Origin of the sequence: Granulicella sp. WH15 (assembly GCF_009914315.1) — a bacterium.
In the GTDB taxonomy this organism is placed as follows: Bacteria; Acidobacteriota; Terriglobia; order Terriglobales; family Acidobacteriaceae; genus Edaphobacter.
Genome location: NZ_CP042596.1, coordinates 2,067,318 through 2,528,690, shown reverse-complemented (window position 1 = coordinate 2,528,690; position 461,373 = coordinate 2,067,318). Strand labels below are relative to the sequence as shown.

Here is a 461,373-nt window from a genome sequence, read left to right as displayed (position 1 = left end):
CAGGAGCGCGTCGGCTCCGCCCAGGTCCACGAAGGCTCCGAAGTCGGTGAGCGAGCGGACGGTGCCGGAGACGGTCTGGCCCTCGGCCAGCTCGGAGAAGCGGGCATCGGAGTTGGCACGGGCCTCCTCTTCGAGAACGCTGCGGCGGTCCACGACGGCATCGGGACGGCCACTCTCGCCGCCCTCAAGGTCGAGCTGCGTGATGCGGACGCGGATCTGCTGGCCGATCAGCGCGGCCATCTCGGCGGCGTCGCGGGTGCCGGTGCGCGAGCTGGGCATGAAGGCGCGCATCCCGATATCGACGGTGAGGCCGCCCTTGACCACGCCGGTGACGGTGCCGACGACCGTTCCCTTAGCCTCGAAGGCCTCTTCGAGCGAGCTGTAGTCCTTGACGACGGCGGCGCGCTGGCGGGTTAGCTCGTAGTAGCCGTCGAGGTCGCGGCCCTTGACGGTGACGCGGAAGCGGTCGCCGGGAGCCACGGCCTTCTCGTCCGCCGAGAAGCCGCTGAGCGGCAGGATGCCCTCCGTCTTGTAGCCGATGTCGAGGAAGACCGTGTCGTCGGAGACGGCGATGACGGTGGCCTCGATGAGCTTGGAGCCGGAGGTGCGGTCGACGGCGGAGGCGCGGGCGAGGTCGTTCTCGCGAAGCAGGTCGGCGAAGGACTCGGTGGTCGCTTCATCGACCTCGGGCGTAGTGGCGACGGAGGTCTCGGGGTCGGAGGGAAGCGGGGTTTCGGGGCTGGTTATCTTTGGGAAGTCCACGGATCAATTTTGGCACATTTCTGACACATTTCAGGTCTGGCACATTTTAGGGTTTGGGTTTGAGCGGGCTGGCGGGGGACCAGGTGGGGCGCTCGGCGGCGTTGGCGACGGTGCGGGCGAGGTTGTAGAAGAAGGTGTTGAAGGTGCGGGCGGCGGCGAAGTCCATCGGCTGCTTCAGGTCGTCCTGCGGGCGGTGGTAGCCGTAGTTGTACCACTCGCGGTAGCGGCGCTCGGCGTCGGTGTTGGGGTCGAAGCCGAAGATGAAGCTGATGGCGGGGACGCCGATCTGGAGGAAGTGCCAGTTGTCGGAGCGGGTGAGCAGGCCGCGCTCCGGCTCGCGGTCGGGGCGGATCTCGATGTGCATGGGCGCGGCGACGGCGCGGGCGGTGGCTCCGAGGGTGGTGTCGTCGACGGCTGAGGCGGTGAGGATGTGGAGCGGAAAGAGTGGGCGGAGCTGGTCGAGGTTGATGTCGGCGATGAGGGATTCTTTGGGCAGCGTGAGGTGGTGGGTGAACCAGCTCGCGCCGAGGAGGCCCTTCTCTTCGCCGGTAAAGACGCAGAGCAGAATGGAGCGTTTGAGAGGGGCCTTTTGGTCTGCGATGAATTGGAGCAGCAGGGCTACGTAGGCAGCGTCGTCGAGGGTGCCGTTGTAGAGAGAGTCTCCGAGGACCGGCTCGCCGAAGCCGTAGCCGTCGAGATGCGCGGAGAGGACGACGTACTCGTTCTTGAGGACGGGGTCGGAGCCGGGCAGGACGGCGAGGATATTGGGGGAGGAGATATCGCGCTGGGTGGTCGCGGTGGTGACGCGCAGGCGGGCGGGGATCTCGAAGGTTGGCAGGGGTTGCGAGGCTCCGCCCAGCTTGAGGATCGCGGCGGCGTCCTGCTGCGAGCCGCTGATGAGGGCGGCGAAGCTGGCGGCAGCGAGGCGCATGGTGGGGATGGAGGCCGGTGCGGCGGGTGCGTTGGCGAAGGTGACCGAGCGGGAGTAGGCATCGGGCCAGCGCGGCGGCTCGAGCGTGAAGGCGGTATCGTCGACGTTGATGAGCGCGACGGCTCCGGCGGCCAGTGCGGCCTGCTGACGTTGACGGGCAGAGGTCATGCCGGTGCGGCGGGTGCCGAAGCAGACGGCGATCTTGCCTTTGGTGTCGGCCATCTCGGCGGGGGAGCAGTAGCCGCGGAAGACGAGCGGGGCTTCGAGCGTCGGCGGCAGGGTGGGGCTTGCCGCGATTGAGATCTGGTGCAGGAACTCGAGCGGAAGTGTGTCCTTGCCGTCGCGGAGGAGGGTGAAGGTGGTGCCGGATTTGGCGACCTGGATCTCGTGCAGAGGAACGCGCTGGAACCATGTGCCATTGTCGCCAGCCGGGGTCAGGTGGAGCTGGGCGAAGCGGTCGGCGACGTACTGGGCGGCGCGCTCGTAGGCGGCGGAGCCGGTGTCGCGGCCCTGCATGGCGTCGGAGGAGAGGTCTTCGGTGGTGTGCCACCAGGCGCGGGTGTCGGCGTCGGGAATCTCGTGGTCGCGCGGGTGCTGAGACTGCGCGAGGGCAGTTGCGCTGAGAAGCGTCAGGGCAAGGACTCGTTTGAGGGACATGCCGGTGATGTTATCAGGCGTGAGGAGTGGCACCCGGCCTTAGGTGAAACCCATGTCTCAGAGTCGAGATATGGGTTCCCGAAGGTTAGGCTCCGTCACTGAGCAGGATCAGGGAACGGCCTCCGACGATAATGCTGGGGCCGAGTGGCGGTTGCGCGAAAGGATCTTCGAGGTTCTCGGTATTGAGAATCTGCTTCCACGGCGTGCCGTCGGGTGGCGGCGGCAGCTTGAACTCGACACCCTCGTGGAAGGCGTTGATGAGGATCAGAAAGGAGTCGTCGCAGAGTGGCGTGCCGTCCTCATCGGTTACCCCGAGCGTCTTGCCGTTGAGCAGCAGAGCCAGCGAGCGCGCCCACTGCGCGTTCCAGTTCTTGTCGTTGAACTCCTCGCCGTCGGTGTTGCACCAGGCGATGTCGCGCACGACCGAGCCGCGGATGGTGCGGTCCTGGAAGAACTTGCGGCGGTGCAGGTTGGGGTGGGCGCGGCGCAGTTGGATGAGCTTGCCGGTGAAGTCCATCAGCCGTCGTCGCGGCGCGTCAAGGTTCCAGTCGTACCAGGTCAGCTCGTTGTCCTGGCAGAAGGCGTTGTTGTTGCCGCGCTGCGAGCGGGCCACCTCGTCTCCGCCGCAGAGCATGGGCACGCCCTGAGAGAGCAGCAGCGTGGACAGGAAGTTGAGCACCTGGCGCTCGCGCATCTCGAGGATGGCCTTGTCGTCGGTAGGGCCTTCGACGCCCATGTTCCAGCTCTCGTTATCGCTGGTGCCGTCCTTGTTGTTCTCGCCGTTGGCCTCGTTGTGCTTGTCGTTGTAGCTGACGAGGTCCCAGAGGGTGAAGCCGTCGTGGGCGGTGATGAAGTTGATGCTGGCGTAGGGCTTGCGGCCGTCGTACTGGTAGAGGTCCGACGAGCCGGTGAGGCGGTAGGCGAAGTCGGAGAGCTGGCCGTCGTTGCCCTTCCAGAACTTGCGCACGGTGTCGCGGTACTTGCCGTTCCACTCGGCCCACAAGACAGGGAACTGGCCGACCTGATAGCCGCCGTCGCCTACGTCCCACGGCTCGGCGATGAGCTTGACGTCGGCCAGCGTGGGGTCCTGGTGGATGGTGTCGAAGAAGCTGGAGAGCTTGGAGACGTCGTGCAGCTCACGGGCGAGCGTGGCGGCGAGATCGAAGCGGAAGCCGTCCACGTGCATCTCGGTGACCCAGTAGCGAAGCGAATCCATCAGGAGCTTGAGCACCTGCGGGTTGTAGACGTTGAGGGTGTTGCCGGTGCCGGTGTAGTCCATGTAGAAGCGGGGCTTGTCGGCCATGGTGCGGTAGTACGTGGTGTTGCAGACGCCCTTCAGCGAGAGCATGGGGCCTTTTTCGTTGCCCTCGCAGGTGTGGTTATAGACGACGTCGAGGATGACCTCGAGCCCGGCGGCGTGCAGGTCCTTGACCATCTGCTTGAACTCGTTGACCTGACCGCCGGTGTCGCCGCAGGAGCTGTAGCGCGACATGGGGGCGAAGTAGCCGAGGGTGTTGTAGCCCCAGTAGTTGCTGAGGCCCTGGTCGAGGAGGTGGCCTTCGTCGATGAAGTGGTGGACGGGGAGTAGCTCGACCGCCGTGACGCCCAGCTTCTTCAGGTAGTGGATGCTGGGCTCGCTGGAGAGTCCGGCGTAGGTGCCACGCAGGTGCTCGGGCACCATGGGGTTGCGCATGGAGTAGCCCTTGACGTGAACCTCGTAGATGACGGACTCGGAGTGCGGGGTCTCGGGCGGACAGTCGCAGCCCCAGTCGAAGCTGTGGTCGATGACGATGCCCTTGGGTACTCCGGCGGCGGAGTCCTGGTCATCGCGTTTGGTGTCGTCGCCCGAGGCTACATCGTAGGGAAAGATGGGCTGCTTCCAGTCCACCTGGCCGCAGATGGCCTCGGCGTAGGGATCGACGAGCAGCTTGGCCTTGTTAAAGCGCAGACCCTTCTCCGGCTCCCAGGGACCGTCGACGCGGAAGCCGTAACGCTGTCCGGGCCGGATGCCGGGCAGGAAGCCGTGCCAGACGAAGGCGGTGCGCTCACTCAGGGGGATCGAGCAGGTCTGGACATTATTTTCATCGAAGAGGCAGAGCTCGACGCCGGTGGCGAACTCGGAGTAGAGGGCGAAGTTGGTGCCCTTGGCATTGGCCTTGGCGCCGAGGGGGTAAGGGCGGCCGGGAAGCAGGAGAGGGGTGGTGGTGGAGGCTTGGGGTTGGCACTCAAACTGGGGTTCGTTCTGAATCTCGTTCTGGGCAGAAGTCATAGGGGTGCGGATCTCTCTTTGGCGGTCGATTTACTGACTGCGGGCCTGAACTTCGAAGCCTGGGTTGTGCCGGCGTGGTGGTTGGAATCACTGGTAAGAATGGATGCTCGAAGGGAGGGGCAGGGTGCCTAAGATGAGGTTCGCGGAGATCGCCAGGCAAAGGCGGCGACTGTGCTTCTTTTTGTTCATTCTTGCAACGAAAGTGTTACTGTCGCTTCATTGACTTGCCCCTTGGGGAGACGTAGCCTCAGTTTGACTGTGTAGGGCAGGCTATGGGCTGGTTGGACATGCTCCGCCAATGGGCGACATGGCCTCAGGTTGACTATAGGCCGCACTGTGAGTGAGTGCATCTTTGAGCTTCTGAGTCGATCTTTGAGCTGCAGAACTAGCGTCGCGCCGCAGTTATGGCTGAACGGATCCGGGCGGAGCGGCAAAGAGTCTCACCCTTGGGTAAATTGATATGCAAACGGAACAGACACGTGAACTCTCTGGAGTGCCTGAGCTTGAAGGCGAGACTTCAGATCTTCAGAATCTTCAGGAACAGCCGGTAGCTGGGGCTCTCGAAGCCTCCGGGACCCCCGAAGACGTAGCCCTTCTGTACTCCTCGGCCGAGATGCACGGCGCGAAGTACCGGGACTTCTCCGCCTCGCGCCGGGAGTACCGCGCCACGGTGCGGCAGCGGGCTGTGGAGCAGCAGCTCGAGGTGGAACTGAAGGCCAGGGCTGCGACCGGGGCTGCCAATACGGCGCAGTCGGCTCCTGAGAGCCGGGACGCGGGCGAGATGGCCGTGGCGCAGCGTCAGGCGGCGTGGAACGTGGAGGATACGACCGACGCGGAGGATCTGCGCGTCCGCGCGTGGCCGGGTGTTCTAGCCGGACCGCAGCCCGTCTCCATGCCTCCCGCGCCGATCGAGCCGGGGAGCGATCGCAGCCGCGTGGCGAGGCTGGCGTTTTTGCCCGAGGGCCGCAGGAGACCGCAGGGGTATCGTCCGGACGAGGCTCCGGGGATCTCGCCCTGGGACCCGACATCGCCCGCGATGGCCAACAGCTACGATCTGCACGCGGCCCCCGAGGGTGCGCGGAGTGGCGACCTGGCCGGTCCGGCGTGGCTCTACGCGCAGCAGCCGGTGCGTGCGGCGCAGGCTCCGGCCTCTTCGGTCGCCGATACGCTGCAACACTCGCGGGAGCGGGTGGCGTCGCGCTGGTTTGCGCTACGTGGGATCTTCGATCAGGCCGGGCACGATCAGACGGGGCTCTATCAGCCTGGTCTGTCCGGTCAGGAGCATGGCGAGGGGGCGCACCTGCGCCAGCGCGAGGCGAGAACCCCGGTTCTGGCCGTCTTCTCTTTGTCCGGAGGCGTGGGCAAGACCAGCCTGGTCGCCTCTCTGGGCCGCACGCTGTCTTCGCTGGGAGAGAAGGTTCTGCTGGCCGATACGACCTCTGACGGCCTGCTGCCCTACTACTTTGGGGCCAGGGAGCTGCGCCCCGGCGTGGTTAGGACATTCTCGCCGCCCAGCGGCAGCGCCGACGCGCCGATCTCTCTGGTCAGCTACGACGTGGAGCACAAAGGCGGCGACCGGCGGGCGCAGGATCTCTTAGCCGAAGCGGTGGCCACTCACGGGCGCGGCGCGGGCCGTCTGCTCTTCGACATCAACGCGCAGAACGGCTGGATCATCCGCCGTCTGGCCGCGATGAACCTGACGGTGCTGGTGCCGCTGGGGCCGGATATGAACTCCGTCATCAGTCTGCAAGCGGTGGAGCGGTTCTTCCAGGGCGTGACCGACCACGAGGGCCGAGCGCTTGAGCCGTACTATCTGCTGAACCAGTTCGACTCTTCGCTGCCGTTGCATCTGGACGTGCGCGAGGTGCTGCGCCGCCAGTTGGGCGACCGTCTGCTGCCGTCGGTGATCCGCCGCGCTCCTGCGGTCAGCGAGGCGCTGGCCGAGGGGATGACGGTGGTCGATTACGCTCCGGAGGCGCAGGTGTCGGAGGATTACATGGGCATTGCGACGTGGCTGCGCGGAGTCGCTCCGCTGGCATCGTCGGGCTTGCGCACGGCCCGCTGGAGCGAGAGTTAGCCGTAGTCACCCTAACGATGTTTACCAGCCAGAGAGTTTGCCGGGGAGTTTTGTTTGTTGGGCGAAAAGAGAGTTGGAGCTTCGCAGCAGTCTTCGAGAAGGTGGTGGACCGGCGTGCTGGCGCTGGCCATCATGCTGGCCGCGTGGTCGGCCAGCGGGTGCCGCGCCGAGCAGCAGGGGTGGCCGTTGTGGGATGCCTATGCGCAGCGGTTTGTGGACGTTCAGGGCCGGGTCATCGACCACTCGGCCGCCGACCACACCACCAGCGAGGGGCAGGCGTACGGGCTGTTCTTTGCCCTCGTCGCTAACGATCGGGCGCGCTTCGACAAGATGCTGGGGTGGACCGAGACTAACCTTGCGAGCGGAGACCTGACGCTGCATCTGCCGAGCTGGAACTGGGGCAAGAACGCCGCCGGGGAGTGGAAGACGCTGGACCCCAGCTCGGCCACGGACGCCGACCTGTGGCTGGCCTATACGCTGCTCGAGGCGGGCCGCCTGTGGCAGGAGCCGCGCTACGCCAAGCTGGGACAGATGCTGGTCAGCCGAATCGCCCAGCAGGAGGTCGTCGAGGTGCCCAACTTCGGGACCACGCTGATGGCCGGACCAAGCGGCTTTCATCCCGACGCGAAGACGTGGATCACCAACCCGAGCTACTTTCCTCTGCCCGTGCTGACCTACCTGGCGGTGACCATGCCCAAGGGACCGTGGAGCATGGTGAAGACCTCTTTCCCCTCGCTGGTGACGGGCGGCACAAGCTCCGGCTACGCGATGGACTGGGTAGCGGTCACCGCGTCGGGGCTGAAGCCGGTGGTGTCGTCCGCGATGCAGGGATCGCATACGGAGAAGCCGGTGGGCAGCTACGACGCGATCCGGGTGTACCTGTGGGCGGGCATCTCGGACCCGGCTACTCCGGGGCTGAAGCAGCTCTTCGGGCAGTTGGGGGGCATGTCGGGCTATATGCGCGGGGCGCTGACGCCGCCGCTCGAAGTGGACGCTACGGGCAAGGTCTTGCAGGCGGACTCGCCGCCGGGTTTCTCCGCTGCCGTCATCCCGTTTCTGGAGTCGCTGGGGATGAAGGAGCAGGCGAAGGTGCAGGCCGACCGGCTGGCCGCGACCAGGGACACCGGAACCGGGCTCTACGGTCACGGGGTGGACTACTACGACCAGAATCTGGCGCTGTTTTCTGTAGGTTGGAGCGAAGGGCGATACCGGTTCGACCGCGACGGCAGGCTGCAACTTAAGTGGAAGAGGTAGAAAGGAATTGAAATGATGAGCTTTAAGTGTCATCATGCGCCGACGGAAAACGTGTGGCATCGGTTGGAAAACCCGGTACTCTCTACATGGCTCACCTATTCCACAGACCAGCAGCCCTTTATTCCGACAAGCAGCAAAGAGCTAGTAGGCAGCGCGACGAAATCCTTATGAAGAGCCATTCTGAACTCCTGAGCTGGACAGCAATTCGGCCGTGGTCCCCGAGCCGGTTATGGGCTCCGGCCCTGATGCTCGGCCTGGCCGGGTTCTCGCCCGCGTGCGTGGCGCTACGGGCGCAGGTCGCCGGGCAGTCGGCGACGCGGGGTCTGCTGGACAAGGCAGATACGCTGGAGCAGCGCGGACGCATGGATATGGCGTCGCAGACCTGGCAGCAGGTGCTGCTTGCCGATCCCCGGAACACCGAGGCCCTGGCCGGGCTGGCGCGCGCGGCCAAGCTGAACGGGGATCAGGCTCTGGCCAAGACGTATCTCGACCGCCTGAGGGCGATCAACCCCAACGATCCGGGAATCCAGCGAGCCGAGAGCCTGCAGACCCGGAAGGACAACAACACTCTGTTGCAGCAGGCCGGCAGGCTGGCGCAGGCGGGGCAGTACGAGCAGGCGATGCAGGTCTACCGCCAGATCTACGGCAACGAGCCGCCGCCGGGCGACGCGGCGCTGGGCTACTACGAGACCGAGGCGGCCACCGAGGCAGGCCGCGCCCACGCCATCGCCGGGCTGCGGGCGCTGGCGGCGAAGTTTCCCTCCGACTCGCGCTACCAGGTGCAGTTGGGGCGCATCCTGACCTACAACCCGAAGACCCGGACCGAGGGGCGCAGGCTGCTCGAGGGTTATCCGAAGGACTCGCAGGCGATTGCGGCGCTGCGGCAGGCGCTGCTGTGGGACGCGCAGAGCCCGGCCTCGGCAGCCGATATCAAGGCTTACCTGGCACAGCATCAGGATGCCCAACTGGCTCAGGCGCTCAAGGACCAGCCGCATGAGACTCCGCGCGCGGCAGCCGACCGGGTACGCTCGGCTGAGGACCAGGCCGGATACCGGGCGCTGAACGCCAAGCATCTGGACGAGGCCGAGAGGCACTTCAAGGCCAGCCTGGCCGAGAATCCGAATAACGCCAACGCGCTTGCGGGCATGGGCTACATCCGGATGCAGCAGTCCAACTTCGGTGGGGCCATCAACTTCCTGGCGCAGGCCAAGGCGAACGGCGCGAAGGACCCTGGGCTGGATGCGGCGCTGGCTACCTCTCGCTTCTGGAACACGATGGCCGACGGTGCCGCCGCGGTGAAGGCGAACGATTTGTCCGGGGCGGAGAAGAACTACCGGCAGGCGCTGATGATGCGCCCTGGAAGCCCGGAGGCCCTCGAGGCGCTGGGCGGCACGCTGCTGACGGCTCAGAAGTATGACGCGGCGGAGACGGTCTTTGCCGGGTTCGTGAAGGCTCGGCCGCAGGCTCCGCACGCCTGGCGAGGACTCTTTCAGGCTCAGTACGGCGGCGGCAATGCCCCGCAGGCTATCGAAACCGAGCAGAAGATTCCAGTGGCGGTGCGGGCGCAGTTGATGCAGGACCCGATCTTCCTCCAGGCGCTGGCTTCGGCCTATACGGACTCCGGCCGCCCGGCGGATGCGCAGCAGGTGTTGCAGGCAGCACTGAATCTGCCCGTCCCAGCGGATGCCAAGGGGCTGGAGAGCGATACGCAGATGCAGTTTGCCGGGTTACTGGTGCAGGCCAACCGGCTGGACCAGGCGTATTCGCTCTACCGCAAGGTGCTCGAGAGAGATCCGAAGAACATCGACGCGTGGAAGGGGCTGGTGCGGGTGCAGCACGCGATGGGGCAGGATGCACAGGCGCTCCAGACGATCGCGAGCATGGCTCCGCCGGTGTACGACGCCGCGATGCGTGATGCGGGCTTCGACCAGACGGTGGCCTCGATCAACCAGGGGGAGAATCGGCTGGACGTCGCCCAGGAGGTTCTGGAGAGGGCGATTGCTGCCCAGAGCGCCGCAGGGCAGAAGCCCTCGACCGCGGTAGAAATTCAGTTGGCGGGCATCTATCTTTTGCGCGGCAATGCTGCCCAGGCGTATCCCATCTACCAGAAGGTGCTGACGGCAGAGCCCGAGCGGCTGGATGCCTGGAAGGGGCTGCTCTCGGCGCTGCACAGCACGGGCCGCGACCGCGAGGCGCTGGCCGAGGTGCAACAGATTCCTACTCCGGTGAGAGCGCGGCTGGAGGGTGATGTCGACTACCTCCAGACCGTCGGCTCGATTTACTCGGGGCTGGGACAACCGGCTGCTTCACAGAATTTCATGGCGCGGGTGCAGCAGTACTACACCAATCAGCGGCTGGCTCCGCCCGCAGATATTTCGATTCAGAATGCGTGGCTGCTCTACAACAGCGGCAACGACCAGGGCCTTTATCGCGAATTGATGACGATCGGCGGACGTGCAGACCTGACCGACGAGCAGCGTCGCACGGTACAGACGATCTGGACCAGTTGGGCGGTGCGCCGCGCCAGCCAGGCTGCAGCCTCGGGACACAGCGCGCGGTCGCTCGAGATTCTGAACGCGGCGGCCCGGGCGTTTCCGGATAATCCGGGCGTCCTGAAGGCACTGGCGGGCGGCTATGCCAGCGCGGGGCAGAACAAGCAGGCCATCCTCATCTGGAAGGCGCAGGACCTGAGCAACGCTCCAGCCGCCGACTACAAGGCGGCCGTCGGAGTGGCGCTGGCGGCGGACGATATGAAGGACGCCGAGACGTGGCTGCGCTTTGGGCTGAACCAGTACCCGCAGGACGCGCAGATGCTGCTGCTGGGGGCTAAATTTGAGCAGGCGCGGGGCGATACCAACCGCGCTGCTGAGTACTATCGCGCGTCGCTGCAGGCGATGCAGCCCTCCGGCCCGGCCGATGAGCTGGCGGCGGAGCTGACCCGTCCGCTGCCGTCTTCCACGCGGCGCGGCGTGGGCGGCAGGCAGTCACACGATCTTCCTACACTGCTGCAACCCGGACTCGTAGACGGTGCGGCTGAGGTTACACCTCCGCCTGTCGATCCGCTTTATTTGCCGAGCTTCGGCGATCAGATGGGGGTCGCTCCGGCGGCTGCGCCAGCGGCGGCGTATCCGTATCCTTCGGGCGGCGTGAACCTGCCCTCTTACCGGTCTAATCCGGCGACTGCGCCTTACGCTCCCCCGGCTGCCGCGCCGGTGAATACGAACAGCGGAGCCAGGACGACCCTGCGCGACTATGTTCCGCAGGCCTCCTCCGACGCGCCGGTGCCGATGGACGGCACGGAGATTCCGCAGTTCTTCACGGCTGAGGCCGAGGAACCCGAAGTGCCGCAGTCCCGCTTGCCGGAGGGCGTGCCCAGTCCGGCAGAGGTCGAGCGGCAGCAGATAGCCCGGTTGACGCAGCAGGCAATTGCCGCTTCGGCTCTGCCACCCATAGCCAGCACCCAGAGTGAGCTGGCCCAGAGCACGATGGCCAGACCGCTGCCTCCCGGAGTTCTGACGCAGCAGCCCACGGGGTTAATCTCCGCTCCTGCGCCGATGGCGAAGCCTCAAAGTGCTCAGAACGAAGAGGTTTACGGGGCTTATGTTCCGTACGTATCTCCGGTCCCGACGCCGGTGCGGCTGGGATCTGCTCCGGTCGAGGTGGCGATGGTGCAGCCGGAGGTGACGGACATCCTCCCCATGGCGCAGTACGCGCCGGAGTTTACCGCGTACAGCCGGAGCCCGGAGATCGCGGCGGCGAAGGCTGCGGCGGCACGGCGGCAGAAGGCCAATGCGAACTCCGAGGCTGCGGTGAGCGCGCCTCCGGTGGAGGAGTACAGCAATGCGCCGACTCGCAATGCTCAGTACGTGGCAAGTGGACAGCAAGCCCCGCAGCCGTCTACCCGTACGCGTGGACGGGCGCGGGCTGCTCAGAATCCTGCCCCGGCGTCGGCTCCGCAACAGGCCGCTCCGGCGGCTCCGGGGCTGACGTATCCGGGCGTCGGCGTGCCGCCTGCTTATCAGTCGTACTCGCCGTCGTATCCTCCATCAGCGCCGACGCCCGCTCCCGCGTACTTCCTGGGGCAGCCGCCTACCGATGCTGATCTCGCGGCGAAGGACTTGCCTCCGTTGCGCGGCATCTACGATGCCAACGCTCCGGCGCAGTTGCCGCTTACCCAGCGTCAGCAGGCCGAGCGCGACCTGGCGGCGCTCGAGGGATCGTACTCGGGCTGGCTGGGCGGAACGGGGTATGGGCGCTATCGCAGCGGGCGTGTGGGGCTGGACCGGCTCTCCGATCTTGAGACTTCCTTCGAGGCTTCGGCGATGCTGGGCAACTCGGTGCGTCTCTCGGTGATCCCGACGGCCATCTTCTTGAACAACGGCGCCGTCGATCCGAACGTTTATACGGGCTCGGGAACGGTGCTGGGGAGCTATCTACTGGAGAATCCGATCACACCCGCGCAGCAGTACGCGAGCGGCCTGGGCGGAGAGGTGCAGGTGGCGACGCAGCACTTTGCCGCCGCCGTGGGATATACGCCGTACGACTTCCTGGTGCGCAATGTGACCGGCCGCCTGTCGTTCCAGCCGATCAAGCACTTTACGCTCTTCGGAGAGCGCCAGCCGGTGAAGGAGACGCAGCTCTCCTATGCCGGTCTGCGCGATCCGGGGTCGGCGACGCCGGTCTTCGGGGGCAACATCTGGGGCGGCGTGGTCTCGACCGGCGGAGGGATTCGCTTCGACCTGGGAGACGAGCGTTCGGGGTTCTACATTTCGGCCGACGGGTCAGACCTGACCGGCGTGCACACGCTCGAGAACTCGAAGTTCGAGGGCCTGATGGGGGCGTACTTCCTGGCGCACACCTGGCCGGCGTACGGCAAGCTCAACGTCGGGGCTACGCTCTATGGAGCGCACTTCGCGCATAACGAGCGCGGCATGAGCTACGGGCTGGGCGGCTACTTCAGCCCGAATGTGTACTTCCTGGCGGCGATTCCTGTCAGCTTCACAGGGGCCTATAAGACGAACTTCCACTACAGCATCGCGGGCAGCGTCGGGTTGCAGACCTTTGCGGAGGACAATGCGATCTTCTTCCCGCTCGACCCGGCGTTGCAGACCGCCTTCTCGAGCAATGCGAACTGTACGCTGGCTGGGATTACGGCGCACTCGGCAGCCTGCGCGCAGTATCCGACCAACAGCGATACGGGCCTGAACTATGGGCTGAATGCCGAGGGCGCGTATCGGATCGCGGATCACTGGTATGCGGGCGGGTTCCTGTCGGCGAACAATACGAATAACTACAACAGCGTCTCGGGTGGGTTCTTTATCCGGTACATGTTCCGGCCTCAGGTGCCGACGGAAAACTATCCGACGGGGCTCTTCCCGACGGATGGATTCCGGCCTGTGCGGGTTCCGTAAGGGCGGGTTTCACGCGAAGCGTCGAGAACCGCACGGAGTGCCGTCCGCCCGGCGTTAGGGCGCGGTTGTCGTTGCTTCTATCAGTGCAGGCGGCAGACCTTTACGACGGCGTTCCGGTAGGGGCAGGCAAAGGCCGTCTGTGAGGACGCACGGAGGATGATCCAGTCGACGCCGACGGAGGCCAGTGTGGCGAGTCGGGCGGCATCGCTCTGGTGCTCGATGTTGGCCTGGAGGCTCTGGCCAGCGGCCCATGCGCTGGTGAGCTGCGGGGTGATGGATGCCTCGCCGCCGTCCTTCGAGTAGTCGGGCAGCGTGCTGCGCTCGGCGACGGCGCGGAAGCTCTGGGCGTCCTCGCCGTCGCTGGTGATGTAGTGCGGATCCATCGCGAAGAGCGCATCGGTAGGGGTGTTTCCGCGTATCCAGAGGAAGGCTTGCACCCACGAGTTTTGCGGGGTGCGCCAAGGCAGCTCGATGTGCAGGGAGGCGGGGGCGACGGCGCGCTGCGCGATGTACATGGGGGCGCTCGCGAGAGTAATTAGAACGGCCCAGCGCCAAGGACTCTTCTTCAGAAGGTACTCGGCCAGCGTCGCGCCGAGCACGAGAATCATCACGATGTAGACGGTCTGGAAGGTGCGCAGCGGTTGCAGGCGGGCGACGGTATGGGTGGCTAGGCGCGCGCGAGAGAAGAGGGCTGCGATCACCAGCGAGAGCGATCCCAGCGCGATGCTCATGCGGATCGTCGTGGTGTAGGCTGCTCCCGCGGAGGCGCGGTTCTTCCATAACAGCAGGGCGGCGAGGATCAGCAGCGGCGCGATCAGGCCGATGCGCTCGTACCACTGCCACTGGCCGGGGAACCAGTAGTAGCGGGTCATCGCGATGCGGACGTAGTCGGCGGACTCGGGCGCGGCGTATAGCTGGATTGCCAGCGCCAGCAGCAGGGAAGCCGCGGCGATGGCGAAGCCGGCCCACAGGCGCAGGAAGCGGCGGCTCGATCCGAGGCTTGCGAGCAGCAGGACGCTGCCGATGGCGTAGCCCGCCATGAGCGGATGCACTGCGGCCGCGAGGAGCAGGGCCGCTGTGCAGAGCAACCACGCCTTTGTGCTCTCGCCAGCCAGCGCGTCCAGAACCCAGCAGAGCGCGAGGATACTGAGCGGCGTGGAGATGCTGCGCGCGGTCACATAGGGGTCCATCAGCATGAGCGCTGTGCCCGCGAGGGGGAGGCTGAGCCAGCAGGCCAGCAGGACGACGCCGCCGCAGCGTGCGGGGACACTGGTGAAGATCCGCGTGGCGAGCTGCCAGGCGGCGTAGAGGGTGAGCCAAGTGGTAGCGCAATAAAGGAACAGCAGCACCCAGTCGAGCGGCAGGCGGCTGGAGCGGGTGAGCGCGGCGACGGCCGGGGCGAAGAGCGAGAAGCGCAGATGGCCGGTGACGAACTCGGTCTGGTGGGGGTAGAGCTGCGGGGCCAGCAGGTGCTTGATGCCCGCCGCGTAGAGGCCGCCGTCCTCGGACCAGGGGTGATAGCCGTGGACGATCAGCACGAGGAGCGTCAGGGTGGTTACGAGGACGGGGCCGCGTGCGGAGATCTGGCCGAGGGCGCTTACCGGGCTGGTCTCCGAGATTCTTTCAACTACGGTTGTGGCCATCTCGGTTGCGCGTTCCTCAGGCTGAAGTTTAGTTCATCGGCGTGCTCTCAAGTAGACTCATTTAAGTGTCATAGGTTAAAGCCGTTGACGTTATTTTCCTCGTCATCCGGCCCTTGATCGGTCCTTGACCTTTACACCCTGAGAGTTAAATCGGTACTTCCAATCTTCGTAGTACGGTGAATCGCACGCATGTATCGCACAGTTCAGCAGTCTCTTCTTCTTCGCATCCAGGCAATTTTGCTCGCTCAGTACGGGGTCGAGCTGTCGCAGCTCGCCATCGAGCAGCCGCCTAACGTCGCGCTCGGCGAACTGGCGCTGCCCGTGGCCTTCGAGTTGGCCAAGCGGCTGCGCAAGGCTCCGCGGGCGATTGCGACGGAGCTGGCCGAGGCGCTGCGGGCCGATCTGGCCAGTGTGCCGGGTGTGGCTGCGGTCGAGATCGCGGGTGCGGGCTATCTGAACATCAAGCTGGACCGCGCGGCCACGGTGGTGCGTCTGGCCGCCGATGAGCACGCCGAGATCGGCGGGTCGGGCTTCCGGCTGGTCGAGCATACGAGCATCAACCCCAACAAGGCCGCGCACATCGGCCACCTGCGCAACGCTATTTTGGGCGACACCTTCCAGCGCCTGTTGCGGCCCGATGCCTACAAGCGCGGCTACGAGGTCGGGGTGCAGAACTACATCGACAACACCGGCGTGCAGGTGGCCGATGTTGTTGTTGGATTTACGAAGCTGCTAGGGATGAATCTCGACGATGTGCGCGGGCTTCTGACCGAGCTGATCGAGACCAATCAGCGGCTCGACTTCTACTGCTGGGATCTGTACGCGCGGGTCTCGCAGTGGTACACGGCGGATGCGGCTGAGGCTGCGGCGCGTAAGCAGGTGCGGCTGGATACGCTGCACGCGCTCGAGACCGGCGGCAACGAGATCGCCGAGATTGCGGAGCTGATCTCGACCGGAGTGCTTCGGCGTCATCTTGAGACCATGCTGCGGCTGGGGATCGAGTACGACTTTTTGCCGCGCGAGTCGGAGATTCTGACGCTGCACTTCTGGGATGCGGCGCGGGAGCTGATGATCGAGAAGGGCGTGCTGTACCAGGAGACCGAGGGTAAGAACAAGGGCTGCTGGGTGATGAAGCGGGCCAACGGCGAAGAGGCCGCGAGCGACGGGCCGGACGAGGATGCGAAGGTGATCGTGCGCTCGAACGGCACGGTGACGTATGTCGGGAAGGACATTGCGTATCACCTCTGGAAGTTCGGGCTGCTCGAGGGCAAGGACTTCGGGTACGAGCCGTTCAAGGAGTATCCGGAGCATACGTGCTGGATTTCCACGCCGAGCGGAGTGCCGGATCATCCCGTGTTTGCGCGGGCGGATTATGTTTATAACGTCATCGACTCCAGCCAGTCGGACCCTCAGAACAACGTGATCGCCGCGCTGCGGGGGATGGGGTTCACCGAAGCTGCCGATCACTACACGCACTTCTCGTACGAGAAGGTGGCGCTGACGCCGCGTTGCGCGATCGAACTGGGGTACACGATTGCGGAAGAGGATAAGGCTCGGCCGTTCATCGAGGTGAGCGGGCGCAAGGGCCTGGGCGTGAAGGCCGACGATCTGTTGGATCGGCTGACCGCAGCGGCGAAGACCGAGGTGGACGCGCGGCATCCGGAGCTGGACGAGGCCGAGCGGCTGCTGACGGCGACGCAGATTGCCGTGGGTGCGCTGCGTTATTTTATGCTGCGATTCAACCGGAACACGATCATAGCGTTCGACTTCAAGGATGCGTTGAGCTTTGAGGGCGAGACCGGGCCGTATGTGCAGTATGCGATTGTGAGGGCGGCGAATATCTTCCGTAAGTCCGGGACTACGCAGGAGGAGGCTCTGGCGGCGGTTGCGGGGCTGCCGGGGTTGGCCGGGATGCTCGATGCGGAAGAGGGCGGCGGGTTGTGGGAGACGTGGCTGATGGCCTCGCGGCTGACCACTGTGATCGAGCTTTGCATCGCCACGGCGGAGCCTGCACACCTGGCCAAGTATGCGTTCCAGATGGCGCAGCAGTTCAATAACTTCTACCACCGGTATCACGTTCTGAATGAGACGGATGAGGCTCGGAGGGCGTTGCTGCTGGCTACGGCGGCGGTGGCTCGGCGGGAGATGGTTCGGGCGCTGGGGTATCTGGGGATTGAGGCTCCGGCAGTGATGTAGAGGGAGTGAGTTGTGTGCCCCATGCTTCGGAGTCGAGGTGTGGGGCATTCGTATTTTTGGCCGAGTGAAGAAAGCTAAACCTCGGGGGCTAAAGCCCGCTTTGGTGGAGGGTTTAGATGTCCGGGCTAAAGCCCGGACCTACCCCAGAAACAACCGCAAAAGCCAAGGCAAAGGCAATGGCAGAAGCAGATTCCTCCGCTTCGCTCCTGAATGACAACCAAAAGGACAGGCAACGACAAAGGCAATTGCAACCGCAGAAGTAACTTTTCGGTTTGCTGTGGCTTAGGAGCTTAGAACGCGCTCCAGCTCTGCGATGAGGGCCTGACGGTTGATCGGCTTGGTGAGGATGGTCTCGATTCCCAGGGCACGGATGCGCTGGAGTTCGGCGGCCTCAAGCTCGCCGCCCGAGAAAAGCAGCAGTGGCGTCGTCAGTTGGAGTGCGCGGATGCAGACAGCGAGAGTGACCCCATCCATGACGGGCATACTGATGTCGCTGAGAATGGCGTCCACCCGCTGCGTTGTCAGGAGCCGGATGGCCTCGGCGCCGTCCTTCGCGGTAAGGACGGCGCATCCGCAACGGGTGAGCCAGAGGGCGAACAGCTCGCGCAGAGTCGGGAGATCATCGACGAGAAGCACCGTCGCATCTTCGAGTCTCATGGGCCTCCGGGCGAGAATCTCATTGCTGAAAGTTTAGCTGCTTCAGTTGGCCTGGCTGTAGGTCCGGACCCACTCGACAATGGAGCGGACGGCCATGCCGGTCGGGCCTTTGGCGATCCACGGCTTCTGCTCGTCGTTCCACGCGACTCCGGCGATGTCGAGGTGAATCCAGGGGGTGTCGCCGACGAACTCGTGCAGCAGGGCGGCGGCGGTGCAGGCTCCGCCGCCGCGTCCACCGGTGTTGGTCATGTCGGCGATGGCGCTGTTGATCTGCTCGCGGTACTCGGGCGAGATGGGCAGGCGCCAGAACTTCTCGCCCGAGATGGGGGTGGCGGATTGGAAGTTCTGCCACGTCGCCTCGTCGTTGGCGAAGAGTCCGGCGAAGTGGTTGCCGAGCGCGACGACGCAGGCTCCGGTGAGGGTGGCGGCGTCAATGAGGTGGGTGCAGCCAAGGGTCTTGGCGTAGTGGAGGCCATCAGCCAGGACCAGGCGGCCCTCGGCGTCGGTGTTGATGACCTCGATGGTCTTGCCGCTCATGGCGGTGAGCACGTCGCCGGGACGGTAGGCCTTGCCGTCGGGCATGTTCTCGGCCGAGCAGATGACGCTGACGACCTTCACGTTGGGCTTGAGCTGGGCGATGGCGCGCATCGCCCCGATCATGGCGGCGGAACCGGCCATGTCGTACTTCATCTTCTCCATGTTGTCGGCAGGCTTCAGGGAGATGCCGCCGGTGTCGAAGGTGATGCCCTTGCCGACGAGGCCGATGACGGGCGCTCCTTCAACCTGCGGGGCTGCGGGCGTGTAGGTCATCACGATAAGGGCCGGGGGCTGCTCCGAACCCTGCGCTACGGCGAGAAACGCGCCCATCTTCAGCTCTTCGAGCTTGGCCGTGGAGAAGACCTCGCAGTGGAGGCCGACCTCGTCGCACATGGCCTTGGTGCGGGCTGCGAGAGTGGTCGGCGGCAGGATGTTGCCCGGCTCGTTGACCAGTGAGCGGGCGAAGTTCTGGCCGTTGGCGAGGATGAGGCCCTCAGCGAATCCGGCCTCGATTGCGGCCTGATTGTTGGCTCCGGCGATGAGGGTTACGGAGTGGACCGACTTGTCCTTCGGTTCGCTCTTGTAGGTGTCGTAGTCGCGCTCGGCCAGTTCGGCTCCTTCGGCTAACACACGGGCGGAGAGCTGTGCGGGCAGCGTCAGAGGTTCGGGGAAGACGATGGCGAGGTCGCGGATGACGCGGGGCTTGGCGAAGCGGACGGCGGCTCCTGCGCCCTTGCGCAGCTCGTCTACCGTGAGCGAACCGGCCTTGCCGAGGCCGATGAGGAGGAGGCGCTGGGCCGCGAGACCGGCGGGCGCGTGGACGAGGAGCGTCTCGCAGAGGCCGGATTTGAACTCGCCGGTGGCCAGCAGGGCAGAGACGGCGGAGGTAATGGCGCTGGAGGCGGTCAGGAGCGTGGGGAGTGGGTCGGAGTCCTTGCCGGTGGAGCTATCGACTGCGAAGACCGTAAGCATGGGGGTGGCGAGGGTGGCGGCGTCCTGAAAGACCAGTCTGGTGTCCATGGGGATATCGTAACCCGAAGAGATGGAGGGGATGGTTATTCCTTAAAAGCAACGGCAAAAGCGTCCTCACGCCGGACGGGCGGTGCTTCGTACTGTTTTGGACGCTTCGCGTGAAAGGCTAGCGGCGCTGGCTGCGGGCGATGGCCGCCTTGGCCTCGTTATCGGCCTCGCGCTTCCGCTCCGTGGCGCGCTTGTCGTACTCCTGCTTACCCTTGGCCAGCGCCAGCTCGCACTTGACCCGGCCGTTGCGGAAGTACAGCCGGACCGGGATCAGCGTGAAGCCCTTCTGCCGCGTGGCCGCCTCCAGCTTGCGGATCTCCAGCTTGTGCAGCAGCAGCTTGCGGGTGCGCAGAGAATCGTGGTTCATGGCGTTGCCGTGGGAAAAAGGCCCAATATGGGCATTGAGCAGAAAACATTCTCCATCTTTCAGCAAACCATAGGCGTCTTTGAGGTTAGCCTTGCCTTCACGGATGGATTTTACCTCGGTGCCGCGCAGGGCGACACCGGCCTCGTACTTGTCCGTGAGGAAGTAGTTGAAGCTGGCGGAGCGGTTGAAGGAGGCATCTCGCTTACCGGCAGCGACAGGATCGCGGTCCTTCTCCTTGACGACAGGTTTGGGCTGATGGGCTACGGTCGGGATGGTTGCAGCGCGGGCCATGAACTTTCAATTTTAACACGCGGTACAAAGGTCACCCGATTCTTGACCGGTTGGAGGCGTAATCCGGACTCACCCATCGGCGCGGCTGCCGTCTAAACTCCAGCAGACGGAAAATACAGGGGTTGCAGGGCACCGGCGAGTGGGCAGGCCGGGCTCGGCATACGCTCGACAGATAGGGATTGGCGGTGTCTTTGAAGGACTTAAGGGAGGGGGTTGCAGTGACCGGAATGCTATACTCGCGGGAGCCGAAGCAGCGGGGGAGATGCTCGCCTGACGGCTTTTTCGGCCACTCCTCTTTCGGCTATTCCCAGGCAAGTCCTATTGAGGTTCCCGGCAGCAGTGCTTCGGCGGTGTACGGTTGTGGTGCGGCGGAGACTCCGGCAAGAACAGAGAAAGCGAACAGACTTAGAATGATCCGTGGGTTAGCGCAGGGTTGGGGTGGCTGGAAGGTTCGGGCAGGGTCGCGGGTTGGGGCGATGCTGGGCTTGTTTTTGCTGGTGGTGCTGGGGACGGTGGGGTCCAAGGCCCAGGCGCAGTCGGCCAGCAAGTGGAACAAGCGCGGGTTGGACGCCGAGGTGCGGGAGAACTACGACGCGGCTTTTGAGGATTATCGTCAGGCGAACCTGAAGGCTCCCAAGGATATGCGCTACAAGGCGCGGCTGGAGCGGATGCGCGGGATGGCGGCGGCGCAGCACGTGGGCCGGGGCCGCACGCTGCGGCAGAGCAGCGACTACGCGGGCGCGATCACCGAGTTCATGCGCGCCCTGCAGATTGATCCGAGTGACCAGGCCGCACAGCAAGAGATCGAACAGACGCAGCGGGAGCAACCTCCCGCGTCTCCTTCCCCGGCGGGCGCGGCGGCGGCGATGGAGCAGATGCAGCAGCGAAGCGATCTGCTCAGGAGCATTGGCTCGCTGGCCGGTCCGGTGGAGCTGCAGCCGGTGAGCAACGATCCCATCACGCTGCACATGGTCGAGGACGTGAAGGTGATCTATCAGGCCGTGGGGAAACTGGCGGGCCTGAATGTGCTCTTCGACCCGGACTATAACTCGAAGCGGATTCCGGTCGATCTGACCAATGTCTCGCTGTCGGACGCGTTGCGCATCATCGGAACGATCTCGGGCACGTTCTACAAGCCGATCACGGCGAATACTATCTTTATCGCGCAGAACACGCGCACCAAGCGCACCGATCTCGACGAGATGGCGGTGCAGACCTTCTACCTGTCGAACTCGTCGCAGGCGAGCGATGGTAATGAAGTGCAGACGGCAGTGCGTAACCTGCTGGACCCGAGCACGAAGATCTACCTTGTACCGAGCCAGAATGCGCTGGTGCTGCGCGCGACGCCGGACCAGTTGCTGCTGGCGCAGAAGATCATCAACGACCTCGACCGGGCGAAGGCCGAGGTAGTCGTGGATGTGGCCGTGCTCGAGGTGAATCGGGACAGGATTCGCAACCTGGGTATCACGCTGCCGCAGTCCATCGGGCTAACTCCGCAGGCTAGTAATGCGAACGTCAACAATTCCAGCTCAGGCTCTTCTTCGACCAACGATGGAACGACGAATACCACGACGAACACATCAGGTCTGACGCTGAACAATCTGGCGCACCTGAACGCGACCAACTTCGCCGTGTCGATCACCGGCGGAACCCTGAACGCGCTGCTGACCGATACGGATACGCGTATCCTGCAGAACCCGCGCATCCGCTCCTCCGATGGGCAGCGGGCCACGCTCAAGATCGGATCGAAGATCCCCGTTGCGACTGGTTCGTACAGCTCGACGCTCTCGACCTCGGCCTCGCTGGGCGTGCAGACGCAGTTCACCTACCTGGACGTGGGCGTGAACATCGACCTGACGCCGACGGTGCACTATGACCGGGAGATTACGCTGAAACTGAAGATCGAGGTCTCGTCCGAGAGCGGTACGCAGACCATCTCGGGCGTGACCGAGCCGATCATCTCGCAGCGCGTGAGCGAGCAGACGATCCAGTTGAAAGAGGGCGAGCCCAGCATCCTGGCTGGCTTGCTGACCCGGCAGGACAACAACAATGTGAGCGGAACGCCGGGGCTGGGCGAGCTGCCGTTCTTCAAGTTCTTCTTCGCCTCACAGAACAAGGAAGTGCAGCGCGACGAGATCGTCTTCCTGCTGATCCCGCATATCGTGCGCGAGTCGGTGCTGACGCGGGCGAATACGGGTGCGATCGACACCGGCACGGGGCAGGCGATTGAGCTGCGGCGCAGCGCTGTGGCCAATACGGGCGTGCTGCCGGGCAATACCGTCGGCGAGAACGTGACTCCTTCGGCGCAGCGGCCGGTTGGCTCGGTAACTGCGGCGGATGCGGCGGCGGCGATGCTCCCCGGGACAAAGGCTCTGTCGAGGAATAACCCGGCGGCTCCGGTGGCAGTGGCTCCTCCATCGTCGGCTGCGGGAGCGGCTGCGGCGGCGATTGGGACCGCTCCGGGCGCGCAGCCGGTTAGCTTCGGGGTCACTCCGGCGAACTCGAGCCAGGGCGTGGGCAGTACCTTCCAGGTTGCGGTCACGCTGGATCATGGGCGCGATGTCTTCTCGGTGCCGTTGCAGATGCAGTTCGACCCGAAGGTGCTGCAACTGGTGAACGTGGATGCGGGTGGCTTCCTGGCCAAGGGAAATCAGCCGGTCTCCATCGTCCACCGTGACGAGGGCAACGGGCTGGTGACGATCTCCACCTCTCGGCCGCCGAATACACCGGGCGTTACGGGTGATGGGTCGGTGTGCACGCTGACCTTCAAGGCGGTCGGTGCGGGTGACTCGAACATCACTCTGGTGAAGGTCGGGGCTCGGGATAGCGCCCAGGCCAGTCTGCCGGCGGTAGGATCGCAGGCTGTGGTGCATGTGAAGTGACGGGGCAGTGAAGATGACCGGACCAGGCAAAGGACGGGGGAGAGACGATGCAGGCCTGACGCTGGTGGAGCTGATTATTACGGTCTCCATCGTGGCGATCCTGGCGACGGCGGCGCTGCCGATCGCCAGGTTTCAGGTGAAGCGGGTGAAGGAGCGGGAGCTGAGGGCCGACCTCTGGATGCTGCGGGACGCCATCGACCACTACAAGGACGCGGCGGACAAGGGCGGGATGCAGACCAAGGCGGACTCGTTCAACTATCCGCCAGATCTCGAGACGCTGGTGACGGGGGTCGAGATTCAGACCAAGAAGGTGAAGTTTCTGCGCAAGATTCCGGTGGACCCGATGACAGGCAATGCGGAGTGGAGCCTGCGGGCGAACCAGGACGATCCTGAGTCGGACTCGTGGGGCGGGCAGAACGTCTTCGATGTGCATAGCAAGAGCAGCGGAACGGCGTTGGACGGGACGAAGTACTCGACATGGTGAGGACGAAGGCACAATTCGGGGAGAGTAGCGGCGCAGATGGCTTTACGCTGATCGAGTTGATGATCGTGATGACGATCATCGCGCTGCTGTCGGCGATCGCGATTCCATCCTTCACGCATAACGTGAAGGTTGCGCGAGAAGCTGTTCTGCGCGAAGACCTTCACACGCTGCGTGGAGCCATCGACAGCTACACCTACGACAAGCAGAAAGCGCCGCAGTCTCTGGATGACCTGGTGCAGGCGGGTTACCTGAAGGCAATGCCGGTAGACCCGATCACGCACCGGAACGACACCTGGCAGACCTCGCAGACCGACACGCTGATGAGTATTGACCAGACGCAGCCGGGAATCGACGACGTACACTCTGGCGCGCAGGATATCTCGACAGACGGCAGCTCGTACAATAGCTGGTAGTGCGAATAGATTCTTGATAATCTGCTCTGGCGGTTGCTCATGAAAAGGCGCATACTGCGTCCAGCAACTGTTCTGCTCCGTCTAAACGGGCAGGGAGCCGCGTCCAAACGCCGGGAAGCGTCTCGACCAGAATCGGCAGTGTCTTACCAGCAAGGAGTCTCCCATGCGATCCTTCGTGCCGCTCGGCCTCGCCGCAGTGCTCGCTCTCCCCGCAGCTGCCCAGACCTCAACTCCGAAGGGGCCGCCGTCGACTCCAATTCAGACGCCAACCTCGGCTTCTTCGACTCCTCCGCCTCCTGCGGTCAGCACTACTCCTGCCCAGGGCAGCTCTGATAGCAAGGCTGCTACTGCCACTACTTCGACCAAGGCGGAGGATAAGAAGCCTGACGAGAAGAAGGCCGATGAAAAGAAGCCGGTGGATACGGCGAAGGCTAAAACCGACTCGATTCCGTCGCCCGGCGAGGCGCTCGATCCGCACATCAAGGCCGGGAGCGAGGACGATGTGAACTCCATCGGGACGCGGAGCATTGGCGGCCGCGGGCTGGGGAACTGGTACTCGACCGACTGGGAGCTGCGCGTGGGCAAGCAGTACTCCATGGAGATCGAGAAGTCGGCGCACATGGTGACTGACCCGGTGATTGTGGAGTATGTGAACCGGGTGGGGCAGAATCTGGTCAAGAACTCGGACGCGAAGGTGCCGTTCACGATCAAGGTAATCGACTCCGACGAGGTGAACGCGATGGCGCTGCCGGGAGGGTTCTTTTATGTGAACTCCGGGCTGATCCTGGCGTGCGACGAAGAGGCGGAGCTGGCCGGGGTGATGGCTCACGAGATCTCGCACGTGGTGGCGCACCACGCGGCGCGAGAGATGACGAAGATGAACTACGCGCAGATTGGGTCGATTCCGCTGCTGATTATGACGCAGGGGAGCTGGACCGGGTACGGCATCTACGAGGCTTCGCAGTTGGCGGTGCCGATGGCGTTTCTGAAGTTTTCGCGCGTGAACGAGACCGAGGCGGACTACCTGGGGGTGCAGTATATGTACCGCGCGGGGTACGATCCGCAGTCGTTTATTACGCTGTTCGAAAAGCTGGACGCGCTCGAGAAACATAAGCCGGGGACGCTGGCGAAGGCGTTCTCCGACCATCCTCAGACGCCGGACCGGATCGCCCATTCGGAGGATGAGATTGCGACGATCCTGCCCGCGAAGCCGGATTACATCGTCACTACGAGCGAGTTCGACGATGTGAAGTCGCGGCTGGCGCGGCTCGAGAACAAGCGCAAGCTGAACGACAAAAAAGACGGCAGCAAGCCGACGTTGCGGCGCGCGGGGGGAAGCAACAGCGATCCCAACTCAACGAACAACCCGGCCAACTCGACCGACGACCGGCCTACGCTGGGGCGGCGGAATCTTGCGGGGCAATAGCGTTTAGAAGCCAAAGATTACTGCGGATAAGAAAGCATAAAGGCACGGATAGGATCGGAGCCGGGAGGGATGAGGGTAGCCTCCGGCTCTGTTCTGGTCCGTGCTTTTTCTTTTTTATCCCTGATAGTCATTCAGGTTCGTCTCGGGGAAAAATGCTCCATCCGAGATACACTAAGGCAATATGGTTCGGAAATCAGTTGCAGTGTTCGCCGCCGCCGTCGTGCTCGCCTCCCTTGCTTCCACCGCTCATGCTCAGCTGGGTGTTTATGGCACCGTTACCGTTGGCCGGCTGACCGGAGTGCAGAACTCGCCAGTGGCGACGCCGGGCGTTTCTTACAACAGCAACGTGAACCCCCTGGGCGGAACGGGCGGCATCTACTACGACTTCAAGAACTACGGCCCGATACGGCTGGGAGTCGATGTGCGGGGAACCATTCTGACCTCGAAACGCGGCGCGGAGGAGACCTCGAATGGTGCCGGAACGCGTGTAGATTCGGGTCTGGGTGGAGTTCGCGCCAGCTTCCACACGCCGATTCTGGGGCTGAAGCCGTATGCCGAGGCCATGGTGGGGATCGGGCGCTCGAACTACGGGATCATTCTGCCGACGATCGCCTCGAACGGGCTGAAGAACAACGTGGAGTATCACGTGTTTGGCGGGTTGGACTACAAGATCTTGCCGATCATGGATTGGCGGGCGGTCGAGCTGGGGTACGGCGGCCTGGAGGGTGGCGGGCATAACTATCCGCTGAAGTCGGTGAGCACGGGCGTGGTCTTCCACTTCCCGCCGCCGCTCTAGACTGCGCTGCGGGCGCGTGTCGTCTAGAATAGGCTTATGCGTACTCAAAACACCGGCTATACCGACGACCATGCAGCATCCGGGCTCGATCATGAGTTTCCCTCGATCGATACTTGGGCGAACCAGTTTCCAGGGTACGAGATCCTGATCGACGACCCGGAGTTTACGTCGATCTGCCCGAAGACCGGGCTGCCCGACTTCGGGATACTCACGATCCGCTATATGCCGCGGAAGGAGTGCCTGGAGCTGAAGTCGCTGAAGGAGTACCTGTTCCACTACCGCAACCTGGGGATCTTTCAGGAGAACATCGTCAACCAGGTGTTGAACGATATCGTGAAGGCGACGGACCCGGTCTGGGCGGTGGTGAAGGGTGACTTCCGGCCCCGGGGTGGAATCTCGACGACAGTGACGGCGACGTATCCCCGCACGGAAGAGATGTCTCGGTCGTAAGAGCTAAATGTTTTACCAACGAAGAAAGGGCGAGGCCTGGGCCTCGCCCTTTCTTCGTTAAGGCAGATTATTCGGAGACCAGGGACATGAAGTAGTCCTGGGCGCTGAAGCGTTCCGTGCCGAGCGGGGCGGCTACATACTCGCCGTCCGGCAGCAGGATGCGCGCCTTGGCGTTGTCCTTCAGGTAGGAGCCGAGGATCTCTTCGCGCAGGCGCTTCGCCAGCTTGGGATCGGCGACAGGGAAGAGCACCTCGCAGCGCTCGTAGAGGTTGCGCGGCATCCAGTCGGCGCTGCCGCAGAAGATCTCCGGCGAGCCGCCGTTCTCGAAGTCGAAGATGCGGCTGTGCTCGAGGTAACGGCCCACGATGGAGCGGACGCGGATGTTCTCGCTGAGGCCTTCGACTCCGGGGCGGAGCGAGCACATGCCGCGCACGATGAGGTCGATCTGGACCCCGGCCTGGCTGGCCTCGTACATGGCCTCGACCGTCTTGCGGTCCAGCAGCGCGTTCATCTTGGCGACGATGCGTGCAGGTTTGCCTGCGCGGGCGTGTGCGGTCTCGCGGCGGATAAGCTCGATGATGGAGTCTGCCAGGGTAAGCGGCGCGACCAGCAGCGGCTTGTAGACGTCACCCTCGGCTTCGGCGGTCAGGTAGTTGAAGACGGCCTGGACGGCGCGGGTGATCTCGGGCCGCGAGGTGAGCAGGCTGATGTCGGTGTAGAAGCGCGCCGTGACGGGGTTGTAGTTGCCGGTGCCGAGGTGGGCGTAGCGGCGGATGACGCCGTCGGGGTCGCGCCGGACCAGCAGGGCCAGCTTGCAATGCGTCTTGAGGCCGTAGATGCCGTGGAAGACCTGGACGCCAGCGTCCTCCAGCTCGCGTGCCCAGCGAATGTTGGAGTCCTCGTCGAAGCGGGCCATCAGCTCGACCACGACGGTGACGTCCTTGGTCTGTCCGGCCTCGATGAGCGCGCGGAAGATGGGCGAGTCCTTGCTGGTGCGGTAGAGCGTCTGCTTCATGGTGATGACCTGCGCGTCGTTCGCGCCGGCCTCCACGAAATCGACGACGGTCTCGTAGCTGTCGAAGGGGTGGTGAAGCATGACGTCGTGCTGGCGCAGCTCGGCGAAGATGCCTTCGGAGTCGCTGTCGGCGGGGAGCAGGTGGCGCTTGCCCTTGAAGGGCGTGTACTTCAGCTCGGGCCGATCGACCTCGGAGGCCAGTGCCATCAGGCGCGAGAGGTTGACCGGGCCGTTGGTGCGGAAGACCTGCCAGGGCTCCAGCTCGAAGTTGGTGCGCAGACGCTCGATGATCTCTTCGTTGGCAGGGCTGTCGATTTCGAGGCGCACAGCGTCGCCCTTGCGGCGGTTATGCAGCTCGGCGCGGACGCTCTCGAGCACAGAGCGCGACTCCTCTTCCTGCATGTAGAGGTTGCTGTTGCGGGTGACGCGGAAGGCGGTCTTATTGAGCACCTCGTAGCCGCGGTACATGGACTCGACCTGCGACTCGATCAGCTCGTGCAGGAAGATGAAGTCAGCGGTCTGATTGGCGCTAGGCAGGGCGATGAGGCGCGGCAGGCTGCGCGGCACGGTGACCACGCCGAGGACCGTGCCGGACTTGTTACCGAGCGAGTCGCGGCGCTTGTAGCGGAGCAGCAGGCCAAGGCAGAGGGCCTTGTTGAGCACGCGCGGAAAGGGGTGCGAGGGGTCGATGGTGACCGGCGTGAGCAGCGGATCAACCTCGTTCTCGTAGAACTCGAGGGCGTGGGCGCGGGCTTCGTCGTCGAGCTGGCTCCAGGTGAGGACGCGGACGCCGGATTCGGCGAGCGCGGGTAGGAGCTGCTTGTTCCAGCAGCGGTACTGGTCGGAGACGAAGACGGCCATGCGCTTGGAGAGGACGTCGAGCCGCTCCTGGGTGGTGAGGCCGCCCTCGTCGGGAAGCTGCGGCTGGTTGAAGCCGTCCTCGATGCGCTGCAACATTCCGGCGACGCGGATCTCGACGAACTCGTCGAGGTTGCTGGCGGTGATGGCGAGGAACTTGACGCGCTCGAGCAGGGGATTGGACGGGTCCTGCGCCTCTTCGAGGACGCGCTGGTTGAAGCGGAGCCAGCTCTCGTCGCGGCTGAAGAAGAGAGCTTCGACCTCAGGCTCGGGCTTGGCCTTCTTCGCCTTGGTCTTGGGCGCGGTCTTGGATACGATCTTGGCGGGGGCTTTGGTGGCGTTCTTAGCGTTCTTGGCCGGGGAGGTCTTCTTGCCGTCTTCCACGAGAGATTCCTTTGCGCTCATAATGTCTTGGTCTGGCGATCAGGTGTGAGAGTATCGCACGAAGAGTGATGCAGTATGAACGGCTTGAGAATGTTTTCAAAGGCCGGGGCGTTGGCGGCAACAACCTTTGGAGAGCTTTGGTGTCATAATTTACATGTTGTACTGGAGAAGACGAACAATGCGCATGACTCAGTTTCATGGCCTGATCCTTGCCGGTGCGGTAGCCCTTTCTACCTCGGCGTTTGCCCAGACTACTGCCGGGCACGATCTGCATAACGCCGCCACCGATACCGGCCACGCGACCGAGAAGGTCGCTCATAAGACTTCGCACGGCACCAAGAAGGCTTATCACAAGACCGCGCACGCGACGAGCACCGCCGGGCACAAGACCGAGGAGGGCTCCGAGAAGGTTGGCCATGAGACCAAGGTCGGGGCCAAGGATGCGGGACACGATACCAAGGTCGGCGCGGAGAAGGTAGGGCACGGCACCAAGGTGGCGGCGAAGGATACGGCGCATGGGACCACCAAGGCCTTCCACAAGACCGAGAACCTTGGGGACAAGGTTGTTGGTAAGCCCGAGACTCACTAAGGTTTTCAGATGGAAAAGGCCCGGCGGGATGCCGGGCCTTTCTGCTGCCTGTTAGCTAGATGGTGCGGAGTTGGGGCGCGTCGTCCGGCCAGACCACCTGCGCGCAGAGCACGACCAGGGCGACCCAAAAGAGATCGGCTCCGAGGAGATGGACGACCTGCAACCAGGTGGGGGCGAGCAGAACGACATCGAGAAAGCCCAGGATGATCTGGAGCGCCAGCAGGCCGAGGATCCACTTGGTAGAGCGGCTCTCTCGCCGCGCGCGGGCCAGCAGCCAGAGCACGAAGGCCGTAGCCACAAAGGCGCTGAGCGGATGGATGCCGCGCAGGCGCAGGAGCCACGGGGAGTTGGCGCTGAGGTCTTGCGCGAAGGCAGCGCGGAGGCTGGAGGCTGGGAAGAGCGTATCGCCTAGCGCGGCCAGCGAGCCACTGACGCCGACGATGAGGGTCGCGGTGAGGCCGATGATGGAGAGGGTGCGGTCGAGCCCTCGTGCCTTGAGCGTGGCCCACTGTTGGCGGGTGCCGAGCATCACGGCTGTCATGGTGAGCGCGGCGACCAGCAACAGCGTGTTGCTGAGGTGGACCGAGAGCATGACGATGCGGCCCAGGGACTGGTTGCCGGTGACGTAGCCGAGCTTGACCAGCAGCGCGCCGAGGATAGCTTCGTTGACCAGCAGAACCGTGGAGATAACCGCGAAGACGCGGGCGGCGGAGCCTTTGATGCTGGCCCGGAAGGTCCAGACGATCAGGCCGATCATGGCGTAGATGGAGCCGGAGACCATCATGCGGTGGGTGAACTCGATGACGGTGTGGATGGTCGGCGAGACGGGGATGACCTGGCCGTTGCAGAGCGGCCAGTGGTTGCCGCAGCCAGCCCCGGAGCCGGTGGCGCGGACCAGCGCGCCCCACAGGATGACGAGAACGTTGTACCAGACGACCGCCCAGGCAAAGCGCTCGGGTGCTCGAGAGGCGGGCTGGAGGGTGAGAGGTGCCGCGGTCGCCATGGGGATATTCTAGACCTCTTCATGGAGAGGGACGCTGTGACGTGGAGCACAACAAGGAATACCACGGATAAAAAGGGGAAGAGGCGCGGATCAAAGCGGAGCCTCATGGCTTGAGTTCCGCTCTTATCCGTGCCTCTTGGTTCTTATCGTTCTTATCCGTGCAAGGCTTTTCTCTGGGTAGGCAAGGACAATCCCTCTTATCCTTTTTATCCCTTTTTCCCCGTTTCGCCTTGCTCTCTTTACCCTGCGGCGAGCTCCTTTGCCCGCTGGGTGGCTCGCTTGACAGCCTTGATGAGGGTGACGCGCAGACCGCCCTCTTCGAGTTCGAGGATGCCATCGACCGTGCAGCCTGCGGGCGTCGTGACGGCGTCCTTGAGCAGCGCGGGGTGGTAGCCGGTCTCGAGCACCATGCGGGCCGAGCCGAGGGTGGTCTGGGCGGCGAGGAGCGTGGCCACGTCACGGGGCAGGCCCACGTTGACGCCAGCTTCGGCCAACGCCTCGATGATGATGTAGAGGAAGGCCGGGCCGGAGCCGGAGAGGCCCGTGACCGCGTCCATGTGCTTCTCGTCCACCACGACGGTGCGGCCGACGGTGTTGAACATGCGCTGGGCGATGGTCATCTGCTCGACCGAGCAGAAGCGGCCGCCGCAGAGGGCGGTCATACCGGCGGAGAGCATGGACGGTGTATTAGGCATGGCGCGGACGACTGCCAGCTCACACCCGGCGGCGGCCTCGATGGAGCCGACCGTGACCGAGGCGGCGATGGAGATGATGATCTTCTCGGGCGTCAGCGCGGGCTTAATGGTGGCGAGCAGCGCCGGAACCTGAGTCGGCTTGACGCCGAGGATGATGACGTCGGCGAACTGGGCCGCGGCGAGGTTATCGGTGGTGGTCTCGACGCCGTACTGCGCGGACATGGCCAGGGCGCGGTCCGGGTGCTGGACCGTGGCGATGATCTGGTCGGCGGCCAGCAGGTTATTGCGGAGGAAGGCCTGGAGGAGGATGCCGCCCATCTTACCGGCTCCCAGAACCGCTACGCGCACGCCGGGCATCAGGGGCGCGGGAACTGCTGCTTCGTATCCTGTTTCGTTCATGTTGAAAGGCTACCAGACGGCGTGAAGGAGGGATCGTGCCGAAGGTGAAGAAAGCATACCTCGGGGGCTAAAGCCCGCATTTGTGCAGGTCGTAAATGTCCGGGCTAAAGCCCGGACCTACCCTAGAAGCAAAAACAACAGCAGAAGCAAGAGCAAGTGCGACAGCAACGGCAGAGCTTGTCTGTTCGGTTCTATATCGCAAAGACAAAAGCAAAACACCCTCAAAGCCGCGATCTTGTGCGGCTTTGAGGGTGTTTGTAAGAGTTACTTCTTGGTCTGGGACTTGATCCAGGCGTCGGCGCGGGTGTCGAGGACGTCCATCGGCAGTGCGCCGGAGTCGATGACGAAGTCATGGAAGGCCTTGAGGTCGAAGTTGGTTCCGAGGGCCTGTTTGGCGCGGGCACGCAGCTCAAGGATTTTTAGCTGGCCCATCTTGTAGCCGAGAGCCTGTCCCGGCCACGCGATGTAGCGGTCCACCTCGGCCTGCACGTTGGTCTCGTCGATGGCTGAGTGGTCGTGGAAGTAATCGACCATCTGCTGGCGGGTCCAGTGCTGCGAGTGGACGCCGGTATCGACCACCAGCCGGATGGCGCGCCAGATATCGCCCTCAAGACGGCCATAGTCGCTGTACGGGTCCTGGTAGAAGCCGATCTCCTTGCCCAGCCGCTCGGAGTAGAGCGCCCAGCCCTCGACAAAGGCCGTGTAGCCGAGGTACTTGCGGAACTCGGGCAGGCCGGTGACCTCCTGCGCGATGGAGATTTGAAGGTGATGGCCGGGGATGCCCTCGTGGTAGGCGACGGCCTCGGCTGCGGCCAGCGAGCGCGTGGCGAACTCGTAGGTGTTGATGTTGATGCGGCCCGGACGGCTGCCGTCGGGCGTGCCCTCTGCGTACCAGGCGGCGGCCTGCCCGCTCTGGATGTACTTGGGCATCTCTACGACCTCGAGAGGAGCCTTGGGCAAGCGACCGAACAGCTCGGGCAGGCGCGGCTGCATCTGGCCCTCGTAGTGGCGGTAGAGGTCGAGCAGGGCCTCGCCGGAGGTGGGGTGCAGCTTGGGGTTGGTCTTGATCGACGCCGAGAGGGTCTTGAGGTCGGAGAAGCCGAGCTTCTTGGCGATGACGAGCATCTCGGCCTCGTCGCGCTTCACCTCGTCCACGCCGATCTGGTGAATCTCGGCGGGCGTCTTGTTCAGCGTGGTGCTCTGGCGGACAAGGAAGGCGTAGTAGGCGTCGCCGTCGGGCAGCGCGCCGACGCCGGGGTCCTTGCGTCCGGCGGGGATGGCCTGCGCCTTCATAAAGCGGCCGAAGCGGGCGTAGGCGGGCAGAACGTCATCCTCGATGGCGGCCAGCATGGACTCGGTGATGCGCTTCTGCTCGGCGGCGGAGACGGTCTTGGGGAACTTCTTGAGCGGCAGGGCGAAGGCGCTGTCGGCGGGCTTCTGGCTGGCCAGATTGTTGACCTGATCGAGAACTTTTTCCAGCAGGAAGGCGGGCTGGGTTCGGTGCTCGTCGATGCCGAGCATCATGTTCTCGGTCGTCTGGCGGATCTGGGTGGGGATCTTGTGCAGGCGGGCGATGTAGTCGTCGTAGTCCTTGGCGGTATCGAAGGGGAGGGAGTCGACCATGCCGGGCAGGTCGGTGTGGATGCCGTGGAACTGGTTGACGGGCATCTCCCACTCCTTGAAGCGGGCGCTCTCTTCTTCTTCGGCGATAGAGCGCTCCATCAGCTCGACCGAGAGCTTCTCCTGGTCGGAGAGGCCAGTGGTGTCGATGGCGGCGAGCCGGGTGAGGAAGGCGCGGTTGCGCGAGAGCTGGTCGTTGAAGGCGCGGGGCGAGAGGTCGGAGAGCTGGTCGTTCCAGCGGCGGTCGCCGATGGAGGAGGCGAACTCGGGCGAGTGCTTGAGCTGGTCCTCCCACATCTCCTTGAAGAGGCTGGAGAGGGCGGCGCTGCGCTCCTGCACGGAGGCGGTTTGGGCAAGCACGGGGCTGGAGATGCAGAGGGCGAGAAGACCGGTGGTGAGGGCGCGCCTCATGGATGCGGTGGGGAGGGTGAATCGAACAGACGTCATGTTGCAAGGATAAGCCCTGTCGGGGAAGATGGCCGCGCTAAGAGCCGTCGAGCATCCGGTAGAGGGTGGAGCGGCTGATGCCGAGCAGTTCGGCTGCCTTAAGCTTGTTGCCCGCGCAGCGTGAGAGCACCTCCATCACATGACGTCGCATCACGTCGTCGAGCCGGTCCACGGGCGGCGGCTCGCTGGGCTGGATAGAGGGGGGGACGCTCTCGCTCAGCTCCGGCAGATGCTCGACGTCGATGAAGGGGGCTCCGCTCTCAGCGGCTTTGGTGGCGGCGGCTGAGACTGTCTCCTCCAGCTCTCGTAGGTTGCCCGGCCAGTTGTAGGATCTGAGGCGAGCACGGGCGGCAGGGGCTAGAGCTAACTGGGGGGGAGTGAGGCTCAGGCAGAGGTCGAGGATCGCCTCAAGGTCTTCGGGCCGCTCGCGCAGGGGCTGTAGCCGCAGCTCTACGACCGAGATGCAGTTATGGAGGTCTTGGCGAAACCGTCCGGTGGCCGTCAGGCGCTTCAGGTCGGAGTGGCTGGCGGCGATGAGGCGCGTCTCGGCCTGCCGGGACCGCACCCGGCGCTCGAGATCGAGCAGGCAGCGCATCAGGCTGTCCTGCAAGGGGAGCGAGAGGCTGCCGACGTCTTCGACGAAGAGGGTGCCCTGGCGGGCGGCTTCGAGCGCGCTGCCGTTCTCGGCCAGGTGGGTGGCGGAGCAGGCAACGAAGGCTGCCGAAGCGCTGGGGCTGAGGGCGTGGAGCCTGCGGGCCACCTGCTCCTTGCCGGTGCCCGGCTCGCCCATGATGAGGGCGCGGCGATAGTACGGGGCGATGCGCTGGATCTGTTGGCGAAGCTGCCGTGCTCCAGGGCTCTCGCCCACCAGGGGGAGCAGACCGGCGGAGGCGGGGCCGCGGAGGACGTAAGGGGATTCCCGGAGATCGCGAGGAGAGGTCGACATGGTTATCCTGTCGCCTCTATCGGCAGAACCGGGGGATTTCCTTACGGCAGCGGTTAAAAAACCAAGGGTGAGAACCGAAGTCCTCACCCTTGTGTGGTTTTGCGTGGCCGATGCTTAGGCGTTGGCCGGGGCGCAGTAGGCGTCGAAGGCGCGGGCCAGCTCCTGGGCGATCGCCGGGGCGGTCGAGGTCTCGATGGCCGAGCGCTGCATCAGGTAGACCAACTGGCCGTCGCGCAGGATGGCGATGGCGGGCGAGGTCGGCGGGTGTCCGGCGAAGTAGCTGCGGGCACGCTCGGTCGCGTCGCGGTCCTGTCCGGCGAAGACAGTGACGGCGTGATCGGGCTTGGTGCCGTGCTGCATGGCCAGGCGGACGCCGGGGCGCATCTTACCGGCGGCGCAGCCGCAGATCGAGTTGACGACCAGCATCGTCGTGCCGGGCTGCGCGATAGCCGCGTCTACGTCTGCCGCTGTGCGGGCCTCTGCCACGCCTGCGCGGGTAAGCTCCTCGCGCATTGGAATCACCATAATCTCTGGATACATTGCAAGTCCCTCCGGGGGAAAAATCTCTGCGAACACTCTGATTGTAGCTGGTTCTCGGCGTTCGATGACGATATGACGTAGCTTCCGCCGCCGGGGACTCAAAATAATGGGAACCGTTGCCGGGAGAGGCTCGTATCTGATTGAAGCCAGTAGATGTGGCACACTTAATCTCGCGGAGGTTTACCTCATGTATTGCTCTCATTGCGGAAAACAGGTTGTTCCGGACTCGAACTTCTGCTCTCACTGCGGCGCGGCGATCGGCCGTCGGCAGGAGAGCTTCCAGCAACAGGCCCGCCTGACGCGGCCGCGGCATCCGAGGATGATCGCCGGGGTCTGCGCGGGGATCGCGCTGCACTTCGGCTGGGACCTGACGCTGGTGCGGATCTTGACGGTTGTAATTGCGCTGATGACCTCAGGCTGCGGTCTGCTGGCTTACCTGGGTGCTTGGGTGCTGATGCCCGAGGCTCCGTATGAACTAACCGATGGCACGAGCCATCAGCAGGGTGTTGCCGCTTGAAGAAGATGTTGAAGCCGTTGAATGCACGTCCTTTTGGCTACAAGAACCGTACGTTGTGCTGTGATGATGCCTCACTGGCCGAGCTGGCGGCCGAGCATGGAACCCCGCTCTACGTCTACTCGAGTGAGCACCTGCTGGGGCGGCTTGCGATGTTCGAGCAGGCCTTCGCCGCGGTGCCGCATACGATCTGCTACGCGGTGAAGGCGAACTCGTCTTTGGCTCTGCTGAGGTTGCTGGGTAAAGCCGGAAGCGGCTTCGATATCGTCTCGGGCGGGGAGCTGACGAGGATTGCGAAGGCGCACAAACCCGCCCTGCGCAAGACCGTCTTCGCGGGCGTGGGCAAGCAGGTTTTTGAGATCGATGCCGCGCTTCAGGCCGATATTCTGCTCTTCAACGTGGAGTCCGAGAGCGAACTGGAGCTGCTCGAGTCGCGGGCGCGGCCGCTCGATATCCCGGCGCGGTTCTCGCTGCGGGTCAACCCGGATGTGTTTGCCGAGACGCACCCGTACATCTCGACCGGGTTGAGCGCGCACAAGTTCGGCATCGACATCAAGGTTGCGCGGGCGATTTATCGGCGGGCGGCCAAGTCGAAGTACCTGATCCCGACCGGCGTGAGCGTGCACATCGGCTCGCAGATTCGGGCGACCGATCCCTTCCACGCTGCGACGGCGCGGGTGATCGAGCTGATCCGGCAACTGCGCAAGGACGGCATTGCGATCACGCATATCGACGCGGGCGGCGGGTTGGGGATCGAGTACACTGACAAGGCTTTTGATCCGGCGGCGGCGGTGGCGTCTTATGCGAAGTCGGTCCTGACCGCGACCGAGGGGCTTGACCTGCATCTGCTGCTGGAGCCGGGACGGTTCCTGGTTGCACAGGCCGGGGCTTTGCTGACGACGGTTCTGAATGTGAAGAAGAACGGCAACAAGACCTTCGTCATTACGGACGCAGGCATGAACGACCTGATCCGGCCTGCGCTATATCAGGCGCACCATGAGATTCTGCCGGTCAAGCAGACGAGCGGCGCACGCAAGCCGGTGGACGTGGTGGGGCCGGTGTGCGAGTCGGGCGACTTCTTCGCAAGGGATCGTGAGCTGGCGACGACGAAGCCGGGAGATGTGCTGGCGATTCTCGATGCGGGCGCTTACGGTATGACCCTGACCAGTAATTACAACTCGCGGCCTCGGCCTGCGGAGGTGCTGGTCGAGCCGGAAGGTGCGCGGGTGATTCGGCGGCGGGAGACGATGAAGGATTTGCTTGGGCCGGAGATCGTTTAGCTGGCACCCCGTGTCTCAGAGTTGAAGCACGGGGTGCCCGCATTCGTGGCCGAGATAAGAAAGCTAAACCTCGGGGGCTGAAGCCCGCGTTTGGGGAGGGTTTTAATGTCCGGGCTAAAGCCCGGACCTACCCCAGAAGCAAAAGCAAGAACAACGGTAACAGCAGATTCCTCCGCTTCGCTCCTGAATGACAACCAAAAGAACAGGCAACAGCCGGGTGGCCGATTCATCGACGGTTTTATCGTCGATGGGGGGAGTACTTCAAATTCAACTGCGTCCTTGCGCCGGACGGGCGGCACTTCGTGCGGTCCTGGACGCTGCGCGTTTTACCGCTTGCGTAGGCGCAGGCTCTGCCAGCTGCCGTCGCTGGTCCAGCCGCCATCGACCGGGATGGCTTGGCCGTTGATAAAGCCGCTGTGCGCTGGTTCGGCCAGGAAGAGGATCGCCTGGGCGATATCGTCGGGCGACGCGAACCGGCCCATAGGGATGCGGTCGGTAATGTCGGCGTCGGTGTAGCCGCCGCCCGCCTGATCGGCTACGTCCATCTCGGTCTTCACCCAGCCGGGGCAGACCGCGTTCGAACGCACACCGAAGCCACCCCACTCCGCCGCCATCGTGCGGGTCAGGCCGATGAGGCCGTGCTTGGAGGCGTTGTAGGCGGAGCGGTCGCCGATGCCGACCAGGCCCGCGATGGAGGCGATGTTCACGATGCTGCCCGAACGCTGCTCGAGCATCGTCGCGCCGAAGGCCTTGGCGAGCAGGAATGGGGCCACGAGATTGACCTCGAGCACGCGCCGATAGAGAGCAGCCGAGGTGCTCTCGGCGGGAGAGATGCAGCTAATGCCCGCGTTGTTGACCAGCACGTCCACGCGGCCCCAGCGGGCGATGACGGCGGCGGCGGTGGCGGTGACGAAGGCTTCGTCGGAGATGTCTCCGGTGAAGGCTTCGGCCTCGGCCCCGAGGGTCTGGACGGCGACGAGGGCGGCGGCGGAGGATTGCAGGTCGATGAGGGCGACGGCGTATCCGGCGGCGGCGAGGACTTCGGCGGTGCGGCGTCCGATGCCTTGCGCGGCACCAGTAATCACGGCTACTTTCATACGCCTAATATAAGGCCTTGCCTACGCGAAGCGTCGAGAACGGCACGAAGTGCCGCCCGTCCGGCGTGAGGACGCACTTGCTGTTGCTTGTTTCTACTCGACAGTAACGAAGGTCAACGCCGCCAGATTCCGCACCCAGCGAGCGGGCTTCTTCTCCGCCCCGGCGACGAGCTTGAACTGTCCATCCTCGGCCAGCGGCTTGCCGTCGAGCGTCAATGCCACGATGACCTCGGCGTTATGTACCGTGGTCTCAAACTCCGAGGCGGAGTAGAGCACCCAGTAGTGGTCCGTGCCTTCGGCGCGCAGGTAGCTGTGGTAGATGCGGTGCGCTCCCTCGCCGTCGGTGGTGACGCCGTACTTCGCCAGCAGGTCGGGGAGGGGAACGCCCGAGTATGTCTCGTCGGCCTTGGTGTGGGCGTTGTGGACCGAAACAATCTTCTGCGGCATCTTCTGCAGGTCTTCGAGCGTCAGGGTAACGGGCTTGCCGTCGACGGTGACGACCAGATTGGTCGAGGGCACGGTGGGCTTGTGCTCGTGCTCGTGCTCTTCCTTGGCCATCGGGGCCATCGGAGTGGCGGCCGTTTGGGCGGTTGCGGCCATGCAGGCGATGCCAAGAAAACCAACAGCGAGCCATCTGTGTTTCATTGCGGAACCCCCGATGCTGCACTCACCATACGTCACTCGCGGGCCATGCTTCAACAAGCGCCCCGGTCGGGCTATACTGGCTGCATGTCTATCGTCAAAGACGCAGCCGCCATTGCCAAAGGAATGGGCATCACCTTCCGGGAGATGTTCCAGCCAACCGAGGTCGAAAACTACCCCGACGGCAAAGGGCCGATGCGCGGCGCCAAGTTTCAGCAGCGGTTTCGCGGCAAGCACCAGTTGCAGCGCGATGAGAACGGTCTTGAGAAGTGCGTAGCCTGTTTTCTGTGCGCGGCGGCCTGCCCCTCGAACTGCATCTACATCGAGGCCGCTGAGAACACCGAAGAGGTCCGCATCTCGTCGGCTGAACGTTACGCCAAGGTTTACAACATCGACTACAACCGCTGCATCTTCTGCGGCTACTGTGTCGAGGCCTGCCCGACTGACGCGATCACGCACGGCCACGGCTTCGAACTGGCCAGCCTGAACGCGACGACGCTGGTGATGCGCAAGGAAGACCTGCTGGTGGCGATCCAGCCCGCGATGCCGCTGGTTCCGGGCAGCTCGCATGACGTGGCGGACTCGCTCCGGTAGTCATGTCCGAGGTTCGATCCGGTTGGCGTGCAGAGGTTGAGGGTTACGTAGAGCGGGAGGCGAGGCCGGTCGAGAAGTTCGGCCATCAGCCCCGTCTCTATGCGTTGACGCTGCGGGTGGGCGCGGGTCTTGCGTATGACGACGATGTTGTCTTCGCCGCCGCATGGCTACACGATATGGGCGTCTTTATCGGGCATCGTCCCGAGGAGCGAGAACTGCTGGAGCGTTGGGATAACGTTGCCTATGCTCTGCGGATCACACCTGATGTGCTGGCCGGATTCGGCTTTCCCGAAGACAAGATCGCTGCGGTTCTTGAGTGTATTCGCACGCATCAACCGCACTTTGAGCCGACGACCATCGAGGCTACAATCCTGCGCGATGCCGATATCCTGGAGCAGCTTGGAGCTGTTGGCATCCTGCGTACAGTGACGAAGGTTGGCCGGGATACGCGCTTCATTACCTTTACCCATGCGGTCGCCTCGCTTCAGCGCGCGCTCGATACGCTTCCGCAGATGCTTCGCCTGCCGTCTTCGCGTCTGCTTGCGGAGGAGAAGCTAGCGGTTCACCGGGCTTTCCTGCAAGGCGCGGCAGATGAGGCCGGGAGCCTGCTCTACTAGGCTCGGCCTCGAAGTTTCTTGCGGGGCTTTACTCCTGCCTCTACACTTGTTAAATAGAAATCGTCACGCCGTCGTCCTCTATCGGGCCTCTGGATGTATTCGAAATCTTCTCCCGGGGCCCCATGAATACTGACTCTTCTCCTACAAAAGCTATTCTCCACGTATGCAAGCGTGAGGTGCTGCGCCCTCTTCGCGACCAGATATTGCGCCTATCGGGCTTCACCGTTGATTCGACGCTGTCGGATGTCGATGGCCTCGCCATGTTTCACGCACGGTCTTATGACCTTGTGCTGGTAGACGTGGAGGGCGAGTCGGGCATCCATGATGCCGAGCGCCTGTGCTCGGAGATCAAGACCAGCCGCAATGACCAGCAGGTGGCCTTCGTCTGCAACTGGCGCGTGGCCGCACTCACCGACTGCCCCGATGAGATTCTGCGCACGGAGTTTAATCCCGCTGCTTTTCTCGAGGGCGTTCGCAGCATTATGATGCAGTAGGAACAACTTGCACAGCCCCCGTGGCTGTGTTACAAACGATACATTCCAGTCTGCTTCGGCAGATTTGAATTTCATGCAGAGTGGTTGAGGGACGAGCCCTTTGACGCCACGACAACCGGACAGAACAAAGGCGTACCGGTGTCAACTCTCTCCTGGAACTGGCTTGATAAGCCACGGGGAACATGAGATTCGGAGCGCGCAGTCCGGCACGTTGTGTACCGCCTGCAATCCCCGCATTTCCCCCTTCCAATTGAGCGTGGCGTTCGAGTCAGCTTCTTCCTCCGCCGGGTTCTTGGAAGTGTTCTAAAGGGAGAATGCGCAATGGAGTATTCCTGTTCCACGTATGAGCTGAAGTGCAACGAGTGCGGCCGCCGTTTCGGCAACCGCCCTCTCTCCGGCTGCCCGGATTGCCTGGCGCCGCTTGAGATCGCCTACGATCTCGACCAGATCAAGGCGCAGGGCCGCTTCACCCGCGAGACCATCGCCGCGGGCCCGCACAATATCTGGCGATACGCCGCGCTTCTGCCCATCCCTGAAGGCTTCGAGCCTGACCTGCCCGTTGGTTTCACCCCGTTGCTCCGTGCCAAGAACCTCGGCAAGCGCATCGGCGCGCAGAATCTCTATATCAAGAACGACTCCGTCTGCTTCCCGACGCTCTCGTTCAAGGACCGCGTCGTCTCGGTCGCGCTGGCCAATGCGCAGAAATTCGGCTTCACCACGGTGGGCTGCTCCTCGACCGGCAACCTGGCGAACTCGGTCGCGGCCCAGTCCGCACGGCTCGGCATCAAGGCCTGCATCCTGGTCCCGGCGGACCTGGAGCCTGCCAAGATTCTCAACACGCTGGTCTACGGGGCCAGGCTGGTCCGCATCGACGGCAACTACGACCACGTCAACCGCCTCTGCACCCTGATAGCGGACGAGTACTCCTGGGGCTTCGTGAACGTGAACCTGCGGCCCTACTACGCCGAGGGCTCGAAGACGGTCGGGTATGAGATCGCCGAGCAGTTGGGCTGGAAGCTGCCCGACAACGTCGTCTGCCCTATGGCCGGAGGCTCGCTGATCCGCAAGATTCGCAAGGCATTCAACGAACTGATCGCGCTCGGTCTGGTCGAGGATAAGCCGGTCCGCTTCTTCGGCGCGCAGGCTACGGGCTGCTCGCCCATCTCGCAGTCGGTTCGCCAAGGGTGGGACCACATCGAGCCGCAGCGCCCCAACACCATCGCCCGCTCGCTCGCCATCGGCAACCCGGCGGACGGACCGGCGGCCAGCAAGATGATCCAGTCCACCGGCGGCTGGGCGGAGGACGTCTCGGATGTCGAGATCGTTGCCGGGATGCAGGAGCTGGCCGAGACCGAGGGTATCTTTACCGAGACCGCGGGCGGCGTCACCACGGCCGTCACGGCGCGGCTCTACGCCGAGGGCCGTATCTCGCCCGAGCAGACCACGGTGGTCTGTATCACCGGCAACGGCCTCAAGACCACTGACGCCCTCGCCGACCGCTTCGAGCAGGATCGGGCCGTGCGTCCGCGTCTGGCCGAGTTCGCCGAGTACCTGCGCGAGATCGACTACATCACCGAATCAGAATCCGAAGCTGAACCGGCGCTGGCGGGCGACTAAGTCCGTCTGCATCCGAGCCGACTGTAAACGCAATACCGAAGTAGAAGGAGTACGTCATCGCTATCAAAGTCATTCTTCCCACCGCCTTCGTTCGTCACACTGATGGTCAGAAGCAGTTTGCCTCCTCGGCCTCCACGCTGCCCGCGCTGATCGCCGATATCGACAGCACCTTTCCCGCGCTCAGCCACCAGATCAAGGACGAGGCTGGCAAGCTGCGCCGGTTCATCAACATCTACGTCAACGATGAGGACATCCGCTTCCTCGGCGGCGATGCCTATGCCTTCCAGGACGGCGACGAGGTCATGCTGATTCCGAGCATCGCGGGCGGCTCGCGGTAACCCTGCCGCAGGCGATAATTTTCACCTGCAAGCAACGCTTCATCCAACAACCTGCTCTCATCTTCTGTACCCGCGGCCTGCCTTCTGCACTGTGTTCATCGCACTCAGGCAGGCCGTGTAAATCAGATCTGAAAGCAGGGCTGTTATGTTTCTTCTCCTGGCGGTTGTGCTTGTCATTCTCTGGCTTGGCGGATTTTTCGTCATGCATATCAGCAGTTTCGCTATTCACGTGCTGATTCTCTTTGCCGTCATCTCCTTCATCATGCACTTCTTCACGGGACGACGCACCGTTTAGCAGCTTCCAGACACACAAAGAGGCCGGACTCTCGCGAGACCGGCCTCTTTGTGTTGCCGTGAGCTTTACTGGTGGGCGACGGGCAGGGAACTGGAGCTGACCGGCGGAATCACGTTCTGCAACGCCTCCGGTGTATCCTCTTCGAGCGCGACCAGCTTCTCTTCGAGCGCAATCTTCAACACCTCGTCCATCTGCTCGACGAAGTGCAGCTTCATGCTGTTCTTGATGAGGTCCGGCAGGTCCGCCATGTCCTTGTGGTTGTCCGCTGGAAGAATCGCTTCGAAGATTCCAGCGCGATGAGCCGCTAGCAGCTTCTCTTTGAGTCCGCCGATGGGCAGCACCTTGCCGCGCAGAGTGATCTCGCCGGTCATGGCGATGTCGCGCCGCACCTTGATCTTGGTCAACGCGCTGGCCAGTCCCGTGGCGATAGTGATGCCCGCCGAGGGACCGTCCTTCGGGGTCGCGCCCTCGGGGGCATGGATGTGGATGTCGATGTGCCGGTAGAAGTCCTTGGCCAGCCCCAGGTGTTGCGAGCGCGAGCGGATGTAGGTCAGGGCGGCCTCGGCCGACTCCTTCATCACGTCGCCAAGCTGCCCGGTGGCCGTCATCTTACCCTTGCCGTCGAGCACCTGCACCTCGGTCTGGAGGATTACGCCGCCGACCGACGTCCAGGCCAGCCCAGTCACCAGACCAACCTCGCTCTTGGCATGGACTTCGGAGTCGCGGAATTTGGCTACGCCCAGAAGGTCGGAGAGGTTTTCACCCGTCACCGTCTCGTGGTGCGTCGCACCGTTCTTGACCACGCGCCGCGCCACTTTGCGTGCGACGTTGCCGATCTCGCGCTCGAGGTTACGGACGCCCGCCTCGCGGGTGTAGTTGCGGATGACGGACTGCAACGCCGAGTCTTCGATGACGATCTGCTCGGGGGTGAGGCCGTTGCCCTCGCGCTGCTTCTTGACCAGATACTGCTTGGCGATCTCGAGCTTCTCGACCTCGGTGTAGCCGGTCAGCCGGATGATCTCCATGCGGTCCTGAAGCGGGCCGGGGATGGTGTCGAGCACGTTGGCCGTGGCGACGAAGAGCACCTGCGAGAGGTCGTACTCGACGTCGAGGTAGTGGTCCTGGAAGGAGCTGTTTTGCTCCGGGTCCAGCACCTCAAGCAGCGCGCTCGCCGGATCGCCGCGGAAGTCCGAGGCCATCTTGTCGATCTCGTCCAGCATGAACACCGGGTTCTTGGTCCCGGCCTTCTTCATCGACTGGATGACCTGTCCCGGCAGCGCGCCGATGTACGTCCGGCGATGGCCGCGAATCTCGGCCTCATCGCGTACGCCGCCCAGCGACATGCGCACGAACTTACGGCCCGTCGCCTTGGCGATGGACATGCCCAGCGAGGTCTTGCCGACGCCCGGAGGTCCGACGAAGCAGAGGATCGAGCCCTTGGGATTCTTCACCAACTGGCGCACGGCCAGGAACTCGAGGATGCGCTCCTTGATCTTCTCGAGGCCGTAGTGATCCTGGTTGAGAATCTCCTCGGCGTGCTCGATGGAGCGAATTTCCTTGGAGCGCTTCTTCCACGGCACAGCCAGCAGCCAGTCGAGGTAGTTGCGCGAGACGGTGGACTCGGCCGACATAGGCGGCATCGCCTCCAGCTTCTTCAGCTCCTGGAGCGACTTCTCGAGCACATCCTTCGGCATTCCGGCGGATTCTATCTTCTTCTTCAGCTCGTCGAACTCCGACTTCTCGCCGCGGCCCAGCTCTTTCTGGATGGCCTTGATCTTCTCGTTGAGGTAGTACTCTTTCTGCGCCTTCTCCATCTGGCGCTTGACCCGCGACTGCACGGTCCGGTCGATGTTCAGCTTCTCGATGGCGAGGTCTAGCACGTCGGCCACGCGAGAGAGCCGAGCCTCGGGATCGAAGACCTCGAGTAGCTCCTGCTTCTCCTCGATGGAGAGCTGGAGGTTGGCGGCGATGGTGTCGGCCAGCTTGGCAGGCTCGTCGGCGCGGACGCTGGCGGCCATGGTCTCGTAGTTCAGGCTCTGCTGCAGCTTCACATACTGCTCAAAGAGCGAGTGGACGCGCTGCATTATGGCCTCGACCTGCGGGGTCAGCTCGAGCTGTGTGGGGCCGGTGCGCACGGTGGCGACGAAGAACCCGTCCTCGTCGTTGACCTCGGTGGCGCGGGCGCGCTCGACGCCCTCGACCAGCACCTTGATGTTGCCGTCTGGCATCTTGACGCTCTGGACGATGTTGCCGATGGTGCCGGTCTCGAAGATGTCGTCGGCGCTCGGCTCATCGACCGACGCGTCGTGCTGGGTGGCGAGAAAAATCTTCCGATCGCCGGTCAGGGCCTCTTCAAGTGCGCGCACGCTGGACTCCCGCCCGACCACGAAGGGCGTCATCATGTGCGGAAAGATCACCATATCCCGGATCGGCATCATGGGCAGCTTGCGAACGTCTCCGCTCAGAACTTCCTTGGCCTTGGTTGTCATGTCACTCCTGAGGTGTTAGACGTCGTTGCGCATCTGACGATTCATCGAGCTGTCACCGTCACCGCGTTCCAGTGATTGTAATGCGTCAGGCAGGAATGTGCCGCAACTTTGGCGTGAGCGGGAGGCGATCCGGCGTGTTCGGAATACCATCTCGGGAATGAGTGAGCGTTCAGCGGTAGAGCGATGCTGCCACGGCCTCGGCCATTCGGCGCTGAGCCACGCTATTGGGGTGGATCGGCGGGCCGGGCGGGGTAAGCCTGGGGTCGTAGAAGAGCGAGAGGTTGAGCTTGCCGTGCTTCAGGAAGATACGGCTCAGGTCCAGGCAGTGTACGTATGTCGATCCCTTATAGTGAGCGCTCAGGATCGCGTTTACCTGGCGATCCGCCACGGTCTTTCTCTCGGAGATGCCGCTCGGCAGAACCTCGATCAAGGTCACCTTTGCCTGGGGCATGCGGCTGTGCAGGTCATCCACCACCGCGATCACCCCGGCCGCGCTGTCGAGCGGGCCTTCTCCGGAGATGGTGTTATTGGTGCCGATCAGAAGCACGATGTTCTTCGGGGATAAACCGTCTACTTCGCCGTGTGCCAGACGCCACAAGACCTGCTGGGTCAGGTCGCCGTTGAAGCCGAGGTTTAGAGCGTGGTGAGGCGCAAAGAACTGATTCCAGATGGGTAGAAAGACCTCATCGGGAGCCGGGCCGGACCTCTCGTAGTTGTGCGTGATGGAGTCGCCGACGAAGAGCAGGTCGATGCCGCCAGCTTTAGCTTCGGAGACTTTCTGGGCGTGACGCTCCAGCCACCAGTCGATGGTGCGGCCCTCGGGATGGATGGCGGGATTCTCCGCACCGCGTCCGTCGGGCTGTTGCTGCTGGGCAAGCATGGAAGCACACAAGAGCAGCAGGGAAGCCGCCCTGCACCACCACCTCATCCGTGCCCCTTAGCCCGCTTTTTCGAGCAGCATCGGCAGAGTCAGGGCGTGCTTCTTCACCATCTCGGCGGTGATCGAAAGCTCCTTTACCTTCTTGTTGCCGGGGACGTAGTACATCAGGTCGAGCATCAGCTCTTCGAGGATCATGCGCAGGCCGCGTGCGCCGACCTTGCGCTGCAAGGCCTCGCGTGCGATCTCGCGGGTGGCCTCGTCGGTAAAGGTAACTTTTACCCCCTCATACTCGAACAACTTGATGTACTGCTTGAGGATCGCGTTCTTGGGCTTGGTTAGAATCTCGATCAGCGCAGCCTCGTCCAACTCGTCCAGAACGCCGAGCACGGGCAGACGACCAACGAACTCGGGGATCAGGCCATATTTCAGCAAGTCCTGAGGCTCGGCCTGACGCAGCAGTTCTGCGTCGCGCTGGGCGCGGATCGGAGTCACATCGCCCTCGTTGGTTTCGACTTCGCCAACGGTCTTGAAGCCCAGGGCCTTCTTGCCGACGCGGCGGCCGATAACCTTCTCGAGACCCACAAACGCACCTCCGCAGATGAAGAGGATGTTGGTGGTGTCGACCGCGGTGAACTCCTGGTGCGGGTGCTTGCGGCCACCCTGTGGGGGCACGTTGGCCACGGTGCCTTCGAGCAGCTTCAGCAAGGCCTGCTGCACGCCCTCGCCGGAGACGTCGCGGGTAATGGAGGGGTTCTCGTCCTTGCGGCCGATCTTGTCGATCTCGTCGATGTAGATGATGCCGCTCTGGGCGCGGGTCACGTCGCCGTCAGCCGCCTGGAGCAGCTTCAGGATGATGTTTTCGACGTCCTCACCCACGTAACCGGCCTCGGTCAGCGTGGTGGCGTCGACGATGGCGAAGGGCACATCGAGTACCTTGGCCAGGGTCTGGGCCAACAGGGTCTTGCCCGAGCCGGTGGGGCCGACGAGGAGGATGTTCGACTTCGACAGCTCCACGTCGTTGCCGCGCGTCTTGTTCATCTGGATGCGCTTGTAGTGGTTGTAGACCGCGACGGCGAGCTTCTTCTTGGTCTGGTCCTGGCCGATGACGTACTCATCGAGCGAGGCACGGACCTCCTGCGGCTTGGGCAGCATGGCCGGGGTCACGCCTGCGGAGGCTTCGGTGCGGTCGTCTTCGAGGATGGAGTTGCAGACCGCGACGCACTCGTCGCAGATATAAGCCCGGGGATAGTCGGAGGGCGAAGAGATAAGCTTCGCAACGGCATCCTGCGACTTGTGGCAGAAGGAACAGCGTAGTGACTCGTCGGATCCCCGAGACGTTTTCATAAGTTAAAGTTTACACCGGTTTGGCAACCCGTGAGGACTCTGCGCCGGTAACCAGAGAGGTGTGGCCTGAGGTGCGTGAAGCACGCATCTTTACTGCTTGGCGTGATCTTTCCGCCGATTGGAATGGCTAGTTTTCCTCCAAATAAAAAAAGGCCCGATCCAATGATCGGGGCTTTTTGCAGGTCAAAACTACCCGCGCGGCTTGTCGATGATGTCGTCGATGATGCCGTACTCCTTAGATTGAGCGGCCGTCATGATGAAGTCGCGCTCCACGTCGCGCTCGATCCGCTCCAGCGACTGGCCGGTGGACTGGCTCATCAGCTTGTTCGTGATCTCGCGGATACGCAGAATCTCGCGGGCGTGGATGTCGATATCCGTCGCCTGTCCGCTCAGCCCGCCCATCGACGGCTGGTGGATCAGGATGCGGGAGTTCGGCAGAGCGAACCGCTTGCCCTTCTTGCCCGCCATCAGCAGGAACGCGCCCATGCTGGCGGCCTGACCGATGCAGAAGGTCACCACGTCGTTCTTGATGTACTGCATGGTGTCATAGATCGCGAGGCCGGCCGTGATGGAGCCGCCGGGCGAGTTGATGTAGAGCTGAATGTCCTTCTCCGGGTCCTCGCCGCTCAGGAACAGCATCTGCGCGATGATGACGTTGGCGATGTTGTCGTCGATCGGAGTGCCCAGGAAAATGATGTTGTCGCGGAGCAGACGGCTGTAGATGTCGTAGGCGCGTTCGCCACGGCTCGTCTGCTCGATCACCATCGGTACCAAACCCATACTCGTCTCCCTCAACCTTCTCTTGCAAGCCGGTCGCTCCCCGAAGGGAATAACCGCTGGTTTTGCCGTTCTACGTTTGGGTTTGCCCTCGCCGGTCGAGACTCGTCAAGACCGGCGAGGTTCACTACAGGTTCAACAAGCTATCCCGCAAGCTTCTCATAGAGCGCGTTGCCTGTCTTCTCGCGGCGCATCTGCTCACGCATGCGGTCGATGCTGCCGTCCTTGGCCATGCGCTCGCGCAGCGCCTCGAAGGGCTCGCGGGCCTGGATCGAAGCGATCAGCAGCTCACGCTCCAGCTCGTCATTGGTCACTTCGACGTTCTCGGTCTCGGCGATCTTGTCGAGCAGCAGGGAAGCCTTGACCTCGGCGATGGCCTGGTCGCGCTGCGCCTCACGCAGACGGTTGAAGTCGAGCTTGCGCATATCGTCGGCGCTCATGCCCTGCTGGGCCAGCGCACGCAGGCCACGGTCGAGGCGTGCGTCGATCTGCTGTTGCACGAAAGACTCGGGAACGGGGAACTGGAACTTGGCGATCAGCTCCTCGAGCATCTTCTCGCGGGCCTGACCGATGAGCGCGTCCTTCTTGCGCCCCTCTGCCATACCGCGCAGCTTCGTCTCGAAGTCGCTCCAGCTCTCGTAGTCGCCCATCAGCTTGGCCAACTCGTCATCCTTCTCGGGGAAGGTCTTCTTCTTGATGGCCTTCAGGGTGACGTCGTACTTGACCGTCTGACCAGCCAGGCGGGGCTCGCCGAAGTCGGCAGGATAGGTGACCTCGAACTGCATCTCCTGTCCGACCTTCTGGCCGCGCAGTGCGTCTGAGAAGGCTGCCAGGGTGTTCTTGCCGCCAACCTCGATCAGCACATCCTCGCCGACGATGGGCTCCTGCTGGCTGGTGTTCTCGACGCCGTCCTCACCGACCACCTGGGCCGTATCCTGGATGATGCCCTTGAACTCGATCTCGGCCCAATCGCCGTCGACGATCTCGCGCTCATCCTCAACCGTCTCGACGGTGCCGTGGTTCTCCATGGCGCGGGTCATCTCGGCTTCGAACTCGTCCTCGGTCAGCGCCACTTCGGGCTTCTCGACCGCGATGGTGTCGTAGCCGGTAATGTCAATCTCGGGCAGAACCTCGAAGGCCGCCTTGAACTGCAGGGGCTGGCCATCGACCAGCAGCAGGTTGGTGAGCTGCGGCTGCGAGACCGGGTTCAGCTTCTGCTCCTCGATCGCGGTGCGGAAGCGCGCCGAGACCAGCTCATCGAGCACCTCCTGGCGGACGTCCTTGGCGAAGCGGCTCTTGATGACCGACTCGGGCACCTTGCCCACGCGGAAGCCGGGGATGCGGGCCAGCCGCTGGTACTTCTTCACCACGGTCTTGAAGGCTTTCGAGACCGTGTCGGCATCGACCGACACTTCGATCTCGCGCATCAGCTCGGGATTGAGCGTGGGCTGCGGCTCGTGCACGTGGGGCTCGTGATCGTGGGTGTGCTCGTGCGTCTCCGCAGCAGGCTCGGGGGTTGCTGTTGTCTGCAACTCGGTCGTTTCAGTCGTCTCGGTCGGGGTCAAAGTCGTGTCATCCTGGCGCGTGAAATATGCCGCATCGCCCCGATCCGTTGCCGGTTCCAGGGCCACTCTGCGGACGTCGCCTCATATTCCACTCTACGGGGCTGTGACCGCAGGGTCAAACGGGCGGACCCTGGACGGCTAAGTCGAGCATCGTCAGTGCTCGACCCCACCCATGCGCGAGGAAACTGCACATGGGCGGGGCACCCGATTTTCGGTTGCTTTTACTCGATCAGGCTGGAGGATTGGCCGGTCAGCGGGAAGAGATCCAGCTTGATCCGCCACTCCATCGACGCGCCCGGGGCGAGCACCGGCATCTCCATGTTGCGATCCCACTGGTGTCCCAGTGGATCGTCGAAGTTGACCTGCGGCCCCAGCGAAAGGTACGGCTGGGCCGGATCGGCCACGACGCGCAAGCTGCGGATCGACGCGCTCACCAAGCGCATCCGAATCCCATAGCCCTCGCTCGGAAAGCGCATCTCCGCGATGGGACCGTCCTCAAGGAGGGAGGGTTTCATCTCCACCAGCAGATCGTTCAGCGCAGTATTGCCCAGGGCCACCATTTGCTTGCCCATGAACTGCTCCAACTGGCTCCCGGCTGACAGAGTCTTGCCGGTGGGCATACCGCGCGTTATCTCGGAGGTTTCCATGCGGGAGGCCTCCGGCAGCTTCAGAGAGACGCTCTTCCGGTCGCCCCGGATCGCGAAGCGCGGGTGCCAACCGATGCCGATGGGCAGAGGTGCGCTGCCGCTATTGGTGGCGATCACCGAGAGGTCCATCCGCGAGCCCACCATCACTACCGAAACCTTGGTCTGGATCTTGCCCGGCCAGTCGCCGTCGAAGTCGGTCGCTGTAAAGGTCGCGGTGGCGGAGGTGCCGTCCGGGACCACGTCCTGGGTGACCTCGCCCGCGGCTTGCCGCCGCAACAGTCCGCCGTATGCGCGGCTGGGCTTGGTGGCCGCGGAAGGCAACGTCATGGCCTGTTCCTGCCAGCGCACGACCATCCGATCACCCACCGGAGCGGGTGAGCCGATCAGCGCCCCTGACCACGGCAGCTCGAAGGCTCCGTGGTCGTCGTTCGGCCCCTGCGCGGCGGGCGGGGGCGTGGAGACAAGCTGCTCGGCAGTGGGGGCCGCGAGCAGAGGAATCTCCCCGTGGCCGGGAACGAAGGCCGTCATCTGCAGAACGCTCATTCCCAGACCGGGAAGCAGGGTTACGGAGGCGAACTCAGGGCCGGTCTGTCCCGTGGGCTGAGGCCGCGTGAGCACCAGAGGTTCCACTCCGCCCGGTTTCGGTCCCGAAGCTACCGGGGGCCGGACGTCACCCTCCATCTTGTTCCTCAGTTGGGTCAGGTGGCCTTTGCCGCGCTCGTGGATAATGAAAAACGCCGTTCCCAGGATCAACGCCAGCAGAACCGTCGTGACCGATCCTGATCGCATCCATCCCCCACCGGCTATGTAGTCCCAGGTGGCGATCAGGCGCTTCTTCAATAGATTCAGGTACATATGTAAAACGCGAGTCTCTTCCAAGGGTTGTTGCCTCTTCTTCGGTTGGATGCAAAATCCGGTTGGGGAACGTGGAGATTCTATTGGTCCCATTATCGCCCGGCAACAGGCACGGGGAGCGCCTCCATGCGGCATCAATTAACATCGTCAGGTGTCTACTTCCTCTGCCGCACTCAGCCTCAAGCTCGCCCACGAGGCTATCTACCAGTCCATCGTCGACTGCGAACGCTGTCCCCGCCTGCGCGAGTACTGCGCGGGACTGGCCCAGACCCGCCGCCGCGCCTATCAGGACCAGACCTACTGGTCGCGGCCCGTGCCCGGCTTCGGCGACCCCCGCGCCCGCATCCTGATCCTCGGGCTCGCGCCCGGAGCCCACGGGGCGAACCGCACTGGGCGGCCTTTTACCGGAGACGGCTCCGGGGCCTTCATGTATCCGATCCTGCACTCGCTCGGCCTCGCGTCGCAGCCTACGGCTATCTCCCGCGACGACGGCCTGCGACTGCGCCACGCGTGGATCGCCTCGGTTGTCCGCTGTGCGCCGCCGGGGGACAAACCGAAGCCGGAGGAGATTCGCAACTGCTCGATCCATCTGACGAACGAGATCGCCGCGCTGAAGCGAGTCAAGGTCGTCGTCTGCCTGGGCAAGATCGCCTGGGACGGCTATCTGGCGCACCTGCTTGGAGCCGGGGTCATCGAGCGCCGGTCAGCTTATACTTTCGGTCATGGCGCACAGTACAAGCTGCCGAATGGTCTGCACCTGCTCGGCTGCTATCACCCATCGCTGCGTAACACCAATACCGGAAGACTGAACGCAACGATGTTCGAGCGGGTCTTCGTCGAGGCCAGGGAGTTGGCGGGCCTGTAGGAGCTTTATTTTGAAAGCAAGGTAGCCAGGAGACCAAAATTCATTCCACAGATTGCGGTAACCAAATAGCCTGTATCTGAATCCAAGCCTGATAGCCAGTTCGAGGAGAAGAGATGAAAGCTAGACAGTATTTGTTCGCATTCGGCATCGGAGCCTCGGTGGGAGCCGCCATTGCTCTGTTGTACGCGCCCCAGAGTGGGGCACAGACACGCAGGAAGCTGAAGCGCAGCGCCGAAGACGCTGCCGAGCAACTGGAAGAGGCCGCAAACTACCTGAAGCAGCAGGCAGAGCAGCTCAGCAGCGATGCCGAGAAACTGGTCAAGAAGGCAAAGGGCAATGTGGAGTACGCCATCGACCACGCCGGTGACATCGTCTCGGGGGCGGTGAAGTCCGCCTCGCGTCTCGTCTAAAAACTCACGCCGGATCAAACGAAGAGGCGCGGATAAGAGCTTATTTCACTCTTGTCCGCGCCTCTTTCTTGTTGTGCTGCAAAAAGATGGCCCGGTGACAAACACCGGGCCATCCTCTGTTTCTGTATGAAAGCTAGACAGTTGTAAGAGCCATCCCGACGGCCTTCTCTTCCCCATCGGAGAGGATCGGCCGGTAGAAGAGCTGGTTGTTCTCGAGGTAGACCTCGAGGAATGCAGGCCGCTCCTTGATGCCGCCGGCGATCAGAGCCTCGGAGAGCGGGTCTTCGACGAACCGCTGCAGCGCCCTGCGCAGAGGCCGCGCGCCGTAGCTGCGGTCGGAGGCCGTCTTCGCCAGGATGTAGCGCTTGGCATCGTCGTTCACCGAGATCGTGATCGCCTTGTGTACGAGGTTCGCGTTGAGCTGCTGCACCAGAAGCTCGAGAATCTGCATCAGGTCGGACTCGGAGAGGGAGGTGAAGATGATGATCTCGTCCAGCCGGTTCAGGAACTCCGGGTTGAACGTGCGCTTGACCTCGCCCTTGACCAGTTCTTCCATCTTCTCCAGCACCATGTCGTTCTTGTCGCTCTGGAAGCCGAGACCCTGCTGCTTCTGCAGGTGCTTGGCTCCGATGTTCGACGTCATCACGATAATGGTGTTCTTGAAGTCGACCGTGTTGCCGAGCCCGTCGGTCAACATGCCGTCCTCAAAGACCTGAAGCAGCAGGTTGTAGACGTCCGGGTGCGCCTTCTCGATCTCGTCCAGCAGGACCACCGAGTACGGCGACCGCTTGACCCGTTCGGTCAACTGCCCGCCCTCCTCGTAGCCCACGTAACCCGGAGGCGAACCGATCAGCTTCGAGACCGAGTGCTTCTCCATGAACTCCGACATGTCGAAGCGAATCAGCGACTTCTCGCTGCCGAAGAGGAACTGCGCCAGGGTCCGGGCCATCTCGGTCTTGCCGACGCCGGTTGGTCCCAGGAACAGGAAGCTGCCGATGGGACGAGCCGGATTCTTGAGGCCCGCCCGCGAGCGGCGGATGGCCCGTGCCAGCGCCGAGATCGCCTTCTCCTGCGAGATCACTCGCTTGTGCAGCTCTTCCTCAACCCGCAGCAGCCGGGTCATCTCCTCTTCCTTCAGTGAGGTGATGGGCACTCCGGTCCAGCGGCTGACGACGTCCTCGATGTCCTCGCGGGTGACGATGCCCGCCGAGGAGTCGTCGAGGTGGTATTTGTCCCGCAGGGCGCGCAGGTTCTCGCGCTCCTTGCGCTCCTCGTCCGAGTAGAAGCGCGCCTTCTCGAACTCATGGTTCGCGATGGCGTTCTCCATGCGGTGGACGATGAACTTGATCCGCTTCTGGACCTCGGTCAACTCCTCGGGCAGGGAGGTCTGGCGCAGCTTGACGCGGGCTCCGGCCTCGTCGATCAGGTCGATGGCCTTGTCGGGCAGGAAGCGGTCAGGAATGTAGCGGCTGGAGTGCGTGACCGAGAAGGTGATGGCCTCGTCGGTGTAGCTGACCGCGTGGAACTTCTCGTACTTCTCCTTGATGCCCATGATGATCTTGATGGCATCCTCTTCAGAGGGAGGAGGCACCTTGACCGCCTGGAAGCGCCGCTCGAGCGAACGGTCCTTCTCGATGGACTTGCGGTACTCGGCCGGGGTGGTTGCGCCGATGCACTGAATCTCGCCGCGGCTGAGCGCGGGCTTCAGGATGTTGGCCGCGTCGAGCGAGCCCTCCGCCGACCCGGCACCGACGAGCGTGTGCAGCTCGTCGATGAAGACGATGGAGTTCGGGTTCTCGACCAGCTCCTTCATGATGGTTTTGAGGCGCTCCTCGAACTGGCCGCGGTACTTGGTGCCCGCGACGATCAGCGAGAGGTCGAGCGCCAGGACGCGCTTGTCGGCCAGAAAGCTGGGGACCTCGCCGTCGGCGATCTTCTGCGCCAGACCCTCGACGATCGCGGTCTTGCCCACGCCCGGCTCACCGATGAGCACCGGGTTGTTCTTGGTCCGGCGGCAGAGGATCTGGATGACCCGGTCGACCTCGGTCTCGCGCCCGACCATGGGGTCGAGCTGCTGGTCCATGGCGGACTGGGTGAGGTCGCGGGAGAACTCGGCCAGCATGGACTGCTCGCCGCGGGCCTGCTTTCCGGCAGCGGCGGGAGCCTTCTCCTGCGTCGTCCGCTGTAGCTCTTCGCGGATGGCGGGCAGGCGCAGGCCGCGCTCGGTCAGTATCTCGGCAGCGAAGCACTTCTCTTCGCGGAGCAGTCCGAGTAACAGGTGTTCGGTGCCGATGTGTTTGTGCGAGAGCCGCTCGGCCTCCTCGGCAGCGTACGCGAGGACCCGCTTGCACTCGTTCGAGAGCGGAAGATCGACCGAGGTCGAGACCTTCTCGCGAATGGTGGTATGGCCTTCAATCTGCTTGCGAATCGACTCGACCGACGCGTGCGAGCGAAGGAAGCGATTCGTCAAAGCCTTGTCCTCCCGCAGCAAACCAAGCAGAAGGTGCTCGGTTTCGATGTAAGGCGACCCGAACTGACTGGCCTCATAGCGTGCGAAAAAGATCACGCGCCGCGCCTTCTCCGTATAGCGTTCGAACATGTGCCCCCTTCAACCGGCGCGTCGCCAGCCCGAGGGCCGGAGTGCGCGCCGTTGGTCCTGTCCTGCAACGTTCCGACTTGAAGCCGGAACACTCAAACAACCGCCCGCAGGCTCGGCAGCATTGCTGCATCTAGTGTAATCGCCGCGTTACATTCGAGAAACTCCCCAAAAAGTTACACCCACAGTAGCAGGAACTTATTTAGACGCTCCCTGTGCAAAAACGGCTCTTAACTAGGTGCTTACGCCTCGAGGCGGCCGTCGCGGAGCCGGAGGACACGGTCGCAGCGATGGGCGAATTCCAGGTTATGAGTGACCAGGACGCTGGTGAGGCCGTGGCTGCGGTGCAGGGTCTGGAGCAGACCGAAGACCGATTCCGCGGTGCGGGCGTCGAGGTCGCCGGTGGGTTCGTCAGCGAGAAGGAGTTTTGGCTCGGTGACCAGGGCGCGGGCCAGGGAGACGCGCTGCTGCTCGCCGCCCGAAAGCTCGCCGGAGCGATTCTCAAGACGGTTACCGAGACCGACCTCTTCGAGCCAGCGCTGGGCTTTTTCCATGGCGGGGCCGCGACGTTCGCCACGCGCCAGCAGCGGCATGGCGACGTTCTCCTGCGCGGTGAACTCGGGGAGTAAGTAGTGGAACTGCCAGACATAGCCGACCTGACGGTTGCGGAAGTCGGCGGCCTGGCGGCTGGAGAGGGTGCTGAGGGCGGTCTCGCCGAACCAGACCTCGCCAGAGGTGGGCCGGTCGAGCACGGCGAGCAGGTGCAGCAGGGAACTCTTGCCCGCGCCACTCTCGCCGACGATGGCGACCATCTCTCCGGCGTGGACGGAGAGGTCGAGCTGCCGGAAGAGGACGAGTTCGGGGCCGCCGGAGACGGAAGGATAGCTCTTGGTCAGGGACTCGGTGCGGAGCAGGGGCATGGTCTTTACCTACTTTACTCGGCCTGATTGATTCCAATGCAAAAAGCCTCCCGCGATGAGGTCGCGGGAGGCTTTGTTTGAAGCGTTTAGAGCAGGAGCTTTTGCGAGAAGCGCTCCCGCCCGTGCGGCCAGCACCTACCAGCCGCGATTTTGCATCCGGTCCTGCTCTTCGATGGCGGCGGCGGCCAGGCCCTTCATGCTGCCGAGGACGGCCTCCGAGGCTTCGGCGACGATCTTCGGGTCGTTATAGTGGAGCGTGGCCAGAACGATGGCCTTGGCGCGGGAGACGGCTTCGGCGCGCTCGTCCGGGACGCAGGGCTTGCCGATCTCGGCAGTGGTGCAGAGGCCGACCTCGGCGTCGTGCTTGGAGAAGATGCTGACGTTGAGCGGCACCGCGCCGTCCTTCATGAAGATGCCCGAGCCGACGAAGATCGTCTCTGCGCCGAGCTGCATCATCAGGGCCGCGTCGGCCGGGGTGGCGATGCCGCCCGCCGAGAAGTTCGGCACCGGCAGCTTGCCCGCCTTGGCGACCATGCGGATCAGCTCATACGGCGCGCCGTGGACCTTGGCGGCGTTGTACAGTTCCTGATCGGAGAGGACGGTCAGGGCCTTGATCTCGCGAGTAATCTGGCGCATGTGCTGCACGGCGTGGACGACGTCGCCGGTGCCCGGCTCGCCCTTGGTGCGGATCATGGCCGCGCCCTCGGCGATGCGGCGCAGGGCCTCGCCCAGGTTCTTCGCGCCGCAGACGAACGGCGTGGTGAAGGCATGCTTGTCGATGTGATAGACCTCGTCGGCGGGCGTCAGTACCTCGGACTCGTCGATGAAGTCGACGCCGAGGGTCTGGAGCACCTGGGCCTCGGCGAAGTGGCCGATGCGGGCCTTGGCCATGACGGGGATGGAGACGGTGGCGATGATCTCGCGGATGAGCTTGGGGTTGGCCATGCGGGCCACGCCGCCCTCGGCGCGGATCATGGCCGGGACGCGCTCGAGCGCCATGACGGAGACGGCTCCGGCTTCTTCGGCGATGCGGGCCTGCTCGACGTTCATGACGTCCATGATGACGCCGCCCTTGAGCATCTCGGCCAGGCCGGTCTTGAGGCGAAGGGAGGTGGTTCCGGTTCCGTTGTTGTCTGACATGTGAATCCTCTTTCTACTGCCGCCCGTACGCGGGTGGGCCAAACTTTCTTTGAACGTTAAGTTTAGCAGTTTGAGACGTTTTAAATGGCTTAGATATCTGAACGTTTTATCTGTACGTTTTAGCCGGATGAAGAGGGTGCGGCGCTATCTCATCTTTTCAAGCAGCGCGGGGTCGATGGCGATGAAGAACCCCTTTGCTCGCGCGAGGATGGTGCCGTTGGGATGAATCAGCTCGGCCTCGTGGTGGAGCTTGCGTCCGTCACGCTGAAGATGGCGGCCAACGAGCGTCAGTTCGACTCCAAGGGGCGACGGGCGGAGGTAATCGACGTTGAGGTTGCGGGTCATGGCGATGACGCCGAGGGCGCGGTTGAGCTTGCTCATGGCCTCGTCCATCAGGGTGGCGATGATGCCCCCGTGGATGTGGCCGGGAGGGCCTTCGTGCAGGCGTGTGAGGTTGACTCGGACCGTGGAGGTGATGGCGTCAGGGGTCGATTCGACGAGGAAGGAGAGGTGCAGGCCTTCGGGGTTGTCGGGACCACAGCCGAAGCAGTGGCTGGCGCGCTCGTCGATGGTGCGGACGTCGACGGGGTCGAGACCGTCGGGGGCGTGGCTTTCGGAAGCTGGCATCGTTCCTCGTTGTTTGAAGCTTTTATAGTTACAAATTGAATTAGTTGCTTAAATAGTTACGAATCATTAAGAGTTACAAATTGCCAGGATCGACGCGCCGAAGCGGTCAGTCTTCTCTGGTCCCATGCCGCTGATGCTGCGGAGTTGGGTGAGGTTCTGCGGCCGCGCGAGCACGATGCTGCGCAGAGTCGTGGTGCCTAGAACGAAGAACTGCGGCAGGCCGATCTTTTCGGACTCCACCTTGCGCCATTCGCGCAGACGTTCGTCAAGGATGCGTTGCGCGGGGTCCAGAGCATCGGCCGGGTCGGCTGTCGCGACACGTTGACGGGTGAAGGTCTCAGGCTCGCGACTGGAGCTGGCCTGTATGGGCCTGGGGCTGCTGCTAGGCGTGGGTGCAGCGGGCTGGGCGAAGCTCTTTTGGACTGGCTTGGGGGTGGTTTTGGTCTTGGGAGCGGGGGCTCCGAACTCACCGGGAGCCTCGCGGCCAGAACAGATGGCGCAGATGGCCGCGCCGTAGCGGTCGGCCTTGTCGGGGCCGATGCCGGAGACGGTTAGAAGCTCGGGGATCGTCTTCGGCGCGGCCAGAACGAGGGCGCGGAGGCTCGAGTCGGAGAAGACGATAAAGGCGGGCTTGCCGGTTTGGGCGGCCTCGGCCTTGCGCCACTCGCGGAGGCTGGTTTCGAGCAGGGTCTGGGCTGGGGTATAGTTGGCCTGCTCTGCTGTTGCTGCTGCGGATTTTGCTTTCTTTCTGGGGGCTGAACTGCCGCTGCCCGGTTGCGCGCTGCGCAGGACGACGCCGAGCGGATTGCCGGGGCCGAGGGTGCGGCCCTCGTGGGTTAGCGCGGCCTTCTTGTAGTTGAGGACCTTGCCCTCGGGGTTGGTCCACGAGTCGGCGGTGAGGGTGATGAGGCCAGCGCGGGCGAGACCGTCGAGGAGCGAGTCGAAGTGCTTGCGATCCTTGGTGATGGCCGTGTCGGTGAAGAGGCGGCCGGTGGCCTTGGATTTACCGCCGTCCAGCTCGCGCAGGATGGTGCGGAGGTCGTGGTCTTCGCTGGAGCTGGGTGCGGCGAAGCTCTGGGCCATCGTTCCGGAGGGGGCGCAGAAGTCGCAGTGGCCACAGGGGCGGTGGCCGTCGGCGGTGTCGCCGAAGTGGCGGATGAGCGCGGACATGCGGCACTGCGCGGTCTCGGCGAACTGCACCATGCGGTCGATCTGGGAGCGGCGGAAGGCGATCTGCTGGTCGTAGCCGGACTGCCAGGCCGTGCTGGCGTTGGGGCTGCGCCGCACCAGGTTGTTCATGTCGATCTGCGCGGCTCCCTGCGCGGCCAGCTTCTCGACCGACTTGGCGAAGACGTCGCGGTCCATGCGCAGCTTGGCGGCGAGGGCCTCGGGCATCTCGAACTCGTCGGTGAGGACCTGCGCGACGCGGGCTAGATCGGTGAGCGGCGGGTAATCGCGGTCGAGGAAGAACTCGTGCATCTTGCGGTCCTGGTAGCTGTGCAGCAGGACCGTGCGCGAGGGCAGGCCGTCGCGGCCGGCGCGGCCGATCTCCTGGTAGTACGCTTCCACGGACGCAGGCAACGCCGTATGGATGACCGTCCGGACGTCGGCCTTGTCGATGCCCATGCCGAAGGCGATGGTGGCCACGACCACGTCGAGCTTGCCCCCGAGGAAGTGGCGCTGGACGCGCTCACGGGTGCCGGGGTCCAGCCCGGCGTGGTATGCGGCGGCGGGGAAGTGGCGGCCCAGCTCGGAGGCGAGGTCTTCGGCGGCCTTGCGTGAGGGCGCGTAGACGATGGCGGGGCGGGCCGTGGGGGATTGCAGGTACTTGGAGGCGAAGGCTGTCCGCTGCGGCTTCGATAGCTCGACCACCTCGATGGCCAGGTTCTCGCGGCGGAAGCCGTGGATGAAGAGCGCGGGCTGTGAGAGGTTGAGCTGGGCGACGATATCCTTCTGGACGGTGGGTGTCGCGGTGGCCGTGAGGGCGATGATGGGCGCGGGGCGGAGAGACGGCAGGTACTCGCCGAGGGTGCGGTAGTCGGGGCGGAAGTCGTGGCCCCAGGCCGAGATGCAGTGGGCCTCGTCGATGGCAATGAGCGAGGGCTTGCGCTTGGCGAGCATCTCGGGGAAGCCGGGGACGCGCATTCTTTCGGGGGCGATGAACAAGAACTGTAAAGTGCCGTCGAGGTAGTCGCGGCAGGCCTGGCGGGCGTCTTCGCGCGAGAGGCCGGAGTGGATGCGGGCGACGCGGAGACCGGCGGCGGTGAGCTTTGAGGCCTGGTCGTCCATGAGCGCGATGAGCGGCGAGATGACCAGGCCCGTGCCGCCGCGGGCGATGGCTGGAAGCTGATAGCAGAGACTCTTGCCCGCTCCGGTGGGCATCACGAGCAGGACGTCGCGGCCGTCGGTGGCGGCGCGGCAGACGGCCTCCTGGTTGGCACGGAAGGCGGAGAAGCCAAAGGTGCTGTGGAGCAGCGAGGCGAGGTTCGAGGATGCGTGTTTTTGGGGAGCCTGATTCATAGCCGCGAATCTATCTTCGCATGGTCTTCGCCCAGCGGGTTGCGGGCGTTGGTAGCCGGTGTCGGTGGAGTCACGATCCCAAAATGGGAAGGCGAACGAGGAAAGTGTCCGCTAAGTGGGGAAGGGGTACGAGTTTCGTAGAGGAGTGAATTTAGTTTAACGATAGGGACGCGAAACTTTTCTTGATAGGATGTCCGTACTTCATACAGCATTCATCTGCCATTCCACGCAGCATCCATAGAAAGCGAAGGTTCTCTTGACCCTATACGATCGTCGAGCTTTTCGTCGTAGCATCACTGTCGGGATGAGCGTCATCCTGCTTGCATCTTCTGCCTTCACGCAGGCGCAGGGCCGCCGCGCTCCCGCTCCCGATGCGCCAGCCGAGAACGGAGACTCTCTGCCGATTCCGGCAGAGACGACCAGCGTGACCAAGCATGATTGGAGCGCGGGCGGCCGTGCCATCCACTACACCGCGACGGCCGGGAACCTGCTGGTCGACGACGAGAAGGGCAAGCCGATCGGCAGCCTCTTCTACACGGCCTACACCGAGGATGGAGTGGATGCCAAGGCGCGCCCGGTGACCTTCTTCTATAACGGCGGTCCGGGTTCGGCGACTATCTGGTTGCATATGGGCTCGTTCGGGCCGGTGCGCGTGGTCACCGAGAGCCCCAAGCCCACCGGCCCCGCGCCCTTCGAAACGGTGCAGAACCAGTACAGCCTGATCGACCGCAGCGACCTGGTGTTTATCGACGCGCCTCTGGCGGGCTTTTCGCGCGCTGTGGGCAAGGGAACGATCAAGGATTTTGCGGGCGTCGATGAGGATGTGCGGGCCTTTGAGAAGTTCATCATCCGCTACATCACGGTGAACCAACGCTGGAACTCGCCCAAGTTTCTTTTCGGCGAGTCCTACGGGACGCCGCGCTCGGCTGCTCTGGTGGCCGCGTTGCAGAACGACGGAGTCGAGTTCAACGGTGTCACGCTGCTTTCGTCCATCCTGAACTACAACGTGCGCAACCCAGGCTACGACCGCGATCCGTTGACCTACCTGCCGTCGTATGCAGCCATCGCCTACTACTACAACAAGGTGAAGCACACGGGCACGTTGCCGGAGTTTGTGCAGCAGGCTCGTGAGTTCGCGCGTGGGCCGTACGCGGAGGCGCTGCAACAGGGCGACCGGCTGCCTGCGGCTCAGTTCGATGCCATCGCCGAGAAGCTCTCAGGCTTTACCGGCCTCAGCGTGCAGTACCTGAAGGAGTCCAAGCTGCGGGTCTCGCCGACCCACTTCCGCAAGGAGCTGCTGCGCGGCGACGACCGTATCGTGGGCCGCTACGATGCACGCTTCGAGGGCTGGGACACAGACTCGGCGGGCGAGAATCCGGACTCCGATCCTTCGGATACGGCCATCGCGGGTGTCTTTGTCGGGGCCTTCCACGAGTACATCCAGAAGGAGTTGAAGATGACGACCACGGAGCCTTACTTTCTGTCGGCTCCAGGGATGAATGGGGCGTGGAACTTCCATCACAGGCCCAGCGGAGACCGCGGCGGGCGTCTGCAGACCGCTCCTGATACCGCGATGGACTTGGCCGATGCGATCCGGAAGAACCCGCACCTGCGTGTCTTCTCGGCTAATGGATGGTTCGATCTGGCGACGCCGTTTTTCGGCACCGAGTACGACATCAGCCACATGCTGCTGCCGCCCTCGCTTATCGGAAACGTGCAGTTCGGGTACTACCCGTCGGGGCACATGGCTTATCTGAACGTCGAGGCTCTGAAGGAGCTGAAGGGCGATCTGGATAAGTTCTATACCGAAGCGACGAAGCACTAAAGACAAGAGGGCGAGCCTGAGTGGCTCGCCCTCTTGTTTGAAGAATGGGAGAAGTGCTTAGTTGGTGAGCACGGCACGGTAGCGCACCTGGCGCTTCTTCACCTTGGCGACGGCCTCGTTGGCCTGGGCCATGGGGAAGCGTTCGGAGATGGTCTTGACGTTATGGCGGGCGGCTACGTCGAGCATCTCTCGCAGGTCGCTGGGGCTGCCGGTGGGGCTGCCCGCGATGGCGCGCTGGCCGCCGATGAGCGAGAAGGGTTGGATCTGAAGTGGTGACGGGCTCGCGCCGACGATGCAGAGCGTGCCCTTGGGACGCAACGCGTTGACGTAGCCCTGCCAGTCGTGGTCGGCGTTGACTGTGCTGAGCAGGATGTCGAAGCTGCCTGCGAGCTTCTTGAGGGCGTTGGTCTCACGGGTATTGACGAAGTTGTGCGCGCCGAGCTTGCGGGCCTCGGCCTCCTTGGTCTTGGAGGTGGAGAAGGCCGTAACCTCGGCTCCGAAGGCGCGGGCGAACTGGAGGCCGATGTGGCCAAGCCCACCGATGCCGATGATTCCGATCCGCGAAGAGGGCCGTGCGCCGTGGTTGCGCAACGGGCTGTAGACCGTGATGCCGCCGCAGAGCAGGGGAGCGACGTTTTCGCTCTCGAGTACTTCCGGGACCGGGATGGCGAAGCGGGAGTTGACCCGTACCGAGTCCGCGTAGCCGCCATTGCGGCCGACGCAGGTGGGCTGGGAGCTGGCGCAAAGGTGCTCATCGCCCTGGCGGCACCACTCGCAGATGCCGCAGCTATCGGCCTGCCAGCCTATGCCGACGCGGTCGCCCCGCGTGAAGCCGCGCACGGCCGAGCCGATGGCGGTGATGGTGCCTACGATCTCGTGGCCGGGGATGAAGGGATAGCGGCTGAGTCCCCAGTCGTTGTCGATGAGATGAATGTCGCTATGACAGACGCCGCAGTGAGTGATGCGGACCTCGACCTCATAAGCGCCGAGCTCGCCTGCGTCATATTTGTAGGGCAGAAGTTGCGCACCCGCAGCGTACACCGCAAGACCGTGAATTTCACTCATTGGTTTTGATATCCCCGGAACGCACAGGTTGGAATGCGCAGGCCGTTCTTCTGTAGGTTTTGATCCTTATTTTACAACAGCCTACTTTCGCGGGGATGGCTGTTCCGTAGAAGGAGTGGAGACGAGATTTCATTGGTGCTAACGTGGAGTCAATCTTTCCTGACTGGCGGGCCGGGCCGGGTTCCGATAGTCGCTGAGGGGATGCGGGTAGATCCAGATCAAGATTCAGGGGTAGCCGTGATGAAGCTGACCAGTTCGAGTCGACGGTTCGTGCGGCTGGCGTTGCTGCCAGTGATCTTGCAGGTGATGATATTGGGCGCGGGGAGGATCTGGGCGCAGGCCGCTCCTGCAACTCCGCCTGCCGCTACTGCTCCCGATGACAGCGGGCCGCAGACCGACAACGGCGGCATCATCCTGAAGAAAAAGAAGGATTCGGCCGACGAGCCGCCACCGCCGCCAGCTCCTGAGCAGCCCAAGGTGAAGAATCCGGACAATGCCACCTACTCGCTGCGGGTGGATGTGCCGATTGTGAACCTGGACGTGTCGGTGCTCCTTGATAAGACCCACCAGTTTGTGCCTGGGCTGAAGCCGGAGAACTTTGTGGTGGTCGAGGACGGCGTGGAGCAGGAGACGCCGAAGGTGCGGATCACGCAGACGCCGATAACGGCGGTGATGCTGCTGGAGTTTGCGGCGAACTCGTACTTCCTGATCCGCGATATGCAGAATACCTCGGTGAGCTTCTACCACTCGCTGCACCCGAACGACTATGTGGCGGTGGTGACGTACGATCTGCGCACGCATATCCTGACGGACTTCACCAATAACAAGGAGGTACTGGCCGATTCGCTGCGCTCGCTGGTGATCCCGACGTTTTCGGACACGAACCTCTTCGACGCGCTTTACGAGACGCTGGACCGGAGCACGCGGATCGACGGGCGGAAGTACATTATCCTGGTCAGCTCGGGGCGGGACACGTTCTCGAAGATCACTTTGGACAAGATCCTCGAGAAGATCAAAGCGACGCCGAATGTGACGATCTTTTCGATTGCAACCGGTGGCCTGCTGAACGAGATGCGAAGCGGTGGCGGGCCACGCGAGATGAACTTCTTGCAGGCGCAGAACCAGTTGCAAACTTTTGCGCGGATGACGGGTGGTATGTACTTCAACCCGATCTTCGAGGGCACACTGCCGGATGTGTTTGCGCAGATCAACGACTCGATCCGGAATCAGTATGTGCTGACTTACCGGCCGACGAACACCAGCAACGACGGGTCGTACCGGAAGGTGAAAGTGCTGCTGGTGGACAACGAGGGCAAGCCGCTGAAGATGCAGGACGAGAAACAGCGGCCGGTGAAATACTCGGTGATCGCACGGGATGGATATAACGCGAGGCGGCCGGTGGAGTAGGAAGTAGTGGTTGAATATGTAACGCGTTGTCCACATTGACCTGAAAGGCCATTGCCCGTACACTCATCTAAGTGGTTGTCAGCGAGGTGCTTTCTTACAAGAGAGCAAGCGCGACGCCCGAACTCAACCTGTGTTGCCCCCTCGTTCAATGGTAGGACCGACGACTCTGAATCGTTCAATCGGGGTTCGAATCCCTGGGGGGCAACCAATGCACAAAATCCCGCACTTCGGTGCACCTCCTCGCACTTCTTTGCACTCAGATAACTTGCTAAAAAATGAAAGGTTTAGATGGTTTCTCCCTAAGAGGTGCTTTTCGGTCTCATATGAGCCAGACATTTGTGTGGGCACGAATGTGGGTATAGCTTCCCCAAAATGTGGGTAACGAAAAATCCACCTTTTGGAGGGAAGATTGCATGGAACTGACTGTCAGAGTAATTGACGCTGCAAAACCGATGAGCAAGCAGTACAAGTTGGCGGACGAAAAGGGCTCTGTCTTCTTGTGATGCCTTCAGAGGCGAAGTCCTGGCGTTGGCGGTATCGCTTCGACGGTAAGGAAAAGATGATGTCGCTCGGGGAGTATCCCAAAGTCGGCCTCAAGGAGGCTCGGGATCGCCTGGCGGAAGCCCGGAAACTCTGGTCAGGCGGCATCGATCCCCTGGCCGAACGTAAGGCGGTAGTCGAAGCGAAAGAAGCCGAGGAGCGCGAGCAGCAGCGTCGGGCCGAAAGCAGCTTCGAATTAATCGCCCGTGACTGGTGGGCCAGGTGGAAAGAGGGTAAGTCTCGACGACATGCCGACACCGTCATGTCGCGTCTGGAAGCCGACGTCTTCGCCCGATACGGTCACCGAACTCGACATCTTAGGACTTCCTCGGTCAAACTCAATGGATCCTGATCGAATGTGAAACGTACCATTGACGACCTCGTGGGTCGTGTTGAGCCGTATCCTGACCTCGCTTCCATCCGGGTTGACGCTGAAGGTCTGACTCTGAGCGAGTGAGGCTGGAACAAATAGGAGCGCAAGCGCTACGGCTGCGAAAGATTTCATTTCATCTCCTATGGAGCGCTGTGAAGGACGAGAGTAGTTTCGGTGCCTTAATTTAGTCGGAGACCATGTGTGGAGCGGCAGCAGTTGAGCTGCGGAGGTGCCCGTACGGGATATGGACGACGGCGACCGGTTTGTCGAGAGGCGGTGACTTGTGTAAATCATCCATGGTTGAGAATGCATGGCCATCTGTTCAGTACCGATGAACCTTTGCCTCCACGGACATTCCCGGCAACAGAGGCCGCCCTGACACGTCTTTGGCTGTTAGCCGGATGCGAACTGGAATACGTTGTACGACCTTCACGTAGTTGCCCGTTGCATTGTCCGGAGCGATGAGGGCGTATTTCGATCCGGTAGCGCCACCAATGCTTTCAACCGATCCCTTCAGGTCGCTGTCGTAGGTATCGACGTGAATCGTTACAGATGCGCCCGGGGTCACGTGGCTCAACTGAGTTTCTTTGAAGTTGGCGGTCACCCAGATATCGTCAGTGGAAACGAGATCGAGGAGGAGTTGACCGGGGGCGACTCTTTGTCCCGTCTCCAGGCTGCGTCGCCCGACGATGCCGCTTACCGGGGCAACAATCTCCGTGTAGCCCAGATTGAGCTGTGCATTGTGCAGCTCGGCCTTTGATTCCTTCAATTCTCCAATGACGCGTCCCACGCTGCTGTGCGCTGTAGCGATGAGCTGGGGCGCGGCGGCGGCGGCGGCGACTTCCTCTTTACGTTCTGCAATATCTTGTTTGGAAGATTGAATCTTCTCCTGCGCGGCCTGAAGGTTCGCTTCAGCCGCTGCTAGCTGCGCCGCGGAGACACTTGCTTCCGTCATGCGCGTGTCATATTCAGAACGAGATATCTCATGTGAATTCACGAGCTGTTCGTATCGCACTCGATCCGTTTCGGCTCGGTGAGCCGTCGCCCGCGCTTGCTCCACCTGGGCCTTCGCTGCAATCTCAGTGGCTTGAGCACTGGCGTAGTCAGCCTCGGCTTTCGTCACCGAAACCTGTGCGGAGGCCAGCCTGCTTGAAGCGGTCGCCTGGGTGATGGGTACGGAGAGCTGTGCGCTCCGCAACTGCGCCTCCTCGGCCTGGACGTCGCCTTCGAGTCGATCCACTGCCGGACTATAGTCGTTCGTATCCAGCCGTGCGAGAACGGTGCCCGCCTTCACGAACTTGGTATCGTCGATATCCGGATTCACCCAGGTCACGGTGCCAGCGACTCGAGCATTGACAGGGTGAATATGACCATCGACCTGAGCATCGTTCGTCGAAGGCGAACCATAGTTACCCGACCAAATGAGGTAGCATCCGGCGATAGCGACGAGGATGGCGGCTACAACAAGGAAGCGAGCAGCAGGGCGGCGAAGACCTTCAAGTTGGATTGACATAGCTACCGTACTCCAAGGTATGTTGCGTAGTCACGTTCCGCTGTTCCGGTTGAGCGGATCAGCGTCAATTTGGCAAGATTGTGTGCGTACACACTTTCGATTTTGTTGTCCTGCGCGCTTACAAGGGCTTGCTGTGCTTCGATAAGCTCAAGGCTGTTGGAGACACCGGCCTCAAAACGATCCTTCGCCTGGCGAAGACCGTCAGCAGCAAGCAGCAGATTGGTATCCGCCACCTCCACACTCTTATCCGCAGCACGCAGATCCAGAAGGGCAGAACGGACGTCGTAACTCGTCCTCTGCTGCAGGTCCTCATACTCCGCCTGGCTTCGACGCAGCGCTGCCTCTGCTGTCTGTACATCCGCCTGGATGCGCCGTCCAGTGAAGATGGGTACGCTCAACTCCCCCTCGACGTGGTAGGTCCCGTAAGCATGACCAAACGTGACTCCGGTCTCACCCCCATTGCCAGCCACAGCAAGCTCAGGTAATCGCTTCGCGGTTTGAGCTTTGACCTCCTGTTTCGCTTGTTCTACGCGAGCAGCAGCAGCCTTTAAGTCCTGCCGCGAAGCGGATGCTTCCCTGAGAAGGTCATCGAGGTTTTCCTGCGGAGTCCGGGTAAAGCCGACGTCCGATGTGAGTACAAATTCCTGTTCCACAGGAAGTCCGATGATTCGGGTGAGACCGAGTTTGTCCTTCTCTAAGCGAACCTGTACCAGTGCCAGGCGCTGTTCTGCACTCTCCCGTGCGACGGTCGCGCGAATCGCGTCGATCTCAGGCGAGACCTGGCGCGAGACGCGATCCTTGAGAAGGCTCTCCAGAGCTTGCGCAGAAGCAAGCTCTGCCTCGGCGGCTTTTACTCGCGACTGGCTGGACAATACTTCGAGGTACGCGCTTGTCGAGGCCAGAACTACGATATTGCGCGCATCCGCGAGGGATGCCTCGCTTACCTTTTCCTCGTCATGGGCAGCACGGAGTTCGTGCAAGGAAGAGAGATCCAATCTCTGTCTGTAAGAAATGTCCGCCGACTGCCAGTTGAACTGGCCGATGAAATTCGGCAGCCCCAGTTTCTGAGCGCCAATCGTGTTCAGAGAAATATTGCTATACACCTCCGTCAGATTGGCTGAAAGCTGAGGCAACAGAGCGGACAGAGCCCGTATTCGAGCCGCGCGAGATACGGCATGGGCTTGTTCTGTATCGATCAGACCCAAATTTGACCGCAGCCCAAGGCTTACGATCTCTGACAATGTAAGCGGCAGGACGCCTGGAACCAGCGGCCTAAGCGGGACGCTCCCCAGATAAGGATTCTGTGCCTGGACGGCGAGCGCACTCGGGTTCGTCGTGTTAGTGCCAGGGTCGAAGGGGCGTGGCGTGGCGATGCTGTTCGCAAGAGGGCTGTTGCTGCTTGTACTCTGTGCGCCGAGGCGAGGTATCAGAAGCATCGTTGCTGCAAGCAACGAGAGTTTGCAGACTGCAGGGTGGTTGATCACGAGGCTGCCTCATGGGGTCCGTCCAGCACAGCATGTAACGCAGGCTCGCTTTGAGGACGAGTCTGTGGCTCCCGAATAGCCGGTTTGGCTGCGCCACCGACAGTAGAGGGAAGGATGGGAAGAAAAAGAAGCATAACACCTGCAAGCGCAGCCATCGTGTAGAAGATGTCGGCGTAGGTCAGCACAAGAGCTTGCCTTGTAATCGCGCCGGAGAAACGTATTGCACTCTCCGATTGGGCAGAGACCCCAAGGATCGAGAGATTGCGACCGAAGAAATGCTCGAGCAGGCGGGAGGAGTGTAACGACTGCCGGCGGTCGAGCAGTACGACTACTGCCGTTACCCCAAGAGACGCACCAAATTGGCGTGCGCCGTAGTAGATGGCTCTGGCGGTAGAGACATGCTTAGCATCGACGCGCATGAACGCGGCGACCGCGAGGGTGGGTACTGAAATTCCCACAAATATTCCGTTCAGGATCAGCGGAGCCCATAGATTGCGGTCGGGAGTATCGACCGTAACGATGTGGCCAAACCACCCCATTGCCGTCATCTGTACAAATAACGCGAAGGCCATGACGGTCTTGCCACCCAGCTTGAAGATCGCTGCACCTATCCATTGCACTGCCGACAACGTAACGAGTGTCGCAACTCCGGTGATAGAGATGAAGACGCCGGTCTGTAACGCAGAGTGTGACTCGACTCTCCGCAGGTATTGAGGAAGCACATAAAGGCTACCTCCAAGCAACATGCCTAACACGACTCCAAGCACTGCGGCGGAGAACACGCCCCGGTCTCCCAGATAGTCCAGATGAAGGACTGGCTGACGATTTTTCGGGGTAAGTTGCCAGGCGGCGAAGAGGAGATTGCACACAATCCCAATGGTCGTGAGCAATACGATGGTGTTCGAGCCGAACCAGTCATCAATCTCGCCGCGACTGAGTGCTGCCTGCAGGGCTGCTGCACCGAGCATGAGCAAAGCGATTCCAGGGATGTCCGGCTTATAGTCTTCCACCTCGCTGATCCAGTGGGGCGACGTATACCGGTGAAATATCCAGCCTGCAAGCAGCATCGCCGGGACGTTGATCAGGAAGAGCAAGCGCCAGCTCCAGTTGTCAGCGAACCATCCTGAAAGAATTGGCGAGGCGAATCGGCCGATAAGAAATACCCCAAGTCCGTACGTTCTTAGATACGCAGTGCGATCTTTGGGTTCAAAGCGCTGTGTGACAAAGACCAGTGTGCGTGCGAGAAATACACCACCTGCCAGCCCCTGTAGTACGCGGAAACACAGAAATAGAGGCAACTCCGGGCTCAGAGCACAGCCTAACGACGTCAGGGCATATATGACGCAAGCCAAGCTCAGCATACGCCGGTTGCCGAGGCGGTTCGCCAGCCGATGCGACAACGTGACAGAGACCGCGAAGGCTGTGTTGTAAACAGTGATCGCCCAGCTTGCTTCGTCGGCCGAAGAGCCCAGCGTCCCGGTGAGATCAGGCAGCGTGACGTTCAGACCTGTGCTGGTCCACTGTTCAATTCCTGACGAAAGCGTAAAAGCCAATAAAGTTCCGTAAATGGATACTGGAATGGCCTTTACACCCTTTTGCCCGGGATCCGGGAGGCGCCCCTGCGGCTCTCGCGAATTCGTCATGTCTCGTATCATCATTCAAAAAATGAGATGCCTTCAACAGACTAGAGGAGGAGTCTACAAGATCAATACAGCGGACGAACTGCGTTTATATAAACGGCGATACCCGAACGCGAGTTCACTGTTTCGACACCTCGATTTCAGTTAGCGAACGCCTGTGGAGGGACGGCTGCGGGTTGGGTGACGCGCGTAAGTCTAGCCGTCACGCGCATCGCGCCGGGCCAGACCTTGAGACAGAACGGCAGTACAGCGCGCGCGAGTGCGTTGTTTAAGCCGTCGGCTGCGATCTCGGCAAGACGCATCTGCGGCAGCATGGCTGTGCGCAGTTTTGGCTGGAAGACCGGAGCCGACTCATCGGCAAGATAAGCCGTGGCGGCGCGGCGGGCAGTATGCAGAGCGATGGAGATGCCATCTCCGGTGAACGAAGGGATGACGGCTGCCTGATCTCCGATACAGTAGAGCCCATCCTCAGTTGAGCGGCGGAGGTAACCGTACGGGATATGGGTTACGGTGATCGGTTTGTCGAGAACCGGCTGCGCACCATCGAGCCGCATCGCGAGGTGCGGACAGTCCTGCTGCATCTTCGCAAGGAGGCCCTCCCAGCGAAGACCCGCGCGAGCAAAATATCGCCGTTGCACCACGCAGCAGAAGTTCGTGATGCCGTTTTCAACGGGTTGGATACCTCCGTAGCCTCCTGAGTAGAGTGTCAGCTCGGAGGCATCTGCCAGGTCAGAGGTCTGGGCGGCAGACAGCCGGTAATACATCTTGAAGGCGACCCATTGGTGAGGGTCCTTCGGTCGACTGTGGCCACGCAGATCGTACTTGCCCGTTGCGAGAAACGCGGTAGGAGCTTCGTAGGTGGAGCCGTCGTCGAGTGTAGCCTGCCAGAGATTGGCGGTTGCGCGGGTGAGCGACTGCACACTGCGCCCGCGCTCAACGCGGACCCCGGCGGCGATGGCTGCGTCGGTGAGAGCTGTATCCAGTGCTTTGCGCGTGAGCGACTTTGCGGGGAACGGCAAGGGAGCTGTCGCGGCGCGCCTTGCGGCGGCCAGTCGAACGTAGTCGATCGGCACGGCGCCAAGCGAGGTTACGTCGATGCCGAGCAGATGCAGGTCTTCCAGCGCCTCGCCGCTTAGGAACTCTCCACATACCTTATGGCGTGCCGTGACCTCGCGTTCGATCAGCGTGACGCTTCGACCCTTGCGCGCGAGTGCGATCGAAGCCGCACAGCCTGCCACTCCACCACCGATGACCAAAACTTCGTCTTGCAATGCATCGCTCCCGATTCACTTGGATATTCCATCAAGTCACAGCCGGATTTCCTATTTCTAGTAGACCTCCAAAAAGGAATTTGGAGTCTTATTCTGTACAAATCGTCATCTTCCCGCAGTCATAGACGCCGCATAGCTGAATGCTGAGACGGGTTACCTGGAGGTAAGAGGCTCTCTGAAGCCCCGACCGATGCCTCAGTTCCGACGCGTAGTGAGCTCGCGCCAGTTGATGCCGAGGTCCACGATCAGCAACGAGGCGAGGGTGAACGCAATGACGCCGACTGCGGACAAGACGTCCCCCAGGTGGCTCCAGTAACGCGGCCAGAGGTTGAGCACCCGGCTGGAGACAAAGGTAAAGGTGACGGCATAGGAGCGGGTCATCCATTGGCGGTGTTGGGTGATTTGGCGATTGCGAGCGGTGATGAGGGCGGCGGTGGTGCAGATCATCCAGGCGGCGGCCTGCATGGAGGTCCCGGGGAGGCCCGGACGGCCCGGGCGAGAGCGATCCCGGTGAACGAGCCGATAAACACGGAGATGATGTAGATGCGACCGAGGACGCGGTGGAGTTGGAGGTGGCGTTGGCGGATTCGCGAGGAGAAGTTGATGGGGCCGACCAGCAGAGCGAGGGTTCCGGCGAGGGTGTGCGGGATGAGGAGATGGCGGTCGGCGATGACCTGAAGGCGGTAGGCGTGGTACATCGGATAGTCGGTGATGAGGAGCAGCTCTGAGGTAATGAAGACGAAGAGTACGGTGGTGCCAAGCGAGACCCAGAGAATGGTCTTGAATCTGGAATCGGCCGAACCGGGTGCTCGCAGGGTGGGCATTGTTCGCCTCTCAGAGGGGTAGATGTGATGAGGTGCGCCATGAGGCCGACGGAGCATTCGGCTTCCTTTCTCTTGGGCGAACGAGAGGCTTCCGAATCGTTGGTATCATTTCCACCGCCCGACGCATAAGCGTCCCGGCCGCCACTGTTGCACCGTCACTCTCTCTCGCGGCAGCTCAGCCGCAGCCAGCAGGCGTGCCCAATCTTCCTTCCGGAACGCCCTACGGAACGACACCGGCCCATCGTGCCGGACAAGCCAGTGCCAACGCACCCACCCAAACATCCGACTACTCCACTCCGACCGCTCCAAGTCATTGATAAACCAGCCTGCCTGTACGGTCGCTTCCATCCACCTCAAAAGCGTGACGATCTCCTCGTCCTCCAGATGATGTGCCAGCAGGGAACTCACGACGATGTCTACCGGCTTGTTCGGTCGATACTCCAGAGCATCGCCGGTCACCCAGGTGATTCCAAGCTCTTTGGGAGTGAACTCAGCTGCCGCGCGTGCCGCATAGGGATTCAAGTCGATCCCCGTTAACTGCACTGCGGTGCCGCGTCTCCGTGCCCAGTCTGCAATCTGGCGCAGTAGATCGCCTCCGCCGCTGCCAACATCAACAATGTGCAAGGGATCACGTTGCCCGCGCGGTATCTGCTCCAGCCAGGCCAGCGTCGGCCGATAGCCCAGCAGCCAGCGGTTGACTTTTTCCAGACTGCGCAGGCAGTCACGGAAATCCTCATAGCTACAGTCACCGTCCATCAGCTCCGGAAGCTCACGGGGAGAGGCCCGCCGACTGAAATCGATCTGTGTACTAGACCCCATGGAAGCGCATCGTCTCCGCTGTTAATCCCGGCCCAAATGACATTGCACACCCACTCTGACCTGGGCGCGCCTGCTGCATGATGCGCTCCAACACGAACATCACCGTCGCCGACGACATATTGCCAAAGCACGACAGTACTTCGCGTGACGCTGCCAGCGCATTCGTCGGGAGTTCCAGGCCCTGCTCCACCGCATCCAGAATCGTCCGGCCGCCGGGATGTACCGCCCACAGGTCGATGCCGTCACGCTCCGCCATCAATTCACCCTCATGGAGTGCGCGGCCAAGCTCTCCCGGCACCTGTCCTGAGAGCAGCATGTCGAACCCAAGGTCGCGGATCTTCCACGTGATCAACCCGCTTGTCTTCGGTACCATCACCGCCTTGAAGCTATCCAGCGCGAGACCCTGCTCGCGAGCGGTAATCAGGCTCGCTGCCGCGCCGTCGGCAAAGACCAGGAAGGAGAGCACCTGCTGCAGATCCTGCGTCTCCTGAAAGTGCAGCGTACACAACTCCAGGTTGACCATCAGAACAGACGCTTTCGGATCGGAGCGCACAATGTGCCGCGCCAGCTTCAAGGCATTGATCGCGGCGTAGCATCCCATAAATCCAACCATCGTGCGCTCCACGCTAGCCGAAAGTCCGAGGTGGTTTACGATCTCAAAGTCCAGGCCCGGAGCGTAGAGCCCCGTGCAGCAGGTCACCAGCACATGCGTAATACCGGAGCGCTCATCCTCGCTTAGCGCAAGCCGGTCCACCGCCTTCCGCATCAACATCGGAGCGCTCTGCTCGAATAACTCCATACGCCGCGACGTGTTGGGAAAGTTGCCTAGACGATAGAACTCATTCGCGTCATACGGAGAGAAGTCGCCGGAACTCTTCTGCGGGTCCAGGAAAGAATAGCGATGCGCTATATCAGCGCGGTTCACCATGCGGCGGAAGATCGTGCGCATCCGCGGGTCAGCAAGCATCTTCTCTGCGAAGACGACGAAGGTGTCATGCACATCATGCCCTGGTACGGCTGTGGCGATGCGGTTCAGGTAAGCCGTTGTCAAGCGGAATAGGCCCTCAGCCCGGATCTTCGGGAAAAATGTCGCGTCTGATGTCGGGAAGCTGGACCACAAAGAGGCGACGATCGGGCGACAGTCGACTACTCGAGAGAACAGGCTCCGTATTCTCAATACAGCGGCTCCTCGTGGAGAGGAGGCCGCTGTCTCTTTGATAGCACTTTGGAGGAGGGGGACAGGATGACGATTTGTTCATGGAGGGTGCATCGCCGGAGCGCCCTCAAGTCTCGTCCGTTCAGATGCCAGCTAGGGAAGAGCAACGCAGGACGCTCGGAATTGGCATTCAGTGATCTGCCCTCGACTAGCATCTGAGCGGTCGATCCTTCGAAATGACATTTGCAGCGTGCCTCAAATTCACCTGCCTGATGCATCGCTATTCCGGACTGTTTACGACGACGGATCGATCGCTGGATGGCGCAAGATGACTGAATCGTCATCTTGCGCCATTCAGGAGTCAGCGACCTATGAGTTTAAATGTCTTACCATGATTCATGCGGCTTCTGCTGGTCGAGGATGAACCGGAGATTCAAAGCTTCGTCAAGCAATCTTTGCTTGAGGCGGGGTACGAAGTGCATACGGCGGAAGACGGGAGCGCCGCAACTCAGCTGGCTTCCAGGCACGCCTACGACGGTCTCATTGTCGATCTGGGACTTCCGGATCAAGATGGCATCGACTTGATTCTGCATCTACGACGCTCTGGCGTTCGTTGTCCCGTATTGATCCTTTCAGCCAGAAGATCGGTCGACGATAGGGTTAAAGGTCTGGAACAGGGTGGTGACGACTACCTCACGAAGCCCTTCGCCGTTGCAGAATTGTTGGCAAGATTGCGTAATCTCTTGCGGCGCAATCGTGCTGCGGACGAGGAGGCGGGCCGCCTTCGCGTTCTGGATCTGGAATTGGATTTCATCAGCCGTAGAGCATCTCGCGGGGCAGAGGTTTTGAACCTAAGTCCACAGGAGTTCGTGCTTCTGGCGTATCTCTGTCGACATGCCGGGAGGGTTGTTACTCGATCGATGCTCCTCTCCGAAGTGTGGGGAATGAGAATTCAGCCGAACACCAATGTCGTTGACGTACATATCTACCGCCTGCGCGGCAAGGTGGATACAGAAGGCCGCGAGCCGTTGATTAAGACTTTACGAGGTATTGGCTATGTCCTCAAAGACCGCTAGTCCAGTCACAGGGTGTGGAGCCTGGCGTATTTCCCTGTGGGCAACACTGGCATTTGCTATTGGAACCATGCTGATTTTTGCGGTACTTCATCGTTTCGTCGCGAACGACATTCAGCGGAGGAGTGACGCCTGGCTCTCTGGCGAGATCGCGGTACTCGGTGATGTCGCAGGTCGAACTCCAAATGACCGCTTCTACGCCAGAGTCGTGAAGGAGGTGGCAGAGCTTGCAAGCAGGGAGGTGCCTGATAAAGTTCGCGCCAACGAGAACGACTCCGTCTTCTTTCTTCAGGCTGGGGACGACGGGACTCCAAGACTATGGGTAGGAGCCGGTGACGGCACGCCAAACTTAGCCGCGATTCGCGCGCGCAAGTTTTTTTCCGATGCTCCCTATGACTTGAATGTCAAAGGTTTCGATCATCCCTTTCGAGTAGCATCGGCACGGCTCGATGATGGGAGCCACATCTATCTAGGGCTTTCGGAACGAGACGAATTGCGTGTACTACGGAGCCTGCGTTATCGCTTTCTCTGCCTCTGGCTGCTCGTCGTGCTGTTCGGTTCCGTGATTGTGTTCTTGGTGGCCAAACGGATGCTGGGCCACGTTCGCAAGATCACCGAAGCAGCATCTCGGATCGGGCAGTTTGATTTGAGTAGCAGGGTTCCGACCAACAAGCGGAACGACGAGGTGGGGCACCTGGCACTTACACTCAACCATATGTTGGACCGGATAGAGAGCTCCGTGCATCAACTGCACACCATCACTGGGGCTCTTGCCCACGATCTTCGTAGCCCGCTGACGGCGATTCGGGGAAAGTTGGAGATCGTTTTATCTGATGATCTGAAGATCGAGCAAAGTGAGCCAATCGTCTCGGCGATCGATGAGCTGGATCGACTCACAGATTTCCTAAATACATCCCTTGATGTTGCTGAGGCGAAGGCTGATGCGCTTAGGCTCTCGCTTACAGAGGTTGATCTGGATGAACTCATCCGCGTCATGATTGATCTGTACGAGCCTTGCATGTCAGAGAAAGGGCTGCGTATGAATCTGCGCAGCGCAGGTTCTATCACTGTACTCGCAGACGCCGCCCTTTTGCATCGAGTAGTCGCAAACCTTCTCGACAATGAGCTTAACCATTTGCCTGCATCGTGCACCGTTTCCATACGAGTTGGCGAAACCGAAGATGCTGCGACGCTTACTGTGGAGGATGATGGTCCGGGATTTGCCGCGGAGATTGGCGTCCACATGTTCGAACAGAGGGTGAAAGGGAGAGAGTCTAAGGGGCATGGCCTTGGGCTCGCATTTGTTGAAGCCGTAGTGCGCGCACATGGAGGGAGTGTGACCGCGTCCACCCGTCCGGAAGGTGGGGCATTGCTGTCGATTTGCTGGCCTCGTGAGGCCCGCGAGAAGATTGAAGCTCGTGACTCTCTGACGCTAGTCAACCGGTAGTCACATAGATCACCCTTAGCGAAAGAGCCTGACCAAAGTGCGTGCTTTGATCTTAGCCCGCATCCACGTAGCAGGCAGATCGCAGAGGTTAGCTGCGTTCTGTACCGCCCTGCCGACCCGGAATTGGCGCGAACCAAAACCTCTACAGGTCAATCACAAAGAAGAAGAATAACTATGGCTGGATTAGCAATTGCACTTCTGCCGCGCGAGTTCTCGTACCAGGGCACTCGCATCCCCAACCCGAACCCGGCGATGAACCTCGAGCAGGTGCAGGACTTCCTCACAGCTGCGTACCCCGAGATCGCCACCGCCAAGTTGGTTGGCCCCGAAGAGACGGGCGTTAGCGATCGGCGAGAAGGGGTGAGCATGGCGAAGAGTGCCACGCCAAAGGCGAATCTGCTCAGGTTACTTCGCAAGCTAGAACGCCAGCCGCCGAGCAAGGCAGATCGCTATTGAGACCCTCACTTGAGGCAGAACATGGCAGCCAAGAAGGAAAGGTCCAGGAGATTTCACGGGGACGGCTCCGTTGCCTTGCAAAAGTCCATGACTTTTGGGGTTGTATCAAAGGCTATGTGGCGCGCTGATACATGAATCCGCGCGCTACACGGTAGATTCGTGATTCATCTGGGTGTAATGAGGATTCAGTTGCAGTCGTTGATTGCTCAGGGCGCAAAGCGACGGGATAGCTATCCGATCAGAAGGCTAAGATTTTGGCAGAGGACAACATCGGGCTCTAGAGGCCACTAGTCGCTGGTCCGATCTCTGGGACTCAGGCAGTCACACGCTTCAGTGCGGGATCAGCAAATTGCAAGAAGTGACCAACTTGTTAGTCTATTACCCGCCAGGCAAGGATGTTTCTTTTGACGGAGGAGCCGGTCAGGTTGGTACTGTCGAGGAGCAGTTGAAAATGTGGGATCGATCCATCGGAGCGCCGTATCCGCTTCAGGAATGGAACCACTGAGGAGTCATCGGCGACGAAGTCCCAGGCACACTCTGTGCCTGCCATCGAAGTTCCTTCGAGGATTAATGCATTACCCGTTCCACTCGGGTTAGGCAGGAAAGCGACCACGGCATAGACTCGATGCTGCGCGTCGTCATAGTTCGCGGTCCAACTGGGGGGCTCGGTTCCAACCGGGATGCGGTTCAGTACCGTGTATTGCCTGATATGCGCGTTGGAGAAAACGAAGTTCATCTTCGGTTCAAACAACTCCACCCAAGGATTCGCGGCTGCGGCTCCAATGAGCACAACATTCGTATCCTTTAAGTCGTTTGGTCTGACGTCGCGTGCATAGTTGAGTTCAAGTTTGCTTGTATGGGAGTCGGCGATCTGGGTTAGCCCTTTAACGATGTCCAAATCGACGATCGACGTATAGCGCCGACTCGCGAGGTCCGCAGGATCCACTTGTCCTGTCGGTCTGTCTCCCGTGATCTGTGCCCGGTAGTTTCCGCTTAGGTACCCCGCCAGGTCGATGTTTTGCTTCGTCGCGCCTCGCCACATCACCAACCCTGTATCGCTCGGAACGACGATCGTTTTCAGATCGGTTCTGAAGAGGAGATCCCACATGGGGTTCTGGGTTGTCTTCGGTGCTGATGGTCTTGAGTTCCTGACGCTGACGACAACAAGCGCGACCAGCAGCACGCCTATGAGAAACCAAGACAGCCGTAAACCATTGTGGCCAGCCGGAGCTGTTGTGCTCAGCACAGTTGGAGGCAATACTGGAGGGCTGTCTGAAGGTACGGACGGGAGATCGTCAGCTGGTTTGTGCCCGGAGTGAGGCTCAAAAACGGGAACGTAGCTTCCCCGTGGAAGGGTAATCCGTACTGGTTCGTCCGCACCCTCTCCGTTGAAGTAAAGATCAAGCCGCTGCCTCAGTCGGCTGGCTTGCGGCCTCACAATTCCATCGATGGACGAGTCGTAGTCTGGCGGCCGTCCGAAGACCGTAGTTCCGATCTTCTGTTCGTTGATTTCGCCGGCTCGTCCACTCAGCGAAAGATCACAGATGCAGACGAGGAAAGTCGAGAGACGCTCGCTCTTGGCGAATGCAGTGGATTCAATGACTCGCCGGACCAACGCGCGTTTTGCTTCGATTGCCGCATTCCTGGATGAAAGATCCTCCCTGACGCCTGCAACAGCCATAAAGCTTCCTCACTATATAACGTCGAGTCCATCACACTTACATGAACAAGCGATCAACGACATTAACACGGCATTTATGTATCAGTGCCCATTCTTGCGTTGATACATCTCTGAAAACATCCGTGTTTTAGCGCGTACCGGTGTCGTAGCCGCGAAATCCCTTGGACCTTCCTCGTGCCACTGCTAGTTTCGGCTTCGAGTGACGGCATTAGCCCGTTCACCAATGTCCGATTTTGATCTCTAGGAGTTGCCGCCGTGATTCGAAGGTTCTTGCTGCACCGATCGTCCAAAGCCCGCGCCGTGTTTACCTCTCCCTCAACTCGGTCCGGGTACTATTCCGCTGGTCGATATGCGATCCTCCTCATTCTCTTTTTCCTGCCAACGGCTCTTGCTCATGCTCAGTTCGATACTGCCGAAGTTCTGGGAACCATCAAGGATCCGAGCGGAGCATCCCTTGCGGGGGCCTCCGTTGTGCTGACCGATCTGGCCAGAGGAATCAAGGTCTCCCGTCAGACCGATGTCAACGGCAGTTATGAGTTCACAAATGTCCGGGTAGGCGATTACAACCTTTCCGTCCAGGCTAATGGCTTTGAGAATTCTATGACCGATAAGTTCACCGTCAATGTCGGCGCAAGGCAAAGAGTTGATCTGGGTCTGAAGCTGGGCGCCAACACGGAGAACATCACCGTTTCGGGAGCAGCCAGTCAACTGGAGACCGACACGAGCGACCGCGGGCAGACCATCCAGGCTGTAGAAGCGGTCACGCTGCCCCTGAATGGGCGTGCCTATGCGGACCTATCAAAACTCGTGCCGGGAGTTCGTCAGTCATTGTTGGGAGTCACCTCAAATCCTCCGCGAGATGCGTCCTACAACGTGAACGGACTCAACTCTCAACTCAATAATTTCGAGCTCGATGGTATCGACAATAACGCTTACCAAGAGGCCAACCAAGGCTTCTCCAATCAGGCATTCATGCCATCGCCTGATGCTATCCAGGAGTTCAAAGTCCAAACGGACAATTACTCAGCCGAATATGGGCGCGCCGGTGGAGCGATCATCAACGCGACGACGCGTAGCGGCACCAACGCGTTTCATGGGGGTGCATACGATTATCTTCGCAACACCGTGCTGAATGCGTTCGGTCCCTTCTTAGGGACAGGGGTGAAACCGTCGCTGGTACAAAACCAGTTTGGCGGCACACTTGGCGGTCCCGTTCTTAAAAACAAGCTGTTCTTCTTTGTGGACTATGAGGGGTTTCGCTCGGTCGCCCATACCCTGACAACGGCTAACCTACCGACCCAGGCCGAGCTTGGTGGACTCTTTACCTCTGACGGCACACCTTCAGGCACTCCTATTCCAATCAGGAATCCCTACACCGGAGTGATCTATACCAACGGCCAAGTGCCGCTAACGGACCCCAACATCGACCCGCTTGCTCTAACCACCTTCAAGCTCTTGCCAACCCCCAATATTCCCGGCGCGGCGATCACTGCAAACAACTTCCAATCTTTACCGGCCACGACCGACTTTGAGAACAAAGGCGACGGGCGTGCCGATTTCATCATAAATCCGAGTCAAAGCGGCTTCTTCCGGTACAGTCAGCGTGCGGCCTCGACGTTTCAGCCAGCTAACATTCCGGGTTTAGCGGGCGGAAACAGCGCTGGAACGATCTATGCATACACCCGTCAACTCGCGGCAGGCTACAACTGGGTTTTGTCGCCCACATCCATCTTAGAGTTCCGCTTCGGCGAGACATGGACACAAAGCGGCAAAATCCCCGCGCTGATTGGTCAACCGAACCTACTGGCGGGAATACCCAACGTTCCCCAGGATCCGTCCCTTGGTGGAGGGCTCAATACGCAGGCCGTCACTGGCTTTTCACAGTTCGGAACGTCGGCTTCTGCTCTTCAGTTCACGAACCCAACACAAGCCAACCCAAAGGTGAACTACACCTGGATCAAGGGCAAGCATAGCCTGAAGATCGGATACGAGTTCGGCTGGCTCTCGCAAGCGATTTCAGATTTTCATCCGAAGTTCGGTTCCGATACCTACTCTGGCCAGTACAGCGCGTTGAGTTCCGCTCAATACAACTCAGTGTGCACCCCGCCGAACGCTCCATCGACCGGTTGCGCCGCCCAGACGGTACAAGCTGACAATCTGTCGGACTTCCTGTTCGGTGCGCGGAGCAACTATGCGCTTAACGCATTCAACGAAGTGAACTATCTTCGCTACTGGCATTTCGGCTACATCCAGGATGACTGGAAGGTTCTACCCAACCTCACTATCAACGCCGGACTGCGCTATGAGTTCATGTCGCCTTACTACGAGCAGGACAACAAACTCCTCAACTATGATCCGGCCAACAATCGGCTGCTTCAGGCGGGCACAGGCACAGATGTCAATAGCGCAGCACCCGGGCATGTCTACAACTTGCACTATGTTGGTGGTTCCTCGCTCGCAGACCGCGCTCTTATCAATCCCGACTATAAAGACTTCGCTCCTCGTCTGGGCTTCTCCTATGAGGCGCGTCCAGGAACAGTCGTTCGCGGTGGCTATGGGGTAAGTTATGCCTACCTATTTCGGTTCGGCGGAGAAGGCCTCCTGGCGTACAACGGCCCCAACAACTATTCCGCGACGCTGCCCAACAACCAGACCCCAGGGCAGGGAATCTGCACTTCTCTAACCCAGGATCCGACTACCTGTTTCCGTCGGACTCAGGATGGCTATCAGACCAATTTTGCCGGACCGAGCAACTTCTCAACCGTACGTGCTCAAACCCGGTACACGCCTAAGGATTTCAGCACCCCTTACGTCCAGGAGTATCACCTATCGGTTCAACAGCAACTGCCGCTCAAAATGACGCTTGAGATCGCCTATGTAGGCAATCACGGCGTTCATATTCCCACACTGGGAGACTATAACCAGGCCCGGCTTTGCACCGCGACTGAGATTTCTTCAGGAGCCTGCACTCCAACCGGTTCCGGATCTCTCCTCAATCGCAGGCCCATCGCGAACTTCACCGACATCCTCACTGAACTCAACGCTAATGCGCTCACCTATAACTCGCTGCAAGCTAAACTTGTGCGGCGCTTCACGAATGGCTTCTTTCTTATCAACTCGTTTACCTGGTCGGCGGCCTACGACCTTTCGGGAGCCGATCTTGAAACGGGCAATGGCGATAGCGCGGTCGTGAACATCAGGAATATTGCTGGAGACCGCGGACCTTCGGGATACAACCAACCTCTGAACGATACGACCTCATTCATCTACGATCTGCCATTCGGTAGGGGCCAGCGATTTGGATCAACATCGCCAAGAATCGTGCAAGAGGTTCTTGGAGGATGGGAGTTGGCGGGTACGAATATCGTGACGAGCGGTGTCCCGCTGAACCTGACTTACACCGCGAACTCAAACCAAGTCGTGTCAACAGCCAGTGCGGCCTACTCGCTTCGCCCGAACCTCGTCGGCACACCCAAAGCTGTGTATAGCCACACCCTGACCAAGACCAATAGTGCGGTGAATGGTTACCTCAACATCGCCGCAGTCTCCGCACCTTCAGGATCGCAACTCTTCGGTGATTCCGGACGCAACAATCTCCGAGGACCAGCCTTCGGTCAGTTCGATCTCGCAGCGCATAAGAAGTTCAATCTCCTGACGGAGGCTCAGACTCTGGAGTTCCGTATCGAAGCCTTCAATGTGCTCAACGCCACCAACTTCATCAGTCCGAATACCAGTATCGGGTCTGTAGGAGCCACCGGTGTCTTGAGCCCGAACGGAGGATTTGGGCAGTTCAGCGGCAGTGGGAGCGTGTTTCCATCGCGTCAGGTGCAGCTAGCGCTGCGGCTGGCGTTCTAGAACTAAATTCTCCTCAGTCTGCAGGGTAGTGCAGAGTTTCTGCGCTACCCTGGCCACCGCCGCATCTCGCAAGTAAGGTGCGAGCCTCGTCGTAGTGAGTCAATCCTTGTTAGTCCAATACCATCCTCGGAGTCGATAAACCAGGCATGCTGTCTTTTTCCCAATCCATCCGTACCCGACGTCAGTTCCTGCTGCGCACATCTGCTCTTAGCCTGAGTGCGTTTATTCCACCACAATTGAGTGCTCAAGTCATACGCTCTGCGAATACTCCGGAAGACGACTTGCAACTGGCAACGATACCGAAAGACACACTGCTGAAATTCAATCCAGACGGCAGTCCTCGGCCGTTTGCGGGAAACACCGTAATCTGTCACCTGCCGCAACAAACCCGATTTCACGACGCTGTGGTGGCATTCGGGCATGCGCTGCGTTCCAGCTCCTTTGGTGCCAAAATCGCGGGTTTACCGGACGACAGTTATCATGCCACCATACTTGGCGGCCCGAATGACCAGGATCGCGACAGATATGGCTGGCCATCGGATATCCCGATCACCACGCCGATGGCAGAGTGCAACCGCGTCATCGGCGAAAGGTTCGCGCGATTCAGGATGCACACTGAGTTGCCGCTGCGCTTCCGCTTGGACACAGAAAAGACGTTGGCCCCACAGAGGCCCAGTGGCTTGCAGTTGGTGCCCGCGGACGCGGATGAGAAGCTCAAGATTCGTGCGCTGCGCGATCGGCTGTCGGATGAAGTCTTTCGATATCGCACCCCAGATCACGACACTTTTGGATTCCACATCAGCATGGCGTACCAGGTGGTAGCTCTGACATCTATGGAAAGGCGGGAGTACCAAAGCATTTTGACGGGCCACCTACGAACTCTCGTCGAGGCCTCACCGGTAATTGAGCTCGGCGTTCCTGAATTTTGTACGTTTGGAGATATGTACAGATTTGAGATTCGGACACTCTTGCGTACCTGATTCCGCTAGAGCATTTTCAACCACCCGCAGCAGTTGGTTCTGATCGACTCCACTGAAAGAGGTATCGCGCCATTTGGGAAGTCAACCCAAAGGTTGCTACATAAGCTGCCTCGCTGTGGGGGCACGTGGGATAGATCGCTAATCAATGGCTGAGTGGGTTGCGGACAGAGGCCCGCAACCCGCCGGTTGTTACTTCGTGAGGTTGTAACGCGAAGCAGGTGTTCCGTTCTGCCCAGATGCAAACAGCTTGCCACGTGCTGCGTCAAACTTCTCGAAGACGCCGAAGTCCTCAACAGAGGGGCCTGCTTCTCCAAACGCGTCCTAATCTCGCCGGATTTTCTTTCAGATCGTTGACGAGTAGCAAACGAATGGAGGCGAGTTCACAGCTTCCATTCCGGGACTCGGCGGCGGAGTTGATAAAATGTAATGTAGTGATGGCTAGTTCAGTTCAGCGTGTTGGTTTTCTCCCGACTCAGAACTCAGATGGCCAGCGACTTATCTTGTCGAACGAGACGCTCCACCAGCGCGGCGTCATCCTGGGCACATATCGCAATATGCCGGGAGAAGGCATCCAATCCAGCGATCAGTATGTTCGGCTTGTGCAGATTGGTGCCCATTCTGCACAAGCCGAACGTCGAACAGGAGGACGGGGTATCCCATTTGTGAAAAAGCCCTGGTCTCTGACCTTTGTTCCCCCAGGCGTCGCTCCAGATGTCCGTCTACACACCGTTTCAAAGCTGATTTTTTGCCAGATAAACGTAAAAGTGATCAATGAACTCGCGGGAGAGATAGACAGCCAACCATCGGCTCCTCTTCGTTTCAAGTCAGGAATCAGTAATGGAGCGATCACCAGAATACTTGCCCTGATGACAGAAGAGTTCCATGCTGGTGCGCAGTTAGGAACTCTTTATATCGAAACACTTGCTCACGCGTTGGCCATCAGGCTATTGCATTTAGATTGCGCACCGAATCGCACCGACACTTCGACAATCAGTGCTTTGCCTTCTAATAAACTGAACAGAATAAAAGAGCTGATTGAGGCGGGCCTAGATAGAGACTTGTCGCTGAAAGCTCTTGCGACCGAAGTTGGTTATAGCAGGGCTCACTTCCTCCGCATGTTCCATGTTTCGACTGGAACCACTCCCCACCGGTATGTTCTGGAAAGACGAATCGACCGCGCTCAGCAGCTGCTAAAAGAAGACAGGACATCTTTGGATGATATAGCTGCCGCCTGTGGCTTCTCCAGTCAGACCCATATGGCCGATGTCTTTCGCAGGACTCTCAACACGACTCCCAGAAAGTACAGACGCAAAATTTAGCACGAATCCAGAGGTGCCGCACTTTTCTCGAAGAAAGATCGTGCCGGCTCTCCTATCGTTGAGGCTGGAGACAGCACTCGATGACACGCCACGCAACAAACGAACCAACTTTCAGCGAAGATTCCCATGCACTCGAATTTGCTGAACAGGTTCGTGCCAATCAACTCCGCCTGACGGCCGAGCTGAAACTGACATACGACTTCATCATCTGTGGATCCGGATCTTCGGGCTCAGTTGTAGCCCGAAGACTTGCCGAAAACCCTAAGGTCAGTGTTTTGTTGTTGGAAGCGGGCGGCCAGGATGACATTCCCAACATCGTGGACCCACGTCAATGGGCTACTAATTTAGGGAGTGATCGGGACTGGGGATTTCAGGCCCAGTCCAATCCCGAACTCAACGGGCGGGCAATCGGGATGTCCATGGGCAAGGTTCTGGGAGGCGGATCGAGTATAAATGTGCTGCACTGGGTGCGCGGCCATAGAAGCGATTGGAATCACTTTGCGGACGAAGCTGGCGACGCTGCTTGGAACTACGAGTCGGTCTTGAAGCTCTATCGTCGCATTGAAGACTGGCATGGCGAACCCGACGCGGAATACCGTAGCAACGGCGGAGCAATCTTTATTAAGCCATCTCGCTCCGAAAGTCCTCTTAGTCTGGCGACGTTTGAAGCTGCCCGCTCAATCGGAGTTCCGCCCTTCGGCAACTTGAATGGTCGCATGATGGAAGGTGAGGGAGGCTGCTCCTACACTGAGCGAGCGATACGGAACGGAAAACGGCAATCAGTCTTTCGGGCCTATGTCTTTCCTTATATGGATCGCCCGAATCTTACGGTTCTCACGCGCGCTCTGGTTACCCGAATTACCTTTGACCATAACCGTGCATCCGGCGTGGAAGTCGCGCACAACGGCAAACTGTACCACATCGGCGCGGGTCTGGAAGTTGTCCTATCGCTGGGTGCTATCCAAACGCCGAAGGTGCTTATGCAGTCAGGCATAGGCGATCAAGCTGAACTGCAACGATTCGGAATTCCGCTTGTTCAACATCTTCCGGGCGTGGGGCAAAACTTTCAGGATCACACGCTCATCATGGGATGCGTATGGGAGCACCAGCAGCCCGACCACATCCATACCAGCGACGAAGTTATTCTGCAATGGAAGTCTGATCCACGCCTGGATAGTCCGGATATGCAATGCGTTCTGCTCGACCAGCCGGCAGTCGGCCGAGAGACAGCTAAGTTTAGTCCACCCACGAATTCCTGGACCATCGTCCCCGGCCTGGTGCGCCCCAAGAGCCGGGGAAGGCTCCGACTCACAGGCCCCAATCACCTCGATCCCGTTGAGATTTACGCAAATCATCTCAACGCCCCAGCCGACCTAACGGCTCTCACTCGTGCTGTAGAGTTCAGTTGCGATCTTGCAAACTCCGCTGCTCTGCGGCCCTTTGCCAAACGCCAAGTGATCCCAGGCGACCCCACAAAACAGGGCCTTGAGGATTTCGTGCGAAGTTCTGCCAGTACCTATTGGCATCAGACCTGCACCGCCAAGATGGGACGCGATTCGATGTCTGTCGTTGACGGCAACCTCAAGGTCTATGGAATCAAAGGTCTTCGTATCGCGGACGGTTCCATCATGCCGCGCATCACAACTGGCAACACTATGGCGCCATGCGTTGTTATCGGAGAGCGGGCTGGAGAGATTCTCAAGAGCGAATATAAGTTGTGATGAGTGAGACCGCAGCTTCAGAGATTCCCTTGAACCAGTTGACGACAAGAAGTTTGGAAGAAAGGACATTGTCCATGTCTAGCGAAAACATCCCTACAGTTGCCCACGAACTTATGAACCCCGCAATCTGGGGCGGCAAGATGTATGCGAATGGATGGCGTGAAGGCGCCAACAGAGCGCTTGACGTCACGGATAAATCCACCGATCAGGTGCTCGGAACGATCGCCAATGCAAACCCTGCCGAAATGCGCGAGGCAGGTAAAGCGGCGCTGTTGGCATCTAGGGAATGGGCAAGGACGCCAGCAGAGCGTCGGGCAGAAATCGTCCGTCATGCTGCAGATCTCCTGGAACGACATAAGGAAGAGATCTCCTATTGGATCGTGCGTGAGTCCGGCTCTACAAGAATGAAAGCATATGGAGAGATACAGGCGTCGAGAGATATTCTGTACCACTCCGCGGAACTCGCTTTGCGGCCAACCACCCGCGTTCTGAAGGACGACAACGGCATGCTTAGCTATATCGAGCGCACCCCGCTAGGCGTGGTCGGAGTGATCTCACCGTTTAACTATCCTTTGGCGCTTGCCATCCGCGCAGTCGCTCCTGCCTTGGCAATGGGGAATGCTGTCATTCTTAAACCCGATGTCGCGACGGCTGTCAGCGGCGGCATCGTCATAGCGCGTCTGTTTGAAGAAGCTGGACTGCCTACGGGAGCCCTACAGGTATTACCCGGAGATGCTGATACAGGGGTAGCTTTGGTTGAAGACCCTAGTGTATCGATGATCTCATTTACCGGCTCAACTGTGGCTGGAAGGAAAATCGGGGCCGCTGCGGGCGCAACCCTCAAGAGAGTTTCGCTGGAACTCGGAGGAAAGAACCCGTTTATCGTTCTGGCTGATGCCAATGTGGAGTCGGCAGCGCACGCTGGTATGTTTGGCTCCTTTTTTCATCACGGCCAAATCTGCATGGCTGTGGGGTTACATCTTGTGCATGAGAGCCTTATCGATCAATACACTGCCAGAGTGGCTGAGTTCGCGAAAGCGATCAAGGTGGGAGACCCTTATCTTGAAGCTGTAGGATTGGGGCCGATCAATAAGAAACAACGCGATAACATACAAGCCATCGTGGAGGACGCAGTTCGAACTGGAGCGGAACTCGTCGAGGGAGGCACGTTTGACAACCTCTTCTATCGTCCGACGGTACTGAAGAATGTTTCGAGCAATAGTAGAGCTTTCAAAGAAGAGATTTTTGGCCCGGTCGCCGTGATCGTTGGATTCAACGATGAGAGTCAGGCCATTCAATTGGCAAATGGAACGGGCTATGGCTTGACTGCATCTGTATTTGGAGAAATCGAACACGCTAAGAAAGTCGGCAAGCAGATCGAAACCGGTATGCTTCACATTAACGACACAACACTGTTAGGCAATAGGGAAGCACCCTTCGGCGGATTCAAGGCATCAGGCAATGGTAGTCGGATGGGAGGCGACGCCGATCTTCACGAATTTAGTACCTGGAGATGGACAACGGAAACACGTCAACCCATTCCCTACGAAATTCAAGCTACATAGGCCTCGAGGATATAGGTGCCTGCTTACACACGGTTGTCATCCAATCGATTTCCAAGCTGAAGTAGCGATGATGCCAGAGATGGTTATGCAGATCCGATGAGTGGGTTGCGGATGGGAGAGCATGCCCCACGCAAAAGCTAAGTCGCATGACGTGCGTCGAATTGCGGCTCCGTCTGTGAAGTCGAACAAGAACGACTTCATCAATGCTGAGGCCATCGCTGGAAACACAACATCTTCGAAGAAGATTATCTTTCATTCAGGCGAACGTCCCGGGTCCATCTGGATCGAAACCATCGACCCAGATGGGTGTGCACACATCGTTATGTTCTCATCGATGCGAGCCAGGGTTCCAGGTTATCCCTCCATAGACGGAGGCAGAATTGCCCACGTAGGCTCCGGCGGCATTGGCGGCAATGAAGTACCGCCGATTGGTGAAGTTGTCCACGTTCAGGTGAAAGCCCCACGCGGATTTGTCATAGCTAACCGTGGCCTTGCCGATCACGTACGACGGTGCGGAGTTCACATTCGTAGTATCGCTAAAGGTTTTGCCAAGGTAGTTCAACCCGCCACCCACCTTGAGGCCCCGCAGACCGGCATTCGCGAAGTCATACGTCGACCAAAGATTGGCGATATGCGCGGGAGCGCCCTGTGGATGATTGCCTTGCGCGGTGATGCCCTGCGGATTATCCGTGATCTTTGCATCCTGGTACGTCGTGTTCGCCAGCACATGCCACTGCTCGGTCACTTTGCCATCGAACGACGCCTCAAAGCCCCGTGTGCGCTGGCTATCGAATACCACACCTTCAAGCCCGCCAGGAAGCGTCACCGGCGTTGCAACGTTGTTGCGTGAGACGTTGAAGACTGCCGTGTTGAGCGCGACGCGGTCGTGAAGGAGAGGAAACTTCACTCCGGCCTCATACTGGATCGCTGATTCCGGCTCGCCAATACCATCCTGCGTATTTTCAGAGCTGAAATTGGAAAGATGGCTGCTCGACGCTCCGAAGTAAGGCACAATCCAGGACGTTGCCTTATACAGCAATCCGGCATTCCAGCTGACCGGCTTGTCATGACGGCTCTCCACAACGTTCGGAGTCAAGGGCTGACCTTCCTGGTTGACACCGCCTGATCCCGCACTTAGCGGCAGCAGGAAAGAGTCGAAGAAGTCGCCACGCACACCGACACGGAGTTTCAGCTTCTCTGTGAGGTCTACCTGGTCGGTTGCATACACGCTGTAGAAGTTCGCCCAGAGCCGATCGTCATTGCAGTTATGTGACGCATCGCACAGGAATGTGATCCCGGCCAAAGAAGTCTCCGGCGGCACCGGATGGAGCGCATCAGGAATATTGGGAAGATCCGCAGTGGTTCTGTTCGTCGAAATCGTTTGGCGCAGATACTCGAAACCGGTCAAAAGCGTGTGATGTATCGGGCCAGTCTTTAGCTTCCATACCGGCTCGAACTGGTAGTCATAGCTGGCATCGGAGTCGCGTTGCTCACGAAGCTGCCGCCCAACGACCTCCCCGCCACTGAACTTCGTCTTTGTGCTGTCACCATTGCCCAGCGCGTTGAGTTGACGAAACAGATACGAGAAGCGGTTGTTGATCGTCAGGATGTCGTTGACGTGCCATGTGTCCGTAATGGTCGGGCGAACGAAGGTCTGGTTCGCGGAAGCAAACGGAGTGGAGTACTTCGCATCGATGGAGACGTTGGTGGCCGGCGTGCCGTTGACGTAGAGAATGCCGTAAGAGTCCGGCGTGTCATGGGTGTGCCGGGTGTCAACTGCGATGTCGAGAATATGATTCTTGAACTGCCACTCAAGAGTTGGCCTTGCCTCGTAGTCATGGCTGCTCAGAGAGCGGAAGCCGTCGGCGTGTGAGAACGTAGTGTCTATTCGATAGTTCAAGCCCGCGATGCCCGTAGGACCGGTGACATAGTCGTAGTTCGAGATCGTTCCGAACGAGCCTCCCGTCAGCCCAGCCCCAAAGTGCCGTTCCGACGAAGGCGTGTAGTGAACGATATTGATCGTGCCACCAGGCGCGCCGCTGCCGAACAGAGCCGAACCCGGCCCTTCCAGTACCTCCACTCGTGCCACACCATTGAGCGAGTGCGAAAGCCCACCCAGTTGATCGCCGTCAGTAAAGCCGTCGCTAAAGATCGTGGCATTGAGTCCGCGAATCAAAAAGTGATCGTAAAACCCTTTGCTGTCCTGTCCGCCATAGTTGATGCCGCTGGCATTCGTCATCGACTGCCGCAGCATCGTCGCGCCTTGTTCTGCAAGCACCTCGCGCGAGATCACCTGAATGCTCCCCGGGATCTCCTCCAGCTTCGTACCGGTTTTACCCAGCGTCGGGACTTCCAGCAGCGACTCATGGTCGTCGCTCACCGTGACCGACTGCGACACGGGGCTTAACAGCAATCTGACATCGATAGTCATATCCTGCGCAGCGCCAACCGTGAGGGTGGTGTTCTCATACCGGGTAAAGTTGTTTGCCTCCACGATCAGGCTATAAGTGCCCGGCGCAACATAGGAGAACGTGTAGACACCCGCCTTGTTGGTGACGGCATGGCGCACAGTGTGGCTGGCATTATTCACGAGGGTCGCCCGTGCATTCACCAGAGCTGCGTTAGAGGTGTCAGTGACTTCGCCTTTGAGTACATTCTGGGCCGTACTTGTCTTAACTAGACAAAGGAAGAAGAAGATAAAGAATGCGCTTCTTGGAGAGAGGAAAAAAGCGCGGAATTTCAGGCACATGATACGGGGTCTCCTTAAGTCCTTTGGGTGCGGTAGTTGAATTAGGACTAAACAAATCCTATTTAAATGCGACACATTCAGTCTTATATGTGGGCGCGCGATGAATTGTCTGGAAATTGTCGCCAAGATGTCATTTGTTTGTCGGGAGCAGATGGGCTGTCGATCAACAAATGCCATACGACTTGGATCGCTTGCGGACGTTCCACAAGAGATCTAAAGCTTGGAGCTCGAAGCGAAATGAGCAGCAGAGCAACTCATCAGATCAGATCTCACTCAGATTTCTTGACCTTTCTCTCTCGCCGAAATCGTCCGGAAAGCGAGTCTCGATGCTCCCTAACAGCAGAGCGTGGCAACCGGATCAACAAGATCGCCGACAAGCGGATTGGGGAGCTCTACTCGCCCCAATGGAGAAAGCTGGCGAGTTGAGAGATCGAACTTCAATGGTTCGGCCTCGGATCTAGGGTGAATCGACTTGTTCTGTAATGATGAGAGGTCGTGTCCCGCCGGACGGATACACTGCACATGGAGCAATCAAGGACTTCAGGTCTTCCGCCGATCGATGACCTAACGAGGAGCCATACGTCGATACGACTGGAAGATTTTCGATGGCGGTCTTTCTTAGACCGCATTTTTTAGTCCCAACAGAAAGCAAGGAGCAAGTTTGCAGAGCGCATCACTGATACCACACGAACAGATTCAAGCAATTATCCTCGGCTACTGGCAGGCACGCTCGCTTGCCTTAGCCACTTCACTGGGCGTCGCAGACCATTTAGCAGATGGTCCCCTGACTGTGGACGAGCTTGCAAGCCGAACCCAGACGAATGCATCGGCTCTCTTTCGGCTTCTGCGTGCGCTCGAAAGCATCGGAATCTTTTCCCAGTCTTCCCCGCAGGTATTCGTCAACACGCCGACGAGTGATTGCCTGCGAAGAGATGTGCCCGGCGCTCAGTGGCCTACCGTTCTGCATAACCTGGGAAGAGGCTATGGGCCGGTCGAGGGATGGGACGAGCTGGAATACTCTGTGAGAACGGGCAAACGCTCTATCGATAAGACCTATGGCTACGATTTCTGGGAGCTTTGCCGGAGGAATCCGCAGGTCAATGTCGCGGTGAACGAAACGATGCGCTCGCTGAGCGAGGCGATGACGCCAGTGATTACCGCGGCGTATGACTGGAGCAAGTTTCCTGTTATCGAGGACGTGGGCGGCGGGATCGGTACGCAGATCGTGTCGATTCTTGACGCGAATCCTTCGTGCAGAGGCATTTTGTTCGATCAACCGCATGTGGTGGCGGGGGCAATCGTTCACGATCGGCTGAAGACGTTGAGCGGGAGCTTCTTTGAAGCTGTGCCGGACGGTGCGGATGCAACCCTGATGCGCTGGGTGCTCCATGACTGGAGCGATACAGAGGCCACGGAGATATTGAAGACGGTGCGCCGGTCCATGAAGCCGTCAGCGCGGTTGATCCTGGTTGAGTTTGTGTTGTCGGACGGAGCAGGTTTCGACTTCGGCAAGTGGACCGATCTGCAGATGCTGGTGATGTTTGGTGGACTCGAACGGACGAAGCTGGAATACCGCGATCTGCTGGTAGCTGCGGGCTTCGAACTGGAAGAGGAGATCTCCACCCCGACGCCTGTGAACCTTCTTATCGCAAGACCCGTCTAGCACCGCTTTTGTAAACGTAAGAGACTGTGTCCCGCCGGACTTTGCTCTGGCTGATGGGACGGCCACCGAGCCGGCTCATCAGCCAGAGCTGGTGGAGAAACAACTCATGAGTACTCTCTCAGATCCGCTCGACAGAAATCCCTACCATCAAGTACCCCCAGGCGTTCCGCCAACGCTGTGAGGCTTGGCGATCCAGCGCGACAAACCTCGTGTCTGAGACCGATGCGTTTCGATACATGTCGATTAAAAATCTCATGTTTGCGAAGAGGCCAATCATCGAGATGGGTTAAGGCTTGCAAGACCGCAAGGCGCGCCCCCGATCGCTAATGAGCCCTGGGTGCTTATGGAATGTTCGACCTTCGATCCTTTGGGTGTTTGGGCTGTATGAAGTGACGAGAGAGATGCGCCAAGCTAAGCATCAAAATTTCCAGATCTCCAGGAACTTTATCGGAAACTGGAAGTAGTGCGGATGCCACTCGCCAAGCATGAGGTCAACAAGCAAAAGGGGAAGACCCACTACCCGATGAGACGGGAACTCACATCTTGGGCAAAGCAGATCTACGAGACGGTGAAGGTCGAGTTCGACACAGCCATTGCCTGCAAATAGGGCGACAGCACTTGAGAGAACTCGCAATTCAGAGGAATTCACGATCTGGATAAGCTTTCGTAACAAACCTCGAATTTGTTCCGCAACCGATCACCGCTGATATGCACGTTCGGCAAGACCGATCCGGCGAGTGTCCGAGAAACTGTCCTCCTGGGGAAAAGCTCGGTCAGCCCCGCACCACCCAGGCAAGACAACGATGGACGAGTGTTGTTCCTGCCACGAAAGGCAGGGTGACAACGTTAAGCACCATCAGTGCGTAAGGAACCCAGGTCGAACGGTGAACTCGCCGCAAGGTTAAGAGGTCGTAGGCGGCTATCAGGAGCGGCAACGCCAGGTACACCCCAAGCGTTGCCGGGAGGTAATGATGCAGAATCGGCCACCGGTCGATCGCCGGCGCAATGATGACGAGTGTACTCAGAAGCATCAGTCTCTTGTGAGAGGCTGGATTCTTGCGGTCAAGTAACCCCCACGTGATCAATCCTGCGAACAGAACTAAGGGCTCGAGATCGCCAACCAGAAGAATCTGCGGCGGAATCGACGTTCCCGCTCGCCGGAGCGAGCCGAACAGCGTCAACGTCCCGAAGATGATCATCAAAGGCGGCAGAATCACCCCAAGCACGCCCAGAGCCATGTGCCATCTGGTCCGACGTACGACCACCAGCGCTGTTTGTACCAGCAGTAGCAGAACCCATGAGACGAACAGTGCTCCATGGATATGAACGAGTGCATTGGGCAGCTCCGCCCTTATCATTCCCGCAAGAAAATAGCTTTCGGCGAATCCGTAAACGACAGCGCCAAGAACTATCAGCGACATCACGAAAAAAAAGATGTCATCCTTTCGAATCCCAACTCGAGGTATTGCCATAGTTTCCTTAATTCATTTTTATACACTGTCCAGAGGTGGCATTTCTAAATTTCACTTAGGAAGAAAAATATAATTATCTGCAACCAAACCTACTAGTAGGGAGTCATATTTAGTATGCGAAGTGAAACTGCGGAAAAAATTCTCAAGACGGCAAACACTCTCATCGCGGAGCGCGGATACTCTGCATTCAGTTACGCCGATATCTCTGAAGCTGTCGGGATCAGAAAGGCGAGCATCCACCATCATTTCCCAACAAAGGCCGGTCTTGTGGTGGCTGTTCTCAAGGAGCATAGGCAAAGGCTTGTTGAGGGAACGGAACTGCTTGACCGGGAGATCTCAGACCCTCTCGCGCGCATTGGGGCCTACATGAAGCATTGGGAAGAGTGTATCCGTAACCAGACCATGCCATTCTGCGTTGCGGCTTTGATGGCTGCGGAACTTCCCGCCCTTCCGGACGAAGTCCAGGCGGAGATCCGGCAGCATTTCACGACTCTGAGTCAGTGGCTTGAGAAGACCTTGAAAGCAGGCGTGAAGATGCAGGTGATTAAGCTTCAAGGCTCTGTGGCAACCGAAGCCCAGATACTGATGGCGGTCGTGCATGGCGCAATGCTTTCTGCACGCGCATCCGGCGCCCCCGCTGTCTTCCAGACAATCACCAAAGCGGCTTTGAAGCAGATTGCTGTACCAAAATACTGAATACGAGGGCTCGATTGAATGAGTCCTATAACTTCACAACCTACCTACTAGTAGATCTCAAGAGGCATTATGCAAACTATCTCAACACAATCCGCCCGTTCCCTGCGCAACCTCTATTTCGTCCGAACCCTCTTCCAGCTTGTTTGGGCTGCGGGCGTCCTCTCCACTGTGCTCTCGCATCCGGCAATCGCCGCGATCCTGCTGATCCTATATCCGCTTTGGGACGTTGCATGCACGATCTACGACCTGAATACATCAGGACAAACGGGCAATACCAGAACCTCGCAGATCGTCAATGCAGTTTTGGGGTCCGCTGCCGCGCTTGCGATCGCGCTGACTGTCTTTAGCCACGCGGCATACTCCATTGCAGCATTTGGCGCATGGGCGCTTGGAGCGGGTCTGCTTCAACTTGCCGCTGGCCTCATTCGACGCAAGCAGCTAGGCGGCCAATGGGCAATGATTCTCAGCGGAGCACAATCCTCTGCCGCGGGGATAGCCTTTATTCTCGGCGGTCTCGCGGGCAAGTTCCACGCGAAAGACATGGGCGGCTATGCCATCTTCGGAGCACTCTACTTCTTGATTGGCGGAATCCTACTCAGCAGAAAGCTTACTCGGGCTCCGCAATAGGAAACAGATGTCTGCTTGGATCGAGCCTTCGAAATGAATCGGTAATGATAAGTTCGCTTGTCGGAAATGATCTTATAGTTGCAGTGAGCAACTCAAGTAAACATTCGCTCGCTGACGAGATCGAATTCGTTTTACGAGGATGATGCCTAGTCCCGAAATTCAAAACAAAATCATAAGTGCTCATCCTTGTCCCCTGAAGCATGACTGGTCCGCTACGACGCAACGCACTCTCGCTCTCCCGTACCTTCGCCTTCCAACTCAACTCGTCCGGCCTCAGAGGCGCCCAAAACATGGAAAACCGATCACGCTTAGCACTATAACGATTAGCGCAATCGGCAAGAGAAGGGAATTGCTTATTACCATGAGTGGGAGAAGGGCCACTACCAGCGCAAAGATCGGCAGAATCGTGATCGCAGCTCTGATGGGGTCGAGTGCCACTTTAAGGCCGCAGACCTGACAGGTCGCGCCCCTGGCCAGCCACATCGAGAGCTTGCGCCTGAACGGCATGCAAGGCGTTGCGCCGCAATGGGGGCAACGCCTTGCCCCTGGATCGTGCCACTTTACCTGGTAATCATTAGAGTAGCTCATGATGTAGAGACCCTTGTGATTCAACAAGCGTGCCGCGCATAGGAGGGCAGAATGTCGAGAATAGAGGGGTTGCTTCAGCGCATTGACGGCGAGAAGCGTGAATATGATCAAACCATTTGGCCGCCAGCCACCGAAGAAACAATTGATCGCCTCCGCAATTCCGCCCACGAAACGCTAAAGACGCAACTACCTGAAGGGTATATCACTCTTCTGCGGCGCAACGACGGGGTCGACTTCAACGGCTATGTCGTCTATGGCGCGACAGAGCATAGGGAGCCCTTCCTCAGCGGTTTCATTGAGGCGAATGACCGTCTGGGCGAACCAACGCCGCGGTTTATCTTCTATGCCGAAACAGGTCACACGCTCTATGCGCATGACCGTACGCACAGGCGTTGGATTGCGCTTGATGTGCCGTCGTTGGATGTTATCGACGAATTCGACAGCTTCGATATAATGCTGGAACGTGTGCTGCGAGAAGCCTTGGAAGAGTGAATCATAGTTAAGTGCGTATCGCGAAGTCGGCATCTGTTCGCTTATCGGCATTCCGGTGAAATATTGGATTTTCAGGTACAAGCCAAGTCCTGTGGCCAGCCTGCAAGCACGAAGTTAGTTTGACGCCAGCGATCCGACGACGCTTGATCTGAAGTCAACAATCGAATGCTTGGCAGATAGTGGAGTGCCGAACGCGAGCCGATCTAAAAGCTAAAGATTGCAGACGTAAAGATGTAGCGGTTGCCCGGAAGTGGATTGGCATACGCCCCAGTCGCAAGAGATTGCGATTTGCCGAAAAGTGGTGAGAGCAGTGTGCCGTTTGGCGACGCCAGATTCACGATGTTGAAGAGATTGATCGCACCAGCGGTCAACGTAAGGTTGTATTTGCGTTTCGCAGTCGCGTCCAATTTGCCTCCGCTGAGTGCTCCAGAGGTAACTATGCCACTTCCAGTACCCGCACCTTGGCTGGGTGCTGGTCCTCCGATTTTTGGTCCGACCCCGATGACCTTGCTCATACGTATGGAAAAGCTCACGTTGGCAGGTCCAGTGCCAAGCCCGAAAGGAACAATTTTTTCTCCCTTGCCTACAGGGTTGGAATCGAGACAACCGTATTGAGTGGAAACGACATCCGCTGCGCCGCAGGTTCCATACGTTGGACGCGCATTGAACTGATTGTTCCCGGTCAAGTCTCTTCCAATTGTTACGTTGTAAGGAGTCCCGGACTGAGCGAATAGTATCGGAGCGAAGGTGATTGCATAGGGTGCAGAGATAGTTCCCAGGAGTTGAAGGCTCTGGTGGATATCAAAGTTCGGACGGCCGAAATCCAGACTGGGGTCTTGAGCGATCGAAGGGAAGTATGTAACCCCTTGAGTATCGCTCCTCGCTTGGTTGAACGTGTAGGAGCTATGCAACGACATACGTTGAAATTGTGCGTTGGTGGTCAGAATCAGTTGATGCTGTTTGTAAACGCCTCCAGACTGAAATTGGTAATTGAAGGTAGAGGGCGTCGAGCCAACGACGGTATAGGTGGAAGGATTAAAACTCGGTGCCGTCACATTGTTGGTGAAATACTGATGGAAGCCCCTGGTAAATAGATAGGTGACATTGAACGTAAGATTTTTGCCGACTTTCTGATCGACTCCGATCCCACCCTGCATATCGAGAGCCGCGTGAAAGTGGGGATCGATACTATAGAGAGATGGAATTGACCCAGTGGCGCTCGTAATGGTTCCCGTTGGTGCTGCCGCATTCGGGTCGTAGAAATTCGGGTTGTCAATCACATAGCTCTGCTGATTGATACCGTTCTGATGAATCGCCTGAATGATATAGGGCGTCGCCGTCGTCGCATTCGTCCCGGAGCCCGACGAAGCGAATGTATTGGCTACGGTGAACCGATTATAGAACCAGCCATAGCCCGCGCGCAGTACCGTCCTGGGCGGAGTCTTTCCGAGATGTCCCGGTGCCCACGCTAGTGCGAGTCTCGGTGCCCAATCATTGTGGTCATGGATGCGATTCTGCCCCTCGAAACGAAGACCATAGCTGAGGGTAAAGTTGGGCTTCCAGCGCCAATCATCCTGGAAGAAGAGAGCGCCATCGAATACAAGTACCCGTGCAAGTAGATTGCTAATCACTGTTGCTTGATATTGTGCTGGAGTCTTTGCAAGATATTGAGCGACAGAATTGAAGAGGTAGTAACCGTTGGTCCCGGAATTAGCATAGTTGGCGTCTCGATAGGCGCGAAGTCGCATTCCGAAACGCACGGTATGGTCCCTGATAGTTGCAGTCGAGATATTTTGAAATTCAAAGATATCCTGATGATCCTGTATGACTCCCTGATTGTTACCTCCAGTCGTAAAGGCACCCTGAACGGTCACAGTCGGCGAGAAATAGGAGGGTGCCTGGTCGTTGCGGATTCGCCGCCATTGAAAACGCGTTTCATTGAGCAGGTGTGCATTCACCACTACGGCATCAGCGACCTGAAAAGTATTCTCCTGATTATCTGTCTTGTATGCCTGTTCGGGAAGATTCAAAGCCGAGACACCAGCGCCTGTTTGCACGGTGCGGAAATAAAATTCCCGGAGGATCAAGGTATTGTTACTGCCGGTCTGGAGATCAAGCCCAGAGTGAATGTTCGTGAGTGATGACGGATTGGGTACCGCCTCACTGAAGGTTGACGATATATTGTCAGGATTCACGGCATTGACAATGCTCTGACCTTGTAGGTCGTACCGTATCACATCGAGAAAATACGAAGCGCTCTTTGTCAAGGGTCCGCTAATATTCCCGTCAAAAAATGTCATGTAGTAATTCGGCTGCTGCGAAACGAGAGGATTGGAAGTATTCAATGCAGAGTCGCTGGCATTTGCAAGAAAGCGAAAATGAAATTTGTTGGTGCCAGGCTTGGTGAAAATCTGGATTCTTCCATAGCCGAGCCGATCAAACTCCGCAGAGAAGGGATTTTGATTGATGCGAATTTCCCGAATTGAGGACTTGGAAGGAATCTGGCCGCCGCTAAAACCGTCCACATATAGTTGGCCGCCATCGGGTCCAGCCGCTGGTCCGGCAAGCGCCTGTAGCTGATTTGCCAGTTCATTGGGATTATCCGACAGTGCATCCAGGTCTGCCCCTTTGATGACTAGTGCGCTTGCATTCTCATCCGGGTTCACGTTTACTCCGCTGTTCCGGTCTGAAACAGAGACGGTTTGCTGCTCCACCTTGATAGTGAGCGAAATGCTGAGATCGACGACTTGTCCTGAACGGACCGACACGCCTTCCTTGGAATAGGTAGCAAATCCGGCAGCATCAACAGTGACCGCATAGGTCCCCGGAGTCACGGATTTGAAACTGAAATTCCCATCCTTGCTCGACTGCGTTTCACTCCTGCCGCTGCCTTGCGTGAGAACAGCAGTGGCCTCCGATACCAGTGCGCCCGTTGGGTCCATCACTCGGCCATGAATGCTGCCGGTTGCTTGCGCCTGTGCGATACGAGGCGTGCTGAATGCGAAACCGAGCACAAATCCAATGACAAGCAGCAACTTCGACATCTGCCGCATTGCGTAGAGTCCTGACGACATCATTTCGTGCTCCTTTTTGGGCGCAGTTCACCTGACGCCCGATTCAAGCAATCTGGCGGGGGATTGGAACGAAATTAGGGCTGACTATTGGGGCAGAGGTGGAGGGCTGTTACCTCGCTGCGAGCCTGGTGGCAGTCCGGAGTTTGCCCACCACGGGCCCGGTTGTCGTCGTGAGCCGTGTGGCGGGGTTGGAGGTGTTGCGGCGTCCGAGAATGCGGGCAGTTGCATACGATGACTGACCGAGGGAGCGCCTATCTTATTCTCGGTATTTTGACTAGCGCGGGACTCAATCAAATCCTGGACAGTGGTATTCGGATATTGCTGCTTCATCGTTTTCGCATCTTCGGGAGTGACTCCCAGGGCACGAAGAGCCTGTAATTTGCCCGGAGGAATCGAAGCGAATCCCGCGGCCTTCATCCCGGTGATGAATTCTGGAGTGACGTTGAAGATGCGGAAGCCCATGAGTTGGGCAAAGCCGCGTGGCTCAAGGCCAGCAGCGCGAATCGCCGTCAGATATTGCCCAGTGACGTTTTCCTTTTTCAGTTCCAGAAGAAGAGCGGCGGATGGCGTACCAAGACCGAGGCCTGCCATTTCCTGAGCGTAGGCGGGCGTAACTCCCGCCTTCTGCAAGATGGCGTAATTATCCAGATCCGCATCGTATCCAGCCGCCCGCATCTGCTTTGCATAGTCGAGAGTGTCAGAGGTCGATTTCGCAATTGGCGCTTGCGTCGGGTTCAACGTCGCAGGTTTGCCCGCCTCCGATGTTGCGCGTGTGGACTGGAGTGCCAGATGCGTTGTTGCACGCACGAGTTCTTTAGGCGTCGCCAGGATCTGTTTCACCGGAAGATGTCGTGCGGCAACGGCTTCTATCTTTGGGAGGGGGCTTAGGAGAAAAGAGAGGCTGGCGCACACCGCAATGAGAGACAAAGGGCGAAGGCGACTAGCCGGTGACTGAGGGGCGGATTCACCAAGAATCCTCAGGATGCGGGAGCGAAACGAGATGCTTGACTGGTGGCCGTCAAGAGCCATTGCGAGATTGAGTCCGGCAGCGCGCTGATCTTCGAGCCGAAAGAGCGCCGTTGCGTAGATGAGTGGATCGGAGCATGTTTCGATAGCGATGTCATCGCAGCACAACTCCCTCTGTTCTCTGATCCGTTTCCCAAGCCACCAGACTGCGGGATGGAAGAAAAACAATGTCTCTGCCAGCGTTTGGACAAGGTTCCAGAAGTAGTCCGCACGGCGGACATGGGCCAGTTCATGCGCGAAAATAGCCTCCAACTGTTCCGGACTAAGCGAAAGCAGAGCGGACGCAGGCAGAAGAACAAGCGTCCGAAAAGTGCCGATCGTCATCGGGCCGGGAATCAACTCTGAGATACGCAACCCTGGCAACCGTGCAATTCCGAGCGTGCTGCAAACTCTTTCAAAGCTCTCCTGGATTGCTTCAGGAGCCCTCGTCCTCGTGACTCGGCGCAGGCGTTGCAACCACAGCCAGACACCAAGAGAGCGCATGGAAAGTCCAATCACGCCCAGCACCCACATTCCATCGAGCCACGGCAGGAGAGTTGTCCATCGGGGAGCAGCAGACGCATTCGCTAGCAGCGCAATCCGAGAGATGGAGTCTTTGATGGGAGAGGTTGCGGCTGAAGAAGCCGAGGTGTTCTCAAAGGGAAGAGTTGAGGTGATGGGATTGCGTAGCGTCTCATACCCTAACGTCCCTACGAAAGCGAGAAACATCAGGGACAGCGTTGCCAGCGCAAAGAGGTAACGGGTTTGGCTGCGTGTATTGCGGAGCCTTGAATCTGCCAGGAGATAAAGCGCAATGATGGCCGCTGCTTGCCAGCAGAAATGGATCAAGGTCCACCCGAGGGCCTGCAAAGTGCTGTTCATCGCTTGCCACTCCTCTCTTCAAGAATCTTTCGCACCTCCTCCAGCTCTTGAACGCTCGGCGATTGCATAGAGAGGGCGTGCATGGCGAGCTGTGTGGATGAGCCTGCGAAGAGCCGTTTACTAAGGTCGCGTAACATTTGACTCTGCGTCTCTTGCTGGCTGACACTTGGCCGGTACGTGTGTGCTTTTCCAGCTTCCGTCCGCTGCACCAGCCCTTTTTCCATCATCCGCTGGAACATCTTTAAGACTGTGGTGTAACCAAGTGCGCGTTCATGGCCGATCTCTTCGTGGACCTCTCGCACGGTTGCACTACCCTTGCTCCACAGCACCGCTAAAAGTTCCAGTTCGGCTTCGGTCGGTATCGGCAGATTAGCCTGCTTCGTCATCATGTCCAAAGCGTATACGAAACTTGTCGTAGGTGTCAACGACGATTGTCGTAGGTTTTAGATCGGTGTGAGGCAACTCGGGACACGCTATCGCCTGATTGTTCCGGAAGGTTGTTGATGTGCCAAGAAACATGACGGACCTTGATGATTAGCGGAAAATCGCCAATACGCTCGCGAACCGGATTCATACCGATAAATGGGATGAGCAGGTCCTCCGAAGGAGGAGCAGACTGTTCCCATGAAGAAGCCAGCGCAACACCTCATCGCTGAAGTTCCACGCAGGCAAGCCAAGGTCGAGATGACGATCGGCATCGACCTTGGCGATGTCTGGAGCCATTACTGCACTCTCAACCAGGACGGAGAAGTGGTCGACCGTGGCCGCTTCAGAACTACCCCGAAGGCGATTGAGAAGTGGTTCACCGACGTGCCATCAGCGCGGGTCGCGATGGAGGCCGGAACACACTCGATCTGGATCAGCGCACAGTTGCAGGAACTAGGCCACGAAGTGATCGTGGCGAACGTTCGCGAGTTACGTGCGATCTCGCACAGTGATCGGAAGAGCGATCAGGTGGATGCTGAGAAGCTGGCAAGATATGCGCGGCTTGATCCGAATATCTTGAGGCCGATCGCCCATCGTACGGTCGAGCAACAGCAGGCTCTGACTCTGATTCGTGCGCGAGCGCTGCTGGTGCGACTGCGTACCGCTGCGGTGAACGCCGTTCGTGGTCTGACGAAGTCGTGCGGCTACCGTATGCCTGCCTCTGCCACAACGTGCTTCGCCCAGCGCAGCGTTGCTGTTATGCCACCTGGACTGGCACACGCGCTCGGTCCGGTGCTTCAGCAGATCGCGGAGATGACAGTAAAGATCAAGCTGTACGACCGACAGATCCAACAGCTCGGCCAGACCGAGTATCCAGAGACGCAGGCGCTGCTGAAGGTTCACGGCGTCGGCCACCTCACCGCCTTGACCTTCGTGCTGACGCTCGGCAGCAAGGAACGGTTCGGACGAAGTCGTGATGTCGGTTGCTATCTTGGCCTACGGCCTCGTCGAAGTCAGTCCGGAGACCATGATCCTCAGCTTGGCATCACCCATGCCGGCAATGCATACCTCCGAAGTCTGCTGATCGAGTGCTCCAACCATATCCTCCGACCGCACGGACGAGACTCGGCGCTGCGCCAGTGGGGTCTGCACTTGGCCGCACGAGGTGGTAAGCAGGCCAAGAGTAAGGCCGTCGTCGCAGTAGCACGCAAGCTTGCGGTGTTGCTCCATCATCTCTGGAGCACCCAAGCTACATATATGCCGTTCTACGAACAAGCTGCTTGAGAGATCAACATGTTCACCCGTTGCGACGACACCGTGTTCCGATGACTGCGAGCCGACTTCGGCCTTCGAGGCCGACCGATAAATGGCAGCATCGACTCTCCTCTCGAACCCCAACCGGCACCGAGCTTGCATGAAGACAGCTCATCCAGAGTGCGAATAGAAACACGGTGGAGAGCAACGAAGCCAAGAGCAACAACAAAAGCAAAAGCCCTATGAAGGAAAAAACAAAGAACAATCACTTGACACTAGTGACCTGCTCATAGAAAGTCGGCTTCTCGTCACGTACAAGTTGATAATGAGAAGGGCGTCTGTCGGTACTAATGTCGTCGGACGACAGGTTGTTTGAATAGCGTTCCGTTATCTCCGCAAACGGATGGTAGCATCTCGACAGACCAATTACGTATGCCGGAATGGAACAGCATGCCTACTTCGACCGGCGATGCGGTGAGCTTATCGTCCATTCTTAAAGCTGGTGTATACCTACGGTTCCAGAGGACAACATGAGAACCCCCAAACTCTCCAGCGGTGCCGCAAAAACAGCCGTGCTCACCTTTTTTGTCTACTCTCTGTCGATGTCCGCGCAGACCCCGCGCCCGCAATCCGGCACCAGTTCCGATTTCAACGTTACCGCCCCCAAAGACGACATCCTTGATAAAACCAGGGGCGGCGGCGCCACATCCGGCATTCAGTCGCAGGTCGATAGCCCCAATCGCACTGTGGGCCCGCAGCGGGACGGATCCATCGTTGTCTCCGACAATCAAGTGCTGACGCCTGCCGGTCGCCTCATTGAACTCGGTGCTCCGGTCCGTGCCAAAGCCATTGCGCTCAATCCTGGCAAGACTGCGCACACCGCCGCGGTCCTTCTGATGGGATCTCCGCAACCCATCGTTGTCTTCGACACGCAGAGCGGTCAGGTCTTGCAGCGCTACCTTCCTGAGGGGGGAGCAAATGCTTCCGCGAAGGAACGCAGCACCGGCTCCTTCGCTGGTATCACTTACTCGCCTGACGGCTCCAGACTGCTCTTCAGCCAGGACAATAACTACGTCTCCGTCGCCAACGTCGACCGGAACACTGGCCTCCTCAGCCACGAACAGCGAGTCGCCCTGCCACCGCCTCCCGCAGATGGACGCGCGTACCACAACGCAAAATCGATCAACCCCGGCGGCATCGCTTTCTCAACTGACGGCAAGCAAGCCTACGTCGCACTCAACGCAGCCAACACACTCGGAGTCATCGATCTCACAGCCTCACCCGCAAAACTCGTCACACAAATCTCCGTAGGCAACGCGCCGAACAGCGTTGTTATCCATGGCAACTTCGCTTACATCAGCAACGAGGGCGGCCGCCCCGCCACTTCAGACGATTTCACAAATGACTCCGACGGCACGCCCATCGTGGTCGATCGTACCGACGCCTATACCATCACCGGCACCGTATCTGTCGTCAATCTCGACACGGGCAAACTCGCAACCACAATCGATGTCGGCCTTCATCCCGCTGGCATGACCGTAGTCGGTTCGCGCCTCTTCGTTGCCAACGCCTACAGCGATAGCCTCTCCATCATCGATCTCGACACCAAGAGGGTCACCCGGACCATCAACCTCAGCGTCCCCATCGCGGGAGGAACCTTCGGCTCCGGGCCCAACGGTGTCGCTGTTACAGAGACTGGCACAGCCTACGTCACACTCGGTCAGGCAAACGCCATTGCCGTCATAGACCTCCAAGGCCGTGATGCGCATCCCGTTATTGGCTATATTCCTACGGCCTACTTTCCAACCTCTATCGCCTACGACAAGGAACGCAAACAGCTCGTCATCGCCGATGACAAAGGCCTCGGCTCGCGCGGCACCACCACAACAACCAAGAGTGGCGTTATCGCTTACAACACCCACGCCGACATGGGAGTGGTCAATCTCATCGCCGAACCCAACGCATCCAGCCTCGCCGCCCTTAGCAAGCAGGTGTTCGAAAACAACCACTGGAATCTGACAACTAACATCGAAGTCGGCAAACGGTTCGTTGATCCTCACGCGAAGCCCAGCGCCGTACCGAAACACATCGGCGAGCCATCGCTCATCAAGCACGTCTTTCTCATCATCAAAGAGAACCGTACCTACGACCAGATGCTCGGGGACGTAGCCTGGGGCAATGGTGCTAAGGAGCTAGCAGTCTTCGCCTCCGCCGTACCCAACCAACACTCCTTCGTCAAGCGATTTCCGCTGCTCGACAATGTCTACGCGCCAAGCCGACAATCTGCCGACGGCCATCCATGGATCGGCATGTCTGGCTCCTTTTATTCGAACGACATCCTCTCGCCCGACTGGATCCGCTCGTACCCCGGCGGTCAGGCAGAAGATGCGCTCACGAACACTCCCAAAGGCTTTCTCTGGACCGAAGTTGCGGCGATGGGCATGACCGCACGCCTCTATGGCGAATGGAGCAGCGGCACTACCATCGCGCGCAAACCGGACGGCTCCGCTTACAGATGGGCCGACTTCTACAAGACCTCGCTATGCGAAGAGGGTAAGGCTCCTACTGCCGACTGCGTCGTCCCCGGCGACGCTATCCATGTGACATCCGCTATCCCATCCGCGGCAAAGATCATGGACCCGCACTTTCCGCCGTTCAATTTCGACATTCCTGACCAATATCGCGCCGACTACTGGATCAAGGAATTCAAGCGTATGGACGCTGCGAACCAGGTTCCCAACCTCACCATCCTCTGGCTGCCTGACGACCACACTGCAGGCACATCCAAGGGGCATCCCTATCCCATCAACTATCAGGCTGACAACGATCTCGCACTCGGCCGCATGGTCGAAGCGATCAGCCACAGCAAGATCTGGGACAAGTCTGCCATCTTCGTCGAAGAGGATGATTCACAGGCAGGCACCGACCACGTAGACGGTCATCGCCAGCCCGTCTACATCATTAGTCCCTATACCGTCGCACCGCAGTCGCCCGGCCAGGGCAAGGCCATCCACACCACCTACACTGCCGAGAACATCAACCGCACCATTGAAAACATCCTTGGCGTTCTGCCCCTCACGCAGTTCGACCTCGTCGCTTCGCCCATGTTCGACGCCTTTCAAGACAATGCCGACCTCACGCCCTACGACGTCATACCGGCTACGGTCGCGCTCGATCAGGGACCGGATCTACCACTAGGCAAGTCCCTCGCCTATACGCCCGTCGAACAGCAGTGGCTGAAAGCAACTGCCAAGGTCATGAAGGGCAAGTACGATAAGGCCGACGCAGTAGATCCCAACTTCCTGAACCACGTCACCTGGTATGTCACCACCGGCTGGAATCGTCCTTATCCCGGCGAAGACAAAGTCCTGGCACCCGGTCCACTGGTCAAAGCAGCAATGAAGTATGGCGGAGATGATGACGACGACCGATGACTCGCCGAAGTGCTTCGATTGCTCCTAAATCAGCACCCACAATTCAGACTACGGGAAGTGGTCTTTAACGTACGGAAGGAGCGCTTTTCAATACTAATCCGCTCGGCTCTTCGTTACTCTGTGAACATCCGGGGAGAACAGGAAGCCATGAGGATCGAGGTGATCTCTCGGTGAAAGTACAGGAAATCAGCCGCGACCTATCGCGTTGGCGATGCACGTAGTTTTCCTCTTGAATACGGTTGCAGAAGCTTCGAACTTTTCAATTGGTATTGGTGCGCTTCCATCCAAACTCAAGTGAAAATTCCTTCAGATCGGTTATAGTTTTTCTTCACGACGCATTGAAGCAGAGAGCAGACGGAAGTTTGAGTTCCTTCACCATATAAGTGCAGGTTAAGTCCCCAATGACGTAATCGTTGTAGCAAAACAGAATCGATTGAAGAGAGGTATCAATGCCCCAGCCACCTTCATCACCAAGGAATTTGTCTCTTGCGCGGTTGGCGATCATTGCAGTAGTTGTCGGCGTGGTCGCCGTCGCTTTTGCATATACGGCAGGATGGCTCTCGCCAGATCGGCTGACGCCAAAGAAGCTGGTAGCCTCTCTGGCGCCTCCGGGAGGCCCGGCGTTGGGCCACCGTCGCAACCATGCCAAAGGCATTTGCTTCACCGGAACTTTTGAAGCCAACGGTAACGGCTCGGAACTCTCCAAAGCTCAGGTCTTCGTCCCCGGTCAGTACCCCGTGGTGGGACGTTTCAACCTCGCCACCACAAACCCGAATGCCGCCGATGCCATGGTACGTGTGCGTGGCCTCGGCATTCGTATCACCCCTCCGAATGGGCAGGAGTGGCGCAGCGCCATGATCGATGCGCCGATCTTTCCTGTTTCCACAGTGCAGGGTTTCTACGACCTGCAAATGGCATCGGGCAGCAAGGAGCCCGATGCCATGAAGAATTTCATCGCTTCACATCCTGAATTCACCACCTTCCTGGGCTGGGCCAAGAGTGCGCCCTGGACAGGGAGCTACGCTGAGGAACGTTACAACAGCCTGAACTCCTTCGTGTTCATTGATAATTCTGGGGCCAGGCGCACCGTACGCTGGTCACTGGTACCGGCAGCGCAGCCCGTCTCTATCTCGCCGGATGAGTTGGCCAAGCGCGGTCCCGATTTCCTGGATCAGGAGATCACCCAGCGCGTTGCTTCCAGCCCGCAGCGATGGAACGTGCTAGTAACGGTGTCCGCCCCGGGCGACCCTACCGCAGACCCCAACAAAGCGTGGCCTGCCGACCGTCGCACAGTGGACGTCGGCACGCTTACGGTGCAGCAGATCGAGCAGGAGGCTGACGGCCCTTGCCGCGACATCAATTACGATCCCACAGTCCTTCCTGCTGGCATCACAACCTCGGATGACCCGTTCCCCTCCGCCCGCTCAGCGGCTTATTCCCGGTCATATAACAGCCGCACAGCCGAAGAGAAGTACTATCCGCGCAACGCGACAGGAGGCAAGCAATGACAGCCGATCGTAAACGCTTCACCGCACCACAGCGCCTGCTTCACTGGCTCATGGCGATCTGCATCCTGTCCATGCTGTTTATCGGGGTAGGCATGGTCTCCACCGTCACCAGCAGGTACCTGACCCTGGTGCAGATTCATAAGCCGCTCGGCATTGCCATTCTGGTGCTGGCGCTTATCCGTCTATCGCTCCGATTTGTTTTTCATGCGCCAGCGTTGCCAGCCGACCTGCCTGCGCCGATGAGGCTTGCCGCAGAGCTATCGCAATACGTTCTCTACGCTCTCATGATCGGCATGCCACTGATCGGCTGGGGGATGTTGTCCGCAGCCTCTTACCCCGTCGTGCTATTCGGCAGCGTGCATCTGCCTTCCATCCTGCCGGTAAGCCCGAGCCTGCATACGCTGCTGTGGCGTGCGCATTATTATCTGGCCTTTGCCTTCTTTGTGACCATCCTGATGCATGTCGCCGCGATTCTCTTCCATAAGCTGATCAGAGACGATGGGGTATTCGAGACGATGGCCCCTGTGCCGACGCGCCACGAGTCAGAGTGACCGAGCCCTATAAAGCCGATCATTCCTCCACAACCTAAGGAGGAATGATCGGGATATCAACTCGTGCCGAGATAAATCATGAGAGAAACCCAATTTGCTTCATGCAGGATTAGTCTACTGATCTGCTCCAACCCGTACCTCATTTCTCTGTAAACCGAGTGTCCGGGGGAAGATTGACCAAGGCATCCGTCTGGAGCCTTCCCTCGTAACGTCCTCCCCGGAAGACGTGGCCTTCTTCACCGTTCTACGGACAGGAATTCTCGTGGATCAGGTCAAGATCTCCTGCCGATACCGGGCGAGCAAGCTTGAACGAACTCAAGGCTATGGATTCAAACCGTGAGCGCGGACGGATTATCCACTCTCCATACGCGGCGTTATAGGCGGCGATTGCTGCCTGGACGATGACGTGGATGAGCAGGTTCTGCTTGTTCGGTGCGCGCACTCTTGTCTTCACCGCCGGTACCAGCATCTCTGCCGCACTGAGGTAAAAATCGTATTTTTTGGCCAGCAGAGCCGGTTCAAGGTGAATGAGTTGGCGAAGTCTTCGCGTGCGCTCCTCGTTGCCACCGTAATGTTTGTGCATTTCGAGGAAGGCTGCGGTCAGCGATTCCCATGGAGTCTCACCGTGTGGTCGCCGATTGAAAGCTGCCGCAAGATATTCTCCCTGTTGCGCATACCACGCGGTCACGACATCCTGCTTCGCCGGGAAGTAGTAAAAGAAGGTGCGGCGCGAAACTCCGGCCACCTCCGAGATTCGGTCGACACTTGTTCCCTGGAATCCATGTTCCAGAAAGAGATCGATCGTCGTGTTGGTGAGGAGGTGCCGCAGAGCGAGCTTCTTTCGCTCTCGTAGTCCATCTTTCTTGGTTGCCATAGTGCAATTTTGCACTATTTGACGTAGTTCTTCAATGGGATCACCCTTGAGAATGGAAGAGGGGGATCCATATGACGGAACGACTCGTTTGGCTTGTCACAGGAAGTTCGCGCGGACTTGGAAGAGCTATTGTGGAAGGCATCCTTGAACGGGGCGATGTTGTTGTTGCCACCGCACGTAAAGTCGCCGAATTGCAAAGTCTCACTGAAAAATATGCTGATAGATTGCTCCTGGTTGCGCTTGACGTGACGAATCCCGAGCAGGCGCAAGCCGCTGTCGGGCAAGCGATCAAGCGCTATGGAAGGCTGGATGTGCTGGTCAACAATGCCGGTTATGGTCTGATTGGCGCCTTCGAGGAGATGTCCCCAGACGAATTCGGCGGCCAAATGACGACAAACTTTGGCGGAGTGGTCAATATGTGCCGGGCCGTTCTTCCAACGTTCCGCAGTCAACGCTCGGGACATATCATTCAGATCTCCTCTATCGGAGGACGACGCGGTTCCGCGGGCCTTTCAGGCTATGCAGCCTCCAAGTTTGCCGTAGAGGGTCTCAGCGAAGTGCTGGCACAGGAGATCGCACCGCTAGGGATCAAGATGACAATAGTGGAACCGGGCGGGTTTCGCACGGACTGGGCAGGCGCATCGATGAGTTTCGCCACCCCGATGGAAAGCTATGAGCCGGTGGTCGGAGCCTTCAAGGAGTGGATCAAGACGTACACCGGGACCGAACCCGGCGATCCGGCGAAAGCCGCGAAGGTACTCTTCGAGATCTCTCGCATGGAAGAGCCGCCTTTACGCCTTCCTCTTGGAGTCTTTGCCAAGCAGTTCGTGAAAGAAGGCTACATGACGAGCCTTACAGAGCTCGACCAATGGTCGAGCCTCATCGAAGCTACCGAGATAGATGGAAGCTCGGATGAGTCTCACACATTCTTAGCCCTTGGAGACAAAACAAAATGAAGTTGATAACAAACCACTACATCAATGGCAAGTTCGTACCGTCACACGGAACGGCTCAATACGATCTGATCAACCCATCCACCAATGCCGTAATCGGTCGCTTGACTCTCGCCGACGAGAAGGACACACAAGACGCGATTGCAGCTGCGAAGGCTGCTTTGAAGTCGTTTTCGAAGACTACCAAGCAGCAGCGCAGTGACTACCTCCAAAAGTTACATGATGCCGTGATGGAGCGCGCGGATGAGCTGATCGACGCTGTCATGGAAGAGTACGGTGCCCCGAGAGCTCGCGCCAAAGGATCAACTCTCGATGCCGCCAATAACTTTCTCGCGGCGAAGGAGGCTCTGCAGGGGTTCGAGTTTGTTCGCAGCGTCGGCAAGTCTCGTGTTCTGCTGGAGCCTGTAGGAGTTGTTGGCATCATCACGCCCTGGAACTCTACCTACGGTTTCGTGTGCAACAAGCTTGCCATGGCGATCGCTACAGGCTGCACATCTGTCATCAAGCCTAGCGAAATGAGCGGTATCCAAGTGCAGCTATTGACCGAATGCCTGGACAAGGCTGGATTGCCGCCTGGTGTCTTCAACATTGTCACGGGTTTAGGCGACGTGGTCGGCGCAGAGATTACTCGCAATCCTCACATCTCCAAGATTTCCTTTACGGGCTCGACGGTTGTCGGCAAGATCATCGCGCGCGGGGCTGTAGACACCATGAAGCGAGTCACTCTTGAGCTTGGTGGAAAGTCGCCCAACATCATTTTGGACGATGCCGATTTGAGCAGAGCCGTTCCTTTGGCGGTCGCTGCCGGCTTCGCAAACAGCGGGCAGGCTTGTATCGCCGGAACGCGACTGCTGGTGCCGGAGAGCCGTGCGGAGGAGATCAAGGCTCTGGTCAAGGAAACGGTCGCGCAGGTGAAGGTCGGGCCTCCCCACATGGAAGGCACGAGCGTCGGGCCGATGGTGAGCAAAAAACAATATGAGAGGGTCCAGCACTACATCCAACTCGGCATAGATGGCGGAGCAGAGGTGTTGATCGGGGGACCTGGCCATCCGGAAGGTTTGGAGGGCGGCAATTTTGTGAAGCCCACCGTCTTCGTCAACGTGACCAACGATATGACGATCGCGCAGGAAGAGATCTTTGGGCCGGTTATCTCCATGATCACCTACAAGACCGACGAAGAGGCGATTTCCATTGCGAATGACACGATCTACGGCCTTCATGCCTTTGTCAGCGGAACAGACCTCGTACGGGCAAATCGGGTTGCATCACAAATCGAAGCTGGACGAGTGCTCATCAATTTTCTTGGGCACGATGCTTTAGCGCCTTTTGGCGGCTTCAAGCAGTCGGGGATTGGACGGGAGTATGGAGTGTTTGGCTTCGAGGCATATGTCGAGCCAAAGGCGCTGCTTGGTGATGTCTTGGGATAGGTAGACTTCTATAAGAGCGGAGCGTAGTACGGCACGTAACCGTCGCCGTACTATGCTCCGCTCGATAGGCCATCCATGAAAGGCACACCATGACGGAAAAACAGCAAGATGGATTGCGGATATTCTCGGAGCTTCGTGGAGCCGAGCGGGCGGCTGAGATGGAAGCACGCATGGAGAGCGATAGCTTTGGCGCTGCCTTGATCCAACATGCCACGGATTACGTATTTAGCAGCGTATGGGGCCGCGAAGGGCTTGACCGGAAGCAGCGCAGCCTCGTAACCATCGGTATCCTCATCGGCCTCCGTCAAACCGACGAGCTAAGGAACCATGTCGAAATTGGTGTCACCAATGGCCTGAGCGCTCGTGAGATTGAAGAAGCAATTCTCCAGTCCGCAGCCTATGCCGGCTTTCCGGCGGCCTGGAGCGCTCTACGTGCAGCAACGGAAGTGTTGCAGAGGCTTGGGCTTGTCGTTGTCAGCGAAGCCGCCTCAACCAAAGGCGAGAAAGAAACGAATGTCTAGCTTAAGGCTTCTCATCGATGGGCGACTGGTCGATGAAGATCAGTCAATGGATGTCGTCAACCCTGCTACTGGGCTAGTGTTTGCATCTTGCCCGCGCACGTCTGTGAAACAACTCCACGATGCTGTCGCCGCGCCGAATCCGCCTTTCCCGTCTGGAGTCGCAGGCCGCTGAGCGAACGGTAACAGGCATTGAACAGAATAGCGGAGATTATTGAATCCCAGGTCTTTCAGCTTTCACAGCTTCTGACGCAGGAGTAGGGAAAGCCTTTGAGTGAATCGACGATTGAGATAGCTGGCACGGCGATGTTCTTCCGATATTTTGCGTCACAGGATCGACAGCGCCCCTGAACAGCCAAAGGCTTCGTTTTTATGATGCTCGAAGACAAAAGCGGGACCGCGAACGCGATTTTCACTCCGGACTTCTATGAGCCACCATTGTGCTGTGATTACTTATGGAACGCTTCTGTTTATCGAGGGCGAGTTACAGAATCTGGACCGTACGATCTCGGTCAAAGTGAAGCAAGTTGAGGGATTGGGCCTTTCACAGTTGAAACTGCGTCGCATGACTTTTACTGAGCCAGGTAGACGCCTCGATCTCAGCTCTAGCCACCATCTTGGCTAGTCTCTTCCAATCCCTACCTATACAAAGTGATAATTGCGCCCACTTTACGCCGTAGTTATTTTGAAAGCATCAAGAGCGATGCCCATGCGGAATGGCTCTCTCCGTAGATGCCAGCGCAAAGCCGCAAGGGCTAATTGCAAGGATATTCTCAGATGTTTAGGGGGAGCATGTGGAAGTTACCGTCAGCGAGCCCAATATCGACTGCAGCAACTCGATCCCGGACACGGGATACGAAATCCTCATGGCTGCGGCGAAGGCGGGAGATAAGCGCGCGTTCGTTGAACTCTGTGATCGCTGTTCTCCTATGATTTACCGTGCAATTTATCGCATAGTGAAAAGCCCGCCAGACGCAGAGGATGCACTCCAGGATTGCTTTTTCCGGGCATACAGGGCACTGAACAGCTTCGATGAGCGAGCCACTTTCTCGAGCTGGATCACCCGTATCGGGATCAACTCCGCACTTACAGTACTCAGACGGCGCCGTAGAAATCCCGAAGTGTCGATCTACATAGGAGGAGGCGACACGGATACGTGGATCATGTTCGATCCTGCCGACAAGACGATGGGACCATATGAGTTCTATATTCATAACGAACGGGCCACCAGCTTGCACAAGGCGATCAGCCGCCTACCCGCGCATCTCCGCTCCGTCATTGAACTTCAACAGACGGGCGGATCAGCCCGTGACGTTTCTCTAGCCCTCAACATCTCGGTGGCAGCTGTGAAATCCCGGTTGGTGCGAGCTCGTGCAGAGCTTCGAAGACTGCTGAAAACACAATTTGCCGAGCGGTGAGCGGTTCTGAAAGGTTGAAACATGCAGAAACAAGAATAATCAGCGTCATGACTCGATATATCCAAGCTTCCAGTTAAACGATACCGATTATTTGAATTTTGTGGGTTCACCATCGGACATAGTCGAGATTTCGACATGGGCTGAACTCGCACCGGATAGGTGACATTGCTAATTCTTGGAACTGACGTTCGAGGCAGTCCTCTCTGGCGCATATTCCAAGAGGAAGAGGTGAAATCAGCTTATTCAGATCGATTCCCAATTCGGGCCGGAGGCTATCGATAGGCCAATAGATTGGACCTGGCTCGCATGTCTACCTTTCGTTGGGGTACTGCAGGAAGCGGGAGGTAGAGATTGCCTGCCTCTGTAAGCACAAGACCTGCGCCAATTCTGATTAGCCGAAAGGCTGATCAATGGCGGGGTGCAACTTTAGGCTCCTCTCCTCAGGGATGAAAGGAGCCTAAGGTTGTGTTTGCGGAATCGAAGAGGCTAATTCTGAACGCAAACCATTGGGTCTGGAGACGCTGAAAGCCGGAGCACGAGCACAAATCCATCTAAATCGGGCTGTTCTGTTGAGTGTCCCAATCTCTCTCTTGACTTACCGATGAGCGACACTCGTTAGCACTCCAATCAAGAGATGCTGGAGACCATTCCAGGCGATTTGTACACCAATGCAAAGCAGAATAAAGGCGATGATCCTTAGAATTCCACGCACGGTAGACGGTGAGATTCTTTTGGCGATCTTGGGGGCATATGCATAGCAGACATAGACAAGTATGCCAAGGATAACTACCGCAAGCATCAATCCTGCATATGCAAGAAGCCTGTCGCTGATCGAACCGCCTCTTGCTTGTGCGCTTAATGTCAACATGACAGCCAGCCCCCCAGGGCCCGCCGTCACGGGGAAGGTTAGCGGATAGAAGACCCCAGACTCCCACGAGATATTTTTCTTTTGAGATGAGGTTATTTTTAAGTCGTCGCTCTGTTCTACCTTTGTGCTTCCTTGCTGGTTGAGCAGCGACCATCCCATGGCCGCGACGACAATCCCTCCGCCGACCTGAAGAATCTCAAGAGAGATGCCAAAGAATTCCAAAATATAGGAGCCCAGAAGCCCACCCACAACGAAGAAGCAGACCGTGCTGATCGCGATCTTTCGCGCCAGGCTTTTGTACGATTCGTCGGACTGATAACCGACAATACCCAAAAACTCAAGAGCTGACCCCGGCGGATTGACTAGAGGCATTAAGGCGCTGAAGCCTATAAAAAAGTGCTTAAAAAGGTCGTTCAATTTTCACCTCGGTCGACAATCGCGCAAGTCTCCGATCTTTTTCATGGGCGCCCGTGGGTCGCTTCAAATGGTGACAGATCGGATCGAAACTCGCATCCGGAGCTTATTCTAGCCTCGGCTTAAACTCCAGGAGATGACAGATACATACTGCGGGCATATCCCAAGACCTCGTCTGGCCTCAGTTTGTACACGGTGGCTATTTGAAGTTCTCACTTGCTTGGGAAGCAGATCGACCAACCTTCTGGCGAGACCGGACCGCTACGCAGATGCTAAAGACCTGGAGTGAGAGGGGCAAGTATACTTTTGTATAGTCGAGGCCAGCCGAGCGGTGGTTACAGAACCATTCCGCTGCATCAAGTACCAGATCGGGCGGTACACTTTCACAACGACGAAGGATCATGCGTTGACTCGGACCTAATCTGGAGTCCTGCAGGTTTAGCTCACTCGGATGGAGACGAAGCAAACCAGCCCCAGTCAGCGGATCGCCAAACGCACAGTCAGCACGTAGCTCCATCGAGAGGATTCGCAAACGTGTCGGTGTTGTCGGCCTCGCTGCGATCCAGACACGCGAAGTCCTTCTCGACAACCACCTCAAGTGTTCCGGCGGAGCCGATGTCAAGCGTCGTATAGACTCCGACCTCGTTCTCCGAGGACCAGTCGAGAGCCTGCTGTCGTGAGAGGATGACAGCAATCGTCCGAGTCGTGTACTGGACCTGCACAGCAGGACCTTGCTCAACAGAGGACAACTGGTAAGTTAGTGTCGCTTCTGGTTCAGGTGCAAATCGGGAGGTCTCCCGGATCACCTCACCCGCGAGGAACCGACCTAGCTCTGAACGAGAAACTCGGAAGCGCAAAGAATTACCCTTGATTCTTAGTTTCATAAAACTCACCCATTCCCCGTACTGCGTCCTAAGACGCGTGCTGCTCCGTTATAGATATTGAAGTGATCCTGACGCAAAAATCCGATAAGAGTGATGTCGAACTCCCTGGCCACCTGCACTGCTAAGTTTGAAGGCGCACCGACAGCCGCCACGATGGATACCCCGCTCATCAGCGCTTTCTGCAATAACTCGAAACTGGCGCGACCTGAGAGCAGGAGAACCCTATGCCGAAGAGGAGTGCGATCCGCCAAAAACTCTGATCCAAGCAGCTTGTCTACGGCGTTGTGCCTTCCCACGTCCTCGCGCAGCCCAAGAAGTTTCCCTTCAGGGCTGAAGAGTCCGGCGCCGTGTAGACCTCCAGTTCGATCAAAGACACGTTGGGCATTCCGCAGGGAACTGGGCAGCGTATAAACCGTCTCTACCTGAATTGTGGTCGTGTTTTCCCTGCGCGGCGGACATACCGTCTGCAAGGCCAATAGGGACGCTTTGCCGCAAATGCCGCAACTAGAGGTCGTGTAGAAATTGCGTTCAAGCGTTGCAAGAGGTACTGTCACATCGGTTTCCAATTCAATCAAGACAACATTGTTCCTGGAACGATAGGGAAGGGCGGTTTTCCTGTCAGCGCTCTCAACAGAATCGGAAACATCTCCCCTGTGCGGATAGGAGATGCGTCGGATGTCGTTCACGTCTTGAACGACTCCTTCGGTCATCAGGAAACCAACAGCAAGTTCAAAATCATTTCCGGGAGTCCGCATTGTCACGGATATTGATTTCAAAGCTCTCGCGCCGGAAGGGCCGTAGTCAAGCTGAATCTCGAGCGGCTCTTCTGCTGCCAAGCAGTCTTCGGCCTGCTGAGAGGAGATCCCAGCCACTCGATCAATCACTACTCTTTCTAGTGAATGATCGCCATCGGATATATCACGGTCCTGATTCGTTTCTGCCCCAAAGGTATCCATTTGGCCCGCTCTTATTGCAACCGATGAAAAGCTTGGTCGCATGACGCTATGCTAACTTTTCTTCTTGCCTTCGTTGGCGGTTCGCAGGGCAGCCCCGAATACATTGAGCAGTCCGACAGCCGCAGCCATCCCCCGCCTGGCATCTTTCGAGGTCGCTTGCTTCCCGATCGACAGCAGGGAGGGTGTTTCGTTCTCAGCGTCCGCGATGACTGCGTGCAACTTATCGGCGTCGATGGAACTGAGCAGGTTTGTGAAGATAAGTCCAATTCGCAGTGCGGTGACGGCCTCCTTCGAGGAGACGACATCGACAACGTGGTCGACCACGGTATCGCCCGCGCTGAGAAGACCATTCAGAAGGTCGATGATCCCCTTCTCATGCAAACGCTGCAGTAAGTCGTAGGCGGCAAGGACTGCCTCTGCATGCTCTACGGGGGCGTGCTCCACCTTGCGGATAAGATCCTCCCTTGAATTGCGGGGAGTGAACTCGCGGAAATCGACAGCTACTGCCATATCGTCCTTGCCTTTCTCCCCTTATTTCTGGGGTTGAATCTGAACAAGAGTTTCGGAGCCGGGCATCCGATAGTCCTTGCGCTTCCATTTGCGCTCCACCTCTACTCCTGGTTGGGGTGTGGGCTTGCCTGAGTATCGGAAGTTGTGCCGTTGAAGAGGATTTGATCCCTGTTCCGGAAGGACCCTTATGTTGACTGCCGTCTCCTTGTACGCGGGTGTGTTCGTTGCCGCATCCGCCTGAGATCCGGTGAGAATGTTGATGGGACCTTCACGTGACAATAGAGGAAGATAGACCTGTTTTCCGTAGACGCGAGAAGTGACCAGAACCTTGATCTTCAGGGACCCATGCCGGCTTGTCACCCGTACCCAGCGCCCTGATTCCAATCCGCGTTCCTTTGCCAACTCCTCTGAGATTTCGAGATAACGTTCGGGTGTTTCCTCTCGAATACCAGAAACCCGGTAGGTCATGTTGCCCTCGTGAAAATGCTCAAGAAGCCTTCCGTTATTCAGGAAAAGATCGAACTCATCATTCAACGCTTCGGTAGGCTCGTGAAACCCTACTGGATACAGTCTTGCTTTCTTATCCGGAAAGGCGAAGCCGTCCAGGTAGAGAATTGGCTGATCAGTTCCGTCCTCTGCAACTGGCCATTGGAGGGTGTTGTAACCCTCGAGCCTTTCATAGTTCACGCCTCGGTAGAGAGGGGACAACGAGGCAAGTTCGTCCATAATTTCAGACGGATGTTTGTAGTTCCAGTTTGCTCCGAGACGATTGGCAATATCCTGTGTGATCTTCCAGTCAGCCTTGCTGTCGCCCATCTCCGGCAGAGCCTGATAAAGACGTTGAATTCGTCGCTCGGTGTTCGTAAATGTCCCGTCTTTCTCGAGCGCTGGGGCGCCAGGGAGCACGACATCAGCGTATCGGCAGGTCTCGCTGAAGAAAATATCCTGAACGACGAAGAGATCAAGCTTCTCGAACGCCCCGGCGACCACATTGGCGTTGGAATCGGCAGAAATCATGTCCTCGCCAGCCAGATAAATAGCCTTGAGCTTTCCTTCGTAGATTGCCTCGACCATTTGATGGTTGTCGAGGCCACGGTTGGGCGAAAGCTTGACGTTCCAACTCTTCTCATATTCTTCTCGGATGGTTGGATCAGTGACGTCCTGATATCCGGGATAGCTATTGGGCATGGCACCGATATCGCTTGCGCCCTGGACGTTGTTGTGGCCGCGGAGTGGGTATGCGCCGCAGCCTGGCCGCATATAGTTTCCAGTGACGAGAAGGAGATTCGAGATCGCCGTCGAACCGTCAGACGCTGCAATGTGCTGGGTGATGCCCATCGCCCACAAAATGCACATCGTCTCGGCAGCTACTATCTCTTGTGCAATCCGTTCCAGTGTTTCAAGGGGAATCTCGCAAATTCTCGATGCGTACTCCATCGTGAAGGGTTCGAGGCTCTTACGATACTCGTCCACGCCGTTCACCCATTTGTCGAGGAACTCCAATTTCGCATGTCCGTTATCGAACATGTAACGGCTCATCGCACAGAGCCACACCAGATCCGTACCGGGGCGAGGACGGAAGTAAATGTCCGCGCGTTCGGCCATCTCATTGGCTCGAGGATCGGCGACGATCAACCGCTGTCCGTGAAGCTTGTGGGCGCGCTTGACCCGAGTCGCGAGCACTGGGTGACTCTCCGCGCTGTTCGCGCCAACGATCATCACCAAAGCGGAACGACCGATGTCTTCAATGGAGCCGGAGTCTCCACCATAACCGACCGTTCGAAACAGTCCCATCGTAGCGGGAGACTGGCAGTAGCGAGAGCAGTTGTCGACGTTGTTCGTTCCGATCACGGCTCTCGCCAGCTTCTGCATGAGGAAGCCATCTTCATTGGTCGTCTTCGACGACACGATGACGCCGATTGAATCGGCTCCGTGCTTTTCTTTGATGCCGGTCAACTTTGTCGAGATGAAGCTCAGGGCCTCGTCCCACGTTGCTTCTCGGAACCCACTGCCTTCCCGGATCAGAGGTGCCTGAAGGCGATCTTCATGGTTAACAAAATCCCATCCAAACTTGCCTTTGACACAGGTCGAGATCTGGTTTGCATCACCGTGTAGAGGAACGATCTTGAGAATCTTTCGATCCTTTGTCCAGACGTCATAGCTGCATCCGACGCCGCAATAAGTGCAGACCGTCTTAGTGCGCTTGGTGCGCTCTTCGCGCATCTTTGACTCGGTCTGTGAGACTTGCATAATTGCGCCGTAACCCATCTCCGGTTCGACAGCCTTTACCACGTCGATCAACTTGTCGAGCGCAGCCTTCGGCATACCACTCAAAAATCCGGCCTCACCGAGCATCGACTTCTCCATCAATGCATTGCAAGGGCAGACCGTCACGCAATGACCGCAAGAGACGCAACTGGACCCAGCTATCTGCATTCCACCATCCCAGAGAACTCGTGGATGATCCAGTTCCCAGCCGATGGATAGGGTCTCGTTCACCTCAACCGTTTGACATGCCTGCACACATTGCCCGCAGAGAATGCATTGGCTCGGATCGTACCGATAGAAGGGGTTCGACATATCTACTTCATATGGCTTGGGCGTAAATGGGTGCTCCTGGTGCTGAACATTCAGCTCCAAGGCGGTGTTGTGGACCCTGCAGTTCTCGTTGTTGTTGTCGCAGACGGTGCAGTAGAGCATGTGGTTACCGAGAATCACATCGAAAGCTTCAGCCCGAGCGTCTTTGGCACGGGCCGACTCTGCCAGGACCTTCATGCCTGCCGTGACCTTCGTCCCGCACGATCTTACGAGCTTCCCATCTACTTCGACCATGCAAGTGTCGCAAGTCTGGATCGGTCCCATGAGGGGAGAGTGATAACAGATGTGCGGAATTTCTTTGTGTCGGAGGACAGCTTCCACCAGCAGCTCGCCCTCGCTAGCGGAGACTGTCTCACCGTCGACAGATATCTCCACTTGAGAGCGGCCAATCTGCGGATCTATTTTGCGGGTAGTGACAGTCTCTACTTGGCTCATGGATGCTCCTCGTTCAGATCATTCTTCTGATACATCATTCAAATGCAATACGGTTAGACGCTACCGCAAAAGTATTGCTGGCGCTGCTATAGGAGGCTTCGCGAAGCGATGCTCCATTCCACTGCACTGCAATGCGACCTGCTTCAAGTAATCATTTTGGTAGGGAAGTACCCGATCCAATGATACAACCGTGTTTCCTTGCGATGCTGACGTTGTGAGGAACGCAGGACCGGCGTTCCTCGGATTTTCCATATAACGATAGTGGTTCGACAGAAGATTCCTCTCGGCGCTGGCCGCACCGTCAGTTGTTTACGCTGTGCTGAGCAGCAACGGGAACGTAATTCAAGAGCGTGCAGAAGATAACTCCCGTTTCTCGCGTCTACACCTTTTTCATGTGGACCATGTGGCGGCGTGCCGAGGATGCGCACTATATGTTTCTGTAGTGTCAAGGGCCGCAACGAAGCGGTAAATTCGATAGAGCAACAGTGGCACAGAGAAACAATCGAGAGTTCTCGAAGATTGGAAACCGATATGTCCGAGGAATAAATTGCCGACAGCAAACGGTTTGCAGAAGACGAACGGGAGCTCGAACAACTCGAAGAGTTAGCTCGGGGAATTGAATTGGGTAACCACCAGGGATTTGGAGACGCTATCCGTCGCACGCGGCTCGAAAGTGAAATTGAGGCGCTCGATGTTCGTGCGGTCTGCGACCGTGAACGGCTTGCGAACGATAAGAGCTGAGCCAAATAGATGCTCCAACTCCGAGCGTAGGCTCCCGTAGGGGGTGACCTGCGGGGTCGATTCTGAGCGTGCGTCGTGTCGAGGTGCCGTTGGGTGTAGCTCATAGTTTCGACCGGCCTAAGACGTAGTTAGGAAAACGCAAGTTTCGATGTCTTGTTCTGTTGTAGAAGCCTGATCGTGACGAATACCGCCGGGACCAGAAACGCAAGCGAACCAACGACCCACATGACCACTGCACCAGCCATCTGATCGCCCAAAGGTGATAGATGGAATGGATTCGGTTGTTCCAGATAGTAGGAGTAGACCGGCCGATCACAGAATGCGAGAAACGCGGAGAGCGCGGTATTGACGATGTCCGCCCCCACCAAATACGGCAGCATGTGCCATCCCGGGTAATGAGCGTCTGTGGGCCATGGACGAATAAGCGGCCACCAAAACAGGATCGATGTGGCAAGGAAACAGACGTGTTCAAAGATGTGCCACCCCTCATGCTCTAATGCGAAGTCGTAAGCAGTAGGGATATGCCATATCAGGAACATTAAATTCATCCCTAACCAGGCAACAATAGGTTTGGTTAGAAAGTGGCCGAGATGGCGCAGGAAGCGCGATCTCAACACTGGTGCCAATACCCACCGTGTAACTTTTCCATGCATGCCGCGCAGCATCGGAACTTGTGGGTTTCCCAGCAGGAGTAGTGGCGGCACGAACGACATCAGCAAGAGGTGTTCCACCATGTGGGCACTAAGCATCGCATCGGCGAACCCATCCAGCGGGGAACCAACGGCAAACCAGATAATATCTAGACCGAGCAGAAAGGAACCAAGTCTCCATGCAGGAAACAGAGTGAGTCTCGTCTTCCGGATCAGGGCCCACCCGCGAATGTAGACGGCTGCGCAAAGCAGCAATGTCGACGAGAGAAAGATTGGAGGCGACCACTCCTGGAGGATGTTTTGGACCTCAGAAGACATAGTCCCGCGCTACTCCTTAATGAGTCGACTGCGAATTGGGATGTGCAGTGCCCGACGAAGCTAGGCGGCGAGAAGCGTCGATCGCAGGAGGAACATTGTCGTCGCGGAGTGTCATTAGAAAACGAACCAGAGCCGTTGTCTCAGATGGATTCAGCGCATTGCCATAGGCTGGCATGTTTCCGTCGCCTTGCAACACCTGCCGAATGATCTGGTCCTCTGTCATCCGGGATGCAATTGTGTCGAGAGCGGGACCACGAAGGCCACCCTCTCCTCCGATTGAATGGCAATTTCGGCACTGCTTGTTCTGGAGAACCACCGCACCCTCACGTTCGAGTGGGGTGCGGTGCGTGAGGTAGGCCGCCGGGGTAGAGAGGCTGCTCCAGGCATTCATCACAGGACTCCACGGAGTGTATGTGCCGAGACGCGTGAAGGCTCCCAGAGTGACAGCGATTACCGCAACCATAAGTACTGCTACAGGCCTTCGGGACCAATGCTTCTCTCCTTCACCCGAGACTAGCGGTAGCAGAAGCATGGCTCCGATACCGAGAACAGGTGCGATGAAGAGTACCGGTGTTTCAAGACTGGGCGGAAGATACGCCAACACGGCGTAGATCCAAAGAAACGCGAAATCAGGTTTCGGAGCAGTCTCGATGATCGTGGGGTCCGGCTGTCCGGTTGGCCCAAAGGGCCCAAACCACAACGCGCACGCGATGACCGACAACATAATGGCCGCAGCAAAGATCGCGTCTTTCCACGCCGCATCGGGGACAAACGGAATGCCTGTTTTCTCGGTGAGCTCGTGATACTCGCGCTCATAGGTGGATTTCTTGACCAGACGTCCTGGCATCGGCCAGTCATTGATTCCTAACCGCAACACCATCCAGACATGAAGACCGACGCATGCGAGCAGGATGCCCGGAATCACGAACACGTGGAGTGCGAAGAACCGCGAGAGCGTGGGCCCCGCGATGATCGGTCCGCCGAGCATGAGGTCTACCAGCCATCCTCCAACGAACGGCACCCGGCTGGCGATCGATGCGCCGATACCTAGTCCCCAATAGGCATCTTGATCGAAGCGCAGTACCTGCCCTGTAAAGGCCATCCCCAATGTCAAAAGAAGAAGGAACACTCCAATGATCCAGGTGAGTTCTCGGGGAAACTTATAAGCCCCGAATAGAAACACCTGCGCCATATGGATCAGGACGATAGCGATCATGAAATCCGATCCCCAGCCGTGCATAGCGCGCAGGAACCATCCGAGCCGGACATTGTGATCGAGAAACTGAAGGCTACTCCATGCGTGCCCAGCGGTCGGAGCATATACGAGCGCCAGCATAATGCCGGTCATGACCTGAAGAACGAGCACGACGGTCGCCGCGCTGCCAAAGACGTACCACCAGCTCGAGGTATTTGCTGGAACCTCATGCTCGGCGGCTTCGATGATCGGGCCGCCTAATCCGAGCCTTCGTTCGAACCAGTTGTAGATATTGATAGAACTCTGCTTTAGGTCTGGCATGATCCGCACCTCGGCTCTGGCTTATCCATGGTCGCGAGCTTAGATCCGACGCAAACCCCTTCGATCTGCGTTAGAGGCGTTTCCATTCTCGACTGAGTCGCTAGTGTGGGCATCTTGCCAGCACTGATGAGCAGCTGACCACCCTTGAGCCGATGGTCATACTCGAAGAGACCTCGTTCGGGAGGGCCTGAGGCTCGCGACCCGTCCTCGTAGTAGGCTCCGCCGTGGCAGGGGCACATAAAGAGCTTGGACTGAGCAAACCAGCGAACGGGGCACCCGAGATGGGCGCAGTTGATCGCGAAGACCTGAAACTTGTCAGCAGATACCCTGCGAACCCAGCACGGAATATCTCCGGTTTGGCCGTCCCACTCCGTGGTCACCGGATTACGAAAGTTCACAAGCCGGGTCTCCCCTTCGGGGAAGTTGGTGATAGGACCAAGATCGATCCAGGAGTTGCTACTGCCGGCCTTCTTCAGGGCAGGCCCGAGAAGATAGCCAACGAGCGGAATTGCCAACACCGCTCCGACAGCACCGTTTACAACGAGAGCGAGCTTGAACAGGAAGACGCGCCGTGAATGTCCAGCAGCCTTCGCGGGGTCTGGACCCGCCACGATGGCGGTTGGGTGAAGTGGATCGTTCTCGGTCATCTGGATGCAACTCCTCTGCGAAATATCATGTCTTTCTGGTTTACGGGTGCGAACGGTACGGTTGACCTGGATCTGCGACACGTTGCGACGCGAGCCAACTCAGGATGTCGGTGATCTGCTGATCCGTCATGGCCTGAGCTCCATCCGAACGCCAATCAGGCATGCCTTCATCCGATCGCCCGGCAATCACGATGCTCCTTAGTCCTTGATCGCTCATCAGAGCCAAATACGCAGGATCGACGATCGACCCGACCTTGCCCGCAGCGGGCATCTCTGGAATGGACCCGCCTTCTCCGGATGCTCCATGGCATCGGGAACAAAAGGAGGCAAACGCCTGATGTCCTCTTTGAGCATCGCCTTGTAGCTCACTTCTATAGGGCGGGGGAGTCTGCAGGGAAATCGCCGGAGTGCTCCATCGCTCAACCATTCCCCGCGTAAGGATGCCGACCTGCTGATCCGTCAACGTTCCTCCGGAGCCGATAGCAAAGGGAGGCATCAAGGTCGAGGGGGCTCCCTTCGCGATCACATTGCGAAGATTTTCCTCCCTTGCGACTGCGAGGTAGACGGGGTTATTGAGGGCAAGGGAGGCTCCATGCTGACCGTTCTCTCCGTGACAAGCCGCGCAGTTCTGTTTATAGAGGACGTCAAAGGAGAGTACCTGCTCGGGTCGCGGAACCTCCGGGTCAGGGCCGGGCCGTCCATGGATACGCTTACATCCATTCAGGCCAGCGACGCTACAGACCAGAAAGACCATCGCGGCACGAAAAACGAGATTTTGCTTCGAGTTCATTGGGCATCGTCTTTCGTCGTGGAGCTATCACTCTGAATGCCTGCGCGGACTGAGAACGGCAGAGCCTGAAATTGTGGAGTTCTCACTTTGACCTGCAGGTTCACAATGTACCCGCAGACCAGCCCGAAGGCGACTTGGGACGCGATGAACCACACCCAATCGATTCGTTGATTGAGAATAGGACTGATGATGTCGAGTGCCTCGTAGAGAATGCTCGTCCAGAGAAGAGGAGCGAAGAAGCCGGCAGTCAGGATCGGCTTTCTGGGGAACATTGGCAACATAGCCCCATAGAGAAGGCCGACAAGTACCGAGACAAAACTATGGATACCAGCCGCGGCAAGTAAACCGCGCAAATGGAACTCACCCAGAAACGCGTTCGTTTCTCCAGCCCAGCTGACAAAGCCTCCAGCTGCAAGAAGGTTAGCCGCGTACCAAATGCTGTGATAGCGGAGAACTCCGTAGAGGGTAGCGGGCACAATCATCGCAATTCCTCCTACGATGCCTCCCTTGATGCCCGCCGTGATGCTGAATGTCTCAATCGGAAGAAGCTTCCGGTGGTTCGTTCCAATCGGAAGTTGAATGCGCGTGGAGCGGGAACTGGTGATCTCGACCACCGTATAGTCGACTGGTTCCAAGACATGCTTCTCATGGGGGAAATCGCTTTGGAACCATCCGACGATTGCGCGTCCGGCCAGAATCAAGCCAAGGAGGCTGACAAGCCAATGCGTCACCATTCCGGCAACGATCAATGAAAGCCCGAGCGCCAGTACCATCGGCCACGCCGAGGGCGCAGGCATCGCAATCGTCCCAGAGACTTCCTCGGGAGACTTCGGGATACTCTCTTCCAGCATCGTTCTCCTCCTTTCTATCTATCTGCCCAGAACGTAGACGACCAAAAACACGACCACCCAGACCGCATCAACAAAGTGCCAATAGATAGAGAGGACGTCGAGCTTCTCAAGATGCTCTTCCTTGACTCGTCCAGCCAATGCGAAAACGAACGCAGTGAAGAGTAGAACCAGACCGATGACGACGTGTGTGGCGTGAAGTCCAACGAGCGCGTAGTAAGTGGTTCCAAACAGGTTGGTCTTTATTGTCAAATGCTCATCGTGGATCAGGTGGTACCACTCGCGTGCAGTAGTGCAAAGAAAGATGAGGCCCAGAAGTACTGTCCCTGCCAGATTCGCTGTGCAGCTTCGCAGGTTGCCCTTCCGTAGCGCGCTTACGGCAAGATGAGCGGTAACACTACTGGAAAGAAGGCAAATCGTGCCCAGAATCGGAAGTTCGAGCACCTGTGACGGTGTGGGGCCATTGAGGCTCTTGCCTAAGTAATAGACATAGGCAACGACGAAGATGATGAACACTGCCGACTCGGCCAGAATCAGGCAGCCCATACCGATGGTTCCGCGGTACGGCAATCTCCATTCGATCTCGGATTGGTTGATTGGAACTCCACTCACAGGCGTGCTCATCACTCGTAGTCCGAATCTGGATCTTCTGGGTGCTTCAGATCCCAAAGCGGTCGCCGGCTAGCGACTGTTGGCTCGATGGCAAAGTTATAGGACGGAGGAGGGGACTGAGTCGCCCACTCCAGGGTCCACGCATCCCAGGGGTCGGTCCCGGCATCTTCGCCGTGGCGGTAAGAAGAGATGAGATTGTAGACAAAGCATAGGATCGCGACCGCCTGGATCACTCCACCCACTCCCACGATCATGTTCCATCCCTGCCATCCTCGGTTCGCTTCGTAGGTGTAAATGCGACGCGGCATTCCAAGGATGCCAGGGATGTGCATGAAATCGAAGGTGAGGTGGAAGCCGACGACCATCAACCAGAAATGCCATTTACCTAACGTCTCATTCATCAGCTTGCCCGTCACCTTGGGATACCAATAGTAGAAGGCTCCGAAAAGAGCGAAGAGAATGGCTCCGACGAGTACGTAATGAAAGTGCGCCACAACAAAATAAGAGTTGTTGAGCTGCCAATTGAACGGGGCGGCGGAGAGCATGATTCCCGTCAAGCCGGCGACAAGAAATTGGAAGAGGAACCCAATACAGAACAGCATAGGGACGGCAAAACTGATCTTTCCGCCCCAGATTGTGGCCAGCCAATTGAAAATTTTGATACCGGTGGGAACCGATATGACCATGGTCGCAAACACGAAAAACGTGTTGCCCGCTGGCCCCATCCCGACCGTAAACATATGATGAGCCCATACGCTCAGGCTCACAAAGCCGATGGCCACCGATGCCGCCACCATCGCCGGATAGCCAAACATGGCCTTACGTGAGAACACGGGTATAATCTCGTTGGCGAACGCGAACGCCGGCAACACCAGGATGTAGACCTCCGGGTGTCCGAAGATCCAGAAAAAATGCATCCAGAGCACAGCCGAGCCGCCCGCCTGGGTGTCGAAAAAGTGTGCGCCAAGATAACGATCGAGCGTGAGCATGATCTGAGCGGCGGATAAAGGGCCGACAGCCACAAACACGAGCCCGGATGTGACCAAATACAGCCACGGCAATAAAGGGAGACGAGTCATCGTCATTCCCTTGCAACGCATGCAGAGGATAGTCGTCACGATGTTAAGAGCTGTGCCGATCGAGCCGATGCCACTAAGAAATAGAGAGAGACTCCAGTAGTCGGTGCTATGGCCCGGAGAGAAGACCTTGGAGGTCAAGGGCGCGTATGCAAACCAGCCAACGTCCGGTGCGGTGCCTGCTGCGTAGAGACCGCTCCCACCGAAATAGCTGAAATAGAGAAGAATCCCCCCAAATGCCGAAATCCAGAAGCTGAACGCGTTCAGCTTCGGAAACGCCATATCGCGAGCACCTATCATTAGCGGGACGAGATAATTTCCGAATCCAAACAGGATCGGCATACCAGCGAAGAACACCATCGTCGTCCCGTGCATGGTAAATAGCCGGTTGAAGACTTGTGGCGAAAGAAAATGATTGTTCGGGACCATCAACTGAATCCGGATCAGTAGGGCCTCCACCCCGCCTACTAAGAGGAAGAACAGCGCAAACGCGATATACATCAACCCGATCTTCTTGTGATCGACCGTAGTTAACCACTCGTAAATAATGCTAACTGGGGCGCGGCGATCTTGTGAGGCCGTCGTCTCGTCTATCGCCTGGATTGCCGGAGTTGTCGTCAAGTGGCGCTCCTTTCCCTATTCATTCACTTCAACCGCGATAAATATGTTGTCACGACACCGAGGTCATGATCGTTGAGGTGCATCGCGGGCATCAAGGAGCCAGGCTTCATCGAGTTGGGATCATTGATCCATTTGCGGAGATTTTCTGGATTGTTTTCGATCGCTCCAGAGGCAAGTGTGTCACGGCTCGCAAAATGGGTGAGATCAGGCCCGTAACGACCAGTCGCCGGCGTTCCGGTCACTGCGTGGCAATTAATGCAGGCGTTGTGCATGAAGACCTTCTGGCCTTCTGCCGCTACGGGATCATCGGAGAAATCAGTGCGGCCGGGTTCCAGTTGGTGTTTTGCCCAGGCCGCGAAATCGGAAGGTGAGTCGGCGTATACCCTCAGCAGCATCTTTGCGTGCTGCGTGCCGCAATACTGTGCACACTGGCCCAGGTAAATACCCGCCTGCTGAGGATCGATCCACATCACGTTCACGCGGTTAGGGATTACGTCCATCTTCCCGGCAAGGCGAGGCACCCAAAAGCTGTGCGCGACATCCGCGGAGGACATCGTAAGGTAGGTTGGAGTAGGCGTCTTCGGGCTACTGACAGGAACATGGAGTTCGTTAGCCGTAACAACGCCAAGGCCAGGATAGCGGTACTCCCACCAAAATTGATGGCCGATCACTGTTACATTCATTGCGCTTGCTGGTTTGGGAACCGCTTCGGTACTCAAAATGACTCTGGTCGTCGCGAGAAACAATGTGGTCACGATAAGAACAGGGATGACCGTCCAGGATAGCTCAATCTGGTTACTTCCATAGATCTGCGGCGGTTCGTGCCCGTCGTCGGTAGGACGACGGCGATAGCGAACCAAAGCATATACGAGCAGTCCGGCAACTGTGACGAAGATCGCGAAGGTAACCGAAAGAACCAGCATTGAAAGCTGCACGGTTGACCGGGCTGGCGTCCCTGCTGGAGAGAAAATACTGGTAGGTGATTGCGCCGCCGCCGTCCCTGCTGGGAGAGCACCCCACGTCAACCATAGCGCCAAATTAAGGACTAAGTTGACGATGCATTTCAAACTCGGCATCCGAAATCGATCAGCGAAAGACAATGCGATATCACCCTTGGTGCGCCAGCTTGAGCAACGGTTTAGCTACTTCGATGTGATCACCCAGCCAAAGCTCTCCACCGATCGGATGGAGAGCAAGATCGAGATACGACATCGTCGACGAGATCTCATCTTCTCTTTTTGGCACTGGATCGAGAGAGTGCCATAGGTTCTAGACGCCCATTGTATTAGTCGCCGATGGTGATCCACAACTATCGTTTTATATATATTGACAATGTGTGGACAGCGTGAATCGGGTGGCCGAAGTTCGTCCGATTCGCTCTCGCATTCAAACAGATATTTGAAGTCTCCGACAGTTTCATCCAGCTACCGATTCGCTTAAATCGACTAATCTCCAGCTTAGGAAAGTCATAGAAGTGACAGTTATCCTGATTATTGACACGCCTTAGTCGGAATACAAGGGGAAATGGCTAACGATAGTGCCCTCCCTAGCCAATCATGGAATAACCTCCGCCCGAATCCTCTAGCTAAACCTATACAAAGTGATAATTGTGGGCTCCTCGCGGTGGCACTATCATCAGGTTCGATCTCCGGCTCCCCCTATTTTCAACCCGAAAGGCTAGGATGATGAACGATCACGCAGGCGATGCAGTTTCTCTGGAGCACCCTACCCGTCGCAGCTTTCTTGGACTAAGTTCCGTGGCTCTGGCCACGGCCGCATTCTCAGGCATAACTAGTCAAGCGCAAGAGAAGGCGAGCACTCAGAAAGCCGAGCACGATCATTCGTCGAGCGATCCGGGACAGGAGAATAAGGGCCTGTTGGCCTTGAATCCAAACTCCAATACTCCTCCCCCAACCGATCATGGCGACGTTGTGCCGATATGGTATTCGTTTGACCTTGTCAAGAAGCGCGTCGAAGAGGGCGGCTGGACGCACGAAGTTACGGAGCGTGTACTCCCGTCTTCAAAAGATATTGCAGGTGTAAACATGCGCCTCACGGCAGGCAGTTATCGTGAGATGCACTGGCACACTGCAGACGAATGGGCTTATGTACTTTATGGCAAAGCCCGCGTCACTGTAATGCAGCCCGACGGAAATATGTTCATCGGCGATGTGGAGGAAGGGGATCTCTGGATCTTCCCAGCTGGACACCCGCACTCGATCCAGGGTCTTGGCCCCGACGGAACGGAATTCTTGCTTGTGTTTAACCAAGGAGGGTTCTCCGAGGATGGCACAATGCTTGTTTCGGAGTGGCTTGCCCATACCCCGCCTGAGGTTCTGGCGAAGAACACTGGGTTGGATGCAAGTGTGTTCGCCAACGCTCCGAAGGCGCCCCTCTACATCTTCCCGGGGAAAGAACCGGGTTCGCTTGCCGCGGACAAGGCTGAGATCGGTGGCGAAGCGGTTGCGGCTCGGAGCCAGTACACCTTCCACCTGAAGTCTATGGAGCCGACGAAGTCCAGCAAGGGAGGGGAAGTCCGCATCGTGGATTCCAAGAACTTCCCGGTCTCAAAGCATATTGCGGCCGCGCTGGTCACGGTGAAGCCGGGTGGCATGCGCGAGATGCACTGGCATCCGCATGACTCAGAGTGGCAGTTCTATATCTCCGGTAAGGGCCGCATGACTGTCTTTTTCCCAGTCGACAATGCTCGCACAATGGATTTCAATGCCAACGATGTGGGTTATGTTCCCAATAATGCCCCACACTACATCGAAAACATAGGCAACACGGATCTGGTGTTTCTCGAGACATTCGCTACGGATCAGTTCCTCGATGTATCGCTGAACCAATGGCTCAGGCGTGTTCCAAGCGAGATGATCAAAGCACATCTGAACATCGACAAGGCAGACGTGATGAAGATCCCGGCCGAGAACCAGGGAGTCATCTGAGGGCTGTCCTTCCTGGAGATGAGTTGCACGCATGAGTACAAATCGTGCAACTCGTCTTAGGTGAGCTCTCCCGCAGCGATAAAGCATGCCTGTCCCGGGAGTTCGTTTGAATATGCTGTCTTAGCCACGAAAATGATTTCCGGCTTTCTATATCGTTTGATCCCGAAAAGGTACGATGAACACTCATCCGCTCAGCCATTTCATGCGAACATCGGTTTCATTGGCATTTGCCATGACGCTTGGTGTCGAGGTTCTCTTCGCTCAAGCGATCATCCCCCCAATTGGAACACCGCTGCAGGAACCCCCTGACGTGCGAACACCGCTTGTGCTCAGTGCTGTGAACGACCCCACCTCGGGACGCGGGGCGTTCTCCTTTAAGGGGAGCGAGATACCTCCTGTGATTCGCGTGTCGCCCGGTCAAAAACTCCGCATAACCTACTTGAATCGCATGAAGACTTCGTCGGGTGAAGTTTGTGTAGACGGCCCGTGCATGAACATGACAAATCTTCATTTTCACGGCCTGCACGTATCTCCTGAGTCTCCGCAAGATGATGTCCTATCGATGATGGCCATGCCTGGCGAATCGCTTCGCTATACGGTGGACATACCATTCGACCAACCATCCGGGCTTTATTGGTACCACACTCATCCCCATGGTGAGAGCTACCAGCAGGATCTGGATGGCATGTCGGGAGCTATCGTTGTCGAAGGCATCGACCGGTATGTTCCAGGACTTCGTGGGCTCAAGGAGCAAATCCTGATCCTGCGCGACGCCGAGCTTCGTCAAGGTGACGAGGCTTCGAGCCGTCTTGAGGCAGCCGTGGATATGCCACAGACGATTTGCGGGAACGCAACCGGAAACCCAGGCAGAATCTTTACTGTCAATGGGACGGTTCGGCCGAAGATCGTAATTGCGCCCGGGGAGAAACAGTTCTGGCGCATCGTCAACGCCTCCCCTGATCTTTATGCGGACCTTACGATCGATTCGGAAGCAATGACGATGGTAGCGCTAGACGGAATGCCTCTGGGCTATCACGATCGCAATCATCCTACTGAGTCGGTGCAGCATATCCTTCTTGCTCCAGCTGGACGATTCGAAGCGATCGTGACCGGGCCTGCCCTTGGGACGAAGGCATCTCTTCGCAGCCTTTGTGTCGATACCGGTGCGGATGGTGATCCGAACCCCGCAATGGTGATTGCCGATCTGGACCTCGTTGGGCGACGTGACGTGTCGACCCGGAGCAGGTCCAGCGCGGCAGACTCTCAGAAGACAGTATATAAGCCTCTTTCGTCAGAGGCTATACATGACCTAGAGCAGCGCAATGCCGCGTTTGTCGTGAATTTTACTGAAGACAAGAATGGCTTCTACATCAATAACAAGAAATACAAGCCCGCCGATGACCCAATGGTGACGGTGAAAACGGGCAACTACATTCATTGGCAGGTGGTGAACCAAACACACGAGATACACCCATTTCATATTCATCAGGTGCATTTTCTTGTGTACGGAAAAGCCGGTGTGGCGATCAGTGATCCGAAGTGGATGGACACGGTGAACTTGGAACCCGGTGAATCTCTCGATCTCATTATGGACTTCACAGACCCAATCATTCGGGGCATCTCGGTCTTCCACTGTCACCTTCTTAAACACGAAGACAAGGGAATGATGGCAAAGATTCGCTTTGAGTAAAAGAACCTGGAGCGGGGCCGTGACCGATGTCTCCCATCCTGGAGTCATCTTTGATGATTGGCATGAAATTGCACCATTCCAGACAACAGCAGTCACCGATTGCTGTTGCCTGGTCTCCATCAACGCAACAAAACCTCCAAGGAGACGTCATCATGAAGCGCGTTCTATACACCCTCGGCACCCTGCTGGCATTTACCGTTACGATTCATGCGGCGGATGACGTTGCAAGCGCAGTTGCAGGGACGATCAAGAAAGTCGACTCGTCAACCAGAACCATCGTTGTGAAGGCAGACGACGGTGCGGAGCACACGTTCCATTTCACCAAGGATGTTACGGTTCATGGGGCAAAGGACGCGGCAAAAACTCCAGAAGAGTCTCTCAAGGGAGTTCACGAGGGCTCTAGAGTTGCGGTTCACTACACTGCCAAGGGCTCGCGCGAGACTGCGCACGAGGTTGACGTGGTCGGCGATGGAGGCCTCAAAGTGACAGAAGGCACCGTCACGGGAATTGACCGGGGCTCTAAATTTCTGGCTGTCAAAACCGCTGATGGAACTGTCGAGACCTTTAAGCTCTCTGGACGCGCGGTTGACGACGGCGGCAAGGGAGTCGCCAAAGGTGCGGAGAAATCGGCTCATGTAACGGTTTACTACACCGAGGACGCGGGCAAAAAGATCGCGCACTTCTTCGAATAACTCTTAGGAATCTGATAAGCCGATTTGCTCACCTCGCTAGAGTGAGTCAATCGGCTTCAGCTCGCTTCATGTTCTCGGGCGAATGTAAGCAAGTGATGCCGCATAATCATGTATTCGCGGTTGTTTGCTATTCGATACCCAGTTTCGCGGTCATTCTTACAAGATCGGCGAGCGATTGGGCACCCATCTTTTTCATAATTTGGCCCCGTTGTACACGAATCGTGATCTCGCTTTTTCCTAGTTCGCCTGCTGTTTGTTTGTTCAATAGACCCGACACCACTAAGGGAAGAACTTCGCGCTCACGAGGAGACAGGAGTGCATAGCGTCTCTTGAGGTTTTCCAGTTCATTCCGCCTCGTTCGGTCGGCCCGATCCTGTTGAAGGGCGGCTTCCAGCGCGCGCAATAGGTCGGCTTCGTCGAAGGGTTTCAATAGAAACTCCAAGGCTCCGGCTTTCATTGCCTTGACCGACGATTGGACGTCGCCGTGCCCGGTGAGGAAAATGATGGGCGGGCCGGCTGTGCCGGAGATCTCCTTTTGCAGTTCGAGGCCCGTCATCCCAGGCATATCCATATCGAGGATGAGACAGGACTCGGCATTCACTTTTTCGAAGGATAGATAGTCCTGAGCCGTTTCAAATGCAATTGCCGTGTACCCGGAAGCGCAGAGAAGATCCGAGAGTGCTTCTCGTATTCGGAGGTCGTCGTCGAGGATGTAGATGGTAGGGCGATCAGTTTGCATTGCAAATTCTCTTGCATCAATTTACGTGGGCCAAAGAAGAATCCAGGAGTTCCCAGGGAGCACAGTGAAGAAGCCGGAGTATGTTTAGCAATGTTGCTGCACATCAACTTTTGCACAGGAACCAGAAAATGCCAACTGGGGAGGTCCTTTTTCTCTGACCTTGGTGACGATGGGCATGTAAGGATCCAAATCCGGAGCCAATATGTACGTCTTTTTGAGGGCCATCTATACAAAGTGATAATTGGCAAGCCGTTCCAACCGGGCTACGATGACGTTGAAGTTGGGAGGGATCGTATTGGTTAAGCAATCTAAGCCGTGTGTTGTAGCTGTGGTCGACGACGACATACGAGTTCGTGAATCGGTTAGCGATCTCCTTGCATCGGCGGGTTTCGAGACGAGGCTCTTTAGCTCGGCAGAAGCGTTTATGAACGATTGCGACATCGAGCTGTCCTGCTGTTTGATCACTGACGTCCGGATGCCGGGCATGGACGGTTGGGAACTGCAACGCCTAGCAATCCAGAAGCTGCCGAAGCTGCCTGTTGTGTTCATAACCGCACATCAGGACGACGAGGCCGCTAAACGCGCCATGGAACTGGGCGCTATCGCGCTCCTCTACAAGCCATTTGACGGCGAGGAGCTTCTTAAGATCGTCGACGACGCAATTAATAAATATCGCTTATCTGAAACACATTCCCCGCGCAATTGAAGGGTCACAGATATGTTCTCAAACAGCCTGATCGGTTCAAGTAACGCATTTCGTAGCGTCATTGAAGATATAGAGATGGTCGCGCCGCTAGGCTGTGCCGTTTTGATTCAGGGGGAGACTGGGACGGGGAAGGAGGTTGTGGCACGAGCTGTTCACGATAACGGCTCAAGACGTAACAAGCCCTTTGTCGCGGTCAACTGCGCTGCGATCCCCTCTGCGTTGCTTGAGAGCGAGCTGTTCGGACATGAAAAAGGAGCTTTCACCGGTGCGGTCTCACAGTCAGTCGGTCGGTTCCAGGCGGCTCATGGCGGGACGCTATTTCTTGACGAGATCGGGGATCTGCCGCTCGAGTTGCAACCGAAGCTCTTGCGGGTTCTCCAAGAGCAGCAGTTCGAACGAGTCGGTAGCAGTCGAACCACGCAGGTCGATGTAAGAATCATCGCTGCCACAAATCTTCAGCTTCAACAGATGATCGACGAAAAGTCCTTCAGAGCGGACCTTTACTACCGATTGAGTGTCTTTCCTATCGCCCTACCAGCGCTCAGGCAGCGCAAAGAGGATATTCCATTGCTGGTCCGCTACTTTGTGAGTCGGCTCAATGAGCGGCTTGGTCGTCATGTGAGCCAGATTCCATGCGAACTTCTCGAGCTATTGGCCGAGTACCATTGGCCAGGCAACATTCGCGAACTTCAAAACTTCGTGGAGCGGGCAATAATTACGTCGCCCGGCGATGTCCTCACCCCACGCGAGAAGGAACTGAGGCTGATTGCGGTGGCTCCTCAGATACGAGCAGTCGTCACGCTCGCCGATGCTGAGAGAGCCCATATCCATCGGACTCTCGATGAAACCAATTGGACCATTGGGGGTAGTAATGGCGCCGCAGCGCGGCTTGGGATTCCGCGTACGACGCTAATCTCACGTATGGAAAAGTTGGGGTTTCCTAAGTCGCCGAAGCGGTCAGAGGTAGAAGTGAAAGACGTTTCGAATATCTTTTCTCCGGGATCTGACAATCACTCCTTCGCGCTTAGTTGATTACTTACCGAAAATATTGGTTGGGAGACAGTCAGGAAAATATTGAGGGCGTTTGCGCGGCGACTTAGCGATGGAAATATTCAATTGGCGATTCTGTCGCAGAGATGTCGTGAGTAACTGACTTATATCGGCGCTCTATGCTATCGGTCATCGCGTCGCACGCCAATCATATGTTTGTATAGTCCCTCGGAATGAGCCAATAGTGCGGGTTTTATCAGCTTCCTCATGGTCTGCATGAGCCTGCTTTTTGCCGGTCGCAATCATAGCGAGAGCTTGGTGCCGCAAGAGGTCGGCACACTCTGAGCAGACAGTGCACCTATTGCCATGTGCAAGCAGAACAGCAATAAACTTCCGTTTACTGTTATTTCGTCTTTAGTCGCATTAAGCCATATATCCACAGCGGTTTTGTGGCACTATCTGCAAGGACCATCGAGGATTCGAGCCAGGGTCCGGTTGAGTTATCAAGCGGCTTTTCCGCAAAGTAATAGATCAGCTGTTTTATCGAGTTTGAGCTTTCGTACTAGCTCGCAAGTTTAGATATGCATTTGTGTGTGTGTTGACCCAAAGGAGCTTCATGTACGTTCTCTCCTCCCCGCTGCGAAATAGATCCAATCTCAACATACTTGGCTCTCTCGCCATTGTTCGGCAGTGCAATACCAAACTGGATGACACAGAAGGTCTTGACTCTCGCCTTTTTAAGGTGAAAAGAATGAAGTTTGCTACAGCGTTGTTCTTGATCCTGTTTGCAGCTCTTTGCTCGAGCGTGACGCATGCGCAGCAGGTTGAAGCCTCGCTGCCGCTTTCGCAGCGATTCACCATCAATCTTGCGGCGGGAGTGCCGCAGTATGTCGGAGACGCTGCCTCGGTGTCCAATGCGCCGCAGAGCCAATGGTGGTTTGAGAATACGAAGAACTCGACGGACTATTCGAGTGTCAGCTTTATGGAGAGTTCAGACTCCGCATGGCGGCAGGTCGGTCTGCCATATGATGCGAACATCCCTCGCACGTTTATCAACCAGGACTCTGGCGGTGGCGCAGGATCTGACACGGGGCAAGAAAACTGGTATCGACTGCACTTCAAGGTAGACCCTAAGTATGCGGGACAGAAGTTCCTGCTTAATCTCGAAGGTGCACATACTGGGGTCCAGGTCTTCATCAATGGAACGCTGCTGCCTGGTATCAGCGCTGTCGCCGCTAACGCCCAGGCAACCCATGTGGTTGGGTTTGTACCGGTCGTCGTCGATCTCACCCCTTATCTCCACACTGACGGCGCCACGGACAACGTTATTGCAATTGATGTATCCAGAGGCGATCCGTGGTTTGAGCAGCCGCAATTTTCTAACTCCTTCCGCTTTGGTCAGGACATGGCGGGCCTGTTTCGCAATGTCGTCATGTATGTAACCAATCCGGTCCATATTCCGTTGAATGTGTACTCCAACACGCAGTCCTGGGGCACCTACGTTGGCACGGTCTCCGAGGTTCCTGCGGCGGAGGGGACGGCAACGGCGGCCTCGGCTGTGGTGGAGGTCCAGACGAACGTCGTCAACGAGACTGCCACGGCACAGCAGGTCACGTTGACCACCCAGATTGTGGATGCGGCAGGCAATGTCGTGGTGACGGCTCCGCCGGTGATGCAGATGGTGCAGCCGTTGACGGCGGCTACTCTTCCGTCGACGCCGGCAGCGATGTTCAATCAATTGATCACAGTTCCGAATCCCACGCTGTGGTATCCGAATAACTCAACGTACGGCAAGCCGTATATGTACAAGGTCTACCACATCGTCAGTGTGAACGGCGTGGTGGTGGATTCGTTCCAGAGCCCGCTTGGCATCCGCACGATCACGTGGGATGCGAACTTCCCCTACTTCAATGGCCATGCGATGTATCTATGGGGAGGCGCGAGCCGGTACGATTATCCGGCGCTTGGTTCGTCCGTTCCAGATGAGCAGTGGTGGCGCGATATGGCGCAGATTGCTGCCCAGGGCGGAAATATCTGGCGGCCCGGTCACTCGACCAGCAGTGAGGAGATGGTCGAGGCGGCCGACGCCTACGGCATCATGATTGACCAGCCGAGTGGCGATGGCGAGGGGCATTGGAATGCGTCGTCCAATCCGTCTGCGGATGATCTTCAGTTGAAGCAGGAGGTGCATCGCGACATGATCATTCGCGATCGCAGCCATCCTTCGATTCTGGACTGGGAAGAAGATAACGGTGGGATGAATCAGCCGCTTGCGAATGAACTCGCTGCCCTGGTGACGTCATGGGACAATATTCAGCCGCGGGTGCAGGCCGATCGTACGTACTCGAACACGTACTCCTACATGGGTGAGTGTGATGGCGCAGGCTGCGAGGCGGGGCTCAAGAGCAACAATGCGCCGAATCCGGTCTTTGGCGCGGAGTATTGGGACAACATGGGCACCGGGCGCGGCACTCAGACGGGCATAGGGGCCAATACGGTCTATGCGTACGACTACGAGTTGGCGTTTGCAGCCCCGTACCTGGACGATTGGCGGCAAGGCAGAGTAGCCAATGCATTTGGCATGGCTCAGTGGTATTTTGCAGAGTCGCCGGGCGAAGACAGTCTCTGGGCGGAGTTCCAAAATCAGCCCGCGATGCAACATATGGTGCGTTCGCTCGGTTACTCTTCCGTGGATGCCAACCGTTTCCCGAGGCTGCTTTATTACATCTATCAAGCGAACTGGATTCCTTATACGATTCAGCCGGTAGTTCACCTGGCTCATCACTGGAACCGCGCTTACGAGTACACCCCGGGCACCCCGATTCAGGTGAATGCCTTCAGTAACTGCCCCTTTGTTCGTTTGCTCATCAATGGAGTGGCCAAGGATCCAGTCACGGGAGCGCCACTCAAAGATATGACTCCCAATCCCTGGAATATCAATTCGCACGGGGATCTGACCCAAAACACGACGACCATGCCTGGCCAGGTTTCTTGGCCGGTGAATTGGGCTCCGGGTACGGTTACGGCTCAGTGTCTGGACAACAGCAGCAATGTGGTCCCGGGCGTGAGCCATACTGTAACGACGGCAGGAGCCGAGAATAAGATCGTGCTTTCGGTTGTTCCTAATGTGACCAGGCCGGACGGTACCAGCTTCCAATGGACCGCGAATGGCTCTGACGCGGCGTTCATCGTGGCACAGGTACAGGATGCAAATGGCAACCTTGTACCCACCGCAGCGGACAACGTCACGTTCACGGTGACCGGACCGGCCACGTACATGGGCGGCACGCAGCAGCTCGTTGCTGACCCATCGTGGACCAACTACTATCAGGACGCATTTTCTAAGGCGCACAGTAATGATATCGGTGGTTTGCCATACGCATTCTTTCATTCTCCCGGCGATCCCGAACTGAACTTTGAAGGTGGATTGCAAAAGATCGCGCTACGCAGCACATTCGCCCCTGGGACTATAACTGTGACGGCAACAGCACCTGGACTTGCGAGCGGCAGTGTTCAGCTAGCTTCAGTGACTCCACCGGCTCCACCTCAGTCGCAGGCTCCGGCGATTATTGTGCCCCCCGTGGACACAGCAGTAACAGTTGGCTTTCCCGCAACCTTTACTGTCGCGGCCAGCGGCTCCGGAACGCTGAATTATCAATGGAGCATTGCGGGGAGCCAGGTGGAGGGAGCAACCGGTCCGACCTTGATCACTCCTCCAACCACGCTTGCCCAAAACGGTGCCTCTGTATCAGTTACGGTCACAAGCAACTTCGGTTCCGTCACATCGACTCCCGTCACACTCAGCGTAGATGGGGCCACCAAGGTTGCCATTACGGCTCAACCTGCCCCGCAGACTGTTGTCGTCGGCCAGTCCGCGACCTTTACAGTCGCGGCTACCGGCTCTCCACAGCTCAATTACCAATGGTTTGAGAACGGCAGTCAAGTCGCGTCTGGGCCGCAGCCCAGTTACACTACTCCGATATTTTCAGGAAGTGAAACGGACAGTGTCTACGTAATCGTTAGCAATCCTATCAATCAGGTCCAATCGTCAACCGCTGCACTGACTGTCAATGCGCCTATACCGGTCAGCGTTGTCACTCAGCCTGCAAGCGCGATCGTAGCTCTGAATCAGCCGGTCGTATTGACCGCCACGGTGGCTGGCTCCGCGCCATACACATACCAATGGCAATTCACCCCGGCTGGAGGTTCCACCACCATCCTTTTGAGCAACTCGCAGTCCTCCAATGTCATCACTTATACGATTCCGCAGATGAGTACGGCGAATGTTGGAACCTACGCACTGATGGTCAACAATGCAGCCAAAGCTCCCATTACGAGTACAGGCGCACAGTTGACCCTCGCACCGCCGGGAATCAATCTGGCGCTCGGCATGGTTGCAACGGCAAGCAGTAGCCAAAACGCATGCGGAGACGGCACCACGAGTCCTCCTTTCAGTGGCGCGAACTGCCTGGGGGCGGAGAACGCGGTAGACGGGAACCTCAATACCCGTTGGGGCTCGGCGACAGCCGGAGCACCGCCAGTACCCGCGGTTCCAGGTGTCGATCCATCCTGGCTGCAGGTGGACCTTGGCTCAGTGCAGTCTTTCAATACGGTCATCATCAATTGGGAGAATGCCTTTGCGACGGCGTACGAGATTGACTACACCAACGCCGATCCCACGACCAATCCAAACTGGAACCAGGCCTTCATTACCAAGACAGGTGCAGGCGGAACTGAGACCCTTAACTTTCCCACTGTTCAGGCCCGGTATATCCGTCTGCTTGGCACCACGCGTTTCACACAGTATGGCTATTCGGTAAATGAGTTTCAGGTGTATAACGTATCCCAATGCGGTGGTCCGACGGAACGCTATACCGTCAACCCCAACAACTCCGCGCTGGTATTCGATAACTTGCTGAATCTGACATGGACCCGTACCGTTCAGACCGACACGGTGGCAGGCTCGCAGTTCACTGGTCTGAGCGCCGTTAGCTATTGCTCAAGTATCAAGATGCGTATTCCGACGCAGGCTGAAGCTCTCGGCATCAGCGGCACTAACAATGCTTCCTGCGCCTTTCCTGGAGTCTGGAGCACTTGGACCTCTACCGTGGACCCCACTGATCCAAATGAGACTGCGATCGTCAACTTCGATGGCAGCAGCACTTGGAACGTAACGAATAACTTTCCTGGAGCCACACTCTGTGCCTTGGGCGTATCGGCGGTGCAGGCTCCTGTAATTCAGACGCAACCACAACCCGTCACGGTGGTCACCGGGCAAACGGCCGCATTCACCGTAGTTGCTACAGGAACACCCGCACCGACCTATCAGTGGCTGGAGAATGGGATCCAAATCAACGGAGCTACGTCACCGACCTACATTACTTCAGCAGCTATTGCCGCAGACTCCGGAACGTCCTTCAGCGTGGTAGTCACGAACGGAAGCGGCTCGGTCACCAGCGCCCCCGCTCTACTCACGGTCACTACCAATTCGGGTGGCGGCGGTGGCGCAGGCGGCGGAACAAGCGGTGGTGGTACTGGCAATCCTCCGCCTCCCCCCCCGCCGCCGACTCCTACCTGCGGCGATGCCGTAGCTTGCACCGGCAATGGAAGTGGTCCGGCTCCAGTCGGTCCTAATTTGGCCCTCAACGCCGTGGCGACATCCTCCGCAGATGAGAGCGGTTCCTTCCCGCCAATCAATGCGGTGGATGGCAACTACAACACACGCTGGTCTTCAGCATTCGAGAACAACGAATGGTTCCAGGTGGACCTCGGCTCAGTTCAACCCATCGGACAGGTCCTTATTCGGTGGCAGAGTGCCTACGCCACCACTTACACCATCCAAACTTCTATTGATGGACAGACGTGGGGTCCAAATCCTACGGCAACACAAAACAATGGCCAGGGAGGGATCGATAACCTCACCTTCCCAACGGTGAATGCGCGGTATGTGCGTATGCAGGGAGGAACCCGCTCTTCACAGTACGGATACTCGTTCTGGGAGTTCGAAGTCTACGGTCCTGTACTTCCGACCATCGTTACCCAGCCCGTCAGCCAGACAGTACTTGCGGGTTCTCAGGCGCAGTTCACGGTCGTTGCAGGTGGAACTGGCCCATTCATCTACCAATGGATGGTAAACGGCGTAGCGATCAATAATGCGACCAAGGCGAGCTATACCACTCCCACTGTTGGTTCCTCTGACAATGGCAGCATCTTCACCGTGACGATCAAGAATGCCAGCGGCTCGGTAACGTCCGCCGGAGCATCACTGACGGTCACCAATCCCACACCCGGTATCGCAAATCTGGCCCTCGGCAAGGTCGCGACATCAAGCGGAAATGAGAACGACGGACTCGGCCCCATGAATGCTGTGGACGGAGATCTCACTACACGTTGGTCTTCTGCTTTCGGCGAGAGCGAATGGTTTGAGGTGGATCTTGGCGCGCCGACGCTGATCAACAAGGTCGTACTTTACTGGGAGGCCGCTTATGGCAAGGTCTACGACATCGAGGTCTCGAATGACGAACAGACCTGGAATCAAGTGGCCAAACAAACCGCAGGGCAAGGTGGAGTAGAGACACTGTCTTTCCCAAGTGTCGTGGATCGTTATATTCGCTTCGTTGGTAGTGACCGAGCCACACAATACGGATACTCGTTCTACGAATTCCAGGTCTTCGGTGCAGATGTTCCCTCTATCACTACCCAACCCGTCAGCCAGACGGTAGCTGCTGGCTCCAGCGCAACCTTCACGGTCGTCGCAGCCGGCGATGGTCCCTTCACCTATCAATGGCTGCGCAACGGCGTCGCAATTCCCAACGCCACTGCGGCCAGCTATATAACTCCTGTTCTTACGTCAGTCGATAGCGGCAGCATATTCACCGTCGCCGTCACCAACCCCACGGGTCCAACAACCTCTGTGAATGCTGTCCTCACGGTCAACGCCAATCAACCTGCAGGTCCGAACCTGGCTCTAAAGCAGCCAACCAAAGAGAGCGGTAGTGAAAACGACGCCACCCTCGGCTCTGCGAATGCGGTAGACGGAAACTTAGCTACACGCTGGTCGTCAGCCTTTGCCGATCCCTCGTGGATCGAGGTAGACCTTGGATCCACGAAGACCATCGGCCAGGTCATCCTCCGCTGGGAAAATGCTTACGCGCTGACATATCGGATCGAGGTTTCGAACGACGAGCAGACCTGGAATCGAGCCTTCGTTCAATCCAACGGTCAAGGAGGTGTGGAGAATCTCACCTTCCCACCCGTAAGCGGTCGCTACGTTCGCATGTATGGACTAACGCGAGCTACAAATTACGGTTATTCGCTGTATGAGTTCGAGGTCTATGGGGCGGGCAATGCACCAACCATTACAACTCAACCCGTAAATCAGACCACCAACGTCGGAGCGACTGCAACTTTCACTGTAGCCGCAGGAGGTGCCGGTCCCTTCACCTATCAGTGGCTCAAGGGCGGCGATGTCATCAATCTTGCAACCTCCGCCAGCTACACGACACCTGTCCTGGCAGCAACCGACAACGGTAACCAGTACAGCGTCATCGTCGGCAATGGTGCCGGAACTGTCACCTCAATGCCAGCGACGCTCACAGTCAACAACTCCGGTTCGAGTTACACGACCTATCCGGGGTTTGTGGGGGTCGATCTCAACAACAACACCAACGGCACCTGGGCTGACAATCAGATATACGTGACTGTGATCGGCATCGATCCCAATAGCGGTAAGTTTTCTTATCTGACTCCGGACGGTCTCATTGTTGACTTCACCGTGAACGACGCGGCAGCTGTCGGCCACCTCACCAAAAACGGCCAGAACTATGGTAACTACTCCTTCACGCTTGCCCAAAGTAAGCTGCTGAAGATTCCGACGTTCCAATCGGCTCGGGCGTACATCTCGCTCGGCCAGCCCTTGTACGTTCAGGTCAATAGCGACGGAAACGGCAACGTGACTGGTTACGCAGGTCCAAACCCACAGAATGGGACAGATCCCAACATCAACACTAACTTCGACTGGTACGAATTCAACAACCAGAACGGTATCTTCATCAATACCACCCAGGTCGATGAGTTTGGTCTGCCTCTGCTGCTAGATGTCTGGGGCGCAGGAGGGACCTTCCACCAACAGGTCGGCATTACGGAATCAATCGCTCAACTCGATAGTGAATTTGCCAGTGAAGTACCGCTGCAGTTCCAACCCACCACCATGTCTAACCTTCGCATCTTCTCACCGGCCAAGCTCTCCATGGCTGCCGGTGGAGCGAATGCCAACTACTTCGACAGCTACATCGCGAATGCGTGGTCATCCTACAGCACCACTCCGGTCGCCATAACTCTTAATGGCCGTCAGTTCACCGGAAAAGCATCTGGGTCGACTTTAAAATTTGCAGAGGTCAATCCAAGTTCGGCGAACGCTGGAGAAGTCTTCGTGGTGGCGCAGCCTTCCACCCAGGACATCCTGGGGTGTGCAGGCACCATGGCGAGTGGGGTACAGGGCAATACTCCACAGCTCCAGGACGAGAACGCCATTCAACTGCAACTGGAAAACCAGATATGCTCGGCAACTAACCGGGGTGTTCTTCTCAACCAAGCAAACTGGGCTAACGTTTCGGCCTACTATAGTGCTGCGCCTGCGAATTTCTACTCGCAGTTCTGGCACAAGCACTCAATTGGAGGGCTGGCATACGGCTTCTCTTACGACGACAACAATAACCAAAGCACCACGATTACCACACCAAAACCGGAACACATGGCGTTTGGCATAGGCTGGTAGCGGATACTGCGAAGAGCGAGGCGCTAGGTCTGGCGTCTCGCCGCTTCGTCCGAGGCGCATTTGATATGACGTCGAGACCGTCGTCTTGAGTAATAGCAATCTCGCCTAGCCTATAGACGTCGCGTCATGTTATCGCACTACTACGACCTCGAGTAATGCGAGTTCCTGCGGCACCGCCGCTCCTGCCAGGTATTCCGCAGCCTGCTGCATCATCACGAAGTACGCTTTCTGAAAGCTCCGCAGGGGTGGCACAATCCAAAGTGCGTTAAAGACCAGAGTGCAACACCAGCGCCGCGGAAAGAATGTGTCTCCATTTCCACCGTGGCATGGCCCGCATCACAAGCGACAACACCTCTGCCCCTCCGAGCAAACCATGGGGAACAGAATCAACAGGTACCTCCCGGCGCTTCCAACCTCACGGCTCGCAGATAATGAAAGCCCGCAATTGCAGCGGTCCCGGCAATTGGCAACCAAAAGTGCTCTGGCACGTTGAGCCGCTTTCTTGCCACTACGGCGAGGCACCCAACGAAGAGAAGTACGGGCCACAGCTGAGAGAAGCCCACGAGTTCGACATACTGTCTCAAGATCCCAGGATTCCAGAGAATCACGCCCGCAACTGTCTTCGAGCGCAGAGTAGTCGGCAGGATTAACCCGAAGTACGAATAAGAGAAAAGCTTCCACGCCAACAAGGGGAGTAACGATCCAGCAAGCAATGCTGTCAGGCCCAGTGCCTTCCTCATGCGCAGACGCCACGCCAGCAGGAAAGCGCAGACCTCGCCGACGGCCGGTACAGCAGGATTAGACGCACGGCACAGAACGCATAACTCATCTCCATCAGAGTTCCGTTCTAACGCCATAGATTGCAAGCAAAGCCTGCTGCCCCATCCCAAAGAAGCTCGCTTTCAGGTCAGGTCTCCTCGCGTGGTCTTCCTTAGTCGTATAAAGACCGCCAGCAGCCCGACCGTCGTCGCCAGGCAAGAAGCCACCTGTAGCACTCCGGTCATCAGCTTGTCGCATACAAACCGACCGCGATCACCATCGCCGTAAATAGAGGCGACGTGGAAAGATTGCATCGCACTTTAGGGTTTAATCCTCACCCTGGTGCGCAAGCACATTGCGTGCTTGTGCAGGTAAATATATGTATCGTCGGAGCCGATATAAGGCAGGTAATAGAACAGCTTTATGCGGCTGGAGTCAGCGCCATCAGAGGCGCGGCTACATACATCCGCTTCGTCTCAAGATCTGACTCTTTCGGCTCCATCCTTGAGTAGTACCCGGCCTTCCCGCTCGGTAGTACTTATTCTGCGTGAATGCCTGGGCTTCGTTGTCACATTTATGTCACAACTTTGTCCGGCCCGTCTCACCGCTAGTACACTTGCGGACTATTTCCAATGCCACAACGTACTGGAGACGGGTTTTTCTATATCCCAGTGGGCTTCCTCACAAATCAGACGGCGACTAGTGTGATGAGGGGCGCGCCTTTGGTGCCTGCAGACTCGACGAGGTCGGAGGTTGTGGCGGGTAGCGCTCGTCCTGTTCGTGCTGGGGCATGGTTTTAACAGGATAGCCGGTACCCCCGTAAATTTTCGCCTGTCTACGTGGGTGTTATAACTTCCTCAGGTGTCTCAGTTTCAATCGGAATCGTGAACGAGAAGACAGTGCCGGATGTAAATGCCGGGGAGGCCCATAAACGACCTCCATGAGCCGTGACGATGGTCCTGCAGACCGAGAGGCCCATCCCCATGCCGTTTTCTTTGGTTGTAAAGAAGGTCTCAAAAATCTTCTCATGATCTAAAACTCCGGTGCCGGAGTCTTCGATCTCGGTCAATATCGAGTTGTCGTCGATCCGCCGAGCACGGATCATGAGATTCTTGGACCGACCTACAACTGAGTGCATTGCATCGATCGCGTTTGAAACGAGATTGAGCAGGACCTGTTGCAGTTGAATGGGATCGCCTAACATCGGCGGAAGGTCGGGTGCAATTTGCAACTTAGTCCGGACGCCTTCCTTTTGAGTTCTGGGCTGAAGCAGAGCCAAAACTTCGCCTACGATCTTTCGAAGTGCAACCGCTGATTTCTGCGGTTCCGCGCGTTTGAAGAGATTGCGGAGACCCTGAATAATTTCAGTTGCATCCTTCCCATCGCGAACGATCCGTTCGGCAGCTGCTTTAGCGTTGTCATGATTGGGTGGGTTGGTTCCCAACCAACGAAGGCTGGATTGACCATTCGCCACCATAGCAGCAAGCGGCTGGCTAATTTCGTGAACAATAGAAGCAGCCAGTTCTGACGCGACTGCGATCCGAGAGGCTATCGCAAGTCTCGTCTGCGTCTGGCGCAATGACTCTTCTGCTTTTTTCCAGGCGCCTATGTCAGTTATCAGGCCATACCAACGAACGACCTGCCCATCCGGGCCTATGAGAGGCTCCACCGCAGAGTGTATCCATCCGTAGGTGCCATCTTCCAAGCGATGCCTGCAGTCGAATGTGTAAGGCTTCCCAAGAGCAGCGCCCTCTTTCATCTTCGAGAGCACGAACTCCGTTTCGTCTGGGTGTAGCCCGTCCCTCCAGACACCACGTTTAACGTCCTCTAGGGTGAACCCGAAAAAATCCATCAGATGACGATTTGCATAGTCAAGCTCGCCATCTGGAGGCCGACTGTACACCAGGCCGGGAATCGTATCGAGCGTGAGGCGCAGGCTCGCCTCACTTGCCTCAAGTTGCGCTTGCATACTCTTGCGGTCTGTTACATCCCGCAGAAAGATTGTCGTCTTGTCTGCAAACTGTCCCCAACTGGACTCTACATGGAATCGGCTGCCATTCTTATGGAGAGCCAGAAATTCTTCGGTCTGCGATAGGCTGAAAGCTAATTCAGGAAGCAGGCGCGATATGGGGATGCCAAGTAACTCCTCTTGGGAATAGCCGAACATCTTCACTGCGGCAGGATTCAAGAATCGAATTAGCTGCTGGTCGCTTACGATGAGGATGCAGTCCGGGCATGTTTCTGCAAGCGCGCGAAACTCCATCTCCCCCTGCAGCCTGGAACGATCGGACTGTTTCTTCGCGTGTATCAATTCGGTTGCGAAGAGCATCGCTCCTACGAATACCGCAAGTCTCTCAACTGAATGGGAGGTCATAGCGAAGCTGAATCTAGGTTGCAGAAAAAGGTAGTCGAAAGGAATAAGCAATAAACCAATGGCGAAGAGGCTCTCCTTTCTACCGAGAAAGAGGCTCGTAACCATCGCTGCGATGAGAAGGCTTGACCCTGGCTCATCCAGGTAATAACCGACAAGCACGGCAGACGCGCAAACAAGTATCGTAAATATGCAAGCCTTAAGATGCGCCAAGATTCGGTGGATCCTTTCTAGCGGAAGGTAGGGGACTGAAAAGCCTGCAAGGTGTTCAGTTCAGGGGTAGTTCGCTGAAATTATCGCTCACGCAGCACTGCCCGCGGTAGTCAGTGCGACTTGGCCACCTATAGAAAGTGATAATTGGCAGCGTGGATCGGAGGGGCTACCATTAACCACGAAGCGAATTGCAGTGACGGGTGCCAGGAGCCAACCGATGATTGCAGTGATTGATGCAGCCTCCAATGTACGACATGCTTGCTTCAATGCATTGACAGGATTCGGGCATTCGGTACTCGTCCCCCAATCGCCGGAAACCTATATCAACCCCGGCGCCCTTTATAGCACCAATCTCCTTATGCTCGGAAGTCCCAGAGTTAAGCGGACGAGATCTGAGCCACTGCTATGGGCCCGTGCCGTCAGGCCGCACTTACGAACAGTTCTCATCGGCCTAGTGGAGACCCAGGTAAAGTATTTATCCGAGATGTTTGAAGCAGAGTGGGCCTCGTCACCTCAAGGCGGTATCTGAGCGGAGATAGCGATCTGGGGAGCAATGGAAGAGGGAATCGAGTCAGGCTTTCGAGGTCTACGCTGCCAAATTTCCGCTTCTGCTTGAAGCAGTTCTATCAGACATCAGGAGCGACCTAAGACTTCGCAGAATTGGTAGATCGGGCCTCGGAAAGACATTAGCTCTACTTCGAAATCTGCTGGGAAGCGGCGTGCTAAGCGCCGGCAGTTTCGACGCGAGAGATCGATCTCACTCCTGTCGTAGGGTAGTGTTCATCGTCGCGCTATCGCCTTGATAGGCGCTCTTGCTTCGCCCTGCCAGAGACCTCGGTCACGGCCGCGCGGCGCTGGAGCTCCGTTAGCGCCTGAAGGAGTGTGCGTCTTCCCAGCGTCGATTGGACAGCTTCCTCTGCGTCGTCGATGAGTTCTTCGAAGTAGCTCTGGACATTCGAACTGACTAGGCACCGGTGCGGGATTCCCGTCCGTGGCGCCCAGATTTTCTTGTCTTTGACTACGGAGCGATAGATGTCACGCAACGTGATCTTGTCCGGAGTCCGAGCCAGACGCACGCCCCCAGTCTTGCCCATAATCGAATCTACAAGTTTGTCTTGAACAAGTGGCACAAGAAGCTTGCGCACAAAGCTTGGATTTGCACCGAGACTCTGAGCAAGCTGAGAAGAACTCAGTTGAGGAACCGCCTCTTGTTGAGCCAGCGCCAGACTCAGCATGATCTGGAGCGCAGTGGGAAACTGAATGTCGATCATGCTGGAATCCTTGTGACGTAGTGGTGCCGGAGCATAGATGCGCCGTGGAGCGCAATCTTATCTGTATGTATTATAGTTGCATAAAGTTGATGGATAATCGCGGGACAAGCCGCGAGTGATCATTCGCATCGAGGCTTCCCTCTGCGGCCGGTCGCGATATTCGGTCAGCCTCAGTTGCGTGGTTTCGTCTGAATTCGTCGCGTAACGAATCGAATCTCAGAGTCCTTTAGTCCTGCCGGAGGTGCTGCGCCGCCATGTTCCCGGACTGATCCCGTAAAGTCGTTTGAAGGAGCGGGAGAGGGCTGATTGGTCCGTAAATCCACACCGGGCGGCGATGTCGGCCAGGGACAGGAGAGAATCGCTCATAAGACTCTTGGCCCTGTCTACGCGCCTCTCGGTCAACCACCTATGAGGCGGTTTGCGAAAGGTCTTTGTGAAGGCACGTGCGAAGTGGCCTAAAGACAGATCGCAGGCTTCCGCAACTTGTTGAAGAGCAATGTTTCCATCGAGATGCGCATCCAGCAACTCTGTTGCCCGTCGCCTCTGCGAGGGAGAGAGCCCCCCGCGAAAAGTTAGAGACGCTTGCGTAGCTTTGCCATAGGAGCAGACGAAGTGGCAGTTCAACGCCTGCAAGACATAGTCCAGAAATAGCCTTGAGCTAAGGACGGGATGGTCTAGGGCGCAGACGAGAGATTGTCCGAGAGAGTGAACAACAGGATCAAAGGCTCCGTGAGGCCAAACCAACTTTTCTACCCTGGACGCGCCGTGAGCATAAGCAAATTCATCCAGCGCGGTTTGCGTGATATGCAGAAGCAAGGTGTCGAAGGGATTGGGGAGCAGGACAGCTGGCTGATCCACTAGGTTGATTGCGCTGACGCCACCAACAGGGTATGGGCCGCTTGATACTTTTTTCGTACCCAGGAATTGCTCGATGAAAGGGATTGCCTTGAGTTGCAGCGCAACGATGTAGCCATGCTCTCCAACGACCGGTCGCGCTAGTCCCGGTAGTCCGCAGCTGCTTTGGAGTCTGGCAAATGAACATGAGGCAAGATTAGACACCTTGACTTCAGCAGTGGGCAGATCCTTTAAATACATGGTTTCAGCAAGCTGATCCCAGACAGTGGGGACGTTGATCAGGGCATCCATGACTTAGACTTCCCTCAAATTCCTCAGAGCGCACATATAGGGTTCTATCGACTTCTCTCCGAATGCAGGTCAGCCTTTGTTGATTGCAGATGACCTCGACATCAGTGATTATATCGAACTTAGCCTACCATCTAATAGATAGTTTTATTTTTGACAATCTTGTGACAATTGAGCCCGGAGCAGTTCAAAGTGTACTCTGGGAAAGTTTTCCCGCGGCGTTTACTCATCCTCGTGACTGCGCCCGCACGCCGTCCTGATTCAAGAGGTCCAGGATCTGGTTGCCGTAGTCACGGCCTCCGCCCAGTTTATGCATTGTGGGAGAGAATGGGTTGTATCTTCCAGTATGTGAGGGAACGCCATAGCCATTCCATTGGGCCGAAGTTGAAATAACGCAGCCAGATCGAGCAGCTTACGAGATTGAAGATCCAAACAGCAAACACGACATAGTACAGCTGGTAGTACTCGAACTGGCCGTACAGCTTCCACGGGCCCAGAGGAAACGAACTGAAGGAGGATACTTGTCGCGAGATAGTTAGTAAGCGCCATCTGGTCAACCGATGCAAGAGGCTTCGTAATAGACCGAACGGCACTGCTCTTGATCACCATGAGCACCACGGAGGCTATGGCGATAGATCCTCCGATGCGGGTCAGATTAACGGGAGGACTCTCCAAGGCGACTCCATGCCCGTGCTGAGCTATTCGTTTGAATCATGTGCTCCCTTGCCATTGAAAATGAGATAAATGCGCGTCTTATCGGTTGTGTAGATCTGTTGTCTGCCGGTTCAGGTTGGCGCCGGTCCAGTCGCAACCGCATGCGCCAAGGTCCCAAAGCCAGGGTAGCGAAGCTTTTCGCAGATTTGTCCTGACCCAGTTACGCTTCAATCGGAATCGGTACGCAGGCTTCTTCGAGCTTCCTTTCAGTACGTTCCAAGAGATCAGGTATTGGGATCCAGCTGGTATGGACGAGTCTTATTGAGTCGTCAATGGACGTGACGCCGACTGTCTGTTCGTGTGCATGGCCGCGTAGAAAGACTGGGGCCCAAAGCGACTTAATCGTGAAACTGCCAAAGCCTGGGGCAAGGGGCACTGTGCTTAGGTTGAATATCATCAGCTGTTCAGAGAATGCAGCGTAACTAAATGCAAGCGCTTCCACAACGTTCATATTGCCGGCCATAGCCTCACTGATTGCTGTGATGATGGGCGCGTTACCCTCTGCTGTCTCGAACGGAAGTAGGGTTTCTCGAACTACGCGCGCCAGTTCCCAAAGGTTACCGCCGGAGTTCGCTTCGATGACGGTCACCGCTTTGGAAAAGGCGTCCACGCACTCGTCGGTGAGCCCCAGCAAGCTGCGAATATTGACAGGCGAAAAGATCCGGAGCGGATTGTCGCGCCACATATGGTCGATTTCTCTACCTGCCACTGCGATGGCTGCGCAGAGGATGTCGTGGATGGCGGTGTTTTCCTGCCGGCAAGCTTGCGGATTCTGCTCGTTAGTTCGGCGGAAAGCGCGCGGCTCTCTACGTGTACTGGGGCCTGAGCGAGCATTTTTGCAAGCTCTTGAGAGAGCACGGCACCTTGCTCGGACGAAGTACGTACCGGGACACCGACAATCTCATCCAGCGAGCGTGGGAAAGCCTGCCGTTCAAGACGATCACCGGAAAGTGCTCTAAGCAGGTCCCGCAACAGGAATACGGACGCCGCGCCATCACCGATGGCGTGGTGCAGCACCAAAAGCACGAAGGTCTTTTCTGGCTTGTGGATCAAGACGACGCGAATGAGGGGAGCATTGGTTGGGTCAAACGGCATGCGAATCTCTCTCTCGGATTCACGTTCCCATGTCGTATCTCCTTCGGCGACCCTCAGCGGAATGGGGTGACCTTCAGCACGCACGAAGTGGGGAACGCGGCTATAAGTTGAATCGATGGAGACGGACAGCATAGGATGGCATTGCTGCAGAGCGTCGAGCGCGACACGCCACTCTGCGATCGCAGTGCTGCCATCGACCTCGGCAACCAAGCAGAATTGTTTTGGCGAGCTATGACCAAATAGCCATAATAGTTCTTCAATAGCGCCGAGAGGACGCACTACATCAACAGAGTTTACCGACATGGAGAGCTTTCCTTTTGTCACCAAGTCGCACGTGTCCATCACTGCGAATCTGTCGGACAGATTGCAACTAGCGTGCTGAAGAGACGATGCTATTGGCGCGTTGACACAAGAGTGTCAGGCGAGCAGTCGAATGTCTTGACATCAAGCAACCCGCCCATTGCACGACTTCAGGACTATGGCCTGCTAAGCGCGAACAGAAAGCCTGATAGGACACCGAAATAGCTCAACCTATTTTCATTCATTAATGAGGATAGGCTTCGCTAGAGCATTCGATCTTGGCAGAAAGCAACATGATTTGGCTATTCCTGATGCATTGTTGATAGTCAACTGGCCAAGGAGGCAAGTATCGCTTGAGGATGCTGCATATAGCAGAATTGTCGAATGCGCATTTTTCACTCTCGCACTGAAGAGCGTTGCCCCATCTTTACGCGAAACCAAAGCTGCCGCATCGTGTGAAGAGTAATGAGAAGATCAGTTCCTCCACTAACTGGTTTGCATTCGTTGATAGTTGAGAAATTCTTTACGAGTTCTTGCGGCATCCCTTTGTTCGTTTCGGGTGTTCAGGTCCAGACCGAAACCAACGAGGTGCCATTCAGCCCGGTTCTGATTTCGCTCTCATCAACTCGAGAGCGACCGCAAGTAAGGACGTGCGGAGTATTCTATTCCCCCGCGGAGTAAGAAGGGGAACAGATGAATGCAGCTAACCCAACGAGCTCAACGGCAAGGATCGTGGCACTCCGAACTTTATGCATAGGATCCTCTGGACGTTGACACGGCCGGCTGGGATCAACTGACCGCGTCGTCGTGGTTAGAACAGAAACCGCGTCCCGAATTGAATCTGCCTTGGCATGCTTACATTGCTCGGGATGCCGAAGCTGGCATTGTCAGCGTTCGCCCCGATCGTTGTGAAGCGATGCCGGTTGAACGCGTTGAAGAACTGGGTATAGAAGATCCAATCCAAGTGTTCCGTGAGTTGCGTATGTTTAGTGACCGCAAAGCTCTCCGACAGTACCGGAAAGTTGCGGATGTTTGAAGACGACGGGGGGAGATTGCCGAATGAATCGACGGGGTCGGTGAACGCCGCCTTATTGAAGATGCTGTCCATGGAGGGATCAGTCGGGTTCAGTTTCCCATTCGAGATATGGGTCAATGGGTCGGCACCTGGAACCAGGTTAGGCCTCAGATGGCTATTGAAGATGGCCAGATTGTTCGTAGCTGTTATCTCGATCGGGAAGCCGCTCTGGTAGCGCTGAATGCCGGAGACTGCCCAGCCGTTGGCAAGATGCGAGGCAAGGCTCGAAGCAAAGGTAGGCTGTTGTTTCAAGTTGAAGGGTAGCTCATAGGTGTAGTACAGGTTTAGCGCATGGTGAACGTCCTGCTCCATGAGAGACCACTCCGCCCGAGGGTTGTACTGGTTCTGCAGGGAGTTGTTGACGCCTCCGTTTCCGGCCAACGTGGGGTTGTTGTAACCCATGTTCTTCGAGAAGGTGTAGTTGGCATTCAGAGCCAGACCGAACGAGGTGCGTTTGCGGATAATAGCCTCGCCACCGTTGTATTCTGACGCTCCCACCTTGGCCGCCTGAGAGGTGAGCGTCGTGTACTGGGGATAGGGGCGAAGGGCCTGCGCCACCGATCCGGTGAACCCTGAGTAAGGCAGCACGATGCTGGCCTTCTTCGCATCAGATGAAGTCGCTGACTCCGTGAGCAGTGTGCCTAACGCGAGATATTTCGGGTCGACCTGGTTGATGTTGACCATATTCGGTGCTACCTGCCGCGTGTTATGCACGCCCACGTAAGCCAACTCAAGCAGAAGATTCGGCGTCAGTTGATGCTGAAGGCTAAGACTCCATTGCTGTGTACGGGGCATGGCGTCGACATGAGGCCCGTAGTACGCTTGATTTTGGCCGTTTCCGGCGGTTGGCGAAAGATTCGGGCCTTGAGGGAGATTCACATTCGGCCCCTGGCTGAACACAAATGCGGGATTTACACCGTTGTTCGGAGTCGAGAAGCTGGTAGCCACCTGAAACCCAACCTGTGAAAGCGCCGTATTGGGCAGGATGTCACTGTAGTAGATTCCGTAGCCGCCACGAAGTACGATGCCGGGATGCACCTGATAGGCGAAACCAAAGCGTGGACCGATGCCGGTGTAGTCTGTCGGGAAGAGATTGGACTTGCCGATTCCGACAGGAGGAGGTCCAGCGAAGACAAGAGCGCCAGGCAGGTTGCCAGCTCCCGGATTCGGTGTCGTAAGGCTCACGATGCTGGTTCGATTGTCCTTCTCGGTCGGTGCGCCGGACCATTCATAACGGAGTCCAAGGTTCACAGTCAGCTTCGTCGTCGCCTTCCAATCGTCCTGCACAAAGAACCCGGTGTAGTGCTTCCTGGTATGCAGAGGACTGGAATACGCAATGGATGCAGTTTCTACCTGGCCTAACAGAAAGCTCGCGAACCCATCCCCCGTGCCACCGGTGCTCTGAGGATTCGCCGTCTCAAGAGTAGCGAATCCATAGGTGCTGGTCGGCTGAATCGGGTTGTTGTCGTTGTATTGTGCGGCCCGGAACTCTCCTCCGAAGCGAATGCTATGTTTCCTCACAGTCCACGAGAGGGCATCGCGGTATACGAAGTCGTTTTCGGCCTGATTGCTGGAACTGATGTTACCGATCGTCGCGTAGCCGTTGGTGAAGGTTATCGAGGGAAACAGACCTCCAGTGATCTTGGTGAGGGGCTGTGCCTCCGGATAGCTACTGGCGTCAGCAGTGGGATTCTGCAGGTTGGTGAAGCGGTTGAATCCAAACACAAGCTGATTCAGGAGGCTGCTTGATAGGATCCAGTTGTACGCAACGCGAGCTGTGTGCGAGCCGACGAGTTGATGGATACCTGTTGTGAGCGGCTCAGGAAGCGGCGACGTGGTTTCGAGGCGGGGGATATAGGTTCGAATGTAAGTTACGCTTACACGATGATTGGGCCGGATCTCCTCATCGACCTTCGCGGTGTAGGTATCGGGATTGAGAAGAACCTCCCCATCCCAGTTGCCATAGTTCACGGTGCTGCCCGTCGGCTGGTTTGGACTTGGAAACAGCTTCAAGAGCTGCTGGGCAAGCGGATCGAAGTGGGTAATCTTGTTGCTCGGGAATTGAGTGCGTACAAAACCAGTTCCCTTGGGATTGGGGGCGGTCGTCGCGGGATCGTAGATCTTCCGGCTATAGGTGCTGAAATCTCCCTGAAGCTCCTGAGGCGTCGGCACCTGCGCGGTGTCGAAAGTGTCAGCTCCGCTTTTTCTGGACCCGCCGTAGGCAAAGAAGAAGAAGGTGCGATCTCGACCGTTGTAAAGGTGCGGGATCGAGAGAGGTCCGCCTATTGTCGCGCCGAACTCATTTTGATGGGTTGGAGCCAGTTGGTTTCCGCCGTGCTTGGCCAGCCAGTTGTTTGAGTCGAGGGCGTTGTTGCGGAAGTATTCATAGATCGAGCCATGCCACTGGTTCGTTCCAGACTTAACCGCAAAGCTGCCAACCGCGGCGCCCGTGTGGCCGTAGTCCGCGGGAAGTTGCGTCGTGGTGATCTTGAACTCACGCATCGCATCGACGGCAGGAGAGGATTCGGTGTAGTTGCCGATGATACGGGTTTGGCCGCCCGGTATACCGTCGACCAGGAGTTCGGTGTTCCAGATATTGCTGCCATGCACAGCGATGACGTTGGTAGCTCCCGTATATTCCTGGCCGTTGAGTTGCAAGTTGCCCTGCACGCCCGGCGCGAGATATACAAACGAGGTTGGGCTTCGAATGCGGCCCACCTGTTCAAGCGGAAGCTCAAGGTATTGTTTGCCGCTGATCTCGGTCGCGATCTCGGCATTGTTTTCCTGGGTCAGATCGGAATCCGTAACCGTGACGGTTTGGTTGCTTCCGCCAGGCTGTAGCTTGAAGTCGACGCGGACTGGGGTATCTACAAAGAGAGTGATGCCGGTCTTTTCCGTCGATTGGAAACCCGAAGCTTCGGCCAACACCGTATATCGTCCGGGTGGAAGTGCGGCAGCCTCGTAGTTGCCGCCTGTGTTCGTCTCAAGCCAAGTCACCACGTTAGTATCAAGGTCGTGCACTGTCACATGAGCGCGTTGCACCAAAGCCCCGCTGGTGTCGGTAACAGAGCCGGTGATCTGAGCTGTCTGCGCGAACATGCCTGGGGCGATCAGCATGAACAAGCAAACGAGGTGTTGTTTTCGGAATCGTATCGCAGTTTTCATACAGCCTCTCGGAGAGCATTTAGTTAGTGCGTTATGTGGTTCTCGCCTCGTTGTTCCTAGAGCGGAGTGCAACCGCACTGGAGAAGAACCCAGAAGCAAATGTGAAACGCTTCAACGTCTAGAGCTCGCTATTGGACGGTGAGAGTTACGGTAGCCGGATGCGTGAGACCATTCGCAGAATCCGCCGTTGCGACATCAAGGACATCGCACCTGCGAGAAAAAGGCCAACCAATCGTCGGCAATCGAGCCCCATAAACTTTTGAACACGGGCTGGCAATTCGGAACAATCGATGAATCACATCTATCTGGGAAGCGCATCACTGTCCTTCTCCTTCTTACTTTCGTCCTGTCGATTTTCTGCATGATCTTCGTGTCTGCTAACGTGCTGAGGGACTCACCCGTAGCAGAACGACGCCGTGTCGCGGAATAAGAAATTTTTGAGATGGGGAGAGCGGAGGGAGAGTCGTGTCCCGCCATATATCCTTTACCGGTCCTGTTGATGCCCATCCGAGCAGACTCAGGTCCAACGTCATCCAACTTGCCCCTGCGTTACGGTTGAAGATCCCAACCGCCTTGGAACCATCCTCGAGGTCGCGTGACCATATCTCGACCGGTCCCTGAGCCAGCAACCTGTCCGCCTGCTTTCCTGCAGGGTCCTGATCGATCGCAATCGATCCGCAATTCGTCAGGACCGCGAGCATCTCAGGAGTTGTAGCCGAGGGATCGTTTCCCGCCAGGAGCGGAGCGGCCAGAAGGCTCCATAGAGACATCTGGGTTCTGGCTTCATCAAGGTCCAGACCTTTGTTGCCGATCTCCAACATGTCGGGGTCGTTCCAATGGCCGGGGCCGGAGAATCTGGCAAGTCCGGCCTGCGCGAAACCTATCTCGGTGATACTTTCGTACCTGTCCCGAACGTCGTCTCCGGTTCTCCACATGTGGATGCCGATCGAGGGTGCCCAGGCCCAGACGCTCGACATGCCGTGCTGGCTGATGCTCAAGAGGATAGGTCTGCCGGCTTTTTCGAGGGCCAGATGCATCTTGAGGTAGGCGGCTCTCATCATCTCTTGTGCCACCACCGGGTCTCCCTGAGCTTTTTCCGCTAGCTCTTCCCGGAAGCTACAGACGTCGTACTTGAGAAAGTCAACGCCCCATTCTGCGAAAGTCCGAGCGTCTTGGTCTTCGTGTCCCGCGCTTCCTTCAAAACCGGCGCAGGACTTGACGCCAGGAGTGGAGTAAATACCCAGTTTTAGTCCACGAGCGTGGACATATTGAGCGAGACCTTTGATATCGGGGAAGCGGTCGTTTCCGTGCAATTGCCCTGCAGCATCTCTCTGCCCCTGCCAGCCGTCGTCAATGTTCACATAGACGTAGCCTGCGTTCCGCATGCCTGATGACACGAGAGCATCGGACACTCTCTGGACATCACTTGCAGAGATAGCTTTGCCGAAATGATTCCAACTGTTCCACCCCATGGGCGGGGTGGCCGCGAGGGAGGTCGGTACGAAGTCCGGCTCAGCACCGTAGGCGGTGCGGCACACAGGTAGTAGGGAGATGAGGAAGATCAGCAGGAGAGACCCAGGGAAACGATGTACTGTTGGGATGGCAGTCTTGGTGGTCATTCCCTGCATCTTGTATGGGATATTGGTTCACAAAACAGGAGGCACACGGAGGTAGAAGAGGTGTCCCACCTGAAAGACATGGCAAGTCGCCTGAAATGTCGAAACTTGTAATCTTACATACATACAGGAGTGGAAAAATATTCCAGCAACTTACAAAGGAATTGTTTTGGATGTCCTTGAACATTCTCAGGACCGTGTCGAATTCGTTTATAACGGCTCCCCCATCGACCCGCAGTGGATCGCTCTTCAACGAACATTAACAAGTCGACAGTTCGTACGTTCAGTTCGCCTGAGTTCCTTCCTCCTCTATATAGGTATCTGTGCGATCGAAGACCGTCGCGACGAAATTACAGAGCAGCAAATTGGTCTTCACGTCTTTAAGCGGCCTGCCGACTACAACCCTGGTGAAGATGGAATTGTCCGGACTACTGCTCGCCAGCTCAGGCAGCGCTTGGCCGTCTACTACCAGGAAGAGGGAAGGTCCGAGCCGATTCAGATTGAGATTCCCCGTGGTGGCTACATTCCTGTCTTTAGGACGCGCGTCGACACCGCTGCCAGTCAGGAGCCGGTCTCGACGCCCGAGATTGTGAAGCCTGAAGAACTATCCCCAACTGTCGATGAGCCGCTTTCGAGCGAACGGAGAGGCAGACGTATTCCGTTGCAGTTTGTGTATCCAGTATTGGCATTCACGCTGGGAATCCTCTGCACGGTTCTGGTTCGTCACGTGATGTCCCTCTACGGCTACCCCAAGTCTGCCTCAAGCTCTTTGTGGAATGTTCTGTTTACGGCGAACCGGTCGACCCTGTTCGTCCCGGGAGATGCCGGCTTGAACATGTACAACAATTTGGCCCGCACAGAGGTTCCGGTCGGAGACTACATAATGGGTTCCTATCTACGGGAGCCTGCTGCGCAAACTCCTCACGGTTACGACTGGAGCCCTTTTGCCGAGCGACGCTATACGACTATTGTCGACCTCGAATTCACCAGCCACCTCTCCAACCTTCCCGAGTTCCGATCCGATCGCTATAGTGTTCGTTTTGCGCGCGATCTTCGCCTCTCTGATTTCCGCAACCTCAATCTGATTCTGACCGGAGCGCCTACGTACAACCCTTGGGTTGAGTTCTTTGACCGAAATCTCAACTTCCATATTGTGTACGACGGAATCACAAACGGAATGCGCGTGATTAACCGGTCGCCTCAGCAAGGAGAGAGGCCCGAATACGCCTGGTCGTCGACCGATCCGACCCATCGCGGCTACGCATATGTTGCACTTGTGGACAACCTTCACAATGATGGCAAGGTTCTTCTGGTCGAGGGTACGACGATGGCTGGTGTCGATGCAGCCGCTACATTCTTATTCATCGACCCACGGATGACTAGCATTTTGAAACAGGCCACGGACGGGGCGGGCAAGGTACGCAGTTTTGAGGTACTGCTTGGAGCGAGCGTAATTGACGGCGGGAGCCCCAATGCAGCGCTCATAGCTACTCGCATTTATTAGAGTCGGGAGCCCCGTTCGTGCGATTCCTGCACCTTATTCACCAATGCGCAACCCGATGGTCGGTCGATTCTAGTGACCATCGGGTTACACACGTTCACATCACCATTGCTGCGTTCGCGCTTGCGGAGGGTTACGCAGACGCCAATCGAAAACAGGCAGTTTGAGCGTGACCGTTTCATTTACGCTACTTCGAACATTTGGCATGGCCAGGGCCCACTGTTCCAACTGAGTCTATCCATCTACTTCCAGTACGACCTTGCCGGGAGCATTCCTTCCGTTTCGAAGTGCCTGCTGAGCAATAGCAGCATTGGCGAGTGGGTAGGTTGCGGCTATAGGAACAACAAGGGCGCCTGATTCAACAAGTTCGACAAGCTTCATCAGATCTTGCTGATTGGCGCGCGCAAACACCGTTTTTGTATCCGGCGCAGCTCCAGCGATTGAGCACGCGCGGACGCCCGCTCGGCCAAGCTGCGCATTGAGGGAAAGAACTCCACGTCCCACGCAGTCGAAGATGGCATCGACGCCCGAGGGGATGATTTTGCGGACATCTTCGACGAGTCGGTCCCCATACACAACCGGTTCCACGCCGATCGAGCGTAGATAGCTATGATTGCTCTCTGAAGCGGAACCGACCACCTTCGCTCCTCGGGATAGCGCGATCTGCGCTGCAATGGAACCGACACCTCCCGAAGCGCCATGAATCAGCAATGTTTCGCCTTCCCGGATGTTAAGCGCATCCACAATCGCCTGGTAGGCGGTAAGGCCCGCAAGCGGTAGAGCAGCAGCGTGCGCCCATGTGGCATTGCGCGGTTTTCGGACGAAGGATGACACGCCGGCCGATACCTTTTCAGCATAGGTGCCATGCCGCAGGATCTCTTCTCGCACAAAGCCGATTACCTCATCTCCAGGGACGAACTCCGAAACGCCGGCTCCCGCGTGTTCCACAATACCGGCTACGTCCCAGCCTGGAATCACAGGAAACCACGCGTCCATGATGCTGTCGCCCAGTCCCTCCTGTAGGACGTGGTCGGCAGGATTTAGCGCGGCTGCTTTCACACGAATTAAAACATTAGTCTGCGAAAGTTTCGGCTCGGGGACCTCTGTGAACTCCAAAACTTCAGGGCCGCCGTACTGTCGATAAATAATTGCTTTCATTTGTCCCCCTCACTATCCTGGAAACGCCACGGGCATATCGAGAACAATGCGCAGCGTCTCGAATTTCCAGACGCCATCGATACGGCGTAGCGTGGGGCGATAGTATCCCGATTCGATCGGAGTTACGGTTCCCTGTGCGCCGGTCGCGCCTTCTGGCCATCCGGTGGAAGGACGTTCTTTGCCGATCACGCTGAACACAATAAATTGTGCGTCCATCTGCGCCTCATCCCCGTTGATCTCGATGATTGGGTCATGTGTCGTATGGTGACTCCAGCCACGTGGGGGATGAGGACTCATCATATGGGCCACAGCGCCGGCGATCGCGTCCTGTCCGACCAACTCTCCAAGGGGTTCGAGCTTGCCCGAGTTGCTGTAGAAAATTTCTACTCGGCCATTTGGAGCGAATTGTGCGGCCACTGCAGCCCCATCCCTTGCATCCGATCCACGTACATATTTAGCCAAAACCTGCTGTACCGCTCGTTCGTCAGTCATCGTTGTCTCCTCTGTTGGGTTTGGTTTGAAGTTCATAGCCTTTGTTCATATAGCCGGGCCTTCGCGATAGAGAAGGCTGCGGTCCGTCTATATCTGTAATCACAACACACTAGGCTCATAACTGCAACCATAATAAATACACATAGTTTTTCTCTGATTTTATAAGAGTTGAGTTCGCCGCTTCCAGACCTGAGGCGCACGGTAGTTTGGAGCGGCTCTCACCCAAAACACTTAAGCAAACGGCGTGCCACTCTCATAAGTTACGCGTGGAAAAGTTCTGCGCATCATCGCGATGCGGTACTCGAAGAGCTATTCGCTTACGCTGATGAACTGGATCGGGAACAGAAAAGTTCACCGTTTCTATGGCCAACTATCTCAGGTCGCAACGGGCGACCGTCATGAACCCGGAAATTGCCAGGGCAACCGTGTGTTCTTGCAGGTGAACATGGAACAGGAAATCTAACCAGATTAGGTGCTAGTGCGGCACCTAAGAAAACCGACAAGAGTGTGAATATCGGTCGCCTATTCGGAAGATGACCTAATGAGTCGCGCGGCGGCAAAGTCTCTTTGGATGACTCCATGTGGAGAGCCAGGAGACGATGGAGGAGAGCGCAAGTATCCTTTTGCACTAAAAGGAGCGCCGTGCGAACTTGAACTAGATCGCACAGCGCATCCTTTCGGCCCAAGCATACCCTTACGTTTGATTCCGTCGATTGCTCTCAGAGTGCGGCATGGCTGCCATCGCACAGAACGCCATGAGCACTATGCTTGCATCCGCAGAAATAGACTGTCTTGGACTCCGTCGCATCGAACTTTACGGGCGTGAAGTCCGTGCCCTGATGACTGCCGTTGCAAAAGGGCTGGTTTGTGCTGCGCCCACAGGAACACCAGTAGTAGCTCTTCCCGGCTTCAACGGGAACGGGATAGGGACCTTTTTGCGCAATGACTGGTTCTGACATAGTGATTTCTCCAAAAGGGGTAGTGGAAATTGGGTTGTAGTTCGTAGCTGCCATCGAAGGTAACGAGACGACGATTCAGCAATCTCGCCCGATCTTCCTTCCGGGCTCGCTCAACGTTAGCAATGTGTCGACAACGTCGAGCGAGATACGGAAGAACGAATGCTAAGAATGATTTCGGGCTTACTTCTGATCCATTTCAACGTCGAGAGTGATCTTCACTTCATCGCTGACAACGGCATTTGGGTATTTGCTGCCAAAGTTAAAGTCTGCGCGTTTGATGGTTGTCGTTGCCTCGAGGCCGGTGACCAACCCTCCCTGCTGGCCCTTCTGCGGTGCAGCTGGTCCGACGACATCAAGTACAACGGTTTTGGTCACACCCGCCAACGTCAACTCGCCGGTAACTTTTACTCCTTTACCAGAGCGTGACGCGGAAGTGGATTTGAAGGTGAGGGTAGGGAACTTCTCGATATTGAAGAGGGTTTCACCTCGTACATCCTTGTCGCGATAGGCGTTGCCTGAATTGACAGTGGTCGCGTCAAGGACAGCATCTACTTTGTCCTTGGAGGGGTCCTTGGGGTCCCATACAACCGTCCCCGTGACGTTCGTGATGGCGCCACGGACGGTAGTCACGGAGAGATGGCGGACCTCAAAGTTGGCTTGGGAATGAACAGGGTCGATCGTCCAGGTGTTCTGGGCAATTGCTGGGAAGGTCGATGCTGCAAGGAGCGCCAGCATCGTGATACGTAGTCTCGTCATCATAAGTTCCTCATTTGCTGAATGTTAGTGACCATTGCATTTGCGCACCTTGACTATGACGCCACAAGGGTATTCGACAAATGATGGTTAACCATCATTTGTATATCAATAACACGGCAAATGTTTGATAGGCAACAAATGTTTATTATCTTTCGATCGAGTTCTATAATTATGTTTGTGGACATGAGCGAATCTGATTCTAAGAGCGTTGACCCGCGGATTAGACGCAGCCGTTTGCTTCTGCAGGAAGCGCTTCTGCGGTTGCTAAAGCGCAAGACCTTTGAAGATGTATCGATTCAGGACGTAGCTGAGGAAGCTACCGTCAATCGTGCGACTTTCTATGCCCACTACCCAGACAAGTACGCGCTGCTCGAATGCACCACGGCATCCCGTTTTCAGGAGCTACTGGATGAACGGGGTGTGGTCTTTGACGGTACTTGCAGCACTGCTCTGCGGATGATGCTGGTCGGCATTTGCGACTATCTTGAGGCGACCCGGGCAATGCAGTGTGGCGAGCAACTATCGATGGATCCCCATTTGGAGTCCGCTATCACACGCGTTGTCCGGCAAATAATCCTCAGCAGCCTCAAGAAGCAATCTTGGACAAGTTCTATCTCTACAGAAATGACCGCGGCAACCGTGACCTGGGCGCTCTACGGGGCTGCGAAGGAGTGGGTTCGAACCCCCAACAGAGTGCCAGCGGAAAGAATTGCCGACGACATCTCGCGGGTTGTGTTCCCCTTGCTCCAGCCTGAAAGTGCAAGGGCCAACTTCGCAAGAACAGAGTGAAGTTGGCGATGTATTGAGTCAACGCAACTGCTCCTGGCGTTTCGTTACCTCAGGAACTGTACAAGGCGGCGACACACGCCCCGATTGCTCTTTAGGCCCGCGATCCGCCGACGAGCAACGGTGCGCTTGAGATATCCGTGCTCCGACGCCTTGTTGTGGAGTGGGAGCACGGTCAGTATCGCGCAGGTTTATTCCGTCATCATTTGTGGTTTCAGGGAAGTTGCCGCACTTTCAACGAAAGTGGAAACGTCGGTGGGATGACTGAGCATGGACAAGTGGCCGGACTGTAGGGTGATCGTTGTGGCGTTCATTCTCTTCGCCATCGTTGCCTCGAGTGTGGGGGAAATGGCTCTGTCATTGCTCGCGATGATGTACCACGAGGGAATGTTGTTCCAGGCCACCTGTGTTGCGGGTGCACTGAATGCCGTTGCGGAGAGCGGCCCTTGCGTTGCCGCAATGGTTACCTGTTCTGCTGCGGGGAGATCCTGTGCAAAGTCAGCGGCAACGCCAGCATTTGTGAGAGTGAGAAACCCGGAGGCGTCCTGCTGAAGATCTCCAGCAATGGGCGTAGCCGGAACCGTGTTATTCAGGGATAGAGCGGATTCACCTGCAGCCGGCGCGTATGCGGAGACGTACACCAAGCCTGCAACCTTGGGATCGACGCCTGCCTGTGTAATGACCATGCCTCCATACGAGTGGCTTACCAACAGAGTTTTTCCATTCTCTCGCGCTAGAGCCCTTTGAACGACTGCGACGTCATCGGCAAGAGACGTAAGTGGAAGTTGCACTGCCGTTACGTTGTATCCGTCGGCGGCAAGATTGCTAATGACCTGGTTCCAGCACGATCCATCGGCCCATGCCCCATGTACGAACAATACATTTTGCACGCCGGTGGGGCCTGCTGCATGCACCGGTTGGATATTCTGCGTAGAAGAAGTACAGCCGAGGAGTGCCAGAGTGAGCGAAGCGAGAGCGTAACGTGACTTTCTAAACAGAGATAGAGCGAGCATCGAAAATAGTCCTTTTCGTTGATTGCACTTCTAGTTAATAGAGGTCATGGGTGAGAATGAGGTGAGTCCTCGATTGCGTCGAAGAAGCAATCGAGGACCTGCGTTCATTTAGTGCAATGCCACAAAAGCCAGTACGATACCAATAGCGTCCTCAAGCAACGCGGCAGGCAGATCGCGTCCAAACAGTTTCGCAGCGAGGGCTCGCCCCTTGGCGCCCGCGAATGTTCCGACCACGCTGCCGATGATTCCAACGATGACTCCCAGGATGAGCTGTCCACCCGAAAATCCGATAGCCGCTCCCGTGAGCCCGCCCATCACAACGCGGGCGATGAACTGAGGTGGTACAAGGCGGCTAGGGGTCTTGGGCAATTTATCATTGATGATTTCCCCGAGGGATAGCAGGCTCGTGATGTACGGAGTGAAGCGAAATCCAAGAAAGGAAAGCCAGCTTCCCTGAAGTTGGAGTCGTTGGCAGCTGGCTGCCCAACTCACCGCAGCGAGACCAAGAAGAGCTCGCAGACCGCAGACGAAACCTAACACGAAGGCAGAGATCAGAACGGGCATTTTGTTCTCCTTTAGAACGGCGATTCCGTGAATCGCTAGGTAGTGGGGCCAGAGCCCATTTGAATGTTGCGACCTGCCAGACGGAAGCTTGGCAAGACGATAGAACTTAAGGGAATGATCTGGGCAGCATCATTCCCTGGATCGAAAACTATTCAGAGCTCCTTCGGTGATTGAGTGGAAAAGCGCCGGAGAACCTAGTGCGCGCGCGGAGAGCATCGCTCCGTGTACCAACGCGACAAAACTCTGTGCCTCCATCTCCGCACTGCGCCGCAGTTGGATGTTCCCGCAGATGGCCCCTTCTTTGAGCGTGCGTTTGACCCATAAGAGGAGAAAGTCGAAATGCTGTTTTACCTCGACCTGGATTTCATCGGGCAGAGCGGGCAACTCAGCACTAAGTAGCGCTGCAATGCAGATCGGTCGATGGTTGTTGTGGATGCACTCGACCAAATGGTGGATGTACAACTTGAGCCGTCGCAGAGGATCAGCCTCAGCGTGATCCAGACCTCCGACCGCCTGGACAAGGCTCGCGCGAGATTCTTTTAACGTTGCAACAGCTAGATCTATCTTGGACGGATAGTGATGGTGAATGCTTGCCTTACGGATGCCAACTGATTCGGCAATGTTTGCATAGCTGAAGCCGAAATAGCCTCTTTCGGCCATCAGATCATGTGCCGATTCTCGAATTCGACTTGCAGTATCGTTGTTCATTATTGAGGAAACTATCTACTAATAGGTTTTTTGCTGCATGTTTTGAACTAGCTTTTGAGTCTGAAAGAGGCGTCCAACGTTGCCCCAATAGAGACCACATGTTGAATCACGGACTCTATATCCTCATGCTTGCATCGCTCTCTCCGGTGGAGCTGAAAGAATCAGCATCCTCCGGAGAGAAAGCGATGTTGGATGATGCTATTTCGAGCCGGACTTTGCCGCCGCGTCGATGATCACTTCCGCAACCTTTGCGGGCTTGGAGAGCATGATCACGTGGCTGGACGGAACGGTCACTGTTGTCGCACCGATTTTCTTTGCCAGATTCGCTTCGAGGATAGGCGAGATTGCCCGGTCATTTCCGCCAACGATGAACCACGACGGTTTGGACTTCCAAGCTGGATTCGTAACCTCGCCCTTCATGGCTGCCGCATTTGCCGGCACCTGAGTCGCGGTTAGAATTGCGATCTCTTTGGCTGAAAGATCCTGCGCGAAGTCCTCTGCAACGCCTTTGGGCGTCAACTTGAGAAAGCCGCTCTTGTCGGGGCGCAGCTCCGCGCCGATCGGTGTAGGAACGCTCATAATGAGTCCGAGAGCCGACTCACCCTTGTCTGGAGCGACGGCTGACACATACACGAGTCCAGCCACTTTAGAATCGTTCCCGGCTTCGGTGATCACGGCTCCACCGTACGAGTGACCGACGAGCACTACCGGCCCATCCTCAAGGTCAATGGCGCGCTGTGTAGCCGCGACGTCGTCCGCGAAGGATGTTAGTGGAATCTGCACCGCAACGACGTGCAAGCCCTTCGCCTCGAGCAAGGGAATCACCTTTGCCCAACTCGAACCGTCTGCCCACGCCCCGTGTACGAGAAGCACCGTTTTTGCGCCTGAAGGGGTTTGCGCTTGTGCCGTCGCCTTCGCGGCAGCACCGGTGATCGCGAGTAATGCGGCGCATGCCACCAAACCGTTCCGAACGAACTTCAATACTTGCATTGTCTTTCTCCTTGATGAAACCGTGAAGATCAGCACCAAACCTAAGACGACGGGAAGCACTCACCTGCTGATGAGAAGCGTAGAGGCGTATTAGGTCGGGCGCAATTATCACTTTGTATAGGTCTTGTCGTGTGTTTACCTGTTATCAACTGCGCCCGAGTTCACAATCTCCGCGGAGCGCTTACGATCGCTGTCCGTTGCATCTTCTGAGGCTAGTCTCGGTAAATGATCATTACGAGCAGCGCGAAGAACTTGCCCACCATGTTCCGAACAACCTTCAGTGCCTGCAAAGTGCTTCCCCTTGAGAAAGAGCCGATCTGGATGAGCTTAGAGTAGAGTTTTGGCCCCATTCGTACGGAGCCAAAAGCGCAAAATACCACTCTTAGCGTCACCTCGGTCGCTCTGTTCCGTTTCTAAAGCTAGTCTTTAGAGTGGGAGGTAATCTTGGCAAAAAACAACATGGCTTGTCGATTTCTGATGTGATTCTGTGTCCCATCTCGATGGGAACTTCTCGGCGAGTGGGGAGCATCGGCTTCAACGGGGTAACGCCGAATGGTCCTGTTTCATGAACTCATTCATGCTTGTCTCACTTCACAAATTGGGCTTCGAGAGGCGGTGTTTCAGCGTCGGCGTTGAGGAGGATGAGGAGAGGAAGCGCCGATGGTTCCAAGACTCTCTTCCTTGATAAGGACAAGCCGCGTACCTATTCAGTCCAGCTCCTCGGAGCGGCCTTTGCTCCTTCCGCTCGGGTAGCCGTCGGGCCCCAGATCAGTGAGGTGGTCGTGGTGCTGGATGAATTGGTTTGCTGCCAATGAGGGATGTGGAGTTTCATCGACATTCTGACTAGTTCTGCGAATGACTTTGCCTGAGTCTTTCGCATGACCTGTCCTCGATGCATCTGCAAGGTCACCGTTGATATGCCGAGAACCGATGCTGCCTGTTTGTTTAGAAGGCCGCCGAGGAGCAGTGGCAATATTTCCCGCTCTCGAGGCGTCAGCAGCGAAAAGCGCTTTTCCAGCGTCGCTATCTCAGTTTTTCTCAGTCTCGATTCTCGATCGCGAATGAGCGCAGCGCGAACTGCCGAGACCAGATCCTGAAAGTCAAACGGCTTGATCAGAAATTCTATGGCCCCCGCTTTTATCGCACTAACGGCGGAGGCGATTTCACATTTATCGCTTATGAAGATCACAGGCGGGTCATCTCTCTCCGCCAGCCGTTGCTGCAAGTCCAGCCCACACAGATCCGGCAGGCAAAAGTTGAGGATGACGCAGGCTGCGGTGTCTCTTCTGATGTAGTCGAGGTACGCTCTCGCTGAGGCAAAAGCCATTGTCTTGAGATCATGCGCAGCGAGGGATTGTGGAATCTCTTGTCGTACGCGTGGGTCGCCTTCCACGAGATAGATCATGTCGCAGAGCTGCTCAGGACAGAAACGGCCGTATGTACGAGGAAATATACGATCAGCCAGCGGAACAGAAGCCATGTCGTCTTCGCAATCAATAACCTGCACGCGAGAACCACCTTTCACATGGAACGGGGAGACTGTCTCAGCGAACTGCTGCTAGTAGTCAGTATCCAGATCCTTCGCGCGAGGTGAACCTCCCATTAGGTCGAATCCGCCTCTCTCTTTCGGGCACTCGGTAGACATTCCTAAAGTTGGTTTGAATGATTGCAAATTGAATTTCCCGGAACCCGACGGTCCTCGAGATGGATCGCGGTGACCATCACAAATTAGCTGCGAGGCGGGAATCTGATCAATTTCCTGCCAAAGAGGCAAGCGTCGACGGAGTATGCTCCGGGGCCCAGCATTGCTAAGATGCCACCGCTCAGGATTGAGGTGATCACGTGAAACAGATCGTGGTTGCAAGTGGTCATCAGGAAGCTGATCTGGATAAGCACGGAAAGCACCGAGAAATACGGGGTCAAGAGCCCGATAACCAGAAATGACGCGGGTATGACGTATATTGCGGCATCCCAGAACGACTCCACCAGAGCCCAGCGATCGCTCCCGTCCATGACGAACGTACCAGCAACTAAAAGCCGCAATGCAAGGAGCGCGACACCAGCCGTTCCCGCAGGAAACATGGAGAACAGTCTCTGCACCCTTGGAGACTAGTCGCGATTGACCGATCCAACAAGCTCCAAAAGAGAGGGTGTTCGACTACCCTTTCGGTTCCTGCCAGAAGCAGTCAACATCACGTATGTTTAAATCTCCGGAGTTGTGGCTGGCAGAAGCGGTGTATTTGAGCGCAAAGGGTAGGCAATGAAGCGCGTTTCGATTCAACGGCTGTTCACATTGATATTTGTGAAGTCCCTCCTCTGTATTTCTGCGTTCGGGCTCAATCCTGATAGCTTGATGTCTCAATACGCACATAGCACCTGGCGTACGAGCGACGGCATTTTCAACTCCGCTCCCACGGCAGTCACTCAGACCTCCGATGGCTACATTTGGATAGGTACGCAAAGCGGACTTGTTCGTTTTGACGGCGTTCGGTTTGTCTCGTGGACTCCGCCTGCCGGGAAACAGTTGCCCTCCCCATATATTTCGTGTTTCCTAAGCGCAAGAGATGGCAGTCTGTGGATTGGGACGACCGGAGGGCTCGCCCATTGGAAGAATGGAGAATTCACCACCTATCCCAACGCGCGCGGTTTCGTCGATTTCCTTCTTGAAGACCATCTCGGACTCGTTTGGATGGCCCGTACACGAGTACATGACAACACGGGACCGATCTGCCGGATAACAGACACCAAGGCGCGATGTTACGGAGTTTCCGATGGGATTACGGCCAGCAATGCGTCGGCACTGGCTGAAGATCCTCAAGGAGGTTTTTGGATTGGAAGCAGTCTTTTCGTTCAGCATTGGCGACCCGGAACCCAGGAAATCTATCGCCCGTCTGCCCTCAAAGGCAACGAAAACCTTCGTGGGGTCTCAGATCTCATTACGACGGTAGATGGCGGTCTATGGGCGGGAATGGCGGTGGAGGGCGCGGGACTTGGGCTACAGAAGCTGGTCAACGGAGTATGGAAGCCATTTGTAACGCCAGCGTTTGATAGCAGCACGCTGAGCATTGAGACGCTTGGCCGAACACAGAACAATAGTTTATTGATCGGGACAGAGAGTCAGGGCTTGTACAGAATTAAGGATGGCAAAGTAGACCATCTCCGGGCCGCGGACGGTTTGACGGGCGACTCTGTTCGCTCCTTCTATGAAGACCGAGAAGGCAATCTCTGGGTTGCGACTTCAGAGGGCGTCGATCGTTTCAGCGACCGGGCAGTGGTCACTTTCTCTATGCGGCAGGGCCTGGGAGGCGATGACGTTCAGTCAGTACTTGCATCCCCGGATGGAAGCATTTGGATTGGGAACCAACAGGAATTAGACCTTCTCAGGCACGACAAGATTACATCCATTCGAAAGGAGAACGGCCTGCCAGGGAACGGAGTGACATCGTTGCTTGAGGAGCACCCAGGCTCACTGTGGCTAGGTATCGACAATGGCCTTTGGGTTTACGAGAGGGGAGCATTCAAACCAATCAAAAGATCAGATGGAACTCCCGTGGGGACCGTTTTTGCAATGGCCAAGGATGTTGACGGCAGCATATGGGTCGAACTCCTGGGGGCTCCGGCAAAGCTTCTTCATATTAGGAATAGGGAAATTCAAGAGGAATCTGTCGTTTCTCAGCAGATATTCGTATCCGCCCCTGTAGCAGATCCTCTGGGGGGTGTCTGGTTTGCATTGCGTGGTGGCCAGCTTGCTCACTATCGAACCGGCAAAACTGAGATCGTTCATCCAACAGAACTCCCTAATAGTAGGGAGTGGAACCACTTCATTTTAGACGCTCGAGGTTGGCTGATTGGGACAACGTCGAAGGGGCTTGCAGGTTTGTGGAATGGGAGGATACAAGAACTCACTGAGCTCAATGGCCTTCCATGCAGCCGCCTGTACAACCTGATCGAGGACGATAAGGGCGCTCTTTGGATATATGCAGAGTGCGGCCTCATCGAAATTTCTCACGAGAAGATGCAACAGTGGCGGGATCACCCAAGGACTAAGGTTGGAGTCCACGTTTTCGATGCATTCGATGGCGCACAGCCCGGGGCCTCTCCATTCAGTCCTTCTGTAGCCAGATCTCCCGACGGACGGCTGTGGTTTGCGAATTACATCGCGCTGCAGATGATCAATCCGGCTCATCTCGAACGCAACACCGTTCAACCTCCAGTTCACATTGAAGAGGTGATCGCTGACCGAAAGAGCTACGCGCCATACCAAGGGTTGCGTCTTCCTTCACTTATGCGTGCTCTCGAGATCGACTACACGGCACTTAGCTTTGTGACTCCGAAAAAGATCCTTTTTCGATACAAACTGGAAGGGCATGACTCCGATTGGCAGGAACCTGGAGTGAGACGCCAAGCTCTATACAACGATCTTCCGCCCGGACACTATAGATTTCACGTCATCGCCTGCAACAATGACGGTGTATGGAATGAGACCGGCGATACGCTGAGTTTTTCAATTGCTCCTGCCTTCTATCAGACGATGTGTTTCCGGGTACTTTGCGGCGTAGTCGCCATTGGGCTTCTCAGACTGTTTTATCTACTGAGACTGAAGCAGGTTACTTCTCAAATTCGGCAACGGCTTGGGGCTCGACTTGAAGAGCGGGAGAGAATCGCGCGCGAATTGCACGATACCCTTTTACAAGGGTTTCAAGGATTGCTGCTGCGTTTCCAGGCAGCGATGAATGCTCTTCCCGAGTCCGAACCGGCCCATCAGATACTGGCCAAGGCGTTGGACAGAGCGGACGAGGTATTGCTTGAGGGCAGGCAAAGCGTGCGAAACCTTCGAGCAGAGGGCACTTGCGGAAGTGAGCTTACTGAAGTGATCACGCATTGTGCACAGGAACTCACTCAGGATCATCCGCCCCTCTTCGATCTTTCGGTGATGGGGACACCGCAGGTGCTTGACACGGTTGTGTTCGATGAAGTCTCTCGAATCGCACGCGAAGCGCTCATCAATGCATTCCAGCATGCGCAAGCGACGAAGATCGAGGTGGATCTGACCTATAGCAACATCCAGCTTTATTTAAGGATACGTGATGACGGCAAAGGCATTGATCCGCAGGTTCTCACTAAAGGAAGGGAAGGACATTGGGGGCTCTCGGGGATGCGTGAGCGAGCTCACAAAATCGGCTCAGTTCTGAATATCTGGAGCAATCCTGGCATAGGAACAGAGATCGAGTTGAAGCTCCCCGCCAGGGTCGCCTATCGAAACAGTGAGAGGGCGTCTATCTGGCGACGCGTTAGGCGATTTATAAAAAAGCCACTGGAGGTATAGGCGCGCAATGAAAAAAATCAGAATTTTAGTGGCGGACGACCATTTTTTACTGCGTGAAGGGCTTGCGGCAGTCATCGCGGGCCAGGAGGATATTGAACTTGTTGCTGAAGCGACCAACGGGCAGGAAGCTATCGAACTCTTCCGTTTGCACCGCCCAGACGTGACGCTGATGGATCTACAGATGCCCATAATGAATGGCATTGACGCGATTACCGAGATACGCAGACACTGGCCCAACGCTCGCTTCATCGTGCTAACTACTTATCAAGGGGATGTGCAGGCTTTGCGTGCTCTTAAGGCAGGTGCTTCTGGATATCTGCTGAAAAGTATGTTGCGAAAGGAGTTGTTGGACGCTATCAGATTGGTGCATGCCGGGAAGAAGCGCATCCCGCCTGAAATCGCGGCGGAGATTGCTGATCACGTAACCGATGACGCTCTCAGTGATCGAGAAGTCGAGGTGTTAAGAAGAGTAGCGGCGGGAAATTCCAACAAGATCATTGCAGAGCAGCTCGTGGTTTCCGAAGGTACAATCAAAGGTCACATCAAGAGCATTCTTTCGAAGCTCGGTGCTAATGACCGAACCCACGCTGTGACGATTGCCATGAAACGTGGGTTCATAGACGGATAGACGAGATGGAGTTTGATCGCTTGCTCCCCGGCAGAGTCTTCCTGCGATGCATGTATTGCAGGATAAATCGATACATGCACCGCATGCTTGTCATCCAACTTCAACCGATACATGGAAGTCTGTCTACTTTTGCGGGTTGCAACTCGATTCAAGATCGGGGGTGTGACTCGAAAGGGCAAGATATTGATGGACGAAGGAGACCGCCATGCTTCCTTCACCGACCCCGGAAGCAACCCTCTTAATTGATCCATGGCGGATATCGCCAACACAAAATACTCCTGGAACGCTGGTTTCCAAGGGATAGGCTAAACGCGAAAGGTGCCACGCGTCATCAATATCGCGACCAGTACAAAGGTAGCCGTGTTCGTCGCGATGAATTTCGACGGGTAACCACGACGTATTTGCTGTCGCACCGATCATGATAAATAGAGCGTCCGCCGCCCGAATGCTGCTCGTTCCTGTTTGGCTATGCCGCGTCTCGATCGTTTCAAGATTGTTAATCCCATCTGCGGAAATCACCTGCGTGTTAACCTCCACGGAGATATTGACTTTGTTCCCTATCTCGACAATGAGGTACTGAGACATGCTGAGCAAGAGGCTTGCCCCGCGAACGAGAACCGTAACATGGGCTGCGTAGCCTGAGAAGAATAGAGCTGCCTGCCCTGCGGAATTTCCTCCACCTACAATGAAAACCTGCTTTCCTACAACTGCCATTGCCTCAGTTCGAGATGCACCGTAGAGAATACCTCGTCCCCTAAGCCTATCTATTCCTTCTGCTTTGAGTAATCGCCACTCGACGCCCATCGCGAGAACAATAGAACGCGCATCGATACTAGTGCAGCCATTCAGCGTCAAAGTCTTCTTTTCGCTCGAGAACACGATCTGTTCCACCTTCCTTGAGACGACTATCTCCGAGCCAAAGCGCCCTGCCTGCTCGAGTGCACGCTGGCTGAGTTCTTCTCCAGAAATGCCTCCTGGAAACCCCAAATAATTCTCAATTCGAGAAGAAGTCCCTGCCTGCCCTCCCGGTGTGGCCTGTTCAATCATTAAGACCCTCAGTCCTTCCGAGGCTCCGCAGACCGCCGCGGCTAAACCAGCTGGGCCCCCTCCGACGATGACCAGATCATAGGAAGCGAAGCGTGGTTTGGTTTGTATACCGAGTGCTTCTGCAAGTTCACGCTCTGTTGGCTCATTGAGTATCGTTTTTCCGTCGACAATAGCGGTCAGACCTGACATCGGGAGTGCCAATTCGTCGGGAATACGATCTCTGTCTAAGATCCTGTTCACCCAAGAATATGGGATTCGACTGCGCGAGAGGAAGGTCAGAATGTCACGACATCGGGCATGACTCTCGTCCCCGATGATGACGACGCGGGTGATTTTTGTCTTGCAAACCATCTCCTGGACACCGCTAACGCGGGAGGCCATAACGGCTAAGATGCGTTCGCTCCACTTGGTGGATTCCGAAATGAGTTCGTAGAACAGAGGTCCGTCCAACTTAAGTATTCGGGAGTCAACCCTTGCTCGAAGACCGACGAGTACCCTGGCGCCGAGCAGAAGGGGAACTTCTCCAAAAAAGCCTTCTGACTCATAGACACTCATTGCTCGAGGTACTCCGCCGATCTCCTTCAAGAACTCGACTCCGCCTTCGATTACAACAAAGAAACAGGGCACATCTCCTTCGCGCGTGAGCCAGTCTCCGGCGCGCACGCGAAGATCGGCGGCCGTGCGGCTGATCCTCTCTCGTTGAGTTCTTGAAAGAAGGGCCAGAAGTGGCACTTTCTCAAGTTCATCTGCTGTAATCGTCTTCACTTCCTCTTGATGTCGTCATCCGTATGCACCTTACCGAATAACGTAGTGAGTTCTTCCCCATAGCTGTGCAGAAATGGCGCAATCTTTGACTCTCGGGAGTGAGACGGGTCCCCGCCACGTGGTGCTCATACTCGAGTGAGTCATCGCGGAATGGTGTTGGAGATCCCCGTTGGCTCTCAACGAACTCGGTATTTCGGCAGTGATATGTCACTGCCCGGCAGCTGCAGATACTCCTTTTTAGACTGCAAATAGAGCACCCCATATGCTGCGTGAGCACGCTGGCATCGCTACGGCACGATACGCCGAACTGACAAGTGTCTGGATTATAGAAGGGAGTTGGGGGCGAGAGTAGATATACAAATGTATAGGTTATTTACTTACATATTTGGCGACCGCACACAGTACTCTTGAGGAGTCCCTGTTAGCGAAGGGGGAAGTGCTCTGGCCGTCACAGTGTTAACGCCAGAATGTTGAGAGCGGAGGGTCCAATGCGCCGCTGGCAACATCGCCTGGCAACTCAATTGCTAGCTCCAATGGAGAGTTCGAAAGACTTCAGATGCCAGTGATTTCTGAAGTGAATAGTCGCGATCGATAAACTGTAATCAAGGAGATGATTCAGATGGTTCAAGCTCTAAGTCTAGTTCCGCCGTTTACACGTGAAGCAGCAGAGTTGAAAGTTCGCAAGGCTGAAGACGGATGGAATTCGCGGGATCCTGAGAAGGCCGCTCTCGGCTATTCACTCGACAGCGTTTGGAGAAATCGAGCAGAATTCGTGACTGGACGAGCAGACATCGTAAAGTTCCTGGAGAGGAAGTGGAGCCGTGAGCTTGAGTATCGACTGATCAAAGAGCTCTGGGCGTTCGACACAAATCGCATCGCGGTTCGATTTGCGTATGAGTGGCACGATGATTCCGGAAACTGGTTCCGCTCTTACGGCAATGAGAATTGGCTGTTCGATGCCCAGGGCCTCAACGTTCACCGATACGCATGCATCAATGATCTCCCCATTAAGGAATCGGAGCGCAAGTATCACTGGCCATTGGGACGGCGTCCTGATGATCACCCCGGACTCTCGGAGCTTGGGCTGTAAAGATTCGCGATCCCTCTGAAATATTCCGGTCCGCGCCCGGAATGCTCTCATGGGGGTCGCAAACCTCATCGGATGGAGTACGAGCTTACCATTCAGAACCACTACAACATCCCCGATAGCTCTGTTTAAGATCCCGTCCACTCCAGGCCATGTAGTTGGTTGGTAGATTGGAACGGCACTTCAATAAGGTAGCCCACTCGCATGCAGCAAGATCCATAGGGCATCGTTATAAGACCCTATGGATCTTGCAGGATTGACGGTCTAGCGTTAGGGAATTGCTGCTTCACCTGTTCTCGATGCGTCGGCCGATATAGCTATCCCAAGGTCCCCCCTCGCCGTGCCAATCGATATCTACCTGACGAGAATCTGATCGACACTCGGGTGTCCGAAGTAACCCCAGCCCCATTCGAGGAAGGCCTCAACCTTTGCGCGCGCCGTTGCGAGAAGAAACGCATGGACTCCGAGCCACGCTGCGAAAGCTATTGGACCTTTGAGTTCATGATGATGCGGTCCGACTTAAGCTACGGCCGCGTTGCGCCCTATTATTGCCATGACTCCTTTGTCGAAGTAATCGAAGGGACGCCCCGACTCCCCTGATAATTTGGTCGCGATATTCTTCGCGCAATACTTGCCCGCCTGCTCCGCTACGGATGCAAGTTGCGGTAAGGTTTTCCCGTCTTTGCCTACAATATTTGCAAAATCGCCTAGCGCATAGACGTTGTCGAAACCCTTTACGCTGAAGTCAGGCTGAACGTCGATGCGGCTCCCGCGTCCAGGCGCAATGCTCAGATTAGCTGACAGAGATGATGCTTTCAACCCACCGGCCCAGACGACGGTGCGCGTCGGGATTCTGGCGCCGTCCGAGAGTAGTACATGGTCTGGCGTCACTTCCTTTACAGCGACTCCCAGATGAGTGTGTACGTCATGTTCCTTCAATATTTTGGAGGCGTATTCCTGAGAGCTTTGCGAAAACGCACCCAAGACGCTGGGAACCATGTCGACTAGGACAACGCGCGCTTTGCTGAGGTCCAGGTCTCTGTATTCCTCTTTTAGCGCACGTTGGATCATATCGCCGAGAGCTCCCGCCATCTCCGTGCCTGTAGGCCCAGCACCAACTATGACGAAATTAAGTGCGCCCTTCTCGATGAGCGAAGGGTCGCGATCCGCGGACTCAAGTACCTCAAGTATCCTCGAGCGGAGTAGCTCGGCGTCTTGAAGCGAATACAGCGGAAAGGCATGTTTGTCTGCGCCGGGCGTTCCGAAAAAGTTGGGTTGCGACCCTGCAGCTAGCGCGATGATATCGCCCTGATATTTGACCCCATGGGAGGTCTCAACCATTCTTGCCGCAAGATCGACCGCGGTTACCTCGCCTAGCTTCACATCCACATTGGGATGCAGTTCGAAGAATGCTGCGTATGTTAAAGGCCGCATTAGCGGACGACAGCATCCCGCTAGCGACCTGATAGAGCAATGGCTGAAACTAGGTATAGTTGTTCTTCTCGAGTAGCGTAATCCGGACGTCGGAACGCGAAGCAAGCGCGCGAGCGCAATTCAACCCTGCGAAACCGCCTCCGACAATGACGACGTGCTTTAGATCCGACGGTTCGTGCTCGATGGACGCGCCCGCTATCGCCGGCTGCTTAAGATTTGAAAAGAGATTGTTCATTCGATTCCTTTCAATCAATAAAACGGCTAAGTAGAGAACTGGTGATCAGGCGCCCCCCGATCACCTCGGCATGGTTGCTGGCCTGCGCCATCTTCTATGCAGGGTAATTGCCCCCGTTTTTGCTCTGAGGGCGTGAGGTTTGCAGGTTTCTTGGGTTGACATGCCCCCTAGACCCGAAGACTGGCTCCGTAGGTGCAATACTCCTACATGTTCAGAACCGACACTGCCTGATGCAATAGAGGCACCACTTTTCCGTGCTGAATGTTCTTGTGAGTCACGCAGGACAAGGAGCCGACATCGCAACGTTCCGGGGAATCGCTTCAAGCGATGGCAGTGGGCACTGCTATAGCTATTGAAGCTGCCATGTCGGAGTCGACCGAGCGTCATTGGTGTCGATATTTCGACACCCCCTCCCGGGCGACTCGCAAGATTTCGTGTTTGAGTTGACCCGGCGGTTGAACTTATACATTTATATATCTAGGCATGGCCCTCATGGATCACTATGATTGCCTCACGGAGTTCGGCGCTCTCCACGAGGCATGTTTCGCGGATGCTCACTGCCATGGTTAGCCCCGGAGGCTTTTGAGATTTGCATCGCGAAAGGGGACTGATCCGGTTGTATAAAGGCGACTTCCTAACGCAACGCAATCAGCAGTCTGTCATTGGGAGGAGGGAGTGAGTGCAATCACAATCGTCTTTAGTCATTGGTTGGCGCTCCCATGCGTTCTGTCGAGGTGCCATCCCTGCATGGCCCAACTGCAGCAGGCGTAGACAACCTCACAAACACCACCATATTGCTTTAGGAGATATTCATGAAAGCGACCGAAAAACTCCACGAAACAGGGCAGAGCCTTTGGCTGGACAATATAACTCGCGGTCTGCTGACGAGTGGAACACTCAACCGCTATATTCAGGAGTTCTCGGTCACGGGGCTTACCTCGAACCCAACAATCTTTGACCATGCCATCAAGAACAGTCATGACTATGATGACGCCATTCGTCGGAAGGTAAAGGATGGCAAGTCGGGCGAGGCACTCTTCTTCGAGCTGGCGATCGAGGATCTCAGACAGGCCGCAGATCTGTTTCGTCCAATTCACGACCGGACAAACGGCGTAGACGGATGGGTATCCCTTGAGGTCTCTCCACTGCTGGCCAATGACGCCGCTGGAACGCTTGTGGCAGCAAAGGCGCTCCACGCACTAGCTGCCCGTCCGAACCTTTTTATCAAGATCCCCGGTACCAGAGAGGGGCTCTCAGCCATCGAAGAGGCAACCTTCGCGGGCATTCCTGTCAATGTGACCCTCTTATTCTCCTCCACACAGTATGTTGCTGCAGCGCAGGCTTATCTTCGAGGCATCGAGCGGCGCATCACGGCAGGATTGAATCCGCATGTTGGCTCGGTCGCCTCATTGTTTGTCAGCCGCTGGGATGTAGCGGTAGCGGACAAGGTTCCTGGGGAACTCCGTGACCAGCTTGGTATCGCCATAGCGGGGGAGGCCTATGAGAGTTACCGTCGCTTGCTCGATTCGCAACCCTGGCAACGCGTCTTCAATGAGGGGGCGCGTGCCCAGCGTTTGCTCTTTGCCAGCACTGGAACGAAGGATCCTAAGGCATCCGATACCCTATACGTTCAGGCACTCGCCTCACCTTTTACGGTAAACACGATGCCAGAGGCTACATTGAAGGCTTTTGCCGACCATGGGAAGGTCAGTGATTCTCTGGTTGCGGGAGCTGGCGAGGCCCTGGCAAAGTTCGGCGAGTGTGGAATTGATAAAGACGCCTTAGGCTCCCAACTGCAGGATGAGGGAGCTGCATCGTTCGTCCAATCCTGGAAAGAGTTGATGGAATGCATCGTCTCCAAGAGCGAGGCGCTCGCAGGAGCCTGAATACGAAGCGGTGGCGCTCGTGTGTGGGCTCCACCGACATTACCGAGTACGAATGAAAACGGGCGGCTCTTTCGATGTGCAGAGCTGCCCGTTTCCACGTGACATGTGAAGCAAAGTACGAGAGTCCTGCTACTGTGCTGTCTTCCCGGCGACGTCGTAGGACTTTGCGCCCGTCCCGGCAAGCGCTCCGCCTGAGACAATCAGATACTCGTTGCGTATCGGCTTATTTTCAAACCAGCATTCGAGAATCTCTCGCGTTCCCGCAGCATAACGAGCCTGCCCGGAGAGCGAAGCCCCTGACATGTGCGGAGTCATCCCGTTGTGAGGCATCGTCCGCCAAGGATGATCCTGGGGCGCAGGTTGCGGGAACCAAACATCGCCGGCGTAACCAGCTAGTTGTCCGCTCTCCAGAGCCCGCACGATGGCATCACGATCGCAGATCTCACCACGGGCACAATTGACGATATAGGCCCCCGGCTTCATGCTGCTCAGTAGCTTCTCATCGAAGAGGTTTTTCGTTCCGGGATAGAGTGGGGCATGAATGCTGATGGCATCACAGACCTTGGCCAGTTCCTCAACGCTTGAGTGATACGTAAGTCCCAGTTCCTGCTCGACGCTTTCCGGCAAACGATGCTTGTCGAAGTAGTGAAGGCGAACGTCGAAGGGTTTGAGCCGCTTCAGCACAGCCAATCCAATTCTTCCGGCCGCTACTGTCCCAACATGCATTCCTTCGATATCGTAAGAACGCGAGACGCAGTCGGAGATATTCCATCCGCCCTTGACAGCGATATCGTGCGCTGGAATGTAGTTGCGGACCAGGGAGAGGATCATCATGACAGCGTGTTCCGCGACGGAGATACTGTTGGAGAATGTTTCTTCGGCAACGGTGATTCCCGCTTTGATAGCAGCATCGAGGTCGACATGGTCAGATCCAATACCCGCCGTAATCGCAAGCTTCAGTTTCTTGGCCTTCGCAATCCGTTCTGCTGTGAGATAAGCAGGCCAGAAAGGCTGCGAAATGACGATGTCAGCATCGGGCAGTTCCTTCTCGAACACGGAGTCCGGTCCTTCTTTGTCCGAAGTAACAACGAAGGTATGGCCAAGACCCTCAAGATATTTACGCAAACCAAGACCGCCCGAGACGCAACCGAGGAGGTCGCCAGGAGTAAAGTCTATGTGCTCGGGAGTCGGAACAGCCTGTCCGCCAGGGTAGACCTCTATTTTGGGAATATCTTTCCGCGCGTATTGCGGGGGATAGCCAGTGGTAGGATCATCAAAAAGAACGCATAGGACCTTCGCCATTTTTTTCCTTATCTTTGCTTGCAGGTTCGTTGATTTCACAAGACTCCCCAAATCCGAAGGACAAGAACAGTTCATCGACCTATTCGTTCTCGCTGGAGAACAGCCACTTACCCCTGTGGAGTAGTAGCCTGAAGAGCCAACTGCTACACGACATCTTCGGATGTCGCAGCAGGCAGTAGTGCAATCGAAGTGCCAGTTGGCGGGAATGCTGGCTCGACCGGCGGTTGATGGTGTGAGTCCGAAGTGTGCTTCGAGATAGCTGCTTTAGCCGGTCGCAACGGGGCACCGGTTGGATTGGACAATTGGAGAGGCGATTTGAGATCTTGGAGATCTGCGATATGCCCACTATCGATATGTCGACACCAGTGTCGACATATCGACGGCTGTCTGAGCGCAGTCAATATGTAACGACCAGAGGCACATTGCCACGCCATATCTCCGATCCCGTGCAGCCGTCATCGTTCCTTGTTCCTCGGGCGGAGTCTGTCACTGCCGCGAGACGTATACAAACGTATAGTTGTTGAGCTTTCATCGCTTCGCTAACATCGTCCTAAGGTATCGCGTTCCCGTAAGCTACGGAGCGTTGGTCCATTCGTCGCCCGTAAGGCTTTACCCGCAGGTGGTACGCGTGCTGAGCATCCGAACGCAGCAATACCGTTGTGGTCTGGGAGATCTATGAAACATTTCGATGCGATTATCGTGGGCTCTGGACAAGCGGGTCCGCCCTTGGCAGGTAGTCTCTCTGCGGCCGGCTACAAGGTAGCTCTCGTCGAACGCAAGTTTTTCGGTGGGACATGCGTAAACACGGGCTGCATTCCTACCAAGACGCTTGTTGCGAGCGCCTATGCCGCTCACCTGGCACGACGAGCTTCCTTCTATGGCCTTGCGATCGAGGGCGGGGTCAGCGCTGATATGCACGCGCTGAAGGCTCGTAAGAATGACGTACTCATGAAATCCCGGGTTGGAGTTGAGGCGTTCGTTCGAGGCCTGCCGAACTGTACGGCATACGTTGGGCAGGCAGTTCTAACCTCAGCTTCAGTCGTTCGGGTCGGTGAAGAGGAGCTTAGCTCAGACAAGATCTTCTTGAATGTGGGCGCACGAGCAACTGTCCCACCGCTTCCAGGGATTGAGAAGATCAACTTTCTTACCAACTCCTCCATTCTCGAACTCGATGTCCTTCCTCGGCATCTTGTTGTAGTCGGGGGAAGCTACATTGGCCTTGAGTTCGCCCAGATGTACCGCCGCTTTGGAAGTGAAGTGACGATTGTGGAGCGCAGCTCTCGTTTGGTCCAGCATGAAGATGAAGATATCTCGGCCGCGATAAAGGACATTCTTGAGGGTGAAGGAATTCAGATCCATCTCGGGGCGGAGTGTATCCACTTCGACACGAGTGATGCTGGCCCGGTTGTTGGGATGAACTGTGTTGATGGCGTTGTTCGAATTACCGGGTCTCACATTCTTCTCGCGGTGGGGCGGACGCCCAATACCAGCGATCTCGGGCTTGACCAAGTCGGAGTCAAGCGGGATGAACGTGGCTATATCGAGATAGATGACCAGCTACGGACTTCAGTCCCAGGAATATGGGCTCTCGGAGACTGCAACGGTCACGGCGGTTTCACCCATACTTCCTATAACGATTTTGAAATTGTTTCGGCCAATCTGCTTGATGGCGGCCTACGCCGGGTTTCGGACCGAATCCAGGCACATGCGCTTTATATCGATCCTCCGCTCGGGCAGGTTGGCCTTACTGAAACCGAGGTAAGAAAGTCGGGAAGGGCGGCTCTCATCGGGACCCGTCCAATGAGCCGGGTTGGCCGGGCCGTTGAGAAGGGCGAAAGTCTGGGATTTATGAAGGTCCTGGTCGATGTCGAGAGTCAAAAAATCCTCGGAGCTGCCATTTTGGGCACAGGGGGAGATGAAGCTATACATTGCATTTTGGACACAATGTACGCGGGAGCGCCGTACACCAATATTACGCACGCTGTGCACATTCACCCAACCGTCTCTGAACTCATCCCGACGATGCTCGAATCACTAACGCCACTGACTGAGTAGTACCTCTTTGTCAGTCTCTGGAGGTGTGCAAGCTCGACGCGGTGGTTTGGAGGATCTGAATGGTCGAGGAGAGAACTGCAGAGGAGCAGTGCGGGAAGCCTTACCTCGTCTTTGACGGGGTGTCCAAATCATTTGGCTCGAATACGGTACTTGATAATGTAACGTTCGAGGTCGGGCGAGGCGAAACGGTGTGCGTGATGGGACGAAGCGGCGTGGGCAAATCGGTCTGCCTGGAACTTCTAATGGGTTTTCTCAAGCCTGATTCAGGCCGTGTAATTGTCGCAGGCCAGGACATTACCAATATCTCTGAGGAGCAGCTCGAACAAATACATAAGAAAGTCACGATGGTGTTCCAGAGTGGTGCGCTCTTTGATTCGCTTACGGTGGCAGAAAACGTAGCATTCCCGATGAGAGAGCGAGGATGCCTGGACGAGTCGCAAATCCAAAGTAGAGTCGATGCCTTATTGGACAGAGTCGGGATTCTAGAGCTCCGAGACTTTCTACCCGATGAGGTCTCTACGGGATTGCGTCGCGCCGTGGCGATTGCGAGAGCGATCGCCGAAGATCCTGAAGCGGTGCTGTATGACGAGCCGACGACGATGGTGGACCCTTTGATGGTGCACGGAATAGGGCAGGTGATAGCTCGGCTCAAAGTGGAACAGAACTTGACCAGCGTCGTAGTGACTCACGATACGCATCTTGCAGAAAAACTTGCTGATCACATTATCTTTCTGAACAGAGGTAAAATTCAGTTCTTTGGCACTGTAGAAGAGATGAAAGCGTCCCCCGATCCCTTCGTTCGAGAGTTCCTTGAGGACGATCAGTTGATAATTCCATAAGGTTGCGCGAAGGCTATATCGCGATGACGCCTGCCGGAGGGGGCGTGTGATGATCGAACGGAATTCCATGAGCGAATTGGAAGTACTACCGCAGTTGTGCGATTGTCCATGCTCTGGAGCCGAACTCTGGCATATACAAACATATAATTGGCAGCACCTCGACCCGCCTCTACTATCGAAGTGATCGAGGTAGTCAACTCCTCCTGTCAGCGATTTTAGGATGCAGATAGCGCTTCCTCAGGATGACGGACCGATCAGACAATCGTCGCTCCACAAAGGAAGAATTCAAATCGTGTCCAGGTTCGATCACATCCCCAAAATAGGGCCCGCTGAAATTGTGGCCCCGATCGAGAGCGAAATCGCCGAAATATCTCGCCGTCAGATTCTTGTAGGCGGCGCGGCGATGGTGGCGACCATGAGTTTGCCCATGGCTGCCTTGGCCCTTCAACCCAAAGCCGCGAAACCGTCACCCTCGCGTAGCATGAAGCAAGGAGCGAAACACATGAATATGTTCGAAACCAAAGATGGAACATCCATCTTCTATAAGGACTGGGGAACCGGCCCGGTCGTGACCTTCTCGCACGGCTGGCCGCTCAGTTCCGATGCATGGGATGCTCAAATGCTGTTCCTTGGAAAGCAGGGCTATCGCGTCATCGCTCATGATCGCCGCGGTCACGGACGTTCGGGACAGACCTGGGGCAACGACAACATGGACCAATACGCCGATGACCTGGCCGAACTCATCGAACATCTTAATGTAAAAGAAATCACCATGGTCGGTCACTCCACTGGTGGAGGCGAGGTCGCTCGTTACATCGGCAGACACGGGAATGCACGGGTAAAAAAAGCTGTTCTGATCTCCGCAGTGCCTCCAATTATGTTGAAGAGCGAGAGCAACCCTGGTGGCCTGCCAATCGAGGTTTTTGATGGTATCCGAGCTGGTGTGGCTAGTGATCGTTCGCAGTTCTACAAAGATCTGAGTCTTCCATTTTTTGGCTATAACAAGCCTGGCGCGAAGGTCTCTGAGGGGGTTCGTGAGTCATTTTGGCGCATGGGAATGCAATCATCGATTGTCGGATCGTACGACTGCGTGAAGGCTTTCTCTGAGACCGATCAGAATGAAGATCTTAAGAAGATCGAGGTGCCTTTGCTCGTAATTCAAGGTGATGCAGATCAAATCGTTCCAATCGACGACTCCGGGCGGCTCACAGTCAAGATCGTCAAGAATGCGAAGCTGGAAGTTGTACCGGGGGCTCCGCACGGTCTGTGTACGACCCATGCAGATATCGTCAATCAACACCTGTTGGCATTCCTCAAGAGCTAGAAAAATCGGAATAGATTCCTGATCCACACGAGAGGGTCGCAATTTGCGGCCCTCTCGTTGTTGTCACACTTTTTGATTGTCGATGTAGCGGTTTCCCCGAACCATTGATTCAATGGGGCGCTAGTTCGTCGATCTAGGAACAAAAGAATGACTCCAGGTGTTAACCAAACGGCACCTGGTTTCGAGAAGATAAAGGAGTTTATTGATGAGTAAGGTTCTAGTTGCAGCAGCTCCCCTGGCAGGGCATGCAGGTCCCATGTTGATTGTCGCTGGTTTCTTGCGCCAGCAAGGCCACGATGTTCTCTTTAGCAGCTCTGATTTCTTCCGCGACAAAGCGGAAGCCCGGGATCTGCGTTTCCTTCCCCTGGAGGGGAACGCCAACTATGACTATCGCCAGTTGGGAGAACTGATTCCCGGTTTGAGGACTTTCACCTCCCCTATTGATCTGTCGAATAGCTATGTAAAGCACATGCTGGGAGACCGCATCCCGGATCAGTATCGCGGACTACGCCGGATCATCGACGAGGAGAATATTGACCTTGTGATGACGGACGTGGGTTATTGGGGAATCTTCCCGCTGCTATTGCGCAACGAACCTCGCCCTCCTGTGATCTCCTGCGGCACGACAGCCCCTATGTGGCATGATCCTGCTTTCTCCATATTGACCGGACCAGATGAGACTCCAGAAGGGCTGAAACGAAACCTTGAAGACAGCCGGAAATGGAAAGAGGGACGTGCCCCAGCGGATATATATGTCGATGAAGTGCTCCGGAAACTCGATGCTCATGTTCCTGGCGGGTTCGACCTCACCGACACGATGTATAGCCTTCCAGATCTCTTTCTCCAGTTGGGCGCGGAGGAGTTCGAATTTCCGATGCACAACCGGCGACCGAACCTGCGCTTCGTAGGCCCGATTCTGCCTAAATCGAAGGGGCTAGTGGAAGAACCGTCGTGGTTGCTTGACTCCAAGCCGGTGGTTTTCGTAACGCAGGGAACTCTGGCAAACTTTGATTTCAATCAGCTTGTGAATCCTGCGCTTACTGGACTCGCAGGCGAAGACGTGCAAGTAGTGGTGACTGCGGGCGGAGGGCCAGTGGAGTCCATCGTCGCGGCAGGGAACTCCATCGTGGAGCCATATATTCCGTATGAACAGATACTGCCTAAGACAAGCGTGTTTGTGACCAATGGCGGCTACAACGGTGTTCAGCAAGCGCTCAGCTACGGTGTCCCGGTCGTCTCGGCTGGTGCGAGCGAGGATAAGCCGCAGGTGTGTGCGCGGGTGAGATGGAGCGGTGTTGGAATCGATCTTAGGACCGGAGTTCCCACGCCGGAGCAAATTCGGCATGCGGTCCTTCAGGTACTGCGTGAACCGAGTTTCCGCGATCGAGCTGAAGTACTCGGAGCAAGCATCGCGAAAACGAATGCACTCAAGACAATCTCAGAGATAGTGGAAAGATCTATCTCCTCCAAAGATGAAGAACTCTGAGTTGAACTGCTAAAAAGCGCCGCTGGTTATATCAACCCTGTGCCGCCGCGAGGAGGATGTTATTTTGCGTTATCGTACTTTAAAGTTGCGAAAGTTTGTATTATTTTACCTGTTTGCGCTCGCACCAGCCGCGTTTGCCCAATTTCCAGATCATGGATTCAATGAAGAGGAAGGGCAAATGTGAATACGTGCACGGTGGACGGCTAGAGCGCATTGTCGGTTGCTGCCAATTACCGCGGGACCACTGAGCTCGTACCCTTGCTGCTTGAGCATGGAGCAGAGCTTGAATGTCCAGAAAAGACGCAAAGGGCAACGAGAATCTGGCAGTGCCATTGCCTCTGTTTCTGGCTGCAGGGACAGGGGAGATTAAAACTGCTCGCCTGCTCCTCCAGCACGGAGACTCGCTTGACAGTATGTTCGGAGAAAAGACCCCTCTGACGTTTGCAATCCAAATGGGAGACGCGAAGATGGTGCGGTTTCTGATCGAATCAGGAGCCAATATTGAGGGAGAGGAGCGGCAAGTCGATGCTCTTGTGCAAGCAGTGCTGGCAAACAATAAAGATGTACTCGCTGTATTGATCGAAAGCACTTCGACGTCAATGCCAAGGACGATCTTGGAATGACACCACTGCACTACGCCGCCATGACGTACTACGGGGACACCGACATCGCGCGCATACTACTCGATGCTGGAGCAAAGAGGAACATCAAGGACAAGGATGGTGAAACACCTGAGCATGCGGCGGCGAGGCTGTATCTCAATCAACTTGCAGATGTTCTTGGTGGTGGAACGGTCAAAGAGTTTGGAGCATCAACCATGACGCTCGAGATGTCCAGAGAGTGCGAAGCGACAAATGGTCATCGCCGACGCGACTTGGTTTACCCGGGACGCATAACGCTGGTAGAGTACGTAATCGAGGTCTACTCACACGAACACCTTGCTGCACATCGCGCAACAGAGGGCTCTCACGCGTCGCGCATTCCTACGCTCTGCGGCCGCAACAGGCGCAGGTAGCAGGTTGTTTAGCTTCAGTCCTCTCCACGCTGCGCTGCTGCCGAAAAGCCATAAAACTGTCGTGGTCACATTTGGTGGAGGGGCCCGCGATGAAGAGACCTTCGCGCCGGAGGGCCAAGAGAATATCCCTCACCTCATGAAGGAATTGATTCCGCAGGCTACGTTCTTCACGCAAGTCGTGAATCGTGGAATTTTGGGCCACTATGTCGCTACTGCGAGTCTGGCTACCGGCGTTTACGAGCGTTTCGATAATTTCGCCGATATAGCACCAGAGAATCCAACGGTCTTTGAATACTTCCGTAAGGGGTTGGGTCGACCGGCGAACGACACTTGGGTGATTGCGCCCAGTAATGGTTTCAACCGCATCGGCCAGAGTGCTGGTGGAAGATTTGCCGCAGGATTTGGAGCTCAAGTCGTGTTGCCAAAGCATTTGCTCGCGTCCGCTCTAGGGAGGTCGTCGGCAAAATCAGGGGGACTCGAGTTTCTTTTGCAGGATAATTACGAAGAGCTCTTGTTTACGCCGCCATCCGTTCATTCCGATGTCGAGCGCTCCAGGCTGACCGAGATGTTACATCTTTCCGTGGATGATTTTGCGCAGCACGCCAAGACCTTGTCGAGCCCGGACGAACTCTCCGTCTACGTCATGCGTCAGTTGATGCGGCAATTTGCTCCCAGCCTTCTGTGGATCACTCTTCACGACATGGACGTTGCGCATACCGGCGCGTATTCACTTTATCTAGACGGTATTAGACGAACCGACAGGCTTTGTGCGGAGATATGGCAGATGATCGAAAGCAATCCGGAGTACAAAGGTCGCACAACTATGCTTGTGCTTCCGGATTTCGGTCGCGATTCGGACTTCAATGCTTCCGGCAATGGTTTCCAGCACCACCGCACCGGCGACCCACTGTCACGCACTACGTGGATGATGGCAATGGGACCACACATCCGACAGAACCTGACCGTCGATAGAGCACTGGATTCCTTGGACCTCGTCCCAACGCTCGGTTCTCTGATGAACTTTGCAACCCCTTTGGCCAAAGGTCGGCTCATCACAGAGGTGCTCTAATGGTTCCGAGCGAGCTTCGAGCTGAAAGCTTTGTGCGGTATCCGCAGCAGGCCCGTTCCTTCGCGGTCAGCAATCTTCCAGCGCTGCGGCGGATGCCCTTGATTTTAGCGTCACTGATGCTGCGACAAGTTATTCAGTTTGACTGGTGCTTCCCGGCGGAACGTGAACAGCTATCCCGGCAATTCGATCTGTTGAGTGGGCTGGACGCCGCATCTTTCGATGCGCTAATGACGCCGTTCTCTACGATTGTGCTCTCCGCCGAGCTTCGCGGCGCGGAGTGGGTTGATCGTCCGCAGTTGTTTAGCGAACAGCTCACAGCATATCTGTGGTCGGAGCATCAGATCGATCGCTATCATGAGGCGGCGCAGGATTATCAGCAATATCTGGAGACGGCTCTCAAACCGATGATGCCGGCCGGTCCGCGGTGGACGATCGTCACCCTCGGCCAGGGTTCCGAACAGACAGAGCGATCCCTGTTTCGGAAACTCCTGCCCCATGGCACTCTCTTTACACAAGTCGACCCTGTAGGCGGATTGGAGATCCTACTCGCTGAAGTACGCTCGCGCGCGCAACGATATCCTACTGAATACGCTCACTGGTATATCGAGGGTGGCGCACCCCATGCTGCAGTTGGCGGCGCAACTAACCTGACTACTATGTCCTACGACAGACTCGTTCCAGCTACAAGACGCGAGTTCTCGTTATTGAAGCAGTTCGTGTCTCGCCAAAACTCCACTGAACCCGTTGGAGTAGAAGCAGTCAGCTCGTATGTCGCGAGCCTGAGTCCGGAGGATCTGGACCTCAAAGGTTCTGCCGAAGATGCTGTGTTACGCCACTTTGAGGTCAATGTATTGACCCAGGGAGCAGGATGCCAGATCTACAGTACGACGTTTGTTCAATGGGCAGCGCGTGAGTGTCTGCATCGTGCGCAACCGCTTACTCTGTTCGCACGATTCTCTCCTCGGCAGGTGAATGCCCCAATGGAGCAGCTTCTGGTCCGTGACCCTCTACAACAGCCACAGGATCACGAAGGCTCACTCGTGGACGCTGATATGGGGGCCTACTACACGTGGATCAATCAATCGCGTCTTGCCGGTGCGGAGCAATCCCGCTTTTTGGTCTGGTTTGAGGGCCATCGTATCGCATGCGCGATCGCTCCCACCCTATCGAGAGGGACCACCTCCGCTTCCGCTACAAATTTACGACAGGTGCTGGACTGGATGGCTTAGAGGAAGCATCCGAGCATAAGTGTTCGAAATCCACGAGGGACAAAGCCTCAACGAGCTCAATCTCGATTTGCCACCTGCAACTGCACCTGGGCGCGAGGCTTTGCGCAGTTCCATTGCGCTCTGCGTCAGCTAAGGAGTCGACATTCGATGTCGTAGGCTCGAGTGCCACCGTGTATTGCTTTTCCTGTCTTTCCTCGGGCCACGCCCCAGAACAAATCCAGATTCCAAGGAAGGGAAGCGTAGCGTGATCGAAGCGCAAGATCACACCCTGAGCAGCTCTTACCCGATATAGGGCACTCCAAGCGGATTTGTCCATCTTCGCGAACAGTTTGTGTGCGGTCACGCCATCCTTCTCTCCCACCGTGCTGAGGTCTACAACAACACCCGATGTCGAGTTCGCGGCTGGCCAGCCGATCATGGTGTTCCGAAGAAACTGATCTCCAGCCGAATATTCGACAGACACACCTCTTACGGATTCTGGCAATACGATCCGGTCTCCTGCTTCCACACGGAGGAGCGGGTGAGCAGACCACAGCCAACTCGTGGTCCTGTCTGAAAGGTTCAACAACTCGTAGTCGAGAAGGAGGGATCCCCCACGAAGTTTCGCAGTTCTGGTGAGGCGAAGGGGGCGGGACCCCGCTTCGGCGTGGAGGGTGATCGCATCGGACTGGACCTCGGCATTCCAATTCAGGCGCCAGAGATCACCGTGGTCCGGCACTGGGCCGTTGCCTGCGTGAGGCTCGCAGGCTGCCACGCTGGGTAGACATTCGTCAAAGCCCCCGCAGTCACTTTCGCTGAAGTTCGCTGCGGGCGATACATGGTAGTAGGCGCCGAGGGGCGGGAGAAGGAACTCCACCCCCGTTCGCACGCTGCGCAAGGAGGCGATCTTGCCGCCGAAGGCCGGGAGAACTCCTACCCTCAGGACGTCGTTCTGAAGCCATAGCATTTCTTGGTCGTTCATCGGATGGGGGTGATTTCCTCTTATCAATTTACGCCTTCACGGCCGCGAGCAAAAAAATGTTGACAATGGACAAGCCGATATGAAACCTTTCCATGACGGTATCGTACACGCACTTCGGTCGTAATGTAACAAAGGTGATAGATGAGAATTGTTCGTGTACCTACACTGCAATAGCCTGTCGTATCTTGCTTTTGGGTGTATCTGGCCAAAGACAGGATTCCAGATCGTTACGCTTTAATGCTTCACTCGAATTATCCAGAGCAGTCTATGACAGGCAGAAATGTACGGTTCGAGCGAATCGACTATTGGGCCGTTCCATATTTCAAATAAACGATCAAAGTTGGTGTGTTGCATGGTGCAGGAATACGAAGAAGCGCTCCGGGAGCACGAGCAGCTGTTCGGACAGGAGGGTCGGAGTTTTGTTGCGCCGGCCCGTGTAAATCTTATTGGGGAGCATACCGACTATACCGGTGGGTTCGTGATGCCTATGGCGATCGGGTTCCATACTTCGGCCGCAATAAGCGCACGTAACGACGAACAGGCAGTCATCTACTCGGCTAACTACGAAGAGAAGGTTGTTCTGAACCTTGCCACACTAGACCGCTATCCCCTCGGCCACTGGAGTGACTATCCCACTGGTGTCCTGTGGAGTCTTCTGCAGGAAGGTGTTGAGATTGGTGGAGTCAATATCAATCTCGTAGGTGATGTTCCCCTCGGGGCAGGGCTGAGCTCGTCGGCATCGGTGGAGGTTGCGACGGCGATGGCGTTGCTGAATCATGCGAATGTTCAATTGCCGCTTGAGAAGATCGCAAACCTTTGTCGGCGCGCCGAAAACGAATTTGTCGGAGCCAAGAGTGGGATTATGGACCAGTTTGTGGTCGCTGGAGCTGTAGCAAATCGAGCAATGCTGCTGGATTGTCGTTCGTTAAAGTACGAGTTGCTGCCTTTACCGGATGAAGTGAAGGTGGTGATCTGCAATTCGATGGTCAAGCACGCCGTCGCAACTGGAGAGTACGGAAATCGGCGAGACGAAGTCGAGGCGGGGCAGGCTGCTTTGCGGAGAAGGTTTCCCCGCGTCGAACTTCTGCGGGACGCAACGCTTCAAGATCTCGATGCATGCAGAGAAGACATGTCCGAGGAAAGTTTCGCGCGGTGCCGCCACATCATTACCGAAAATATCAGGGTTCTTCGGGCCAGGGAAGCGCTGTTGCAGCGTGATCTGGTGCAGTTCGGCAGACTTATGGTGGATGCGCATGCCAGCATGCGTGACGACTTCGCGGCAAGCTGCAATGAGGTTGATGCGCTGGTCGCGATAGCTACGCGGCAGGATGGGTGTTTGGGGGCTCGAATCACGGGCGGCGGTTTTGGGGGCTGCACGGTGAATCTGGTTGCCGTGGACCATGTAGAGCGATTTGTTACCTCTGTGGGACGAGAGTATGAGCACTCTACTGGGATTCTGGCCGATTGTTACGTGTGTGCTCCCTCAGACGGTGCTTTGGCGATGACGGCACGGGAGTCGGTTCGATGAATCCATTGGCACAGACCAATCCACATCGACGGTTCAATCCCCTAAAGCAAGAGTGGGTGCTGGTGTCTCCTAACCGAACGCAGCGTCCGTGGCAAGGTCAGATCGAGAAGTCCGCAGCTGCTGTGACATTGGAGTACGATCCTGATTGCTATCTATGCCCGGGAAATGTCCGTGCCGGAGGAGTTCGAACTGACAAGTACACAAGCACCTATGTCTTCGAAAATGACTACGCTGCCTTGAAGCTGAACGCTCCAGCTTTCGCCAGCGATGAGGGTGGAAGAGGGCTTCTGGTCGCAGAAGGAGAAACCGGTATTTGTCGCGTCATCTGCTTTTCGCCCCGCCACGACCTGACTCTAGCCAAAATGTCGTTAGAGGATATTCGGGCCGTCGTTGACGTCTGGGAGGAACAGTACGTAGAACTCGGGGGGCGCAAGGACATCTCCTATGTTCAGATCTTCGAGAACAGGGGAGCGATGATGGGAGCGAGTAATCCGCATCCACATGGCCAGGCATGGGCAAGTCGTTCGATTCCCAACGAAGTGATAACAGAGCTTAGGGGGCAAAAAGCGTATTTCCAAGAAAGGCATGAGGTCTTGTTATGTGCCTACCTGTCAATGGAGCTGTCTCTCGGTGAGCGCATTGTGGCGGCGAACGCAGGATTTGTGGCCCTCGTCCCGTACTGGGCTGTTTGGCCGTTTGAGATCATGATTTTGCCCCGTCGCCATATGGTTCGCTTGGAGGACATGGCTGCAGCAGAGAGGCTGGAGTTTGCGGACATATTGCAAACTGTCACCGCGACCTACGATGCGGTCTTTGATACTCCATTTCCATATTCAATGGGGTTACACCCAGCACCTTACGATCACGAGGAGCACCCTGAATGGCAGTTCCATGTTCACTTCTACCCCCCTCTACTGCGGTCGGCGACGATCCGAAAGTTCATGGTCGGGTTCGAATTGCTGGGTGGGCCGCAACGGGACATTACTCCGGAGTCGGCAGCGGATGTGTTGCGCAAAGCGTCTGCGCGGACCTAAGGATGTTGTAGTCTTCGTTATGCAAACCATCCATTTAGGCGCGATCACAAGTAGGGCCTGCGTCATCCTTCCTTGACAAGGTCGCAATAGCTGCCTAAAGTTTGTCTTGCGGTAACGTAAACGTAATCTCGTCGCAAGAGGTCAGCGGCGCATCGGTGCAAGCTTCAAGAAGATTTTGCGGAGCTGCAGCACACGCGTTATCCGGGGGAGATATGGCAGGACAAAAGGATTCGTTCGTCAACGGCAGTGCTTTCCAGGTGGTGGAAGGGCTTCCGAAGTTGCAGTTGCCAAACGCACCGTCTACTGAAACGGGTTCAGTGAAGGCTTGGGAGGAGCCGGTGGTGATGCGGTCCTATCTGCCTGCGGAGCCTGACCCGAATCCGTTGTTTCTCGAAAAAAGAGTTTATCAGGGCAGCAGCGGTCGGGTCTATCCGATGGCGGTCATCGACCGGATCGATACGGAACCGCGATCGCAGGAGTGGAAGGCCGTCCACATCGAAAATGAGTTCATTCGACTGATGATTATGCCGGAGATTGGCGGCCGCATTCACGTCGGGTACGACAAACTCAATGGCTATGACTTCTTCTATCGTCAGAACGTGATCAAGCCTGCACTGGTTGGTCTTGCCGGCCCTTGGATCTCCGGGGGAGTGGAGTTCAACTGGCCGCAGCATCACCGGCCAGCGACGTTCATGCCGGTAGAAGTATCGATTGAACGCGATGAAAAGGATGGATCAGTCACGATCTGGTGCAGCGATCAGGACCCCATGGTGCGGATGAAGGGGATGCATGGAGTTTGTCTGCACCCGGGCAAAGGCTTTGTCGAGCTTAAAGTTCGTCTCTACAATCGAACGCAGGATACGCAAACATTTCTGTGGTGGGCAAACGTCGCGACCCGGGTCCACGAGAAGTATCAGTCGTTTTTTCCTACTGACGTCCGGTTCGTTGCAGACCACGCTAAGCGCGCTGTCACCGAGTTCCCCCTTAGCCAGGGACTCTACTATGGGATTGACTATGGCGAGCGCTCGATTCATGGGGTCCCGAAGGAAGAGATGCCTGCGCACTTCGTGCCCGATGGTTCGTATGCGCCCAATGATCTGAGTTGGTACGCGAACATCCCTGTTCCGACGAGCTACATGATTGCGAACTCAAAGGGAGATTTTGCTGGTGGCTACGATCACGCCGCCGATGCTGGCATGGTCCATGTTGCGAATCACCATATCTCCCCCGGCAAGAAGCAGTGGACCTGGGGAAATCATGAGTTTGGGTACGCCTGGGATCGAAGCCTCACCGACTCCGACGGACCCTACGTCGAATTGATGTCTGGAGTCTATACAGATAACCAGCCCGACTTTTCATTTTTGGCTCCGGGAGAGACGAAGACGTTTAGTCAGTTCTGGTATCCCCTTCGAGAAATCGGCGTACCGGATCTTGCAAATACAGAGGCCGCGGTTCGGGCGGAAATTCTTCCCGGCAGGGTCGCGGTTCACTTGCTTGTGACTCGTCCACTGTCCCAAGCTACGCTATCGGTCAAGCTCGAGGGCGGCGAGATCGGATCATGGCATGGAGAGTTGAGGCCCGAGTCCCCACTCCATAAGGAGTTTCCTATAGGGGGGGACACTATAGGGCTGGAAATCGTGCTCAAGATCGGCGAAGGCGCTGACGAACAGGTCATTCTCCGATTCGCACCAGAAGAGATCATAGCGGCACCTAGTCCGATTGTGGCTGTTGAGCCGGACCTGCCTCACGACATCCAATCGAACGACGAGTTATACCTCATCGGACTACACCTGGAGCAATACAGGCACGCGACTCGGCATCCGGAGGATTACTGGCTTGAGGCTGTTCGTCGAGACAGCGAAGACAGCCGATCCAACCATGCGTTAGGCCGCTGGCATATGAGGCGCGGTGAATTTGAGGTCGCGGAACGCTATCTTCGCGTGGCTATTGCGAGATTGACGGAGCGCAACCCCAATCCGTACGACGGTGAGCCGCACTACAATCTGGGACTGACGCTCAGCTTCCAGGGAAAAGAGGCCGAAGCGTACGACGCGTTCTACAAGTCAACATGGAATGCCGCCTGGCGCGGACCTGCATACCATCGTCTTGGCGAGATCGATGCGAGGAGGCATCAATGGAAGTTGGCGCTAGACCATCTCGAGCGTTCTCTACGCGCGGATGCTGACAATCTGAATGCGCGCAATCTAAAGGCTGTGATGCTGCGGCGACTTGGAAGAGACGAGGAAGCCCACGCCTGTCTTGAGGCAACTCGTCAACTCGACCCTCTGGACAACTGGAGCCGCTACCTCTTGTCGGGCGCGGCTCCGAAGAACGGACAGCAGCGGTTGGACTTCGGGCTCGACCTGGTTCGATCTGGCCTGCTCGAAGAGGCCAGGGATGTGCTTTCTCATGGAAGAATCGAAGGGCGAGATGGAGCGGGTACCATGTTGCTCTACACACTCGCGCACGTCTACTTCCTGCTCGACGATGCAGAGAAGGGAATGGACACCTATCGGTTCGCAGCTGCCGCTGATAGAGTCTATGTATTCCCCAACAGGCTCGAGGAGTTCCAGGTTCTGAAGGCTGCGATCGAGCGGAATCCCATAGATTCGCGCGCACCATACTACCTCGGGAACCTGCTCTACGACCGGTGCCGCCACGAAGAGGCGATTGAACAATGGGAGCGCGCGACTAAGCTGGATGCCGATAATGCTACGGCGTGGCGCAATCTCGGTATCGCCTACTACAACGTCCTTGGCGACGGTGATAAGTCGCGACATGCCTTTGAGCGAGCGCGGGAGACAGCCCCCTCGGATGCTCGCATCGTATATGAGCAAGACCAGTTGATGAAGCGTACCGGAGTGTCTCCTGAGCTCAGGCTCGCCGCGCTCAGGCAGCACCGCAATCTTGTGGCTTCCCGCGATGATCTTGCGGTTGAACTGGCTTCGCTCTATAACCAGGTTGGGTTGCCCGAAGAAGCTTTGAAGGTATTGCTCAACCGGAGATTTCAACCGTGGGAAGGTGGGGAAGGACTTGTGCTATCGCAGTATGTCCGTGCCAACCTTCTACTCGGTCAGAAGGCTTTGACGGCTGGCGATCCTACGGAGGCTACCTTGCGATTCGAAGCGGCCTGGAATCCTCCGCAGAGCATCAGCGAGGCGAAGCATCTACTCATGAATCTCAGCATGATTGACTATTGGCTGGGTGTCAGTTTCGACGCCAACCAGGATCGAGAGCGGGCAGTCTTGCACTGGAGGCGGGCTGCAAAGCATCGCGGTGACTTTCAGCAGATGCAGGTCCATGCTATTTCGGAGAATACCTACTGGAGCGCCCTGGCGCTTTCCAGTCTGGGGCTGGAGGAGGAGGCGCGCGAGTTGTTTCAGCAGATCTATGACTATTCGATCGAGCTCGAGAGCCAAACTCCCAAGATCGATTACTTCGCGACCTCGCTTCCGGCGATGCTGCTGTTTGATGAGGATATGATCCGTCGACAGGAAATTACGGCCAAATTCCTTCGAGCCCAGGCTCTATTCGGTCTGGGGCGCGCGGACAAAGGGGCGGAGTTGCTGGCCGAGGTGAGAAGCCTTGACGCAAACCATGCCGCAGCTGCAGATTTGCAGTCGACTATCGAAACGGCCGTGAGGTAGACGATGCAAGGCACCCCTGCGTATCGTCTAACCACTGCTTCTGTCGCGAAGCCTGAACCTACGGTCTATCTTTGGGGTATTACGATCGTAGCGGCAATGGGCGGCCTGCTATTTGGGTACGACTGGGTTGTCATTGGAGGAGCAAGGCAGTTCTACGAAGCCTACTTTCACCTGACCTCAGAGGCGATGATCGGGTGGGCAAACAGCTGCGCACTGATCGGCTGCTTCGCCGGCTCCTTTGCTGCGGGCTATGCTGGGGAGCGCTTTGGACGGAAGCGGGTGCTTTTAGTCTCGGCAGTTCTATTCGCAGTCTCGTCCGGTCTGACGGGCTGGGCCTACTCCTTCACGGCTTTTATCTGCTGGCGGATTGTGGGAGGAACTGCAATTGGTCTCAGTTCGAACATTTCACCGTTGTACATTGCTGAGGTCAGTCCGGCGACGATACGCGGCCGACTCGTCAGTCTGAATCAATTTGCGATTGTGGTAGGTATTCTTCTGGCGCAGATAGCCAATTGGAAGATTGCTCGTCCGATCCCCGATCACATCAGTCATACTCTATTCTTGGAGACCTGGAACGTACAGTATGGATGGCGCTGGATGTTTTGCGCAGTCGTGGTCCCAGCATTGCTCTTCACGGTGATGTCGCTCTTTATTCCTGAGAGCCCGCGTTGGTTGTTGGCTCGCGGAGGCAGCGATGCGGCATACAACGTCCTGAAACGCGTAGGCGGGCGATCCTATGCGCTCGGCGAACTGGCAAACATCCAGCAAACTTTGCAGGCGGAAGAGAGCGCGCAGGCATCCTGGAGCGAGCTCTGGGTACCTGGAGTTCGGAAGATAGTGCTGATCGGAGCCGTCCTGGCTGTTCTCCAGCAGTGGACAGGAATCAATATCCTGTTCAACTACGCTGCTGAGGTCTACCGCAGTGCTGGTTATGGGGAAAATGACATCCTGCTCAATATTGTGATTACAGGCGCTATCAATCTGATCTTTACAATAATCGCCATGCTCATCGTCGATCGCGTGGGGCGACGTCCAATGATGCTCCTCGGGTGCATTGGGGTCGGCGCGTCTCACCTTCTATCGGGACTCGCCTACCGGGCTGGACTGCACGGTAGCGCAGTGCTGGTCCTGACACTTAGCGCAATTGCCTGTTACGCACTAACTTTGGCTCCAGTGACCTGGGTTCTCATCTCGGAGATATTTCCAAACCATGTACGCTCTAGGGCCGTTTCAGTCGCCGTGAGTGCTCTCTGGGTCGCATCGTTCGCCCTCACTTATAGCTTTCCTCTGATTAATCGCGCACTCGGGAGCTCAGGTACCTTCCTCGGGTACGGAACGATCTGCATGCTTGGGGCGGTCTTTGTCTTCGTCTTTGTGCCCGAGACCAAAGGTAAGACGCTTGAAGAGATTGAGGCCAAGGTTCTAACTTCTAACTAATTACTTACCAAAGGGCCGATCGCCTTGTGCCGCCGAGCAGTTCGATTTCTCCACCTGCTGCATCCCAAGACCTGCTCTCCGCACAGCCGCCGAAGGCTGGCAATAGATCGCATCTTCAGGCGCTCCACGCAGTCGACCCACAACGATTTGTGACCAAACCTATTGGACTCAATCCAGCCAAGTATCCTCGCTTCCTCACTGTAGATCCTCACCCATTCCGGCCACGGCCCAATTGCACTGGTGGAACGTCTGGAACGATCCAGAAAGTAGCGGAGACGGGATAGATGGCAACGTACACGATGATTTTGAAGTGTCTGGAGAAACCTTAATAAACCCGGTGTTTTGCAGGCGATCGAGGTTCGATATTTATACTTGACAGCCTTGTAAATAAAGGCATAGTGTCTTCTCCGGTAACGTACACTCTATTTTGCTGAGTTGATACTCAATGAGTGTGTTTGCGCTGCAGTAGATTTTGTGTGGCCAGCAGTTGTGCAAGAAAAGAATGAAGGACAGAAAGGGCAGTGAAATGGCAAAGAGTAGATTGAAGCAAAGTTATGAGAGGGTCCGGTACTATTCGCTGTTATTCGCTTGTTTCTTTGGAATACTGCTGGGGGACAAGGGCGCATTGGCTCAAGTGGATCAAGGCGCGATCACTGGCGTCGTACAGGATTCGACGGGTGCAGTTGTGCCTGAGGCCAAGGTCACCGTGACCAATATAGATACGGGCCTGGTTCTTGAAGGCTCCTCGAACAACAGTGGCATATACGTATTCTCTCCGCTGAAAATTGGCAACTACAGGGTCAGCGCTACGGCGCAGGGCTTTCAAACGACCGTGCAGGAGAATCTACATCTCGATGCACAGCAGAGAATGAACGTCGTCATTGCCTTGAAGACTGGTTCGGTCTCGGAGACCGTAACCGTGAATGAGGCTCCTCCGCTGCTTGAATCGCAGACGAGTTCGATCGCACAGGTAATCAGCAGCGAAACGATTAACAACACACCACTTAACGGCCGCAATTTCGTATACATTGCCCAATTGACCGCGGGCGTTGCGCCCCCGTTTGGAAATACACGAGGGTCAGGTTCAGGAGACTTCGTTGCAAACGGACAGAGGTCGACGCAAAACAACTTTATTTTGGACGGAGTCGACAACAATACCAATCTCGTCGACTTTTTAAACGGATCGACGTATGTTGTACGCCCCCCGCCAGACGCACTGTCGGAGTTCAGCCTCCAGACAAGCAACTTTAGCGCGGAGTTTGGACACTCTGCGGGAGCCGTATTAAGTGCCAGTATCAAATCAGGAACCAATCAGATCCACGGAAGCGCATGGGAGTATGTTCGGAATACGAGTCTCGATGCGAAGAACTGGAACGCACTCACAATTCCGCCATATCACGAGAATCAGTTTGGAGCCACGTTAGGCTTTCCGATATGGAAGAACAAGCTCTTCTATTTCGGCGATGCAGAGGCGAACAGAATTGCCTTTAGTAATCCTGGCGTGTATTCCGTCCCCACGACTCTGATGCGGCAGGGTAATTTTTCAGAGTTATTGAGCACAAGCCTTAACGGGCAGAGTGTTCAGCTCTATCAACCAAATTCGGGCGGCGGTGCGGCAAACAAACTGTCATGCAATGGACAAAATAACGTGTTCTGCGCGGGACAGATCAATACTGTTGCACAAAATATCCTGAAGCTATATCCCTTGCCAAACGCAAACAACGGCAAAACCTTCAGCAACTATGTCGTCAACACCCCGACGCACAACAACACGTTTCAATGGGATCAGCGTCTTGACTGGAATATCAGTTCAAAGGATCAGGCATACGCGCGCTATAGCTACGTGCATCAGATCACGGTCAATGGCTTGCCACTTGGCAATCCTCTGGACGGCAGCCCTTACGGTGGCGAAAACGATATTAATCTAGCTCAGAATTTTGCGGCCAGCGAAACCCATATCTTCTCGCCGTCGCTTACCAATGAGTTCCGTTTCAGCTTCAACGCGGGCCGGTTTTCTTTCTTGCAGCCGAATGCAAATGTCAATCTGGCGCCCACTCTTGGTCTTGGCGGTATTCCATTTACCCCGAACGAGGGCGGTCTGCCACTAGCTTCAGTCTCCGGTCTAAGTAACTGGGGATCGCAGGGTACGTCCAACGAGTCCCAGAACGTTTATCAGATACTGGATAACGTCTCGAAGACCCTGGGAAATCACTCCCTGAAGCTCGGTGTTGCGTTCCAGGCGATCCGTTTCTTTGATCGATATGCGCCATCGAATTTGGGCAACTACTACTTCACCGGCCTTTATACCAGCGATCCTAAGTCCACAACGAGCTCGGGTTCCGGCATCGCGGATTTCCTTGCTGATCAGATGAACACGGGAGCAATCTCCAGCGCGCCAAACATTAATGACGCCCAATGGTATGACTCTGTGTACCTTCAGGACGATTGGAAGGTAACCCCGCGGCTGACGCTTAACCTCGGCGTACGATATGACTATTACGAGCCGCTGAAGGAGAATTCGGGCAGGCAAGAGAACTTCATTCCCGGCTCTCTTGGGATTGGTACCGGCACCGGTACAGTCATCCTCCCCAAGAAAATTGAGAATTCTGTCCCACTCGGAAGTGTTTACCTCGGCATCTTGGCAAAGGACGGTATCGGCGTTCAATACGTTGACAACGAACGTCTCGCAAGCGGTCAATTGACGAACTTTGCTCCGCGAGTCGGTGTTGCCTATCAGCTAGATCCACTTACTGTGATCCGCGCTGGCTATGGAATCTTCTACGGCGGATTAGAGAGCAACGGTGGAACGAACATCGGTGATAACTTTCCATTCCGCGGTCAGATCAACATCAATCCAAAGTCATGCTCCTTGGGGAACTGCCCGTCAAACGGCATTACGCTCGAGAGCGGAATGGCGGCCTTTCTGGGCAACGGAATCCTCAATGCTGTGAATACACCCGGATTCCACGCTGTCGATCGCGAGATCAAGACTCCTTACACCATGAACTACAACCTCTCGTTCCAGCGCCAGATGACTTCCGATTTGGCTGCGACCATCAGCTATGTAGGCAACTCTTCGCGCCACCTCGGAACTTATGCAGATCCCAACGCCGTTCGTGCGCTGTATCCAGCGGGAACCAGTACACAGCAGTTCCAGCCCTTTCCTGACCTTGGTGGAATCGGTACGATCCGCTATGGCGGTGTGAGTACATACAACTCGTTGCAGGCTAAAGCGGAGAAGCGTGTCTCCCACGGTCTCAGCTTCCTCGCGACTTACACCTGGGCACACGCCATGGACGACACAGGTTCAGCCGGTGGTCTTTCCAGCGGAATCGGAGACCGCCAACGCGCCCTCATTCCAGTCATCGACGAGTTGACCAACTCGGTCTATGACGTTCGCAATCGCTTCACGCTCAACGGCAATTATGCACTGCCCTTTGGTAAAGGTCGTGCCTACTTGAATCATTCGCTCTGGGCTGATGAGGTTGTGGGTGGATGGTCAACAAGCCTGACATGGGTTGCGCAGAGCGGTACTCCGTTTACCGTGTATGCCAACAACACGGGAGCAGCTGGCGCTACGGACACAAGGAGAGCGAATCTCGTTGGGAGCGCGTTTGCGCCCGGTGGGTCTCCCGATCCCTCCAATCCTTCGTTGACGTCGGCGGATTGCCCAACCTCGGTAAGAAACCGTACGAACTGGTACAACCCGTGCGCCTTTGCCAATCCGCTCTCGGGTAACCTCATCACCACTCCGGTTACCGATGTGGCGACGGCCATCCAGTATCTAGGGGGTAAATCCAACCAGATTTATGGACCTGGGTACTACGGCGTAAATATGTCACTGTTCAAGAACTTCACAACGTGGCGTGAGCAGTACCTCCAGTTCCGTGCAGATGGATTCAACGTATTGAACCATCCGACCCTTGCTAATCCATCAACGTTCAACAATAGTGCGAATGGGGGTAGTATCACGAGTCCAAAAACGTTCCAAAACAATACTCCTGATGCGCGTTTCTTCCAGCTATCGCTGAAGTACGCGTTCTAGCCACACGCAGTTGGTTTTAGCGCACAAAAGCAGTGGAGGATGGGGTGAAGGCGATTGCAGCAATGCAACTGCCTTCACCCTAATCTGACATCTACCCCTCATCGACAAACATGCCTCGCCGCAATTGATCAATGGAAAGGTTCTCGCTCATGTCTTGGAGTTTGGCTGGGAAATATTCCACCTTCGTCGCCCTGGTTTTCAGTTTTAGCGTTCCCTCTCACGCGCAGTCTGTGCCGATTGTGCTGACTTCGCCAGATCAGCGTCTTGTCATGCAGTTCACGACAGTTAGAGGGAAAGACGCAACCGGACCTGGAGGGAAGCTAAGCTACTCAGTCGCTTTTCGAGGCAAACCAGTCCTCGACCAGTCAGCTCTCGGCCTCGAGCTAGAGGGGCAGCCCGTTCTTGGTAATGATGTCCAGATTGTTGAGAGCACGCCCGGAAAAGGCAGCGATGACTACACATTGCTCGCCAGCAAATCCAGCGACGTCAAGGACTCTTTCAACAGCCTGAGATTGCGTGCAGTCGAGAGCAACGCGCCGGGGCGCACGCTCGTTATTGAAGCGCGCGCATACAACGACGGAATTGCCTTTCGCTACGTACTGCCAGAGCAGGAAGCCATCAAATCGCTCACGCTGAAGCAAGAGGATACGGAGTTTCGCATTAGCACGGATGCGACTACTTGGGCTCTTGCTCTTCCGAACTATCGCAGCAGCTATGAGAGCGAATACGTAAAGTTGCCGATAACCGCTTTCAGCAATCAAGGCGGGGTGTCGAGCAATTTCCTGATTGGACTCCCGATGCTACTGCACTCGCCGGGCACTGCGTGGATGGCGCTGGCTGAGGCCGATCTTGAAGGTAATAGCGGTATGTATATCACTAACCCCTCGGGGAACTGGGCCGGTCACTACTTCGTATCCAAGCTTTCTCCGCGGTTCGACGACGCTGGTGTAGCGATCAAATCGACCCTACCGCACCATTCTGCCTGGAGAGTGCTGATGGTTGCGGATGAGCCCGGCAGACTCATGGAGTCTAATTTGCTCACCGACTTGAATCCGTCGAATCGGGTTCAGGACACAAGCTGGATTCACCCAGGCAAAGCCTCATGGAACTGGTGGGCAGGTGATGTTGGTTCGGACGGCAAGGCAGCGTATACGACGAAAAATATGGAATATTACGTCGATTTTGCGGCCAATTCGGGTTTCCCGTACATGCTGCTCGATGCTGGTTGGGCCGACGGTCGCGACATTACGAAGCTTCGGGGAAATGTCGATGTTCCCGAACTTGTGCGCTATGCCGCGAGCAAGCATGTGAAGGTTTGGATCTGGCTGTACTCGACATCGGTAATGGACCAGATGAAGCAGGCATTTCCTCTTTTTGAAAGTTGGGGAGTGGCTGGGGTCAAGATCGACTTTATCAATCGGGACGATCAGGATGGAATCAAGTTCTATTACGACGTTGCCCGTGAAGCCGCGGACCACCATCTCATGGTCGATTTTCACGGTGCGAGCAAGCCTTGGGGTATTGAGCGAACGTACCCGAACGTGCTCAGCTACGAGGCAGTTTTAGGGGCTGAGAACAGCAAGGTGGCTCGACGAGACAGTCCCGTAGACCGCACAGTGTTTCCTTTCACCCGCATGGTGGCGGGACCTCTCGATTACACGCCGGGAGGTTTCAACAACGTTACCGAAGACGAGTTTATCGGTAGGGACATAAGCCCGATGATCATGGGTACGCGAGCCCAACAACTCGCCCTCTACGTCGTCTTCCAGACTCCTTTTCAAATGGTTTCGGACAGCCCGCAGGCTTACGCAGACCAACCAGCGTTCCAATTTATAAAGGACGTGCCTACAGCATGGGATGCGATGCACGTGTTGAACGGGGAACCCGGCGAGTTCGTGACTATCGCCAGGAGCCACGGGAAGGAGTGGTTTCTGGGGAGTATTACGAATTGGACATCCCGCGAACTTCACGTCCCGCTCAATTTCCTTGGCACTGGCCGCTATACCGCGGAGATCTACCAAGATGCCTCTGACGCTGGGACCAACCCGAAAAACGTCACGATCAAAAAGCAGAGTGTCCGCAGCGGTGAGACGCTGACTCTGCATCTCGCGGCTGGAGGAGGCTGTGCGATCCGTTTTGTGCCAGAGGATGCTAACTGAACAATTTCCTAGAGAGGGCGGGAAGATCCGCCCTCTCTAAGATGTCTCGGTCCCACTGAGACCGGACACGCGGTCTGAAAACAGAGGAAGGTTGCTGCGAAAGATAATATGCGGTGCGAGCCGAATCATGGGAGATGCCTTCTTCTCTTCAAGCAGGTAGGCAATGAGATTCTCAAACGCTACCTTTCCTTGAGTAAACGGTCGCTGGTAGAGAGTTGCGAGGATGCTACCGTTCTCAACCAAAGGCACCAGCTCTTCAAAGAGATCCGTCGTGACGATCTGTATCTTTCCCAACAGACCCTCTTCACGGAGTGCTTTGAGAACAGGGGCACTATTTGCCGTGCTGATGTAGAGACCTTGAGGCTTCACTTCTTCACGAACAAGTGCCAGGGTTTGTCGGTAGGCTTCCCTGGGCCGCTCATGCGATTCGATCGCGGGAAGAAGGCTGAGATGAGGAGCAATCATCGCCAGAGTTGCCGCGAAGCCGCGGAGTTTTTCGGCGTGGTCGAGCGTGGACAGTTCTCCGGTGATGGTGGCGACATGCGCCTTGCGCGTGAGCTTCAGCGAGAGGAGCTCGGCTGCCAGCGCTCCGCTCGTATAGGCATGTGCAGAGACCAGGCCGACTCGGCTGCTGTTCGGCGCGTCGCTCGACACACAAAACATCGCAGTTCCATGCTGGGTCAGACGATGAATGATCGAATCAAGCTTTCTTGGGTTCCCCGGCGTGAAGATAATCCCGTCGTTCTTCTCCTTCAATCTGCCCTCAAGCAACTCCAGATCGCCATGCCCGAGCCGTGCGTATTCGTGAAATGTAACCTCGACGTGCATCCCGACCGATGCGGCAGCGGCTTCGCGGATGCCTGCACGCAGGGGGTCGAAGAAGTAAGAAATCTCTTTGGGAAGGACGACAGCGATCTTTATCCTGCGATTGAGCTTCAAAGCCTGAGCCGCGAGATTGGGCTTGTATCCCAATTGCTCGGCCATCTTGTTCACTTTCGCCTTTGTCTTGGGGCTGACGCCCCTGCGGTCGTGCAATGCTCGATCCACCGTTCCGATCGATACCCCGACTGCCTCAGCTATTTCTTTGATTCCCGCGTTCTTCGATGTGCTATTCATAAGTTTTTCAGTGGAAACGTTATGCGTAGGTTCCATGTTACGGCGATTTCGCATCGACAGAACAATCCTTTTGTTATGTATTTACGCAGAGTCGAACGTCTCTGCAAATCTTTCCATCACAGTTTACCGTGCTGTTCAAGACGGAAATTGCTAGGTTGGATCGGAGTAAACCGACAAGAATGCCACTATCAACTGTAGAGACGGAGAGAAAGATGATCGCTAGGGGAGCAATACGAGTGAGATGCAATAGCAACAGCTTTAATGGGGCAACCGATGCTTCGCGTGTTTATCAACTGATCGTGACTTGCCTATCGACCATCTTGATGTTTTTGATTGCTCCGAATCCAATGAATGCCCAGAAAACTAATGCTCCGATTCGCTTTGACAAACAAACACAAGTATTCCGGATCGATGCTGCGGATGTTTCATACGTGTTTGGCATCAATGAGAAGAAGCAGGTGCAAACTCTGTATTGGGGCAAGCGCCTCAACGACGCCGATCCTTTTCCTGCCCCAAAATCCGATCCTGGCCTTTCCGGGTTCGATACCTCGGTCAACACCACTCGCCAGGAGTTTGTGGCCTGGGGAAGTGGACTCTATATTGAGCCAGACCTGAAAGTCTCATTTCCCGACGGCAATCGAGATCTGGTTCTCCAGTATGACTCGCACACCATTGAAGGCCGTCGGCTCAAGATCGTACTGAAGGATATCTCGAGAGATGTCTACGTTGATCTTGAATACCAGATCGACGTAGTTACGGGGGTTCTTACTCGGTCGGCGAATGTCGAGAACCGCACCTCTGCTCCGTTGACGGTGGAGCAGATCAGTTCGGGAACATGGAACCTTCCCCGCGGCGACGACTATCGCTTGCGCTATCTCACGGGCCGCTGGGCAGGGGAGTGGGTACTTCATCATCAGCTCGTTCAACCGGGAAAGACCATTCTCGAAAGTCGCCGGGGTTCCACCGGCGATCAGAATAACCCCTGGTTCGCAATTGATCACGAAGGTGATGGCGACCAGGACCACGGCGATGTGTGGTTTGGAGCGTTAGGTTGGAGCGGCTCCTGGCAGATCAGCATTGAGCAAGACCAGATTCAACAGATCCGTGTTGCCGGAGGGCCTAACAGCTTCGACTTCGGTTATCGTCTCTCTCCCGGAGAGCAACTGAAGTCACCGGACTTCTACGCAGGTTACTCCCATGACGGCATCGGTGGTGCTTCGAGGCTGCTCCACCGGTTCGAGATCTCTAGTATCCTGCCGCACGGCCCAAAGCCCAAATTGCGCCCGGTCCTCTATAACTCCTGGGAGGCGACTGAGTTCAAAGTTGACGAAGCTGGACAGGAGTCACTGGCAGAGAAGGCCGCCAGCATAGGCGTTGAGCGCTTTGTTGTCGACGACGGCTGGTTTGGCCAACGCTCGAGCGATCGCGCAGGGCTTGGGGATTGGTACGTCAATCCGGTCAAGTTTCCTCACGGTCTAAAGCCTTTGATCGACAAGGTCCATTCACTTGGAATGGACTTTGGTCTCTGGGTTGAGCCTGAGATGGTGAATCCGGACAGTGACCTCTACCGCAAGCATCCCGATTGGGCGCTGAACTTTATCGGACGGCCTCGCACTGAAGGCCGGAATCAATTGATGCTCAATCTCGCTCGGCCGGATGTTCGTGCCTATGTATTTCAGGCCCTCGATAAGCTGCTGAATGAGAATGACATTGCGTTTCTGAAGTGGGACTACAACCGCAATTGGTCTGAGCCTGGATGGCCAGCAGTCGCGCCGGAGGACCAGAAAAAGGTTTACATTGAGTACGTCCGGAACCTCTATTCCATCCTGGCGGAGCTACGAGCCAAGCATCCCCAAGTGGAAATTGAAAGTTGTTCCGGTGGAGGAAGCCGAGTGGATCTGGGCATCATGCGGTACACCGATCAGGTATGGCCATCCGACAATACAGACGCCTTTGATCGCCTGCTCATGCAGGATGGGTTTAGCTACGCTTACGCTCCTGGTGTCATGATGGCATGGGTCACGGACTCGCCGACGTGGGTGAATCAGCGCAACCTCTCACTCGAATACCGCTTTCTTTCGTCGATGCAAGGTTCGCTGGGAATCGGCGCGAACCTGAACAACTGGAAGCCCGAAGACTTCACGACCGCGAAGAGTATGGTGGCACAGTACAAACATATCCGCGAGATCGTTCAGCGGGGCTCGCTCTATCGTTTGATTTCGCCACAGAATGGAAGCGAGCAATCCGTTACCGAATCAGTCTCGGAAGATCAGCGGAGTGCAGTTACGTTTGCTTTCCTGCACTCCAGTCAAATGCTATATCCGTTTCCTCGCATCTACCTTCGTGGATTAAAGACGGACTCGATGTACAGGATTGCAGCTCTCAATGGCAAGCTCTCACCAGGCACTCCCGACATCGCCAGTGGGGCCTTTTGGATGCAACATGGAGTCGATGTTGAACTACGTGGAGATTTTCAAGCGGCTAGTTTTAGGCTCGACGTTGCTGATCGATGATTTGCGGTTCAAAGTTGCGATCGCGCAGCGCCTTGACCGATCCGATCGATCTGGCAGCAATGTTAGAGAGAGGGTAGCGAAGGAAGGCGCGCGGTCCATCTGCTTCGGAGCAGTCATTGATCTCCGGATTTCTGATATGGCTCGACTAGTGCCCAGACGAAGCTCTTTGTCGGGACCGGGCGAACTGAGCCAGCCCAGCTCCACCATTGAGTCTGCTGTCTTCAAGGTTCGGATGCGATTCGAGAAGTTCCGTTCAAGTGGGTGGACAAAGCTGGACAGACCATATGGTCTGTCCAGCTTCGCTGGGTTATTTGGTTTGGTTGCTGATGGCCAATGTGCCTACATCCGCTCCGTTCCCGGCGGAAAACACCGCGTGGACAGCGAACGTATCTTCCTTGTCGCAGCTGGGGGTGAAGGAAATTGGCACCTCAACGAACCGACTCGAGCTTGGAGCAATCGATCCAAGAAACAGAGGCATGGGCAGTAGAACTTGAGCTCTACACCCATGGTTGCCAGCATTCGGAACAATGGTGAAACTGTTGAGGAGAGCCTGCGGAGCCACGGATTTTCCTCCGTTCGTGAAGGTGAGTCGCCAGAGACGTAGGTTCTCGGGGCCAATCTTACCTGTGATCGTTCCGCTCAGATTAGAAGTCGCAACGATGGGTCCGACCGTGATGCTATCGAGTCCTGGGGCGAAGCCATTCGCATTCGGATTGCCGAAGACGATGGTGTTCTTTCCAGCATTCAACTGCACAGGAATCACGATGGGTTGTGGATCGCTGAAGGTGCTACCGTTGAGGTCGAGCTCAATAGGCGTCCCGTTGTTGACGGTTGCGAAGAACGTTCGAGGGCCCGAAGTGGCGTAGTCCACCTCAAGCTGATACATGCCGCTTGAGGGAACGGTGACATTGTTGAAAGTCACGTCGTTGCCGACGCCTGCTCCGAAGCTGCCGACAATCCCTCCTCCTGAGCAATAAGTGCATCCACCGGCGGTCGCAGTTCCGCTTAATGTCGCCGCTTCCGCCTCATAGGTTGTGGTTACACTTGGAATTGCGTTGCCGTTGCCTCGGATGATGATGCGGTCAAGTCCGGGAGCGAAGGTTCCCGCATTGCCGAAGGTAATGACGTTTAGCCCCTCATTCAACCGAACGGGAACTGTAGTCGAAGCGGGAAGGTTGAAGCTGCCACCGCCCAGATTCAGCGTCGCAGACTGGCCGCCATTGATGGTGTATTCGAAGGCACGTGGGTCTTCGGTGGCGTAGTCGACTTCCATGAGATAGGTCCCGGTACGAGCGACCTGCACGTTATTGAAGGTGACGGTGTCAGTGCCGGGAGCGCCACCGAGGAATCCGGCCTCAGCTCCGCCTGAGCAGGCTGCGCACTGGCTTACCGTAGCTGTTCCGGTAAAGATGCCGGATTCGCCTTCATAGACGGTGCCACTTGGCTCGGTCACATTTCCCGAGCGTCGGACCCTGAGAATGCGCGATCCATGTCCCACGAGCACGGTGCTGAAGCTGCCGGAAAAGCCGCCGAGGTCGATTCGGTTCCACACATCGCGGACGCTGAGCGCATTGGAGAAGCCGAGGTCGCTCCAGTTGACGGTGACTGCGGTGGGGAAAGCATTGAGATTAAAGAGAGCTACGTATTCGTAGCCGTCCTGGGTGTCTGAGCCCCATACGGGGGTGAAGCCGCCGCGCACCTGCGCTCCGGGATGAGTGGACTGGTCGATGGCGATAAGTTCGTCGTTGCTGAGAGCAGATTTAGCAAAGCTGTCGAGTTGGGTGAGGTCGCCGCCGAGGTACATGGGCGCATTCACCATCGCCCAAAGTGTGATGGCGGACTGCTTCTCATCCGGGGTGAGGCCGTCGATGGCGCCGTCGCCTACGTCGAGAGTGTCGAGGTCGTTCCAGCCCATCGTCGGGCCTGCGCTATGCTCCCAGCCCACGGCTTCATGTTCACGCAGGACCACATGCGGCCAGTCGGTGAGCGTCGCACAGCCGCCTTCGCATTCGATGTCCTGATCGATGCGACGGGCGTTGGAGAACTGTTGCCAAGTGCTGAGGAAGTCCTGGTCGATGTCCCAGGAGACAGTGAGCCAGATGGGGAGGCCGCTCTGGGCGATGGCCTTGGACCATGCTTCCACATCTGGTCGGTCGTCAATCGCGGTACTATCCACGTCCGACCCGGGTGCCACAGAATCCAGCTTGATGAAATCGATGCCCCACGAAGCGAACAGGTTGACGATGGAGTTGATGTACTCCTGCGCACCGGGCTTGGTGAAGTCGATCTTGTCGTGAAAGGGATTGGGCGGAGGAGCGGCGAAGGTGTTGCCCTGGGCGAGAGGAATGGCTACGATCTGCTGGGTGGTGTATGGCGTGCCAAGGATAGGAAAGTTGCCGTTGACGGCAGGCTGCTCAATGCCGGGAATCCAATAGATACCCGCCTTCTGCCCGTTGGCATGAATGTGGTCAACGAGGGCCTTGATATCGGGGAAGTTTGGAGCGGCGGGAATGGGGCGGCCATTCGCGTCAAAAGTGGATTGCCAGCCGGAATCGATATTGATGTACTGGAAGCCGTGCTGCTGCAGTCCTGAGGCGGCGAGAGCGTCGGATTGCGCCTGGATGTTGGCTTGGGTCAGGAAGCCGCTGTTGATGGTTTGCTCGCTAAAGGTACTCCAGCCTAGGTATGGCTTTTGACCCACACCGTTCACCTGGGCCTGAACGAACTGGTGCGGCGCGAACAGGGAGGATGTGGCTAGTAGCAGCGAAAGGGCATACCTGCGAGTCTGGCGTTGGCCAGAGCCTCGAAGCTGGGTCTTCATTGGAATGTGTCTCCTTGCTTTAGTCCTGCGTGTGAGATCTGTTCGTAGAGTCGTTGATTGCTTGACGTAAACGGGAACGTAAACGTAAATGCAGTGATGCTTTAAGCACCCCAAATGTAGATTTGCGCTTTCGGGTCTGTCAAGCGAAAGAATGTCATTTCTTCGCTTTGGCAATAAGCGATTTAAATACGGTATTTGTCAGCTATTTCTCATATTTTGGCTGCAGGGAGGAAGAGCTTGGACCTGGGCGGGGCTATGCCGCGAGAGGTTGAGTGTACGTTAACGCACAAAATGGCTTTACACTATCAATCAATAAACCAGTCTAGCTGGCACAGGGCCGCCGAACCCTCGTATACGATCAGCGACATCGAATCCAGGGGGCCATCCCAAGTGGTTTGCGGCCGCAGTCTGTTCGCGTGACCTGTCCTGTGTTCTTCGAGACACAGGACAGGTCACGCGCTGATTCATAGACGCGAGATCGACCGTTTGAATGGAGTGTTGCATGTCGAGCATATGGAGAGTGGGCCCCATAGCACGATGGGGAACTGAAAGGTCTGTTTCCGTGCAACCCCAGCGGCGGTCAAATCAGCCGGATGGGATTTGAGGAGGGCGCAAGGTAGACCTTTTGCCCCCGTCCCTTGTCTACAGATGTCCAATGGCGTGCCTGGAAAACTATGCAATACACTCGGAGAGTTGGGTTGCTCTCTAATGTATTGCGCGTTCATCTGCCGATTGAAACAGTTTGTAGTTGTCCCGATAATCGACGTGTACTCCCACCAAAACAGGTCCGGATGTATCGAACGCCTGCTTGAGCACAGGCGCGATCTGATCCGGCGTCTTAATCATTAGACCGCTTGCGCCAAATGCATCCGCATACTTCACCGGATCGACAGGGCCAAACTCGATGCCGGAGCCCCGTCCATACTTTTTTTCTTCCTGCACGGCCACCATATCGTAAGTGCCATCGATCCATATCATATGGACGAGATGCGACTTGAGCCGCACCGCTGTTTCCAACTCCATCGCGGAAAACAGAAACCCTCCATCTCCTGAGATCGATAGAACCTTTTCTGCCGGGCGGACAAGTGTTGCGGCGATCGCCCAGGGAAGGGCGACGCCAAGCGTCTGCTGCCCGTTGCTGATTAGGACCTGGCGCGCTCGGAAGCTATAGAGATGCCGCGCCATCCAGAGATGAAACGAGCCCATATCAGAGCAGAGCGTCATATCGGGCGTGAGAATCTTCTGTAGCTCGGCCACAAGTCGCAGGGGGTGAATCGGCGTTCCATTGAGCTTCGTGGCTGAGGACGCTAACTCGTTCCGCTCTTTCACTATTTTTTCAAGGAGCTTGTTGACCGAGGCGTCCGGGCTGGAGTGCGAGACGAGAGGCGTAAGTAGTCGGAGCGTTGCGGCGATGTCCCCGAGAAGCTCAACCGCCGGACTGTAGGAGTTATCGATGTCGGCGGGAAGGGCGTCGATATGCACAATGGGCCGTTTCTTGCCCTTGTTCCAGATGGAAGGATCGTACTCCACCGGGTCATACCCGATCGAGATCACCAGGTCGCCGGCGGCAAGGATCTCGTCCGCAGGCTGATTGTTGATTTGCCCGACGCGTCCGCCGAAGTTATTGAACAAATGCATCGACACTGCGCCCGCCGCCTGAAATGTCCCGACGACAGGCAGTTTTCCACTTTCAACCAGCTCCTGCATAGCGGCTGCATTTTGTGGTCTGCTGGAAAGCAGGCCGAGTAGCACCACAGGTCTCTTAGCCAGATTGATCATGCGTGCCGCTTCCCTGATCGCCACGGAGTCGGCAGGTCCGGCGCCGGAGTACTTTGGCGGTATCAGGACATCGCATCCGGCAGGAGCTCCCATGAGGTCCCTTGGAAGACTGACAAACGCCGCTCCGGGACGGCCGGACTCGGCGCTGCGAAAGGCATTCGTCATTACCTCCGATACGGCCTCGGGCGAGTCCACCTCGACGCAGAACTTCGTGACAGGTTTGCAGATGCTGACCGAGTCCATTGTCTGATGTATCTGTTTGAGTCTTTCGGAGAGCGCTACCGCGCCGCCAAGCGCGATCATGGGATCGCCCTCGGTCGTGGCTGTGGCCATTCCGGTGACGAGGTTGGATACGCCGGGCCCAGAGGTAGCGATCGCAACTCCCGCCTTTCCTGTCATGCGTCCGATACCACCAGCGATGAAGGCGGCATTCTGCTCATGCCGACACACAACAGTCCTGATGCTGGAATCGACCAGAGAATCGAAGACCCTATCGATCTTCGCGCCAGGAATACCAAACACGTATTCGATTCCATGCTGCTCAAGTGTTTGAACGACAATGTCAGCGCCGCTCTTTGGCCTGTTTTCGTTGTTTTGTGCGGGCATTTCTACTTCTCCTTATTTGTGTACCTGTTCAGCGTAGGCAAGTGCTGTGGAAGGGTCTTGAGAAAAGTCGGCCTTTAGAAACTCTTCGGACTCTGGAAGAGATATATGAAGGTCGCTGAGCTTCTCTATCTGGACATGGAGATTGCCGGCAGTGCAATCGAGCAAATGACCTCCCTTGCTTCTGTCTAGAGAAAGAAAATGGAAGTGGTATCCAGGGACGTTAAAGGCGCTCGCAAATTGCGGAGACCATATTCCAACGAGAGTGCCGTCCACGTTATGGAACTCGAACTCAGGCTGGGAAGCTGCAGCTTGCGCCAGGGGGGCAGTCGTCGCACGCATAGCCCGGGTGTGGACACGTTCGAAGTGGCCATCGATTCGGAAAGCGTAGAACAGGTTATTCGACTGGCGATACGTATCGCACTGCGACGTCAGTTGGCCGATGTCTTCTACATGCTCGAACGCACCAATTTCGTCCGGCTCAAACTGTGTCACTACCGCAAACGGAGCGCTCGCACTGTCAGGAGCTTCGACTACTGTGCCATCTCCCTTTGCTTGGTAGATATGCCCCTCCAGGATGGCCATCTCTCCGTCGAGATCCTCAAAGGTTCCGAGGCCGAAGTTTCCATGCCGCTTAAGTACACCGGCGGAAACCGCGCCCTCATATACCCCCTTCACCAATGCGCCCGAGGTGGATACCTGAAAGAGCGTATGCAGAGGCACGTTCAAGCAGTGCGCGAGCGTACTGGAGACGATCTGTGCAAGAGTCTGTCCGGTGCTACGCACCTGGTTGGCGAGAGCTGTTTCGAGTGATCGTGGAATCGAGCAATTCAGAATTGGCATATGTAGTTCTCCCTTGCAAACATCCGATTAAGGTATCAGCAGCGCGAAAGATCGAAAGGTAGTTGTTTCTGTCAACTAATTAACTCCGAAGAATTGAATGAGAACCCAGGGGCAACATGCTGGCCGACAAAATCGCTATCAACGATCACGACATGCTGCTCGGACGCTGCGATCATCGCAGTGCCTTACCCTGTCCAAGCAATTCCTTGACCAGATAAGTCACAGAGTTCATTTTCTAACCTCATGCTGAATTGAGGGCCTCAACCTGAAGCTGTTCCATGTATTGTGAGCAATCCAGGTTCGCGCGCTACCTCCATTCTGTCGAAAGGCCATTTGAGGGTGTCGACATTTCGACACCTTGTCTGTAGTTGGCATTCCTCGCTGTTCCTGATATCCATCTAGAGGTGGAGAATTGCATGACAGCTGCCCATTCACACTCGCCCGGCGCGGAGGAGGTAGCGCACCTTTCCCTCGAACTCGGTCGTCAATTGACGGTGAGCGGTGCCGACAGTGCGCATGTAAAAGATTCTGTGGAGCGCTTCGCCCGCGGATTGGGTTATGAAGCGCATTTGCTCATCACTTATGAGGCGCTCCTGCTCACCGTGATTGCGAACGCTGAGTTTCGCACTAAAGTCGGCACACATATTCCGGGAACAGGCGTGAACATGACCGCGGTCGAAAGCCTCAATCGGATAACCAATGAGACAGCGTCCGGACTTCTGGACGCGACAACGGCGGGTATACGGCTAGCGGCGCTTGAGCACTCCAGCCTGCTTTACCCCAACTGGCTGGTTGCCATTTCGCTTGGGCTGACAGGGGCAAGCCTCTCGAGATTATTTGGGGGCGATTGGTTTATCTTCTGCACAGTCTTCCTTGCTGCTACGGTTGGGACCGCAGTGCGACAGCAGCTCGGGCACTGGCGTGCCCATCCACTAATAATCCCTTTTGTCTCCGCACTGGTCAGTGGCATCATAGGCGGTCTCGGCGTGAAACTACACGCGGGCAACCTTCTCGCACTGTGCATGATTGCGCCCGGCATGCTTCTGGTTCCTGGAGTTCCTCTCATCAATGGCATTCGAGATGCCATCAACAACAAGATGGAGCTGAGCATTGCGCGCTTATCCTTTGCTGCGCTCGTCGTGGTAGCCATCACCCTGGGACTTTTTGCCGCCATGGGCATCACAGGCATCGGCATTCCGGTCTCGGGACTGGCGCCGCTGCTAGCGATTCCCGAGGATGCTTTCTTCTCCGCTGTCACGACCATCGGTTATGTCTTTCTGTTCAATGTCGCACTGCGCGACTCCTGGGCATGTGTCATCTGCGGCGTGTGTTGCCATGCCCTTCGGACCGCCCTAATGCATCTCGGTGTCGACATCGTAAGTGGCACCCTGATTGGATCAATGATCGCGGGTCTTCTGGCGCATTTGTTTGCCAGGCACTTTCGGACGCCTTCGGTCACATTCGCGTTTCCCAGCGTTGTGGCGTTGGTCCCGGGTTCTTACGCGTTTCGGACGGTCATCGGTGGTCTACAGATCCTGAGAGATGCAGGGAACAGCCCAGGCTCGCTTGTTGCCGAAACGATATCTCTCGCTCTCTACACAGTCCTCCTGACCTGCGCGATTGCAATCGGTCTTGCGGTTGCCCTGGCAGTGCCTCTACCCGGATCACAGAACCAAGTGGGTAAGGCCTCCAGGCTGTAGTTTCTGCGACCTCATCTTTGAGGACGGAGGGATCTTAGCAGGACACCCTCATCCTCAGGGCGTCTTAGCTAGAGGGCTGGCTTCCAAAGCAGTCCGATTTCGCTCCGCAAGGAGATATGAGACCGAGATCGATCCGGCCACAGCGAGACATGTAGGGATCAAAAAGTCGTGGTCAACGCGAGTGAATTCGATCACAAGAACAATCGCCGTGAGAGGCATCTTCATTGACGAGGCAAGGAATGCTGCGCCTCCGACGATTGCAAACGCCCCCAGTGGAGCAGATGGCCACAGGTGATTCCAAAGCGCCCCTCCCATGGTCCCAAGCAGGGCTCCGATCGTTAGCCCTGGCGTAAGGAGACCACCCTCTGCACCAGCGTAAAGCGCGCCAAGAGTGACGAGAATCCTTAGCACGACCAGCGTTACAGCAAGGGTAATGCCGAGCTCACTTTCTAAAAGTAGCTGGGTGAGGCTCTTTCCGTTGCCCAAAAGTTGCGGAAACGGGACGGCGAGAAGGCCAATCACCGGAAAGACCGTCAGACACCAAAGGATGAGGCGGCGATCCCGCGGTGCATGGGAACGGGCGGCTCGTGTTGCCCACACAAACCAGTGTGCAGCTAGGCCGAAGAGCGGTCCCGATACGACCGACCATACGACGAGTGAAGGACTGATAGCAAGATAGGGAAAAGCGTACTGCCTTTGATTGCCAAGACCGATCCAGGCGACCAAGGCCCCAATCACTGAGGTCACGAGTGCAGGGATTAACGCCGAGAGGCTGAAGGTTCCCAGAAGCACCTCGAGTGTGAACAGCGCCCCGCCCAAAGGAACGTTATAGACTGCGGCTAGTCCGGCTCCGGCACCGCAGGCGATCAAGATCCGACGAGATTCAGGCTTAAGACCAGCCCAGCTGGACAACCGGGTGGCAAGCACAGCTCCGACCTCTCGAGGTGCGACCTCGCGGCCAAGCGGCGATCCCATGCCCACCGTGACAATCTGCAGAACAGTGTGTGACACGGTGGTGAAAAACGGCATCTCGGGGCCGCGCGCTTCCACAGCTTTGCTTATAGAAATCAGAGGACTTCCGAAGCGATAGACTGCCCACCACCCGACTCCAGCCACAATTCCACAGACAAACAGCGCCGCGACTCTCTGCAGAGGTGAAGAGGCACTGACTCCCTGGAGGAAGCTTTCGTCGCCGATGATCGCGTGCAGACTGTAACCATAGGTAACATGTTGCACGAAGCGCAGCAACAAACCGAGCGCCATCCCACCGATGCCTGCCGCGATGCCGACCATTACTGTCGTGATCGCCAATGTGAGCCAAGGCGTTTTGCGCGAATAAGCGTATCTTTCCAACATAACCTGGCTGACATTATCACGTAGACGGCACAATTCGCAGCAATCGCTGCCGGTCTCTCGACCTATACAAAGTGATAATTGGCAGCCCTGGTTTGTACGGCTACACTGTCGGTTACGAAATGGACTTGCGACAACGGATGCAAGGAGTTAACAGGATTTGAGCGCGCGGCATTCACGGTTCGGCACTCGTATGGAATTGGGATTGAATCATGTTCTTTTCACCAAAATAATCCGCCGTCTAGGACGAGGGGGGATGGACCGGGAAGGCGTGTGTGAATTCGGCGTAGGCTCGTAAGCTTTCACGGAGCCGGTCTAGGGCCAAAGGCCACATTCGACTCCTATTCGGAATTTGGCTTCATCCACTTACTTGATGTCAGCTCACAACGATGAAAGAAGGAAGATTGAATGATCGCACCATCCGAAGCGCAGAACGTCAATCAGGCCGGTACAGTGAAGACCAGCCTCAGCGGTTACGATCTCTTAAATAATCCGAGGTTGAATAAAGGAACTGCATTTACGGACGGGGAGAGGGACACATTCGTCCTCCACGGGTTGCTGCCACCGCATGTTGGGACCCTGGAGAACCAGCGAGAGCGCCGGATGAAGGCTTTCGATGATCAGACGACGAGTTTTGGAAGATATAGTTTCATGAGGGAACTGCAGGACTCGAACGAAACCCTGTTTTATTCACTCATTACGCATAATGTCGAGAAGTTTCTGCCCGTTGTGTATACCCCTTCGGTCGGGGAAGGCTGTCAGCGCTTTAGTGAGATATGGCGTAAGCCACGCGGCCTTTTTATCAGCTACCCGAACAAGGACCGCATCGATCAGATGCTCTCTGACCCACGTTACGATAACGTGCGCTGCATTGTGGTGAGCGACGGCGAACGCATCCTTGGGCTTGGAGATCAGGGAGCCGGGGGCATGGGGATCCCAATCGGAAAGATGGCTTTGTATACAGCTCTCGCGGGAATTCCGCCGGAGCACTGTCTGCCTGTGTTGCTCGACGTCGGAACCGACAACGAGGAGCGTCTTAACGATCCAATCTACATCGGCTGGAATCACAAGAGGGTACGAGGGCAGGAATATGATGATTTCGTCGAGGCGTTTGTCTCTGCGGTAAAGCGCCGTTGGCCTCATATTCTGCTGCAATGGGAGGACTTTGCCGGCTCGAATGCCAGCCGTCTTCTGGATCGTTACCGAGATCAGCTTTGCACCTTCAATGACGACATCCAGGGAACCGCTGCGGTAACGACAGCGACTATCCTCGCAGCGGTCACGGCAACCGGCATACCGTTGAAAGAGCAAAAAATTGGTATCTTCGGCTTTGGCACCGCAGGTATCGGTATCGCGGATCTACTATTGACCGCGATCAAAGAGGACGGCCTGAGCGAATCAGAAGCGCGTAAGCGATTCTATGGGGTCGACCGTTACGGTCTGATTGTGGAAGGCGGGAAAGACCTTCGCCCTGACCAGGAGCCATACGCGAGGACCAAGGCAGAGTTGGCAAACTGGACTCTTTCAAAACCCGGAGAGGTTTCACTCGAAGATGTCGCCCGCAATGCAGGGCTGACCGTTCTTATCGGTGTCTCAGGGCAGGCGGGTACGTTTACGGAAGAAATCGTGCGCGAGTTGGCCCGTCACGCGGATCGTCCAGTGATCTTCCCATTGTCGAATCCAACATCTCGCGCTGAAGCTGTCCCAGAAGACTTGCTCAAGTGGACGGATGGCCGAGCACTGATCGGCACGGGAAGCCCTTTTCCTCCCGTCAAACTGAACGGACGGAGCGTTCATTTCGCGCAGACCAACAACTCATACATCTTCCCGGGGCTGGCGCTGGGCATTCTCGCGTCGAAGGCCAAGCGCGTCTCGGACGCGATGATCATGGCTTCCGCGAAGGCCCTTGCGGCGCAGTCTCCTACTCAGAAAGACAAAACTGCTGACCTCCTACCTTCTCTCTCCGATTCCCGCAAAGTGAGTTTGCTGGTCGCGGAGGCAGTTGGAAAACAGGCGATCTCTGAGGGCATCGCCGGAGTGGCAGATGAGAAAGCCTTCGAACAAGAGCTCCTGGCATACATTTGGGAGCCGATCTATCTTCCATACGAGCGTCAGAAAGACTGAGTGCTTTGATCTCTCTCAACTCTGCTAAAACCGGTTGAGATCACACCGCAAGAGAAGCCGCTATACATAACCTGAAAGAGAAGGGTGATTCATGTCTACACAGGAAGAGTTAAAGCAGATTCCAATCGGCATCGAGGCAACAGGCAACCGCAAAGAATCCGATTCTATGGGCGAGATCGAAGTTCCTGCGAATCATTACTGGGGCGCGCAGACGCAGCGCTCCCTGATCCACTTCGCCATCGGTGATGACCACATGCCGAAGCAGGTCTACCATGCCTACGGCTACGTCAAAAAGGCCGCCGCCCTAGTGAACTCGGCGGCCGGACGTCTGGAGCCGTGGAGAGCTGATGCTATCTCGTACGTCGCTGACGAGATCATCGCTGGAAAGCTGGATAGCGAGTTTCCTCTCTATGTGTGGCAGACCGGCTCTGGCACGCAGTCGAACATGAATGTCAACGAGGTTATCTCCAACCGCGCAATCCAGCTGCTTGGTGGGGAGTTGGGAAGCAAGGCTCCGATCCATCCCAACGACCATGTCAATATGGCGCAGTCGTCGAACGATACCTTCCCGACGGCGATGCACATCGCCAGCGCTCTTGAAGTAAAAAAGTATCTGCTACCGAGGGTGGAAGCCCTCGCCGCAGCGATCGAGGAGAAGGCGAAGCAGTGGTATCACGTCGTCAAGATCGGCCGCACTCATCTGGAAGACGCTGTGCCTCTCACGGTGGGTCAGGAGTGGTCGGGCTATGCTGTTCAGCTTCGCGACGCCATTCGTCTGATCGATAACTCACTCGGTGGAATCTACGAGCTGGCGGCGGGCGGAACGGCGGTTGGCACCGGACTGAATGCTCCTCCTCATTTTGCGGAAGAGATCGCGGCGAAGATCGCAGAGCTGACAGGGTTGCCCTTCATCACCGCCCCTAATAAGTTTGCGGCACAGGGTTCGCTTGACGCCATGGTCAACGCACACTCTGCGCTTCGCTCGCTTGCTGTTGCACTCATGAAGATTGCCAACGATATGCGCTGGCTCGCCTCTGGCCCACGTTGCGGGCTTGGTGAACTGATCCTCCCTGCGAACGAGCCCGGATCTTCCATCATGCCCGGCAAAGTGAACCCGACCCAGTGCGAGGCCATGGTCATGATCTGTATCCAGGTCATAGGCGATGACTCTGCCGTGGCATTCGCGGGTTCGCAAGGCAACTTCGAGTTGAATGCGATGCGCCCCATTATCATCAATAACTTCCTTCATTCGGCGCGTATTCTGGCAGACGGCTGCGAGAAGTTTAGGATCTTTTCGGTCGAAGGAACGACTCTGAATGAAAAGCGCATTGCATACTTCGTGCAGAACTCGCTGATGCTTGTGACCGCGCTCAGTCCTGTTATCGGCTACGACAAGGCATCGAAGATCGCGCACAAAGCTCTCGACGAAGAGACAACTCTCAAGCAGGCGGCTCTGGCAACCGGCTGGATCGACGAGAAGACCTTCGACGAAGTCGTCGATCCGAAGAAGATGGTGTTTCCTACCGCCTAATCCTTCTCATTCTGGTCCGGACGATGAGGATGTAATCCTCATCGTCCCCCGACCACTGTTGCCTGCATTACATGTCTACTGGTATCGCGATCCCCTTCTGAGTATGGAACATTCATGACCATGCGAAATACGTATGCTTTGACTCTCTTTGCGATGGCACTCTTTGGGACCATCGCCACCGCGAGCTGCCAGACCTCGAAGGAGGAGACTCTGGGCGGACCCGACAGCCATGAGATCGGACAAGGCCCTCATGGTCATCTCTTCGGAGATTGGGGAGGCGAGCGGAGCCGTCTGGAAGAGAAAGGCGTCAACTTCGACCTTCAATACATTAGCGATTTTCTGTGGAATATCAAGAGCGTGCAGAAGGAACGGCTCGCTGCGTTCGATCGAGTTCGCGGAACCGTCGATATTAACTTTGGTTCTTTGATTCATCAGGACGGACTGTACTTCCATGCGACCGCGCTCTGGCAGGGCGGAGCAATTCTCAGCAATTATCTGGGCACACTGGCCAGTCCGAGCGGCATGTCCAGCGGAAATACCTTCCGCCTTGACTCGTGGTGGCTGGAGAAGCGGATCAGACACGAGCGCATGGCAATACGCGTCGGGCAGTTTGCCGGGCAGGACTTCTACGGAGAGCAACACTATGCCGCGTCTTTCATCTTCGAGCCGATGGGGTATGCACTCGGCAATCTATCGACGACCTTCGAGAGCTTCGATCCGCCTTCGACGCCAGCGATGGAGCTTCGCGTCGTTCCAATTAAGCATTTCTATGTGAAGTCTATGGTGCTGGCAGCCGACCGCTACCAGTACGTACACAACCCGACTGGCCTGGTTCCCCAGTTTCGCGGCGCGCCGATGAGCGTCTCGGAGATCGGCTTCAGCCCAGGCAAGAAGGCAACCACCGTGCGAGCATTCGACAGCGTCGAGGGTCGGAAGGGATACTCCGGGCTCTACCGGTTTGGGGCCTCATACAATCCCGGCAAGTTCACCAACCCCACGAGTCCTACGCAACGTTCGGGTAACTACCTTCTCTATTGGATGGCGAATCAGGCCCTCTGGCGCATAGACCCACACGAGGCGAGAGGACTGGACGGAACGGTCTCTTACGATTGGAGTCCTGCTGATGTGAACCACGTCAACCGGCAGTTGACCGCTGGTCTTCGCTTCAACGAGCCGTTGCCTGTCCCTTTTCACAACACGATGTCGCTGGGTTATGTCCGAACCAGCCAGAGTTCCAACTTCGTTGCCACAGGCATGCCTGCGTGGAAGCCCGAGCATGGCGTCGAGTTCAACAGTCTTCTCGATGTGCTCCCTATGATGCTTGTGCAACCTGTGATTCAGTACTACGCGAACGTGGGCGGTGGGGTTCAACGTGCGGTGGTCCTTGGGTTTCGCACCAAAATCGAATTCTGACAACGCAAGTTGGCTCTGAAGTAGAGCGTCGCACTTCAAAATGCTGAAGATGTTGCAGCCATAAGGAAGGTTCCTGATGAATATCGCCGGATTGGTTGTAGCGCTGCTCCCCGTATTCTTCGTTCTCGCCCTTGGATACGCCGCGGGGAAGCGCCACACCTTTGATGCCATTCAAGCGGCCGGATTCAGCAAGCTGGCGCTGGGGTTTGCCTTGCCCGCTGCTCTGTTCGTCAGCATGACGGATATCCGGAGAGACCTTCTGCTACAACAGGGAAGGCTTGTACTTGCCTTATTGCTGGCCCATGTTGGGCTCTTCCTTGTTGCGCTGCTCGTCCTACAGCGCATTGAGTCCCTGAAGGGCGCAGGCGCTATTATCTGCGCTTTGATGCTATCCAGCTCCGCAACCCCCGTTTTCGGGATCGCGGTCCTCCAGCCGCTCATGGGAGATACCAGCGCAGGAACCGTCGGTCTCGTCGCTCTGGCGATCAATCTTGTGATGCCGATGGCGATCATCTTTCTGGAGGTGAACGGCGCGAAGACAATTGAGGCTGCTCCGGGGGCAACGCCTCAACCCTCTCCTGTGATCGGAGGACTCAAAGCCGGACTCAAATCTACCTTGCTATGGGCGCCGGTACTTGGAATCCTGGTTGTGCTCATCGGCTTCCACATTCCAGTGGCAGTCGCCAGCTCTTTCGAGATGATAGGCTCGGCAACCTCCGGGGTTGCCGTCTTTACTGTAGGCTTGACACTTGCTGCGCATACCTTCCATCTGTCGAAGACGGTGCTTCTCGGGACCCTGGGCCGCATAACGATCCAGACTGTGGTTCTATTCGTGCTCTTTCAACTGCTGCACGTAAGCGGTCCTTTTGCTCGCGAGGCCCTTGTTTGCACCAGCTTCCCAATGGCAACAGCCGTGGTGCTGTTTGCTGCAAAATACAAGGCCCTCGAAGCCGAGACAGCGTCGATTTTGCTTCTCTCGACGATTGCGCTCTTGGTAACCGTGCCACTAACCGTGGCGATCGGACGGTAAGGAATCTTAGTTCATGTCGAGTTATCAGGATACAAATTGGCAATCACACGTCGCAGGCCGCACTTTCACGCAAGGCCCTCCAGCAGGCTTCATGGGAAGCTGGTGCTTGTGATGTCTGTTGCTGGAAACATACCCAAGTCAAGTCGGACATGGTCTCTGCTTATCTTGTGCTCTCTTGGTTCTGTCGGTCCCCGAACGTGGGGTCAGCGCGCCCCGAGTGTTCCGGATGCACCTTGGCAACCGTCTACGGCGGTCATGAAGAAGTACGTCCCCGTCGTTACACATGGAGAGGCGGAGTTGGACGCAACCGAGACTTACACACTCGGCCAGTTGATCGACATTGCCGAATCGAAGAACCCAGCGACCAAGGAGGCATGGAATCATGCCAGGGCCAGTGCGGCCGCGGTAGGAATCGCTAAAAGTGACTTGTATCCCACGCTGCTTGCGTTCGCCACAGCCAAGAACTTCAACAACCCGCCGCTCCTCTACAACAGCTTCGTAGTGCAGGATATTGGTCTCTTTGCCACGGCTGTCCATCTCGACTACACGCTGGTCGACTTCGGAGCGCGTCGGTCTGAAATCACTGCAGCGCAGGCAAAACTGGTCGCAGCGAATCTGAGCTTCAATGACGCTCACCTCCAACTGATTCAACAGGTGAGCCAGGCGTACTACGCTCTTCTCAACGCCAGCGGGTTGCGGGTAGCAGCGGAAGTGAATTTCAGCGATGCGAAGGCTCTCGATGACGCAGCGCAGGAGAGACGTAACAACGGCCTTGCGACGCTGCCAGACCTTCTCGAAGCTCGTGCGGAAAAAGAGAAGGCAAATTACGATCTTCAAAGCGCGATTGGCGCGGAGAAGACCGCCTTCGGAGACTTGGCAACAGTCATCACTGCCCAGCCCGTTCACTCTTTCAAGGTCCAGGGGTTGGATGACCTTCACATTCCCGATAGTCTGGATCAGTCCGTAGAGGATGCGATTGCAAGCGCGTACCAACAGCGCCCGGATCTGCTGGCCGATAGGGCAAGGGTCAAGGCCGCCCAAGCCGAGGTCGCTCACGACAACGCTGCTTATTTCCCGACGCTTAGTTTTGAGGGCGAGGGAGGCTGGATTCGTGCGTGGGGACAGCAGGATCCCTTTCCAGGAACCTATGCGCAAACTCGAACCTATGAGGCAGGTCTTTCGCTGAAATGGACCATCTTCGACGGCCTGCGTCGTGAGAATCGTATCTGGCAGGCAAAAGCGGAGGAAGCAGCGGCGAAGAACGCTGTGCATGAAAGGGAAGATCAGATCGCCGATCGCGTATGGGCAAGCTATGAGGACGCTGTCACCTCGCTAGAGCAGCGGAAGGCTGCTGCATCGTTACTCACGGCCGCTGCCGAATCCCATTCGGCGGCAGTTGAGTCGTATAAGGACGGCGTGCGCAACCTGCTTGATGTTTTGAATGCAGAACGCGATCTTGCACGGGCCAGGGCTCTCGATGTTACAGCCCGCACGCGCGTCTTACAAACGTTCACCAGCCTAGCGTTCAGGACCGGCGATCTGCTCGAACGGTAATCGAAAGGCAAAACCCCATGAAGATCATCACCCTAAAGCCGCATCATCTAAATCTTAGGCAGCGGCATGGAAGGTGCGCCACTCTGGTTCTCACAACCCTTGCTGTGCTGTCTTTGGGAGGCTGTTCCTATTCACCCACCTTCAACCTCCTCGGTTCATATTTTCCTGCTTGGATTATTTGCTTCGCCGTTGCGACGGCGCTAACGACGGTGATCCATGCAGTGTTCACCAAAACAAAATTGGTGCTTGAACTCTGGCCGCTGCCTATCGTTTACACCTGTCTCATCAGCTTCCTGAGTTGCACGCTCTGGATCATCTTCTTCAACTAATGAGGTCTTGAGTCCCTTGAACGAAACCGACGAACACTCGAAACGAACGAATCGTGGAAACCTCATCAGCGCAGGCATCATCTTGGGCGCGTTGATATCAGGAGCTATGGTCATACGTAGCGTAACTGCCTATCCAAGAACGGACGATGCCGAAGTGGCGGCTAACTCTATCGGCATAGCGCCCCTGGTTGAGGGGCCCGTCGCAGAGTTGCCTGTGCATGACAACGACTTTGTGAAGAAGGGCACACTTCTCTATAAGATCGATGACCGCCCATACCTCTATGCTCTCCAGAGCGCGCTTGCCGCGCAGGAACAACTTGAGGGACTCATTGAAAATGAATCACGACAGATCTCTTCGCAGGTGAGCCACGTCGAGGTTTCCTCTGCCGGAAGACAGGCGGCTTTAGCGAATGAGGTTCGGGCCGACGACGAGATAAAAGTGAGTGAAGCCACGATCTCTGCGGCCGAAGCGGCCATCAAACAAGCCCAGGCTGATTCGGAGTACGCTTCGGGCAACCTGCATCGTATTGAACCTTTGCTTGCCAAGGGTTTTGTCACAACCGACGACGTCCATCGCGCACGCACGCTTGCAGACGCAAAGCTTGCCGCAGTGCAACAAGCTGAATCGCAGCTTGCTCTGGCAAAGGCCAAGCTGCTCTCCGCAGGCGCCCAAAAGCAACAGGCCGTCGCACAGAAGACCCAGAGTGAAGCACAGGTGAACGAGTCGGCGCACTCAGTCCTGGTCCTTGCTCCGCTGGTAGCGCAACGGGAAAGCCGCGCTGCCGCAGTTCGGCTGGCGCGATACAACTACGAGCAGTGCAGCGTTGTATCTCCATTCGATGCACGGGTCACAAACCTGACCATCTCCGAAGGACAGTACGCAAAGGTGGGGCAGCAGGTGTTCACGCTGATCGATAGCCGCACATGGTGGGTGCTCGCCAACTTTCGTGAATCCCAACTGAGCCACATCACGCCTGGGAAATCGGTCGATGTATACCTGATGTCCGACTCGAAGACGAAGCTCCGTGGCTCGGTCGAGAGCGTCGGATACGGTGTCACACCAGATCCCGACGTCATCGGAAAACTAACCTCTGGTCTACCTGATGTGCAGCGCACCCTGAACTGGGTAAGACTTGCATCGCGTTATCCAGTGCGCATCCGCATCCTCAATCCACCGCCTTCGGTCCTGCGCGTCGGTCAGGTGGCGACTGTCATCGTCCGGTAAGGAGCGCCATGGCTCGAAATCTTCAGGCATTTCCGACGATCAGCCGCGCTGCGAGTGTAATCCGTGCGGAGCTTGCCATGTATCCCGGCAGGCTCTCGCTTATCTTTAGAATTGTGCTCGCCTGTACCGCGGTGATGGTGCTGGTGATGGTTTTTCGCATACCAGCCGCTGCGCTTGGCGCCTACTACCCACTGCTGCTTTCACGCGACAGCCCGCGAGCAACACGGCGATCCGCGTTACGAACGTCAATAGCCTGTACGCTCGGTGCAGCGGAGATCATCCTTGGAGCGATGCTCTTTGCGGGCTCGCCGTTCCTGCACTTTTTTTGGCTGATAGCGAACCTTCTTGCCGTCTTCTATCTCATCAGCGCGATGAAGCTCTACGACGCGGCCGTGGCTCTCGGAGTCTTGGTGGCTTCGGCGATGACCATCTGGGATACGGGGGCTTCGCCTGCGACCCGCGTAACGCTCACCCTGTATACGCTCCTCTCCATTTTGATGGCATGTGTGATTTCAGCCCTCATCGAGACACTCTTCGCTCAGACGCATTCTTCGGACGCAGTGCTCGATGGGATCCAACAGCGCCTGGTGCTGGCCGAAAAACTCTTGAATCAAAGCGGTGACATCGATGCCAACATCACCCCAATTAGGATTCAGTTAGAACGCTATGCAACGAAGGGCACGGGAGATCTCCGAGAACTGCTTGTCCATTCGAGCTACGACAGCACCTACAAGTCTCAGCTTGCAGCCGTAATTGCCTTGTCCGGACAACTGATAGAACTCTCTGTGAATCTTGGGGAAACCGTCCGTCTGCTGTCGCTTCCCGATACTGTTCGCTGCAACTCGATCGCACAAAATATCACAGGGATCCGGCTTAGACTTGTAAAGGAGCAGGCGCCTGACTGGCTAGAGCTTTCCGATGAGGATCGATACGGGAATCCGGTACTCGCCGAAATTGAGAGAAATATTGAGTTGATCGCAGAAAGCTTTTCCGGCAATTACTCACCACAGCACCACCATTTGTCCGAGCCCGGCGAGGAACAGAAACTGAAGATTTTTCAGGATGATGCCTTCAGCAACCCGGATCATCTCAGGTTTGCGATTCGTGGAACCCTGAGCGCGATGGCCTGCTACCTCCTTTATACAAGCGTCGGATGGATGTTTCTCTCGGGATCGGTGACAACCTGCATCCTTACGGCACTCACGAATACAGGCGCAACAAGGCATAAGCAATTGCTTCGATTCGCTGGCTTTATCCTCGGTGCCTGTATTCTCGGCTTTGGAGCCCAGACGCTGATTCTGCCGCGGATCGATTCGCTTGCTGAGTTCACGCTCCTGTTTGCCTTTGTGATGGCGATCGGAGCATGGGCGGCTACGTCGAGTCCGCGCCTGGCTTATCTTGGGTTTCAGATTGTGCTGGCCTACGACCTCACGAATCTCAACCGCTTCACCTTGAACACCTCACTGCTTCCGGCTCGCGACGCAATCCTTGGGATTGTTCTCGGGATTGTTGCAATGTGGGGTATCTTCGACCACTTGTGGTCGCGCTCTGCTACAACAACGATGCGGGCTATCCTCTTGATGGCGATCCGAGATGTGGCGCGACTGGATCAATCGAACAGCGCTGAGCAGAGGTACCAGGCGCGTCGCTTCCAGGCAGAGTGCGATCGAATCAGTCGTAACTTCGATAAGATTCGTACCCTTTCTGACCTTTCGGTCTTTGAGTCCTTCCCAAAGAGCCAGTCCGACGCTTTTATGGACTATTGTGTCGAATCCTTCCTTCCTCAGTTACGCGCCTATCTTCTCGTGAAGACTGGCCTGCTCCAACTCAGCAGGACGATCGATGCACGGCATGCTGAACTAGTCGATGATGTGAGGCTTCGCTCCTCAAAGATCCTTCTCAACGCGGCTCAATCCATCGAACGGTATCCGGAAGCACCAATTGGAGGGAGCGACCCTCAGAACAAGCTGCTTCTGGAGTCGATCAAGAAGGCGACCCGCGAAGCCAGGGGCGGCCAGGGAAACTCGTCCACAGAACTCCGACTTTGTTCTTCGCTCCTGGATCTTGCCATGCATGTCGAGGTACAACTTCAGGCTCCAAGTGTTTGAAGAAGTGCTGTTTTTTCGGCGGCGCAGGAGCAACTCCCGGGCGACGAAATGACAGCCCGGTTCTCGGATTGGCCGCGAACCTCCGTCGAGAATGGAACGAGTCAGTGTTGATTCGCGGCCCCGGAACGCATTTCTGTGACTAAATATTTAAATGCCTTGAGTTGTTCGCAATTCCGGGACTTTCTCGGGAGGCATGAACTTTGTCGCTATTCCCATTAAAGGGAATAGCGGCGGCGGGCATCCAACAAATAGAAGAATGTTGCATCGTCCAGAGCTGTTCTCTTTGAAAGTGATTATGAGACCTCGGCCGAGATCTGGACAGATTGACCTGAAACCGGCCTGAGCCCGCACTTGAATTGCGGGCCTTTCCCCGCACCGTTAGATGCAGGATGTTTTGCGGCTGCTCTCGACACACGCGGATCGCTGAGAGCAGCTCCCTATCAGGACTACGGTTGCCGAGTAAGGTGTGGCCTTTCATTTTGCCACAGTTGTCGATACCGTCTTACGACTTTTCTCGAAACTCAAGTCAAAGCATGAAGGTCCAGTCTTCGCGTTCTTCCAGACAAAGCGATTCCAAGGAGTGAACGGGGCGAAATGAATTGATTTAGATGGGACGCCCACTGAAATACCAAGAATGTCATGCACAAAACGGCATAGATAGACTGCAACACCCCAGCCGCACTTTCTTGCAATATCGGCCCTCATGGGACGAGACTGATCTTTACTTCCATATTGCGAGGGCCACCACTAGATTGAGCCGTTCAAATCAGTGAGCAGCAAGTTGCAGTTCGTCCACAGCGCCTGCGATGGCAGTCGTCCAGACGGGGAATGTAGCGAAGCGCAAGTCAGGGTTATACCGCCAGATCGCATCGAGATCTGGAGAAGAGTAGAAGGGATTTTCTGTTGTCATTGCCAATGCCGCGTGATTGAGAAGTCTGCGATCGTCTGGACCGCAGAAACCATAGAATGGCATCAGGGTCGTCTCGCTCTCTTCTCCATCATGACCTGGAATGAGAGAACTATCGGCGCTTGCTCCTTCAAAAAAGCGTCTACCGGTGGGACCTTCGCCCACACAGCGGGTTTCGATTGCACCGCGGATACTTTCCGCGATCATCAACCAGTCCTGTGCCAGCCGGTCGTCACGGTGGAGGATTGCATTGCGCGTTCCGCACCCGACTGGAGCTCAAAGACTGGCTCTTCCGCTTGTCCACGGTACAGTTTCTTCAGCAGAAGCTGCCCATCTCCGCACCAAATTGCAAGGTAATCGGATGCGGTTTGCGGATAGGAGCCTGGATCAAGAGCACGCGCTTCTTCAAGGAGATTCTCTAAGCGAGCGCGTAGGTGCGACTCAGGAATGGAAATGGCGTGATGTTCTCTGAACGCGCGGTGCAGAAAGGTAAGAGTGAAGGCGCCGGGTGGGCTTCTCAGTAGCCGCACAGCGGGATTCTCGTGAAGCCGCTCAGTTTCCGATAGATCTATGGCGCAATAGTCGATGTGGTCACTGATATCTACGGCTTTCCAAAAGGTGAATGTCTAGGAGATGAGCAGCATTATCAATTATTTAGCGCAGAGTTTACATAGTAAGGTCGGGCTTGGAATCTTTTGGGGGATCAAAATTTCAAATCTCACTCGTTGGCCTCAAGCGGCATTCGACAACAGGGGAGGACACCGACGACCCTTGGTCGAAGTCGAAGGTCTCAACTTCTACATTTAGAAGTAGAGAGAGTAGAACTAATTTGCAGTGTGGCGAAGAAGTCAGGAAGCGAACCAGAAGAGCGATGAAGTCGGCCAAGCGATGCCTGTGCCAACCATGTGTCTTGCACAGCGAAATCAGCCTTGAACAGCCCATGCAACTGTTCTTGAAGAACATTTTGATGTCGCGTGAGGAGCCTGAACAGTCGCGAGCATACTTTTATGGCTCGCGGTTGAAGACGGTTACTCGAAATGGCGGCTTAACGGCCTCGTCTGGATCCTGAACAAAGGTCTCGGAGGTTTTCGCGGGGTCGTAGCTGCGCCAAAGCCATATCATCTCCTGCGCGAATTCAGCGCCTCCTTCTGCCGCAGTATGTGGCCCCTTGCCAAAGGAGAAATGAAAATCATAGCCTTTAAGCTTCAGCGCGTTCGCCATGCTGATGTTGCCCATAGGCCAGGAACCGTATTGAGGGTTCTCCTGGTCGTTGTTCCCATCCTGCAGCCAGACGCGAATGTTGCGATGCTCTTCGCGGAGGATCTTAGCTGGGAAGTCTTGACCACCATCCAGCTGTTCCGGGGTCTCATGCCATTGAATGGCGGTAAAAGAACCAATCCATGTGATGATGCGGCTGAAGTCATCGGGTCTTTGCCACCCGGCATTGAACGCGCAGATGCCACCTGAGCTGAGCCCTGTGATGGCGCGGGAGTAGGCATCGCTGCGCAGGTTGTATTGTTTTGCAACTTCAGGAATCAACTCATCGTGGAGAAAACGTGGATACCTATCAGAGACAACATCGTATTCTGTTCCGCGCATGGCCGTCTTCATTGTGTACGACCACTTCTTGGCGCGGGCCTCGACCACCTTGTATGTAGGCGTCCCAGGCGAGCCGGAGATATCGCCGGGATCGGTAAAGATTGCGATCATGATCGGAATCTTTCCTTTGGAGATTAGGTTATCCAGAACGTTCAGGGCTGGGTGGTCGCCATGACGATTGATGTAGCCTGCACCGTCCTGAAACACCATTACGGCAGCAGGTTTTTGCGGATCGTACTGAGCGGGGACATAGATCCAGTAGTCGCTCAGCATACCATCGTAGATTTGGCTTCGAAGCGTCAGTTTTTCGGACAGCTTGCCAACGGGAACGCCAGGGTGCTGCACTGCATCACCCGTCAGCACCGGTGGCGCGGGTGCCGGACCAGAGTTCGGGCCACCAGGTTGTTGGGCAGCAGTAGTAGTCTGGGGCGCTATGGGTGGCTGGGCGGCCATCGACAGCGGCAGCATAAGAGTCAATAACAAGGAGCTAGCGAGAAACGTCGACAAAGCGGTTCTCCATTTGTGTGTCACGGGCGAGATTCATACAGTATCAGAAGAATGTTGATGCGGCGAATGCGGATCGCCGCGCCCGTCAGGCCACGTATTAGTTTCTCCGGCTTCAATGGCGGACTCGCTGCTCCCGCAGTGGTCTCGGATTCGCAATCTAGATACGCCTTCAACCAGCCACAATCGCTTCTGGCTAGTTGAAGGCGCACTCTCTAGAATGAAACCTTAAGAGCGAACTGGATCTGGCGAGCCGTTGCAGAGCCACTAATTTTTCCGAACAACGGACTGGTCAGAGTTCCATTTGGATTGCTGAGATTGACATTGTTGAAGAGATTGAACACCTCTGCGCGGAACTGCACTGTAGATTCTCTCCAAGCCGGAAAATTCTTGAATCCAGAGAAGTCTGTATTGACGAGCCCAGGGCCAAACAGCGAGTTTCTTGCGGTATTGCCGTAAGGTGTACCAGCCGGTACCTGCGCAAACGCTGCCGTATTAAAGAATCCCTGAATCTTCTGCGCTCGATTCAGCCCTCCCCGGAACGGATTTCCAACCTCATTGGGTCGATCGGTAGAGATCCCATCGAGATTAGAGTCCACGCCGGAGGTCACAGTGAACGGCGTCCCTTTTCGGAGCGTCGTGATCCCATTGACCTGCCAATCGCTCAAGACATACCTCCCAAACACTCCAAGGCTGTTTACCTTTGGAGTTTCCCAAATGTAAGACGCTACGAAAACATGCGGGATGTCATAGTCAGATGGTGCGCGATCTCTGGAGAGGTTGTTCTGATCCGATAATGTCAGGGTAATATTGGCTGGGTCGATCGAACTGATATCGAGAGACTTGGCATAAACATAGCTGGCTAAAAATGAAAACCCATGTGTCAACCGCTTGGTGAGCGTTGTTTGGAGCGCGTTATACGTGGCATTGCCAGCATCAGCATTTTGAACAATTGAGCCGAAGACATAGCTGTTTGGCGTGGGTTGATACGGACGCCGGGCATTGAGTCCCGCTGTTGACGTGCTGGCGCCAGGAGTATAAATCGGTGCGTTTTGATCTCGTGAGATAAAAAACTTGCGCGACAGGCTACCCACATAAGCGACTCGGAGACTCCAGTCTGTGCTCAACTGACGCTCGATGGTCAGGTTGTACTGATGCACATACGGGAAACCCGCGCCCGGCTTGACGCCGCTCAGAGTAGCGCCCGGAAAGAAGACTGCGGGATTGGGATTGACCGATGGACCATACATTCCCTGGTAAGGAAAAGGATCTGTACCAGGGGCATAGGGTGCAATGAGGTTAGGCGTATGTGAAATCGTATTGTCCAGGATGAACGGCTGCTGTTCCGTATTCGTGATCTGTCCGGCCGCCCTGTCAGCATAGAAGATCCCGTAAGCGCCGCGGACCGCAGTCTTCCCATCTCCAAAAACGTCGTAGCCAAATCCGACCCTAGGTGCAAAATTTTTGTATTGAGTGTTTATGATGCCATCCGGTATACCCGGATCTCCAGCCGTCAACAAACCGAGCGGCGCATTAGGAAAGCGCGTTGACTGGACATTGGGCATGAACGTGCCGAAGTTGTTCTGTCCGGAAAATCCGTAGAAGGCTTCCCAACGCAGTCCGAGGTCCAGGGTCAGTTTATGTGTAGCCCGCCAGTTATCCTGTACAAAAAGAGCCGGGTCGGGATTATGCAGTGTATGGAAGATGCCGTTGTTCTGCCGCAGGGATAATGCATTGCCGAGTAGAAAATCGGCCAATGCATTCGTCGTTTGATACCCGTTGAAGGTCACTAATCCGCCCGAAAGATAAGATCCCTGTTCGCGCATGATGTTCCAGAAGAAAGAACCACCCAGCTTGATCGCATGGTTTCCGATATTCCAGTTGAAGGTGTCTTCAATCCCAATCGTCTGTTGATAAGCGTTATCGTTACCCGGCGCAGCCAATCCCATCTGAAAATAGCCGGTGATCGCGATGACCGGAGAGGAGAACGGGAGTGCTCCATATCCGACCGTGCTGCCGAGTTGGTCCCAGGTAACAGCTGGCAGCTCCTGACTGATGTAAGCGTGACTCAAAGTGTAGAAAGGACGAATGGTGTTGAGCTTGTTTGCGGAGATCGTCCATACGTCGCTCAGGACTACATTGGACTGCGAATCGTGCTGGCCTCCCACGCTGTAATCCAGAATCTGGTTGGAAGACTGGCCGGGATTATTGATCAATCCGGTTGACCGGAAGAATGTTCCGGAGAGCAGATGGCTGCTGGTCGGTTGGACGTCAACGCGAATCAAGTACTGATTTGCGCTGGTATTCGCGGAGGCCTCTTGCTGGGGTGATAAGCCGGTGACCGGGTCCGCTAACGGGACGTACTTGAGCAAGCCTTGTGCGACCGGGTCAAGCAGGGCCGGACAGATGACTCCCTGTACTCCATTGCAGCTGTACGGTGCCCCATTGGCCATCTTGGGCCACTTGCTCGCGGGAAGAGCCGAGAAGTCGCCTTTGGCCTGGGCCGGGGTGGGCAAAGACACACTGCTTGGGGCGATGATTGTGGGCGTTCTGATCTGCAGTCCCTCATACGAGCCGAAGATAAAAGCTTTTTTGTGAATGATCGGACCACCGAAAGTTCCGCCGAACTGGTTCTGTTTCAATGGAGTGACAATAAGATTGAAATAGTTCTTCAGGTTCAGGGCACTGTTTCGGAAGTAATCGTAAACAGAACCGTGAAACTCGTTGGTCCCCGAGCGCGTGATGGCGTTCACGACAGCGCCCGGGAAGCGACCGTACTCCGCGTCAAAGTCGCTCGTCAGCAGGCGGAACTCCTGTAGTGCATCCGGATTGGGAACGAGCAATCCGCCTTGGTTGAAAAGCGCCGTATTGAACGCCCCATCCAGGTAGTACGAATCTTCGTTCGTGCGATTCCCGTTCACGCTGAACTTCGTCCCGTTGAAGTCGCCGACCACGGACTGTGCGCTGTAAGTGGTGACCCCTGGGACGAGCTGGACGAGGCTATAAGCAGCTCTTCCGTTAAGGGGAAGATCTTCAATCCGCTTCTGGTCAACCGTGGTCGTCAACTGAGAGTCTCGTGTTTCGACCAGTGCACCTGCCGAGTCGACTGTGATGGTCTGCGATGTATTCCCCGGGCGCAGTTTGAAACTCACGTTAATGTTCTGGTTTGCATCCAGATGGGTCGCCTTCTGAGTCTGACTGCCGAAACCAGGACTTTGTACTGCAACCGTGTAGTCTCCTGTCGGAAGCGCCGGAAAAAGATAATTGCCAGAGTCGTTAGATGAACTGGTCTGGGTGATGCCCGTCTGAACGCTAGTGATAGTGATCGCAGCATTTGGAATTACTGCGTCAGTCTGATCTGTTACAGTCCCGTACACTGACCCGGTTGTCGTCTGCCCGATCGACTGACCTGAAATTGCGGCCAGGAAAGCGACAAGCACCGTAAGAGTTCTTAGAGTTCTTCTGCCTATTCCCAGTAGGCCTGCTGGCGTGTGATTCAAATGAAGCAGATTTTCATTTCTGGAAGTGTATATCGATTCTTGGATCATGATTGATTCCTCTTTCCAAGCGGTTTCCCGCAGGTTCTGTGGCGCTCCTCGAAACAAATACATTGATGGCCAACAAGTAGAACAGCACTAAGAAAGAAAGCAAAGGCCGAGACTGACGGATGTACCGCTCCGGCTTCTGAGGAAATCATTTTCTCTATCGAGCACATAAACCGTAACCCGACTCTTCTGGCGCAGGTCTGCTCCGCTACCGGTTCGATCTCTCTGACTTTTGACCACTGCGAAGACAGAGAATCGGAACCGGAAGCAAACTAGAAGCTGCCGATACTCGCTGTCCTAAAAATCTTCTAAAGAAAACCTAAAAATTCTTCCTAGCTCTTTTACCCGGCATCAGGATAGGCAGGCATTCCAACTAATGTGGTCAATGCAGCTTTTCAGCGCTGTTTTCCAGCGTGACATTGGCGAGCACGCCGGTATCAACGGTCACTGGGTAGTGCGAACAAAAACCGACTCCGACATAGAACGGCCCATCGAAGTGGATGCTCAGCGGCGGACCGAACTGATGCATCGGTTCTCCCTTGACCGAGATGAACATGGCGACTTCATCTCCATGTTTTTGGATACCGATGCGCTGCGGCATGACCGCAGGCAGAAGGCTGCCTCCGATTCGATATTGCATGTCCTTGATCTCGGCGTTCTTCTGCGAACGCGCGGCTAGGTGCACCATGCCCGTGCCATGCTCGCCAACCATAATTTCTTTGGAGTCGTCCTCCAGGTCCTGGCGCAGGATGAGAACGATCTTACGGTCATGTGGCGTCGAAGGGATTGGGAAGGTTCCATCGGCCGCCAGCGAGATATCGCCAGACATCTTCTTCCAGAGAAAACGGAATTCGTCGCGCGTGTACCAGATGTTATACCCGGCGGAGTTGATCGTGTACTGCTTGGTTGCCGCGTCGTATGTTGCGCTTCCGGGTACGAGCGGTCCGCCGATATCAGACTGCCCCTGAAATACGCCGATCGGCTGGTCGAATGTCTTCGTCGCCCGGTGGAAGTCGACGGGAGGCGCATATTGCTTGTGGGTTGGTGAACCCGGGAGCGCCCAATCTGGCACCTCTGGCGTTCCCGGTGTCTGGACCGCCGCCGCTTGTGCAGGTAGAAGTCGCGTTCCGGCACATAACGTTGCCGCGAACATGAGGGCAAGCTTGCAACACATGCGTCCTGAATTGAATGAGTATAGTTTCATAGTGTTTGGGTAACCTGGCTCACGAGAAAACCAATCTTCTCAGCCGGGGATCACCCTACGAACTAAACCCTCAGATTGTCCTAAAGAAAATCTAAAAAAAACTTCAAGCTGCAAATTTAAGTACAAACCTGCGCCAAGGCACTACTTGAAAGCCCTTGGTGCAATCTCCCCGCGCTGTCGATTGGGGACGAACGCGCCGTCGATCAGTATCTTCTCGCCAGCACTCCCGCGCGACAAACAAAGGCTTTTAGTTATTCTTTGGAACTTCATTAGGACAGATCCACCGCAACACCACTATTATTCGGTTCGACTCATGACTTCGGTCGGCTCGCGATTGAATCGGCCGCCGAACCCTGGAGAAAGAATGAAATCAAATCTGACACCCTACGCCATGTTGACTGTTCTATCTTTCGTTTCTGTCGCTGCCAGCGCTCGGGCGCAGCAGTCCAGACCACTCATCACCGGTATCTCGCACATCAGCGTTTACAGCACCGACAGCGCTAAAAGCGAGGCCTTCTACGTGAAGAATCTCGGCGGGGTAAAGCGCAGTGACCCCGAAAACGCGCAGGGAGTGCGCTTCTACTTTTCCCCCACCCAGTTTGTTGAGGTGCTTCCCCTGCCGGCTGAGCACACTATCAGCCGCCTCGATCACGTCGCATTTGTCACCGTCAACGCTGACGCCCTGAAAGCCTACATTGGGGCTCATGGTATTGCCGTTCCAGCCAAGCTTGAAAAGGGTGAAGACGGTAGCCTTTGGTTCGACGTACAGGATCCCGAAGGCAATAAGGTTGAGTTCGTCCAGCCCCCGGCAAGTCCGGCCCCGGTTAATTCTTCAACTGCTATCAGCAATCACATCATTCATGTCGGCTACATGGTCCATAGCCGGACTGCCGAAGACGCCTTCTACCGCACCGTCCTGGGTTTTCGCCCTTATTGGTACGGCGGCAACAATACGACAGTCGTGAACTGGGTTTCGCAGCAGGTGCCCGATGGCACTGATTGGATCGAATACATGATGGCGCAAGGCCCCGAGACGAAAGGCATCCCATCCACCATGGAGGCTGCCCAACTCGGTTCAATGGATCACTTCTCCCTGGGGGTCTTTGACATGAAAAAGACCGCTGAAATTCTTTATGAGGGCGATCGCATCCCGGAGCGAGCTAGCGGACCCAAGATCGGCCGCGATGGAAAATGGCAGTACAACCTGTTTGACCCGGACGGCACACGCGCCGAGACGATGGAGTTCAAGGCTGTGGTCAAGCCCTGCTGTTCCGACTTCACGGCCTCCAGCCCAACCAAGTAGAGAATTCCCACTGCAGACTGGACGGCCTTCGAGCGGTGGACCTCAAGGGCCGTTCCCCGCTCCACCCGCTAACCGAGCACTCGTACTTGCCACCCATCCCCGCATCGACCCTCAGATTCAGTGCTTGATGTGAGTCAACAGTGCTTCAAACGCGGGATCGCCACGCAGTGAATCGAGCGTCGGATCCACCTTGGCGACCACCATGGTCGTCGAGTGATCTTGCACCGCCTCGCTGAACGCAGCAATCGCTTCTTGTCTGCGTCCCAGCCCTAGCAGCACCAGTCCGGGGCTGTTTGAGGGTACATAGTGCGCCGTACTGCGTCTCCGCAGCTGGTCCAGCATGTGTTTCGCCCCGTCTGGATTCCCGGACCGCGCCAGAGCATATCCCAGCAGGCCCTCAATCCATGGGTCGTCGTCTCCGCAGAGCTCCAGCGCCTTGGTCAGCTCAGCGATGGCAGCTTTGTTATCGCCTGTCGCCAATTCCACCATGCCCAGCCGGGCTCGAGCGCGGGCGAAGTTTGGATCAAGCTCCAGCACCCGCTGCAGATCGCGTTTGGCACCTGCATAATCCTTGGCCAGATACTCGATGGTCGCAGCATGAGTGCCGACGGTCAACGATAGTGGATCCAGCTTCTCGGTCAAATGAATTTCGTACATCGCCTGCGGAAACCGGCCCAAGGCCGCGAGGTCCAGCGCATACCAGTAGTGCGCCATTACGTAGTTGGGATTCAACTGGATGGATCGCTCAAATTCGCGTTCGGCTGCCGGTAAGTTCCAGTCGATATAGAGATAAATCAACCCCAACGAAGTATGTGGTTCAGCCAGAGTCGGATCAAGCTGGATCGCCGATAGTGCTGCAGAACGCGCCTCAACATTCGCAGATTTGCCCGGCATCACAAACAGTGATGCAGCCAGAGCATACGAATCCGCGAGACCCGCATAGGCTGGCGCATAGTTTGGATCGATTGCGATAGCCCGCTTGAAATACTCCGCGCTTTTGCTCAGCCCATCCACAGTCCTTAGATTCCAGAAGTAACGGCCACGCAGGTATAGCTGGTACGCGGGCGCATCATTGTGGTTCGATGTGCTTTGTACCAGCTTCTTAGGAGAGGCCATGGCGCCAAACCGATGCAGCACCGTGGCGGTGGCATCCCCAGCATCCTGCTCCAACTGAGAAATATGATTTGGTCTTGCGGCAAAACTTTCTTGCCAAAGCGTCTTTCCATCGCGCACTCGGAGGAGACGAAGCTTCAGCGTCATCTGTTCGGAAGAGTTCTCAACCGACCCTGTCAGGACTGCGTCAACGTCCTGTTCGTGTCCCGCCGCGAGCGGGTCCATAAAGCCGGTTCTCGTCTCGAGAGATGGTGAGTAACGCAGCACTGCGCTGGTTGGTCGAACCACCAGTTCAGTATCCAGCCGCGAGATTAGCCCGTCCGTGATAGCAAGCAGAACTACCTGATCTTCCGACGCTCCCGTCTCTCCGGCCTTGTTATCGACATAGAGAGGAAGCACCGCCAGAGAATGAATCGGCTTTGGTCTGCTCAGCAGGAGCCAGAATCCGATCAGCAAGGCCGTAAGCAGAAATCCTGCAACAATGGTCGGCAACCGCCATCTGTGAATCTTTAGCGTGGAAGCGTCTGATACCGTGGGGAGTTCTTGCCGAGGCGCTGACGGTGGTTCGAGAGTTGCATCTTCTATCGGCGGAAGCACCGGCGCGGCCGGCTCTTCATTCGCAGTCGTAGACCGCTGGATCTTCTCTCGGACATTCGCGAGTATCTGGACATCCGCAACAAAGCGATAGCCGCGTCGCGCGACTGTGTGAATGTAACGTCGATCGTGAGGATCTTCGTCTAGAGCGCGACGCAAGGTCGAGATAGCAACCGTAAGGTTCGACTCTTCCACAAATGAGCCCTTCCACACCTGCGTCAGCAACTCTTCTTTTGTTAGCAGGTCACCCGGACTTTGCAGCAGCATCAACAGCACATCGAAGGCGCGCCCTGGAAGCGGTTGCTCTTTGCCGTTCCTGATTAGAAGGCGATTCGCTGGATCTAATCTGAACCCATTGAACTCATAAATGACCGCGGAGCCCATAGACTGCGGCAGTCGAGCGATGGGCAGAGCAAGATTCGGGACCGGACTGTAGGTCAAGGACAGCATGGTGCGCAACTTTACCACGCGCAGCGGTCGGCTGTCTGACTCCATAAGGAGGCGAATCAAATCTCAACCATCATCCTCTCTTAATTGCAGCCGGAGCACCGTGAACCACCCCACGGGCTATGCTTTGGCATATCCATTCACACACAATGGATGCTATTCTCGGAAGCAGCCAAGATCTTTAAGTTATTGAAAATAAATTGGATAAATTCCGGCTCGAATTCCTAAATGGGGCCAGGTTATCGCGCATAATAAGCTCCGCAAGATGCTCCTGTCGGTTCCGGGCATTGGAGCCTGGGCCTCGGAGTACGTGGTCATGCACGAGTTCCATGATGACGACGCGCTTCCCGCCACCGATTATGTCTTGAAGCAAGAATTGAAGCGTCTTCCAAAAGTAAGCGTAAACAAGGTGCGGCTATGGCGCATACGCCGCCGCAGCCCTATGGAAGAGCTTCTCTGATGCGAGCGAGAGGCCTCGAGAAAATGTTCTATCGAAGGTATGAAAAGAGAACAGATAGTCTTGCATAATGACTGGGAGATAGGCCGCTCACTCGAGGCGGCATTGGGAGCGGAGAACGTATGAAGACTCCATCCAAATCGAAGAGGAAGGCGCCGTCGAACTACTTTGCGCTGGATCAGCTTTCAGTCGAGCGGTCCAAGCGACAGTTGTTGCGAGATGCTATACGGCCGAACGAAGAGCGGGATGTCGCGTTTCGTCGCATGATCCTTTCTATTCCCGCCGGGAAAGTAAGCACCTACAGCGTAGTTGCCGCAGCGGCAGGCTATCCGCGCTATCATCGAGCAGTCGCGCGCCTGCTGCGCACCGATCCTGTCGATCATCTGCCATGGCACCGCGTAGTGGGCGCCGGTGGAGAGATCAAGCTGCAGGGCGCTGCCGAATATGAACAACGGGCACGTCTGAAGCTGGAGGGGGTCCAGTTTGACGGTAAGAGGATCGACATGGAAAGGTTTGAGCATTCCTTTGAGACGTGGGAAGTCTACAGGTGATCGCCTAGTATGCGCTCTATCTAATCCGGAGAGGGTGGAACTGGTGCTAGATGAGACGATGCTCACGCTCTGAAGTACATCTGCGCGGCCAAATCATGCATACTCCACGTTCGGTTCAGAGTATTCTGCGTTGCCGCAATGCTCCTTCCTGCGTCAAGAGATGAGCCTTCACCATCAGGCGCACTCATCTTCAGGCTTGAGACGGCGAGCCACTTTCTGTCCGAAGACGAGCCCCTTCCAGTTGGAAAACTGTCTCCGGTCAGCGCACGAGGACTTAGCTGTTACGGAAGATCTACAAGTATTCGGTGGCCTGAGGTGAAGACAATGTAGTTGCCGGAAACGGCTGAAGCCCCGTAGTACGGGGAGTTTATCGTTGTTCCACCTGGAAGGCTTTCGGTCCAAATCACAGCACCGCTGGTGAGAGAGTAGATGGAATATGTGGCCGGTGAGTAGATGGCGTCGGAGTTCACAGTTTGAAAGCCACTGGGGATAGGTTGATTGATCTCTGGCGGGGCGAGTTGTGGGAGCGATTTGAGCGTAGTGATCTGCGTGCCGGTGGCGTCATAGATGACGGCCCCAGTGTAAACCGACGGCGGGGCACTCCCGCCGTGAAGGTATTCACGAGGACTCGATTGTTGTCAATCCAACCCGCCACGATCCCATTGATAGTAGCAGCCAGCACGCCATTTTTGTAGATGTCGGTCGTGGACGTGGATGAGTAGCCACCCAGCGTTGTTGCAATCAGACTGCCGTCGGGAGACAGGAACATGGTAGCAGTGCCCGTATAGAGTCCGGAGGGGGGATGATCCGACCAGATAATCGGCGAGCCGCTGAGGGGGGTGACCTGACGCGTGTAGTCGAAGTACAACCCATTATAAACTCCCAGAGTCTGGCCGAGAGCGTTGCCTGCACTTGACATCGTGAAGTCAAAGAGAAACGGCATAGTCGTCGTATTGTTGTATTGATACGGAAAACTCTTGGCGATGGTGCCTGCTGGCAGTGAATAAATGCTAAGAGTGCGGTCGGGTTCGTATTGCGAGTCAAGGTCGCTGGCTTTAGCAGCCAGAACAGTTGCGTCCGTGGAGAGCGCAATCTTCGAGCTGGTGAAGTTGATCGTCGAGACTACGGTTGGCGAAGCAGGATTGTAAGTGAGAATCTTGCCGCTGGCAGTGGCAATGGCCACCTGTCCAGGAACTCCGGCGATACTGAACGCATTGCCGTAACCGAAAAAGCGGGGAGTCGTCGCGGCGCTGGGGCCGTCGAGAACAACACCGCGCACATTGCCGACAGCCCACTGCGTGGGAGATACCGCAGCAAATACATTGTCGTACGCGACAGGAAGGGTGAAGTTAGTAAGTACTGGAGTAGAACCCGAGATATCAAGAACAGAAACCGCGCCGGCTCCATAAGTGATCAGACCAAGCGTAGAGCCGGACGGAACCGCTATTGAGTCCGCGCTCATAGGATAAGTAGCGGTAGGCGTAGTGGCACCGACGGGATACAAGCTAAGGTCAAGGTCCAGGTTAGGATAATAGGTCCAGAACCAGTTTGCGTAGCCGTGCAGGCCCTGCACATTGCCGAGAGCGAGCGTTCCTCCCTGTTGAACAGAGGCGGCAGAGTAGGTGTAGACATCGTAGACGGGCGGATTAAACCGAGAGCTGAGGTTCAACGTATTTGTAATGAAGTGGCTGCCGTCTGTAAACCATGTGTTAAAAATGCCCATAAAGGCGGGACCTGTAGAAGTGGCTCCGTCAGGGACGGAGTCTGTTTCAATAACGTTGGAGCCTGCAGGACCTAGAGCGATTTGAACTTGCCCCGTAGCGGCGAAGGCGTTCGCATGCGAATAGTCTCCGGATCGAGTAAAGAGGAGATGGCCATCCGTTGTGCTCCAAACGAACATGCCTGTAGCAAAGCCAGAGACGACATAACTGCCGTCGGTGGAGAGCTTCCACCAGGCTAAACTCCCTGCAGGCGGGTCCAGACTAGGTGACGTAAGAGTAGTGATGAGGCTTCCATCAGAGACAGAGTGAACTTCAACCGCGTTCGGGATGCCAATCGCCAGGACAGACCCGGCCATATCGGCCGGATACGGGATAGCTGCGCTTTGGACCCCCGGATCACCCTCGGCTAGCTGGCTGTCAGCTGTATAGTCCCACAGAACCCAATGGCCGCTGACGTCTTGACTGAAGAGACGAGTAGGTTGAAGGCGAAGGGTGTACATGGTGTTAGCGTGGCCGAGATCCAGCAAGCTGAAGACGCTGAAACTGTTCACGATGATCTGCACGCTCGCCGTTGTGCTGCCCGCGGAATTAGCTGCTGTCACGGTGTAACTTGCCTGGGTTGTTGCAGCAGTTGGAACACCGGAGATTGCCCCGGTCGACCTACTCAGGCTAAGGCCCGCAGGAAGTGCCGGGCTGACTGAGTAGCTACTTACAGTGCCGGTCACAGTGGGAGTATCCGTTGAGATCAACTGACCGACGTTTGCCGTGATAGTAGTTTGTGGATATACCAGGGCTGCTGGCGCCGCGGCGTTCACGACGATCTGCACGGTCGCCGTTGTGCTGCCTGTGGAATTACTTGCTGTAACTGTGTAAGTAGCCTGTGCGACGATTGAGGTCGGGGTGCCGGAGATTGCGCCAGTCGACTCACTCAGGTTGAGACCTGTAGGAAGCGCAGGGCTAACCGAGTAGCCCGTTATAGTACCGATGACGGTCGGTATATCCGTCGGAATTGCCTTACCGACCGTCGCAACGATAGTAGTTTGCGGATATACCAGGGTTGCTGGCGCTGCGGGGTTTACAACGATCTGTACGGTCGCGGTTGTGCTGCCTGCGGAATTACTTGCTGTAATTGTGTAGGTAGCCTGTGCGGCGACTGAGGTCGGAGTGCCGGAGATTGCGCCAGTCGACGCACTCAGGTTGAGACCTGTAGGAAGCGCAGGGCTAACCGAGTAGCCGGTTACGGTGCCGATAACCGTCGGTGTATCCGTCGCAATGGTCCTCCCGACCGTCGCAACGATGGTGGTTTGCGGGTACGACAAGGTTGCTGGCGCTGCGGGGTTCACGACGATCTGTACGGTCGCGGTTGTGCTGCCTGCGGAATTACTTGCTGTAATTGTGTAGGCGGCTTGTGCGGCGACTGAGGTCGGGGTGCCGGAGATTGCGCCAGTCGACGCACTCAGGTTGAGACCTGCAGGAAGCGCAGGGCTAACCGAGTAGCCGGTTACGGTGCCGGTGACCGTCGGAGCATCTGTCGTGATCGATTGGCCAATCGTGACCGCGATCTTCGTTTGTGGGTACGCGAGGCTTGTCGGCGCTGAGGGGGTTGCGGGCGGAGTGTTGCCAGAGGGAGAGGGATTGCCCCCACACCCTGTAATCGGGACAAAGAGACAGACGAAGGCCAGGATCACCAATCCACGAAAGAGAGCACGGTACGCTGACTGTTCTTTGACGAGAAAAACAGAGTGGAGGTTCAAGGTGTCCCAACCGATCTGATTGACAGGGAAACTCTACCACGTCAAATACAAATTCAGTCAGTGAAATCGAAGAGCGACGTCGTTTGCCAAAATACCATTCCTTATCAACGTAGAGTTGTGATTCAAAGAGTCATATCGCTTCCGTAGTGCCTTTAGAGCTGATTTACGCCGGAGCGAACGACCACTTGTTCAAACAAAGGGGGAAACTCTCCTGGGTTGGTGATCGGTGATCATTGTCCGTTAGCGGGTTTGATCTTGGGCAGCCATACTTCGATCTGCCCCTTCGGTGAAGGTAAGCCGATTCTTACAACGCGCGCATCTGGGTATGCCTTCCGCAGGATCTCGACACATCGATTCGCGATTGCTACATCCGACTCATTGAAGTATCTTACCTGCGCGGTATCGGGCATCTTCTGAGTTGGTATCTTCTGCACCTTAGGCTCGACGTTGGCTGAAGGCCAGCCGGAACGGAGGAGCTGAATGACCTTCACTCCCGAGGCCGCGTTATCCTGTACGTCCATCTGGACGTACATATGTGGCGGTGCGGGCTCATCGGAGGCAGGGGAACGGCTAGGAAGAGCCGATGCTTCCACAGGCTTTGGCGTCGGATGTGCTGCAGAGGCAGTCGACCCATTGCCGAACTCTGAAAGCAACTCTACGATCGGTTGGCTCTCATTGTCAGCGACGCTCACTGTAGACGATCCTGGATTGTCGTTGATGCTGAACCCGCCGATCTTTGCCAGTTGAGCTTTGACCGTTGCAGGATTGTCGACCTTCACAGTAAATGTCATCTTGCCGAGGACTGTTCCGCGGATCAGCCGCATACCCGGGTGTCCTGAGATGTACTTCCCGCAATTACCCTGTCCGGTGACCTGTTCCACCGACTTGTCGTCCATGATCTGAATCTGCGCGTCAGCGATCGTGTATTGAATATTTTGCGATTGCTTCAAGTTGATTCCAGCGCTATCTAGTCCCTGAAGAGCCCCGGATCCGAGGTTCGCCGCAAGGGCGGTGTCGCGTGACATTGTGTAAGAAGGGAATAGATGTTGAGCAGCGAGCGGCTTCGGGAGCGGTGTGGGGACGCAGTCTTCGAGGTCCGCTGGAACCGAGCCGGTCGGACGGAGCAGCGTACCCAGAGGGTATGCAGTCGTCGCCACGATCACACTGAAATCTTTTCCGCCGCCGTATTGCTGCAACACACGAGCAGCCAGATCCTGCTGAAACTGATCAAAGTCGTCCACGCTCTGCGCAGAAATTTGTTTGTCATCAACGATGGGGTTGAGGAGTGGATTCTTCGGTAGGTGGGTGAAATGCCAGCCAACGACAACGCCGACCAGAACCACTACGACAGCAATCGGTCCAATAATCTTTTTACCTGTGAGAGTCATCTATCGAGTCCTCAGCAAAAGCCAATCCTAAGTGCAGGCATTCAATCATCGTCTCAGAAAATACATCACTATGGAGAATTTGAAGCAGCTCACCGATCAATAACATGCCTTGTTCCTAAATGCCCAAAAAAGAGTGGAGGGCGCTGAGGGCTCCGCAAGAAGTCATGGTCTCTAAACCTTCGGTCGAAGAAAACACCTGGTGTGAATTGATACGACCGCGATGGGGCAGTCAAGAAATATAAGCTGGAGCTGGAGCCAAATCTAGATCGTTGGGATCGGCGTAGTGAGTGCAGTGAAACCCGGCAGCCTGCGGTTCGAAAGATTTCGCGCCATCAACAAAACCTCCAATTCGGAAAATCATTTATGGACTCCAAATCGCATGACATTCTGGAACTAATGAAACGCAAATGGGTACTCGTAGCGCTGCTTGGCTTCCTTTTCTTCCCGTGTGTCCAAGGCCAGAGCGGAGGTGGGGGGAATTCGACCGCGTCCTTGAATTCTGCGATAACGCCCGTGGCCGATACGGCACAGTTGATTGGGATCAGCGCAGAGCTTGACGAACTCCATCGTGCCTCTCAAGATGGTTTGCCTGGATCGCCTGAGCAATGGAGGATTCTGTGGCTACATCAACGAATCGTTGAGCGAACGACAGCCGTTCAATTGCAGATAGACGCCACCTTGGCGGAAATTGATAACGAGATTGCCCGAGCCACGGAAGTACGAGGTTTTCTCGCTGACCGGCGCGATAATCGCGTGACTCGAGCGAATCTTTTGAGCGCTCTTATAGGCGGAGGACTCGGAGGAACAAGCGCCGGATTACAGCTCTCGACGAAACAGACCGCGGCAGCCGCTGGGACAGGCATAACCGGGGGAGCTTTGGCCGCGGGAATCGCACTTTATGGTATCCACGCGCAGAGGGGGGAATCTCGAGCTCTTGAAACGGATTCAAACATGCTGGCGCAGTTCTTCGACCGGCCTGTACTCCCAACCAGTCGCTATCCCCCGATCGTTTGGCAATTTCTCAATGAAGTTGCGCAAAGCGACCCGGACCATATCACGCGGAGACAGAGGCTTGTGAGAACTTGGCTTGAGCTTAAACGCCTGGATCCTCCGCCTGGCACTCCAGCAGGTCAAGTAAAGATCGACCACGTCACGAGTATGCCTGAACAGCGTTTGGTTCTCAGCATCGATGATTTAGAGGACAGAATGGCGATGCTTCAGGACGTGCGAGCCAAGTTGTCTTACCTCAAAAGGGATCTAGCTGCACTATTGGAATCGTTGTCAGAAGTACATTGACTATCGCTTGAGTCATCCAGATGCTAAAAATCCGGTTTGCTGCAGGTACCAGTTGAGTTCACCGATCCAATGGCCGGGAGACACTGTGAGGCCTCCCAAAGTTAACTATTCCGACGGCAGGCGATTCTTCCATTGGACGTGTTTAGGCATTGGTTATGCCGAACCATGTTGTAGAAATACTGACAAAACGTGGACAAAGTAGTGACAAGCTCGCGACCTTTCTTCCTTACGCTTGGATGGTCAACGAAGATGTCACTTTCAGAGGTACACGTGAAGTTTTTCAATAATCTTGCTGTGTTTGCGCTCTTTCTCCTGGTGCCGGTGGGCGTCACCTTCGGCCAGACGCCCGGCACAGGCGCAATCTCGGGCCTTGTGTACGATCCGGCGGGACGCATCGTGCAAAATGCCGAGATTCAGGCGGTGAATGAAGCAACCCACGCCTCCCGAAAAGTGACGACAACGGCTGAGGGTTTTTACCGCGTACAACTGCTGCAGCCGGGACACTATTCGGTCATGGTCACCTCGTCTGGTTTTGCGCCTCATACCTCTCGCGCGATTGAGGTGACGGTGAGCGAGACGACATCGCTGAACGTATTCTTGGCGATTGCTACGACGAGCGCGAGCGTGCAGGTTACGAACGATGCGGAAGTGGCTGAGCTTGAAAGCTCAACGCTTGGAGGTCTGGTGAACGATACAGCAATCCAGGCACTCCCACTTTCGAATCGCAATTTCACCCAGATTCTCGGGTTGTCTCCAGGCGTGGTCGTAGATCTTCCGAACGCTACACTGATGGGAACCGGGTCGCAGAACGTAGCATCGGATGGGGCAACCCCGACGGCTAACAACTTTCAGTTCAATGGGGTTGACGCCAATAATCTGGTAGAGAACTCGTTCGCCATTGCCAATACCTCAGAGGTCGGCGTGGCCATTCCCGCGCCGGATGTGATTGAGGAGTTTCGAGTTCAGACCGCAAACTTCGATGCTGCATATGGACGCGGCACTGGAGCTAACGTCGATATGGTGAGCAAGAGCGGCACCAATAGGTTGCATGGCAGTGCCTGGGAGTTTGTCCGTAACAATATCTTCAATGCGAATGACTTCTTCCTTAAGCAGGCTGGACAGCCGCGATCTGAGCTGAAGCATAATCAGTTCGGTGGGACGCTTGGCGGTCCTATCGTACGCGATAAGACATTTTTCTTTGTGGGTTACGAGGGCTTGACCGAAGTCAATGGTCTGAGTCCAGGCTCGAAGATCACAGCGATCTATCCGCTTCTTACCTCCGACCGATCCGCGGCGGCGTTGGGTGCTTTGTTCTGTCCCGCCGGGCATTTGAACAATATGGGGCAACCTGCATCGGGATATCTTACACAGGCCGGTGGCGCTCAGGTTGCATGCAATGGCTCGAACATTAATCCGGTAGCACTCGCAGTACTCAATGCCAAGCTTCCCAATGGGCAGTTGGCCGTGCCTAACCCACAGATAGCCTTGCCTAACACAGGCACGGATGCGTCGGACCAGATGGCTATGGGGCAGTCGACGTTTTCTATTCCGGGGCGCTTCCGCGAGAATCAGTTTTCGACGAATATTGACCAGATACTAAGTCAGAAAAATACTCTGGCTGGGCGATTTTTCTATTCGCGTGCGACCCAGTCACAAGCGTTTGAGCCGAACGCTGCGAATGTTCCAGGCTGGGGCGGACAGCAGTTGGCCCGCAATACGATGTTTGTGCTGACGGATACGCACGTCGTCAATTCGAACCTGTTGAACGTCGCACGATTTGGCTACATGCGGTTCGATGGAAATTCGAGCATAGTAAATCCGCTTACGGCGCAAGCCATTGGGATAGACACTCCGACTGGTATGGTGGGACCGGGCACCAACGCTCCAGGTATCTGGGCGGGCGGACTCATGATCGGCGATGCGGGGACTCCTTCGCAGTGGCAGGTTACGAATTCCTTTATCTACCAGGACACCGTTTCATGGACGCACGGCCGCCACAATGCGCGTTTCGGCGTGGAGTTCAAGCGGCACGAGGTGGATGAAGACCAGCCGGTAGAAACGGACGGTCTGCTACAGATTGGAACCTTCAGCGATTTTCTGGTGGGGCAGAGCGCGGCGCAGAACGGAAGCTCCGCAGGATTGAGCAATGTGACGAGCGCTACGGCGGGTGGAGGCATCTTCCGCAGAAACGAGCGCTATACAGATTTTGGCGGCTTTGTGCAGGACGATATCAAGTTGACGAAACGGCTGACGATCAATGCCGGTCTCCGCTACGAGATATTCGGCGCACCGATAGAAATAGACGGACGCCTGGCAAACTTTAACGCCAACATCGCCTCAACGGGACCGGTTCCGATAGCAGGTACCTTCAGCGGATTTACCATGCCGTCAAACTTTTCAGGATCAGTGCCTGACGGAGTGGAGAAGACATCGTTCCCCGGGCTCTATAAAACACCGCTTGGAGATGTTTCTCCGCGATTTGGGTTTGTGTGGCAGGTGACGGACAAGCCGGTGTTGGTAGTTCGTGGTGGCGTCGGTATTTACTTTGACGAGCACTCTGGCAATCTTGCGGAGCAGACCCTCACTCAACCGCCATTTGCGTCTCTCCAGATTCTTTCGGCTAGTCAGAATGCTACGGCTACTTTGCAGCATCCCTTTGTACCTCACGTACTGCCCAATTCGAGTTATCCCGTCTTCACGCCGCGCACACCGACCTCAACTCCGTTCATTGAAGGTACGAACCCGAACATGCGCGATGGCAAGACTACCGAGTACAACCTGAACGTGCAGTATGCGCTGGGGCGCAAGTATCTCCTGGAAGTGGGATATGTGGGGACAAATTCGAACCACAGGTCAGGGCAGATAGAGTTCGATCAGGCTTCGCTGGCAAGTCCTCAAAATCCTGTGAACGGTGAGACGACGAACTCCATTGCGAATGCCGCTACCCGTATGCCCATTCAAGGTGTGAGCGAAGGATCATTGTTTACGGATTCGATCTTCGTCGCAAACTATAACGCGTTGCAGGTGAGTGTTACTCGACACATGCAACACGGATTTCAGTTCCAGGGGAGCTATACCTGGTCGAAGAACCTGGATGAGGTCGCCAACGAGACTGGAACGGATGTCTTCGAGCTCCAGTTGTCGACGAACGATCAGCACAATCTATTGTCATCGTACGGGTTGGCTGGAGACGACCGCGACCAGCGCGTAGTGTTCAACTTCACCTGGCAGACACCGAAGCTCAATCAGGCTCCGATGCTGGCTCGCTATCTGATAAATGACTGGGCATTTTCGGGGATTGGTGTATTCCAGGCCGGTATTCCGCTAAGCGTGTTCGACGGCAATGCAGGCTCCGTATACGCGTTGCTGTCAGGTGAGGTTAGAGCCCAGCGGACGGGCAAGAATCCTTCGACACACGGATCGCTGTTCTCTCGCGTGCAGAACACTTATCTGGACTCGGCTGCATTTACTCGCGCCCCCGAGGCTCCGAATGGGACGAGCCTTGCCGACCAGGACTTCGGCAACAGTGGTGTAGGTATTGTGCGTGGTCCAGGACAGCACAACCTGGACATAGCAGTCGAGCGCCTGTTCCCAATTAAGGGTGGAAGCAACTTCCGCTTCCGGGCCGAGGCCTACAACCTGACAAACACACCGCAGTTCGCCAACCCGAATACCAGCCTGGGTTATACAGATCCCACGCAGGTGAATCCGTCTGCCAGTTCAACGTTTGGCAAAATCACGTCGACTGTGACCAATCCCCGCATTATTCAATTCGGGGCAAAGTATCAGTTCTAACCAGAGAGATTGGGGCAGTGCGGGAAAACCTCTGCGTTGCCCAGTTGTTTCAACTGTGGAGTAAGGCGATGATGACGATTCAAGAGATCGAAACAGCGTGCGAAAAGTCTCAGCCCTTGGATTTTTCCAGGCACGAAATAGATGCTCCCGAGCTTCCATTGACGAAGATGTTTTATCCGTTTGGCTTTCCTGCCGAGGTGAGGAGCAACTCCGCCGAGGTGTTGGTGATGATGGAAGACCTCTGGGGGAAGTTTGAGAAACAGCATGACACTGAGCCTATTCTGGCGGACGTCCATGTAGTGGAGGGAAGCTCAACCGAGTGCCCACCGGCTCCGGTATACCGCTTCATGAAGCCGTTGCTTCTGGGAGTCGCGGATGGTGACAACTACTGCATCAGCGATCTGCAGCGAACCAAGTCGCAGATTACGATCTCTCATGCGGCGCTCCAAAGCAGACTTTACGCAGGCTATTTTTTCCTGGGCACGCCGGCCACCCACGTTGCTACGCGATTTACGACACCGGTACATGCGGGCTGCGTCGCACTCGATGGACGAGGCGTGCTGCTGTGCGGCGACTCTGGCGCTGGCAAGTCAACTCTCTCCTATGCGTGCGCTCGAGCGGGATGGACTTATATTTCGGATGACGGAAGCTTTGTGATCAACGACCGCAAAGACCGCATGGTGACAGGCGATTGTTATCGTGTGCGCTTTCGTCCGGCAACGGCGGAGCTGTTTCCCGAACTGAATGGACTGGAAATTACGCCACGGGCCGCGGGCAAGCCTTCGATAGAGCTGCCAACTGCTAATCTGCCGCATATGTCCTGCGCACCCACGGCACAGGTGGATTACATCGTGTTTGTGAACAGGCACTCAGGAGGTTCACCTGAGCTCCGGCCCTACCGAAAAGACGTAGCCCGGTATGCCATGCAGCAGGTGTTTTATGGGATGCCGGAGATGCGCGAGAAGCACAATGAGACGATCGATCGGTTGCTTGAAGCCGAGATCTTCGAGCTTCGCTACACCGATCTGGACTGGGGCATCGAGCGTTTGCAACGGCTGGTCCGGGAGGGACGATAGTGGAACTGTTGCTGCCACAAGCGGGAGACCGGAAAGGAACTCCTTTCTGGAAGAGTCCTGCCGCGTGGCTGCGGGAGAAGAAGCTGGGCCGTGGCTTCTGGATATTTTTCACGGCCGCATTCTTTTTTGATTTTGGATTTTCGGTCTACGTTTTTCTCTTCAACCTCTATCTGTTGGACTTTCACTTCAACGAGCGGTCTATGGGATTGATCGGCGGAGCCGCGACGCTGGGCTCGGTGGTGGGAACGTTGCCTGCGGGCGTGCTGGCACGAAAGATCGGGATTCGTCCGCTTATGATCGCCTGCTTCATCGCCTCTACGGTGCTTTGCGCTTTGCGCGTAATAATCGTGTGGGAGAACGCACAGCTTCTCCTGGCCTTTCTGAGCGGATTGGCCATGTGCCTGTGGGGCGTGTGCTTTTTGCCCGCGCTGGCACGGCTTACGACAGAAGAGAATCGCGCCTCGGCCTTCAGCCTGATTTTTTCGGTGAGCATCGGTACAGCCACCCTGGGTGGCATTGTGTGCGGCTACCTGCAGCAGTGGCTGAAGATGATCGGACTTGTGTTGCAGCCGGTCGAGGTGAAACGGATCATTCTGCTGGCTTCCTGCGGCATCGCCGCGATGGGGCTGGCGGCGGTGCTGCGTCTGGAGATGCCTGTGCCCAGGCAAGAGAAACAGCCAGCGCAGGCGCGTCAACGGAAACGTTGGATGCCGCATCCTTTTCTTCTGCGTTATCTGCCGGCGATGGCATTATGGACGGCAGTGCTGGCGGCATTCACGCCATTCGCCAATGTCTACCTGTCGAAGGATCTGCATGTTCCGATGTCGCGCATTGGGCTGATCTTTTCCCTGGCCCAGGTTGTGCAATTTTTTGTTGGCCTGCTGACGCCTGTGTTATTTCGCCGTCTGGGGATGGTTCCCGGAATCGTCGTGACACAGATTGCCACAGCCACGACCCTGGGATGCCTGGCGGCAACACGCAATACCCAGTTGGCGGTGGGACTCTACCTGAGCTTCTCTGCATTGCAGTGGATGAGCGCCCCCGGACTGTACAACCTGCTGATGAGCAAGGTGCCGGACGAAGAACGCAGCACGGCGGCTTCGGGGGCCTTGTTCTGCAATGCCGTAATCGCATCGGGAGCTACAGCAGAAGCAGGAATTCTGTTTGTTCGCTTTGGATATCCGCATGTGTTGATGGGCATTGCGGCACTAGCCTTCGTGGTGTCGATGTTGTTCTGGTTACTGGTCGGTCCCATGGATCGTCGCTTGCCGACGCAGCCACAGACTGCGGTTGGTTCGCTTGAAGGAATCGAGGTTGAGGGATGAAACGAGTCTGCGCTGTATTACTTGTGATGACGTTTGCCGCGGTAAAGGCCAAGGCTCTGCAGCCGGGTGGAGTGCAGCTTCTATGCCATCGTACGGCGAACCAGGACGTGCCGGAAAACACGCTGGAGTCGCTGGAACAGGCGGCTTTGCTGGGCTGCAACGTCGTGGAACTCGATGTGCGGCGCACGCTGGATGGAGAGTTGGTGCTAAACCATGACGGCGTTCTGGAACGTCTGACGGATGGCATAGGAGAAGCGGAGAAGACCTACTACGGTGATCTGCAAATGCGTGATCTCGGCGGATGGATGGGCGACCGATTCACCGGAATGCGAATCGTCAGGTTTGAAGATGCACTGAGCCTGGCTCGCAAGATGGATATCCGGCTGGTTGTGGATATGAAGACGAAGGGCACGGGAGCGGATGTACTGTCGCTGCTGCAGCGCGAGGGAATGCTGGAGCGTGTTCAGTTCAATGGTGAGTGGGCGGATGTGAAACAACTCTACCCAGCGGCGACCGATGTGGGTACCGGGACGGCGTGGGTACAACCTGGAGTGACGGCAGAGCAGGTAAAGGCATATCACCACGAGGGCAAGGCAGTCGTAACGAACTTTTCCGCTAATGATCACCAACTGGATCTGGCTAGCATGAAGGCCGCCGTGGCCGCGGGAGTGGATGGAATCAACGTGGATTACCCACGGCTGGGCGCGGATGCGGTAGGGCGTCCGGTAGAGCGGAAGATCAATGATCTGGAGGTTCAGGCGAGTTCCGGGGAGAGCCTGTCGCGAGCGAAGGCTATTCTGACGCTGTCGAAGTATAGTGGATTTCCTCTCCAGGAGCGCTTCGCTCGCTGGATGCTGAATGCCGACGATAATGTCTCTCGAGCAGCGGCGCTGGCCCTGGTAACGGCACGACCGCAGACGCCCGTCCTGGTGTTTGCCGAGGCCCTGCGATCGAATCATCAGGATGTGCGGGCCAATGCTGCCTGGGCCTTGGGCATGCTCCACGCTCCCGCGAATATGCTATTGCCGCTGTTAGCGGACAAAGACCCGCGCGTGTTGCAGGAGACACTGATGGCCCTGGTACGTGCTCCCGGTGATGTAAGTGCAGCGGCGTTATTGCCGCTGCTGTCGAATGAGACCGCGGCCGTGCGTGGAGCGGCAGCGCTGGCCTTAGCTCAGCACCAACCAGAGGTGGCGCTCGGGCCCATTTCGAGGCAGATGCGGCTAGAGATGAAAGCCTCGTTGAAGCTGGGAGAGGACTATGAACGGCGTGGCAAACCTCAACTGACGCAGCCAGAAATCGACGAGATCACGAGCCGCTTCCGCAGTCAGATGAAGATGGTGCAGGCGCTCTCCATGCTGAAAGGGCCGGATGCGATTCGGGTGCTGGAGGAGTTGGCGTTCCAGTCAGATGAGGGGTTCACACAGCTTGACAGCGTGGTGGCTGGATTCAAGCTATGGGACAGGATTGGAACGGAGGCCCAACCAGCCATAGATGCACTGGGGTCAAGCGATAGCCAGATGGCGGATCGTACGGAGTGGATGCTGGTACAGGCCGGGAAAGCCGTGTTGCCTGACGTGCGAAAGGCTCTTGGCAGCGAGAAGCCGATGATCCGTGAGCGGGCGATTCGGATCGTGGCCTGGCAAGGGGATACGGAGTCGTTGGAGACGCTGCGGACGATGCAGAAGGCTGGTGCGGCGAATGCTGACTTGCTGGCGTGGGCTATCGAGAAGATCAAGAGCCTTCATCCGAAGGTGTAGGTGCAGTGTTCATCACAAGAACGTTTTTGATGAGCCACGACAAAGTAGTGACAATCGGCTTATAGCGCTATGACATCCTCAAGCCGAGGGCTACATAGGATCGGGGCTGAGTCTATGCAACGCTTGCATACAAATACTGAGAGCTATCCTCTGAGCCATGCACAGCAACTGCGCGAGGCCGCTTTGCTCATCTTCTGCGATCCTATGCCCGCGGAGTGCGAGCGGCTGCGAAACCTTTCCAGCAGGAAATGGCAATCGCTGCTGACGTGGCTGGATACCAGCGGAACGTCACTGTACTTCCTCGATCGCCTAACGCAAGTGGAGCGGTGCGATGTGCTTCCGCCTGTGGTGTTGGCGCGTCTACAACAGAATCTGTTCGACAATACGGAGCGCACCGGCGGCATGATCGCTGAATCGACCGCGATTCAACTAGGTTTTCAGAACGCCGGTCTTTCCTATGCAGCGCTGAAGGGGTTTTCATTGTGGCCGCTCTCAGTGCCCAGGCCGGAGCTGCGCTCGCAACTGGATCTGGACTTTCTGATCTCTGCTCGGAACGCGCCTGAGGCGCGGCGGATTCTGGAGGGCAGGGGCTTTCGTCTGAAGGCTATCAGCGGCAGGAGCTGGGAGTTCAAGTCGAGCGAGCCCGGCAAGGCTTCGCTGAAGGACCTTTACAAGCCCACTTCTCATCGCTGCGTGGAACTGCACCTGGAGGCGGACGACTTGGGAGAGGCTTCACTCCTCGCTCGCACTGAGAAGCTCTACTTTCATGGTGTCTTTATGCCGGTTCTTCATCCGGTCGATCTATTCTTGGGGCAGGGAATGCACCTTTACAAGCATGTGTGTGGAGAGTTCTGGCGCACTGCTCATTTGATCGAGTTTCGTCGGCATGTCCTGGCACGGTATCACGATAGAGGCTTCTGGCGTGAGCTACGAAAGCTCGCTGAAGATAACCTGCGGGCCTCCGTCGGATTGGGCGTGATTGCGTTGTTGACCTCGCAGACAATGGGAGACTTTGCTCCGGAGGAGTTTACTTGCTGGACGGTCGACCGGCTACCGGTTCGGATACGGTTATGGGTCGAAAGGTATGGCCGTCGCTCCGTCGTTGCCAGCCATCCCGGTGACAAACTCTACTTACTACTACAGCAGGAACTCGAGCGTGTAGGCCTGACGGCAAAGCGGTCGCTGCGTCAGGCGTTATTGCCCAGGCGGTTGCCGCCGGCCATCGCGCATGGCTCGTCGAACGAGTCTCTATTGGCGCGCCTCGTTCGGTATCGCAGGCAAGTGTATTTTGTCCTGTTTCGGTTACGTTTTCATCTCGTGGAGGGACTGCGCTATCTGTGGGAGTCTATCCGCTGGCGGCAATATGTAGACCGGCTTGATCGATAGATACTATTGTTCCTGCTCGCGAAACCATTGCCAAGATTAGCGGGGAGCTACCGTCGAATCAGCGTCACTCGATCTTGCTTATTTTGTGAAACTGGGAAAAGAACAGAATAAGGACGGTATTAGCTTCAAACTACAGCTCATCCATAGCAACTGGCATCTCAAATTGGTTCTGTCAGAGAGATATGACGGTTGCAGCGCGCCCCCCATTACCGCATCTCATGACGATTCTCTCGATTCGATATGTATACCCATACGTGTAATTGCACGTTATTATGAAAAAGGAGGCTTAAAGTGGTCAATCAGCACGCCACATTTGGTTTACTGCCGGATTGCACTTGCTACAGGCTGAGGCAAGCCGCCCGCCTGCTGTCCCGCAACTATGACGCGTTCCTGGCCGAGTGCGGGATCAGTATTGGCCAGTTCGGCCTACTCGCAACCATCGCGGCTCATCAGGGCAAATCGATCTCTCAGATTGCGGAAGCCTTGAACATGGATCGCACCACGCTCACTCGCAATCTGATTCCATTGCAGAAGTTGGAATACATTGCCAGTGATTCTGGAGCAGATCGTAGGACTCGTTCCGTTCGACTGACTCCGGAGGGCGCAAAAACACTTAAGTCTGCTCTGCCAAAATGGCAAACGGCGCAACGCAAGTTTGAGAAACAAATAGGGCTGAAACAGGTAAAGCATCTAAACAGGGACCTGGACAGTTTGTTGGAGACGTTCTCCCACTGACAGCCGGTTACCAATAAACAGCCTTCGATTCTCGAAGGAGATTTGCAGGATTCCATGGAAAATAATCGTCGAGTAGTCGTCACGGGAGTTGGTCTCATCAGTCCGGTTGGGATTGGCACTGAAGAAACCTGGAGTGCACTTCTTGCTGGCGAGTCAGGCATAGCGCCCATTCAGTTGTTCGATGCGTCAGGCTATGCCTGCCGGTTCGCAGGGGAGGTCAAGGGCTTTGAGCCTGAGAGGTACATCGACCGCAAAGACGTGAAGAAGACGGGGCGCTTCATCCAGTTCGCGCTAGCGGCCGCCGAATTAGCGATGGCTCAATCCGGTCTTTCGATCACCGCAGGTAATGCGGAGCGAGTTGGAGTTCATGTCGGCAGCGGAATTGGCGCCTTCGAGGTAATCGAGAGAGAACACCGCAAGCTGATGGAGAAAGGTCCTCACAAAGTATCACCGTTCTTCATCACTGCTACGATTGCCAATCTAGCTGCAGGACAGATATCAATTCGCTACGGCGCATCTGGGCCGAATATAACGTGTGCAACTGCCTGCACGACGGGAGCCCACGACATTGGAGAAGCGTGGCATGTCATCCGCCGTGGAGATGCAGATGTGATGATCTGTGGAGGGAGCGAGGCAGCGGTTACTCCTCTCTCTGTCGCTGGATTCTCTTCAATGAGGGCTCTTTCTACTCGAAATGACAACCCCGCGAAAGCATCTCGCCCGTGGGATATGAATCGCGATGGCTTTGTTGTTGGGGAAGGCGCTGGAATACTGATCCTTGAGGAGCTTGAACATGCGAAAGCGCGGAGAGCCACGATACTCGCAGAGCTGGTTGGCTACGCTGCCAACTCTGATGCCTTTCACACTAACGCTCCGCCGGAAGATGGACGCGGTGTTCGTCGGGTAATGGAGCTTGCACTCGAATCTGCGAACCTTCGTCCGGATGACATTCAATATCTGAACGCACACGCGACCTCGACTCCTCTGGGAGATCTTGCGGAGGCGCGGGCGATCACTGCGGTCTTTGGCAAAGTGAAGGATTTCCGTGTCAGCTCTACAAAGTCGATGACCGGGCACCTGCTCGGCGGCGCGGGCAGCCTGGAGGCTGGCATTATCGTATGCGCATTGCAGGACCAGATTGCGCCTCCGACGACCAATATTGACGATCTCGATGAAGAGTGTACGCTTCCTCTCGTTCGTGACAAGGGAATGAGCTTGCCGATCGAGTACGCGATGACCAACTCTTATGGCTTCGGTGGAACCAACGCTTCGCTCATTTTTCGCAAATGGTGATTCGACGAAATGCCGCCCGTATAGCGTGCCAACTTCTTTTGTCGCTGTGATGAAAGTCGGTGAGCAAGAGGCGGCCCTCGGAGATTTAACCACGAATGGCCGCCAGGGATAGGCGGCCATTCGTAGTTAAGGTTTAGGTGCTTACTGCACGTTGAGCATAATGGTGGATGTAGCCGTGTAACTGCCGCTCGCCGCAGTCACAATCACCTTGTAACTGCCTGTGGTTGTGCCGGTGGAGCTTGGCGTCGTCGGTGTGGCAGGCAAAGAGCTTCCTCCGCACCCCATGGTCGCGCCCAGCATAAAGAAGCAAAGCACCGGGAGCACCAGGCGACGACGATACCGGCGAGGTATCAGACCCAGGCAAAGGAGCGCTGCGAAGGCCACGCCCGAGCGCCGGAATAGCTCCAGCGGAGCAGCCAAGGCTTTAGCCGCTGTGGACGAGATGGTCAGAGTGGTGGAGACCGGCGCGGTCGCTGAGAGGGGCACCGACGCTGGGCTGAGAGCACAGGTTGGCGCACTGGTTGGAGTGCCGGTGCCTTGGTATGTAACCGCGCAGGTGAGGTTGGCCGTACCGGTAAATCCATTGACGCTGGCGACCTGGACCGCCGTGGTGGCCGTGCCGCCGGGAGTCGCAATCGTTAGAGTAGTGGAGGTGGGCGATAGGCTGAAGCCCGTACCCGTTCCGGTCAGGGCAACGATGTGCGGCGAGCCGCTGGCGCTATCGGTGATGGTGATGGTGCCCGTGCGCTCACCGGCTGAAGCCGGGGTGAAGGTGACGCTGATGGTGCAGGTACCCGCGGCGGCAAGGCTGGTGCCGCAGGTAGTTGTCTTAGCAAAGTCGCCGGTGATGGCGATGTTGCTGATGGTGACTGCTGCGGTGCCGGAGTTGGTCAGCGTCACGGTCTGCGCGGTGCTGCTCGTGCCCTGGAGTTGGGCGGGGAAGGTCAGGCTCGTGGGCGAGACCGTCAGGGTTGCCGTCGCCGCCGAGACAGTGATGGAGACTGTATTGGAGGTTGCAGCGGCAAAGTTGCTGTCGTTCGCGTACTTCGCGGTGACCGAGTCAGTGCCCACGGCCAGCGAGGTAACGTTGAGCGTGGCCACGCCCGAGGAGAGCGTGGCCACGCCGATGCTGGTGGTACCGCTGTAGAAGATGATCGTCTCGCCGTCGGTCTTCAATCCCAGAGTGGTGTAGGGGCTGAGGATCGCGGTCAGAACGATCTGCGTGCCGAAGGTGGAGCTGCTGGCGCTTGAACTGAGCTTGAGCGTGGTGGTGGTCAACGCGCCGTTTAGAGGCGTAGTGGCCGAGGTGCTGGCAGTGAAGTTGGCGTCGCCCGCATAGGTGGCGCTGACTGCGTGCGCCCCGCTGCCGGGGACCGAGACGCCCGTCAAGGTTGCAGTGGCTGTGGCGGTCAGGTTGCTCATCTCGAGGAATATCTCGTTCAGGTCGCCGTCGGCGATGGCCATATCGGCCAGCCCGTCTTTATTGAAGTCGCCGACGACCTGGGAAAGATAGCTGGGTTCGGTGTCGGCCCCCGTCAAGCTGACGGGAGTCTTGAAGGTTCCGTCTCCGTTGCTGAGGAAGACCGAGAAGTGGGTGTCGCTGGCCATCGAGAAGTCAGCTTTGCCGTCGCCGTCGAAATCGCCAACCCCAAAGGAAGTCTCGTAGCTGTCATCCTTAGTCGCGATCGCCGTCTGAGCTTTGAAGGTGCCGTCGCCGTTGCCAAGCAGTGGCAGAATGTTCATCGTGTCCTCATCGTCGATGAGGTAAGTGATCAGGTCTAGCTTCTTATCTCCGTTGAAGTCGCCCAGTGCGAGAGCCCCAAAGCTGCCGTCGCTACCCATGCCCGCGGAGCTGATCGGCGTGCCCAGATTGAAGGTGGTCGTCCCGGTTCCGAGAAAGATGGCGATGGAGGAAGAGCCGCCGGGGGAATTTGCGCTCACTGAAACGGCTATGTCGAGCTTTCCGTCGCCGTTGAGATCTCCCAGCGCGAGCGAGTTGCCATAGCCGTCCAGAGTGAAGGAAGTCGGCCTCGCGGTGAAGGTGCCGTCGCCGTTGCCGAAGAGCACCGTAAGGGTAGACCCGGTATCTCCTCCGATGATTGCGAGGTCTGGCCTGCCGTTGCCGTCGAAGTCTCCGGCCGCGACCTGGTCGGGATAGTTCCCGGTCGGCTCGGGCGTCGCTACTTTGGTGAAGGTGCCGTCACCCTTCCCGAGCAGGATTGTGACCGTGCTCTCGGCGCCGTCGGTTGCAGCAATATCCAGCTTGCCGTCGCCGTTGAAGTCAGCTACAGCCAAACCGCTGGGAAAGTTGACGCTGTTGATCGTCGAAGAAGTAAAGGTGCCATCTCCGTTGCTTAACTCCAGGGTTAGCGAGTTGGGGCAGGCCAACCCGAGGGCGGGGCCGCAGCCCGGAGTACCGCCATTGGCAACCACGATATCCAGCTTGCCGTCGCCGTTGAAGTCGCCGGAGGCAATCGCTTCGGGCTGATCTCCCGTGGGTGGCGGCGAGAAGGTGTTCAGGGCATAGGTCAGAGAGGTATGGCTCAGTGTTGCGGTTCCAAGCGTGATGTTGCTATTGGTGGTGTCGACGAAGGAGACGTTGCCGGTGGGGGAGGCTGCTCCGCGCGAGCCCGCTACGGTTCCGGTGAGGGTGTAGGGTGCGGTCGCGCCGGAGCTGCTGATGGTGGTATTCGTCGCTCCCGAGGCCAGAGGGGGAAAGCTCAGGGCGACAGGATAGGCCGTCCCGGCGATCGTCAGAGTAAGAGTGCCGTTCAGAGCGCCGGCCGGGGTGGGCGCGGCCTTTAGAAAGATGAAACATTGTTCGTCTGGCGTAGTGGCGGTCGAGCAGGTGGAGGTCGAATCGATCGCGAACGAGCCCGTCACCACGATGGAGCTGATCGGCGTACTGGTTTGCACGACGACTGTTTGCAGGGCACTCGTGGAGCTGGCGCTCGTCGTCGGGAAGACAAGATTCGAGGGAGTGATGTGAACGTAGGGAGCGTCGGCCCGGGAGACGGCAGGCAGCAGCAACAGGCTTAGGAGGAGGCAGGCAAACCGGCGTAACACCATTCAGATAACCTCAGCAGAAAGTGGGTGGATTAGGTCAATGGAATCATTGCGATACCAGGGTGATCGTAGCCGCCTGCCTGCGAAGAGGGAGCAACCCGTTTGGTAGATATTTGCAGAAGTTTGCCGAATCAGGAGAAGAGGATTGCCCAGCCGAGGGAGACGCAAAAAGGCCGCCCGAATGGGGCGGCCCTTTTTTTGTACAAATGGATGGGGAGGTTACCGGCGGACGCAGACGCGGTGGTGGTGGCGTGTACGCCACACGCGGCAGGGACGCTCGGCGAAGGCGTTGGCGGTGAAGAGCAGAACGAGAGCGGATAGAACGATCTTTTTCATAGGGATAGGTCTCCTGATGGGTATGATGCCATGCTGGCCTGAGGGAAGGTGGTTAATTATCAAAAAGTAACGTACTTCAAACGGTTCCCGAAACCGCATGGGAGAGTTATCCACAAGGGCCTCCCTTCAGTCGGCAGCGATTATCTGTACGGGTGAATCTCCGCTTCGCGCAGGAAGTCGAAGCTGCCCGAACCGCGCGGAGTGACGTGGGTAATACGGCTGGTATGGACGATCTCGTTGTTGGGATACCACAGCGGAATACTGGGCAGTTCATCGGCCAGAATCTGCTGGACCTCGACGTAGGCACGGCGGCGGGTGGGCTCGTCGGTGGTGGCGGCAGCCTGCCGGAGCAGCTCATCGACGCGGGCGTTCATGTAGTGGCCGCGGTTGCCGCCCTTGGGCGGAAATCGGTCGGAGCTGTAGGCGTAGCGGAAGATATCCGGGTCTTCGTTGGAGCCTACCCACTTGAGCGCGTACATCTGGAAGGCTCCTCGGGTAACGTCGGCGTAGAAGGTCCCGAACTCGGCCGAACGCAAGGTCAACTCAATTCCGGCGGGGCGTAGCTGCTGCTGCAAAATAACGGCGAGCAGGCGCGTGGTCTCGTCGGTCGAAGTCTTCATCTCCAGCCGCAGGCGGACGCCTTGCTTGTCTGGAGAGAAGCCGGCAGCGTCAAGGAGCCGAGTGGCGCGGGCGATATCGTGCGGATAGCGCGGAAGTTGGCTGGCAGCGGCCCAGTGGCCGGGGGGCAGCAGCATCTCGGCCAGGTGGGCTTGATTACGCCACAGCGCGCGGATGATGGCCTCGCGGTCGATGGCGCAGGCGATGGCCTGACGAACGCGCTTGTCGCGCAGCGGTCCGTCGGCGACGTTGAAGTTGAGGTACATGACAGTAGAGCTGGGAGCGGACTCGGTGATGAGCCCCTTGGCGTTGCGGAGGGCGTAGACCATGTCGAGCGTAAGGTCGTTGCTGGCGATATCGGCAGAGCCTTTTTGCATCTCGAGTGCGACGGTAACGGCATCGGGCACGACAGGGAAGCGGACACGCTCAAGATGCGCAGGCCCCGCCCAGTACTCGGGATTGCGAGCCACGACGACATCTTTATCCACGGTGGCGCTGACGAATCGAAATGGCCCTGAGCCGACAGGGTTGCGGCCCAGCTCCTTGCCGGAGTTCTTTGGTACGACTCCAAAGAGACCATCAGACAGGTTGAAGAGCAGAGAAGCGTCGGGCCGTTTGAGATGGAGAATGAGGATCTCGGGCGTAGGAGCTTCGGCCTTGCTCACAGCCTCAAAGGCTCCTGCCTTCGAGGTGATGAGAGTCCCGTCGATGAGCGAGTTTACGGTGTAAGCAGCATCTTGGGCCGTAAGGGGCTGGCCGTTGTGGAAGCGAACACCCGTGCGGATGCGGAATATCCATGTAAGTGGATCTGGCTGGGACCACGCAGTAGCCAGCCAGGGCTGCATCTGGAAGTGCTCATCCTTGCGGACGAGTGGGTCAAAGATGAGCGAGCCGATGCGCTCGGACTGGGCATCGGTGCCGATGCGGAGGTCGAGGTTGGTGGGGCTGGAGTCGATGAGGACTACAGCAGTGTTGGGGTCTTCGTGGCGAGGGGTGCAGGCGGTCAGGAGCAGCAACGCGCAACTGAGGCCAAACCATCTCCTCCCCGGCTTGGTGGCGCGGCGGCTCATGCGTAGGTGACCTTGCCCAGGATGACGGGTCGGCTGGCCCCGGTGGCTGCAGGAACGTTACCCGGACGCTGGTGCCAGGTGAGCCAGGCCAACAGCGCGAAGGCCACGGCCTCCTTGGCCTCGGCGGGGATGCCGCGTTCTCCGATATCGATGACCTTGACTCTCAGCGGCTCGAGAGCGGCGCGCAAGAGGCCGACGAGGTGGATATTACGGGCTCCGCCGCCGCTGACGATGAGGTCGGTGGCAGTGGACTGATTCAGGTGTGGCTGGCAGAAGCGAACATAGGCCGCGGCGATGGTGGAGGCGGTGAGCGCCGTGGTGGTAGCCAGTATGTCGAGGCTGGAGGCGTCGCCGCAAAGCTCGAGGAGGCGATCGACATAGGCAGAGCCGAACTGCTCACGCCCACACGACTTGGGCGGAGGGGCAGAAAAGTAGGGGTTACGCAGCAACTCATCGAGAACCCGCTGGAGGATCTGGCCACGGGCGGCGGTCCTGCCGTAGGCGTCCAGCTTTTTGCGGAAGAGCCGTTGCATCAGGGTGTCAATGACCATATTGGCGGGGCCAGTGTCGAAGGCCAGAAGGTCTTCGAGCGACGCAGCGGCGGGCATGGCGGTCAGATTGGCGATGCCGCCCAGGTTGAGCAGGATGCGGTTGCGGGTAGGGTGGCGGAAGAGCGTGTAGTCGAGCATCGGGACCAGTGGCGCGGCCTGTCCACCGGCGGCCATATCGGCGGGGCGCAGGTCGCTGACGACGGGAACGCGCAGCCGCTCGGCCACGACGGAGGCTTCGCCGGTCTGCCACGTGGCGCGGGTAGAGCTTCCGAGAAAGGGCGCGGCAACGGCCTGATGGTAGATGGTCTGGCCGTGGAGACCGACGAGTTGGGGCTTCAGGTTGAGGGTGTTGGCGGTGGCCTCGACGGCATCGGCGTAAAGCTCGCCGAGCCGCCAGTTGAGGAGGGATAGCTCGGCGACGGGCAGAGCGGCGTTCTCCATGGCGCGGAGGATGGCGTTGCGGACGGCACGAGGGTAGGGAAAGGCCCGATGGCCGAGGAGTTTGATGCGGCCCGTGGAGCCGATGCGGACAATGGCCACGTCGATGCCGTCAGCGGAGGTGCCGGACATGACTCCGGCGATGGTCATGGGCTTCGATTGAACTAGCTGGGAAGACCGGGATGTCGCGTGGCTGGCTTTATTCATATCCAACCGATCTTTTGGCTTCGTCCCTGCATATTCTACGTAGGCTTTTCACAAAAGCTTTCTGCTCATTCCGCCACCCTCCCAGGTTTGTGAGGTTGAGGGGGGGATGTAGCTCCGAGATCAACGTACGTTCTCTTTGCTCGATGTTGTTCTCTACGATCTCGAATTTATATTCGAGATTTTTTTTCATCCAATCAGTCAGCCCCTTCTCGTCTGAATCTTTGAATCGATAATTGGTGAAATCCTTGGAAGATCCTCCCAAGCCACGAGGAATAGCTTTTAGTGACGGCTTGTCTTGTGACTTTTTGAGCAGTGCTCCCAAAGAACGGCGGAACGTAGAGGATGAGCTGGCTGTGTGCTCTCTGTGATCTCTCTCCTTCAGGCTTGACTTAGTCATGCCGATATAGAGAAGCCTCGATTCGTCAACTTCAATTCGCCCAAGAGAACAGCCTTTCTTCAAGTAGAAAGCATAGACTCCAGGCACGTCAGGAATTTCTTCGTTATCCTTTTTCGCACGTAGCGTCATTTAGGACCATCCTTGAGTTCGCGTCTGAGATCAGCCAGCAGGTTCAGGGCTTCGAGCGGTGTCAGAGAATTGATATCGGCCTCGGCCAGGCGATCGACGACACGCTGCGAGAGCGGGGTAAACATCGTCATCTGGAGCGACGGCGCAGGCTCTTCGAGCAGCGAAGCCGAGACCGAGTTCTTCTCCGCGCGTTCATGTACCTTGAGCACCTCTCGCGCGCGAGTAATGACGGACTGCGGCAACCCAGCCAGACGGGCTACCTCGATGCCGTAGCTCTTGCTCGCGGCCCCCGGTTCGACCGTGTGCAAGAAGACGATGCCGCTTGCCGACTCCTTGACCGAGACGCGGACATTTTGCAGGCGCGGGAGCTTTTCCGAGAGCAGAGTCAGCTCGTGATAATGCGTGGCGAAGAGGCTGCGGGCTCCGATGCCGTTGTGCAGATGTTCGACCGTAGCCCAGGCCAGAGAGAGGCCATCGTAGGTGGCGGTGCCGCGGCCCATCTCGTCCAGTAGCACCAGCGACCGCGAGGTGGCGGTATTCAGAATCGCGGCAGTCTCGGTCATCTCGACCATGAAGGTGCTGCGGCCGCGGGCCACGTTGTCGCTGGCCCCGATGCGGGTGTAGATGCGGTCCACAAGACCGAGCCGCATCCTCTCGGCAGGCACGAAGCAGCCGCACTGCGCCATGATGACCAGCAGCGCAGCCATGCGCAGGTAGGTGCTCTTACCGCCCATGTTGGGTCCGGTCATCAGCAGGATGGAGGGACCGTTCTGCGCGTCCAGATAGAGCGAGTTGGGAATAAATCGGCCTATGCCCGAGTCCTCCATGCGGCGCTCGACGACGGGGTGGCGTGCCTGCACGAACTCGAGCGCGGTGGAGTCGTCCACCTGCGGGCGCGTCCAGCCGCGCAGCGCGGACAGATGAGCGAAGTTCGAGAGCAGGTCTATCTCGGCGATGCGGCGGGCAGAGTCGCGAATACGGCTGGCTGCGGCGAGCAGTTGCGCCCGCAGCTCAGCGAAGATGCGGCGCTCGATCTCGAGCGAGCGGTCCTGCGCGGTGAGGATGCGGTTCTCGTAGTCCTTCAGCTCGGGCGTGGTGAAACGCTCGGCATTTACCAGCGTCTGCTTGCGCTCGTAGTCGGCGGGAACGGCGCGGGCGTTGGCCTTGGTGATCTCGATGTAGTAGCCGAAAACGGTGTTGTAGCGCACCTTGAGCGAGCCGATGCCGGTGCGCTGGCGCTCGCGCTCTTCGATTGCGATTAGCGCCTGCCGCCCACTGTGGCTCAGCTCGCGCAGCTCGTCCAGCTCGGCGTGCAGACCGGGCCGGATGACGTTGCCGTCGGCCAGTGTGGCAGGAGGTTCGGCGACGACGGTGGCGGTAATCAGCTCGTGCAGGTCTTCAAGCGGGTCCAGCTCAGCGGCAAGAGCTTGCCAGCGTGGAGCCTTGAGCGCCAGGACCGCACGGCGCAGCTCCGGCAGACAGGCCAGCGTGGCGGCCAGAGCCATGGTCTCTCGGGGACCGGCGGAGTCCGCAGCAACACGGCCAAGAAGCCGTTCTAAATCGAGGATGTTGTCCATGGCGCGCCGGACGGACTCGCGGCGGAGCAGGTCGGCATGGGCCTCGGCCACGGCTTCGAGGCGCGGCTCGATCTCCGTCAGCTCCAGCGACGGCCTCAGCAGCGTCGCACGCAGCAGACGCTTGCCCATGGGGGTGCAGCAGGCGTCCAGCGTGTAGCAGAGCGTGGTCTGGACGGACTCGCCGGAGAAGAGCGGATCGACCAGCTCCAGGTTGCGGACACTGACAGCATCCAGCTCCAGCGAGCCGGAACGTTCATAGAAGCGCAGTTGAGTGACGTGCTCGAGCGCGCCCTGCTTAGTGGAGCGGAGGTAGTGGAGCAGCCCTCCCACGGCGACGGCAGCAGCCTCGTGCGCAGCGAGGCCCAAGCCATCGAGCGAGTGCACTTTGAAGTGCTGGCGGACCAGCGGCAGTGCGTACTCGGCGGTGAGGACGTACTCGTCCACAGCGGTCTTGGTGCGGATGGCGTCGAGGCCGGAGTCCTCGGTCTTTTCGGACTCGCCCGCGAGAGTGGGCTGAGCAGAGAGGCCCAATCCGCTGGCCGTGTAAAGCAGCTCAGCCGGACGGATGCGGCCCAGCTCGTCGGCGGCCTGGGCGAAGGCGTTAGGGCCGGGGAACTCGGTGGCGCGCAGGTCACCAGTGGAGAGATCGACCATCGCAAGCCCCGCCGTGCCGGACTTGAGGACCACCACCGCGGCCAGCCAGTTCGAATCCCCGGCTCCAAGGCTGGGGTCGATGGCTGTGCCGGGCGTCAGGACGCGGGTGACCTCGCGCTTGACGATGCCCTTGACCGTCTTCGGGTCTTCCATCTGCTCACAGAGCGCGATGCGGTAGCCCTTGCGCAGCAGCCGCTGCAGGTAGACCTCGGCCGCGTGGTAGGGTACGCCGCACATAGGCTGCTTCTTTTCTTTGTCGCGAGCGGTCAGGGTAAGCTGTAGCTCACGCGCGACCAGAATCGCGTCGTCGTAAAAAAGCTCGTAGAAGTCGCCGATGCGGCAGAACATCAGGCAGTCCGGATGGGCCTGTTTGGCGGCAAAGTACTGGCGCATGACCGGGGTAAGGGAGGTGTCTTGTGCTGCGTCGTATGCGGTGTCGTTTGCCATCGTTTGGAGAGGTCAGGATATCGTATGAGTTTGAGGACAATTGGCCATGATTGAGATTCGATTGACGCCGGAGGAGTTCGCAGGCAGGGTAACGAGGCTGCAGGCGGAGCACGGCATCCGGCTTGACGGGGACGCGGGGCGGCTGACCAAGTCGGGCGTAACGGCGGCGTATGCCTATCAGGATGGCCTGCTGACGGTAAATATCCTGGAGAAGCCGTTCTTCGTGAGCACGGAGTACTGCGAGGCGGAGCTTCGGAAGTTTCTGGGGTGAAGCTGGCTTTGGCCGGTTATCGGGGCGTACGGAGCGTAAGGCGATATACTGATTCATAGCGCGTTATGTCCTTACTTTGGCTCAGGGTCGCGGTGTTTCTGTATGGTGTAGCTGCCCTGGCGGTGTTGCCTGCGGCGCTCTACGACCGCCCCCGGTGGCGGCACGTAGCCGTACCCGCCACGGTGATCGCAATCCTCTTCCACTTCGTCTCTCTAGCCGAGATGATGAACGCCGCGCACCATGAGCTGCCTGTGGACGCGCACGAGACCCAGACCCTGCTGGCGCTGCTCCTGGCCGGGGCCTTCCTGGTGGTCTACGCGCGCTTCAAGACCGTGGCGCTGGGCGTCTTTCTGCTGCCCGTGACCTTTCTTTTGTGCCTGGTGCCCGCCTTCAAGCCCCACCAGGAGACGCTGCCGCTGATCCAGCAGGGATGGGTCTTCCTGCACATTGTGCTGCTGCTGGCGGCGTACGCGGCGCTGCTGCTCTCACTGGGAGCAAGCCTGCTCTATCTGATCGAAGAGCGCAGGCTGAAGACCAAGGCCATGTCGCGCAGTGCCATCAAGTTTCCACCGCTTGAGACCATCGACCAGATCGCCTTGAAGACGCTGCTCTTCGGGTTGCCGTGCATGACAGCCGGACTGCTGATCGGCTCTCTGCTGGCGCAGATCGACTACGGCGCCAGCTACTTCCGCGACCCGAAGATCCTGCTGGCCTTTGCCATGTGGCTGGCCTACGTGGCGATGATCTTCATCCGCAGAAGCTCGGGCCTGCGGGGCCGGAGAGCGGTCTATCTCTCCAGCTTCGTCTTCTTTGTGGTGCTAACGGTGTGGGCCGCGAACCAGTTCTCGTCCGTACACAGGTTTACCGCGCTATGAGTGAGCAGAGCCTGGTGCTCCTGGGAGTCAACCACAACACCGCTCCGGTAGACGTGCGCGAGCGGCTGGCGATCCCGGCTGGACGGCTGGCCGATGCGACCAGAAGCCTTGCCCAGCAGCCGGGGATTCGCGAAGGGCTGATCCTTTCGACCTGCAACCGTGTGGAGATCCTGACTCTACAGGAAGACGCTCCCGACCTGCTGCGGTTTTTGCACGAGTACTTTGCCGTCCCGGCGGCGACGATCCAGCCGCATCTGTACGAGTTCCGCGAGCGTGAGGCCGTGCGGCACCTGTTCCGGGTCGCATCTTCTCTGGACTCGATGGTAGTCGGCGAGCCCCAGATTTTGGGGCAGGTAAAGGAATCCTACTCGGTCGCGCGGGAGGTGGGCGCAGTCTCCGGCACGTTGGAGCCTCTGCTGCAACGCGCGTTCACGGTGGCGAAGAAAGTTCGGACGGAGACGCAGATCGGCAGCTCCAGCGTGTCGATTGCAAGTGTGGCCGTGGACCTGGCCAGGAAGATCTTCGGCGCGCTGGCCAACAAGACCGTGCTGCTGGTGGGCGCGGGCAAGATGTCGGAACTGGCGGCGCGGCACCTGATCGAGCAGGGTGTGGGGTCGATTTTGGTCTCGAACCGCACGGTGGAGCGCGCGGAGAAGATCGCCGACTCGCTGCGGACGCCGAAGATTACGACCGGCGTGCTGCCCTTCGAGGATCTGTACGCCGAGGCGCATCGAGCCGATATCGTGATTACCTCGACCGGAGCGGCGCACCAGATCTTCGGCCGCCAGCATGGGCAGAGCTTTGTGCAGCGGCGGAAGGGACGGCCAATCTTCTTTATCGACATCGCCGTGCCCCGCGACGTGGACCCCAAGGTCAACGAGGTCGAGGGCTGCTTCGTCTACGACATCGACGACCTGCAACAAGTGGCCGCGGCGAACATGGCCGACCGCAGCCGTGAAGCAGCCGAGGCGGAGCGGATCGTGACCAGCGAGGTCGACCGCTACCAGCAGAAGCTGCTGTCGCTGGACGCAGTGCCGGTCATCAAGGCTCTTCAGGCGCAGGCGGAGACGCTGCGGCAGGGCGAGCTGGCCAGGGTACAGGCGCGGCTGGCCGGACTTACCCCGGCTCAGATCGAGGCCGTCGAGGCGTTGACGCGGTCGCTGACGAACAAGTTTCTGCACGCTCCGCTGATGGCAGTGCGCGATGCGGCGGCGCAGGGAGATACGGCGGGGCTGGCTCGGCTGGAAGAGTTGTACGTGGCCAAGGATGGCCGTCGAGGGAGTTAACCCCGAAGTATCCGAAATCGCCCGCAGTGTCTCCGGGAACGGTATTCTGGTGTTGATATGGATACGATTCGGATTGGGTCACGAGGGTCGCAGCTGGCGCTGTGGCAGGCGAACTTTATCGCCGATGAGCTGCGGCGCGCGGGTAATACGGTCGAGATCGAGGTCATCCGTACCACCGGCGACCGGATGCAGACGCCGGGGTTCGTGCTGCCCGCAGGCCCCAACGGCGAGAAGCCGGACGGCAAGGGGATCTTCATCAAGGAGATCGAAGAGGCACTGGCCGCAGGGCGGATCGACCTGGCTGTACACAGCCTGAAGGATCTGCCCACCACGATGGATGCACGCTTTGCGATGGCAGCGATTCCGCCCCGAGCCGACGCACGCGATGCCTTCGTCTGCGAGACGTACTGGGGACTGCACATGCTGCCGGAGTGGGCGCGGATCGGCACCACCAGCCCGCGGCGGCGAGCTCAGCTTCTGGCGCTTCGGCCCGATCTTCAGTTCGTGGAGATGCGCGGTAACATCGACACGCGGTTACGCAAGCTGGAGGACGGCGAGTGCGACGCGCTGGTGCTGGCCTGTGCCGGCCTGGACCGGATCGGCCGTACGGAGTCGGTGCATCAGCGGTTTGGGGTGGATGAGCTGACGCCCGCTCCGGGGCAGGGGGCTCTTGGGCTGGAGACTCGGCATCCCGAGCACGCTGTAGATGTAACTCGGGATGCCGCAATCTACGCGGCTGTCCGGGCGCTGGAGTGCTGGGAGACGCGCTTTGCGGTCGAGGCCGAGAGGGCGTTCCTGAATGGGATGGGCGGCGGGTGCGACCTGCCGCTGGGAGCTTACTGTCAGGCCCGCGCCGGAGGTTGGGAGATGAGGGCGCAGGTGCTGGCGCGGGATGGGGAACAGTCGGTGGAGGTAACTCTGCGGACCGAGGCCGGTGAAGATGCTGTTGCTTTGGGCACACGGGCAGCGAAGTGGGTGAAAGACGCCGGTGGGTTGGATCTGCTGGATGAAAAGCTGGTGGGGTAGGCAGTTAAAATCTATATCTCAATGAGACACGGGCGACAGCCATTTGTTATTGCTTTTGGTCTCTGCTTTTGCGGTTGCTTCTGAGGTAGGTCCGGGCTTTAGCCCGGACATCTCCAACCCGCCACAGATGCGGGTTTTAGCCCCCGAGGTACGCTTTCTTCAACCCAGCCCTTAATGCTCGATGGCCCGCTGTGGCATATTTGCCCATGCAACCCCGAGAACCGTACGAAGTACCTAAGGCTGTTTGTAGTCGAATGAATACTCAACCGTAATGTGGTTTCCCTGCGGCAACGGGCCGAATCCGTCAACGCGCTGCACGGCCCTTAACGCCGACATATCCAATGTAGGCGAACCGCTACGGGTACCGACACGAGCGTTCGAGGGCACACCGTCGTGGTCGATATCGAAGATGATGGTGACGCGCTTGCCGTTTGAGGCGCGAGAGTCAGCCTCAGCCGTGAGCCACTGCGCCGCGACCTTCTGGTTCACGATACGAACGTAGTAGGCATAACGGTCGCCGAAGGCCTTGTCCTCGACGGTCATACTGGCGGTGCCATTCTTGAGCTGCGTGACGGCCTGCGGGATGCGCACCCCGGCGGTCTCGCCCGTGGTGGCCTTGGTGGGCTGCGGGACGACGGGCTGCGGATGCTTGGGCGGCGCTGGCGTAGGCTTCTCAGCGGTTTTGACCGGCTTGGGCGGCGGAGCCTTGGTGGGGATCAGAACTTCGTTCGGCTTGGGTGGAGGCTCGGCTTTGGCCTTGGGCGGCGGCTCGGGCGCGGGGCTGGGCTTCTCGCTGGTCAGGACGGCATTGTCCTTGGTGAGCTGCTTTGGCGGCAGCGGCAGCGAGTTGACCATCGTGGCCTGGATGGCCCCGGCCTGCATATCGGCCTGGCCCCAACCCTTGTGGCGGGTAAAATCGGCCAGCGACCAGCCCAGCACCAGACCCACAATGAGGACGTGCAGCAGGATGGCTCCGCCGAGGCCGATGGGCGTGCGTTCGCCGGTGTCGATGGGGCGTCGGATTGGGAGAAGCTCAGTGGGCATCGGGGAATTACTTCTCGAAGGGCTGTGTCACGATGCTGATATTGGTGATGCCGGAGCGTTTGACCGACTCCATGACCGAGGCAAAGGCTCCGAAGGGAACCCGCTCATCGGCGCGGACGTAAACGGTCTGCTTGCCGGGGTCTGCGGCATGGGCCTTGAGCAGCTCGGGCAGGTCGGCTACGTTGACGGGCTTATCGGCCCCGCTGGCCTGGAGAAAGACGTTCTGGTCCTTGTCGATCGTGATGACCATGCGCTCTTCGGTGAGCGTCTGGGTGGAGCGCGTGTGGGGAATCGCCACGTCGATGCCGGACTGGAGTACCGGAGCCGTGAGCATGAAGATGAGCAGCAGCACCAGCACCACGTCTACCAGCGGCGTGATGTTGATGTCGGCGAGCGCGGTTTGGGTGCGGCCCTTGGCGGAGAAGGCCATGTTAGACGCCCCTCCGCCGTTCCTGCGCGAGCGTCGCGGGTTCGGGCTGCTGAGTCGGCGGCGGCACGTAGGCGGCAGCGTTCTCGATAGCGTTCAGCAGCTCGCGGCCGAAGTCGTCCATGCGCGAGCCGAAGTCGCGGAGCTGCGCCGTCAACTGGTTGTAGCCGATGACGGCAGGAATAGCGACGAGAATTCCGGCGGCGGTGGTGATGAGCGCCTCCGAGATTCCCGGGGCGACCGCGCGCAGTGTTGCCGCGCCAGCGGTGCCGAGGCCGTGGAAGGCGTCGATGATGCCCATGACGGTGCCGAAGAGGCCGATAAACGGGGAGATATTGGCGATGGTGGCCAGCCAGGTGAGGCGCTGCTCCATGCCGGTGAGGGCCTCGCTGGCAGCGGTAGCGGCGGCGCGCTCGAGGCCCACGGGGTTACGGGGCAGACCGCGCCCGCCAGACTGGCGCTGGTACTCGTCGTTGATCTCGGTGAAGACCGGCACCAGCGGCGAGGGCTTGAACTGCTCGGCTACGGCGGCTATCTCGCTGAGACGCCCGGCGCGGCGGAAGGCCCGCAGGAAGCGAGCGCTTTGCTTGCGCGCGGAGGAGAAGCTGGCGGCCTTCGAGAAGATGATCGTCCAGGAGAAGAGGCTGGCCGCTAGAAGCAGGATGAGGACCGCGAAGGCTACCGGGCCGGAGTTGTGGAGGATCTCGCCGATGGCGCTGGAGTGCGCGGCGGCGGGGAGCGGGTTAGCGGCGAGATCGGGCTCCTGAAAGCTCAGGAGGAGGGCTGCGGCTAGGGAGTGGAGCGGCATGGGCGTTGTGGGTTCCTCTGCGACGAGTGTACTGCGCGTGTACAGGATAAATGGTCGACAGGCTGTAGGATGCAGCGGGCCGGGTTGTGGGTAAAAGGTTTATCGGCTGAGACGGTACGCTGGTTCAGCGCCTGTGCTTTTAGGCTTGTGCGCGGCTCCGATCTCGAGTGTTGATCCATCCTCCGGGGGCGGCGTGTTATGCTTCGCCAAAGCGAACGTGAGGCGAAGCAGAGATGCTGCTGGAGTTGCGGGCCGAAAACTATGCTGTGATCGACCATGCCGTGGCCGAGTTTGGCCGTGGGCTGAACCTGTTAACGGGAGAGACCGGCGCGGGTAAGTCGATCCTGATCGATGCGCTGGCGCTGCTGCTGGGCGGCAAGGCATCGTCGGACTTTGTGCGTCATGGCGCAGAGCGGGCGGTAGTGGCCTGCGTCTTCGAGACGACGCCTGGGGCGCTGGCGGTGCTCGACGAGAACGGGATCGACTCCGAGGGTGATGAGATTCTGCTACGGCGAGAGATCACGGCCACGGGCAAGGGGCGGGTCTTCGTCAACAACCAGCCCGCGACCGTGGGGGTGCTGCGGCAACTGGCCCCGGAGCTGGCTCTGGTGCATGCGCAGGGCGAGACCATGGGGGCCTTCGACCAGATGCAGCAGCGGGTGTTGCTTGATCGGTTTTCAGGCTTCTCGCTAGAGGCGGTGGCGTCGGCCCACGCGGCTTGGCGGGAGACGCGGGCGCGGCTCGACACCATGCTCTCGGACGAGCAGGACCGGCTGCGGATGGCGGATCTATGGCGGTTTCAGAGCCGCGAGATCGACGAGGCGGGGATTGCTGGGCCGGATGAAGATGAGTTGCTGGAGGCCGAGAAGCGCGTGCTGGCCAACGCCGAGAAGCTATACGGCGCGGCAATGAACGCCTATGACCAACTGTACGAATCCGAGCACGCGGCGGAGACGACGCTGGGCGCGGCGCTGAAGCTCGTGGACGAGCTGGCGCGCTATGACGCCCGGTTTGCCGAGCCGGCGCAGCAGTTGGCAGCCGCCAAGGCCACGGTGGAGGATCTTTCGGCCACTCTGCGGGACTTCGCCGACGGGGTACAGGCGGGGCCGGAGCGATTGGCCGAGATTGAAGACCGGCTGGCCACGCTGGACCGGCTGAAGCGCAAGTACGGCCGGACGCTGGCCGAGGTGATCGCGTTTGGCGCGGATTCGGCGCGGCAGTTGGCTGAGGTTGAGAATCGCGACGCAGTGCTGGCCGAGTTGCGCGAGCAGGAGACGCAGCGGGCAGCGGCGTATGAGGCCGCAGCGGGCGAGTTGACGCTGGCTCGGACCGAGGCGGCGCGGCGGCTGGAGCGGCTGGCGGAGCGACAGATCAACGACCTGGCAATGAATGTTCGATTTGCGATTGCGGTAGAAGCCAAAAAGAATAGCTGGACGGCGCATGGCTGGGATGAGGTCGCCTACCGGATCGCGACCAACGCGGGCGAGCCTCTGAAGCCGCTCGAAGAGATCGCTTCGGGGGGCGAGATGTCTCGCGTGATGTTGGCCTTGAAGGTTACGGTGGAGGAGGGCGTCGCGTTGCGCGGCGGCAAGAAGAAGGCCGTGCTGCCCCGAACGCTGGTCTTCGACGAGATCGACATCGGTATCGGCGGGCGAGCGGCCGAAGCTGTGGGGCAGAAGCTGAAGACGCTCTCGAAGACCCAGCAGGTGCTCTGTATCACCCATCTTCCGCAGATCGCGGCCTTCGGGGATCAGCACTTTCTGATCGAGAAGAAGGAGGCCGGTGGCCGGACGCACACCAACGTCCGCCGCATGGAGGAGCCGGAGCGGGTGCAGGAGATTGCGCGGATGCTGAGCGGGGCGAAGCTCTCGGAGACCAGCGTGCGTCATGCACAGAGCTTGATTGAGGCGAGCCGGTAAACGCACACATCTCCGGGAGTACAGGCCGCATCCGAGTGCGGTAGAGGTGCCCTATGACCGACAAAGTCAAGAAGTGCGCACATCCGCTGTGTAGCTGTATGGCGGCTCCCGGCTCGAACTACTGCTCGAACGTCTGCGCCGATTCGAAGGGCATGACGTCGCTGGCCTGCGACTGCAAACATCCGGGATGCTCGGCGAAGCTGTAAAGGGCGGATCTTTTCCGCTTCAGATGAGAGCTGGACTTATCAAAATAGATGGTTTATAGGGTCAGCACCGGCTCCCCCGGAGGTGCCTGCCGAGGCACCAGTTTTGAGCCGGAATTGATGACCTCAGCAGGTTGAAGCGGTATACTGAGGAAGTGACAACATCAACCCTAGACCCCGTCGTCAGCCCGTCTGTTTCTGTTACCAAGCGTGTCCTCCTTCTCAAGCCTCGCGGCTTCTGCGCGGGCGTGGTGCGCGCGATCGATATCGTGCGTATTGCACTGGAGACGTTTGGTGCGCCGATCTATGTCCGCAAGGAGATCGTGCATAACAGCTACGTGGTAACCGATCTGGCGAAGAAGGGCGCGATCTTCGTCAATGAGCTGGACGAGGTGCCTGCGGGCGCTCGTGTGATCTACTCCGCTCATGGCGTCTCGCCCGCTGTACGTGAGGCAGCCAAGGCACGCGGCCTGAAGGTGATCGACGCGACCTGTCCGCTGGTGACCAAGGTGCACGTGGAGGCGATCAAGTTCGCCAAGCAGGGCTACTCGCTGGTCCTGGTGGGGCATCGCGACCATGAAGAGGTCGAAGGCACGCAGGGCGAGGCTCCCGATGTGACCCAGGTGGTCTCGACCGTGGAAGAGGTAGCAGCGCTGGTGGTTCCGGACCCGGACAAGGTGGCCTACCTGACCCAGACGACGCTCTCGCTCGACGAGGCGCGGTACATGATCGAGGCGCTGAAGAAGAAGTTCCCGAACATCGTCGGGCCGCACGCGCAGGATATCTGCTACGCGACGGAGAACCGTCAGGTGGCTGTGAAGAACGTGGCCCACGGCGCGGACCTGGTGCTGGTCGTCGGCTCGAAGAACAGCTCGAACTCTAACCGTCTGGTCGAGGTCTCGAAGAATCTTGATACGAACTCGTATCTCATCGATACGGCGGATGCGATCGACCCCGCTTGGCTGGATGGGGTGAATACGGTTGCGGTAACGGCTGGGGCCTCGGCTCCGGAGGTGCTGGTGAAGGACGTTGTCGAATACCTGCAATCCAGAGGATATGGAGATGTCGACGAGGTTGAGGTAATGCCTGAGAATGTTCGGTTTGGTTTGCCGCCGGAGATCGTTCAGGCGATTGCTTCTGCTCCAGCGGTCGCGCGGTAGTCCAGTCAGAGCCACAGAGTACAAGAGAGTTTGCCGTTCATGAGTGCAGTAAATCCTATCAATCCGGGGAATGAGCAGGCGGTGAATCCGTCGGCTAAGACGACCGCACAGCCACGGTTCGGCCGCATCGACTTGGGCTTGGACCGCGTGGTCGAGGGCATCGATCGGGCGCGCGACTGGCTGATGGGCCAGCAGCATCCGGACGGCTATTGGTGTGGTGAGCTTGAGGCCGACACCATGCTCGAGTCGGACTACATCTTCATGCATGTGCTGTTGGGAACGGGCGACCGCGGCAAGATGGAGCGGGCCGTCAACGAGATCCTGCGGCACCAGAACGAGGACGGCGGCTGGAGCATCTACCCCAATGGCCCGTCGAATATCTCGCTGGGCGTAAAGGCCTACTTTGCCCTGAAGCTGATGGGCTGGTCGCAGGACCACCCGGTGCTGGTGAAGGCTCGGAAGTGGATCCTGGCCAACGGCGGCGTCACCGAGTGCAACACCTTTACCAAGATCTATCTGTGCTTCATGGGCCAGTACGAGTATGATGCTGTTCCGGCTGTTCCGCCGGAGATCGTACTCTTTCCGAACTGGTTCTACTTCAATATTTACGAGATCTCGTCGTGGTCGCGGGCGATTCTGGTTCCGCTTTCGATTGCCTACTCGAAGAAACCGTTCAAGAAACTGCCGCCCGAGCAGGGGATCGACGAACTCTTCGTCGGCGGCCGGATGAACGCCAACCTGCACCTGCGCTGGGATAAGAACCGTCCCGTGGGCTGGCGGAACTTCTTCCTGGCTCTGGACCGGATCGCACACTGGGCTGAGCGCGTGCATATCCGCCCACTGCGTAAGATGGCGCTGAAGAAGGCTGAGAAGTGGCTGCTGGAGCGATTCGAGAAGTCCGATGGCCTGGGCGCAATCTACCCGGCCATGATGAACGCGATCATCGCGCTGAAGTGCCTGGGTTATGGCACCGATGACCCCCAGTTTATCCGGGCGATGGATGAGTTCGAGAAGCTCGGCCTCGACTTCCCGGAGGGCGAGCCGAACTATCCGACGCCGACCTTCCGGATGCAACCCTGTGTCTCCCCGGTTTGGGATACCGCCCAGGCGGTCTTTGCACTGGGCGAGGCTGGACTGGCCAAGGACGATCCGCGCATGGTGAAGGCGGCGGACTGGCTTCTCGACAAGGAAGTCCGACAGAAGGGCGACTGGGCCTTTACTGTGCCGAACATTGCTCCGGGCGGGTGGTACTTCGAGTTCAACAATGAGTTTTACCCGGATGTCGATGATTCTGCTCAGGTTTTGATGGCATTGAACGCCGTCAACCACCCCAAGGAGCGCAAGCAGATCGACGCCTCGCAGCGTGCGATCGAGTGGATCTTCGCCATGCAGTGCCGGAACGGCGGCTGGGCGAGCTTCGACAAGGACAACACGAAGAAGATCTTTGAGTACATCCCGTTTGCCGACCACAACGCGATGATCGACCCGCCGACGGTCGATATCACCGGTCGCATCCTGGAGATGTTGGCGCAGTACGGGTACACGCGCCGCGATCCACGGGTCGAAAAGGCGGTTCAGTTCTGCCTGAAGGAGCAGGAGTCGGACGGTAGCTGGTTCGGGCGCTGGGGCGTCAACTATCTGTACGGCACGTTCCTGGTACTGCGTGGTCTGGAAGCGATGGGTTATTGGAACCATGAACCCGCTATCCAGCAAGCGGCCGAGTGGATTCGCATGGTGCAGAACTCCGACGGTGGCTGGGGCGAGACCTGCGGCAGCTATGATGATCCGAACACACGCGGCATCGGGCCTTCTACTCCTTCGCAGACCGCCTGGGCAATCCTGGGGCTTCTGGCTGCGGGCGATACCCGCAGCGACTCGGTGGCCAAGGGAATTCGTTGGCTGATCGACAAGCAGATGGAGAACGGCACGTGGCCGGAGTCGGCCGAGGGCCGCAACGGCGAGGCTATCTATACTGGAACAGGGTTCCCGAGGGTCTTTTATCTGGCCTATCACCTGTACCGGGATTACTTCCCGCTGCTCGCGCTGACGACTTACCGGCGCGCGATGGAACGGGAAGCGGCAGCAGCTTAAATTTAGTTTTTGTTTTGGGTATTGAAGGAGAGACCGGATGGCAGTTCCAATCTCGCAGGCGTGGACCGTAGCGACTTATGTGTTGAAGCAGAAGCTGGCCGGGCGGAAGAAGTATCCGCTGGTGCTGATGCTCGAGCCGCTCTTCCGCTGCAACCTGGCGTGCGCTGGCTGCGGCAAGATCCAGTACCCCGCGCATATCCTGAAGGCTGAGCTTAGCCCCGAGGATTGCTTCAAGGCTGTCGAAGAGTGCGGGACGCCGATGGTGGCGATCCCAGGCGGCGAGCCGCTGCTTCACCCGAAGATGCCGGAGATCGTAGCCGGGCTGGTCGCGCGTAAGAAGTACGTTTATATGTGCACGAACGCGCTGCTTCTTAAAGAAAAGCTTCACCTTTTCAAGCCGAGCAAGTACCTCTCGTTTTCGGTACACGTGGACGGGCAGCGTGAACACCACGACTTCTCCGTCTGCCGTGAGGGTGGATACGATATCGCCATGGAGGGTGTGGCGGCGGCTGTGGCGGCGGGCTTCCGGGTGACGACGAACACTACCTTGTTCGACGGCGCCGATCCGAACAGCGTGCGCGCGCACTTCGACGAGCTGATGGTGGCCGGGGTGGAGAGCATGATGGTCTCGCCTGGGTATACGTACGACAAGGCCCCGGACCAGAACCACTTCCTCGGGCGTGCGAAGTCGCGCAAGATGTTCCGCGCGATCCTCTCGAACCGGAAGAAGAGCTGGCGCTTCAACGCTTCGCCCATGTTTATGGAGTTCCTGATGGGCAAGAAGGACCTGAAGTGCACGCCGTGGGGAATGCCGACCTTCTCGATCTTCGGCTGGCAGAAACCGTGCTATCTGCTGCAGGACGGCTACGCCGACAGCTTCAAGGAGCTGATGGAGACCGTCGAGTGGCAGAACTATGGCACCGAGAGCGGCAATCCGCGCTGCGCGAACTGCATGGTTCACTCGGGGTACGAGGCCAGCGGAGTGAACTACACGTTCGGCTCGATCAAGGGTCTTCTGCAAACCGCGAAGGCAATGTTCTCGCGCTATGACGACGAGGGTGCGCAGCGGATTCTGAACGACTGGAAGCCGGCGCAGCATGGTCCTCTGGTGCAGATCGGGACGGCTTCGGCGGCGAGTGCAAAGGGCGAGCTGCAGAGTGTCTCGGGCGATTAAGAGCAGCAAACCTTTAGGGAGAATCATGGCTACGGATCAGCAGGAATCGGCGAAGATCGAGCAGTTGGCGCACCACAATCCAGACGAGCTGGAGCATGCAGCCGGACGCGAGCGCGAGGTGCTCGAAGGCTGGGTGCCGGAGCTGGCGACCGAAGCCGAAGTGCGCGAGGCGCTCGAGAAAGCCTTCGACTACCGGGGCGATGTGACGATTACGCGCAAGGACGGCAGCAAGATCGAGGGATATCTCTTCGATCGGCGCTCGGGAACTTCGCTGGCGGACTCGTTTGTGCGCATCATCCCGACGACCGAGAAGACCAAGGTAAATGTGGCCTATGGCGATATCGCCGCGCTGGCCTTCAGCGGGCGGGACACGGCTGCGGGCAAGACTTTTGAGGCCTGGGTGAAGAAATACTGGGAGAAGAAGTCCGCAGGCGAGAAGAATATCCAGATCGAGCCCGAGAAGCTCGATTAGTACTTCGTACCGTTCTCGGGGCAATATGGGGAAGTTATCTTCTGAGGCCCTCCCGTTGGTCGGCAGCGAGCATCTTTATTCCTGACCAACGGGAGGGCCACGCGAAGCTTTGAAGGGCGTGTGAACGCCATCTCTGGAAATCAATTATGCAGGTCTTTCTAACCGGAGCCACCGGGTTCGTCGGGAGCCATGTTGCGCGGGCATATGCGGCGCAAGGGGCGAAGCTACGCCTGCTGACACGGTCTACGAGCAACCTTGCCGGGCTTGAGGGCCTGGGCGATGCCGAGACCGTCGTCGGCGATCTGCGTTCGCCCGAGGGGTTGCGGTCGGCGCTCGCGGGATGCGATGCGCTGGTGCACGTGGCGGCGGACTATCGGCTTTGGGTGACGGACCCGGAGGCGATGTACGCGGCTAACGTGACCGGCACGCGGGAGCTGCTGCGGCTGGCGCGGGAGATGGGGGTGCCTAAGGTGGTGTACACCTCGTCGGTGGCCACGATGGGGTTCAAGAAGGACGGGACCATCGTCGATGAGGCTACGCCGGTGTCGATCGAGGAGATGATCGGCCACTACAAGCGGTCGAAGTTTTTGGCCGAGCAGGAGGCGATCGCAGCGGCCAGGATGGGGCAACGCGTGCTCATCCTGAACCCGACGACGCCGATTGGGCCGGGAGATCTGAAGCCCACGCCGACCGGGCGGATCATCGTGGACTTTCTGAATAAGAACTTTCCCGCCTACGTGGACACTGGGCTAAACCTGGTGGACGTGGACGAGGTAGCGCGGATGCATGTGGTCGCGCTCGACCACGGGACTCCGGGGGAGCGTTACATCCTGGGCGGCGAGAATCTGACGCTGAAGCAGATTCTGGACCGACTCTCCGCCATCACGGGGCTGCCCTCGCCCACGATGAAGGTGCCCCATGCGGTGGCGATGGCGTTTGCCTTCTTCGACGAGAAGTTTACCGGCAAGCTGCGGGGCAAGGAGCCTCGGGCGACGGTGGAGGCCGTGCGGATGGGGCGAAAGATGATGTTCGCCAGCTCGGCCAAGGCGGTGCGCGAGCTGGGGTTTGAGGTGCTGCCGGTGTACCCTGCGTTGCGGGCGGCGGTGGAGTGGTTTGTGGCGCATGGGTACGCGCCGAAGTACGAGAGCAAAGCCTGATGGCGGCGTCTCCGGCGATCATCGCTGCTCTGCCGCGTGAGGTGAGCGCCCTGGTGCGGGGCTGGCGGGAGCACCGGCTTCCGGGCAAGGTTTTTGCATATACGCGTGACGGTGACGACGCGGTGGTGGCCTGCGCGGGCATGGGAGCGCTGCGGGTGACGCTGGCGGTGCAGGCGGCGCGGTCGCTGAAGCCGGTAACGGCGCTGCTTTCGGTGGGTCTGGCGGGCGCGTGTAACCCAAGGCTGCGGGTGGGGGAGATCGTCCGCGCCGGGGTGGTGGTGGACGCGCGCTCGGGCGAGCGGTACGACAGCTCGCAATATAGGCAGGTGCTGGTAACGGCGGATGTGATCGCCGGGATCGCCGAGAAGAAGCGTCTCTTTGCCTCGTACGCGGCCGATGCCGTGGATATGGAGGCGGCGACCGTGGCTCGGCTGGCACAGGGGCATGGGCTTGGGTTTCAGGCGATCAAGGTCATCTCGGATGAGGCCGAGTTCGAGATGAAGGAGCTGGGGCGATTCGCCACCAACGACGGGCAGTTTCGGGCGGGGGCCTTTGCGGCTTATGCGATGGTGAGGCCGCCGATGTGGGGCCGGTTGATCGCGCTTGGCGGCAACAGCAAGCGGGCGCTCGTGGCCCTGACCGTGGAGCTTGAGGCCCAGCTAGACTGGTATAGGAAGAAAGAAGGATGACAGAGATGCAGCAGGGAACGTTGCCGGAGATGATGGGCGCGGCGGTGTATCGCGCGGTGGATGAGGTGCGGTTCGAGACGATTCCGGTGCCGGAGATCGGGGCCGGTGAAGTGCTGGTCAGGATCGATACATGCGGCATCTGCGGGACCGACCTGAAGAAGATTCATACCGGTTCCCACTCGGCTCCGCGAGTCTTTGGGCACGAGATGGCCGGGACCGTGGCGGCGGTTGGTGAGGGCGTCGATGGGTTTGCTGTGGGAGACCGGGTGATGGCCTTCCACCACATCCCTTGTGGGGTTTGTTTTTACTGCCGCAAACAGACCTTTGCGCAGTGTGAGACCTATAAAAAAGTAGGGACGACGGCGGGGTTTGCGGCGGCTGGCGGTGGGTTTGCCGAGTACATCCGGGTGATGGACTGGATCGTCGGCGAGGGAGGCAAGACCGCCGGGCTGATCCATGTGCCGGACGATATTCCGTTCGAGCAGGCGGCGTTTATCGAGCCGGTGAACACCTGCTACAAGGCGGTGCTGGCGCTGAACCTGGAGGCCGACGATACCGTGCTGGTGATCGGGCAGGGGAGCATCGGGGTGATTCTGGCGGCTCTGGCACGGAGGACAGGGGCCACAGTGCTGACGAGCGATCTGTATCCGGAGCGTCATGCCGTTGCGGCTCAGTATGGGCTGGATCGGCCGATTGATGCGCGGGGGGATGTGGTCGGCGCGGCCAAGGCGGCGACCGACGGGCGCGGCGCGGATGTGGTGCTCGTGGCCGTCGGGGCGGATGCGCTGATCGCGGTGGCGATGGAGGCGGTGCGTCCGGGCGGGCGGGTGATGCTCTTTGCCAGCACGCAGCATGGGACGGCTGCATTCGATCCGGCGGCGGTGTGCATGGATGAGAAGACGCTGATGGGATCGTACTCGGCCTCGGTGGCGATCCAGCAGGAGGGAATTGACCTGGTGTTCGCGGGGTATCGCGATGGCTCGCTGGACCTGACGAAGCTGATCTCGCACCGGTTTGGGCTGGAGCAGTGTGCGGCGGCGGTGGAACTGGCATCGAACCCCAAACCGGACTCGATGAAGATCGTTCTGAAGCCTTAGTGCTATGGGTGAAACCCATGTTCCAGAATTGAGAGATGGGGCACCCAAAGCTGTGGTGGGTTAAAGAAAGTCCTCTTCATTTCAGATATGGGTGTCCTTCCTTTTGTCATGTAGGATGAACGCATCCGTGCGTTTTCAGCCTTCAACGACGAGAGTTCTGCTCTCCTTTGTGATGTTTATGTTGCTTGCCTTTGCTGTAAAGGAAGGGCCGCATCATCTGCATTGCATGGAGAGGGATCACGCCTGCGCGTTCTGCTCGGCTGCTCCGGCGATTCATGGGATGGAGCGGGCGCAGACGGTGGGTGTTGTTGCTCCTCCAGACCGGTGGGAGGTCTGCTCCGTACCTGCGGCGGCTGATGCGTCGGCCGCACCGGTGCTGCATAAAAACTGTATCCGTCCACCTCCTGTCCTCTCCTAGCTATGCCGTTCCGTCGAGTTATGCCTGCGGGCGTCGCTCCGGATTTGCCGCACGCTTTAGCTGATTGGGGAGAAGGATGATCGCCAGAGGTCTTCGCGCTGTCTTGTGCTTTATGTTGTGGTGTGGCATTGCCTCACTGGCGTTAGGGCAAGCCTCTGCCGGGATTCAGGGGCGGGTTACCGATCCGACCGACGCCGTGATTCCTCGTGCGGCGGTGACCGTGACAGATGCCGGTGGCGTGACTCGGAGTGCGGTGACCGATGGGCAGGGGCGGTACGGGATCGACCGGCTGGCTCCGGGCAGTTATACGATCCGAGTGGAGAGCCCGGGATTTGCCGTCTACGAGAGCGCCGGGAATACGCTGGCCGCAGGGGCCAGCCATCGCATCGACGTGAAGATGGCGGTAGAGAAGAACAACGAGAGCGTGAACGTCGCCGTGGGCGGCACCAATGCCGTGGACGTCGATCCGTCGCAGAACGCGGGGCAGTTGCTGCTGCGCGGGTCGGACCTGGACTCGCTCTCGGACGATCCCGAGGACCTGGCGAACGAGTTGCAGATGCTGGCCGGGCCAGCCGCCGGGCCGAACGGACCGCAGATCTTTATCGATGGATTCACCGACGGCATCATGCCCCCGAAGGCCTCGATTCGGGAGATTCATGTGAACCAGAATCCCTTTGCGGCGGAGTTCGACCGCGTGGGGTTTGGGCGGGTGGAGATCTTCACTAAGCCTGGGTCGGACAAGTTCCACGGGCAGGCTTCGATGGACTTCGGCAACCGTGCGCTCACGGCGCGGAACCCTTATTTGATTGGGCCGATCGTTCCCGACTACCGGCAGGAGATCTACGCCGGAAACCTGAGCGGGCCGCTCTCAAAGCGAGCGAGCTTCTTTGTCGATGGGCAGGGGCGCGTGACCGATGAGAACGCCGTCCTGAACTATACGCAGCTCGACGGCGGGCTGAACCCGCAGGCGGTGAGCACGGTGCTGGTCACGCCGTCGCGGCGGTACTCATTTGCTCCTCGGCTGGACTATGGGCTGACACCGAACCATACGTTGATCGTGCGCTACTCGCTGGCCGGGATTATGGCGCAGAACCAGGGGCTGAACCCGCAACTCTTCGACCAGGCCTCGCAGGCCTATAGCACGGACGAGGTAGACCAGAACGTGCAGGTTAGCGAGTCGTCGGTGCTGGGGGCCTCGGTGCTGAACAATGCGCGGTTTCAGTTCTACAGCAACCACCTGAGCCAGCGCGGCGTCAGCTCAGCGCCGGAGCTGGATGTGCAGGGCGCGTTTACAGCGGGAGGATCGTTTCCGCTGAACTACACGGACCGCGACCGCTATGAACTGCAGAACTACACGACGGTGGTGCACGGGCAACACACCATCGAGTTCGGCCTGCGTTGGCGCGGCGACTGGCTGCGGGAGGATTCGACGGCGAACTTCAATGGGCGCTACATCTTCTCTTCGAGCAGCTCGGGGAACAGCGCGGGGCTGACGGCACTCGAGGTCTATCAGCAGAACCAGCGGCTGGCGGCGCAAGGGGTCTCGCAGGCGGATATCGCCGCGCAGGGATTTGGGCCGACGCAGTTTCTGCTGACGACGGGGCAGGCGCTGGTCGGCGTGAGCCAGTCCGATGGCGGCATCTTTGTGCAGGACGACTGGCGGGCGCGGCCCAACCTGACCATCAGCGGCGGGCTGCGGTACGAGATTCAGAACCACGTCGCGGACTACAGCAACGTGGCTCCGCGTGCGGCGATCTCGTGGGCACCCAGCACGCACGGCTGGCTGGCCAACACGGTGCTGCGGGCGGGCAGCGGCATCTTCTACGACCGCTTTACCTCGGACCTGATCTGGAACGCCACGCGGCAGGACGGCGCGCACCAGACGCAGTACATCGTGCGCAACCCTGCGTTTTATCCGGAGATTCCGGACCCGGCGGCGCTGGCGGGGCAGGCCTCGACGAAGGCTACCTACCAGTTCGACCCGGCGATGCGGGTTCCGCGCATGGTGCAGACGGCGGTGAGCCTGGAGCGTAACTTTGCCCATAACACCTCGCTGGCGGTGACCTACACCAACTCGCGGGGATGGCACGAGCTGAGGACGCTGGACATCAACGCTCCGACCGCCAGCTCGGTCGACAGCCAGGGCAAGGCCGTGGGGCCGAGGCCGTACGGCGACGCGGCGGGCGATATCTACCGCTATCAGGCAGGCGGCGTCTTCCGCCAGAATCAGTTGATCGTGACCGTCCACTCGACCATCAACTCGCGGCTGAGCTTCTTCGGCTACTACGTCTACGGGCGCGCCATGAACAATACGGACAGTGCGGCGAGTCTGCCGAGCAATCCCTACGACCTGGAAGCCGAGTACGGGCGGGCGGCCTTCGACTTCCGCCAGCGTGGCTTCGTCAGCGGCAATATCGCACTGCCGCTGCGGGTGCAGATGTCCTCCTTTGCGTTTTTGCAGTCGGGGATGCCCTACAACATGACCTCCGGCGTCGATACTAATAACGACGGCAACCCCAACGATGACCGGCCCGCCTTTGCCCAGAATCTCGCTCGGCCGAGCGTCGTGACCAAGGCCGGGTTCGGCTCGTTCGACACCTCGCCGCTGAGCTTGGCGAACGCTGTAATTGTGCCGCGTAACTCGCTGGGCGGGCCGGGGATTCTCTCTCTGACCACGCGGATCAGCCGGACGTGGTCGTTTGGCCGGGCGGGCAAGGGAGTCGGGGTCGCCGGTGGCGATGAGATTCGCGGCGGCGACTCGATCCGTAACGGCGGGCTGGGCGGCGGATCGAATCAGGCCGGGATGGCCGGGGTCTTTGGCGGAACGGCGACGCGGCGGCCCTATAACCTGACCTTCAGCGCATCGTTTCGGAACTGGCTGAATAATGTAAACCCGGCTGCTCCCATCGGGAACCTGAGTTCGTCTTACTTTGGACGGTCGCTCGCGCTCAATACCTTTGGACCGCTGCCGGGGGCCGGTCCGAACGCCGGGGCTGGGAATCGACATATCGAGCTTCAGGTGAAGTTTGGATTTTAATGGTTCATCAAGCCTGGACCTGTCCGGAAACAGTGCCAATAGCGTCTTGTCGAGGAATCATGGCGGCACATTACAGCTTGATTTGCGGGCTAAACCCTAGTAAACTATGAAATTGTGGAGGAATGCTGTTCCCTGATTTGAAAGAACCATATTGGTTCGAAGGAACAGACCCTCCCATCCTGTGAATTCAAGGACAAGAGATCACCTATGGCAAAGCGTCGTGGAAATCCAAACTGGGGCAAGCCCGAGCCGATTGGCCCGGTGGTGCCGACCGTCACCTCGTTTGAGCAGGTCGTAAAGGAGTTCAAACTGACTCCGGACCAGTACATCCGTTCGACCCGCCTGCGCGAATGGGCCCGGAGAAACAAGAACTCGAAGTACATCCCTGAAGCGCTGCTTGAGGCCTGGGGATTCGAGATCGAGTCGACCCTGTAGACGATGGAGTGATAGAGACGCCGCCCCTGAAAAGGCGGCGTCTTTCTGCGTATGAGCGTACTCTAATCGAGCAGAGTTCGATTCTCAGAGGATTTATGGCACAGGATACGAAGAAGTTTGCCGCGGTAGAGGATGCGGTAGCGGCGATCCGCGCGGGCAAGATGGTGGTGGTGGTCGACGACGAGGACCGTGAGAACGAGGGCGACCTGACGCTGGCGGCAGAGTTCGTGACACCCGAGGCGATCAACTTTATGGCGAAATTCGGCCGCGGACTGATCTGCCTGACCTTGACAGAGGATCGCGCCGATTATCTGCGGCTGGGGCCGATGACGCAGGACAATACCTCGCGCTTCGGAACGGCGTTTACCGAGAGCATCGAGGCCCGCGAGGGCGTGACGACGGGCATCTCAGCGGCGGACCGGTCGCATACGATCAAGGTGGCCATCGACCCGGCCTCGACAGCGCGGGACCTTGCCCGGCCTGGGCATGTATTTCCGCTGCGGGCTCGCAAGGGCGGGGTGCTGGTGCGGGCGGGGCAGACTGAGGCGTCGGTGGACCTGGCGCGGATGGCCGGGCTGATTCCGGCTGGGGTGATCTGCGAGATTATGAACGAGGATGGGACCATGGCGCGGGTGCCGGACCTGGTCGAGTTCTGTGCCGAGCACGATCTGCTGATGGTCACGGTCGCCGACCTGATCCGCTATCGCTTGCAGCATGAGAGGTACATCCACCGCGTCGCCGAGTCGATGCTCGAGACCGAGCACGGCGAGTTCCGGATGATCGCGTACGAGAGCGAGGTGGAGGGCGACGAGAGCCATGTGGCGCTGGTGATGGGCGATGTGACCGCCGACGCCGTGGTGCCGGTGCGCGTGCATACGCACTCGCTGGCCGAGGACGTCTTCGGGCTGGTGAACTCGGATGGGAGAGCGGTGATCGACGCTTCATTGCGGATGATCGCCGAGGCTGGCCGGGGGGCGCTGATCTATCTGCACAACGGCACGCGCGGCTTTGGCATCGACCGGACGGTTACCCCGCATCGTATTCTGTTCCAGCGCGACCAGCGGGTTCGGGAGCGCGACGACCGCAACCAGCGCACGCTGCGGCAGATCGGGCTGGGCGGGCAGATTCTCTCGGACCTCGGCATCCGCCGCATCCGCCTGATGACGAACACGCCGACGCACGTTCCGGCTTTGCAGGGATTCGGTATCGAGATAGTGGATCAGGTGCAGATTCCTACAGGCCAAACGATCCGGCGCTGAGTTGGCCTCGGATCGCATACAATCGGAAGGTCTATGGCAGAACAAGAGTTGAGCAAAAAACAGTCGGCGGTTCCTGAGGCCTGGGTCCGTACTGAACTGGCACGCGATCCGCAGCGTCCTTATCCGATGGACTTTATCGAAGCACTGTTCACCGACTTCAGCGAGATTCACGGCGACCGCGCCTATGGCGACGACGCCGCTATGAGTTGCGGGATGGCCCGGTTCCACGGCGAGGCTGTCCTGGTGATCGGTAACCTGAAGGGCCGGACCCTGAAGGAGCGGGTGGCACGCCGCTTCGGCAGCCCGGAGCCGGAGGGCTATCGCAAGGCGCTGCGTGCGATGAAGATCGCGGAGAAGTTCGGGCGACCGATCTTTACGTTTCTCGATCTGGCGGGAGCCTTTCCGGGCATTTCGTCCGAGGAGCGCGGCCAGGGCGAGGCCATCGCCCGCAACCTGCTGGAGATGTCGCGCCTGCGGGTGCCGACGATTGCCACCATCACGGGCGAGGGCGGCTCGGGCGGTGCGCTGGCGCTGGCGGTCGCGGACCGGGTGCTGATGCTCGAGAATGCGATCTACTCGGTGATTTCGCCGGAGGCCGGTGCGTCAATTATGTGGAAGGACGCAGGTAAGAAGGTGCAGGCGGCCGCGGCGCTGAAGTATACGTCGGATATGGCGAAGAAGCTGGGGTGCGTCGATGAGGTGGTCGACGAGCCGGTGGGGGGGAGTCAGGCCGACCCCGCTGCCGCCATCGCGGCGCTCGACCAGCGGCTACAGTTTCATCTCGCCGACTTGCGAGGCGCCTCGCTTGAGGCGATGCTCGCGGCTCGATACCAGAAGTTCCGGACGATGGCTCAGTTTTATACCGTTGCCTGAGTACTTCCGTCTAATCACAGTATTTAGGATCTGATTCGCCAGGTTATCCATTAGGGAGGGAGGTGCCGTTGCCGCAGTTCGATTCACATTCTCCTGTGCCTCCTCCCCCGATCCCCACGCCCCGGTTCTTCAGCCTGGTGCTGACCGGCACGGCGCTGCTCTGGGCCATGGCCTCGGGCTCCATTGCCGACCGCTCCGCGCGCGGGGTGACGATGCGGCTGGGGCTGTACCTCTTCAATCCGCTGCTGACCGAACTGTTTCTCCTCTTCCTGCTGCTGGTGGGATTCTGGATGCTGGAGCGGATCTCGAGCCGGAGTGGCTCTATGTCGTCGATCCTGACTCTGCCGCTGCGTAAGGGCTGGAGTCGAGAGTGGGCGCTGGGCGCGGCGGCCGGCTGGGGGATGATTCTGGCGGCGACGCTGCCGGTGCTGCTGTCGGGCAATCTGCATGGGCGGATGGCGCTGGCGAGCAACTCCTGGGTGCTGATCCCGCTGGGGCTGGCGACTCTGGCCGTCTCGACGCTGGCGCAGGAGGTGGTCTTTCGGGGCTATCCCTTCCGGCGGCTGGTAGATGCGGTAGGTCCGACCTGGGCGAGCCTGCTGCTGTCGTTGCTCTTCGCTCTGGTGCTGGTGCGGCAGAATCCGCCGCGGCATATCGGCACGGCGATGCTGGTCGAGATTGCGTTCGGGCTGGTGCTCTCGATGGCCTACCTGCGGACGCATGGGCTTTGGCTCTCGTGGGGGCTGCACTTTGCTTACTGGGCCGTCGCCGGGCTGGTGCTTGGGCTGCCGATGGCTGGGCATACCGAGTTCACCTCCGTGATGGCGACCTTCGCGACCGGGCCGCTCTGGCTGGGCGGGGGATCGTTTGGTGTGGACGGCGCGAGATTTACCCTGCTGGTAATGGCAGCGGGTTTTGCGGTGGTCTTTCGGCTGACGCGCTGGTACGCGTGGGAGTACACCCATGCCCCGATCGTCGCCGGTGGATATGAGGTGACGGTGGCTCCTCCGCCCGCGCACGCCGCGATGGAGAAGCAGGCAGCGGCGGCTCCTCCGCCGCTGGTGCAGATTCTTCCGGCTACGCCTCAGGGGCGGTCGGTCGAGGATGAACCGCTCTCGTAAATTTGCAAACAAGCAGTTGCTAAAACGGCGGAACAGGCGCAAGCTGTTTGCAAATCTGAGGTGCGGACATGGGAGACCTGACGCGCGGATTCACCTTTAGATCGGCTGTTCTTCCTCTCACGGCAATTTGCACTTTTTTTACCGCTGCATCAACCCGGGCGCAGGTCTTCACGGTGGGCGAGAAGACTGCGATGGCCGACGTCAGCACCGAGTTCACCCCCACCCGTGTAGCATTGCCCGAGACCGGCATGACCGAGCGCGGTCGCAGGGAGTTGATCCGTAATTTCGAAGCCGAGCAGGGCTTTGCGCATCGCGCGCTGCCCCTGGGAGCCTCCGGGCTGACCCTGATCGCCAACGGAAAGCTGACGCCGGGCGGCGATGAGTACAGGCATGTTCTCTATGAGAAGGGGCAGTCGGCGGGGCCGGGAGATCGCATCGTCGTTACGGGGCTTGAGATCAAGGGCGACCGGATCGTCATCGACCTGAACGGCGGCCCTTATGTGAAACACCGTTTTCTGCGGCATATTCAGATCAACGACATGCCGCTGGCCTCGAACTTCGATGTGCGGGCGACTGGAGCGCGGGTCACGCTGATCTTTGAGGGCGGTGTGCCGGAGGTCTCGGCTCCCGAGGTGAAGGCGCTGCTGGAGCCGGTGCTCGACTTCGGCGTCAAGACCGGCGAGCAGGCCTACGCGGATACGCTTCCGGCCCCGATGAAGAACGCGATTGCCTCGCACGAGGTACTGGTGGGGATGAATCGGCGCATGGTGCTGGCGGCTCTGGGGCCTCCCGAGAACAAGCTTCGGGAGCACGGCGGCACCGACGGCAGCGGTATCAAATACGAGGAGTGGATGTACGGGCACGCGCCGCAGACGATCCGGTTCGTTCGTTTTGAAGGCGATAAGGTGACGCTGGTAAAGATCGCGGAGATGGGGAAGTCGATTGAGGTGCACGACCGGACGGAGGTAGCCGGGTACGTCGATCCTGGGCTGACGCGGGAGATCGCCGAGGGGGATGTGAAGCCCGATCCGGATAAACCTGCCGCAGCTCCCCCCTCGCTGCGCAAACCGGGAGAGAAGCTGCCGGAACAGGTAAACCGGAGCGGGCAGGTACAGATGCCGGTTTCGGGGCAGGGTGGCGGAATCGCGCCGTTGCCGGAGGTTCCGGGCAAGTAGGTTACTGATAGATCGGGCAGGGGGTGGTCATGTGCGGTCTATCCCAGCAGGGAGTGACGGCCTTGGCCGCATTGATGACCTGCAGGCTCTCCTGCTCGTTGGCTGCGAGCGCCGCGACGCGGGATTTCGTGTCGGCGAAGAGGTCAGGGGGAAGATCGAGCTGCGGCAGCGAAAGGATGAGGCGCGAGCGGACGGAGGAGTCATCGGAGTTGAGGTAGCCAAGGAGCGTCTTGTTGATGAGGAGGCTCTGGTTGGCGTGGGTGGAGACCGCGTCGATCAGGCTGGCACGAGTGTCGGCGGTCTGGTCGCGGCGGCGCAGGTAGCTGCTGACGGCGGTGGCCGCCGCATCAGGGACAGGTCCGAGGCCGAGGAGCGCCTCGACGACGGCCTGCCCGGTGGTGCCGACTGAGTTGTCGAGCGCGAGGTAGGCGCAGAGGATCGCGTAGTCGAGCGGCGGCGGGTTGGGGATGAAGCCGCCGAGGACTGCGGCAGCGAGCAGGCGGTTGGTCTCGGACTCGTCGGTGAGGCGCGCCCCGAAACGGGGAATGGCCGGTGCGAGGGCGCGGGCGACCTCCGGCTTGAAGGCACTGGCGAGTACTGGGACCGGGACGGGAGTTGCGTTGGCCGGGCGGGAGTTCTCCGGGGCTTTGGGCTCGGCAGTTGGCGGAGCGGCTTCGAGGCCAACGAGGGCGGTCAGGGTGTAGGCGCGAACGTCCTTGTCGGGGGAGTCGATGGCTCGGAGGATGAGGGGAACGGCGGTGGCGAGGTCGCCTGGGGTGGGCTGGGGCTGGTCGTTAGCTGCGAGTATCTCGTCGGGCGTGGGGCTGTGCCCATTGTCGAAGCGCTGGAGTAGTTCGGTGAAACGGGTCGTAAGTGTCTGAGGCTCCTGCGCGAGGGCCTGGGTGGCGAGAAAAACAAGGGCTAGCGCGAGGAGTCTCATCTGGTATTTTGACGGATCAGATCCAGAAAGAGTTGGTGGACGCGTGGGTCGGCGCTTAGCTCGGGGTGGAAGGTGGCGGCGAGTAGATGTCCCTGGCGGACCAGAGTGGGGTCTCCGTTGCGGGTGGCGAGGGTTTCGACCTCCGCGCCGATGCGCGAGATACGGGGGGCGCGGATGAAGACCATCTCGAGCGGGCCTCCGGGGAGCTTTGTCGGCTCGGTCAGGATGGCAGAGTCGTTCTGACGGCCGTAGGCGTTGCGCTCGACGGCGATGTCGAGCACGCCGAAGGATTGCTGGGCGGGGTTAGAGACCTCCTTGGCCAGCAGGATGCAGCCCGCGCAGGTGCCGAAGGTGGGATGGGTGCGGACGAAGGCGTTGAGGGTGTCGTAGAAACCTGCCCGCTCGAGGTGTTTGAGGAAGGTGGTGGACTCGCCACCGGGGATGATGAGGCCGTCGAGGCCGGTAAGCTCTTCGGGCTTGCGGATGAGGCGGGCTTCGGCTCCTAGCTCGCGCAGGCGCTGGGCGTGGATGTCGTATGCGCCTTGGAGGGCAAGGACGCCGATGATGAGGGGGGTATTGGACACGATGAGGTTATTTTAGTGGAAAGAGATACGCGTAGCGTCCAGAACCGCACGAAGTGCCGCCCGCCCGGCGTGAGGGCGCTTTTGTTGTTGCTTTTGAATCGAGGTGAAAGTTGAAGAAAGCATACCTCGGGGCTAAAGCCCGGACCTACCCCAGAAGCAACAGCAAGAACAGAAGCAGATTCCTCCGCTTCGCTCCTGAATGACAACCAAGAAAACAAGCAACAGCAATGGCAAGTGCGCCCTTGCGCCGGGCGGGCGGCACTTCGTGCGGTTTTGGACGCTACGCGTGTTTACTGCTCTATGGCTAGTCGCGGGGACGCTTCTTGATCTCCACGTTCAGTCGCTTGATCTTCTGGTTCAGCGTGCTCAACGGGATCTTGAAATATTCGGCTGCCTCGGTCTGGTTCCAGTGGCACCGCTCCATGCGGTCGGAGATGATGCGGCGCTCAATCTCCTCCATCAGATCGAAGAGGGAAGCATCCGGGCGATGGTCGAGCAGCGTGGCCGAGTAGGTGCTGCCGGTGAGCTGCGCGGGCAGCAGGTCGGGCGTGATGACACCCGTGGTACAGAGGACCACGCCGCGTTCCATACAGTTCTCCAGCTCGCGGACGTTGCCGGGCCACTCATAGTCCATCAGGATGCGCAGTGCTTCAGGGCTGAGCGTCGGCACCGTGGTGCCGTTCTCCTCGGCATAGAAATTGAGGAAGTGCGCGCAGAGCAGGGGGATGTCCTCGCGGCGGCTGCGCAGGGCCGGGAGTTCAAGGCAGATGACATTCAGGCGATAGAAGAGGTCTTCGCGGAAGCGTCCGTCGCGGACGGCCTGCTGCAAATTGACGTTGGTGGCGGCGACGATGCGGACGTCGACCTGGATCTCGCTGGTGCCGCCGAGGTGCATGAAGCGGCGGTCCTGGAGCACGCGCAGAATCTTGGCCTGCATGTCCATGCTCATGGTGCCGATCTCGTCGAGGAAGAGCGTGCCGCCGTTGGCGACCTCGAAGAGGCCCTTCTTCGAGGTGATGGCGCTGGTAAAGGCTCCCTTGACGTGGCCGAAGAGCGTCGATTCGAGCAGCTCGGACGGCACCGCACCTGTGTTGACTGGGATGAACGGCTTGTCGCGGCGCGGCGAGTTCTGGTGGATGGCCTTGGCGATCAGCTCCTTGCCGGTGCCAGACTCTCCCTGGATAAGAATGGTCGAGCGGCTGGGTGCGACCTGGGCGACCGTGTCGAAGAGGCGCAGCATCGGCTCGGACTTGCCGACGATGTTTTCGAAGTTGTACCGCTTCTTGAGCGCTCGCTTGAGCTGGACGACCTCGGCCTCGGCGCGGTGGCGCGCGATGGCGGTGCGGATATCGGCGAGCAGCTTCTCGTTATCCCACGGCTTCTGCACGAAGTTCTCGGCACCGGCGCGAATCGCGTCCACCACGTTGCCGACGGTGCCGAAGGCCGTAATCATGATGACCGGAAGCTGCGGGTGCATCTGCGTGATGCGCGGCAGCAGGTCGATGCCGGACTCGCCGGGTAGGGCGAGGTCGAGCAGGAGCAGGTCGTACTCCGAGCGGGAGAGCAGATCGAGGCCCGTGGCTCCGTCCTGGGCCAACGTTACGGAAAAACCTTCCAGGGTAAGCAAGGTCTCAAGCGACTCACGGATCGACGGTTCGTCGTCGATGATGAGGAGTCGGGTAAGAACATCAGTGGTTGCAGACGCGGCGATGGGAGCGATAGCGGTTGCGGACATGTTAATGTTTCCTACGCTTCTTTGCTGCGGATGGTTCCAGGGAAGATGGCGGGGAGAGGACATTCCACGAAGACCACGGTGTAGCTGCGGCCATCATGGTGCGCCCACGGGAGTAGCTGCGGCCGTGGGGTCTGCTACAGGGACCGATGCTGGAAATTCAAGGCGGAACGTGGTGCCAATGCCGAGCTCGGACTCGACCGAGATCTTGCCCGAGTGCTCTTGCAAAATGCCGTAGCTAACGGCGAGGCCCAGACCCGTTCCCTTGTGCTGCCCAGCCTGGGGATTGGTCTTGGTGGTGAAGAACGGATCGAAGATGCGGTGCAGATGCTCCCGGGCGATGCCGGTGCCGGTGTCACGGATGAGAACGACGGCACGGCCGGCCTCGGCCTGGGTTGAGACCGTAAGGGCGGCGGTGCGAACACCCTGCATCGAGTCCTTGGCGTTGAGTAACAGGTTAAGAATAACCTGCTGGAGCTTGCCCTGGTTGCCCTGAACCAGAGGAAGTGTGGAAGAAAGATGCAGGCCGACGTGGATCTGCGCGGTTTTGAACTGGTGCTCGAGCAGGATGGAGGAGTCGCGCAGGAGCTGGTTCAGGTCGATGGAGGTGAACTCGGTGCCGCTGGTGCGCGAGAAGTTGAGCAGGCCGTTGACGATCTCGGAGGCGCGGAAGGTCTGCTGGGTGATCTTTTCGAGGACCGGGGCCAGACGCGTGTCGTCGCGTAGCTGCTTGGTCAGCATCTGGGTGTAGCTGGAGATGACGGCCAGCGGCGTGTTGACCTCGTGCGCGACCCCGGCGGCGAGTAGGCCGATGCTCGAGAGCTTCTCGGACTGCGTAAGCTGGTTCTCCAGCTCGATGCGGTCGGTGATGTCGTCGACCAGGATGATGCGGCCGATGGTCTGAAAGCTCTTGGTGACGAGAGGGGCGATGGCGATGTTGGCGATGCGAGATTCGCCGTTGGGCAGCGCCAGCCGGAACTTATAGAGGGTGTGGGTGCCGTGTTCGTCGCGCGCAGCGTCGAAGCGGGAGAGGAACTCTGCGGAGAATATCTCGGAGAGAGGACGGCGCAGTGCCTCGGCGCGAGGGCGGGCGAACATGACCTCCATGCGCGTGTTCCAGGACTCAATGTTGTCGTCGAGATCGACGGCGAGGATGCCGATGTCGATGGACTCGACGATATTTTGGTTGAAGTCGGTGAGGCGCTCGAAGTCGTTGATCTTCTGCTCCAGGCGGCGGTAGAGCTGCGCATTCTGGATGGCGATGCCGATGTATCCGGCGAGTGATTCGAGCACCTCCATGTCCTCGGAGGAGAGGAAGTCGCCGCCTGTGGTGCGGCCGAGGCCAATGATGGCTACGGTGCGCGTGCCGGGGCCTTGCCGGTTGGCCACGCGGCAGGGGAGGTAGTAGTTCAGGTCGAGACGGGCGGCGGCGTGGCGTTCGGAGTCGGGCAGGCGCAGCACCTGCTGCGGGTTCTCGAGGAAGATGTGGGTGTTGGCGTCGGGGGCGTCGAAGTCGAGGAAGCCGAGGTCGAGCGACTCCAGCTCGGCGGCGTGGAGGTTGCCGAGGCCGTGCGAGGCCGCCAGTTGGAGGCGCTGGCTGGAGTCGTCCTCGGGCGTCAGGAAGACAGCTACCCGGGTGACGAGCAGGGTCTGGGGCAGGCGCTCGACAATGGAGTCAACCAGGGCGCGGAGGTCGGTCTGCGAGTTGAGCGAACGGCCGAAGTCCACGAGGGTCTCGCGGTAGTCGAAGCGCTTCTGGTCGAAAACTCGATCGACCCGGGCCTGGATGGCCTTCTTGAGCGGCTCGAAGATGAGAGCAGTGGCCACGATGGCGGCGAGCAAGCCCCATACGTCGTGGCTCTGGGCCTTGGTATTTTGCAGGCGCGAGTGAACCGTCTCAGCCGAGACCGCGACGATGCCGAAGTAGAGACCCGCCAGCGCCGCTGTCGCCAGCGTGTAGGTGACGCCGCGCTTGAAGATGAGGTCCACGTCCATCAGGCGGTAGCGGACGATGGCCCACGAGAACGTGAGCGGCAGCACCACGAACGAGAGCCGGACAATGTTGGCGAAGAGCGTCGGGACCGTGAGGTCGAGCAGGAAGGGAAGGACGTAGAGCAGAGTGAACGGAACCGCCACGACAAGGGTGCCGCGCGTGAGCCACTTGAGTTGCTGGCGTTGCAGCGTGGACTCGGTGTAGCGCGAGCGCAGGAAGAAGAGGATGGCCGCGACTACATAGTAGAAGGCCATGTAGGCGTAGTCGATCTTGTCGATCCGGTGCTTCAGCAGCTCTGTCGCGGACCAGTAGCGGATGGCGGTGAAGTGCAGTCCGACCAGGTAGACCGCGGGCAAGTAAAGCAGGCCGGTCAAGATACGGCGGCCGGTCAGGCGGCGGGGATCGGCTGACTCCGAGAAGCTGACCGCGAAGTGCAGAAACAGCGCGGGCTGAAGCGCTGTGGCGATAATGTTCGACCAATAGATGAACTGGTCCAGCGTATCGAACTTGCTGGTGAACTTGAACGAGTAGAGGACGAACGAGACCAGGCAGAAGACATAGAAGTGAACTGACTTCGGCGCGGTCCAACGGCGAAAGAGGACGTAGAGGCCGATCAGCAGGTAGACGAGGGCGATGAGACGCAACCCTTGGTTGATGCTGCGGTCGGTGGGCTCGAGGATGACCTGGATGTCCAGCCGGGTGGAGTGCGGGCCGATCTGGCAACGCTGGGGATTGCGCGCAATGGTGTAGGTGGCGTGCGACCAACTGCCCATGTGGTAGATCTCGCGCATGAGCGGGGCCAGACGGGGGGTGGGGATCTCGTCGACGGACTGGAGGACGTCGCCTGCGCGGATGCCTGCGCGCTGGCCGGGCGAGTCGGCGGGGACCTGCTGGGCGCAGAGTCCGCCCGTGGCCTCTACCCACCAGATGCCGTCAGTTGGCTCCTCATAAGAGCTTTCCTGGGCAAGGTTCAGACCTGCGAGAACGCACGCCGCCAGCGTTACCGCTGCGAGGACGACGGCAAGTATCCGAGATTGGACTGCGTTCTTCATTAGCCTTGATCATTAAAATGGAGCAAGTTGAGGACCAAACCCAAAATGGCCAGAATCAAAAGAGTTACGAGGCAATTGAAATATTAATACCGAAAACAATATCAGTATATTGTTTTACATATCAACTGTCGACGTTTCTTGTTGCACTTCTAATGTGGCACTTCTACTTGTGTAATGTCTTGGACGAATGAAACCTCTTCAATTTTATGCGCAAGATAGATTAATAATCCTGTAACATTGAGACAGCGCGGACTGTGGGACCGCGCCCAACTTTCGTAAGGGTGAGGTCGCGACAGTGCTGGGTCTGACGGACGGATTTGTCATGGTGGAGGGGATGCGTGTGCATTATCGGCGCGCTGGCTCCGGTCCGGCTCTTTTGCTGGTTCATGGACTTGTCGGCTCAGCAGGGAACTGGAATCAGAATATAGATTTTCTGTCCAAGAGCGCTACGGTTTACGCGGTGGATTTGTTCAATATGGGCGAATCGGAGCGGGTTCCGGGGCTGGATGCCAGCCTGGAGGCGACGGCGGACCGGCTGGCGGACTGCATGGACGCACTGGGGCTGGCCGATGCCGATGTGGCCGGACACTCGCACGGCGGCGCGATTGTGATGATGCTGGCGGCTCGGCACCCGGAGCGGGTGCGGCGGCTGGTGCTGTTTGCTCCGGCGAATCCGTTCTGCGACCTGGGCAAGCAACTGATCTCCTTTTACCGGACGCCGGTAGGCGGCTGGTTTGCGCGCAGGATCCCATCGCTGCCGCGTAAGCTCCATGCCACGGCTCTGAGCCGGATGTACGGCGATCCGAACCGCGTGGCCGAGGGCGCGCTCGAAGGCTATACGAACTGGCTGGACGCGACGATGGTGGAGCATGTGCTGCGGATCGTGCGCGGCTGGGGCGAGGATATGTCCAGCCTGCTGCGGGTGCTGGATGCAGTGGCTGTTATTCCGACTCTGCTGATCTGGGGCGATAGGGATCGGGCGGTGGGGCTGGCCTCGGCGCAGCGGCTGCGGGAGTTGCTGCCGGAGGCGCGGTTGATGGTGCTGCCGGGGGTAGGGCATCTGCCGTTTGCCGAGCAGCCGGAGATTTGTAATCCGGCGGTCCGGGACTGGTTAAGAAGCTAGGTACTTCGTACTGTTCTCGGGGCTGTATGGGGGAGTGATCTTCCAAGGTCCTCCCGCTGGTCGGAAGCGAGCGTTGCTTGTTTCTGGCCAACGGGAGGATCTTTGTTTTTTAATCAGCTAGACACGCGTGCAAGTCGCGAAGTGATCGCCCCTTGCATAGTGGGCCCGTCCGGCAGGATGTCTTTGCTGATTTGAAAGAAAGCATATCTCGGGGGCTAAAGCCCGCTCTTGGGGAGGGTTTAATGTCCGGGCTAAAGCCCGGACCTACCCCCAGAAGCAAGGGCAACGACAACGACAGGAGCAACGACAAGAAGCAGATTCCTCCGCTTCGCTCCTGAATGACAACCAAGAAAACAGGCAACAGCAAGGGCGTCTGCACCGAGCACGAAGTGCTGTATTCGAAAGACCGGCACTTTCTGCGGTTTTGAAGGCGGCGCGTAAAAGCTCTGTTCGCAGATTTTTCACAAAAAAAGAAGATGCTTTCTTACTCCGGCCCTACTCCGGTTCGGTTAGGTGGAAGGTCTTCTCGAGCCAGAGGCGCATGGCGGCGGCCATCAGGGGTAGCTTCGGTTTGGGGCTGTCGGGGATGCCCTCGAAGAAATGGTCGGCCTCGGCTATCCAGTGCATCTCTTTCGGCTCGGCGGCGGAGGCGAAGACCTGCTCCATGACGGCGCGCGGGGCGAACTGGTCGTGGTCGCCAAGGAGGAAGAGCTTGGGCTGAGGGCAGCCGGGCAGGAAGGTGTAGGTGTAGTCGCGGCCCGCAGCCTGGACGGGTAGGCCGAGGCCGATCAGCCCTTTGACCCGGGGATCGCCGCAGCAGGCGCGCAGGCCAACGTTCGATCCGAAGGAGAATCCGGCGAAGAGGATCGGCTTGGCGAAGTTGGTGGTGAGCCAGTCCAGCCCGGCGCGGACGTCGTCCACCTCGCCGCGCCCCTCGTCGTGTACGCCCTCGCTCAGACCGGTGCCGCGGAAGTTAAAGCGCAGCACGGGCAGGCCGAAGCTCGAAAACGCCTTCATGGCGTGGTAGACGGCGCGGGTGTGCATGGTGCCGCCTGAGGGTGGGTGCGGGTGGGCGACGATGGCGGTGAAGGGTGGGTCTTCGATGCCGGTGTTGAGGATGGCCTCGAGCCGTCCCGCGGGGCCGCGGAGATCGTCGATGGTGCGGATCTGGGATTGAAAGGGCATGGTTGAAGTTTAGTCGTTTACTCGGCTCCGGTATGCTGGGGGCAAGGATTGATTATGGCGATTGATGCGATTGAACTGACGCGGCGGCTGGTGAATATTCCGTCGACGACCTACCACGAGGGTGCCTGCGGGGAGTTTTTGTGCGAGTTTCTGGCTGGTGAGGGCTGGGAGATTGAGCGGATGCCGGTGCCGAAACCCGCTGCAGGTACGCCCGGTGCGGATGGTGGGTCGGAACGCTTCAACGTCTATGCGAGTATGCCCGGCGTGACGCCGGAGGTGGTCTTCTCGACTCACTTCGATACGGTGCCGCCGTACTTTGGCTGCACGGAGGATGAGGAGTTTCTCTACGGGCGCGGGACCTGCGATGCCAAGGGGATTCTGGCGGCGCAGGTGGCGGCAGCCGAGCAACTGCGGGCGGCGGGCGTCAAGGTGGGGCTGCTCTTCGTTGTGGGCGAGGAGCGGGACTCGGCTGGAGCGAAGGTGGCGAACGAGAACCCGCGTGGGTCTCGCTTTCTCATCAACGGCGAGCCTACCGACAACCGGCTGGCGCTGGCGACCAAGGGTGCGCTGCGTGTGGAGATGCGGGCGCATGGGCGGATGGCGCACTCGGCCTATCCCGAGCTGGGCGAGTCGGCCATCGACAAGCTGGTGGAGTCGCTGAGCGATGTGCTGAAGCTGAAGCTGCCGGTCGTCGATGAGATCGGCGAGACGACGGTGAATATTGGGTTGATCTCCGGCGGGCGGGCTCCGAATGTAATCTCAGACGCTGCTGAGGCTCATCTGCTGGTGCGGACGGTGGGGCCGTCCGAGGACGTGAAGGATGCGATTGAGAACGTAGTGGCTGGGCGTTGCCAGGTGGACTACTCGCTCGACCTGAACTTCGTTCAGATGCGGCGCGTGGGCAACCTGCCGACGATGGTGGCGAAGTTCGCCACGGATATCCCCTCGCTGACCTCTTGGGGAGAACCGTTTCTGCTGGGGCCGGGGTCGATCCATGTGGCCCACACCAATGGCGAGAAGATAGCCAAGACGGAGCTGCTGGAGTGCGTGCGGCTGTACGTGGAGTTGGCGCATGGGCTGGTCGGGTAAGGCTGGGGCCGGTGTTGCGGCCCTGGCGATCACTGTGTTTACCAGCTATGTGACCGTGCCCACACGCAATACGGATGCGGGGCACTTCGATACGCTGATCGTGCTGGGCTGGCCCGCGAACGACGATGGCTCGCCTGCGCCGGAACAGCGGGAGCGGGTGCTGGAGGCTGTTCGGGAGCTGCGGGCGGGTCGGGCTGGACACATGATCGTGACCGGAGGTGCAGCGCATAACCATTGGGTCGAGGCCGAGGTGATGGCGAAGTTGGCCAAAGCTGAGGGCGTGCCAGATGAAGAGATCGTGGTCGAGGGACAGGCTCAGAATACGATCCAAAATGTTTTTTATAGCGACCGGATTATGGCGCAGCGAGGGTGGAAGAGCGCCGAAGTGATTAGCTCGGGGAGTCATCTGCCGCGGGCTAGTTTGATTCTGGCGCGGTATCGGTTTGCGTGGAGCACCCACGCCGCGTTGTGGCCTAGAGAGTATGGGGCTGGGGTGGTCGCCGCGCACTACGTGTATGAGGCTCTGGCGACCACGAGGATGCGGTGGTTTGGGTTTCCGAAGTCGGAGTTCCTGCCGGAGAGGCATTAGGAACTTGCCCCAGAAGCAAGGGCAAGAACAACAGCAGAAGCAAAAACAGATTCCTCCGCTTCGCTCCTGAATGACAACCAAGAAAACAGGCAACGTCGGGTTCTTGCTTGGGGTGGGTTACATGGGCCAGATGACGTAGGGGAAGCCGGGGTTGTCGGTGGCGAAGGTGTGGGTCTCGTCGGGGTTCTGGGGGTTGTAGCGGATCTGGATGGGCGTGTCCTCGGCTAGCTGCGGGACCAGCCTGTGGGCCTCCGAGTCCGACAGCGGGATGCTGCGGGCGTGGCCGCCGTAGTAGTTGCCGTCGAGCGTGAAGTAGTAAGCCGACTCGACCTGCATGGCCTGGAGGACGGAACCCTCCTCGGCGGCGATGTCTTTGGGGACGACAATCGATGTAAGTAGCTTTGCGGTGAGGACGGGCCAGTTAGCGGCCAGCTTGAGCGCGGCCTCCCGCTTGCGGCTGCGGAGGAACCGGGGGAAGAAGTCGACGAGGGAGAAGACACTCATGGAGGGGAATTGTAAATCCCGGAGTGATGTTTGGGACCGGTTTTCAACACATGGCGGCGGGCTCGGGGCGGAACTAGAATTGGAAGATGGCTGAGTTCACGCACCTGCACTTGCATACGGATTATTCGCTCCTGGATGGAGCCTGCGACGTCGATAAGCTGGTGGCGCACGTCGATAAGATTGGGCAGAAGTCGGTCGCCATGACCGATCACGGAAATATCTTCGGGGCCGTGCACTTCTTCGACGCGGCCAAGAAGAAGGGGATCAAGCCGATCCTGGGCTGTGAGCTGTATATCTGCCAGGCCGAGGACCATCGGGCCAAGGGCGATGGAGACAAGTACAACCACCTGCTGGTGCTGGCCGAGAACCAGGAAGGCTATCGCAACCTTGTCCGGCTGACTAGCGAGGCCGCGCTGCACGGGTTCTATCGCAAGCCGCGCGTGAGCAAGAACTTTCTGGCTAAGCACGTCGAGGGGTTGATCGGGTTCTCGGGGTGCCTCGCGGGAGAGGTCTCGCAGCACCTGATGGCGGACGACTACGAGAAGGCCAAGCAGGTGGCGGGCGGGTTTCAGGATATGTTCGGACGGGGGAACTTCTTTCTGGAGGTGCAGGACCACAAGCTGGCTCCAGACAAGGCCGTCATCGACTACATGTTCCGGATGGAAAAGGATCTGGACATTCCGCTGATCGCGACCAACGACTCGCACTACATCGAGGACCAGGACAGCCGCGCGCACGAGGTGCTGTTATGCGTGCAGACCGCCGGGTCGATGAACGATCCGAAGCGGTTCAAGTTCGACACGCAGGAGTTCTACATCAAGACCGCCGAGGAGATGGCGAGGATGTTTCCGGACAACCCGGAGGTCTTGACCCGGACGATGCAGTTCCCGGAGCGGTGCGAGCTGAAGCTGAACAAGGTCGACAATCCGTTCCCGGACTTTCCGGTGCCGGAGGGGGAGACGCTCTACACCTACTTCGAGCAAGTGTGCCGAGAGGGGCTGAAGAAGCGGCTGGAGACGACGGTGGCGCACCTGCGCAGCCGGGGACTGCTGCGTAAGAGCATCGACGACTACCATGCGCGGCTGGATCGCGAGATTGACTGCATCAAGAGCATGAAGTTCCCCGGCTACTTCATGATCGTGTGGGACTTTATCCGGTATGCAAAGGAGCAGAACATTCCCGTAGGGCCGGGTAGAGGCTCGGCTGCGGGATCGCTGGTGGCGTACTGCATGGAGATCACCGACGTCGATCCGCTGCAGAACGAGCTGCTCTTCGAGCGCTTTCTGAACCCGGAGCGTATCTCGATGCCGGATATCGATATCGACTTCTGCATGAACCGGCGCGGAGAGGTGATCGAGTACGTTCAGCGCAAGTACGGCAAGGATCAGGTCGCGCAGATCATCACGTTCAATACGATGGCGGCGAAGGCTGCGATCAAGGACGTGGGCCGGGCACTCGATATGCCGTACGGCGAGGTGGACCGGATCGCGAAGATGATTCCGCCGACCATCGGGATCACGATTGACCAGGCGCTGAAGGACCCGGGGCCATTGTCGCAGGCGTATGAGTCGGACCCGAAGATTCAGGAGCTGATCGACACGGCGCGCAGGCTGGAAGGGCTGGTGCGCGGTGCGGGTGTGCACGCGGCTGGTGTGGTGATCGCGCCCGCTCCGCTGACGGAGTTGGTGCCGGTGACGCGGGCGAAGTCGGAAGAAATCGTGACCTCGTACGACATGAAGGCCGTCGAGAAGATGGGCCTGCTGAAGATGGACTTCCTCGGCCTGACGACGTTGACCGTCATCGACGATGCGCTGAAGCTGATCGTGGCCACGCGCGGGGAGAAGGTCGATCTGCCGACGATTCCTCTGGACGATGCGAAGACGTATGAGCAGGTCTTTCATCGGGCTCTGACGAGTGGTGTCTTTCAGTTTGAATCGGGTGGAATGCGCGACGTGCTGCGGCGGTATAAGCCGAACACCGTCGAGGACCTGACCGCTCTCAATGCGCTCTATCGGCCGGGGCCAATCCAGGGCGGCATGATCGACGACTTCATCGAGCGCAAGTGGGGACGCAGGCCGGTGGAGTACACCTTCCCCGAGCTGGAGATCATCCTGAAGGAGACGCTGGGGGTCATCGTCTACCAGGAGCAGGTCATGCAGATCTCGAGCGCCATCGGCGGCTACTCGCTGGGCGGAGCCGACCTGCTGCGCCGCGCCATGGGTAAGAAAGACCCGGCCGAGATGGCCAAGCAGCGCGATATCTTTATGGCCGGTGCGGCGACGGCGAAGTTCGATAAGAACCGGGCCGGACAGCTCTTCGACCTGATGGAGCAGTTCGCCGGGTATGGATTCAATAAGTCGCACTCGGCGGCTTATGCGCTGCTGGCCTACCACACGGCCTATCTGAAGACGCACTACACGGTCGAGTTCATGGCCGCGCTGCTGACAAGTGAAACCTCGAAGCCGGAGAATGTGGTCAAGTACATCTCCGAGTGCCGCGAGATCAATATTGCCGTGGTGCCGCCGGATGTGCAGGTCTCGCTGGCCAGCTTTACTCCGGCTGAAGGTGCGATTCGGTTTGGACTGGCGGCGATCAAGAACGTCGGCCATAACGCCATCGTCTCGATCATTGAGGCGCGCACGGCGTTGCAGGCTGAGGGTAAGGCCGGGTTTGCAAGCCTGTGGGAGTTCTGCGAGAAGGTGGACCTGCGGCTGCTGAACAAACGGGTGCTCGAGTCGCTCATTAAGGCCGGGGCGATGGATTCGTTTGGGCCGCGTGCGGCGGTGATGGCCGCTCTCGACAAGGCGATGGAGCAGGCGCAGAAGGCTCAAAAGGACGCGGCGGCGGGGCAGCATGGGCTGTTCGGGATCTTCGATGCTCCCGGTGATGCGGGTCCGGCGGAAGAGTTGCCCAAGGTGCCGGAGTGGGACGAGCATACGCGGTTGCAGAACGAAAAGGAGGTGCTGGGCTTCTTCGTCAGCGGCCATCCGATGGACAAGTATCGGGAGAAGCTGCGGAATATGAAGGTGCTCGACACGGCCACGGCGATCGAGATGAAGCCCGAGCCGCAGGTCTTCCGGCGCGGACGCAGTGAAGAGCCTCAGAACGAGATCCAGATTGCGGGTGTGATTACCGGGCTGAAGGTGGCTAAGTCGAAGCGCAGCGGCGAGCTATATGCGCAGGCGGTGCTCGAGGATACGGTCGGAAAGATCGAGCTGATTGCGTTTCCGCAGAGCTATGAGAAGCTGGCCGAGAAGCTGAAGATCGACGTGCCGGTGGTGGTGCGCGGTTCGCTGCGGGGTGAGGAAGATTCGGCTCCGAAGCTGGCGATTGCGGGGATTCAGGCGCTCGAGGACATCAAGCTGAAGCTGCCGGAGGCGCTGCGGATCAGGGTGCCATTGCATAGTCCGGATACGACGCTGCTGGCGCGGTTGGCGCGGCTGTTTGAGGACTCGCCGGGCGGCGGGAAGCTTCTGCTGGACTTTGAAGAGCCGGGCGAGTTCTGCGCGGTGCTGGAGCCGACGAAGGTGATGGTGGCGGCGGATCGGTTGTTTATCGACCGGGTGGAGGAGATCGTCGGGCGGGGTAGCGTGCGGGTGATCAACTAGGGGCGCGGCTCCGGCATCCAGAGGTGTCCCCAGCCGCGTTCGATCAGCTCCTGCTCGAACGCGGCGTGATCGAGGTAGCGGATGACCTGCATCCCGGCGGCTCGTCCGGCCTCGACGTTGTTCTCGCGGTCGTCGATGAAGAGGATGTGCTCCGGGGTGACGCCGAGGCCCGTGATGGCGTGGTGGTAGATGGCGGCTTCGGGCTTGGCCAGCTTGAGCGTATGCGACCAGAGGCGATGGTGGAAGGCTTCAATCCAGGCAAACTTGCCGACCACGCCGAGGGTCATGGCATCGCCCAGGTTGGAGAGGATGCCGGTGCGGATGCCCGCGCGCTGGAGGCGGTCGGCCCAGGCGATCATGGGATCGTTGGTTCTGGTCCAGAGAGCGGTGTCCGCGTCGATGAGCGCGGTGAGCTGTTCAGGGGATAGGGTTGTGCCGCCAGCTTGTCCGACAGTCTGCCAGTACTGCTGGCCGGTCAGGTCGCCACGGTCGTAGGCGTGGCGGGGTGCCCAGTAGGCGTGGTCGAGCGTTGCCTCGTCGAAGCCGGTGATGGCTTGCATCTGTGTCCAGGCAGCGGGGTCAGGCGGGCCGGAGAGGACCATGCCGTAGTCGAAGAGAACGGCCTCAATGGGGAGCGGGGTTGGGGTAGCCATAGGTCAGGTTGATTGTAGGGGATTAAGATAAATAACAGTTTTCGAGAGATGAGTGTGCAGGGTTTGGCAGATAAGACGAGCAGATTTTCGACGCGAACGGGATGGGATATCGGCGAAAGCTCGCTGGCGGCGGCGATCCGGCAGGCGAAGGCCGCGGGGCGGGAGCTGGTGGATCTGACCGTGTCGAACCCTACGGTTTGTGGGTTTGAGTATGGTTCTGTGCTGGATGCGCTGGCGGACCCGAAGGCTATGGTCTATGACCCGGATGCGCGGGGGATTCGGAGCGCGCGGGAGGCCGTGGCAGCGTATTACGCGGATCATGGGGCGGAGGTCGATCCCGATGAGGTAATCCTGACGACGAGCACCAGTGAGGCGTATGGGTATCTGCTGCGGGTGCTCTGCAATGCCGGGGATGAGGTGCTGGCGGCGCAGCCGAGCTATCCACTCTTCGACTACCTTGCGGATTTGGAAGATGTGACGCTGCGGGCTTATCCGTTGTTCTATGACTTTGGTTGGTGGATTGATTTCGCGGAGCTGGAGCGGAGGATTACGCCGCGGACTCGGGCTATTCTGCTGGTGCATCCCAACAACCCGACCGGGCACACCACAGGCAGGGTTGAGCGGGAGAGGCTGGAGGCGATTTGTCTGCGGCATGGGCTGGCACTGGTGGTCGATGAGGTCTTTCTCGACTACGGGCTGGAGGCTCCGGTGGAGAGCTTCGCGCGGGGGCCTCACCCGGTCCTGACCTTCGTGGTGAGCGGGCTGAGCAAGATCTGCGGGCTGCCGCAGATGAAGGTGGCGTGGATGGCCGGGTTTGGCCCCGAGGCGGAGCGACGGCAGGCTCTGGGGAGGCTCGAGATCGTTGCTGATACGTTTCTTTCGATGAACGCGCCAATGCAACACGCGCTGCCGATCTGGCTGGCGGAGCGCGGGGGGATTCAGCGGCAGATTTTGGGGCGCGTAAGAGAGAATCTGGCGATAGTGCGGAGGAGCGGAATCGAGGTGCTGGCGATGGAGGCGGGGTGGAGTGCGATTCTGCGGACGCCGAGCGCGCTGTCGGCTGAAAGCCTTATCTCGGGGCCGGGGGTAAGCGTACATCCGGGGTCGTTTTATGGGATTGGCGAACGGAACCGAATGGTCATCAGTCTGCTGGGGAGGCGAGATGTGCTGATGCGTGGGCTGGAGCTGCTGCGGCAGGAGTGCGAATCTAACTAGTTACCCTGGATGACTTCGACATCATCCAGCACTTTCATATTTAAGGACAAATGACTCATTCTATTTCGATTGAAGGTATGGATTGCTTTCGATTTCTCTTCCGATAGTGGTGGCGCGACCGTGGCCAGGGATGACGATGGTCTCCTCAGGCATGGGAAGCAGGTGGTCGTGAATGGAGCGGATGAGGGTCTCGAAGTTGCCGCCGGGGAGGTCGGTGCGGCCGATGCTTCCGGCGAAGAGGGTGTCTCCAGCCAGGAGCAGGTTCTGGTCCGGCAGGTGAAGGCAGAGGCTGCCCTGGGTGTGGCCGGGAGTGTGGTGTACGGTGGCGGTGAGGCCGGTGACCGCAACCTTCATGCCGTCGGTGAGGTCGAGGTCGGGCACGTGGACCTCTGGGGTGGCCATGCCGACCCAGCTCGCCTGCACGTCCATCATGGCCAGCAGCGGGAGGTCGTTCTGGTTGTAGAGGACGGGCGCGCCGGTGATGCGTTTTAGCTCGGCGGCTCCGGCGATGTGGTCGATATGGGCGTGGGTGACGACGATCTGCTTGACCGTGAGGTGGTGGCGGGCGAGGACCGCGAGGATGCGGGGGATGTCGGAGCCGGGATCGACGACGATGGCTTCGAGGGAGGTCTCGTCGCCGAGGATGGAGCAGTTGCACTGGAGCGGGCCGACGGGGAGGATCTCATGGATCATCAGGACTCCTTGCTTGTCGCAATGAAAAGGCGCAGACCGTATGGGGTCTGCGCCGTGAGGATCTTGGGAACGCTTACTTCTTGGGCGTCGTCTCGACGGTCTTGGTGTCCGACAGGACCGAGCCGCTGACCGAGTGGGTGCGAGCCATCAGGATGGTGAGGCCGATGGAGGTCACCATGAAGCAGATGGCCGCGTAGGTCGTCATCTTGGTGAGCAGGTTGGCAGCGCCGCGAGGGCCGAAGGCAGTCTGTGAACCCTGTCCGCCGAAGGCTCCGGCGAGATCGGCCGACTTGCCCTGCTGGAGCAGCACTACACCGATGAGGAAGAGGCTGATGATGACGTGAAGCACGACGGTCAGGTAAAGCAGAGCGGTCATAGTGTTTGGTGCTGCCTTCTTGATGCTGAATAGGGTGGAGTTAAACCTCTTTTGAGTGTATCACCGGTGTTGTGGATGGCCAAGGCGGAGGGAGATCTTGTGCAGAGGTTGAAAGTCGTGTCACCCGTCTCTTAGAGACCAGACAAGTGATATTCGTCGAGGGGCGGTTGATTTATATTGACGGCAAAACGGGAAAAGGTAACACTCCAACCACCATGCGACTCGCTACTCTCTGCCTGTTGGTCTTTGCCGCACTGACACCCCTGAGCCATGCGCAGCAGGTTCCTGTCTTCGCGGCTACGCCGGAGGAGAGTGCCATCAGATTTTATGTGAAGGCCTCGGTGGCGCTGACAGGCAAGTTCGACAAATGGGACACGACTCTGAGGTTCAGTTCTCCCGATGTCACAAGTGGGGTTCTGGATATCAAGATCGACGCGGCTACGGTGAATACCGGAAGCGGCATGAAGGACAGCAAGCTGAAGAGCAGCGACTTCTTTGACGTGAAACAGAATCCGACGATCACCTTTCGGTCTACCAAGGTTACGCAGACCGGCCCCGTGAGCTTTGATGTGCTGGGTGATTTTTCGATACGCGGGGTCTCGAAACCGGAGACGCTGAAGCTGACAATCAGCGGCAAAGGTACCGGCGCAGGTACGATCAAGGGCATCATGGCCTTCGATCGCAAGGACTATGGAATGACGAAGGGAATCCCCTTCGTGAAGATCGCCGACCGCGTCGAGGTAGAGGTCGATCTGAAGGTGAAGCAGATCGGCGGACCGTCGCTGGTCTACAAACAGTAACCGCACAGTAGGACCATAGGACGCGTGCGCCTGCCATAGAAAACTTGTGATCCGGCCCACATCTGCTCCTGTGAGTGACGGGTTCATCTGCCCGTTTTGCATGTGAGGCAGTGTAAGGAAGAGGATGCGTCCGGTGACACGATCCGCTTTAGTTTGAGAGAATTGGGCGATTACAGGGAAGATTCATTTTGGGATGCAGGGCAATATTTTTGAATCAACCTCACGAGCCGCTGCGTCACATCCTATACAAATACTCGTGTGCATTTCTACGCCTAACGTGCACTTACAGGCTAGAGAATTCCTGGGCTTTTATGGAGATTATGTAAATGAACGAGCAGCATAAACATTCGGCAGTAACGATTGCCTCGAACAGAATGACAGGCGTCTACGCTGCCTCCATGCTGTTGCTGGGTGCGGGTTTGCTCTCAGGCTGCGGCCCCAAGAACGCCGCGCCGGCTGGACCGCCGCCCGCGATGCCCGTCACGGTGGTCGAGGTTCAGCCCACGGATGTGCCGGTCACGGGCGAGTGGGTCGGGACGCTGGACGGCTATGTGAACGCGCAGATTCAGCCGCAGGCGAGTGGCTTTCTCGTAAAGCAGAACTACAAGGAAGGTTCTCTGGTCACCAAGGGGCAGGTCCTCTTCGAGATCGACCATCGGCCCTTCCAGGCCGCGCTCGATCAGGCCAAGGGACAGTTGGAGCAGGCCAAAGGACAGGTGTTGCAGGCTCAGGCGCAGCTTGGCCTCGCCCAGATCAACGTAAAGCGCGATACGCCGCTCGCACAGGCCCGAGCCATCGCGCAGAGCCAACTGGATAACGATATCCAGACGCAGGCGCAGACAGAGGCCGCGGTTGCATCGGCCAGGGCGTCGGTTGTTGCCGCTGAAGCTGCTGTCGAAAACGCGAAGCTGAACATGGGCTTCACCTATGTTCGCTCGCTGATTACCGGCGTTGCCGGACAGGCCACCACGCAGGTGGGCAACCTGGTGAACACTCAGTCGGTGCTCACGTCGGTCTCGCAGCTCGATCCCATCAAGGCTTACTTCTCGATCAGCGATGCGGAGTATCTCGCGCTGACGCATCGCACTCGCGGCGAGGGCGGAGACCTGCTGAAGGCTGCTGCTCAGGTGCCTCTGACCCTTACGCTTGCGAACGGCGAAGACTTTGCCCAGAAGGGACATATCGCCTTCGTTGATCGCCAGATGAACTCGCAGACCGGCGCGATCCGCATCGCCGCGACCTTCCCGAACCCGGGCAATATCCTTCGTCCGGGGCAGTTCGGACGCATCAAGGCTGCGACTGAGGTCCGTCATGGCGGCCTGCTGATTCCGCAGATCGCTGTGACCGAGTTCCAGGGCCTGCACCAGATCTACATCGCCGGTACGGATAACAAGGTCCACGTCGCCACAGTGGATCTCGGGCCCCAGATCGGCACCAGCTGGCTGGTAGAGAAGGGTATCGCTCCGGACTCGCTGGTGATCGTCGATAACCTTCAGAAGCTCCGCGAAGGCGCTCCCGTTTCGCCACAGCGGGCTCCGGCCGCTGCCCCCACCGCGACGACGGCCAACCCGGCGGGGAGGTAGTCGATGTCGAAGTTTTTCATCCGTCGTCCCATTGTTGCGATCGTCATCGCCATCCTCACCGTCATCCTCGGCGTAGTGACGATGCTGTCGCTCTCTACCTCGCAGTTTCCTGATATCGTTCCGCCTGAGATCCTGGTCACCGCCACCTATCCGGGTGCCGATGCGAAGACCCTGACTCAGGCCGTTGCCACGCCGATCGAGCAGCAGATGAACGGCGTCGACAACATGATCTACATGAACTCGGTCAGTGCCAACAACGGCATCGTCCAGCTCTTTGTGGACTTCGACGTCAAGACCGATCCCAACATCGACCAGGTGCTGGCGCAGTTGCGCGTCGACCAGGCGCAGTCGCAGCTGCCTGCGCAGGTGACCACGGCCGGTCTTACGGTGCAGAAGGCGCTGACCTCGCCTCTGATGCTGGTCGCTATCAACTCGCCCGGCGGCAAGCTGAGCCAGGACTTCCTGACCAACTACGCGATCATCAACATTCAGGACCAGATCACGCGCGTCAAGGGCGTCTCGCGTGTGCAGACCTTCGGTGGACAGTATGCGCTGCGCGTCTGGGTGCAGCCGGATCAGATGGCAAAGCTAGGGGTTACTGCTCCTGAAGTCATTGCCGCGATCCAAACGCAGAACAACGTGAACCCCGCTGGACAGATCGGCGCGGAGCCTATCCCGAAGGGGCAGCAGTTTACCTATACGGTTCGTACGCAGGGCCGTCTGGTAACGCCGGAGGAGTTCGGCGAGATCATCATCCGAGCCAATCCGGATGGATCGATCCTGCACCTGAAGGACATTGCGCGTGTCGAGCTGGGCGATCAGGCCTACGGTATCTCCGGACGCTACAACCAGGCGCCCTCGGGTGTCATGGCGATCTATCAGCTGCCGGGATCGAATGCGGTGCAGACCGCCGCCGCCGTCAGGGCGCGCATGAAGGAGCTGCAGGCGACCTTCCCGCCGGGCATCTCGTATGACGTGCCGCTCGATACCACCGCGGCCGTTACCGCAGGTATCAACGAGATCGTCATCACGCTGTTGCAGGCGCTGGGTCTCGTCGTCATCGTGGTCTTCGTCTTCCTCCAGGGATGGCGCGCCACGCTTATCCCGCTGCTGGCCGTCCCTGTATCGCTCATCGGAACGTTCATCATCTTTCCGGCGTTGGGCTTCTCGATCAACACGCTCTCGCTCTTCGGCCTTGTGCTCGCCATCGGTCTTGTGGTCGATGACGCCATCATTGTCGTAGAGGCCGTGGAACACCATATTGAGCAGGGAATGGAGCCTAAGGCCGCTACCGAGAAGGCCATGGAAGAGGTCGGTGGGCCGGTTGTGGCTATCGCCCTGATCCTGGCGGCGGTGTTCATCCCGACGGCCTTTATCCCCGGTATCACGGGTCGCCTGTACCAGCAGTTCGCCGTCACTATCGCGATCTCGGTGCTCATCTCGGCCTTCAACGCGCTGACGCTCTCTCCGGCACTGGCTTCGCTGCTGCTCAAGCCCAAGGATAAGAATGCCAGGCAGGGACTGCTGGCAAAGGGCTTCGGACTCTTCAACAAGTACTTTGGACGCACCACGGAGAGCTTCGTCTCCACCTCCAACGTGCTCATCCATAAGTCTGCCTTTGCCATGCTGGGCCTCGTTCTGATGGGCGTACTGGCGGCCTTCCTGGGCCGCAGCCTTCCGGGCGGATTCATCCCGAGCGAAGACCAGGGCTATATGTTCCTGGCGCTGCAGCTTCCCGATGGAGCATCGGCCCAGCGTACCGATGCGGCTCAGCAGAAGATCACGGCGGCACTGCTCAAGACCCCTGGAATTCAGGGTGTCATCGCCGTTACCAACTTCTCGCTGCTGACCCAGGTACAGAGCACCAACGCCGGATTCTTCTTCGTCTCGCTCAAGCCATGGGAAGCTCGCAAGACCAAGGAAGAGCAGATCGATTACATCCAGGGCAATCTGCAGAAGCAGCTCTCGCAGAACCCCGATGGCATCGCCTTTGCTTTCCCGCCGCCTTCGATTCCCGGTATCGGAACCTCGGGCGGTGTCACCATGGTCATTGAAGATCGCACTGGATCGGATGACCCCATGACCCTGACCAAGGATGTCATGGGCTTCCTCGGTGCGCTCTCCAAGCGTCCGGAGATCGGCGCGGCGGTTCCGTCGTTTGAGCCCGCGGTGCCACAGCTCTACGCCGATGTAGACAAGGAGAAGACCTTGCAGCAACAGGTGCAACTCTCCGATGTCTACGCCACCATGTCGACCTTCATGGGCGGATATCTCGTCAACTACTTCAACCGGTTCGGACGACAGTGGCAGACCTTTGTCGAAGCTGAAGGGACCTCGCGCACGGATATCAAGAACATCAACCAGTTCTATGTGCGAAGTGCCAACGGCAGCCAGGTTCCGCTTGGCTCCTTGGTAAAGGTCAGGCAGATCACCGGGCCTGAGTTTATCTTCCGATTCAACGAGTTCAACGCGGCGCAGATCAACATTACCGGTGCTCCGGGATATAGCTCGGGACAGATACGAGCGGCGCTCGAAGACACCTTTGCCAAGACGATGCCCGCTGGTACAGGCTTCGACTACTCGGGTATGTCTTTTCAGGAGCAACAGGCCGAAAAGGGCGTTCCATCCTGGGCCGTCTTCGGGTTGTCACTGCTGTTCGTCTTCCTGATCCTGGCCGCGCTTTATGAGAGCTGGACGCTGCCGTTCAGCGTACTGCTCAGCACTCCGGTCGCGATCCTGGGCGGATATATCGCCCTGCACGCGCGGCTGCTGGAGAATGACATCTTTGCCACCATCGGTCTGGTCATGCTGATCGGTCTCTCGGCCAAGAACGCCATTCTTATCGTGGAGTTTGCCAAGCTGAACTATGAGAGTGGGCAAAGCATCTCCGAGGCCGCGCTCAACGCTGCCCGGCTGCGCTTCCGTCCTATCGTCATGACGGCTCTGGCCTTCATCTTCGGCTGCCTTCCGCTGTGGACGGCGACTGGAGCCGGAGCGGCCTCTCGTCGAATCCTCGGCACAGTTGTTATCGGCGGCATGACCCTCTCCACTGTCATCGGTCTCATCTTCATCCCGGTCACCTTCTCGGTCGTCGAGTACATCTCGCATCGCTTTACCAGGGGCGGCAAGGGAACCACGATGGACTCGAAGGCTGACTTCGATCCTGTCGCCGCCGGTAAAGCCGCTGGAGTGGGACAGCCCCCGACCCAAGGAGGTCACGCATGAGGAACTCTCTGGTTTGGCTCAAACAATCTTCTGCCGCGGTTGCGGCTGGTGGCGTGCTGATGGCTGCGCTTACCGGCTGCACCGTGGGGCCGAAGTACAAGCGCCCAGCCTATGCCACGCCGCCCGCGCTGCGTGGGGCGGATGATGCGGCGACTATCAGCGACGCGCAGAACTCGCTCGGCGATCAGCAGTGGTCGCAGGTCTTCCAGGAGCCGGAGCTGCAGGAACTGATTCGCAAGGCGCTCGCGAATAACTACGATATCCGTATCGCGGCGCAGCGCATCCTCGAGCAGCAGGCGCAGGTCAAGATCACTCGTTCGCAGCAGTTTCCGACGGTCAGCGTGGGCGGATCGGGAGTTGGGGTTGATGCTCCTGCTCTCAATGGAAATGGTTCGAACTCCGGCTCCAACTCGAGCGGTATCAGCAGCCCGCTCGCCGAAGGAGACTTCAGCCTCTCGGCCGCGTGGAATCCTGACTTCTGGGGTCTCTATCGCAGGCAGACCGAAGCTGCGCGGGCGCAGTTGCTGGCTCAGACCTGGGCGCAGCGGGCTGTGCGGTTGACGCTGATCCAGCAGGTGGTGACGACTTATCTTCAGCTTCGGGCGCTCGATCGTCAGCTTGAGATCACCAAGCAGACGATCAAGGTTCGTGAGGATTCGGTTCATCTCACCGAGACTCTGGAGCGGGGCGGATCGGTGCCGCTCTCGGACCTGCGTCAGGCCGAGCAGTTGCTGTACACGGCAACCTCTCAGCTTCCGCAACTGGAACAGCAGATTCAGCAGCAGGAGAACGCTCTGAACCTGCTGTTGGGATCGAACCCTGGGCCTATCGCTCATACCGACCCCAAGGCGCTGACCCCGCCGCCGCAGAATCTGCCTACCGGTATTCCTTCGCAGTTGCTGGAGCGTCGTCCTGATATCCAACAGGCTGAAGCTCAGTTGCGGGCGGCGAATGCGAACATCGGCGTTGCGCGTGCGCAGTTCTTTCCGCAGCTCTCGCTTAGTGCCTCTGCTGGTATCGGCGGCAATGACTTTCCTACAATCTTCGGCGCTAACTCGCAGACGATCTATGGAATTGGTCAGTTGACGCAGCCGATCTTCGCGGGCGGCAAGCTGCGCGGGCAGTTGCAGCAGGCTACGGCAACCGAAGTGGAGTTGGCGATCACCTATCAGAAGACCATCGCAGGTGCCTTCCGTGATGTGTCCAATGCGCTTATCGCGCTGAACAAGCAGCGTGCCTATCGCGAGCAGCAGGAGAAGCTGGTGGACGCGGCCCAGGATGCAACACGGCTGGCCCGGGTTCGCTACGAGGGCGGTGCAACGGCCTATCTCGAGGTGCTGACGACAGACTCGAATCTCTTCGCGGCGCAGCTCAACCTTGTTACCGCGCAGCAGGGCGAGGCGCAGACGCTGGTTCAGCTCTATAGCGCGCTGGGTGGTGGCTGGCAGTAGCTCAATACTTGTAAGTACAGATCACGCGGGCTGATGACCTTGAACCAAGCGTCATCAGCCCGCGTGAATTGCTTTGTGCTGGCTCACATCGTCGCCGTCTCCGGTCTTCAGGCTGCGAAAGACGACGGTGGAGATAATGGTCAGGACGCCGAGGGCGATGAGCGCCTTGTGAATGCCCTGAATCATCTGCGCCGGGTCGTTGTGGGTGCTGGGGACGAAGAAGGCTGTCGCCAGTCCGGCCGTGGCCACGCCGAAGCTGATCGACATCTGCTGCATCGTGCTGGCGATGGAGCTGGCGCTGCTGGTGTCCTTCTCGGTGATGTCCGCGTAGACCAGCGTGTTCATGCTGGAGTACTGCAAAGATGTGAAGGCTCCATAGAGGAAGGCTTGCAGGACGATGGCCCAGACCGGCGTGTGCAGGCCGATCGTGGCAAAGACCATCAAGAGGATGCCGAGAATGATGGTGTTGGAGACTAGAACGCCGCGGTAGCCGATGCGGCTGAGGAGACGCGGCATGATGGCCTTCATGCTCATGGCGGCGAGCGCCTGGGGCATCACGAGCAGGCCCGATTGGATGGGCGTGAAGCCTAGTCCCACCTGATAGAGCAGCGGCAGCAGGAAGGGCACGCCGCCGATTCCCAGACGCGTGAAGAAGCTACCGCTTACCGAGGCTCGGAAGGTGCGGATGCTGAAGAGCCGAAGCTGGAGCAGAGGGAACTCGAGGCTGCGGGCGTGGACTCCGTAGCCTGCCAGCAACGCAAGCGATAAGAGCAGGAGACCGGACATCTCGCGTGAGCTGAGGGTGTGCTCGCCGAAGATCTCCAGCACGTAGGAGAGCAGTGCGATGCCCGAGCCGAAGAGAATCAGGCCGACAAGGTCAAGCGGTGGGGTGTTCTCTTCGCGGTAGTCGGGTAGGTGCAGGTAGACCAAGATCAGACCGACGAGGCCGATGGGAATATTGAGGAAGAAGATGAAGCGCCAGTGCAGATAGCCCACGATGAGGCCTCCGGCGATGGGGCCGAGCATGGGCGCGACCAGCGCGGGAATGGAGACGAAGCTCATGGTGCGCAGCAGGTCCGACTTGGCGAAGGTGCGGACCAGAGTGAGGCGGCCGACCGGGACCATCATGGCTCCGCCGCAGCCTTGCAGGACGCGGCAGGCGACGAGCAGGTGGATGTTGCCCGAGATGCCGCAGAGGAACGACCCCAGAGTGAACAGGCCGATGGCCGAGGCGAAGACGCGGCGGGTGCCGAAGCGGTCGGCCATCCAGCCGCTGATGGGGATGAAGACCGCGAGGCTGAGCGTGTAGCTGGCCAGCACGGCCTTCATGCTGAGGGGTGTGACGCCGAGGGCCGCGGAGATGGCCGGGACCGCGGTGTTGAGGATCGTGGTGTCGAGCGACTCCATGAAGAATGCGACCGCGACGAGCCACGGGAGCAGGTGCGTCGCGGCCTTTGCGGAATCGGATACAGGGGGAGGAGAGAGCACTGGGCCGGATTCGTTCATAGGGGATCTATCGGCAGCTCGGAAACGAGGCTGTGTACTCTTCGATGCCGATTAACGCTCGATGGCGACCAGCCCCCACGGACCTTTTCCGGCAGGGATCTTCTGTGTGACGGTGTTGGTCGCCAGGTTGACGACGGAGACGTCGTTGGAGGGGCCGTTGGCGGAGTAGAGGGACTTGTTATCGGGCGAGAGTGTGATCCCCCAGGGGCGCGCGCCGACTTCTACTGAGCCGAGTACCTTGTCGGTTGCGGTATCGACGGTAAAGACCTGGTGGCCGCGCCCGGTACTGACGTAGAGCTTCGACGCATCGGGCGAGAGCAGAACGAACATCGGCTTGATGATGCCGGGCTTGCCGATGCTGATCGTCCTGATGGGCTTGTGTTTTACGGCATCGACTACGACGACGGTGCCGTCGTTCTCGGCGTTGATGTAGGCGCGTGTGCCGTCGGGCGTGAAGGCCACGTTGCGCGGGCGATGGCCGACCTTGAAGGTCGTGATGATCTTGCCTGCGGCGGGGTCGAGCACCGCGATGGTGCCGTCCTCTTCGGAGGTGACGTAGACGAGCTTGCCGTTGGGCGAGACCTTCACGCCCTCGGGCTGGCCGCCCATCTTCAGCGCCTTGACCACTGTGCCGGATGCCGTATCGACGATGCTCACCTCGGAGACGTCCTCGTTCGAGATGTAGAGCTGCTTGCCATCCTTGCTGATGTCGAAGTTCTCGGGGTCGGAGCCGCCGTGGATGATGCGGACCAGCTTGTTCTGCGCGACGTCGAAGACGCCGATGCCGTCGGCGCTATGGTCGGCTGGGGGCAGAGTGCTCTCGTCCACATCGGGTCCGGCGATGGGGGTTCCGCTGAGTGCTACGTAGAGGGTCTTGTGATCGGGGCTGGCGTGGATACCGCGTGGGCGCTTGCCGAGGGGCACGGTTGCGATGACCTTCAGGGTGCCCGAGTCGATGACGGTCATATCGCCCGAGACCTCATTCGTGACGTAGATGCGCGGGGCCGTTGACTCCGGGACCGACTCGACGACAGGCGCTGCCGACTTCTTCGAGCAGCCGACGGGAAGCAGCGCTACGCTAACAGCCAGCAGTACATATTTTGCATTTGACATGGTTCATTTTCCTTTGAAGGTAAAGTCGGCCCTGGTGGTGCTGTGGGGAGTGACGATAATCTGCTGCGTTTGAGTGCCGAGCTTCTCCTGCCAGATGGCAAGGGTGTAGGTGCCGGCGGGAAGATCGGCGATGCTGAACGTGCCGTCCTCGGTGGTGACTGCGTAGTAGGGATTGTCGACGGCACCGATGAAGGCGTGCATCCAGCTATGGATGTTGCACTTGACCTGAATCATCACCTCGGGTTTCAGGAAGCGGCGGATGAGCGGAGCGTCGCCGGGGCCCTGACTGTGGTTCCACTCGCGGTTGATCTGTGCCATGGGATGAATGTTGTGGGTGACGGGGTCGGAGTTCACGACCTTGAGCACCTGCCCGGTCTGGATGCCGAAGACGCGCGGGCGGAACCAGCAGCCGCTCTGCTCGATGGTGACGGGCGTTGCGGGGGCTTCGAAGGTCTTGCCTTCAAGGCCCTTTTGAATGTAAATGAAGGCATTGGCGACCGCGCCTTTATGGACGATAAGCGACTCGTCGTAAGCCTTGCCGTGGTGCGCTTCCACGCAGGCAGGATCGTTGCTCATGTCGATGAGCTTGCGCGGCGGCAGAGGGCCATTGAAGTGAACGACACCCGTAACCGCGCCCGCAGTGGAAGGATCTACCTTGAAGTAAGTGGGTGCCGGAGTGCTTACGGCCACAGGGGTACTCGGCTTCTCTTTACTCGAGCATCCTGAGAAGAAAATGACGGCACATACGAGGCAGAAGCTGAGCGGGAAAACGAATCTCATGGCATTACCACCTTACTATCTTTGCGGCGGGCCGACATTGGGAGGACGCTCGCCGGTGAGCGCCCGCATGAACTCTACCAGGTCGGTGCGGTCCTGGCCGGTGAGGTTGATCTTCTTCATCTCGGGGTCGAGATTAGGGTTTGAGTTTCCGCCCCCGGCGTAGAAGTCTACGACTTCTTTGAGTGTCTTCAGGCTGCCGTCGTGCATGTAAGGCGAGGTGTTGGCGACGTTGCGCAGCGTCGGCGTCTTGAAGGCTCCCTCGTCGGCTGCAACCTTGGTCTCGTGGAAGCGGCCCACGTCGTTGAAGTTGCCATCGTCGCCAACGGCTTCTCCGGTGTTATGAAACTTGCCGTCGGTGAAGAGAGCGTCGTGGCTGCCGATGGTGTGGCAGGTCGCGCAGTTGCCTTTGGTGGGGTCGATGAAGACCGCCAGACCGCGGATCTGGGCCGGGGTCATGGCGGTCTTGTCGCCACCGTACTGATAGCGGTCGAAGGCGGAGTTGCCGCTGAGGACCGTGCGCTCGAAGCTGGCGAGCGCATTTTCGACTCGGCCGACGGTTATGCCGCCTGGTCCGAAGGCTCGCTGGAAGAGATCGCGATAGGCGGGGTCGGCGGAGAGCTTGGCGATTGAGACATCGTGGGCCTGGTTCATCTCGATGGGATTGGTCATGGGGCCGTCGACCTGCAGTTCCAGGCTGGCGGCGCGGCCGTCCCAGAACTGGAAGGGCGTATAGGCGGCGTTCACGATGGTGGGCGCGTTGCGCACGCCCGTCTTGCCGCCGACTCCGAGGGAGAAGCGCAGGCCGTCCGTGAAGACGATCTGCGGGTTGTGGCAGCTGGCGCAGGCAAGCGTGTTGTCCTGGGAGAGGCGCTTGTCGTAAAAGAGCAGGCGACCCAGCGCGATGGTGTCGGCTGTGGGGGGATTGCCGGGCGGGATCGGTACGGGGGGAAGCCCTAGTGGAGCCTTGATCGTGACGGGCGTGCCAATGGGGTGGTCGCTGACAGGCTTACAGCCGATGATGAGCGCAAGACTCAGAGCGGCGCAGACGCGCAGCACGAGGATGCTGCGGGAGATGCCGGGTTGAGTTGGTTCGGTCAACCACATCTTTGGATTTTAACCGTCTCTTCCGAGATATTCCGATCAGGCCAAATCTGTTCAGCATCTTTTGCAAATTATTTAAGGATGCTCCTCGGCTATGCTGGAACCTGCCGACTGTTGCATTATGGATTGTCGATCATGCCTACACTTCCGTCTTCATCCGCGACCTCTCTCTTTTCTTTTCAGCGAGCGAATGATGCTGCTCCGGAGTCGGTATCCTTACTGAACCGTGAGGTCCTCGGCTTTTTCGATGAGTTGAGAGCGCCGCTGTTGCGTTATGCGCTCTCGTTCGGCCTTTCGATTCACGATGCTGAAGACACCATTCAAGAGGTCTTTCTCGCTCTCTTCCAGCACCTGCGGCAAAACGGCTCGCGCAGCAACCTGCATGGCTGGCTCTTCCGCGTGACGCATAACCTGGCCCTGAGAAGACGCCAGCGGAGCCAGGCTCACGAGGTGGACGCTCCCGCCGAAGACCTGTGGCTGGACCCGTCTCCCAATCCTGAAGAGCTGCTGCTTTCGAGCGAGCGGCAGGCCCAACTGCGGGCGGTCCTGCGAGTGCTGCCGGAGATGGATCAGCACTGCCTGCGCCTGCGTGCGGAGGGGCTGCGGTATCGAGAGATATCCGCGGTGCTCGGCATCTCGCTGGGCTCAGTGTCGACTTCACTTGCGCGCACCTTCGCCCGCCTGGCGCGCACGGAGGGTAGGCGATGATTCCTGAACCGGTTCATCTTACGGACGAAGAACTTTTGCTGCTGGCTGATGGCGAGATAGATCGAGCAGCGGAGAAGTCGTTTCGAGAGCACCTTGAGCTATGTGCCGAGTGCGAGACGCGCATGAGAGAGCTTCAGGCGGCAATCGACGATGTAATCGCACTGCATCATACGGAGCTTGATGCCCAGTTGTCTTCGAGTACAGGACCAAGGGCGCAGCTCAAGGCTCAGCTTGAGGCTCAAGATGCAAACAAAGCACCTTTCTTCCTGCGGCGTCTTGTTCCTGGCTATGGTGTGTCTCTGCTGGCCGCACTGCTGATCGGCATCATGGCTGCGCCTGTGCTCAAGCATTATGTGCAACCAGGCAACCTGCAAGCAAGCTCTCGTGTAACGCTTCCGATTCCGAATAAACAACTCACCCCGGGGGCCACGCGGCCGGTCAAGCTGGCGGAGATATGCCCTGCGGCCAGCGACGATCTCGACCCATCGGTACCTGCTTCGAAGCGCAGGATTGTCTTTCAGGAGTACGGCATGACCACCGCTGCGGAAGGGAAGTATCAGGTGGATTATCTGATAAATCCGCAGCTTGGAGGTACGGACGATATCCGTAATCTGTGGCCCGAGCCTTATGATGCGACTGTCTGGAACGCGCACGCTAAGGATGCGCTGGAGGACCGCCTGCACCAGATGGTCTGTAGCGGGCAGCTCGATCTCGCTTCGGCGCAGGATCAGATCGCGTCCGATTGGATCTCGGCTTACAAACGATACTTCCGCACGCCGCAGCCTGTTTAGGGTGCGGCGTGCGGGGAGGCTACAGAGGAGTCCACGTCGAGTTGTGCTGCGAAGAGCTGATCGCCGCGTTGATGAAGCGGATGCCGGTGACACCGTCCTCCACTCCAGGCGTGAGCAAGGAGTAAGGATCGGGTGAACGGCCTTCGAGCTTCGCCGTGATTCTCTCCGCGATATCGGTGTAGAGCTGCGCGAAGGCCTCGAAGTAGCCCTCGGGGTGGCCTGAGGGAACCCGAGTGGAATGGCCTGCGGCTGCTCCAGCACCGTGTCCGCCGCGAGTGATAAGCCGGGGCATCTCGCCCAGCGGGGTGAAGGTGAGGTAGTTCGGGTTCTCCTGCTCCCAGGACAGCCCCGCCTTCTCGCCATAGATGCGGAGCCGCACTGCATTCTCGTTGCCCGGAGCCACCTGTGAGGCCCACAGGCTGCCCTTCGCGCCGCCCGCGAAGCGCATCATTACCTGCACGTTGTCATCGACCCGGCGACCGGGGACGAAGGTCGTGAGATCGGCCGCGATGGAATCACAGGTGAGGCCCGTGGTGAAGCAGGCAAGGTGGAAGGCGTGCGTGCCGATGTCTCCGAGGCAGCCACCGGGGCCGCTGCGCGCAGGGTCGGTACGCCACTCCGCCTGCTTCAGTCCGCTGTCTTCGAGCGAGGTCGAGAGCCAGTCCTGCGCGTACTCCACCTGAATCATCCGGATGGCTCCGAGTTCGCCGCCTAGCACCATCTCGCGTGCCTGCCGCACCATCGGGTAACCCACGTAGGTATGGGTCAGTCCGAAGATCAGCCCGGTACGCTCCACGCTGTTGGCTAGGTCGACGGCATCTTCGATGGTGGTCGTCAGCGGCTTGTCGCAGATGACATGGATGCCCGCATCGAGAAAGGCCTTCGCCACCGGATAGTGCATGTGGTTGGGGGTGACAATCGAGACCGCGTCGATACGGTCCGGCCTTGCCGCTTCGGCCTCAGCCATCTCGCGGAAGCTGCCATAGGCGCGGGGGATGTGCAGCTCCTTCGCCGCTGTCATGGACTTTTCGGGATTGGAGGAGAGTGCTGCGGCGACCAGTTCGTAGCGGTCGTCGAGCCTTGCCGCCGTGCGGTGTACCGCGCCGATGAATGCTCCCGGTCCGCCGCCTACCATTCCCAGGCGCAACCGCCGGTCCAGCTTTGTTGCCTCGCTCATTACTCCTCCGCCTTCAGGCCCAGCAGCTTGTTGATTGCCACCTTGTCTACGCTCGCTCCGGCAAAGTCGTCGAAGGTCGACTGTGCGGCCTCGATGATGTGGCTCTGGATGAACGGCGCGCCCTCAAAGGCTCCCTGCTGCGCGCTCTTGATACAGCACTCCCACTCCATGACGGCCCAGCCGTCGAAGCCGTACTGGGTCAGCTTGGAGAAGATGGAGCTGAAGTCCACCTGACCATCGCCGAGGGAGCGGAAGCGGCCAGCGCGGTTGACCCAGGACTGGAAGCCGCCGTAGACACCCTGACGGCCAGTCGGGTTGAACTCGGCATCTTTGACGTGGAACATCTTGATGCGCGAGTGGTACAGGTCAATGTAGTGGAGGTAGTCGAGCTGCTGCAGGACGAAGTGGCTAGGATCGAAGAGAAGGTTGCAGCGCGGGTGCCCGTGGAGAAGATCGAGGAACATCTCAAAGGAGGCTCCGTCGTGCAGGTCTTCGCCGGGGTGAATCTCGAAGCAGAGGTCCACTCCGTTGGCGTCGAAGACGTCGAGGATGGGCTTCCAGCGCTTGGCCAGCTCACCAAAAGCCGTCTCTACCAATCCCTGCGGACGCTGCGGCCAAGGATAAAGATACGGCCACGCCAGCGCGCCCGAGAAGGTCGCGTGCTGCTTCACACCGAGGTTCTTCGAGGCCTTCGCGGCAAAGTGGAGTTGCTCCACAGCCCAGGCCTGGCGCGCGGAGGGATTGCCGTGGACGGAGACGGGCGCGAAGGTGTCGAAGAGGGCATCGTAGGCCGGATGCACGGCGACCAGCTGACCTTGCAGGTGCGTCGACAGCTCCGTTAGCTCAAGCCCGTGCTTGCTGAGGGTGGCAAGCAAGTCATTGCAGTAGTCGGCGCTCTCCGCCGCGAGCTTCAGGTCGAACAGGCGAGCGTCCCAGGCGGGAATCTGCACGCCCTTGTAGCCCAGGTCTGACGCCCACGCTGCGATCGAGTCCAGAGTATTGAATGGAGCTGCATCGCCTGCGAACTGTGCCAGAAAGATGCCTGGCCCCTTCATCGTCTTCATCCGTCTGCTCCTGTTTTGCTGTAACTATTTTGCCTTAGCGGGAGTGTCCAGAGGATTGGCACCCTTGACCGAGTTGGGGTCCATAGCCGCCAGATCCGAACGGTAGCTGACCGTGTTGGACGTGGGGAAGGTCGTCGGCAGCTTCTGCGTGACCTTGCCGGTTGCCGCCCACTCCACGCCGCGCTGGAATGTTACGACGGCATCGATCGAGCTGAGCGCGAACGCGTCGTGGCCATAGGCCGTGTGAAAGATACGTCCCTTGCCGTAGCTCAGCACCATCAGCATCGGCTCGTCCAACCCCGTGCCGGAGTTGGCGGGGTCCGAGTAGGCGGTCGCGAGAACGGTCATGTTCTTGCCGGGGCCGCGCAGGTTGTCGTACAACTCATCGTTCTGGTGCATCCACGTCTTCGGAAGACCCTTCATGATCGGGTGCTCGGGGGTTCTCTCGGTCATCAGGAAGGGCTTGCGCAGGCCGTGGTGGCCCGCCTTGCCGGGTCCGGGGTCCGATGCCAGCTTCCCGTCCTTGTAGAACCAGTGCGGCCCCGCATTCTCGTCGCGCTTACGCCAGCCGCCCACGCCGATCATCTCATTGAAGGCCACCCAGCCGGGGAACGCATTGTCGGAGGCGTGAACCGTGACCAAGCCCCCGCCGTTCTTGATGTAGGTCTCGAACGATGTCTTGATATCGGCCGACCAGCGATCATCCGGAGCATCGTAGTTGAAGACGATGACCTGGTACTTGCTCCACTCGGGCTTGAAGCTGCTGAAGTCGCCACCGGCTGGTGGCGCTGTGAGTACATCCACGTCGAAGAAGCCGACTTCTTCCAGCTCCTTCTTCAGCACCTGCGTGGTCACGCGCCAGTTGTGATAGGTGGCGGCGCTCTCGCCATCGAGGATCATCACATGGATGCGGGGGGGAGCCGCCCACGCCGGAAGAGTCAACAGACAGAGCACTGCGACAAAGAGCTGTAGCATAACCTTCTTCATGATGTATCTCCTGATGAAACCATCCATGTAACTGTTTTAGTTACTATTTTTTCTACCTGACGATCTAACCTCGCCCGATAGGGGCAAGCTCCAGGCAAAGACCACACTGCCGCTGCTGGTCAGCACCACCTGGTGGCCGTCAAGCTCATAGGTGATGGGTGGGCTGAGGATGTGTGCTCCCGAGCCCGCGTGCCAGAGCGTCTTGCCTGTGCTGGTGTCCAGCGCAAGAAAGTTTCCGTTGTTATCTCCCGTAAAGGTCAGGCCGGAGTCGGTCGTCAGGATGCCCGCGCCGGAGCGGCCTTCGCCCAAATCGTGGCTCCAGCGTATCTTGCCGGTCTGGTAGTCGATGGCCTCGATCACGCCCTTGCTCCACAGGCTGTAGTCCGCGCCCGCCCAGCCGTAGGTGCCGTCCGCGGGCTTGGCGAAGTAGATGCTGTAGCTGGGTGCTGCACTGACGATCATCAGGCCGGTCTTGGGGTCGAAGCTCGGTGAGCGGTAGTTCGTCAGGCCAGCTTCATCCGGTGCGATGAGGCGACCGTCGGGAGCAGGCTCTTTCGCGGGGTTCGGGATGGGGCGGCCGTCCTTGTCGATGCCGAGGGTCCAGTTCACCGGGCCAAAGGTGGTCGTCAGAAGGTTCTTGCCGGTCGTTCGGTCAAGAACGAAAAAGTGGCCGTTGCGCGATGCCTGCAAGAGCATCTTGCGCGGCTGGCCGTGAAAGTCTCCATCGACCAGAATCGGTATCTCTACCGCGTCCCAGTCGTGCGTGTCGTGCGGCGAGGGCTGAAAGGCCCAGACCAGCTTGCCGGTCTCGGGGTTCAGCGCGACGATGCTGCATGTATAGAGATTGTCCCCAGGCCGAGGCTTGCCGTTCAATACCGGCGACGGATTTCCCGTGCCCCAGTAGACCAGGTTCAGGACGGGATCGTAGGTGCCCGTGAGCCATGCGTTGCCGCCGGTGGTCTGGCCCGGCGTATTGGGTGGGGCAGTGGCGTTCCACTGCCACTGCGTCGCGCCCGTATCCGCGTCGATGGAGCGCACAAAGCCCTGCAGGTTATCGAAGTCGCCCGAGACGCCCACCAGCACATGCTTGCCGATGATGAGAGGAGCCATTGTGGCCCACTGGCCCTTGGTATAGTCGGCGACGACGACGTCCCAACGCACCTTGCCGTTCCTCGCATCGAGGCAGAGCAGGTGAGCGTCCGACGACATGTAGTAGATCCACCCGTTCAGGATGCTGACGCCGCGATGACCGATGTGAAACGCCTTGTTCGGCGGCGCGGTGTAGTGCCATATCTCGTGGCCGGTGCGTGCGTCGATGGCCCAGATATTGTCCGGGATGGTGAAGTAAAGGATGCCATCGACGAGGATCGGCGATGACTTCAGATCGGAGCTCATCCCGGTCTGGAAGGCCCAGGCCAGCGTCAGGTTGCTGACGTTGTGCGGCGCGATCTCGGTTAGCGAGCTGTGCCGCTTGCCGGAGTAGTCGCCGTGATAAGCGGGCCAGCTATCGGCGGGCGGATGCAGCAACATCGCGGCGTCCGCGCCCTGCGCCAGCAGAGAATGCGGCGACAGGGTGGCGCTCAACGCGAGGACGGAGGCAAGCAAGGCGTGCTTCAGAGCTTTCATGAACAATCCCTTTTACTTCAACGTCTGCATATAGGCCATCAGGTTGTGGATGTCATCGTCGCTGTACTTGCTGAGCAGATCGACGTGCGCGTTGACCGGAGCATCGACGGTGTACTTGACCTTGCCGGTAGACCAGGAGTGGTAGATCCCCTTGGAATCGACCAGGGCGACCGCAAACTCGTCTAGATACGCCAGTTGGCCCGTGAAGACCTTGCCCGCGGACGTGACGGTCACCTTGGAGGGAACGCCCCTGGGATAGAGCATCTGCTGCTCCAGCTTCAGGCCCTGGTAGCGTGTCGCCACACCGGCCAGATCGCCGGTCGCCGAGTGGCAGCGGGCACATGTGCCCGGGCCGTTGAAGTAGCGTTTGCCTGCCTCGGCGTCGCCGGTCTGGAGGTCCGACTCGTCCACGCCCTTGCGGGTCCCTGTCTGCGACATCGCCTTGTCCTGCTGGGTATGGACGAAGGCGACCAGGTCGGTGATCTCCGTGTCGGAGAGGTTAAACCGGGGCATCCCTTTCGCCAGCCTGCCGCTGCGGATGACGTCGCCGATGCCTTCGCCGTTCTTATCGGCGGTGACCAGCTTCGAACGCGTCAGGTCCGGGCCGCTCTCGCCGCCGCCCGCCTCTTTGCCGTGGCAGAAGGCGCAGTTTTGCTGGAACGAGGCTCCGCCGCTCGCTACCTGAGCCGGAGTGAAGGCAGCGTGTACCGGCAGCGGCCCCTGCGAGCCGACGGTGCCTCGGCTGCGCGCGGTGGCGGCCGGGGGTGTTGGGCTCTGCGCATAGGCAAAGGCTGCGATCGCGAGCAGGAAGCTGAGCCACGGGAGTCTTTGCGAGCAGAAAATGCTGCGGAGATGATTCATGTAGTAGGGAGCACTCCGTCATGGAAAGTCGTCATTCTTCGCTACCCAAAATTATTACGATTGTTCGACGAAGAGATCATACTGCATTCGTTCAACTTGTATAACGGGGCGGAGTTATCACGGCTGGCTGGGGTGTGGGGTGAAAGCCCCGTCGCAAAATAAAATGGCCACCCGTCTCTGGGCAGCCTGCTTTTTGCTCTTTATTGTTGGTGCTTATGGGTGGATTGGTGCGGAGGAGGGGACTTGAACCCCTATGCCTTGCGGCGCTAGCACCTCAAGCTAGTGCGTCTGCCAATTTCGCCACCTCCGCATTGAAGCCGACCGCTAATAGCGATCAGTTGTGACGTGCAATCCGAAATTTAGTATAGCATCCGTTTTGGCCTGGAGTGTTGTGGAGATCTTGGCCGCAAACGAGTTAGAACAAAAAAGTTTCGGCTAAAAGTGGTCGAGCAGGGCAGTGATGCTCGAAAGCTCCAGCAGATGTTGCCCGGCGGGGGCGGCGTTGACCACCTCGTGCTCGAGGACCCAGGTAAAGTCGTGCGGGATAAAGACGGCATGCAGCCCAGCGGCCAGCGAGGGGTTAATGTCGGACTTAGGGCTGTTGCCGATCATCCATGTCATGGCAGGCTCGCAGGCGTGGTGGCTGGCCAGCGAGCGGTAGGCACCCTCGTGCTTTTCGGCAAGCACCTCCACAGCGGTGAAGTAGCCGGCAAGGCCGGAGCGTTGCAGCTTGCCCTGCTGCTCGTCTCGGTCTCCCTTGGTAACCATCAATAGGCGGTGGCGCGTGGATAGCTCGGCCAGCGTCTCAGCCACGCCGGGCAGCAGTTCGATCTCCTGCGCGGCGATGGCATGAGTAAAGCTCACGATGCGCTCGTGGCGCTCAGGCGTGATGGGCTGGTTCGAGAGATGCTCGAAGCAGTCGACGAGTGAGCGGCGGAAGCTGTGCAGGCCGTAGCCGTACTCGGCGATGGTGGCGCGCTCGCAGTGATTCAGGTGCTCGCGCACCTCTTCGGGAGTGTGCACCTGGTGGTCCAGATAGGAGATGAAGGCCGCGATGGCCCGCTCGAAGTAGATATTGTTTTCCCAAAGTGTGTCGTCTGCGTCAAACAGCAGGGTCTGACCGGACACTCTGCGCAGGGGGTAGGGGGCGTGGCTCACAGATCTATCGTAAAGGAACGTTGTGGATCATGGACGAAAGATGTTTGTCGTAGAACACGGACGAAAGAGGCTCGCTCGCGGTAGAGTCTATGGGATGTTCTCCGTGGTATGAGTATGAGGTAGATATACTCATGCCAAACACAACACTGCGCTTCACACCGTGTTCCCGAGACTGCATGAGCCGAGAATTCGACTCCGGCGAAGCTGCCGAGGAGAAATATTGATGATTCCCGTTGTGGGCCAGAGATTCGGGCCATTTGAGATTCTGGCTCGACTGGACCACCCCGTCCAACGGGAGGGCAGTGGCACGGATGCGCTCTTCCGGGCGCGGGATAACCGCTCACAGCATGAGGTGGCGCTCAGGATCTTGGGCGGCGGACATACTGCGACGGAGATGCGTGAGGTGCGGGCCGCCGCCGCGCTGCACCACCCAAACATCTGCGCAATTCTCGACATAGGCGAGCTGGACGGCGAGATCTATCTGGCGATGGAGCTGCTGGAGGGTGAGTCGCTCATGGACCGGATCGCACGTGGACCGATCCGTCCCGATGAGCTGGTGGCGATCGCGAAGGAGGTCGCCGATGCCCTGGGCGCGGCCCACTCGAAGGGCATCGTGCACCGCGAGTTGAAGCCGTCGAATATCTTTCTGACTACTATGCAGGGCTTGCCGCAGGCCAAGGTGCTGGGCTTCGGAGTCACCCAGGCAGGCAAATCCGCGCGGGTGCAGGGGAAGGCTCCCGAGACGCTCTACTACATCTCTCCCGAGCAGGCGCGGGGAGAGGTTCTGGACTCGCGCTCGGACCTCTTCTCGCTCGGCGCGGTGATGTACGAGATGGCAACGCGGCAGATTCCGTTCTCCGGCGACACCAGCGCGAGCGTCTTCGTGAAGCTGCTGAACCACGCGCCTGAGCCGATCCGGGAATGGAGCGAAGCTCCCTTGAGCGATCTCGCCGAGATCATTCAGCGCCTGCTGGCCAAGGATCGCATGGCCCGCTTCCAGACCGCGCAGGAGCTGCGCGAGGCCCTCGAAAAGCTCGACAGCACGCCCTGCGACAAGATTAGTAACAAATCGAGTGCTAAATCCGGAAGCAGTTGGCTGCGCAAGGCTGTCGCCGCGGTTCCGCGCGTGCGCACGCCGCGCGAGGCTCCGGCACAGGACCGTCCTCTACCGCCGGATACGCGTGGCTCCATCTTCTCGAATACCGGAGAGAAGACGTACTCCACAAGACCGGGATGGGTACGCTGGACCGTCGCCAGCGTGCTTGCGGTGCTGGCCGCCGTAGGGCTTCTGCTCCTCAAGCGCGGGCACTTCCGCACCGCGATCCTCACGACTCACGATGCTGTGGTGCTGACTGTGATCGAGAACCACACCGGCGACGCGGCCTTCGACGACAGCATCGCAACGGCGCTGCACATGGCTCTCGAGCAGTCGCCCTATCTGCGGCTCCAGAGCAGCGACGACTACCGGCTCGCGCTGCGGGAGCTGGGCGGCGAAGACACCACCGGCCTGGGAACCGCACGCCTGATAGCCCATCGACTAGGAGCCAAAGCCTACCTCTACGGATCCATTGCGAGAGCAGGTGAGCCCTACACCGTCCACGTCGACCTGCGTGAGACCAGCACCGACAAGCTGCTGTGCTCAGCCGAGCAGGTGGCCCCGAACCGGCAGCAGATCGCCTCGACCGTGGATCTCCTCTCCGACTCCCTGCGCGCCGAGATCGGCGAGGACGGCGACTCCATCGACCGGACTCACGTGCCACTGGCCCAGGAGGCCACCGGCAACCTCGAAGCGCTGCACCAGTTTGCGCTGGGCGAGTCGCTGCTCAGTTCCGGACACATGGGCCACGCTCTGGGGGCGTACCAGCAGGCCGCCACGCTGGACCCAAAGTTTACCCAGCCCGAGCTGCGTCTGGCGACGTTCTACCAGATCGAGAATGCGGAGACCGCGGCTGAGGACGCGGCGCGGAAGGCGCTCATCAGCTCAGCCAACGCAGGCGACCAGACGCGGTTGATGGCGCAGTACACCTACGAGATGAACACCAGCTTCAACTACGCGCGGGCCACGGAGATCGTCCGCCAGTTGCTGCAGCAGTACCCGCAGAGCATCGACGCGCTGACCGCCCTGTCACGCGTGCAGCGTCTGCAGGGACGTCTGCCGGAGGCGCTTGAAACCGCCCAGGAGACGCTGATAGCCGATCCTCGGAACGTCGACGCCTACTTTCAGATGGAACTTGCGCTGATCTCGCTCGACCGCTACGACGCAGCGCTGCACGTGCAGTCGCAACTGGACCGGCTGCTGGGCGTAGCCGCCACAAACCACGGGCTGATCGCGGCTTATCTCTCCGGTCGCCAGGACCGTGTGGAGCAGTACATCGAGCACCCGAAGAGCACGCACGATCTGTCTCCGCAGTTGTGGGAGTATGGCCTTTATCTGGACAACGCGGGGCAGATGGCCGCTGGAGCCGCCGTGTGGAGCGATGGCGCGAAAGAGGCCCAGAGCGATCCGTACATGCTCTCGGTGGCTCCTTCGCTGCTGGCGCAGGGGGCGCTCGACCGCGCGCTGGCAGGGGAGTGCCCGAGCGCGCTGAAGATGGCCGGGGAGTCGTCTTTGCAGTTGCAGGGGCATGACACACTCTTCCATGCGGGTATGGCCTCGGCGCTGTGCGGCGACACCGCCGGTGCCCAAAGAGCCATGACCACGCTGACGCGGCGCTATCCGCAGAGCACTGCGGTGGGCGAGTACTACATCCCCGACTTGAAGGGTGCGCTGGCACTCGAACGCGGCGATCCGGCGGCGGCCATCGAGTACCTGAAGCCCGCACGGCCCTTCGATATCCTCTCGTTGACGCCGCTGTTGCGTGGCCGTGCGCATGTGGCCCTGCACCAGGAGGAGCTGGGCATCGTCGACTACCAGACGGTCCTTTCGCACCGTGGACTGTCTTTCACGATTGGTTCGAACGTATACCCGATGGCGCAGATCGGCGTGGCCCGCGCCTTCGCTGCAAGCGGCGATACGGCCAACAGCGCAGCAGCCTACAAGAGCTTCGAGGAGCTATGGAAGGATGCAGATCCCACCGACCCGCTGCTGATCGAGGCTCATCACGGGATGAACGCCGATCCCACTACAACGACAAAGCCTGACACGGATAAAAACGGATCAAAGCACGGATAGCAGGGGAGTCTTGAGATCCTTGCCGTACGGAGTACTTAGCGCCTGGAGTGCCTGTGATGGTTGAAGTCGAACCGGTAGACGACACCCAGAGTTGTGGAGGTTGCCCATAGGTGGCCCGAAGGCGTGATCGGTGTAACCGGGGTGTTGTAGTGCTGGTACTGCACATCGGCCTTCACGGCGAAGTGATCGGTGAGGTCGATGTCGACGCCGCCGCCGGGAGAGATGACGTTGGAAGAGGAAGCGGTATAGGTATAGAGAATATCGTTCCCTTGAGAATCAAAGGTGTAGTAGGTCAGCTGATAGCCCGGAGCGTAGTTGATCTGCCCACGGCCAAAGAGGATATCGCCGTAGGGGTGAAAGCGCCCGTAGCGCCTCTCCACCTGCAATCCCCCCAGAACATTTCGCTCTCCAATCACGTTTCCACTAGCGACAGGATAGGTGCCGCGTAGGGTGACCGACGGGCGAAACCCGAAGTAGCCCGGGAAGGCCAGGTTCGCTCCAGCGGTGACGCTGAGGTTTCCGCCTCCGTAGAGCCCGGTGGCGACGCCGCTGAGGCCTCCAAAAGCCGAGAGTTGAAACGCCTGCTTAGCGGTTGCTACAGCCTGGGCCTGGGCACGCGAGCCGCAGGCGAGAACAAGGGCTGCAACCGCGAGTGTTGCTAAAGATCGATTCCGGTTCATCCGACTCCTGGGGCACGTCTTTTGCGTGCTGTTCTTATTATCGTCGGACTCGCCGTTCGTTGGGTAGCGAAGAAGATTGCCTGGGAATTTACTGCACCTCCGACTTCTTTTTTCCCCAGTCGAATCGTCGGCCGATGATGGCCTTGACGATAAGGTGATCGGTCGCGGCCGTGGGTCCGACGCCGATGCCGAAGTTGATCTCCCAATTGGGCGAGACGTTCAGATCAGTGACGGCGAAGATTTGCTGCTGCTGCTCGTGCAGGCTGTCCCACCTGCCAATGCGGCCATAGTCCGCGTAGTACTCGACGCCGCCGCTGATCTTCTTGGTGAAGTCGTACCCTATCTTCGCGCCCGGCGAGAAGCCGATTCCCTGACTCACATCCGGCCCGTGCCAGGTGCGCTCGAGAGCCGGGTTCAGGGCTAAGTACCAGCGTCCGATGGCCTTGTCGATGATGGGCCGCAGCTCCCACGTCCACGTATCTGGCGAGTAGACCGCGCGCTGATACCCGATCTCGGTCGAGAGGCTGAGCCCGACCGGCAGATGCCAGCTATCGGGAGCACGCACGCGCGGGCGGATATGGTCTCCGACCCACTGCACGCCGTGGCCGTCCTGCTCGCTGGTGAAGACGTAGAAGCCTACCTCGGACCAGTTGTTAATGCCTTGGGTTAGCTCAAGCGTCTCATGTTCCTGATGATTCGTGGGATACACGCCGTCGATAGTCTTGGTCTGGCCGGAGATGGTGTAGTTCGAGTGAAGCTCGACCATCAGGTTTTTGGGTGCCAGCGTGTCGGAGCCGTAGACCTGGATCTCGTAGTTGCCCTGTCCCTGCGCCGTGGTCAGCAGGCAGGCGAACAGGAGAAAACTGAATAAAACAAAGCGGCGCAGCTTACGCATAGCGAAACACCATCATAAAGCCCCGATCCATGTGGTCCTGCTGGTGACAGTGCAGCAGAGTCCTGCCGGGATGATCGGCCAGAAACTCTACCTCTGCCGTGGTCTTCGAACGGACGAGGACAACGTCCTTCCTGAGCCCCGCAAGCTCGGCACTGCCATCCACCCGGCGCACCTCGAACGTGTGCCGGTGCAGATGGATTGGATGATCGTCGATGCTGAGGTTCTTCAGCACCAACCGGTAGCGCCGCCCGGCCTGCAAGACCGGCTCATCCGTATGCGGGTATGACTTCCCATTAATCTGCCAGAGCTCCTGGCTGCCGTGGCCCTTAAACTTGGAGTCGAAGGTCAGCTCGATCCGGATGGCATCGGCCGCACCCGCACTGTCAACACTGGCAAACTGCGTATAGTCCCACTCGAGCTTCTCCGGCTGGTTCCAAGAGGGCTGGCCCTTGGCTCCGGAGTACTCGACCACGATCCCCATCCCCGCATCGTAAATATGCTTCCGCACCTCACCCAAAACCCATACGCCGGGCGCGTTCATCTCGACGATGGCCGAGACCCTCTCGGCAGGCGAGAGGCGCAGCATCGGCACAGTACGCGGGCTGGGCACCGCATTGCCGTCGAGCGCGATCACGCGGAAGCTGTGCCCGGCGAGCGCAACCCAGTGGACCTCGGTTGGACTGGAGTTGAGCAGATGCATCAGAACCCGCTCCCCCTGCCTGACCCGCACCGGCTCTCCGGCTCCAAGCATCTTGCCGTTGATGGTCGAGACCTCGTAGGTAGGGTTCATGGAGCCGTCGTCGCCGCCTGCGAGACGCCCGCCCCAGTCGTGCAGAGCCAGAAAGACCTCTTGGTCGTATGCACCGGGTCGATCTGGAGCATCAATCATCAGGAAGCCGTGCTGGCCTCCGTACTGCGCCTTGCTCATGTCCTTGCCCGCGAAGGTGTGGGTGTGGAACCAGCGAAATCCCTGCGGATCGGGGGTAAAGCTGTAGCGAGCCGTCGCGCCCGGAGCGATCATCGGCGTGCCTTCCTCCATCGCTCCATCGACCGAAGAGGGAAGAAAGAGCCCATGCCAATGGACCACCTCGGGATCGGCGGTCAGGTTGCGCACCTCGACCGTCTGCTGGCGGCCCTGCCGCATGCGCAGCAAGGGGCCGGGGACCTGCCCGTTGTAGGCCACGGTGCGGAAGCGGTGTTTGGGCGACGCCTCCAGGGTGTACGGAGCGATCTCGAGGCGGATATCGGGCTCGGCGAGTGGAACAGGCTGCGCGGCAGAAGCTCGGCCAAGCAGGGAAGAGCCCGCCGCCAGCGCGGAGAGGCGGGTGAAACTCCGGCGAGTGAGCGCAGGGCGGAGACTACTATCGTCCATAGTTTTTAGTATCGCGGAAAGATGTACAGAAAAACCAGCGACGTCTGGAAGATAAAAGTTAGTGTGGGTCGATAAGCCGTCTGCGGCGGCTATCCCAGAGCTGCTGCGTGAAGACTGCCACCATCACCATTGCCAGAGCCTGCGTCTCGAAGCGGAAGCGCATATTCTCGCCTGTCTCCACCAGGCTGGTCACCACGAAGACCCACACAACGCTCCAACCCAGCAGGATCGTCACTACTCTGCGGTCGGGATCGTTACGCCAGAAAGACTGCTTCGTTGTGGATGCCAACGCCGCCAGCATCAGGGCAAAGATCGCGATTGCTCCCACGCACAACCGCTGAAATAGCTGCAACGGTGTGGAGTGGTCCTTCAAAGCAGCTTGATTGGGAGGACGGTAGTCGCTGCGAAAGTCAGGCGGGAGGCCGAAGAGGTTGCAGCACGTCCGGTCGATTGAGTGGGTGATCGACGCGAGTTTGCGGTACTCACTCGCGGCCTCGTCCTGAGAGATGAGAAAGTAGCGGGAGGTCGGCTCAAAGTACAGTCGCACGCCCTTGACAGCTTCAACCAGCACGGGCAGGGGATGATGCCGCAGCAAAAAACTGACGTCCTTCGCCTGTGCGTCGTGCATCCGCAGCAGCGCGAGCGAGTTCCAGTTGGCCGCGCCGCCGACGGATTTAGTCAGCTCGTCCAGCTCAGGAGCGCCCCGTTTCGGTGCGCGCCAGCGCTCCCTGAGCCACTCGTTCTCCTTTTCCGCCCCCTCAGATTCAGAGTAGGTAAAGGTCGGCAGTTTTCCGGTGGCAGCCCACGCCGCGACGGCCGGATCGCTCGCGCTCCAGTGCTTGGCCACGCTATAAGGAGCCCAGGTGCTGGAGGTAAAGTGATGGAAGCGCACCAGGTTCTTGAACGGCCAGAGCAGCGAGAGCGCCAGAACCGTCAGACAAATCGGCGTCGTGCGCCGACGGGCCTCCGGCAGAAGCCACCACAGCAGCACACAGAGCGCTGCCAGCCACATCCATTGATAAGTAGCTCGTACCAGCGTCAGGCCAAGGCCCAGCCCCAACGTCGTCCAAAGCCACGCGGAGGCCCGCGTCTGCACGTAACCGGTGATCGCAAGGGCCATCACGCACAGCCCCGCATAGACCAGTTGCGTGTACAGTGCATCGAACTCGAACAGGATCGCCGAGGGATTGAGAAGGAGAAAAAGCGCAACCCAGAAGCTGATGCTCGGCCACAGCCGAAGACGCACCAGACAGAGGTAGATCGAGAGCGTCGCCGCCAGCCCAAGCAACAATTGCAGGCCCAGTAGCACCCAGCCGAAGGAGTCCCCGGCCAGCTTCAGCGCCAGTCCGATAAGTCCGTTATAGAGCGGCGGCTGGCCATGCAGGTTCAGGAGCCCGCGCGCAAGATGGTGATGCAGGACGTCCAGATCCAGCACCTGCCAGAACCAGACCAGCTCGATGGTCGAGTAGCGCAGACCGGCCGCAAGAGCAACTCCTCGGCTCAAGACAAAGACCGCGATCAGGATCGCCGGATAGAGCCTATGACGCAACCTCACCTCCACTCTTTAAACTTAAAAAAACTAATGCCTCGGTTCTGAGGAAGAGGGCTGCGAAGGACGACTCATGCAACCCACCGCCTAAGACTTTAGTTGATCGTAGCTGTCAGTGCGTTCGATGCAGCCACGCCCGGATTCGTCGCCAGCACCGTTGCACTCGCCGCGCTCACCAGACGAACGTTATAAGGTCTAGGGGACCGTTCGCTTTTTAGATATGGAATGGATCAAGCTTTTCCCCTTTGACCCACCTATTTGGCCAACGCAATTGTTTGCAAGGTAGCGAACTCTTGTTTGGCTTGCCTGAGGTACATTGCATCGGGATCGGCGTGAGCCCATAGGGTAAAAAAGTGTTGGTAGGCATCGATGGCGGCAGACCGCTTGCCTTGGGCGGCGAAGGCCCGGCCAAGCCCTAGCCAGGAGAGCGAAATGCTTGGTGAAGTAGGATCCCTCTCAGGATGCGTGACTACGTTGCGATAGTCCGCCTCGGCAAGGGTGGGTTGGCCGGATGCGAGATAGGCGTTGCCTCGCAACCAGGGAACCACGAGCTCACGGTTTTCCACCGGCCGTGCTGTCTCGAGCACGGCCGCCGCCTCTTTGGCCTTGTTTTCTCGCAGTGCAATCACCGCCTGCGTCAGCGGTCCCCAGTAGAGATGCCACAGCGTTCCTTTAGGGTATTTCGTTTGCATCGCGCGGATGGCAGACTGAGCTGCGGAGATGTTTCCCGAATATGCAAGCCCTAAAACTTCTTCACCTTCTTCGAGGTCCGCGGGAGTTCTCGAGAATAGACTCTTAGCCTCGCTTCCATCTCCCGCCTCCATCATCTCGACGGCCGTAGCCTTGGTGTACTGATCCGCCGCTCCCTCAACCCCCTGCTCGCGATAGAGCTGGTTGCTTCTCGCGAGAAGTCTTCGGGCGTCCGCAAATCGCCCTTCGGCGATCGCAATTTCTACTTCCGTCACCAATACAATCGCACTCCTCGGGTGCGCGTCTGACCACTGCCTCTGTGCGCGCAGCAACGATTCGTCATGCAGCAGATAGGCCAGTTCGAGATACCGCACCCGAATGTAGTTGTCGTCGATCTTCATCGCTACTGCCTGGTCCAGCGTCTTCCTCGCCTCATCAGATTCGCCAGACTGGATCAGGCTAAGAGCCAGTGTGTTCAGGTAATTCTGGTTTTGCGGTGCAAGCGCCACTGACCGTCCGTCGCTGACGGCTGCATCGGTGTACCGGCCAAGATTCGCCTGCACATAGGCCAGCCCGTTCCAGGCCAATGATGAATTGGGGTAGAGACCCGCCCAGGTCTGGTAGTTCCGCAAACTCTCATACAGGTCCTGTGTGACCAGCACATTGTAAAGCGCGTTAATGGCAAAGGCCTGCGGCTTGCCCGCGGTGTCGCGCAGGCTATAGGCTTTGGCGCTTGCCTCGCGGCTTGCGGCATAATCGCCAGCATTGGAAGAGGTGGTGGCAAGACTGTAATAGGCCCAGGCAAAGTTGGGATCGGCAGCGACAGCCAGTTTGTAGAAGGCGATCGCTCGAACTGTATCTCCCCTGCGGTCCGCTTCCACCCCCTGCGTCCAGGCTTTAAGCGCATCCAGTGAAGAAGTGTTCTGGGCAAAGAGCGGCATGTTGAAGCGGGCGATGCTGCGCCGCGACTCTCCGAGGTTGCGGCGCAGGGTTGCGGCCAGCTTATCGATAGCGCGAGGCAATTCTTCCGCCGTCTCCACTTCATACTTGCTCTGCCCAATCACTGAGCCGTCTACGCAGTTGCTGGCCTCTTCAGTGACTAGATAGTGCTGACCGATCCTGGCAAGACTTCCGGATAAAACGGCTTGGCTGTTCGTGCGCTCGCAGACTTCGCGCGCCATCGCCGGGGTTATTGTGTCGTCCGGCTTGTGCATCATCTGGGTAAGCGTGGCCAGAACACTGGAGGCGGGCACGACCGTGATATAGGGACTCTGCGCCAGATCCATACGGAGAGCCTGAGTCAGCGATTTGTCGAGGATGGCGTCGCCGGTCGTGCCTTCTATCGGCGTTAGTACCACCTGCACCGGCGCACCGCCCGAGCGGTCGAGCCAGCGCTGCCAGCCGAACCAGCCTGCGACGCAAAGCGCCACGCCGACGATCAATCCACCGACTATCCAATGGATACGACGCTTTCCAGAGGGAGTGGACAGCAGCGGCTGGGTGACTTCGAGTTCATGGGAAGCCGGTTCCGATGTGTCCACTTCTTCTTCAAGGGTGATCCGGGTGATGGATTCGCTGGCGCTGATGACCATTCGATCCGTAGCCGGCTGCTGCTCCTTGATGACGGCTGCAAAGCGATAGCCACGCCCAGGAATGGTCTCGATAATCTTCGTTCCGGATTCGTGCCGCGAGAGCGCCTTACGGAGCAGGAAGATGTGCTGGGTCAAGTTGCTCTCTTCTACGAACGATTCCGGCCAAAGCCTGCGTAGAAGTTCATCTTTCCCAACCACCCGGTCGGCATGGTCCACCAGGTAAAGAAGCAGGTCGAAGGTCTTCCGGTTGAGCGGCAGAGGTTTGTCACCCCAACTCAACTGCCATCGGGAGCGATCGATCTCATATTCTTCAAACTTGACTAAACCATTCGCAATAAAGGACATGGGCCGATTGAGATTCAATTGAGAGGCAGTTGATCCGGACTTGAGGACGCCATCCCGGCAGCCGTGGGAGAACAGGTTGTGCCGAGGGGAGCGGACTCGGAGATCTCTACGGAATCCAGACGAGCCAAGTATAGCAATGCCGACTCTCAAGCTCGGAAGCGACATTGCCAGTCCATCTCGCTTGACCAGGGACGCCATGAAAAGAACGAAGCGGATCTCAATCGAGTTCCAGCATCGCAAAGTAACCATCACGGTTGCGGGTTCAACGCTCCACGTTCTGGACGGCGAACTGGATGCTGCGAACACGCCGATAGTTTGTCCCACTTGCGGTAGCCCCTGGATCACCATCGCTGTCCGGGCGGACGGGGATGTTCCTCCCAGCGTGGACCGCATCCACCACACACTCCGGCAATCCGGCCTGCACCTGCAGGTCTCCCCGGCCGGTCAACTACGGATCTGCCAAAGGTCGTTTGAAGAACTCAAGGAGAGTCTCTGATGCCACTCCTCCCAACTGCTGACACTCTCCGGCATTCTCCGGCGAACACTCGTCAAAAACCGGACTACCGTAACTCTCCAGCCACAAACCATCTGGGAGAACTCTCGTGAACCATACCTTCCTCTCGCACCTGCGCTCCTCTCAAACTCCTGCCTCCGGGACAGCACCCCTGCCTCTGCCCCCAGCCGTCCTTCGGCCTAAGCCCCCCCAACCCCAACGCCGAACTCTCCACCTGGTCATCCTCGTCGCACTAGCCATCCTGGCCTCCTGCTGCTGCACCCCGACTCTCCTCGCGCAAAAAACCAGCTACGTGGACGCCAACCTCACCCCTAACGGCCCCACCTACATCGACACCGTCACCGCCACCGTCATCGTCCGCGATATGAACTCCGGCACCGGTATCGGCCAGTCCGGCACTGTCACGGTCTCGGTCGACGGAGGCTCCGCCAAGTCCGGCACGCTCACCAACAGCACCGCCTACGTCAATCTCGGCACGCTCGCCATCGGCAACCATGCCGTCACCATCAACTTCTCCGGCAGCACCAACTACACCGCTTCTACCACCTCCACCACCATCCAGGTCACCGATGCCCCACTCACCTTCGTCGGCACCCAGGGCACCACGCTCTTCCAGAGCGGATCAGTCTTCGACGTCCAGGGCGTCGCCGTCGACACCGCAGACAACTTCTATATTGCCGACCAGGCCCTCAACTTCATCAAGAAGGAAGACACCTTCGGCAACGTCACCAAGCTCCCCTTCACCGGCCTCAACGGTCCCACCGGCCTCGCCCTCGACACGGCCGGAAACCTCTACGCCGCCGACATGGGTAACAACCGCATCCTCAAGATGCCCCCCTCCGGCATCCAGACAGTTGTCACCGTCACCGGCCTCAATGGCCCAACATGGCTGGCCTACGACCGCAGCAACGACATCCTCTACATCGCCGATCCCAAAAACGGCCGCATCGTTAAATTAGTGATCTCCACCGGCACCCAGACCGATGTCATTACCGGTCTCCCCAACCTGCGAGGCATCGGCCTCACCAGTCAAAACAAGCTCCTCTTCGCTGACCATGTCCAGGGCTTCTTCGAGATCGACACCGACGGAACACAAATCCCCATCTACGCCAGCGCCGGATTCCCCGGAGGCATCGCCGGGGACGCCTTCGGCAATATCTTCGTCAGCGACACCGGACACAATATCCTCCTGCGCATTGATGCCACCGGCAACCAGGTCCAGGTCAACGACGGCGGCAACCCCGTCATCGGCATGGCCAGCGATAGCCACGGTCGCATCTACCTCGCCATTGGCCCCCGCGTCGACATTGTCGCCCCCACCTCTGGCCGCACCCCCGACAGTGTCGTCAACAATGGCGGCCCCACCGGACTCCTCACCAGCCTCATCTACCAGTCCCCTCAGAGCCTCCCCACCTTCACCATCGCCGCTGCCCCAGCCAAACTTTTCCAACTAGATTCCGGCATGTCTTGCTACAACCCCACCGGCATGTGCTACCAGTACATCGAACCGTCCCCCCAGTCGGCCGGCTTCAATGAGGGCTCTTTCACCACCACCTACAACGGCGCGTCCAGCACCCTTCCTCTCTGGACCATCGGCATCGGGGGTAGCGCGGCCTTTTCCCCCGGTATCCCCTCGCAGATCAGTTCCGGAGCCTCCACCATCGGTGGCGTCGCTCTCGACATTGCCGGAGACCGCTACGTCTCCGACACGGCCAATAAGACCGTCTTCAAGGTTTCAACCACCGGTTCGCCCGTCAAGCTCGGCTTCACCGGCCTCTCATCCCCGACCCAGGTCGCGGTCGATGCCAGCGGAGCCGTCTACGTCCTCGACACCGGCCTCAACGAGATTCTTCGCCTCGATCCCTCCGGAACCCAGACCGTAAGCTATAAGGGCACGGGCGAGGGAACCGCCGTCAGCTCGCCCACCGCGTTCGCCCTCGACGGAGATACGAACCTGGTCCTCGGCGGAAGCGGCCGCGGCACCGGAGTCGTCGCCAGAGTCGTCCGCCAGGACCTCCCGCCCATCCTCCTTCCTCCCGCCACCACCTCCATCACTCTAACCTCCAGCCTCGGCACCATCACCGCCGTCGCCATCGACCCCTATGAGAACGTCTACGCACTCGAGTCGAGCGGCAATCTCTGGAGCTACAGCATCGCCGGAGCCACCACCCAGCTAGCCTCCGGCCTCTCCGGTGCTACGGGCTTCGGCGTAGACGCCGCAAGCAACGCCTACGTCGTCACTGCTAACACCGGCAACATCACCGTAGTCCATCCCGATAAGTCCACCTCAACCCTGAGCTTGAACGGCCTCTACAGCGCGGTCGCCGTGGCAGTCGATTCATTTGGGGATCTTCTCGTCGGCGACGGCGCGGACAAGCAACTGCTCTTCCTCGATCGAACCCAGCAGAACTACATCTTCGGCAACGTCAACCTCGGATCCTCGTATACCCTCTCCGCGTCGGTCTCGAACCTCGGCAACCAGCCCTTTATCTTTTCCGGCTCGCTGCCGTCCAATGGGACCTTCGCCCCTGCAACCTCGACCGGTGAGTGCAATCCCGCCGGCAGCCCACCCACTAAGTTGTCCCCCGCTGCAAGCTGCGACCTGAGCTATACTTTCACGCCTCCATCGGCCACGGCGTTTACCTACTCCGGTAGCCTCACCACGACGCCATCCACACTCTTCGACACCACCGGCCTCGGAGCCATGCAGTTCTCCGGAACCGGGGTCGTCACCACGGCCGCACCCCATCCCATACTCACCCCGTCCACCATCAACTTCGGCAGCCTCACCGTCGGAACCACCAGCACAGCGCAGACAGCCACACTGTTGAACTCCGGCACCGCTGCGTTGACCATCACCAGCTTCGGATTCTTCGGCCCCAACACCAGTTCCTTCGCCCAGACCAACAACTGCGGCTCCACCTTGGCAGCCGGGGCAAGCTGCTCCGTTGCCATCACCTGCACACCGTCTGCGTCAGGAACTGTCACCGCAGACCTCGGAGCAAACTTTCCCTCACCCTTGGTTCAGCAGTACATCGCTCTCTCCTGCACCGGAGCCTCCGCTACCACAGCGACTCCTCAAGCCGCCCTTACCCCCGCCTCTGTGAACTTCAACAGCGTTGCGACCGGCAGCAGCAGCGCAGCCCAGACCTTCACCCTTGCCAACCATGGAAACGCGGCTCTGTCGATCAGTTCCATCTCCCTCGGCGGAACCAAGGCCTTCGCTGTCGGGTCGAACAACTGCGGAGCGTCTCTTGCCGCAGGCTCTTCCTGCACGATCTCCGTAACGTTTACGCCTTCCGCCGTCGGCTCTGCCACCGCGACGCTAACCATTGCCGACAACGCCCCCGGCTCACCGCAGAGCAGCACACTAACAGGCACGGGCACAGCGTCACCGGCTGCCGCCGATTTCACCGTGACCGCGACCCCAGCCTCCCAAAGCATCACCTCGGGAAGCAGCGCCGCTTACAGCGTAAACGTCGCTTCGACGGGCGGCGCCTTTGCCCAGGCGGTCGCCCTCGCCGCGAGCGGCCTTCCGGCCGGAGCGACGGTCTCCTTTTCGCCCGCTTCAGTCACGCCCGGAGACTCCGCTGCCCAGTCCACCATGACCATCCGGACAGCCTCTCCTCAGATGGCAAGAGGAAACGGCCTTCCACGGTGGCCCTTCACGGCACCAGTCTTCGCAGCCCTGCTGCTGCTCATCCCAGGCAAGAGACTCAGCCTCGGGAAGAAAAGCCGAGGGCTCTTCGCGAGCCTTGCCTGCATCGTTGCCTTGTTCGGCATCGCGGTGTCAACGACAGGCTGCGGTGCCGGCTTCGCGCTGCCGTCGTCCGCCAAAACCTACACCATCACCGTGACCGGAACCAGCGGATCGGACACCCACTCAACCACAGTCACGCTGACCGTGCAGTAAACGAGGACCTATGACCATGCGTTCACTCCTTGCCCTGTCGCTCCTGTCGATCGCCTCCGTCAACCTGATGGCGCAGGCTCAGCCATCCCATGAGATCGCGCTGGATTACACCTACCTCCACACCAATGCGCCGCCGGGAGGATGCGGATGTTTTCCATGAACGGCGGCAGCGGATCGTATGCCTATCATCTGGGACCTCAGTTCGCCACCGTGTTCGAGGTCGGAGCCGTGCATGCCTCGAAGGTAGATGCCAGCGGTCTCGACCTGACGCTGACGTCGTTTCTGCTGGGGCCCCGCTTCTTCTACCGCAGGCCGCAGGCTCGCTTCGTTCCCTACGCTCAGGTGCTGCTCGGAGCGGTCCGGGCAACCGGAGGACTGGCTCCGGCCAACTCGGGCGGAGCCGCTTCGTCAACGGTCTTCGGCTCGACCCTGGGAGGAGGTGTCGAGTTCAACCTAAACCGAAAAATTACCCTCCGACTCGCCCAGGTCGACTACTTCGTCACAACATTCCCCAACAAAGCAGACAACCATCAAAACAACCTTCGATTTACCGCAGGCGCAGCACTCCACTTCGGAAAAAGGTGACTGCTCGGAGATTCTCACTCAGGAGTCAACAATGAAAATCGCTCACCGTGAACTTCTAACCCTGGCCGCGCGTTCATTGCCTGGACGCATTGCTCTCGCATGTGTTCTAGCCTGCACTCTGCTCAACATGAGCATGGCGACTGCCCAATCGCTCAAACTGGACGCTCCCTCACCTTTGCATCAGGGCAACAACCAGGCACTCATCGACAGCTTTGTCGGCGACCACTATTACTACTTCTACGCCGAGCCCGGCAAGTTTCACATCGCCTGGACCTTCAGTGGTGCGCAGGAAGGTTTCGACGTGGGCGGCAAGCCCTCCTTTGCTGCCGTCTTCAATCCCAAGACTGCCGGATCTCAAATCACCCATAAGGATGGCCCCACGGGCGCGGTCTACGAGGGTTCCGTAACCCAGCGCACGCGCGTTCTGGTAGGCGTCTCTCCGGTTAATAGCAAACTCGTGCGCCAGACGACTCCATACATCATCGTCGTCACCGGAAACGTCTCCTTCGGCAACGCCTCCGCCGGTCCTGACCCGATTGTCGGCACCTATGCCCAGAAGTTAATATTTTCGGGCGAACCCGCGCTTGGAGCCGTCAGATTCCTTGCCAATGGCAAGATACTCTCTTCGAATGGCGGCACTGGTACATGGGCTGCCTTCGATGCCGAGAGCGGCATTTACACCGTCACCATCGGCGGTCATCGCATGACGCTCACGCTCCAGCGCGGCCGAGCCCTGGTCGATACCGCCAACAAGCAAACCGTATTCGAGCTGCAACGTTGAAATTGCTTTCCAGCCACAGTCAACAAACGTGCATACGACCACGATGATAACTGGTTTCAACTAAATGTCGGACCGGCGTACCACTTTGGAAAACGGTAACCATGATGAACGCATGTCTGCATTTTTTCGAGCTTCCGCCCAGTCATGCTGAAGTTTGAAAAGTCTGTTCGTCGGGCTTGGGTAGTTCAGCATCTGATTGCACCCGATAGGGAAGAGACGTTGCCGGTCAGGAAAATTGATGAATGCAGAAGGGCTAGCTTTGGGCTAGACCTTCTGCATGTTGCCTCGGTAGTAATTCATTTTGAACTCGACATCCAGGGATTCAGAAAGTCTCTGGTTTTCTTTGTCAGGGCTCTATTTGAGGGCAGCTTCGATAGCAGAGATTACTTCGGGGGAATCCGGTTTAGTCGCCGGTTCGAAGCGGGTGATCGGGCTGCCGTTGCGGGCAATCAGGAACTTGGTGAAATTCCATTTGATATCCCCACCGATGGTCGGGTTAGCAGACTTGTCGGTGAGATAACGGTAAAGTGGAGTTTCGTCGTCTCCCTTGACTGAGACCTTGGACATCATAGGAAACGTGACATGGTATTTCCGATTGCAGAAGGTTTTGATCTCGGCTTCGGTGCCTGATTCCTGATTGGCAAAGTTATTGGCGGGAATGCCTACAATGACGAGACCGCGATCCTTGTACTTCTCGTAGACGGATTCGAGAGCGGCATACTGCGGGGTATACCCGCAGGCGCTCGCGACGTTGACGAGGAGGAGGACCTTGCCCTTATAGGGAGCGAGCGTCGTAGGCTCGCCGTCGATGGTTTTGAGCTTGTAAGCGTATATCTGTTTGGCCGATCCAGCGATAGCTGCGGTTGAGAGGCAGAGCAGCAGAACGAGACAAAATTTACGCAAGGGGAATTCCTCCATATGTATCCGATACTAATCGGACTAAGGCATTGTAAATAGTTCTTATTTCGGCCCACGAAATTTTCATGGAGATCCGTCGATGAGCATTTCTAGGAACCAATGAGCGGGGTATGATGCGCCGCATTCATTAGGCATATCAGAGTCCGACCTCTGTTGTTGGGCTGCAGAGGTATAGCTTCATCGATCAAGGATGCTGAAGAGATTCATATCGGTGTATTGCCGCCGGTGCATTGGCCCTTGGGATTCAAGCAATCAGCCATATTCGCGGCAAGTCATTCTTCAAGAACCCCTTGACATCCGTTTCTTGAAAATAGCAAAGCCTGCCTTCCAGCACGAGTTAGGCAAGCCCGTGCATTAAAAAACGTCCTTGCGTTCAGCTTCCGAAAAAATCATAGATCTGATATATGAGCCTGGATCGTATAACCCATTTTCTCTGATATAACGGTTGGCAACGATCGAAGGATCATTGAAGGTTGCGAGACTCCTGGGCTATCCCATCGAAGAACGTATCAATCTCGTGCAAGCGGAAAGTCCATGAAGAAAATTCGAATCGCAAGTACAATACGCTTTACGATGATGGGCCTGCTCATCGCTACAACAGTAGCAGTCCCATGCATCGCTCAAAAGCCAGCTCATAATGCCCCCGATGAGGCTATTGTGAAGCCCGAAACCGTCGGCTTTTCCAGTGAGCGCTTGGAACGGCTGCATGCCTTGATCCAGCAGGAGGTCGACGGAAAGCAGTTAGCTGGCGCCGTCACGATTCTGGCGCGACACGGCAAGATCGTTGACTATCGCACCTATGGACAGCGCGATATCGCAAGCGGTACTTCAATGACCAAGGATGTTATCTTTCGGGACTACTCCATGACGAAGCCAATTACAGGCGTCGCCATGATGATCCTTTATGAGGAAGGGAAGTGGCTGCCCTCTGACCCGATTGCGAAATACATCCCAGAGTTCGAGCACCTCAAAGTATTCAAGGGTGTCGATGCTGATGGCAAGGCAATCCTCGTTGACCCCGATCATCCTCCAACGTTGCGTGAACTAATGTCGCATACCGCTGGCTTTTCTTACGGTTCAGGCCACACTGTAGTCGATGCAATGTATCAGGATCAGAAAGTTATGCAGTCGACCAACCTACAGGAGATGATCGACAAGCTTGCGAAGATTCCATTGAACTATCAGCCGGGTAAAGGCTGGACTTATAGTGCCTCCATGGACATCGAGGGGTACATCGTGGAAAAGCTCTCGGGCCAGACGCTGCCGGATTTCGTGCGCGACCACATTACAGTTCCACTGGAGATGAAGGACGCAGGCTTTTTTGTTCCGGCGGAGAAGAGGTCTCGCTTTGCTTCCAATTACCGCCCGGACGCACAGGATCATCTTGTTCCCGTGGAGGCCAATAGCAGTATTCCTACAGACTATGCGACACAGCCTACGATGCCTTCAGGCGGAGGAGGCATGGTCTCCACGGCTATCGACTACTATCGCTTTGCGCAGATGCTCGCCAATGGAGGCGAACTGGATGGAAAACGCATTCTGGCACCCGCCACTGTCAAGCTCATGACATCGAATCATCTACCAGAGTCTCTGCTGACGGGTGAATTTGGAATAGGCTTGCAAGTGATGAGGCCAGGTTTCGGTTATGGTTTCAACTGCGCCGTTGTCTTCGATCCGCTGGCAGCGACTCTCCCCGATGGCAAAGGGACTTTCTTCTGGGACGGAGCGGCGGGAACCTGGTTCTGGGTAGATCCAACCAATGATGTTGTCTTTGTCGCCATGATTCAGCGTATGGGCGGCCACGACAACCATCGTTTGGAGTACCGCAGCCACGCGACGGTCTACCAGGCGCTTCTTGATCCTTCGAAGTAGTTGAACTATTAGAGACGTACGTTACTTCCAGAAGCCGACATCGGTACTTATAGGTTGCTCGACGAGTACATTGGCGATGATGCGCTCGAATGCCATTGAGCCCCATCATTCAGTCGAAGCTGATCCGCTTTCAGCGATTTGGACGCCCTACGGAACGTGTCAATGAGTAGCGCTTACCGATCTAAATTGCGTCACACTCTCGTCAAAGACCTGTGGCTTCGAACGCCGTGCCCTCACCTTGCTCGGCTACGCCCGGCCCGTTGCCGTCCTATGTAACGGAATGACGTAACGAGGCCATCACCGCTAACACCTAGCTACGCAAAGGCTTCTCAACTTCGGCACCGATCCAAGAACCCCGGGGAGACGCTGTCGTCCTCTCCAAACATCTCTACCGCGGGCTATAGACCAATCTCCCACCGAAGTTACTGGGCCTGGCGCCGCCACTGCAAAGGCCACCACCAAGCATCATCTCTGACTGGGTTTGGCTTGCGACAGACGCAACGGTTTGTAGTAACTCTCAGGAGGCCCGAGGTACGACGGCTTAAGTCCGCCAAGGTCCATGAAAATCTTCTGCAGGGTGATACCCGGATCGACCATCCATACCTTAAGCGTGTGGTAGCCAGAGGAGGGAATCTGGACTTTGGCGGAGACGATGCGAGCTTCGTCCTTCACGTTCTTCTCCCACTCATTGCCGTCCCGCGGTGAGGCAGCGGCAACAATGGTCGTCGGTACCCCCGTCACCATCGCAGGCGTCTGATCGTCAATGGAGACGGCAAAGCGCAGATCGCGACCAGGGATGAACGCAAGATTGGGGGCGAGAACGTTGTAGACAGTCGCCTCCCCGGAGGTGAAGAAGTAGGTCTTGTACTCCAGGCGGGGCGATTCTTGAGGAGGCGACAAAGGACCAAAATCCACCGGCCCCTGCCCGCGCATGGCAGAGAGAGTCCGGCCGTAGTCCTCGACTCTGATCCATTTCAGGTCGCCCATGTCGGCCTTGCTTGTGTAGTGTTCGGGCTCGATGGAAACGACGCCGCCATCTTCGACAAAACCGGTGAGCGTATCGCGGGTGACGTCGGCAGCAGAGATGGCGTCAACTTTGACGTTCACCGCCGTGTCGCCATGTGCAATCTTCACGCTGCCAAAGGCGGCGCCTTGAGGAGCCTTCGACCAGTCAATGCTGACCCAGAGGCGTTCCTCCTTCGCTACAGAACCTCGAACGGCAGATAGAACGATCCATGGATCACTGGGCGTGGCGGTATATTGGACCGCGCCGGTGCCACGATTGAACACGTCGATATAGCGCCGCTGCTGGGCGATAGAGTTGAACCTGGGCAGGATGGGTTCCCCCTCACCGCCAGGCCACGCGGCAGCGGAGTTCTCAACGGCGACGCCGAGTGCCGGAGTGTTCGCAATAGGCACCGAGGTGAGATGAATCTGCGCCATGCTGGGAGCACGGGGTTCGGCCCAGCTGGTATAGCCGATGTGGACGTCGTCCTGAAAGTGATCCCACTTGCCACCGGCAAACTCCGTGTTGTAGTGCTTCATCAGCGCGGCGTCGTTGGCATAGTCTCTGCGGGCCATATCGGCGAAGTCGTTGGCACTGATGCGACCCTGCTGGGCGTAAAGCTCGTTCTTCGCGCCAGCGACATACATTTCGGTGAGGTTGGCGCAGGCTTTGACGGGGAAGAGCACCAGTTCGTAGAAGGCGTCCTGCTGGTCTTTCGGCAAGAGCCTGGAGAGTGCTTCTGCCCTGGAGGCCAGTGCGTTGTAATCGTTGGCGACCGTCTCAGCCTCGTTATAGTTCGCCACGCTGTAGGTGCTGGTGGCCAGACGTTCCGGCTTGCGCCGTCCGTTGAACTTCGTATAAAGCGTCATGATGTCGGCGATTTCGCTGGCGTGCTCGGAGCCGAACTCGCGTGTAGCCCATAGGCGCGTGTATTCGCGCATGGTGTCGTTGGTCCACCTGTTCGAATTCCAGCCGAGGTTGAGAAAATAATCGATGGCAAATTCAATATTCTTGAACTTGCCGACATTGACGATCCATATCCGATCGGCACTGTACTGTTTGGCCAGCGACATCTGATCCCAGACGCGGGAGATAGGGCTGGTGTTGACCCAGCGGTAATCGGTAGGTCCGCCGTGGTAGTCGAAGTGATAGTAGATACCGGCGCCACCCGAACGTTTGCGTTCCTCGTCGGTGGGGAGACGGCGAATGTTCCCGTTGTTGTCTTCGGCCCAGAGAAGGGTGATGTCGTCTGGAGCGTGCAGGCGTCCGGTCTCGTAGTAGTTCTGGACCTCCTTGTAAAGATTCCACATCTGCGGAACCTTGCTGACATCGGGATTGATGGCCTCACCGATAATCTTGCGCTGGGCGGGGATAATTTTGTTGAGGAGATCAATGGCCTGATCCGTGCCCTGGACCATGGCGGAGTCGTTCTCGCCGCGCAGGCCCATGGTGATGATGCTTTCGTAGTTCTTGTTCCGGGTAAGGCCGTCTCGCCAGAATCGGTCCAGCACGTCGGAGTGCGTTGCATAGTTCCATGATCCTCCGGTCACGGAGCGGGGCAGGCGGTCCCATTCCTTCTGGGCGCGAAGCATGGGCTCCTGGTGGCTGGTGCCCATGACGATACCAAACATATCGGCCGTGGCTGCGTCCGCCGGGTCGTCTTCGTTGAACGCGTTGTTCCACATGGCTGGCCAAAGATAATTCCCCTTGCATCGAAGCAGCAGCTCGAAGACGTGCGAGTAGAACTCGTGACCGTAGTTGGCGACACCGGCAGGTATGATGGCCCCCTTGGCAGGGTCACTGTTCTGCGGGACATCACCGTATTTGGCGTGGATGTAGCCGGATAGGGATGGGGCTTCATCGTTGAAAAAGATGCCGCGATACTTAACGGAGGGCTCTCCCACCAAGAACTTGCCCGCCTTCACGTGGAGCTCGGCATGTTTCTTGGCAGGCACATCGGCCCAGTAATACCAGGGCGACTGGCCGGACTCTTCCGAGAGATCGTAGACACCGTAGATGGAGCCGCGTTTGTCGGAGCCGCAGATGACCAGGGCCGAATCAACCCCCGGCAGAGGGTTCCGAACCACCTGTGTGAAATACGACTCCCATTTGTCCCGGATGGCCGAGACATCGATCTTGTGCGCAGCGACCAGCCGGTCGATGATCTCGCTCCTCCCGACGGTACCAATGATGATGACGTTACGATCAGTAACTTTGGCGCTGGAGATGACCCTGGGCGTCTTGCCGGTGATGTCTTTGATGTCATTGGAGAGATCGTTGGCGGCTCGGAAGACACCTGGCCAATCCTTCGGATCAACGTAGATCGTCGCCGTTGTGTTCGCGTTGACGATGGTGAAACTGCCGGGGGCCGACGAGAATTGGACGTAACGCTCTTGACCCAGGGCCCATGCACGCTGCGCGACGAAAATGGAGGCGGCTACGGCGATTATGACAAAAGCGGCAACCCGTGCTGCGCGAATCGAAAGAAAAGGCGAGAGCATATTTTCACCTAAACGGATTGGCTGGTTTCATGGACGACGTGAAGCGCTCGAGTGACTGTTCCACGATATCGCACTCTACCGTAATTTTCCGCCAGACTCATCAACTATCGATCCCAGCACCGTGACTCCCCCTTCCTCCTCGTCCTTAGGGGTCTTGGTCTCTCGTACCAGTACAAAGGAAAAAGTGCAGAAGGTCTGACTCGTCCTGAGTGGCGTGTTCGAAAAGCTTAGCCAACTGGTCGCCACTATAGGCCCGGACCTTCTTTTCGGTGTATTTGGGTAGGTCTTTCCCTTTGAGGAGGGATGTCAGGCCAAAATGATGCAGGAAAATCTGGAGGTAATCGACACGGTTGCGGATGGTTCGTGGTGAGTTTCCCCGCTTCCTCAGAAACTCGATGGGCTCGATGATGTCCGTTCGGATGAGTTGATCCAACGAGCGATCAGCAAATTTTCGGGGAAGATTTGCCAGTCTTGTCGGACGCCGGACTAAAGAGGTGGAGAGTCTTTCTATAGGCGCGATAGGTCTTGTGCGACCGGTGTTGCTTCATCTCCAGGAGATATTCGGAGATGGCCTCATTCAGCAGCTTTTTGTTCGGCGAAGTTGCGGGTTCTGGTGATTCTGCTGAGGGGATAGGAACATCGGGTGGTACTCCCGAGTTTGGAATCTCTGGCTGCTCACTCCCGCTCTGGAGATCTAGTGTCTTTTGGTGGAGCTTGGCTAGTGCTATCGAGCCATCAGGCCCGACAGGCTCTCATACTCGCTTGCTGTTATTGGCATAGCGGAGGCAGTAGATCGAGCCTGAAAACTCAGTGGCGCGACCTCGATGGATTGCGTGGTTGGGCCGAAGGCAACCGTTGGCCGCATATGTGGCCTTCAGATAGGGGTGGGATCCGTCAGGGAGTCGGATGCACAGATATAGCTGAACCGGTGACTTCATGTAAAGCCCTCTTGGGGCTAATACCGGCGATTATGACGCAACCACTTCCGCAAAACTGGTAGCAACTTCTGGTAGTAAGCTATTGAAGTTTTCCGCAAGTTGTTAAATTTAAAATTGGTTACTAGGTGATGGCGGAGAGACAGGGATTCGAACCCTGGATACCTTGCGGTATACACGCTTTCCAAGCGTGCGCCTTCAGCCACTCGGCCATCTCTCCTCATTATCAACAGCTTACACGAAACGACTCCCAAGAAGGTAACACGCTTAGGAGGTTTCCCGTTGAGCCACTTTATAGAGTTTACAAGAGAAAGACGATACCTGCACAACGTTTCGGACAATACCGTCCGCTGATACCCCCACGCCTTTAAATGGCTTCCGTCCGACTCGCCCGCCTAAGACGAAGCGAAGCTACAATTGAAGCAAACGTGATGCGGATGCGCGAGAAAGGTTTGAAAGAGACCAGCTACAACGTCGCCATTCGGGCAATCAACGCCTACCTGCATTGGGCGAGCGGCTGGGAGCGCAAGTGCGGCTCGGGATGCACCCACTCACGTATGCAACAACTGAAAGAGCCGCAGAATATCCTCCCTACGCTGTCCGAACCTCAAGTCCAGTTTATCGTGCGTGGCCTCCCGAAAAGAACTTCTAACGGCAGCGATTGCACTTGCGCGCGCTCTTGTTGCTGGATAGGGGCTGTCGCATCAACGAGGCCTTCAGCCTCAAGGCGTCGGACGTGGACCTCGACAATCTCCTGAAATGCGTGCCCTGCATCTCTATCTGTACTGGGTTGCTTGTTACCTGCTCGGTCTCACTGACACTTCCCATCCGGAGAGCTATGTCATTTCGGACCGATGAGTTTGCATCTATTTTAAATGTGATTGATTTTCTCAGTTTGAAAGCCGCTAAGAGTTACTGTAACCGTGTATGAACCAACATCAAAAGCAGTAAAGCCGTAATAACCTTTACTATCCGTCTAAACCCTAAAGGTGACTCCCGTTATGCGTGTCTGGATGGGCTACCTTTTTAGATCGCAAGGAAATCAAAGACATTTTCAAGCAAGAAAGCTGGGCCGTAAAAGTCCAGTATTGTCCTCTAAACAGAGGGTACTGACGAAACAAAACTTATAGCTATGAAGATTTACGCGAGACTAGCAATAGTGTGATCGCAGCGTCTACGGACATATGTCCTATTCGCATTATGGCTGGCAGTCAAGCCACGGATGCAATAGATGTGAACACTCTAAATAAATACGCAAACATAGGACATTCCACCTATGCACCGTTTTAGCAAATGATATGGAATCGGGAACACGTTACGCTAAAAGATATCTAATACCTGAGCTGTTTCCAGCCTCCAGCGACGTGCTGAATCTTGTCAGGTGAGAGCTTTAGTCCTGCGTGTTCAAGCTAGTGCAGACTCCTAGCTAAACATGATCTACGTCACGCTTATTCAATTTTTAAAAGGAGTTTTGACAGCATGTTTTTTCGTTGTCTTCGCTTGGTCGGCTTTGTTTCTCTCGCATATCTGGCCATTGCTCCATTAGCAAATGCGCAGTTTAACTCTGCACCAACGGCAGGAGCTCCCGCACCCAATGGTGCCGGTGGCTTTATTCGTGACTCACGCAAGCACCCTCACGAGCCCTCACGCGACAACGCTTTCTCCATGACGATTAACAAGTATGGAATCGCCGCGACTCTGCAGACGCTTGCTTCGCAAGCCAGTGCAAGCATTCTGGCTAAAGGAGGTAATGCGGTCGACGCAGCTATAGCGGCTAATGCAGCACTTGGCGTGATTGAACCGATGATGAATGGCATTGGTGGCGATCTCTTTGCGATCATCTGGGATCCTAAGCAAAAGAAGACCTATGCCATCAATGCCAGTGGGTGGTCTCCGAAGAATGAGACCATTGATGCAATGAAGGCCAAAGGCATCACTACTATGAATGGAGACGGTATCTACGCCATTACCGTTCCTGGTGCCGTCGCGGGATGGGAGGCACTGCATAAGAGATTTGGCAAACTACCGCTTTCTGTTGATCTGGCGCCAGCCATTGCGCTAGCTGAAAATGGATTTCCCGTTACAGAGACTGACTCTGCTAACTGGGATCAGTATGGTATGCCCTATAAAGACCGGCCGGCTTTTACTTCAGTCTTTCTACCGAGCGGCACCTATCCGAAAATCGGACAGATGTTTCGTAACCCAGACATCGCGAATAGTCTTCGCATGATTGGACAAAAGGGGGCGGATGCTTTTTATCGAGGACCTATTGCGGACGCTATTGTGAAGGTCTCTGAAGAGAACAATGGGTTCATGACTAAGTCCGATCTTGCGGATTACAAGCCGGAGTGGATTGAACCTGTCTCCACGACCTACCACGGCTGGCGCGTCTACGAAACACCTCCAAATACGCAGGGAATTGCAGCCTTGTCCATGTTGAATGTGATGGAAAGATATCCGTTACGTGAATGGGGCCATGACTCGGCCAAAACATTGCACATCGAGATGGAAGCCAAGGCACTGGCCTATGCCGATATGCTGCACTATGTCGGCGATCCGAATGTCGAAGATATCCCTACCCAGAAACTTATCTCCAAGGAGTTAGCGAAAGAACGCGCAGCCGGTATTACGGACAAAGCGAACTGTGCGGTGCTTCCTTCAGATCGTAAGGAGCAACTCGATAAGTTGCAGAGTGACACGACCTACTTAGCCACAGTGGATCGTGATGGCATGGTAGTCTCCCTAATCCAATCCAATGCCGGAAACTTTGGCTCCGGATTTGTTCCTGAGCACACCGGCTTTGTTCTACAAAACCGCGGAAGCGGCTTTTACATGCAACCCGGACAGCCCAATTCCCTGGCAGGCCATAAGCGTCCCCTGCACACCATCATCCCTGCCATGATGCAAAAGGATGGCGTCACGATCGGCTTCGGTATCATGTCAGGCTTTAACCAGGCTCAGGCGCATGCGCAGTTTGTTGCAAATGTCGTTGATTTCGACATGAATATTCAGGCCGCGATGGATGCTGCTCGATTCAATAAGGGTAACTCTGGTTGCAGCGTGAATATTGAAGATGGCTATCCGAAGGAAGTTCTTGAGAAGCTCGCTTTACAGGGACACCAGATCAATCTCGTGCCACGTTATTCGATGGTGATGGGCCGCGGAAATGTCGCGATGCACGATGACACATTAGGAGTGAACTTTGGCGCCTCCGACCCACGTGCGGACGGACAGGCGATCCCAGAACAACCCCCTTACTAGATCATGGCACCCGGCTTTACTTCCAGTATTATCTCTGGTCCGGCCTTCTTCGAGGAGTTTGCACTTTGAATCGCCCTTTACTCTCTATTTGCGCTGCTTTGCTTGCCTCTGTAGCCTGCCTTGCGAACCATGCACAATCACCGTCGACGCTGATCTCATCTCATGTTGAGACGGGTGAGCGTACTTTTTCTACGAACTGCTCCGGCTGCCACGGCTCGGACGGACGCGGGGGAGAACGGGCCCCCAACATCGCAACTGCGCGTAATATCGTTGCCCTGTCAGACAATGACCTGGAATCCATCGTGAAGAAAGGCGTGCCCGGCTCTGGAATGCCCGGATTCGCATACCTTGGCGACCCGATAGTGAAGGATGTCGTTGCTCATCTCCGCATCTTGCAGGGAAAGACTTCGATCACGAAGATCAGTGGTGATCCATCGGCTGGCCGTGCGCTTTTCTTCGGTCGCGCCGAGTGTTCGCAGTGCCACATGGTGAAGGGCGAAGGTGGATACATAGCCTCCGATCTGACCGACTACGCTGGCGGCATCACGCAGGACTCCATTCAACTCGCCATCACCAGGCCGGATGCCGTTCTGGCTTCTACCTCGACGGTGGTAGATCTGCTGCTTCCGAATGGCGAGCATGTTATCGGAGTAGCGCGCGCAGAAGATAACTTCCAGATCACAGTTCAGACGAAAGACGGTCGTTGGCGCACATTCGACAAGTCGAAGCTGACAGACGTGAAACACACCGACCACTCTCTTCATCCCAGAGACTATAGCACCCGCCTTTCAACGAAGGAGCTGGATGACCTCGCGAGTTACCTTGTAACTTCGGCTGCAGATGCACCCGCCAAGCCTGCACGACGGAGGAACAATTGAGACGTCTTTTCTGCATGACGCTTCTCCTTGCTTTGCCGCTGGCAGCTCAGCAAAAAGCACCCGAACCAAGGTTCGAACTAAAAGCCGAAGATCCTGGCTTCTGGAAGCTATTCGATCGCGGCGCAACGCTCAACACTATGGGCAAAGACTTCGGCTTTACCGAAGGTCCAGTATGGGAGCCTACTGGTTCGCTGCTTGTAAGTGATGAAACAAAGAACTGGATCTATCGAATTTACCCTGATGGACATCGCGATGAGTTGATCCAGCTTGGCGATCCTGATGGCAGTACCTTTGACCGTGAGCATCGCCTGCTCGTAACCGCCAGCGTGCTTCGAGCGATCATCCGTCTCTCACCCGACATGAAGACCTACGACGTACTGGTAGATCGCTACAACGGGCAACGTCTGAACAGTCCCAACGATGTAACTCTCGGCCCCGATGGGGCGATTTACTTCACCGATCCGACGCTCGATCTCGTAAAGGGCGAAAAGCAGGAGACTCCATTCCAGGGTGTTTATCGACTCGATGCAAAGGGTAATATTTCGCTGTTGACGAAAGACCTCCAGCAGCCGAACGGCCTGGCATTTTCTCCAGATGGTAAGTTTCTCTATATAGATGACACCGCGCAGAAGAATATTCGACGCTATCGCTTTCACAAGGGAGCGTTGAGCGATGGAACGATCTTTGCCGATGAAAATGTACTAGGAAGTGATGGCGTCCCGGATGGCATGAAGACGGATAAAAAAGGCGATCTCTACGTAACTGGCCCGGGTGGAGTATGGGTGTGGAGCCCCACTGGTAAACATCTCGGCACCGTTCTTCTTCCGCATCAACCTGCCAACCTGACATGGGGCGACGCCAAAAACTCTACCCTCTTCCTGACCGCAGGTCATTTTGTCTACACCCTTCCGACGAAAGTGCAAGGGCATCTTTCCTATCCGGCAAAGGCGGTACGTCCGTGAACGTTGCTTTCAAGCTACTGGCACTCGCTTCTTTTCTATCTTCCCCATTAATCTCCCAGACTAGGTCTTCCACTCCCAAGCAAAGCAGCCATAACGGCATCGTCAACGTCACGACTGCCGACCTAATGAAGCAGCCCGTCGATGAGGACTGGCCCTCTTATAACGGCGACTATACTGGCCGTCGCTATAGCAGTCTCACGCAGGTGACTCCCGAGAATGCTCACCACCTCAGCCCGCAGTGGGTCTTCCACAGCCGCAACGCGGGCATCCTCCAGGTCACTCCGGTCGTTGTTGCGGGAGTGATGTTTGTTACTGGCTCCAACGACGCGTACGCACTGGACGCAACCACCGGCAAGACCCTATGGCATCACGAGCGGCCCATCTCACAAGGGCTCATCGACGATGCCTCAGGCCACATCAATCGCGGCGTAGCAGTACTCGGCACGCGCATCTATATGGAGACCGACAACGCCCACCTGCTTTGCCTCGACGCGCGAAGCGGCAATCTTATCTGGGATGTCCCCTACGCCTTCGACAATCGCAACTACGGAGCCACCAGTGCGCCGCTCGTCGTGAAGGATAAGATCCTTGTCGGCACCTCTGGCGGAGACGACGGTGTTCGTGGCTTCGTAGCAGCCTTCGATGCAAAGACGGGCAGGGAAGCGTGGCGTTTCTGGACCATTCCCGAGCCGGGCCAACCAGGTTCAGAGACATGGCCGACGACTGGAAAATATAAGGACTCATGGAAGAATGGCGGTGCCACTACCTGGCTGCCGGGCACTTACGACACCGAACTCAATCTCATCTACTGGCCCACGAGCAATCCTTCGCCCGACTTCGATGGCTCAGTGCGCCTGGGGGACAATCTATACACCAGCAGTGTATTGGCGCTCGATCCGGATACTGGAAAGCTGAAGTGGCACTTTCAGTTCTCACCGCACGATCTGAACGACTACGACGCGACTGAAACTCCTGTGCTCGTGGACGCCACCTATCAAGGTGTACCGCGCAAGCTGTTGATCCAGGCCAATCGAAATGGTTTTATCTATATTCTCGATCGCACAACAGGAAAGTATCTTGCGTCCAAGCAGTTTGCGCAAAAGCAGAACTGGGCGAAGGGAATTGACGCCAACGGTCGTCCCATCCGCACGGATTTAGTTCCGACAGCAGAGGGTACACGCATGTGCCCAAGCTACGGCGGTGGAACCAACTGGTACTCACCCACTTACAGCGAGACGACTCATTTGTTCTACTTCCTTGCCCTCGATGACTGTTCCATCTTCAAGGTCAAGACGGAGGACTTCGAACAGGGCCACGAGTACTACTCCACGGGCGCGTCGCATCCGCCGAACGAAAACGCGAAGAAGTTTCTTATGGCCTTCGACCCGTTCAAGGATAAATTCGCCTGGATCAATCCCCAGGCGGGTGGCGCACATTCTTCCGGGGGAGTGATGTCTACCGCATCGGGCCTGGTTGCATTCGGAGACGATGCAGAAGAGTTTGAAGTAGTTGACGGACGCACCGGTCATCCGCTCTATCACTTTAATGTAGGTCAAACAATGCACGCCTCTCCGATGAGCTATGCAGTTAACGGACGGCAGTACTTTGCAATCGCCGCCGGAAACGATCTCTTCACCTTCGCTCTCCCATAACCCAGAGCAAGCCCCATTTGAACTAGTGGGGCTTTGCTTATCCTGTACATACTCTTGAGAAGATGAAGGTCGATCGCCCTCAAACGTTTACGACATCCCGGTGATTTCGCCGTGCTCATCTACGTCGATTCCCATCGCGCGGGACACTTTGGGCAATCCCGGCATCAGCATCATTGAGCCCGAGATGACAACGAGAAATCCTGCGCCTGCGGAGAGTGCAACGTCCGTTACGTGAAGCGTCCATCCAGTCGGCGCGCCCAGTTGCTTGGGATCGTCGCTGAGCGAGTACTGGGTCTTTGCGATACAGATGGGCAGTTCGCCGAAGCCCCAGCGCGTGAAGCGGGCGAGGTTCTCCTGCGCACGCTCGCTCAGCTCGATTGATCCGGCACCGTATACCTTTTGCGCCACCTTGGTGATCTTTTCTATCACCGGGTCGCCCAACTCGTAGGCGGTCGTCAGCTCGACATCCGGGTTTGCCTCGATCACCTCGACGACCTTCTGCGCCAGCGCCGCCGCACCTTCTCCGCCCTTTGCATACGCCTCTGAAAGTTCGAACTCCGCCCCGCGTGCTTTGCAGAACGTGCGCAACGCGTCAAGCTCCGCCTCGGTGTCGTCAGGGAATTGATTGATCGCGACCACCACCGGGAGTCCAAAGCTGCGCACAATGGCAATGTGTTTTTCGAGGTTCGTGGCCCCTCGCTCGAGGTTGCCTTCGCCTTGCTGCTTCACGCTCTGAACCGTCGTTACCAGCACTGCGACGGAAGGCTTGATGCCGGACAAAGGGCTAACAAGGTCCATGTACTTTTCAAAACCCAGGTCCGATGCGAAGCCAGTCTCGTTGACCACGTAGTCCGCCATCTGCATTCCCATCTTCTGCGAGATGACGGAGCTGGTGCCGTGCGCGATGTTTGCGAACGGCCCGCAATGCACCATCGCAGGCGTACCTTCGGTAGTCTGCGCCAGGTTCGGCAGCAACGCTTCGTGCAACAGCGCCATCATCGGGCCAGTCGCGTTCAGATCTGCTGCACGCACTGGATTCCCCTTGCGGTCCTGCCCAATCACAATCCGAGCCAACCGGGCACGCAGGTCCTCGCGGCCTGTAGCAAGCGACAGGATGGCCATAATCTCCGAAGCCGCCGTAATGAGAAAGCCGCTAGGCCGATTGCTGCCATCGCGCTGTTTCTTGTCCGCTCCCGTCACGCTGACGGTGATGTGGCGCAACGCGCGATCGTTCATATCCAGCGTGCGCGGCCACGTGATGCCGTTCGGGTCGAGGTCAAGCTCATTGCCATGAAACATGTGCGAATCGACGAGTGCCGCCAGAAGGTTGTGCGCCGAGGTGATCGCATGAAAGTCGCCGTGGAAGTGAAGATTGATCTTCTCCGCAGGCTCTACCTGCGAGCGCCCGCCGCCAGCCGCGCCGCCCTTCATGCCAAACACCGGGCCCAACGAGGGCTCACGCGATGTAAGCACCGCGCGCTTACCAATCTTCTCCAGCCCTTGCACCAGACCGATAGATGTGACGGTCTTGCCTTCACCCGAGACCGTTGGCGTAGTTGCCGTCACCAGCACCAGCTTTCCGTCGCAGCGAAATCGCGCGTCTTTCAGCAGGTCCAAACTGAGCTTCGCACTGACCGGGCTGCGTTTCTCATAGAGTTCTTCAGGCAGGTCCAGCTTGGCGGCAACCGTTTCAATGGGTAGCAGGGTTTTCTTCACACAATGTCCTTAAGATGTTTTTCGGCAAACACAACTCCTTCAAGAATATCCGCTACTGCCGAAATAACAGAGCCGAATGACATTGGCACGTTAGTTTCACCTTGCTCGGCTTCTGACTTCGCCCGTAACCTCCACTAATCAAGAGAGACCGAACGATTTTCTTATTATTCCCCTCCAGGCTCTTTCTGGAAGGATACGGCTAAGGCTCGACGCCCCCTGCGTCTCAATCGGATAGCGGAGTTTCTCAGAACCATCATTGGCGGCTGTAAAGATGGTCTTGGCGACGCTCTCCGGTTCGGGTAGCTTTGAATCCGCCGCAGACGCCTGATCCATTCGTCTACTCACAGCGCCCAAGCCGGGTTCATACGCTCTGTCTTGGACGAATACTTGTCTGAACTTTGTCTTGATACCGCCGGGCTCCACGAGCTTGATCCGGATATTGAAGGGGCGCAGTTCGTAGTAGAGCGACTCGCTTAGGCCCTCGATCGCAAATTTACCCGCGCAATATGGAGAGAGAAACGGCACTCCAAACCTTCCCGCAACAGACGAAACATTGATGATGACACCATGTTTTTGCTCGCGAAAGACGGGCATAACCTCTTGAATCACCCGTACTGCACCAAAGAAATTTGTCTGAAAGTGCTGCTCCATATCTGAAAGAGGGATTGCCTCCAGCGGGCCTGCCAAACCAATGCCCGCATTGTTAACGAGAACGTCCAGCGCCCCCAGACGCTGCAACACATCTGCGATTGCACCCCGAACAGAATCTGAACTGGTGACATCGAGAGGAAGGGAAATGACGTTCTCGGAACGACTCCAGGCTCCGAGTGTCTCCAGTTTGCGCGCAGTGGCCACTACACGCCATCCCCGACTGAGAAAATGCTGCGCCGCTGCTTCTCCGATCCCGCTGGACACTCCCGTGATGAGAACCGTCTTCATAGAATTTGTCTATCGCCTTTCATTATGGATAATATTATCCATAATGAAGTTGTGTCTATGCGCAACGAAAAACCTTTAGGCTTCCGGCTCCGCGGCATAAGGCGTCATAATGAGAGTTGACCTGATATGGGACGCCCAAAGGAGTTCAATCAAGAGGAAGCGCTACGTCGTGCGATTGTCACCTTTTCGCAAAAGGGATTCGCGGCCACCTCGACGGACGATCTGATGCAGGCCATGAATATTGGCCGTCAGAGCATGTATGGCACCTTCGGAGACAAGCGCGCCCTGTTTCTGAAAGCTCTTGCGGTCTATTCAAGAGAGAATACAGCCGCAATCATCGCGGAGCTTCAAAAGCCTGGTTCTCCTCTGGGCAATGTCCGTAACGCTCTTGTGCAATTTGCAAAGAGAAAGGATCTTTCCAGCGCAGATGGGTGCATGGGGATCAACACGATCTGTGAGTTTGGCTTGCAGGATCGTGAGATTCTGCAAGTTATGCGCGGTTCAGGGGTGGATCTGCGACGGGCATTGCTGACGACGTTGAAGCAGGCTCAGATGAAAGGGGAACTCTCTGCTGATGTCGAGATTGACGCCCTGGCGGATTTCTTCGAGGTTACTCTCGCCGGGATAAGGGTTGCTGCAAAAGCGGGGATGAACCGCACGTCTCTGATGCGAGTTGCAGAAACGGCATTGCGACTTTTCCATCCTCAGTGATCTCCGCATCCGGACGTTCGATCATGAAATCAGGAGGCTACGGTGTGGGCTCCGGGAGGTTTCCAGGCAATATAACGAAAAGAATGGATACGTCTGATTCTAGGTAGTTATGGTCACGCGTTGCGAATATAACTACTGTTTATTCAGCAGCATAATGAGAAACTTTGGTAATCTTCTGTTGCTTAATCAAAACGACCGCTTTTGTTGCGTTGGAATTTAGGTGTCTCTGCAACAGTCAGGGGTGTCTCAGTTTGAAATTCATTTAGGTGAAACTGCGACGCGCCGAAAAACTAGCATCTCGGCATCAAGATTGACATTGTCAGCCATAAACCCAGCTTCCAGCCAGGCCCTAGCTTGCGAGTGATGATCTGGATTGTTAGCCCACCATGCCGGATTACGTCGAGCAGTCGGTGGAAGCATTAAACCTAGTATTTCTTCGATCTGCACAAAGGCCACTTGAAATGCAGAGGTATGTGGGGATTGAGCTAATAGCCATTTGTTCAGTCGTGCATAGGTATCCATTTATTTTCGCCCCTCAGCATTAGTTTGCTAGAGCCGCGATTTCCTCGTGGCTCCAAACATGGTCAGAGATTCCTGCGGCCATTGCAGGGGTGATTCTCAGGGTCTTGTGAATCCGGGCAAAGTTGTAGTGAATGAAGTGGAGCGCAACCGCCGCTGCATGATTCTCCACCTTTTTTGAGAAAGCATTCGTGACGCATGTAAGGCGGCGCATCGACATTCTCATAGTCAGATTCTGACGCTCTACGAAGCCCGTAGTGACCCGATTAGGATCGGGGTGGCCGCTTACCGTCTTCATATCGAAGCCAATACACTGGGCTGGGCTGTAACGTCTCTCAGGCTCGTTTGATGCGCGGTATATTTTCTGTAGCTGGGCATAGTCCACATCCATGCCAAACGCATCTTCCACGGCGTTCAAATAGGCGCGATGGCCGTCTGTAGTTAGCTGTACTCGGCCCCTGATACGCGCTGCCACGTCTCGCATGAACTCGGTAGCCCACCAGCCGTCACGACCGCCCACTAGATAGCTGACGCAGAGTTTCGAATCGCTGTCGAGGGCTACCCACGTCCAAACATCACCCCAGCTTTCCCGCTCTCGTGATGCAAGTACGTTTTTAGCCTTGGCTCCTACAAAGCACCAAATTTCATCCGCCTGAACGCGGTTGCACCGGACATCTCGCACAGCCTTATCGTGATACTCATATGCGGCTTCTGCAACGTCTACCAATAGCTTAGTAACGGTGTTGATCGAAACATCCGCCATCCGGCTGGTAGCGCGAAGGCTGCTCCCCTCTGCGAGCATCTGGATAATACGAGCGCGCTTCACAATGGGCAACCTATTCATAACACTTACAATAAGTGACAAACCTCACTTTAGTCAAGCATAAAGTTCAGTTACACCTTTTCCATAGATTTCCTCAATTTTACCTGCTAGGATCAATTTATGAGAGAAGTTGAGTTTGTGACTCCCGGCCAAATGATTGAAGCTCGCCTTCGCGAGCGCGGTTGGTCACAGCGAGCGTTGGCAATGGTGTTAGGAGTATCAGAAAAAACGGTTAGTTCATTCATGAACGGTCGAACGAAAATCAGTAATGAGTTGGCTCTTCAACTCCAGGCAGCATTAGCGGTGGATGCGGACAGCCTGCTGAAGCTTCAGGCATCGTTTGAACTGAAGAAGGCGCAGCTTGCTTTCAGGCTTGATCCTGCCCTGACCACGCGAGCAACCGTGTTTGGCGACCTACCGGTGTCCGAGATGATTTCACGAGGTTGGCTCCCCGGCGTACGCGACCTTTGGGATCCGAACCTCGATAGTGCTATCTGTACATTCTTCAAGGCGAAATCCATTGATGAGATTGAGGTGCTGCCGCACGCCGCCAAAAAGACGGCGTCTGATTCAGACGCATCACCAGCGCAATTGGCATGGCTGTATCGTGTCCGCCAAATAGCTGCCGACTACCCCGCGCCGAAATATTCTCAACATAAGCTTGAGGCGGCACTCGGAAAACTGAAAGCATTGTTAGTTTCTGCTGACGCCATCAGCAAGGTGCCACGCATCATGATGGAAGCCGGAGTTCGATTTGTAATCGTCGAGTCCCTCCCCGCCGCCCGGATTGACGGCGTTTGCTGTTGGCTAGATTCGACGAAGCCCGTTGTTGGTGTCAGTCTGCGGTTTGATCGAATTGACAACTTTTGGTTCGTCCTGCGGCACGAAATCGAGCATGTGCTTAGGGAGCACGGTCAAGGGCAGGTTCGTCTCGACACAGACATGGAGAAGACCGCATCTGTGTCGGATATCCCAGAGGAGGAGCAACTGGCCAATCATGCGGCAGCAGAGTTTTGCGTACCCAGCGACAGGCTAGTTGACTTCATTGCAAGAAAAGCCCCGGTTTTCGCGGAGCGTGACATTCGCGGGTTTGCAGCAACCCTACAAGTTCATCCGGGTATTGTCGCCGGTCAGTTGCAGCACCGAACCAATAGATATGAACTATTCAGAAACCACCTTGTAAACATTCGCTCCATCATCCTGCCAACTGCCGAACATGATGGCTGGGGTGATGTCGCACAAATCGAAGGATAAGGAGAACTAATGTCCACAGCTATTCAGAGACGGCAAGCTTTCATCAGGCACGTTCGTAAGGTCAAGGGAACCAGCGAAGCGACGATGCAAGAAGTCGCCGAGATGGCGAGGCAGATGGGATGGCCGTTACCAAAACCTATCGACCCCATGGAAATCTTCGCTAAACAGTTCGCAGACGCGGCTAGAGAAGAGACACGGCACGACAAGGTAACCAACAAGGTCTATAAAGCAAACCTCGCTTACGCCAGGAAGAACTCCGACGGTAAGCAGCTTTGGTTTTGGTTCGATGTAGACGAGGCCTCGCGCGCACAGATGCTCAAAGGTCTGCATCATTACAGAGAACAGATGGTCAGCGAGGCTATCGTCGGTGTTAATACTGCTGAGCACTGGAACCGAATGAACCCCCGTCAGATGGAGCTGCAGTTCGTGACCAACCTGTCGCAAGACGTTGCAGAGCGGAGAGCTGCTGATGAAGTTGTGGAGATCGCGAAAATTAGCTAGCTTTTCTTCCAGCGAGCAGTAGCGGCTAAACGCGCAATATCCGCCAATTTGTCGGGTGGTAAGGCCGCAGCCCTTGCCTTGCCGCCTTTTAAGCCTCCACTGCGGCCCCGGACACTTTCAGGAGATCGCATCTTTGCGCTCTCAGTGTCCTCGGCCTCCCCAATCGCAATGTCTACCACCATCTTCGCCAGTTGGTTCAGATCACGGGGTCGCTTAGCCATGTTCCCATTATCCCGTCGGCCCCATCCCTGGCGCAATGGTTGTGGTTTTCAAGCTGAGACACTACCAACACTCACGATTCCTGCACAAGCGGGGAACGTCTCAGAAAATTGCAGTAGGGGAGCATGGACAAGACCATCACGCGGATTAAGCGCACACCGCATCAATAACCGGTGCTTCATTCGCCATCGTCTCCGCTCGCCGGACTACCAGCTTCAGACTCCGAAAACGATATTAGAGCATTGTCCGCGTTTTCCTCCGGTGGCTCAGGACGCGCTCCTCTAAAATTAGGAGTACGCCTATGGATTCTCTATTGAAGCACCCCTTCCTTTGCTTCGCTGAAACTTATCCGGAATATCGGCAACTGGCAATCGATTACTGGAGCTGCAGTGATGTCGGGGGCCGCTTGAAATGGAATGCCTCGGTTGAGGAACTGTCCAGACAGCATAATCTCTCTAAAACAGATGTACCGAAGCTTGCGAAATTGGCGGCCATGGCCGTGCGTTTCACTCGTCGTTGCATCGGTTGTAATTCTCCGCAAGAGATTTCGTCTCGTTCGGCGATGACTACAGCTGCTTATGGGGATCACTGCTGCAACGCGTGTTTGCGAATTCGTAATCAGGCTCGTTTACAGCAGCAGCAGGAGGAGGAAAGACAGCGATTTGCAGCCCAGCGTGCAGTGATCGCTGAAATTAGTCAGAGAAACAAGACTTTCCCTTACGATGACATTCGTTACACGGATGCGGTGATTGCCTTCAGCATTATGCTCGCCTCCGATGAAGCGTGCGAAGCTGGGACATTCCAACAAAGCGAAAATCTATACCTATGTGCCAGCAGTTCGCTTTCCGGCAAACTCCTGAGCCGCCTGTTTAAGGCCGGTATCCTCAGTATTGACGGAGAGACTTCACCGCAAGCGATTGAGATCGGCGAAGGTGATGAATGGAGTTATTTTCCGCACAAGGTGAACTGGAGATTCGCTCCGGATTCAGGTGGTCGTTCCTTTCCAGCCGTAATGACACTTCTCGGTAAGATAGTCGATGCTCGGGAAAAGGATGCGGAGTATGGCACCTCAGTAGAGGAGCTGTGGAGGATGATTGCATACGACGATGCTCTGGACCATCTTTCTAGAGAGGTTGACAATTATCGGCTGCCGAATGTGCGCGTAGGCCCCAAAACCGAGGAGGCTATTTGGCATGCACTCCGTCATTTTTCCATTCCTCAAGTACGTAGGCAGATCACTAATGTAGTGAAAAATGCAGCAGCACTATCACAGCATCGCGATTTTGTGAGACGACACGCTCTGAACACGATTCCGGGAAACCTAATTAGCTACGTGGATAGGGCCGTGAGTGAAGGTTGGCCAGTGTGGCCGATTCTACGCGACTGGCAAAATAACGAGCCTGTCCTTCTGACGGTTTTGTTTAATCGTGTCCTGGGTACCGGCCTTCCGGGTTTCAAAACCCTGTCCAACGACACACTGACATCGGCTGTTCCGAAAACAAATGAAGATGACATTGGGATCGTCTTCGGTCCTACGACCTAATCCTTCATTCACATCTCCTTCTCCACTGGCATATCTCAAGCCGGGCACTCCAGGAAGAACGATCAATTTCCTTCAGCCATCGACTACTCGCTCAGTCCCATCAGCGACGATGGTGAGCAAGCAGTTCGTGCAGGATTTCCGCATCCGTTATCTCGCCTTCGATGTAACGCTGCTCAAGGGCGTTAGCGAAAGGCGAAGCGTACAAACCTTCCATGCGGAGGTGTCTCGTTGCGGACTGCACGGCTGCGATACGCCGCGCACGTTCGGCGGGGTCGATCTGCGTGGCTGGGACTGGAAACACACCCCTTAGTGTGCTCATTAATACCCCCCTCTATAGTTTAGAGGTTCTCTGTCTTTGCCCTTTGATAAAGCTCAACTCGCGCCACTTCCACCAAGCAGGGCACCATGACGGCTTCGCTCATGCTTCGCAAGCTGGGTAGCTACTCGCTCAGTCCCATTAGCGGTTATAGGGAGCGAGTAGCGCATTGCGAGCTTCCTCAAGCGTTATCTCGCCGTCGATATAACGCTGTTGAAGCGCGAGGGCCAGAGGCGAAGCGTACATACCTTCCATGCGGAGGTGTCCGGTTGCGGACTGCACGGCTGCGATACGCCGCGCACGTTCGGCGGGGTCGATCTGCGTGGCTGGAACTGAAAACTCGCCCGTTGATGCGCTCATTAGTGCCTCCTTCTATAGTTTATGAAATTTTCTGTCTTTGCTCTTTGGCAAAACCACCCCACGCTGATTACCTCGCGGCTCTCACCTTGGCGACGGCTATCCGTTCCTCTTGGGAATGTGGAACGCCTTGCACAAACAGGACATTGACTCACAGCTGTGACATCATCTCATCAAATTCCCCAAACACTTCATCGAGCAATACACGGATCGGCGTACCGGATACGGTGAACGCGCCCTCTGATGGACGCTGAAAGCCAGTATCAGTAGCGATGTAAGCGTGACGGCTAACCGGGTCGATGAGCCATATATGTTCTACACCCATGCGAGTGTAGTCATCCACGCGCTCTTGCATCGAGCTCATCGTATCTCGCGGAGAGAGAACTTCGATGCACACAAGAGGCGCGGCTAAAACGATCGCCTCGACCTGATCAGAGCGGCGCAACACACACACATCAGGAATTCGATAGCGCGTTACGGAAGTTTGAACGCGCAGCCCCGTAGCTGCGACCACATTCCAGGCACGGCGATTACCGTTGAAGATTGCAACCAAAATTGATTGCATAAAAGCATGTGGCCGCTCTCCGACATTTCGCTCCTCAATTGCGCCGTCGATGTAGTCACAGTCCGGGCGGTAGGTGGTGTTAAGGTACTCGCTGACCGGGATGAGCGTGGCTCTGACCATGACAACAGTATCGCGCAGATGGCCACCTCTGGGCACCAAGAAAAGCCTCTGCATGTCAAGTTCAGCTCGCTCTGCTCGACTAGGTGCATGTTGTTGAGGTTCGTTATTCTGCGTTTCTTAGTTTTCCGGATTAGGTGGAGTGGATGCGCCAGCTCGGTCACACGACCGCGCGTTGAATTTCTATATATCCAGCCAATTAGCACTCCTCATCACGTCGTCTTCACAAGACTTGCTGTCGCCGGATCATAGATATATTGGGTGATTGTCCCATTCTTTATGCGCTCAACTACTTCATTCACGATAAAGAGAGGGGCGAGAAACCATTCGCGCGGTTTGACTGGGTTTCCGAAGCGATCCCTGATCTCAATATCCAACTGTGCGGGATCAAACACGCGATGAATCAGATTTTCGAGCCGAATTCGGTTGACGTTATAGAGTTCATACGTGGCGATTACATCTACATCGGCCATTAAGAATGTCGGGTCTAGGCTTGCGTTGGCTATGCGCGTCTCAACTTTCCCACCTGTAACGCCGATCTTGTGCAGAACACTCCGATTGGCCGCGACTACTGGGTGCTCCGACTTGCTGCGGAGAACATAGATAGTTCCACTCGCCAAGTCGTCAGCCTCTGGTTCGTTTGCAAATAACGGACCCACTTCTGGGTTCGTTATCAGGCGACCTGCCTTATCTTTATCGGGATAGAGCGAACGCTGGAAGGAGCGAATCAGCAGGTTGCTCTCGGTGCCATTGTCATAGATCACTCGTAAACGGCTATCGCGGCGGTCGTACTGTGTCTTGAAATTCTCGCCGACGTCGGCAACGTAGGCGACCTGCCCTCCGACGATGAAGAATTGGCCCTGTTTGATCTCAGTGAGCCTGAACTCGTCCATGCTCTGAACAGGTATTGCCTGGCGAGCACCAGATGCCAGTTCTCTCTGTACTCGTTCAAAAAGTGGCTTGAACGTCTCAAAATCCTCGCAAACTATACGATTTGCGATTTCTTCAGCCGCTCGCTTATCGACACTCTTACGGACATGACGTAATTCGGTGATATTGATTCCACCTGAGGCCACTTGTAGTTCGGCGAGCAACTCATCGTCGTCAACGGTTAATGATGTGGCTGTGGCCACAGTCTGCTGACTGGAGAGCAATCCCTGATGATCAAGCGGTGCGAGCAACGAACGCCCTTCTTCAAGCGAGCGCAAGCGGTCGAGGCGGACAGCGTAAATCCTCTCGAAGATGTCCCGGTCCTCCCCATGTTGTGGAGTGCGTTCGTGTTTCTCGACAAAGCGTTGAATCTCCTCGAAGCCCGCAATAATGCGCTCTTCGCGCGGAGAGCGCCCGCCCTTCTTCTCCGGCTCCGCAAAGTCGCTAAGCTCTGAGCGTAGTTCGTCGAGGTCAATATCACTCATAACGACCCTCATCCTTATAACGTACAAACGCGGCTGCACCCTCGGCCATGCGCTTCTCCCAAGCATCCTGCGAATCAAGAGATGGAAGCCGTCCACGCTCTTTTTTGAACTTCAGAGCGCGTACCGCCAATTCTTTCGCCTCCTCTGGGCTCAAACTTGTCCGCTTTGCCGCAATAGCAGCCGCAACCTGTTTGAGACTATCTTCGCTCATCGACTTCGCTAAGATCGCATAAGCTTCCCCGAACGGGTTGATCCGGTCGATGAGATCAATATCGAGTTCCCGCATGTCCATTGCAAACCGCCGCACCCCGTCGATCAAAGCGGTATTGGCAGTAGGCTCGTTGTTGCCGCCACTCCCACCCACTGCAAACTGTTTCGCCTGCTGAGTCAGATTGAGAGCGGCAATAGCGTGCTGGCGAACAGCTTCCTGATCTTCGGCATCCAGCTCTGGGTACTTGTCTTTGATGATCTTACCAAGGCGAACCTGAGTCAGCTCTTCGGGCACCAGTTCTTCATCGAAGAGTCCGCGCTCGATGGCAGTCTTCTCCTGGACGAAGGCGGCAATCACCTCGTTCAAATCTTCCTGGCAGATACGTGCAGCCTCGTTGCTCTTAGGTTCGGCCAACCCCTTGATCTCAATCTGGAACTGTCCCGTCTGGTCGTTGAACCCTACATTACACTTCGTTGGGTCATAGCCACCCTCTCCATAGCTATAGCCAGGCGCGGGTTCACTCTCCTGATGTTTTGGCTTGAACTCGAAACGCGGAGCCAGAACCTGCTCCATGAGCAGGCTGGCCGCAATGGCTTTCAGAGTGTCGTTCACCGCTTCGGTAACAGCATCCTCTGATGCATCAGGCTCAGCGATCAGGTTAGTGAAGCGCGCTCGAATCTTGCCTGGGGCATCGCGTGTGGCTCGACCGATGATCTGAACAATCTCCGTCAGGCTGGAACGATAGCCGACCGTCAAGGCGTGTTCACACCAAATCCAGTCGAAGCCCTCTTTTGCCATTCCGAGCGCGATGATGATATCGACATAGTCCCGATTGTGTTTCTGCGACGAGTCCTTCAGAGCGGCGGAGACGCGATCACGTCGGGCGGCGTCATCATCGACTAGATCGGCAATACGCAACACATTGCCTTCCGGTGTTTTGACAAGCTGGAAGCCTGTCGCATCATCCACGCCCTGCCATTCACCTAAAGCTCCGATAATGTGCTCCACCTCCCTTATTTTGTCTTTCGTGCTCTCGCGCGAATTGACATTTGGGATATGGATGATTGTTTTCTCCGAGGAGTCGAGCACGTTCAGGATGTCATCGACATATGATCCGCTGTAAAAGAAATAGCCCATATCGAGCTGCTTCAGGTGCTCGTAGCCATTGAGCTGCTCGTAGTAGGTATAGGTAACTGTATCGAACTTCGCTTCTTCAAGCGGAGTCAACACGGCCTCGGCGTCGCCACGGAAGTACGACCCGGTCATCGCTACAAGATGCACGCGATTGCGGGCGAGGAACTGGCTCAGGTGCAGGCCGAGCTTGTTGTCTGGATTGGACGAGACGTGGTGGAACTCATCTACGGCAATCAGACGGCCGTCGAACGCTTCAACGCCATACTCATCGACCGCGAAGCGGAACGTTGCGTGGGTACAAACCAACACCTCGTCTGCGCTTGCAAGAAACGCTCCGACTGCCTTCACCTTGCCGCCGTTCTCGCCACCCGGAGCGTTGCAGAGGTTCCACTTTGGTTCCACATGCCAGTCCGCCCAGAAGCCGAATTTGGTCAAGGACTCGTCGTGAAAGCTGGTGCCGATCGACCGCTCGGGAACAACGATGATCGCTTGCTTTATCCCCTGATGCACGAGCTTATCGAGCGCAATGAACATCAGCGCACGGCTCTTTCCCGACGCTGGCGGTGACTTGATGAGCAGAAATTGTTCGCCGCGCCTCTCATACGCTTTCTCCTGCATGGGACGCATGCCCAGCGCGTTCGCTTTCGTCGAATATCCGTTATGCGCGTAGGTGACAGAAATGGAGGGAATGGTTTTGATGTCGGTCATATATTTTCGCTCCGGCTTTCCGATTCTGGTGTCGCCATATTGCCTTCCTGTGTGGGTAAGCAGGTGACTCCTATTTCTTGTCCCTGCAAGATTGCTTTGACCAATAGATGCTTCGGATAAGGTCCGACAGCTCCTCGTTTTTGTTCCTTATCAAAGAAGACCAACCTCCAAACAACTGGAGGGCCTTTGGTCAGGCTGTTCCCAAAATCTATAAACACACGAGATTTAGCATCTGACCAGTTATGCATGATTCTGCTACGTCCGTACCATGCAAATCCGTATGCGAGAGGATTCGTTTGAACGGGGGTGCGTCCAAGACCCAGTTGAAAATAGCTAATGTCGAGGTCACTTCTTAGCCCATCAACAATCCAGATCATGTTTCCGTAGAAACTCTCTCTTGCCATCAGTTCTTCTAATGGCATTGGGGAATGCTGAAATTCTACGGTCAAGCCATGAGAGGTTTTCACGTCTGCGATGTGCGTTTCACCCGTTCCTGCATCGACAGCGGATATTTCCTGCCACTCTTTTGGGAAATTATCCTTCCATGCACGATGCCACTCGGTCTCATTCTCCCACCACGGATCACAGACCATCGTTGACTTGTGCGCCCAATGCCAAATTTTTACTTTGCCGCATTTGGATATAACTTCTTCGCCACAATGAGGACAATGCCCGTGCAGTTTGGGTTGAGGATCTGTTCTTTCGTCGTTGATCAAAGCGAATCTCATACCGCACCGCCTTGCTTCCGCTTCGGCGTGGCATCGGCTTTAGCGGCCATCCTCGTATAAAGGTCGAACAGCTTTTCCAACCGCTCAGTGTCGTTTTTGAAACGTCGACCTACATAAATGCGTTCCAACACTTCGTCGTTGCGCTCGTGCGCCTGGCGCAAATCTTCTGGCATGGCTTTTGGATCGTAGAGGTCGGCAATGGTGGCGGGAAAATGATGCTCACGAGCAAGCACAATATTTTCGGCACAGCGCGTGAGGTCGGCCTTGTTCTTTTCGGTGAGTACAGGAATCGGGAAGGTATTCCACCCTAGCGTGTTGGAATAAGAGTAGTCTGAGCGCATACGCGCGCAAACCGTTCCAATCCAGACGCGATGTAGACTCGACGCCATTATTGAGAAATTCCAAAGCTCAGCGTCGTAGAGGGCGTAGCATTTGTGTCCAATGATGTGTCTCGCATCAACAAGAGCGACGGGCAGGTATGGCCGGTTTTCTGAGGAGATGGCCGGCATAACGACTACTTGACATGTGGCGACGAACTCCTCTCGAAACTTGTGTGGAGTGCGGGCAAGCTTCTGTGCGCCCTTGTCCGTCGTCTGCTTCGCGCGTGCGGCGGAAACTTTGTTAAGCCGCTCTGCGATGGGAGGTATCTCTCTTGCATAGTCCACCTCGCCATTGGATATCCAAAGGCAGTAGCGTGGTAGCCCAGACACTACTTCCTGAGAGCCCAAGAATGGCCGAAGGAACCGTAATGCTGATGGCCAGACACTTATCATGTCGGCTGCTTCTGCGCGACTGAACAACAGGTCAACTCCATAGTAGGTGTGGTTACCAAACTGCATTGGTGACCGTTCATCGGGAGCCCTTGAGAGAGGGTAAACTTCTATGTTTTGACTCGGAACGAGATAGCCATTGATATTCTCAACATCCTTGACGACAACTTCACCATCGTCAAGGACGGAGAAAAGTCGTCGGGATTTACTTGGGTGGTTGGAGAGACCGACAATGACAACGGTCACGCCCGCATTGTGGCTTGCGAGATTCGCCCACTTGAAACTTGTGTAAGCGAATGCAAGTTGATGGCCAGTCTTGAAAATTGCGGGCCAAAGGATAGGAACCGACTGACCTTGACATATGGAGTTCGTCGCGACGAACGCGGAAACTGTGCTGGTATGCTGACCGTAATCCGCAGCCTTAATAAACCAACCCGATACATAATCGAGTGATTTCCAGCTCTTCACTCGGTGATCGAATACCGTTGCGAGGTCGGCCTTATGCTCCGTGGACTGCCATTTCGAGCCTAAATAGGGGGGATTCCCGCAGATGTATGTTTCCCCGCCTTCGTTTTCAAAGTCAATCTGTGCTTGGTCCAATGGCGTGCTAAATAGATCGTCGGATTTTAACTTGACGCCCATACCGGTTGGCGGGCAGATGCTCAGCCAGTTCAGCCGTAACGCATTGCCGCACGTAATCCAGTTATCCGCCTTCAGCGGGAGAAACTCCGCTAGAGCCAATTTCTGTCCGCGATAGTAGACATCACTTTGGTACTCGGCAATCACTAGAGCAAGTCGGGCAATCTCCGCTGGAAAATCACGCAGCTCGATACCTCGGAAGTTGGTCAGCGGAATCTCACTGCGAATCGCAGCCTCTCCACGCCGCCGGTTGATCTCCGCTTCAATCTCGCGCATCTGCTTGTACGCAATAACGAGGAAGTTTCCGGAGCCACAGGCGGGATCGAAAACACGAATCTTCGCCATCCGCTTGCGGAGATTGAGCAAGGAGCGGGAGTTATCGCCCGCTTCGGCGAGTTTCGAGCGCAGGTCGTCGAGGAAGAGCGGGTTGAGGACTTTGAGAATATTGGGCACGCTGGTGTAGTGCATGCCAAGCGCGCCGCGCTCTTCGTCTTCGGCGACGGCCTGGATCATCGAACCAAAGATGTCGGGGTTGATCTTGGTCCAGTCAAGATTGCCGATGTGCAAGAGATAGGATCGCGCAATCTTACTGAATCGCGGCACATCCATGTTTCCTGAGAAGAGGCCGCCATTCACATAAGGAAAAGAGATGGCCCATCGCGGCATCCCTTCGAACTCCCGAACTGCCGTCTTGGTATTCATCGAGCGGAAGAGAGCGCCGATGATTTCATGGGTATTGGACGAGTCGCGTTCGCTCATCTGCACAATGGTGTCGGTAAACAGCCCCTTGCCGATGAAGATGTCTGTGTCCTCGGCGAAAAAACAGAAGATGAGCCGCGCCATGAAATGGTTCATGTCGTGGCGGCGTTCTGCCGTACCCCACTCGGGATTGTCCTTCAACAGTTCGAGATAAAGCCGGTTCAGTCGGCTCGTTGCTCGAATGTCGAATGAGTTCTCCGTGATCTGCCGGACGGTAGTGATGCCAGCCAGCGGCAGAAAGAAGCCGAAGTGGTCTGGAAAGTCCGTGTAGGCACAGGCGACGGTTTCACCGTTTGTCAGCTCCTCGGCCTCAAAATCTACGCCGTCTGTTGCGAGAACATATTTAGCCTTCGCCTTAGCGGTTGCTGGACTACCCTTCAACGCCGTGAGCGTCTCTGTGACCTGTCCAGCGTCGCAGACGGCGATATGAATATTGTTGGTTTGGAGAACGCCGCCGAGATCGGACTTGTTGGAAGCTCCAGCGCGGAGCCTCTTGATCGTTGTCTCCTTGTTGCCGAAGGCTTCCAGAAAGACGTATGGAAAATTATCTGGATCGAATGGTTGATCCGCCAGTTGAGAGATGGCTTCTTCTATTTCAACGGCGTTCAACTTTTTCTACCCCCTTATGGCATCGTCACTGCCTTCGCCCGTCACGTAGGGCGAGGCTAGGTTTGTCAGTGCTTGCCGTCTTCTCTATAGTGTCTCTTACCATCAATGCTCTGTATACTGGCCCCTGTTTACTCCAGCAATCCAACACTTGAGGAGCAGGGAAGCGGCTTTGCAAAAACCATTGAGCGTATTTGATCTTCCGAAAAGGAGAGTTCGTTCCTCGCGACAAGGTTCATCTAATTTGGATCGTCAATCCCTTCGGGTTTAGGCATCTGAAATTGCTTCACATCCGTCTTTGGCAGCATACCCATCTTGTTGAGCTCGTCTCTGATTTCGCGATGATTTGCATACAACTTCAGCCATTTGCTGATGCCGCCCAGTTCACCTACTGCCCGCATCATAGCCAGGTGAGACACAGACAGTATTTCTACCCGTCGTTCCAACTCTGCAATGCGAGCATCCTTCTGGACTATCTGGGCAGCGATCTGATCCAGTGAACGCTTCGGCATCCGGCCTCGCATTGCCCGGAATTGCTTCTGGCGCTCCTGGTACTGAGCCATCAGGGAAGAGCGAGCCGAGTGCCGGATGATCGAAGAAGCGTGTTTCACCGTGCTGTGCATTCGTGCCACAGCCCTCGCGGTGATTGTGACATCCGCTGCAATCATCTCTTCCAGGATGCGCACCATTTCAGGTGAATCATCGCTGGTATTAACTTTCTGATCATCGAACGTCATCAAGCACCGTTCCTCTTGTCTTCGCGACGTCGTGGGACAAATCAAGGCCGTCAGGGAAGACCAACTCCCCTGGACGAGTCTCTAAAAGCTTTCGGACCCCCGCCAAGCGAACCTTTGCATGGTTCAGCTGGTTCTCTAAGCCGATGCCGTTTGGCGCACTGATCTCCAGAGGTCGCGCAGCAACCTGAAGAGCGGTCGAAGCCTCGTGCTGAAGGGCGTGAGTATCGAGCTGAGCCGGGCTTACTCCGCCCAGGATGCGTGACATCCGAGCTTCAATCGATTGCACTGCTACTTCAAAACGGGCTTCCAGCTGCACCAGATTGTGCCGCGTCTGTGAGAGGTCGGTTGCGGAAAGGTGCTTACAGCCAGTGAAACATTCCAAATGCTTCGGGCAGGGATCGACCGTAAAACTGTTGATGCAATGCCCATAGGGCGTGGAGTGAAACCCGTCCGCTTCGGTACTCAGATACTCGATTGCAGCATCCTCGCCGCTCGTGCTCTGTATTCTTTTGAACGCTTCCACGATGGGCCCACGCGCCTTACCGGACTTTATCAAACGTGCGATGGTTGCGGACTTTTCCCCTAAACGAGCTTCCACGTCAGGCTTCAGACTCACGTGGTCCAGCTCTTCCGCGAGACTCCGGTGATCGTAATCGTAGCTCTGCGTTACGCTCCGCCGGTTAAACCGCTTGGTGATGATGGTGTCAGCAATCCCCAGCCGGAATAACTCCGTGTTCTGCAGATGGCGGAGACTATGAGGACGGACTGTCAATGCGCGATCCTCGTCGGTTTGCCCATACACGGAGAAAATGGTCTGTGCTTTTCCACTACTAAGAGCGTGAGTAACCATCTGTCGATCCATCCGCCCGACAGCACAATACCGCGTAACATCGCATAGCCCATCATTCCTGCCATCACTTAGAGCACGCTTAGGCATGAGGAACAGGATTTCCCACGCTGAAAGATTTCCGGTCGAAAGTTTGATCGGCGTCAAGTCTGATTGCTTCGTTACAAGTTGAGTACTGAGATATGTTTCAATGTCCTCAATGCGAAAATATACTTCTGACCATATCTTTGTTCCCTCCCAAGAACCTTGCCAGATGTCTCCATTCGATTTACGCCAGGGAATTCCCTTAAGACGCATGAAGTACATAAGGACTGCCAGGCTCAATCGACTTCCTTTATAAATTGCTTTAAGTTGATGAGCCCTAAGCTTCTCGAAAATGGTTTGATCATAGCTTTTCTGATATTCAGTAACCCAAATGGCGCGTTCTGATTTGTAGTGTTCAATCAAAAACGGATTTCCAGTCAAGAAGGTATAAAGCTCAACTGCACGAACCAACGCCCCCATCTCGAATTGAGGGAGATTCCGCCCGGTTTCAAGCTGTAGCTTGAGAGTCCTGCGTAGCGGCTCAGTCAACGCGACAATATTGTCCAGTGTGCTTTCAAGAACTCCCTCAAATACCGCTGGAACATGTTGCACCGTTTCAAAGAGGGCAATCCCATCCTTTCCCTGAACCCTCTGCTTCTCTGCGAAATGCCTGAGCATCAAGGAGCGCGAAACTGCTCCGGCTTGATCTCCTGCTTGATCACGAGTATCGAAATACTCTCGGTATCTTTTCCAGTCAGCTGGAAGCAGGGAACACTCACCGTCTCGAAGACCCGATAGAATAAGCGTCTTTGCTTGTGCAAACCGCAGGACGTCGAGGAAACTCTTCGGCGTTTCGGTGAACACGATCCGAACCAGCTCCCAGAACGCTCGTCGTTCCGGAAGTTTCTCAGCATGTTTCCTTTCTTCTAGGTCAGATCGCAGATCGCCTATTGACTTGGTGAACTTAGACGTTCTCACATGGATTTTCTTGTCTCGCTCCAGTGACGGAGAGAGAGGACCATTGTCGGTTAGATGATTGAGGTCCAGTACACTCCTAACGACACCGAAGATAAGGTCTGCGAGCTTTCCAGATGCCTGGATCTTGCGAGCGGTGTCGATGGCAAGAGCAATATCGTCAACAGTAAGGGTCCACGGGCTTACGCTGGCAGCACATGTTGCCAACACACGCAATGGGCGCACGACATTACCAGACACGTGGGAACACGTGTTCATGCGAACGAATATCTGGTCAATGGCAGTCGCTTTGATTAGGTCCTGCCAATCTCGTGAAAGCGGTTTTTTGGCGTAGGTACGCATAGGCCCCGGCGGCGGATCGGAGTTGAGAGCACTGACCGTTCCCTGATCTGTTCCAAAATCATTGATCCATACAATCGGAGGCGGCGAAGCTTGGGCCATCCGGGTCAAGTTCCACCCTTTACCTTTTGGAGCAACACCGTCCGGACCGAACGGGACTTCCCACTCCACCCCACGGTCGTCGGCAATAGCCCGAGCATTACGGATAAACGATTCAAAGTATGGGTTCATGTTGTTCGCCTCCGATTTCATCGAGAATTGCTTGCACCTTAGAGATTGTGCTCTCGATCTGAAATGCCGGCGAGCCGCGCTCTCCGTGCGACGACGAATAGAAGAGCTTCATAACCTCACGCAGATTATTCAGTACCTCCTGATGAATAGCAGCGACCGCGACAGGCATAAATCGACTGCACCCATAACAGGACGTGACCGGATTGTACGGGCAACTCGGCTGTCCGACTGTGCAACCACCAATGCCTGCAATTGGAATCCCATGCGGGACGCCGCCGATCTGTTGGTCACCTTTCAGCTCAGCCAGCTCCGCTGGAGAAATGAAACGATCGTGAGCAATCTTCACCACATTCTGATAGGTTTTTGAAATGCCAAGCGCTTGGTTGATACGGGCTCCCTGCGAAGGTGAAGAACTGAAATAGATCAGACCGGTATTGAGGTCTGTGTGTCCCATGAATGCGGCAAGCTCCTCCTCGCTTGCGCCCGCATCAACGAGTCGCTGAGCTGCTGTGTGCCGCAGCTCAATCACCGTTCGCCGGGAATTTAACAAAGACTCTGTCAAGTCACCAAGTACTTTTCCAACCTCGAGGGGGGTGCGATGAAAAACATGGTCTCCCCCTCCCAGCCCACGCATTCGTGCGTTCTCGAATAATTCAATGAACAATGGGGTCCATTCTCGTTTAACTCTTCGCACCATTGGAAAGACTCGGTTCGAAGACCGCTGCTTAATCATCGTAAAGGTAAGGTGAACTGCGGAGTGTCCATCAAGACCATCCTTCCAAATTCGGATATTCCGCATTTCAAGCATGGCAATTTGCTTGGCCCTCAGTCCGAATTGGTAAGAACACATCAGGATGGCAGACGCCTCAAGTAGATCAGTCGAGACAGACGACTGTTGCGTCTGAAGCTGAATACATAGATCATCGATGTGCCGCACGATTGCGGCCTCTTCATCGACCGTCAGGAATACTTTTCCCATCCTGACCGAAGCATATTTATCGATCTTCGGTAACTGTAGTTGTGAGATTAGATCGAGCCATTCGGGTCTCCAGTTTCCAACGCCATGTGTACACAGAAAAGATAAGAGACTCTTAAGTGCTTGAAACACAGGATAGGGAATATTTTCATCGTGCAATTGTCTCCATACTGATTTGATTTCTTGGATATTGCAGGTCAACAATTCTTCGATTTGATCAATGGGAACTGTGGATAGCCGGTAAAAGTAGTATTCTGCAGTGACCGGGGAAAGACGGCTTAAAAGTAAAGCACACCAACTTTTCATGAGCTGTCGGACCTGAGTATCAAAAACACTAAAGTCAAGCGTTACATCACGCCCATCAAACGATACCGGCCACTGATCAGAGCGATTTGGCTCAGTAATCTGCCCGTAGGAATCAGAAAAGCCGTCGTAATAACCTATTGACGCCGGGAGTGGTGGAATATTTGCCAGAAACTCCGAGGCCAGTTTCCGCTTTGACATCGGTATCATTTCAACCTCGACGGCAATGACCTAAGAACCGACACTCGCTCATCAAATTCGTTCCTCCAAACAGATGACAGCCGATCTTCGAACACAGCGCGGGCGTAACGCAGCGGCATTTCAGAATCTCGTGACCATCCGAAGAACGCCCGTAACCTCTGTAGCGCGTCATTCATCTCAACGCCTTCCGCTAAAATTTGGTTGAGGCGAACTACCGCACAGGTGTGCCTCATTGCGTGTGCCGTGACTGAATCATTCCTGGTGTGATCTAGGAGAAGTTTCCGTAAGCTGGTGGGTAGGGAATTAGTAATCTTTTGAAACGTCTTGGACACTGCCTCCGGCGACATGGGTGCGCTCTTTTGGGAGTTGATTAGGAATGAGTGGCCCACCCTCCCCCTGTAATTGGAGACATATTCCTGGACGATCAACGCGACTACTTCGCTCACTGGAAGTTGGCGAATAGACGGTGCGTTCTTGATAGAGGGTTTGGAAGATCGAGGATCATCTTCATATTCGTTGTATCTGACCGACATCCAAAACCGCTCCTTCTGAAGATCGCGGTCAAAGCTGCTCTTTATTGCATCCGCTGGCAAAACAAGTAGTTCGCCTCGTCGGAGCCCCTGATGAAGCATAAGGATGAAAAGGACATAGACCCTCCATCGTGAGACTTCATTCTGGAAGGGATTCGTTCTGGATTCAGGGTCTAAGAGTTCATATAGAAACTCAACAACGTCAGCAGGAAGAGAGCGAATTTGTTCGGGACGCCTCCGTTTCCCAATATGCAACTTTGAGTGGAGAAGCTCAAGACGCTCAAACTTTCCGCTGAGCACGGTCAGACTCCCCAACTGAAGGTAGTTCCGTGTCACCCTCTGTGCGATCTCCGTAATGAACTGCAAAGCTACCTGCCACCGATCTTCAGACGCAGGAGTGAATGACGGCAGATTACGCAATGTCAGAAAGTACCCTTCAAGAGCAGTGCTCAGCACCTCAACGTCAAAATCAGCCAACGCATCATCCAAACGCCCTAGGCCAAGCTGGGTGTCGGCGTGCTGATAGAAAGCTTCAAGTTGGCTCAGTTTCTTACTGACAGTCGCCGGTGCAAGATCGGCGGGTAGGAACGCGGCCCATACGACAGCCCAATATCTAGGGAGCCCCAAAGTATCGACGAGTACAGGCCCGCGAAATGCAGGGAGAGACAGAGTGCGAAAGTTGGCAAGCATTTCACCCCAAATCGTTGCTCAATGTATTATTTAGGCGAATGCTAGGCGAAAGTCAAGCGTCGAATAATCCCGTTCAATCGACTGAAAGAAAAGAATCGGTCATGGAAATCAAAAATTCTAATTGGTTTGCAGCGGGACCGGAAATTCAGAAGGCACTACTGTTGTTGTCCGATGGCGCATTTAGGCTGTACTTCTATATTTGCCTGAATGCGAGTCGGAAGACCGGCCGGATTTCAATAAGCTATCTCGATCTGGCAACCAGGCTTGGAAGGAGCCGACGTTCCATCGCCTCACATTTTAACGAGTTGCGGCAGCAAGGCATCTGTCGCATGAACCCGGCCGTCAACCAACACCATCGCACGGAGATCGAGGTATGTGATGAGTTCTGGCCATATACCAGAGCAAACTCAAGTATTGGACGCGCGGAAAACGAACAATATCTCACCCACATCAAGGCTTTTCTGGCAAAGCGAGCTTGCGTTCGATCCGACTTCGAGGCGGCAGAGGAAGGGGTTATCGCAAATTTTATCGCTCAGCAAATACCCCTACGACAAATCGAACGGGCAATTGCACTGGGTTGCTGCCGAAAGTATGTGAGTCTTCTAAACGGCACCGACAGCGGACCGATTTTCAGCATCGCGTATTTTCGGGAGGTCATCGAGGAGGTCTGTGATCCAGAAATTCCATCTGGGTACTGGAGCTATGTCATGCCGGAGCTGGAGAATCTGGAAAGGAAATGGCTCACAAAACAGAAAGAGACTGCCGATGCAAAACATGCAATAGCAGCCGAACAAAAAAACAAAGAGACGAGATGATGCTTCGCAAGTCACGCTGTTGCATAGCAAAGGGTCATTATCCAGCCCCTTACGCAACATTAAGAAAAGAACCTCCGTGTCCGATAACGTATATTATGTACACTCAAGCCAGAACAACACGTTAGGCACTCAACCCCACGCATCCCCCGCCCACAAAGTGGACGACTTCCAGCTTATCTCCCGCCACTACCGCCGAGGCGACCCAGGCGGTTCTGGGGACGATCTCGCCGTTCCACTCCACGGCAACCCGATCGGACTGGAGTCCGAGTTCCCGAACCACCTCGTCGACCGTCGATCCGGCGGCAAGGCTCTCAAAACTACGTTCGCGGCCATTCACAATCAAAACCAGAGACATATCCCTAACAGCCTACCAGCAGATGGCCGCCGTAAGGACTACGCCCACTAGTCCCAGAGATCCGCGGAGAGCCAGCGGGTCAGCCGCAGGCGTATCGGCACCACCTCGGCGCAGTCATTGAAGACCGCACGGCTGGCGCACTTCAGTATCTGGATCGCCTCAGCATGTGCGGTGGCCTCAAACTCCTGGCACGAGAACATCCGCGAGTCGATCAGGTACTCCACGGCGTGGCCGAGGTTTTCGAGCGCGAGCCCCTGCTGCATGGTGCCACGCCGCCTTACGCCGACGAACCTTGCCTTGTTCACGGCCTGCCGGGACTGGCCGATCAGCGAACGCCGGGAGCGAAGAATGGATGGAAAGGAGTTAGGGGTGGCTGCCATGGACATTGTGCTGGAACCTCCGTCTCCCCCATATATCGACAGCGGAAACGAAAATAATCAATCGAATCAATCCCGAACACAACCAAAAGCGGCCGCCAGCCGTCACTGCCGGATGCTATCAGGCTGAAGCGGCCAGTAATGCCCCAGAGGCCCGTGCCCACCGCCTAGCCCAGGCGCGCGGCGGATAGCCTCGGTGACGTACTGTTTGGCAGCCTGCGCAGCCTCCAGTGCCGAGTTCCCCCGCACGAGCCACGCCAGCAGCGCGCTGGACAAGGCGCAGCCCGTGCCATGCGTGGAGCTGGACTCTACCCTAACGCCCGGCAACCAGATCCCTTCATATAAAGGTTGCAGCAGAAGATCGTCCGGCGGATCGAGATGTCCTCCCGTCGCCAGCACGGTCAGGCCAGGAAACCGTTCCTGCAAAACCCCAGCCGCAGCCGCCATCTCCATCCGCGAACCCACCGGGAGCCCCGTAAGAACGGCCAGCTCATCCAGATTCGGCGTCACCCAATCCACCAGCGGCAGCAGGCGTTCCTGCATCCGTCGCACACCTTCAGGAGACAGCAGTTCCCTTCCTGAACTCGAGCGCAAAACCGGGTCCAGCACAACCACCGGCCTGGGGTTCAATCGCTCAAGAAAGCTCGCGACAGCCCCGACATTGGCCTCCGTGGCAAGCATTCCAATCTTCACCCCAGCCGCAGGGATGTCACGATTGAGGCAGTCCAGCGTGGCGGCGACGATATCTCCCGCAACCGGGTGCGTGGCCTCGACTCCAAGTGTAGATTGCACAGTCAAAGCCGTAATACAGGAGACGCCGAAACACCCCAGCGCGGCGAAGACGGCCAGATCCGCAGTGACGCCCGCTCCGGACGAGGGATCGAAGCCGGCGATCGTCAAAAGGACGTTTTGGGGCTTCTTATGAGGCGTCAAAGGGCCTGAACCAGAAAATCGAGAAAAAACAAACTTTTTTATCGGAAGCCGGATTGCACCTGAAAATGGCCAAAAACGGCCAGAAAGCGCCGTTTTAGCGACATTTTCGAGCGGCACGATCTTGATCTATCTATATCACGCCAAGGCAACGCTGGCAACCAAGGGTAACGTCTAACCCTCATGCAATGTTTGACTTGGGACTTTCCAAATCGGGACAATGAAGAGGTGATGACAGACTTGAAGCAGATTGAGACAAATCTGACAAAACAATCCGGCCCCTCGCGTCTCCTGGCTCGCGCCGCAGTTCTTTCCACCATCGTCGGTCTCAGCCTCTCGGCTGTTGCCAGCGACCGCGTGGAAAGCAAGGCAGCCACCACCTCCCCAACCCAAGAAAGCCCTCAGAGCATCCCCTCCCGCTGGTTCCAGATAGGCAAAGCCTCCTGGTATGGATTCCGCTTCCAGGGACACAAGACCGCCAACGGTGAAAAGTTCGACATGAACAGCCTGACCTGTGCTCACCGCAGTCTGCCGCTGGGCAGCTGGATCCGGGTCACCAACCTGCACACCCGCAAGAGCATCTTCGTCCGAGTCAACGACCGCGGCCCCATCGGCGGCAATCGCATCGTCGATCTCTCATACGCGGCGGCGCGCGCGGTCGGCCTGGCCGGTGTCAGCAAGGTCAAGCTGGAGGCTGTCCGCGAGGGAGATCCCGAGATGGCCAAGGCACTGATCGCTCAGCTGCACATGCCGCCTGAGCTCTTAAGCCGCTAGATGTTTGCTCCGAAATAGAAAAAAGCTCCCACGCGGGAGCTTTTTCTATTTCGGAGCTTCTAAAAACTAGAGCTTCTCAAAGAAGTCACACGCCGAGCAAGAGATATACACTCCACCCGGAATCCCGCGCTCCCGATCCTTCACCCGCTTGACGATGCGGGTAGCCTTGGAGCACTTCGGACAGTCCGTGCTCTTGTTCGTATCCATGACCTTCTTACGGTCGCCGGTCTTGGCAATCTTCGACATAACTTTGCTCTCCTGAGAAAAATCGGCTCTTCGGCTGGAGCCGGACGTGAGAGCTACGGTCCGGGCGTCCTTAAATCTCCGGCAGCCAATCGGCGACCGAAGACCCGCGTACGAGTCCATCTGCAAGTATACCCGAGGCAGACCTGACGTTGTTACGCGAAGCGTCAAACACTGCACGAAGTGCCGCCCGCCCGGCGCGAGGGCGCTGTTGCTGTTGCCTGTTTTCTCGCTTGTCCTTGCCGTTGCCTGTTTTCTCGCTTGTCCTTGCGGTTGCTTGTTTTCTTGGTTGTCATTCAGGAGCGAAGCGGAGGAATCTGCTTCTGCCTTTGCACTTGTCGTTGTTCTTGCCGTTGCCCTTGCTTCTGGGATAGGTTCGGGCTTTTTGGCCCGGACATCAAAACCCACACACAATGCGGGCTTTAGCCCCCGAGGTATGCTTTCTTCCACCCAACCCAAACCTCTGGATGCTCCCCAAAAGCGCTGAAGGCGCGCTCTATACCAGCCTAGGGCGAAGCCCTAGGTAACTGGACGCATAAAGAGAATGAGGGCTGAAGGCCCGATCTATCCCTGCCACAAACTTATCCTGCCGGACAGGCCCGCTACGCGCGGGGCGGGCGTTCACAGGCCTTTTTAAGGCTCCGCGTGGTCCTCCCATTGGCTGGAATAGAAAGATACTCGCCTCCGCGTATGCTGAAACTGTGAGCCTGCCCTTCAGCCCGCTGCTTCCCATCGACGCCAGCGCTCACGGCCCCGCACTTGATCGCCACCTGATCCTGAACCTCGCAATCGCCCTGGCACTCCTCGCGATCACGCACCTCATCCTCCTCATCGGCCTTGTGCGTTCCCGCATCTCCACCCAGCGCAGCATCTGGGCCGTCGAGTACCTTCCCCTCGCCGCCCTGGCCCTCCTCTTTGCGGCCCTCACGATCCACGCCGAGCGCCTATGGGCCTCCACCCGCTACACCGGGGCCGACCCCGCCGCTCTTCAGGTCGAGGTCACCGGCCTCCAGTTCGCCTGGTACTTTCGCTACCCCGGCTCCGACGCCCGCTTCGGCACCACCCGTCCTCAACTCGCCGACGCCCCTGCGGGCAATCCCCTCGGCCTCGACCCCGCCGACCCTACCTCTGCCGACGACTTCCTCTCCTCCAATCTGGTCCTGCCCGCCAACCGCGAAGTCGACCTTCGCCTCGAGGCCCAGGACGTCATCCACGGCTTCTCGGTCCCCGAGCTACGCATCAAGCAGAACGCCATCCCCGGCCAGCCCCAGCACATCCACCTCACCCCCACGCTCCCCGGCACCTACGCGATCCTCTGCACCCAGCTCTGCGGCCTCGGCCACCACCGCATGTCGGCCAACCTGCGCGTCCTGCCCCAACCGGAGTACCAAGCCTGGCTGAAGGCCAAGGAAGCGGCGGCCACCCAATGAACCGCATCTTCTCCACCGACCACCGCACCATCGGCCTCCAGTACCTTCTGCTCGCCGCCGTGGCGGTCGTCATCGGCACAATCATGTCGCTGATGATGCGCATCCACCTAGTCTGGCCGGACCGCTTCCTGCCCATCAAGCCCGAGGACTACCTTGCCCTGGTCACCCTCCACGGCACGCTGATGCTCTTCTTCGTCCTCACCACGGCCCCGCAGTCGGGCTTCGGCAACCTGATCCTCCCCGCGCAGATCGGCGCACGCCACATGGCCTTCCCGCTGCTAAACGCGGCCTCGTTCTGGCTAACCGCCGTGGCCCTCGCCACCCTGCTGGCCTCAAGCTTCGTGCAAGGAGGCGCAGCCATCTCCGGCTGGACAGCCTACCCGCCGCTCTCGGCCGTAGCCTCTGCCGGTCCCGGCCAGGGCCTCGGCATGGACCTCTGGCTGGCCTCGATCGCCCTCTTCGGCATCGCCACCACGGCCAGCTCCATCAACACCCTCACCACCATCGTCGCCCGCCGCTGCTCCGGCATGACGTGGCAGCGCCTCCCCCTGACGGTCTGGGGCTGGTTTACCGCATCTCTGCTCTCGATCATCGCCTTCTCGGTCCTCCTCGCAGCCCTTCTGCTTCTCTTCCTGGACCGCCACGCTCACGCCAGCTTCTTCATCCCTGCAGGCGACCTCGTCAGTGGCACCCTCCACACCCAGGGCAACGGCTCTCCCCTCCTCTGGCTGCATCTCTTCTGGTTCTTCGGCCACCCCGAGGTCTACATCGCCATCCTCCCCGGCATGGGCCTCACCTCGATGATCCTCGCCAACTTCAGCCGCCGCCGCGTCTTCGCCTACCGCACCATGATCTCGACCACCCTGCTCATCGGCCTGCTGGGCATCCTCGTCTGGGGCCACCACATGTTCGTCGCCGGTCTCAACCCCTTCGTCGGCTCGGCCTTCTCCATCTCCACGATGGCCATCGCGCTCCCCTCCTCGGCCAAGGTCCTGAGCTGGCTCGCGACCACCTGGCGCAGCCGCCCCCGCTACACCACGCCGATGCTCTTCGCCTTGGGCTTCGTCTCGCTGTTCATCACCGGCGGTCTCACCGGCCCCATCCTGGCCCAGCCCATCCTCGACCAGTACCTGCACAACACCTACTTCGTCGTCGCCCACTTCCACCTCATCATGGCGATGGCTGGCATCTTCGGTCTCTACGCGGCCACCTACTACTGGTTCCCCCTCATAGCCAATGGTCGTATCCTCTCCGAGCGATTGGGCCGCTGGCACTTCTTCACCACCTTCGCCGGAGCCTACGCGACCTTCCTGCCCATGCACCTGGCCGGGCTGGCCGGAGAACCCCGTCACTACTCCCAGCTCACAGGCATGGCCTCCGCCAGCAGCCGTCTCCTCGGCAGACAACTGCCGCTCCAGGACTTCATCACCCACGCGGCCTTCCTGTTGGCCGAGGCCCAGCTAATCTTCGTAGTCAACCTAATCCAAACCCTCCGCCGCCCCGGCCACGCATCTAACAATCCCTGGGACGCAACCACCCTCGAGTGGAGCCCACCCATCGCCCCCGACGCAGAACCCTCTGTCCACCGCGAGCCCTGTGAGTATGCCGCCGACGGAAGTTTTTCTCCACAGTGGGAACCGGCCCATAAACCGGAGTAAGCTGTTTCCATAGGGCCAACGAACGCGCGGAGCTATAACGAAACCTCCAACAAAAATTTCCCCCTCCAGAGGACCATCCGATGCCCGCGACGTACACCCCCACCGAGACCGACCCGCGCAGCCGAAGACGCGATCCCGAGGACGGGGGCAACGGACGCCGTCCACCCACCGACAAACGCACCGGCGGCGGTGGCGATAACGATAACTGGAACAACCGTCCGCCGGGCCGTCGCGGACCCCGTGAGCGTCTCATCCGCTACCGTCTGGGCCTCTTCTTCGCCCTGTCTGCGGTCTTCATGTTCTTCATCGCCATCATCAGCGTCTTCTTCGTGGCCCAGTCCACCGGCCACTGGGACGCCAACTCCCGCTACATCAACGAGTGGCTCCCCACCACGATTCCGCCGCTGCTCTGGCTCAACACGCTGGTCCTGGTCCTTAGCTCCATCACCATCGAGATCGCCCGCCGCCACATGTTTCACGAGGTAGACGTGATGGAAGAGTGGCTAGGCATGGGCAAGCCCAGCACCGTCCGCGCCGTCCCCTGGGTCATCGCCACCGTGGTCCTAGGCTCGCTCTTTCTGGCCGGACAGGTCGCCGCCTGGCACCAGCTCGCCAGCCAGCGCGTCTTCTTCCGCACCAGCCCCAGCAGCCACTCGTTCTATCTCATCACGGGTGTCCACGCCGCCCACCTGTTGATCGGCGTGCTCGCCCTGGCCGCTGCACTCGGCGGCCTCTACTGGTCCAAACAGATGGAGAACCGCCAGATCTGCGTGGATTGCGCGGCCTGGTACTGGCACTCCATGGGCGCTCTCTGGCTGCTGCTCTTCGCCCTGCTGGTATTCTTCCAGTAAATCCAACAAGAACGATAAATCCGAGGGCACAAACGGAGTGTACTGACTATGAAGAATAGGCGTGCATCACTTCCCAGGATCACAAGAAAGCTACAGCCCAAAGCCCCAGCCAGAACCAGCACACGCCCCTCCGCTCGCATCACCTCCAAAGTCTCCATCAGGCCATCAGGAAGAGCGCACATCCGGGCGAAAGTAATTCATCGCCCCTCTGCGTCAGGCCCACAGTCCAGCGTGATCGGCTTTCACCATACCCCGCGACGCCGACCGGTAAAAAATATCCAGCCATGCCGCACGTTTCAGCGCCTACATCCCCGGCGTCCCTATTCCCTCCAGACCGATCCCATCCAGCCAGCTCTCGTCCAGCCACCCCTGGTTCAGCGGATTCCAGCCGACTGCCTTCCGGTCGAACTCCCATCCCAACTCACATCGCTGAACCATCCGCACCTATCCACGGTGCTGGCGATTGCCGCCGCCTGCATTCTGCTTGCACCGGCCGTCCACGCCCAGGGCTGTGCCCAGTGCCAGGACAACCTACGCTCCACCCCGCCCCAGACCCAGCGCGTCTACCGTCACGCCATCGCGCTGATGGCCTTCGCCGGAGCCGGGATCTTCATCACCAGCTTCCTGGTTATGCGGCGTTTTCGTTAGAAGCAACGGCAACCACAACTACGCCCAAACGCCGGGCGGGCGCCACTTCGTGGGGTATTGGACGCGGCGCGTGTTTCGTACCCGCATCCCCACACCCGCCAGAGATAGAATGGCTCAGAAGATCTTATGGGTTATCAAGTCTTAGCAAGAAAGTACCGGCCACAGCGCTTCGCCGACGTCGCGGGACAGGACCACGTCACCGTCACCCTGATGAACGCGCTCACTCAGAACCGCATCGCCCACGGCTACATCTTCTCCGGCCACCGCGGCATCGGCAAGACCACCATCGCCCGCATCCTGGCCTGCGCGCTCAACTGCCGCAACGCCATCGGCTCCGCCCTGCGGCCCACGCCCGAGCCGTGCGAGGTCTGCGAGTCCTGCCTCGAGATCCGCGCCGGTAACTCCGTCGACGTCATCGAGATCGACGCCGCCACCAACCGCGGCATCGACGAGATCCGCGAGCTGCGCGACGCCGCCCGCTACCGCCCCTCGCGCGACCGCTTCAAGATCTACATCCTCGACGAGGCCCACCAGATCACCGACGCGGCCTTCAACGCCCTGCTCAAGACGCTCGAGGAGCCGCCCGACCACATCGTCTTCATGATGGCGACCACCCAGCCCGAGGACATCCCCCAAACCGTCCGCTCGCGCTGCCAGCACTTCAGCTTCCACGCCGTCAAGCTGGTCGACATCATGGGCGAGCTGCGCGGCATCGCCAGGCACGAGGGCATCGACGCCGACGAAGCCGCCCTCTCGCTCCTCGCCGAGGCTGGCGACGGCAGTATGCGCGACGCCCTCAGCATCATGGACCAGGCCATCGCCTCGGCTCCGCTCGAGGACGGCAAGGCCCGCCTCGACGCCAGCCAAATCCGCGAGCTGATGGGCGCGGTCCCGAACGCCGTCTTCGAGCGCATCATGGAGGCGGTCAACGAGAACAACTCCGCGCAGGTCATCACCGTGGCCAACGAGCTGCTCGACGCAGGCAACTCCCCCGCCCAGCTCGCTCGCCAGGCCGTCCGCTACCTACGCTCGTGCGTCATCGCCAAGATCGCCGGACTCACCCCCGACGGCCCCGGCACCGAACTCCTGCAAATCTCCCCCGACGAGCAGCGCCGCGCCGCCCGCACCGCTGCCCTCTTCACCGAAGAGGAGCTGACCCGCTTCCTCCAGACCATGCTCCGCACCTTCGACGAGCTGGGCTACAGACAAGAGCAGCGCTTCCACTTCGAGCTGGGCCTCCTCAAGCTGGTCCACCTGCGCCGTCTCCTCCCCGTCGAGGAAGTCCTCAGCTCCATGAGCGGGGCCGGTCCACGTCCCACTCCACGCGCAGCCACACAAACTCCATCGGCTAAGTCCACAATCACCACCACGCCGCCGCCGTCAAAACCCGCATTCTCCCCCTTCGACCAGGACAAAACCCGCCGTTACGACGGCATCGCCGCCGGTGGCCCCGAACCGGTCCGCGCCCCCGCGCCCGTCGCCGTCGCCGAGCCAATCCGCACAGCACCCACACCGCCACCACCACCGGTAGCTGTACCCGCATCAAAGCCAGCACCCGTCCCGCCCGCCATACCAGTCGCAGTTCCCACCCCAAAGCCAGTGGTCGAGCTTGCTCCAGCACCAGTCCCTGAACCGGCCCCCGAACCTGAGCCGGTAGCCGAACCAGCCGTAAACCCATTCGGCAACCCAGTCGCGGAAGAACCCGTTCTAAAACCGGTCATCCAATCAGCTCCTGAACCGATCTCAAAGCCAGCCATAGAATTAACCGCAGAACCTGAACCAGTGCTCGAAGTCTCCATTCCTCAGCCAACGTTCAGTATCGTCGCAGCAGCCGACCCTGAACCGGAACCCGCGCCAGCCGCACCCACCAACGCCCCTGCCCCAAGCTCCAACGGCGAAGCAGAGAAGCTGCAACGCGCCGCCAGCGATGCTCTCTCCGCCTCCAAACAAGGCTCCGCCTCCGACGCCATCGAAGACTCCACCTTCACCATCGACGGCGGCGAGATCCGCGTCCAGACCCACCTCTCGAAGACGATGCTCCCTGTCGTGATGAACGCCGAGGCCGAGAAAACCGTCAAGGACGCCATGCGCGCCGCCGGAGCCGGTGCCCTCAAGCTCATCTTCCTCCCCGGAGCCAGCCGCGCCGTCACCGCCAAAGCACCACGCGCCGCCCGCTCCGGCTCCGCCCAGGCCAAGGCTGAGCAGCACCCCCTGATTCAGCAGGCGCAGCAGCTCTTCAACGCCGAGATCCAGACCGTAATCGATCTAAGTGAGGGTAAATAATGAACTTCTCCGACCTCGGCAAGATGCAGGAGATGATGTCCCAGGCCAAGGCCATGCAGGACGAGATGGAGCAGAAGCTGGCCTCAACCATCGTCGAAGCCAGCTCCGGCGGCGGTGTCGTCACCGTGCGGATGAACGGCCGTAAACAGCTTCTGAAGCTCAAGATCGACCCCGCCGTCATGGGTTCAAACGCCAGCGACCTCGAACTGCTCGAAGACCTCATAACCGCCGCCTTTAACGAGGCCGGCCGCCGCGCCGACGAGGCCATGAACTCCGGCGTCTCAGGGATGCTCGGCGGTCTGAACCTGCCGCCGGGGCTTCTCTAGTGACCACCCGCTTCGCAGAGCCGATGGCGCGGCTGATCGAGGAGCTGCGCAAGCTGCCCGGCATCGGTACCAAGACGGCGCAGCGGCTGGCCTTCCACGTCCTGCGCTCGCCTATGGACGACGCCGAAAAGCTCGCCCACGCCATCCGCGAGGTGAAAAAGCACCTCCGCCTCTGCTCCATCTGCAACAACATCACCGACGTGGATCCCTGCGGCTACTGCTCCAGCCCCAGCCGCGACCAGCACCTGGTCTGCGTAGTGGAAGAGCCGACCAACATCGCCACGGTCGAGAAGACCCGCAGCTATGGCGGCGTCTACCACGTCCTCCACGGCACGCTCTCGCCCATCGGCGGCGTAGGCCCGGAGCATCTCCGCATCTTAAACCTGCTCAATCGTTTATCCGATATAGATGAAGTAATCCTTGCAACTTCGCCGACCACGGAGGGCGAAGCCACCGCAGGCTATCTCGCCACCGAGATGCGCAAGCTCAAGCCCGGCCTCAAGATTACCCGCATCGCTACCGGCGTCCCCGCGGGCAGCGACATCGAGTACGCCGACGAAGTCACCATGACCCGCGCCATGGAAGGCCGCCGCGAGTTCTAGGTACTTCGTACCGTTCTCGGGGCGGTATGGGGGAATCAAGGGCACCGGCCCTCCCGCTGGTCGGGATTGAGATTAGAGATCAGGCTTGCGGCTTGATCCGCATATCCCCACCCGTCATCTGCTGCGGCAGGTCGATTCCCAACAGGGCCAGAATCGTCGGGCTAAGATCGCGCAGGCTTCCATCTTCGCGCAGGGTCACATTCTTCTCGTCGTTGACGAGGATGAACGGCACCGGGTTGGTTGTGTGCGAGGTGTGCGGTCCGCCGCCGATCGGGTCGATCAGCATCTCGGCGTTGCCGTGGTCGGCCGTAATCAGCATCGAGCCACCCTGCTGCTTGATGGTGCTGTAGATCCGCCCCAACTGCGCGTCCACGGTCTCGACCGCCTTGATCGTCGGCTCCATCTTGCCCGAGTGTCCAACCATATCGGCGTTGGCGAAGTTCACGATGATGACGTCGAAGGCCGTATCGTTCAGCGCCTTGATCACCACGTCCGCGATCCCCGGAGCCGACATCTCTGGGGCCAGGTCGTACGTCGCCACCTTCTGCGACGCCACCAGCTCACGGTCTTCACCACCGAACGGCTTCTCGATGCCGCCGTTGAAGAAGTAGGTCACGTGCGCGTACTTCTCAGTCTCAGCGACGCGCAGGTTGCGCAGCCCCGCATTAGCCATCACGTTGGCCAGCAGGTTGTCCATCGACTCCGGCGGAATCACGATGGGCAACTTGTACTTGGGGTCGTACTGGGTCATGCAGACGTAGTGGATCTTCTGCGGCAACGTGTGCAGCGGAATCGCCTCGTCCAGTTCGGCGGCCTTGGGCAGGTCGCGTCCCATCGACTGGTTCAACCCCGAGGTGCGCGTCAGCACCCGCGTAATCTGGCGCACACGGTCGGCGCGGTAGTTGAAGTTGATGACAACGTCCTCATCGCGGATCAGCCCGACCGGCTTACCCTCCGCGTCGAGGCACGTAAACGGCGGGATGAACTCATCCGTGACGCCGTTCGAGTAGCACTCCTTCACCCGTGCGAAGGCGTCGGCGTACGAGCCGCCCTCGGCCTGACCGGTGACCATCGCATCGAAGGCCTGCTTCTCCTTCTCCCAGCGTAGGTCGCGATCCATAGCGAAGTAGCGTCCGCTACAGCTCGCAAGCTGGCCCACGCCGATCTCGCGGAACTGCTGCGCCAGCGACTCCAGATAGCCCAGCCCGCTCGACGGCAGCGTGTCGCGGCCATCCATGAACGCGTGGACGAAGACCTGCATCAACCCCTGCTGCTTGGCCAGCTTCAGCAACGCATACAGGTGGCGCTGGTGCGAGTGGACGCCGCCATCCGAGAGCAGGCCGATCAGGTGCAGCGCGCGGCCCTTCTGCTGCGCCAGCTTCATGGCTTCGAGCAGCGTGGGATCGGTGAAGAAGCTGCCGTCCATGATGGCCGTGTCGATCCGGGTCATATCCATGCGGACGATGCGCCCGGCCCCCAGGTTCAGGTGGCCTACCTCGGAGTTGCCCATCTGTCCGTCGGGCAGGCCGACGAAGTGCTCACTCGCGCGTACCAGGGTGTTGGGGTACTCGCGCAGCAGGCGGTCGTAGACAGGCTTGCGGGCCTGGGCGATGGCGTTGCCGTGCGTCTCGGCGCGGTAGCCCCAGCCGTCGAGGATGGTCAGGATGATGGGTTTCTTCATGGAGATTCAGGATACCAAGGTAGTTGAGCAAAGAAACACGCGCAGCGTCGAGAACCGTACGAAGTACCGCCCGCCCGGCGTGAGGGCGCTTTTGTTGTTGCTTCTATCGAACAAAGAAACCTACCCCGGAAACAAATTCCGGGGTAGGTCCAAAGCACTTACACGTTGCAGTTGACCGATTCGATACCGAGGAACTCGCCCGACTGGCCCAGCTCTTCTTCGATGCGGAGAAGCTGGTTGTACTTGGCGATGCGGTCGGTGCGGCTGGCCGATCCGGTCTTGATCTGGCCCGCGCCAGTGCCTACGGCGAGGTCCGCGATGAAGGTGTCTTCGGTCTCGCCCGAGCGGTGCGAGATGATCGACGTGAAACCGAAGCGGCGGCCCAGCTCGATAGCCTCAAGCGTCTCCGAGACCGTGCCGATCTGGTTGACCTTGATGAGGATCGAGTTGCCGCACTTCTCTTCGATGCCCTTCTGCAAGCGGTGCGTATTCGTCACGAAGAGATCGTCGCCAACCAACTGTACGCGGTCGCCGATCTTCTGGGTCAGGTACTTCCAACCCTCCCAGTCGTCCTCGGCCAGGCCGTCTTCGATGGAGATGATGGGATACTTCTCGGTCCAGCTCGCCCAGTAGTCGGCCATCTCGAGCGAGGTCAGCTCGCTGTTGTCGGACTTCTTGAAGATGTACCGCTGCGTCTCCTTGTCGAAGAACTCGCTCGAGGCCGGGTCAAGTGCCAGCGCGATATCCTCGCCCGCCTTATAGCCCGCGCGCTCGATGGCCTCGAGGATCAGCTCGACCGCCTCGGCGTTGGACTTCAGGTTCGGCGCGAAGCCGCCCTCATCGCCCACCGCGGTGTTATAGCCCTTCTTCTTGAGCACGCCCTTCAGCGTATGGAAGACCTCGGTTCCCTGGCGCAGCGCGTCCGAGAAGGTCTCCGCGCCGACCGGCATAATCATGAACTCCTGAAAGTCCACGTTCGAGTCAGCGTGCGAGCCGCCGTTGAGAATGTTCATCATCGGTGTGGGCAGCAGGCAGGCGTTGACGCCGCCCAGGTAGCGGTAGAGCGGGATCTTGAGCGCATTGGCGCTGGCGCGGCAGAGCGCCATCGAGACCGCGAGGATCGCATTGGCTCCGAGCTTCGATTTGTTCTCGGTGCCGTCGATCGAGATCATCGTGGCGTCGAGCAGGCGCTGGTTGGTGGCGTCCATGCCGGTCAGCTCGGGAGCCAGGATCGACTCAACGTTATCGACGGCCTGCAGCACGCCCTTGCCGAGATAGTGCTCGGGGTCGTTGTCGCGCAGTTCCACTGCCTCGTGCTCGCCGGTCGAAGCGCCCGAGGGCACGGCCGCGCGGCCGACAGCGCCGCCCGAGAGGGTCACGTCAACTTCAACAGTGGGGTTTCCGCGCGAATCGAGAATCTCGCGAGCGTGGATCGAGACGATATCGGTCATGGGTTTCCTTTTTTCCTGGGACTGGATCTGGTTTGAGGCTTGGGGGAGGAGGATGCGGTGCTGCAGACGTTCGTTGAGCTTGGGCCGCCGGTCGACGGAGATGGAACGCGGCAACGCGCCGGATGCCGTGGGCGCTGCAACGATGGACTCGACGAGCTCGATTTTGGAGTGACTCACCTTGGCGATTCTAGCAAATGAAAATTCTTGCGGGATGAAGGTTCGATGGATTGGGAGGAAAGATCTTCCCTATATAGGAAGGATTTTTCGTATTAGCAGAGGCGATTCCCTGTTGCGGATTTGCGTGGCGGCGCGCCCGAAGAGGCTCTAGGCTGCTTGGTGATAGTAGTTTTTCGGGAGAAGATGCAATGCGGACAAAGGTAGCGGTTGCGGCGGTTGTGGGATTGGCGATGTGCGGCGCGACGGGCGCGCGGGCGCAGATGAGCGGCGTAAGCCATCCGGATGAGGTCATCGAGATCGCTCCGGACCCGCCGGTTGTAACTCCCCCAGCGGCCAAGCCTTCGGCCTACGGGGCTCCGGTAGTCCGGGCTTATGAGTCCCCCGCGGCTCCTGTTCCAGTGGCCTACGCCGCAGTTCCGAGCGCGCCGATGGCCCCTGTCTCTCCTCATCCGATGGGGATGGGGCCCGCTGTGAATACGCCGGACATCGACGCAAATGTGGTTACCGAGGTTGAGGGTGGGCCGCACAATCGTCTGCCCGAGGGAACGCTGCTGAAGATGCGGTTGCACCAGACTCTCTCCACGATGGAGACCAAGCCGGGCACCAACTTTGACGGCGAACTATTTGAGCCCGTGGAGTGGCAGGGCAAGGTTCTGCTGCCCGTCGGAACGCTGGTCGCGGGACGGGTGACAGAAGTGCGCGGCGGCCACAGGATCAGCGGCGCGGCCTCGATTCACCTGCTGCCGATCTCGCTGACGCTGCCCGACGGCACCCACTACGCGCTGCGGGCGCAGGTCATCGACACGGACATGTACAAGCTGGTGAAGGTCGACCGTGAAGGCACCATCTCGCGGCGCGATCACCCCAAGGAGACGCTGGCCGTGCTGGGCGGCGTAACCGGTACCGGCGCAGTGGCTGGCGCGGTTTTGGGAGGCGCTCCCGGAGCGCTGATCGGGGCAGGCATTGGCGCGGGCGTGAGCACCGCATGGTGGCTGAAGCAGGATCGCCAGACCGCCCTGCCCGCCGACACGAAGATCATCTTCTCGCTGACCAGCGCGCTGATGGTTGGGGCTGAGTAGATCGCTGAAAAACGCCCTCTGCCCATAGCGGGCAGAGGACGTTTTTTATGGGTACATATTTGTCTGGAGACTGACCTAGTCCCGCACCTGCGCCAGCAACCGCCGCCAGTTCTTCTGGTTGCGCTTGAAGGACTTTTTCAGGTCTTCGAGAATCCGCTCGAAGTCCGAGTGGCCGCCCAGCTTGCGCCATGCGGGATTGATCGAGAACCACGGATAGTTCTCGTTGCCCAGGTAGATGGCGCGCCGCAGCCAGTGCAGCGCCTCGGACTCATCGCCTTCGAGCGCGAAGTAGGTAGCCAACCGATAGGCCATCTCGGAGTCGGCCTCGGCGGCGGAGAGCGTCTCATCGACGATGAAGCTCGCGGCCTTCTCGCGGTCGCCGAGCTGCACATAACAGAGCGCGATCGTCGGGTAGACAATACGCAGACTGCGCTCCTCGCGGGTCACGGATTCGAGCGTCTCGATCGCCTTGGTCAGGTCGCCCGAGCGCATCTGCTGGTATCCGAGCGAGATGCGCAGCAGCGGCTGCTTCGGCTCGAGCGTCAGCCCCTTCTCCAGCTCTTCGGCAGCCAGTTCCAGTTGATTCTGATACTGGTAGACGCGGGCACGGTTGTTATAGATCAGCGCGGCGTTCGCGGGGTTCAGCCGCAGCGAGATGTTGAACTGCTCCAGCGCCTCCTCGTACATGCCGTCGATGCGCAGCGTCTGCCCGGCGACGAGGTGGACGTTCCAGTCATTGGCTGCGGTCTGGAGCAGGCTCTCGATGCCGTGGCGCGCAGACTCTTTTTCTCCACGCGAGAGCAGCATGTACACGCGGTAGAGGTTCGATTCGACCGACCCCGGATCGAGCGCGAGCGCCTTGTCGAAGGCGCGGCGAGCCTCGAGCAGGTGCATCTGTCCACCCAGCCCGTGCCGCGCATATTGCAGATGCGTGATGCCGAGACCAGACCAGCCGGGAGCGTAGTCCACATGCTGCCGGGTCACGGACTCGAACAGCTCACGCGCGCGGTCGAGGTCTTCCCTGCTGCCGGTGCGCGACATGAACGAGCTGAGCACAGCGCGGGCTTGTAGATAGTCCTCCGAGTTGTCCTCGGTCAGCGAGGCCGAGCGCGAGGCGTCCGTGGAGATGCCGGGCAACCCGCCCAGCCCTTGCAGCGTGGAGAAGACCTCATTGCAGATCTCGGACTGAACAGCGACCAGGTCGAAGCTGGCCACGTTGATGGAGCCTCCGGCGCGCACGCTCTGTCCGGTCACATCCAGCAACTGCCAGTTCAGGTCGAAGCCCTTGTCCGAGCGCAGGAAGTTGCCCGCCAGCACGAAGTGAACCATGAGCTTGCGACCGACCGAGAGCGGATCGAGCTGCTGCGTGGGCACCAGCGCCAGTGAGCTGGAAGGCCGCACGACCAGCGACGGCATACGCGCCAGACGCGCGGCGATGGCATCGGCCAGGGCGTAACCGTAGAGCGGCGACGGGTCCGAAGACTCAGGCGCGCGAGCCGCGCCGAAGCTGCCGAAGTTGATGAAGGGCAGCACCACGATCGTGTTCTGCTTGGCCTGCGCGGAGGAGCCGGACTCGCGAAACCGTTCGGCCAGCATGGAGAGGATGCCCGTAGTGCGCTTCTCCTCTTCAGGCGTATCCACGGGCAGGCGGCCCTGCGAGGGCAGCAGGGCGATGGCCTCACCGGGCATTCCGACCGAGTCCATGTGCATGGTCATCATGATCGTCTTCAGCGCCTCACGCACCTCCGCAGCCGAGGCAAACCGCGCCGACGGCTGCTTCTCTAGGCAGCGGAAGATGACAGACTCCAGCTCGATGGGCAGGTTGGGAACGATATCGCGCAGTCGCGTTGGCTCGGCGTACTGGATGGCGCGGATGGACTGGAACTCCTGCGCGTCGGGCCGGTGGAAGGGATGGCGGCCCGTAGCCAGCTCGTAGAGGATGAGACCAAGCGCGAAGATGTCGGACTGGACCGAGGACTGCCCGGTGACGAACTGCTCGGGAGCCATGTAGGCGATGGTGCCGCCGCGCGCCGTGTACGTTGCCCCCGGAGGCACGATGCGCGGAGCCGAAGGTGCAGATGGATCGAACTCAGCCTGATCGTTCGAGCCATCGCCAAGGTTGAGGCGGCGAGCCAGACCGAAGTCGAGGATCTTGATAAGGCCGCCCTCGGTCAGCATGACGTTGGCCGGCTTCAGGTCGCGGTGGAAGATGCCCAGGTTATGCGCGGCGGAGAGTCCGTCGGCGATCTGCATTCCGGCCGAGAGGACCAGTTGCAGGTTGGCAGGCCCGGCAGCAATCAGCTTATCGAGCGCCTGGCCGGGGATGTACTGCATCACAATGTAAGCTTCATCGGGCTCGCCCGCCTCAGCCGCCGCCTCGCCGACATCGTAGATGGCGCAGACGTTGGGGTGGTCGATTGCCGAGGCCAGCCGCGCCTCGCGGAGCTGGGTGGTGCGCACCTGGTCCATGGTGAGCGCGCCGCGCTTGAGGAGCTTGAGGACGACAGGACGTTGCAGCAGGGTGTCGTTGGCAAGGTACACGACACCCGATCCGCCAGCTCCGATGCGGCGGATGAACTCATAATGCTTGATAACGCGGCGCTTCATGCGTCCATTATCGCCTGTGGCGATGTGTGGATATTGAAGAGGAAGCTATTTGACGTGTCGAGATGATAGCTATCTGGGAACACTCGGCCGCCGCAATCCCGAAGTGGAACCATTCCCCTCGGCTTTAGTGCCTGGGTGGCCCGCCTCGCTCCCACGGACGCGGCGTCACCGGATCGTCCTGCCACCGCTGCCGACGGCCCACGAGGAACATTACCAGCCCGAAGAAGAACATGATCGTGCCCCAGGTCAGGTTGAGGTTGACCCCCATCGACCGCTCATACAGCGCCGTGTCCGAGTGCGTGACCACCCCGAAGACCGCCATGATGCCGCCGATGATGAGGAAGATCAGTCCAAGCGGAATACGAATATCGAGTCCCATACAAGTACTCCTTACGCAAATACCAAGTTGAGGATGACCAGCATCACGAGCACCGCAATCGCCAGCGCCGCGGGCTTCTGATACCAGCTCAGGTGCGACTCGATGGGCTTCGGGGTGAGCGAATAAACCAGTCCGACCAGCTCCGCCTCGGGTCGCGGCGTCGTAACCAGGCTCACGCCGACCGTGACGATGAGGTTGACCGAGAAGGCGAAGATGGAGGTCCAGAAGTTTTGGGCCATATCGCTGGGGTAAGTGTGCAGGTGCGCGATCCACGCGCCGTGGATGCCCGGCGCAGTCCCCGCCGGAATGGTGAGGCCGTGGTGAACCAGTGCCGCCAGCGTGCCGCTCACCAGCCCGGCGAAGGCTCCGTTGCTGGTCGTCCGCTTCCAGAACATGCCCAGCAGGAAGGTCGCCAGCAGCGGCGCGTTGACCAGCGAGAAGACCAGTTGCAGCGCGTCCATGATGTTGTTGAAGCTGGTGACCGCGTAGGCCGCGCCGATCGAGAGTAAGACGCCCCCCACCGTGGCCATTCGGCCCATCCACAGGTAGTGCTGGTCGGTGCCGCGTTTGTTGATGTAGGCCTGATAGATATCGTAGGTCCAGACCGTATTGAACGCGGTGACATTACCCGCCATGCCCGACATGAAGCTGGCCAGCAGCGCCGTGAGCCCCAGACCCAGAACGCCCGTGGGGAAGAAACGCAACAGCATGATCGGGATCGCAAGGTCGTAGTTGTACACCGGCTGCCCCTGGCTGTCGTAAACAGGCTGGCCGGTCAGGGCGTCGGTCTTGATGGGGATGAGCCCATGCGGATGCAACGCGTCGTCAGCGGGGTTCGCCGCAGCCGACTGCGTAAGCGCCGCTGGACCCGGGGTCATCACCTTCGAGGAGATCGAAACGGCCAGCAGACCGGGCAAGATCACCAGCAGCGGAAAGAACATCTTCGGGATCGCGGCGATCAGCGGCACCCGCCGCGCCGAGGCTTCCGAGTCAGCAGCCATCGCGCGCTGGATCACGAGGAAGTCCGTGCACCAGTAGCCGAAGCTCACTACGAAGCCCAGCCCGGCGACCAGCCCGAAGCTCTCCACGCCCAGCGAGTTGGTGGAGGCGTGGGTCATGCCGCGCCACGAGTGGGTCATGGTGGCGGGAAGGCGCTGCTGGATTCCGTGCCATCCGCCGACGTTCTTCAGCCCGATCCATACCAGCGGCAGGAAGCCCGCGACGATCAGGAAGAACTGCAGCACCTCGTTGTAGATGGCGCTGGTGAGGCCACCGAGGAAGATGTACCCCAGCACGATCAGCGCCGAGAGAATCACCGAGACGTGGAAGATGTACGGATCGGGAATAATGCCGTGGAAGAGGCCGAGCGTCTGGATGAGCAGCGCCATGGCGTACATGCTGATGCCCGAACTGAAGACCGTCATGAAGGCGAAGGAGATCGCGTTCACCGCACGGGTCTTCTCATCGAAGCGCATCCTGAGGTACTCCGGCACCGACCGCGCCTTGGACCCGTAGTAGAACGGCATCATGAAGATACCCACGAAGACCATCGCGGGGATAGCACCGATCCAGTAGAAGTGACTGGTGACAATACCGTACTTGGCCCCCGAGGCGGCCATGCCGATGACCTCCTGCGCGCCCAGGTTTGCCGAGATGAAGGCAAGGCCGCAGACCCAGGCGGGAATCGAGCGCCCCGCCAGGAAAAAGTCGTTCGAGGTGCGCATGTAGCGCTTGAGCGCAAAGCCGATGCCGAGGACGAAGGCGAAGTAGACCAGCATGATAAGCCAGTCGAGATAGGTGAGGTTCACTTGAGCTTCCTGTCTGTTGCGTCTTTTCCGAAACGGTTTGCGTATCCTGCTGGGGCCAACTGTACTTGGTTTACTGATCTATCGTAAAGGTGCGCAGGCGACCCAACGTCATACATTAAATCTAAATCCAGATAACGAAACAGAACGATTGAGCATCTCAGGCTCGAAGTACGAGAGATTCGGGCGCGCTTTTAAGAGCCCCGCAAAGGCACTGCAACGATGCAGACCGATTCAATGGAGACTGGGATTGCAGGATCGGGGGATGCGGACGCTGCGGCGAAAACACCCGCCATTCTGCTGATCGACGACAACGCCATCCAGGCGGCGACGCGGCAGACCATCCTCCGGCGCGCCGGATACTACGTCATCGCAGCTCTGAATCCGTGCCGCGCGCTCGAGCAGTTCCGCCAGGACGAGTTCCCTATCGCCATCCAGTTGGTTATCACCGACCACCTGATGCCGGATATGTCCGGCGCAACCTTTGTGACGGAGCTGCGGAAGTTTCGTCCGGAGATGCCGGTGCTGGTCATCAGCGGTCTGGAAGAGGCCGAGAGTCAGTACACGGGAATGGGCGTCACCTTCCGGGTCAAGCCCCTGATGCCCGATCATCTTCTGGCCACGGTTCAGCATCTGATCGAGCACTAATTCCCCCTCCGACAAGCTTTAGAGACAGCAGCAAAAATGCTCTCATGCCGGGACACTTCGTGCGGTACTCGACGCTGCGCGTGTTTTCTCCGCCCCTCGTGCGGTTAGCGACTCCAGTTGGCGCGGTTGACAGGAACTTGAGAGAATGATGGGTGAGGATCTGACCTGCCCATGAATCTACACCCCATGCCTGAGTTCGGCAGCTTTTCGCTGGTCATCGCGCTCATGCTGGCCGTCTACACGCTGCTGGCCGGAGGAGCAGCTCTCTGGCGCTCGCATCGTGAGGCCCTCGCCGCCGGGCTCCCTGGAGTTCTGCGCAGCGCCGAACAGGCCGTCAGCAGCCGCCTGCAGGAGACCGCGAGGCGCGCTGGAATCGCCAGCTTCATCGCCGTCAGCTGCGCCGCCTTCGCGCTCGTCTGGGCAGCCTTCACCGACGACTACTCGGTCTCCTACATCCTGCACCACACCAACCGCGAGCTGAACGCGGCCTACAAGTTCTCCGCACTCTGGAGCGGCCAGGAAGGCTCGCTGCTGCTCTGGTCGTGGCTGCTGGCCACCTACGGTTTCGTCCTCCGCATCCGCCACAAGGTGGACGTCCGCCTCTCGGCCTTCGCCTCCACCATCCTGGCCGCAATCCAGGTCTTCTTCCTCGTCCTGCTCAACTTCGCCGCGCCGCCCTTCGCCATCCAGCCCGGCCCGGTCGCACTCAATGGGTTCGGCCTCAATCCCCTGCTCCAGTACCCCGAGATGGTCGTCCACCCGCCGATGCTCTACCTCGGCTATGTCGGCTTTTCGGTGCCCTTCGCCTTCGCCCTCGGCGCGCTGATGATGCGCTACCCCGGCGAGAAGTGGATTCACATCACCCGCCGCTGGACGATGGTTACGTGGATGTTCCTCACCTGCGGCATCTTCCTCGGCGCGCACTGGGCCTACAGCGTCCTCGGTTGGGGCGGCTACTGGGGTTGGGACCCGGTCGAGAACGCCAGCCTGATGCCGTGGCTCACCGGCACCGCCTTCCTGCACTCGGTGATGATGCAGGAGAAGCGCGGCATGATGAAGAGCTGGAACGTCTGGCTCATCTTCTCCACCTTCCTGCTGACGCTGCTGGGCACGCTGCTCACCCGCGCGGGCCTCGTCAGTTCGGTCCACGCCTTCGCGCAAAGCTCCATCGGCAACTGGTTCGTCGGCTTCATGGCCATCGTGCTGGCGGTCTGCCTCTTCACCTTCTTCAAGCAGAAGGACCACTTGAAGAGCGAGAACAAGCTGGAGTCCATCGTCAGCCGCGAGTCCAGCTTCCTGTTCAACAACATGGTGCTGCTGGCCGCTTGCTTCACCGTCCTCTGGGGCACGCTCTTCCCCGTCCTCAGCGAGTACGTGCAGGGCACCAAGGTCACGATGGGCGCGCCCTTCTACAACCGCGTCAACATCCCCATCGGCCTCTTCCTGCTGCTGCTCACCGGCGTTGGCCCGCTGCTGGCGTGGCGCTCCACCTCGCTGCGCTCCATCCGCCGGAATTTCGTTCTTCCCGGCATCGCCTTCGCGGTTTCGGCCATCGGCCTGATGATCGGCGGCATTCGTCCCTGGGCTTCCGGCGACGATTGGCAGTCGGTCTTCTTCTCCCTGCTGGCCTTCTCCATGGGAGCCGCCGTCATCACCGCCATCTCGGCCGAGTTCCTGCGCGGAGCCGCCGTCGTCCGCACCCAGACGGGCCGCAACATCGTTGCCTCGATGGGCACGCTGATGCAGCGCAACACCCGCCGCTACGGCGGATATCTCGTCCACTTCGGCATCGTGGTCATGTTCATCGGCATCGCGGGCGGCGCATTCAACCAGTCGCACGAGCAGGAGATGGGCTTCGGCGACTCCATGCAGATGGGGCCGTATAAACTCGTCTGCCTAAGCTACACGCAGGACTCGACCCCCAACTACGACACCGACTTCGCCCTGCTCGATGTCTACAAGGGTGGCAAAAAGATCACGCAGCTCGCGCCAGAAAAGCGCTTCTACCAGGCCAGCCAGCAGACCTCGACGATGGTTGCCCTGCACTCCACCGCACAGGCCGACCTCTACGTCGTCTTCGAGGGCCGCGACCCTGACACCAACAAGCCCATCATCAAGGTCTTCCTCAACCCGCTGATCGCGTGGATCTGGATCGGCGTCCTGATCGTCGTCGCGGGCACGCTCTACGCCCTCGTGCCCAGCGCGGTGGCCCGCAAACGCGAGGCCGCTGCCCCGGTCACAGAGCTGGTCGCCGAGGTGCACCATGCGTAAACAACCTAAACTCCGCCGTTGGCTCTTCAGCCTGACCGCCTGCCTGCTCGCCGTGGCTATGCTTGGCGCGGCGCCCGACCCCAGCGCGCGCTTCGGCAAGCTCGGCCACCAGATGATGTGCGTCTGTAGCTGCGGCCAGATCCTGCTCGAGTGCAATCACGTCGGCTGCCCCGACTCCGAGCGCATGATCGGCGAACTGCGCGAGCAAGTCTCCGCCCACCCCCCCGGCGCAGGCGGAACCCCTGGCCTCGACTCCCAGATCCTCAACTGGTTCGTCGCCAAGTATGGAGCCACGGTTCTCGCCGCTCCCATCCGAGGCGGCTTCGATGATGTCGCCTGGATCATCCCCATCGCCGTCTTCCTGCTTGCCACCATCGGCACCGCCTACGTCGTCCGTAGCTGGTATCGCAAGCGTGCCGGGCTGCAACCGGCGGCCGCCACCGCAGCCCCCATCGACGACGCGAGTTCGGATGCCCTCAAAGCCCGCATCCGCCGTGAAACGGAGTACTGATGAATAGCCTCATTGCCGGTTGCATCCTCGTCCTCGGCTGCTTTGCCTATATCTTCTGGCCCGAGCGCAATCCCTTCGTCCAGGCCGACAAGACCCGCGTCGACTACCTGCGCGAGCGCAAGGAGTCCGTCTACGAGAACCTTCGCGACCTCAACTTCGAGTACCTCGCGGGTAAGTATCCCGAGGCCGACTATGCCGAGCAGCGCGCCGCGCTCGAAGACGAAGCCGCCTCGGTCATCGCCGAGATGGAACGCCTCGAAGCCCGCGGCATCACCGGCCGCAGCAACCCCATCGGCCGTTCCCGCTAACCCGTATCCGGCCCCGCAAACGACATAAAGGTAAACTTACAGCGTGACTTTCAGACGAATCCCCGCCCTCCTGCTCTGCGCCCTCAGCCTTGCGCCCGCCGCCGCGCTGGCCGATACCCTCACCGGCGTCGTCACCAACAAGACGACCAACAAGCCCGCCGCCGGAGACGAGGTCACCCTCATCCGTCTACAGCAGGGGATGCAGGAGTCCACCCACACCAAGACCGACGCCAAGGGCCGCTTCACGCTCGACGTGCCTGACCCCGGCCTGCACCTGGTCCGCGTCACCCACGACAAGGCCAACTACTTCCGCCCCGCGCCTCCGGGCACGCAGTCGGTCGAGCTTGAGGTCTTCAACGCCAAGCCCAAGGTCGACGGCATCTCCATCGAAGCCGACGTCATGCGCATCCAGACCGACGGCGGCGGCCAGGGCCTCACCGTGGTCGAACACTACTTCGTCAAGAACGAGTCGTCGCCGCCGATGACCCAGTTCTCCGACCGCCCGTTCGAGTTCTACCTGCCCGCCGGAGCAGTTATCCAGGGTTCGGCCGCGCTCGCGCCCAACGGGATGCCCGTGCAGGCACCGCCCGTGCCGCTCGGCGAACCCAACCACTACACCTTTATCTTCCCCATCCGGCCCGGCGAGACGCAGTTCCAGATCACCTACCGGCTGCCCTATAAGGACTCCTTCACCTTCTCGCCGCGCCCCGTGGCCACCACCGGCACCATCGCCATCATGATGCCGAAGAGCATGGCCTTCAAGCCCAGCGCATCCACGCCGTACAACCCCGTCAACGACGAGGTGAACGCCCAGACCTACGTGGCGCAGAACGTCCAGCCCTCGCAACCGCTCTCGTTCACGGTCAGCGGCTCAGGCCAGTTGCCGCGCGACTCCGGCCAGCAGGGCGGAGGCCAGGGTGGCGGTGACGCCTCCGGTGGTCCTGCTCCCGGCAGCGCCGGAGATCCCAACCTGACGCCCGCGCAGGCCAGCGCCCAGATGCGCGCCGACACCGCTGGCGGCAAGGGCCTCGGAGCACCGCTCGACTCCGAAGGCAATCTGGACCCGTGGGCCAAGTACAAGTGGTGGACGATCGGCGGCCTCGGCCTGCTGCTCGCCGCTGCCGCCGGCCTGATGCTGCGCAGCCCCTCGGGCTCTGCTGCTGCGGTCTCGCCCTCGGCTTCGCGCTTGCAGCCAACCTCCGTCAGCCCCCTACAGGTGCTCCGCGACGAGCTATTCGCCGCCGAGACCGACCGGCTTCAGGGCCGGATCACCGAGGCCGAGTACACCGAGCTGAAGGCCGCGCTCGACACCGTCCTGCGCCGCGCCCTGGCCCGTACCGGCGTCCCCGCAGCCGAGGCGGGAGAGTAGATGCAAGGCCTCCTGCGCATCGTCCAGCTACTCACGATGGTGGTGTGGGTAGGAGGCCTTATCTTCTTCGCCTTCCTGCTCGCACCCATAGCCTTCCACACGTTGCCATCCATCCACGAGGCCGGAATGCTCGTGGGCGCGGTGCTGCATCCCTTCCACATCGTCGGGCTGGTCTGCGGAGCCTTGTTCTGCATCGCCACAGCCCTTATCTTCCGCGGCGCGCCCATGCGTGCGCGTGGCCGCTACGAGCTGGAGTTCGTCCTGGCCGTCATCATGCTGGCCGCGACCGCTTATCTCCAGGTCAGCGTGCTGCCCACCATGGACCACGACCGCGACAGCATCGGCGCACCCATCGAGTCTGTCCCCAAGGACAACCCCGCCCGCGCCCACTTCGACAAGCTCCATGTCCGCTCGGAGCGGGTGGAGGGGCTGGTTCTGTTTGTCGGCCTCGGAGTGATCTTCCTTATGTCGCGGGAGCAGTTGCCGCTCGAAGATTAACTCCTACTGTAAATTCAGCATCACCGTTGTCGTGTGCACCAGCGTACTGCCGTCAGGAGCCGTAGCCGTCCCCGTAACGGTCATGGCGTAGCTCTTGACCGCCCGTGTCGCATCGCCCTGATTCACCCGGTCCCCGCACGCAGTCAAGGTCAGCACAAGCCCCATCAGCACCGCTCGCCTCCGCCGCCGAGGCCCCACAAAGAGCAGCAATGCCAGGGCAATCGTGCCCCCAATCGTGTACCGCATCGCAAGGGTCACCGTCTGGATCGTCAGTTGGAAGCTGGCAGGAAAGCTCCCCGGCGGCAGATACGCCGGATTGAAGCTCGCCGTAGCTCCGGGCGGCAGGCCGCTCACGCTCAGCAGGATTGGGCTGGAGAGCGCGGGGCCGGTGGTTGCAACCGAGAAGGCAAAGCTGGCTGGATTCCCAGCCGGGACCGCGACGCTCGACGGACCGGTCGAGACCAGTGAGAAGTCCGAAGCCGGTGCTGCCCCCACCGTCTCCACCACAGGCGCGCTGGACGCGGCAAGGAAGTTGCCATCCCCCGCGTAGCTCGCCGAGAGCGTGTGGCTGCCGGAGACAAACGTCTGTGGCGCAAAGCTGGCACTCCCACCCGCGAGCGTCGCCGTCGCAATGGCCTTCCCGCCGTCAAGTAGAGTGATAGCGCCGGTAGGGACGCCCGACGTGCTCGATACAACCTTCGCCGAGACCGTCGACTGACTTCCAGCGGCAATAGTCGCGCTCCCCAGGCTGATCGTAACCGTGGCTGGAGCCTGAGTGATCGTCATTGAAGCTGGAGCCGTGGTCAGGGCATAGTTCCCCGCCGACGTCCCAGACAAAGCAGCCGTGATGGGGTAGCTTCCTACAGGCGAGAGCTGCGCCGCCGAGGTGGAATAGGCGACGGTTACGGCGGTGGAGTCCTGCGCCAGCAGCCCTGTCAGAGTCCCGGTCAGCGTGGGGATCGGCGCTCCATAGGAGACCGACACTGCGGCCGGTGTAGCCCGCAGCGGAGCGGGCGAGATCGTCAGCACGAGCGGCGCGGAGGTAGTAGCGGAGTGAGTGGCGTCGCCTGTGTAGCTCGCGCTCAGGTGATGGCTGGTGGCTGATAGGGTGTTCGTTGAAAAGCTGGCGCTGCCCTGCGTGAGCGGCTCGGTTCCAAGGGAGACGGTGGTGTCAAAGAGAGTGATGGAACCGGTGGCGGTGCTGTCCGCAAGGCTCGCCGTCACTGCGCCGCTGCCATACACAACTCCAGATGGAGCAGAAAGCGTCAGGACGCTGCTCGCAGCGGTGCTCAACCCGGCGACCGTACGGATCTCGCCAGATGCGTCGAGCTGGCGGACACGCTGGTTAGCCGAATCGGCCAGCGTGACCAGCGCGCCGGACGAAAGCCCGACGGCGCGGGGGGAGTCGAGTGAAGCAGTAAGGGCCGAGGTTCCATCGCCGGTGAAGCCCTGGGTGCCATCCCCCGCTACCGTCGTGATGAGGCCGGTACTGGCGTCCACGCGGCGGATGCGGTGGTTGCTGGAATCGGAGAGGTAGAGGTTTCCGGCGGCATCGACGCTCAGGCCGTGCGGCAGAGCCAGCGTGGCCGCAGCGGCGGAAGCTCCGTCGCCGGAGAAGCCGGGCAGGCCGTTCCCGGCCAACGTGGTAATCGAGCCGGTCAGGTGGTCGAGACGAAGGATGCGGTGGTTGTGCGTGTCTGCCAGAAAGAGGTCGCCCGACGAGGAGACGGCCAACCCGGAGGGGCTGTCCAGCGAGCTACCGGCAAAGCCCTGGGTGCCGTCGCCCGCTACCGTCGTGATGATCCCCGAGACCGCGTCGATGCGGCGGATGCGGTGGTTCTGGGTATCCGCCACGAAGAGGTTGCCGGAGCTGTCGAGCGCGAGGGCCGTGGGCAGGTTGAGCGTGGCGGCGGTGGCCAGCGATCCGTCGCCGGAGAAGCTGGCGGTGCCCGTTCCGGCGTACGTCGTGATTGCCCTCGTAACGCCATCGACGCGGCGAATGCGGTGATTGTGCGTGTCGGCGATGTAGAGGGTGCCGCTCGATGTGATCGCCAGCCCGGCGGGCGAGTCCAGCAGAGCCGAGGTCGCCGCGCCGCCATCGCCCTCGAAGCCCTGCACGCCTGTGCCCGCCACGGTCGTCAGGACGCCGGAGGTATCGACGCAGCGAACATCGTGATTGGCTGTCTCGGTGAAGTAGAGGTTGCCCCGCGCGTCGTAGGCCAAGGCGCTGGGCAGCAGCAGAGGCACTGCGAGTGCCTGCTGCGCTGTTTGGGCATTGGCGACCAAAGCCAGTGCCGTCGCGAGGAAGGCGACGGACAGCAGCGCGCGCAGAAGACTTGTGGGGTAGATACAGCTCTGGGTCCCCATGGGAGTTGGTGTAGCTTCTGCCGGATTATAGCGCGGCTGCCTGCCTTGAACTGTCAGCGATGGTAGAAGCCCTTGTCGTAGCCGCGCAGGTATGCACCCCGAAAGTACTGCACGTAAGGTCCGCGCGGGCCGTAGTTGGGGTCGTAACCGGGAGCCTTGCGGAAACGGATGTTGCTCCGTGGAGCGTAACCGGCCGCCGTATAGGCATCGTGCGCACCGTCATCGACGCCAGCCCGGAAGCCGTTGCTCTCGGCCATCTCCACCAGTTGCGGCACGGGCGCGTTGGATGGAGGAGGCGGTGGAGGCGGGTAGTACGGCTGTATGGGGTGACTACAACCGACCAGCGATATCGCCATCGCGGCCACCGTGGGGAGAAAAAAACGGTTCAGTTTCATAGCAGGCACCTCATCCTTTCTCGTTGCTTGAACCTTGGATGAAGGATTTTGTTGTGGGTGAAAGCATCCTCCGCTGCGTATATGATGGCCCTGCTGGAACAGGACAACTTGAACGGGCCGGAGGTCATCTACCCAAAAGGTAGCCCGGTCCGCAGAGATCCCGATCATGGTTCAGGCTTGAAGAACGGAGAAGATATGTTGAACTCGAAACAGATGGCAGTTTTGACTACGGCGGCTTTGAGCGCCGCGATGATGCTTGGCGGATGCAAAAGTGCGCCGCCGAGCCCGGCTCCGGCGACACAGCCCCAGGGAGTGCTGAACTCCGATGGCTCACGGACCAATCCGGATGGATCGGTGACGTATCCGCCGGGCTCGGCTCCGGCTGCCGCTGCGCAACAGACAGCTCCGGCCACGACTGCTCCGGCTTCTGCGCCCGCTACTGCTCCGGCTGCCGCTCCTGTGGCCGCGCCGGCTCCGGCTCCGGCCCCTGTAGCGGCGGCTCCTGCTCCACCGCCCGCTCCGGTGCTGAGGACCGTAAAGGCAGGCACCCCGGTAGTGATTCGCGTGAACCAGGCTCTGGCCGCCAGCAAGAACGAGGTCGGCGATCGCTGGTCGGGTGTGCTCGAGCGTCCGGTGGCCACGGTGGGCGGCGGTACGGTGTTTAGCCGGGGAACCCCGGTGAGCGGAACGGTTGTGGCCTCGAAGGGCAAGGGGCGCTTCAAGGGCGCGGGCGCGCTGGCCATCGACCTGACCGCAATCGGTCGGCAGGGCGTCAGCTCCAGCAGCTACGAGGTGGAGAACAAGGGCCGGGGCAAGCGCACGGCCGGCTTTGCCGGAGGCGGCGCTGGACTGGGAGCCATCATCGGCGGCATCGCGGGCGGCGGCAAGGGCGCGCTGATCGGCGGACTGAGCGGTGCGGGCGCGGGTACGGCTGCGGGTGCCTTTACCGGAAGCCGCGATGTAGTGATTCCATCCGAGACTGTGATTACCTTTCGGCTGGTGTCATCCATCAGAGTTCCCTAGACCTGAGAGAGCATAAGCAGCAAGGCCCGCGGATACCGCGGGCTTTGTTGTCTGCGGAGAGGTACACTTGAGGGATGCGCCTGACTCCAGTATTTCTTCTCTCCGCCACCGACGCCGCGCACTTCCCTGGGGAGACCAAGACCTATGGGGCTCCGGAGATTGCCTTCCTCGGGCGCTCGAACGTCGGTAAGTCTTCCCTTATCAATGCTTTGCTGGGATCGAAGCAGGCGCACACCTCCTCGACGCCGGGACGGACGCGCGCCATCAACTTCTTCGCGCTGCACGAGGGCGCGGGCGATAAGAAGAAGCAGCGACCGACGATGATCTTCGCCGACCTGCCGGGATACGGGTACGCCAAGATCTCGAAGGCTATATCGGCGGAGTGGCCGAAGTTTATCGAGCCTTATCTGGCTGAGCGCGAGACGCTGGCGCTGGCGGTCTGCCTGGTGGATACGAACATTCCTCCGCAGGCGAACGATACGGTTTTGATCCGGTATTTGCAGGAGATGGGTAAGCCTTATCTTGTGGTGGGAACGAAGGCTGACCGGCTCTCGGGCAATGTGCTGGCAAAGTCGGTGGCTGCGCTGAAGAAGGCGCATGGGGTGGAGGAGATTCTGGTGGTGTCGTCAAAGACCGAGGCTGGCACCGGGGTTCTGTGGCAGGCACTTCGTGCCGTTCTCGGGGCGGTATAGGCAGGACCAACGGCATGGGGCCTCCCGCTGGTCGGCAGCGAGGATATTTCTTCCGGCCAACAGAAGGAGCGGCCCAAACTTGGAAAGGGCGTGTGAACGCCCACGCCTTCAACCAGTCGATTAAGAGTCGAATGCTCTGCCGACGCAACCGAACCCCGTCCGGCAGGCAGACTTTTCTCTTTTGAAGAAAGCATACCTCGGGGCTAAAGCCCGGGTTTACCCCAAGAGCAAAAGCAACGACAAAAGCAGATTCCTCCGCTTCGCTCCTGAATGACAACCAAGAAAACAGGCAACAGCAACGGCTCAAGTTCCCAGCTTTAGCTGCAATTGTTCTGCCTTGGTGAGAAAAGCATCGCGGCGCGGGGGGCGCTCGCGGTAGAAGTGATGGGGAGCAGCGGCACACCAACGGCGACGCACGTCTCCCGCGGGCAGGATTTCGAGCAGCCGCGAGTCTAAATCGCGGAGTTCGGCAGCGGTGCCGAAGGTGAACGAGACCAGATCGAGGCCGTTGGTTTCAAGGTACCGCTTCAAAATCCCAGGGCCATCCAGTGCATCGGGGCGCGGGGCGTGATCGATGTTGAGAACGATGGTTCCCTGATCGTGAAAGTGGTCGATGAAGGTGGTCGGCTCCTCTGCGGTGTCAGCGAATAGCTCGGGGCAGACGCCTCGGTCAAGAAGCTCGGCAAGAGCCTCGTTAGGGGAGGCTTCAAGGGCAACGGAGAGCGGCTGGCGCTTGCGAATCTCGTTTTTGAGGACGCGCAAGGCCTCATCGAGAGTATTGACGGCGAAGTCGCAGTCGCCTGCGCGGAGAGCAGCACGGCAGACTTTGGGACTGGCGTCGATGGCAAGCGCGACGGCTCCGACGATGTTCGCGGCACGGGCTAAGGCGGCTCCGATGGGGCTAAGGCTGGTGCAGAGGAGCAGAGAGCCGGGCCACTGCTCCAGCGGGCGGACCAGCAGGAGGAGGGTGACCATGCGCAGGACTCGCTCCTGGTGGCTCTCTTCCCTTTCTTGCGTCATTGGTCCCTCGTATTGGCAGATAAGACAAAGCGGCGGCTGAGAGTATCAGCCGCCGCATGTTTGGTTCTGGACTGCGGGTTTACTCCTCGCCGTAGTAGTCCAGGCCGAGGTGGGTGATTAGCTCTTCGCCCATGATGTAGCGCAGGGTGTTCTTGAGCTTCATGTTCTGGATGAAGATATCGTGCTCGGGGTAGACGCCGGGCGCGGTATCGGGGTCCTTGAAGTAGAAGCTGAGCCATTCCTGGATACCGAGGCCCTTGAGGATGTCCGTGCGGGCGGCGAGGTCCATGTAAAGAACCAGGTCGAGCGCGAGCGGCGCAGCCAGAATGGAGTCGCGGCAGAGGAAGTCTACCTTGATCTGCATCGGGTAACCGAGCCATCCGAAGATATCGATGTTGTCCCAACCCTCTTTGTTATCACCACGAGGCGGGTAGTAGTTAATCCGCACCTTATGGAAGATATCGCCGTAGAGTTCGGGGTTCTTCTCGGGCTGGAAGATGTGCTCGAGCACACCGAGCTTCGAGACTTCCTTCGTCTTGAAGTTATCGGGATCGTCCAGCACTTCGCCATCGCGGTTGCCGAGGATGTTGGTGGAGTACCATCCGGCGACGCCGAGCTGGCGGACCTTGAAACCGGGCGCGAGAACCGTCTTGATGAAGGTCTGGCCGGTCTTGAAGTCCTTACCGCAGATCGGAGCGCCCATCTTCTTCGAGAGCTCCTGCAGAGCGGGGATGTCCACGGTCAGGTTGGGCGCGCCGTTGGCGAAGGGGATGCCCTCCTTGAGCGCGGCCCAGGCGTAGAGCATCGACGGGGAGATATCCGGATCGTCGTCGACGAGACCCTTCTCGAAGGCCTCGAGGGTCTGGTGGACCGGCTTGGGCTCGATGTAGATCTCGGTGGAGCCGCACCAGATCATGACCTGGCGGTCGGTCTTGGTCTTGAACTCGGCGATATCGTTGCGGATCTGGTTGGCCAGATCGCACTTGTTCTTGCCGACCTTCTGCACCTTGGGGTCGAGGCGCTTGACCCAGCGCTGGTCGAAGGCCGCAGGCATGGGCTCGATGGACTGGAGGAACTCCTTCATGCTCTCGAGCTGGTCGCGGTCGAGCACGGCAGCGGTCTTGGCCGCGTCGTACAGGTTGCCGCCGAAGATATCCCAACCGGTGAAGACGAGGTCTTCGAGCGGCGCGAGATCGAGGAAGTTCTTGATGAGGGGCGTACGGTCGTCAGTACGCTTGCCGAGGCGGATGGTTCCCATCTGAGTCATGGAACCGAAGGGCTTGGCGAAACCGCGGCGGACGGCCTCTACGCCGGCGATGAGTGTGGTGGCGACTGCTCCCATGCCGGGAATCATGACGCCGAGCTTACCTGTGTGAGGCTTGATGCTGGCCGCGGCGTGGTTCGCGGCTCCGGTGCTGGACATTCTGTAAGGACCCTTCTTGACTACGATATTCCGTAAAAGCGGACGGTTTAGTATCGCTCACGCAACACACGAGGCGCAAATAGGTACTTCGTACCGTTGTCGGGGCGGTGGGGGCGGAATTAGTTTCTGAGTGCCTCCCGTTGGTCGGCATCTGAAATCTTTTTCGCTAGGCTTCAGTGCGGATGCGGTTCTTCCAGTGAGAGGAGATGAACCAGACGAACCCTGCGACCAGAAAGACCTCCACACCCAGGTGAAAGCGGTGGAAGATTTCCTTGAACTGTGGGTTGGTGTTGAAGGTGTCGCCCAGGCGCATACCCACGTAAGCCAGCGCGTAGCACCAGGGCCAGGAGCCGATGAAGGTGTAGATGTGGAAGCGGAGCTGGTTCATCTTGGCGACGCCCGCGGGCAGCGCGATGAACGTGCGGACGATGGGCAGCATACGGCCGATGAGGACTGCGAGCGAGCCGTACTTGGCAAAGAAGTGCTCGACACGGTCGAGGTCGCGACGGCTGAGGAGCACGTAGCCGCCGAAGCGCTCGACCATGGGGCGGCCGCCGCGGGCGCCGATCCAGTAGGCGATGGCAGAGCCTACGTTGCTGGCAATGGAAGCGACGGTGGCCAGGATGACCAGCTCCCACTGGCTGTGAGCGAGGGCGTAACCGGCGAGCGGCATGACGACCTCGGACGGGATGGGGACGCAGGCGGACTGGATGGCCATGAGGATGAAGACACTGGCGTAGCCGCCGCTGGCGATAAGGCCGACGAGTATGGTGAAGATTTTTTCGGACATGCGCTTGCAGTATAGCGGGTCGGGATTAAAAAGCACGCGAAGCGTCCAAGACCGCACGCAGTGCCGCCCGTCCGGCGTGAGGACGCTTTTGCCGTTGCTTCTTGTTAGCATCAGGTAAAGATGACGACAAGCAAGGTGGCACGGAAGAAAACGACAAGGAAGCCTCTGGCTCCTGAGCGGATCTCGGCGATTCTGGATGTGCTGGCGAAGACCTATCCCGGCGTGGTGTGCGCGCTGAACCATCGCAACGCGTGGGAGTTGACGATTGCCACGATTCTCTCGGCGCAGTGTACGGATGTGCGCGTGAACCTGGTGACTCCGGCGCTGTTCAAGATGTTTCCCACGCCGAAGGCGATGGCTGCGGCTTCCCTGCCGGAGCTTGAGGAGCTGATCCGGACGACGGGATTCTTTCGCAATAAGGCTAAGTCGATTCAGGGCGCGTCGCGGGTCATTGTGGAGGAGTTTGGGGGCAAGGTTCCGCAGACGATGGAGGAGCTGCTGCGGCTGCCGGGTGTGGCGCGGAAGACCGCGAACGTCGTTCTGGGGTCGTTTTACGAGATTGCCGTGGGCGTGGTGGTGGATACGCATGTGCTGCGAATCTCGCGGCGGCTGGAGCTGACCAAGGAGGAGTCGCCGGAGAAGATCGAGCGGGATCTGGTGAAGATTATTCCGCAGAATCGGTGGATCGCCTTCTCGCATGAGCTGATTCATCATGGGAGGCAGGTTTGCATCGCGCGGAAGCCACGATGTGTGGACTGTACGCTGGAGACGCTGTGTAACTCAGGGGATAAGACCTGGAGTTCGCATTAGAGGCTGGCGAAGTAGGCGGCCAGGGCTTCGACCAAGCTGGGGATGGTGGCTTCCTGAGCTTCGATCTGTGGGGGTAGGTTCAGTTCGCGCAGGGTGCGGGTGGTGATGGGGCCGATGGAGGCCCGGGCGATGGTCTCAGGCAGGGTCAGGCTGGCGGCGTGGAGCAGCTCGGTCAGGTTGGTGGCCGTGGATGCGCTGGTGAAGGTGATGGCGTGCGGGTGGTGTGTGGGGTCGGCCAACAGGTGCTTTAAGGCTGCTATGGACTCCTTGGGAATGACCGCCCGGTAGGCCTCGGCGATGGTGATGTGTGCCCCGGCAGCAGTTAGGGCTTCGGGCAGGTAGTCACGGGCTACGGCGGCGCGGAGCAGCAGCATACGGGCGGCGGGGGCGTGTGGGAGCAGTGCCTCGGCCAGTGATTCGGCTACGTACTTTGGGGGGACGAGATCGGCGTGGATGCCTCGGGATTGCAGGGCTTTGGCGGTGGCTGGGCCGATGGCGGCGATCTTCAGGGTTGGGGGAATTTTGTGTTGTGCAAGGGCTTCGACGGCGTTGGCGCTGGTCAGGATGAGCCAGTCGAAAGTGGTCAGGTTGGACAGGATTTGGTTGAGTACCGCGAGGTCTTCGGGGGGAGCAATTTCGATAGTAGGTATGAGGATAGTTTCGGCTCCCAGGGCTTCGAGTTGCGTGGCGAGGTCGGAGCCCTGGGTGCGAGTGCGCGTGATGAGGATGCGGCGGTGGGCTAGGGGGAGCATCTGGAGTTAGTTTAGGCGGTTTGGAGAGGGTAATTGAGAGATAGTGGCCCGGAGTTGTCACGGGGGTGAAGAAAGCGTTCCTCAGCGGCTAAAGCCGGTTGATCGGCGTGCGTGGATGGCACGGCTGAAGCCGTGCCCTTAATGGTCTGGGTTAGGTGGAAGAAAGCATACCTCAGGGGCTAAAGCCCGCTTCTTTGGTGGGTTTTGATGTCCGGGCTAAAGCCCGGACCTACCCCAGAAGCAACAGCAACGACAAAGGCAGAAGCATATTCCTCCGCTTCGCTCCTGAATGACAACAAAAAAACAGGCAACGGCAACAAAAACAAACAACGACAACAACAAACAACGGCAACAACGTCCTTGTGACAATCGGACCTTTTTTTTGCTGTTGTCAGTTATGACTGAAGTGCGCGGAGGGCCAGTCCCTGCGCGACCGAGGTGAACTCGTTGCCAGTGGTGATGCGGTTGGGGAAGCGCGACTCGAAGATGTGGCGGACGGCGGGGACGAAGCTGGTGCCGCCGGTGAGGAAGACGCGGTCGATACTGGCGGGGGCGACGCCGGTGGAGGTGAGGAGCGAGTCGATGGACTCGGCGATCTGCTCGAGTTCGGGGGCGATCCACTGCTCGAACTCGCTGCGCGTGACCGTGGCCCGGAGGTCGAGGCTGCCATCCTTGAACTGGAAGTGCGAGACCTCTTGCCGGGAGAGGTCGATCTTGGTGCGCTGCACGGCCTGGTGGAGCTGGTAGCCGAGGTCCTCGTCGATGAGGGTGAGCAGGGCCTGAATTTTTTCCGGCTCCAGTGCTCGCTTGTGGGCGCTGGTCAGGATCTCCAGCACGTTGCGCGTGCGCAGGAAACTGAGGTAGTGCCAGCGTTCCAGGTTCGCGTAGATCCAGGCTGGGACGGCGGGCAACGTTTTGTTGAGGCCGCGGGCGAGCGAGTCCGACCCTAGCGCCGGGGAGATGAGCTTGCGGACGATCTTGGCGTCGAAGGTGTCGCCCGCCAGCGGCAGGCCGGAGGTGCCGAGGATCTTGCGGCTGGCCGTGGGGCCGACGGTCAGGATGGAGAAGTCGCTGGTGCCGCCGCCGAAGTCGCCGATGAGGATGGTCTCGTCGTGGTCGAGCGTGAGCTGGTAGCTGTAGGCCGCGCCGATGGGTTCCAGCTCGAACTCGACCGACTCGAAGCCCGCGCGGAGGAAGGAGGCGCGCAGACGGGTGAGGGCGAACTCCTCGTCTTCGGGAGTTTCTGCCCCGACGAAGCGGACGGGGCGGCCAACGGTGGCGTGGCGGATGGGCGTGGCGAACTGCTGCTCGGCGCGCAGGCGCAGGTCGGTGAGGATGCGGGAGATGAGGTCTTCGAGGGTGTAGTGGCGACCGAAGACCTCGGTGCCGGTGAGCGAGCGGCTGGGCAGGTAGGACTTGAGCGACTGGATGAGGCGGCCAGGGTGGTCGCCTTCGCCGTGCGCGGCTAGGTAGCGGTCGATAGCGGCGGGACCGGAGGCGGAGAGGACGCGGCCTTTCACCTTCTCTAGGTAGAGGATGGAGCGCGAGCTGGCGCTGCCGTTCGAGAAGCGGGTCAGCTCGACGGTGGTGGCTGGTGCGGCGTTGCCGGCTCGTGCGACTGAGCTGTTGGTGGTTCCGAAGTCGATGCCGATGGCCTGAGGATTCGTGCGACACATGAAGGGTTATTATGGCGCAGATAGACCGACTAGAGTTAATGCAGAAACAGAGGAGATGAGGATGGGGTTGGCGGAAGATATCGAACGGATGAAGGTGCAGGAGGCGAAGCTCCAGTTTGCGGAGTTTGGCGCGGAGACAGCTTGGACGATCGGGAGCAAGCTAAGAGATCGGTCGATTGCTCTCGGCGCGGGGATGACCTTCGAGATTCAGGTGGCGGGGCGAATGTTGTTTGCCGTCGCCATGAATGGGGCCGCGCAGGGGCAGGAGGATTGGATTCGGCGGAAGAGGAATACGGTGATGCGGTTTGGGCGGTCGTCGTACCATGTGGGGCGGCAGTTGGTTTTGGATGGGACCACGCTCGAGGAGCGGCAGGGGTTGAAGCTCGCCGACTATGCCGCGCATGGGGGTGGGTTTCCGGTGGTGCTGCGTGGGACCGGGTTGGTGGGGACGGTTGTGGCCAGCGGGCTGCCGCAGCGGGATGACCATGAGATGGTCGTCGCGGTGTTGGCGGAGGTGTTGGGGGTTACGGGCGTGGCTTTGGATTGAGTTGGTGGGCTGAGGGGGAAAGCATACTTCGGGGCTAACGCTCACTTTTGGGGTGAGGGTTAGTGTCGGGGCTAAAGCCCCGACCTACCTCAGAAGCAACGGCAAAGACAACAACCGAAGCAACAACAAAAGCAAAAGCAAGAACAACGACAGAAGCAGATTCCTCCGCTTCGCTCCTGAATGACAACCAAGAAAACCAACAACAGCAACGACAAAAACAGAAGCCCTTTACGGCACAGCTTTAGCCATTCCGTAAAGGGTTTTAGAGAGTGGCGGGAAGGCTCTACTTCCCTAACGTGGTTGGCTCCAAGCCTCCGTACATGACGCCGTTGAAGAGCAGCTTGAAGGTGCCGTGAGGCTCGCCTCGGAACGAGACCTCCGGCCCCAGGACGATGACGTTGCCCTTGCCTAGCTTGCCCGCAACCGCTGCTGTTCCCCCGTTCAGGTACTCCTGCCCCCAGGCCCAGCCGCTGGTCAGCGTCTGGGGCTTGGAGAACCAGGCCGCCGCGTAGGTGTGCTTTGAGGACGCGTTCGGCGCGAGCCGGAAGATGGGGCTGCTGTCGAAGAAGAAGTTCACCTTGTCCGGCATCCCGTAGGCCAGGGGCACCGTGTTGTCGATGTTGGCCTCCATGAGAGAGCCGGGGATGAAGAACTTCTCGCGGGCGAGTGGTCGCTCCGGCGCTCCGGGGGCGCGCTCGACGAGGTAGTTCGAGATGGGCAGGCCGAGGATCTCTGCCATCACCGTGGAACTGCCCACCGTGACGATGGAGCCTCCGTCGTTGAGGAATGCCTTGATCTGCGGGAAGGTGGTGGCCTCGGTGATGCGGCCCGTCCAGCCCTGGAACTCGGCGGGAATGTCGTCGGGCAGCTTGGCTCCCTGTCCGCCGTTGCCGCGTCCTGCGAGGCCGCGGCGGAAGGCTCCGTCGGTGAAGATAATGACGTCGTACTTGCTCTTCAGGTCGCCCTTGTCGAGCGTCTGCGGGTAGACCATCTCGAAGGGAAACTCGAAGCGCTCGAAGAGCCAGCGGGTCCAGCCTGCGGGCAGGATGCCGCCGAACTGATCGTAGATGGCGATGCGGAGGGGCTTGAGCTTGTAGGCCTCACCCGTGGGCGCGGTGGGGACAGCATAGATGGTGAGGCCAAGTTCTTTGGCGTTCTTTTCGAGGATGGGCGTGGCCGTTCCCGAAGCCGGAACCCAGAGCGTGCCGGAGTTCAGGTCATCCTTGCCTTGGGTAACAGAAGACTTCAGCCAGAAGACGTCGGCACCGGCTTTGAGTAGGCGGTTTTGCAGGATGACGCTGTTGTTGACGCGGTGACTGACGAGGTAGCCCGCAGGGTTCGCCGGGCCTACGATGCCGCCGCCAACGTAGGGCTGCATTGTCTTGTCGAGCAGCTTGAAGGGGCCGTCGAAGCCGTCCTGGATCTTGTCGTACTGCACGCCCATCTGCATGGCGAGCGTCCAGCCCGCGATGTCATATGGGGTAATGGGCGGACCGCCGGGGTACTTGACGTCGTGTGGGTGGTCCTGCGGCTCGAACATCTCGCGGACCATGGGGCGGAAGGCCTGCGCGGTCTTGACCACGTAGGAACCAGCCGGGTAGGTCTTGCCCGCTACCGTGAACGAGGCCGTGGCCTGATGGACGTCGAGGCCGTTCTTCAGCAGCATGTTGACGAACTTGGTCGCGGTTGGGAAGTCGGGCTGATCGGCGGAGATGATGTAGCCGCGCGGATCACGGAAGTTGGGGTCATGCAGGACAGACTCGTAGAGGCCGCTGGGGACGACGGTGTCGCTCGGCTCCAGTGTGACTCGGCCGCGCGCATCCGGGGCCGACTTCGAGGCCGCGTCCACCTTGCCCGCGGCTTCGAGCGCGTCGATGCGTTTGGGCGTGATGGTCCAGTAGTCCTTGCTGCCGCGCTCGATGGAGTTGCGGCCCATCTTGTAGAAGTTCCAGAGCACGATCTCTCGTCTGCGCGAGGCATAGTCGAGCATGGCGCGGTCGGTCTCCATGCAGTAGTCGATGGACTGGCGATAGTGCCAGGTCTGCGGCGCTACGGGCAGGGGGCGATCGCTGATGTAAAGCTGGCGCTCGGGGATGAGCGGAATCTGGATCGGAGTGGGGTTGCCGATGATCTCGGTGAGCAGCGCGATGGTGTTGTGGAAGGTGGTGGTGTTGCGCATTCCGCCGTCCCACCAGCCGTCGTAGTTGGCCTGGGTGCGCATGCCGGAGCCGCCCTTATCCTGCGAGACCAGGCGCTCGTGCAGGGCCACGCCGACCTGCTCGATGCCGAGAGTGACCAGGGGGTCGAGGTTGTGATTGACGGGGTCGCGCAGCGGCGGGATGTAGATGACCTCGCCAGCCGGGCCGGACTGGTGGTGGTTGTACATGAGCTGCGGGTTCCACTCGATGAAGAGCTGGCGGTTCATGTTGGCGGTCTCGGCCATGTTGGAGGTGAGCGAGTCGCGGTTGTCGTCGTGGCCGACGTACTTGGCGTAGAGGCGCGGCAGCAGGTCGTAGGAGCGCTTGGTCTCGTCCTTCTCGCGCATGTACCAGTTGGCGACCAGCTCCATGCCGTCGGGATTGGCGAAGGTGTAGAGGGCGATGTCGTCGTTGAGCAGGCGCATGGTCTCGGGATCGGTGCGGCTGAGCATCTGGTAGACGATCTCGATCAGTTGCTGCGAGCCAACGGTCTCGGTGGCATGCAGGCCGCCGTCGACCCAGACGATGGCCTTGCCCTCCTGAGCGAGCTTGTGGGCTTCCTCCTCGGAGATCTCGGCGTGCGCGAGCTTCTGCGAGATGGACTTGTAGTAGTCGAGCTTCTTCAGGTTCTCGGGCGAGCTGACGATGGCCATGTACTGAGGGCGGCCCTCCTCGGTCTTGCCGATCTCGACCAGCTTCATGCGGTTGGACTCGGTGGCCAGCTTCTTCCAGTAGGCCTCGGCCTGGGTGTAGGAGGCCATGTGGTAGTCGTCGCCCATGTTGAAGCCGAAGAACTCCTTGGGCGTCGTGATTTTGGGCGCAGTCTGGGCAAAAGAGAAGGCTGGAAGCAAAGACAGAAGCAAACAACACGCGGACAGGAAAGTTCTTTTCATTTCACATGTCTCCAACGGTTTATTGAATTTGCCAGATGATAGATCGAGCGATTCGGGTATTTACAGGAGTCACGAACAGAAGAAACGGCAACGGCAGGCCGACGGGCGGCTGGAAACAGAGGTTCCAGGGCACGGACGGCAAGCGCGGTGCAGACTGCTTGAAGTAACTTATGGGAGACAGCGATTACTGTACCATCGAGCGGGCTGTGGCTGAAGAGCAAATTTCAGCAGTCCGCGTTACGGAATAATATGGAACTACTTTTATGCCAGATCGAACGCACCTAATGCCCGATGCCAGCTCCAGCAGGATTCTCCGCTATAACCGCTTGCTCCTGCTGGTCGCAGGCCTGGGTGGGCTGCTCTATGGGGTGGACGTCGGCATCATCGGCGGCGCGCTGCCGTATCTTGAGGCGACCTCGCAGCTAACCGGCAGCCAACTGTCGATCATCGTGGCGGCGGTGTTGCTGGGCAGCGTCTTCTCCACGCTCTTTGCCGGGCTGCTGGCCGACTGGATGGGCCGCAAGCCGCTGATGATGGTGAGCGGCGCCATCTTCGCGCTGAGTATTCCGATGATCGCGCTCTCGCATGGGTATGGGCCGCTCTTTCTCGGGCGGCTGCTCCAGGGCGTGAGCGGAGGGCTGATCGGTGTGGCTGTTCCGCTGTATCTGGCCGAGTGTCTTTCGGCAAAGGATCGCGGCAAGGGCGCGGGCATCTTTCAGTGGCTGCTGACGCTGGGGATCGTGGCAGCAGCGGTCATCGGGATCTACTACAGCTATCGTGTGCAGGCAGTTGCGCGCGGCCTCTCCGCTGCTGAACTCTTCCAGGTGAAAGACCAGGCTTGGCGACGGATCTTCTGGATGTCGATGCCGCCGGGAATCCTCTTCGTGCTGGGTGCGTTCTTGGTTTCGGAGTCGCCGCGTTGGCTGTTTCGGCGAGGCAAGAAGGAGCAGGCGTTGCAGTCGTTACTGCGCTCCCGCAGCGTGGAGCAGGCAGAGCTTGAGTTGTACGAGATGGAGCAGGTAGAGCTGGCGGCGAAGGAGACAGCCACCGCTAAACGCGCATCCTCCGATTCCCTGCTGCAACGGCGGTACGTGCTGCCGTTCCTGCTGGCGTGCGTCATCCTGTTCTGCAATACGGCGACGGGGATCAACTCGGTCATTGGATACAACACGGATATTCTGCTGCAGAGCGGGCTCTCGGATCTTCGCGCGCACTGGGGATATGTGGCGTTTACCTTTGTGAACTTCCTGATGACGGTGATCGGGATGTCTCTGGTCGACCGCAAAGGCAGGCGTTTTCTGTTCCGCATGGGCACCTCCGGCATCATCGTCTCGCTGCTGTTTGTCGGAGTGCTCTTTCTCAAGACCGAGTCTCATCGTTACGACGCGGGCAGTGCCGTTCAGACGATGGCCGGGTCGAATGAGAAGCTGACCTTCCGCTTTGACCAGGCAACGGCACAACAGATTGCCGCGGCCAGCGGATACCGTATGGGGACCGCGGGGCCGGGGCCTATGTCGATGGCTGTGATCTACTCCTATGGCGGCTTCACCGCGACCACCAGCACGGTCCACTCCGACGACGCCGGTGCGGCTCCCCTGACGATCGACCGGGCAGGCTGTATTCCATCCAGCAAGGTCGAGGCCTTCTTCCGCAACCCGTTCGTCGATCTGGACGCGGCGCGGGTTGCACCACTCAAGATCGAGCACGCCTATATCGCTCCTATACCCGATGCGCTGCACGGCTGGCTGGTTGCGATTGGCTTGTATGTATTTACTGCCTTTTATGCGCTGGGGCCGGGCGTCTGCGTGTGGTTGGCTCTATCGGAGCTGATGCCGACGCGCATCCGTTCGAATGGAATGAGCATCGCACTGGTCATCAATCAACTCGTATCCACGACACTGGCGGCGATCTTCCTGCCTGTCGTGGGTATGTATGGCTACTCGAGGATGTTCTTCCTCTTCGCAGGATTCACCGTCATCTACCTGCTGACGGTGATCTTCTTTTTGCCTGAGACAAAGGGAAAGACGCTCGAGGAGATCGAGGCGTACTTCGAAGCCAACTAACCGGAAAGCTCTTCAATCAAGAAAGGTGATATGTCAGAATCTCTGCTTCCCACTCCCTATCCGCACTGGATGCTGCGTGAGATCCACGAACAGCCAGCGTCGCTCCAAGCCACGCTGGACCGATATGCCGAAGCAACGGGTCTGCGCGACGATGCCTGCGCCCCGGTGCGCAAGTGGCTTGATGAGCTTGGGCCGGATGGAGAGATTGTGATCGCGGCCAGCGGATCGAGCCGCCACGCGGGACTGGCTGGCGAAATCATGCTGGAGCAGCGAAGCGACCTCTCCATCGATGTGGAGTACGCGAGCGAGTACGTGTATCAGCGAGAGAGGATGCAGAAGCGCTCCGCCGTGGTAGTTATCTCACAGTCGGGCGAGACTGCCGATACGCTCGCCGCACTACGCAAGGCGAACCAGGCCGGAAGGCGGACGCTGGCCATTACCAACGTCGAAGGCTCCACAATGGCCCGTGAGGCAACGGTCTCGTTTCCACTGGGAGCGGGCCGGGAGCGGTCGATTCCTGCGACGAAGAGCTTCACCGGGCAACTGTTGAACCTTCATCTGCTGTCGCTCATCGCCGGTGAATTGGGCGGCCTGATCGATAGAGCGGAGATGGTTGTGCGACTGGATTCGATCCGCCGTATGACAGAGCGTATTGCCGCCCAGATGGACGGCTGGGAGCAGTCGGTTCACGCAGTCGCGGAGCACTACGCCGAGGCCAGCAGCTTCCTGTTTCTTGGACGCGGGATTCATTACCCTATCGCGCGCGAAGGTGCGCTGAAGCTGAAGGAATCGTCTTACTTACATGCGGAGGGATATCCCAGCGGCGAACTGAAGCATGGCCCCAATGCGCTGGTGAGCGAGGACACTCCGCTCGTTATGATCGCGACGGTCGATCGGCAGGATGAAGGCTCGGTGCTGCGCTACGGCAAGAGCGTGCAGTTGTTGCGGGATATGCGTGCGCAGGGGGCGAGGGTGTTGGCGATTGCCAATGCTGGCGATGCCGAGGTGGCAGAACTTGCTACCCACATCATCGCTGTGGAAGAGATGCCTGAGGAGTTGCTGGCTATCTCCGAGGTGATTCCGTTGCAGATGCTGGCTTACTTTATCGCGGTTCGTAAAGGGATCGACGTCGATCATCCAAGGCACCTGACCAAGGCTGTCCTGACGGAGTAGACAGAGGCGCGTGTCTTGGCATTAGTATGGTTCGGGTTTAAATTGCCAAACATCTCGTCACCCCAATTGGAGATCGTCTATGAAGAGGATGCAGCATCAGCTTCTGCTCGGCGCGCTGGTCTGTGGTCTGACCTACATGCCGGTGCCTGCAATGGCTCAGGCACCGGCCGCAACGGTATGGGTCAACGGCGCGCCGCCAGCGGGAGCCACGCAGAAAGAGCTCTACGGCAATCACCTGATGTACATCGGACACCGCAACGGCAACGGGCGGGTAGAGGTGCATAAGGCCCAGTCGGATATTCTCGTGGTGCAGAGCGGTGAGGCGGACTTTCTCTCCGGCGGCGAGATCCAGGAGCCGGTCTCGACGGGGCCGGACGAGCTGCAGGGAAGCTCGATCAAGGGTGGAACGAAGGTACATGTTGTCCCCGGTAGCGTGATCCATGTGGCTCCCGGTGTGCCGCACCAGTTTCTGATGCCGACGGGCACGCAGTTTACTTACCTCATCGTCAAGGTGAATAAGTAAGGCGTGAAGCTATAAGACGGAGCACGGTGAACTCGCCCGTGCTTCGTCATTGCTTAAAACCTAGTACCCTAAACCCGTATGCGTTTTGAACTCTTCATCGCCGCGCGTTACCTGCGCGCCAAGCGGCGTCAGGCTGTCGTCGGCGTCATTACGGCTATCTCGGTCGTCGGCGTCGCTGCCGGGGTCGCTTCGCTCATCATCGCGCTTGCCATCACCAACGGGATGCGCCGCGACCTGCAAGAGCGGCTGCTCGGGTCTACGGCGCACGTCGATCTTATGCGCATCGCGGGCGACGGCATCCACGACTGGCGGCCTCTACTTGCGCGGCTCTCTGCCCTGCCCCACGTTACTTCGGCCGCGCCTGGGCTCTACGGACAAGTGCTCATCTCCCGGGGAGCACGCAGCGGCGGCGGACTCATCAAAGGCATCGTTCCCGATCAGGAGCGCCACGTCAGCGACCTTCTGCAAGCCATCAAACAAGGCTCGGCGGAGTCGCTGAACCCAGGCCCCTGCGACTCTGCGCCCGCTGGCTGTGTTACTCCGGGGATTCCTCCTATCGTCATCGGCAAAGATCTGGCCGAGACTATTGGTGCTGGCGTTGGCGATACCGTCCTCGTCACCAGCCCGCAGGGCGAGTTGACTCCGCTCGGTCTCGTTCCCCGCTATCAGCGTTTCCAGGTAGCCGGAATCTTCTCCTCCGGCTTCTACCAGTACGACTCAAGCTACGCCTTCACGCGGCTCTTCGATGCGCAACGACTCTTCTCTGAGCCGGACCTTATCTCCGTCATCAGCTTCCGCGTCGACAACCTGTACCATGCCGATGTCGTGGGCCGTGACATCGAAGCCGCAGCCGGACAGGGCTTCCAGACCACCAACTGGATGCAGCAGAACCGCGAGCTATTCCGCGCACTCCAGCTCGAGCAGATTGTCACCTTTATCGTTCTCGCTCTGATCGTCTGCGTCGCCGCGCTCAACATTCTTATCGCACTCACGATGATGGTGATGGAGAAGACCCGCGACATCGCTGTTCTGATGAGCTTTGGAGTAACTGCCTCGCAGATTCGCCGCGTCTTTCTGCTGCAAGGCTTACTCATCTCTGTCATCGGGACCGTGCTCGGCATGGCGATCGGATTCGGTGCGAGCTGGGCCGGTGGCCACTACCAGTTCATCCGGCTCGATGCCTCGGTCTACTCGATTGACTACCTCCCCTTCGCTCCGCGCTTTACAGATGCTCTGCTTGTGGCTGCGGTCTCGCTTGGAGTAAGTCTGATTGCGACGCTCTACCCCAGCGCCTCGGCGGCTAAGGTGCTTCCCGCTGAGGCATTGCGCTACGAGTAAGCAGCCCGCGTGGACTCGCTATCTTTGGCCGGACTATAATCCTCGGCCATGCGAACTCACGCCATCTCACGCCTTCTGCTGCTCGGTCTAGCTTCAATGTTTGCCTCTTCGTACCTCGTAGCCCAAACCTTGGTAGTGGTCAATCAAGGAGATAGCAGTGTCAGCCTCGTTGATCCTCTAGCCGGGAAACAGCTTGCTACTGTAGCTGAGGCAACACCTGGAGTTCATGGGCACGAGGCTGCTGTCTCCGCCGATGGGCGCACGGCCTTTGTGCCGATATACGGCAGCACCGGCGTGGGTCATCCAGGTATCGACGGGCATGAGATGCTGCTCATCGATCTGCCATCGCGGAAGATCGTCGGCCACATTGATTTTGGTCATGCAGTCCGACCGCATCAGCCGGTTCTGTCGCCGGTAAGTGGGCTGCTCTACGTGACGACAGAACTCGATAACACGGTAACCGTGATTGATCCGAAGACCCGCAAGATCGTAGGCGCGGTGCCGACAGGGCAGAAAGAGTCGCACATGCTGGCGATCTCGCACGATGGCCGCCGAGGCTACACCGCGAACGTCGGCGCGGGTAGCGTCTCCATGCTCGATCTAGTTGGGAGAAAGACCATTGCCGTGATTCCGGTGTCGCTCGTGGTTCAAAGAGTTTCCATCTCAGCCGATGACAAGCTGGTGTTTACCGCGGACCAGACGAAGCCGCAACTGGCCGTGATTGACACCGCGACGAAGCAGGTGAAGATGCGGGTCACGCTGCCGGGACTGGGCTTTGGAACCGCGGCGACGCCCGATGGCCGCTGGCTGCTGGTGACGGTTCCTTCGATGAACCAGGTTGCAGTGGTGGACCTTCGCAACATGCAGGTGGTGCGCCACATCGAGGTGCCCAGCGCGCCGCAGGAGATTCTTATTCATCCTGACGGCAAGACTGCGTATGTATCCTGTAATACAAGTGGAGAAGTTGCGGCGATTGATCTGGCAGGGTGGAAGACGCAGAAGCTGATTCATGCGGGAAGCGGTTCGGACGGCCTCGCATGGGCGAGATAAAGTTGCAGCCTCTACTGAAATGCGCAGAAGATATTTACTGAAGGTAGGGCTCAACGACGATGCAACGAAGCATCAAGTACACCGCACTACTGTTCCTCATGCTCATCTTGTCGGCAACGGGTCTAGCTCAGCAGATTCTGCAAAGAGGGCCGCTCGGCAAACCACTTCAGGTTCTGGATGAGACGCAGCAGTGGACCACTCCCCTGCTCGTGGCCTCTGACGCCGACGTCGAGATGTACATTCCAGATGTCTCCAGTCCGGAGTGGTTGAAGCAAAACTACCCGGTCTTTCAAGACAAGGGACAGTATGTGATCTCGATGTTCACCTTCTACAGAACTCCCGATGCCTGCCGTGCCAATCAGATTGGGTGGGGCCTGAGTGACGCAGTGCATCTCGATGCCTGCATCGACATTGGCTATCGACTTCGGCAGGCGCTGGTCGATACGCACCTGAAGACCGTCACGCTGATGATGGCGGCGATGATCGGGCAGGATGGCCAGCTAATGCCGGACTCCTTGCAGACCCAACCGGTGTCGCGCACGTGGGCGGATCTCGATGCGAATAGCCGGACGGCGCTGGAAAAGACGAGTGCCATCGTAGCCAAGCAGATGGAGCTGTACGACCAGAGAATACAAGGCACTCCCTAGAACCTTTATGATTGAGTCAGGATTGTCTCCGGGGAGGAATTACATTGTCCGATTTGCCGAGCGTACCGCTCACTCTTGAAGGTTCGAGCGTTCTACATCAGATGTTCCACTTTGACTGGACCGCATGGAAGGCGCTTCCCGTCGAGGAGCAGCAAAAGATCGAGGCCGAGGCTGCCGCCGTTCTGGCCCGCTGGGAGCAAGGTTCTGTACAGGGGCATCCGAACCAGTCCGGTGTGTTTTCTCAGCTTGGGCATAAGGGCGACCTCATGCTGATTCACTTTAGGGACTCGTTTGCGGAACTGAACCGGATTGAGCTTGAGTTGGCGCAGACGCGGTTGAGCGACTATCTCAAGCTCTCGCACTCGTACCTTTCGATGGTGGAACTGGGACTCTACGAGTCCTCTGCCAAGACCTATGCGGCGTTGGCCGAAAAGGGCTTGCAGCCCGGCACACCGGAGTGGAACTCTGGCGCTCGCGAGGTGACCGAACGTCAGGCCAATGCGCTGGATCAACGACTGCATCCTGCAGTTCCACCTGCGAAGTACCTCTGCTTCTACCCCATGGATCGAAAGCGCGGCGAGCAGGTGAACTGGTACACCGAGCCGATGGCGGACCGTCAGCACATGATGCACGAGCACGGCCTGATCGGCCGCCGTTATGCAGATTCTGTGCGTCAGGTCATCACCGGCTCGATCGGCTTCGACGACTGGGAGTGGGGTGTGGATCTCTTCTCCGATGATCCGCTGGTCTTCAAGAAGCTGATCTACGAGATGCGCTTCGATCGCGTGAGCGCCGTTTATGCATCCTTCGGACAGTTCTTTATGGGAGTAAAGCTGCCCGCCGCGAATCTGGGAGCGTGGCTCCGCGGCCAGCTCATCGAGCCATAATAAGTTGATTTATGGTAAAAGCGCCCTCTTAGTCTTGTAAGACTAAGAGGGCGCTTTTATTTCCCAACTTACTTAATGCTGCAGCAATGCAAGTATCTCTGGATCGCTGGTCTGTTCTGCCAGATAAGTAGCATCAAACCCGCGCTTATCTTTCAGTGTTATATCCGCCCTGCTGGCGATCAGGAGCTTGATGATGGATTTTCTGCCGAACTGAACCGCGTACATCAGGCTCGTAGCTCCATTCGCATCCGCGGCATTGATATTGGCGCGATGGTCCAGTAGAAGCTTTACACACTGCTCGTCGCCCTGAAAAGACGCGCCCATCAATGCGGTGCGGCCCATAGGGTCTCTGGCATCAACCGCCGCACCGTGGCTCAGAAGCATCTCTGCAACAGCGGGGCTCTGGTTGTAAGTTGCAAGGATGAGAGGAGTGTAGCCTCGGTCGTCATGTTGATTAATGTCAACCTTCGCGTCGATCAGCGACTGCGCTTGTACTGCGTTGTTCGTGCGCGCGGCGGCAAAGATATCAGGCGATTGGCCCTGCGTCGCGGGTACACAGAGAGCCAGAAAAAATATTGCGCTCCATAGCTTACATTTCATTCTTCTACCTCCATCGCCAGTAGTCATCCAGAAATTTTGTTTTCTCTTAGAACCTTAATTACCGAAAGCCTTCCGAACATGACGGCATACATCATGCTGGTGAGGCCTTTTGCATCTTTGGCATCAGCTCTGGCTCCGTTACTCAGCAGGAGTTGCGCTTCTCTCTCATCTCCCTTGAAAGCCACTCCCATAAGTGCCGTTCTGCCCGAATGGTCTTTCTTCTCCGTATCGGCATGGTGCTTAAGCAATAGCTGGGCGACCTCGTAACTCCCGTCATAAGTCGCAAGAATAAGCGGCGTATAGCCCTTGTCGTCTTGCTGATTAATGTCAGCACCGGAGTCGATCAGAGCTGCCGCCAGTGTTACATCGTTCGCGCGCGCAGCGGTGAATAGATCCTTGGCCTCGGCCTGAACAAAAGTGGTAGTGGCGATCCATAACAGCGACAACACAAGTATTTTTTTCATGGCATCAGAACTTTGAAGATATTGAGTGCAGCCCTTGCTCAGGGCTGCACCCAGCATCAGTAATTGATTGTTTGTTAGAGTTGCGCGGCGCGTTCAGTTACCTTTTGCAAATCCAGATTCAGCCCCTTGGCAAGACGAGTTCCATACTCGGAATCGGCCTTATAGAAGTGGCTAACCATCTCGACGACAATCGCACGGTCACGTACACCGGACAGATCGCCCACCAGGTTGGTGATGAGATCGTCCTGATCCTGCTTGCTGAGCGAGCGGTAGAGATCGCCAGCCTGACGGTAGTTATCCGGATTGGCGATCTTCTTTTGCTGGATCGCACCGGTTACTGCAATCGGCGCTACATCAAACTTCGCATTGTCCGCGATGGTGGTTGCAGCATGATTGGGCTGATAGTTGATCCCGCCATGCGTCTGCCGCGCATCCATCGGCCCATTCTGGTTGTAGCTATTGACCGCTGACACTGGACGATTGATCGGCAACTGCTGGAAGTTTGGTCCGACGCGATATCGCTGCGTATCGAGGTAAGCAAAGAGTCGGCCCTGAAGCATACGATCCGGCGAAGCCTCGATACCCGGCACTAGATTTCCCGGTGCGAAGGCAGCCTGCTCCGTCTCCTGAAAGTAGTTATCCGGCATCTTGTTAAGCGTCATTTTACCGATCTTCATTGATGGCACAACGTTCTCTGGCCAGATCTTCGTGTCATCGAACGGATTGAAGTCAAACTTAGATAGCTCCTCAGGAGTTACGATCTGAACGCTAAGTTCCCAGGAAGGATAGTTGCCCTTGCCTACCTGCTCGTACATATCATCCGTTGCAACCTGATAGTTCTTGACCAGAACCTCGGCGTTGGTGCGTGGCGTAATATTTTCCACTCCCTGCAGCGAGGTCCACTTGTACTTTACGTATATGACTTTTCCGTTGGCGTTGACCCACTCAAAAGCGTGTACTCCAAATCCATTCATCTGGCGGTAGTTCGCTGGAGTTCCCAAATTGGAGTAGACGTAAGTCAACATATTTGTGGACTCAGGAGCCAGAGAGAGGAAGTCGAACATTCGGTTCGGGTCCTGCCGATTGGTAACAGGCGACGGTTTCAGCGCGTGTACAAAGTCTGGGAACTTGATGGCATCACGAATGAAAAAGACCGGAAGGTTGTTGCCAACGATATCGTAGTTTCCCTCCTGCGTGTAGAACTTTACGGCAAAGCCGCGCGGGTCACGCAGAGTCTCAGGCGAACCCATGGAGTTCATCACGGTCGAGAAGCGCACGAAGAGCGGCGTCTCCTTGCCCTTCGCATTCAGGAACTCGGCCTTCGTGTACTGCGAAAAGTCTCCATAGCTGACGAAGACGCCGTGAATCCCTACACCTCGTGCGTGCACAACCCGCTCGGGAATACGCTCGCGATCAAATGCGGAGAGCTTTTCGATGGCGTGAATGTCCTGGAGAAGTTGAGGTCCGTCCGGACCAGCCGTCTGGGTATTCTGATTGTCCCCGACGGGGGCTCCGGCGTTTGTGGTGAGCTGCTTCTGTTGCTGTTGCGCAAAGAGAAGGCCTCCACCCAGGAATAGAGCGGCTACTATCGGTACTTTCATCAATCTCTCCATGTATGCACGGCGATGAACGCCGCATCTCCACCCTATCGGGTGAGCGCATCAGGAGGTAGCCGACTCGACCTATGCCATGTATAGAGATTTCTTATAAGTAAAAATACGGCGAATTACATCGCTTTCGATCTCTCGGAGGCTACAGAACGCAGCCATTTTATAAAAGCACTCAGAGGCTTGAAAGTGGCATTCGTCTTCAACCTTGCATAACCGATGCGGCGAAACTGCGGCTTGGGCAATGGGCTGATCGTGCAATGCGCGGCGTGGGAGGCAGCCATCAGAGGTGCGATCGTAACCCCTGCCCCTGCTGCGACAAGAGGAAAGATTGAGCCGAAGTGATCGGACTCAAATACCGGCGCCATCTCCGCACTGTTACGCTTGCAGGCCGTGAGCATGTTCTCGCGAAAGCAATGCCCTTCCTTGAGCAGCATGAGCCGTTCGCCGGAGAGATCGAAGTTGCGCGTCTCCTGCGGAGAGATGAGCCTGTGATTCTCAGGCGTTACCAGCACCAGCGGATCGTGCATGAGTTCGCTGCACACGATATCCGGGTCTCGCAGTGGAAGGCTTACGACGATGAGATCGAGGTCAGTTGTGCGCAGCTTCTGCACCAGGCTGCTTGTGATGTCTTCTGTAAGGATGACGTCGACCTCAGGATATTGGCGGGAGAATTCGGGAAGATGCGGAGCGACCAGATAAGGCAACACGGTTGGGATCACGCCAATCCGCAGAGGCCCGCGAATATCTGTTTCAAGCTGGCGGACCTGCGCAGAGGCTCGCTTCGATTGCTTTAGGATCTCCTGCGCGTACGGATAAAGCACCGTGCCTGCATGAGTCAGTCGAATAACGCGGCTCTGGCGCACAAACAACTCTGCGCCCAACGATTGTTCCAATCGACGGATCTGCTGCGAGAGCGAGGGCTGTGCGATGCCCTCTCGTTCTGCGGCCTTGGTAAAGCTACCCGTTTCTACGACTGCGCAGAAGTAACGAAGTTGATGGATTTCCATTCTTATTCTGATGATAAACCCGGCCGGAGATCAATTGAGGCGCTTGCAGATACCCTTCACGCGTTTATGGGAATGTCGTCTCGACCGGGAAGGCACGGCCACTAGCTGCATATACGAGACACAGAAGCTTGCGCGGTTTGATGCCCCGGAGGTTGTTGCGTAATCTTGCAGTACTTGCGATGTAACCACCGCGATGTGTGCCAAGGCTTTTTACAGGGAAAGGACGTATACGATGGCAATCCGTTATTCGATCAAAGGCCGGACGAACCCTCGTCATACTGCCTGGCTTAGAGAATCCGCCGGCTCACCTGCTGTTGGGACCCGACGCGCTGGAGTACGTAGGCAAGGATCTGGACTCCCTGCACTCCGAGTTCGCGGCGTGGGAGACCGTAACCAGATCGACCAACTTCGACTAGACTTTCTCTACTAAAAAGCCCATTCAGCCTTAGGCCGAATAGGTAGACTTCGGATATATTTGAAAGATATCGTCAGCCTTCGGTTGTCGATCTCGGGCCTCTCTCGGTGCTTCGCCAAAAAGACAGCCGGGAGAGGCTTTATTCGTTCCTCCCTCCAAATCACAAAACAAAACCTTCCCAACCTCATAAAAGACCGCCAGGAAGGCTTTGCTTGTGTCATAACGGCCCAATCGTCCTAAGGCTTCACCTTGTATACGAGCAGACCCGCGCCATCAATGTCGGTCTTGGGATGAATGACGAAGAAGATCCCGGCCTGCGGCACCAGGAGCGCCGTCTTACCACCGTTCGTCGGAATCCGCGCCACTTCGGTATAGCTGTCGGGAGTGTCCTGGTGATAGATGCTCAATCCCTGGCTTCCACTTACGTATAGCAGCTTCGCTGCTGCATCCCAGTTCATGTCGTCATTGTTCTCAACCATTGAGAGCTGTTGAACGATCTTGCCCTCAGGATTGAAGACATAGAGCTGCCCGGGTTTACGCCCACCCACAAAGATGCGGTGCAACTTCGAATCCACGATCAGAGCGGTATTCCTGTTCATATCGAGAGCTGTCCAAGTCGTGATGAGCTTGCGCGTGGAGAGATCGTATACCCCAACCTGCTTCTTATCGCGGATATTGACGTAAAGCCGATTGGCGCTGCGATCGATCCCTATCGCCTCAACATTATTCCCATCTACATCGAAGTCACCGATGAGCTTTCCCTGGTCCACCGAGAAAATCGAGATCTTAGAGGTCTCCATCTTTGCGGATACGCCTCCGTTGCCGATGTAATAAAGGCGATTCTCCTTGTCGTAATATGCGGCGTCCGGCGAGTCGCCCTTGCCCGTCGCTGAACCATCCACAAGCTGGATGCGATCCAGTCGATGAAAGTCCTCGCCCGATATCAGGACGAGAGAAGAATCGCCTCCATCGCAGATCATCAACTCATCCTTTTCGGGGGAAAAGGCGATGGAGTGCGGAGTCTTAAATCCGCCAATGCTCTGCAGATGTTTTCCAGTCATCAGGTCGAACATCTCAACAGAGTGATGAACCTCCGCTGTTACGAATAGATGCTTGCGCTTGAGGTCAACGGTAAGATGATCGAAGTCGCCCACAATCTCGGGCAACTCTGTCTGAGAGACAAGCGTGATGGGTGACTTCATATCCGCTGCTCGAGCGGGAAGCGTGGGCAGGCATGTCGTCAGCGCCAGCGCAGCATAAATCGACTTACGAATAAACATCTTTTTCCTCTCTTATTTAATTTCGAGAACGATCTGCACCATCTCAAAATTCTGATTTCAGTCAAGCGATCAACTTCCCTGCCATGAACAAATTTCATGGCAGTCGATGTACTGTTGCGGAAGAATCGCCTATTGGAAACTGCAAGACTTCAAGCCTTCCCTCGTCATCGAGCGGCTTGAAATCAATTTCAACGATTGAACCTTTGGTTTACCTTTAGATAACTCCGCAAGCCATCCAAATTAAAGCCACAGCAACGCAAATTTCATGGAAGCGTAAAGAACTAATAGATATCTAGATATCGGACCCGGTAGCTTAGCGAGCAATCCGCTGAATTAGTCCCCAACGGTGACTCAACCTGCGAGATATCTCTTCCGCGCCGCAGCAATCCAGCAGGCACAGGTCGTCGAGTCTTCGATAAGAAGACACATCCACCAGGTGAAAACTATTTGGTTGCGGCTGCGGAGGGAGGTGCGGAGTCACGGCTTGCGAGGACAAGAACGATCATTCCGACGATCGCCCATGTGTCATAGGCGAACAAAAGGTTCTTCCATAGAGGGGCAAGAAGAAAAGCTGGCAGGTGCGAAGAGTAGCTCCTGAGAAGGGCCTCACCAGGCACGAGAAAACATACCGACAACAGAAGAAGAAGGCGCGCCTGTCCACTTTCCTTGCCCTTGGCCAAAGCCCATAAAACCGCGAAGATCACAAAGCCCGCGCAATAGTTGCGCTGATAAACAGGAAGCAATGCGATCAGGCAAAGTGACGAAATTGCAGCCCAGTCGAGCCGCTGCAAAGGAATGAACTTCCATGCCCACCAGGCAAACAGGATCGCCGTGATGCCATAGGCAAAAAGATTCGTGAGCAGAAAACTACGCGTCATCCCATACAAAGGGACTTCCAGATTCAGCAGATCGAAGCGAGAGTCCGCCAAAGTGTAGTAACTGGCGACTCCATGAGGACCAAACAGATAATGAACATTGCTGCTATACACCTCTTTCCAACCTGGGACAGCGTGCAGCTTCCAGTAGGAAAAGATGGCTGCGGCTCCGGTAACGGAGATGCACCAGGCTAGTTCCGTCCAGCAGCAGAAAAACAGGAGCAGCGCGGCAGCAGGCGCACCGATCGTCGGCTTGAAACACAGAGCCAGAGCCACGAGGATACCGGCAATCGCGGGGCTGCTTCGAATTGACAGGAGAGCATGAGCCGCAAGGATAAAACCGAGAATGCTCAAATTGGCCGTGGCCATTCCAGCGTGAATCGGAGAGAACGCCAAGCCATAGGCGAGTAGCAATAGCCTCAAGTCCTTGCCCGGGAGTAGCCTGCCCAGGCGAAGAAGCAGGGCGATATACAGGGTGGCGCAAAGCACGGTATAGAGGACGACCGCCACATGCCACGGCAGTGCGCAAAAGGGGGCCATCCAGACCAAAGTAAGGGGAGGATATACCGGGCTGGAATCCGACTGGTTCAGTTGAACGGACAGCGGCGCTCCCAGCGTATGCCAAAGATTCAAAAAGCCTTCTTGTGGATACGGGTTCACCCCATGCCAAAACCGCCATCCCGCGACATAAGGCGAGGCAAAATCCGTGCCCATATGGTAGATAGCCCTGTATGGCCCGCGAAAGCAAAAAAAGAGCGCCGCGCAGGCTGTTACAAGCCACAAAAACATCTGCCGTCTGGAGCGATGGACCTCGGTCGATAACATGGCGATTCCGTCCATACTATCTGAATCTCACCCAGTTTATCGTTATCTTCAGGCAAGCCCTTCGGTGTACAGATGAATTGCTCCAAGCCACATCGCAGCCCTGTTTTCATCTGGCGCACCGGCGCTCTACGGGTAACCGCCGGTGCGCCGTCAGCCGACTCAGGCTTGCGTGTAGTCCATACCGTCCAGGTCGGCGATCAGGCCCGGCCCGGTTGGCTTCCAGTTCAGCTTCTGTTGCGTGATAGCGCTCGAGGACGGCATATCATGCCCGGCGAAGCGGCCAAGCCAGCCGAAGTGTGCCTCAGCCTCCTCGGGCTTGATGCTGACCACCGGCACTTTTAGTCCCCGGCCATGCGCTTCGACGATGGCCTTCATGGTCACGCCCTCCTCGTCCACCGCATGGTAGATCGCGCCCGGCTCTGCCCTCTCAAATGCCAGACGGTACAAGCGTGCCACATCGGAGACGTGCGCCGCGGGCCAGCGATTGCTGCCGTCGCCGATATATGCCGAGACTCCCTTTTCGCGGGCCACGGCAAGGAGATAGGGCACCAGCCCTTGCTTGCGTGTGTCGTGAACCTGCGGTAACCGCACCACTGAGGTGTTCACGCCGCGCGCCGTCAACTTCTTCACTGCCGCCTCCGAAGCCGCACGCGGGTTCCATGCAGCAGTCGGGCCGTCCTCCGTCGATGCCTTGCCGTTCTCGTTAGCTGCGATCGCCGTGCCTGAGGTCACGACGAACGGCCGGTTCGAGCCCAGCAGTACCTCCCCCATCGCGATGATCGCATTGCGATCATCTGCAGCGTTCTTCTCAAACTGGGAGAAGTCATGGTTGAAGGCCAGGTGGATCACGCCATCGGAATCGGCTGCGCCCTTGCGCAGGCTGTCGAGGTCCTCGATATTTCCATGCAGCACCTCGGCTCCCACCGCACGTAGTTTTTCAGCACCGACGTCCGAGCGCGTCAGCCCCAGTACGCTATGCCCCGCTTTGATTAGCTCCGGCACAAGCTCCGACCCAATAAAACCGGGCGCTCCAGTTATAAAGATACGCATAACAATCTCTCCTTTAGATCTCAAGAACACGCGGCCTATCTGCGCCGACGATCAATAGATGGATCTCAACATCCGGACGATCTATACTAAAAGTCCGCATGATCGGCTCAATCGTCTTGTCTCCCCCAAAATCCGAGACTCAGTTCTTGCAGCCAGGTCTGGCGTCTACTCTCCGTATGGATCCTCTCTCCGAGGTTCTGGCCCTGCTCAAGCCTCAGAGCTTAACCTCCGGCGGCTTTATGGTGCCGGGCGATATGGCCATTTACTTCCCGAAGCATCAGGGCATCAAGTGCTACGCCATGCTCGCCGGCCAATGCTGGCTGGTGGTCGAAGGCGTGCCCGAGCCTGTGTTACTCCAGGCCGGGGACTGTTTCCTGCTCCCGCGCGGACTTCCCTTCCGGCTCACCACGGATCTCTCGCTCGAACCGGTCCACTACACACTCGCGTGGGGCTACCTCAGCAAAGGCAAGGACGTCCCGGTGGTCCCCGAAGGTGCCCGATACATCGCAGGAGGCTTCTTCGGGTTCACAGGAAGCCACGCCGAGATGCTTCTGAGCTCGCTGCCGTCCATCGTCCACATCCGCCGCGAGTCGGACAAGGCCGCCATGCGCTGGTCGCTCGAGCGCCTTCGCGAGGAGCTTCGGGACCCACAACCCGGTGGTTCGCTGATTGCGCAACAACTCGCCTACATGATGCTTATCCAAGCCCTGCGCCTGCATCTGGCTGACGCCGCCAGCGCCGGTCGAGGCTGGCTTTCTGCACTGTCTGACAAGCACATGAGCATCGCCATCATTAGCATGCACAACGACCCAGGATATCCCTGGACGCTGCAATCGCTGGCCGAACGTGTCGGCGTGTCGCGCTCGGTCTTCGCACTACGCTTCCGCGAGACCGTCGGCACCACTCCCATGGAGTACCTCACCCGCTGGCGCATGCTTCTGGCTGCCGACCGGCTGAAGAACTCCTCAGACGGCCTCTCCGCTATCGCTCAGTCGCTCGGCTACGAGTCTGAGAGCGCCTTCGGTAAGGCCTTCCGCCGCATTATGGGCTGCTCTCCAAGACAGTACGCTCGGCCGGGTGTGCTGCGCGCTATTTCTGCGAAGCAAGGCCCTGAAGAGCACGAAATTGTTGTAACCGGATAGAAGACTCTATGCGTTGCGAAGGTCGATTTGTCTTCGTAATACACTCATTGTCGGCAGGCGATCACTGACGATAAACCGATGTCACAGTTTCAATCCCCCCGTGGGGGGAGGAGATCGCATCACTCAAGTGCGACTGCCGAGACGCCATCGAGGCAAGTCAGCATCGTTCAATCCGCTTCGTCTGGTCAGGACATATATCGCAACCAGGGCCGCGGCAAACCCCGATGACGCACCTACGCCAAGTGCCCACCGGGGACCGAAACGGTTTGCCACCCAACCCACAATCGGAGCACCTATCGGCGTACCTCCAAGCGCGACGGCGAGGCGCAGGGCCATGACTCGGCCGCGCATGGCAGGCTCTGTCGTGAGCTGCATCATACTGTTGGTCGCGTTGGTAAGTGTCAGGGCCGCAACACCAATGACCACAAGAGCAGCGGCGAACCACCAGTAACCGGGCGCCAGCGCAGCCAGGGTGCATCCGATTCCGAAGACCACTGAGCCGACAAATAATGAGCCGAACTTCGGCTTGGCACGACCTGCTGCGATCAACGCTCCAGAGATGGTACCAATAGCCATGATGGAGGACAGCAATCCGAAGCCTCGTGCATCGGTGTGGAAGACTTTGACAGCCATCGTCGAAGTAAAGATCGGAAAGTTGAGTCCGAAGGTCCCGATCAGAAACAGCATGACCAGGATCGCTCGGAGATCCTGACGACCCCAGACATAGCGGAATCCTTCTAGAAAACCTCCGCCACTGCGTCGGGCTCTTGTGTTTGGATACAGCTCGGAAACGCGGAACATCGACATCGAGATCAAGACCGCAGCGAATGACAGGCCATTGATCGCAAACGCCCACCCAGTTCCCACCTTCGCTATGAGCAGACCAGCAACTGCAGGACCGATCATACGGCCAGCATTGAAGGATGTAGAGTTCAGCGCCACTGCATTATGGAGGTGCTCGTCGCCCACCAACTCGGCCACGAAAGTCTGGCGCACGGGAGCATCCAATGCGGCCGCCGAGCCAAACAAAAATGCAAATACATAGACCTGCCAAAGACGGATGTTGCCCGCGATCGTAAGGACTCCCAGAGCCAGGGCCAACACTCCCATCGTCGCTTGGGTGACCATCAGGAGCTTGCGCTGGTTGAGATGATCCGCGGCAAACCCGGTCCAAGGCAACAAAAGAAGCTGCGGTGCAAACTGCAACGCCATAACGATCCCAACAGCGGAGGCATCATGATGTGTGAGCTGCGTAAGGACGAGCCAGTCCTGAGCAACACGTTGCATCCATGTCCCGATGTTAGAGACCAGAGCGCCCGCTGACCACACACGAAAATTGAAGATGCTCAAAGCGCGGAAAGCACTCGCCGCTGGATTCTTCATGAACGTTCCGGAGAATTGCCTCCGTGAAACTGGCCGAAATGCCGTGCTGAGAACAGGCCAATCAGCATTGCGCCAACCGCAAGAGCAAGAACGTCCCTTATTGATCTCAGTTCAAAGTTGCCAACGTGCACCACGAGAAGATAGCCGACAATGGCGTTGAAGAAGCCCCATAGAACGTTCACTGTAGACGAGGAAAGCCCTTCGCCGGAAGGCTTTGCGAAGGGAGATTGGAAGGGCCGTCCCATCATGCCGCTGACAAGATGCGGAATGGCGTTGGCCAGAAATAATCCCCCCAAGAAGTACGACACAAGATGAAGCCTGTTCATGGTTATAAGCTCCTCGTCGCCAGCAGGTTAAGAATGTCGTTGGTTGAGCCTGTTTCTCCGAGTCGGGGGAAAACACTTGCAAGACTGTACTCGTGCGCTTCGGAGCGCGAATCGGTCATGGCATCGAGGGCAAGCGTTACATTGAAGCCTGCCTCATAGGCCTGGCGAGCCGTGGCTTCGACGCCGGTTCCGGTCGCCACTCCAGTGACAATGACCTGCGTTACCCCGTTGGCCTTCAATTGCGCTTCTAGATCTGTACTCGCAAACGCGCCCCACGTCCGCTTCGTCACCACGATATCGCTGGCCTGGCGATTCAGCTCCGGAATCAGATCGCTGAATCCCTCGGGTAGCGTCGAGAAACGGCGCGGCTGCTCCGTCCGACCTGGTGCGCCTCCAGCGACATTGACCAGAACGACCGGGAGATTGCGCTGACGAAAGGCATCAAGCAAAGCGCAGGTTCGCTCAATGACTCCAGCAACCGGATGGATAAAGGGTAAGTTGATAATGCCTTTCTGGAGATCAACGACAATAAGGGCGGTCTTTGGATCAAGCGTTGTGACTGGCATTAGGTTCTTCTCCTCGGATGGATCTAAATGAGAGTTAAGCGGTTGTACTCGAAGACATCAGTCTTCAATAAGGCGCGCGAGCAGGTCGACGGCAGAAGCAAGCCTCTCCTGTTCCTGGGAAGAGAGCTTCTTCTGGATTGTGGTTGTGAGCCAATCCTGCCTTGCGGCGCGACCATCCCTGAGTAACTTCTGGCATTTTCGGGAGAGTGACATCAAGGTCTGTCGTCTATCGTTCGGGTCCGGCGAGCCGTTCACCAATCCGGCTTCCAGCAACGATGTGATGATGGTGCTCATCGACTGAGGGCGCATTCCCTCAGCTCGGGCCAGGCTCGACACCGCCGCGGGACCGTCTCTCTCGATACGAAGCAGAACGGAGACTTGCGAAGGCGTCAAATCGTTCTGCCCACCTTGTTCACGCAGCTTTCGCTTGAGCTTGCCAAAGAGTGCCCGAAGCTCTGCTGCAAGTGCAGAGGCGCGCCCAGCTTGAGAAGGATTCACCCGATCATTCATAGAACCAGTATGACATGTATACAGTTTATCTGTACAGTTAGACTGCACATGCAAAGCGCATGTATTCCTGTTTCCACTCTGTTCTCGGGCGGGTTCATGGCTCGAGGCCATGTCGATGGCGAAGCGAGAGTGGAGATGACGCCCTTCTCTATGCAGTAGCCTGCGGCAAGCAATCTTCGTCTTCGCGCTGTGTCAGTCAATAGCTCGACGCGCCTCTAGACAATTCCAACAGAAGGCACAGATACCGCTCACTCACGTCACGCTCACAGGCATGGCCGACCGCACTACGCCGTCGCTCAGTGCTTAGAAGTTTCCCGAGGGATGTCCTTCAGTGCAAGATGATCCATACTCCTGGCGCCAACAAAAATACGTCTGCGAGGACACCAGACTTCCATACATCAAAGAACCGCCAGTAGGAACAATGGCCGCCATCGAAGTTTTAGCCATCTTATGCACTCTGCCCGTCCTCTACTATTTTGTCATCTCTGATACATGCGTTCTCAGCTCAGCCATCTCATTTAAAAGGGCTTGAAGAACCGAGGGGGTAGAAAAAAGTGACCTCCTGGGTACGCTCAGGCCGTCACCGAAGACAAACGGGAGGCACAGAACGCACTCGCGGCACTCATCGCCGGGCAAACAATCCCGCCAATGCAGGGAGCAGGAACAAGCGTCCAAACAGGCGCTTCCGCCTAACTGAACCCATCTGCACCCGCGTTTGCACCCATTTCCTGTGTTCGCGCTTACATAAGATGTTGATTTGATGGTGGGCACAGCAGGATTCGAACCTACGACTTCCACCGTGTGAAGGTGGTCGAAGGGTAGACGGCTATTGATTCTAAAAGGGTTAATAGCCGGTTTGGTGGCAAAAAACCGGCATTCTGGGCGCTATTTGCCCCCAAAATGCCCCCAACTTTTCAGTGGGCAATGGACTGACCGTGGCGGATCAGTCCACCAACTCATTCCCAATTTGGAAATTGGCCTACAGGAGGTCCATTACCGACCCCGTCACTGACGATATGCCGACTTATAAGGATCCCAATGTGGCAGGACTGATGCTGCTCGGCGGCGGCGGAAGCAGGCGAACCCGAGACCCGCTCAGACGAGAGGCCTTCCCATATAGAATTAGTGGGCTTCTCCTCGGCTCCTGAAATGCACAGCACATTGCGGTCGATAATCGCTAAATCCCTTATGGGGAGAGGCGCGCTGGCAGCCGCATGCATTCATAAGCCGTTCGTCGAGCTGTCGTAAGGAGCTTTTGCTATGTGGGCGGACAACGAAACCTCAGATGATTTGATTGGATTCCAGGTCCACGCAGACCTTATTCGCAACGTCGTTTCAGACGATAGGATGTTGCCCGTCACCATTGGGCTGTTCGGCGACTGGGGCGGTGGTAAGACGAGCATTATGAAAATGCTGCAACGCGATCTCGCGCCCGACCGATGGAGCGACCAAGATGTGGAACAGACTCTCTACCAAGACGTCGCTGTTGTCTACTTCAATGGCTGGCTATTCGAAGGCTACGACGACGCCAAGTCGGCGATCCTCTCATCGATCCTTCTCTCTTTGGGTGATCATAAGAGATTCGGGCCAAAGATTCGCGATAACGCCGTCTCGTTATTGAAGTCGGTTGAATGGATGCGGTTAGCAAAATTCGGATTGAAGCATGTCGTAGTTCCAGCGGTTGCCGCTGCTGCAACGGGTGGCATGGCCGCGATTCCGGCAGTACTCGCCGCTTCAGCAGGACTCGGCCATGCCACCAAGGAAAAATCCGAAGGAGAGGGCTCCCACGATAAGGCAGAAAGCGAAGGGTCCTGGTTCAAGGCCAAGGAAGAGGAACACGCATCAAACGTCCGCACGTTTCGCGAACGTTTCAGCAAGCTTCTCGTGGACAGCGACATCAAAACTCTCGTTGTCTTGATCGATGACCTTGATCGCTGCAGTCCAGAGCGCGTAATCGAAAACCTAGAAGCGATCAAGTTGTTTTTGAGCGTTCCATCTACTGCTTTTGTTATCGGTGCTGATCCTCGCATTGTTGAGCACGCAATCCGCCTCCGCTATACGGAGCGAGCGGGAGGTGAAGAAACAGTAGAGAACAAGCGCTTAGTCAAGGATTACCTCGAAAAGGTAATCCAGATTCCGTACCGCTTACCTCGACTATCCAGCTCGGAGATAGAGACCTACATGTCTCTGCTTTTCTGCGGACTCTACCTCGGGAAGAACGATTCCGACCGCTGTATCGCTCAAAGCCACAGGGAACGGACGGCTAATCGCTACAGCGCATTCGGGTTTGCTAAGGTGAAAGAGACATTGGGCAAAGAGCCAAATGGATCGCTGAGCGAATCGCTCATTTTTTCCGCTACTGCAGCCCCCTTGATTGCTAAAGGACTTGAAGGCAATCCAAGGCAAGTGAAACGCTTTCTGAATGCGTTCATTCTGCGGAAGAAACTTGCAGAGGTCGCAAAGCTTAGTCACATCAAGGACGACGTGCTCGTCAAGCTCATGATCCTCGAATACACCGACGATGGATTGTTTAAAGACCTGTTTGCGAAACAGGCCAGCCAAGCAGGCCTTCCATTGGAACTTGCTGCTCTTGAGAAAGCTGGTTCAGACGAAAGCGCCTATAACGAAGCTTCTAAAGATCTGATCAAGGGTTGGCGGGACGACGCTACCCGGAAGTGGATTGCTCTTGAACCGGCTCTGGCGAACGTCGACTTGAGGGATTACTTCTGGATTGCGCGGGATAAGCTGGACGCGACCTTTGCCGGCCTTTCGATGGTCAGTCCGCTCACGAGGGCAGTACTGGCAGACCTTCTTTCGGGCGTCACGGTACAGCGGAACACCGGCCTCGAAACGGCGAAGCAGCTTGGAGGCGATGAACTCAAGATGCTCTATGAACTCCTTGACCAAGCAATTATGCGCCAGCCGGACGATAAGAAGGGGTTTGACGCGATGCGCTTATTGATGGAAAAAGGTATTGCAGGCGCCGGAGAACGGTACAACGGAATGCTCCTCGCAGTTCCATTTTCCAAGGCAAATATCGCTGCAGGCACCGATGTAGGGAATCTTGTCAATGCCCATGCGGAGTTTCGGACAGTACTCCAGCCTGCCCTCAACCGACTCAAGGAGTCGAATGAAAAAATCGGAGCCGCATACAGGACAACGACCAAAGGGGGCAAGAAATAATGGGTACATCCGCTCCTTACGATGCGCCACCGAGCTGGGAACATGTGAAGGCCGATGTCACGCGGCTCGCGAAAGACGGTAACATTCCGGCTGCCAGGCTACGACGACTCGTCCAAAAGGTAGTTCATGCCAACGGGGGCAAGACCGAGATGTCAAGGGGCGACCGGCGAGGTGCTCCCGGCGGGGCCGGATCTGCCGCGCCAGCCCGCGCCGTAGCGGGTCGTTTAGCAAACTTCATCTCGGATGTTCAGCAGTTTGGCCTTTCCGAAGCCGCCAAACGCGCCGGGCTGGGAAATCTCGATGGCATGTCCGTCAGCGACGTGCTGAACACGCTCCTTGATCGACTGGGTGGCGAATCAAGCACGATTGATGACGCCGATGCACGTCAAGCGCTTTCCGATCTTCAAGAAGAGCTTCTAGCCGAAGCCAAGACCGTAGAAGACGTGGAAGCGATTCTCTCAAATCTGGAACTCAATATCGAAGGATTGTTGGAACGCTATTTCGGTCACTACATCTTCGAGCAATTCAGTCGCGTCTTTTACGAACGTTTGGTGCAACGAGTAGGAGCGCAGCAAGCCGTGTCTTTTCTTGGTCAGATCAGGGAGTTCATTAGGTCTTCCTTGGCAGGCCGAGCCTTGGAACGTGACTTGTCGAAGGTTGATTGGGGAGGAACCGATGGCGCGAACATCGTCAACGATATTTGCGCCCAGACGCTGGAGGTCTTTGGAGCCTAATGCCTTACACGGTTGTGATCGACAAACTAGCTTCTACATCAGAGAAATTCCCAGTTGTCAGTATCAAAGATCATGACGGCAAATCGGTCGGCACACTCGATGTGCAGTCGACGGCCTTTGGGCTGAAGCGCTTGCCAAATCGAGTCGCAATTGACTTTCTACTAATTGCGGCCACAGTTTACAGTCTCGATAAGATCGTTCTGAGAACCGATGCATCGAACTCCTGGACCCGCGTCTTTGATGTCACCATCCCGGTTAGCGAGACCGGCCTATGGACCAACGCGTCCAGTAGTTTGAATGCCTGTGTCTCTTTCTTGACTGGAGATACATGGACCTTCAATTTTGTTGAAGCCAAACGTCAACTGCTCGGTGCTTCCGCGATTGGCCGCGTGATTCCAAAAATCGCAGAAATCGGTGCCGTCTCGTTGTTTTCTGGAGGGATGGATTCACTCGCAGGCGTGATCGACTGGCTGGAAGGAAATCCGAGCAAAGGTCTTCTTCTCGCCGGACATCATGACGGGCAGATGACCGGGCCCTTCGGGGATCAAAAGAACATTTTGCCGACCCTTCGTAAAACGTACCCCGGCCGTATTGCTCAATCTCTGGTACGTGTCGGCAATACCGGCGAGTCTTCCGAGATTACGTTACGGGGTCGCTCGCTTTTGTTCATCGCGGTCGCGGTGTGTGTGGCATCCGGATACGGATTCGAAGGCCCGCTTATCTTGCCAGAGAACGGTACGATCGCGCTAAACGTTCCACTTAGTCCTTCACGTCGAGGATCTTGTAGCACGCGCACCGCACACCCGTTCTACATTGCTCTGCTGGCACAAGTCTTCGCAGAGGTGGGACTGAAATATCCCATAGAAAATCCCCTCATGATGAAGACAAAGGGTGAGGTAGCTCGCACATGCGCCAACCAAGCGCTTTTCCGAGAACTAGTTGGGTCTTCAGTTTCGTGCGCGAAGCGCGGACACAAAAGAACGTGGACAAATAAGCATGTGAAGTCGTGCGGTCGGTGCATGCCCTGCATCTATCGCCGCGCAGCTCTCCAATCCGCAGGCCTCGACAACGAGCTCTATGGGAGCGACATCTGCGCCGGTGAAGTCGACTTCAACGACACCAAGACGGAAGGACCAGCGGACCTCCGTGCGTGCCTTTCATTCGTGCAAAGGAACCCATCGCGGCGGGAGATTGCCACCCTCCTTCTGGCAAATGGTTCCTTGGACGTGATCCACCTGGACAGCTATGCTGATCTCGTTGTTCGAGCATTCGAAGAGATTCGCCAACTATTTCGCGCGAAGGGAACGAAGGAGCTAAAGCGAATGGCGGGGATTAAAATTTGATCCTCGATATGCATTGCCATCTGGATCGCTACCCTAATCCTCGTGAGATCGCGAAAGAGGCAGAGCAGGCTGGCGTGGCCATTGTTGCGATCACGAACCTTCCAAGTCATTTCGCGGCCGGTAAAGAACCTGCTTCGCGTCTAAAGAATGTGCGACTTTCTTTGGGATTACATCCAATGTTGGCACCGCACTCGCAGCGCGAACTAGACCTTTTCTCACAACTCGAACCTTCTACCTCATACATCGGCGAAGTTGGACTTGACTTCTCCAAAGACGGCATCGGCACTAAAGAGAAGCAGATCGAGTCGTTTCGATTCGTGTTGGAACGGATTGCAGGAAAAGGCAAGATTCTCTCAATTCATTCGCGGAAAGCTGAAAGCGAAGTCCTCTCATGTCTTCGTGATGATTCAATTACTGGCGCGACATTTCACTGGTACACCGGAACAAAGGAGGTGTTGTCAAAGATCCTCGACGCCGGCCACTTCCTCTCAGTCAACAGCGCGATGCTGAAAAGCAGTAGTGGAAAAGAATTGTTGGCTGGAGTTCCGCCCTCGTGTTGTCTCCTTGAAACAGATGGCCCCTATACCAAACTAGGGCGGCTTCCAGCCCGTCCCGTACATCTCCATCAAGTTGTCGAGCAACTCAGTGGTTTGTGGTCGCTGTCGATCGATGCTACCCAGGAGAAGATCGCACATAATTTCCGGACGATGCTTCAAAGATGCAGTGAAGGACAAGGATCTAGTCGTCTCCGGTAAAGCTTGCCCTTCGTCCTGCAGATCTAAGATAAGTATCGATAAACGCTCTTCCCGTCACCAATGACGAGAAGCGACTTCACGTTACAAATCAGTTCTCGATGAGCGCATTGGCGATTTACCATCAATCGAGGTCTCATTCACGACGATGGCGCCGACTCTGTATCAATTCGAGCATCCGTGGCATTGGCTCACTTCCGGACAAAATGCGACGGCGATTGCGGTCTTGATTTCGTTCATAGTGAGCCTTGTCACGATCATCGTCCTCATCAGAACGTTCGTCGCTGTCAACCGGCAAGCAGTAGCGGCGGATCGTCAGGCTATTGCTGCAGAAGAGCAAGCAAAGGTCGCACGCAAGCAGACCGAAGTGGCCGAAGAACAAAGACTTCTAGCGGAAAGGGCTACGGCGGCGGCCGAAGAGCAGGTCAAGGCATCCAGCGCTGCCACGGCAGTTTCAGAAGCTCAGCGAGTCGCAGCCGAGCAGAACGCAAAGGCAGCTCAGTTCCAAGGCGAACTGATCCGTCATCAACTGCTGGCACAACTGCGCCCCATCTTAGTTGTCAGGCTCGAACTAGCGACACCTAACCACGGCGACCGATATGTGCTGCAAAATCATGGCCAGGGGGTTGCGTCCGAGATCTCCGCGATATTTCGCCGAGTCACCCCCTTAGAGGCGATTCAGGTCTCTCAAACAATCCTTGGACCTCAACAGGATGCGGACATCAGTGCGAGTCTGACCACTCTTCCTGAGCGCGGATTCCAGATACGCTACAAGTCTCAAGATGGGCGAAACTTCGTGACCTATGCGGAGCCCTGGGACAAGAATCCGAAGGGCTTTCAACAGGTCACGATGGAGACAAACGATAACGGAGGATGGAAAGCCGATCCAGCAATACCCGGAGTGCCGCAGGAAAATCCTTCTTAGCCGAGAGTCGTACTCCGCAGACATGCTTTACCGAACTTCTCTTCTAGGAGGAGCACAAGATCGTCTGCCGAACGAAAACCCTCGATTTCAGCGCGGGTGAGTATCAGAATTTTCGTACCGCGCCGATCAAACGCTGCTCGAATCTCATCGTTTGCAGCCGTGCGCTCGTTCGCATCGCCCGTTACGCCGTTTGCGGCAACAAGAATTCCTACCTCTAGCCTGGTTGATTCAACCTTGCCGATAAAGTCGCGAACGGTGGCGCTTCCTACTGCTGCCTGCCAGTTCTTACACTCAACGACAAGATACTGAGGCAAAAACTCGATGGGACTAAGCCGAGGGTTGTTGAAAAGGAACAGGTCGAATTCCGCGGAGTTTCCATGGTTTACGAAGTCTCGATGAAGGACGCGAACCCCAGGTAAGGCACACAGGCTCCAAGTCATAATATCTTCGAGCGCGGCTCCGACTTCTTCAGTTGTCGTTGCAGCGTCTCCTTCTTGTAGCCGCTTCGCAATCTTGCGAAAGGGGAACGGCATCAACGCACCCCGTGCACAAGGCGATTTCGTTCGTGCCGTACCCAAGACGCCAATTCTCGATCCCGCAACCGAGCTTCAAAGTCCGCCCGGCTAATGACGAAAACATTGGGAATGGAAAGAAGGTTGCTGCGTACAGACGCCGAAAGATCTGTACCACAGATAATCAGGCCACAGCCGAAGCCTGAAGACGCGACAAGATGACCAAGCCGCAACTGAATGTCTCTGGCTGTTGCCGTGTCGAGCCTGGTTTTCACCTCTATCGCGGCGGGATTGAAAAACTCTTTGTCCATCTCCGGGCACCACATCAGAAGGTCTGCGACAGCTTGATCTCTGTCTCTGCGGTCGGGCACGGTCACTCGCCCACCTGCTGCAATGACCAGGTTGGCAATTTCTTCTTCGAAGGCCGAAGCAAACCCCTGCACATGCTTTGGGGCCCCGATCTTTCGCGGTGATTTGGACTTCGCCTTCGCTTGTCGCTTGGCCTTGGGTGTTGCAAGACTTTCGACGAGCAAACCCAACTGAAAGCTGAGGAGTCTTGAGTCTTTGAGATCGGTTTTCAGATGATGCAGGTTGGACGCATCGAACGGCATTGCGAAAGTGCCTGTAGTCAACAGCGCAACAGGTATGCCCCGACCAAGCGCAAAACCGATTTCGAGAGCACTATTGGCACCAAGAGTTTCGCTTGAGGCGACTGCTAGTAAAAAGTCAGCTTCACGGATCGCCTTTGATATAGCCTCCATCAGCGGAACCGCACTCGACAGGCCATCGGCCCACTGCCAGCTAATGCCTTGGGCGTCTAGGGCCTGTTGCAACGCAGACAAATCCAAGCCGTAGGGTGCGGTGATGAAGCATTTCTTGAGCATAAGAACCTTCAGAGATCATACGTTTGACACGGCACGACCGCCATTCGGCAAGTCGCGGCAGACTAGGAAGACTTGTCTTCGAAGGTGAGTTTCAGCGTCTGCGTATTGTCGCTTTCTCTTGAGTACGTGGCTTTGGGACCAACGATCGTGAGCTTGCTGAAATCGAGGTCTGTGTTGAAGGAACTGTCCACTTCGAACGCGATCGAGATCACAATCTTCCGATGTGACAGCAACTCCCCGCCTCCACCTGTGACCGTGGGATACTGCTCGACCTCCTTGATCGCTGAAACGATCGCGTCGGGCAGCGTCTTATCCAAACTGCGGGCTTCGCCATGAGGCGCTTTCCAGTCATTGATCAATCTGCGAAACCAATCACCTACTGCGGAATGCGCTTCCAACATCCCGCCATGAGCGGCTGGTGGCGTAGGCACTGAGTATGTGATGTCCGTTTCTTGAGTAGCTTTCGACTTGCGTTCTGCACCTGCAGTGAAGACGCTGAGGATCGTGAGGTTTCCCGTAGCGTCTGACGTTGTCACACCCTGGAAATCAAATTCCGCCGTTGACAGCGGAGGGTACGGCGCAGACTTTGGGCTGTCTTTCTTGAGCAGCTCCTGGTCAGCCGCCAACTGCTTGTTAGCTTCTGCCAAGAGCTGTTCGACACAAGGAATGAGGTAAGAAAGCGGCACGAGATGCTTTGGGTCTTTCACAGCAGCTTGCGTCTCGGCTGCGGTGCAGGTACTGTCCGATTTCGGCTTCATCGGCGCTTGTTGCTGTTGTTGCTGTTGCTGCTGTCCTGGTGCCTGACCACGCGCAACAGGCGGCAGATGGAAAAGGAAGGCGAACACGAGAAGCATGGCGTAGAGGCGGGACAGTTTCACTAGAAGCTCCACAAGTGGTGTGTATAGCTAATACGGGGTTGCTGACCAAATTACTGGAACCTTTGTGCCGCGGCAAATGAATTAACCACGCACGCTTTCCGTCGGCACCTAACGACATAGAGTGCGATTCCGGCAAGACTGGTTTCGGCGCGCTAACGCCCGCTCTTGCCGTATTTCTGAATCCACGAAGCCACGTCCGTATAGTCCTTGAGCGAGAGTTGATACCGATGTCTCTCCTGCATTGCCCTTGCATCTTTCGAGTACGAAGAGGTTGTGACGAGCATGGCACTGCTAGCCTGATAGTCCGCTAGAGTGCCGTACAGCGTTCGTACCATTCCGACACCAATCCTGCGGTCTTCGCGATATTTCTTGGCGTCAACGAGACAGAGTATGTCTCCGATGTCAGTCTTCATCGTTGCAAGAATGTCCTTGCCTCCGTCACGGGTTGCTTGCGTCAGCATGACCTCGTGACCCATATCGCGTAGCAATTCCGCGATCAGTTCCTCGTACTGACGAGGAGTGAGTTTATGAATGTCCGTTGGCTCTCTCTTGAGTTTTTGGATCAGATCATCGGTTGCGCTAAGAATCACAGGCTTGGCAGCAAGCGCAAGGCTGCGTCGCTCACTCGCAGGCACATCGCCGATATCGTAAAGATTTCCGGAGAGGATTCGCTGCAACTGCTCGCGCGACATGGAATTCGCCAATGTGGCGAGAATGGCGAGTGCCTCAGGATGACCATTGACTGCGGCTATGACGCGTAGAGCAGATTTCTCGTCGATGCTCGACAGCGACAGTTTCGCCCGCAGTAAGGCTTCTGCGTCGATCTCTGGAAGCCGTGTAAGAACCAGTTGCTCGACTCCGCGTAGCTCAACCTCTTTCCGGCTGGTGACAACGACCCGTTCCACGATCTTCCAGTTCACGGCATCGCGGTAAAGTTCCATGAACCGCCGCTGAGGAACCTCTTCGGCACCGTCGAAGATTACGGTCACGCCCCGCCGGTAGCGCCATTCCACGCTGCGACCGTCGAAGATTTCAAGGAAGTTCGGGCGGTCGCGCGTCCACTCGCGGCAAGCGATATAGATTGGCGTCAATTCCTCAGCGTGAAGCTCCAGAAAACGTCTGACGAGCGCAGTTTTTCCGATTCCAGGCTCACCGACAACTGAGATGGCATCCCCAAAGTGCCGTCTATAAGGGCCGATCCGTTCGGATAGCCACTCCAATTCCGGCTCGCGACCGATGAACGGACGAGGGGCGTGAGGCGGAGCGAATTGACTTTGATCTGCCATGGGTGAAGAAACGTATTCCTGATGTTTCGAGCCTCCAGTCTAGTTGGCTCTTCTACTCCCGAGCAATGGACGCCAAGATCGTCGCTCATCATGTTGCTTCCAGTTGTCAGCGGAGATCCACCCATTGATTGTTTTTTGTTTGCGGGAGAAGGGTTCTTCCCGGCTGGAAGCCGCATAAGCGGCTTCCAGCCCCCATCTCTGCGGGCCTCTTAGAGACTGTTACGAAACTCCTAGACACCTTCGCCCCCAAATTCCAGAGCTAATCACTTGCGATAAGGCGATTTGGCACACGTCCAGGAGCACTGCTGACGAGCACGGCGTTTCCCGAGACTGATACCAATAGAGCTTGATAGTCTGGTCCATATGCACAAAGTGCTCGACCTCGACCTCGATTTCTTCAGCTGGCCGATTGTTCGTGGACCAGTGGACGGGCGGCCCTCTGATGCTGAGCATAAGTGTGTTTCGCCAGAGGTAGTCCGAACCTTCTTGGAGTCTCAGAGTGGGTTGTCACGCGAGCAGAAGATTCCGGGTCATTTCTGCCAAACCCACGATGGCGCTTTCAACGCTTGGAGGAAATGGCGGACAGAGGGTACCCTTTCGCAGAGCTTTGAAGTAGACCACGTAGACGCCCACTCGGATCTTTCATACGGCGATGCCAGCTGGCACTACATCCTCACACAGTTCCTTGAGCTTCCTGTTGACGAGCGCTCCGACCCGGAACGAGGAGTTCATCGCCTAAATGAAGGTACCTATCTAACCTTCGCCATCGCAAATCGCTGGATCAGCTCTCTCTCCTACGTATATCCGACCTTTCAAGATCAAGATTCTGGCAACGCAAAGGGCGGACGCGACGACGGCTACCCGCCTGACCTAAACCGTCTGCTCTTCAGAAACCAAGAGTTTGATCCGGGATTCATCGAACTCCGGCATCTCTCGAAGTCGGATGCGGACAACATGATGTTTGGGCAGAGAGTTGGTCATCCCATCTCGATCGAACCCGCTGTTCCTATCCGTTTCATTCCAGGGGACAAGTTCTCAGGTTCGCACTATTCTCATATCATCTTGGCCCACTCAGCTGAATATTGCCCGCCGGCTGCTGACGAGTTGATCTCGGTGATCCGCGAATACTTTGTCGAGGTCAATCTCTGACGAGGCTGGAGTTATGATTCCTCCGCTGAAATCGGCTTCTCGGAGATATTCTGCTGCTTTTCTCCATTGACGAGAACAGGCCAACGCACTCATCGAGCTTGGGATAGCGAGATTGGTCCTCATAAACGCCGTTGTGGTGATCAAAGTCTCAGAATAGACCTCGATGAGCGCTTTGGTCTGTTATCAACAACTGAATATCGAAATCATCGAAAAAGAGACCCTTCTGGAACCACGGGGGCAGCAGGCGGGAGCGCGGGCATCCTGCCCGTTGTATCCGAACCTATCGTTCCACTGAAGGCAGCTTACGGGACACAAAGGTAGTTTTTATCTTGTTGCTTTTTGATGAGATTAAGTACGGACAGGTCGAGACTACTGAATGAGTGTTGTCAGCGCGGAAAAACGATTTATTACATCTTCTGGTCTTTCAAGGCGATTGGTCACAGTAAAGTGCATTCCAGACTTATCGTTGTAAAGCATGACACTCACTTCATCGCCCTCGGACTCGAAGTGGACAGAGGTGCTCTGGTCAGGCGCGATCAAATGTATCGTCTCTGTATCAGCGATGGTGAACATGAAACGATCTGATAGTTCCTTTACCTTGCCACATGCTACGGTAATGCGCATCCCGTCGCCCGTGTTCACCATGAGCATTGTGTCGAGACGTTCCCAATGGCGAAATAGTTCACACACACGCTTGAGGTCTCTCTTCGGTTTTGCTCGCTCATCCTTCGGCCTAGCTGAAAAGCCATCGCTAAAATCGCCTTGACGAAAAAAGCCGACATTGATTGGCAGGTCGCCAATCTCGGTAACTTCGATTCGGTCGTATAGATCGGTCGACAGGACTGCATGAACGCCAAAGTCGTTCCTGAAAAGAAAGGACGTTCGGCGCTCATCCAGGCTCAACTCGCTGAGCGTACCCGTGAAGATCACGCCAGCGCGAGCGGAGTATTCAAGCTCGATACGTTTGTCAGCCCACTCTTGCAGAAGAGCCAGCGCCCGTTTCCTCTTAGGCGTCATGCGCGGGGGCCAAATGATTCGCTTTGGAGTCGGTTTTTTTGCTTTCATCTTCATTCTCCAGAGTGATTAGCCATTAAGTTCGTAACCGGACAAGTGTTTGCGTCCGGCTTTGTGGTCTGAAGCTAGGATTGTCTGAAGCTGTTCGACACACAGCTGCTCAGTCGTGCGTTAACCATATATATGGTGCGGACCCACGCCAAATCTGTCACCACAGGCATCGCAAGTCACAACTCTCCACGTGTCATGTTTTGGCGCATGAATGTCCTTTTGGTCCTGCTTGATCGCTACGGGCGACATCGTGTTCAGTTCACTTTTATAAGGTTCGCTTATGGCTAGACCTTCTTAAAAATGAACGTAATGTATTCGCTCGGATCGGTTGTTTTGTGAAGGCTTCCATCAGGCTGCGCGACGTTGCTGCCTATCGTGCCGGACGGGAAGCATCCGCATAACTCCCACCCGTTCTCACCTGCACTCTCGAAGAACTCATGGAACCCGCCGTAACATCCATCCATCGAAGCCTTGATCTCTGAGTCAATGGTTCCTGCCCATCGGTTATACGTCGCAATCCCGTACTTCACTTTCGCCATTGCTTCTCTCCTGCATAAAAGTAGAGCATGGAGAGTGCAGTGGAGAAGCGGGACACGGTGTTATGCGTAGTAACGCGGAATGTACCCTAGTCTGAATCTGTAGGATCAGTCGCCCGAAATAAGGATAGGGCTTCTCTGCAAAGCATTCCACTCACTGCGACATTGCTTGGGCATCACTCCTCGCCTCGCCATAGCCGCCCCAAGTAGCTGACGACAAGTACCGACAAACGTTTTTTCCGTCATCTTAGAATGACTTCCGAGGAGCCGATTGCCAGTACCGATCAAGAAAATCCATTACAGGACAGGCAAAGATGGTGTGAGAAAACCTATGCTGATATGCTAATAGGCATAGGTTTTATAACATGCTCGCCACTCAACGAACCCGTGCTCTCGATCTTCTAAAGGCCAGAGGGATGCTTCGTCTTCGGGACTTTATTGCTGAAAACATTGAGCCGGAGACTCTGGCGCGACTGGTCAGAGAGGAGCAAGTCATTCGCCCCGCACGTGGGCTTTACCAGCTTCCAGATACTGAGATCGAAGCAGCTTACATGCTTGCCGAGGCTTCTGTGCTCGTGCCCAAAGGAATTGTCTGCCTCATCTCAGCTCTCCAATTTCATGAACTGACGCTCCAGATGCCTTCCGCCGTGTGGATGGCAATCGAACGTACCGCATGGCGGCCTATGATCAGCTATCCGCCCATTCGCTTTGTCCGGTTTAGCGGATGGGCTATGACCGAGGGAGTAGAGATGTATCTCATTCAATCCCGCGAAGTCCCGATCACAAACCCTGCGCGAACCATCGTGGACTGCTTTCGGTACCGCAACAAGATTGGCATTGACGTAGCCATAGAAGGACTGCGCGAAGGTATTCGACATCGCAAATGTACGCCGGATCAGCTTTGGCAATATGCGAAGAAAGCGCGGGTCTGGACGGTAATGCGTCCCTATGTCGAAACGGTGGTATCCGATGCCGCATGAAACTCGTAACGTCGGAGCTTCGGTAAGGGCGAGGCTCCTCGCTCGCTCACGAGCAGAAAGCTCTGACTATCAAATCCTTCTGACAAGATACGCACTGGAGAGGCTGCTCTACCGGCTGAGTGTCTCCGCGCACCATGACCGCTTCATCCTCAAGGGCGCATTGCTCTTTGTGACATGGCTTCCAGATCCATTCCGGCCAACGCGAGACCTTGATCTACTCGGCTATGGAGCCAGCACCCCGGAGGCACTTGCCGACACCTTCAAAGCTATATGCTCAACTCCTGTTCCTGACGACGGCGTTACTTTCGACGTTGAGGGCATAACGGCTGTGCCGATCCGCGAAGACGTTGAGTACGGAGGGGTCCGAGTCCGTACCCAGGCGATCATCGACGGCGCACGCATACCCATTCAGGTAGACATCGGCTTTGGGGATGTCATCACGCCGGGGCCCGTCGAGATCGACTACCCCGCCCTCCTCGACTCGCCAGCACCGCATCTCCGCGCCTATCCGGTTGAAACCGTAATTGCGGAAAAGTTCAACGCTATGGTGACGCTGGGGATTGCCAATAGTCGGCTTAAAGACTTCTATGACCTTTGGCTGATCTCCCGTACCTTTGAATTGGATCGTGCTGTTTTGTTCGCTGCTGTGCAACGAACCTTTGAGCAACGGGAAACTCCCATACCAACTGACATACCCACAGGATTGACGGATCAATATGGGGAGCAGTGGGGTATGCAGTGGAAAGCCTTTCTAAAACGTGAGCACATGAACGCTGCGCCAAATGACCTGCTTAAGTTGATCGCAGATTTGCGTAGCTTTCTGGTTCCATTGACGATCCCACCCCGTACAGACTCCTACTGGATCTCTGGCGGCCCTTGGTCAATCCGCAAGAATTAGTATCGGGCGAGCCTATAACGCAAACAATGAAACCCACGTATTTTTACGTGGATATAATTCCGCGCATCCGACTCGGGCGTAAAACTGAACTAATCAGGGTCCAGGAAGTATTGCGGAGGCTTTGCATATATCTGAGCAAGCTGGATGAGTTCAAACACTTCGATACTGCGCTCGCCGGTCTCGCATTTGGAGAGGAAGGAATGCGACCTTTCCATCCGCGCGGAGACTTCACGCTGGGTCAGGCCCACGTCTTCGCGGGCCGAGATCAGTTTTTGGAGAAATCTGTCGTAGAGGGCCTGATGGGGCGTAGTTCTCCCCTTCCGCGAGATTCGAGTCTCAGGCTTCTTCTGTTTCTTCACCTTTCAAGTGTGGGTAACGCTTGACGAATCCCCTAATAAGGGACAGGCTAGTTAGCATCGAATCCTTCACAGGAGGCAGACGTGGCGAAAGACTATGTGGAATGTACCGAAGTTGCAGGCAAAACCATTAAGACGCTCAAGATATACAAGGATGACGTAGACGGCTGCGAAACTCTGATCGAATTCACAGACGGCACATCGTTCTCCAGTTCCGTCTCCTGCCAGCCTATCGTGAAAGGTACCTTATTCAAGGGCGGCGTTGGGACTCCACTCGTCATCCGCGACTACGAACTATAGGAATATTTCGCTCTGCCGCAGCGTCGTCATTCCATTTTGGAATGACGCTCTCCCCAAAAGTCATTGGACGTTTCCGCGCGATGCCCTTAGCTTTGCGCCTAGCTGACAACACTACGTCAGCAGAGGTGCATATATGCTCAGACTCCGCCGCCCATTCCGATTGAAAAAACCTCTCAGTCGGTCGTCCAATCCCCCCACCAAACGGTGGACGCAACCCTTCTCCAAACGAAAACTTCTCCACGCAGCGCGTGTGATGGGGCCGACTCTGGTCGCCCTCACATTCGCCGGCGTTGCTCATGCCCAGGGAACGATGGACTTCTCCGGGGCAACGACGCTCATGACAACCTTCAAGACCACGCTTTTGAAATCGGTGCGCGAGGCAGCCGAAAAGCGCGGCTATGTTGTCGAAGGCTTCGCCCCGACATCCCGTGCCGCCAACCAGCTCCGCGACGCCAGTATCTCTGCCGACACCCTACAGGGTTTCCTTGTCCGTGTCCGCCACCCAAGCCCCGACCGTCACCTTTACATGGTCGATGAATCCAGTCTCGCCAGTACCAAACAGGTGCGTGACTTCCTCGCCAAACTCGAATCCAGCGACCGTGTGTTGTTCATCGGAGACACCCGCCAGCATCAGGGCGTCGAAGCGGGCAAGCCCTTCGAGCAGTTGGTCAACGCTGGAATGAAGACCACCCAGCTTGACCAGATTGTGCGTCAACGAGAAGCCCCGGAATTACTTAAGGCAGTCGAGCATCTTTCGCGCGGCGAAGTCGCCGAGGGAGTCGCCCTGTTGGAACAACAAGGCCGTGTCACCGAGATTGCCGATGCCCAGCAGCGCATCGCTGCGATTGCGCGAAGCTACGCCGCCAGCCCGGACAACACCATCGTCGTATCGCCCGACAACGCCTCACGCCGTCAGATCAATCAGGCCGTGCGTTCCGAGTTGCAGGCCCTTGGCATAGTCGCCACAGAAGATCATGCGGTGCGCGTGCTCGCTCCGCGTTCCGATATGACCGGAGCGGATCGTACCTGGGCCGCTCGCTATGCAGTGAATGACGTACTCCACTATCCGCGCGGCAGTCAGGACATCGGCATTGAAAAGCAAAGCTATACGAAGGTCATTGCAACGCAACCCAAAGATAATCTGCTCACCGTTCAGAAAGAGGACGGAACTAGCCTCACCTACAACCCCGCGCGGTTATATGGCGTAAACGTCTACCGCGAACTGGAGCGGGAGTTTTCTACAGGCGACCGTCTCTCCTTCACCGCCCCGTCTAAAGAGTTGGGCGTTGCCAACCGTGACCTTGGCACGGTCGAGCGCATCGACAAACATGGCCACCTTTCCGTGAAGATGGACAGTGGCAAATCCGTCAGCTTCGATGCCAACGCGATGCGGCATTTCGACCACGGCTATGCCGTGACCTCGCACAGTTCGCAAGGTCTCACCGCCGACCGGGTACTGGTGAATATCGATAGCCACGTTCGTCCCAACCTCATCAACGACAGGTTCGCCTACGTTTCCGTCTCTCGCGCCGCCCACGATGCCCAACTGTTTACGGACTCAGCGGCTTCGCTGGCGGCCAATCTAAGCCATGCTGTTACGAAGTCGTCCGCACTTTCGACCGCAGAGACCATTGCAGCAGGTTTGTCGATGTAGAACGGCGACAACACCTCGCGGACAGATAGCGACAACTTGGCTTGCTTCGCTTTTCACTAAAGGGAAGCAAGGAACCGCATGAGGTTTTCATCGTCACGCCAGCGCTTCCGTCCTCGCATTGGGCTGAGTGAAAGAAGCGATTTCCGGAATCGCTCTGGCGTAAGCCGGATGTAGCGTTCGATGGAGTGCGGCCCTATCTGTCCCAGATACGCACTCATCGCGGGCAGCGTCTGGTTCATGTTGGACCCATCTTTGAGCCATTCTGTGATCCGATGCACCGCGAAGCTACACCGAAAATCAGACATGCGAGGCCAACCGGGCACCCCGTCGCGCCGTCGCGCGTTGACGTGTCTGACTAACCGGGCGAAGTAGTGCTGCATCGATGCGGTCGGAATGGAACAGCCCGACTTCTTTATAAAGAGGCGCTCGTTCGCCTTGTTCGACCCGAACCGCCACTTGAAATACTCGCGCAAGATCCCGCAAAGTTCTTCGCTGATCGGAATGGTGCGCCGCCGCCGAGAGCGCGGTTCGAAGACCGCGAGGGTCTTCTTTTTGAAATTGATGTCCAGACGTGCCAACAGAACGGCCTCGGCTGGCGTGATTCCCGTGGCATACAAAAGTAAAAGAATCATCCGATACGTCTTTGGCTCCAGCGCAGTCAGCCGATCCTTCCCAACCTTCGCGGTGCCTTGGAGCAAGCATCGGATTTCTGCGTGGTTGTAAACGTAAGGAAGAAAGGTGGAACGGACGCGCAACCTTCTATGCGGCATCAAAAACGGCTCCATGACGCCGAGGGCAGTCCAATACTCGAAGAGACGGCGCACGAGCAGGTACTTCACCTGCCAGATGTAAGGTTCTTTGGAATTCAAATCCAGGTAGCTGGCGACATCTTGGGTTGTGACCTCGCTGAGATGGATGTCGCCGACCAGCTGGTTGAAGCGCCGTAACATGGCCTCCGGTTGCCGATACGCCACCCTCGCATCCCGCTTGCGCGCCACGAAAAGCTCGATCCCCTCCGCGAGCCTCATCGAAAACCGCCCAGACTGAACGCCGCGACCTTGCGCAAGGCAGCCGCCGAAGACTTCGCATACACGCTCACGGAGGTCTGGTCGCGATGGCCCAGGAAATCGGCAATCTCAGCCAGAGAATGGCCTTTCTGCAAGAGCTGCGTCGCGCAGGAATGGCGCAACCCGCGCGGCCCAGGTTGCGGAGAGGTGATTCCCAGAGCGTCCGCCCGCCTGCGCACCAGAGTGAGAAGAGCTCCCACGGGGATGGTTCGATACGGAGTGTGGACGGTGACGAAAAGGCTGCGACTTTCGCACGCAGGTCTGCCATTCTTCAGATATTGCAGGATGGCGTCGCCCACTTCGTATTGCAGCGGAAAGCGCTGCGTTCCTCCATGCTTGGCTCTGCGGATCAAGATGCTCTCGTCATACCAGTCGATGTCATCGACGGTTAGCCGCGTTACTTCGCTACTGCGCAATCCATACACAGAGAGCAAAAGCAGGATCGCCCTCG

The 461,373-nt window shown here is 58.0% G+C and carries 352 protein-coding genes, 4 tRNA genes, 1 pseudogene and 1 riboswitch (2 of these 358 running past the window's edge); of the genes and pseudogenes, 177 read left to right on the top strand and 180 right to left on the bottom strand.

Features of this window, described 5'->3' with window-relative positions:
- The 3 genes from FTO74_RS10445 to glgX all read right to left on the bottom strand — a co-directional run.
- Positions 1–762: the beginning of a S1 RNA-binding domain-containing protein gene (locus FTO74_RS10445; RefSeq protein WP_255462182.1), read on the bottom strand. The gene continues 918 nt to the left of window position 1, outside the view; only the first 762 of its 1,680 coding nucleotides appear in the window; it begins with the start codon at positions 760–762; the stop codon falls past the left edge of the window.
- A 46-nt stretch (positions 763–808) separates the two neighbouring features.
- The gene (locus tag FTO74_RS10440; protein ID WP_162538094.1) at positions 809–2,350 is read right to left on the bottom strand and encodes a M28 family peptidase; all 1,542 of its coding nucleotides are present in this window, start codon (positions 2,348–2,350) and stop codon (positions 809–811) included.
- Between the two features lie 85 nt (positions 2,351–2,435).
- The gene (gene glgX / locus FTO74_RS10435) at positions 2,436–4,619 is read right to left on the bottom strand and encodes a glycogen debranching protein GlgX (RefSeq protein ID WP_162538093.1); all 2,184 of its coding nucleotides are present in this window, start codon (positions 4,617–4,619) and stop codon (positions 2,436–2,438) included.
- 493 nt (positions 4,620–5,112) lie between these two features.
- Here glgX and FTO74_RS10430 point away from each other — a divergent pair, with 493 nt between their 5' ends.
- The 3 genes from FTO74_RS10430 to FTO74_RS10420 all read left to right on the top strand — a co-directional run bounded on the left by FTO74_RS10430 (position 5,113) and on the right by FTO74_RS10420 (position 13,361).
- The gene (locus FTO74_RS10430; protein WP_162538092.1) at positions 5,113–6,696 is read left to right on the top strand and encodes a cellulose synthase operon protein YhjQ/BcsQ; all 1,584 of its coding nucleotides are present in this window, start codon (positions 5,113–5,115) and stop codon (positions 6,694–6,696) included.
- A 57-nt stretch (positions 6,697–6,753) separates the two neighbouring features.
- Positions 6,754–7,950: a cellulose synthase complex periplasmic endoglucanase BcsZ gene (bcsZ, locus tag FTO74_RS10425; protein WP_255462181.1), complete on the top strand. Its 1,197-nt coding sequence runs from the start codon at positions 6,754–6,756 to the stop codon at positions 7,948–7,950.
- A 167-nt stretch (positions 7,951–8,117) separates the two neighbouring features.
- A complete protein-coding gene (locus FTO74_RS10420; protein WP_162538091.1) occupies positions 8,118–13,361 on the top strand; it encodes a cellulose synthase subunit BcsC-related outer membrane protein in 5,244 nt (1,747 codons plus the stop codon).
- An 80-nt stretch (positions 13,362–13,441) separates the two neighbouring features.
- Here the strand turns inward: FTO74_RS10420 and FTO74_RS10415 are convergent, their stop codons facing one another.
- Positions 13,442–15,004: a DUF6798 domain-containing protein gene (locus tag FTO74_RS10415; protein ID WP_162538090.1), complete on the bottom strand. Its 1,563-nt coding sequence runs from the start codon at positions 15,002–15,004 to the stop codon at positions 13,442–13,444.
- Between the two features lie 189 nt (positions 15,005–15,193).
- Between FTO74_RS10415 and FTO74_RS10410 the strand changes: the two genes are divergently transcribed.
- Entirely contained in the window at positions 15,194–17,200 is a 2,007-nt protein-coding gene (locus tag FTO74_RS10410) for a DALR anticodon-binding domain-containing protein (protein WP_162538089.1), read from the top strand.
- Positions 17,201–17,482: 282 nt separating this feature from the next.
- Here FTO74_RS10410 and FTO74_RS10405 read toward each other — a convergent pair whose 3' ends face one another.
- From FTO74_RS10405 to smpB, 3 genes are all read right to left on the bottom strand, one after another.
- The gene (locus FTO74_RS10405) at positions 17,483–17,857 is read right to left on the bottom strand and encodes a response regulator (protein ID WP_162538088.1); all 375 of its coding nucleotides are present in this window, start codon (positions 17,855–17,857) and stop codon (positions 17,483–17,485) included.
- Positions 17,858–17,899: 42 nt separating this feature from the next.
- On the bottom strand, positions 17,900–19,414 hold the full coding sequence (locus FTO74_RS10400; protein ID WP_162538087.1) for a leucyl aminopeptidase: 1,515 nt from the start codon (positions 19,412–19,414) through the stop codon (positions 17,900–17,902).
- A gap of 118 nt (positions 19,415–19,532) precedes the next feature.
- Positions 19,533–20,072 (bottom strand): SsrA-binding protein SmpB, encoded by a 540-nt coding sequence (gene smpB / locus FTO74_RS10395; RefSeq protein ID WP_162538086.1) that lies wholly within the window; start codon positions 20,070–20,072, stop codon positions 19,533–19,535.
- A 410-nt stretch (positions 20,073–20,482) separates the two neighbouring features.
- Here smpB and FTO74_RS10390 point away from each other — a divergent pair, with 410 nt between their 5' ends.
- From FTO74_RS10390 to queF, 6 genes are all read left to right on the top strand, one after another.
- Entirely contained in the window at positions 20,483–22,954 is a 2,472-nt protein-coding gene (locus FTO74_RS10390; RefSeq protein ID WP_162538085.1) for a cohesin domain-containing protein, read from the top strand.
- A gap of 13 nt (positions 22,955–22,967) precedes the next feature.
- Positions 22,968–23,438: a type II secretion system protein gene (locus FTO74_RS10385; protein WP_162538084.1), complete on the top strand. Its 471-nt coding sequence runs from the start codon at positions 22,968–22,970 to the stop codon at positions 23,436–23,438.
- On the top strand, positions 23,432–23,851 hold the full coding sequence (locus FTO74_RS10380; RefSeq protein WP_162538083.1) for a prepilin-type N-terminal cleavage/methylation domain-containing protein: 420 nt from the start codon (positions 23,432–23,434) through the stop codon (positions 23,849–23,851). The genes FTO74_RS10385 and FTO74_RS10380 overlap by 7 nt, the downstream gene beginning before the upstream one ends.
- A 163-nt stretch (positions 23,852–24,014) precedes the next feature.
- Positions 24,015–25,277 carry a M48 family metallopeptidase gene (locus FTO74_RS10375; RefSeq protein WP_162538082.1) on the top strand — a complete coding sequence of 421 codons (1,263 nt, stop codon included), beginning with the start codon at positions 24,015–24,017 and terminating at the stop codon, positions 25,275–25,277.
- Positions 25,278–25,458: 181 nt separating this feature from the next.
- Entirely contained in the window at positions 25,459–26,073 is a 615-nt protein-coding gene (locus FTO74_RS10370) for a hypothetical protein (RefSeq protein WP_162538081.1), read from the top strand.
- Between the two features lie 36 nt (positions 26,074–26,109).
- On the top strand, positions 26,110–26,523 hold the full coding sequence (queF, locus tag FTO74_RS10365) for a preQ(1) synthase (protein WP_162538080.1): 414 nt from the start codon (positions 26,110–26,112) through the stop codon (positions 26,521–26,523).
- A 67-nt stretch (positions 26,524–26,590) separates the two neighbouring features.
- Here queF and ppk1 read toward each other — a convergent pair whose 3' ends face one another.
- Positions 26,591–28,801: a polyphosphate kinase 1 gene (gene ppk1, locus FTO74_RS10360; RefSeq protein WP_162538079.1), complete on the bottom strand. Its 2,211-nt coding sequence runs from the start codon at positions 28,799–28,801 to the stop codon at positions 26,591–26,593.
- 157 nt (positions 28,802–28,958) lie between these two features.
- On the opposite strand from ppk1, the gene FTO74_RS10355 reads away from it, so the two are divergent.
- Positions 28,959–29,369, top strand: coding sequence for a hypothetical protein (locus tag FTO74_RS10355; RefSeq protein WP_162538078.1), 411 nt, complete (start codon positions 28,959–28,961; stop codon positions 29,367–29,369).
- 55 nt (positions 29,370–29,424) lie between these two features.
- On the opposite strand, the gene FTO74_RS10350 is transcribed toward FTO74_RS10355, so the two are convergent.
- From FTO74_RS10350 to FTO74_RS10330, 5 genes are all read right to left on the bottom strand, one after another.
- Positions 29,425–30,372 carry a COX15/CtaA family protein gene (locus tag FTO74_RS10350; protein ID WP_162538077.1) on the bottom strand — a complete coding sequence of 316 codons (948 nt, stop codon included), beginning with the start codon at positions 30,370–30,372 and terminating at the stop codon, positions 29,425–29,427.
- Between the two features lie 239 nt (positions 30,373–30,611).
- Positions 30,612–31,466, bottom strand: a complete 855-nt coding sequence (gene proC, locus FTO74_RS10345; RefSeq protein WP_162538076.1) for a pyrroline-5-carboxylate reductase — start codon at positions 31,464–31,466, stop codon at positions 30,612–30,614.
- A 264-nt stretch (positions 31,467–31,730) separates the two neighbouring features.
- Complete coding sequence (locus FTO74_RS10340) at positions 31,731–33,533, bottom strand: DUF885 domain-containing protein (RefSeq protein WP_255462180.1); 1,803 nt, start codon at positions 33,531–33,533, stop codon at positions 31,731–31,733.
- Between the two features lie 37 nt (positions 33,534–33,570).
- Positions 33,571–34,479, bottom strand: coding sequence for a sigma 54-interacting transcriptional regulator (locus tag FTO74_RS10335; protein ID WP_162539815.1), 909 nt, complete (start codon positions 34,477–34,479; stop codon positions 33,571–33,573).
- A gap of 114 nt (positions 34,480–34,593) precedes the next feature.
- Positions 34,594–35,019: a BrxA/BrxB family bacilliredoxin gene (locus FTO74_RS10330; protein ID WP_162538075.1), complete on the bottom strand. Its 426-nt coding sequence runs from the start codon at positions 35,017–35,019 to the stop codon at positions 34,594–34,596.
- Positions 35,020–35,206: 187 nt separating this feature from the next.
- Between FTO74_RS10330 and FTO74_RS10325 the strand changes: the two genes are divergently transcribed.
- Both FTO74_RS10325 and lysA read left to right on the top strand, forming a co-directional pair.
- A complete protein-coding gene (locus tag FTO74_RS10325) occupies positions 35,207–35,536 on the top strand; it encodes a PspC domain-containing protein (protein WP_162538074.1) in 330 nt (109 codons plus the stop codon).
- A gap of 5 nt (positions 35,537–35,541) precedes the next feature.
- Positions 35,542–36,813 (top strand): diaminopimelate decarboxylase, encoded by a 1,272-nt coding sequence (gene lysA, locus FTO74_RS10320; RefSeq protein WP_162539814.1) that lies wholly within the window; start codon positions 35,542–35,544, stop codon positions 36,811–36,813.
- Between the two features lie 326 nt (positions 36,814–37,139).
- On the opposite strand, the gene FTO74_RS10315 is transcribed toward lysA, so the two are convergent.
- Entirely contained in the window at positions 37,140–37,910 is a 771-nt protein-coding gene (locus FTO74_RS10315; RefSeq protein WP_162538073.1) for an SDR family oxidoreductase, read from the bottom strand.
- A gap of 93 nt (positions 37,911–38,003) precedes the next feature.
- A complete protein-coding gene (locus FTO74_RS10310) occupies positions 38,004–38,555 on the bottom strand; it encodes a molybdopterin-dependent oxidoreductase (RefSeq protein WP_162538072.1) in 552 nt (183 codons plus the stop codon).
- Between the two features lie 84 nt (positions 38,556–38,639).
- On the opposite strand from FTO74_RS10310, the gene nuoI reads away from it, so the two are divergent.
- The 6 genes from nuoI to FTO74_RS10280 all read left to right on the top strand — a co-directional run bounded on the left by nuoI (position 38,640) and on the right by FTO74_RS10280 (position 42,507).
- Positions 38,640–39,146, top strand: a complete 507-nt coding sequence (gene nuoI / locus FTO74_RS10305; protein ID WP_162538071.1) for an NADH-quinone oxidoreductase subunit NuoI — start codon at positions 38,640–38,642, stop codon at positions 39,144–39,146.
- A 2-nt stretch (positions 39,147–39,148) separates the two neighbouring features.
- Entirely contained in the window at positions 39,149–39,763 is a 615-nt protein-coding gene (locus FTO74_RS10300; RefSeq protein WP_162538070.1) for an HD domain-containing protein, read from the top strand.
- A 176-nt stretch (positions 39,764–39,939) separates the two neighbouring features.
- Entirely contained in the window at positions 39,940–40,257 is a 318-nt protein-coding gene (locus FTO74_RS10295) for a hypothetical protein (RefSeq protein ID WP_255462179.1), read from the top strand.
- Positions 40,258–40,325: 68 nt separating this feature from the next.
- Positions 40,326–40,446: riboswitch (SAM riboswitch) on the top strand.
- A gap of 132 nt (positions 40,447–40,578) precedes the next feature.
- Complete coding sequence (thrC, locus tag FTO74_RS10290) at positions 40,579–41,874, top strand: threonine synthase (RefSeq protein ID WP_162538068.1); 1,296 nt, start codon at positions 40,579–40,581, stop codon at positions 41,872–41,874.
- A gap of 56 nt (positions 41,875–41,930) precedes the next feature.
- The gene (locus tag FTO74_RS10285) at positions 41,931–42,212 is read left to right on the top strand and encodes a MoaD/ThiS family protein (RefSeq protein ID WP_162539813.1); all 282 of its coding nucleotides are present in this window, start codon (positions 41,931–41,933) and stop codon (positions 42,210–42,212) included.
- 145 nt (positions 42,213–42,357) lie between these two features.
- Positions 42,358–42,507, top strand: a complete 150-nt coding sequence (locus FTO74_RS10280) for a lmo0937 family membrane protein (RefSeq protein ID WP_162538067.1) — start codon at positions 42,358–42,360, stop codon at positions 42,505–42,507.
- A 65-nt stretch (positions 42,508–42,572) separates the two neighbouring features.
- Here the strand turns inward: FTO74_RS10280 and lon are convergent, their stop codons facing one another.
- The 6 genes from lon to FTO74_RS10250 all read right to left on the bottom strand — a co-directional run bounded on the left by lon (position 42,573) and on the right by FTO74_RS10250 (position 51,088).
- Positions 42,573–44,996, bottom strand: a complete 2,424-nt coding sequence (gene lon / locus FTO74_RS10275) for an endopeptidase La (protein ID WP_162538066.1) — start codon at positions 44,994–44,996, stop codon at positions 42,573–42,575.
- 169 nt (positions 44,997–45,165) lie between these two features.
- The gene (locus FTO74_RS10270; protein WP_220398996.1) at positions 45,166–45,888 is read right to left on the bottom strand and encodes a GDSL-type esterase/lipase family protein; all 723 of its coding nucleotides are present in this window, start codon (positions 45,886–45,888) and stop codon (positions 45,166–45,168) included.
- Between the two features lie 45 nt (positions 45,889–45,933).
- A complete protein-coding gene (gene clpX / locus FTO74_RS10265) occupies positions 45,934–47,220 on the bottom strand; it encodes an ATP-dependent Clp protease ATP-binding subunit ClpX (RefSeq protein ID WP_162538064.1) in 1,287 nt (428 codons plus the stop codon).
- A 189-nt stretch (positions 47,221–47,409) separates the two neighbouring features.
- The gene (gene clpP / locus FTO74_RS10260; protein ID WP_162538063.1) at positions 47,410–48,000 is read right to left on the bottom strand and encodes an ATP-dependent Clp endopeptidase proteolytic subunit ClpP; all 591 of its coding nucleotides are present in this window, start codon (positions 47,998–48,000) and stop codon (positions 47,410–47,412) included.
- A gap of 140 nt (positions 48,001–48,140) precedes the next feature.
- Positions 48,141–49,562 (bottom strand): trigger factor, encoded by a 1,422-nt coding sequence (gene tig, locus FTO74_RS10255; RefSeq protein ID WP_255462178.1) that lies wholly within the window; start codon positions 49,560–49,562, stop codon positions 48,141–48,143.
- 221 nt (positions 49,563–49,783) lie between these two features.
- Positions 49,784–51,088 carry a hypothetical protein gene (locus FTO74_RS10250; RefSeq protein ID WP_162538062.1) on the bottom strand — a complete coding sequence of 435 codons (1,305 nt, stop codon included), beginning with the start codon at positions 51,086–51,088 and terminating at the stop codon, positions 49,784–49,786.
- 127 nt (positions 51,089–51,215) lie between these two features.
- Between FTO74_RS10250 and FTO74_RS10245 the strand changes: the two genes are divergently transcribed.
- Together FTO74_RS10245 and FTO74_RS10240 are read left to right on the top strand one after the other, a co-directional pair.
- On the top strand, positions 51,216–51,929 hold the full coding sequence (locus tag FTO74_RS10245; protein WP_162538061.1) for a uracil-DNA glycosylase: 714 nt from the start codon (positions 51,216–51,218) through the stop codon (positions 51,927–51,929).
- 113 nt (positions 51,930–52,042) lie between these two features.
- Positions 52,043–52,339 (top strand): YtxH domain-containing protein, encoded by a 297-nt coding sequence (locus FTO74_RS10240; RefSeq protein ID WP_162538060.1) that lies wholly within the window; start codon positions 52,043–52,045, stop codon positions 52,337–52,339.
- A 133-nt stretch (positions 52,340–52,472) separates the two neighbouring features.
- Here FTO74_RS10240 and FTO74_RS10235 read toward each other — a convergent pair whose 3' ends face one another.
- From FTO74_RS10235 to FTO74_RS10215, 5 genes are all read right to left on the bottom strand, one after another.
- Positions 52,473–54,938, bottom strand: coding sequence for an ATP-dependent Clp protease ATP-binding subunit (locus tag FTO74_RS10235; RefSeq protein WP_162538059.1), 2,466 nt, complete (start codon positions 54,936–54,938; stop codon positions 52,473–52,475).
- A 239-nt stretch (positions 54,939–55,177) separates the two neighbouring features.
- A complete protein-coding gene (locus FTO74_RS10230) occupies positions 55,178–55,855 on the bottom strand; it encodes an ABC transporter ATP-binding protein (protein ID WP_162538058.1) in 678 nt (225 codons plus the stop codon).
- Positions 55,856–55,990: 135 nt separating this feature from the next.
- A complete protein-coding gene (pdxS, locus tag FTO74_RS10225) occupies positions 55,991–56,995 on the bottom strand; it encodes a pyridoxal 5'-phosphate synthase lyase subunit PdxS (protein WP_162538057.1) in 1,005 nt (334 codons plus the stop codon).
- Between the two features lie 144 nt (positions 56,996–57,139).
- The gene (locus FTO74_RS10220) at positions 57,140–57,622 is read right to left on the bottom strand and encodes a PaaI family thioesterase (protein WP_162538056.1); all 483 of its coding nucleotides are present in this window, start codon (positions 57,620–57,622) and stop codon (positions 57,140–57,142) included.
- A 66-nt stretch (positions 57,623–57,688) separates the two neighbouring features.
- Positions 57,689–60,142, bottom strand: a complete 2,454-nt coding sequence (locus tag FTO74_RS10215) for a RecQ family ATP-dependent DNA helicase (protein ID WP_162538055.1) — start codon at positions 60,140–60,142, stop codon at positions 57,689–57,691.
- Positions 60,143–60,446: 304 nt separating this feature from the next.
- Between FTO74_RS10215 and FTO74_RS10210 the strand changes: the two genes are divergently transcribed.
- Entirely contained in the window at positions 60,447–61,967 is a 1,521-nt protein-coding gene (locus FTO74_RS10210) for a peptidase S10 (protein ID WP_162538054.1), read from the top strand.
- Between the two features lie 57 nt (positions 61,968–62,024).
- Here FTO74_RS10210 and FTO74_RS10205 read toward each other — a convergent pair whose 3' ends face one another.
- Positions 62,025–63,032 carry an NAD(P)-dependent alcohol dehydrogenase gene (locus FTO74_RS10205; RefSeq protein ID WP_162538053.1) on the bottom strand — a complete coding sequence of 336 codons (1,008 nt, stop codon included), beginning with the start codon at positions 63,030–63,032 and terminating at the stop codon, positions 62,025–62,027.
- A 240-nt stretch (positions 63,033–63,272) separates the two neighbouring features.
- On the opposite strand from FTO74_RS10205, the gene FTO74_RS10200 reads away from it, so the two are divergent.
- The 3 genes and pseudogenes from FTO74_RS10200 to FTO74_RS10190 all read left to right on the top strand — a co-directional run.
- A complete protein-coding gene (locus FTO74_RS10200; protein WP_162538052.1) occupies positions 63,273–64,439 on the top strand; it encodes a VWA domain-containing protein in 1,167 nt (388 codons plus the stop codon).
- 134 nt (positions 64,440–64,573) lie between these two features.
- A tRNA-Gln gene (locus FTO74_RS10195) sits at positions 64,574–64,647 on the top strand.
- 270 nt (positions 64,648–64,917) lie between these two features.
- Positions 64,918–65,331: pseudogene (locus FTO74_RS10190) on the top strand (Arm DNA-binding domain-containing protein); the annotation flags it as partial.
- Between the two features lie 343 nt (positions 65,332–65,674).
- On the opposite strand, the gene FTO74_RS10185 reads toward FTO74_RS10190, so the two are convergent.
- The 8 genes from FTO74_RS10185 to FTO74_RS10155 all read right to left on the bottom strand — a co-directional run bounded on the left by FTO74_RS10185 (position 65,675) and on the right by FTO74_RS10155 (position 73,954).
- A complete protein-coding gene (locus tag FTO74_RS10185; RefSeq protein ID WP_162538050.1) occupies positions 65,675–66,865 on the bottom strand; it encodes an HlyD family secretion protein in 1,191 nt (396 codons plus the stop codon).
- A 2-nt stretch (positions 66,866–66,867) separates the two neighbouring features.
- Positions 66,868–68,301 (bottom strand): TolC family protein, encoded by a 1,434-nt coding sequence (locus tag FTO74_RS10180; protein WP_255462634.1) that lies wholly within the window; start codon positions 68,299–68,301, stop codon positions 66,868–66,870.
- 44 nt (positions 68,302–68,345) lie between these two features.
- A complete protein-coding gene (locus FTO74_RS10175; protein ID WP_162538048.1) occupies positions 68,346–69,992 on the bottom strand; it encodes an MFS transporter in 1,647 nt (548 codons plus the stop codon).
- Positions 69,993–70,129: 137 nt separating this feature from the next.
- Entirely contained in the window at positions 70,130–71,260 is a 1,131-nt protein-coding gene (locus FTO74_RS10170) for an FAD-dependent oxidoreductase (protein ID WP_162538047.1), read from the bottom strand.
- 195 nt (positions 71,261–71,455) lie between these two features.
- Complete coding sequence (locus FTO74_RS19750; RefSeq protein ID WP_255462177.1) at positions 71,456–71,707, bottom strand: DUF2306 domain-containing protein; 252 nt, start codon at positions 71,705–71,707, stop codon at positions 71,456–71,458.
- The gene (locus FTO74_RS19745) at positions 71,704–72,084 is read right to left on the bottom strand and encodes a DUF2306 domain-containing protein (protein WP_255462176.1); all 381 of its coding nucleotides are present in this window, start codon (positions 72,082–72,084) and stop codon (positions 71,704–71,706) included. Before FTO74_RS19745 ends, FTO74_RS19750 begins: the two co-directional genes overlap by 4 nt.
- A 105-nt stretch (positions 72,085–72,189) precedes the next feature.
- Positions 72,190–72,840: a methyltransferase domain-containing protein gene (locus FTO74_RS10160; RefSeq protein ID WP_345932795.1), complete on the bottom strand. Its 651-nt coding sequence runs from the start codon at positions 72,838–72,840 to the stop codon at positions 72,190–72,192.
- Between the two features lie 52 nt (positions 72,841–72,892).
- Positions 72,893–73,954, bottom strand: a complete 1,062-nt coding sequence (locus tag FTO74_RS10155; protein WP_162538045.1) for a type III polyketide synthase — start codon at positions 73,952–73,954, stop codon at positions 72,893–72,895.
- Between the two features lie 503 nt (positions 73,955–74,457).
- Here FTO74_RS10155 and FTO74_RS10150 point away from each other — a divergent pair.
- The 3 genes from FTO74_RS10150 (at position 74,458) to FTO74_RS10140 (ending at position 77,035) form a co-directional block, all read left to right on the top strand.
- Entirely contained in the window at positions 74,458–75,135 is a 678-nt protein-coding gene (locus FTO74_RS10150) for a response regulator transcription factor (protein WP_162538044.1), read from the top strand.
- A gap of 67 nt (positions 75,136–75,202) precedes the next feature.
- The gene (locus FTO74_RS10145) at positions 75,203–76,579 is read left to right on the top strand and encodes an ATP-binding protein (RefSeq protein ID WP_255462175.1); all 1,377 of its coding nucleotides are present in this window, start codon (positions 75,203–75,205) and stop codon (positions 76,577–76,579) included.
- A gap of 174 nt (positions 76,580–76,753) precedes the next feature.
- Positions 76,754–77,035 carry a PRTRC system protein C gene (locus FTO74_RS10140; RefSeq protein WP_162538042.1) on the top strand — a complete coding sequence of 94 codons (282 nt, stop codon included), beginning with the start codon at positions 76,754–76,756 and terminating at the stop codon, positions 77,033–77,035.
- 370 nt (positions 77,036–77,405) lie between these two features.
- Here FTO74_RS10140 and FTO74_RS10135 read toward each other — a convergent pair whose 3' ends face one another.
- Complete coding sequence (locus tag FTO74_RS10135) at positions 77,406–78,716, bottom strand: hypothetical protein (RefSeq protein ID WP_162538041.1); 1,311 nt, start codon at positions 78,714–78,716, stop codon at positions 77,406–77,408.
- Between the two features lie 255 nt (positions 78,717–78,971).
- Between FTO74_RS10135 and FTO74_RS10130 the strand changes: the two genes are divergently transcribed.
- The 5 genes from FTO74_RS10130 (at position 78,972) to FTO74_RS10110 (ending at position 88,156) form a co-directional block, all read left to right on the top strand.
- Positions 78,972–82,571 carry a carboxypeptidase regulatory-like domain-containing protein gene (locus tag FTO74_RS10130; protein WP_255462174.1) on the top strand — a complete coding sequence of 1,200 codons (3,600 nt, stop codon included), beginning with the start codon at positions 78,972–78,974 and terminating at the stop codon, positions 82,569–82,571.
- Between the two features lie 146 nt (positions 82,572–82,717).
- The gene (locus FTO74_RS10125) at positions 82,718–83,551 is read left to right on the top strand and encodes a DUF1868 domain-containing protein (RefSeq protein ID WP_162538040.1); all 834 of its coding nucleotides are present in this window, start codon (positions 82,718–82,720) and stop codon (positions 83,549–83,551) included.
- A gap of 434 nt (positions 83,552–83,985) precedes the next feature.
- Entirely contained in the window at positions 83,986–84,870 is an 885-nt protein-coding gene (locus tag FTO74_RS10120; protein WP_162538039.1) for an AraC family transcriptional regulator, read from the top strand.
- 80 nt (positions 84,871–84,950) lie between these two features.
- Positions 84,951–86,591 carry a GMC family oxidoreductase N-terminal domain-containing protein gene (locus FTO74_RS10115; RefSeq protein WP_162538038.1) on the top strand — a complete coding sequence of 547 codons (1,641 nt, stop codon included), beginning with the start codon at positions 84,951–84,953 and terminating at the stop codon, positions 86,589–86,591.
- A gap of 74 nt (positions 86,592–86,665) precedes the next feature.
- Entirely contained in the window at positions 86,666–88,156 is a 1,491-nt protein-coding gene (locus FTO74_RS10110; RefSeq protein ID WP_220398994.1) for an aldehyde dehydrogenase family protein, read from the top strand.
- A 328-nt stretch (positions 88,157–88,484) separates the two neighbouring features.
- Here the strand turns inward: FTO74_RS10110 and FTO74_RS10105 are convergent, their stop codons facing one another.
- A complete protein-coding gene (locus tag FTO74_RS10105) occupies positions 88,485–90,905 on the bottom strand; it encodes a TonB-dependent receptor (protein WP_255462173.1) in 2,421 nt (806 codons plus the stop codon).
- A gap of 661 nt (positions 90,906–91,566) precedes the next feature.
- Between FTO74_RS10105 and FTO74_RS10100 the strand changes: the two genes are divergently transcribed.
- Positions 91,567–92,568, top strand: a complete 1,002-nt coding sequence (locus FTO74_RS10100) for a methyltransferase (protein WP_162538036.1) — start codon at positions 91,567–91,569, stop codon at positions 92,566–92,568.
- A 463-nt stretch (positions 92,569–93,031) separates the two neighbouring features.
- On the top strand, positions 93,032–93,175 hold the full coding sequence (locus tag FTO74_RS19525; RefSeq protein ID WP_220398993.1) for a hypothetical protein: 144 nt from the start codon (positions 93,032–93,034) through the stop codon (positions 93,173–93,175).
- Positions 93,176–93,341: 166 nt separating this feature from the next.
- On the opposite strand, the gene FTO74_RS10095 is transcribed toward FTO74_RS19525, so the two are convergent.
- Entirely contained in the window at positions 93,342–94,040 is a 699-nt protein-coding gene (locus FTO74_RS10095; protein WP_162538035.1) for a hypothetical protein, read from the bottom strand.
- 114 nt (positions 94,041–94,154) lie between these two features.
- On the opposite strand from FTO74_RS10095, the gene FTO74_RS10090 reads away from it, so the two are divergent.
- From FTO74_RS10090 to FTO74_RS10080, 3 genes are all read left to right on the top strand, one after another.
- Positions 94,155–94,736, top strand: a complete 582-nt coding sequence (locus tag FTO74_RS10090) for a TetR/AcrR family transcriptional regulator (RefSeq protein WP_162538034.1) — start codon at positions 94,155–94,157, stop codon at positions 94,734–94,736.
- A 69-nt stretch (positions 94,737–94,805) separates the two neighbouring features.
- Positions 94,806–95,363 (top strand): hypothetical protein, encoded by a 558-nt coding sequence (locus FTO74_RS10085; protein WP_162538033.1) that lies wholly within the window; start codon positions 94,806–94,808, stop codon positions 95,361–95,363.
- Between the two features lie 639 nt (positions 95,364–96,002).
- Complete coding sequence (locus tag FTO74_RS10080; protein ID WP_162538032.1) at positions 96,003–96,443, top strand: YrhA family protein; 441 nt, start codon at positions 96,003–96,005, stop codon at positions 96,441–96,443.
- 203 nt (positions 96,444–96,646) lie between these two features.
- Here FTO74_RS10080 and FTO74_RS10075 read toward each other — a convergent pair whose 3' ends face one another.
- The 3 genes from FTO74_RS10075 to FTO74_RS10065 all read right to left on the bottom strand — a co-directional run bounded on the left by FTO74_RS10075 (position 96,647) and on the right by FTO74_RS10065 (position 101,793).
- Positions 96,647–99,520, bottom strand: a complete 2,874-nt coding sequence (locus tag FTO74_RS10075) for a carboxypeptidase regulatory-like domain-containing protein (protein WP_162538031.1) — start codon at positions 99,518–99,520, stop codon at positions 96,647–96,649.
- Positions 99,521–99,601: 81 nt separating this feature from the next.
- Entirely contained in the window at positions 99,602–101,404 is a 1,803-nt protein-coding gene (locus FTO74_RS10070) for a M56 family metallopeptidase (protein ID WP_162538030.1), read from the bottom strand.
- On the bottom strand, positions 101,401–101,793 hold the full coding sequence (locus FTO74_RS10065; RefSeq protein ID WP_255462172.1) for a BlaI/MecI/CopY family transcriptional regulator: 393 nt from the start codon (positions 101,791–101,793) through the stop codon (positions 101,401–101,403). The genes FTO74_RS10070 and FTO74_RS10065 overlap by 4 nt, the downstream gene beginning before the upstream one ends.
- Positions 101,794–102,028: 235 nt before the next feature.
- Here FTO74_RS10065 and FTO74_RS10060 point away from each other — a divergent pair, with 235 nt between their 5' ends.
- The 4 genes from FTO74_RS10060 (at position 102,029) to FTO74_RS10045 (ending at position 108,577) form a co-directional block, all read left to right on the top strand.
- Positions 102,029–103,114, top strand: a complete 1,086-nt coding sequence (locus FTO74_RS10060; protein WP_162537048.1) for an IS110 family transposase — start codon at positions 102,029–102,031, stop codon at positions 103,112–103,114.
- A gap of 500 nt (positions 103,115–103,614) precedes the next feature.
- Complete coding sequence (locus FTO74_RS10055) at positions 103,615–106,518, top strand: bifunctional YncE family protein/alkaline phosphatase family protein (RefSeq protein ID WP_162538029.1); 2,904 nt, start codon at positions 103,615–103,617, stop codon at positions 106,516–106,518.
- 494 nt (positions 106,519–107,012) lie between these two features.
- Positions 107,013–108,026, top strand: a complete 1,014-nt coding sequence (locus tag FTO74_RS10050; protein ID WP_255462171.1) for a catalase family peroxidase — start codon at positions 107,013–107,015, stop codon at positions 108,024–108,026.
- Positions 108,023–108,577 (top strand): cytochrome b, encoded by a 555-nt coding sequence (locus tag FTO74_RS10045; RefSeq protein WP_162538027.1) that lies wholly within the window; start codon positions 108,023–108,025, stop codon positions 108,575–108,577. The genes FTO74_RS10050 and FTO74_RS10045 overlap by 4 nt, the downstream gene beginning before the upstream one ends.
- A gap of 244 nt (positions 108,578–108,821) precedes the next feature.
- Here the strand turns inward: FTO74_RS10045 and FTO74_RS10040 are convergent, their stop codons facing one another.
- A complete protein-coding gene (locus FTO74_RS10040) occupies positions 108,822–109,451 on the bottom strand; it encodes a TetR family transcriptional regulator (RefSeq protein ID WP_162538026.1) in 630 nt (209 codons plus the stop codon).
- Positions 109,452–109,522: 71 nt separating this feature from the next.
- On the opposite strand from FTO74_RS10040, the gene FTO74_RS10035 reads away from it, so the two are divergent.
- From FTO74_RS10035 to FTO74_RS10020, 4 genes are all read left to right on the top strand, one after another.
- The gene (locus tag FTO74_RS10035; protein WP_162538025.1) at positions 109,523–110,407 is read left to right on the top strand and encodes an SDR family NAD(P)-dependent oxidoreductase; all 885 of its coding nucleotides are present in this window, start codon (positions 109,523–109,525) and stop codon (positions 110,405–110,407) included.
- Positions 110,404–111,831, top strand: a complete 1,428-nt coding sequence (locus tag FTO74_RS10030; protein WP_162538024.1) for an aldehyde dehydrogenase family protein — start codon at positions 110,404–110,406, stop codon at positions 111,829–111,831. Before FTO74_RS10035 ends, FTO74_RS10030 begins: the two co-directional genes overlap by 4 nt.
- An 89-nt stretch (positions 111,832–111,920) precedes the next feature.
- The gene (locus tag FTO74_RS10025) at positions 111,921–112,352 is read left to right on the top strand and encodes a carboxymuconolactone decarboxylase family protein (RefSeq protein ID WP_162538023.1); all 432 of its coding nucleotides are present in this window, start codon (positions 111,921–111,923) and stop codon (positions 112,350–112,352) included.
- A gap of 791 nt (positions 112,353–113,143) precedes the next feature.
- Complete coding sequence (locus FTO74_RS10020) at positions 113,144–113,767, top strand: sigma-70 family RNA polymerase sigma factor (protein ID WP_162538022.1); 624 nt, start codon at positions 113,144–113,146, stop codon at positions 113,765–113,767.
- Between the two features lie 595 nt (positions 113,768–114,362).
- Here FTO74_RS10020 and FTO74_RS10015 read toward each other — a convergent pair.
- From FTO74_RS10015 to coxB, 13 genes are all read right to left on the bottom strand, one after another.
- The gene (locus tag FTO74_RS10015; protein WP_162538021.1) at positions 114,363–115,052 is read right to left on the bottom strand and encodes a MarC family protein; all 690 of its coding nucleotides are present in this window, start codon (positions 115,050–115,052) and stop codon (positions 114,363–114,365) included.
- 497 nt (positions 115,053–115,549) lie between these two features.
- Complete coding sequence (locus tag FTO74_RS19740; RefSeq protein WP_255462169.1) at positions 115,550–115,798, bottom strand: hypothetical protein; 249 nt, start codon at positions 115,796–115,798, stop codon at positions 115,550–115,552.
- 140 nt (positions 115,799–115,938) lie between these two features.
- Positions 115,939–116,889: a formate dehydrogenase accessory sulfurtransferase FdhD gene (gene fdhD, locus FTO74_RS10005; RefSeq protein ID WP_162538019.1), complete on the bottom strand. Its 951-nt coding sequence runs from the start codon at positions 116,887–116,889 to the stop codon at positions 115,939–115,941.
- Between the two features lie 51 nt (positions 116,890–116,940).
- Positions 116,941–117,399 carry a hypothetical protein gene (locus FTO74_RS10000; RefSeq protein WP_162538018.1) on the bottom strand — a complete coding sequence of 153 codons (459 nt, stop codon included), beginning with the start codon at positions 117,397–117,399 and terminating at the stop codon, positions 116,941–116,943.
- 21 nt (positions 117,400–117,420) lie between these two features.
- Positions 117,421–120,432 carry a formate dehydrogenase subunit alpha gene (gene fdhF, locus FTO74_RS09995; protein WP_162538017.1) on the bottom strand — a complete coding sequence of 1,004 codons (3,012 nt, stop codon included), beginning with the start codon at positions 120,430–120,432 and terminating at the stop codon, positions 117,421–117,423.
- An 869-nt stretch (positions 120,433–121,301) separates the two neighbouring features.
- A complete protein-coding gene (locus FTO74_RS09990; protein ID WP_162538016.1) occupies positions 121,302–122,141 on the bottom strand; it encodes a cytochrome c oxidase assembly protein in 840 nt (279 codons plus the stop codon).
- Between the two features lie 16 nt (positions 122,142–122,157).
- Positions 122,158–123,657: a cytochrome b N-terminal domain-containing protein gene (locus FTO74_RS09985; RefSeq protein ID WP_162538015.1), complete on the bottom strand. Its 1,500-nt coding sequence runs from the start codon at positions 123,655–123,657 to the stop codon at positions 122,158–122,160.
- On the bottom strand, positions 123,645–124,304 hold the full coding sequence (locus FTO74_RS09980; RefSeq protein ID WP_162538014.1) for a Rieske 2Fe-2S domain-containing protein: 660 nt from the start codon (positions 124,302–124,304) through the stop codon (positions 123,645–123,647). The genes FTO74_RS09985 and FTO74_RS09980 overlap by 13 nt, the downstream gene beginning before the upstream one ends.
- A 40-nt stretch (positions 124,305–124,344) precedes the next feature.
- On the bottom strand, positions 124,345–125,094 hold the full coding sequence (locus tag FTO74_RS09975; RefSeq protein WP_162538013.1) for a c-type cytochrome: 750 nt from the start codon (positions 125,092–125,094) through the stop codon (positions 124,345–124,347).
- Positions 125,091–125,945 (bottom strand): hypothetical protein, encoded by an 855-nt coding sequence (locus FTO74_RS09970; RefSeq protein ID WP_162538012.1) that lies wholly within the window; start codon positions 125,943–125,945, stop codon positions 125,091–125,093. Before FTO74_RS09970 ends, FTO74_RS09975 begins: the two co-directional genes overlap by 4 nt.
- A gap of 18 nt (positions 125,946–125,963) precedes the next feature.
- Positions 125,964–126,566, bottom strand: coding sequence for a cytochrome c oxidase subunit 3 (locus tag FTO74_RS09965; protein WP_162538011.1), 603 nt, complete (start codon positions 126,564–126,566; stop codon positions 125,964–125,966).
- The gene (ctaD, locus tag FTO74_RS09960) at positions 126,566–128,233 is read right to left on the bottom strand and encodes a cytochrome c oxidase subunit I (protein ID WP_255462633.1); all 1,668 of its coding nucleotides are present in this window, start codon (positions 128,231–128,233) and stop codon (positions 126,566–126,568) included. Before ctaD ends, FTO74_RS09965 begins: the two co-directional genes overlap by 1 nt.
- Before the next feature lie 41 nt (positions 128,234–128,274).
- Positions 128,275–129,318 carry a cytochrome c oxidase subunit II gene (coxB, locus tag FTO74_RS09955; protein WP_345932762.1) on the bottom strand — a complete coding sequence of 348 codons (1,044 nt, stop codon included), beginning with the start codon at positions 129,316–129,318 and terminating at the stop codon, positions 128,275–128,277.
- Positions 129,319–129,933: 615 nt separating this feature from the next.
- Here coxB and FTO74_RS09950 point away from each other — a divergent pair.
- From FTO74_RS09950 to FTO74_RS09940, 3 genes are all read left to right on the top strand, one after another.
- The gene (locus tag FTO74_RS09950) at positions 129,934–131,199 is read left to right on the top strand and encodes a cupin domain-containing protein (protein WP_255462168.1); all 1,266 of its coding nucleotides are present in this window, start codon (positions 129,934–129,936) and stop codon (positions 131,197–131,199) included.
- A gap of 175 nt (positions 131,200–131,374) precedes the next feature.
- Positions 131,375–132,889 carry a multicopper oxidase family protein gene (locus FTO74_RS09945; RefSeq protein WP_162538008.1) on the top strand — a complete coding sequence of 505 codons (1,515 nt, stop codon included), beginning with the start codon at positions 131,375–131,377 and terminating at the stop codon, positions 132,887–132,889.
- Positions 132,890–133,041: 152 nt separating this feature from the next.
- Positions 133,042–133,581 carry a hypothetical protein gene (locus tag FTO74_RS09940; protein ID WP_162538007.1) on the top strand — a complete coding sequence of 180 codons (540 nt, stop codon included), beginning with the start codon at positions 133,042–133,044 and terminating at the stop codon, positions 133,579–133,581.
- Positions 133,582–133,708: 127 nt separating this feature from the next.
- Here the strand turns inward: FTO74_RS09940 and FTO74_RS09935 are convergent, their stop codons facing one another.
- The gene (locus tag FTO74_RS09935; protein ID WP_162538006.1) at positions 133,709–134,320 is read right to left on the bottom strand and encodes a response regulator; all 612 of its coding nucleotides are present in this window, start codon (positions 134,318–134,320) and stop codon (positions 133,709–133,711) included.
- 241 nt (positions 134,321–134,561) lie between these two features.
- Here FTO74_RS09935 and FTO74_RS09930 point away from each other — a divergent pair, with 241 nt between their 5' ends.
- From FTO74_RS09930 to FTO74_RS09920, 3 genes are all read left to right on the top strand, one after another.
- Positions 134,562–135,026 carry a response regulator gene (locus tag FTO74_RS09930; RefSeq protein WP_162538005.1) on the top strand — a complete coding sequence of 155 codons (465 nt, stop codon included), beginning with the start codon at positions 134,562–134,564 and terminating at the stop codon, positions 135,024–135,026.
- A gap of 12 nt (positions 135,027–135,038) precedes the next feature.
- Entirely contained in the window at positions 135,039–136,058 is a 1,020-nt protein-coding gene (locus tag FTO74_RS09925) for a sigma 54-interacting transcriptional regulator (protein WP_162538004.1), read from the top strand.
- Positions 136,059–136,767: 709 nt separating this feature from the next.
- Positions 136,768–144,792 (top strand): discoidin domain-containing protein, encoded by an 8,025-nt coding sequence (locus FTO74_RS09920; protein ID WP_162538003.1) that lies wholly within the window; start codon positions 136,768–136,770, stop codon positions 144,790–144,792.
- Positions 144,793–145,694: 902 nt separating this feature from the next.
- Here the strand turns inward: FTO74_RS09920 and FTO74_RS09915 are convergent.
- The 8 genes from FTO74_RS09915 to FTO74_RS09870 form a co-directional block, all read right to left on the bottom strand.
- Entirely contained in the window at positions 145,695–145,865 is a 171-nt protein-coding gene (locus FTO74_RS09915) for a hypothetical protein (RefSeq protein ID WP_162538002.1), read from the bottom strand.
- Positions 145,866–146,386: 521 nt separating this feature from the next.
- Positions 146,387–148,135 carry a PAS domain S-box protein gene (locus tag FTO74_RS09910; RefSeq protein ID WP_162538001.1) on the bottom strand — a complete coding sequence of 583 codons (1,749 nt, stop codon included), beginning with the start codon at positions 148,133–148,135 and terminating at the stop codon, positions 146,387–146,389.
- 791 nt (positions 148,136–148,926) lie between these two features.
- Positions 148,927–149,406 (bottom strand): Rrf2 family transcriptional regulator, encoded by a 480-nt coding sequence (locus FTO74_RS09905; RefSeq protein ID WP_162538000.1) that lies wholly within the window; start codon positions 149,404–149,406, stop codon positions 148,927–148,929.
- A gap of 216 nt (positions 149,407–149,622) precedes the next feature.
- Complete coding sequence (locus tag FTO74_RS09900; protein ID WP_162537999.1) at positions 149,623–150,552, bottom strand: AraC family transcriptional regulator; 930 nt, start codon at positions 150,550–150,552, stop codon at positions 149,623–149,625.
- An 871-nt stretch (positions 150,553–151,423) separates the two neighbouring features.
- A complete protein-coding gene (locus FTO74_RS09885; protein ID WP_162537997.1) occupies positions 151,424–151,897 on the bottom strand; it encodes a hypothetical protein in 474 nt (157 codons plus the stop codon).
- Positions 151,849–152,661, bottom strand: coding sequence for a hypothetical protein (locus FTO74_RS09880; protein ID WP_162537996.1), 813 nt, complete (start codon positions 152,659–152,661; stop codon positions 151,849–151,851). Before FTO74_RS09880 ends, FTO74_RS09885 begins: the two co-directional genes overlap by 49 nt.
- 808 nt (positions 152,662–153,469) lie before the next feature.
- Positions 153,470–156,850: a TonB-dependent receptor gene (locus tag FTO74_RS09875; protein ID WP_162537995.1), complete on the bottom strand. Its 3,381-nt coding sequence runs from the start codon at positions 156,848–156,850 to the stop codon at positions 153,470–153,472.
- Positions 156,851–157,275: 425 nt separating this feature from the next.
- The gene (locus tag FTO74_RS09870; protein WP_162537994.1) at positions 157,276–158,517 is read right to left on the bottom strand and encodes a glycoside hydrolase family 27 protein; all 1,242 of its coding nucleotides are present in this window, start codon (positions 158,515–158,517) and stop codon (positions 157,276–157,278) included.
- A gap of 166 nt (positions 158,518–158,683) precedes the next feature.
- On the opposite strand from FTO74_RS09870, the gene FTO74_RS09865 reads away from it, so the two are divergent.
- Complete coding sequence (locus FTO74_RS09865; RefSeq protein ID WP_162537993.1) at positions 158,684–160,018, top strand: hypothetical protein; 1,335 nt, start codon at positions 158,684–158,686, stop codon at positions 160,016–160,018.
- Between the two features lie 231 nt (positions 160,019–160,249).
- Here the strand turns inward: FTO74_RS09865 and FTO74_RS09860 are convergent, their stop codons facing one another.
- The 3 genes from FTO74_RS09860 to FTO74_RS09845 all read right to left on the bottom strand — a co-directional run bounded on the left by FTO74_RS09860 (position 160,250) and on the right by FTO74_RS09845 (position 163,383).
- On the bottom strand, positions 160,250–161,173 hold the full coding sequence (locus tag FTO74_RS09860; RefSeq protein WP_162537992.1) for an NADP-dependent oxidoreductase: 924 nt from the start codon (positions 161,171–161,173) through the stop codon (positions 160,250–160,252).
- A gap of 12 nt (positions 161,174–161,185) precedes the next feature.
- Positions 161,186–161,665: a nuclear transport factor 2 family protein gene (locus FTO74_RS09855; RefSeq protein WP_162537991.1), complete on the bottom strand. Its 480-nt coding sequence runs from the start codon at positions 161,663–161,665 to the stop codon at positions 161,186–161,188.
- A 1,139-nt stretch (positions 161,666–162,804) separates the two neighbouring features.
- A complete protein-coding gene (locus FTO74_RS09845; RefSeq protein WP_255462167.1) occupies positions 162,805–163,383 on the bottom strand; it encodes a YceI family protein in 579 nt (192 codons plus the stop codon).
- Between the two features lie 180 nt (positions 163,384–163,563).
- Here FTO74_RS09845 and FTO74_RS09840 point away from each other — a divergent pair, with 180 nt between their 5' ends.
- A complete protein-coding gene (locus FTO74_RS09840; RefSeq protein ID WP_162539806.1) occupies positions 163,564–164,169 on the top strand; it encodes a TetR/AcrR family transcriptional regulator in 606 nt (201 codons plus the stop codon).
- A gap of 188 nt (positions 164,170–164,357) precedes the next feature.
- Here the strand turns inward: FTO74_RS09840 and FTO74_RS09835 are convergent, their stop codons facing one another.
- The 6 genes from FTO74_RS09835 to FTO74_RS09810 form a co-directional block, all read right to left on the bottom strand.
- Positions 164,358–165,179, bottom strand: a complete 822-nt coding sequence (locus FTO74_RS09835; protein WP_162537989.1) for an alpha/beta hydrolase — start codon at positions 165,177–165,179, stop codon at positions 164,358–164,360.
- Positions 165,180–165,287: 108 nt separating this feature from the next.
- A complete protein-coding gene (locus FTO74_RS09830) occupies positions 165,288–165,743 on the bottom strand; it encodes a DUF4126 domain-containing protein (protein WP_162537988.1) in 456 nt (151 codons plus the stop codon).
- 129 nt (positions 165,744–165,872) lie between these two features.
- A complete protein-coding gene (locus tag FTO74_RS09825; protein WP_162537987.1) occupies positions 165,873–166,451 on the bottom strand; it encodes a TetR/AcrR family transcriptional regulator in 579 nt (192 codons plus the stop codon).
- A gap of 198 nt (positions 166,452–166,649) precedes the next feature.
- Positions 166,650–167,441, bottom strand: a complete 792-nt coding sequence (locus FTO74_RS09820) for an alpha/beta hydrolase (protein ID WP_162537986.1) — start codon at positions 167,439–167,441, stop codon at positions 166,650–166,652.
- Positions 167,442–168,144: 703 nt separating this feature from the next.
- Entirely contained in the window at positions 168,145–168,948 is an 804-nt protein-coding gene (locus tag FTO74_RS09815; protein WP_162537985.1) for a response regulator, read from the bottom strand.
- A gap of 221 nt (positions 168,949–169,169) precedes the next feature.
- Positions 169,170–169,523 (bottom strand): hypothetical protein, encoded by a 354-nt coding sequence (locus FTO74_RS09810; protein WP_162537984.1) that lies wholly within the window; start codon positions 169,521–169,523, stop codon positions 169,170–169,172.
- Between the two features lie 178 nt (positions 169,524–169,701).
- On the opposite strand from FTO74_RS09810, the gene FTO74_RS09805 reads away from it, so the two are divergent.
- Positions 169,702–172,767: a sensor histidine kinase gene (locus tag FTO74_RS09805; RefSeq protein ID WP_162537983.1), complete on the top strand. Its 3,066-nt coding sequence runs from the start codon at positions 169,702–169,704 to the stop codon at positions 172,765–172,767.
- Positions 172,768–172,774: 7 nt separating this feature from the next.
- Entirely contained in the window at positions 172,775–173,395 is a 621-nt protein-coding gene (locus FTO74_RS09800) for a response regulator transcription factor (RefSeq protein ID WP_162537982.1), read from the top strand.
- 123 nt (positions 173,396–173,518) lie between these two features.
- Here the strand turns inward: FTO74_RS09800 and FTO74_RS09795 are convergent, their stop codons facing one another.
- The gene (locus FTO74_RS09795; RefSeq protein ID WP_255462166.1) at positions 173,519–175,207 is read right to left on the bottom strand and encodes a cyclic nucleotide-binding domain-containing thioredoxin-disulfide reductase; all 1,689 of its coding nucleotides are present in this window, start codon (positions 175,205–175,207) and stop codon (positions 173,519–173,521) included.
- Between the two features lie 619 nt (positions 175,208–175,826).
- Here FTO74_RS09795 and FTO74_RS09790 point away from each other — a divergent pair.
- Positions 175,827–176,297 carry a nuclear transport factor 2 family protein gene (locus FTO74_RS09790; protein ID WP_162539804.1) on the top strand — a complete coding sequence of 157 codons (471 nt, stop codon included), beginning with the start codon at positions 175,827–175,829 and terminating at the stop codon, positions 176,295–176,297.
- Positions 176,298–176,813: 516 nt separating this feature from the next.
- On the opposite strand, the gene FTO74_RS09785 is transcribed toward FTO74_RS09790, so the two are convergent.
- Both FTO74_RS09785 and FTO74_RS19520 read right to left on the bottom strand, forming a co-directional pair.
- Entirely contained in the window at positions 176,814–177,677 is an 864-nt protein-coding gene (locus FTO74_RS09785) for an FAD-dependent oxidoreductase (protein ID WP_220398991.1), read from the bottom strand.
- Between the two features lie 100 nt (positions 177,678–177,777).
- On the bottom strand, positions 177,778–177,963 hold the full coding sequence (locus FTO74_RS19520; protein WP_220398990.1) for an FAD-dependent oxidoreductase: 186 nt from the start codon (positions 177,961–177,963) through the stop codon (positions 177,778–177,780).
- A gap of 812 nt (positions 177,964–178,775) precedes the next feature.
- On the opposite strand from FTO74_RS19520, the gene tal reads away from it, so the two are divergent.
- Positions 178,776–179,849 carry a transaldolase gene (tal, locus tag FTO74_RS09780; RefSeq protein WP_162537981.1) on the top strand — a complete coding sequence of 358 codons (1,074 nt, stop codon included), beginning with the start codon at positions 178,776–178,778 and terminating at the stop codon, positions 179,847–179,849.
- A 129-nt stretch (positions 179,850–179,978) separates the two neighbouring features.
- On the opposite strand, the gene FTO74_RS09775 is transcribed toward tal, so the two are convergent.
- Positions 179,979–181,190, bottom strand: coding sequence for an NAD-dependent formate dehydrogenase (locus tag FTO74_RS09775; RefSeq protein WP_255462165.1), 1,212 nt, complete (start codon positions 181,188–181,190; stop codon positions 179,979–179,981).
- Positions 181,191–181,826: 636 nt separating this feature from the next.
- On the opposite strand from FTO74_RS09775, the gene FTO74_RS09770 reads away from it, so the two are divergent.
- The 14 genes from FTO74_RS09770 to FTO74_RS09700 all read left to right on the top strand — a co-directional run bounded on the left by FTO74_RS09770 (position 181,827) and on the right by FTO74_RS09700 (position 204,979).
- Entirely contained in the window at positions 181,827–183,206 is a 1,380-nt protein-coding gene (locus FTO74_RS09770; RefSeq protein WP_162537980.1) for an FAD-containing oxidoreductase, read from the top strand.
- 59 nt (positions 183,207–183,265) lie between these two features.
- Positions 183,266–184,045 carry an ATP-binding cassette domain-containing protein gene (locus tag FTO74_RS09765; protein WP_162537979.1) on the top strand — a complete coding sequence of 260 codons (780 nt, stop codon included), beginning with the start codon at positions 183,266–183,268 and terminating at the stop codon, positions 184,043–184,045.
- Between the two features lie 502 nt (positions 184,046–184,547).
- Positions 184,548–185,369: an alpha/beta hydrolase gene (locus tag FTO74_RS09760; RefSeq protein WP_220399129.1), complete on the top strand. Its 822-nt coding sequence runs from the start codon at positions 184,548–184,550 to the stop codon at positions 185,367–185,369.
- Between the two features lie 205 nt (positions 185,370–185,574).
- Positions 185,575–186,855 carry a nucleotide disphospho-sugar-binding domain-containing protein gene (locus FTO74_RS09755; protein WP_162537978.1) on the top strand — a complete coding sequence of 427 codons (1,281 nt, stop codon included), beginning with the start codon at positions 185,575–185,577 and terminating at the stop codon, positions 186,853–186,855.
- Between the two features lie 287 nt (positions 186,856–187,142).
- Positions 187,143–187,478, top strand: a complete 336-nt coding sequence (locus tag FTO74_RS09750; protein ID WP_162537977.1) for an ankyrin repeat domain-containing protein — start codon at positions 187,143–187,145, stop codon at positions 187,476–187,478.
- Entirely contained in the window at positions 187,475–187,870 is a 396-nt protein-coding gene (locus FTO74_RS09745; protein ID WP_162537976.1) for an ankyrin repeat domain-containing protein, read from the top strand. Before FTO74_RS09750 ends, FTO74_RS09745 begins: the two co-directional genes overlap by 4 nt.
- A 4-nt stretch (positions 187,871–187,874) precedes the next feature.
- Complete coding sequence (locus FTO74_RS09740) at positions 187,875–188,939, top strand: hypothetical protein (RefSeq protein ID WP_162537975.1); 1,065 nt, start codon at positions 187,875–187,877, stop codon at positions 188,937–188,939.
- On the top strand, positions 188,939–190,168 hold the full coding sequence (locus FTO74_RS09735) for a hypothetical protein (RefSeq protein ID WP_162537974.1): 1,230 nt from the start codon (positions 188,939–188,941) through the stop codon (positions 190,166–190,168). Before FTO74_RS09740 ends, FTO74_RS09735 begins: the two co-directional genes overlap by 1 nt.
- A 1,241-nt stretch (positions 190,169–191,409) precedes the next feature.
- The gene (gene galK / locus FTO74_RS09725; protein ID WP_255462601.1) at positions 191,410–192,657 is read left to right on the top strand and encodes a galactokinase; all 1,248 of its coding nucleotides are present in this window, start codon (positions 191,410–191,412) and stop codon (positions 192,655–192,657) included.
- The gene (locus FTO74_RS09720) at positions 192,654–193,691 is read left to right on the top strand and encodes a UDP-glucose--hexose-1-phosphate uridylyltransferase (RefSeq protein ID WP_162537972.1); all 1,038 of its coding nucleotides are present in this window, start codon (positions 192,654–192,656) and stop codon (positions 193,689–193,691) included. The genes galK and FTO74_RS09720 overlap by 4 nt, the downstream gene beginning before the upstream one ends.
- A gap of 212 nt (positions 193,692–193,903) precedes the next feature.
- Positions 193,904–197,338: a DUF5107 domain-containing protein gene (locus tag FTO74_RS09715; protein ID WP_162537971.1), complete on the top strand. Its 3,435-nt coding sequence runs from the start codon at positions 193,904–193,906 to the stop codon at positions 197,336–197,338.
- Positions 197,339–197,341: 3 nt separating this feature from the next.
- A complete protein-coding gene (locus FTO74_RS09710) occupies positions 197,342–198,775 on the top strand; it encodes a sugar porter family MFS transporter (RefSeq protein WP_162537970.1) in 1,434 nt (477 codons plus the stop codon).
- Positions 198,776–199,277: 502 nt separating this feature from the next.
- Entirely contained in the window at positions 199,278–202,820 is a 3,543-nt protein-coding gene (locus FTO74_RS09705; protein WP_255462600.1) for a TonB-dependent receptor, read from the top strand.
- Between the two features lie 149 nt (positions 202,821–202,969).
- Positions 202,970–204,979: a glycoside hydrolase family 97 protein gene (locus FTO74_RS09700; RefSeq protein ID WP_162537969.1), complete on the top strand. Its 2,010-nt coding sequence runs from the start codon at positions 202,970–202,972 to the stop codon at positions 204,977–204,979.
- 36 nt (positions 204,980–205,015) lie between these two features.
- On the opposite strand, the gene FTO74_RS09695 is transcribed toward FTO74_RS09700, so the two are convergent.
- The gene (locus FTO74_RS09695; RefSeq protein WP_162537968.1) at positions 205,016–206,095 is read right to left on the bottom strand and encodes a LacI family DNA-binding transcriptional regulator; all 1,080 of its coding nucleotides are present in this window, start codon (positions 206,093–206,095) and stop codon (positions 205,016–205,018) included.
- Between the two features lie 236 nt (positions 206,096–206,331).
- Here FTO74_RS09695 and FTO74_RS09690 point away from each other — a divergent pair, with 236 nt between their 5' ends.
- Positions 206,332–208,608, top strand: coding sequence for an alpha-galactosidase (locus FTO74_RS09690; protein ID WP_255462599.1), 2,277 nt, complete (start codon positions 206,332–206,334; stop codon positions 208,606–208,608).
- Between the two features lie 307 nt (positions 208,609–208,915).
- Here FTO74_RS09690 and FTO74_RS09685 read toward each other — a convergent pair whose 3' ends face one another.
- From FTO74_RS09685 to budA, 3 genes are all read right to left on the bottom strand, one after another.
- Positions 208,916–211,429, bottom strand: a complete 2,514-nt coding sequence (locus FTO74_RS09685; protein WP_162537967.1) for a CBM35 domain-containing protein — start codon at positions 211,427–211,429, stop codon at positions 208,916–208,918.
- Positions 211,430–212,134: 705 nt separating this feature from the next.
- Positions 212,135–213,814, bottom strand: coding sequence for an acetolactate synthase AlsS (alsS, locus tag FTO74_RS09680; RefSeq protein ID WP_162537966.1), 1,680 nt, complete (start codon positions 213,812–213,814; stop codon positions 212,135–212,137).
- 12 nt (positions 213,815–213,826) lie between these two features.
- Positions 213,827–214,654 carry an acetolactate decarboxylase gene (gene budA, locus FTO74_RS09675; RefSeq protein ID WP_162537965.1) on the bottom strand — a complete coding sequence of 276 codons (828 nt, stop codon included), beginning with the start codon at positions 214,652–214,654 and terminating at the stop codon, positions 213,827–213,829.
- Between the two features lie 416 nt (positions 214,655–215,070).
- Between budA and FTO74_RS09670 the strand changes: the two genes are divergently transcribed.
- Complete coding sequence (locus tag FTO74_RS09670) at positions 215,071–216,354, top strand: threonine/serine exporter family protein (RefSeq protein WP_162537964.1); 1,284 nt, start codon at positions 215,071–215,073, stop codon at positions 216,352–216,354.
- 54 nt (positions 216,355–216,408) lie between these two features.
- Here the strand turns inward: FTO74_RS09670 and FTO74_RS09665 are convergent, their stop codons facing one another.
- Positions 216,409–217,665, bottom strand: a complete 1,257-nt coding sequence (locus FTO74_RS09665) for a chloride channel protein (RefSeq protein WP_220399114.1) — start codon at positions 217,663–217,665, stop codon at positions 216,409–216,411.
- Between the two features lie 450 nt (positions 217,666–218,115).
- Between FTO74_RS09665 and FTO74_RS09660 the strand changes: the two genes are divergently transcribed.
- The 8 genes from FTO74_RS09660 (at position 218,116) to FTO74_RS09625 (ending at position 229,021) form a co-directional block, all read left to right on the top strand.
- Positions 218,116–219,831 (top strand): NAD-dependent malic enzyme, encoded by a 1,716-nt coding sequence (locus FTO74_RS09660; protein WP_162537962.1) that lies wholly within the window; start codon positions 218,116–218,118, stop codon positions 219,829–219,831.
- Between the two features lie 91 nt (positions 219,832–219,922).
- The gene (fumC, locus tag FTO74_RS09655; protein WP_162537961.1) at positions 219,923–221,362 is read left to right on the top strand and encodes a class II fumarate hydratase; all 1,440 of its coding nucleotides are present in this window, start codon (positions 219,923–219,925) and stop codon (positions 221,360–221,362) included.
- Between the two features lie 114 nt (positions 221,363–221,476).
- A complete protein-coding gene (locus FTO74_RS09650; RefSeq protein WP_162537960.1) occupies positions 221,477–222,775 on the top strand; it encodes a carbohydrate porin in 1,299 nt (432 codons plus the stop codon).
- A 76-nt stretch (positions 222,776–222,851) separates the two neighbouring features.
- A complete protein-coding gene (locus tag FTO74_RS09645; protein ID WP_162537959.1) occupies positions 222,852–223,805 on the top strand; it encodes an AEC family transporter in 954 nt (317 codons plus the stop codon).
- A 255-nt stretch (positions 223,806–224,060) separates the two neighbouring features.
- Entirely contained in the window at positions 224,061–225,359 is a 1,299-nt protein-coding gene (locus tag FTO74_RS09640; RefSeq protein WP_162537958.1) for a TolC family protein, read from the top strand.
- Between the two features lie 17 nt (positions 225,360–225,376).
- Complete coding sequence (locus tag FTO74_RS09635) at positions 225,377–225,688, top strand: YtcA family lipoprotein (RefSeq protein ID WP_162537957.1); 312 nt, start codon at positions 225,377–225,379, stop codon at positions 225,686–225,688.
- Between the two features lie 16 nt (positions 225,689–225,704).
- Entirely contained in the window at positions 225,705–226,913 is a 1,209-nt protein-coding gene (locus FTO74_RS09630) for an HlyD family efflux transporter periplasmic adaptor subunit (protein WP_162537956.1), read from the top strand.
- An 8-nt stretch (positions 226,914–226,921) separates the two neighbouring features.
- Positions 226,922–229,021: an FUSC family protein gene (locus FTO74_RS09625; protein ID WP_162537955.1), complete on the top strand. Its 2,100-nt coding sequence runs from the start codon at positions 226,922–226,924 to the stop codon at positions 229,019–229,021.
- A gap of 766 nt (positions 229,022–229,787) precedes the next feature.
- Here FTO74_RS09625 and FTO74_RS09620 read toward each other — a convergent pair.
- The 4 genes from FTO74_RS09620 to FTO74_RS19515 form a co-directional block, all read right to left on the bottom strand.
- Complete coding sequence (locus tag FTO74_RS09620) at positions 229,788–230,135, bottom strand: hypothetical protein (RefSeq protein ID WP_162537954.1); 348 nt, start codon at positions 230,133–230,135, stop codon at positions 229,788–229,790.
- 798 nt (positions 230,136–230,933) lie between these two features.
- Positions 230,934–232,034 carry an alpha/beta hydrolase-fold protein gene (locus FTO74_RS09610; protein ID WP_162537952.1) on the bottom strand — a complete coding sequence of 367 codons (1,101 nt, stop codon included), beginning with the start codon at positions 232,032–232,034 and terminating at the stop codon, positions 230,934–230,936.
- 212 nt (positions 232,035–232,246) lie between these two features.
- A complete protein-coding gene (locus FTO74_RS09605; RefSeq protein WP_162537951.1) occupies positions 232,247–235,579 on the bottom strand; it encodes a carboxypeptidase-like regulatory domain-containing protein in 3,333 nt (1,110 codons plus the stop codon).
- Between the two features lie 379 nt (positions 235,580–235,958).
- Positions 235,959–236,729: a biopolymer transporter Tol gene (locus tag FTO74_RS19515; protein ID WP_162537950.1), complete on the bottom strand. Its 771-nt coding sequence runs from the start codon at positions 236,727–236,729 to the stop codon at positions 235,959–235,961.
- Between the two features lie 415 nt (positions 236,730–237,144).
- Between FTO74_RS19515 and FTO74_RS09595 the strand changes: the two genes are divergently transcribed.
- A complete protein-coding gene (locus FTO74_RS09595; RefSeq protein WP_255462598.1) occupies positions 237,145–238,083 on the top strand; it encodes a VOC family protein in 939 nt (312 codons plus the stop codon).
- A gap of 117 nt (positions 238,084–238,200) precedes the next feature.
- On the opposite strand, the gene FTO74_RS09590 is transcribed toward FTO74_RS09595, so the two are convergent.
- Complete coding sequence (locus tag FTO74_RS09590) at positions 238,201–240,174, bottom strand: winged helix-turn-helix domain-containing protein (protein ID WP_162537949.1); 1,974 nt, start codon at positions 240,172–240,174, stop codon at positions 238,201–238,203.
- Positions 240,175–240,502: 328 nt separating this feature from the next.
- Between FTO74_RS09590 and FTO74_RS09585 the strand changes: the two genes are divergently transcribed.
- Positions 240,503–240,697 carry a hypothetical protein gene (locus FTO74_RS09585; protein ID WP_162537948.1) on the top strand — a complete coding sequence of 65 codons (195 nt, stop codon included), beginning with the start codon at positions 240,503–240,505 and terminating at the stop codon, positions 240,695–240,697.
- Between the two features lie 119 nt (positions 240,698–240,816).
- The gene (locus FTO74_RS09580) at positions 240,817–241,245 is read left to right on the top strand and encodes an MGMT family protein (protein ID WP_162537947.1); all 429 of its coding nucleotides are present in this window, start codon (positions 240,817–240,819) and stop codon (positions 241,243–241,245) included.
- A gap of 466 nt (positions 241,246–241,711) precedes the next feature.
- Here FTO74_RS09580 and FTO74_RS09575 read toward each other — a convergent pair whose 3' ends face one another.
- Together FTO74_RS09575 and FTO74_RS09570 are read right to left on the bottom strand one after the other, a co-directional pair.
- Positions 241,712–244,720, bottom strand: coding sequence for a putative Ig domain-containing protein (locus FTO74_RS09575; RefSeq protein ID WP_162537946.1), 3,009 nt, complete (start codon positions 244,718–244,720; stop codon positions 241,712–241,714).
- 230 nt (positions 244,721–244,950) lie between these two features.
- Positions 244,951–246,108: a hypothetical protein gene (locus tag FTO74_RS09570; protein ID WP_162537945.1), complete on the bottom strand. Its 1,158-nt coding sequence runs from the start codon at positions 246,106–246,108 to the stop codon at positions 244,951–244,953.
- A gap of 513 nt (positions 246,109–246,621) precedes the next feature.
- Between FTO74_RS09570 and FTO74_RS09565 the strand changes: the two genes are divergently transcribed.
- The 8 genes from FTO74_RS09565 (at position 246,622) to fabF (ending at position 258,774) form a co-directional block, all read left to right on the top strand.
- On the top strand, positions 246,622–247,404 hold the full coding sequence (locus FTO74_RS09565; protein ID WP_162537944.1) for a hypothetical protein: 783 nt from the start codon (positions 246,622–246,624) through the stop codon (positions 247,402–247,404).
- Between the two features lie 270 nt (positions 247,405–247,674).
- Positions 247,675–251,199 (top strand): TonB-dependent receptor, encoded by a 3,525-nt coding sequence (locus FTO74_RS09560; RefSeq protein ID WP_255462597.1) that lies wholly within the window; start codon positions 247,675–247,677, stop codon positions 251,197–251,199.
- 68 nt (positions 251,200–251,267) lie between these two features.
- Positions 251,268–252,275 carry an aldolase gene (locus FTO74_RS09555; protein ID WP_162537942.1) on the top strand — a complete coding sequence of 336 codons (1,008 nt, stop codon included), beginning with the start codon at positions 251,268–251,270 and terminating at the stop codon, positions 252,273–252,275.
- Positions 252,275–253,600, top strand: a complete 1,326-nt coding sequence (locus tag FTO74_RS09550; RefSeq protein ID WP_162537941.1) for an MFS transporter — start codon at positions 252,275–252,277, stop codon at positions 253,598–253,600. The genes FTO74_RS09555 and FTO74_RS09550 overlap by 1 nt, the downstream gene beginning before the upstream one ends.
- Entirely contained in the window at positions 253,597–255,360 is a 1,764-nt protein-coding gene (locus FTO74_RS09545; protein WP_162537940.1) for a glycerophosphodiester phosphodiesterase family protein, read from the top strand. Before FTO74_RS09550 ends, FTO74_RS09545 begins: the two co-directional genes overlap by 4 nt.
- A 69-nt stretch (positions 255,361–255,429) precedes the next feature.
- On the top strand, positions 255,430–256,746 hold the full coding sequence (locus FTO74_RS09540; protein WP_345934235.1) for a nucleotidyltransferase family protein: 1,317 nt from the start codon (positions 255,430–255,432) through the stop codon (positions 256,744–256,746).
- Positions 256,747–257,037: 291 nt separating this feature from the next.
- Entirely contained in the window at positions 257,038–257,481 is a 444-nt protein-coding gene (locus FTO74_RS09535) for a MarR family winged helix-turn-helix transcriptional regulator (RefSeq protein WP_255462596.1), read from the top strand.
- Positions 257,482–257,535: 54 nt separating this feature from the next.
- A complete protein-coding gene (gene fabF / locus FTO74_RS09530) occupies positions 257,536–258,774 on the top strand; it encodes a beta-ketoacyl-ACP synthase II (RefSeq protein WP_162537939.1) in 1,239 nt (412 codons plus the stop codon).
- Between the two features lie 141 nt (positions 258,775–258,915).
- Here the strand turns inward: fabF and FTO74_RS09525 are convergent, their stop codons facing one another.
- The 5 genes from FTO74_RS09525 to mutS form a co-directional block, all read right to left on the bottom strand.
- On the bottom strand, positions 258,916–261,843 hold the full coding sequence (locus FTO74_RS09525) for an FG-GAP-like repeat-containing protein (RefSeq protein WP_162537938.1): 2,928 nt from the start codon (positions 261,841–261,843) through the stop codon (positions 258,916–258,918).
- A 473-nt stretch (positions 261,844–262,316) separates the two neighbouring features.
- Positions 262,317–263,864, bottom strand: a complete 1,548-nt coding sequence (locus tag FTO74_RS09520; RefSeq protein WP_162537937.1) for an ABC transporter substrate-binding protein — start codon at positions 263,862–263,864, stop codon at positions 262,317–262,319.
- Entirely contained in the window at positions 263,861–265,060 is a 1,200-nt protein-coding gene (locus tag FTO74_RS09515; protein ID WP_162537936.1) for an anhydro-N-acetylmuramic acid kinase, read from the bottom strand. The genes FTO74_RS09520 and FTO74_RS09515 overlap by 4 nt, the downstream gene beginning before the upstream one ends.
- Positions 265,053–265,586: a GIY-YIG nuclease family protein gene (locus FTO74_RS09510; RefSeq protein ID WP_162537935.1), complete on the bottom strand. Its 534-nt coding sequence runs from the start codon at positions 265,584–265,586 to the stop codon at positions 265,053–265,055. The genes FTO74_RS09515 and FTO74_RS09510 overlap by 8 nt, the downstream gene beginning before the upstream one ends.
- Complete coding sequence (mutS, locus tag FTO74_RS09505; protein ID WP_162537934.1) at positions 265,583–268,264, bottom strand: DNA mismatch repair protein MutS; 2,682 nt, start codon at positions 268,262–268,264, stop codon at positions 265,583–265,585. Before mutS ends, FTO74_RS09510 begins: the two co-directional genes overlap by 4 nt.
- A gap of 46 nt (positions 268,265–268,310) precedes the next feature.
- Between mutS and FTO74_RS09500 the strand changes: the two genes are divergently transcribed.
- The 4 genes from FTO74_RS09500 (at position 268,311) to hemC (ending at position 271,722) form a co-directional block, all read left to right on the top strand.
- Positions 268,311–268,535, top strand: a complete 225-nt coding sequence (locus FTO74_RS09500) for a hypothetical protein (protein ID WP_162537933.1) — start codon at positions 268,311–268,313, stop codon at positions 268,533–268,535.
- 65 nt (positions 268,536–268,600) lie between these two features.
- Positions 268,601–269,410, top strand: coding sequence for a cytochrome c biogenesis protein CcsA (gene ccsA, locus FTO74_RS09495; protein ID WP_162537932.1), 810 nt, complete (start codon positions 268,601–268,603; stop codon positions 269,408–269,410).
- The gene (gene hemA / locus FTO74_RS09490) at positions 269,407–270,696 is read left to right on the top strand and encodes a glutamyl-tRNA reductase (RefSeq protein WP_162537931.1); all 1,290 of its coding nucleotides are present in this window, start codon (positions 269,407–269,409) and stop codon (positions 270,694–270,696) included. The genes ccsA and hemA overlap by 4 nt, the downstream gene beginning before the upstream one ends.
- 57 nt (positions 270,697–270,753) lie before the next feature.
- The gene (hemC, locus tag FTO74_RS09485) at positions 270,754–271,722 is read left to right on the top strand and encodes a hydroxymethylbilane synthase (RefSeq protein WP_162537930.1); all 969 of its coding nucleotides are present in this window, start codon (positions 270,754–270,756) and stop codon (positions 271,720–271,722) included.
- A gap of 234 nt (positions 271,723–271,956) precedes the next feature.
- On the opposite strand, the gene FTO74_RS09480 is transcribed toward hemC, so the two are convergent.
- From FTO74_RS09480 to FTO74_RS09470, 3 genes are read right to left on the bottom strand one after another with little or no spacing between them, the layout of a single operon-like run.
- Positions 271,957–272,766, bottom strand: a complete 810-nt coding sequence (locus FTO74_RS09480; protein WP_162537929.1) for a TonB family protein — start codon at positions 272,764–272,766, stop codon at positions 271,957–271,959.
- Positions 272,767–272,773: 7 nt separating this feature from the next.
- Positions 272,774–273,196: a biopolymer transporter ExbD gene (locus FTO74_RS09475; RefSeq protein WP_162537928.1), complete on the bottom strand. Its 423-nt coding sequence runs from the start codon at positions 273,194–273,196 to the stop codon at positions 272,774–272,776.
- A 1-nt stretch (position 273,197) separates the two neighbouring features.
- The gene (locus tag FTO74_RS09470; RefSeq protein WP_162537927.1) at positions 273,198–274,001 is read right to left on the bottom strand and encodes a MotA/TolQ/ExbB proton channel family protein; all 804 of its coding nucleotides are present in this window, start codon (positions 273,999–274,001) and stop codon (positions 273,198–273,200) included.
- A 233-nt stretch (positions 274,002–274,234) separates the two neighbouring features.
- Here FTO74_RS09470 and recN point away from each other — a divergent pair, with 233 nt between their 5' ends.
- The 16 genes from recN to FTO74_RS09390 all read left to right on the top strand — a co-directional run bounded on the left by recN (position 274,235) and on the right by FTO74_RS09390 (position 292,281).
- Complete coding sequence (gene recN, locus FTO74_RS09465) at positions 274,235–275,920, top strand: DNA repair protein RecN (RefSeq protein ID WP_162537926.1); 1,686 nt, start codon at positions 274,235–274,237, stop codon at positions 275,918–275,920.
- Positions 275,921–275,973: 53 nt separating this feature from the next.
- Positions 275,974–276,126: a hypothetical protein gene (locus tag FTO74_RS09460; protein ID WP_162537925.1), complete on the top strand. Its 153-nt coding sequence runs from the start codon at positions 275,974–275,976 to the stop codon at positions 276,124–276,126.
- Between the two features lie 152 nt (positions 276,127–276,278).
- The gene (locus tag FTO74_RS09455; RefSeq protein ID WP_162537924.1) at positions 276,279–277,283 is read left to right on the top strand and encodes a 4-hydroxy-3-methylbut-2-enyl diphosphate reductase; all 1,005 of its coding nucleotides are present in this window, start codon (positions 276,279–276,281) and stop codon (positions 277,281–277,283) included.
- 39 nt (positions 277,284–277,322) lie between these two features.
- Complete coding sequence (gene shc, locus FTO74_RS09450) at positions 277,323–279,374, top strand: squalene--hopene cyclase (RefSeq protein WP_162537923.1); 2,052 nt, start codon at positions 277,323–277,325, stop codon at positions 279,372–279,374.
- Between the two features lie 37 nt (positions 279,375–279,411).
- Positions 279,412–280,548: an adenosyl-hopene transferase HpnH gene (gene hpnH, locus FTO74_RS09445; protein ID WP_162537922.1), complete on the top strand. Its 1,137-nt coding sequence runs from the start codon at positions 279,412–279,414 to the stop codon at positions 280,546–280,548.
- Between the two features lie 25 nt (positions 280,549–280,573).
- Positions 280,574–281,020 carry a hypothetical protein gene (locus FTO74_RS09440; RefSeq protein WP_162537921.1) on the top strand — a complete coding sequence of 149 codons (447 nt, stop codon included), beginning with the start codon at positions 280,574–280,576 and terminating at the stop codon, positions 281,018–281,020.
- 146 nt (positions 281,021–281,166) lie between these two features.
- Positions 281,167–282,177 (top strand): hopanoid-associated sugar epimerase, encoded by a 1,011-nt coding sequence (gene hpnA / locus FTO74_RS09435; RefSeq protein ID WP_162537920.1) that lies wholly within the window; start codon positions 281,167–281,169, stop codon positions 282,175–282,177.
- Positions 282,177–282,866 (top strand): phosphorylase, encoded by a 690-nt coding sequence (locus FTO74_RS09430; protein ID WP_162537919.1) that lies wholly within the window; start codon positions 282,177–282,179, stop codon positions 282,864–282,866. Before hpnA ends, FTO74_RS09430 begins: the two co-directional genes overlap by 1 nt.
- Complete coding sequence (locus tag FTO74_RS09425) at positions 282,863–283,963, top strand: alcohol dehydrogenase catalytic domain-containing protein (protein WP_174242221.1); 1,101 nt, start codon at positions 282,863–282,865, stop codon at positions 283,961–283,963. Before FTO74_RS09430 ends, FTO74_RS09425 begins: the two co-directional genes overlap by 4 nt.
- A 226-nt stretch (positions 283,964–284,189) precedes the next feature.
- Positions 284,190–284,381 (top strand): hypothetical protein, encoded by a 192-nt coding sequence (locus FTO74_RS09420; RefSeq protein ID WP_162537918.1) that lies wholly within the window; start codon positions 284,190–284,192, stop codon positions 284,379–284,381.
- Between the two features lie 112 nt (positions 284,382–284,493).
- Positions 284,494–287,418 (top strand): TonB-dependent receptor, encoded by a 2,925-nt coding sequence (locus FTO74_RS09415; RefSeq protein WP_162537917.1) that lies wholly within the window; start codon positions 284,494–284,496, stop codon positions 287,416–287,418.
- 207 nt (positions 287,419–287,625) lie between these two features.
- Entirely contained in the window at positions 287,626–287,853 is a 228-nt protein-coding gene (locus FTO74_RS09410) for a hypothetical protein (protein WP_020713518.1), read from the top strand.
- A 95-nt stretch (positions 287,854–287,948) separates the two neighbouring features.
- Positions 287,949–289,112: a 3,4-dihydroxy-2-butanone-4-phosphate synthase gene (ribB, locus tag FTO74_RS09405; RefSeq protein WP_162537916.1), complete on the top strand. Its 1,164-nt coding sequence runs from the start codon at positions 287,949–287,951 to the stop codon at positions 289,110–289,112.
- A gap of 33 nt (positions 289,113–289,145) precedes the next feature.
- A complete protein-coding gene (locus tag FTO74_RS09400) occupies positions 289,146–289,985 on the top strand; it encodes an acetyl-CoA carboxylase carboxyltransferase subunit alpha (RefSeq protein WP_162537915.1) in 840 nt (279 codons plus the stop codon).
- Between the two features lie 95 nt (positions 289,986–290,080).
- Positions 290,081–291,106: a CPBP family intramembrane glutamic endopeptidase gene (locus tag FTO74_RS09395; RefSeq protein ID WP_162537914.1), complete on the top strand. Its 1,026-nt coding sequence runs from the start codon at positions 290,081–290,083 to the stop codon at positions 291,104–291,106.
- A gap of 68 nt (positions 291,107–291,174) precedes the next feature.
- Entirely contained in the window at positions 291,175–292,281 is a 1,107-nt protein-coding gene (locus FTO74_RS09390) for a hypothetical protein (protein WP_162537913.1), read from the top strand.
- 1 nt (position 292,282) lies between these two features.
- On the opposite strand, the gene FTO74_RS09385 is transcribed toward FTO74_RS09390, so the two are convergent.
- The 4 genes from FTO74_RS09385 to FTO74_RS09370 all read right to left on the bottom strand — a co-directional run bounded on the left by FTO74_RS09385 (position 292,283) and on the right by FTO74_RS09370 (position 298,582).
- Positions 292,283–293,221, bottom strand: a complete 939-nt coding sequence (locus tag FTO74_RS09385) for a hypothetical protein (protein WP_162537912.1) — start codon at positions 293,219–293,221, stop codon at positions 292,283–292,285.
- A complete protein-coding gene (pdxT, locus tag FTO74_RS09380; protein WP_162537911.1) occupies positions 293,218–293,805 on the bottom strand; it encodes a pyridoxal 5'-phosphate synthase glutaminase subunit PdxT in 588 nt (195 codons plus the stop codon). The genes FTO74_RS09385 and pdxT overlap by 4 nt, the downstream gene beginning before the upstream one ends.
- A 304-nt stretch (positions 293,806–294,109) precedes the next feature.
- Complete coding sequence (locus tag FTO74_RS09375) at positions 294,110–295,540, bottom strand: sigma-54 dependent transcriptional regulator (RefSeq protein ID WP_162537910.1); 1,431 nt, start codon at positions 295,538–295,540, stop codon at positions 294,110–294,112.
- Between the two features lie 93 nt (positions 295,541–295,633).
- Positions 295,634–298,582, bottom strand: coding sequence for an ATP-binding protein (locus FTO74_RS09370; RefSeq protein WP_162537909.1), 2,949 nt, complete (start codon positions 298,580–298,582; stop codon positions 295,634–295,636).
- A gap of 322 nt (positions 298,583–298,904) precedes the next feature.
- On the opposite strand from FTO74_RS09370, the gene FTO74_RS09365 reads away from it, so the two are divergent.
- Positions 298,905–299,705, top strand: coding sequence for an alpha/beta fold hydrolase (locus FTO74_RS09365; RefSeq protein WP_162539794.1), 801 nt, complete (start codon positions 298,905–298,907; stop codon positions 299,703–299,705).
- A gap of 495 nt (positions 299,706–300,200) precedes the next feature.
- Here the strand turns inward: FTO74_RS09365 and FTO74_RS09360 are convergent, their stop codons facing one another.
- Complete coding sequence (locus FTO74_RS09360; RefSeq protein WP_162537908.1) at positions 300,201–300,890, bottom strand: alpha/beta family hydrolase; 690 nt, start codon at positions 300,888–300,890, stop codon at positions 300,201–300,203.
- A gap of 54 nt (positions 300,891–300,944) precedes the next feature.
- Here FTO74_RS09360 and FTO74_RS09355 point away from each other — a divergent pair, with 54 nt between their 5' ends.
- Positions 300,945–301,979, top strand: coding sequence for a M20/M25/M40 family metallo-hydrolase (locus tag FTO74_RS09355; RefSeq protein WP_162537907.1), 1,035 nt, complete (start codon positions 300,945–300,947; stop codon positions 301,977–301,979).
- Positions 301,963–302,568 carry a YdcF family protein gene (locus FTO74_RS09350; protein ID WP_162537906.1) on the top strand — a complete coding sequence of 202 codons (606 nt, stop codon included), beginning with the start codon at positions 301,963–301,965 and terminating at the stop codon, positions 302,566–302,568. The genes FTO74_RS09355 and FTO74_RS09350 overlap by 17 nt, the downstream gene beginning before the upstream one ends.
- 117 nt (positions 302,569–302,685) lie before the next feature.
- Here the strand turns inward: FTO74_RS09350 and FTO74_RS09345 are convergent, their stop codons facing one another.
- The gene (locus FTO74_RS09345; RefSeq protein ID WP_162537905.1) at positions 302,686–303,072 is read right to left on the bottom strand and encodes a hypothetical protein; all 387 of its coding nucleotides are present in this window, start codon (positions 303,070–303,072) and stop codon (positions 302,686–302,688) included.
- A gap of 86 nt (positions 303,073–303,158) precedes the next feature.
- Between FTO74_RS09345 and dnaE the strand changes: the two genes are divergently transcribed.
- Positions 303,159–306,680, top strand: a complete 3,522-nt coding sequence (dnaE, locus tag FTO74_RS09340; RefSeq protein WP_162537904.1) for a DNA polymerase III subunit alpha — start codon at positions 303,159–303,161, stop codon at positions 306,678–306,680.
- On the opposite strand, the gene FTO74_RS09335 is transcribed toward dnaE, so the two are convergent.
- Positions 306,677–307,333, bottom strand: coding sequence for an HAD family phosphatase (locus FTO74_RS09335; RefSeq protein ID WP_162537903.1), 657 nt, complete (start codon positions 307,331–307,333; stop codon positions 306,677–306,679). The genes dnaE and FTO74_RS09335 overlap by 4 nt on opposite strands.
- A 63-nt stretch (positions 307,334–307,396) precedes the next feature.
- Here FTO74_RS09335 and FTO74_RS09330 point away from each other — a divergent pair, with 63 nt between their 5' ends.
- Entirely contained in the window at positions 307,397–308,548 is a 1,152-nt protein-coding gene (locus tag FTO74_RS09330) for a pyridoxal phosphate-dependent aminotransferase (RefSeq protein WP_255462595.1), read from the top strand.
- Positions 308,549–308,608: 60 nt separating this feature from the next.
- Here FTO74_RS09330 and FTO74_RS09325 read toward each other — a convergent pair whose 3' ends face one another.
- Together FTO74_RS09325 and secG are read right to left on the bottom strand one after the other, a co-directional pair.
- Positions 308,609–309,241: an MBL fold metallo-hydrolase gene (locus FTO74_RS09325; protein WP_162537901.1), complete on the bottom strand. Its 633-nt coding sequence runs from the start codon at positions 309,239–309,241 to the stop codon at positions 308,609–308,611.
- A 73-nt stretch (positions 309,242–309,314) separates the two neighbouring features.
- Positions 309,315–309,617, bottom strand: coding sequence for a preprotein translocase subunit SecG (gene secG / locus FTO74_RS09320; RefSeq protein ID WP_162537900.1), 303 nt, complete (start codon positions 309,615–309,617; stop codon positions 309,315–309,317).
- Positions 309,618–309,832: 215 nt separating this feature from the next.
- Between secG and FTO74_RS09315 the strand changes: the two genes are divergently transcribed.
- The 4 genes from FTO74_RS09315 (at position 309,833) to FTO74_RS09300 (ending at position 316,676) form a co-directional block, all read left to right on the top strand.
- Positions 309,833–310,417 (top strand): YceI family protein, encoded by a 585-nt coding sequence (locus FTO74_RS09315; RefSeq protein WP_162537899.1) that lies wholly within the window; start codon positions 309,833–309,835, stop codon positions 310,415–310,417.
- 326 nt (positions 310,418–310,743) lie between these two features.
- Positions 310,744–312,000 (top strand): efflux RND transporter periplasmic adaptor subunit, encoded by a 1,257-nt coding sequence (locus FTO74_RS09310; RefSeq protein ID WP_162537898.1) that lies wholly within the window; start codon positions 310,744–310,746, stop codon positions 311,998–312,000.
- 3 nt (positions 312,001–312,003) lie between these two features.
- Positions 312,004–315,225, top strand: a complete 3,222-nt coding sequence (locus tag FTO74_RS09305; RefSeq protein WP_162537897.1) for an efflux RND transporter permease subunit — start codon at positions 312,004–312,006, stop codon at positions 315,223–315,225.
- Positions 315,222–316,676 carry an efflux transporter outer membrane subunit gene (locus FTO74_RS09300; protein ID WP_162537896.1) on the top strand — a complete coding sequence of 485 codons (1,455 nt, stop codon included), beginning with the start codon at positions 315,222–315,224 and terminating at the stop codon, positions 316,674–316,676. Before FTO74_RS09305 ends, FTO74_RS09300 begins: the two co-directional genes overlap by 4 nt.
- A gap of 54 nt (positions 316,677–316,730) precedes the next feature.
- On the opposite strand, the gene FTO74_RS09295 is transcribed toward FTO74_RS09300, so the two are convergent.
- The 4 genes from FTO74_RS09295 to FTO74_RS09280 form a co-directional block, all read right to left on the bottom strand.
- On the bottom strand, positions 316,731–318,182 hold the full coding sequence (locus FTO74_RS09295; RefSeq protein WP_162537895.1) for a DHA2 family efflux MFS transporter permease subunit: 1,452 nt from the start codon (positions 318,180–318,182) through the stop codon (positions 316,731–316,733).
- Between the two features lie 51 nt (positions 318,183–318,233).
- Entirely contained in the window at positions 318,234–319,295 is a 1,062-nt protein-coding gene (locus tag FTO74_RS09290) for a beta-propeller fold lactonase family protein (protein WP_162537894.1), read from the bottom strand.
- A 3-nt stretch (positions 319,296–319,298) separates the two neighbouring features.
- A complete protein-coding gene (locus tag FTO74_RS09285) occupies positions 319,299–319,985 on the bottom strand; it encodes a carboxypeptidase regulatory-like domain-containing protein (protein WP_255462594.1) in 687 nt (228 codons plus the stop codon).
- A gap of 105 nt (positions 319,986–320,090) precedes the next feature.
- On the bottom strand, positions 320,091–321,179 hold the full coding sequence (locus tag FTO74_RS09280; RefSeq protein WP_162537892.1) for a cytochrome c peroxidase: 1,089 nt from the start codon (positions 321,177–321,179) through the stop codon (positions 320,091–320,093).
- 132 nt (positions 321,180–321,311) lie between these two features.
- On the opposite strand from FTO74_RS09280, the gene FTO74_RS09275 reads away from it, so the two are divergent.
- Positions 321,312–321,884: a sigma-70 family RNA polymerase sigma factor gene (locus FTO74_RS09275; protein ID WP_162537891.1), complete on the top strand. Its 573-nt coding sequence runs from the start codon at positions 321,312–321,314 to the stop codon at positions 321,882–321,884.
- Entirely contained in the window at positions 321,881–322,675 is a 795-nt protein-coding gene (locus FTO74_RS19510) for a hypothetical protein (protein ID WP_220399113.1), read from the top strand. Before FTO74_RS09275 ends, FTO74_RS19510 begins: the two co-directional genes overlap by 4 nt.
- Positions 322,676–322,694: 19 nt before the next feature.
- Here the strand turns inward: FTO74_RS19510 and FTO74_RS09265 are convergent, their stop codons facing one another.
- From FTO74_RS09265 to FTO74_RS09235, 7 genes are all read right to left on the bottom strand, one after another.
- Positions 322,695–323,852 carry a Gfo/Idh/MocA family oxidoreductase gene (locus FTO74_RS09265; protein ID WP_162537890.1) on the bottom strand — a complete coding sequence of 386 codons (1,158 nt, stop codon included), beginning with the start codon at positions 323,850–323,852 and terminating at the stop codon, positions 322,695–322,697.
- Positions 323,852–324,916: a sugar phosphate isomerase/epimerase gene (locus FTO74_RS09260; protein ID WP_162537889.1), complete on the bottom strand. Its 1,065-nt coding sequence runs from the start codon at positions 324,914–324,916 to the stop codon at positions 323,852–323,854. The genes FTO74_RS09265 and FTO74_RS09260 overlap by 1 nt, the downstream gene beginning before the upstream one ends.
- A 24-nt stretch (positions 324,917–324,940) precedes the next feature.
- A complete protein-coding gene (locus FTO74_RS09255) occupies positions 324,941–325,903 on the bottom strand; it encodes a ThuA domain-containing protein (protein ID WP_162537888.1) in 963 nt (320 codons plus the stop codon).
- A gap of 36 nt (positions 325,904–325,939) precedes the next feature.
- Positions 325,940–327,529 (bottom strand): acido-empty-quinoprotein group A, encoded by a 1,590-nt coding sequence (locus FTO74_RS09250; protein ID WP_162537887.1) that lies wholly within the window; start codon positions 327,527–327,529, stop codon positions 325,940–325,942.
- 12 nt (positions 327,530–327,541) lie between these two features.
- Positions 327,542–328,390 (bottom strand): c-type cytochrome, encoded by an 849-nt coding sequence (locus FTO74_RS09245; RefSeq protein WP_162537886.1) that lies wholly within the window; start codon positions 328,388–328,390, stop codon positions 327,542–327,544.
- A 225-nt stretch (positions 328,391–328,615) separates the two neighbouring features.
- Positions 328,616–328,700: transfer RNA gene (locus tag FTO74_RS09240), tRNA-Leu, on the bottom strand.
- A 125-nt stretch (positions 328,701–328,825) separates the two neighbouring features.
- On the bottom strand, positions 328,826–329,548 hold the full coding sequence (locus tag FTO74_RS09235) for an HAD hydrolase-like protein (protein WP_255462593.1): 723 nt from the start codon (positions 329,546–329,548) through the stop codon (positions 328,826–328,828).
- Positions 329,549–329,771: 223 nt separating this feature from the next.
- Between FTO74_RS09235 and FTO74_RS09230 the strand changes: the two genes are divergently transcribed.
- A complete protein-coding gene (locus tag FTO74_RS09230) occupies positions 329,772–332,720 on the top strand; it encodes a serine/threonine-protein kinase (protein ID WP_162537885.1) in 2,949 nt (982 codons plus the stop codon).
- Positions 332,721–332,755: 35 nt separating this feature from the next.
- Here the strand turns inward: FTO74_RS09230 and FTO74_RS09225 are convergent, their stop codons facing one another.
- The 6 genes from FTO74_RS09225 to FTO74_RS09200 form a co-directional block, all read right to left on the bottom strand.
- Entirely contained in the window at positions 332,756–333,400 is a 645-nt protein-coding gene (locus FTO74_RS09225) for an outer membrane beta-barrel protein (protein WP_162537884.1), read from the bottom strand.
- 88 nt (positions 333,401–333,488) lie between these two features.
- Positions 333,489–334,295, bottom strand: a complete 807-nt coding sequence (locus tag FTO74_RS09220) for a hypothetical protein (RefSeq protein WP_255462592.1) — start codon at positions 334,293–334,295, stop codon at positions 333,489–333,491.
- On the bottom strand, positions 334,288–335,667 hold the full coding sequence (locus FTO74_RS09215) for a multicopper oxidase domain-containing protein (protein WP_162537883.1): 1,380 nt from the start codon (positions 335,665–335,667) through the stop codon (positions 334,288–334,290). The genes FTO74_RS09220 and FTO74_RS09215 overlap by 8 nt, the downstream gene beginning before the upstream one ends.
- Positions 335,668–335,725: 58 nt before the next feature.
- Positions 335,726–337,216, bottom strand: a complete 1,491-nt coding sequence (locus FTO74_RS09210) for a hypothetical protein (protein ID WP_162537882.1) — start codon at positions 337,214–337,216, stop codon at positions 335,726–335,728.
- Between the two features lie 254 nt (positions 337,217–337,470).
- Entirely contained in the window at positions 337,471–339,843 is a 2,373-nt protein-coding gene (locus FTO74_RS09205) for a winged helix-turn-helix domain-containing protein (protein WP_162537881.1), read from the bottom strand.
- Between the two features lie 262 nt (positions 339,844–340,105).
- Positions 340,106–340,291 carry a hypothetical protein gene (locus FTO74_RS09200; RefSeq protein WP_162537880.1) on the bottom strand — a complete coding sequence of 62 codons (186 nt, stop codon included), beginning with the start codon at positions 340,289–340,291 and terminating at the stop codon, positions 340,106–340,108.
- Between the two features lie 154 nt (positions 340,292–340,445).
- Between FTO74_RS09200 and FTO74_RS09195 the strand changes: the two genes are divergently transcribed.
- Genes FTO74_RS09195 through FTO74_RS09180 form a run of 4 tightly spaced genes read left to right on the top strand, consistent with a single transcriptional unit; the run spans position 340,446 to position 345,636 of the window.
- Positions 340,446–344,270, top strand: a complete 3,825-nt coding sequence (locus FTO74_RS09195) for a choice-of-anchor D domain-containing protein (protein ID WP_162537879.1) — start codon at positions 340,446–340,448, stop codon at positions 344,268–344,270.
- Between the two features lie 16 nt (positions 344,271–344,286).
- Positions 344,287–344,430 (top strand): hypothetical protein, encoded by a 144-nt coding sequence (locus FTO74_RS09190; protein WP_162537878.1) that lies wholly within the window; start codon positions 344,287–344,289, stop codon positions 344,428–344,430.
- Positions 344,418–344,855, top strand: coding sequence for an outer membrane beta-barrel protein (locus tag FTO74_RS09185; protein ID WP_162537877.1), 438 nt, complete (start codon positions 344,418–344,420; stop codon positions 344,853–344,855). Before FTO74_RS09190 ends, FTO74_RS09185 begins: the two co-directional genes overlap by 13 nt.
- A 31-nt stretch (positions 344,856–344,886) precedes the next feature.
- Positions 344,887–345,636 carry a hypothetical protein gene (locus tag FTO74_RS09180; RefSeq protein WP_162537876.1) on the top strand — a complete coding sequence of 250 codons (750 nt, stop codon included), beginning with the start codon at positions 344,887–344,889 and terminating at the stop codon, positions 345,634–345,636.
- A 354-nt stretch (positions 345,637–345,990) separates the two neighbouring features.
- Here the strand turns inward: FTO74_RS09180 and FTO74_RS09175 are convergent, their stop codons facing one another.
- A complete protein-coding gene (locus FTO74_RS09175) occupies positions 345,991–346,554 on the bottom strand; it encodes a glutathione peroxidase (protein WP_162537875.1) in 564 nt (187 codons plus the stop codon).
- Between the two features lie 534 nt (positions 346,555–347,088).
- Here FTO74_RS09175 and FTO74_RS09170 point away from each other — a divergent pair.
- On the top strand, positions 347,089–348,426 hold the full coding sequence (locus tag FTO74_RS09170) for a serine hydrolase domain-containing protein (RefSeq protein ID WP_162537874.1): 1,338 nt from the start codon (positions 347,089–347,091) through the stop codon (positions 348,424–348,426).
- A gap of 465 nt (positions 348,427–348,891) precedes the next feature.
- Here the strand turns inward: FTO74_RS09170 and FTO74_RS09165 are convergent, their stop codons facing one another.
- Positions 348,892–351,933, bottom strand: a complete 3,042-nt coding sequence (locus FTO74_RS09165) for a glycosyl hydrolase 115 family protein (protein WP_162537873.1) — start codon at positions 351,931–351,933, stop codon at positions 348,892–348,894.
- 1,067 nt (positions 351,934–353,000) lie between these two features.
- Positions 353,001–353,088 (bottom strand) — tRNA-Ser (locus FTO74_RS09160).
- A gap of 1,259 nt (positions 353,089–354,347) precedes the next feature.
- Between FTO74_RS09160 and ggt the strand changes: the two genes are divergently transcribed.
- The 4 genes from ggt (at position 354,348) to FTO74_RS09140 (ending at position 359,621) form a co-directional block, all read left to right on the top strand.
- The gene (gene ggt, locus FTO74_RS09155; RefSeq protein WP_162537872.1) at positions 354,348–356,129 is read left to right on the top strand and encodes a gamma-glutamyltransferase; all 1,782 of its coding nucleotides are present in this window, start codon (positions 354,348–354,350) and stop codon (positions 356,127–356,129) included.
- Positions 356,130–356,194: 65 nt separating this feature from the next.
- Positions 356,195–357,007 carry a c-type cytochrome gene (locus FTO74_RS09150; protein WP_162537871.1) on the top strand — a complete coding sequence of 271 codons (813 nt, stop codon included), beginning with the start codon at positions 356,195–356,197 and terminating at the stop codon, positions 357,005–357,007.
- Between the two features lie 14 nt (positions 357,008–357,021).
- The gene (locus FTO74_RS09145) at positions 357,022–357,969 is read left to right on the top strand and encodes an SMP-30/gluconolactonase/LRE family protein (protein ID WP_162537870.1); all 948 of its coding nucleotides are present in this window, start codon (positions 357,022–357,024) and stop codon (positions 357,967–357,969) included.
- 125 nt (positions 357,970–358,094) lie between these two features.
- Positions 358,095–359,621, top strand: coding sequence for a PQQ-binding-like beta-propeller repeat protein (locus tag FTO74_RS09140; RefSeq protein ID WP_255462591.1), 1,527 nt, complete (start codon positions 358,095–358,097; stop codon positions 359,619–359,621).
- 87 nt (positions 359,622–359,708) lie between these two features.
- On the opposite strand, the gene FTO74_RS09135 is transcribed toward FTO74_RS09140, so the two are convergent.
- Entirely contained in the window at positions 359,709–361,337 is a 1,629-nt protein-coding gene (locus FTO74_RS09135) for a formate--tetrahydrofolate ligase (protein WP_162537868.1), read from the bottom strand.
- Between the two features lie 138 nt (positions 361,338–361,475).
- On the bottom strand, positions 361,476–362,276 hold the full coding sequence (locus FTO74_RS09130) for an SDR family oxidoreductase (protein ID WP_162537867.1): 801 nt from the start codon (positions 362,274–362,276) through the stop codon (positions 361,476–361,478).
- Between the two features lie 126 nt (positions 362,277–362,402).
- Between FTO74_RS09130 and FTO74_RS09125 the strand changes: the two genes are divergently transcribed.
- Positions 362,403–362,987 carry a TetR/AcrR family transcriptional regulator gene (locus FTO74_RS09125; RefSeq protein ID WP_162537866.1) on the top strand — a complete coding sequence of 195 codons (585 nt, stop codon included), beginning with the start codon at positions 362,403–362,405 and terminating at the stop codon, positions 362,985–362,987.
- A 258-nt stretch (positions 362,988–363,245) separates the two neighbouring features.
- Here the strand turns inward: FTO74_RS09125 and FTO74_RS09120 are convergent, their stop codons facing one another.
- Both FTO74_RS09120 and FTO74_RS09115 read right to left on the bottom strand, forming a co-directional pair.
- A complete protein-coding gene (locus FTO74_RS09120; protein WP_162537865.1) occupies positions 363,246–363,509 on the bottom strand; it encodes a hypothetical protein in 264 nt (87 codons plus the stop codon).
- Between the two features lie 19 nt (positions 363,510–363,528).
- Positions 363,529–364,350, bottom strand: a complete 822-nt coding sequence (locus FTO74_RS09115) for an IS1 family transposase (protein ID WP_162537864.1) — start codon at positions 364,348–364,350, stop codon at positions 363,529–363,531.
- Positions 364,351–364,449: 99 nt separating this feature from the next.
- On the opposite strand from FTO74_RS09115, the gene FTO74_RS09110 reads away from it, so the two are divergent.
- Positions 364,450–365,583, top strand: a complete 1,134-nt coding sequence (locus FTO74_RS09110) for a HigA family addiction module antitoxin (RefSeq protein ID WP_162537863.1) — start codon at positions 364,450–364,452, stop codon at positions 365,581–365,583.
- Positions 365,584–365,592: 9 nt separating this feature from the next.
- A complete protein-coding gene (locus FTO74_RS09105) occupies positions 365,593–366,084 on the top strand; it encodes a hypothetical protein (protein ID WP_162537862.1) in 492 nt (163 codons plus the stop codon).
- On the opposite strand, the gene FTO74_RS09100 is transcribed toward FTO74_RS09105, so the two are convergent.
- Positions 366,081–366,305 (bottom strand): histone H1, encoded by a 225-nt coding sequence (locus tag FTO74_RS09100; RefSeq protein WP_162537861.1) that lies wholly within the window; start codon positions 366,303–366,305, stop codon positions 366,081–366,083. The two genes, FTO74_RS09105 and FTO74_RS09100, sit on opposite strands and share 4 nt — an antisense overlap.
- Before the next feature lie 299 nt (positions 366,306–366,604).
- On the opposite strand from FTO74_RS09100, the gene FTO74_RS09095 reads away from it, so the two are divergent.
- A complete protein-coding gene (locus FTO74_RS09095) occupies positions 366,605–367,846 on the top strand; it encodes a hypothetical protein (RefSeq protein ID WP_162537860.1) in 1,242 nt (413 codons plus the stop codon).
- 109 nt (positions 367,847–367,955) lie between these two features.
- Positions 367,956–368,156 (top strand): hypothetical protein, encoded by a 201-nt coding sequence (locus FTO74_RS19735; RefSeq protein WP_255462590.1) that lies wholly within the window; start codon positions 367,956–367,958, stop codon positions 368,154–368,156.
- A gap of 147 nt (positions 368,157–368,303) precedes the next feature.
- Here FTO74_RS19735 and FTO74_RS09085 read toward each other — a convergent pair whose 3' ends face one another.
- From FTO74_RS09085 to FTO74_RS09040, 10 genes are all read right to left on the bottom strand, one after another.
- Positions 368,304–368,522 carry an antitoxin VbhA family protein gene (locus FTO74_RS09085; RefSeq protein WP_162537858.1) on the bottom strand — a complete coding sequence of 73 codons (219 nt, stop codon included), beginning with the start codon at positions 368,520–368,522 and terminating at the stop codon, positions 368,304–368,306.
- Positions 368,523–368,670: 148 nt separating this feature from the next.
- Positions 368,671–369,204, bottom strand: coding sequence for a Uma2 family endonuclease (locus FTO74_RS09080; RefSeq protein WP_162537857.1), 534 nt, complete (start codon positions 369,202–369,204; stop codon positions 368,671–368,673).
- A gap of 209 nt (positions 369,205–369,413) precedes the next feature.
- Entirely contained in the window at positions 369,414–370,616 is a 1,203-nt protein-coding gene (locus FTO74_RS09075; RefSeq protein ID WP_162537856.1) for a GIY-YIG nuclease family protein, read from the bottom strand.
- On the bottom strand, positions 370,609–372,669 hold the full coding sequence (locus FTO74_RS09070; protein WP_162537855.1) for a DEAD/DEAH box helicase: 2,061 nt from the start codon (positions 372,667–372,669) through the stop codon (positions 370,609–370,611). The genes FTO74_RS09075 and FTO74_RS09070 overlap by 8 nt, the downstream gene beginning before the upstream one ends.
- Positions 372,666–373,397, bottom strand: a complete 732-nt coding sequence (locus FTO74_RS09065) for a competence protein CoiA family protein (RefSeq protein ID WP_162537854.1) — start codon at positions 373,395–373,397, stop codon at positions 372,666–372,668. The genes FTO74_RS09070 and FTO74_RS09065 overlap by 4 nt, the downstream gene beginning before the upstream one ends.
- Positions 373,394–376,174 carry a class I SAM-dependent DNA methyltransferase gene (locus FTO74_RS09060; protein ID WP_162537853.1) on the bottom strand — a complete coding sequence of 927 codons (2,781 nt, stop codon included), beginning with the start codon at positions 376,172–376,174 and terminating at the stop codon, positions 373,394–373,396. The genes FTO74_RS09065 and FTO74_RS09060 overlap by 4 nt, the downstream gene beginning before the upstream one ends.
- A 236-nt stretch (positions 376,175–376,410) precedes the next feature.
- A complete protein-coding gene (locus tag FTO74_RS09055; protein ID WP_162537852.1) occupies positions 376,411–376,908 on the bottom strand; it encodes a hypothetical protein in 498 nt (165 codons plus the stop codon).
- Positions 376,895–379,324 carry a hypothetical protein gene (locus FTO74_RS09050; RefSeq protein WP_162537851.1) on the bottom strand — a complete coding sequence of 810 codons (2,430 nt, stop codon included), beginning with the start codon at positions 379,322–379,324 and terminating at the stop codon, positions 376,895–376,897. The genes FTO74_RS09055 and FTO74_RS09050 overlap by 14 nt, the downstream gene beginning before the upstream one ends.
- Positions 379,308–380,804: a site-specific integrase gene (locus tag FTO74_RS09045; RefSeq protein ID WP_162537850.1), complete on the bottom strand. Its 1,497-nt coding sequence runs from the start codon at positions 380,802–380,804 to the stop codon at positions 379,308–379,310. Before FTO74_RS09045 ends, FTO74_RS09050 begins: the two co-directional genes overlap by 17 nt.
- A gap of 5 nt (positions 380,805–380,809) precedes the next feature.
- Entirely contained in the window at positions 380,810–382,024 is a 1,215-nt protein-coding gene (locus tag FTO74_RS09040; RefSeq protein ID WP_162537849.1) for a site-specific integrase, read from the bottom strand.
- Between the two features lie 101 nt (positions 382,025–382,125).
- Between FTO74_RS09040 and FTO74_RS09035 the strand changes: the two genes are divergently transcribed.
- On the top strand, positions 382,126–382,839 hold the full coding sequence (locus tag FTO74_RS09035) for a helix-turn-helix domain-containing protein (protein ID WP_220399111.1): 714 nt from the start codon (positions 382,126–382,128) through the stop codon (positions 382,837–382,839).
- A gap of 121 nt (positions 382,840–382,960) precedes the next feature.
- Here the strand turns inward: FTO74_RS09035 and thiS are convergent, their stop codons facing one another.
- From thiS to thiD, 3 genes are all read right to left on the bottom strand, one after another.
- Positions 382,961–383,194, bottom strand: a complete 234-nt coding sequence (gene thiS / locus FTO74_RS09030; protein WP_162537847.1) for a sulfur carrier protein ThiS — start codon at positions 383,192–383,194, stop codon at positions 382,961–382,963.
- Between the two features lie 47 nt (positions 383,195–383,241).
- On the bottom strand, positions 383,242–383,574 hold the full coding sequence (locus tag FTO74_RS09025) for a hypothetical protein (protein WP_220399110.1): 333 nt from the start codon (positions 383,572–383,574) through the stop codon (positions 383,242–383,244).
- A gap of 102 nt (positions 383,575–383,676) precedes the next feature.
- Entirely contained in the window at positions 383,677–384,471 is a 795-nt protein-coding gene (thiD, locus tag FTO74_RS09020) for a bifunctional hydroxymethylpyrimidine kinase/phosphomethylpyrimidine kinase (protein WP_255462589.1), read from the bottom strand.
- A gap of 261 nt (positions 384,472–384,732) precedes the next feature.
- Between thiD and FTO74_RS09015 the strand changes: the two genes are divergently transcribed.
- A complete protein-coding gene (locus tag FTO74_RS09015; protein ID WP_220399109.1) occupies positions 384,733–385,275 on the top strand; it encodes a septal ring lytic transglycosylase RlpA family protein in 543 nt (180 codons plus the stop codon).
- Positions 385,276–385,341: 66 nt separating this feature from the next.
- Here FTO74_RS09015 and FTO74_RS09010 read toward each other — a convergent pair whose 3' ends face one another.
- On the bottom strand, positions 385,342–385,521 hold the full coding sequence (locus tag FTO74_RS09010) for a hypothetical protein (RefSeq protein ID WP_162537843.1): 180 nt from the start codon (positions 385,519–385,521) through the stop codon (positions 385,342–385,344).
- A 698-nt stretch (positions 385,522–386,219) separates the two neighbouring features.
- Here FTO74_RS09010 and FTO74_RS09005 point away from each other — a divergent pair.
- From FTO74_RS09005 to FTO74_RS08995, 3 genes are all read left to right on the top strand, one after another.
- A complete protein-coding gene (locus FTO74_RS09005) occupies positions 386,220–386,948 on the top strand; it encodes a cytochrome C oxidase subunit II (protein ID WP_162537842.1) in 729 nt (242 codons plus the stop codon).
- Complete coding sequence (locus tag FTO74_RS09000; protein WP_162537841.1) at positions 386,945–388,606, top strand: cbb3-type cytochrome c oxidase subunit I; 1,662 nt, start codon at positions 386,945–386,947, stop codon at positions 388,604–388,606. The genes FTO74_RS09005 and FTO74_RS09000 overlap by 4 nt, the downstream gene beginning before the upstream one ends.
- Before the next feature lie 80 nt (positions 388,607–388,686).
- Complete coding sequence (locus tag FTO74_RS08995; RefSeq protein ID WP_162537840.1) at positions 388,687–389,457, top strand: cytochrome c oxidase subunit 3; 771 nt, start codon at positions 388,687–388,689, stop codon at positions 389,455–389,457.
- A gap of 303 nt (positions 389,458–389,760) precedes the next feature.
- Here the strand turns inward: FTO74_RS08995 and FTO74_RS19730 are convergent, their stop codons facing one another.
- Complete coding sequence (locus FTO74_RS19730; protein WP_255462588.1) at positions 389,761–389,895, bottom strand: hypothetical protein; 135 nt, start codon at positions 389,893–389,895, stop codon at positions 389,761–389,763.
- A 15-nt stretch (positions 389,896–389,910) separates the two neighbouring features.
- Between FTO74_RS19730 and FTO74_RS08990 the strand changes: the two genes are divergently transcribed.
- The 4 genes from FTO74_RS08990 (at position 389,911) to recR (ending at position 393,316) form a co-directional block, all read left to right on the top strand.
- Entirely contained in the window at positions 389,911–390,105 is a 195-nt protein-coding gene (locus tag FTO74_RS08990; RefSeq protein ID WP_162537839.1) for a copper resistance protein CopC, read from the top strand.
- Between the two features lie 126 nt (positions 390,106–390,231).
- On the top strand, positions 390,232–392,388 hold the full coding sequence (gene dnaX, locus FTO74_RS08985; protein ID WP_162537838.1) for a DNA polymerase III subunit gamma/tau: 2,157 nt from the start codon (positions 390,232–390,234) through the stop codon (positions 392,386–392,388).
- On the top strand, positions 392,388–392,714 hold the full coding sequence (locus tag FTO74_RS08980; RefSeq protein ID WP_162537837.1) for a YbaB/EbfC family nucleoid-associated protein: 327 nt from the start codon (positions 392,388–392,390) through the stop codon (positions 392,712–392,714). Before dnaX ends, FTO74_RS08980 begins: the two co-directional genes overlap by 1 nt.
- Before the next feature lie 23 nt (positions 392,715–392,737).
- Entirely contained in the window at positions 392,738–393,316 is a 579-nt protein-coding gene (gene recR / locus FTO74_RS08975) for a recombination mediator RecR (protein ID WP_162539790.1), read from the top strand.
- A gap of 79 nt (positions 393,317–393,395) precedes the next feature.
- Here the strand turns inward: recR and gpmI are convergent, their stop codons facing one another.
- Positions 393,396–394,997: a 2,3-bisphosphoglycerate-independent phosphoglycerate mutase gene (gene gpmI, locus FTO74_RS08970; protein WP_162537836.1), complete on the bottom strand. Its 1,602-nt coding sequence runs from the start codon at positions 394,995–394,997 to the stop codon at positions 393,396–393,398.
- A gap of 158 nt (positions 394,998–395,155) precedes the next feature.
- Positions 395,156–396,448, bottom strand: a complete 1,293-nt coding sequence (gene eno / locus FTO74_RS08965) for a phosphopyruvate hydratase (RefSeq protein ID WP_162539789.1) — start codon at positions 396,446–396,448, stop codon at positions 395,156–395,158.
- Positions 396,449–396,813: 365 nt separating this feature from the next.
- On the opposite strand from eno, the gene FTO74_RS08960 reads away from it, so the two are divergent.
- Entirely contained in the window at positions 396,814–397,704 is an 891-nt protein-coding gene (locus FTO74_RS08960) for a hypothetical protein (protein WP_162537835.1), read from the top strand.
- A 75-nt stretch (positions 397,705–397,779) separates the two neighbouring features.
- Here the strand turns inward: FTO74_RS08960 and FTO74_RS08955 are convergent, their stop codons facing one another.
- The 3 genes from FTO74_RS08955 to FTO74_RS08945 all read right to left on the bottom strand — a co-directional run bounded on the left by FTO74_RS08955 (position 397,780) and on the right by FTO74_RS08945 (position 402,498).
- A complete protein-coding gene (locus FTO74_RS08955) occupies positions 397,780–400,311 on the bottom strand; it encodes a serine/threonine-protein kinase (protein ID WP_162537834.1) in 2,532 nt (843 codons plus the stop codon).
- Positions 400,312–400,435: 124 nt separating this feature from the next.
- The gene (locus tag FTO74_RS08950; protein WP_162537833.1) at positions 400,436–400,690 is read right to left on the bottom strand and encodes a hypothetical protein; all 255 of its coding nucleotides are present in this window, start codon (positions 400,688–400,690) and stop codon (positions 400,436–400,438) included.
- Positions 400,691–400,701: 11 nt separating this feature from the next.
- Positions 400,702–402,498 carry a sodium:solute symporter family protein gene (locus FTO74_RS08945; RefSeq protein WP_162537832.1) on the bottom strand — a complete coding sequence of 599 codons (1,797 nt, stop codon included), beginning with the start codon at positions 402,496–402,498 and terminating at the stop codon, positions 400,702–400,704.
- 219 nt (positions 402,499–402,717) lie between these two features.
- On the opposite strand from FTO74_RS08945, the gene FTO74_RS08940 reads away from it, so the two are divergent.
- The 6 genes from FTO74_RS08940 (at position 402,718) to FTO74_RS08915 (ending at position 408,100) form a co-directional block, all read left to right on the top strand.
- The gene (locus FTO74_RS08940; protein WP_255462587.1) at positions 402,718–403,143 is read left to right on the top strand and encodes a response regulator; all 426 of its coding nucleotides are present in this window, start codon (positions 402,718–402,720) and stop codon (positions 403,141–403,143) included.
- A 171-nt stretch (positions 403,144–403,314) separates the two neighbouring features.
- Positions 403,315–405,414 (top strand): cytochrome c-type biogenesis CcmF C-terminal domain-containing protein, encoded by a 2,100-nt coding sequence (locus tag FTO74_RS08935; RefSeq protein WP_255462586.1) that lies wholly within the window; start codon positions 403,315–403,317, stop codon positions 405,412–405,414.
- Positions 405,407–405,925: a cytochrome c-type biogenesis protein CcmH gene (locus FTO74_RS08930; RefSeq protein ID WP_162537831.1), complete on the top strand. Its 519-nt coding sequence runs from the start codon at positions 405,407–405,409 to the stop codon at positions 405,923–405,925. Before FTO74_RS08935 ends, FTO74_RS08930 begins: the two co-directional genes overlap by 8 nt.
- Positions 405,925–406,233, top strand: coding sequence for a hypothetical protein (locus tag FTO74_RS08925; RefSeq protein WP_162537830.1), 309 nt, complete (start codon positions 405,925–405,927; stop codon positions 406,231–406,233). Before FTO74_RS08930 ends, FTO74_RS08925 begins: the two co-directional genes overlap by 1 nt.
- Positions 406,234–406,276: 43 nt before the next feature.
- Positions 406,277–407,602, top strand: a complete 1,326-nt coding sequence (locus tag FTO74_RS08920; protein WP_255462585.1) for a DUF4198 domain-containing protein — start codon at positions 406,277–406,279, stop codon at positions 407,600–407,602.
- The gene (locus tag FTO74_RS08915; protein ID WP_162537829.1) at positions 407,603–408,100 is read left to right on the top strand and encodes a DUF4149 domain-containing protein; all 498 of its coding nucleotides are present in this window, start codon (positions 407,603–407,605) and stop codon (positions 408,098–408,100) included.
- Positions 408,101–408,103: 3 nt separating this feature from the next.
- On the opposite strand, the gene FTO74_RS08910 is transcribed toward FTO74_RS08915, so the two are convergent.
- Complete coding sequence (locus FTO74_RS08910) at positions 408,104–410,467, bottom strand: Ig-like domain repeat protein (RefSeq protein ID WP_162537828.1); 2,364 nt, start codon at positions 410,465–410,467, stop codon at positions 408,104–408,106.
- Between the two features lie 53 nt (positions 410,468–410,520).
- Positions 410,521–410,862, bottom strand: a complete 342-nt coding sequence (locus FTO74_RS08905) for a hypothetical protein (protein ID WP_162537827.1) — start codon at positions 410,860–410,862, stop codon at positions 410,521–410,523.
- Between the two features lie 195 nt (positions 410,863–411,057).
- Here FTO74_RS08905 and FTO74_RS08900 point away from each other — a divergent pair, with 195 nt between their 5' ends.
- Together FTO74_RS08900 and yihA are read left to right on the top strand one after the other, a co-directional pair.
- The gene (locus tag FTO74_RS08900; RefSeq protein ID WP_255462584.1) at positions 411,058–411,885 is read left to right on the top strand and encodes a hypothetical protein; all 828 of its coding nucleotides are present in this window, start codon (positions 411,058–411,060) and stop codon (positions 411,883–411,885) included.
- A 74-nt stretch (positions 411,886–411,959) separates the two neighbouring features.
- The gene (yihA, locus tag FTO74_RS08895) at positions 411,960–412,577 is read left to right on the top strand and encodes a ribosome biogenesis GTP-binding protein YihA/YsxC (RefSeq protein WP_162537826.1); all 618 of its coding nucleotides are present in this window, start codon (positions 411,960–411,962) and stop codon (positions 412,575–412,577) included.
- Positions 412,578–412,880: 303 nt separating this feature from the next.
- On the opposite strand, the gene FTO74_RS08890 is transcribed toward yihA, so the two are convergent.
- The 3 genes from FTO74_RS08890 to FTO74_RS08880 all read right to left on the bottom strand — a co-directional run bounded on the left by FTO74_RS08890 (position 412,881) and on the right by FTO74_RS08880 (position 415,810).
- Positions 412,881–413,597, bottom strand: a complete 717-nt coding sequence (locus tag FTO74_RS08890; protein WP_220399108.1) for a hypothetical protein — start codon at positions 413,595–413,597, stop codon at positions 412,881–412,883.
- Between the two features lie 79 nt (positions 413,598–413,676).
- Complete coding sequence (locus tag FTO74_RS08885; protein ID WP_162537824.1) at positions 413,677–415,020, bottom strand: inositol-3-phosphate synthase; 1,344 nt, start codon at positions 415,018–415,020, stop codon at positions 413,677–413,679.
- 166 nt (positions 415,021–415,186) lie between these two features.
- On the bottom strand, positions 415,187–415,810 hold the full coding sequence (locus FTO74_RS08880) for a DedA family protein (RefSeq protein WP_162537823.1): 624 nt from the start codon (positions 415,808–415,810) through the stop codon (positions 415,187–415,189).
- A gap of 120 nt (positions 415,811–415,930) precedes the next feature.
- Here FTO74_RS08880 and nth point away from each other — a divergent pair, with 120 nt between their 5' ends.
- On the top strand, positions 415,931–416,620 hold the full coding sequence (gene nth / locus FTO74_RS08875; protein WP_162537822.1) for an endonuclease III: 690 nt from the start codon (positions 415,931–415,933) through the stop codon (positions 416,618–416,620).
- Here the strand turns inward: nth and FTO74_RS08870 are convergent.
- Entirely contained in the window at positions 416,617–417,372 is a 756-nt protein-coding gene (locus tag FTO74_RS08870; protein WP_162537821.1) for a uroporphyrinogen-III synthase, read from the bottom strand. The genes nth and FTO74_RS08870 overlap by 4 nt on opposite strands.
- A 395-nt stretch (positions 417,373–417,767) precedes the next feature.
- Entirely contained in the window at positions 417,768–419,048 is a 1,281-nt protein-coding gene (locus FTO74_RS08865) for an Hsp70 family protein (RefSeq protein WP_162537820.1), read from the bottom strand.
- A gap of 61 nt (positions 419,049–419,109) precedes the next feature.
- Between FTO74_RS08865 and FTO74_RS08860 the strand changes: the two genes are divergently transcribed.
- The gene (locus FTO74_RS08860; protein ID WP_162537819.1) at positions 419,110–419,595 is read left to right on the top strand and encodes a heme-degrading domain-containing protein; all 486 of its coding nucleotides are present in this window, start codon (positions 419,110–419,112) and stop codon (positions 419,593–419,595) included.
- A gap of 283 nt (positions 419,596–419,878) precedes the next feature.
- Here the strand turns inward: FTO74_RS08860 and FTO74_RS08855 are convergent, their stop codons facing one another.
- The gene (locus FTO74_RS08855; RefSeq protein WP_220399107.1) at positions 419,879–422,644 is read right to left on the bottom strand and encodes a M14 metallopeptidase family protein; all 2,766 of its coding nucleotides are present in this window, start codon (positions 422,642–422,644) and stop codon (positions 419,879–419,881) included.
- A 305-nt stretch (positions 422,645–422,949) separates the two neighbouring features.
- On the opposite strand from FTO74_RS08855, the gene FTO74_RS08850 reads away from it, so the two are divergent.
- From FTO74_RS08850 to hemQ, 7 genes are all read left to right on the top strand, one after another.
- Complete coding sequence (locus FTO74_RS08850; RefSeq protein ID WP_162537817.1) at positions 422,950–424,749, top strand: MFS transporter; 1,800 nt, start codon at positions 422,950–422,952, stop codon at positions 424,747–424,749.
- 30 nt (positions 424,750–424,779) lie between these two features.
- Entirely contained in the window at positions 424,780–425,922 is a 1,143-nt protein-coding gene (locus tag FTO74_RS08845; protein WP_162537816.1) for an SIS domain-containing protein, read from the top strand.
- A 79-nt stretch (positions 425,923–426,001) separates the two neighbouring features.
- Positions 426,002–426,445, top strand: coding sequence for a hypothetical protein (locus FTO74_RS08840; RefSeq protein WP_162537815.1), 444 nt, complete (start codon positions 426,002–426,004; stop codon positions 426,443–426,445).
- 78 nt (positions 426,446–426,523) lie between these two features.
- Entirely contained in the window at positions 426,524–427,783 is a 1,260-nt protein-coding gene (locus FTO74_RS08835; protein WP_162537814.1) for an FtsX-like permease family protein, read from the top strand.
- A 48-nt stretch (positions 427,784–427,831) separates the two neighbouring features.
- On the top strand, positions 427,832–428,833 hold the full coding sequence (locus FTO74_RS08830) for a cytochrome D1 domain-containing protein (RefSeq protein ID WP_162537813.1): 1,002 nt from the start codon (positions 427,832–427,834) through the stop codon (positions 428,831–428,833).
- 59 nt (positions 428,834–428,892) lie between these two features.
- Positions 428,893–429,480: a hypothetical protein gene (locus FTO74_RS08825; RefSeq protein WP_162537812.1), complete on the top strand. Its 588-nt coding sequence runs from the start codon at positions 428,893–428,895 to the stop codon at positions 429,478–429,480.
- 44 nt (positions 429,481–429,524) lie between these two features.
- Entirely contained in the window at positions 429,525–430,367 is an 843-nt protein-coding gene (hemQ, locus tag FTO74_RS08820) for a hydrogen peroxide-dependent heme synthase (protein ID WP_162537811.1), read from the top strand.
- A 72-nt stretch (positions 430,368–430,439) separates the two neighbouring features.
- On the opposite strand, the gene FTO74_RS08815 is transcribed toward hemQ, so the two are convergent.
- The 7 genes from FTO74_RS08815 to FTO74_RS08785 all read right to left on the bottom strand — a co-directional run bounded on the left by FTO74_RS08815 (position 430,440) and on the right by FTO74_RS08785 (position 438,493).
- On the bottom strand, positions 430,440–430,994 hold the full coding sequence (locus tag FTO74_RS08815; protein ID WP_162537810.1) for an ankyrin repeat domain-containing protein: 555 nt from the start codon (positions 430,992–430,994) through the stop codon (positions 430,440–430,442).
- Positions 430,991–431,488 carry an ankyrin repeat domain-containing protein gene (locus tag FTO74_RS08810; RefSeq protein ID WP_162537809.1) on the bottom strand — a complete coding sequence of 166 codons (498 nt, stop codon included), beginning with the start codon at positions 431,486–431,488 and terminating at the stop codon, positions 430,991–430,993. Before FTO74_RS08810 ends, FTO74_RS08815 begins: the two co-directional genes overlap by 4 nt.
- A 17-nt stretch (positions 431,489–431,505) precedes the next feature.
- Complete coding sequence (locus FTO74_RS08805; RefSeq protein ID WP_162537808.1) at positions 431,506–433,032, bottom strand: catalase; 1,527 nt, start codon at positions 433,030–433,032, stop codon at positions 431,506–431,508.
- 125 nt (positions 433,033–433,157) lie between these two features.
- Entirely contained in the window at positions 433,158–434,048 is an 891-nt protein-coding gene (locus FTO74_RS08800; protein ID WP_162537807.1) for a LysR family transcriptional regulator, read from the bottom strand.
- A gap of 651 nt (positions 434,049–434,699) precedes the next feature.
- Positions 434,700–435,743, bottom strand: a complete 1,044-nt coding sequence (locus FTO74_RS08795) for a hypothetical protein (RefSeq protein ID WP_162537806.1) — start codon at positions 435,741–435,743, stop codon at positions 434,700–434,702.
- 443 nt (positions 435,744–436,186) lie between these two features.
- A complete protein-coding gene (locus tag FTO74_RS08790) occupies positions 436,187–437,458 on the bottom strand; it encodes a glycosyltransferase 87 family protein (RefSeq protein ID WP_162537805.1) in 1,272 nt (423 codons plus the stop codon).
- A 144-nt stretch (positions 437,459–437,602) separates the two neighbouring features.
- Entirely contained in the window at positions 437,603–438,493 is an 891-nt protein-coding gene (locus FTO74_RS08785; RefSeq protein ID WP_162537804.1) for an SDR family oxidoreductase, read from the bottom strand.
- A 176-nt stretch (positions 438,494–438,669) separates the two neighbouring features.
- Here FTO74_RS08785 and FTO74_RS08780 point away from each other — a divergent pair, with 176 nt between their 5' ends.
- Positions 438,670–439,635, top strand: a complete 966-nt coding sequence (locus tag FTO74_RS08780) for an AraC family transcriptional regulator (protein WP_162537803.1) — start codon at positions 438,670–438,672, stop codon at positions 439,633–439,635.
- Between the two features lie 123 nt (positions 439,636–439,758).
- Here FTO74_RS08780 and FTO74_RS08775 read toward each other — a convergent pair whose 3' ends face one another.
- The 5 genes from FTO74_RS08775 to FTO74_RS08755 all read right to left on the bottom strand — a co-directional run bounded on the left by FTO74_RS08775 (position 439,759) and on the right by FTO74_RS08755 (position 443,315).
- Entirely contained in the window at positions 439,759–441,018 is a 1,260-nt protein-coding gene (locus FTO74_RS08775) for an MFS transporter (protein WP_162537802.1), read from the bottom strand.
- On the bottom strand, positions 441,015–441,344 hold the full coding sequence (locus tag FTO74_RS08770) for a hypothetical protein (protein WP_162537801.1): 330 nt from the start codon (positions 441,342–441,344) through the stop codon (positions 441,015–441,017). The genes FTO74_RS08775 and FTO74_RS08770 overlap by 4 nt, the downstream gene beginning before the upstream one ends.
- 2 nt (positions 441,345–441,346) lie before the next feature.
- Positions 441,347–441,910, bottom strand: coding sequence for an isochorismatase family protein (locus FTO74_RS08765; RefSeq protein ID WP_162537800.1), 564 nt, complete (start codon positions 441,908–441,910; stop codon positions 441,347–441,349).
- Positions 441,911–441,967: 57 nt separating this feature from the next.
- On the bottom strand, positions 441,968–442,420 hold the full coding sequence (locus FTO74_RS08760) for a MarR family transcriptional regulator (RefSeq protein WP_162537799.1): 453 nt from the start codon (positions 442,418–442,420) through the stop codon (positions 441,968–441,970).
- 761 nt (positions 442,421–443,181) lie between these two features.
- Positions 443,182–443,315, bottom strand: a tRNA-Ser gene (locus tag FTO74_RS08755).
- A gap of 365 nt (positions 443,316–443,680) precedes the next feature.
- On the opposite strand from FTO74_RS08755, the gene FTO74_RS08750 reads away from it, so the two are divergent.
- The 5 genes from FTO74_RS08750 to FTO74_RS08730 all read left to right on the top strand — a co-directional run bounded on the left by FTO74_RS08750 (position 443,681) and on the right by FTO74_RS08730 (position 449,357).
- A complete protein-coding gene (locus tag FTO74_RS08750) occupies positions 443,681–445,603 on the top strand; it encodes a P-loop NTPase fold protein (protein ID WP_162537798.1) in 1,923 nt (640 codons plus the stop codon).
- On the top strand, positions 445,603–446,337 hold the full coding sequence (locus FTO74_RS08745; RefSeq protein ID WP_162537797.1) for a hypothetical protein: 735 nt from the start codon (positions 445,603–445,605) through the stop codon (positions 446,335–446,337). The genes FTO74_RS08750 and FTO74_RS08745 overlap by 1 nt, the downstream gene beginning before the upstream one ends.
- Positions 446,337–447,680, top strand: a complete 1,344-nt coding sequence (gene qatC, locus FTO74_RS08740) for a Qat anti-phage system QueC-like protein QatC (protein ID WP_162537796.1) — start codon at positions 446,337–446,339, stop codon at positions 447,678–447,680. The genes FTO74_RS08745 and qatC overlap by 1 nt, the downstream gene beginning before the upstream one ends.
- On the top strand, positions 447,677–448,435 hold the full coding sequence (locus tag FTO74_RS08735) for a TatD family hydrolase (RefSeq protein ID WP_162537795.1): 759 nt from the start codon (positions 447,677–447,679) through the stop codon (positions 448,433–448,435). Before qatC ends, FTO74_RS08735 begins: the two co-directional genes overlap by 4 nt.
- Positions 448,436–448,580: 145 nt before the next feature.
- Positions 448,581–449,357: a hypothetical protein gene (locus FTO74_RS08730; RefSeq protein ID WP_162537794.1), complete on the top strand. Its 777-nt coding sequence runs from the start codon at positions 448,581–448,583 to the stop codon at positions 449,355–449,357.
- Here the strand turns inward: FTO74_RS08730 and FTO74_RS08725 are convergent.
- From FTO74_RS08725 to FTO74_RS08710, 4 genes are all read right to left on the bottom strand, one after another.
- Positions 449,354–449,890, bottom strand: a complete 537-nt coding sequence (locus FTO74_RS08725) for a restriction endonuclease (RefSeq protein WP_162537793.1) — start codon at positions 449,888–449,890, stop codon at positions 449,354–449,356. The two genes, FTO74_RS08730 and FTO74_RS08725, sit on opposite strands and share 4 nt — an antisense overlap.
- Positions 449,890–450,753 carry a hypothetical protein gene (locus tag FTO74_RS08720; protein WP_162537792.1) on the bottom strand — a complete coding sequence of 288 codons (864 nt, stop codon included), beginning with the start codon at positions 450,751–450,753 and terminating at the stop codon, positions 449,890–449,892. The genes FTO74_RS08725 and FTO74_RS08720 overlap by 1 nt, the downstream gene beginning before the upstream one ends.
- A gap of 62 nt (positions 450,754–450,815) precedes the next feature.
- A complete protein-coding gene (locus FTO74_RS08715; protein ID WP_162537791.1) occupies positions 450,816–451,631 on the bottom strand; it encodes a hypothetical protein in 816 nt (271 codons plus the stop codon).
- A gap of 152 nt (positions 451,632–451,783) precedes the next feature.
- Positions 451,784–452,917, bottom strand: a complete 1,134-nt coding sequence (locus FTO74_RS08710; protein ID WP_162537790.1) for a restriction endonuclease — start codon at positions 452,915–452,917, stop codon at positions 451,784–451,786.
- 363 nt (positions 452,918–453,280) lie between these two features.
- Here FTO74_RS08710 and FTO74_RS08705 point away from each other — a divergent pair, with 363 nt between their 5' ends.
- Positions 453,281–454,066, top strand: a complete 786-nt coding sequence (locus FTO74_RS08705) for a UPF0489 family protein (protein WP_162537789.1) — start codon at positions 453,281–453,283, stop codon at positions 454,064–454,066.
- Between the two features lie 369 nt (positions 454,067–454,435).
- Here FTO74_RS08705 and FTO74_RS08700 read toward each other — a convergent pair whose 3' ends face one another.
- Both FTO74_RS08700 and FTO74_RS08695 read right to left on the bottom strand, forming a co-directional pair.
- The gene (locus tag FTO74_RS08700; protein WP_162537788.1) at positions 454,436–455,131 is read right to left on the bottom strand and encodes a hypothetical protein; all 696 of its coding nucleotides are present in this window, start codon (positions 455,129–455,131) and stop codon (positions 454,436–454,438) included.
- A 284-nt stretch (positions 455,132–455,415) separates the two neighbouring features.
- Positions 455,416–455,670: a hypothetical protein gene (locus FTO74_RS08695; protein ID WP_162537787.1), complete on the bottom strand. Its 255-nt coding sequence runs from the start codon at positions 455,668–455,670 to the stop codon at positions 455,416–455,418.
- Between the two features lie 362 nt (positions 455,671–456,032).
- Here FTO74_RS08695 and FTO74_RS08690 point away from each other — a divergent pair, with 362 nt between their 5' ends.
- On the top strand, positions 456,033–456,647 hold the full coding sequence (locus FTO74_RS08690; RefSeq protein ID WP_162537786.1) for a type IV toxin-antitoxin system AbiEi family antitoxin domain-containing protein: 615 nt from the start codon (positions 456,033–456,035) through the stop codon (positions 456,645–456,647).
- Positions 456,637–457,545: a nucleotidyl transferase AbiEii/AbiGii toxin family protein gene (locus FTO74_RS08685; protein WP_162537785.1), complete on the top strand. Its 909-nt coding sequence runs from the start codon at positions 456,637–456,639 to the stop codon at positions 457,543–457,545. Before FTO74_RS08690 ends, FTO74_RS08685 begins: the two co-directional genes overlap by 11 nt.
- An 89-nt stretch (positions 457,546–457,634) precedes the next feature.
- Here the strand turns inward: FTO74_RS08685 and FTO74_RS08680 are convergent, their stop codons facing one another.
- Complete coding sequence (locus tag FTO74_RS08680) at positions 457,635–457,904, bottom strand: helix-turn-helix transcriptional regulator (protein ID WP_162537784.1); 270 nt, start codon at positions 457,902–457,904, stop codon at positions 457,635–457,637.
- A gap of 81 nt (positions 457,905–457,985) precedes the next feature.
- Here FTO74_RS08680 and FTO74_RS08675 point away from each other — a divergent pair, with 81 nt between their 5' ends.
- Both FTO74_RS08675 and FTO74_RS08670 read left to right on the top strand, forming a co-directional pair.
- Positions 457,986–458,201, top strand: coding sequence for a hypothetical protein (locus FTO74_RS08675; protein WP_162537783.1), 216 nt, complete (start codon positions 457,986–457,988; stop codon positions 458,199–458,201).
- Positions 458,202–458,454: 253 nt separating this feature from the next.
- Positions 458,455–459,855: an AAA family ATPase gene (locus FTO74_RS08670; RefSeq protein WP_255462631.1), complete on the top strand. Its 1,401-nt coding sequence runs from the start codon at positions 458,455–458,457 to the stop codon at positions 459,853–459,855.
- Positions 459,856–459,911: 56 nt separating this feature from the next.
- Here the strand turns inward: FTO74_RS08670 and FTO74_RS08665 are convergent, their stop codons facing one another.
- Entirely contained in the window at positions 459,912–460,883 is a 972-nt protein-coding gene (locus FTO74_RS08665; protein ID WP_162537782.1) for a tyrosine-type recombinase/integrase, read from the bottom strand.
- Positions 460,880–461,373, bottom strand: partial view of a tyrosine-type recombinase/integrase gene (locus FTO74_RS08660; RefSeq protein WP_162537781.1) — the 3' portion only. Its footprint extends 760 nt past the window's final position; only the last 494 of its 1,254 coding nucleotides appear in the window; the start codon falls outside the window, past its right edge — the gene reads right to left on this strand; the stop codon is at positions 460,880–460,882. Before FTO74_RS08660 ends, FTO74_RS08665 begins: the two co-directional genes overlap by 4 nt.

Excerpts from the sequence above, each read along its gene's own strand:
- FTO74_RS09015 (WP_220399109.1), top strand. The coding sequence starts at position 384,733 with ATGACAGACTTGAAGCAGATTGAGACAAATCTGACAAAACAATCCGGC.
- FTO74_RS09170 (WP_162537874.1), top strand. The coding sequence starts at position 347,089 with ATGAAGAAAATTCGAATCGCAAGTACAATACGCTTTACGATGATGGGC.
- FTO74_RS09100 (WP_162537861.1), bottom strand. The coding sequence starts at position 366,305 with ATGGCTAAGCGACCCCGTGATCTGAACCAACTGGCGAAGATGGTGGTA.
- FTO74_RS09765 (WP_162537979.1), top strand. The coding sequence starts at position 183,266 with ATGGTCGAGGAGAGAACTGCAGAGGAGCAGTGCGGGAAGCCTTACCTC.
- FTO74_RS10335 (WP_162539815.1), bottom strand. The coding sequence starts at position 34,479 with ATGTCGACCTCTCCTCGCGATCTCCGGGAATCCCCTTACGTCCTCCGC.
- dnaX (WP_162537838.1), top strand. The coding sequence starts at position 390,232 with ATGGGTTATCAAGTCTTAGCAAGAAAGTACCGGCCACAGCGCTTCGCC.
- FTO74_RS09755 (WP_162537978.1), top strand. The coding sequence starts at position 185,575 with ATGAGTAAGGTTCTAGTTGCAGCAGCTCCCCTGGCAGGGCATGCAGGT.
- FTO74_RS08700 (WP_162537788.1), bottom strand. The coding sequence starts at position 455,131 with ATGAAAGCAAAAAAACCGACTCCAAAGCGAATCATTTGGCCCCCGCGC.
- FTO74_RS08860 (WP_162537819.1), top strand. The coding sequence starts at position 419,110 with ATGGGGTTGGCGGAAGATATCGAACGGATGAAGGTGCAGGAGGCGAAG.
- FTO74_RS09800 (WP_162537982.1), top strand. The coding sequence starts at position 172,775 with ATGAAAAAAATCAGAATTTTAGTGGCGGACGACCATTTTTTACTGCGT.
- FTO74_RS08710 (WP_162537790.1), bottom strand. The coding sequence starts at position 452,917 with ATGGCAGATCAAAGTCAATTCGCTCCGCCTCACGCCCCTCGTCCGTTC.
- queF (WP_162538080.1), top strand. The coding sequence starts at position 26,110 with ATGCGTACTCAAAACACCGGCTATACCGACGACCATGCAGCATCCGGG.
- FTO74_RS10440 (WP_162538094.1), bottom strand. The coding sequence starts at position 2,350 with ATGTCCCTCAAACGAGTCCTTGCCCTGACGCTTCTCAGCGCAACTGCC.
- FTO74_RS09875 (WP_162537995.1), bottom strand. The coding sequence starts at position 156,850 with ATGCTGATCGCCCCAGGCATGTTCGCGCAGACAGCTCAGATCACCGGC.
- FTO74_RS09935 (WP_162538006.1), bottom strand. The coding sequence starts at position 134,320 with ATGCAAACTGATCGCCCTACCATCTACATCCTCGACGACGACCTCCGA.
- FTO74_RS08905 (WP_162537827.1), bottom strand. The coding sequence starts at position 410,862 with ATGAAACTGAACCGTTTTTTTCTCCCCACGGTGGCCGCGATGGCGATA.
- FTO74_RS09185 (WP_162537877.1), top strand. The coding sequence starts at position 344,418 with ATGTTTTCCATGAACGGCGGCAGCGGATCGTATGCCTATCATCTGGGA.
- FTO74_RS09055 (WP_162537852.1), bottom strand. The coding sequence starts at position 376,908 with ATGACGTTCGATGATCAGAAAGTTAATACCAGCGATGATTCACCTGAA.
- FTO74_RS10175 (WP_162538048.1), bottom strand. The coding sequence starts at position 69,992 with ATGACGAATTCGCGAGAGCCGCAGGGGCGCCTCCCGGATCCCGGGCAA.
- nuoI (WP_162538071.1), top strand. The coding sequence starts at position 38,640 with ATGTCTATCGTCAAAGACGCAGCCGCCATTGCCAAAGGAATGGGCATC.
- FTO74_RS10055 (WP_162538029.1), top strand. The coding sequence starts at position 103,615 with ATGAGAACCCCCAAACTCTCCAGCGGTGCCGCAAAAACAGCCGTGCTC.
- FTO74_RS09585 (WP_162537948.1), top strand. The coding sequence starts at position 240,503 with ATGCTCCTGTCGGTTCCGGGCATTGGAGCCTGGGCCTCGGAGTACGTG.
- FTO74_RS10105 (WP_255462173.1), bottom strand. The coding sequence starts at position 90,905 with ATGTGCCTGAAATTCCGCGCTTTTTTCCTCTCTCCAAGAAGCGCATTC.
- thrC (WP_162538068.1), top strand. The coding sequence starts at position 40,579 with ATGGAGTATTCCTGTTCCACGTATGAGCTGAAGTGCAACGAGTGCGGC.
- FTO74_RS09290 (WP_162537894.1), bottom strand. The coding sequence starts at position 319,295 with ATGTCAAATGCAAAATATGTACTGCTGGCTGTTAGCGTAGCGCTGCTT.
- FTO74_RS08805 (WP_162537808.1), bottom strand. The coding sequence starts at position 433,032 with ATGAAAGTACCGATAGTAGCCGCTCTATTCCTGGGTGGAGGCCTTCTC.
- FTO74_RS09900 (WP_162537999.1), bottom strand. The coding sequence starts at position 150,552 with ATGGATGCCCTGATCAACGTCCCCACTGTCTGGGATCAGCTTGCTGAA.
- FTO74_RS10090 (WP_162538034.1), top strand. The coding sequence starts at position 94,155 with ATGCGAAGTGAAACTGCGGAAAAAATTCTCAAGACGGCAAACACTCTC.
- FTO74_RS09070 (WP_162537855.1), bottom strand. The coding sequence starts at position 372,669 with ATGACCGACATCAAAACCATTCCCTCCATTTCTGTCACCTACGCGCAT.
- fabF (WP_162537939.1), top strand. The coding sequence starts at position 257,536 with ATGGAAAATAATCGTCGAGTAGTCGTCACGGGAGTTGGTCTCATCAGT.
- FTO74_RS09050 (WP_162537851.1), bottom strand. The coding sequence starts at position 379,324 with ATGAACCCATACTTTGAATCGTTTATCCGTAATGCTCGGGCTATTGCC.
- FTO74_RS19750 (WP_255462177.1), bottom strand. The coding sequence starts at position 71,707 with ATGATCTGCACCACCGCCGCCCTCATCACCGCTCGCAATCGCCAAATC.
- FTO74_RS09255 (WP_162537888.1), bottom strand. The coding sequence starts at position 325,903 with ATGAAGAAGGTTATGCTACAGCTCTTTGTCGCAGTGCTCTGTCTGTTG.
- FTO74_RS09355 (WP_162537907.1), top strand. The coding sequence starts at position 300,945 with ATGGCGATTGATGCGATTGAACTGACGCGGCGGCTGGTGAATATTCCG.
- FTO74_RS09660 (WP_162537962.1), top strand. The coding sequence starts at position 218,116 with ATGATCGCACCATCCGAAGCGCAGAACGTCAATCAGGCCGGTACAGTG.
- FTO74_RS10040 (WP_162538026.1), bottom strand. The coding sequence starts at position 109,451 with ATGGCAACCAAGAAAGATGGACTACGAGAGCGAAAGAAGCTCGCTCTG.
- FTO74_RS09205 (WP_162537881.1), bottom strand. The coding sequence starts at position 339,843 with ATGTCCTTTATTGCGAATGGTTTAGTCAAGTTTGAAGAATATGAGATC.
- recN (WP_162537926.1), top strand. The coding sequence starts at position 274,235 with ATGCTGCTGGAGTTGCGGGCCGAAAACTATGCTGTGATCGACCATGCC.
- FTO74_RS09745 (WP_162537976.1), top strand. The coding sequence starts at position 187,475 with ATGACACCACTGCACTACGCCGCCATGACGTACTACGGGGACACCGAC.
- FTO74_RS09180 (WP_162537876.1), top strand. The coding sequence starts at position 344,887 with ATGAAAATCGCTCACCGTGAACTTCTAACCCTGGCCGCGCGTTCATTG.
- hemC (WP_162537930.1), top strand. The coding sequence starts at position 270,754 with ATGGATACGATTCGGATTGGGTCACGAGGGTCGCAGCTGGCGCTGTGG.
- FTO74_RS09260 (WP_162537889.1), bottom strand. The coding sequence starts at position 324,916 with ATGAAGACGATGAAGGGGCCAGGCATCTTTCTGGCACAGTTCGCAGGC.
- FTO74_RS08745 (WP_162537797.1), top strand. The coding sequence starts at position 445,603 with ATGGGTACATCCGCTCCTTACGATGCGCCACCGAGCTGGGAACATGTG.
- FTO74_RS10315 (WP_162538073.1), bottom strand. The coding sequence starts at position 37,910 with ATGAAAGTAGCCGTGATTACTGGTGCCGCGCAAGGCATCGGACGCCGC.
- FTO74_RS10025 (WP_162538023.1), top strand. The coding sequence starts at position 111,921 with ATGACGGAAAAACAGCAAGATGGATTGCGGATATTCTCGGAGCTTCGT.
- FTO74_RS10410 (WP_162538089.1), top strand. The coding sequence starts at position 15,194 with ATGTATCGCACAGTTCAGCAGTCTCTTCTTCTTCGCATCCAGGCAATT.
- FTO74_RS08940 (WP_255462587.1), top strand. The coding sequence starts at position 402,718 with ATGCAGACCGATTCAATGGAGACTGGGATTGCAGGATCGGGGGATGCG.
- FTO74_RS09295 (WP_162537895.1), bottom strand. The coding sequence starts at position 318,182 with ATGAACGAATCCGGCCCAGTGCTCTCTCCTCCCCCTGTATCCGATTCC.
- FTO74_RS10400 (WP_162538087.1), bottom strand. The coding sequence starts at position 19,414 with ATGGACACCAGACTGGTCTTTCAGGACGCCGCCACCCTCGCCACCCCC.
- FTO74_RS10385 (WP_162538084.1), top strand. The coding sequence starts at position 22,968 with ATGACCGGACCAGGCAAAGGACGGGGGAGAGACGATGCAGGCCTGACG.
- FTO74_RS10280 (WP_162538067.1), top strand. The coding sequence starts at position 42,358 with ATGTTTCTTCTCCTGGCGGTTGTGCTTGTCATTCTCTGGCTTGGCGGA.
- lon (WP_162538066.1), bottom strand. The coding sequence starts at position 44,996 with ATGACAACCAAGGCCAAGGAAGTTCTGAGCGGAGACGTTCGCAAGCTG.
- FTO74_RS09520 (WP_162537937.1), bottom strand. The coding sequence starts at position 263,864 with ATGAGCCGCCGCGCCACCAAGCCGGGGAGGAGATGGTTTGGCCTCAGT.
- FTO74_RS09710 (WP_162537970.1), top strand. The coding sequence starts at position 197,342 with ATGCAAGGCACCCCTGCGTATCGTCTAACCACTGCTTCTGTCGCGAAG.
- FTO74_RS10065 (WP_255462172.1), bottom strand. The coding sequence starts at position 101,793 with ATGATGACGAAGCAGGCTAATCTGCCGATACCGACCGAAGCCGAACTG.
- hpnA (WP_162537920.1), top strand. The coding sequence starts at position 281,167 with ATGCAGGTCTTTCTAACCGGAGCCACCGGGTTCGTCGGGAGCCATGTT.
- FTO74_RS08900 (WP_255462584.1), top strand. The coding sequence starts at position 411,058 with ATGTTGAACTCGAAACAGATGGCAGTTTTGACTACGGCGGCTTTGAGC.
- FTO74_RS08925 (WP_162537830.1), top strand. The coding sequence starts at position 405,925 with ATGAATAGCCTCATTGCCGGTTGCATCCTCGTCCTCGGCTGCTTTGCC.
- FTO74_RS09810 (WP_162537984.1), bottom strand. The coding sequence starts at position 169,523 with ATGTTTCCTGCGGGAACGGCTGGTGTCGCGCTCCTTGCATTGCGGCTT.
- FTO74_RS10325 (WP_162538074.1), top strand. The coding sequence starts at position 35,207 with ATGTATTGCTCTCATTGCGGAAAACAGGTTGTTCCGGACTCGAACTTC.
- alsS (WP_162537966.1), bottom strand. The coding sequence starts at position 213,814 with ATGCCCGCACAAAACAACGAAAACAGGCCAAAGAGCGGCGCTGACATT.
- FTO74_RS08665 (WP_162537782.1), bottom strand. The coding sequence starts at position 460,883 with ATGAGGCTCGCGGAGGGGATCGAGCTTTTCGTGGCGCGCAAGCGGGAT.
- FTO74_RS09365 (WP_162539794.1), top strand. The coding sequence starts at position 298,905 with ATGGTGGAGGGGATGCGTGTGCATTATCGGCGCGCTGGCTCCGGTCCG.
- FTO74_RS09975 (WP_162538013.1), bottom strand. The coding sequence starts at position 125,094 with ATGAACTCGAAGCAAAATCTCGTTTTTCGTGCCGCGATGGTCTTTCTG.
- FTO74_RS08830 (WP_162537813.1), top strand. The coding sequence starts at position 427,832 with ATGCGAACTCACGCCATCTCACGCCTTCTGCTGCTCGGTCTAGCTTCA.
- eno (WP_162539789.1), bottom strand. The coding sequence starts at position 396,448 with ATGACCGATATCGTCTCGATCCACGCTCGCGAGATTCTCGATTCGCGC.
- FTO74_RS09410 (WP_020713518.1), top strand. The coding sequence starts at position 287,626 with ATGGCAAAGCGTCGTGGAAATCCAAACTGGGGCAAGCCCGAGCCGATT.
- FTO74_RS08775 (WP_162537802.1), bottom strand. The coding sequence starts at position 441,018 with ATGAAGAATCCAGCGGCGAGTGCTTTCCGCGCTTTGAGCATCTTCAAT.
- FTO74_RS10355 (WP_162538078.1), top strand. The coding sequence starts at position 28,959 with ATGCGCATGACTCAGTTTCATGGCCTGATCCTTGCCGGTGCGGTAGCC.
- FTO74_RS10390 (WP_162538085.1), top strand. The coding sequence starts at position 20,483 with ATGATCCGTGGGTTAGCGCAGGGTTGGGGTGGCTGGAAGGTTCGGGCA.
- FTO74_RS10230 (WP_162538058.1), bottom strand. The coding sequence starts at position 55,855 with ATGCCCCTGCTCCGCACCGAGTCCCTGACCAAGAGCTATCCTTCCGTC.
- FTO74_RS08910 (WP_162537828.1), bottom strand. The coding sequence starts at position 410,467 with ATGGGGACCCAGAGCTGTATCTACCCCACAAGTCTTCTGCGCGCGCTG.
- FTO74_RS08850 (WP_162537817.1), top strand. The coding sequence starts at position 422,950 with ATGCCAGATCGAACGCACCTAATGCCCGATGCCAGCTCCAGCAGGATT.
- FTO74_RS09300 (WP_162537896.1), top strand. The coding sequence starts at position 315,222 with ATGAGGAACTCTCTGGTTTGGCTCAAACAATCTTCTGCCGCGGTTGCG.
- mutS (WP_162537934.1), bottom strand. The coding sequence starts at position 268,264 with ATGGCAAACGACACCGCATACGACGCAGCACAAGACACCTCCCTTACC.
- FTO74_RS09770 (WP_162537980.1), top strand. The coding sequence starts at position 181,827 with ATGAAACATTTCGATGCGATTATCGTGGGCTCTGGACAAGCGGGTCCG.
- shc (WP_162537923.1), top strand. The coding sequence starts at position 277,323 with ATGAGTGCAGTAAATCCTATCAATCCGGGGAATGAGCAGGCGGTGAAT.
- FTO74_RS10210 (WP_162538054.1), top strand. The coding sequence starts at position 60,447 with ATGAGCGTCATCCTGCTTGCATCTTCTGCCTTCACGCAGGCGCAGGGC.
- FTO74_RS10215 (WP_162538055.1), bottom strand. The coding sequence starts at position 60,142 with ATGAATCAGGCTCCCCAAAAACACGCATCCTCGAACCTCGCCTCGCTG.
- FTO74_RS09375 (WP_162537910.1), bottom strand. The coding sequence starts at position 295,540 with ATGTCCGCAACCGCTATCGCTCCCATCGCCGCGTCTGCAACCACTGAT.
- FTO74_RS09760 (WP_220399129.1), top strand. The coding sequence starts at position 184,548 with ATGAATATGTTCGAAACCAAAGATGGAACATCCATCTTCTATAAGGAC.
- FTO74_RS09590 (WP_162537949.1), bottom strand. The coding sequence starts at position 240,174 with ATGGGCTCCGCGGTCATTTATGAGTTCAATGGGTTCAGATTAGATCCA.
- pdxS (WP_162538057.1), bottom strand. The coding sequence starts at position 56,995 with ATGTCAGACAACAACGGAACCGGAACCACCTCCCTTCGCCTCAAGACC.
- FTO74_RS08685 (WP_162537785.1), top strand. The coding sequence starts at position 456,637 with ATGCCGCATGAAACTCGTAACGTCGGAGCTTCGGTAAGGGCGAGGCTC.
- lysA (WP_162539814.1), top strand. The coding sequence starts at position 35,542 with ATGTTGAAGCCGTTGAATGCACGTCCTTTTGGCTACAAGAACCGTACG.
- FTO74_RS10310 (WP_162538072.1), bottom strand. The coding sequence starts at position 38,555 with ATGAAACACAGATGGCTCGCTGTTGGTTTTCTTGGCATCGCCTGCATG.
- FTO74_RS09430 (WP_162537919.1), top strand. The coding sequence starts at position 282,177 with ATGGCGGCGTCTCCGGCGATCATCGCTGCTCTGCCGCGTGAGGTGAGC.
- FTO74_RS09095 (WP_162537860.1), top strand. The coding sequence starts at position 366,605 with ATGGATTCTCTATTGAAGCACCCCTTCCTTTGCTTCGCTGAAACTTAT.
- FTO74_RS09805 (WP_162537983.1), top strand. The coding sequence starts at position 169,702 with ATGAAGCGCGTTTCGATTCAACGGCTGTTCACATTGATATTTGTGAAG.
- FTO74_RS08995 (WP_162537840.1), top strand. The coding sequence starts at position 388,687 with ATGCCCGCGACGTACACCCCCACCGAGACCGACCCGCGCAGCCGAAGA.
- FTO74_RS09010 (WP_162537843.1), bottom strand. The coding sequence starts at position 385,521 with ATGTCGAAGATTGCCAAGACCGGCGACCGTAAGAAGGTCATGGATACG.
- FTO74_RS09870 (WP_162537994.1), bottom strand. The coding sequence starts at position 158,517 with ATGACCACCAAGACTGCCATCCCAACAGTACATCGTTTCCCTGGGTCT.
- FTO74_RS10045 (WP_162538027.1), top strand. The coding sequence starts at position 108,023 with ATGACAGCCGATCGTAAACGCTTCACCGCACCACAGCGCCTGCTTCAC.
- FTO74_RS09500 (WP_162537933.1), top strand. The coding sequence starts at position 268,311 with ATGATTGAGATTCGATTGACGCCGGAGGAGTTCGCAGGCAGGGTAACG.
- FTO74_RS09840 (WP_162539806.1), top strand. The coding sequence starts at position 163,564 with ATGAGCGAATCTGATTCTAAGAGCGTTGACCCGCGGATTAGACGCAGC.
- FTO74_RS08935 (WP_255462586.1), top strand. The coding sequence starts at position 403,315 with ATGAATCTACACCCCATGCCTGAGTTCGGCAGCTTTTCGCTGGTCATC.
- FTO74_RS09920 (WP_162538003.1), top strand. The coding sequence starts at position 136,768 with ATGAAGTTTGCTACAGCGTTGTTCTTGATCCTGTTTGCAGCTCTTTGC.
- FTO74_RS08725 (WP_162537793.1), bottom strand. The coding sequence starts at position 449,890 with ATGCCGTTCCCCTTTCGCAAGATTGCGAAGCGGCTACAAGAAGGAGAC.
- FTO74_RS09220 (WP_255462592.1), bottom strand. The coding sequence starts at position 334,295 with ATGCGTAAGCTGCGCCGCTTTGTTTTATTCAGTTTTCTCCTGTTCGCC.
- FTO74_RS09790 (WP_162539804.1), top strand. The coding sequence starts at position 175,827 with ATGGTTCAAGCTCTAAGTCTAGTTCCGCCGTTTACACGTGAAGCAGCA.
- FTO74_RS09415 (WP_162537917.1), top strand. The coding sequence starts at position 284,494 with ATGTTGTGGTGTGGCATTGCCTCACTGGCGTTAGGGCAAGCCTCTGCC.
- FTO74_RS08790 (WP_162537805.1), bottom strand. The coding sequence starts at position 437,458 with ATGGACGGAATCGCCATGTTATCGACCGAGGTCCATCGCTCCAGACGG.
- FTO74_RS10000 (WP_162538018.1), bottom strand. The coding sequence starts at position 117,399 with ATGGCAGTAGCTGTCGATTTCCGCGAGTTCACTCCCCGCAATTCAAGG.
- FTO74_RS10330 (WP_162538075.1), bottom strand. The coding sequence starts at position 35,019 with ATGTATCCAGAGATTATGGTGATTCCAATGCGCGAGGAGCTTACCCGC.
- FTO74_RS09360 (WP_162537908.1), bottom strand. The coding sequence starts at position 300,890 with ATGCCCTTTCAATCCCAGATCCGCACCATCGACGATCTCCGCGGCCCC.
- clpX (WP_162538064.1), bottom strand. The coding sequence starts at position 47,220 with ATGAAAACGTCTCGGGGATCCGACGAGTCACTACGCTGTTCCTTCTGC.
- FTO74_RS09075 (WP_162537856.1), bottom strand. The coding sequence starts at position 370,616 with ATGAGTGATATTGACCTCGACGAACTACGCTCAGAGCTTAGCGACTTT.
- FTO74_RS09990 (WP_162538016.1), bottom strand. The coding sequence starts at position 122,141 with ATGTCTTCTGAGGTCCAAAACATCCTCCAGGAGTGGTCGCCTCCAATC.
- FTO74_RS09130 (WP_162537867.1), bottom strand. The coding sequence starts at position 362,276 with ATGAAGACGGTTCTCATCACGGGAGTGTCCAGCGGGATCGGAGAAGCA.
- FTO74_RS09085 (WP_162537858.1), bottom strand. The coding sequence starts at position 368,522 with ATGAGCGCATCAACGGGCGAGTTTTCAGTTCCAGCCACGCAGATCGAC.
- FTO74_RS09460 (WP_162537925.1), top strand. The coding sequence starts at position 275,974 with ATGACCGACAAAGTCAAGAAGTGCGCACATCCGCTGTGTAGCTGTATG.
- secG (WP_162537900.1), bottom strand. The coding sequence starts at position 309,617 with ATGACCGCTCTGCTTTACCTGACCGTCGTGCTTCACGTCATCATCAGC.
- FTO74_RS10115 (WP_162538038.1), top strand. The coding sequence starts at position 84,951 with ATGACACGCCACGCAACAAACGAACCAACTTTCAGCGAAGATTCCCAT.
- FTO74_RS09400 (WP_162537915.1), top strand. The coding sequence starts at position 289,146 with ATGGCAGAACAAGAGTTGAGCAAAAAACAGTCGGCGGTTCCTGAGGCC.
- FTO74_RS09905 (WP_162538000.1), bottom strand. The coding sequence starts at position 149,406 with ATGATCGACATTCAGTTTCCCACTGCGCTCCAGATCATGCTGAGTCTG.
- FTO74_RS09420 (WP_162537918.1), top strand. The coding sequence starts at position 284,190 with ATGGAGAGGGATCACGCCTGCGCGTTCTGCTCGGCTGCTCCGGCGATT.
- FTO74_RS10185 (WP_162538050.1), bottom strand. The coding sequence starts at position 66,865 with ATGTCAATCCAACTTGAAGGTCTTCGCCGCCCTGCTGCTCGCTTCCTT.
- FTO74_RS09275 (WP_162537891.1), top strand. The coding sequence starts at position 321,312 with ATGCCTACACTTCCGTCTTCATCCGCGACCTCTCTCTTTTCTTTTCAG.
- FTO74_RS09830 (WP_162537988.1), bottom strand. The coding sequence starts at position 165,743 with ATGCCCGTTCTGATCTCTGCCTTCGTGTTAGGTTTCGTCTGCGGTCTG.
- FTO74_RS10235 (WP_162538059.1), bottom strand. The coding sequence starts at position 54,938 with ATGTTCGAACGCTATACGGAGAAGGCGCGGCGCGTGATCTTTTTCGCA.
- FTO74_RS08785 (WP_162537804.1), bottom strand. The coding sequence starts at position 438,493 with ATGCGTATCTTTATAACTGGAGCGCCCGGTTTTATTGGGTCGGAGCTT.
- FTO74_RS10160 (WP_345932795.1), bottom strand. The coding sequence starts at position 72,840 with ATGGACGGTGACTGTAGCTATGAGGATTTCCGTGACTGCCTGCGCAGT.
- FTO74_RS09510 (WP_162537935.1), bottom strand. The coding sequence starts at position 265,586 with ATGACGCTACGTGCGAAAAAGGATAACGAAGAAATTCCTGACGTGCCT.
- dnaE (WP_162537904.1), top strand. The coding sequence starts at position 303,159 with ATGGCTGAGTTCACGCACCTGCACTTGCATACGGATTATTCGCTCCTG.
- FTO74_RS10415 (WP_162538090.1), bottom strand. The coding sequence starts at position 15,004 with ATGGCCACAACCGTAGTTGAAAGAATCTCGGAGACCAGCCCGGTAAGC.
- FTO74_RS08840 (WP_162537815.1), top strand. The coding sequence starts at position 426,002 with ATGAAGAGGATGCAGCATCAGCTTCTGCTCGGCGCGCTGGTCTGTGGT.
- galK (WP_255462601.1), top strand. The coding sequence starts at position 191,410 with ATGTACGGTTCGAGCGAATCGACTATTGGGCCGTTCCATATTTCAAAT.
- FTO74_RS09385 (WP_162537912.1), bottom strand. The coding sequence starts at position 293,221 with ATGAGACTCCTCGCGCTAGCCCTTGTTTTTCTCGCCACCCAGGCCCTC.
- FTO74_RS08880 (WP_162537823.1), bottom strand. The coding sequence starts at position 415,810 with ATGTCCGAAAAAATCTTCACCATACTCGTCGGCCTTATCGCCAGCGGC.
- FTO74_RS10120 (WP_162538039.1), top strand. The coding sequence starts at position 83,986 with ATGGCTAGTTCAGTTCAGCGTGTTGGTTTTCTCCCGACTCAGAACTCA.
- FTO74_RS09700 (WP_162537969.1), top strand. The coding sequence starts at position 202,970 with ATGTCTTGGAGTTTGGCTGGGAAATATTCCACCTTCGTCGCCCTGGTT.
- FTO74_RS10030 (WP_162538024.1), top strand. The coding sequence starts at position 110,404 with ATGAAGTTGATAACAAACCACTACATCAATGGCAAGTTCGTACCGTCA.
- FTO74_RS08765 (WP_162537800.1), bottom strand. The coding sequence starts at position 441,910 with ATGCCAGTCACAACGCTTGATCCAAAGACCGCCCTTATTGTCGTTGAT.
- FTO74_RS10405 (WP_162538088.1), bottom strand. The coding sequence starts at position 17,857 with ATGAGACTCGAAGATGCGACGGTGCTTCTCGTCGATGATCTCCCGACT.
- ggt (WP_162537872.1), top strand. The coding sequence starts at position 354,348 with ATGTTTTTTCGTTGTCTTCGCTTGGTCGGCTTTGTTTCTCTCGCATAT.
- FTO74_RS09685 (WP_162537967.1), bottom strand. The coding sequence starts at position 211,429 with ATGAAGACCCAGCTTCGAGGCTCTGGCCAACGCCAGACTCGCAGGTAT.
- FTO74_RS09525 (WP_162537938.1), bottom strand. The coding sequence starts at position 261,843 with ATGGTGTTACGCCGGTTTGCCTGCCTCCTCCTAAGCCTGTTGCTGCTG.
- FTO74_RS09250 (WP_162537887.1), bottom strand. The coding sequence starts at position 327,529 with ATGAAAGCTCTGAAGCACGCCTTGCTTGCCTCCGTCCTCGCGTTGAGC.
- FTO74_RS09555 (WP_162537942.1), top strand. The coding sequence starts at position 251,268 with ATGATGACGATTCAAGAGATCGAAACAGCGTGCGAAAAGTCTCAGCCC.
- FTO74_RS09265 (WP_162537890.1), bottom strand. The coding sequence starts at position 323,852 with ATGAGCGAGGCAACAAAGCTGGACCGGCGGTTGCGCCTGGGAATGGTA.
- FTO74_RS09000 (WP_162537841.1), top strand. The coding sequence starts at position 386,945 with ATGAACCGCATCTTCTCCACCGACCACCGCACCATCGGCCTCCAGTAC.
- FTO74_RS10370 (WP_162538081.1), top strand. The coding sequence starts at position 25,459 with ATGGTTCGGAAATCAGTTGCAGTGTTCGCCGCCGCCGTCGTGCTCGCC.
- FTO74_RS09695 (WP_162537968.1), bottom strand. The coding sequence starts at position 206,095 with ATGAATAGCACATCGAAGAACGCGGGAATCAAAGAAATAGCTGAGGCA.
- FTO74_RS09625 (WP_162537955.1), top strand. The coding sequence starts at position 226,922 with ATGGCTCGAAATCTTCAGGCATTTCCGACGATCAGCCGCGCTGCGAGT.
- FTO74_RS09035 (WP_220399111.1), top strand. The coding sequence starts at position 382,126 with ATGGAAATCAAAAATTCTAATTGGTTTGCAGCGGGACCGGAAATTCAG.
- FTO74_RS09065 (WP_162537854.1), bottom strand. The coding sequence starts at position 373,397 with ATGAGATTCGCTTTGATCAACGACGAAAGAACAGATCCTCAACCCAAA.
- FTO74_RS09860 (WP_162537992.1), bottom strand. The coding sequence starts at position 161,173 with ATGAAAGCAATTATTTATCGACAGTACGGCGGCCCTGAAGTTTTGGAG.
- FTO74_RS08720 (WP_162537792.1), bottom strand. The coding sequence starts at position 450,753 with ATGCTCAAGAAATGCTTCATCACCGCACCCTACGGCTTGGATTTGTCT.
- FTO74_RS19520 (WP_220398990.1), bottom strand. The coding sequence starts at position 177,963 with ATGAACAATCTCTTTTCAAATCTTAAGCAGCCGGCGATAGCGGGCGCG.
- FTO74_RS09705 (WP_255462600.1), top strand. The coding sequence starts at position 199,278 with ATGAAGGACAGAAAGGGCAGTGAAATGGCAAAGAGTAGATTGAAGCAA.
- FTO74_RS08670 (WP_255462631.1), top strand. The coding sequence starts at position 458,455 with ATGGGGCCGACTCTGGTCGCCCTCACATTCGCCGGCGTTGCTCATGCC.
- FTO74_RS09605 (WP_162537951.1), bottom strand. The coding sequence starts at position 235,579 with ATGATCCAAGAATCGATATACACTTCCAGAAATGAAAATCTGCTTCAT.
- FTO74_RS09475 (WP_162537928.1), bottom strand. The coding sequence starts at position 273,196 with ATGGCCTTCTCCGCCAAGGGCCGCACCCAAACCGCGCTCGCCGACATC.
- FTO74_RS09820 (WP_162537986.1), bottom strand. The coding sequence starts at position 167,441 with ATGCAAGTATTGAAGTTCGTTCGGAACGGTTTGGTGGCATGCGCCGCA.
- recR (WP_162539790.1), top strand. The coding sequence starts at position 392,738 with ATGGCGCGGCTGATCGAGGAGCTGCGCAAGCTGCCCGGCATCGGTACC.
- FTO74_RS09045 (WP_162537850.1), bottom strand. The coding sequence starts at position 380,804 with ATGTCAAAGCGGAAACTGGCCTCGGAGTTTCTGGCAAATATTCCACCA.
- FTO74_RS09115 (WP_162537864.1), bottom strand. The coding sequence starts at position 364,350 with ATGAATAGGTTGCCCATTGTGAAGCGCGCTCGTATTATCCAGATGCTC.
- FTO74_RS08815 (WP_162537810.1), bottom strand. The coding sequence starts at position 430,994 with ATGACTACTGGCGATGGAGGTAGAAGAATGAAATGTAAGCTATGGAGC.
- FTO74_RS09950 (WP_255462168.1), top strand. The coding sequence starts at position 129,934 with ATGATGAACGATCACGCAGGCGATGCAGTTTCTCTGGAGCACCCTACC.
- FTO74_RS10200 (WP_162538052.1), top strand. The coding sequence starts at position 63,273 with ATGAAGCTGACCAGTTCGAGTCGACGGTTCGTGCGGCTGGCGTTGCTG.
- ccsA (WP_162537932.1), top strand. The coding sequence starts at position 268,601 with ATGTCCTTACTTTGGCTCAGGGTCGCGGTGTTTCTGTATGGTGTAGCT.
- FTO74_RS09835 (WP_162537989.1), bottom strand. The coding sequence starts at position 165,179 with ATGCTCGCTCTATCTCTGTTTAGAAAGTCACGTTACGCTCTCGCTTCG.
- FTO74_RS10350 (WP_162538077.1), bottom strand. The coding sequence starts at position 30,372 with ATGGCGACCGCGGCACCTCTCACCCTCCAGCCCGCCTCTCGAGCACCC.
- FTO74_RS09140 (WP_255462591.1), top strand. The coding sequence starts at position 358,095 with ATGAAGCAGCCCGTCGATGAGGACTGGCCCTCTTATAACGGCGACTAT.
- FTO74_RS08705 (WP_162537789.1), top strand. The coding sequence starts at position 453,281 with ATGCACAAAGTGCTCGACCTCGACCTCGATTTCTTCAGCTGGCCGATT.
- FTO74_RS08770 (WP_162537801.1), bottom strand. The coding sequence starts at position 441,344 with ATGAACAGGCTTCATCTTGTGTCGTACTTCTTGGGGGGATTATTTCTG.
- FTO74_RS09980 (WP_162538014.1), bottom strand. The coding sequence starts at position 124,304 with ATGACCGAGAACGATCCACTTCACCCAACCGCCATCGTGGCGGGTCCA.
- FTO74_RS09390 (WP_162537913.1), top strand. The coding sequence starts at position 291,175 with ATGGGAGACCTGACGCGCGGATTCACCTTTAGATCGGCTGTTCTTCCT.
- FTO74_RS09945 (WP_162538008.1), top strand. The coding sequence starts at position 131,375 with ATGAACACTCATCCGCTCAGCCATTTCATGCGAACATCGGTTTCATTG.
- FTO74_RS08825 (WP_162537812.1), top strand. The coding sequence starts at position 428,893 with ATGCAACGAAGCATCAAGTACACCGCACTACTGTTCCTCATGCTCATC.
- FTO74_RS08795 (WP_162537806.1), bottom strand. The coding sequence starts at position 435,743 with ATGTTTATTCGTAAGTCGATTTATGCTGCGCTGGCGCTGACGACATGC.
- fdhD (WP_162538019.1), bottom strand. The coding sequence starts at position 116,889 with ATGGATACCTTTGGGGCAGAAACGAATCAGGACCGTGATATATCCGAT.
- budA (WP_162537965.1), bottom strand. The coding sequence starts at position 214,654 with ATGCCAATTCTGAATTGCTCGATTCCACGATCACTCGAAACAGCTCTC.
- FTO74_RS10240 (WP_162538060.1), top strand. The coding sequence starts at position 52,043 with ATGAAAGCTAGACAGTATTTGTTCGCATTCGGCATCGGAGCCTCGGTG.
- FTO74_RS08695 (WP_162537787.1), bottom strand. The coding sequence starts at position 455,670 with ATGGCGAAAGTGAAGTACGGGATTGCGACGTATAACCGATGGGCAGGA.
- FTO74_RS10070 (WP_162538030.1), bottom strand. The coding sequence starts at position 101,404 with ATGAACAGCACTTTGCAGGCCCTCGGGTGGACCTTGATCCATTTCTGC.
- FTO74_RS09370 (WP_162537909.1), bottom strand. The coding sequence starts at position 298,582 with ATGAAGAACGCAGTCCAATCTCGGATACTTGCCGTCGTCCTCGCAGCG.
- FTO74_RS09970 (WP_162538012.1), bottom strand. The coding sequence starts at position 125,945 with ATGCTGGAAGAGAGTATCCCGAAGTCTCCCGAGGAAGTCTCTGGGACG.
- FTO74_RS09120 (WP_162537865.1), bottom strand. The coding sequence starts at position 363,509 with ATGGATACCTATGCACGACTGAACAAATGGCTATTAGCTCAATCCCCA.
- FTO74_RS09855 (WP_162537991.1), bottom strand. The coding sequence starts at position 161,665 with ATGACTGACGAACGAGCGGTACAGCAGGTTTTGGCTAAATATGTACGT.
- FTO74_RS09080 (WP_162537857.1), bottom strand. The coding sequence starts at position 369,204 with ATGGTCAGAGCCACGCTCATCCCGGTCAGCGAGTACCTTAACACCACC.
- FTO74_RS09580 (WP_162537947.1), top strand. The coding sequence starts at position 240,817 with ATGAAGACTCCATCCAAATCGAAGAGGAAGGCGCCGTCGAACTACTTT.
- FTO74_RS19515 (WP_162537950.1), bottom strand. The coding sequence starts at position 236,729 with ATGTTCGCGGCAACGTTATGTGCCGGAACGCGACTTCTACCTGCACAA.
- FTO74_RS09480 (WP_162537929.1), bottom strand. The coding sequence starts at position 272,766 with ATGCCCACTGAGCTTCTCCCAATCCGACGCCCCATCGACACCGGCGAA.
- fumC (WP_162537961.1), top strand. The coding sequence starts at position 219,923 with ATGTCTACACAGGAAGAGTTAAAGCAGATTCCAATCGGCATCGAGGCA.
- FTO74_RS09315 (WP_162537899.1), top strand. The coding sequence starts at position 309,833 with ATGCGACTCGCTACTCTCTGCCTGTTGGTCTTTGCCGCACTGACACCC.
- FTO74_RS08980 (WP_162537837.1), top strand. The coding sequence starts at position 392,388 with ATGAACTTCTCCGACCTCGGCAAGATGCAGGAGATGATGTCCCAGGCC.
- FTO74_RS09425 (WP_174242221.1), top strand. The coding sequence starts at position 282,863 with ATGACAGAGATGCAGCAGGGAACGTTGCCGGAGATGATGGGCGCGGCG.
- FTO74_RS08950 (WP_162537833.1), bottom strand. The coding sequence starts at position 400,690 with ATGGGACTCGATATTCGTATTCCGCTTGGACTGATCTTCCTCATCATC.
- FTO74_RS19745 (WP_255462176.1), bottom strand. The coding sequence starts at position 72,084 with ATGCCCACCCTGCGAGCACCCGGTTCGGCCGATTCCAGATTCAAGACC.
- tal (WP_162537981.1), top strand. The coding sequence starts at position 178,776 with ATGAAAGCGACCGAAAAACTCCACGAAACAGGGCAGAGCCTTTGGCTG.
- fdhF (WP_162538017.1), bottom strand. The coding sequence starts at position 120,432 with ATGAGCCAAGTAGAGACTGTCACTACCCGCAAAATAGATCCGCAGATT.
- FTO74_RS09570 (WP_162537945.1), bottom strand. The coding sequence starts at position 246,108 with ATGACTCTCACAGGTAAAAAGATTATTGGACCGATTGCTGTCGTAGTG.
- FTO74_RS09110 (WP_162537863.1), top strand. The coding sequence starts at position 364,450 with ATGAGAGAAGTTGAGTTTGTGACTCCCGGCCAAATGATTGAAGCTCGC.
- FTO74_RS10180 (WP_255462634.1), bottom strand. The coding sequence starts at position 68,301 with ATGCTTCTGATACCTCGCCTCGGCGCACAGAGTACAAGCAGCAACAGC.
- FTO74_RS09635 (WP_162537957.1), top strand. The coding sequence starts at position 225,377 with ATGAAGATCATCACCCTAAAGCCGCATCATCTAAATCTTAGGCAGCGG.
- FTO74_RS08885 (WP_162537824.1), bottom strand. The coding sequence starts at position 415,020 with ATGTCCAGCACCGGAGCCGCGAACCACGCCGCGGCCAGCATCAAGCCT.
- FTO74_RS10135 (WP_162538041.1), bottom strand. The coding sequence starts at position 78,716 with ATGGCTGTTGCAGGCGTCAGGGAGGATCTTTCATCCAGGAATGCGGCA.
- FTO74_RS08690 (WP_162537786.1), top strand. The coding sequence starts at position 456,033 with ATGCTCGCCACTCAACGAACCCGTGCTCTCGATCTTCTAAAGGCCAGA.
- FTO74_RS09350 (WP_162537906.1), top strand. The coding sequence starts at position 301,963 with ATGGGCTGGTCGGGTAAGGCTGGGGCCGGTGTTGCGGCCCTGGCGATC.
- FTO74_RS19735 (WP_255462590.1), top strand. The coding sequence starts at position 367,956 with ATGGTGAGCAAGCAGTTCGTGCAGGATTTCCGCATCCGTTATCTCGCC.
- FTO74_RS09280 (WP_162537892.1), bottom strand. The coding sequence starts at position 321,179 with ATGTGGTTGACCGAACCAACTCAACCCGGCATCTCCCGCAGCATCCTC.
- FTO74_RS10095 (WP_162538035.1), bottom strand. The coding sequence starts at position 94,040 with ATGGCAATACCTCGAGTTGGGATTCGAAAGGATGACATCTTTTTTTTC.
- FTO74_RS09305 (WP_162537897.1), top strand. The coding sequence starts at position 312,004 with ATGTCGAAGTTTTTCATCCGTCGTCCCATTGTTGCGATCGTCATCGCC.
- FTO74_RS09310 (WP_162537898.1), top strand. The coding sequence starts at position 310,744 with ATGAACGAGCAGCATAAACATTCGGCAGTAACGATTGCCTCGAACAGA.
- FTO74_RS08845 (WP_162537816.1), top strand. The coding sequence starts at position 424,780 with ATGTCAGAATCTCTGCTTCCCACTCCCTATCCGCACTGGATGCTGCGT.
- FTO74_RS08930 (WP_162537831.1), top strand. The coding sequence starts at position 405,407 with ATGCGTAAACAACCTAAACTCCGCCGTTGGCTCTTCAGCCTGACCGCC.
- FTO74_RS10075 (WP_162538031.1), bottom strand. The coding sequence starts at position 99,520 with ATGATGTCGTCAGGACTCTACGCAATGCGGCAGATGTCGAAGTTGCTG.
- hpnH (WP_162537922.1), top strand. The coding sequence starts at position 279,412 with ATGGCAGTTCCAATCTCGCAGGCGTGGACCGTAGCGACTTATGTGTTG.
- FTO74_RS19510 (WP_220399113.1), top strand. The coding sequence starts at position 321,881 with ATGATTCCTGAACCGGTTCATCTTACGGACGAAGAACTTTTGCTGCTG.
- FTO74_RS09940 (WP_162538007.1), top strand. The coding sequence starts at position 133,042 with ATGAAGCGCGTTCTATACACCCTCGGCACCCTGCTGGCATTTACCGTT.
- FTO74_RS19730 (WP_255462588.1), bottom strand. The coding sequence starts at position 389,895 with ATGGTTCAGCGATGTGAGTTGGGATGGGAGTTCGACCGGAAGGCAGTC.
- FTO74_RS09915 (WP_162538002.1), bottom strand. The coding sequence starts at position 145,865 with ATGCAATCTTTCCACGTCGCCTCTATTTACGGCGATGGTGATCGCGGT.
- FTO74_RS08750 (WP_162537798.1), top strand. The coding sequence starts at position 443,681 with ATGTGGGCGGACAACGAAACCTCAGATGATTTGATTGGATTCCAGGTC.
- ppk1 (WP_162538079.1), bottom strand. The coding sequence starts at position 28,801 with ATGAGCGCAAAGGAATCTCTCGTGGAAGACGGCAAGAAGACCTCCCCG.
- clpP (WP_162538063.1), bottom strand. The coding sequence starts at position 48,000 with ATGGGTTTGGTACCGATGGTGATCGAGCAGACGAGCCGTGGCGAACGC.
- FTO74_RS09105 (WP_162537862.1), top strand. The coding sequence starts at position 365,593 with ATGTCCACAGCTATTCAGAGACGGCAAGCTTTCATCAGGCACGTTCGT.
- smpB (WP_162538086.1), bottom strand. The coding sequence starts at position 20,072 with ATGGCCCGCGCTGCAACCATCCCGACCGTAGCCCATCAGCCCAAACCT.
- FTO74_RS08800 (WP_162537807.1), bottom strand. The coding sequence starts at position 434,048 with ATGGAAATCCATCAACTTCGTTACTTCTGCGCAGTCGTAGAAACGGGT.
- FTO74_RS10150 (WP_162538044.1), top strand. The coding sequence starts at position 74,458 with ATGCGGCTTCTGCTGGTCGAGGATGAACCGGAGATTCAAAGCTTCGTC.
- hemA (WP_162537931.1), top strand. The coding sequence starts at position 269,407 with ATGAGTGAGCAGAGCCTGGTGCTCCTGGGAGTCAACCACAACACCGCT.
- FTO74_RS09645 (WP_162537959.1), top strand. The coding sequence starts at position 222,852 with ATGAATATCGCCGGATTGGTTGTAGCGCTGCTCCCCGTATTCTTCGTT.
- FTO74_RS09175 (WP_162537875.1), bottom strand. The coding sequence starts at position 346,554 with ATGGAGGAATTCCCCTTGCGTAAATTTTGTCTCGTTCTGCTGCTCTGC.
- FTO74_RS10340 (WP_255462180.1), bottom strand. The coding sequence starts at position 33,533 with ATGACGTCTGTTCGATTCACCCTCCCCACCGCATCCATGAGGCGCGCC.
- FTO74_RS09515 (WP_162537936.1), bottom strand. The coding sequence starts at position 265,060 with ATGAATAAAGCCAGCCACGCGACATCCCGGTCTTCCCAGCTAGTTCAA.
- FTO74_RS09715 (WP_162537971.1), top strand. The coding sequence starts at position 193,904 with ATGGCAGGACAAAAGGATTCGTTCGTCAACGGCAGTGCTTTCCAGGTG.
- FTO74_RS10080 (WP_162538032.1), top strand. The coding sequence starts at position 96,003 with ATGTCGAGAATAGAGGGGTTGCTTCAGCGCATTGACGGCGAGAAGCGT.
- FTO74_RS09230 (WP_162537885.1), top strand. The coding sequence starts at position 329,772 with ATGATTCCCGTTGTGGGCCAGAGATTCGGGCCATTTGAGATTCTGGCT.
- FTO74_RS09125 (WP_162537866.1), top strand. The coding sequence starts at position 362,403 with ATGGGACGCCCAAAGGAGTTCAATCAAGAGGAAGCGCTACGTCGTGCG.
- FTO74_RS09640 (WP_162537958.1), top strand. The coding sequence starts at position 224,061 with ATGAAGAAGTACGTCCCCGTCGTTACACATGGAGAGGCGGAGTTGGAC.
- FTO74_RS08810 (WP_162537809.1), bottom strand. The coding sequence starts at position 431,488 with ATGCTGGGTGCAGCCCTGAGCAAGGGCTGCACTCAATATCTTCAAAGT.
- FTO74_RS08870 (WP_162537821.1), bottom strand. The coding sequence starts at position 417,372 with ATGCTCCCCCTAGCCCACCGCCGCATCCTCATCACGCGCACTCGCACC.
- FTO74_RS09335 (WP_162537903.1), bottom strand. The coding sequence starts at position 307,333 with ATGGCTACCCCAACCCCGCTCCCCATTGAGGCCGTTCTCTTCGACTAC.
- FTO74_RS09245 (WP_162537886.1), bottom strand. The coding sequence starts at position 328,390 with ATGAATCATCTCCGCAGCATTTTCTGCTCGCAAAGACTCCCGTGGCTC.
- FTO74_RS09345 (WP_162537905.1), bottom strand. The coding sequence starts at position 303,072 with ATGAGTGTCTTCTCCCTCGTCGACTTCTTCCCCCGGTTCCTCCGCAGC.
- FTO74_RS09595 (WP_255462598.1), top strand. The coding sequence starts at position 237,145 with ATGAAATCAAATCTGACACCCTACGCCATGTTGACTGTTCTATCTTTC.
- FTO74_RS09145 (WP_162537870.1), top strand. The coding sequence starts at position 357,022 with ATGACGCTTCTCCTTGCTTTGCCGCTGGCAGCTCAGCAAAAAGCACCC.
- FTO74_RS10140 (WP_162538042.1), top strand. The coding sequence starts at position 76,754 with ATGGCTGGATTAGCAATTGCACTTCTGCCGCGCGAGTTCTCGTACCAG.
- gpmI (WP_162537836.1), bottom strand. The coding sequence starts at position 394,997 with ATGAAGAAACCCATCATCCTGACCATCCTCGACGGCTGGGGCTACCGC.
- FTO74_RS08780 (WP_162537803.1), top strand. The coding sequence starts at position 438,670 with ATGGATCCTCTCTCCGAGGTTCTGGCCCTGCTCAAGCCTCAGAGCTTA.
- FTO74_RS09880 (WP_162537996.1), bottom strand. The coding sequence starts at position 152,661 with ATGTCGGTAAACTCTGTTGATGTAGTGCGTCCTCTCGGCGCTATTGAA.
- FTO74_RS10205 (WP_162538053.1), bottom strand. The coding sequence starts at position 63,032 with ATGAGTGAAATTCACGGTCTTGCGGTGTACGCTGCGGGTGCGCAACTT.
- FTO74_RS10125 (WP_162538040.1), top strand. The coding sequence starts at position 82,718 with ATGCTGTCTTTTTCCCAATCCATCCGTACCCGACGTCAGTTCCTGCTG.
- ribB (WP_162537916.1), top strand. The coding sequence starts at position 287,949 with ATGGCACAGGATACGAAGAAGTTTGCCGCGGTAGAGGATGCGGTAGCG.
- FTO74_RS09040 (WP_162537849.1), bottom strand. The coding sequence starts at position 382,024 with ATGCTTGCCAACTTTCGCACTCTGTCTCTCCCTGCATTTCGCGGGCCT.
- FTO74_RS09825 (WP_162537987.1), bottom strand. The coding sequence starts at position 166,451 with ATGAACAACGATACTGCAAGTCGAATTCGAGAATCGGCACATGATCTG.
- FTO74_RS09965 (WP_162538011.1), bottom strand. The coding sequence starts at position 126,566 with ATGAGCACGCCTGTGAGTGGAGTTCCAATCAACCAATCCGAGATCGAA.
- FTO74_RS10375 (WP_162538082.1), top strand. The coding sequence starts at position 24,015 with ATGCGATCCTTCGTGCCGCTCGGCCTCGCCGCAGTGCTCGCTCTCCCC.
- FTO74_RS10035 (WP_162538025.1), top strand. The coding sequence starts at position 109,523 with ATGACGGAACGACTCGTTTGGCTTGTCACAGGAAGTTCGCGCGGACTT.
- FTO74_RS09750 (WP_162537977.1), top strand. The coding sequence starts at position 187,143 with ATGTCCAGAAAAGACGCAAAGGGCAACGAGAATCTGGCAGTGCCATTG.
- FTO74_RS10145 (WP_255462175.1), top strand. The coding sequence starts at position 75,203 with ATGCTGATTTTTGCGGTACTTCATCGTTTCGTCGCGAACGACATTCAG.
- yihA (WP_162537826.1), top strand. The coding sequence starts at position 411,960 with ATGCGCCTGACTCCAGTATTTCTTCTCTCCGCCACCGACGCCGCGCAC.
- FTO74_RS08760 (WP_162537799.1), bottom strand. The coding sequence starts at position 442,420 with ATGAATGATCGGGTGAATCCTTCTCAAGCTGGGCGCGCCTCTGCACTT.
- FTO74_RS09620 (WP_162537954.1), bottom strand. The coding sequence starts at position 230,135 with ATGATCGCGGAAAGTATCCGCGGTGCAATCGAAACCCGCTGTGTGGGC.
- FTO74_RS09215 (WP_162537883.1), bottom strand. The coding sequence starts at position 335,667 with ATGGACGATAGTAGTCTCCGCCCTGCGCTCACTCGCCGGAGTTTCACC.
- FTO74_RS08955 (WP_162537834.1), bottom strand. The coding sequence starts at position 400,311 with ATGAAGCGCCGCGTTATCAAGCATTATGAGTTCATCCGCCGCATCGGA.
- FTO74_RS10420 (WP_162538091.1), top strand. The coding sequence starts at position 8,118 with ATGAAGAGCCATTCTGAACTCCTGAGCTGGACAGCAATTCGGCCGTGG.
- proC (WP_162538076.1), bottom strand. The coding sequence starts at position 31,466 with ATGAACGAAACAGGATACGAAGCAGCAGTTCCCGCGCCCCTGATGCCC.
- nth (WP_162537822.1), top strand. The coding sequence starts at position 415,931 with ATGACGACAAGCAAGGTGGCACGGAAGAAAACGACAAGGAAGCCTCTG.
- FTO74_RS09225 (WP_162537884.1), bottom strand. The coding sequence starts at position 333,400 with ATGAACCGGAATCGATCTTTAGCAACACTCGCGGTTGCAGCCCTTGTT.
- FTO74_RS09190 (WP_162537878.1), top strand. The coding sequence starts at position 344,287 with ATGCGTTCACTCCTTGCCCTGTCGCTCCTGTCGATCGCCTCCGTCAAC.
- qatC (WP_162537796.1), top strand. The coding sequence starts at position 446,337 with ATGCCTTACACGGTTGTGATCGACAAACTAGCTTCTACATCAGAGAAA.
- FTO74_RS09025 (WP_220399110.1), bottom strand. The coding sequence starts at position 383,574 with ATGGCAGCCACCCCTAACTCCTTTCCATCCATTCTTCGCTCCCGGCGT.
- FTO74_RS10220 (WP_162538056.1), bottom strand. The coding sequence starts at position 57,622 with ATGCCAGCTTCCGAAAGCCACGCCCCCGACGGTCTCGACCCCGTCGAC.
- FTO74_RS09440 (WP_162537921.1), top strand. The coding sequence starts at position 280,574 with ATGGCTACGGATCAGCAGGAATCGGCGAAGATCGAGCAGTTGGCGCAC.
- FTO74_RS10380 (WP_162538083.1), top strand. The coding sequence starts at position 23,432 with ATGGTGAGGACGAAGGCACAATTCGGGGAGAGTAGCGGCGCAGATGGC.
- FTO74_RS09670 (WP_162537964.1), top strand. The coding sequence starts at position 215,071 with ATGACAGCTGCCCATTCACACTCGCCCGGCGCGGAGGAGGTAGCGCAC.
- FTO74_RS09845 (WP_255462167.1), bottom strand. The coding sequence starts at position 163,383 with ATGATGACGAGACTACGTATCACGATGCTGGCGCTCCTTGCAGCATCG.
- FTO74_RS09925 (WP_162538004.1), top strand. The coding sequence starts at position 135,039 with ATGTTCTCAAACAGCCTGATCGGTTCAAGTAACGCATTTCGTAGCGTC.
- FTO74_RS09650 (WP_162537960.1), top strand. The coding sequence starts at position 221,477 with ATGACCATGCGAAATACGTATGCTTTGACTCTCTTTGCGATGGCACTC.
- FTO74_RS08890 (WP_220399108.1), bottom strand. The coding sequence starts at position 413,597 with ATGACGCAAGAAAGGGAAGAGAGCCACCAGGAGCGAGTCCTGCGCATG.
- FTO74_RS09470 (WP_162537927.1), bottom strand. The coding sequence starts at position 274,001 with ATGCCGCTCCACTCCCTAGCCGCAGCCCTCCTCCTGAGCTTTCAGGAG.
- FTO74_RS09540 (WP_345934235.1), top strand. The coding sequence starts at position 255,430 with ATGACATCCTCAAGCCGAGGGCTACATAGGATCGGGGCTGAGTCTATG.
- FTO74_RS08730 (WP_162537794.1), top strand. The coding sequence starts at position 448,581 with ATGGCGCCGACTCTGTATCAATTCGAGCATCCGTGGCATTGGCTCACT.
- FTO74_RS10060 (WP_162537048.1), top strand. The coding sequence starts at position 102,029 with ATGAAGAAGCCAGCGCAACACCTCATCGCTGAAGTTCCACGCAGGCAA.
- FTO74_RS10300 (WP_162538070.1), top strand. The coding sequence starts at position 39,149 with ATGTCCGAGGTTCGATCCGGTTGGCGTGCAGAGGTTGAGGGTTACGTA.
- glgX (WP_162538093.1), bottom strand. The coding sequence starts at position 4,619 with ATGACTTCTGCCCAGAACGAGATTCAGAACGAACCCCAGTTTGAGTGC.
- FTO74_RS09165 (WP_162537873.1), bottom strand. The coding sequence starts at position 351,933 with ATGCTCTCGCCTTTTCTTTCGATTCGCGCAGCACGGGTTGCCGCTTTT.
- FTO74_RS10085 (WP_162538033.1), top strand. The coding sequence starts at position 94,806 with ATGCAAACTATCTCAACACAATCCGCCCGTTCCCTGCGCAACCTCTAT.
- FTO74_RS09325 (WP_162537901.1), bottom strand. The coding sequence starts at position 309,241 with ATGATCCATGAGATCCTCCCCGTCGGCCCGCTCCAGTGCAACTGCTCC.
- FTO74_RS08865 (WP_162537820.1), bottom strand. The coding sequence starts at position 419,048 with ATGTGTCGCACGAATCCTCAGGCCATCGGCATCGACTTCGGAACCACC.
- FTO74_RS09720 (WP_162537972.1), top strand. The coding sequence starts at position 192,654 with ATGAATCCATTGGCACAGACCAATCCACATCGACGGTTCAATCCCCTA.
- FTO74_RS09545 (WP_162537940.1), top strand. The coding sequence starts at position 253,597 with ATGAAACGAGTCTGCGCTGTATTACTTGTGATGACGTTTGCCGCGGTA.
- FTO74_RS09735 (WP_162537974.1), top strand. The coding sequence starts at position 188,939 with ATGGTTCCGAGCGAGCTTCGAGCTGAAAGCTTTGTGCGGTATCCGCAG.
- FTO74_RS08960 (WP_162537835.1), top strand. The coding sequence starts at position 396,814 with ATGCGGACAAAGGTAGCGGTTGCGGCGGTTGTGGGATTGGCGATGTGC.
- FTO74_RS10110 (WP_220398994.1), top strand. The coding sequence starts at position 86,666 with ATGTCTAGCGAAAACATCCCTACAGTTGCCCACGAACTTATGAACCCC.
- FTO74_RS08835 (WP_162537814.1), top strand. The coding sequence starts at position 426,524 with ATGCGTTTTGAACTCTTCATCGCCGCGCGTTACCTGCGCGCCAAGCGG.
- FTO74_RS08915 (WP_162537829.1), top strand. The coding sequence starts at position 407,603 with ATGCAAGGCCTCCTGCGCATCGTCCAGCTACTCACGATGGTGGTGTGG.
- FTO74_RS09985 (WP_162538015.1), bottom strand. The coding sequence starts at position 123,657 with ATGCCAGACCTAAAGCAGAGTTCTATCAATATCTACAACTGGTTCGAA.
- thiS (WP_162537847.1), bottom strand. The coding sequence starts at position 383,194 with ATGTCTCTGGTTTTGATTGTGAATGGCCGCGAACGTAGTTTTGAGAGC.